General features: G+C 41.3%; 318 protein-coding genes, 1 tRNA gene and 2 pseudogenes (1 of these 321 only partly in view). 156 read left to right on the top strand and 165 right to left on the bottom strand.

The window, feature by feature from the left end:
* The 5 genes in view from hemE to hemL are tightly spaced (at most 57 nt apart) and all read left to right on the top strand, a layout consistent with a single transcriptional unit that may run on beyond the window.
* Nucleotides 1–281, top strand: partial view of a uroporphyrinogen decarboxylase gene (gene hemE, locus ACFEL9_RS17690; RefSeq protein ID WP_385892928.1) — the 3' end only. 772 nt of this gene lie to the left of the window's left edge; 281 of the gene's 1053 nt are visible here — the last part of the coding sequence; its start codon lies off the left edge, out of view; the stop codon is at nucleotides 279–281.
* A gap of 46 nt (nucleotides 282–327) precedes the next feature.
* Nucleotides 328–1269 carry an oxygen-dependent coproporphyrinogen oxidase gene (gene hemF, locus ACFEL9_RS17695; RefSeq protein WP_385892930.1) on the top strand — a complete coding sequence of 314 codons (942 nt, stop codon included), beginning with the start codon at nucleotides 328–330 and terminating at the stop codon, nucleotides 1267–1269.
* A 57-nt stretch (nucleotides 1270–1326) separates the two neighbouring features.
* Nucleotides 1327–1677 (top strand): four helix bundle protein, encoded by a 351-nt coding sequence (locus ACFEL9_RS17700; protein ID WP_385892933.1) that lies wholly within the window; start codon nucleotides 1327–1329, stop codon nucleotides 1675–1677.
* A gap of 45 nt (nucleotides 1678–1722) precedes the next feature.
* Complete coding sequence (gene hemB, locus ACFEL9_RS17705) at nucleotides 1723–2697, top strand: porphobilinogen synthase (RefSeq protein ID WP_385892936.1); 975 nt, start codon at nucleotides 1723–1725, stop codon at nucleotides 2695–2697.
* 56 nt (nucleotides 2698–2753) lie between these two features.
* Nucleotides 2754–4028, top strand: a complete 1275-nt coding sequence (gene hemL, locus ACFEL9_RS17710) for a glutamate-1-semialdehyde 2,1-aminomutase (protein ID WP_385892939.1) — start codon at nucleotides 2754–2756, stop codon at nucleotides 4026–4028.
* 14 nt (nucleotides 4029–4042) lie between these two features.
* On the opposite strand, the gene ACFEL9_RS17715 is transcribed toward hemL, so the two are convergent.
* Together ACFEL9_RS17715 and ACFEL9_RS17720 are read right to left on the bottom strand one after the other, a co-directional pair.
* Nucleotides 4043–4801, bottom strand: coding sequence for an NYN domain-containing protein (locus tag ACFEL9_RS17715; RefSeq protein ID WP_385892942.1), 759 nt, complete (start codon nucleotides 4799–4801; stop codon nucleotides 4043–4045).
* Nucleotides 4802–4989: 188 nt separating this feature from the next.
* Nucleotides 4990–5754: a sterol desaturase family protein gene (locus tag ACFEL9_RS17720; protein ID WP_385892944.1), complete on the bottom strand. Its 765-nt coding sequence runs from the start codon at nucleotides 5752–5754 to the stop codon at nucleotides 4990–4992.
* 273 nt (nucleotides 5755–6027) lie between these two features.
* Between ACFEL9_RS17720 and ACFEL9_RS17725 the strand changes: the two genes are divergently transcribed.
* Both ACFEL9_RS17725 and ACFEL9_RS17730 read left to right on the top strand, forming a co-directional pair.
* Nucleotides 6028–6501: a hypothetical protein gene (locus ACFEL9_RS17725; protein ID WP_385892947.1), complete on the top strand. Its 474-nt coding sequence runs from the start codon at nucleotides 6028–6030 to the stop codon at nucleotides 6499–6501.
* A 190-nt stretch (nucleotides 6502–6691) separates the two neighbouring features.
* Nucleotides 6692–7147, top strand: coding sequence for a DUF1801 domain-containing protein (locus tag ACFEL9_RS17730; RefSeq protein WP_385892950.1), 456 nt, complete (start codon nucleotides 6692–6694; stop codon nucleotides 7145–7147).
* Nucleotides 7148–7152: 5 nt separating this feature from the next.
* Here ACFEL9_RS17730 and ACFEL9_RS17735 read toward each other — a convergent pair whose 3' ends face one another.
* Nucleotides 7153–7581 carry a hypothetical protein gene (locus tag ACFEL9_RS17735; RefSeq protein ID WP_385892953.1) on the bottom strand — a complete coding sequence of 143 codons (429 nt, stop codon included), beginning with the start codon at nucleotides 7579–7581 and terminating at the stop codon, nucleotides 7153–7155.
* A 205-nt stretch (nucleotides 7582–7786) separates the two neighbouring features.
* Here ACFEL9_RS17735 and ACFEL9_RS17740 point away from each other — a divergent pair, with 205 nt between their 5' ends.
* The gene (locus ACFEL9_RS17740) at nucleotides 7787–8278 is read left to right on the top strand and encodes a hypothetical protein (RefSeq protein ID WP_385892956.1); all 492 of its coding nucleotides are present in this window, start codon (nucleotides 7787–7789) and stop codon (nucleotides 8276–8278) included.
* Between the two features lie 61 nt (nucleotides 8279–8339).
* On the opposite strand, the gene ACFEL9_RS17745 is transcribed toward ACFEL9_RS17740, so the two are convergent.
* Nucleotides 8340–8816, bottom strand: coding sequence for an RDD family protein (locus ACFEL9_RS17745; RefSeq protein WP_385892959.1), 477 nt, complete (start codon nucleotides 8814–8816; stop codon nucleotides 8340–8342).
* Between the two features lie 284 nt (nucleotides 8817–9100).
* Here ACFEL9_RS17745 and ACFEL9_RS17750 point away from each other — a divergent pair, with 284 nt between their 5' ends.
* Nucleotides 9101–9772, top strand: a complete 672-nt coding sequence (locus tag ACFEL9_RS17750) for a uracil-DNA glycosylase family protein (protein ID WP_385892961.1) — start codon at nucleotides 9101–9103, stop codon at nucleotides 9770–9772.
* Nucleotides 9773–9928: 156 nt separating this feature from the next.
* The gene (locus tag ACFEL9_RS17755) at nucleotides 9929–10234 is read left to right on the top strand and encodes an antibiotic biosynthesis monooxygenase family protein (protein ID WP_385892964.1); all 306 of its coding nucleotides are present in this window, start codon (nucleotides 9929–9931) and stop codon (nucleotides 10232–10234) included.
* A gap of 86 nt (nucleotides 10235–10320) precedes the next feature.
* Here the strand turns inward: ACFEL9_RS17755 and ACFEL9_RS17760 are convergent, their stop codons facing one another.
* Complete coding sequence (locus tag ACFEL9_RS17760; protein ID WP_385892967.1) at nucleotides 10321–12066, bottom strand: N-acetylmuramoyl-L-alanine amidase; 1746 nt, start codon at nucleotides 12064–12066, stop codon at nucleotides 10321–10323.
* Between the two features lie 99 nt (nucleotides 12067–12165).
* On the opposite strand from ACFEL9_RS17760, the gene ACFEL9_RS17765 reads away from it, so the two are divergent.
* Complete coding sequence (locus ACFEL9_RS17765; protein ID WP_385892970.1) at nucleotides 12166–12675, top strand: gluconokinase; 510 nt, start codon at nucleotides 12166–12168, stop codon at nucleotides 12673–12675.
* On the opposite strand, the gene ACFEL9_RS17770 is transcribed toward ACFEL9_RS17765, so the two are convergent.
* The 3 genes from ACFEL9_RS17770 to ACFEL9_RS17780 form a co-directional block, all read right to left on the bottom strand.
* Nucleotides 12668–14110, bottom strand: coding sequence for a tetratricopeptide repeat-containing protein (locus ACFEL9_RS17770; RefSeq protein WP_385892973.1), 1443 nt, complete (start codon nucleotides 14108–14110; stop codon nucleotides 12668–12670). The two genes, ACFEL9_RS17765 and ACFEL9_RS17770, sit on opposite strands and share 8 nt — an antisense overlap.
* Before the next feature lie 139 nt (nucleotides 14111–14249).
* Complete coding sequence (locus tag ACFEL9_RS17775; RefSeq protein ID WP_385892976.1) at nucleotides 14250–15131, bottom strand: YjiK family protein; 882 nt, start codon at nucleotides 15129–15131, stop codon at nucleotides 14250–14252.
* A 160-nt stretch (nucleotides 15132–15291) separates the two neighbouring features.
* Complete coding sequence (locus ACFEL9_RS17780) at nucleotides 15292–15510, bottom strand: hypothetical protein (RefSeq protein WP_385892979.1); 219 nt, start codon at nucleotides 15508–15510, stop codon at nucleotides 15292–15294.
* A gap of 271 nt (nucleotides 15511–15781) precedes the next feature.
* Here ACFEL9_RS17780 and ACFEL9_RS17785 point away from each other — a divergent pair, with 271 nt between their 5' ends.
* The 4 genes from ACFEL9_RS17785 to ACFEL9_RS17800 all read left to right on the top strand — a co-directional run bounded on the left by ACFEL9_RS17785 (nucleotide 15782) and on the right by ACFEL9_RS17800 (nucleotide 19804).
* Nucleotides 15782–16585: a hypothetical protein gene (locus ACFEL9_RS17785; protein WP_385892981.1), complete on the top strand. Its 804-nt coding sequence runs from the start codon at nucleotides 15782–15784 to the stop codon at nucleotides 16583–16585.
* A gap of 162 nt (nucleotides 16586–16747) precedes the next feature.
* Entirely contained in the window at nucleotides 16748–17392 is a 645-nt protein-coding gene (locus tag ACFEL9_RS17790; RefSeq protein ID WP_385892984.1) for a class I SAM-dependent methyltransferase, read from the top strand.
* A 205-nt stretch (nucleotides 17393–17597) separates the two neighbouring features.
* On the top strand, nucleotides 17598–17801 hold the full coding sequence (locus ACFEL9_RS17795; RefSeq protein WP_385892987.1) for a hypothetical protein: 204 nt from the start codon (nucleotides 17598–17600) through the stop codon (nucleotides 17799–17801).
* Nucleotides 17802–17914: 113 nt separating this feature from the next.
* Nucleotides 17915–19804: a CocE/NonD family hydrolase gene (locus ACFEL9_RS17800; RefSeq protein WP_385892990.1), complete on the top strand. Its 1890-nt coding sequence runs from the start codon at nucleotides 17915–17917 to the stop codon at nucleotides 19802–19804.
* Between the two features lie 17 nt (nucleotides 19805–19821).
* Here ACFEL9_RS17800 and ACFEL9_RS17805 read toward each other — a convergent pair whose 3' ends face one another.
* A complete protein-coding gene (locus ACFEL9_RS17805; RefSeq protein WP_385892992.1) occupies nucleotides 19822–20415 on the bottom strand; it encodes a DUF1990 family protein in 594 nt (197 codons plus the stop codon).
* Between the two features lie 114 nt (nucleotides 20416–20529).
* On the opposite strand from ACFEL9_RS17805, the gene ACFEL9_RS17810 reads away from it, so the two are divergent.
* Together ACFEL9_RS17810 and ACFEL9_RS17815 are read left to right on the top strand one after the other, a co-directional pair.
* The gene (locus ACFEL9_RS17810) at nucleotides 20530–21387 is read left to right on the top strand and encodes a fructosamine kinase family protein (RefSeq protein ID WP_385892995.1); all 858 of its coding nucleotides are present in this window, start codon (nucleotides 20530–20532) and stop codon (nucleotides 21385–21387) included.
* Between the two features lie 144 nt (nucleotides 21388–21531).
* Complete coding sequence (locus ACFEL9_RS17815; RefSeq protein ID WP_276503491.1) at nucleotides 21532–21924, top strand: SWIB/MDM2 domain-containing protein; 393 nt, start codon at nucleotides 21532–21534, stop codon at nucleotides 21922–21924.
* Nucleotides 21925–22344: 420 nt separating this feature from the next.
* Here ACFEL9_RS17815 and ACFEL9_RS17820 read toward each other — a convergent pair whose 3' ends face one another.
* The gene (locus ACFEL9_RS17820; RefSeq protein ID WP_385892998.1) at nucleotides 22345–22917 is read right to left on the bottom strand and encodes a M48 family metalloprotease; all 573 of its coding nucleotides are present in this window, start codon (nucleotides 22915–22917) and stop codon (nucleotides 22345–22347) included.
* 300 nt (nucleotides 22918–23217) lie between these two features.
* Between ACFEL9_RS17820 and ACFEL9_RS17825 the strand changes: the two genes are divergently transcribed.
* Nucleotides 23218–23742 carry a PepSY-like domain-containing protein gene (locus ACFEL9_RS17825; protein ID WP_385893001.1) on the top strand — a complete coding sequence of 175 codons (525 nt, stop codon included), beginning with the start codon at nucleotides 23218–23220 and terminating at the stop codon, nucleotides 23740–23742.
* Between the two features lie 56 nt (nucleotides 23743–23798).
* Here ACFEL9_RS17825 and ACFEL9_RS17830 read toward each other — a convergent pair whose 3' ends face one another.
* From ACFEL9_RS17830 to ACFEL9_RS17845, 4 genes are all read right to left on the bottom strand, one after another.
* The gene (locus ACFEL9_RS17830; RefSeq protein WP_385893004.1) at nucleotides 23799–24461 is read right to left on the bottom strand and encodes a phosphatase PAP2 family protein; all 663 of its coding nucleotides are present in this window, start codon (nucleotides 24459–24461) and stop codon (nucleotides 23799–23801) included.
* Between the two features lie 51 nt (nucleotides 24462–24512).
* The gene (locus tag ACFEL9_RS17835; protein WP_385893007.1) at nucleotides 24513–24956 is read right to left on the bottom strand and encodes a nuclear transport factor 2 family protein; all 444 of its coding nucleotides are present in this window, start codon (nucleotides 24954–24956) and stop codon (nucleotides 24513–24515) included.
* A 54-nt stretch (nucleotides 24957–25010) separates the two neighbouring features.
* Nucleotides 25011–26987 carry a pyrroloquinoline quinone-dependent dehydrogenase gene (locus ACFEL9_RS17840; RefSeq protein ID WP_385893009.1) on the bottom strand — a complete coding sequence of 659 codons (1977 nt, stop codon included), beginning with the start codon at nucleotides 26985–26987 and terminating at the stop codon, nucleotides 25011–25013.
* 332 nt (nucleotides 26988–27319) lie between these two features.
* The gene (locus ACFEL9_RS17845) at nucleotides 27320–28057 is read right to left on the bottom strand and encodes a carbon-nitrogen hydrolase family protein (protein WP_385893012.1); all 738 of its coding nucleotides are present in this window, start codon (nucleotides 28055–28057) and stop codon (nucleotides 27320–27322) included.
* 169 nt (nucleotides 28058–28226) lie between these two features.
* On the opposite strand from ACFEL9_RS17845, the gene ACFEL9_RS17850 reads away from it, so the two are divergent.
* The 3 genes from ACFEL9_RS17850 to ACFEL9_RS17860 are packed head-to-tail and all read left to right on the top strand — an operon-like array spanning nucleotide 28227 to nucleotide 30062.
* Nucleotides 28227–28919, top strand: coding sequence for a GNAT family N-acetyltransferase (locus ACFEL9_RS17850; RefSeq protein ID WP_385893676.1), 693 nt, complete (start codon nucleotides 28227–28229; stop codon nucleotides 28917–28919).
* 55 nt (nucleotides 28920–28974) lie between these two features.
* Nucleotides 28975–29130 (top strand): hypothetical protein, encoded by a 156-nt coding sequence (locus tag ACFEL9_RS17855; RefSeq protein WP_385893015.1) that lies wholly within the window; start codon nucleotides 28975–28977, stop codon nucleotides 29128–29130.
* An 11-nt stretch (nucleotides 29131–29141) separates the two neighbouring features.
* The gene (locus ACFEL9_RS17860) at nucleotides 29142–30062 is read left to right on the top strand and encodes a DUF4382 domain-containing protein (protein ID WP_385893017.1); all 921 of its coding nucleotides are present in this window, start codon (nucleotides 29142–29144) and stop codon (nucleotides 30060–30062) included.
* Between the two features lie 59 nt (nucleotides 30063–30121).
* Here ACFEL9_RS17860 and ACFEL9_RS17865 read toward each other — a convergent pair whose 3' ends face one another.
* The 5 genes from ACFEL9_RS17865 to ACFEL9_RS17885 form a co-directional block, all read right to left on the bottom strand.
* Nucleotides 30122–30727: a DUF2306 domain-containing protein gene (locus ACFEL9_RS17865; RefSeq protein ID WP_385893020.1), complete on the bottom strand. Its 606-nt coding sequence runs from the start codon at nucleotides 30725–30727 to the stop codon at nucleotides 30122–30124.
* Nucleotides 30728–31005: 278 nt separating this feature from the next.
* Nucleotides 31006–31566 (bottom strand): CPBP family intramembrane glutamic endopeptidase, encoded by a 561-nt coding sequence (locus tag ACFEL9_RS17870; protein ID WP_385893023.1) that lies wholly within the window; start codon nucleotides 31564–31566, stop codon nucleotides 31006–31008.
* Between the two features lie 237 nt (nucleotides 31567–31803).
* Entirely contained in the window at nucleotides 31804–32025 is a 222-nt protein-coding gene (locus tag ACFEL9_RS17875; RefSeq protein ID WP_385893026.1) for a hypothetical protein, read from the bottom strand.
* A 106-nt stretch (nucleotides 32026–32131) separates the two neighbouring features.
* The gene (locus tag ACFEL9_RS17880) at nucleotides 32132–32689 is read right to left on the bottom strand and encodes a hypothetical protein (protein ID WP_385893028.1); all 558 of its coding nucleotides are present in this window, start codon (nucleotides 32687–32689) and stop codon (nucleotides 32132–32134) included.
* 609 nt (nucleotides 32690–33298) lie between these two features.
* A complete protein-coding gene (locus ACFEL9_RS17885; protein ID WP_385893031.1) occupies nucleotides 33299–35566 on the bottom strand; it encodes an aconitate hydratase in 2268 nt (755 codons plus the stop codon).
* 188 nt (nucleotides 35567–35754) lie between these two features.
* Here ACFEL9_RS17885 and ACFEL9_RS17890 point away from each other — a divergent pair, with 188 nt between their 5' ends.
* On the top strand, nucleotides 35755–35976 hold the full coding sequence (locus tag ACFEL9_RS17890; protein WP_276503517.1) for a PspC domain-containing protein: 222 nt from the start codon (nucleotides 35755–35757) through the stop codon (nucleotides 35974–35976).
* Between the two features lie 112 nt (nucleotides 35977–36088).
* On the opposite strand, the gene ACFEL9_RS17895 is transcribed toward ACFEL9_RS17890, so the two are convergent.
* Nucleotides 36089–37219 (bottom strand): cysteine desulfurase family protein, encoded by a 1131-nt coding sequence (locus ACFEL9_RS17895; protein ID WP_385893034.1) that lies wholly within the window; start codon nucleotides 37217–37219, stop codon nucleotides 36089–36091.
* Between the two features lie 224 nt (nucleotides 37220–37443).
* On the opposite strand from ACFEL9_RS17895, the gene ACFEL9_RS17900 reads away from it, so the two are divergent.
* The 4 genes from ACFEL9_RS17900 to ACFEL9_RS17915 all read left to right on the top strand — a co-directional run bounded on the left by ACFEL9_RS17900 (nucleotide 37444) and on the right by ACFEL9_RS17915 (nucleotide 41800).
* Entirely contained in the window at nucleotides 37444–38067 is a 624-nt protein-coding gene (locus ACFEL9_RS17900) for a 2Fe-2S iron-sulfur cluster-binding protein (protein WP_385893036.1), read from the top strand.
* Between the two features lie 2 nt (nucleotides 38068–38069).
* On the top strand, nucleotides 38070–39053 hold the full coding sequence (locus tag ACFEL9_RS17905) for an FAD binding domain-containing protein (RefSeq protein WP_385893039.1): 984 nt from the start codon (nucleotides 38070–38072) through the stop codon (nucleotides 39051–39053).
* Between the two features lie 8 nt (nucleotides 39054–39061).
* Nucleotides 39062–41305 (top strand): xanthine dehydrogenase family protein molybdopterin-binding subunit, encoded by a 2244-nt coding sequence (locus ACFEL9_RS17910; protein WP_385893042.1) that lies wholly within the window; start codon nucleotides 39062–39064, stop codon nucleotides 41303–41305.
* 66 nt (nucleotides 41306–41371) lie between these two features.
* Nucleotides 41372–41800 (top strand): nuclear transport factor 2 family protein, encoded by a 429-nt coding sequence (locus ACFEL9_RS17915; RefSeq protein ID WP_385893044.1) that lies wholly within the window; start codon nucleotides 41372–41374, stop codon nucleotides 41798–41800.
* 93 nt (nucleotides 41801–41893) lie between these two features.
* Here ACFEL9_RS17915 and glmM read toward each other — a convergent pair whose 3' ends face one another.
* Nucleotides 41894–43273: a phosphoglucosamine mutase gene (glmM, locus tag ACFEL9_RS17920; RefSeq protein ID WP_385893046.1), complete on the bottom strand. Its 1380-nt coding sequence runs from the start codon at nucleotides 43271–43273 to the stop codon at nucleotides 41894–41896.
* 184 nt (nucleotides 43274–43457) lie between these two features.
* Here glmM and ACFEL9_RS17925 point away from each other — a divergent pair, with 184 nt between their 5' ends.
* On the top strand, nucleotides 43458–44264 hold the full coding sequence (locus ACFEL9_RS17925) for a class I SAM-dependent methyltransferase (protein WP_385893049.1): 807 nt from the start codon (nucleotides 43458–43460) through the stop codon (nucleotides 44262–44264).
* 62 nt (nucleotides 44265–44326) lie between these two features.
* Entirely contained in the window at nucleotides 44327–45109 is a 783-nt protein-coding gene (locus ACFEL9_RS17930; protein WP_385893051.1) for a 3-keto-disaccharide hydrolase, read from the top strand.
* Between the two features lie 2 nt (nucleotides 45110–45111).
* On the opposite strand, the gene ACFEL9_RS17935 is transcribed toward ACFEL9_RS17930, so the two are convergent.
* Nucleotides 45112–45489 carry a hypothetical protein gene (locus tag ACFEL9_RS17935; protein ID WP_385893053.1) on the bottom strand — a complete coding sequence of 126 codons (378 nt, stop codon included), beginning with the start codon at nucleotides 45487–45489 and terminating at the stop codon, nucleotides 45112–45114.
* 245 nt (nucleotides 45490–45734) lie between these two features.
* Between ACFEL9_RS17935 and ACFEL9_RS17940 the strand changes: the two genes are divergently transcribed.
* From ACFEL9_RS17940 to ACFEL9_RS17970, 7 genes are all read left to right on the top strand, one after another.
* Nucleotides 45735–46175 carry a nuclear transport factor 2 family protein gene (locus tag ACFEL9_RS17940; RefSeq protein WP_385893055.1) on the top strand — a complete coding sequence of 147 codons (441 nt, stop codon included), beginning with the start codon at nucleotides 45735–45737 and terminating at the stop codon, nucleotides 46173–46175.
* A gap of 25 nt (nucleotides 46176–46200) precedes the next feature.
* A complete protein-coding gene (locus ACFEL9_RS17945; protein ID WP_385893057.1) occupies nucleotides 46201–46857 on the top strand; it encodes a Pr6Pr family membrane protein in 657 nt (218 codons plus the stop codon).
* Between the two features lie 64 nt (nucleotides 46858–46921).
* Nucleotides 46922–47806 carry a bestrophin family protein gene (locus tag ACFEL9_RS17950; protein WP_385893059.1) on the top strand — a complete coding sequence of 295 codons (885 nt, stop codon included), beginning with the start codon at nucleotides 46922–46924 and terminating at the stop codon, nucleotides 47804–47806.
* A gap of 32 nt (nucleotides 47807–47838) precedes the next feature.
* Nucleotides 47839–50271, top strand: coding sequence for a S9 family peptidase (locus ACFEL9_RS17955; protein WP_385893062.1), 2433 nt, complete (start codon nucleotides 47839–47841; stop codon nucleotides 50269–50271).
* A gap of 193 nt (nucleotides 50272–50464) precedes the next feature.
* Complete coding sequence (gene accD, locus ACFEL9_RS17960) at nucleotides 50465–51379, top strand: acetyl-CoA carboxylase, carboxyltransferase subunit beta (RefSeq protein ID WP_385893065.1); 915 nt, start codon at nucleotides 50465–50467, stop codon at nucleotides 51377–51379.
* 98 nt (nucleotides 51380–51477) lie between these two features.
* A complete protein-coding gene (gene smpB / locus ACFEL9_RS17965; protein WP_276503531.1) occupies nucleotides 51478–51915 on the top strand; it encodes an SsrA-binding protein SmpB in 438 nt (145 codons plus the stop codon).
* A 140-nt stretch (nucleotides 51916–52055) separates the two neighbouring features.
* Nucleotides 52056–52979: a hypothetical protein gene (locus tag ACFEL9_RS17970; RefSeq protein ID WP_385893068.1), complete on the top strand. Its 924-nt coding sequence runs from the start codon at nucleotides 52056–52058 to the stop codon at nucleotides 52977–52979.
* An 82-nt stretch (nucleotides 52980–53061) separates the two neighbouring features.
* Here ACFEL9_RS17970 and ACFEL9_RS17975 read toward each other — a convergent pair whose 3' ends face one another.
* The 6 genes from ACFEL9_RS17975 to ACFEL9_RS18000 form a co-directional block, all read right to left on the bottom strand.
* The gene (locus ACFEL9_RS17975; protein ID WP_385893071.1) at nucleotides 53062–53709 is read right to left on the bottom strand and encodes an MgtC/SapB family protein; all 648 of its coding nucleotides are present in this window, start codon (nucleotides 53707–53709) and stop codon (nucleotides 53062–53064) included.
* 127 nt (nucleotides 53710–53836) lie between these two features.
* The gene (locus tag ACFEL9_RS17980) at nucleotides 53837–56347 is read right to left on the bottom strand and encodes a DNA gyrase/topoisomerase IV subunit A (RefSeq protein WP_385893073.1); all 2511 of its coding nucleotides are present in this window, start codon (nucleotides 56345–56347) and stop codon (nucleotides 53837–53839) included.
* Between the two features lie 135 nt (nucleotides 56348–56482).
* Nucleotides 56483–56710 carry a four helix bundle protein gene (locus ACFEL9_RS17985; RefSeq protein ID WP_385893076.1) on the bottom strand — a complete coding sequence of 76 codons (228 nt, stop codon included), beginning with the start codon at nucleotides 56708–56710 and terminating at the stop codon, nucleotides 56483–56485.
* Nucleotides 56711–56770: 60 nt separating this feature from the next.
* A complete protein-coding gene (locus ACFEL9_RS17990) occupies nucleotides 56771–57628 on the bottom strand; it encodes a DUF1835 domain-containing protein (protein ID WP_385893079.1) in 858 nt (285 codons plus the stop codon).
* On the bottom strand, nucleotides 57625–58383 hold the full coding sequence (locus tag ACFEL9_RS17995) for an FkbM family methyltransferase (protein ID WP_385893082.1): 759 nt from the start codon (nucleotides 58381–58383) through the stop codon (nucleotides 57625–57627). Before ACFEL9_RS17995 ends, ACFEL9_RS17990 begins: the two co-directional genes overlap by 4 nt.
* Nucleotides 58384–58495: 112 nt before the next feature.
* On the bottom strand, nucleotides 58496–60394 hold the full coding sequence (locus ACFEL9_RS18000; RefSeq protein WP_385893084.1) for a DNA topoisomerase IV subunit B: 1899 nt from the start codon (nucleotides 60392–60394) through the stop codon (nucleotides 58496–58498).
* Between the two features lie 509 nt (nucleotides 60395–60903).
* Between ACFEL9_RS18000 and ACFEL9_RS18005 the strand changes: the two genes are divergently transcribed.
* On the top strand, nucleotides 60904–61491 hold the full coding sequence (locus ACFEL9_RS18005) for a porin family protein (protein WP_385893678.1): 588 nt from the start codon (nucleotides 60904–60906) through the stop codon (nucleotides 61489–61491).
* 218 nt (nucleotides 61492–61709) lie between these two features.
* Nucleotides 61710–62132 carry a hypothetical protein gene (locus tag ACFEL9_RS18010; protein ID WP_385893087.1) on the top strand — a complete coding sequence of 141 codons (423 nt, stop codon included), beginning with the start codon at nucleotides 61710–61712 and terminating at the stop codon, nucleotides 62130–62132.
* 339 nt (nucleotides 62133–62471) lie between these two features.
* Here the strand turns inward: ACFEL9_RS18010 and ACFEL9_RS18015 are convergent, their stop codons facing one another.
* The 3 genes from ACFEL9_RS18015 to ACFEL9_RS18025 form a co-directional block, all read right to left on the bottom strand.
* Entirely contained in the window at nucleotides 62472–65405 is a 2934-nt protein-coding gene (locus ACFEL9_RS18015) for an FAD-binding and (Fe-S)-binding domain-containing protein (RefSeq protein WP_385893089.1), read from the bottom strand.
* Nucleotides 65406–65644: 239 nt separating this feature from the next.
* On the bottom strand, nucleotides 65645–66166 hold the full coding sequence (locus ACFEL9_RS18020; protein WP_385893092.1) for an ester cyclase: 522 nt from the start codon (nucleotides 66164–66166) through the stop codon (nucleotides 65645–65647).
* A gap of 296 nt (nucleotides 66167–66462) precedes the next feature.
* The gene (locus ACFEL9_RS18025; protein ID WP_385893095.1) at nucleotides 66463–67686 is read right to left on the bottom strand and encodes a peroxiredoxin family protein; all 1224 of its coding nucleotides are present in this window, start codon (nucleotides 67684–67686) and stop codon (nucleotides 66463–66465) included.
* 414 nt (nucleotides 67687–68100) lie between these two features.
* On the opposite strand from ACFEL9_RS18025, the gene ACFEL9_RS18030 reads away from it, so the two are divergent.
* From ACFEL9_RS18030 to ACFEL9_RS18075, 10 genes are all read left to right on the top strand, one after another.
* Nucleotides 68101–69783, top strand: coding sequence for a tetratricopeptide repeat protein (locus ACFEL9_RS18030; RefSeq protein ID WP_385893098.1), 1683 nt, complete (start codon nucleotides 68101–68103; stop codon nucleotides 69781–69783).
* Between the two features lie 119 nt (nucleotides 69784–69902).
* Nucleotides 69903–70511, top strand: a complete 609-nt coding sequence (locus ACFEL9_RS18035; RefSeq protein ID WP_385893101.1) for a zinc-ribbon domain-containing protein — start codon at nucleotides 69903–69905, stop codon at nucleotides 70509–70511.
* A 690-nt stretch (nucleotides 70512–71201) separates the two neighbouring features.
* Complete coding sequence (locus ACFEL9_RS18040; RefSeq protein ID WP_385893104.1) at nucleotides 71202–71690, top strand: cupin domain-containing protein; 489 nt, start codon at nucleotides 71202–71204, stop codon at nucleotides 71688–71690.
* A 417-nt stretch (nucleotides 71691–72107) separates the two neighbouring features.
* Nucleotides 72108–72896, top strand: coding sequence for a hypothetical protein (locus tag ACFEL9_RS18045; RefSeq protein ID WP_385893106.1), 789 nt, complete (start codon nucleotides 72108–72110; stop codon nucleotides 72894–72896).
* Between the two features lie 171 nt (nucleotides 72897–73067).
* Nucleotides 73068–73562 (top strand): peptidase associated/transthyretin-like domain-containing protein, encoded by a 495-nt coding sequence (locus ACFEL9_RS18050; protein ID WP_385893109.1) that lies wholly within the window; start codon nucleotides 73068–73070, stop codon nucleotides 73560–73562.
* A gap of 174 nt (nucleotides 73563–73736) precedes the next feature.
* Nucleotides 73737–74078: a YciI family protein gene (locus ACFEL9_RS18055; RefSeq protein WP_385893112.1), complete on the top strand. Its 342-nt coding sequence runs from the start codon at nucleotides 73737–73739 to the stop codon at nucleotides 74076–74078.
* Nucleotides 74079–74181: 103 nt separating this feature from the next.
* Complete coding sequence (locus tag ACFEL9_RS18060; RefSeq protein WP_385893114.1) at nucleotides 74182–75360, top strand: RNA polymerase sigma factor; 1179 nt, start codon at nucleotides 74182–74184, stop codon at nucleotides 75358–75360.
* A 36-nt stretch (nucleotides 75361–75396) separates the two neighbouring features.
* On the top strand, nucleotides 75397–75867 hold the full coding sequence (locus tag ACFEL9_RS18065) for a group II truncated hemoglobin (RefSeq protein WP_385893117.1): 471 nt from the start codon (nucleotides 75397–75399) through the stop codon (nucleotides 75865–75867).
* Nucleotides 75868–76002: 135 nt separating this feature from the next.
* A complete protein-coding gene (locus ACFEL9_RS18070) occupies nucleotides 76003–77337 on the top strand; it encodes a GntP family permease (RefSeq protein WP_385893119.1) in 1335 nt (444 codons plus the stop codon).
* A gap of 113 nt (nucleotides 77338–77450) precedes the next feature.
* Entirely contained in the window at nucleotides 77451–78581 is a 1131-nt protein-coding gene (locus ACFEL9_RS18075; protein WP_385893122.1) for a Gfo/Idh/MocA family protein, read from the top strand.
* A 64-nt stretch (nucleotides 78582–78645) separates the two neighbouring features.
* On the opposite strand, the gene ACFEL9_RS18080 is transcribed toward ACFEL9_RS18075, so the two are convergent.
* The 3 genes from ACFEL9_RS18080 to ribD form a co-directional block, all read right to left on the bottom strand.
* Nucleotides 78646–79056: a DoxX family protein gene (locus tag ACFEL9_RS18080; protein WP_276503558.1), complete on the bottom strand. Its 411-nt coding sequence runs from the start codon at nucleotides 79054–79056 to the stop codon at nucleotides 78646–78648.
* Between the two features lie 117 nt (nucleotides 79057–79173).
* Nucleotides 79174–79779: an IMPACT family protein gene (locus tag ACFEL9_RS18085; protein ID WP_385893125.1), complete on the bottom strand. Its 606-nt coding sequence runs from the start codon at nucleotides 79777–79779 to the stop codon at nucleotides 79174–79176.
* The gene (gene ribD / locus ACFEL9_RS18090; protein ID WP_385893127.1) at nucleotides 79769–80854 is read right to left on the bottom strand and encodes a bifunctional diaminohydroxyphosphoribosylaminopyrimidine deaminase/5-amino-6-(5-phosphoribosylamino)uracil reductase RibD; all 1086 of its coding nucleotides are present in this window, start codon (nucleotides 80852–80854) and stop codon (nucleotides 79769–79771) included. The genes ACFEL9_RS18085 and ribD overlap by 11 nt, the downstream gene beginning before the upstream one ends.
* An 84-nt stretch (nucleotides 80855–80938) precedes the next feature.
* Between ribD and prmC the strand changes: the two genes are divergently transcribed.
* Nucleotides 80939–81793, top strand: a complete 855-nt coding sequence (prmC, locus tag ACFEL9_RS18095; protein ID WP_385893130.1) for a peptide chain release factor N(5)-glutamine methyltransferase — start codon at nucleotides 80939–80941, stop codon at nucleotides 81791–81793.
* Here the strand turns inward: prmC and ACFEL9_RS18100 are convergent.
* The 7 genes from ACFEL9_RS18100 to ACFEL9_RS18130 all read right to left on the bottom strand — a co-directional run bounded on the left by ACFEL9_RS18100 (nucleotide 81790) and on the right by ACFEL9_RS18130 (nucleotide 87750).
* On the bottom strand, nucleotides 81790–82200 hold the full coding sequence (locus tag ACFEL9_RS18100; protein ID WP_385893133.1) for a hypothetical protein: 411 nt from the start codon (nucleotides 82198–82200) through the stop codon (nucleotides 81790–81792). The genes prmC and ACFEL9_RS18100 overlap by 4 nt on opposite strands.
* An 83-nt stretch (nucleotides 82201–82283) precedes the next feature.
* A complete protein-coding gene (locus ACFEL9_RS18105; RefSeq protein WP_276503563.1) occupies nucleotides 82284–82682 on the bottom strand; it encodes an ExbD/TolR family protein in 399 nt (132 codons plus the stop codon).
* A gap of 14 nt (nucleotides 82683–82696) precedes the next feature.
* Complete coding sequence (locus ACFEL9_RS18110) at nucleotides 82697–83392, bottom strand: MotA/TolQ/ExbB proton channel family protein (protein WP_385893136.1); 696 nt, start codon at nucleotides 83390–83392, stop codon at nucleotides 82697–82699.
* Nucleotides 83393–83650: 258 nt separating this feature from the next.
* Complete coding sequence (locus tag ACFEL9_RS18115; RefSeq protein WP_385893139.1) at nucleotides 83651–84592, bottom strand: SPFH domain-containing protein; 942 nt, start codon at nucleotides 84590–84592, stop codon at nucleotides 83651–83653.
* Nucleotides 84593–84645: 53 nt separating this feature from the next.
* Nucleotides 84646–85788, bottom strand: a complete 1143-nt coding sequence (locus tag ACFEL9_RS18120; RefSeq protein ID WP_385893141.1) for an OmpA family protein — start codon at nucleotides 85786–85788, stop codon at nucleotides 84646–84648.
* 108 nt (nucleotides 85789–85896) lie between these two features.
* A complete protein-coding gene (gene pepT / locus ACFEL9_RS18125) occupies nucleotides 85897–87144 on the bottom strand; it encodes a peptidase T (protein ID WP_385893144.1) in 1248 nt (415 codons plus the stop codon).
* A 150-nt stretch (nucleotides 87145–87294) separates the two neighbouring features.
* Nucleotides 87295–87750, bottom strand: coding sequence for an FKBP-type peptidyl-prolyl cis-trans isomerase (locus tag ACFEL9_RS18130; RefSeq protein WP_385893147.1), 456 nt, complete (start codon nucleotides 87748–87750; stop codon nucleotides 87295–87297).
* A 156-nt stretch (nucleotides 87751–87906) separates the two neighbouring features.
* Between ACFEL9_RS18130 and ACFEL9_RS18135 the strand changes: the two genes are divergently transcribed.
* Nucleotides 87907–89208 carry an exo-beta-N-acetylmuramidase NamZ family protein gene (locus ACFEL9_RS18135; protein ID WP_385893150.1) on the top strand — a complete coding sequence of 434 codons (1302 nt, stop codon included), beginning with the start codon at nucleotides 87907–87909 and terminating at the stop codon, nucleotides 89206–89208.
* Between the two features lie 48 nt (nucleotides 89209–89256).
* Here the strand turns inward: ACFEL9_RS18135 and ACFEL9_RS18140 are convergent, their stop codons facing one another.
* Together ACFEL9_RS18140 and ACFEL9_RS18145 are read right to left on the bottom strand one after the other, a co-directional pair.
* Nucleotides 89257–89871, bottom strand: coding sequence for a response regulator (locus tag ACFEL9_RS18140; RefSeq protein WP_385893152.1), 615 nt, complete (start codon nucleotides 89869–89871; stop codon nucleotides 89257–89259).
* Nucleotides 89871–91808, bottom strand: a complete 1938-nt coding sequence (locus ACFEL9_RS18145; protein WP_385893154.1) for a tetratricopeptide repeat-containing sensor histidine kinase — start codon at nucleotides 91806–91808, stop codon at nucleotides 89871–89873. Before ACFEL9_RS18145 ends, ACFEL9_RS18140 begins: the two co-directional genes overlap by 1 nt.
* A gap of 174 nt (nucleotides 91809–91982) precedes the next feature.
* Between ACFEL9_RS18145 and ACFEL9_RS18150 the strand changes: the two genes are divergently transcribed.
* The 10 genes from ACFEL9_RS18150 to fmt all read left to right on the top strand — a co-directional run bounded on the left by ACFEL9_RS18150 (nucleotide 91983) and on the right by fmt (nucleotide 103147).
* Nucleotides 91983–92954 carry a hypothetical protein gene (locus ACFEL9_RS18150; protein ID WP_385893157.1) on the top strand — a complete coding sequence of 324 codons (972 nt, stop codon included), beginning with the start codon at nucleotides 91983–91985 and terminating at the stop codon, nucleotides 92952–92954.
* A 79-nt stretch (nucleotides 92955–93033) separates the two neighbouring features.
* The gene (locus ACFEL9_RS18155; protein ID WP_385893160.1) at nucleotides 93034–93705 is read left to right on the top strand and encodes a hypothetical protein; all 672 of its coding nucleotides are present in this window, start codon (nucleotides 93034–93036) and stop codon (nucleotides 93703–93705) included.
* 9 nt (nucleotides 93706–93714) lie between these two features.
* Complete coding sequence (locus ACFEL9_RS18160; RefSeq protein WP_385893163.1) at nucleotides 93715–94206, top strand: hypothetical protein; 492 nt, start codon at nucleotides 93715–93717, stop codon at nucleotides 94204–94206.
* Nucleotides 94203–94670, top strand: coding sequence for a hypothetical protein (locus ACFEL9_RS18165; RefSeq protein ID WP_385893166.1), 468 nt, complete (start codon nucleotides 94203–94205; stop codon nucleotides 94668–94670). The genes ACFEL9_RS18160 and ACFEL9_RS18165 overlap by 4 nt, the downstream gene beginning before the upstream one ends.
* A 25-nt stretch (nucleotides 94671–94695) precedes the next feature.
* Nucleotides 94696–96852 carry a tetratricopeptide repeat protein gene (locus tag ACFEL9_RS18170; RefSeq protein WP_385893169.1) on the top strand — a complete coding sequence of 719 codons (2157 nt, stop codon included), beginning with the start codon at nucleotides 94696–94698 and terminating at the stop codon, nucleotides 96850–96852.
* A 16-nt stretch (nucleotides 96853–96868) separates the two neighbouring features.
* On the top strand, nucleotides 96869–97849 hold the full coding sequence (locus ACFEL9_RS18175) for a hypothetical protein (protein WP_385893172.1): 981 nt from the start codon (nucleotides 96869–96871) through the stop codon (nucleotides 97847–97849).
* Between the two features lie 25 nt (nucleotides 97850–97874).
* Complete coding sequence (locus tag ACFEL9_RS18180) at nucleotides 97875–99764, top strand: hypothetical protein (RefSeq protein WP_385893175.1); 1890 nt, start codon at nucleotides 97875–97877, stop codon at nucleotides 99762–99764.
* 65 nt (nucleotides 99765–99829) lie between these two features.
* Entirely contained in the window at nucleotides 99830–101215 is a 1386-nt protein-coding gene (locus tag ACFEL9_RS18185; protein WP_385893178.1) for a hypothetical protein, read from the top strand.
* A 70-nt stretch (nucleotides 101216–101285) separates the two neighbouring features.
* The gene (locus ACFEL9_RS18190; protein WP_385893181.1) at nucleotides 101286–101804 is read left to right on the top strand and encodes a type VI secretion system tube protein Hcp; all 519 of its coding nucleotides are present in this window, start codon (nucleotides 101286–101288) and stop codon (nucleotides 101802–101804) included.
* 311 nt (nucleotides 101805–102115) lie between these two features.
* Nucleotides 102116–103147 carry a methionyl-tRNA formyltransferase gene (gene fmt, locus ACFEL9_RS18195; RefSeq protein ID WP_385893182.1) on the top strand — a complete coding sequence of 344 codons (1032 nt, stop codon included), beginning with the start codon at nucleotides 102116–102118 and terminating at the stop codon, nucleotides 103145–103147.
* A 29-nt stretch (nucleotides 103148–103176) separates the two neighbouring features.
* Here the strand turns inward: fmt and ACFEL9_RS18200 are convergent, their stop codons facing one another.
* The 16 genes from ACFEL9_RS18200 to ACFEL9_RS18275 all read right to left on the bottom strand — a co-directional run bounded on the left by ACFEL9_RS18200 (nucleotide 103177) and on the right by ACFEL9_RS18275 (nucleotide 124791).
* Entirely contained in the window at nucleotides 103177–104229 is a 1053-nt protein-coding gene (locus ACFEL9_RS18200) for a LysM peptidoglycan-binding domain-containing protein (RefSeq protein WP_385893184.1), read from the bottom strand.
* Nucleotides 104230–104301: 72 nt separating this feature from the next.
* Nucleotides 104302–105675, bottom strand: coding sequence for a methyltransferase RsmF C-terminal domain-like protein (locus ACFEL9_RS18205; protein WP_385893187.1), 1374 nt, complete (start codon nucleotides 105673–105675; stop codon nucleotides 104302–104304).
* 467 nt (nucleotides 105676–106142) lie between these two features.
* A complete protein-coding gene (locus tag ACFEL9_RS18210) occupies nucleotides 106143–107609 on the bottom strand; it encodes an NAD(P)(+) transhydrogenase (Re/Si-specific) subunit beta (protein WP_385893189.1) in 1467 nt (488 codons plus the stop codon).
* Nucleotides 107610–107735: 126 nt separating this feature from the next.
* Nucleotides 107736–108035 (bottom strand): NAD(P) transhydrogenase subunit alpha part 2, encoded by a 300-nt coding sequence (locus tag ACFEL9_RS18215; protein WP_385893191.1) that lies wholly within the window; start codon nucleotides 108033–108035, stop codon nucleotides 107736–107738.
* 282 nt (nucleotides 108036–108317) lie between these two features.
* Nucleotides 108318–109424, bottom strand: coding sequence for a Re/Si-specific NAD(P)(+) transhydrogenase subunit alpha (locus ACFEL9_RS18220; RefSeq protein ID WP_385893193.1), 1107 nt, complete (start codon nucleotides 109422–109424; stop codon nucleotides 108318–108320).
* Between the two features lie 870 nt (nucleotides 109425–110294).
* Complete coding sequence (locus ACFEL9_RS18225) at nucleotides 110295–111092, bottom strand: O-methyltransferase (protein ID WP_385893196.1); 798 nt, start codon at nucleotides 111090–111092, stop codon at nucleotides 110295–110297.
* Nucleotides 111093–111146: 54 nt separating this feature from the next.
* The gene (locus ACFEL9_RS18230) at nucleotides 111147–111635 is read right to left on the bottom strand and encodes a dihydrofolate reductase (RefSeq protein ID WP_385893199.1); all 489 of its coding nucleotides are present in this window, start codon (nucleotides 111633–111635) and stop codon (nucleotides 111147–111149) included.
* 193 nt (nucleotides 111636–111828) lie between these two features.
* Nucleotides 111829–112650 (bottom strand): thymidylate synthase, encoded by an 822-nt coding sequence (locus tag ACFEL9_RS18235; protein WP_385893201.1) that lies wholly within the window; start codon nucleotides 112648–112650, stop codon nucleotides 111829–111831.
* Nucleotides 112651–112797: 147 nt separating this feature from the next.
* A complete protein-coding gene (locus tag ACFEL9_RS18240) occupies nucleotides 112798–114006 on the bottom strand; it encodes a coiled-coil domain-containing protein (RefSeq protein ID WP_385893204.1) in 1209 nt (402 codons plus the stop codon).
* Nucleotides 114007–114275: 269 nt separating this feature from the next.
* A complete protein-coding gene (locus tag ACFEL9_RS18245) occupies nucleotides 114276–115466 on the bottom strand; it encodes a family 16 glycosylhydrolase (protein WP_385893206.1) in 1191 nt (396 codons plus the stop codon).
* Between the two features lie 85 nt (nucleotides 115467–115551).
* Nucleotides 115552–116445 (bottom strand): PKD domain-containing protein, encoded by an 894-nt coding sequence (locus ACFEL9_RS18250; RefSeq protein ID WP_385893209.1) that lies wholly within the window; start codon nucleotides 116443–116445, stop codon nucleotides 115552–115554.
* Nucleotides 116446–116486: 41 nt separating this feature from the next.
* Nucleotides 116487–118001 (bottom strand): RagB/SusD family nutrient uptake outer membrane protein, encoded by a 1515-nt coding sequence (locus ACFEL9_RS18255; protein WP_385893212.1) that lies wholly within the window; start codon nucleotides 117999–118001, stop codon nucleotides 116487–116489.
* 18 nt (nucleotides 118002–118019) lie between these two features.
* Nucleotides 118020–121424, bottom strand: coding sequence for a TonB-dependent receptor (locus ACFEL9_RS18260; RefSeq protein ID WP_385893214.1), 3405 nt, complete (start codon nucleotides 121422–121424; stop codon nucleotides 118020–118022).
* A 200-nt stretch (nucleotides 121425–121624) separates the two neighbouring features.
* Nucleotides 121625–122752 carry a FecR family protein gene (locus tag ACFEL9_RS18265; protein ID WP_385893216.1) on the bottom strand — a complete coding sequence of 376 codons (1128 nt, stop codon included), beginning with the start codon at nucleotides 122750–122752 and terminating at the stop codon, nucleotides 121625–121627.
* 90 nt (nucleotides 122753–122842) lie between these two features.
* Nucleotides 122843–123379 carry an RNA polymerase sigma-70 factor gene (locus ACFEL9_RS18270; RefSeq protein WP_385893219.1) on the bottom strand — a complete coding sequence of 179 codons (537 nt, stop codon included), beginning with the start codon at nucleotides 123377–123379 and terminating at the stop codon, nucleotides 122843–122845.
* Nucleotides 123380–123558: 179 nt separating this feature from the next.
* Entirely contained in the window at nucleotides 123559–124791 is a 1233-nt protein-coding gene (locus ACFEL9_RS18275; RefSeq protein WP_385893221.1) for a proline dehydrogenase family protein, read from the bottom strand.
* Nucleotides 124792–124952: 161 nt separating this feature from the next.
* On the opposite strand from ACFEL9_RS18275, the gene ACFEL9_RS18280 reads away from it, so the two are divergent.
* Complete coding sequence (locus ACFEL9_RS18280) at nucleotides 124953–125468, top strand: acyl-CoA thioesterase (protein ID WP_385893224.1); 516 nt, start codon at nucleotides 124953–124955, stop codon at nucleotides 125466–125468.
* Between the two features lie 139 nt (nucleotides 125469–125607).
* Here ACFEL9_RS18280 and ACFEL9_RS18285 read toward each other — a convergent pair whose 3' ends face one another.
* From ACFEL9_RS18285 to ACFEL9_RS18310, 6 genes are all read right to left on the bottom strand, one after another.
* Nucleotides 125608–127716, bottom strand: a complete 2109-nt coding sequence (locus ACFEL9_RS18285) for an endonuclease MutS2 (protein ID WP_385893227.1) — start codon at nucleotides 127714–127716, stop codon at nucleotides 125608–125610.
* Nucleotides 127717–127863: 147 nt separating this feature from the next.
* A complete protein-coding gene (locus ACFEL9_RS18290; RefSeq protein WP_385893230.1) occupies nucleotides 127864–129174 on the bottom strand; it encodes a vanadium-dependent haloperoxidase in 1311 nt (436 codons plus the stop codon).
* Nucleotides 129175–129184: 10 nt separating this feature from the next.
* On the bottom strand, nucleotides 129185–132463 hold the full coding sequence (locus ACFEL9_RS18295; protein WP_385893232.1) for a VCBS repeat-containing protein: 3279 nt from the start codon (nucleotides 132461–132463) through the stop codon (nucleotides 129185–129187).
* Between the two features lie 160 nt (nucleotides 132464–132623).
* Nucleotides 132624–134165: a SusD/RagB family nutrient-binding outer membrane lipoprotein gene (locus ACFEL9_RS18300; RefSeq protein WP_385893234.1), complete on the bottom strand. Its 1542-nt coding sequence runs from the start codon at nucleotides 134163–134165 to the stop codon at nucleotides 132624–132626.
* A 17-nt stretch (nucleotides 134166–134182) separates the two neighbouring features.
* Nucleotides 134183–137254: a SusC/RagA family TonB-linked outer membrane protein gene (locus tag ACFEL9_RS18305; protein WP_385893237.1), complete on the bottom strand. Its 3072-nt coding sequence runs from the start codon at nucleotides 137252–137254 to the stop codon at nucleotides 134183–134185.
* A gap of 177 nt (nucleotides 137255–137431) precedes the next feature.
* Entirely contained in the window at nucleotides 137432–138643 is a 1212-nt protein-coding gene (locus tag ACFEL9_RS18310; RefSeq protein WP_385893239.1) for an ROK family protein, read from the bottom strand.
* Between the two features lie 229 nt (nucleotides 138644–138872).
* Between ACFEL9_RS18310 and msrA the strand changes: the two genes are divergently transcribed.
* The gene (gene msrA, locus ACFEL9_RS18315) at nucleotides 138873–139547 is read left to right on the top strand and encodes a peptide-methionine (S)-S-oxide reductase MsrA (RefSeq protein WP_385893242.1); all 675 of its coding nucleotides are present in this window, start codon (nucleotides 138873–138875) and stop codon (nucleotides 139545–139547) included.
* A 520-nt stretch (nucleotides 139548–140067) separates the two neighbouring features.
* Here msrA and ACFEL9_RS18320 read toward each other — a convergent pair.
* Entirely contained in the window at nucleotides 140068–141720 is a 1653-nt protein-coding gene (locus tag ACFEL9_RS18320; protein WP_385893244.1) for an ABC transporter substrate-binding protein, read from the bottom strand.
* Nucleotides 141721–141811: 91 nt separating this feature from the next.
* Here ACFEL9_RS18320 and ACFEL9_RS18325 point away from each other — a divergent pair, with 91 nt between their 5' ends.
* On the top strand, nucleotides 141812–143326 hold the full coding sequence (locus ACFEL9_RS18325; protein ID WP_385893246.1) for a lipopolysaccharide biosynthesis protein: 1515 nt from the start codon (nucleotides 141812–141814) through the stop codon (nucleotides 143324–143326).
* A gap of 3 nt (nucleotides 143327–143329) precedes the next feature.
* Here the strand turns inward: ACFEL9_RS18325 and ACFEL9_RS18330 are convergent, their stop codons facing one another.
* Nucleotides 143330–144049, bottom strand: a complete 720-nt coding sequence (locus tag ACFEL9_RS18330) for a C40 family peptidase (protein ID WP_385893248.1) — start codon at nucleotides 144047–144049, stop codon at nucleotides 143330–143332.
* 410 nt (nucleotides 144050–144459) lie between these two features.
* Here ACFEL9_RS18330 and dnaE point away from each other — a divergent pair, with 410 nt between their 5' ends.
* The 4 genes from dnaE (at nucleotide 144460) to ACFEL9_RS18350 (ending at nucleotide 150284) form a co-directional block, all read left to right on the top strand.
* A complete protein-coding gene (gene dnaE / locus ACFEL9_RS18335) occupies nucleotides 144460–148083 on the top strand; it encodes a DNA polymerase III subunit alpha (RefSeq protein ID WP_385893250.1) in 3624 nt (1207 codons plus the stop codon).
* A 171-nt stretch (nucleotides 148084–148254) separates the two neighbouring features.
* Nucleotides 148255–148572 (top strand): thioredoxin, encoded by a 318-nt coding sequence (trxA, locus tag ACFEL9_RS18340; protein WP_276503626.1) that lies wholly within the window; start codon nucleotides 148255–148257, stop codon nucleotides 148570–148572.
* A 197-nt stretch (nucleotides 148573–148769) separates the two neighbouring features.
* On the top strand, nucleotides 148770–149264 hold the full coding sequence (locus ACFEL9_RS18345) for a DUF1905 domain-containing protein (protein WP_385893253.1): 495 nt from the start codon (nucleotides 148770–148772) through the stop codon (nucleotides 149262–149264).
* Between the two features lie 30 nt (nucleotides 149265–149294).
* A complete protein-coding gene (locus tag ACFEL9_RS18350) occupies nucleotides 149295–150284 on the top strand; it encodes a nucleoside hydrolase (protein WP_385893256.1) in 990 nt (329 codons plus the stop codon).
* 166 nt (nucleotides 150285–150450) lie between these two features.
* Here ACFEL9_RS18350 and ACFEL9_RS18355 read toward each other — a convergent pair whose 3' ends face one another.
* Both ACFEL9_RS18355 and ACFEL9_RS18360 read right to left on the bottom strand, forming a co-directional pair.
* Nucleotides 150451–151431 carry a phosphodiester glycosidase family protein gene (locus ACFEL9_RS18355; protein WP_385893258.1) on the bottom strand — a complete coding sequence of 327 codons (981 nt, stop codon included), beginning with the start codon at nucleotides 151429–151431 and terminating at the stop codon, nucleotides 150451–150453.
* A 30-nt stretch (nucleotides 151432–151461) separates the two neighbouring features.
* The gene (locus tag ACFEL9_RS18360) at nucleotides 151462–152295 is read right to left on the bottom strand and encodes a hypothetical protein (protein ID WP_385893261.1); all 834 of its coding nucleotides are present in this window, start codon (nucleotides 152293–152295) and stop codon (nucleotides 151462–151464) included.
* A 147-nt stretch (nucleotides 152296–152442) separates the two neighbouring features.
* On the opposite strand from ACFEL9_RS18360, the gene ACFEL9_RS18365 reads away from it, so the two are divergent.
* On the top strand, nucleotides 152443–153516 hold the full coding sequence (locus tag ACFEL9_RS18365; protein WP_385893264.1) for a class I fructose-bisphosphate aldolase: 1074 nt from the start codon (nucleotides 152443–152445) through the stop codon (nucleotides 153514–153516).
* A 201-nt stretch (nucleotides 153517–153717) separates the two neighbouring features.
* Nucleotides 153718–154245: an OsmC family protein gene (locus ACFEL9_RS18370; RefSeq protein WP_385893266.1), complete on the top strand. Its 528-nt coding sequence runs from the start codon at nucleotides 153718–153720 to the stop codon at nucleotides 154243–154245.
* Here the strand turns inward: ACFEL9_RS18370 and ACFEL9_RS18375 are convergent.
* The 4 genes from ACFEL9_RS18375 to ACFEL9_RS18390 form a co-directional block, all read right to left on the bottom strand.
* Nucleotides 154237–154575 (bottom strand): hypothetical protein, encoded by a 339-nt coding sequence (locus ACFEL9_RS18375; protein ID WP_385893269.1) that lies wholly within the window; start codon nucleotides 154573–154575, stop codon nucleotides 154237–154239. The genes ACFEL9_RS18370 and ACFEL9_RS18375 overlap by 9 nt on opposite strands.
* A 268-nt stretch (nucleotides 154576–154843) precedes the next feature.
* Complete coding sequence (locus ACFEL9_RS18380; protein WP_385893271.1) at nucleotides 154844–155896, bottom strand: hypothetical protein; 1053 nt, start codon at nucleotides 155894–155896, stop codon at nucleotides 154844–154846.
* Between the two features lie 167 nt (nucleotides 155897–156063).
* Nucleotides 156064–157347, bottom strand: coding sequence for a multiheme c-type cytochrome (locus ACFEL9_RS18385; RefSeq protein ID WP_385893274.1), 1284 nt, complete (start codon nucleotides 157345–157347; stop codon nucleotides 156064–156066).
* A gap of 90 nt (nucleotides 157348–157437) precedes the next feature.
* Entirely contained in the window at nucleotides 157438–158622 is a 1185-nt protein-coding gene (locus ACFEL9_RS18390) for a hypothetical protein (protein WP_385893277.1), read from the bottom strand.
* Between the two features lie 511 nt (nucleotides 158623–159133).
* Here ACFEL9_RS18390 and ACFEL9_RS18395 point away from each other — a divergent pair.
* Complete coding sequence (locus tag ACFEL9_RS18395; RefSeq protein ID WP_385893280.1) at nucleotides 159134–160279, top strand: Gfo/Idh/MocA family protein; 1146 nt, start codon at nucleotides 159134–159136, stop codon at nucleotides 160277–160279.
* Between the two features lie 78 nt (nucleotides 160280–160357).
* Here the strand turns inward: ACFEL9_RS18395 and ACFEL9_RS18400 are convergent, their stop codons facing one another.
* From ACFEL9_RS18400 to ACFEL9_RS18430, 7 genes are all read right to left on the bottom strand, one after another.
* The gene (locus tag ACFEL9_RS18400; protein WP_385893283.1) at nucleotides 160358–161854 is read right to left on the bottom strand and encodes a LamG-like jellyroll fold domain-containing protein; all 1497 of its coding nucleotides are present in this window, start codon (nucleotides 161852–161854) and stop codon (nucleotides 160358–160360) included.
* A complete protein-coding gene (locus ACFEL9_RS18405) occupies nucleotides 161854–162831 on the bottom strand; it encodes an endonuclease/exonuclease/phosphatase family protein (protein ID WP_385893285.1) in 978 nt (325 codons plus the stop codon). Before ACFEL9_RS18405 ends, ACFEL9_RS18400 begins: the two co-directional genes overlap by 1 nt.
* A gap of 97 nt (nucleotides 162832–162928) precedes the next feature.
* Complete coding sequence (locus ACFEL9_RS18410; RefSeq protein ID WP_385893288.1) at nucleotides 162929–164392, bottom strand: SusD/RagB family nutrient-binding outer membrane lipoprotein; 1464 nt, start codon at nucleotides 164390–164392, stop codon at nucleotides 162929–162931.
* Between the two features lie 28 nt (nucleotides 164393–164420).
* Nucleotides 164421–167945, bottom strand: coding sequence for a SusC/RagA family TonB-linked outer membrane protein (locus ACFEL9_RS18415; protein ID WP_385893292.1), 3525 nt, complete (start codon nucleotides 167943–167945; stop codon nucleotides 164421–164423).
* Nucleotides 167946–167980: 35 nt separating this feature from the next.
* The gene (locus ACFEL9_RS18420; protein WP_385893295.1) at nucleotides 167981–169060 is read right to left on the bottom strand and encodes a FecR family protein; all 1080 of its coding nucleotides are present in this window, start codon (nucleotides 169058–169060) and stop codon (nucleotides 167981–167983) included.
* 105 nt (nucleotides 169061–169165) lie between these two features.
* Entirely contained in the window at nucleotides 169166–169717 is a 552-nt protein-coding gene (locus tag ACFEL9_RS18425) for an RNA polymerase sigma factor (RefSeq protein ID WP_385893298.1), read from the bottom strand.
* A 216-nt stretch (nucleotides 169718–169933) separates the two neighbouring features.
* Complete coding sequence (locus ACFEL9_RS18430) at nucleotides 169934–170422, bottom strand: hypothetical protein (RefSeq protein WP_385893301.1); 489 nt, start codon at nucleotides 170420–170422, stop codon at nucleotides 169934–169936.
* Nucleotides 170423–170817: 395 nt separating this feature from the next.
* Between ACFEL9_RS18430 and ACFEL9_RS18435 the strand changes: the two genes are divergently transcribed.
* On the top strand, nucleotides 170818–171306 hold the full coding sequence (locus ACFEL9_RS18435) for a DUF4251 domain-containing protein (RefSeq protein ID WP_385893304.1): 489 nt from the start codon (nucleotides 170818–170820) through the stop codon (nucleotides 171304–171306).
* A 111-nt stretch (nucleotides 171307–171417) separates the two neighbouring features.
* On the opposite strand, the gene ACFEL9_RS18440 is transcribed toward ACFEL9_RS18435, so the two are convergent.
* Both ACFEL9_RS18440 and ACFEL9_RS18445 read right to left on the bottom strand, forming a co-directional pair.
* On the bottom strand, nucleotides 171418–172056 hold the full coding sequence (locus tag ACFEL9_RS18440; protein ID WP_385893307.1) for a superoxide dismutase family protein: 639 nt from the start codon (nucleotides 172054–172056) through the stop codon (nucleotides 171418–171420).
* 136 nt (nucleotides 172057–172192) lie between these two features.
* Nucleotides 172193–173626: a PQQ-dependent sugar dehydrogenase gene (locus ACFEL9_RS18445; protein WP_385893310.1), complete on the bottom strand. Its 1434-nt coding sequence runs from the start codon at nucleotides 173624–173626 to the stop codon at nucleotides 172193–172195.
* 133 nt (nucleotides 173627–173759) lie between these two features.
* On the opposite strand from ACFEL9_RS18445, the gene ACFEL9_RS18450 reads away from it, so the two are divergent.
* From ACFEL9_RS18450 to ACFEL9_RS18460, 3 genes are read left to right on the top strand one after another with little or no spacing between them, the layout of a single operon-like run.
* Complete coding sequence (locus ACFEL9_RS18450) at nucleotides 173760–174182, top strand: SET domain-containing protein (protein WP_385893313.1); 423 nt, start codon at nucleotides 173760–173762, stop codon at nucleotides 174180–174182.
* 52 nt (nucleotides 174183–174234) lie between these two features.
* Nucleotides 174235–174393: a hypothetical protein gene (locus ACFEL9_RS18455; protein ID WP_385893316.1), complete on the top strand. Its 159-nt coding sequence runs from the start codon at nucleotides 174235–174237 to the stop codon at nucleotides 174391–174393.
* Between the two features lie 26 nt (nucleotides 174394–174419).
* The gene (locus ACFEL9_RS18460; RefSeq protein WP_385893319.1) at nucleotides 174420–174836 is read left to right on the top strand and encodes an SET domain-containing protein-lysine N-methyltransferase; all 417 of its coding nucleotides are present in this window, start codon (nucleotides 174420–174422) and stop codon (nucleotides 174834–174836) included.
* A 1-nt stretch (nucleotide 174837) separates the two neighbouring features.
* Here ACFEL9_RS18460 and ACFEL9_RS18465 read toward each other — a convergent pair whose 3' ends face one another.
* Together ACFEL9_RS18465 and ACFEL9_RS18470 are read right to left on the bottom strand one after the other, a co-directional pair.
* Nucleotides 174838–175560: a LytR/AlgR family response regulator transcription factor gene (locus tag ACFEL9_RS18465; protein WP_385893322.1), complete on the bottom strand. Its 723-nt coding sequence runs from the start codon at nucleotides 175558–175560 to the stop codon at nucleotides 174838–174840.
* Nucleotides 175561–175577: 17 nt separating this feature from the next.
* The gene (locus tag ACFEL9_RS18470) at nucleotides 175578–176603 is read right to left on the bottom strand and encodes a sensor histidine kinase (RefSeq protein ID WP_385893325.1); all 1026 of its coding nucleotides are present in this window, start codon (nucleotides 176601–176603) and stop codon (nucleotides 175578–175580) included.
* Nucleotides 176604–176771: 168 nt separating this feature from the next.
* On the opposite strand from ACFEL9_RS18470, the gene ACFEL9_RS18475 reads away from it, so the two are divergent.
* The gene (locus ACFEL9_RS18475; protein WP_385893328.1) at nucleotides 176772–177419 is read left to right on the top strand and encodes a dioxygenase family protein; all 648 of its coding nucleotides are present in this window, start codon (nucleotides 176772–176774) and stop codon (nucleotides 177417–177419) included.
* A gap of 10 nt (nucleotides 177420–177429) precedes the next feature.
* Here the strand turns inward: ACFEL9_RS18475 and ACFEL9_RS18480 are convergent, their stop codons facing one another.
* Both ACFEL9_RS18480 and ACFEL9_RS18485 read right to left on the bottom strand, forming a co-directional pair.
* Nucleotides 177430–178104, bottom strand: a complete 675-nt coding sequence (locus ACFEL9_RS18480; RefSeq protein ID WP_385893331.1) for a YggS family pyridoxal phosphate-dependent enzyme — start codon at nucleotides 178102–178104, stop codon at nucleotides 177430–177432.
* A 78-nt stretch (nucleotides 178105–178182) separates the two neighbouring features.
* Entirely contained in the window at nucleotides 178183–179340 is a 1158-nt protein-coding gene (locus ACFEL9_RS18485) for an acyl-CoA dehydrogenase family protein (RefSeq protein ID WP_385893334.1), read from the bottom strand.
* A 223-nt stretch (nucleotides 179341–179563) separates the two neighbouring features.
* Between ACFEL9_RS18485 and ACFEL9_RS18490 the strand changes: the two genes are divergently transcribed.
* The 10 genes from ACFEL9_RS18490 (at nucleotide 179564) to ACFEL9_RS18535 (ending at nucleotide 190807) form a co-directional block, all read left to right on the top strand.
* Complete coding sequence (locus ACFEL9_RS18490; RefSeq protein ID WP_385893337.1) at nucleotides 179564–179986, top strand: cytochrome c maturation protein CcmE domain-containing protein; 423 nt, start codon at nucleotides 179564–179566, stop codon at nucleotides 179984–179986.
* Nucleotides 179987–180069: 83 nt separating this feature from the next.
* A complete protein-coding gene (gene ccsA, locus ACFEL9_RS18495; protein WP_385893340.1) occupies nucleotides 180070–182667 on the top strand; it encodes a cytochrome c biogenesis protein CcsA in 2598 nt (865 codons plus the stop codon).
* An 89-nt stretch (nucleotides 182668–182756) separates the two neighbouring features.
* Complete coding sequence (locus ACFEL9_RS18500) at nucleotides 182757–183461, top strand: DUF4294 domain-containing protein (protein ID WP_385893343.1); 705 nt, start codon at nucleotides 182757–182759, stop codon at nucleotides 183459–183461.
* Nucleotides 183462–183628: 167 nt separating this feature from the next.
* Nucleotides 183629–184366, top strand: coding sequence for a bacillithiol biosynthesis deacetylase BshB1 (gene bshB1 / locus ACFEL9_RS18505; RefSeq protein WP_385893345.1), 738 nt, complete (start codon nucleotides 183629–183631; stop codon nucleotides 184364–184366).
* 140 nt (nucleotides 184367–184506) lie between these two features.
* Entirely contained in the window at nucleotides 184507–185601 is a 1095-nt protein-coding gene (locus ACFEL9_RS18510; RefSeq protein WP_385893348.1) for a fatty acid desaturase family protein, read from the top strand.
* Between the two features lie 145 nt (nucleotides 185602–185746).
* Nucleotides 185747–186628 carry a carbon-nitrogen hydrolase gene (locus ACFEL9_RS18515; protein ID WP_385893351.1) on the top strand — a complete coding sequence of 294 codons (882 nt, stop codon included), beginning with the start codon at nucleotides 185747–185749 and terminating at the stop codon, nucleotides 186626–186628.
* A gap of 54 nt (nucleotides 186629–186682) precedes the next feature.
* Nucleotides 186683–187735, top strand: coding sequence for an agmatine deiminase family protein (locus tag ACFEL9_RS18520; protein ID WP_385893354.1), 1053 nt, complete (start codon nucleotides 186683–186685; stop codon nucleotides 187733–187735).
* A gap of 98 nt (nucleotides 187736–187833) precedes the next feature.
* Nucleotides 187834–188886, top strand: coding sequence for an agmatinase family protein (locus ACFEL9_RS18525; RefSeq protein ID WP_385893356.1), 1053 nt, complete (start codon nucleotides 187834–187836; stop codon nucleotides 188884–188886).
* Between the two features lie 14 nt (nucleotides 188887–188900).
* A complete protein-coding gene (locus tag ACFEL9_RS18530; protein WP_385893359.1) occupies nucleotides 188901–189464 on the top strand; it encodes a hypothetical protein in 564 nt (187 codons plus the stop codon).
* A 41-nt stretch (nucleotides 189465–189505) separates the two neighbouring features.
* Nucleotides 189506–190807, top strand: coding sequence for a radical SAM family protein (locus tag ACFEL9_RS18535; protein WP_385893362.1), 1302 nt, complete (start codon nucleotides 189506–189508; stop codon nucleotides 190805–190807).
* A gap of 50 nt (nucleotides 190808–190857) precedes the next feature.
* Here the strand turns inward: ACFEL9_RS18535 and ACFEL9_RS18540 are convergent, their stop codons facing one another.
* Entirely contained in the window at nucleotides 190858–191361 is a 504-nt protein-coding gene (locus ACFEL9_RS18540; protein WP_385893365.1) for a DUF2846 domain-containing protein, read from the bottom strand.
* A gap of 75 nt (nucleotides 191362–191436) precedes the next feature.
* On the opposite strand from ACFEL9_RS18540, the gene ACFEL9_RS18545 reads away from it, so the two are divergent.
* Complete coding sequence (locus tag ACFEL9_RS18545; protein WP_385893368.1) at nucleotides 191437–192783, top strand: MATE family efflux transporter; 1347 nt, start codon at nucleotides 191437–191439, stop codon at nucleotides 192781–192783.
* Between the two features lie 243 nt (nucleotides 192784–193026).
* On the opposite strand, the gene ACFEL9_RS18550 is transcribed toward ACFEL9_RS18545, so the two are convergent.
* Nucleotides 193027–193527: a CHRD domain-containing protein gene (locus ACFEL9_RS18550; RefSeq protein ID WP_385893371.1), complete on the bottom strand. Its 501-nt coding sequence runs from the start codon at nucleotides 193525–193527 to the stop codon at nucleotides 193027–193029.
* Between the two features lie 418 nt (nucleotides 193528–193945).
* Between ACFEL9_RS18550 and ACFEL9_RS18555 the strand changes: the two genes are divergently transcribed.
* The 3 genes from ACFEL9_RS18555 to ACFEL9_RS18565 all read left to right on the top strand — a co-directional run bounded on the left by ACFEL9_RS18555 (nucleotide 193946) and on the right by ACFEL9_RS18565 (nucleotide 196959).
* Nucleotides 193946–194839, top strand: a complete 894-nt coding sequence (locus ACFEL9_RS18555; protein WP_385893374.1) for a hypothetical protein — start codon at nucleotides 193946–193948, stop codon at nucleotides 194837–194839.
* Between the two features lie 89 nt (nucleotides 194840–194928).
* A complete protein-coding gene (locus ACFEL9_RS18560) occupies nucleotides 194929–195450 on the top strand; it encodes an O-acetyl-ADP-ribose deacetylase (RefSeq protein WP_385893377.1) in 522 nt (173 codons plus the stop codon).
* 219 nt (nucleotides 195451–195669) lie between these two features.
* Nucleotides 195670–196959 carry a bifunctional folylpolyglutamate synthase/dihydrofolate synthase gene (locus tag ACFEL9_RS18565; protein ID WP_385893380.1) on the top strand — a complete coding sequence of 430 codons (1290 nt, stop codon included), beginning with the start codon at nucleotides 195670–195672 and terminating at the stop codon, nucleotides 196957–196959.
* 15 nt (nucleotides 196960–196974) lie between these two features.
* Here the strand turns inward: ACFEL9_RS18565 and ACFEL9_RS18570 are convergent, their stop codons facing one another.
* From ACFEL9_RS18570 to ACFEL9_RS18605, 8 genes are all read right to left on the bottom strand, one after another.
* Nucleotides 196975–197463, bottom strand: coding sequence for a GyrI-like domain-containing protein (locus ACFEL9_RS18570; RefSeq protein WP_385893382.1), 489 nt, complete (start codon nucleotides 197461–197463; stop codon nucleotides 196975–196977).
* 54 nt (nucleotides 197464–197517) lie between these two features.
* A complete protein-coding gene (locus ACFEL9_RS18575) occupies nucleotides 197518–198126 on the bottom strand; it encodes an HAD family hydrolase (protein WP_385893385.1) in 609 nt (202 codons plus the stop codon).
* A gap of 36 nt (nucleotides 198127–198162) precedes the next feature.
* Nucleotides 198163–198711: an NUDIX hydrolase gene (locus tag ACFEL9_RS18580; protein WP_385893387.1), complete on the bottom strand. Its 549-nt coding sequence runs from the start codon at nucleotides 198709–198711 to the stop codon at nucleotides 198163–198165.
* A gap of 81 nt (nucleotides 198712–198792) precedes the next feature.
* The gene (locus ACFEL9_RS18585) at nucleotides 198793–199329 is read right to left on the bottom strand and encodes a YfiT family bacillithiol transferase (protein WP_385893390.1); all 537 of its coding nucleotides are present in this window, start codon (nucleotides 199327–199329) and stop codon (nucleotides 198793–198795) included.
* A gap of 9 nt (nucleotides 199330–199338) precedes the next feature.
* Nucleotides 199339–199776, bottom strand: coding sequence for a BamJ family beta-barrel-assembly machinery protein (gene bamJ, locus ACFEL9_RS18590; RefSeq protein WP_385893393.1), 438 nt, complete (start codon nucleotides 199774–199776; stop codon nucleotides 199339–199341).
* Between the two features lie 184 nt (nucleotides 199777–199960).
* Complete coding sequence (locus ACFEL9_RS18595) at nucleotides 199961–200725, bottom strand: ABC transporter ATP-binding protein (protein ID WP_385893395.1); 765 nt, start codon at nucleotides 200723–200725, stop codon at nucleotides 199961–199963.
* A 151-nt stretch (nucleotides 200726–200876) separates the two neighbouring features.
* Complete coding sequence (locus tag ACFEL9_RS18600; protein ID WP_385893397.1) at nucleotides 200877–201332, bottom strand: CAP domain-containing protein; 456 nt, start codon at nucleotides 201330–201332, stop codon at nucleotides 200877–200879.
* Nucleotides 201333–201422: 90 nt separating this feature from the next.
* Complete coding sequence (locus ACFEL9_RS18605) at nucleotides 201423–201911, bottom strand: GNAT family N-acetyltransferase (RefSeq protein ID WP_385893400.1); 489 nt, start codon at nucleotides 201909–201911, stop codon at nucleotides 201423–201425.
* Between the two features lie 27 nt (nucleotides 201912–201938).
* On the opposite strand from ACFEL9_RS18605, the gene ACFEL9_RS18610 reads away from it, so the two are divergent.
* Nucleotides 201939–202082 (top strand): hypothetical protein, encoded by a 144-nt coding sequence (locus ACFEL9_RS18610; RefSeq protein WP_385893403.1) that lies wholly within the window; start codon nucleotides 201939–201941, stop codon nucleotides 202080–202082.
* 1 nt (nucleotide 202083) lies between these two features.
* Here the strand turns inward: ACFEL9_RS18610 and fbp are convergent, their stop codons facing one another.
* The gene (fbp, locus tag ACFEL9_RS18615; protein WP_385893406.1) at nucleotides 202084–203097 is read right to left on the bottom strand and encodes a class 1 fructose-bisphosphatase; all 1014 of its coding nucleotides are present in this window, start codon (nucleotides 203095–203097) and stop codon (nucleotides 202084–202086) included.
* Nucleotides 203098–203319: 222 nt separating this feature from the next.
* Between fbp and ACFEL9_RS18620 the strand changes: the two genes are divergently transcribed.
* Nucleotides 203320–204582, top strand: coding sequence for an aspartate kinase (locus tag ACFEL9_RS18620; protein ID WP_385893409.1), 1263 nt, complete (start codon nucleotides 203320–203322; stop codon nucleotides 204580–204582).
* Nucleotides 204583–204584: 2 nt separating this feature from the next.
* Here the strand turns inward: ACFEL9_RS18620 and ACFEL9_RS18625 are convergent, their stop codons facing one another.
* The gene (locus ACFEL9_RS18625) at nucleotides 204585–205760 is read right to left on the bottom strand and encodes a L,D-transpeptidase family protein (RefSeq protein WP_385893412.1); all 1176 of its coding nucleotides are present in this window, start codon (nucleotides 205758–205760) and stop codon (nucleotides 204585–204587) included.
* A 234-nt stretch (nucleotides 205761–205994) separates the two neighbouring features.
* Complete coding sequence (gene hppD, locus ACFEL9_RS18630; protein WP_385893414.1) at nucleotides 205995–207128, bottom strand: 4-hydroxyphenylpyruvate dioxygenase; 1134 nt, start codon at nucleotides 207126–207128, stop codon at nucleotides 205995–205997.
* 245 nt (nucleotides 207129–207373) lie between these two features.
* On the opposite strand from hppD, the gene ACFEL9_RS18635 reads away from it, so the two are divergent.
* From ACFEL9_RS18635 to ACFEL9_RS18665, 7 genes and pseudogenes are all read left to right on the top strand, one after another.
* Nucleotides 207374–208495 (top strand): 5-(carboxyamino)imidazole ribonucleotide synthase, encoded by a 1122-nt coding sequence (locus ACFEL9_RS18635; protein ID WP_385893417.1) that lies wholly within the window; start codon nucleotides 207374–207376, stop codon nucleotides 208493–208495.
* 159 nt (nucleotides 208496–208654) lie between these two features.
* Nucleotides 208655–209716, top strand: coding sequence for an efflux RND transporter periplasmic adaptor subunit (locus ACFEL9_RS18640; RefSeq protein ID WP_385893420.1), 1062 nt, complete (start codon nucleotides 208655–208657; stop codon nucleotides 209714–209716).
* An 80-nt stretch (nucleotides 209717–209796) separates the two neighbouring features.
* Nucleotides 209797–212925: an efflux RND transporter permease subunit gene (locus ACFEL9_RS18645; protein ID WP_385893423.1), complete on the top strand. Its 3129-nt coding sequence runs from the start codon at nucleotides 209797–209799 to the stop codon at nucleotides 212923–212925.
* Between the two features lie 68 nt (nucleotides 212926–212993).
* Nucleotides 212994–214310, top strand: coding sequence for a TolC family protein (locus ACFEL9_RS18650; RefSeq protein WP_385893424.1), 1317 nt, complete (start codon nucleotides 212994–212996; stop codon nucleotides 214308–214310).
* A gap of 76 nt (nucleotides 214311–214386) precedes the next feature.
* On the top strand, nucleotides 214387–214899 hold the full coding sequence (gene purE / locus ACFEL9_RS18655) for a 5-(carboxyamino)imidazole ribonucleotide mutase (protein ID WP_385893427.1): 513 nt from the start codon (nucleotides 214387–214389) through the stop codon (nucleotides 214897–214899).
* A 208-nt stretch (nucleotides 214900–215107) separates the two neighbouring features.
* Nucleotides 215108–215180, top strand: a tRNA-Lys gene (locus ACFEL9_RS18660).
* Nucleotides 215181–215487: 307 nt separating this feature from the next.
* Nucleotides 215488–215823, top strand: a pseudogene (locus ACFEL9_RS18665) (phage integrase SAM-like domain-containing protein); the annotation flags it as partial.
* Nucleotides 215824–216068: 245 nt separating this feature from the next.
* On the opposite strand, the gene ACFEL9_RS18670 reads toward ACFEL9_RS18665, so the two are convergent.
* The 18 genes from ACFEL9_RS18670 to ACFEL9_RS18755 form a co-directional block, all read right to left on the bottom strand.
* Nucleotides 216069–217421 (bottom strand): alpha-L-fucosidase, encoded by a 1353-nt coding sequence (locus ACFEL9_RS18670; protein WP_385893429.1) that lies wholly within the window; start codon nucleotides 217419–217421, stop codon nucleotides 216069–216071.
* A gap of 65 nt (nucleotides 217422–217486) precedes the next feature.
* Nucleotides 217487–219271 carry an SGNH/GDSL hydrolase family protein gene (locus ACFEL9_RS18675; protein WP_385893432.1) on the bottom strand — a complete coding sequence of 595 codons (1785 nt, stop codon included), beginning with the start codon at nucleotides 219269–219271 and terminating at the stop codon, nucleotides 217487–217489.
* Between the two features lie 85 nt (nucleotides 219272–219356).
* Nucleotides 219357–221129, bottom strand: a complete 1773-nt coding sequence (locus ACFEL9_RS18680; RefSeq protein ID WP_385893435.1) for a DUF4091 domain-containing protein — start codon at nucleotides 221127–221129, stop codon at nucleotides 219357–219359.
* Nucleotides 221130–221189: 60 nt separating this feature from the next.
* Nucleotides 221190–223328: an alpha-N-acetylglucosaminidase gene (locus tag ACFEL9_RS18685; RefSeq protein ID WP_385893438.1), complete on the bottom strand. Its 2139-nt coding sequence runs from the start codon at nucleotides 223326–223328 to the stop codon at nucleotides 221190–221192.
* Nucleotides 223329–223496: 168 nt separating this feature from the next.
* Nucleotides 223497–225029, bottom strand: a complete 1533-nt coding sequence (locus tag ACFEL9_RS18690; RefSeq protein WP_385893441.1) for a right-handed parallel beta-helix repeat-containing protein — start codon at nucleotides 225027–225029, stop codon at nucleotides 223497–223499.
* Between the two features lie 138 nt (nucleotides 225030–225167).
* Entirely contained in the window at nucleotides 225168–226484 is a 1317-nt protein-coding gene (locus tag ACFEL9_RS18695) for an IPT/TIG domain-containing protein (RefSeq protein ID WP_385893444.1), read from the bottom strand.
* Between the two features lie 215 nt (nucleotides 226485–226699).
* On the bottom strand, nucleotides 226700–228538 hold the full coding sequence (locus tag ACFEL9_RS18700) for a RagB/SusD family nutrient uptake outer membrane protein (RefSeq protein WP_385893447.1): 1839 nt from the start codon (nucleotides 228536–228538) through the stop codon (nucleotides 226700–226702).
* Nucleotides 228539–228560: 22 nt separating this feature from the next.
* Nucleotides 228561–232070 (bottom strand): TonB-dependent receptor, encoded by a 3510-nt coding sequence (locus tag ACFEL9_RS18705; protein WP_385893450.1) that lies wholly within the window; start codon nucleotides 232068–232070, stop codon nucleotides 228561–228563.
* Between the two features lie 274 nt (nucleotides 232071–232344).
* Nucleotides 232345–233496: a FecR family protein gene (locus ACFEL9_RS18710; protein ID WP_385893453.1), complete on the bottom strand. Its 1152-nt coding sequence runs from the start codon at nucleotides 233494–233496 to the stop codon at nucleotides 232345–232347.
* Between the two features lie 29 nt (nucleotides 233497–233525).
* Nucleotides 233526–234068 carry an RNA polymerase sigma factor gene (locus ACFEL9_RS18715; RefSeq protein ID WP_385893456.1) on the bottom strand — a complete coding sequence of 181 codons (543 nt, stop codon included), beginning with the start codon at nucleotides 234066–234068 and terminating at the stop codon, nucleotides 233526–233528.
* 552 nt (nucleotides 234069–234620) lie between these two features.
* Entirely contained in the window at nucleotides 234621–235772 is a 1152-nt protein-coding gene (locus ACFEL9_RS18720; protein WP_385893459.1) for a hypothetical protein, read from the bottom strand.
* Entirely contained in the window at nucleotides 235769–236491 is a 723-nt protein-coding gene (locus ACFEL9_RS18725) for an ABC transporter ATP-binding protein (protein ID WP_385893462.1), read from the bottom strand. The genes ACFEL9_RS18720 and ACFEL9_RS18725 overlap by 4 nt, the downstream gene beginning before the upstream one ends.
* 10 nt (nucleotides 236492–236501) lie before the next feature.
* Nucleotides 236502–237716 carry an ABC transporter permease gene (locus tag ACFEL9_RS18730; RefSeq protein ID WP_385893465.1) on the bottom strand — a complete coding sequence of 405 codons (1215 nt, stop codon included), beginning with the start codon at nucleotides 237714–237716 and terminating at the stop codon, nucleotides 236502–236504.
* A gap of 20 nt (nucleotides 237717–237736) precedes the next feature.
* Nucleotides 237737–238954 carry an ABC transporter permease gene (locus ACFEL9_RS18735; protein WP_385893467.1) on the bottom strand — a complete coding sequence of 406 codons (1218 nt, stop codon included), beginning with the start codon at nucleotides 238952–238954 and terminating at the stop codon, nucleotides 237737–237739.
* Nucleotide 238955: 1 nt separating this feature from the next.
* The gene (locus ACFEL9_RS18740; protein WP_385893470.1) at nucleotides 238956–239696 is read right to left on the bottom strand and encodes an outer membrane lipoprotein-sorting protein; all 741 of its coding nucleotides are present in this window, start codon (nucleotides 239694–239696) and stop codon (nucleotides 238956–238958) included.
* A gap of 173 nt (nucleotides 239697–239869) precedes the next feature.
* Complete coding sequence (locus ACFEL9_RS18745) at nucleotides 239870–240211, bottom strand: hypothetical protein (protein ID WP_385893473.1); 342 nt, start codon at nucleotides 240209–240211, stop codon at nucleotides 239870–239872.
* Between the two features lie 75 nt (nucleotides 240212–240286).
* Complete coding sequence (locus ACFEL9_RS18750) at nucleotides 240287–240448, bottom strand: hypothetical protein (RefSeq protein WP_385893476.1); 162 nt, start codon at nucleotides 240446–240448, stop codon at nucleotides 240287–240289.
* 8 nt (nucleotides 240449–240456) lie between these two features.
* Nucleotides 240457–240642: a hypothetical protein gene (locus ACFEL9_RS18755; RefSeq protein WP_385893478.1), complete on the bottom strand. Its 186-nt coding sequence runs from the start codon at nucleotides 240640–240642 to the stop codon at nucleotides 240457–240459.
* Between the two features lie 113 nt (nucleotides 240643–240755).
* On the opposite strand from ACFEL9_RS18755, the gene ACFEL9_RS18760 reads away from it, so the two are divergent.
* The 13 genes from ACFEL9_RS18760 (at nucleotide 240756) to ACFEL9_RS18820 (ending at nucleotide 251497) form a co-directional block, all read left to right on the top strand.
* Nucleotides 240756–241952 carry an ethylbenzene dehydrogenase-related protein gene (locus tag ACFEL9_RS18760; RefSeq protein WP_385893480.1) on the top strand — a complete coding sequence of 399 codons (1197 nt, stop codon included), beginning with the start codon at nucleotides 240756–240758 and terminating at the stop codon, nucleotides 241950–241952.
* A gap of 39 nt (nucleotides 241953–241991) precedes the next feature.
* On the top strand, nucleotides 241992–242384 hold the full coding sequence (locus ACFEL9_RS18765) for a hypothetical protein (protein ID WP_385893481.1): 393 nt from the start codon (nucleotides 241992–241994) through the stop codon (nucleotides 242382–242384).
* A 10-nt stretch (nucleotides 242385–242394) separates the two neighbouring features.
* A complete protein-coding gene (locus ACFEL9_RS18770; protein WP_385893483.1) occupies nucleotides 242395–243279 on the top strand; it encodes a DUF5777 family beta-barrel protein in 885 nt (294 codons plus the stop codon).
* 197 nt (nucleotides 243280–243476) lie between these two features.
* Nucleotides 243477–244010 carry a hypothetical protein gene (locus tag ACFEL9_RS18775; protein ID WP_385893485.1) on the top strand — a complete coding sequence of 178 codons (534 nt, stop codon included), beginning with the start codon at nucleotides 243477–243479 and terminating at the stop codon, nucleotides 244008–244010.
* A 206-nt stretch (nucleotides 244011–244216) separates the two neighbouring features.
* Nucleotides 244217–245056 carry a YceI family protein gene (locus tag ACFEL9_RS18780; RefSeq protein ID WP_385893487.1) on the top strand — a complete coding sequence of 280 codons (840 nt, stop codon included), beginning with the start codon at nucleotides 244217–244219 and terminating at the stop codon, nucleotides 245054–245056.
* Between the two features lie 21 nt (nucleotides 245057–245077).
* The gene (locus tag ACFEL9_RS18785; RefSeq protein WP_385893488.1) at nucleotides 245078–245461 is read left to right on the top strand and encodes a hypothetical protein; all 384 of its coding nucleotides are present in this window, start codon (nucleotides 245078–245080) and stop codon (nucleotides 245459–245461) included.
* A 22-nt stretch (nucleotides 245462–245483) separates the two neighbouring features.
* Nucleotides 245484–246500, top strand: coding sequence for a DUF5777 family beta-barrel protein (locus ACFEL9_RS18790; RefSeq protein WP_385893490.1), 1017 nt, complete (start codon nucleotides 245484–245486; stop codon nucleotides 246498–246500).
* A gap of 189 nt (nucleotides 246501–246689) precedes the next feature.
* Nucleotides 246690–247187 (top strand): hypothetical protein, encoded by a 498-nt coding sequence (locus tag ACFEL9_RS18795; protein ID WP_385893492.1) that lies wholly within the window; start codon nucleotides 246690–246692, stop codon nucleotides 247185–247187.
* A gap of 177 nt (nucleotides 247188–247364) precedes the next feature.
* Nucleotides 247365–247781, top strand: coding sequence for a c-type cytochrome (locus ACFEL9_RS18800; RefSeq protein ID WP_385893494.1), 417 nt, complete (start codon nucleotides 247365–247367; stop codon nucleotides 247779–247781).
* A 168-nt stretch (nucleotides 247782–247949) separates the two neighbouring features.
* On the top strand, nucleotides 247950–248192 hold the full coding sequence (locus ACFEL9_RS18805; RefSeq protein ID WP_385893496.1) for a hypothetical protein: 243 nt from the start codon (nucleotides 247950–247952) through the stop codon (nucleotides 248190–248192).
* A gap of 27 nt (nucleotides 248193–248219) precedes the next feature.
* Entirely contained in the window at nucleotides 248220–249176 is a 957-nt protein-coding gene (locus ACFEL9_RS18810; protein ID WP_385893498.1) for a 4Fe-4S dicluster domain-containing protein, read from the top strand.
* 11 nt (nucleotides 249177–249187) lie between these two features.
* Nucleotides 249188–250558, top strand: a complete 1371-nt coding sequence (gene nrfD, locus ACFEL9_RS18815) for an NrfD/PsrC family molybdoenzyme membrane anchor subunit (RefSeq protein ID WP_385893499.1) — start codon at nucleotides 249188–249190, stop codon at nucleotides 250556–250558.
* A 48-nt stretch (nucleotides 250559–250606) separates the two neighbouring features.
* Nucleotides 250607–251497 (top strand): hypothetical protein, encoded by an 891-nt coding sequence (locus tag ACFEL9_RS18820; RefSeq protein WP_385893501.1) that lies wholly within the window; start codon nucleotides 250607–250609, stop codon nucleotides 251495–251497.
* 238 nt (nucleotides 251498–251735) lie between these two features.
* On the opposite strand, the gene ACFEL9_RS18825 is transcribed toward ACFEL9_RS18820, so the two are convergent.
* The 18 genes from ACFEL9_RS18825 to ACFEL9_RS18910 all read right to left on the bottom strand — a co-directional run bounded on the left by ACFEL9_RS18825 (nucleotide 251736) and on the right by ACFEL9_RS18910 (nucleotide 271145).
* On the bottom strand, nucleotides 251736–252743 hold the full coding sequence (locus tag ACFEL9_RS18825) for an MlaD family protein (protein ID WP_385893503.1): 1008 nt from the start codon (nucleotides 252741–252743) through the stop codon (nucleotides 251736–251738).
* 9 nt (nucleotides 252744–252752) lie between these two features.
* Nucleotides 252753–253529 (bottom strand): ABC transporter ATP-binding protein, encoded by a 777-nt coding sequence (locus ACFEL9_RS18830; protein WP_385893504.1) that lies wholly within the window; start codon nucleotides 253527–253529, stop codon nucleotides 252753–252755.
* 6 nt (nucleotides 253530–253535) lie between these two features.
* Nucleotides 253536–254306 carry an MlaE family ABC transporter permease gene (locus ACFEL9_RS18835; protein WP_276504324.1) on the bottom strand — a complete coding sequence of 257 codons (771 nt, stop codon included), beginning with the start codon at nucleotides 254304–254306 and terminating at the stop codon, nucleotides 253536–253538.
* Between the two features lie 144 nt (nucleotides 254307–254450).
* Complete coding sequence (locus tag ACFEL9_RS18840) at nucleotides 254451–254933, bottom strand: hypothetical protein (protein ID WP_385893506.1); 483 nt, start codon at nucleotides 254931–254933, stop codon at nucleotides 254451–254453.
* A gap of 579 nt (nucleotides 254934–255512) precedes the next feature.
* Nucleotides 255513–256340 carry a hypothetical protein gene (locus tag ACFEL9_RS18845; protein WP_385893507.1) on the bottom strand — a complete coding sequence of 276 codons (828 nt, stop codon included), beginning with the start codon at nucleotides 256338–256340 and terminating at the stop codon, nucleotides 255513–255515.
* Between the two features lie 182 nt (nucleotides 256341–256522).
* Nucleotides 256523–257071, bottom strand: a complete 549-nt coding sequence (locus tag ACFEL9_RS18850; protein WP_385893509.1) for an AAA family ATPase — start codon at nucleotides 257069–257071, stop codon at nucleotides 256523–256525.
* On the bottom strand, nucleotides 257061–259742 hold the full coding sequence (locus tag ACFEL9_RS18855; protein WP_385893511.1) for a cation-translocating P-type ATPase: 2682 nt from the start codon (nucleotides 259740–259742) through the stop codon (nucleotides 257061–257063). The genes ACFEL9_RS18850 and ACFEL9_RS18855 overlap by 11 nt, the downstream gene beginning before the upstream one ends.
* Nucleotides 259726–260598 carry a hypothetical protein gene (locus tag ACFEL9_RS18860; RefSeq protein WP_385893512.1) on the bottom strand — a complete coding sequence of 291 codons (873 nt, stop codon included), beginning with the start codon at nucleotides 260596–260598 and terminating at the stop codon, nucleotides 259726–259728. Before ACFEL9_RS18860 ends, ACFEL9_RS18855 begins: the two co-directional genes overlap by 17 nt.
* Before the next feature lie 92 nt (nucleotides 260599–260690).
* Complete coding sequence (locus ACFEL9_RS18865) at nucleotides 260691–261881, bottom strand: efflux RND transporter periplasmic adaptor subunit (protein ID WP_385893514.1); 1191 nt, start codon at nucleotides 261879–261881, stop codon at nucleotides 260691–260693.
* Between the two features lie 2 nt (nucleotides 261882–261883).
* Nucleotides 261884–263128, bottom strand: a complete 1245-nt coding sequence (locus tag ACFEL9_RS18870; RefSeq protein ID WP_385893516.1) for a heavy metal-binding domain-containing protein — start codon at nucleotides 263126–263128, stop codon at nucleotides 261884–261886.
* Between the two features lies 1 nt (nucleotide 263129).
* Nucleotides 263130–264431 carry a TolC family protein gene (locus ACFEL9_RS18875; protein ID WP_385893518.1) on the bottom strand — a complete coding sequence of 434 codons (1302 nt, stop codon included), beginning with the start codon at nucleotides 264429–264431 and terminating at the stop codon, nucleotides 263130–263132.
* Nucleotides 264412–266310: an efflux RND transporter permease subunit gene (locus ACFEL9_RS18880; protein ID WP_385893519.1), complete on the bottom strand. Its 1899-nt coding sequence runs from the start codon at nucleotides 266308–266310 to the stop codon at nucleotides 264412–264414. The genes ACFEL9_RS18875 and ACFEL9_RS18880 overlap by 20 nt, the downstream gene beginning before the upstream one ends.
* Nucleotide 266311: 1 nt before the next feature.
* Entirely contained in the window at nucleotides 266312–267577 is a 1266-nt protein-coding gene (locus ACFEL9_RS18885; RefSeq protein WP_385893521.1) for an efflux RND transporter permease subunit, read from the bottom strand.
* A 143-nt stretch (nucleotides 267578–267720) separates the two neighbouring features.
* Complete coding sequence (locus ACFEL9_RS18890; RefSeq protein ID WP_385893523.1) at nucleotides 267721–268119, bottom strand: HYC_CC_PP family protein; 399 nt, start codon at nucleotides 268117–268119, stop codon at nucleotides 267721–267723.
* Between the two features lie 39 nt (nucleotides 268120–268158).
* Nucleotides 268159–268590, bottom strand: a complete 432-nt coding sequence (locus tag ACFEL9_RS18895; protein WP_385893525.1) for a heavy metal-binding domain-containing protein — start codon at nucleotides 268588–268590, stop codon at nucleotides 268159–268161.
* Between the two features lie 293 nt (nucleotides 268591–268883).
* Nucleotides 268884–269393, bottom strand: a complete 510-nt coding sequence (locus ACFEL9_RS18900; RefSeq protein WP_385893527.1) for a nicotinate-nucleotide adenylyltransferase — start codon at nucleotides 269391–269393, stop codon at nucleotides 268884–268886.
* Nucleotides 269394–269741: 348 nt separating this feature from the next.
* On the bottom strand, nucleotides 269742–270404 hold the full coding sequence (locus ACFEL9_RS18905; protein WP_385893529.1) for a hypothetical protein: 663 nt from the start codon (nucleotides 270402–270404) through the stop codon (nucleotides 269742–269744).
* Nucleotides 270405–270494: 90 nt separating this feature from the next.
* The gene (locus ACFEL9_RS18910; protein WP_385893531.1) at nucleotides 270495–271145 is read right to left on the bottom strand and encodes a hypothetical protein; all 651 of its coding nucleotides are present in this window, start codon (nucleotides 271143–271145) and stop codon (nucleotides 270495–270497) included.
* A 289-nt stretch (nucleotides 271146–271434) separates the two neighbouring features.
* Here ACFEL9_RS18910 and ACFEL9_RS18915 point away from each other — a divergent pair, with 289 nt between their 5' ends.
* Nucleotides 271435–272268: a hypothetical protein gene (locus ACFEL9_RS18915; RefSeq protein WP_385893533.1), complete on the top strand. Its 834-nt coding sequence runs from the start codon at nucleotides 271435–271437 to the stop codon at nucleotides 272266–272268.
* A gap of 535 nt (nucleotides 272269–272803) precedes the next feature.
* Here the strand turns inward: ACFEL9_RS18915 and ACFEL9_RS18920 are convergent.
* A complete protein-coding gene (locus ACFEL9_RS18920; RefSeq protein ID WP_385893534.1) occupies nucleotides 272804–273427 on the bottom strand; it encodes a hypothetical protein in 624 nt (207 codons plus the stop codon).
* A 476-nt stretch (nucleotides 273428–273903) separates the two neighbouring features.
* Between ACFEL9_RS18920 and ACFEL9_RS18925 the strand changes: the two genes are divergently transcribed.
* Genes ACFEL9_RS18925 through ACFEL9_RS18935 form a run of 3 tightly spaced genes read left to right on the top strand, consistent with a single transcriptional unit; the run spans nucleotide 273904 to nucleotide 276537 of the window.
* Entirely contained in the window at nucleotides 273904–275052 is a 1149-nt protein-coding gene (locus tag ACFEL9_RS18925) for a PAS domain-containing sensor histidine kinase (RefSeq protein ID WP_385893536.1), read from the top strand.
* Complete coding sequence (locus ACFEL9_RS18930) at nucleotides 275049–275501, top strand: sensor histidine kinase (protein WP_385893538.1); 453 nt, start codon at nucleotides 275049–275051, stop codon at nucleotides 275499–275501. Before ACFEL9_RS18925 ends, ACFEL9_RS18930 begins: the two co-directional genes overlap by 4 nt.
* A complete protein-coding gene (locus ACFEL9_RS18935) occupies nucleotides 275479–276537 on the top strand; it encodes a response regulator (protein ID WP_385893540.1) in 1059 nt (352 codons plus the stop codon). The genes ACFEL9_RS18930 and ACFEL9_RS18935 overlap by 23 nt, the downstream gene beginning before the upstream one ends.
* 67 nt (nucleotides 276538–276604) lie before the next feature.
* On the opposite strand, the gene ACFEL9_RS18940 is transcribed toward ACFEL9_RS18935, so the two are convergent.
* On the bottom strand, nucleotides 276605–277015 hold the full coding sequence (locus ACFEL9_RS18940) for a hypothetical protein (protein ID WP_385893541.1): 411 nt from the start codon (nucleotides 277013–277015) through the stop codon (nucleotides 276605–276607).
* Nucleotides 277016–277233: 218 nt separating this feature from the next.
* Nucleotides 277234–277674, bottom strand: coding sequence for an Hsp20/alpha crystallin family protein (locus tag ACFEL9_RS18945; RefSeq protein ID WP_385893543.1), 441 nt, complete (start codon nucleotides 277672–277674; stop codon nucleotides 277234–277236).
* A 704-nt stretch (nucleotides 277675–278378) separates the two neighbouring features.
* Here ACFEL9_RS18945 and ACFEL9_RS18950 point away from each other — a divergent pair.
* A complete protein-coding gene (locus tag ACFEL9_RS18950; RefSeq protein ID WP_385893545.1) occupies nucleotides 278379–279398 on the top strand; it encodes a sodium:calcium antiporter in 1020 nt (339 codons plus the stop codon).
* Here the strand turns inward: ACFEL9_RS18950 and glgP are convergent.
* The 3 genes from glgP to ftsH all read right to left on the bottom strand — a co-directional run bounded on the left by glgP (nucleotide 279395) and on the right by ftsH (nucleotide 283620).
* Entirely contained in the window at nucleotides 279395–281059 is a 1665-nt protein-coding gene (glgP, locus tag ACFEL9_RS18955) for an alpha-glucan family phosphorylase (protein WP_385893547.1), read from the bottom strand. The genes ACFEL9_RS18950 and glgP overlap by 4 nt on opposite strands.
* A gap of 16 nt (nucleotides 281060–281075) precedes the next feature.
* Nucleotides 281076–281519, bottom strand: a complete 444-nt coding sequence (locus ACFEL9_RS18960; protein ID WP_385893549.1) for an Hsp20/alpha crystallin family protein — start codon at nucleotides 281517–281519, stop codon at nucleotides 281076–281078.
* 97 nt (nucleotides 281520–281616) lie between these two features.
* On the bottom strand, nucleotides 281617–283620 hold the full coding sequence (gene ftsH / locus ACFEL9_RS18965) for an ATP-dependent zinc metalloprotease FtsH (protein WP_385893551.1): 2004 nt from the start codon (nucleotides 283618–283620) through the stop codon (nucleotides 281617–281619).
* Nucleotides 283621–284184: 564 nt separating this feature from the next.
* Here ftsH and ACFEL9_RS18970 point away from each other — a divergent pair.
* The 4 genes from ACFEL9_RS18970 to ACFEL9_RS18985 are packed head-to-tail and all read left to right on the top strand — an operon-like array spanning nucleotide 284185 to nucleotide 285958.
* Entirely contained in the window at nucleotides 284185–284607 is a 423-nt protein-coding gene (locus ACFEL9_RS18970; protein WP_385893553.1) for a hypothetical protein, read from the top strand.
* A gap of 50 nt (nucleotides 284608–284657) precedes the next feature.
* Nucleotides 284658–285071 carry a hypothetical protein gene (locus ACFEL9_RS18975; protein WP_385893555.1) on the top strand — a complete coding sequence of 138 codons (414 nt, stop codon included), beginning with the start codon at nucleotides 284658–284660 and terminating at the stop codon, nucleotides 285069–285071.
* Nucleotides 285072–285097: 26 nt separating this feature from the next.
* The gene (locus ACFEL9_RS18980) at nucleotides 285098–285505 is read left to right on the top strand and encodes a hypothetical protein (protein ID WP_385893557.1); all 408 of its coding nucleotides are present in this window, start codon (nucleotides 285098–285100) and stop codon (nucleotides 285503–285505) included.
* Nucleotides 285506–285535: 30 nt separating this feature from the next.
* Nucleotides 285536–285958 (top strand): hypothetical protein, encoded by a 423-nt coding sequence (locus ACFEL9_RS18985; protein WP_385893559.1) that lies wholly within the window; start codon nucleotides 285536–285538, stop codon nucleotides 285956–285958.
* 198 nt (nucleotides 285959–286156) lie between these two features.
* Here ACFEL9_RS18985 and ACFEL9_RS18990 read toward each other — a convergent pair whose 3' ends face one another.
* Entirely contained in the window at nucleotides 286157–286342 is a 186-nt protein-coding gene (locus ACFEL9_RS18990; RefSeq protein ID WP_385893561.1) for a hypothetical protein, read from the bottom strand.
* A 305-nt stretch (nucleotides 286343–286647) separates the two neighbouring features.
* Between ACFEL9_RS18990 and ACFEL9_RS18995 the strand changes: the two genes are divergently transcribed.
* Nucleotides 286648–287283: a class I SAM-dependent methyltransferase gene (locus tag ACFEL9_RS18995; protein ID WP_385893563.1), complete on the top strand. Its 636-nt coding sequence runs from the start codon at nucleotides 286648–286650 to the stop codon at nucleotides 287281–287283.
* 313 nt (nucleotides 287284–287596) lie between these two features.
* Here ACFEL9_RS18995 and ACFEL9_RS19000 read toward each other — a convergent pair whose 3' ends face one another.
* Together ACFEL9_RS19000 and polX are read right to left on the bottom strand one after the other, a co-directional pair.
* On the bottom strand, nucleotides 287597–288727 hold the full coding sequence (locus ACFEL9_RS19000; RefSeq protein ID WP_385893565.1) for a baeRF3 domain-containing protein: 1131 nt from the start codon (nucleotides 288725–288727) through the stop codon (nucleotides 287597–287599).
* Nucleotides 288728–288769: 42 nt separating this feature from the next.
* Nucleotides 288770–290551, bottom strand: a complete 1782-nt coding sequence (polX, locus tag ACFEL9_RS19005) for a DNA polymerase/3'-5' exonuclease PolX (RefSeq protein ID WP_385893567.1) — start codon at nucleotides 290549–290551, stop codon at nucleotides 288770–288772.
* Nucleotides 290552–290659: 108 nt separating this feature from the next.
* On the opposite strand from polX, the gene ACFEL9_RS19010 reads away from it, so the two are divergent.
* From ACFEL9_RS19010 to ACFEL9_RS19105, 20 genes are all read left to right on the top strand, one after another.
* Complete coding sequence (locus ACFEL9_RS19010) at nucleotides 290660–292426, top strand: adenosylcobalamin-dependent ribonucleoside-diphosphate reductase (protein WP_385893569.1); 1767 nt, start codon at nucleotides 290660–290662, stop codon at nucleotides 292424–292426.
* A gap of 174 nt (nucleotides 292427–292600) precedes the next feature.
* Nucleotides 292601–293029, top strand: a complete 429-nt coding sequence (locus tag ACFEL9_RS19015) for a hypothetical protein (RefSeq protein WP_385893571.1) — start codon at nucleotides 292601–292603, stop codon at nucleotides 293027–293029.
* A 30-nt stretch (nucleotides 293030–293059) separates the two neighbouring features.
* Entirely contained in the window at nucleotides 293060–293449 is a 390-nt protein-coding gene (locus ACFEL9_RS19020) for a hypothetical protein (protein ID WP_385893573.1), read from the top strand.
* A gap of 7 nt (nucleotides 293450–293456) precedes the next feature.
* Nucleotides 293457–295205 carry an acetate--CoA ligase gene (gene acsA, locus ACFEL9_RS19025; protein WP_385893575.1) on the top strand — a complete coding sequence of 583 codons (1749 nt, stop codon included), beginning with the start codon at nucleotides 293457–293459 and terminating at the stop codon, nucleotides 295203–295205.
* A 10-nt stretch (nucleotides 295206–295215) separates the two neighbouring features.
* Complete coding sequence (locus tag ACFEL9_RS19030) at nucleotides 295216–296070, top strand: CPBP family intramembrane glutamic endopeptidase (RefSeq protein ID WP_385893577.1); 855 nt, start codon at nucleotides 295216–295218, stop codon at nucleotides 296068–296070.
* Complete coding sequence (gene pdhA / locus ACFEL9_RS19035; RefSeq protein WP_385893579.1) at nucleotides 296067–297059, top strand: pyruvate dehydrogenase (acetyl-transferring) E1 component subunit alpha; 993 nt, start codon at nucleotides 296067–296069, stop codon at nucleotides 297057–297059. Before ACFEL9_RS19030 ends, pdhA begins: the two co-directional genes overlap by 4 nt.
* 12 nt (nucleotides 297060–297071) lie before the next feature.
* Nucleotides 297072–297446, top strand: coding sequence for a VOC family protein (locus ACFEL9_RS19040; protein ID WP_385893581.1), 375 nt, complete (start codon nucleotides 297072–297074; stop codon nucleotides 297444–297446).
* 54 nt (nucleotides 297447–297500) lie between these two features.
* A complete protein-coding gene (locus tag ACFEL9_RS19045; RefSeq protein WP_385893583.1) occupies nucleotides 297501–297773 on the top strand; it encodes a zinc ribbon domain-containing protein in 273 nt (90 codons plus the stop codon).
* 67 nt (nucleotides 297774–297840) lie between these two features.
* Entirely contained in the window at nucleotides 297841–298131 is a 291-nt protein-coding gene (locus ACFEL9_RS19050; protein ID WP_385893584.1) for a zinc ribbon domain-containing protein, read from the top strand.
* 15 nt (nucleotides 298132–298146) lie between these two features.
* The gene (locus tag ACFEL9_RS19055) at nucleotides 298147–298773 is read left to right on the top strand and encodes a DUF6448 family protein (RefSeq protein ID WP_385893586.1); all 627 of its coding nucleotides are present in this window, start codon (nucleotides 298147–298149) and stop codon (nucleotides 298771–298773) included.
* 11 nt (nucleotides 298774–298784) lie between these two features.
* Nucleotides 298785–298988, top strand: coding sequence for a hypothetical protein (locus ACFEL9_RS19060; protein WP_385893587.1), 204 nt, complete (start codon nucleotides 298785–298787; stop codon nucleotides 298986–298988).
* A 36-nt stretch (nucleotides 298989–299024) separates the two neighbouring features.
* Nucleotides 299025–299297 (top strand): zinc ribbon domain-containing protein, encoded by a 273-nt coding sequence (locus ACFEL9_RS19065; protein WP_385893589.1) that lies wholly within the window; start codon nucleotides 299025–299027, stop codon nucleotides 299295–299297.
* A gap of 95 nt (nucleotides 299298–299392) precedes the next feature.
* On the top strand, nucleotides 299393–299689 hold the full coding sequence (locus tag ACFEL9_RS19070; protein ID WP_385893591.1) for a 2TM domain-containing protein: 297 nt from the start codon (nucleotides 299393–299395) through the stop codon (nucleotides 299687–299689).
* A 35-nt stretch (nucleotides 299690–299724) separates the two neighbouring features.
* Nucleotides 299725–300720, top strand: coding sequence for an alpha-ketoacid dehydrogenase subunit beta (locus ACFEL9_RS19075; protein WP_385893593.1), 996 nt, complete (start codon nucleotides 299725–299727; stop codon nucleotides 300718–300720).
* The gene (locus ACFEL9_RS19080) at nucleotides 300713–301861 is read left to right on the top strand and encodes a dihydrolipoamide acetyltransferase family protein (protein ID WP_385893595.1); all 1149 of its coding nucleotides are present in this window, start codon (nucleotides 300713–300715) and stop codon (nucleotides 301859–301861) included. The genes ACFEL9_RS19075 and ACFEL9_RS19080 overlap by 8 nt, the downstream gene beginning before the upstream one ends.
* 36 nt (nucleotides 301862–301897) lie before the next feature.
* A complete protein-coding gene (locus ACFEL9_RS19085; RefSeq protein WP_385893597.1) occupies nucleotides 301898–302917 on the top strand; it encodes a glucokinase in 1020 nt (339 codons plus the stop codon).
* A 4-nt stretch (nucleotides 302918–302921) separates the two neighbouring features.
* Nucleotides 302922–303167, top strand: coding sequence for an acyl carrier protein (locus ACFEL9_RS19090; protein WP_385893599.1), 246 nt, complete (start codon nucleotides 302922–302924; stop codon nucleotides 303165–303167).
* Entirely contained in the window at nucleotides 303164–305833 is a 2670-nt protein-coding gene (gene fdhF, locus ACFEL9_RS19095) for a formate dehydrogenase subunit alpha (protein WP_385893601.1), read from the top strand. The genes ACFEL9_RS19090 and fdhF overlap by 4 nt, the downstream gene beginning before the upstream one ends.
* 506 nt (nucleotides 305834–306339) lie before the next feature.
* Nucleotides 306340–306672, top strand: a complete 333-nt coding sequence (locus tag ACFEL9_RS19100) for a hypothetical protein (protein ID WP_385893603.1) — start codon at nucleotides 306340–306342, stop codon at nucleotides 306670–306672.
* A 196-nt stretch (nucleotides 306673–306868) separates the two neighbouring features.
* Nucleotides 306869–307504 (top strand): class I SAM-dependent methyltransferase, encoded by a 636-nt coding sequence (locus ACFEL9_RS19105; RefSeq protein WP_385893605.1) that lies wholly within the window; start codon nucleotides 306869–306871, stop codon nucleotides 307502–307504.
* A 124-nt stretch (nucleotides 307505–307628) separates the two neighbouring features.
* Here the strand turns inward: ACFEL9_RS19105 and ACFEL9_RS19110 are convergent, their stop codons facing one another.
* Both ACFEL9_RS19110 and ACFEL9_RS19115 read right to left on the bottom strand, forming a co-directional pair.
* Nucleotides 307629–308645: a hypothetical protein gene (locus ACFEL9_RS19110; protein WP_385893607.1), complete on the bottom strand. Its 1017-nt coding sequence runs from the start codon at nucleotides 308643–308645 to the stop codon at nucleotides 307629–307631.
* Nucleotides 308623–309135 (bottom strand): P-loop nucleotide/nucleoside kinase family protein, encoded by a 513-nt coding sequence (locus tag ACFEL9_RS19115; protein ID WP_385893609.1) that lies wholly within the window; start codon nucleotides 309133–309135, stop codon nucleotides 308623–308625. The genes ACFEL9_RS19110 and ACFEL9_RS19115 overlap by 23 nt, the downstream gene beginning before the upstream one ends.
* A gap of 206 nt (nucleotides 309136–309341) precedes the next feature.
* On the opposite strand from ACFEL9_RS19115, the gene ACFEL9_RS19120 reads away from it, so the two are divergent.
* Both ACFEL9_RS19120 and pncA read left to right on the top strand, forming a co-directional pair.
* Complete coding sequence (locus ACFEL9_RS19120) at nucleotides 309342–310763, top strand: nicotinate phosphoribosyltransferase (RefSeq protein ID WP_385893611.1); 1422 nt, start codon at nucleotides 309342–309344, stop codon at nucleotides 310761–310763.
* A complete protein-coding gene (gene pncA / locus ACFEL9_RS19125; protein ID WP_385893613.1) occupies nucleotides 310760–311365 on the top strand; it encodes a bifunctional nicotinamidase/pyrazinamidase in 606 nt (201 codons plus the stop codon). The genes ACFEL9_RS19120 and pncA overlap by 4 nt, the downstream gene beginning before the upstream one ends.
* 44 nt (nucleotides 311366–311409) lie before the next feature.
* Here the strand turns inward: pncA and ACFEL9_RS19130 are convergent, their stop codons facing one another.
* The 7 genes from ACFEL9_RS19130 to ACFEL9_RS19160 all read right to left on the bottom strand — a co-directional run bounded on the left by ACFEL9_RS19130 (nucleotide 311410) and on the right by ACFEL9_RS19160 (nucleotide 316201).
* A complete protein-coding gene (locus tag ACFEL9_RS19130) occupies nucleotides 311410–312234 on the bottom strand; it encodes a phosphatidate cytidylyltransferase (RefSeq protein ID WP_385893615.1) in 825 nt (274 codons plus the stop codon).
* A gap of 1 nt (nucleotide 312235) precedes the next feature.
* On the bottom strand, nucleotides 312236–313015 hold the full coding sequence (cysQ, locus tag ACFEL9_RS19135; protein ID WP_385893617.1) for a 3'(2'),5'-bisphosphate nucleotidase CysQ: 780 nt from the start codon (nucleotides 313013–313015) through the stop codon (nucleotides 312236–312238).
* A gap of 28 nt (nucleotides 313016–313043) precedes the next feature.
* Nucleotides 313044–314096 (bottom strand): hypothetical protein, encoded by a 1053-nt coding sequence (locus tag ACFEL9_RS19140; RefSeq protein ID WP_385893619.1) that lies wholly within the window; start codon nucleotides 314094–314096, stop codon nucleotides 313044–313046.
* 14 nt (nucleotides 314097–314110) lie between these two features.
* The gene (locus tag ACFEL9_RS19145) at nucleotides 314111–315082 is read right to left on the bottom strand and encodes a ribose-phosphate diphosphokinase (protein WP_385893621.1); all 972 of its coding nucleotides are present in this window, start codon (nucleotides 315080–315082) and stop codon (nucleotides 314111–314113) included.
* A gap of 27 nt (nucleotides 315083–315109) precedes the next feature.
* Nucleotides 315110–315277, bottom strand: coding sequence for an HPF/RaiA family ribosome-associated protein (locus ACFEL9_RS19150; RefSeq protein WP_385893623.1), 168 nt, complete (start codon nucleotides 315275–315277; stop codon nucleotides 315110–315112).
* Complete coding sequence (locus tag ACFEL9_RS19155) at nucleotides 315277–315414, bottom strand: hypothetical protein (RefSeq protein ID WP_385893625.1); 138 nt, start codon at nucleotides 315412–315414, stop codon at nucleotides 315277–315279. Before ACFEL9_RS19155 ends, ACFEL9_RS19150 begins: the two co-directional genes overlap by 1 nt.
* A 112-nt stretch (nucleotides 315415–315526) precedes the next feature.
* A complete protein-coding gene (locus ACFEL9_RS19160; RefSeq protein ID WP_385893627.1) occupies nucleotides 315527–316201 on the bottom strand; it encodes a BON domain-containing protein in 675 nt (224 codons plus the stop codon).
* Nucleotides 316202–316611: 410 nt separating this feature from the next.
* Here ACFEL9_RS19160 and ACFEL9_RS19165 point away from each other — a divergent pair, with 410 nt between their 5' ends.
* The 3 genes from ACFEL9_RS19165 (at nucleotide 316612) to ACFEL9_RS19175 (ending at nucleotide 318614) form a co-directional block, all read left to right on the top strand.
* Nucleotides 316612–317070 (top strand): DUF2267 domain-containing protein, encoded by a 459-nt coding sequence (locus ACFEL9_RS19165; protein WP_385893629.1) that lies wholly within the window; start codon nucleotides 316612–316614, stop codon nucleotides 317068–317070.
* A gap of 90 nt (nucleotides 317071–317160) precedes the next feature.
* Nucleotides 317161–317493, top strand: a complete 333-nt coding sequence (locus ACFEL9_RS19170; RefSeq protein WP_385893631.1) for an HPF/RaiA family ribosome-associated protein — start codon at nucleotides 317161–317163, stop codon at nucleotides 317491–317493.
* Between the two features lie 113 nt (nucleotides 317494–317606).
* Nucleotides 317607–318614, top strand: a complete 1008-nt coding sequence (locus tag ACFEL9_RS19175) for a zinc-dependent alcohol dehydrogenase family protein (protein ID WP_385893633.1) — start codon at nucleotides 317607–317609, stop codon at nucleotides 318612–318614.
* A 150-nt stretch (nucleotides 318615–318764) separates the two neighbouring features.
* Here ACFEL9_RS19175 and ACFEL9_RS19180 read toward each other — a convergent pair whose 3' ends face one another.
* The 6 genes from ACFEL9_RS19180 to ACFEL9_RS19205 all read right to left on the bottom strand — a co-directional run bounded on the left by ACFEL9_RS19180 (nucleotide 318765) and on the right by ACFEL9_RS19205 (nucleotide 324572).
* Nucleotides 318765–320087: an alpha/beta hydrolase fold domain-containing protein gene (locus ACFEL9_RS19180; protein ID WP_385893635.1), complete on the bottom strand. Its 1323-nt coding sequence runs from the start codon at nucleotides 320085–320087 to the stop codon at nucleotides 318765–318767.
* A 181-nt stretch (nucleotides 320088–320268) separates the two neighbouring features.
* A complete protein-coding gene (gene groL, locus ACFEL9_RS19185) occupies nucleotides 320269–321888 on the bottom strand; it encodes a chaperonin GroEL (RefSeq protein WP_385893637.1) in 1620 nt (539 codons plus the stop codon).
* Between the two features lie 97 nt (nucleotides 321889–321985).
* The gene (locus ACFEL9_RS19190) at nucleotides 321986–322660 is read right to left on the bottom strand and encodes a BON domain-containing protein (RefSeq protein WP_385893639.1); all 675 of its coding nucleotides are present in this window, start codon (nucleotides 322658–322660) and stop codon (nucleotides 321986–321988) included.
* Between the two features lie 43 nt (nucleotides 322661–322703).
* Nucleotides 322704–323336, bottom strand: a complete 633-nt coding sequence (locus ACFEL9_RS19195) for a phosphoribosyltransferase (protein ID WP_385893641.1) — start codon at nucleotides 323334–323336, stop codon at nucleotides 322704–322706.
* Nucleotides 323337–323366: 30 nt separating this feature from the next.
* Nucleotides 323367–324038, bottom strand: a complete 672-nt coding sequence (locus tag ACFEL9_RS19200) for a dienelactone hydrolase family protein (protein ID WP_385893643.1) — start codon at nucleotides 324036–324038, stop codon at nucleotides 323367–323369.
* A 3-nt stretch (nucleotides 324039–324041) separates the two neighbouring features.
* Nucleotides 324042–324572, bottom strand: coding sequence for a YciE/YciF ferroxidase family protein (locus tag ACFEL9_RS19205; RefSeq protein ID WP_385893645.1), 531 nt, complete (start codon nucleotides 324570–324572; stop codon nucleotides 324042–324044).
* A 211-nt stretch (nucleotides 324573–324783) separates the two neighbouring features.
* On the opposite strand from ACFEL9_RS19205, the gene ACFEL9_RS19210 reads away from it, so the two are divergent.
* The 11 genes and pseudogenes from ACFEL9_RS19210 (at nucleotide 324784) to ACFEL9_RS19260 (ending at nucleotide 337606) form a co-directional block, all read left to right on the top strand.
* On the top strand, nucleotides 324784–326121 hold the full coding sequence (locus ACFEL9_RS19210) for an erythromycin esterase family protein (RefSeq protein WP_385893647.1): 1338 nt from the start codon (nucleotides 324784–324786) through the stop codon (nucleotides 326119–326121).
* 341 nt (nucleotides 326122–326462) lie between these two features.
* Nucleotides 326463–327212 (top strand): porin family protein, encoded by a 750-nt coding sequence (locus tag ACFEL9_RS19215; RefSeq protein WP_385893649.1) that lies wholly within the window; start codon nucleotides 326463–326465, stop codon nucleotides 327210–327212.
* Between the two features lie 274 nt (nucleotides 327213–327486).
* Nucleotides 327487–328326 carry a putative universal stress family protein gene (locus ACFEL9_RS19220; RefSeq protein ID WP_385893651.1) on the top strand — a complete coding sequence of 280 codons (840 nt, stop codon included), beginning with the start codon at nucleotides 327487–327489 and terminating at the stop codon, nucleotides 328324–328326.
* Between the two features lie 126 nt (nucleotides 328327–328452).
* The gene (locus ACFEL9_RS19225) at nucleotides 328453–329550 is read left to right on the top strand and encodes a baeRF3 domain-containing protein (RefSeq protein ID WP_385893653.1); all 1098 of its coding nucleotides are present in this window, start codon (nucleotides 328453–328455) and stop codon (nucleotides 329548–329550) included.
* A gap of 102 nt (nucleotides 329551–329652) precedes the next feature.
* Nucleotides 329653–330480: a universal stress protein gene (locus tag ACFEL9_RS19230; protein ID WP_385893655.1), complete on the top strand. Its 828-nt coding sequence runs from the start codon at nucleotides 329653–329655 to the stop codon at nucleotides 330478–330480.
* Between the two features lie 17 nt (nucleotides 330481–330497).
* Nucleotides 330498–332900 (top strand): phosphoenolpyruvate synthase, encoded by a 2403-nt coding sequence (gene ppsA, locus ACFEL9_RS19235; RefSeq protein WP_385893657.1) that lies wholly within the window; start codon nucleotides 330498–330500, stop codon nucleotides 332898–332900.
* Between the two features lie 51 nt (nucleotides 332901–332951).
* Nucleotides 332952–333275 (top strand): annotated as a pseudogene (locus tag ACFEL9_RS19240) (SDR family oxidoreductase); the annotation flags it as partial.
* A 33-nt stretch (nucleotides 333276–333308) separates the two neighbouring features.
* Nucleotides 333309–333764, top strand: a complete 456-nt coding sequence (locus ACFEL9_RS19245) for a pyridoxamine 5'-phosphate oxidase family protein (RefSeq protein WP_385893658.1) — start codon at nucleotides 333309–333311, stop codon at nucleotides 333762–333764.
* A gap of 11 nt (nucleotides 333765–333775) precedes the next feature.
* Entirely contained in the window at nucleotides 333776–334708 is a 933-nt protein-coding gene (locus ACFEL9_RS19250) for a 1-phosphofructokinase family hexose kinase (RefSeq protein WP_385893659.1), read from the top strand.
* A gap of 101 nt (nucleotides 334709–334809) precedes the next feature.
* Nucleotides 334810–335013: a YtxH domain-containing protein gene (locus ACFEL9_RS19255; RefSeq protein WP_385893661.1), complete on the top strand. Its 204-nt coding sequence runs from the start codon at nucleotides 334810–334812 to the stop codon at nucleotides 335011–335013.
* A gap of 85 nt (nucleotides 335014–335098) precedes the next feature.
* The gene (locus ACFEL9_RS19260) at nucleotides 335099–337606 is read left to right on the top strand and encodes a cation-translocating P-type ATPase (RefSeq protein WP_385893663.1); all 2508 of its coding nucleotides are present in this window, start codon (nucleotides 335099–335101) and stop codon (nucleotides 337604–337606) included.
* Between the two features lie 28 nt (nucleotides 337607–337634).
* Here ACFEL9_RS19260 and ACFEL9_RS19265 read toward each other — a convergent pair whose 3' ends face one another.
* From ACFEL9_RS19265 to ACFEL9_RS19290, 6 genes are all read right to left on the bottom strand, one after another.
* Nucleotides 337635–337832: a YgaP family membrane protein gene (locus ACFEL9_RS19265; protein WP_385893664.1), complete on the bottom strand. Its 198-nt coding sequence runs from the start codon at nucleotides 337830–337832 to the stop codon at nucleotides 337635–337637.
* A 10-nt stretch (nucleotides 337833–337842) separates the two neighbouring features.
* Nucleotides 337843–338493 (bottom strand): hypothetical protein, encoded by a 651-nt coding sequence (locus ACFEL9_RS19270; RefSeq protein WP_385893666.1) that lies wholly within the window; start codon nucleotides 338491–338493, stop codon nucleotides 337843–337845.
* Nucleotides 338494–338550: 57 nt separating this feature from the next.
* Nucleotides 338551–340215: a L,D-transpeptidase family protein gene (locus ACFEL9_RS19275; RefSeq protein ID WP_385893668.1), complete on the bottom strand. Its 1665-nt coding sequence runs from the start codon at nucleotides 340213–340215 to the stop codon at nucleotides 338551–338553.
* Between the two features lie 57 nt (nucleotides 340216–340272).
* On the bottom strand, nucleotides 340273–340707 hold the full coding sequence (locus tag ACFEL9_RS19280) for an Hsp20/alpha crystallin family protein (RefSeq protein WP_385893670.1): 435 nt from the start codon (nucleotides 340705–340707) through the stop codon (nucleotides 340273–340275).
* Nucleotides 340708–341416: 709 nt separating this feature from the next.
* Complete coding sequence (locus ACFEL9_RS19285; RefSeq protein ID WP_385893672.1) at nucleotides 341417–341863, bottom strand: DoxX family protein; 447 nt, start codon at nucleotides 341861–341863, stop codon at nucleotides 341417–341419.
* A 416-nt stretch (nucleotides 341864–342279) separates the two neighbouring features.
* Entirely contained in the window at nucleotides 342280–342687 is a 408-nt protein-coding gene (locus tag ACFEL9_RS19290) for a hypothetical protein (RefSeq protein WP_385893673.1), read from the bottom strand.
* Nucleotides 342688–343022: the final 335 nt, after the last annotated feature.

Here is a 343022-nt window from a genome sequence, read left to right on the forward strand (position 1 = left end):
CGACCGCACTGGGAATAGATTGGTGCATCACGCCGCAAATGGCAAGGCAACTCGCCGGCCCTGATATTGTTTTACAGGGAAATTTTGACCCGGCGAAATTGTTATCGCCGATCCCCGTCATTAAAAAAGAAGTAAAACAAATGCTCACAGCTTTCGGCGGACAGAAACATATTGCCAACCTGGGGCATGGTATTTTACCCAATGTGCCGGTCGATCATGCCAGGGCTTTTGTTGATACGGTAAAAGAGTTTGAAAAAGAAAGATCAGTGATTGAAGCTTAATGAAAAGTTTAATTTCAACGATTCAATCCCGATAAAATAAATACAATTGAGTACAACACTTGCATATCCGTTAAAAGATTTGTGGATCCATTACATCCAGGATCTGCAAAACCGAATTTGTAACGCACTACAGAATGAAGATGGCAAGGCCAGCTTCCTCGTTGACAGGTGGGAAAGAGAAGGTGGCGGCGGTGGTGATACAAGGGTTATCGCCAAAGGCAATGTTTTTGAAAAAGGAGGAGTCAACACTTCTGTTGTTCACGGCGACGTTACCGATATCATGCGCAAGCAACTGAAGATTGACGGGCATAAATGGTTTGCCTGTGGTCTATCACTGGTGATTCACCCGCTCAATCCCTACGTACCTACGGTGCATGCTAACTGGCGATATTTTGAATTGTATGACGGGAACAACAAAATCATTGACCGCTGGTTTGGTGGCGGCACTGATCTAACTCCCTATTATCTTTTCGATGATGATGCAAAGCATTTTCATCATACCTTAAAAAACACCATTGATCCTTTCGGCCTGGAACTATACCCGCAATACAAAAAAAATTGCGATGAATACTTTTCCAATACACATCGGGGTAACGAGATGCGTGGCATAGGAGGAGTTTTTTATGATTACCTGAAACCGGCTAATGAACAGGACAACGAAAAGCTGTTTTTATTTCAACAGGCAAATGGGAACGCTTTTCTTCATGCCTATCTTCCTATCGTTTCAAGAAGAAAACATACACCCTATGCTGAAAGAGAAATTGAATGGCAGGAAATGAGACGTGGCCGGTATGTAGAATTCAATTTAATACATGACCGTGGAACTATTTTTGGTTTGAAAACCAATGGCCGTACAGAAAGTATCCTGATGAGTTTACCACCAAGGGCACGTTGGGCTTACGATTATCATCCAGAAACGGGAAGCGAAGAAGAAAAGCTGTTGAAAGCTTGTTTACATCCAATAGACTGGTGTGAGAGTGAAAAGTGAAAAGTCAAAAGTGAGAAATGTAAGCTACTTTAGTTTTCATTTCAAAAAAGCTATTTTATGTTTCTAAACCTTAATCACAAGTCTCTAACTGCCTATTCGAAAATAAGAGAATTGACAAAAGAAGTTTATAAAGTTTCCAACTTATTACCGGTTGAAGAAAAATTTAATATGGTACAGCAGACCAGGAGAGCTGCGCTTTCGGTAAAACTGAATTTTTCAGAGGGATCTACACGGAAATCTTTGCAAGAAAGAAAACGATACTATGAAATTGCCAGAGGCTCACTGGTTGAAATTGATGCAGCATTGGAAACTGCGGTAGATTTGCAATATTTCAAAACCGAATCTGCTCAACAAGCCGGAGTTTTGCTAAATGAATGTTTTGCTATACTCTCAAAAATGATGAAATAAACACAGAACTATTTTTTCACTTTTCACCTTTCACTTTTCACTTCTATGCATCTACAACGACGAAACAGAATCCTCAGAACAAATCCTTCCATCAGATCTCTTGTTGCTGAAACTATGCTGACCCCGGCTGATTTTATAGCCCCGCTTTTTATTGATGAAGGGGAAAACATGAAAACGGAAATAGCATCTATGCCGGGCTATTATCGGAACAGTATAGACTTTACTGTGAAAGAAGTAAAGGAACTATGGAATTTGGGAATTAAATCTGTTTTACTTTTTATCAAATGCAAGGACGAAGAAAAAGATAATACGGGCAAAGAAGCCTGGAACCCTGAGGGATTGATGCAACGGAGCATCAAAGCCATCAAGGATGCCGTACCGGAAATGCTGGTGATGACAGATGTAGCACTTGATCCCTACTCTACCTACGGTCACGACGGGATTGTAAAAGATGGCGAGATTATTAATGATGAAACGGTAGAAGCACTTTGTAAAATGAGTGTGAGCCATGCCCGGGCCGGTGCTGATTTTGTAGCGCCCAGCGATATGATGGATGGACGTATTGGCGCCATAAGAAAATTTTTGGAAGAAACCGGTTTTACCAAGACTGGCATCATGAGCTATAGTGCCAAATATGCTTCCTGTTTTTATGGCCCGTTCAGGGATGCGCTGGATAGTGCGCCGGGATTTGGTGATAAAAAAACTTACCAGATGGATTATGCCAATCGTCGCGAAGCCATCAAAGAAACATTAATGGATGTAGAGGAAGGTGCAGATATTGTAATGGTAAAACCTGCCATGGCTTATCTCGACATTATTCGTGAAGTAAAAAATGTCGTGACTGTTCCCGTTAGCGCTTATCATGTAAGCGGTGAATATGCGATGATCAAAGCAGCCGCAGAGAAGGGTTGGATCAACGAGGAGAAAGCTATCCTTGAAAGCCTCACTTCCATCAAAAGGGCTGGCGCCGATCTCATTGCTACTTATTTTGCAAAGCAAGCGGTAAAACTGATTTCATAATTAAAGGATCAAAGATCTTCTCACTTTTCACTTCTCACTTTTCATTCTTTACTATCATGTACAACAACAGCCAGTCTCTTTTCTCCCGTGCCCAGCAATCAATTCCCGGTGGCGTCAATTCGCCTGTAAGAGCATTCAAAGGTGTCGGCGGCACTCCTCTTTTTATTACAAAAGCAAAAGGCAGTTACTTGTATGATGCGGATGGCAACCAATACATCGATTATATCGCCAGTTGGGGTCCGCTAATTTTAGGTCATGCCTACGAGCCGGTGGTGAAAGCTATACAAGAAAAAGTGTTAGACGGGACATCATTTGGTGCACCTACAGAACTGGAAATAGAAATGGCGGAACTCATAAAAACGATGGCGCCAAATATTGACCTGGTAAGAATGGTGAGCAGCGGTACCGAAGCCTGTATGAGTGCTATCAGGCTGGCAAGAGGATATACTGGCAGAAATAAATTTATCAAATTCGAAGGTTGTTATCATGGACATGCCGATGCGTTTTTGATAAAAGCCGGAAGCGGTGCAGCTACACTCGGCATTCAACATGTGCCGGGGATACCTGCAGCGGTAGCGGATGATACATTGACTGCGCCTTATAATGATTTGAGTGCCGTTGAAAAATTAATTGATCAAAATAAAAACCAGGTCGCCGCTATTATCATCGAGCCGGTGGCCGGCAATATGGGCTGTATCTTACCACAGGCCGGGTTTTTAGAAGGACTTCGAAGCCTTTGTACCCGCGAAAATATTGTGCTGATCTTTGACGAAGTGATGACCGGGTTCAGATTGTCAACTGGTGGTGCACAACAAACATTAAAGATTGACGCCGATCTTGTCACCTATGGAAAAGTCATTGGCGCCGGTTTACCCGTTGGTGCTTTTGGTGGCAAAAAAGAGATCATGGAATGCATTGCTCCACTCGGAAATGTGTACCAGGCAGGAACGCTTAGCGGCAACCCGGTTGCGATGATTGCAGGTTATACGCTTTTACAGGAATTAAAGAATAACCCTTCGATTTATACGGAATTGGAGGAAAAAACAATTGAGCTGAAAAACCGGATGACAGCAATTTTTGCCGGCAATAAGATTCCCGTACAGATCAATCAACTGGGCAGCATGATCAGTGTTCATTTCACAGAAGAACCGGTTGTGGATTTTGCCAGCTCTGCAAGAAGCAACCAGGACAGGTTCCGCTCTTTCTTTCACCATATGCTGCAATCCGGTGTTTACCTGCCCCCTTCTGCTTTTGAAAGTTGGTTTTTGAATAATGCCTTGTCGGCTGACGATATTGCCAGGACGATTTCGGCTGTAGCAAGTTTTAAGTAGAGGTTAATTGTAAATCATTTCGTTCTAACGTACACGTGTTTGATATTGGTCTTTCCTGATTTACGTTCGTCAATTTCAAATTTGTTCATGCTTTTAATTAAGGGAAGCAATTTTACGAAGCCGTAATTCCGCGAATCAAAATCCGGTTTTTTCTTTAAAAGCAGTGTACCGAGGTTACCCAAAAAAGCCCAGCCATCTTCGTCAGCTATGTCATTAATGCTATCAGCGATCAATCGAATCAAACCCTTATCTACAGGTCGAATGATATCATTGGCGGGAGCATTCGCCTTAGCACCTTTGGAAGGCTCGGGGTTAACGGATGCTTCCTGCTGTGTTTTCAATATTTCCAGGTAAATAAACTTATCGCATGCTGAAATAAATGGCAAAGGAGTTTTCTTTTCGCCGATACCAAATACTTTCATTCCCGCCTCCCTGAGTCTTGTTGCGATTCTTGTAAAATCACTATCACTCGAGACAATACAGAATCCATCCACTCTACCGGTATATAAAATATCCATGGCATCAATAATCATTGCAGAATCGGTGGCATTTTTGCCGGAAGTGTAACTATATTGCTGAACAGGTGTGATAGCATTTTCCAGCAAAACGTTTTTCCATCCACCCACATGTGGCTTTGTCCAGTCCGCATAGATCCGTTTAAAAGTTGGCGTACCGTATTTGGCTATTTCCTCCATCATTTCTTTCACATTGGTATAGGGAATATTATCCGCATCGATCAGGACGGCCAGCCGGAGGTCTTTTGTCGTTTCCATGTAATTGAAAGTATTTCTTCTAAAGTTAATCATAAGAAGACAAAGCTTCTCTCATCAAGCAGTTTGCACCCTTCCGCCTTGGGTCGTGTCCCGGACTTTCGGTTTGATAGTTTCTGCAGTTGATAGTGATAGGAAGATGAGGATATGTTTTTCAGCCATTAACAAAATCTATGTTATACGCTGTACAATTATGAATTATATACGTCTTTAAACTTGAGTATATCCCATACTTTAGACTCATTGTTATTTGGAAAGCCGCATTCGGGTGCAAAATCATCAGCTTCTTTAAATGTTCCAAAAATTCTGTCCCACCAGGTAATGTCGCCAAAATTATATTTATGAACATCTAACTGATGATGTATGGAATGATGTTCAGGTCTTTGAATAAAATAGCCCAACCACTTAGGAGTCGAAATATTTGAATGGTAGAAGTATTCACCAGTTGCTCCAAAAAAAGAAACCCAGGCACCAGCTAAGGCTGTGCCACCTAAAACATAATAAATTAAGAATCCCGTTATAACTGAGTCTGCAATAATTTCAATTGGGTGCTTATAAAATGATGTTAGAAGTTCAATTCTTTTAGGGCTATGATGCATTTGATGGAATATCAGCCAGAAACCATTGGCATGTCTCAGCCTATGCCACCAATAAAAAATGAAGGTGCCTATAACCCAGTAAACGAAACCTTCTACAATAGGATTGCTCCAACTATCCAGGTGAAATAATGATTGGTCCCTGAAATACTTATTCCAGGTAATTCCACTTAAGCCTATTAAAAGAAACTGGACAAGATTAATCGCAATTGAGCGAAAATACCAGCCTTTGGAAGCTGGCAATTCTCTGCCTGGGAATTTTCTCTCTAAAACAAGAAAAACTAAAGTGCTAATGCAGATTAGTGAGCCTGGTAACAATTGTTCAAAGTAAGGTCTGAAGTATTCTATTATTAGATTCATAAATTATAATACTGTTTCATAGCATGGTGTATTGATGCCATTACACGCTATAACGCTAAAAATAGTAAACTTTCATCATCAACAAAATAGTGGTATACATTCTCAGCAGCACTGCAAATGCCACACAACGGGCTTAAAGCTACTCCTGCACTACATCAAGCGGTTTTCACCTGTTGTCAAACCTATTTCTAAGGCGCTGGTAACATTTGTTGTTTTGTGATGGATATAGATGTGAATAGCATCTTGTAATCATTCATCAATAAAAAATTAATTATGTCAACACTTATCAACAAAACAAAAAAGCTATTACAGGCCACAGCTATGTTGGCCATTTCGGCTACGATCTTTTCGTTTTCTTCCGGCGCCGGCGGAGAGGGATTTGAAATTTACCTGAACAATAAGGTGGTCCTGCAACAATTTGGCAACGACATGAAAGTGGTAAAAACACTAAGGTTGGATCAATCCAATGAAAACGATGAATTATCAATACGGTATCATCATTGCGGGAAAGTGGGTAAAAACAGGGTAATCACTATTAAAGACGGCAATGACAATGTGCTGAAACAATGGAAATTTTCGGATGCTTCCGGCGCCGCCGCCAGCATGACCTGTAAAGTAAAAGACATTCTTGCCTTACAGAAAGGGAAAGACAAAACCATAAATCTTTACTATTCTTCCACCGAATTGCCACAAGGCAGGCAACTGACATCCATTGTTACCGGCACAAAAGCCGTAGCCAGACTATAGCCAGCGTCTCTTTGCGTATTTTTCTTGGCGTCCTTTGCGATAAAAGATATCTAACCGCAAAGGACGCCAAGCTTGCCTGTTGGCAGACAGTTTTTTTCGCAAAGTCCATAAAGGAATACCAAATAAGAATTAGCCCGTTTGCATTTTTGGGGCAATCGCTAAATATTTTACTTTTAGTCAAAATTCTTTTATGCAATCCAAGGCTACCACTCCTGAGCAATACATCAAAGAATTACCCGAAGAGCGTAGAGAGGCTATCATCAAACTGCGGGAAACTGTACTGAAGAATTTGCCAAAAGGTTTTAAAGAAACCATGTCTTACGGCATGCTGGGCTATGTTGTACCTCATGAGATTTATCCTGCCGGTTACCGCTGCGATCCGAAATTACCGCTCCCTTTTGCCAATATTGCTTCGCAAAAAAACTTTATCGCCTTTTACCATATGGGTGTTTACTCCGATCCTGCTTTATTAAAATGGTTTACTACTGAGTATCCCAAACATTCACCTGCTAAATTAGATATGGGTAAAAGTTGTATCCGGTTCAAAAAACCGGAGGATATACCTTACAAGTTAATCGGGGATTTGGTAAAAAAAATATCGGTCAAAGATTGGATCAAAACCTATGAAGAGAATTTTAAGAGATAACGGATTCACTTGACCAGCACTTTATAAAATTTTTCCAACTCTGTTATTTCAGCGGCAGAAAACACTTCATTGTTTTCGTATTTGCTTTTAAAAAACAATACTCTTTTATGCTGCGGATATTTGTCCAGGATTTCCGTGATTAACTGTCCGGTTCGTTCGTCCTTTGTGTAGAGCGGTTTGTTTTCGGGCAAGTCAGATTTGAATCTTGTCGGCCTTTTTAAGATCATTGCTTCCAGTGTGGCCAGTTTATTAGCAGGAATACCTGCTATCTTCTCCGCTTTTTGATACAGTCCTTCCAATTGCTTTTTACTGAGTCCGCCCCGCTCCTCGTATTGATAAGCCAGGCTTTTAATAAAAGTGGAGGCCGGGAAGGCTGACCCGGTCAGTTCGAGCAAATCCTTTACAATATCTACTTCCGGTTTCTTTCTAAACATGGCGTGATCTTAAAACGTGAAAGTAAGAAACTTTAAAAAACAACCGGATTAGTCCTGCGAAAAAAAACGAATGATGACAGGAATGCAAGCAAAAGAACCGCATTATTATTGGCTATCGGCTTCCCCGCATTTTTTTAGCAAGGAATTTGCATATCAATAATGATCCCTATACCGAAGTAATCACTTCTTTCAAAAACTCTATGACATGAAAAAAATAATTTGCTTTCTCCTTATTTCTTTAGCCGCTGTTTCCCTGCGGGCGCAATTAAAAACGACAGCTGTCTGTCCGGCTATCACCGTTGATGTATTGAGTGGCCGGGTCAATGGTCTGCGCATCACCGATAATGTGGCCCAGGTCAAATCGAAACTTCCTTGTTTTACAAGTGCCGAAAATGAAAGTGCGACTGCTAAATGCGGTGGTGGTGTTTTCTATAAAGACCGGGATATTTATTTCTATACGGCGAGGGATTATGTAGAGATAGGCCCTAAGTTTAAAGGCAAATTGTCTGTTCCTTTAATGGGTGCAAGCCGTGGCAGCCTTTTTAAATGGTTGGGAAACCCAAAAATAAAAGATGTGAAATGGGATGCCTTTACAACGGCGTATGGCATTCTTATACTCTACTATAACAGCGCCAAAAGGGTTAATAAAATTCAATTCAGTACACAGTCAACAGAAACGATACAACTTTGCGAATAGAGAACCACATAAAAAACTCCCTTACAAAAAGGGAGTTTTTTATTAATCGTTTATTTCCTTATCAATCCATCGGGCGGTTCGATTCTCTTTCATCAATTACATAAGTCTTTGTCCACCTGTCATGCCAGGGGTAAGTGGGATTGCCTAGTGCACTGAAGGCATTAAATGGTACGGCCCGGCTCAGCCCACGGAAAAATGCGGCCTTAGCTGTCACATCAGTTCCATCTTCATTCACGGCACGGGTACCTGTTATTAATTTGCCCAGTGACTTACCTTTAAACGCAGCTTCTACTACAAACATATACAAACCATACAGCAGTAAGGTGAATAGGCGATCCAGCAAATTAAAACCAAGATCATCTTCGTTAATCGACTCAATTGTTTGTGGGCTGACAATTGCCCAAACAATTCCGCCGGCAAAGATTAAAGCATAGAACACGAGGAGATCTATCAGGTAATTGGCAAATCGTTTTCCCATGCTGGCCTGCACTAAATGATATTCCGGTTCAGCAAAGAGATGTTGTTCTGTAGTTTCCATGATTGTAGATTTTTAAATGGTGGTGTTTATTTTTTGCGAACAAGATATAACAAACATGGCAATGGCGGAATAGGCGGATTTTATTTGACTGTTTGTGACTTATCTTTCCTGATTTGGCGGAAAAGAACCCCAAAAAATATAGATAAGTGAAATTGCTAATGTCGCCGGTAAATGCCTGGGAAACAGTATGCGAAGTGCACCACCAGCAATGAGCATCACATGCCAGCTTCATTGTAAGACGAACGGATAAGGTTACTATATTATTTTTGCAAACCGATTTTTTTATGCAATCATTGGCAAACCAGCTTATCCATTTCTACGAAACATTAGCCCCCCCAGCTTTACCTAAAGGAATTGAGCTGCTTCGTCCGCAGACGGATAAAAAGATAATGACGATTGTAAAGAAGTTTTTCAAAACATATTATGGCGATAATAAATCAAGAAAATTAATACTGGGAATCAATCCCGGCAGGTTCGGCGCCGGTATTACCGGCATCAATTTCACGGCGCCACGTCAGCTGAAAGAGAATTGCCATATTGACCATCCTTTCGGCAATAGTTCTGAGTTATCAGCCGAGTTCATTTATGAAATGATCGAACAATATGGTGGAGTAAAAAAGTTTTATGAAGATTATTTTATTGGCGCCATGTCTCCACTTGGTTTTGTCAGGGATGGAAAGAATATCAATTATTACGACGATAAGAAACTGCTGGCAGTCCTCACTCCTTTTATTACTGATACTATTCAGCGGCAGCTGCAAATGGGATTTAAAAGGGATATCGTCTATTGTATCGGTGGCGAAAAGAATTTTAATTTCTTATCCGGGTTAAATGAAAAGCATCACTTTTTTGAAAAAATTATTGCCCTGCCGCATCCAAGGTTCATTATGCAATACCGCCGCAAAAAGAAACAGGAATACATTAAGCTGTACCTCGATCGCCTTACTAATTATTAAAGGCGCATCCCGCAGAGTTTAAACAGGTGAGCCTCTGAGCAAAGTTTTTCTATCCCGCTGCATGGGTTTTATTCGTACCTTTTACATTCCCGGTAATCTGATGTTATTACCGTTACGAAATGTTCTTTTCTTCATTATTTAAAAAAGGAGGCAATTATGTTTGTACGACTCACCTATCTAAACTTTTTGCCCGGAAAAATGGAAGAGGCAAAAAGGATTTACGACAATGAACTTGTTCCAATTGTAAAAAAACAGAAAGGGAATCTCGATTGCAGGATGCTTGAACCCCTGGACAAAACAGACGATTATATTTCCATGACAGTCTGGGACAGCAAAGAAGATGCTGATGCTTATCACTCCAGTGGTGTTTACAAGCAATTGGTTGACCGGGTAAAAGAAATGTTTTCTAAAGCCCCGGTATTAAAAGTTTATTCTACAGAACCAGTTATGGAACATGCTTAGGAAATCTATTTTACATTAAAGCGAATTCAGCTTTACAACCGGGTCTTTGTGGGAGACCCGGTTAGTTTTAACGGGAGTGCATCTTATTATTTATCCGCCTTGCACCTTTCCAAAAAATCTTTAATCCCCAATACAATCTTATCAGCCACCTGCTGTTGAAACCCTTCATCCAATATTTTCATTTCTTCGGCCGGATTACTTAAGAAAAGTATTTCAACCAAAGCATTGGGATATTCAACCGGGCTATTGAGCATGAAATTAAAGCTGCCGGTATTGCCCCATTCCGGTAGTCCCAGTTCCAGCATTCTCTTATAGATGTCACGGCTCAGTTCCCTGAATCCAATATACCGGTAATAAGTGCTGGTACCGCCCACATTGATGGGATCGCCGGAAGAATTGAGATGAATACTTACCAGGAGGTCAGGCATGCTATCCCGGTACATCAAAATCCTGTCCTTGTTATCGACAAAGGTCTCCATCGTTCTTGTCATGATCACTTTTGCACCCTGTAGCCGCAATGCCTGTCTTAGTTTTAAAGCTACTGCCAACGTCAACTCTTTTTCAATAGACCCTGTCGGGCCGCTGGCGCCTGTATTGCTGCCACCGTGTCCGGCATCAATCGCTATTCTCAAGTGTCTCAATTCGAGACTTTCCGGTTGCCGTCGTATTTTGATCACCAAGCGGGTGCCACTATAATACACCTCGTAACCCCAATGTTGTTTATGTTTTAGCTCAATCGTCACCCGCAGTACTTCATCCTCCAGTTGCTCATAGTATACATTCTTAATTTCTTTAGTATTTTCCAGTTGGGTGATCCAGTTCGTATTATTGGTAGCGCCAAAAATATCCACCACAATTTTTGAGGGGTCGATATGTTGTGCAGACTGATAAGGCAGCCGGACAAACATGCCTACCTGTACATAATCAAACGCGGAATCACCGAATACCCGAAAGTTAGTCGTTAATGAAGATGGTGTAAATGCCCCCTTGGGCAATAACTCCACCACATCGTCGGGAATATAGGCGCTACGGTACTTTGATAGCTGCACCCGGTATAGCGAGCCGATTTTACCCGTCATTCTGAGTGGTATCAGCGAATCGATATATCCAATCTTTGCTCCACCCAGCCTATCGTCGCCTATACCAAACAGCAGATGAGCCAGGCGTCCCTTAGTGATGAGCATGTCAGGATCTGTGGTATTCAAAACAGATAGCTTACTGTCTGCTCTCCGGGTTATACTATTACCGTTTATGTCAGTGATAGTAAAAGGCACCCTGGTCAGCCAAAAACTGTCTGCAGGTTGTATGGTGTACTCAGCCTGGTAAATTCCGGGCATCGTATTGGAAGAGTTTACGGGAATTTCATAAAGGGGAATATTGCCGTTGGCTATAACTACACATTTGGGTAACGCTTTTACCCGTAATTGTACCCGGTCTCCTGGCTTCAACACCAGGTTGCCCTCAGGGAATATTTTAATATCAGCAATAGACAGCTCTTTTACCGTATCGGGTACGGGAACAGTGTAAGTATAGGTCAGTTTTTTAACAGCAGTTGATCTGTCAGCGCCTGAAGCCGATAGTGTAAATACATTGACACCCGGTTTCATATTCAACTCATAGGCAAAAGCACCGGTTGGATAAACATGAACTGGTTCATTATTAATAGTAAGGGAACAGTTTTTACACGTAGCACCTGATACAAAATGTTTCGGGGACCTTACCGCATTATTTTCCCGCGCCGGATCCAATAGCCTGATAAAAGCTTTGTTGGGATTTTGCGCATATAAACCAACACTCGTTAAACACAAAAAGGATGCGACCAATTTCTTCATCAGGGATATTCATTATTCAACGCTAAAAATACCACATTATATTGTTTGAACTTCTTGTAATAGCTTATCTATCTTTATATTGCCTTTCTTATTAACTATATGATCGCTATTATTTATATCATGGGTGTTTCCGGTTCGGGTAAGACAACAGTCGGGAAAAAACTATCTGAAGCGACGGACATTCCTTTTTTTGATGCGGACGATTTTCATTCTGTTGCCAATAAAAATAAAATGAAAGCAGGCCACCCGCTGAATGATGATGACCGCAAAGAATGGTTGCAGAATATAAATCAAAAAGCAAGGGAAGAGGCTGGAAAAAACGGCGCAATCATCGCCTGCTCGGCATTAAAAGAAAATTATAGAAGAGTATTAGCCAGTGAAATAACTTCTCCTGTTTACTGGGTCTTTTTACAAGGCGACTATCAGTTGATCTATAAAAGAATGAACGACAGGAAAGGCCATTTTATGCCTGCAGAACTTTTACAATCACAATTTGAAATACTCGAAGTCCCTGCCGACGGACTGGTTGTTGATGTCAGCAAGAATCCCGATGAGATCGTAAAAATAATTTTACGCCAGTTGAATTTACCCACCAATAAAGTCAGTTGATCTCTTTCCAGGGAGGGTTTAAGAGGTGACCGTTTCGTTGCAACAACACACGGAGTTTAGCCAATTGAAATTCGAAACTTTCCATCATCCATGGCTTATGTTCTATTTGTTTTGCCGCTTCTACTGATTTCTTATAGTTGTCAAATTCTCCGAGAGCAAAAAATGCCTCAGCCTTGTTGACATGAATCCAAAATTTTTGCTCGGTGATATAATCTTTTTGCTTTTGTAATACGTCGTTATCCGCCAGCGTCTTTGTCAGTCGCTCTTCCCGCCGGATAATATCGTTCCAGTCATTTTCACATACCTGCAAAATCCTGCGCCTGGTGTGATTAGCGTATATCATATCTGCGATTTGCTCTTCCCGGGTACTGCATAACGACGAATTGGCCCGGCAGTTTTGCATATAAGCCAGGTTAATGCAGTTGTACCGGTTGTTCAATAAATAATATCCGCGTTGAAAAAACAGGATAGCATTACTCAAGTGTTCATCACCTTGTCCCAACTCATAAAAGTTTTTTTCAATGGCGCCTGCCAGGGTTACTGTTTCGGGATCATTGGTGTGTTCAAGGTCAAGCTGTCCCAGTAATTTCAACGCATCTGTCAATGCTGTGATGGCATCGGGTTTCTGAGATTTATAAGTAGCGAGTGTTAGCCGTTGGATCAGGTAGGGGTCATTACTAAGCGAGTTCGATTCAGGCGCATCCACACCCAGTAAAAGCGCAGATTCAAACAATTTCCTGGCTTTTACATATTCTTTCCGGTCGATAGCATCTTCTCCCTGCTCTATGAGTAATGCCAGCGTTTTGTTTTGTTTGATTTTTGGCTTTCTCCTGAGCACTTTTACATCGCCATCGTCCTCCTCGCCTTCTTCATGGTTGTGTTGGCGTACATTCTCCTCGATCTGCTCTTCCAGCAAAGGCGGGATCAATCCATCCAGGTAGGTATAAACCGGGCTATCCGGCTCCCGTTTATCTAATACGGCTTGTAAAGTCTCCCCGAGCACTTTCCTGAACCGCTCTACCTCTTCATACTCGATCCCTTCGCCGAGGTGTGTATAGCTGGTGATTTTGATATGGTTGAGGTCAAAGGGATAAGCCAGCTTGTCTTCCGAGATGACGATAGTTGTTTGTGGACGGAGCGCATGGCGGATACCTAACTCGTAAAAGGCATTGACATTAGCCGTAGACAGGTCGGCGATGACCACATCAGCCTTCAAAAGCTCCCGGTACATATGGACATCGATGGAACCTGCATGGATAATTTCGTCGGCTCTTGTGCAGATAAGCCCTTTTTCTTCAACAACAGGTTTGATTAGTAAGCGGTAAGATTTGTTCAGATCGAGTTTGCGGCCGGTGGCATAGTCGGTCTTTATGCCAAAGCCCATTACCACAAAGCACTGACCCCGCTTTCCAGATAAGGTTTGATTATCGCTCATAAGTAGTTTTTTAACCTATGATAGCTTGCTGTCTATAAAGTTAGTCGTTATCTTTCAAATTCGGGAAGCAAAATTGCGTATTAATTCCCTTGAATCTAAAGGATCAACCGACATCTCTAAGTCATTCCACTAATACAACCTATTTTCTTTTATAGTAATTGAGACTTACTGCCTGGATGATGGATGGCCTTTCGCTTAACGTAAAGAAACCTTTGTTATCATTTTTGAAACAGATGGCTTCGCCCTGTGGCTCGAACTGATAACCTATTGTAGAAGGGGAAGTGGATAGTGCCTGTTCAATAGTTTGCGTTTTTGTCCTGTGCCAATGGTAGAGTTTGGTATAGGTTTTTACCAACAGTTCTTGTTCATCAGGAGAAATGGCGGCACTGGTCACACCATTAAATGGCAATGTTCCTGCTAAAACAGCTGTATTGTTACCGGCGATATTTTGCGGGTAGGCTAATTTATAAATGCGGGATGAAGCATCCTGCTTGGTAATAATATAGATGTCCCTCGTTGTATTATCAACTAACATCGCTTCAGCATCATGAGAGCCGTCGGGATAGCTGAAACTGATCTTATCAACTTCGTAAACGGTATCAACAGTAGCGGAGGGCTCAGGAAAACGATAAATAGAATAAGCGGAAGCCGCCAGGCTGTTGTCGCCAATGTCAGCAATATAAATGTATTGTTGTCCTGACTGGGGACCGCTTGCCAGCACGATATCCTCCCAGTCCCTGTTGATGGCAGGCTTAACATTAATCTTTTTGTGTAATAACCCGGTAAAGGATAGCAATGCAAGGTCATTGGGGTTACCACTATCCTGTTCTACCCAAATATGGCCGGAATTGAGTTTGCTGTCGGCGATCCCCGAAGCCTCATCAACCAGGCCAGGTGTCAGCGCCTGGATGCTGGGACTGTCTTCAAATCCTGTTACAGCTGTTGCCTCAGTGGCTGTTTCCTTTTGGCAGGAAAAACACAATGCCAGGGCAAAAAGAAAAAATAATCTCAGAAAAAGCATAATACCTGTTTTGGCGGGAATTCATCAGGTACTTGATTTTGTAGCTGCCAAAGGTACAATGACATTTATAAAAATGCAAGCTTTACGCGGTATTGCTTTTGTGCGGTATTACCACTAAGCCAAAAAGCCTTCTCAAAAGAGATGGCACACTGACATTTTATCAAAGGGGATTATTAGAACCGGGAAATACCGGGCCATAGTGAAGTCTTCTGCTCCTGGGTCTCCTGCCCGGGAAAAGAATATCATCAGCAGTTTCGTATCCCTCCTCGGCCACTCTTGCATGCCGTCGGTTGGATTTATTACGGCGGGCAAGGTACACGACCATTCCTATTGCAATTGTTGTCCCTAAACCAACCAGTAATATATTCGATTTTTTCATGTGCTTATTTTGGTTTTTTGTGTTAAATCAATCAATTGACAAAAAGCATACCACCCGCTAATCATTTTTCAGCCTTTCCAATTGGGTCACGTCGTTTTTTTTAAAAACAGCTGGTTCCACGTTTTGTTGACCAACTACCCAAATTCATTTTATGTTCCGATTATTACAATTGAACCACGGAAACTCCAATTCATTCAATCCTTACAGCAGCGACTACCTGTTTCAAGGTTTCTTTGTATGGTAAACTTTAATCCTAATAAAAAAGATGATCATGCAATTCAGCAAAGCCACCAGGCAATTATTTTCCAACCTTTTTTTGTTCACTGCTTTAACTACCAGCGTCGTTTCCTGTAAAAAGGAAAAAGACAATAACGACCCGACACCTCCTCCTGCTTCGCAGCGGATTAAGGAATTTAAAAATGGAGAAGAATTTATCCGTTTTGATTACAATGTAAATGGTGATGTAAACAAAGTCACACTGAACAGCGATATTACCGATGGCTCAACGTTGACCTATACAGTCAATTATAACGCCGCTAAAAAAATCACTTCACTGGAAACTACCGATGAGAAGATTACTCCTGTTTATGAAAACAATATTTTAACAAGGGCAGATATTTTCATGGAAAATGAACGTGTTGGTTACACGGCTTACCAATACGAGGGTGGACTTATAGAAAAAGCTACCATCTATTTTGGTGAAGGCAATGATTATATTCCTGCATTGGAATTTATCTTCACCTACACGGCGACAGGAAATATTGAAAAAACAGAAACATTCCTAGCTACCGGCGAGCCCGGCCAAATGGAACGCTCAGGTCATGTTTCCTACCAGTATGATCAAAAGTCAAACCCATTGTATGCACAGCGTGAGTTAATGGCATTGTTCTGGCAAGCGGTATCGAAAAACAATATCATCGTTGAAAATCACTTCGACGCAAATTTGCAACCAGAAGATAAATTCACTTACGATTATTTGTATAATTCAAGTGGCTTGCCTAAAAGTGCGGTTGTAAAACAAGGATTGCCGGGCCAGCCTACGGTAACCAGCAACCTGGATTATATATATCAATAAATTCATAACAGGGACGGAAGATAAAAAGGGCTGCCCCGATAGCTTCAGGCAGCCTTTATCTTTTCTATTTCACAGCAATATCATTTCCGGGGGGATGAATCATCCGGTAATTTCCAGTAGCATTGATTTCCATCGGGTTTAATGATGGATATTTGCTTTTCGATGAATATGCTGACAAATGTATCCCTGCAAACCTTTTCTATTCGTTCGGATTGGTTAAAAGTTTATGTTCCGGATATAGACCATGTAAAAGATGTACACGGGAAAAAGAAACAAAGTGCTCCAGGCGCACCATTCCCTTATTGGGCACAAATTTGGCCGGCTGCACTTGGCCTTTGTGATTTTTTAGCCGATCACCTTCCATATATCCAGGATAAAAAAATAGTAGAACTAGGCGCCGGTCTTGCCCTGCCTTCGCTGTTCGCCAGTCGCTACGCAAAGGAAGTAGTTGCCAGCGATTTTAATCCTGACGCTGTAACGTTGATGCAACGCTCGGCAATCCGGAATGGCATAAAAAACATCAATTGCCGTTTGCTTGACTGGAACCATTTGCCCCCCTCTCTCACGGCTGATACTTTGCTGATGAGCGATGTGAATTATGATCCTGTTGCCTTTGAAACACTTTATGCTGTTCTTAAACAATTTTTGGCAACCAAAGCAGTCATTATTTTAAGCACGCCGCAGCGACTGATGGCCAAACCTTTTATTGAACGCTTATTACCCCATTGTATCGTAAGCGAGACTAAAATGATTGATACCGCGAACGGACCTGTTGCGATTAGCATCCAGGTATTACAACAAAGTTGATCTGGGCGGTGGAATTCAACTTATTTTTTTCCATCAGCCACCAGTTGGGAGACTAATAGTTTTGCTATCCCGGCATTCGAAATACTACCAATGCCAATCGAAAATAGGGGTAATTTCAAAACAGTAAACTTACTCGCAAAAAAGAGTACTTCTGAGATTGGCCGGGCTATAAAAAAAAACGTGCTTTGTATCATATTCAACGGCTATGCAACTAATGATGTTTATCGGAAATGACCTTATCGAGTCTATCCAATTAAATCTTGAAAATATTCCTAAACCAGGCTATGTTGGAAGTATCAAACGTACGCTGAAGCTTAAATACAGTGAATTGATACAGCAAAATCCAGAGCCACCGGAATTTTTGGTAATCGATCCTGTTAAACCAACAGTACAACAAAAAAACTCGTAAAAAGTAACTGCAATTTCATTTCGTTTTCGCCGCCTGTCAATTTTATCCGGCGCCTTGATGATCGCTTGAAATAAATTCTTAGCTTAGTTTTTTTAAGCCTTAATTCTGTTGCAATGCGATCATTTATTCTTGCATCCTTCCTCTCCGTTTTTACTTCTCTTGTAAGTGCCCAGCTCAATAATGACTCGCTTTATGTACGTGAGCATTATGAAAAATTTGAGTACCAGGTTCCGATGCGGGATGGTGTCAAGCTATTCACCATCGTGTATATGCCAAAAGACAAGTCGAAAAAATGGCCCATCCTGATGAACAGGACCTGCTACAATGCTTCGAACTACGGCGATTATAAACTACACAACCATCCTTCACACTATTTAGTCAAAGATGGTTATATTTTGGTGTTCCAGGATGTAAGGGGACGTTATATGAGCGGTGGCCAGTTCGATAATATGACGCCAAATATTCCCGGCAATAATCCAAAAAACAAAAAAGACGTAGATGAAAGTTCCGACACCTGGGATTCGATCGACTGGCTGGTCAAAAATCTGAAAGGCAATAACGGGCGGGTAGGGATTTATGGAATATCCTATCCCGGCTTTTATTCCGCAGCTTCGTTGCCTGATGCGCACCCGGCATTAAAAGCTGTTTCGCCCCAGGCGCCTATCTCCGATTTTTTCTTCGACGATTTTCACCATATGGGAGCTTACCTGCAAAGCTATACGGCTGCCTTTGCCGTATTCGGTTATCAAAAACCTGATACTACCCGTCAAGATTGGTACATGGATAAGTTGATGCGGTTTTATGGCAAACCCGCTAAGGATGCCTATGAGTTTTATCTACGACTGGGCCCGCTAAAGAATATCACAGAAAAATATCACAAGGATAATTTCTTTTGGCAGCAGATCATCAATCATCCCAACTACGATACTTTCTGGCAAAAAAGAAATTTGCTGCCACATCTCACCCATATAAAACCTGCAGTGCTGACGGTTGGCGGATGGTTTGATGCCGAAGACCTAGCCGGTCCATTGCGTATTTATAAAACAATTGAAAAATCAACACCCAATGCCAACAACACGATTGTCATGGGGCCATGGGCGCATGGGGAGTGGGCTTCCGGCTCAGCCAAAAGCATACACAACCACATTTATTTCGGTGATAGCATCTCCCCTTTCTTTCAGCGTGAAATAGAAAGACCGTTTTTTGCTTATTACTTAAAGGATGAGGGAAAAAATGAGTTACCGGAAGCATATATGTTCGATACAGGAATCAAACAATGGAAAAAGTTTAGTAGCTGGCCGCCAAAAGACATACCGGCTTTGCAATTGCATTTTGGTGAAAATGGCAAGCTTTCCATTAATAAACCCCTTGACGATAAAGCCGTATTTGAATATATCAGCGACCCCGCCAAACCGGTTCCTTATACTTCGCAAATAGAAGGCCTGACATTTACACCCCGCAATTTCATGAGTGATGACCAACGTGAAGCTTCCCGCAGGCCCGATGTGTTAACTTTTGAAACGGATATTTTGGAAAATGATGTAACAGTTGCGGGTGAAATACTGGCGAAATTAAAAGTGGCTATCTCCGGTACCGACGCTGACTTTATCGTAAAGCTTATTGATGTATACCCCGACGATGAACCCAATTTTGAACATAATCCCAAAAACATCGTCATGGCCGGGTACCAGCAATTGGTGCGAAGCGAAGTATTTCGTGGCCGCTTCAGGAATAGTTTTGAAAAGCCCGAACCCTTTGTTCCCGGCCAGCCAACTGATGTAAATGTTCAATTGCAGGATGTGTTGCATACATTCAAAAAGGGTCACCGGGTGATGATCCAAATTCATAGCACCTGGTTTCCTTATATCGATCGTAACCCGCAGAAATATGTAGAAAATATTTATAAAGCCGATGAAAAAGATTTTATCAAGTCTACTATAAAAGTATACGGATCGTCGGTGATTGGAGCTGGTGGTGAACAGAAATTGATGAAAGCTTTTTAACTCCCGGTTTAATTTGATCATTCATTAGCCTTCACGGTTAATGAATGATTTTCCAATTGCTGTTTTACATATTTAAGGGCTTGCCTGGTACAATAGGATTGATAGGGTATTGAAAAAAATGGGGCGGCTAGTTTTGACAATAATGCTCCCGGCTTTGAAAAAGTATGGATCCGGAAAATGGTTTTATCAGCTGATTTCTCTATGGTAAATGTTGAAAGGCCCTTCTCCACATGCCCCCGGATAGTCTCATAGCTAAATCCCATCTTGTTGGGTTCATGAATGATTTCCTTTATCCGGACTCCAACGATTATCTTTTGTGATAAAAAACCAACCGGCGGAATAAAAGCCTGCTGAACAATAGTATCTCCAATGTTCATTTGTCTTTGCTCATATGACCATTGTGTCAAAAAAGACATGATGTGTGACGGAAAAATTTCATACGCAAAAAAGAAACCTGTATCTAATTCAGCTAAGCCTTTGTTTGTATTAATAGTAATAGAAGATGTTTTCTCAGTTAGCCTGGTGATATCATAATTGCTAACCGGCTGCGCTTTCAGCAAATTAAGGTGTACAGGAAAATCAGGCTTCTGATTATTGCGATAAACTTTCATTCAAAGATTTCGTCATTTGCAATAGCAAAGAAAGCTGATAGTTCGCAATAATGACAACGGAAAGAGTCTTACAATTGTTATTGTAAATTGAATCATTATAAAGCCCTTCAAAAAATGACGATAGATCTGCAACCTTTTTTCAAGGACTGTGGCCTTTCAATAAAGCATCATCAGCCTGTGCATGGCGGTGATATCAATGAATGTTATTGTTTACAGACTAATGATGAAAAATATTTCCTGAAGGTAAACGATAGCCATCGCTACCCGGCCATGTTTGAAAAGGAGGCCCATGGCCTGGATGCTTTGCGTAGTAATAGTTCGCTTATGATACCGATGGTTGTTAAATCCGGCGTTGTTAATTCGAGCCAATACCTTTTGCTGGAATGGATAGAACCAGGAAGTATCTCATCGGATTTCTGGAAAAGATTTGGCGCTGCACTGGCCGCTATGCACCTTCAGCAACAAACCCATTTTGGCTGGAAGGAAGACAATTATATAGGAAGCCTTCAGCAGGTAAATACACCGCATGTCCGTTGGTCCTCCTTTTATGCAGAGTGTCGCATTATGCCATTGGTAAAAACGTTGGCCGATACCCATGCTTTCACCAAAATTGATGTTAGTTCAGGTATTACGCTTTGCAAAAAACTGCACGATTTATTCCCGGATGAGCCTCCTTCCCTGCTGCATGGGGACCTTTGGAGTGGAAATTATATGGCGGCAAAGAACGGTAAAGCCTCCTTATTTGACCCGGCGGTGTACTATGGTCACAGGGAGATGGACATTGGAATGACCCTGTTATTCGGAGGATTTAGCGAACTGTTTTACGAGGGATACAACGAAGTGTATTCGCTTGAAACCGGCTGGCAGCAACGATTACAGCTTACACAGCTTTATCCGTTATTGGTCCACGCGGTCTTATTCGGCGGTCATTATGTTGGGAGTTGCAGGGAAATCATCCGGCGCTTTTCTTAACGCCGGAATAAAAACACCAATGAAAAAAGTGAGTTTCCCTAGGAAAATGTGGAAATTTTATGAATAACTCATTGGGTAAATCATCTATATTTATCACTGTTAACCCCAACTGAAAACCCATTATAATTCAAAAACAAAAACAAAATGGCAACAAAAAAGAAAGCAGCTCCAAAAAAAGCAGCAAAAAAAGCAGCTCCTAAAAAAGCAGCGAAAAAAGCGGCTCCAAAAAAAGCAGCGAAGAAAGCAGCTCCTAAAAAGAAAGCGGCTCCTAAAAAGAAATCAGCCCGTAAACCGAATGCAGCCTTTATGAAGGCCCTCACTCCAAGTGCTGATCTTGCAGCAGTGATAGGCAGCAAAGGCGTGCCTCGTACAGAAGCCGTTAAAAAAATCTGGGATTATATCAAAGCTAACAAGCTCCAGGATTCAAAGAACAAACGCATGATCAATGCAGATGCTAAATTGAAACCAATCTTTGGTGGCAAAAGCCAGGCATCCATGTTCGAGCTTGCAAAATATCTCGGCAAACATTTGAGCTAGTCACATGATGATTTAGTAACTGACAGGCTTCCGGCGATGGGGCCTGTTTTTTTTTTGCTCTACACAGGCATTTGTTCTTTAGTAAAATCTGTATTGAATTTTACGATTTTAATAAAATTAATTCTTACAGTGAAAAGCGGTTGTAATGATGCGACAGGCAGAACGCCGAAAATAATATCAATAAAACGGTGTTCGGGATGATAAAATGTTGGAGGATACTGTTCCTATTCCTGACAAAGTATTTAAGAAATCTAAAGAAGCCATTTAAAATTTTTCAGAATGGAAGTTGCCTGTCGGCAGGCAGGCGCAAACGAAGTAGATAATGATGAATTTCCGCTGATTCAATCTTACTAAATCATAATAATCAGTGTTATCAGCGTTCCAATTTTTGGATTTTTAAACAGGCATTAATCAGGCAGATCATTTGTGACGGGTGCTGCTCAAACCTGCATTGGCGGCTTTGTTCCAACCATTTTCAATAGCCTGCATCCTTGAAATTCTGCCGGGATGCGTGGCTGATTCTTTTGGCTTGGCAATATACTTCATCACTTCCTGTGCCTGTGACAGGGTTGCTCCCAATTTGTATAACACGAAGCCGGCAAATTCATCGGCCTCCAGTTCGAGAATCGGTGTGCTACCTGTTTTCCGGATTGTATGACCATTCAGGTGATGACCTACTTCATGAGCCAGCAGGGCCATAGCCGCCCATTTATCGTTGGTTACTTCATTGATCCAGTTGATAAAAGAAGGGTTATATAAAATATATCTTTTGCGATGGGAAATAGAGGCTTCAATGTTGTCCACCTTTGCCTCCTTCAATTCAAAATTGGGAGAAAGTCCGACTACGTTCATGATCTCCGTTAGCATTTCTTCTGCGGGATAATCGCCAGGCGCATCGGTTGTTGGCGTGTCAAAGCGGGGTGAAAAATTGGGATAGCAGAGGCCCGAAAATGCTATAGCAAAAAATGCAATTAGTAATGGAATTTTTTTCATTTACATCAGGTATTGGATCTTAAAATAAAAATAATCCTTGTTTTTCAAAAGACCAATGTCCTGGCCTTATTCTCACGATTTATTGACATTTTTTTGACTTTGACATCGTTCCGTGCAACAGTTAATGATAATATTTTATATATAATGCGTAAAACACTCGCCATGATGTGGCATACGGCCCACAGGTTCCCCAAAAATTGGTCCGTTCACCAAGCTTTATAAGGGATTTTCAGCTGGCATAGTTGTAGCTGTTAATTATTAGCTGTCACCATTAATTTTTTAAATTTTAAAAGACCTATTATGAAATTCAAAACTTTTATTGCAGTGGCAGCCATTGCTGCATTCGCATCCTGCTCCTCCCCTTACAAGGCTACCGATACAACAACAGGCACTACAGGTGTAGTAGTGCCGGCTAATACAAAAACAGCCTTTACCACACAGTATCCAACGGCTACTAATGTAGTATGGACAAACTATGACGCTGCTGTCGCCGTTCCTATCGATTGGGAAATGGCAGGATGGACAACAATGGATGCTAACGACTTCCTCGTAAGATTTGATATGGATGGCGAAAACTATTACGCATGGTATGATAGCGATGGTAACTGGATTGGTTCGGCATATGTATTGAAAGATCATACTAAGCTACCCGCACCTGTCAGTACTACTATAACAAACAAATATGCCGGGTACACAATTGACAACGTGAACCGGGAATTTCAAAAAGATAGAGTCGCTTACGAGGTGGAGTTGAAAAAAGAGGATAGCAAGGTGAAATTATTGCTGGACGCGGACGGTAATATTTTAAAGGAAAAAGCAAGATAATATCTCTTCATGCCTTAGTTGAGTAAAAGGTTTCCCGGGGGAAGCCTTTTATTGTTTTATACTCCGGCTATATAAACCTGTAACCGGCCTAATACCGCCAGCGAAATTGACAACCATAAAATGCCAATGATAAAACCGGCCAACACATCGCTGGCATAATGTACCCGAAGATAGACACGGCTATAACCGATTAAAACAGTTAAAATGATAAGTGCTGCGCTGACCGGGTTACTCAGCCACGGCTCTGTAATGATGTGCCGCATTATATAGATCACCAATCCATAAAAAGTCACCGCCATGATTGCATGGCCACTGGGGAAACTAAGACCTTTTGCAGCTTGCAGCAGCGGTGATAAAGGCCGCTTGCGTTGAAATAAGAACTTCAGCAACAACATCAGCACAAGACTGCTTAACGCAATCGTCAAAATACGAATGGATGACCAGCTTTGTTTTTTTATCAGCAGAAAATAAAAAATGAGCAGGAGATTGGCTGGTATTAAAAACTGGTGCTTGCCGAGGAAAGTAATGAAAAGAAAAAAACGATTGTTGAAACTATTAACTGAAGGCCTGATCTTATCAAAGATAGCCAGGTCAATGTATTTATATTTTCGCATTGGCTTTCGCAGCAGGAAAACCAGCAGGGAGAGGGCTGCAGCAAACAATACTAAAGAAAGTAGTGTCTCAGCAATGATTAAAACAGTTATCTGCCAAACATTCATGAATTAGCAAAGGTGAATATCCAATAAAAGAAAGATACTTCTGATTACAACCTATTCAAGGCTGGCATTGCCGTCAATATATTTCAGGTTGTATTTGAATTGAGATAAACGCCAGCCAGCCGGCGTTCGTTCTGCTTTCAGGTCATAGCTACCGACAAAGGCACGGGTATTGCCTTTTGTCGTCGCCTTTTTATAATGCGTAGCTACAGCATAAGCAAAAATATCGGCCTTGTCATTGTTGACTGTAATGATATAGTGTCCCGCCTGGTGATGCACGGCATCAAGATCAACAAAGCCTTCTTTCCACATCCCGCAAACTGCTTTCGCTTCCATGTTGCCTGGTTTATCACCGCCGGCACTTGTCATATCCAACCAGATAACAGGCGTAAATACTCCATCCAGCAACTGCTGCCATTGCTGGCCATCACAATACATAAATAATTTATTCGCCAGTTCTGTCAATTCTATTTTATCGGTAATTACATCTGTAATCATATATATCAAGATTTATAAATTGAATAATTGTTACCCGCTTTGCTTTCACTCTTATTATTTCTCTAACGCATACGCCACCACATAGTCTCCCAATTTCGTTCCAAGCTTACCATGTCCGCCGGCTGCAATGACCACGTATTGCTTACCATTTAATTCATAGGTCATTGGTGTAGCCTGTCCCCCTGCCGGCAGCATTGACTGCCATAGCATCTCCCCTGTGCTGGTATCAAATGCCCGGAAGAAACCATCTAAACTGGAAGCAATAAATGTTAATCCTCCTGCTGTTGTGATGGCGCCACCCAGGTTTATCGAACCCCATTTTGCTGCATCAGGGTATTTTGCCGGATCCATCATTATACCCAATGGTACTTCCCATTTTAATTTTCCCGAAACCAGGTCAACAGCCGCCAATGTTCCCCACGGTGGTTTTGTCTGCATTACGAACTGGCCATTATCGATGGCAAAAAGATATTCCCGGCTCATAATATAAGGCGTTCCTTCCTGTGGCGCTACTTCTGCCCTGGGTAAAGCCATATTCACTGCTTTTGTAGTATTGGCTGTTTTTGGAAACAAAGTGATCAGGGCCGCCAGGCGATTCACATTGGTGATCAGAAGATTTTGCTGCGGATCATAACTGGCGCCACTCCAGTTCATGCCTCCAACATTGCTGGGTGTGATGATGCTTCCTTTTAAACTTGGTGGTGTAAAGATTCCCTGATTGATATGTTTGTTGATTCTATCCTTTGCCTGCTGCAATAATTCCGGTGTGGGTCCCCATGCATCATCCGCGGTAACTTTTTGCAAACCCAAAGCCGGTAATTGCGTTGGGAAAGGTTGTGTTTTTGCAGCTTCTTCACCCGGTACATCGGAGGCTGGTACAGACCGCTCTTCTACGGGAAACAGGTGTTCGCCGGTTTTTCTATCGAGTACAAATATGTGTCCCATTTTGGTGACGACTACCACGGCCGGTACTTTCTTTCCGTTTCTTTCCAGCTCAATCAATAAAGGTTGTGCGGGTATATCATAATCCCAGATATCGTGATGTACGGTTTGAAAATGCCATACTACTTTTCCGGTTGATGCTTTGATAGCAACAATAGAATTTGCATACAAATTATCGCCCTTTCTTTCGCCGCCATAATAATCCGTGCTGGGACAGGATGTAGAAACATATACCATATCCAATGCAGGATCAGCTGATATCGGCGCCCAGGCATTAGCGGCTCCTGTCTTTTTCACTTTATCGCCTTTCCAGGTATTATAGCCTGCATCGGTTGGTTTCCGTGGAATAGGATCCCACGACCAAACCAGTTTTCCATTCCTGGCATGATAAGCTCTGACAACACCGGGAGGAAAATCAATTCTTGTATTGTCACCCATTGCAGATCCAATTACGATCAAATCGTTGATCACAGCTGCTGGCGAAGTAACCTGGATGGCTCCTACTCCCTTCTTTAGATCGACGATGCCATTCTTACCAAACCCTTCAACAGGTTTGCCTGTCGAAGCATCCAGTGCGATCAGGCGGCCATCGATAGTTGCAGAAAGAATGCGCATATAGTCATTATCGCCCGGCTTTCTATTACTGTTTATCCATTTCGATACGCCCCTGGATGTAACTTCTGAATAATCCCCTTTGAGGTTCACCTTAGGATCATAAACCCACAACTCTTTACCAGTGGCACCATCAATCGCAATGACCCGGTTGCCCGGTGTACTGAAATAAAGTACACCATCAATCATCAACGGTGTGGCTTCAAAAGCGGCTTTGGCGCCGATATTGGTTCCTTCATATGTTTTCAATTCTCCTGATTGGTAGGTCCATGCCGGTTTCAATGTCTTAACATTAGTAGTATTTACCTGCCTGGCAGGCGAATAGCGCATGCCACCCGGATCGTTGGCATAATTGGTCCATTGGCCGCCGGCTACAAAACTTTTTTCTCTTGCAGACTGTGATTGATTGACTGACTGTGCACGACCACCGGTAATGAAAAAAACAAAAAGAACTATTCCGATTATATTTTTTCTCATAAAACAAACAGTATTGAAAAATTAAAGAAGTTTGAAGGTAGGAAGTTTTTATTCATGACTACTGTAGTTCATAGCATAGGATAATTCATATTTTGTACTGCAAATGGTTTTGAACTGTAGTCGTCGTCAAACCTTATTTAATCTCCCTGCTAGTTCCTGAATCTTTGAAGCAAGCGATGCAGAGTCGAAATATGAAACGGGTATATAAATTGCTATAGTCTATTTTCATGCACTAACGGGTTGAGTCATTGATGAGATGCTTTTTCTACCAGGGTTTGTTTAATAGTCAATTTGAATGTGTTTTTTAAAATCGGCCTTTCTTTCCAAATGCTTCAAATAATGTTACAATAGCTCTCAGTTATTTGCCCGGTTTCTGTATCCAGTATCAAAATGCCTTCGCTGCTGTCATTCAACTGCGCCATTAATATGCCTTGATTGTTCCATACCGATGTATTTCCCGCACTCACAAAATTATCACAGGGGCCAATGGCATTTGCTATTAAAACGGCCATGGAATATTGTTCGGCAATAGCAGCCAGTGTCTGCGTTGCTTTTTCCATTCCTGCTGCTGTTTTTGCCACGCTGGCAATATAAACGTTTGCACCGGCCGCATGAGCCGCAGCCGAATGTTCCGGTACAGATAATTCATAGCAGATAGCCGGCACAATCTTCTTATTATCCAATGTTAGTACAACTGCTTCATGGCCCGGAACAAAATAAGGAACTTCGTCAACATGCAAATATTGTTTGGAGTAAACTTGTACCGGGTGATACGGTTGAAAAATCAACATGCCTATCTGAACACCACCGACTGCTTTTAAAGGCACCCCTACCCCGATAGTAATCGCTTTTTCATCACTGATGTGTTGAAAAATGGCAAAGCGTTCATCATCTTTATCCGTGGAAAGTTCTTTTGCCAGTTCGGGTTCATAGCCCGTGATAGATAATTCGGGAAAAAATATTGCACCGGCGCCATTTGATACAGCAAGATCAATCAGCTTAATGTGATTATTAATATTGGATTCAATATCTCCTTTTACCGGTTTGATTTGTGTTACAGCAATTTTCATTTTGAGAATATTATCCTTGTTGTTACTGGTAGGTTTTTGTTGTGAAGTCACAGGGACCACAACGCAGGCGCAAAATAAACAAAGAACTTTTGCCCGCAGTAACTGTTAAGGATTTGATGGGTGGATTTTTTAAAACACCCATTCATTTTATCTTTCGTTTTTGTTCGCAATGGTCAACGATCAATTTTTTAAACTCGATAACCCTGCCTGGTATTCATTGGCAGAAATACACCGGCATTTTGCAATTAGTAACCCCGGTATAAAACGTTACCGGCAAGACATTGTTTCCTTTCTCGCTTTTGACCATAGTAAGCCGGAAGCATTTAATCACCTGGATCAATTGGCAGAACCGAATGAATCCTTTTTTATCATAGGCGATTTTCCCCCTTTGCCAGCCAATTACAGCATCGTAAGCAAACTGCCTTGTGAGCAGATGATTTGTCCTGGATTGATTAATACACCGGCAATGACCGCAACGATTGAAAAGCTTGGCGAGGCGGATGAAGCGCAAATGTTGTCACTGATCAACCTGGTGCAGCCGGGTTATTTTCTACCAGGTACCCGTTTGATGGGTAATTATGTTGGAATAAGGCACAATGGCGAATTGGTAGCCATGGCGGGCGAACGGATGAAGATGTCCGGATTAACAGAAATCAGTGCCGTGGTAACACATCCATCCTTTACTGGCCGGCAATATGCGCAGCAATTAGTGGCACATATCGCCCGTAAAAATATCGAAGCGGGCATTATTCCTTTTCTGCATGTAGCAGCGACCAATGAACGGGCTATTGCGATTTACAGGCGAGTTGGATTTATTCGGCGCAGGATGATTGATTTTTCGAAGATCAAACGGGAGAAATAAAACATCGTAATAAAAGTAACGTCACACCTTACGAGTCCGCTCAACACAATCTCACATGGTCAGACTCGTATGCGAAGTGATTGCTGCAACTTTTCCACATTATACACTTTGGTATGCTTTTATTCGTTTATCCAACACCCACTTTATTTCTTCCACGCTGAGGCTGCCGCCAGCCTGTCCCCGGGCACACACCATTTTATTTATTAATTAAATCGTAGTAAAATGAAAAAAAATCCGTTTCCCGGCGCCGGGTTCGCAGCCGGTATTGTTTTGCTTTTGTTTGCAATCGTTACGATGTTTTCATGTCAAAAAGAAAAAGATGCCAGTCAGCCTGTTCCGGAAGGGCAGCAGCGGGTCAGGATCAGGCTTTCGGATAACCCTGTAAGCTTTGATGCAGTGAATGTAGATATTCAGCGGGTGGAAGTATTGGTAATACCGGATAGCTGTCGCAATGTTAACAGCGATGATGACGATGACGACGATGATGATGGCAGGGGTTGTCATTATGATCGTGATAAGGATCATGACGGGGATAATGATTGCGCCGTATGGGATACATTGGATATCCGCGCCGGTGTTTATAACCTGCTTGATCTTACAAATGGCGCTGATACATTGCTGGCAAGCGGCTATACTATCGCCGGTAAGATCAAAAAAATACGTCTTACAATCGGTTCTGAAAATTCAGTGGTGATTGATAGTGTATCCTACCCGCTTTCACCCTGGAGCGATTTTAACCGGGTAACGATCAAAGTACGTGGTGAAGACATTGATGAGATCAGCTCTTCTGACCTGCAGCTCTGGCTCGACTTTGATGCAGGCCGTTCTATTGTCAGGATCAGGGACAATCATTTTGTAATAAAACCCTTCATAAGAATATGGCTGCCGGCTCAAACTGCCAGCATTAAAGGAAAAGTGATACCAGCTGAAGCTGATGCTGTCGTATCGGCGATTGCGGACGGCGATACACTGGTGGCGATACCCCATGATGATGGCTGGTTTAAGATAAGAGGATTGAAAGGAAGCACTGCTGATGTATTTATCAATGCAACGGCCAATGGTTACAGGGATACAACCATCGCCGGCGTAGCGTTAGTAAAAGGAGAAGATACCGATATTGGTACTATTGAATTGCATAATTGATTGCTTGTAAAACCAAAAGTTAAAAGCCCTGCCTGATGCGGGGCTTTGTTTATGTTGATTTATCGAACGGCAAACTCAATCTTATCAAGCCTTTTGACTATAAAAAATGCAACGATTAGATTAGGAATCCAACAGAGCCATGCTACCACCATATAGGCCTTCGTAAAGTCCTGGAATAATGAAGTAAGGATCGGGAGATATATCCTTAGTGTGACTGCTGAAAAGCAAGCTGCATAGCTATAGATCATCATCTTTTGATGTTCATCAACGCTGCCCTTTTTAATCTCCATATATGCCCTTAAGGTTGTATAAAACCAGACAATCCCCAACGACATAAAGCCAACGGAAGGAATCAGTCCGCCCGTAGCATAAAGAGCAATATAAATTCCTGCCATTGCGCTTATCAAAGCGCTGACTACATAAACCTTTCCAACCTGCCTGTGAACCTTTAAATTCTTTGTTCTCAACCTGGCACTAAACTGTGTCCAGCCAACCAGCAGTGCCAGCCCGCCAAATATTATGTGTAAATAAAATTCAATGTTCCAGAATGGATTGGCCAGTAAGGCTTCGCTTTTCGATTGCAACAATCCAAACTTGCGATTGATGAGGAAATAAATAGCAGGATAAAGACCTGCCAGTATTGCCAAAGCAGCGGCAAGTATCATAAGAATTTTCTTTGCCAGTAACATAAGATGAGTTATAAAATTCTGGAACGTTTTTGTTGATAAAAAGTTACAGAAGGGAGTGCAAAAAGCGGTACTGAATGTGCAGGATTATTCAGCCTGATAGGTTGATGTAGAAAGTTCTGCCTGATTACAATTTGAATCTGGAATTCTTTGATAAAAATTCGTGTTGTCGAAAATTGTACTAATTATGTTGTACCGCCTGTACAATCCAGATTTGCTTATTATACCAGCAAGAGTGTCATTATATGTCTTTTCTATCAATTCTTTTCTGCATTATTTTCACTTATGTATTTTACCGTTAGTAAACCGCCAATTACATTAACAATAAAGTGAAGGACCATAACAATCACCAATGAGCCGGACTGAATAAATATGAAGCCGAAAAATGCTGAAAGTATAAAAATTTTAATGATATTCTTTACGCCGTGATAAAAATGAGAAATGCTGAATACAAGCGTAGGCAGAAGTACCGATAAGCTTTGCTGGTAGCTTGAACCACTGAAGAAATGCCAAAAATAAGTAACTAAGTATCCCCTGTAAACTATTTCTTCAAAAACACCGGCGCAAAGACACATTAAAATATATGCCGGAAGCTCTTTCATTATTGTTGGCATAAACGGTGTTCTTATTTGCCAGTCACTTATCGAAGCAGCAATATTTTTGGGTGTTGCCACCGAATTAATCGTATCAATAGCATAAATTATTACAAAAGCAATTACGGTCCATATCCACAACCTTCCATCTATTCTTAACGTAAGCCCTATTTCTGCGAGCGGTCTTTTAAACAGCAGCCATACTGATAAAATAATTGCTGCCATTATAAAAAGGGAGAGGCAGGTTGAAAAATAAAAGGTTAGTTTTTGCTCGCTACTGTACACAACTGCAGAATTATTCTTAAGATTTTGCCTTATTGCAGACAAAGGAAGAAGTATGCAAAAAATAAAAACAAAAATATGGTCAGCCCAATTCGGAAATTTGTCCATTTTTAACGGCAGAATTGAAATTAATCCTAAGCAGGCAATTTAGTTAGCACCGGCTCCATAACCAATAAGTTTTCATATTGCCTCCGATTGTGTAGCAGATGCATCGTAGTTGTGGTAAATATTTCTGATGTCAGGTCGGCGATTGCTTTTATAAGATTTAGATTTGAAGATGATTGTCTCGTACTTCCAGAAATAGCCAATACTTTTATTTTGTTTGCCATAGATGTTGCCAGTTGATGGCCGGTTAAATCCTTGCGTTAAATACTCATGAACGGCTTGTTGTTCAATGTCCATAAAATTTGGTTTTTGTGTAACCCCCTATTTCGGACGAGACAGCAATTGGCTGATGATGTTTGTCAAGCCGCACTTGCACAAAACCTGATATTCTGCGTTCGGCTTGTCAAATTTTGTTTATTAGTTTCAGTGCTTTTAGATCGTAAATACCTACTTCGTTTTTGTCTGTCTTGTCGTATTTGCCGTTGTTATTTGTGTCGTAGTGTCCTGTAATTACAATTGTCCCTGTTTTTTTGTTAACCACCCATGTCCGGACAAATAATTTACTGTCTGTGAGTTGAGTTTTTTCTTTTCCGTCAGTTGAAAGAACTATTAACTGTGTCGGGTCATTCCAGTCAATTCCTTTTTTACCGTCTAAGTCGACGGTTTGAGCCGATACAATGATTTTGTTAATACCTAAGTCGTCAATCTTTACCTGCTCAATTTTTTGGAAATAGCCTTCGTTAGGAAAATCAACTTGGTTTGTCTGACCACTTTTGGTGTCAATGAATAGAAGGTATCTGTTTTTAAGTCCATCCATTTTCCCCCAGTTTTCAATGCTTGCAATGACATAGTCAGTGCCTTCAACTTCTGTCAATTTGTTGAAATGGGTATAGTTGTATTTGTCCTGGGCGAATGTTGTCACGGTTGAAAATGTCAGAAAAAAAGCTATTAGTCTCTTCATTTGTGTTGGAGTTTTTTTAGTGAGGTGTCGATTTAAGCTGACGCATAACGATCGGGATTTACGAAGTGCCCACGGATGGAGCAGATGCGGGAGCGAAACCAAAGGTTTCAGCGAAGCAGCTGCGAGAATCTGTGGGTACGTGGAAATTTATTGGGGCATTTTGTAAATCCTTTTGTTCGCCGCAGGTGACTTGCACAAAGTTCACCGCCCGATAAATTTACAAGTAAATCCCGATCGTTCGACCGCAATAGCGATGGAGAAAAAGACCGGGAGTCCGCAAAGCGGACGAAGGAATTTTTCCTTGTGCAAGGCATTGCGGTCGAACACGTAAATTTATGGCACTCAAACCAGCTTGTCAAGAAAAGCAACATTTGATTTTCAAATCGTTGATCTTCGCCATTCCAATTGTTGTTGTACCAATTCACCATTCGCCATTTAACTGCTCATTACCTACAGTGCTCTGTCATGGTCGACGTGAGACCTAACTTACATCGCAAATAAAAAGTCCCTCCGCTTTCGCGAAAGGACCTTCTATTGTCAAGATTCGGGGTTTTCGTTTTATCTGCGCTTCGATTAGCTATCCTTCGTCAGGCTCAGGATGACAATTTTTTATTTTGCAAACTGTGCTCTTATCACATTCAGCGCACCACCTGCCTTGAACCATTCAATTTGTTGTTCATTGTAGGTGTGGTTTGCTTCAATGTATTCACTCGTGCCATCAAGATGTTTGAGCTCGATGCGCAACGGTTTGCCGGGAGCAAACTCGGTCAATCCTTCAATATCGATATTATCATCCTCCTGTATTTTATCATAGTCTTCCTTGTTGGCAAACGTGAGAGCCAGCATGCCCTGTTTCTTCAGGTTTGTTTCGTGGATACGGGCAAAGCTTCTTACCAATATAGCTCTTACGCCCAGGTGACGCGGCTCCATCGCCGCATGCTCTCTTGATGAACCTTCACCATAGTTTTCATCTCCTACTACAATGCTTCCAATATTGGCGGCTTTATAAGCACGGGCGGTAGCAGGCACGGGTCCATAGTCACCCGTCAACTGATTTTTTACGGAGTCTGTACTGTCATTAAAATAGTTGATAGCACCAATCAGCATATTATTGCTGATATTATCGAGGTGACCACGGTATTTCAACCAGGGACCAGCCATAGAAATATGGTCAGTGGTACATTTTCCTTTTGCCTTGATCAATAATTTTAAATTGAGCAAATCGGTTCCCTCCCAGGGTGCGAAAGCCGATAATAATTGTAAACGATCGCTGTCAGGGCTAACCACTACTTTTACCTGGCTGCCATCTTCGGCAGGCGCCTGGTAACCGGCATCCTCCACTGCAAAACCTTTGGGCGGTAATTCATATCCTCTGGGTTCAGCCAATAATACTTCCTCACCGTTTGCATTCTTTAATTTATCCGTTAATGGATTAAATGCAATCGTACCGGCAATAGCCATCGCTGTTACCACCTCAGGTGAAGCAACAAATGCATGGGTTGAGGCCAAACCATCATTACGTTTGGCGAAGTTGCGGTTAAACGAAGTGATGATGGTGTTCTTACGTTTCGGATCATCAATATGTCTTGCCCACTGACCGATACAGGGGCCGCAGGCATTGGCCAATACCACGCCGCCTACACTTTCAAACGTATCAATGAAACCATCTCTCTCAATAGTAAACCGTACCAGTTCACTACCCGGGGTGATGGTAAATTCAGAATTGGCTTTAAGTCCTTTGCTGATCGCATCTTTTACAATGGAAGCAGAACGGCTGATATCTTCATACGAAGAGTTGGTACAGCTACCGATCAACGCCACTTCCAACTTAGCCGGCCAGTCATTGGCTTTTACCGCTTCGGCCATTTTGGAGATCGGTGTAGCCAGGTCGGGGGTGAATGGCCCATTCACATAAGGCTCAAGTGTGTTCAGGTCCAGTTCCAACACCTGGTCATAATATTTTAAGGGATCGCCCATCACTTCTTCATCAGGGCGAAGATGATCTTTGATCTTATCGGCCATTGCCGCTACTTCTTCACGACCGGTTGACTTCAGGTAAGCACTCATTTTTTCATCATAAGCAAACAATGAGCAGGTAGCTCCTATTTCGGCCCCCATATTACATACCGTGCCTTTCCCGGTTGCACTCATGCTATCTGCACCTTCCCCAAAATACTCTACAATAGCACCGGTACCGCCTTTTACAGTCAACTGACCAGCTACCCAAAGAATTACATCCTTTGCGGATGTCCAGCCGCTCATTTTACCAGTTAGTTTTACACCGATCACTTTTGGCATTTTCAATTCCCATGGCAAACCGGCCATCACATCTACTGCATCTGCACCACCTACACCAATGGCCACCATACCCAATCCACCGGCATTTGGTGTATGCGAGTCCGTTCCGATCATCATACCGCCGGGGAATGCATAATTTTCCAGCACTACCTGGTGAATGATACCAGCACCGGGTTTCCAAAAGCCGATACCATATTTATCTGAAATGGAGGCGAGGAAGTCATATACCTCTTTATTTACTTCATTAGCGGTGGCAAGGTCAGCCACAGCACCCGTCTTTGCCTGTATCAGGTGATCGCAATGCACGGTAGAAGGAACAGCTACTTTACTACGGCCGGCAGTGCTGAATTGGAGCAAAGCCATTTGGGCCGTTGCATCCTGCATGGCCACCCTGTCCGGAGCAAAGTCTACATAATCTTTTCCCCTTGTGTAAGCAGTTTGAGGCAGTGCACCATAGAGGTGGGAATACAAAATTTTTTCTGTTAGTGTCAAAGGTTTACCGAGCAGCTGGCGTGCAGCAGATACTTTGCCCGGCATTTCATCATAAGTTTTTTTAATGAGATCGAGGTCGAATACCATTGAGAATAGTTTGAGTTTGAGTGTCAAAATGCGACCACGGTCGATGGACAACGGACCACAGCATTGGATATTGCTGTCGACTATAGACTGCGACTATGGACTCTTTTTAAAGCGCAGCGAATTTACGATAAAACAATCTTTTTTCCGGCGTGATTGGTCGCTTTACAAGGATTTTTTAAATTTACAATATGAACAGGTTCAAAAGCTTTGTAGAATGGAATGCCTTTGGCGTTTGTTCAGCCATTGGCGACAAGATAGGTATTGCCCCCAGCCGCATCCGCCAGTATTTTATTTATACATCCCTGCTGACAATGGGCTCCCCGATCATTATTTATATGATCCTTGCTTTCTGGAAAAATATACGCAGCTACGTAAAAGCGGCCAGAAGAAATCCGTGGTATTATTTGTAGGGGGAATGGTAGGTGGGAAGCGGCTAGTGGGTATTCGAAAGTTTAAAAGTAATATCATTTATAGCACATCTCTTACGTCCCACTCGCTACTAGCCAAGCCCTCCCCCCTTTCCTAAATCAATTCCTTCACCTTCTCCACCACCGCATCCACTTCTTCTTTGGTGTTGAATTTGGAAAAGGAGAAACGAACGGTTACCAGGTTAGGATTATTATTGATGGCACGAATTACATGTGACCCCTGGTCGGCGCCGCTGCTGCAGGCACTTCCGCCCGATACACAAATATTGTTTATGTCAAGATTGAAAAGGATCATCTCGGATTTTTCCGTTTTTGGAAATGCAACGCTTAATACGGTGTACAAACAACTGCCCGTTTGGTCGCCATTGAAAACAACACCATTTATTTTTTGCCGCAGTTGCTCCATCATATAAGTCTTCAGCGACTGGATATATCCGCTATCCTTTTCATGATTGGCCATAGCCAGTTCGAGAGCCTTTGCAAAACCGACTATGCCATATAAATTTTCCGTCCCGGCACGCATATTACGTTCCTGTCCGCCACCATAGATAAATGGCTTTGCTTTTACATTGTCATTAATGTATAAAATGCCGACACCTTTTGGCCCATGAAACTTATGACCGGCACCGGAAATAAAATGCACCGGAATTTTTCGCAGGTCGATGGGATAGTGACCCACGGTTTGCACACAGTCCGAATGAAAAATCGCATTGTATTTATTGCACAAAGTGCCTACCGCTTTTATCGGCAGCAGGTTACCGATTTCATTATTGGCATGCATTAGTGTCACCAAGCATCTTTCTTCATGTGAAGCCAGTTGCGCTTCCAGGTCTTTTAAATCAATATGACCATCGGGCAACAACTTCACATAACTGTAGCTTAACCCTTCACTACAGCCATAATGTTCTACTGTATGCAACACGGCATGATGCTCAATTGGCGATGAAATGATATGCTTACAACCCAAATCACGGATAGCGGAAAGAATAGCAGCGTTATTACTTTCCGTGCCGCCACTGGTAAAAAATATCTCACCAGGATGTGCATTGAGCAACCGGGCCACCGTTTTTCTCGCTGTTTCAATTGCCAATCTTGATTCCCGGCCATAGGAATAGATAGAAGAGGGATTACCAAAATGCGTAGTCATATAAGGCAACATGGCATCCAAAACTTCCTTATCAAGAGCTGTTGTAGCGGCATTGTCAAAATAAATACGATTCGTCATAAAGCTTTGAGCTTTGAGCTGCGGGCGATGAGCAGGCAACTCATTGTTTTAAAGAGCCGCAAAGATAGGTAAGTTCAAATGTTTGTTCGTGGCACTTAAAAAGGAAATATTCGTACTCCTCACGCAGGCAACTCATTTTTTGCTGATGGGAAGCATTGGCAAGTTCACTGATCAAAATATTTCAGAATAAAGTAAATTTAGAGAGCAATGACAATCTGAATTTTATGGAAGAGCACAAAATGTCGTCGGGCAAAAAAAATGGTAAGGGCGAAACCCGCCGCAGCTTTCTAAAAAAATCTACTGCCGCCGCGGCTATTGCCATGTCTCCTCCCCTTTTGGTAAAAGCCGGTGAAAAAGATGAAAAAATAGCTGAGATGTTTGAAAAGATTCCCTTGCAATTGACCATAAACGGCGCAACCGTAAATACGTCGGTTGAGCCGCGGGTAACGCTGTTGGACTTTCTTCGTGAGCAGTTGGGATTAACAGGTACCAAGAAAGGATGTGACCATGGGCAATGCGGCGCCTGCACGGTGCATGTGGATGGCAAGCGGATCAATTCCTGCCTCTCCCTGGCCGTCATGAATCACGGTAAAACAATTATTACGATTGAAGGCCTCGCAAAAGGAGATGAACTGCATCCTATGCAAACGGCATTTATAAAACATGACGGATTTCAATGCGGCTATTGCACACCGGGGCAAATCATGTCTGCGGTAGCCTGTGTTAGTGAAACCAGTGCGGATAACCGGGAAGAGATCAGTGAATATATGAGTGGTAATATTTGCCGTTGCGGCGCCTATCCCAATATTGTTGACGCCATCATGGATGTAAAAAAAGGAGGGCAATAGCTATGATCAACTTTGAATACACAAGAGTATCCACCGTAAAAGATGCCGTCAATGCATTAACCAAAAATCCCACGGGTGGTTTTATTGCGGGCGGTACCAATTTGGTAGACCTGATGAAAAAAGGAGTCATGACCCCTACCCGTGTCATTGATATTAATAATCTTCCGCTCAGGCAAATTGAAGAAACGGATAAAGGAATATCAATTGGTGCGTTGGCCATCAATAGTGATGTAGCGGCCCACCGTATAGTCAGGGAAAAATTCCCTTTGCTTACTATGGCACTAGAGGCCGGGGCATCCGGTCAGTTGAGAAATATGGCAACGGTTGGAGGCAATATAATGCAGCGAACCCGGTGCGTTTACTTTTATGATACGACAATGCCCTGCAATAAACGAAAACCGGGCAGCGGCTGCGGCGCATTGCAGGGTTTCAATCGCATGCATGCCATCTTTGGCGCAAGTAGCAGTTGTATCGCTGTTCATCCCAGCGACATGTGTGTGGCGCTGGCAGCACTGGATGCCGAAGTGAATGTAACAGGACCAAAAGGCGACCGGAAAATTTTGTTAACCGATTTTCATCGTCTTCCGGGTGCAACACCTGAAAAAGATAACAGCTTACAAAAAGGAGAATTGATAACCAGTGTCGCGATTCCCAAAAACAACTTTACCCACAGTCATTATTTAAAGATCAGGGACCGTGCTTCCTACGCTTTTGCATTGGTATCGGTAGCCGTGGCGCTGGAATTCGATAACAACACGATTAAAACCGCGAGGCTGGCACTCGGTGGTGTGGCTCACAAACCCTGGCGGTTGAATGAGGTAGAAAAATTCCTGGCCGGTAAAACACTATCAAAAGAAACGATCAGCACTGCAGCCACGATGGCGATAAAAGGTGCAAAATCCTATGGCCATAATGATTTTAAAATAAAAATGGTTCCTGCTGCTGTACAACAGGCATTGCAATTAGTTTCTTCTCAACAGTCATAACTACAAACATGGATACTCTTTTCGATATAGAAATGCCGGGATTTACCGACCGTGTAGATGGAAAGGATAAAGTGACTGGTGCTGCCCGTTATGCCGCCGAACATAAGCTGCCGCAAATGACCTATGCTGTGATTGTCGGCAGCAGCATTGCAAAAGGAACGATCAAATTGCTGGATACAAAAGCTGCTGAAAATGCTCCTGGCGTTTTAGCCGTGATCTCGCATTTAAATTCACCCAAAGTGCCGGGTTTCGCACCGGTTGATAAAAAAGCAAATCCGGAAGCAAAAGATTGGGAAGGGCTTAAAGTTTTTTATAACAACCGTGTTTACTCCAATGGTCAGCCTATTGCCATTGTTGTGGCGGATACGTATGAAAGGGCTGTATATGCCGCTTCATTAGTAAAAGCTCAATACAGCAAAGAAGTACATCATACAGATTTTTTAAAAAATCTTTCCAAAGCCAAAGAACCTAAAGAAGGCTGGGATCCTGCCGAATATAAAAGAGGTGAAGCGGATGCATATAAGAAAGCACCGGTGAAATTGGAAGAAGAATATGTTATTCCAATAGAAACACATAACCCAATGGAGATGCATGCTATTATTGCCAACTGGGAAACCGATTATAAAGTAACCGTATATACAAAAACACAGGGACCAAAAGATACGCAGGGTGCAATAGTGCAGGCTTTTAAATTGCCGGCTGCCAATGTGAAAGTAATTGCAGCATTTGTTGGCGGCGGCTTTGGCAGTGCGTTACGCACCTGGCCGCATGAAATTGCAACAATAATCGCCGCCAAAAAAGTAAATCGCCCGGTAAAGCTCATGCTGAGCCGTGACCAGATGTTTACCATGGTTGGTTATCGTCCCTGTGCCTGGCAAAAGATCGGCATTGGCGCCACAACGGATGGAAAATTATTGGGCATCACGCATTATGCAATAGCTCAGACATCATCGTACGAAAATTTTACTGAAGGCATCGTAAATGTTTCAAAATTCTTATATGCCTGTCCCAATGTAAACACAAGCTACAAACTATTGCCATTGGATGTAAGCACTCCCATCTGGATGCGTGGGCCCGGTGAAGCTACCGGCACTTTCGCATTGGAATCAGCATTGGACGAATTGTCGTATAAATTAAACCTTGATCCGATTGAGCTGCGCATTCGCAATTATGCCGAAACGGATCCTGAAAAAAATAAACCCTGGTCGAGTAAATATTTAAAAGAATGCTACCAGATGGGAGCGGAAAAAATTGGCTGGAGTAAAAGAAGTCAAACCCCCGGAGGCCTGGTAGAAGAAGGTATGCAGATTGGCTATGGCATGGGATCAGGAGTATTTTTTGCCTTCCGATGGGCAGGCGCCGCAAAAGGAATTTTAAAAGACGACGGCTCGCTTATTTTACAAAGTGCCGTAAGTGACATGGGACCCGGAACAGCCACAGCCATGGTAAGTATTGCAACCGAACAAATGGGCATACCAAGAGAAAGAATACAATTCCAGTTGGGTGACACCAGTTTTCCGCCCGGTCCTACGCAGGGTGGTTCAGCAACGGTTTCTACGTTGGGATCAGCTATTCATGAAGTATGTGAAGCGCTGAAACAACAATTGGTTCAACTGTCTTTAAAAGAAGGAACGGTATTTCATACCAGGGATGTCCATACCGTAAAACCGGAAGATCTTGTATTTGCAGATGGAAAAGTCGCATTAAAAACCAATCCCGCTGTGAATATGAGTTATGCCGAAGTATTGAAACAAAACAATATCCCGCAGATCGAAATTGTAAAGGAATCAAAAGGCGGTGAAGAACTAAACAAATATTCCATGTATTCATTCTCGGTTCATTTTACCAAAGTGCATGTGAATCCAATAACTGGCGTGGTGAAAGTAAAACAGGTAGTAACAACCGGCGATGCAGGAAAAATTGTCAATGAAAAAACAGCCCGTAGCCAAATGATCGGTGGTGTGGTCGGCGGCATTGGAATGGCATTGACGGAGGAAGCAATTATTGATCATCGCTACGGCCGGTATATCAACAATAACTTTGCTGACTACCATGTGCCGGTCAATGCCGATACACCGTTTATCGATGCATTATTCGTCAATAAACCTGATCCCGTCATCAACCCTATGGGTGCGAAAGGAATGGGAGAAATTGCGCTGATAGGTTATGCTTCCTCTGTAGCGAATGCTGTCTATAACGCTACGGGTAAAAGAATCAGGCAATTGCCCATCACACCTGATAAACTGTTGTAGCCATTTATTCGCCATACCCTGCCGGGTATGGCCCGTTTGTTGATCCAACATCGTAAATACAAGTTTATGGATCATAAAAAGCTGGAAAAGCTGTTCAAAGACTACGAACATGCTTTTGACAAACTGGATATCGCAGCCATTGCTGAGCACTATGCCGACACTTTTATCTCTGCCGGCCCCAAAGGAACAATTGCGCGGGATAAAAAAGATTTTTTAAGCAAGGCCAAACAAGCCAGTGATATGTATAAAAGTATCGGGCAAAAATCAGCCAAAATTTTAAGTAAGAAAATAATTCCAGTTAGCAATGAATATGCAATGGTGACCGTTCATTGGGGTGTGACATTTGAAAAAACGGGTGATGAAGTGACTGAGTTTGATGTTAGCTACATGGTTCAGCAAATTGGGAATGAAACAAAAGTTATTCTTTTTGTTACTCACGAGGATGAAGAAGAAGCCATGAAAAAGCTCGGGTTAAAACCTGAAATGATCAGGTAATGTTTCAAAATAAAAAAGTTCACAAACTGAAAGTATATATTGTCAGCTTGTGAATTTTAAACCCGTCTGCCGACAGGCTTGTAATCTACAGAACTATATAAACTCCTTAATATCCTGCATCAAACGTACAGCGATATTATTAGCCTTTGTTTCAAAATCACTTTCTGAATAAATGCGGATGATAGGTTCTGTATTGGACGTACGGAGATGCACCCAGTCGTTATCGAATTCTATCTTCAAACCATCATCAGTGTTAACGGGCTGATTCTTGTATTTCTTTTTGATCTTTTCAAAAACGGCGTTTACATCAATTCCATCCTGCAGTTCCATTTTCTTTTTAGCAATGAAATAATCCGGGTACTGTCCCCTTAGTGATCGCATTCCGTTTTTGTGATTGGCCAAATGGCTAAGGAATAAACCAATGCCGATCAGGGCATCGCGGCCGTAATGAAAGTCAGGAACAATGATGCCGCCATTTCCTTCACCACCGATCACCGCATTTACTTCCTTCATTTTTTTCACGACGTTCACCTCTCCCACTGCCGACGGAAAATATTCACCACTGTTCTTTACTGTTATTTCTTTAAGGGCCTTGGTGCTGCTCATGTTACTGACGGTATTACCTTTTTTATTGCGCAACACGTAATCAGCAACCGCTACCAGTGTATATTCTTCGCCAAACATGCTTCCATCTTCATTGACAAAACAGAGACGATCCACATCAGGATCAACAGCAATGCCAAGGTCGGCCCTTTGCTTTACTACTTCGCTGCTAAGCTGTACCAGGTTTTCAGGTAAGGGTTCCGGGTTATGTGCAAACTTACCCGTTACTTCACCATTCAGTACAATCACTTCTTTTACACCTAATGCTTTTAATAAGGCCGGAACATAAGTTGCGCCGGTGGAATTAACAGCATCCACTACTATCTTCAGCTTCTTCGCAGCGATAGCATCGGCATGCACCAGCGGATAGGACAATACGGCGTCAATATGTTTTTGTAAATAGCTATCATCAATGGTAACGGTACCCAACTTATCGACAGGAATAAAATTGAATTCTTCTTTTGCTGCCAGCTCCAATACTTTGGCGCCTGTTTCGGCGGAAATAAATTCGCCGTCGCTGTTCAGCAATTTCAGTGCGTTCCATTCTTTGGGATTATGACTGGCTGTAAGTATGATGCCGCCATCCGCATTTTCCATCTTTACCGCAACCTCGACAGTAGGTGTTGTGGAAAGTCCGAGATCGACAACGTTTATACCCAGGCCGGTTAATGTGCTTACAACAAGATCGCGAACCATGGCGCCGCTTATGCGGCCATCACGACCTACAACGATCTTTGTTGATTTATTTTTGCCGGAAATAATTGTGCCGTAAGCAGCGGTAAATTTTACCACATCCAACGGAGTGAGATTTTCTCCTGGTTTTCCGCCGATAGTTCCCCTAATGCCAGAAATACTTTTAATTAATGCCACAATTCCTAATTGTAAATTTTAAGGTTTAATGATTGCTATCGCAAAAACTGCGAACAAGCAAGTCGGGTTTCAAAGGTATGGATGTTGAAACCCTGTTCTAAAGAAGAGATTTTCAACGGGCAACAAAAATACGGATTTAAGCGGCAGGAAATTATAGCCTGCTTACATTTGTGCAAACGTTACGATGGCGAAAGAATCCTGGTACAAAGAATGGTTCAATTCTCCTTTTTACCATAAGCTTTATTTTGAACGGGATGACAGGGAAGCTGAAGCCTTTATTCTTCAACTCATTAAATATTTGGAACCTCAAGCTAACAGTCGTATGTTAGATATTGCCTGCGGAAAAGGCCGTCATAGTAAAACGCTGGCATCGCTTGGCTATGATGTAACCGGTATTGACATTTCTCCCGATAGTATCGAATGGGCAAAAAACTATGAAAATGAAAAACTGCATTTCTTCCTGCATGATATGCGGCTGCCCTTCTGGGGAAACTATTTTGACTACGCTTTTAATTTCTTTACCAGCTTTGGTTATTTCAATACCCGTCGTGAACATGATGATACAATCAGGACGATCGCTTCCGCTTTAAAAGCCGGTGGAATACTGGTAATTGATTATCTAAATACACATTATTCTGAAGACCACCTGGTGCCTAATGAAATAAAAAAAATCGGTGACACATATTACGAAATTCACCGATGGGATGACGACGCTCATTTTTATAAAAAGATCACGATAACTGATCCCACATTAAAATCACCGCTGGAATTCACGGAAAAAGTTGTCAAGTTTTCGTTGGGTGACTTTACGGACATGTTCAGTTACCAGGGCCTGCAGGTGCAGGAAGTATTTGGTGATTATCATTTCCAGTCCTACGATATAAGAAAAACGCCAAGGCTTATCATCATTGCGCAAAAAAAAGTGAATGAACCTGCAGATAAAGAAAAAAGATTATATAGCGACGGGCGAAGGACGGATGCTCTGACATGATAAAAAGTCAAGATCACTGCTTTTATTTTCGAATACATTATTTTTAATAAAATATTCTTCTGATGAAAAGACAATTATGCTTGCTGATTGCAATCTCTTCTGCGGTCACTTTTGCTAATGCCCAAAACAAAGTGAATAGGGACACGATCGATCCGAAACTAACGGAAGTATGGTCACCTGTTCCGCCGATTGTCACACCAGGCAAAACCAGCAGCGATGCTCCATCAGATGCTGTTATTTTATTTGATGGGAAAAATTTGGATCAATGGCGTTCCAATAAAAATCCGGATCAGCCGGCCGGCTGGATAGTCAGCGATGGAGTTTTTACCGTTAAGAAAGGTACTGGTGACATTGAGACAAAACAATCCTTCACCGATTATCAGTTACATCTGGAATGGCGAATTCCTAAAATAATTCATGGCGAAAACCAGGCAAGAGGCAACAGTGGAGTTTTTCTTTCTACCGGCGGTGAGGGCAATGGTTACGAAATACAGATACTGGATTGCTATAACAATAAAACTTACGTCAACGGGCAAACTGCCAGTGTATATAAACAATCTATTCCGTTAGCCAACGCCTGTAAAAAACCCGGCGAGTGGCAAACCTATGACATCATATGGACTGCTCCCCGTTTTAATGATGACGGAAGCTTAAAAACACCGGCAAGAGTTACCGTGCTTCATAACGGCGTTTTGATGCAAAACAATACCGAATTAAAAGGAGAAACGGTCTACCGCGGTCAGCCTTCGTATGAAAAACACGGAGCTAAGCCAATCAAGCTGCAGGATCATGGCGATCCGAGCGAGCCAATCAGCTTTCGCAATATTTGGGTTCGTCCATTGTAGTGTTATTGGCTAACGACCTCAGCTTCCTTATTGGTTATATCTTCTTCAGAAGCCGCGGGGTCGGGCATCGGCGTGTCGTTGATGATCCGCAATTGCAAATCGGCACTTAAAATAAAATGATAGTGGTGTTCGCGGAGTAATTTTTTTGTTACTTCATCTTCCAATAAAACAGCGACCAACTCTTTAGCTGCCGCGGACTGACTAACGGTATTAAACCGGCCATTAGTGACCTTTACATTGAATGAACAGGATGGTTTCCTGGTACGGTTCCCTTTTTCAAAATCAGTTCTGTTTAAACCGAGTCTTTGCTCTTCAGTGGCCGACTTCTTCAATAAAATCCTAATAACTGGCAAGTACTTATTCCAGATTTGTGTGTACATACAAACTCATTTACAGGTAAAAAAATACTGGCAGCTATACAAATTTACTGATCAATTGCTCCGAAACCATCATTTAATTTTGTAGCCTGGCAATTCGTTGAATGCAGGCAGGCCTGTTTTCTCAATCAAATCTTTTAAAAACTGGTGTAAGTTTTGCCGTCTCAACCTTTTATCCCCGGTTTTGCTTTGTTGAAAAAAAAAGCCGGGTTACTTATTTTCTACTGCTTAATTTAAATAAAAAAATCATGAAGCGGCCTTTCTTATACCCACTCGTTCTGGTATGTGCTTACGCATCGTCTGCACAGTCACCACAGGAAGATGTATCCAGTGCAGTAAAAGATTATGTTGATGCTTTTTATTATGGCGACACCGCCAAGATTCATCAAAGCATCAGCCGCGATGTTGTAAAATATGGATATTATATCCCGAAGGGTAAAACGGTTTACGAGGGTGAGCCAATGTCATTCCAGGAGATGATTAACTACGCAGCTGATGTAAAGAAACGCGGCGTAAACCCTAACGTGGAGAAATTTCCCAAAAAAATAGAAGTACTCGACGTGCAGGATCAAACTGCCAATGCAAAGCTGACGGCCTGGTGGGGAACAGATTATTTACTACTTGCCAGGCTACAAGGCCGCTGGATGATCACACATGTATTGTGGCAGTCACCACCGCCCAAAAAATAAATGCTAATTTGCTGTAAAAGGTTTTATGCAAACCAGCTTTTCCAGAGCCGCTACTGCACATATGATCATACTGGTCATTTTGGCATGGCTGGCTCCTGCATTGCAATTATATATCTTATTGCATAATGTTCCCGGCAATGGTCTTACTTACCTGCAGGCAGCAGGTCGGTTTCTACTTTTCTTTACCATACTCACCAACCTGCTTGTTGCCATTTCCACTTCATCAATCCTCTTAGCCCCGCAATCAAAGTGGGGACAATTTTTTTCAAGACCCGCTTCTCTAACCGCCGTAGCGCTCTATATTTTTATTGTCGGTCTTGTATACAATATTATTTTACGCAACATATGGGAACCGGCTGGTCTGCAAAAATGGGTGGATGAAGCTTTACATGTAGCGGTTCCGCTATTATTTATTCTCTTCTGGTTGTTTTTTGTGCCGAAGGGAGATTTGAAATGGCGTCATGCAATTTTTTGGCTCATCTATCCCGGACTGTATCTTATCTATGCCATGTTAAGGGGAGTCGTGGAAGGATTCTATCCCTATCCTTTTATTGATGCTGGCCAGCTTGGCTATACCAGGGTTTTGATAAATGCAACAGGTCTGTTGCTTGTCTTTATTATCACCGGCCTGTTATTTATAGGAGTTGATAAATTAAAAGGGGCAGCGCTAAAGTCCGTGTAAAGAGCTGCTCGTTCAAATTTTTAAGAAAATATTTCGCAATGGCTATTTTTGGCAAAAGAATTTCATGATCTCTTACAACCCGAAAGATTGGTTCACTTACCTTTTTCGCTTTCATAAAGCTGATACTGTTCGCAAACTGGCGCCACTTATTATAGGAATTTGCGTTTATTCTGCCATCATCACTTTTCTCGAGTTGGAATATTGGAAACTTTCAACCAACAGTTATGTCAGGAATATCCCTGTGATGCATACATTATTGGGTTTTGCGATTTCCATGTTGCTGGTCTTTAGAACGAATACGGCTTATGATCGTTGGTGGGAAGGCCGCAAGCTTTGGGGAAGCCTGGTTAATAATAGCCGTAACCTCGCTTTAAAGCTTTCATCTTTTTTGGCCATTGAGGAAAATGCGCAACGATCTTTTTTCAGAAAAATCATACCGGCTTACGCTTATAGCCTGCACAATCATCTGCATTCCGAAAAAATACGTATCGAACTTTTTGATGACGAAGAGCATGGCCATGTATTTAAAGAAATCGATCAGAGCAAACATGTGCCTAACCAGATAGCGTTGCTTATGTTTCATCATGTACAAAAATTGTATAAAGAAAATAAAATCAGCGGCGACCAATTGATCGTTCTTAATAGCGAATTACAATCCTTTACTGATATTTGCGGCGCCTGCGAACGCATCAAAAACACTCCCATCCCTTTTTCCTATAGTGTATTTATCAAGAAATTTATTTTTGTTTATGTAATGACATTGCCATTTGGATATGTATTCTCATTGGGTTATTATGTTATTCCCGTAGTGGCCATTGTATTCTATGTATTGGCAAGTCTTGAATTGATCGCAGAAGAGATTGAAGACCCATTTGGCGGTGACCCAAATGATGTTCCATCGGAGAAATTAGCGGCAACCATTCATCGCACTATTGCAGAAATTATTTAAACTCCCCTTCTAAAAAGCAATCAGCATTCACCATGACTAAAAATGCCTGTACAGTCATTTTCATTTTGGCAATCACCTGTTCGCATGCACAGCAAAAGCTGGACAAACTCACTGTTGAAAAAATAATGCGTGATCCTAAATGGATTGGCACTTCGCCTTCATCACTACAATGGAGTGCTGATGGGAAGACTATTTTCTTCAATTGGAATCCCGATAAGGCCATAGCTGATTCGTTATACTATATCACACTGGAAAATAAGGTGCCCGTTAAAGCCAGTGTTTTTCAAAAACAAGCTCTTGTTACTGCCAATTCTATCGTATATAATCGAAACAGGACAGCCTATGCTTATACGAAAGATGGAGATGTTTTTTACACAGATATAAAATTGACTAAAACAAGGAGGATCACTGAAACAACTGACAATGAAAGCAACGTACAATTTTCGTTCTATGATCAGAAGGTCATTTACAATCGCAGCCAAAACCTTTATGCCTGGAATATCGCCACGGGAGAAACACAGCAACTTACTAATCTGAAAAGTGGAACAGCTCTTCAAGGCGGTGGAGCCGTTACACGGAGCGGCGCTACTTCGTCAAAGACAGGCACCGAAAATCTCAGCCAGCAGGAAACCTGGTTAAAAAGAGATCAACTGCAATATTTTGAAGTATTGCGTTCAAGGAAAGAAAAAAAAGATGAGGCAGAAAAATACACCAACGCAACTAAGCCAAAAGAATTGCGCAGCATCAGCATTGAGGATAAAATTTTGCAAGGGTTAGCCATTAGCCCTGATGGCCGCTTTGTTAGCTATCGTTTATCAAAACCAGTATCAAATCAAAAGACAACGATTGTTCCCAATTTTGTAACAGAAACAGGCTTCACGACAGATATACCCACCCGTACAAAAGTAGGTGCGCCAGAAGGCGTTTCGGAATTCTTTATCTACGACCGGGAAAAAGATACTGTATATGCTGTAAAAACTGATTCTATTCCCGGTATTAACGATCTGCCTGATTATGTAAAAGATTATCCAAAACAGTTGGAAGAAAGAACAAACAAACCCGCAGCCCGGGCTGTTACCGTGTTTGGTCCTTATTGGTCGCCAAACGGAACGCATGCAGTTGTTGATCTTCGTGCACAGGATAATAAAGATCGCTGGCTGATGACATGGAACCGGTCTTCCAATCACTTAAAATTATTGGATCGCCAGCGTGATGAAGCGTGGATCGGAGGCCCGGGAATGTTTGGCAATATTGGCTGGACCGATGAAAATACCCTTTGGTTTCAGTCCGAAGCAACTGGCTACTCCCATCTTTATACCATCAATGTATTGAATGCAGAAAAGAAAGCCCTGACGGTGGGCAACTATGAGATACAACGGGCACAACTTTCCAACGACAAGAAATATTTTTATATCACTACGAATGAAATACATCCCGGTGAGCAACATTTTTATCGGTTAACCATTGCCAATGGTAAAAAAGAAAGAATAACCACGCAAACCGGCGCCAACCAGGTAACTCTTTCACCGGATGAAAAATGGCTGGCGGTATTATATTCCTATTCTACCAAACCCTGGGAGCTGTATTTGCAGGAAAACCTGCCTGCCGGCCGGCAGGCAAAGTGGCCGGAACCTGTGCAAATAACTTTTAAAGCTCAAAGCGAAGAGTTTAAAACCTATGCCTGGAAAGATCCGGAGCTGGTTACATTTCCTGCCCGAGATGGTGCCAATGTGTATGCAAGATTATACAGGCCCACCAATCCCCCTCCTAATAAGCCAGCCGTTTTGTTTGTACATGGGGCCGGTTATTTGCAAAATGCCCATAAATGGTGGAGCCAGTATTTCAGGGAATACATGTTTAACAATCTGCTCGCCGACAATGGGTACTATGTATTGGATATTGACTATCGTGGCAGTGCAGGTTATGGCCGGGACTGGCGCACAGGTATTTATCGGTTTATGGGTGGTAAAGACCTCAGTGATCATGTAGACGCCGTGAACTGGCTGGTGAAAAATTTTAATGTTGACCCGAAACATGTTGGTTTATACGGTGGGTCATACGGTGGATTTATTACGCTGATGGGAATGTTCAATGAGCCTGGTACATTTGCTGCAGGCGCAGCATTGAGACCTGTTACAGACTGGGCAAATTATAATCATCCTTACACGTCCAATATTTTGAACGAACCTTTTACTGACTCAATTGCCTATCGAAAAAGTTCTCCATTTTATTTTGCAGAGGGTCTGAAAGGCGATCTCCTTATCTGCCATGGCATGGTGGATGTGAATGTGCACTACCAGGACGCTGTAAAGCTGGTTCAAAGATTGATCGAATTAGGAAAAGATAATTGGGAACTCGCATCTTACCCAATGGAAGATCATGGATTTATTGAACCCAGCAGCTGGACAGATGAATACAAAAGAATCTTTAAACTGTTTGAGAGAGTATTGAAAAATGAAAAGTGAGAGTGAAAGCCAGAAGATCTCCGTAGGAGCGATATAATTGATGAATAAAATTACAGTTGTACAAGAGTGCCCTTCGTCAAGCTCAGGTAAACTGCAACAGACGATGATCCTTCGACTTCGCTCAGGACAACAATGCACGTGGAAACCATAAACCACAAACTTCTCTATATTTGTACCTCAACAAAAAAAGGTCATGGCCAAACAAATCGAAGATTTTGATGCGAACCTGGCAGGCGAAGAAGGAAAAACAGAAGAGACGAAAAGCAGCTGGTTCAAACGCATAAAAAAAGGGATCAATACCAAAACCTCAGAAAAGAAAGAAACACCGGAGGGGCTATGGACAAAATGTCCTAATTGTAATTATATCTGTACGATCTCTGAACTGCGGGAACACCTGTTTGTATGCCCGAAATGCAGCTATCATCACCGCGTCAACAGTGCGGAATATTACGATATTCTTTTTGACAATGGAGAATACGATGAGTTGTTTGAAAATATTCGCAGCAAAGATTTCCTGGAATTTACCGACCTGAAACCCTATAAAAAAAGATTGGAAGAGATATGGAGTAAAACAGACCTGAAAGACTCAATGCGGGTGGCAGTAGGAAAAGTTGGCAGCTATGATATTGTGATTGCCTGCATGGATTTTGAATTTATCGGCGGTTCGCTCGGTAGTGTGATGGGCGAAAAATTTTCCCGGGCTGTTGATTACTGCCTCCAGCATAAAATGCCTTATATGGTTATAAGCAAAAGCGGTGGCGCCCGAATGATGGAAAGTGCATTTTCGCTGATGCAGCTGGCCAAAACAAGCGGTAAACTATCACAACTGAGTGATGCCAAACTGCCCTATATTTCTTTATTAACCGATCCTACCTTTGGCGGTATCTCTGCCTCGTTTGGCATGTTGGGCGATTTAAATATTGCTGAACCTGATGCATTAATTGGATTTGCCGGCCCAAGAGTAATTAAAGAAACAATTAAAAAGGACCTGCCGGAAGGTTTCCAGCGAAGTGAATTTGTATTGGATCATGGGTTTTTGGATTTCATCGTTCCGAGGAGTGAATTGAAACAAAAATTGGCAACCGTATTAGGTCTTTTTAAAAATTAATAACAACAATTTTGCATTTAGCAACCCTGGCCAAGGCCGGGGTTCATTATATTTAAAAGCCTTTAACCGGGCTTCCTATATTTGTAGATTAGTGGTGTATGAACGAAATAAAAAACAGGTCAGCTTATCATGAATACTTCATTGATACGAAATATGAAGCAGGAATGGTGTTGTTGGGTACTGAAGTAAAATCAATAAGAGGCGGCAAAGTGAGTTTTAATGATAGTTATTGTTTAATTCATAAAGGAGAAGTGTGGATTAAGTCGTTGCATATTGCTGAATATTCACACGGCAATCTCAATAATCATGATCCGGTGCGTGACCGGAAATTGCTATTGCAAAAACGAGAGATCAAAAAAATAGAAGCAAAACTGAAAGAAAAAGGTTTTACCCTCGTGCCGCTCCGAATGTACCTGAATGAAAAAGGGTTGGTAAAAATTGAGATCGGTCTTGCCAAAGGGAAAAAACTGCATGACAAACGGGAAACTCTCAGGAAAAAAGACGTGGAACGGGAAATGAAGCGTTATATCAAATAAAAAGACCCGCCGTTACCTTATTTAAGCATGGTTTTTGACAAACATCGCACCATAAACCGGTTCATGATTTTCACAATGAAAATTATGTAAAGCTTTCTTCATAACGTGAGAAGTGTGGCTAAAAAATTAACAATAAGTGGATGAAAAAACTGATCCTGTTCGCTTTTATAATTATTTCAATACAATCCTCGTCCCAATCCGTTTTTGGATACTGGTATGGTAAAGCCAATGTGAAAACAAAAAGCTCGGCCAGCAATTATCTCGTTGAGCTTATTCTGCAACCGGGTAAGGGACAGGTAAATGGAATTCTTAGCTATTATTTTAAAAATACATTTCGCAGCGTACAGGTAAAGGGAACCTATAATGCGAAAAACCGCCAGTTAAGATTGTTTGACATACCGGTTACTTATTATGGCTCGCTGAGCACTATGGAGGTTGATTGTATGATGAACCTGATAGCTTCATTGCGGGTAGCAAAAGCCGGATCAAATCTCGTAGGTAGCTTCCTGGGCATGCCGGATAATAAATACATGTGTGTTGATGTAAACTTTAATCTTGTACTCAGCGCCGATATGAGCAAGCAAGACTCGGTGCTGACAGCTTTACGAAACTTTAAAGAAGCCAACCAGGTTTGGAAGCCTACTACATTCGATACGCTGCCACCGGCTGTTACCGTGGTACAGCGAAAAGTAATCAACTATGTGGTAGAAAATCAATTCAAAGAAAGAGAAAACGTGGTCGCTGATGAAATAGAGGTAGATTCTGATTCATTAAAAGTTGATTTTTATGATAATGGCGAAGTAGATGGGGATTCTATTTCGGTATTCTTCAACAACCAGCTGATGGCTTTTTCACAAAAGTTGAGTACAAGATCGCTTCATTTCGATATTGCGCTGGACAACAGCAAAGACATAAATGAATTGAGCATGTTTGCCGACAATCTCGGCAGCATACCGCCCAATACTGCATTGATGATTGTGACAGACGGCGAGAAAAAACACCAGATACGATTGTCGAGCAATTTTGAAAAGAATGCCACGATCAGGATCCGAAAGAAGAAGTGAGCTGAAGCTGATGAAAAGTGAAAAGCGAGAAGTCAAAAGGGAAATTACCAATTAGTTGGTTGGTCAGTTGACTGAATGAAAATCAGAGAGAGAAAGCTGTGATGTATTTATTATGCACCAGGTACTCTTCCAACCATTTCAATTTTTTCATCCGGATGGATGCTTCTACCGAAATGATGATTTTATCGTCTCTCAGTTCCAATCTTTTTTCTTCAACCGAAATTCCCTGATCCCTGATAGCAGCCAAAATTTCATCCCTGAAATGACCGTTACTTTTTTCCATCTCAAAAACAAGATCTCTTCCCTGCTTTTGTGGCCGGAAAACTTTATTGATCCACTTGCTGGAAAAAACAATGAATAGCGCTGCCGCTATAAATGTGCCGGCCAGGTAAAATTCGCCAAAACCAATTGCCATACCCACGGCAGCAGACAGCCAGATGATGCCAGCTGTGGTTAAACCCGACACATCGATCTTATCCTTGAAAATCACACCGGCCCCAATAAAACCAATACCGCTCACTACGTAAGAAGCAATACGGGTGGCTTCTTTGTCATCGCCGCCAATTTTGTAGGAAAGAATGGTAAATAAGGCAGATCCAAGGCAGATAACCGTAATGGTTTTTAAACCTGCTGCCTTATCCTTGAGTTCCCGTTCAAGGCCTAAGATAATACCAGCAGCAACAGCAAGCAGGGCTTTATAAAGATCCAATATTTCCCAGTTGTCAATCATAAACCCCAACCCCTAAAGAGGCTTTTAGACTCCGGTTTGTGAAGAGTGTTTTTATAGACTCCTGACTCTCTCAATGTTATAATGTTATTTCTTCTAACAGACTTTAAAGCCCCTTCAGGGGGTGGGATTAAAATAATTCCGGTTGCTTCTCCCCTGGCTTGTCTTTCACCCATTCCATCTGCACACTCTTGTTGTAGTCCAGCAATTTCGTGCCAACTGTTCTCCATCCCATCACTTCAGCCACCTTCGCTATTTTGAACTTTGCTTTGCGCACCTGGTCCCCTCTTCCACTCTGTACTGCCAATATTGGTTCAGCATCTGTAGATACGGCTTCGAGATAGTTGCCATCTCCTTCTTTGATGAAGAAGAATTTATTTTTCAACGTAGTGGTTTCAATCTTGAACCGCTTTACATTGAACTGCAGATTTTTCTTATCCAGATAAATAGCCGAGATCACTTTTTCCGGGTCAAATTTTTCGATCAGCAAAATATTCTCCGCATCAAAACGCTGGGTCATTTCCTGGTCGGTGATCATATAGTTACCATCATTGAACACCACCAGTATTTTATCTTCTGCTTCAAAGCTTCCCAGCAAGATTCCTTTTTCGTCAGCATTAAGCCTGCCAAACTTATCGTCAAACCAAAGTTTTCGTCCGCTGAGCGTAGCTTTGCCCGCTTCTTTGAATTTAACTGATTTTATAGGATACTTCGTAACGGTAATCCCTTTGCTGTTTCGGCCCTGGATTTCTAACTCTTCAAAATAATAATCGAACTCTTTTTTATGCGCTGATGATGCCGGGCTCAACACAATCTTCACCACTTCAGCCTCACCATTGGGATTAACGCTGAAATAATGGACTTTGGTTTTTTCTTCACCGCCCGTCAAGTTGTATTCTTTGTCTCTTGTTACACCCGTAACATTAAATCGCTTTGCAAAGCTTTTTTGCTTTCCATCAAAGTAGATCATGTTGTACGTAGTACGTTCATCATTCTTCTGGAATACGGCGGCATGCAGAATATCCTTGCCAATAAAAACTTTATCCTGCACTTTTACCACCTTCATGATTCCCTTCTTAGCAAAAACGATGATATCATCGAGGTCCGAACACTCCAGTAAAAACTCATCTTTTTTCAAGCCCGTTCCTATAAAGCCTTCTTCCCTGTTTACATACACCTTCGTATTCGCCATAGCCACTTGCTTGGCCTCAATTACTTCTAATTGCCTGATCTCTGTTTTTCTTTCTCTCCCTTTTCCATATTTCTTCAACAGGCTTTCATAGTAGGCTACTGCAAAATCAACCAGGTTATTCAGATCATATTTTACCTGTTTGATATCCGCTTCCAGTCCTTTGATTTGAGCATTGAGTTCATCAATATCGAGACGATAGATCCGGCGAACCGGCTTCTCTGTTAATTTTAAAATATCTTCTCTCGTAATCTCCCTTTTCAATTGCTTCTTGAATGGAACAAAGGCTTTGTCGATAGCATCGATTACTTTATCCCATGTCTCATGTTTCTTTTCGAGCTCTTTGTATATCTTTTCTTCAAAGAATATTTTTTCGAGTGAAGTGTAATGCCATTTTTCCTGCAGTTCGCCGAGTTTGATCTTTAGCTCCTGCTCCAGCAAATTTTTGGTTTTATCCGTTGAAATTCTCAACAGGTCATCAACCGCCAGGAACTGTGGCTTCATATCGACAATTACACAGGCATTGGGCGAAATAGATGTTTCGCAATCGGTAAACTTATACAATGCATCGATGGTAATATCCGGCGAAATACCCGGCGCCAGGTCTACTTGAATCTCTACTTCCGCCGCTGTATTGTCTGTTACCTTTTTGATTTTGATCTTTCCCTGGTCATTGGCTTTTACAATGGAGTCCATCAACTGTGATGTGGTAACGCCATAGGGAACACTTTTAATCGCCAGTGTTTTTTTATCGACTTCTTCGATATGTGCTCTTACTTTTATTTTGCCACCCCGCTTACCCTTGTTATAATCGGTGACATCGATCATTCCGCCCGTTTGAAAATCGGGATACAATTCAAATTTCTTTCCCCGTAAATATTTGATGGACGCCTCGATCAATTCACAGAAATTGTGCGGCAGTATTTTCGTAGACAAGCCCACAGCGATTCCATCTGCACCCTGCGCCAACAGCAGCGGGAACTTCATGGGCAACGTAACAGGCTCGTTCTTGCGACCATCATAACTCAATTGCCATTCAGTGGTTTTATTATTGAACGCCACCTCCAGCGCAAACTTGCTGAGTCTTGCCTCTATATAACGGGGAGCGGCGGCATCATCGCCTGTTCTTACATCGCCCCAGTTACCCTGTGTTTCGATTAACAGGTCCTTTTGGCCCATATTGACCAAGGCATCACCAATACTCGCATCACCATGCGGATGGTATTGCATTGCCTGCCCAATGATATTGGCCACTTTGTTGAAACGACCATCGTCCATTTCCTTCATGGCATGAAGGATACGGCGCTGCACCGGCTTCAATCCATCCTCTATTGCAGGAACAGCTCTCTCCAATATTACATAGGAAGCATAATCCAAAAACCATGTTTTATACTGGCCATGAATCCCGCTGTCGTTATTTTCTATTTGTTCTGTATTTTTTGCTTTGGACATAATTTTTTTAATGCAATAAAATGTTCAATGATCAATGTTCAATTTTCAATGCTCAAAGAAAATACCCGTGATCAGCACTGTACATCTAATATTCAAATTTTATTTATTGTCTTTGCCTTTTTTGAGCTTATTCTTTCATTCTTTGAGTTCCTTCAAAACAACATCCAGCTTATGGATAAAATCATTTCTGGATTCCGCTCCCTGTACCTCACCATAATTAAATGTTGGTGAGATGCATGATTTTATCAACTGTCCTGCAATATAATTCCCAGCTCTTGAATTGGGCAATGCTTCAACCACATCAATCATCCTGCAACTATAATTTACCAACCTGTTCTCAAGATCATATTTTCGATTCTCCATAATTGAAAATTGCGCATTGAAAATTGAACATTTCTACGATTTTCAACCAGAAGTCTCTCCTTACCCTTCAGCAGCTTTCACTTCATTAGCAACTTCTTCCTTCCCCTTCGCACCGGCCAGCTTCACATCAAAATCTTTCCATCCTTTATTGACATCGCCGGTTACTTCAATTTTTCCTTCAGTGATCAATTGTTTCATCCGCCACATCAGGAACACGTCGCCTGTTTTTATTTTCATCCGGTGCAGCGTATTGGTCAGCACACGGGTCGCTTTTTGCCACTCACCAGTCAGGTTTTTGACGATCTCCGCATCATAAAACGTTTCGTCCTTGCTGGCAAGCTTCTTACCACCTTCCAATATTCTTACCAGCCCATTTTCCTCGCACAATTTCCGCCATTCATCAGGATCCACTTCAAACTCACTCAGCGTAATAGGACGGGCTAATTTTTTCGCTTTCAAAAATTCTTTGGGTTGAATTTCACTCAGCCAGGAAGGATAAAATATCTGGCCTTTTTCATTGATGAAGGGAAGGTTGTTTAGATACAATACCATCACTCTGCCAGCAAACTCACTCATTTGTGACATCAACCAATAATAGCCGCTCACATCATGCTGGTTCTGTCCCATCCATATCCAAAGTTGTTCAGCCGGATCATTATTCAGTTTTTCTTTGATGGTCTTTACGGTTTCGCGGTCATCAAATTTCACTTGATTGGTACCTGCATAGTGTGAACCTTCAAGCAGGCTCATCCACCAGCTATACCGTGCCTGCCACCCTTCTTCTGTGTCGATAGCCGCTAAAGGTCCTACGGCAAAATCATCTTTTATTTGGATCACTTCACCGGCCAGGGTTTCATCCAGCTCAATCACCTGTTTCATCAGGTCTGTTTCTGATTCATTAAAAACGATATGTATCATAATGCTTTAGCTTTATGTATAAAAATCAGATCACCCGGCGCATCTTCATTGCCCGCAACGGCTTTCTTCAGCGATGATCCTTCCAGGTAATATTTTTCAAAGCCGGCACTGCTCAGCGCAGCTTCTACAATGGGTTTATGACTTCCCCATGTTTCTATCTGTATCGTCGGTTTAAATCTTTCCAATACCGGCAATATCTCCGGTATCACTACTTCCTCGTAACCTTCGATATCACATTTTAAATAATCGATCTTTTCAAAACTTTCAAACAACTCATTGGCCTTTTTCATTTCCGCTTCAAATGAAAACTCGTATTCAGAAAGAGCTTTATTATTTTTCTCATCATAAATATGTGGCAGCCCGGTGCGGAGATACCCAAAATGATCCGGTGTCACCAAATGCACTTTCTTATTTTCTTTTCCCAATGCGTAAGGGTAAAGCGTAATGTTCTTTCTGCCCTTACAGGTCCAGCGAATGATTTTAGTATATAGTGGAACAGGTTCAATCGCAATCACTCTGCCTTTATCACCCACCCATTTTGAAAACAATTTGGTGAAGTAGCCAAGGTTAGCACCAATATCCACCACCGTATCCCCTTTTTTAATCAGCTGCTTTGCATAATAATGATATTTATACCCCTCATCTGATTTTAACAAACCCGTATTGTATAAAAAAAAGAAGCCCCTGTTGAGCAATTTCAAATAGTTCTCCTCGCCCAGCAACCTGAATAAATATGCTTTGATCTTTTTTTTCATAAATTAAGATGACAGTTGACCGATGTCAGTTGACAGTTAAAGGCCTAAGGCAGATAATTGCAATTACTGATAACGGCTACTGAACTTGTGAACCTATTGAACTTTAAACCTCTTAAACTTCCTTTTCCTCTACTATATCCAGTTCCACTTTCAGGTTATTGATGATAAACTCCTGTCTTTCCATGGTATTCTTACCCATATAATATTCCAGCAGTTGCTGAATATGGTCGCCATGCTCCAGGTTCATTAGCGTGGTCTTCATTTCAGGGCCAATAAAACGGCCAAACTCTTCCGGCGATATTTCACCCAAACCTTTAAAGCGGGTGATCTCGGGTTTGCTACCCAGCTTTTTTACGGCCGCTTTTTTCTCTTCTTCACTATAACAATAAATCGTTTCCTGTTTATTCCTTACCCGAAACAATGGCGTTTCCAGCACATGCACATGATTATGCTTTACCAGGTCAGGAAAGAATTGCAGGAAGAATGTCATCAGCAGCAAACGGATATGCATACCATCCACATCGGCATCCGTAGCGATCACGATATTATTAAAACGCAACCCATCCAGTCCATCTTCAATATTCAACGCATGTTGCAGCAGGTTGAACTCTTCATTTTCATACACCACTTTCTTGGTCAGGCCATAACTGTTCAGAGGCTTCCCACGAAGGCTGAACACCGCCTGTGTTTCTACATTTCTTGATTTGGTAATAGAACCACTGGCACTATCACCCTCGGTAATAAAAATGGTGGTTTCCTTTTGTTTGGCCGCAAAATCTTCTTTACCTCTCGATGGCGGATCATCATTCAGGTGAACGCGGCAGTCACGCAGTTTCTTATTGTGCAGGTTTGCTTTCTTGGCTCTTTCATTCGCAAGCTTTTTAATACCGGCCAGTTCCTTACGTTCCCGTTCGCTTTGTTCAATTCTTTTCTTCAATCCATCCGCCACCATCGGGTGCTTGTGCAGGTAATTGTCCAGTTCTTTGGCAAAGAAATCAATCATAAACTGGCGCATGCTCTTACCGCCTTCTTCTACGTATTGCGAACCCAGTTTTGTTTTGGTCTGGCTCTCAAACACCGGTTCAATTACTCTTACAGACACAGCCGCTACGATACCCGTGCGGATATCGGAAGCATCATAGTCTTTCTTAAAAAACTCCCGGACTGTTTTTACATATGCCTCCCTGAAAGCTTGCTGGTGCGTACCACCCTGTGTAGTGTGCTGACCATTCACGAAGCTGTAAATGTCCTCCCCATAATCATTGTTGTGCGTGATGGCCACTTCGATATCATCACCGCTCAGGTGAATGATGGGATAACGTATTTCATCTTCATTGGTCTTGCGCTGCAACAGGTCGAGCAATCCGTTTTTGCTGACATAGGTTTTACCATTGAAGATGATTTTCAACCCCGCATTCAGGAAGCAATAGTTCCAGATCTGGTTTTCTAAAAACTCGGGGTGAAACTTAAAATTCTTAAACACTGATTCATCCGGGATAAAGCTCACCATCGTACCATTCTGCTCACCGCTTTTCCCTTCCTTGTGTTCCTTGATCAGCACACCTCTTTCAAACTCGGCTGATTTCTCCTTGCCTTCTCTGAAAGCGGTAACCTTAAAATAATTGCTCAGGGCATTCACGGCCTTTGTACCCACGCCATTCAGACCCACCGATTTTTGAAAGGCCTTGCTGTCGTATTTAGCACCGGTATTGATCTTGCTCACCACATCCACCACTTTGCCCAGCGGGATACCGCGGCCATAGTCACGCACCGTCACCGTCTTGCCTTCAATGGACAGTTCCACGGTTTTCCCATAACCCATGGTGTATTCGTCAATGCAGTTGTCCATCACCTCCTTCACCAGTACATAAATACCGTCGTCGGGACTGCTGCCATCGCCCAGCTTACCGATATACATACCGGGCCGCAGGCGGATATGCTCTTTCCAGTCGAGACTCTTAATGCTCTCTTCCGTATACTCAAATAAATTCGTGTCTTTTTCTTTTGCCATTTCACCTCCTCCTCCGCCGAAGGCGGAGAGTATTAAGTTTTCATATTCAGCCGCTGATACATTTCATCAGCTTTGAATATTAGTTATTGAATTCAATTTATTGTTGCCAGCTACATCGCCCTGATCATCTTCGTTGCGTCGCACCCTTGTACATCCGGTCCGCTACTGAGCATTTGTCTGAACCTTGACCTGCCTGCCGGTAGGTAGGTTTGGGGTGATTTGATTGATTATTAGGATTATATCTCTATCCCATAAATCCCAATAATCTACCCCAATCCCCGTTCAGACCATTCAACCGCCTGCGAATTTAGCGGATTGCAAATAAAGAAGGACAGGCTGATTTCCAATGGCCTGACTTATCCACAGGTGGGGGATAAATATAGAAGTTTCACTACCGCCATTTAAATAACTGGCCCTTCATTTTGAATATTTATGATAGCGACTATTTTTACCCTCTTAAATAATTGACCATGAAATCAAGACTTCTGCTGTTAGTTCTCATCTTTTTAATGTGTTTCAAGCTACATTCTCAAATTCAGTACAAAGTGAAGGCTGGAATAAATTTAGCCACGTTAAAACGGGACTACGGCAATGTACCGTCTGAAGGAAGCCAAAGATCACAGGCGGGTCTCCAAATTGGGGGAATAGCCGAAAAAAGGATAATTAAACAGCTTCATCTTACTTCTGAATTATTATATACACAAAAAGGACAAATGAATTTAAACCCAATTCGATACTTCAGCGGTGCTTCTGTTAAACTGCATTATTTAGAGTTGCCCGTTCTGTTTAAATGGAAAAGCAACAAAAATATTTCTTTGGCAGCGGGGCCATCTGTTTCTTATTTGATAAAAGCTGTTGACCGGTATCTAAACGAAAGAACAAACTATACCGAAGCATATAAAAAGATAGACTTTGGGATCAATGGTGATATATCATATGGAAGAGAAAAACTTGGAATAGGAGTGCGATATACTTATGGATTTAATAAAATGAACATGAACTATAAACAGACTGATCCTGAATTTCCTTCCGACTGGAATTCTCTTCTCTATGGACGAAACCAGGTATGGCAATTTTATGCTACTTATTCGCTATAGCATCGTTTATCAAAGAATACCTTTCAAAATATTATTTCAAACATTCATTCAATCCATAGATCTTTTTGAGCCGCTGCCGGTATTTCCTCACCGGCAACCGGTCTGTAGTAAACTCTGAATACCAAAGTAAATTTCTTAACCCGTGCGGTTGATAAAAAACACCAACCCCGGTGTAAAATTAACGACCACGACCAATTAGCGTTTGAAACAATAGACTAATGCTTAAACAGGAAATAAAAATAAGAGCCTTAAATATTGAAGATGATGAAGTTCATTTTCAAATCGACTTGACTAATGGCATTAATTCAACAAGAATAGACTTTTATGGTTACAAGGACGAATTTGTAAATTTTGCTGAAGGACTTTGTTCGTTTCCAAAGAACATAGAGAGTGAAGTAAAATATGAACTTGGCGAGCAAGGTGACAAATGGGCGTATTACATTTTACTGCGAATATTTTGTTATGAAAGGAACGGACACTCGGCAATTCACATCAAGGTTGACAACAATAGAAGAGAACCTTATAAGAATGAAAGCGAATTCTATATTTTAACAGTTCCAGCTTCAATTAACAAATTCGGACAAACACTAAAAAAATGGAACCCAGTTGATGAAAACGAACTAGAATGGACACCAGAATGAAAAAAGCCCGAACCTATAAGGCGTTTGCTCAAAAGCAACGACACTAAAAAAACAGCCGAAGCTGGTTTTAACTTTGATGTTCAATTTCTTTTTAAGAATTGTACCAGGGCCAAACCCTAATAGCGGTTGTAATCAGAAAAACAGCCGCAATGACTAAAGTAGCCACTACGTTTTCATTGTGCAAAATGGAGTTGAATTTTTTCATACGCAAAGAATTTAAGTGAACAATAGATTAAGCGTCTCAGCGGGAAACGGAATGATGAAAACAATTAAATCTTTGTTTACAAGGGCGGGCTGTATAAAGCTAACTGATTCTTAACTGCCAACAGCATTTTTTTTTCAGGACAAAGCTTCATACAATACCTCCACCGGGTGCAATGCTTTTCTGCCGGTGCCATCCTTTACCTGGTGACGGCAACTGGTACCGGGTGCAGCAATGATCGTATGTTCAGCCTGCTTACGAACAGCAGGAAACAATACCAGCTCTCCTATCTTCATCGACAGCTCATAATGTTCCTTTTCATAACCAAAAGAACCGGCCATACCGCAACAGCCCGAAGGGATCACTTCTACCGAATAATTTTCTGGCAACGATAACAGCTTTACCGACGGGGCTATAGAAGACAAGGCCTTTTGCTGGCAGTGCCCGTGCAATTGAATCTTTCTTTTTTCTTTGGTGAACTGCCCGGCACTGATATTTCCCTTTTCAATTTCGCCGGCGATAAATTCGTCTATCAAAAAAACATGTTTGGCCAGTTGTCTTGCCGTGGTCAAATGTTCGTCATCAGCCAGGTCAATATACTCATCCCTGAACGTAAGAATAGCGGATGGTTCTATACCTATCAGTGGCGTATCCTCAGTGATCAGTGGGTGCAATAAGGCAATGTTCTTATTGGCGATCTTTTTGACTTCGCGGATCAATCCTTTCGACATCCATGACCTGCCACTTTCAATATGTTCCGGTATTGCCACTTCATAGCCTAATTTCTCCAGCAACAAAATGGCTTTGATGCCAATCTCCGTATCGTTATAATTTGTAAACTCATCGCAGAACAAATAGACTTTGCGCTTTCCGCCTTCTGCCTTCTGACTTCCGCCATCTGACTTCTGACGTTTCTTTTCATACCAGCTTTTCAAAGTTGTTTTATACATCGTGGGCATGGATCGTTCTGCGGCAAAGCCGGAGATTTTTTTAATCAGCCTGCTGATGCCACGGTTAGTCATCATAAAATTATAGATACCGGGTGCTATGGCTCCCAGCCTCGCCGATTTGGTAAAATTGGCAATCAGCTTCGAACGAAAAGGAACACCATTGGCATCATAGTAATGCTGCATGAACTCAGCTTTCAGCTTGGCGACATCCACATTGCTGGGGCATTCCGATTTACAACCTTTGCAGCTCAAACAAAGATCCATCACCTCGTAAATCTCTTTATGATCAAAACGGTTAAGCTTATCGGAGTTTGTCAAAAACTCTCTCAGTATATTGGCCCTTGCACGGGTTGTGTCTTTTTCATTACGTGTGGCCATAAAGGAAGGGCACATCGTCCCTCCCGATAAATGTGTTTTACGGCAGTCCCCTGACCCATTGCACTGCTCGGCATGTTGCAATACATCCTGGTTATGAAAACGAAAAACGGTTTTGAATGCTGGCGTTTGCTGGCCGGGTGTATAACGCAGCATCGTATTCATTGAAGGCGTATCAACGATCTTGTTGGGGTTAAAAATATTATCAGGGTCCCAGCTTCTTTTTACCTCTTTCAGCAGTTGATAATTTTTTTCACCGATCATTTGCCGGATAAATTCACCCCGCAACCTTCCATCGCCATGTTCGCCACTTAAGGAGCCATTGTATTTCTTAACCAGCGTAGCAATTTCTTCTGCAATCGTCCGGAAGAGCTGGTTGCCTTCTTTGGTTTTAAGATTAATAATAGGACGTAAGTGTATTTCACCGGAACCTGCATGCGCATAATGCACCGAAAACAAATTATGCTTCTCCAATATTTTGTTGAAATCGCTGATAAAATCCGGCAGGTCGTTTACATCTACCGCCGTATCCTCGATCACCGGCACGGCTTTATCATCGCCCGGCAAATTGCTCAGCAATCCTAAACCGGCTTTTCGCAATGTCCATATCTTTTTCGAATCGTCACCAAACAACAACGGAAAATGATAACCCAATCCTGCGGCCCGCATCTCTGCTTCTACCTGGTGCGCAATAGCAATGACTTCTTCCCTGTTTCCCCTGGCAAACTCCACTACCAATATCGCACCGGGGTCACCTTTGACAAAAAAACGATTTTTGATTTGCTCTTTGTTCTCCTTCGTGCATTCCAGGATATAATGGTCGATCAGTTCACTGGCGCTGGGTTTATATTTTAATGCAATCAAATTGGCTCTTAGTGATTCATCAATCGAATTAAAATGCACGCACAACAAACCCACTTCTTTTGGCGGCAACGGAACTACATTCAGTTTTATCTCGGTAATAAAAGCCAGAGTGCCTTCAGAACCCGCAATGAGTTTGCAAAAATTAAAATCAGGCTCACCGGCTGTAAAGGGTGCACTGTCCAGCAATACATCAATGGCATAACCGGTGTTTCTTCTCTCCACCGTTTTCTTGGGAAATTCTTTTCGGATCTCCACCTGGTTTTCATAATTACTCAGCAGGCTGCGCACCGACCGGTAAATAGCTGCTTCCAGGTTGCTGCCTTCACATTTTTGATGAAACTCATCTATGTTCAGCGATTTAAATTCCGTTTCACTGCCATCACTGAGCAGTGCCCTTACTTCCAGCAAATGCTCTCTTGTACTTCTGTACACTACCGAATTGGAACCACATGAGTTATTGCCCACCATACCGCCGATCATTGCCCTGTTGGCGGTGGAAGTTTCGGGCCCAAAGAAAAGACCATGCGGTTTCAGGAACATGTTCAATTCATCACGGATCACGCCGGGCTGCACCCGCACCCATTTTTCTGTAGCATTCAATTCGATGATCTGTGTAAAATATTTGGACACATCCACGATAATACCGTTGCCCACCACCTGCCCCGCCAATGAGGTGCCGGCCGTTCTGGGTATCAGCGATGTTTTTTCAGTCCTGGCAAAATGGATGAGTTTTTTAATATCGGCAACCGACCGCGGCACTGCAACTGCCAACGGCATCTCCCGGTAGGCCGAGGCATCGGTGGCATATAAAGTACGGATCGTGACATCATCATACAATTCTCCTTCCAATTCACTGGCCAGGCGCCGCAGTTGTTCTTTCATTGATCACTGGTTTATTCATCATAATGACCTGATCCCGAATGGAAACAAATCATGAAGTTGTTGTAGTCGAAATTTTTGCAAATATATTAAAATGGGGCTCAGGTTTGCCGGTTGGATATTTGGTCTTACAGAAGTTAATCTGCCCCTATTGCACAAAGTAGTTTGCAGGTTTCGGACTAAAATGATACAAAAAAAAAGTGGCAGCTTATATTGCTGCCACTCCTAAACAAATTTTTCACCTATTTCTTTTTCATTGTATCCATAGCCGGCATTTGCTGCATCCATTTCATCATCTCTCTTGGTTCCATAAATCCCCAATGTTCTACTGCTTTGCCGTCCTTGAATCTGACAACCTCGATTGAACGCATATCATACGGCCCGGCAGGCATGCCCATAGAACCATCGCTGGTGCCGGTAAATCGCATCCAGGAAAACACATATTCATCATCGGCAAGGTCTTTAATAATTTCCATTTTCATATCCTTATTAGTAGCATGCATCACCTTTATCATGGCTTTGAGACTATCTCTCCCCATATCCCCTCTTTCTGTATGATCAACGAAATCACTTGCTACTACACTATCAATTTTACTAATATCCCCTGTTTGAAAAGCATCACTGACAACATGCGAGGCAGCGATATTTTTCTCTGCCTGGTCACTCATTTTACCAGCACCCATTTTATCATCGCCAGCTTTGTTATTGCAGGACATGCAAAAAAGAAATAAGCATGATGAAATTGCTAGAAGGTACTTTTTCATGTTACGTTTTTATTTAGATTTAAAAAAAACATGCAAAGGGTAGGATTGATTTGTAAAACCTCAAGGAAAGAAGTAGAAAAAGGTCCGGCTTGTAAAGAAAGGTTAAGGTAAACAAATTTATGTAAATAACCTCGGAAGAAATAGTCGCATTAATGCTGGCAATGATTGAAGCTAGTCACGCTACATGGTGCCATTGCAACCGGTCTGTAGTTAACTCTGAATACCAAATCAAATTTCCCTAATCTACGTGTCTGGTGAAAAAACCATTCCCACAAAATAACAGCATACTTTGTTAGCTAACTTTCCTTCAACACCCCCTCCACCGTCTCATAAAACTCCTTTTTAAACTCTTCATAATATCTCCCACTCCCCGGCCCATAAAAAGAAGAATGGATTTCCCTCACTGTTCCATCCCTGCCGAGAAAGATCGTCGTGGGAAACGCTTTTATCGGCGTTAGTTGCGGCAATGTTTTTTCGGTACGTAAAGAATCACCAACAGCTACTCCCGTTATCAGCATCGGATATTTTACATCAAACAATTGCTGGAACCGCCTCACACTTTTCTGCGATCGTTGAAAGTCGGTGCTGTATTCATAGGCCAGTGAAACGACCTCTACTCCCCTGTCCCGGTTCTTGTCATAGTAATCACTCAGGAATTTTGTTTCATCCAGGCAATTGGGACACCAGCTTCCCATAATTTGAATGATGACCACTTTATTCTTAAACCGATCATCATTGATAGAAACTTTATTGCCATCAATATCACTGAAGGCAAAATCCAGTTTTGAATAGCCTTCTTTCAGTTGTGGCTCATTTCCTTCCGGTAAACGGGCTGTTTTATTTCTCTCGGCTGTCCAGCTTTCCTTACCGGCGATACCCGAACCAAAAAATCCGCCGACAATTTTATTATTACCGGCAACTTTTGCAGAAAAAGTATAAGCATGGGCGCCGTCAAAAGTCGAAAGTAATAACCAATCACCCGTAACAATTCCCTGCAGGTAGCGGTAATCACCCGTAGGTGTAAGGAATGTACCGGTTAGCTGGTTTCCTTTTTGAACAAATTCAGCAACGGCTGGTCGTGTTGTACCGTTCGGTCTTGTAATGGTCACCGCCCACCGGCCACTGATATTATTCTTTGCAGCGCCATGTATTGCATCAAATCTTTTTTGCCCCGGAAGAGCTATAAATGGCCATTGCTGCGTTTTGCCGGCTATAGCTTTCAACCATATTCCTTTTAACGAACCATCTGGTTGCACCTGCGCTTTGAACTCCGATTCAAATACCGGCATCCGAAAGGTAACGGAATCGCTATTTATGTGTAGATCGCGGACTTGTATCTTTTCTGTGGCATTGATGATGTACAATTGAGTTTGATTACCGGTGCCTTTTATTGCCATATTGAAGACAACTTCTTTTCCATCTTCCCGGTACAGAATGCCACGATAATCACCAGTCTTCGGTTGGGCATTCGAAAAAAATGAAACAAACCATAACCCGGCTATAACGAATAAGATCTTCATGCATCATCTTTTGAAATGCAATACTAGAATAAAACAGTGAGTAAGGAGGTATTGCACGACATAAAAAACTGTTTAATTGTTTCGTCATCCATAAAGCCAGTGCATAAATTCCGGGGTATCATAAGCAATAATTTCTTAACTTATGCATCAAAAAACTAAAGCTTGCATCCTGATAAATTGTTTTAGCGATAGCTCTTCTGAGAACCTGTTTGAGCTTTTTGTGATCCTGCTTAGTGCTCTTTGTGATGGTTTTTCTTTGTGGTCTCTGTGGTTTATTTAAATCTTTTACCAAAAAGCTCACAGAGTTTTTCGCAAAGAACACAAAGCATACATATGTACAACTTTAAAAAATAAGATTTAAACAGTTTCTTAGCAGCAATGTTATTTCAATCTTGAAACCTTAATTAAACAGGAATGAAAAAAACTGTCTGTCTACTTTCACTCCTCTCCGGTTTGGTTTGTCTCTCATCCTGCAAAGGAAAGAATACAACACTTACAACACAATCCATCAGTGACCTTAATCTTAAACGGGGGGATGTAGTGGTATGCGGCCCGGCGGACAAACAATTTGGAACCGTTGAATTCACTACGTCCTGTTCTCCTAACACCAAAAAGGATTTTGACCTCGCTATTGCCCTGCTGCATTCTTTTGAATATGACGAAGCGGAAAAAGTATTTGCAAAGGTGATTGAGCAGGATCCGGAATGCGCAATGGCCTATTGGGGTGTGGCGATGTCAAATTATCACCCGCTTTGGGCGCCGCCAACTTCACAGGAGCTGGAAAAAGGAGCAAAAGCTATTACTATGGCGCAATCGCTTTCCCAACAACAGGGTGTCGAGACTGAGTACATCAATGCGATGGCTTTGTTTTATAAAAATTGGAATACAACAGATCATCGTACCCGCAGTCACAATTATCGGAATGCGATGGAAAAAATCTATACTAACAACCCCGCCAACAAAGAAGCGGCTATATTTTACGCATTAGCACTTAATGCAACGGCAGATCCGACCGATAAATCATTTGTCAATCAAAAAAAGGCCGGCGACATTCTCACGGCATTATACCCCGAAGGTCCCAATCATCCCGGCATTGTCCATTATATCATTCACACTTATGATTACCCTGAACTGGCAACCCTGGCATTACCTGCTGCAAGAAAGTATGCAGCCATAGCACCTTCGTCAGCACATGCACAACATATGCCTTCGCACATTTTCACCAGGCTTGGGTTATGGGATGAATGTATTCAATCGAATCTTGTGGCGGCATCGTCCGCCAAGTGCTATGCTGAAAACGCAGGACTGAAAGGTCATTGGGATGAAGAATTGCATGCACTGGACTATCTCGTGTATGGTTACTTGCAAAAGGGACAAAATAAGCAGGCAAAAGAACAATGGGATTATCTCAGGACGATCAAAGAAGTTCACCCGATAAATTTTAAAGTGCTATATGCCTTCGCTTCCATTCCTTCGCGGTATGTACTGGAAAATAAATTGTGGAAAGAAGCAGCCAGCCTGGAAACCTACCCAGCCAACTTTCCCTGGGAAAAATTTCCATGGCAAAGAGCAATCATTCATTTTACCCGGCTGCTGGGTAATGTTCATACCGGCAGGCTGGATTCAGCAAAGATGGAATTAAGAAAAATGCAAATACTTCGGGACACATTACTGGGACAAAAAAATGTTTACGAAGCCAGCCAGGTTGAAGTGCAGATAAAAACAGGGGAAGCCTGGATATTTTTCGGTGAGGAAAAAAATGAGGAAGCAGTAAAGTTGATGAACACTGCTGCCGGGCTGGAAGATAAAACAGAAAAACATCCTGTCACCCCAGGTGAAGTACTCCCGGCAAGAGAACTGTTGGGCGATATGTTGTTACAAATGAACAAGCCTGCCGGTGCATTAATAGCCTATGAGGCTGATCTGAAAAAACATCCCAACCGGTTTAATGGTTTGTATGGAGCAGCACTTGCCAGTGAAAAAACAAACAACACAGAGAAAGCAAAATATTACTACGGACAATTACTAGCCGTTGCAAATTCTTCTGATGCAAGCAGGGCTGAGTTGAAGCAAGCAAGATCGTATTTGAAAAAATAACTAACCTGCGCTTTTTGATTAATATCGATCAAAGCTACTATCTAATAGGTTTGAATCTTAAAATGTTTCTTATATTTTTGAGACCATTCCACTTTCCAAACCCACTAACATTTTAAATCATGATTATTTACGGAACCAGATCTAAAGAACTTGCCAAACAAGTATTAACCGACAAATGTCCTAACTGCGGCACGCAGAATAGCATTGAAATATATGTTTTTCAGAAATATGCCCATGTTTTCTGGATACCGCTTTTTCCAATGAGTAAAACAGCCCTGAGCCATTGCGACCATTGCAGGCAGGTGTTAAAAGAAAAACAAATACCCTCCGCATTGTTATCGTCTTATCTTACTTTAAAAGGACAAAGCAAAACCCCTATGTGGACGTTTTCAGGACTGGCTCTGATTGTAGTCCTTGTAGCATTCGCATTCGTAAGTGAAAAAAAGAAAGAGGAAAAAAATGCAAAGCTGATTTTGTCGCCACAAAGCGGCGACATATTCGAAGTCAAAACAGAAGATCATCAATATACTCTTTATAAGGTGGATGGCCTGCGGGAAGATTCAGTTCTTATTCGGGTTAATAACTATGAAACAAATAAAGTGACCGGGTTAGGTGATCTGAAGAGAAAGGGTGAAGCTGCTTATTCAGAAGATTTATTCGCTATTCATAAAAAAGATTTGCAGCAAATGCTCGACAAAGGTGAAATTATGGATATTGAAAGAAAATAGATGACAAAACTGAATTTCTTTATTCATTCCTACAAGGGGGCTGTGTATTTTATTATCTATAGAATAGAGCCTGAAAAATCGTCTGCAATTTTTTATTCGAGCGCCAGATTCATTGATTATTTGCACAAAAAAACCAGCCCGAAAGCTGGTTTTTGAATTCAGTGTCACGTCAATTCAGGAATTGACAATAGCCCATACCGTAATAATAGCCGTAATCAGGAATACAGATGCGATAACGATTGTGGCTACTACGTTTTCATCGTGCAATAAAGAGTTAAGTTTTTTCATACGCAAAGAATTTAAATGTGAACAATACAATATTGCGTTTCAGAGGGAGACGGAACTGTGGAATTAAATTCTATGCTTTCAGAGGGAGGCTACAACACAAAGTTATCAAATTCCGGGGCGTCTCCAAGAGATTTTTTGCCAGCAGCCCCTGGTCGAATTGAAAAGCCGGAGTCTTTTCCCTGCCCGGTTCTCTTTTCCTGATAAGATTGAAGCCGGTTGTTTCTTATGCGCCAGGTCAGGCTTTATCCGGGTCCCGATACAGCGGGGATATTATTTTCGGCATCATCACCTTCCCGAAAGCGGGCCGAAACATTTGCACAAAAACTTAAACGGCATGATTGTTCCTACCTTTATTAATACAATCTGGTATAGTTCTTTAAATCAAAAAACAAAGGAGGCTTTATGAAAAAATTCTTGTTTTTTGCCACCGCATTAATCTTTTCCTGTCATCTTTCACTATTAGCGCAAAATCCTTCCGGCATGACCCACCCCACAAAAAGCCATGTGATGATGAATACAACCGACCTGAAATGGGAGGATGGCCCGCCCGGTCTTCCTAAAGGTGTAAAGGTTGTTGTTTTAGAAGGAGATCCCTCCAAGGAAGGCATGTTTACACTCAGGGCTATAATGCCAGCCAATTATAAGATACCGGCTCACTGGCATCCTACTACGGAACATGTCACCGTACTGGAAGGCGATCTCTACATGGGCATGGGTGAAAGTTTAGACGAACAAAGGGCAATACAGCTCAAGACAGGCGGATTTTCTTCCTTGCCCGCAAAAACGGCCCACTATGCTTTTACCAAAGAAGGCTGTACGATACAAGTGCATGCCATGGGGCCTTTCGAGATCACCTATATTAATCCGGCCGATGATCCACGCAAGAAATGAGAATCAGGAAAAAGCAATTCATAAGAGGCTGTCTCAAAAGTATTTTCCCGCAAGGATCTAAGAAAGCCAAAGAACGCTACGATTTGAAAACTATTGATTCGTCGGTTTTCACTTTGCGTTCGCAGCGTGAAATTATTAAGCATTTGAGACGGCCTCCTGATTCTTTCTCATCAACGGAGAAATTAAGCCGGTAAGTTGAGTTGGCATCATTCATTCAACAGTTTTTTTGTCTGGATAAATACCGAAACTTTTATCATTTCCTTTAGACATTTTGTCAAATGAACTTATTGATCCGGTGGTTTATTGTCGTAGCTTAGATCAGGATTTAGCCCGCCCTGTAAAACTTCAAAGCTTCTCTCTTTCGAAATCCTTTCTATGGATAAGCCGGATTTCAGGAACAATCAAAAACACACATATATGAAACCTTTCTACCTGCTTATTGCATTTATAGCAACCAGTAGTGTTGCCCCTGCACAAATGGAAGCAGGAGTGTCATACTCCCTGTCGCTTCCCTTGCAGGAAATGCACCAAAATATCAAACCGGTGCACAACATGAATTTCATTTTGATGTCACCCTTGAAAAAAATTAAACAGCTTTCTGTTGGCGTGGAAGCCGGCATTGGCCAATATGCTTTTTTCTCCAAAGACCAGGATATCCGCTTTCCCGATGGATCGGGTACTACCACCGAAGTAACTTATAGCAGCAATGTAGCTACCGCCGGTTTAGTAACCCGCTTTCAATTACATAAGGAAGCAAAATGGAATCCCTACCTGTCAGGTAGGTTGGGTTATGCAAACTTTTTCAGCAAAGTAATTGTCGCCGATCCTGAAAATGAAGATGACTGCAAGCCACTCGACAAAAAAACGCCAATCCGCGATCATAGTTTTTTTGCTGAATATGGCGTCGGCGTACGAATAGATGTAAACAGCAAGAAAAAACCAAACAACGCCTGGATCGATTTCTCCATCAACCAGGCGCATGGAACCAGGCTTAACTATATCAATGTAAAAGACATTAAAGAACATGTGCATAACGATCCCAATAACCCGGCACCGCTTCCCGATAAAACTATTCCACTAAACATTCGCTTTGTCAATGTATCCACACAGGCTATTCATGAGCATCAACTGGCGGAAGTATATAATAGCCCTTTGCGCCTGCTCAACCTGAAAATTGGAATGATCTGGCGATTGAACTGTGAATAAACTTTCGTTTTCAAATACTATTTTTTTTGGCGGCTTTGTTTAAAAAAACAAAGCCGTTTTGTTAACTAGTGCAGTCAAAAACGATATTTTATCAGCACCTCTTTTAATACCAAAAACTCAATACTATATTTGCCCGCCATCTTATTGCATTATTTAATAACGAACCAACTTATGACCCATTTAAAAAGATTGTTCTTTGTAATTCCTGTGATATTGTTATTTCCCGGCTGCGCTTCCATCGTTAGTAAAAGCAGCTGGCCTTTTTCAGTTACTACAGAGCCAGAAGGCGCCCGGGTTTCCATTACTAATAAAAGGGGTAGAGAAGTATTCCGGGGAAAGACGCCTGTCGCTATGAAACTGAAATCAGGAGCCGGATTTTTTGCCAAAGAATCATATACCATCACCCTGCAATTGAATGGCTACGAAACGAAAAAAATAAATGTAGAATGCAAGCTCAACGGCTGGTATTTTGGTAATATTTTGATTGGCGGGCTGCTTGGCTTTCTCATTATCGATCCTGCAACGGGAGCCATGTATAAACTCGAAAATGATGGGATCATCGAAACGCTGGATCGTGCCTCCGATGCCGGCAATGCCTCTTTGAAAATTTTAGACAAAAACCAGCTTAATGAAAAGCAACAGCAAAAACTGGTAAGAATAAATTAATTATTAAACCAGGTTTTCTGACCTGGAACATTATGTTCCGGCAAGAACTTTGCCTTTCGATATAAAATAAGAGGAAATAAATTTTTAAATTATTTTCCACTTGCTGTCCAATCGAGTCTGGTCCGATTGTTATACTGGTATAAAATCAATTCAACAATCTAAAATCAGAACATTATGGATGAGTTTATGCTGATCTTCCGGCATGAGGATGGTAACAAGGTAGCCTCACCGGAGCAAATTCAAGTTTGGATGAAGCAAACCATGGACTGGATAGGCGGAATTGCTGCTCAAAACAAGTTCAGCCATGGCAATGGCCTTCCTTTTGAGGAAGCAAAAGTGGTACATTCCGACAAAATGGTAACCAATGGTCCTTTTGGCGACATTAAAGAAACGATTGGCGGTTACGTTGTTGTAAAAGCTGATTCGGTGGATGAGGCGGTAGAGTTTGCCAAAGGCTGTCCTGTGTTACAGGGAGAAGGTAACACGGTAGAAGTGCGAAAGATCGTAAGACACTAAAACCTGCAAATGCCCCTGTACATTTGCAGGGGCATTTTTAATTATGCAACAGCAGGATTTAATACCGAATCTATTCCGGACAGAGTATAGAAAAATTGTGTCCGTGCTCTGTAAACACTTTGGTCTGGCCCAAATAGAAATTGCAGAAGATATTGCCAGTGATACCTTTCTCACAGCTGCGCAAACATGGCCACTTAACGGTATTCCCACTAACCCTGTTGCCTGGCTTTATACTGTGGCAAAAAATAAAACCAAGAATCATTTAAAACGGCATCATCTTTTTGAAAGTAAGATTTCAAATGAATTGGCAATAAGCTCCACACCGTTTCAACAGGATGAAATTGATTTGTCAGCACAAAACATTCATGACAGCCAGTTGCAAATGATGTTTGCCATTTGTCACCCCACTATACCTCCGGAAGCGCAGGTAGGTTTATCACTTCGTATTCTTTGCGGTTTTGGCATCGAAGAAATAGCCAATGCATTTTTAACCAATAAAGAAACGATCAATAAGCGGTTACAAAGAGCAAAAGAAAAACTAAGAGAAGAGAAAGTAGCCATAGAAATACCTGGAATAGCTGAGATGAACAAGCGACTAGAAGCCGTATTAAGAACTATTTATTTATTATTTAGCGAAGGATATTACTCCAGCAGCCAGGATGCAACGATACGGAAAGATCTGTGCCTGGAAGCAATGCGGCTTTGTACCATGCTGGTTGAAAATAACAATACGAACCTGCCGGCAGCAAATGCGTTGCTGGCACTCATGTGTTTTCACGCCTCCCGCTTTGAAGCCCGGCTGGATAAAAAAGGTGAATTGATCTTATACGATGAACAGGACAGCAGTCGTTGGAATGGTGAATTGATAGGCAAAGGCGCCCGCTACCTGCATGATGCCAGCATAGGGGATAAACTTTCAAAATATCACCTGGAGGCAACTATTGCCTATTGGCATACGCAAAAAGCCGACACACCTGAAAAATGGGAGAGCATTTTGCAACTTTACAACAGGCTGCTTCAACTGGAGTACTCTCCTATTGCCGCACTCAACCGGACATATGCTTTATCAAAAGCAAATGGCAAGCACACCGCCATTATCGAAGCAGAAAAATTACAGTTAATCGATAATCATTTCTATTTTGTATTGTTGGGTGAGCTTTACACTGATGTCGATAATGAAAAGGCAAAAACAAATTTCAAAAAAGCTCTTGAACTGGCTAAAACACAACCGGACAAGTTGAGCATTCAAAAGAAATTACATAAGTTGGTTGAACAATACTAAAGAAAGTTTGTTCCTGTATTTATTCAATTATCAACCATGAAACATATACCCACTTTATACGAATGGGCCGGAGGAAAAGAAGCTTTTGAAGAATTAACCCGTGTGTTCTATGAAAAAGTTTTAAAAGATGAACTACTGGGGCCGGTTTTCAAAAACATGTCAGCCGAGCATAGCAAGCATGTCGCACATTTTATCGCCGAAGTGTTTGGCGGCCCTCCTCTTTATACAAATGGTGATAAAGGAAACCATGCGACCATGGTGGCGCATCATTTAGGCAAAATGCTGGATGAGGCAAAACGAAAACAATGGATAAAACTTTTGCTGGATACGGCAGACGAAACGGGTCTTGCCAATGATCCTGAATTTCGTTCAGCATTCGTGGGTTACCTCGAATGGGGAAGCCGGATTGCTGTCATAAATTCAATTACTACAGCCAATCCAATCAACGAGAACGAACCCATGCCAACCTGGGGCTGGGGTGAAACAAAAGGTCCTTATCAGCCATAAATACGGGTTCACCCGTGATAGACTCACCGCTCTGCCCTCATTTGTATTTTGACCATTTTTAAATAATCAGTGGCTGTAACAATACCAGCTAAGTTGCTTTCCGCCTGCAAACATATATTTCCTTATCTTGTTTAGATGAATGTGTCTTTATTGCAGGTGATCCTTTCTATGCTTGCCGGCATAATGGTGATCATTTTTTTAACTACACGGTCAAAGCTGCCCGCATTTTTTGCCATGTTGATAGCCTGTCTTATTACCGGGTTAGGCATTCAACTATCCCTGCCTGAATTGATCGCTATTTCTAAAACAGGTTTTGGAAATACCATGCAGTCACTCGGCTTCCTGATTGTATTAGGAACTTTGCTGGGCCTGTTACTGGAGCATACAGGCAGTACCAAAGTGATGGCGGAATACATTCTAAAAAAGGCTGGTGAAAAAAATGCTTCGTTAGCACTTGGTATTACCGGCTTCGTTGTTGGCTTACCGGTATTTTGTGATTCCGGGTTCATTGTACTTAGCGGTTTAAATAAGTCGATGATCAAAAGAACAGGAATCCCGGCCGTTACCATGAGTGTATCACTGGCCTCTGGTTTATACGTGGTGCATTGCCTGTTGCCGCCGCATCCGGGAGCCGCGGCAGCGGCAGGTGCTATCGGTGCCGATATTGGTAAAATAATTTTATTCGGAATCATTATTGCTTTTCCGGTAATGCTGGTTGGTCACTGGTGGGCGGCATATACAGGAAAAAAAATTGCGCATTCGGCATTGGACGATGAAGAAATTATTGTTGAAAACAAAGTATACCCGCCCGTTCTCCAATCTTTCCTGCCAGTGATTGTGCCTATTGTACTGATCGCAGCAAGGTCTTTTTTTATTACAACTCCTCATGCATTCCAGCCATGGATGAAAAATCTTCTTGCATTAGGTGATCCTGTTATTGCATTGTTGATAGCCGTACTATTGGCATTAACAGCACAAAAAGGTTGGCAGAAAGGGAGTATCAGTAAGTTAATGCATGAAGCCCTGGAAAAAGCCGGCACGATCTTATTGATTACCGGCGCCGGCGGCGCATTTGGAGCCATATTAGCTTCCACCAATATGGGGAATCATTTCGCTTCGATGCCATGGTTAAGCAGTATTGGCATATTCTTTCCGTTCCTGCTGGCATTTATATTAAAAACAGCACAGGGTTCGTCAACCGTAGCTATTATTACTGCAGCTTCTATTGTATTGCCCTTATTGCCGGTGTTGGGTCTTAATTCAGAAAATGGAAAACTTCTTTGCGCATTGGCCATGGGCGCCGGATCAATGATTGTGTCACATCCTAATGATTCTTATTTCTGGGTCATTGCCAAATTCGGCGGCATCGATATGAAAGCGATGCTGAAAGTATATTCCGTTGCCACTATCATCATGGGACTAATGGCCATTTTGTTGATTTGGATCTTGTCATTTGTTATTATGTCGTAGATAAATCAGTAAACAGTTTAATTTTTAAAAAAGTACGAGGCCCATTTAGTGAGAATAAAAATTATTTTCAAGTACTCATTACTCATTCTGTACGTTTAAAAAAGCATTTAAACATGTCCTTTGCTAAGCAATTACCTTTAATCATTACCAGCCTGGCAATTACAATTAGCCAGTCATTGGAAGCACAAAGTACAACGAACACCACCCCGGTTCGTATGGCAGTCGCCGGTATCACACATGGACATGCTGGTTTTATATTAGGCCGAAAACCTAAGTCAGATATTATGTTGGTGGGTATCTATGAGCCAAACACTGACCTCGCGAAGCGATACGCCAAATCATTTAACATAAACCCGGCCCTGTTCTATACAGACATGGAAAAAATGCTGGCAGCAACAAAACCTGAAGCAGTAGTAGCATTCGGTTCTATCTATGAACATATGGCGGTTGTAGAAGCCTGTGCGCCCAAAGGCATACATGTGATGGTGGAGAAACCGATGGCTACCAACCTTGCACATGCCTTAAAGATGGAGCAGCTTGCGAAAAAGCATAACATTTTGTTGCTCACAAATTATGAAACGTCATGGTATCCTACCACCGAGAAAGTATACCAGTTAGCCAACGACAGTAATTACATGGGCGCAATAAGAAAAGTAGTGATTCACGATGGTCATAAAGGGCCGAAGGAAATTGGCGTAAATAAAGAATTTTTGGATTGGCTAACCGACCCCATACAAAATGGCGGCGGCGCTTTGATCGATTTCGGTTGCTATGGCGCCAACCTGATGACTTATTTGATGCGTGGCGAAAAACCGGTTTTTGTCACGGCCATTACCCAACAATTTAAACCGGATATTTATCCAAAAGTAGATGATGAGGCAACCATCATTGTCACTTATCCATCGGCGCAATGCATTATCCAGGCCTCCTGGAACTGGCCGTTTAGCCGAAAAGACATGGAGGTGTATGGCGAAACAGGATATGCTATCGCCGTCAACAACTCCATACTGCGTTTAAAAAATAAGGAAGCTGAGCCGGAAAAAACCTTACAGTTAACCGCAAAAGAAATGGGCGTATATGATGACCCGATCTCTTATTTCGCAGATGTAGTGAGAAATAAAATTCAAATGCCGGCATATGGTTTGTACTCACCAGAAAACAATGTAATGGTAGTGCGGATATTAGAAGCAGCAAGGGAGTCAGCCAAATCAGGAAAAACAATTATGCTTTCCAATTTGCGGTAAGCAATCCTGTTCCGAAATTATCATTTCGCAATAAGCATCATCTCAAAAAGCAGGTGTTGATTAATTACTTCTTCTCATCATCGAAAACATTCAACCGCTGATGATTGGTATTGCTGGCGATATACAACGCAAAGCCTGCAATAGCTGTATCCTTCAGCAAATTGGTGAAGTTCATCCGCTTTTCTACCAGGTCCCCGGCCTGTGAATAATTGGGCCAGTGTATCAATATCACAAACAGGATAAGCATAGCCGCCAACAGGTAACCCGCAAGGGATACATAACGGTTGATGATAAAAGAAATAGCTGCGAGGATAAATGCAGCACCAACAAAATAAACCCAAATAACACCACCTGGCAGATAGGTGGGCACAAAACTCATCATCTCCTTCGGGTATTTAAAATGCTGTATACCAAAAACGATCATTACAATGGCCAATAGCCAAACGGCTATGCGTGAGATAATGTGTTGGTTCATAAAAAGAGCTTTTGATGCTTTTAAGTTACACACTTTCCGGCATTTATTAAACAGCTTTTTTTACACAACATCTTTTGTGGGTTAACGGTAAGAGGAAACCGTTAAAAAACTCAGCGGTTAGTTTAATTTTTCTACTTCAACATTTCGAAGATTGTTGAGTTTATACAACACCTCGTCCAGCCTGTTTTTGGGGATACCGATTTGTAAAGAGCAAAATAAATTCATCTCCTGGTTGGTAAGCTGGCAATCAAATTGCTTAGCGATCATCATCACCTCATTCATCTGTGTATAGTCAAATTGCAGGCGGTATTGAATCAACACAGGTTTTTGCACCAATGGTGTTACCTGCAAAGCCAGCGCCGCTGCACTCTTATAGGCGTTGATCAATCCGGGCACACCCAGTAATGTACCGCCGAAATACCGGGCGACAATGATCAAAACATTGGTCATTTGTTTACTGTCTATCTGGCCGAGTATGGGCCTGCCGGCAGAGCCTGAAGGTTCTCCATCATCGCTGACACGATACGTAGTACCATCCAGCCCTATCCGATAAGCGAAACAGTGATGAGTAGCTTTGGGATGCTCTTTTTTAACAAGAGCTAATTTTTCCTTGAAGTCATTTATATCAGCAACCGGGAACGCAAAGCCAATAAACTTACTACCCCGGTCCTTAAATTCAGCTGTTGAAGGTTGTTCAATCGTGTTGTAATAATCAGGAATCAATTTGTATTCGTTTAAATATGTTGATGGTGTCCTCCTGCAGGCTCAAGGTTTTTTTCAGTGTAGCATTTGATAAACAGGGAGCCTGCAACCCTTTGTCATCATGTTCAACAGCCTGCGTTGTGCTTTGAATAATCCGGGCTTCATCAAACAACTTCTCCCTGATAAAGCATTGTAATAAGCTTGCACCGCCTTCCACTAAAACACTTTGGATTTTCATTTGGTACAATGCCTGCATCATTTGACTGACTACACTCCCTTCTCCGTTTAACCGGCAATAGAGAACACTGCCGGTTTCCTCTTGTTTGATTGAATTAAAGATTATCGTTCGTGGGTTGCCTTTAAATATATTAAGAGAAGAAGGCAATCGCAGGTTGATATCCAGTACAAGTCTCAAAGGTGATGGGCCAGTAAAAAGCCGGTTGGTCAAAGAAGGATTATCCAGCAAAGCCGTATTGGTGCCGACCATAATAGCGGCCTCCTCGCTTCGCCATTTGTGAACAAGCCGGTTACTGTAATCATTGCTTATGAGCAACCTTTTATCAGTGCCGGAAGAAATTTTGCCAGCAGCCGTCTGGGCCCATTTTAATATAATGTAAGGTCGCTGTTGCTGGTGAAAAGTAAAAAATCGCTTGTTAAGCTCCTTTGACTGTTTTTCCAGGATTCCCGTTTCAACCTGAATGCCTGCTGCAATTAGCTTTTCTATCCCCTTTCCATTCACTTCTTTAAAGGGATCCCGGCAGCCTATTATTACTTTCGGAATGCGATGTTTTATAATAAGGTCAGCGCAAGGCGGCGTCTTGCCAAAATGAGCGCAGGGCTCCAACGAAACGTATAATGTTGATTTCGGAACAAGATCTTCATAACCATATTCAATAGCCTGGTGAATACAATTCACTTCCGCATGAGCTTCACCATATCGCTGGTGCCAACCTTCACCAATGACCTTATCTTCATATATCAGCACCGCCCCCACCATTGGGTTGGGGGCCACATAGCCGGCTCCCAGTTTCGCCAGTTGCAGGCATCGGGTCATATATATTTCGTGGGCTGTCAATACGTCTAAATTAGCCTGCAAATATAGCCGTTTCCCCGTCCTGCTTATCACTGCTCATTCACCGCTTAATTGTAAGTTTGCCACTCCCGTAGAACGGGTCAAGTTATGACTATTCAGGAAGCAAATCGTGATCTAAGGGCAAAACTCCAATCCATCTATGAAAATGGAGAGGCTGAAACTATCAGCGAATGGATAATTGAATCATTGACCGGAATCAAAAGAAACGACCGCATTTTTCAAAAAGACAAACTGCTCAATGCTGACCAGGAACTGCAACTGAAGCAATGGACCGAACGGCTTTTACAATATGAACCGGTCCAGTATGTGCTGAATGAATCCTGGTTCTGCGGTTTGAAATTGTATGTTGATAAAAATGTACTGATCCCAAGACCCGAAACCGAAGAGTTGGTGGAATGGATTATTTCGGACTGCAAATTTCCGGTCAACTCCCTGTCCATTCTCGATATAGGAAGTGGCAGCGGTTGCATCCCTATCGCATTAAAAAAAAGATTGCCGAAATCGCAGGTTTGGAGCTGCGATATCAGTGAAGGAGCCCTGGAAGTGGCTAAAAAAAACGCTTCAACGCTCGGCATCGATGTTAACTTTCTCCTGCTCGACTTTTTGAATGAAAAAGAAAGGAACACACTTCCCAAATTTGATATCATCGTCAGCAATCCGCCTTATATCCCTGTCAAAGACAGACTAACTATGCATCGCAATGTGCTCGACTTCGAGCCGGGCACCGCACTTTTTGTTCCCGACAATGACGCCCTGGTCTTTTACAAGGCCCTGGCTGATTTTGGAAAAACGCATTTAAACAAAGAAGGTTTTATCTATGCCGAAATTCATGAGAATCTTGGAAAGGCAACGAAGGACATGTTTGAAAGCAACGGTTACACATCCACAATTAAGAAAGACATGCAGGGCAAAGAAAGAATAATCAGGTGTTCTGTTAGTTAATTGATGCGAACGTATTCTGTTTTGAATAGGACGCCATTAGATGTAGTTGAAATGACCAGTTTATCACTGTTGACTGTTTCAACCCTTCGAAGTTCATTGCGGCTGCTATTTCCATAACTGTCTGCCTCAAACTGCAATAACAGCTCTCCTGATGAATTATCAAATGAATAGGTTCCGGCACCACCGGGAACATCGGTGTAAAAACTAAATTCAGCATTGGGGTTGAATGTAACAATCTCGTTGAAGCGGGTCACCGTTTCCCAGCCAAAACCTCCGGCAGCCGGGTCGCTGTAAACGGCAGTATTTTTCCATTTGCCGACTATAGCGGGACTTGTTGATTCTTTTTTACAGGAAATTGTGGCAAGTATAAGTAAGATCAGGCAGGTATACAGGATTTTGCTTTTCACACATTCGGAGTTTGGAAAGGCAAAATACTAAATTGATCTATAAAACCGGCTAGGACTTTCCCCCGTAAGAATACGTAAAGCTTTTATCTCACATTCGCTACCACCTTGGCCCCAGCTTTTTTAGCTGATTGCATCAGGCGGAACACTTCACCGTAATAAGAGATAGTATCTGCATTGATAACAACAGAAGGCGTATCCACCTGCAATCTCACCCGGTCCACTTCTCTCTTGATAAAGCTGTCAAGCAATGCCGGGGGTACTTCTTTATGCCCGATATAAAATTTTTGATCCTTGTCAATTGAAACGACGATATTCTGTTTGGCTTTTGTATCCTTTGTTCCGCGTGGATTATTCACTTTCACGACGTTCGGATTTGCCATCGTAGAAATGATCAAAAAGAACATCAATAATATAAAGATGATGTCATTCAGCGAGTCTGTAAACACCTCCGATTCCTGCGTTAAGCTCTTTCTAAGATTCATTTTTGCGTGTTTAATTACTTGGTAGGTTCCTGTAACACATCCAAAAAGTCTGCAGCCGAAGCTTCCATCTTATTAGCTGTTCTGCTGATCTGCGCATGCAGGTAATTATAACAAAGGAAGGCAATCAACCCAATCACCAAACCTGTGATAGAAGTGATCAATTTTGTATAGATACCCTGTGAAATAACAGCCAAATTGATGTCGCCACCCGCCTGGTTGATCTGCGAAAACAACTGCATCAATCCCATCAGCGTACCTACGAAACCAAAAATGGGAGCCGCTCTCGACACCACGGTTAACATGCCCATATTTTTCTCCAGCTTATACATTTCCAATTGGCCCACATTATCCATGCTGCTTTCAATGGCGTCAATTGGTTTACCAATCCGTTGAATGCCTTTTTCAATAATACGTGCAACAGCGTTGTTGGTATTTTTTGCAAAACTTCTTGCCGCTGTCATATTCCCGCTAACAATATGATCACGGATAATATTCATGAAATTACTGTCGATTTTTGAAGCATTGCGGATGGCAATATATCGTTCAGCAAAAACATACACGGTCAATAACAGCATCACCCCCAGCGGAATCATGATCCAGCCACCCATATAAATCAGGTCAAAAAAACTGATTGTTTTTCCTGCCGCAGTTGTAGCAGTTTGCTGAACAGCCTGGGTTAGGGTATCGCCGATCTGTAAAAGGTCAAACATAGATATTCTCTTTTAAGTGGGTAAAAGTAACTAACGATGAATAAATACAATTTCAAATATTATCAACAACCCTGAATAACGTCATTGCTTTCTGTCATTCAACACGAATGAACGAAAAAAAAGATGCCACGTTGTACGCAAGCCTAAAGTTTTGGAGTTCTTTAACAAGAGAAAAGCTTCAGAGGTTCCAAAAGTTTAAAAGGTTTAAGAAGTTGATCCAACCTCTTAAACCTTTTAAACCTCTTAAACTTTTAAACCTTAGCTGGCTGCACCTGCCTGCTTGACCATCAATGCCTGTATTTGCTTCATGGTGGCTTCCATTCCTTCTGCACTTCCATCAAGAAATATCACATTTCCTTTTCCATATTCTGCAAAATTCTTGATTGCCTCGGTCCACATACTAAAAAGAATAACATTGGTGTCAAGATTGGCCTGCTTCATTTGTTCGGCTGCTTCCGACATACCTTTTGCTACTTCCTGGCGGAACAATGCTACACCCTGTCCCCGCAATTGAGCAGCGGTTCTTTCTGCCTCGGCGGAAATTTTTATAGAATTTCCTTCGGCTTCAGCCGCTTTTGTTTTTGTGATTAATAAAGCCTGGCCTTCGTTTTCTGCAGCAGCCTTTAAATTGTTTGAAGCAACTACCTTACTCATAGAGTCAAGGATTACTTTATCAAATGTAATATCATTAATCTGCAGATCCAGCAAATGATAACCCCAGTCCTCCAACGTGTGATCGATCTCCACTTTTACATATTCGACAATTTCGCGACGAAGTCCCAATACTTCCGCTTGCTTTTTGGTAGCCACAAACGAACGGATATTTCCTTCAATCGTCCTGATCAATGCCTGCATCAGGTCTCTATCACTGATAAATTTAAAGGCTACTTTTTTTATCGTTTCTTCATTAGCATTTTGAACCGCAAATAACATCATCACTTTAAAATACACATTCGCCTGGTCCTGCGTGACTGCCTGGAATTCCAATTCCACCGAACGATTTTGAATGGATAGTTTCTTATAGATCTGTTCTATGATGGGAATCTTAAACCGAAGTCCCGGTCCGGCGATCCTCCTGTATTTTCCAAACATCGTAACCACGGCAATCATACCCTGGTTTACCGTATACAATCCACTGAAAAAAATAATTACCAAAAGAATGACCCACCAATAAGTGGCAAGAAAATTTGCGATATCCATTTATTAAAATTTTTAATATTCGTAAAGATAGCGTAAAAGAGAAGTATTAAAAGTTATTCCCGCAGATAGAGAAATATCTCAACCCTTCTGTTGCGTTGACGCCCGGCTGGAGTATTATTGTCAGCTACCGGCCTTGATTCTCCCCATGCACGGGCAAAAACCCGGTTGGGCTTTACAAAAGTTCGTGAAGCAAAATAATTGAGTACTGTCTGAACCCGTGCGGAAGAAAGCCGGTTATTTAATTCCTCTGTGCCCCTGTTATCAGTATGACCCTCCACCACTACTGAGTCCACTTTTTTCCCCACAGCGTTTAAGCAAAAACTATCCAGCAGTTCATAGCTTTCTCTTTCCAGTTCAGCTTTACCTGTTGCAAACAAAACCTCCTGGAGGATCAGTGTATCAACTGTTAGAATTTTATTGGGTTCAAGCACAACAGGCATAGGACTCCTTGCTTTCCCGCTCCGTATTTTTCTTCGCAAAAAATCATGCCGCTCATCCTGGTCATAAATAGCTTCCATGGAAGAAAGCCAGTCGTCGCATAATTTTTCATTTTGGTTTAATGGCAGTAGCGAAACAAGATCGACAAAGGCAAAAAATCGATTTTCCATAGGAATACCTGTTTGACCGGTAATATCCCGCCTGGAAAAATTGCCAATTGTAATGAACGCTTCATCTCCATTGGCAGTATAATCATAAAGAACACGCTGCCAACTGCTATCAGTTTTAAAACTTTTGACAGCTTCAACAAGATAAAATGAAGGCCTGACCTGTTGCAGCGGCCTTCTGTCCAGTAAAAAATCAGAAGAAGTAAAATAAACGCCAATACTGTCAAGAATGGCGTGAGGCGATTTGATATAAAATTCCAGCCTGTATTTATTGCCTTTTCTTAACCCACATAGCATCTGACTTCGGATAAATGTACGTTTATAAGGTTTCTTTGCATTACCCGCTTCGATAGACATGCAATGAGAACCTTCATAGGCGCGGTCTGCATCCTTGAAATAATTATTAAAAACGTCGTCATTGATCAGCCATGCTTCAGGCGCACAGTTTACATGATACTCGGAGCAAATATTTTCTTCTTCAAAGCTCCCGTTCAATAAAAGATTTTGTGAAAAGGAAAAAAAGGGAAAAAAAATAGCTAGTGTAAAAAAGAAGCAATACCGGGACAGTAAAGAAACAAAATCAAGTTTCATTGTATCGTTTGTATCACAGGATGGCATCATCAATACTTGCCATGGCTAATGCGACCCGTAATGCAAAGTTCTTCAATTTTCACATGCGCAGATTTAACTGATTTAAGTTTAACTTTTTTCTTCCCAAATCTGCACCAGGTGTATTATCGTTTCCACCGCCTTGTTCATATCCTGTACACTAATGAACTCCAACTTTGAATGAATAGCCTGCTCACCTGCGAATAGATTAGGGCAGGGCAATCCCATAAACGACAGGCGGCTTCCATCCGTGCCGCCGCGGATACTTTCCATTTTCACTTTCAGCCCTGCTCTCTCAATTGCTTCCCTGGCGTAGTCAACCACATGGGTGTTTACATCCAGCACTTCTTTCATGTTGCGGTACTGTTCTGTTACGATATATTCAAAACTTGCCTTGTGATGAACTCTTACAGCTTCCTCGACAAGGGTGCGCAGAAAATCTTCCTTCTTTTTTAAGCCACGTGTTTCAAAATCACGGATGATAAATTCGATGGTACATTTTTCCGCAATTCCTTCTACCCGCACGGGATGAATAAATCCCCTTTCCCCTTCTGTGCTCTCGGGTGAAAGCCGGTCCTTGGGTAACGCATCCAAAATTCTACCAGCAATCTTCATAGCATTGACCATTTTATCTTTGGCATAACCGGGATGGGCAATTACTCCATGAATGATCACCTGCACGCCATCTGCACTAAAAGTTTCATCTTCAAGGCTACCGGCTTCACCGCCATCCAGTGTATAACCAAAGTCAGCTCCCAGCTTTTTTAAATCGACATGTTTAACGCCCTTGCCAACTTCCTCATCAGGTGTAAATAAAATTTTTATTTCACCGTGCCTGACATCGTTGTTCTTCATGAGATAATTGGCCATGTCCATGATCTCTGCCACACCAGCCTTATCATCGCTTCCTAATAACGTGGTTCCCGATGCAGTGATGATATCATTGCCGATCTGTGTTTGCAGGTAAGGATACTCGGACAAACGAAGCACTTGTGATTGATCATCGGGTAGTACAATGTCCTCCCCTCTATAATTTTTATGTACAAGGGGCCTGACATTTGTGCCACTGCAATCCGGCGCCGTATCAACATGGGCGCAAAAACAAATAACAGGAACTTTCTTATCCGTATTGGAAGGAATGGTTGCGTAGACATAACCCCACTCGTCCAAATGAGCATCCGCGATGCCCATTTGCTTCAATTCGTCCACTAAGATTTTGCTTAAATTCCTTTGCTTTTCTGTGCTTGGAAAAGAACTGGATTGCGGATCACTTTGTGTATCCACCTGCACATATCTCAAAAATCTTTCTGCAGCGGTAAATTGGTAGCTTTCAAACATACTCTTTCTTTAGGGGCATCGAAATTACATGAAAAAAGGGCAATAGTCAATTGGCAATAGATAACAGGCAAACAAATAGCTTTAAAAACAGAATAGTCCATAGTAAATACTATGAACTATTAAATTGCTTATTGCAAATTGCCAATTAAATTACGGCATAATGATCAGCGGACTGCCACCAACGATCTCTACTAATTCAAGATCGAAGATCAGGTCTTGTCCTGCGAGGGGATGATTTGCATCCAGCATCACCACATCTTCTTTTATCTCTGTCACTATCACCTGATGTTGATTGCCCTGGCCATCGCTCATAGCCAGTGCCATTCCCTCTTCTATCTCCATATCTTTTGGGAAGCGTTCTTTCGGCATTTCTATAATCATACCAGGATCCTTTGGTCCATAGGCTTCCAAAAAAGATATATTGATCGTCTTTTTTTCGCCAACGGCCATACCAGTTACACCATCGTCAAACCCCTTTATCACCATACCACTTCCTACTTCAAACTCCAAAGGCGCACGACCTTCCGATTTATCAAAAGTTTCACCACTTGTCAACCGGCCGTGATAGTGCACTTTTACTTTATCACCACTTTTTACTTTTTGCATTGTTTGCTTTTTGATTAAAAAATTTTATCCCGGTCACTAGCCGGAAAAGGCACAAGATAGCCATTTTGCCAGATGCAACCGTTTAAATATTTCAGGCAGTCTGTATAGGCAATCTTGAGTATATTGACACCTATTTTAACGAATCAAACCTGGTGTATGAAAAACGCTATTCCTGTCCTGTTGTTGGCATTAGTTATCTCATGCTGCTACGCCCAAAAAACTGGACAAGCCGGATCGGATAATAAGCAAACCCGATCAACCGATGCTCAACGTATCATTCCGGGAGCTGAACGTATCAACGTATACCTGCCGCTAATAAAAGGAAGAAAGGTTGGCATCTTCGCCAATCAAACATCTATCGTTGGCAACACACATCTCGTAGATACGTTAAAGAAACTGGGTATTGACATCAAAGTAATTTTTGGCCCGGAACATGGATTTAGGGGCACGGCCGATGCGGGTGAAAAAATTGGTAACAATGTTGACCCAAAAACAGGCATCCCTGTTGTATCCTTATACGGATCAAAAAGAAGGCCCTCTGCTGAAGATGTAAAAGATGTGGATATACTGATCTTTGATATACAGGATGTAGGTGTTCGCTTTTACACTTATATCTCTTCACTCGAAGAGTTCATGGAAGCAGCTTTTGAAATGGGTAAGCCCTTAATGATCCTTGACAGACCCAATCCCAATGGGCATTATGTTGACGGCCCGGTACTGGATAAAAAATATAAATCATTTGTCGGCATGCAGCCCGTGCCCGTGGTATATGGAATGACTATTGCAGAATATGCCATGATGATTGCCGGAGAAAAATGGTTGAGTGAAAAAGCCAATAGCCGCTATGATTATTATAAAAACTATGCCCAAAATTCAGTAGATACGCCGTTTCATTTTCAAATTATAAAAAACGCCAACTATAATCACAAAAGCAAATATGTATTGCCTGTAAAACCATCTCCCAATCTGCCAAATATCCAATCTGTTTATCTCTACCCTTCTACCTGTTTTTTTGAAGGCACGGTGTTGAGTGAAGGCAGGGGAACTAATAAGCAATTCCAGGTTTTTGGTCATCCATCGCTACCGAAAAATTTGTATTCATTTACACCCAATCCTAACGAGGGAGCTAAAAGTTCGAAGCTCTATGGACAGGTTTGTTATGGCTGGGACTTATCTGGTACACCAGAAGAAGTTTTACATAAAGTGGACAACAAAGTGCAACTGAAATGGCTGATGGAAGCTTACAGCCTATTTCCTGAGAAAGATAAATTCTTCATTCTTCCAAAATCCGGCAAGATGGAAGAATCATTTTTCAACAAACTGGCCGGTAACAATGAACTGTGGCAACAGATAAAGAATGGACAAAGCGAGGCAGAGATAAGGAAAAGCTGGGAATCAAAATTGAGTGAGTTTAAAAAAATCAGGAAAAAATATTTGCTATACGAAGATTTTGAATGATCACAAAGAGTTGCAGCTTTTTTATAAGTTGGCAACTCTTCTTATCGGTCAGATCAGTTGCATTTGTGTAGCGATCCTGACCAGGGAAGCGGTATTTTTTGCTTCCAGTTTTGCCAATAGATTCTTCCGGTGTGTATCTACAGTAGTTACGCTGATAAATAATTTTTGGGCGATCTCTATATTCGTCATTCCATCGGCGATCAACTCCAATACTTCTTTTTCACGACGGGTTAAAACAATATTAGCCGATTCATCTTTTCGCAAAGTATGGGAAGCTTCTTCACTTAAATAAGTTTTACCTTTTATAACAGTACCAATGGCCTCTGTTATTTCTTCCTGTGTAGCATTTTTTAGAACATAACCCGAAGCGCCATTGTCCATCATCTTCTGAATAAAACTTTGCTGATTAAAAGTGCTAAGCCCGATGATAAAAACTGAAGGATATTTTTCTTTTACTTCTTTACACAGATCAATACCATTTTTATCCGGCAGGTTGATATCCATGAGTATTACATCCGGTTGTTGCTTCTTTAAAAAAGCCAGGCAGGAAGCGGCATTCATGGCATGACCCACCCATTCAATATTTTTTTCATTCTGTAACAATGAACGTATCCCTTCAATCACCATATAGTGATCATCAACTATAAATACACTGGTAGCCATTATGCTTTTAATTCAATTAATACAGAGGTTCCTTTACCGGGTTCTGATTGCACATCTAATTTCCCTTTCAGGTATTCGATACGGCTTTGAATATTGCTCCATCCAATTCCTCTTACACCTTTTAATATTACCGGATCAAATCCTTTTCCGTCATCTTCAACGGTTATAGAAATGTTTTCATCGGTTTTAGTCACCTGTACGATAGCCATTTTAGCAGATGCATGTTTCATGGTATTATTGATCAGCTCCTGCACTATTCTATAAATGGCAATGGCCGTAGTTTGTTCGATTGCTGTGTTTTCTAGCCCAATTGACTGGTAAGTTACCTGCAATGCGCCGGATTGATTGATATCGTTACAAAAATCTTTTAATGCTGTATCCAATCCAAATTTAACCAGAGCTTCCGGCATCATATTATGTGCCACCCGCCGCATTTCTTTAATGGAACTGTCCAGCATATCCATGCTGCGTTCAAAAGCCTGGTGATTGTCAGGCGTCATGACAAGGTTTCCTTTCATAGTCTGAAATGAGTATTTAATGCCCGACAACATACCCCCCAATCCATCATGAAGGTCTTTTGCCAGGCGGGTTCGTTCCTGTTCTTCTCCCTTGAGTACAGCTTCGGTTGCAGTTAATTGCTTTTCAGTTTCCAGTTCATTGATGCGTTGCTGATGAAGTTTTTGTTTTTGCAGGTAGTTGCGATAGCTTAATAATGAAATCACAAGTAAGGTAACTGCGCTTCCTATCAAAATATAGTTTAGGGTATTCTTACTTTGTAATTCTGCTTTTTGAATTTTTATCTGGTTGTCTTTTTTTTCAGTTTCAAATCTTACTCTTATTCCTGCCTCCCGCTGTTTCACTGATTCATTGAACACAGCGCTTTGAATTTTTGCCTGCTGTGTTTCATAGCCGAAACCCTTGCTGTATTGCCCTGTTGCAAAAGCGGTTTTTGCCAACACACCTAATGCAGCAATCTTACCATCATCAAGACTTTGTTTCTCAGAAAATTCCAATACTTCTTTTGCAAGCTCTTCAGCTTTATTAAAATCTTTTTTATAAAAATGATAGCAGGCCAGTATAACTTTTGCATTCATGGCTGTTCCGCCATCGCCCATTTCAGCTGCGATGGCAAGGCTTCGTTGTGCATAGCCTAAAACAGGTTCATATTGGCCACTACGAATAGCAATATCTGAAAGATTATTCAGTAGCATTGCTTCAACGGCTTTATACCCGATATTTTCGGCAACGCCCAATCCTTCACGATAAACTTTTACTGCATCATCTTCCCTGTTTACTTCTACATAGCTTAAACCGAGATTGTTCAGTGCGTTAACAAGCGGTTGCTTGTTCTCAAGCCTTCGTCCGATAGCCACCGCCTTTTCTCCATACATGATCGCTTTATCATACTGCATCAGGGTCATGTATAGCGCCTGCAACCCGTCATTTAGAGTGCTTTCAATGTTGTAATATCCTTTGCCATCAAGCAATCTTGTGCCTTCGAGTATATATTGCAAGGCACTGTCCAATTCAAAAAGATAGCGATATGATGTACCGATATTAAAATATGCAGCGCCGATATTGAATGAATCTTTTTGCTGCCGGGCAATATTTAAAACTATTTTATTAAAATAGATTGCTGAATCGAATTTTGACTGATAGGAATAGACATATGCGAAATGCCTGTATGCCTTCATTAATCCGGCCGGATAGTTAAGTTGATTGCTCAGGTTAGTTGCACCGGTTATATACATCTTTGCCTTCTCCGGCTCAGTTCCTTCAAATTCGTCTGCTATTGAAAGCAGCAGATAAACCTTATTGGTGTCTTCCTTTGCTGTTTTCAAAATATTAAGCAGGCTGTCTCTTGTTGCAGCGGTTTGTGCGGTGCATATAAATGCTGCAGCTGTAGCAGCAACGAATATTATGAAATGCTTGTTCATCAAGAAATAAAATTCCTTCAATATAGTACAAATAAACACCGATTACCTGTTTATCATCCTCCCCTTTTTCCATGATTTTTCCGTTTTTATAAAATATCCTGTTTTTCAGGGATTGATAGTTTTTGATAGTCGTCGTTTGTTTGTGCAGATTTTAAACCCTTCAAAACCGTTTACATGAAACAGCTAATTTTTGCTTTTCTATTCCTGGCAGGTTACGTTTTACAAGTATCAGCACAGGAAAAAACCGATCTCAACCGGGTAACAAAAGAGCAGCTCAATCAGCTAAACGAAGTAGTAAAACCGGTTAAAGAAACGATTGACAAGCTTTTGGCTGAAGACCAAACAGGCACTTACGAGCAGTACAGGAAAGATGTTGACCTGTTGAGAAAAGTAAAAAATACCGAAGAGAAAGCTGGCCTTACTCAAAAAATACTGACAGGATACCAGTTTTTTTTTGACAAGATATGGGAGAAGGCTAATGTAGATGAAAAAGACTATCAAATCAAGATCAGGTCTATATTTTCACCAGCTACGGCGGAGCTTATACATTTTGATCCTTACCTGGGATTTACTATAATTACCAGTACAAATCCAGGTTCCAATCCGCCGCCTCCTGCACCCGACCCCCGTGCGGATATTTGCATTAATGATGTATGTGCCAAAGCATCCGGCGAAGTAAAAGGCAGCTCTTATTTAATCAGCGGTGGTGGCGGCAGCTATGGAAATTGTTTTGTAAAAGCAACCGCCTGGGGGGCAGTTGCATCCTTTAGCGAAATCAGCAGCGCATTAAAAAACAATATCGCTATTCCCGGTGCAATACCGCTGGATAATCGCCGGCTGGCGGTCACAGTTGATTATGATGTAAAACTGCAAGCCACAGCATTTGCAGTGCTTGGTGCAAGTATGGCGAGTGCATCGGTTAGTGAATATTCTTCCAGGGAATATATGATGGTTTTTTCACCCATCATTTTCGCCAATTCCAAACAACTTCAAAAAACCGTTCACAGTAGTTACACCATAGAAAAAAGCCAGATCAGCTCCGGTAAAATTTCAGCGGGATCAACGGTCTTTAATGCAGTTATCAGCGGAAGTTGGGGCAATGCAGAGGCCAGCAATATCCGGTGGACGGTTTGTGAAACCAAATAATCCTGTTTTTGCAGGATAGACAATCATTGTTTGGATGGTCATCTTTACATTATCAATTATACTCTTTAAACACATCACCATGAAAAAATTATTATTCCTTTCGACATTGATAGTCTTTACAATTATGGCAGTACAAGCGCAAATAAAAACTAAGACTGAGAAGACCAGGCTACAAGCTCCGTCAAAGATTATTGAGCCTGTGCCAACTGAACCCAAGATAGTTCCGCCACCACCACCTCCTCCAGCAACAACTAATAAAACCTCCGGTACCGCCAATACAAGTACGCCGGTATATATCCTATCGTCGGCAAGAGTAAGTATCAGAACAGGAAGTGATAATAAGGAATTTCCATCTGCTGTTTGGGTAGCATTGGCAGCGAAAAGCGCACCAGCAGAATGGAGAACCTACGTTCAGCAAAACCTGGGCAATGAAATGAGAATAAATTCAGAAACAGAGTTTGGCCTGGGGCTGGAGGCACAACCGATCTCACTGGAAACATTCCAGAAATCGGGATTGGTGTTAAGGATACAATATAACCCTAATATAATCTTTGATGCATGGAAAATAGAATCCGTTAGTTTGACCCTGGAATTCAAGGACCAAAATGGAAACCTGCATCCATCACTTGGTAGAAAAACAATCGTATTCAGTAATGCATATGGTTTTCTGAATAATGATTTCCGGTATATGAAATGTTTTACAGATGAATCTTTTTCGCCTCTTACTGCTGTTATCTCAAAAGAATATTAAAATAGTAAAGTGAAAAAGCTTTTTTTAATACCGCTTGCCATGTTTGCGACAATAAATGTTTTTGCACAAACCGATAGTTTCGACGTATTCACCTATCAACCGCCTGAATTTTTTACCAAAAGCGTATTGTCATCAGAAGTGCATTTTACTATGACGAATAAAGACGGTAGCTTTTGCACAATTACCTTATACAAAAGCCTCCCGTCAAAAACTGATGTAATGAAAGATGTCATAAGCCAGTGGAATGAACGGGTAGTAAAACGATTGACTAAAGCAAATAAAAAACCTGCCAGGATAATGACGGAACAACTATGGGATGGATGGGTATCCACCTTAGCTATTGGCAATTTTTACCAGAACAAAAAAAAATGTGTGGTTATGCTTCATTCGTTTAGAAAGAACCAATCGACCACCTGCGCTGTTTTCGCCTTCAGCGATAAAATATTTAAGGGCCCTGTAGAAGACTTCTCTCAAAACCTTCACTTAATAAATCAACAATGAAAAAGTATTTTCTATTCATGTTTTATTTTTTTCTTTCATCAGCCATTGCTTTTGCACAATCAAAACCAAAAGCTCCTGTAAAAAACAATGTGCAGGCCTTGCAAAAATTGCTAACCGGCACAGGATTGCCTTTCAGAATGGTGAATGACAGCCTTGCTGCCATACCTTATGGAGGCCAAAACATTTCATCGTATCAGGTGGTGGTGCAAAAGATTAGCGACCTGTATATCATTTATACGAACCTTACTGAAGCCCTGCCGGAAAAGATTAACGAAACAAAATACAAATACCTGCTGCAGCAGAACGACCATTATGATGTGGTAAAAATAGGAATGAATGCAGATGATAATACAGTGTACTTAAGAGCCGATATATATAAAACGGCAACCACAACAGCCTTACTGAAAAGAATCATTGAACAGGTAGCCAACGTTACCAATATTATCGGCGGCGATTTAAGATAAATGATCTGAATAAAAATTAACTACAATGAAAAAATATCTTCTTGTAATCAGTATGCTGCTTGCTATAGCTGCCACATTTGCGCAAACCGGAAAAAAACCTCCCGCAAAAGAAAAGCCACCCACTCAAAAAGAAATGGCGGATATGATGAAGGAAATGCAGGCGGCAATGAACGAAATGAGTCCGGAAGATAAAAAGATGATGGACAGTATGGGCATTAAAATGCCGGATACTAAAAGCATTCAAAAAAACATGTCCGGCATCAGCGATGCCCAACTAAAAAAAGCTTACGACGACGAAAACCGCATTGTGCCTAAACGAGATGCTGTACGTATTTCCGCCGTTCCCAAAGCAGTTACGGATTCAAAAATGGGAGCCTATATAGCTGCGATACAAAATAAGTTGGCATCAACTTTTAAACCTGCAGTGATATCAATGGGAAATAAAGCGTATGACTATATAAAGTCAAACAGTAAAAACGTGGGTGAAGCAGGCAATATGGCAATGGGTCTTTGGTTGGCGGGAAAGCCGGAGCTTGCCTTATATGTTTTAGGAAAATTATGTGCTACAAATGCCGGCAACACCGATAATCTCAGCAACTATTCGGCTATGCTTTCTATGCAGGGGGCACAGCACCTGGCTATTCCTATTCTCAATAATCTCAATGCCAGGTATCCAAAAAACAGTACGCTGCTCAATAATCTCGGGCAGGCATGGTTTGGCCTTGGAGAAATTGGCAACGCTGAAAAATACATAGATAGCGCCATTCGTATCTACGCATATCATCCACAGGCTAATCTAACTAAATCATTGATCGAAGAAAGCAAGGGCAACAGGAAAGGAGCAATTGATGCCACTAAACGCAGTATTGCAAAAGCCTACAGCATGGACAAAGAAAACCGCTTAAATAAGTTGGGTTATAAACTTGATAAAAAAGACCTTGTCTGGGATAGGCCCATGCCTCAGGATCCGCTGGGATTGGAAAAATTTAAATGGCCTGAATATCCTATGAATGTTGCAGAAAGTGAAGTGTTGGAAGTTGAATGGGATGCATTTAAGAAAAAATGCCAGGAAGAAAAAGATGAATTGGAAATGCAGGAGAAAACACTTGAGAAAGTAGTGAAGCAGGCAAATGATGCCCGAACAAAACAGTTACTGCAGGCGGGACAAAGAGGGATAATGATTGAACCCCTTCCACGCTTTGCACATAAAGCCATGGCAAAACTCGGTTACCTCGTTGTTGACAAAGACGGGCATATTGCATTTTCTTACCAGCAAAAGGGACAGGCAGTAGCCAATGCAAACATTGAGGTAGCGAAGTTTGAAGACATACTTTCCAACCAGATAGAAGCATTGGGCAAACAATATGAAGATGATTTCGGAGAAGGCAAGCCCAACCCTTTCGAAGCGGCTTGTGCCGACTATAACAAGGCAAACAACTCCTTTCTGAGTTCATCTAACACACTCTTGCGGGATGCATTCAATGATTTTCTTGCCTTTATGCGACGCAAGATCAATAACGAAATGTATTACTATCAATATACAATGTGGCCGGAAAATTTTGAACTAGCAAAAGTGCAAGCAAAGATTAGCTGGCTCTCTTTACTACAGAACCAGAACCCGAGATTCAAAGATAAAAATTCATGGTGCCAGGACAAGACAGATGTAGAAGCAAAGCCTTTCAAGCTGTCAAAATTTGATGATATAGCCTGCAAGTACAAAAGCAAACTGGATTTAAAAATTATTACCATTGAGAACAACTGCAGCCGCATGACCAGTGAATTTGATTTTATGTTTCTAAACTATGTTAGAAAGGATGATTTTGAAAGGGCAGAAGGTGACACATATATCAGCAGCACTTTCAAAGTAAGCGTCGAAGCAGGAAAAGACCTGAAGGCAGGCCCTTTGAAAGTAGAAGCAAAAATGGGTGCAGGAGTTGAACTTGAGTTTGGTCGTACAGGGCTGGAAGATGTGACACTCATTGGAGAGGCTAAGGTTGGGGCAGGTACAAGCATATTTGATGAGGACGAAAAGTCGGACTCACCCGGAATTGGTATAGCGGGAAAAGATGCTTTTCCCACTACTGTGGAAGCCGGAGTGGAAGGCCGCGTCAGTCTAATCAGCGGGCATGGAGAGATTGGTGGCTCAGGTATACTGAAAGGAATGAAAATAACCGAATGGTAAATAAATTAACTGCATCATGAAGTACAAAATAATAATTGCTTGTCTCTTGTTTTCAATCTGGTCATCGGCACAGGATTGTTCAAAAGAAATTTTACAGAAAAAACCGGGAACATGGAAAGCAGGTACAAAGGGTTTTATTCAAAACGTAGCTGCTCCGGATTTGGTGAAGGAAAAAGCAGTATTGGCAGGAGTGCACAAAATGATTTCCTCAAATTATCATCCTGCAGGTTGTGAAATTTCATATAGCAATGTGTTTGGGAAGAACCTGGGTGCTGCAAGCAACTGGGTCGCCGATCCTTATCATTATGCCATGTATATTCTGCGTTATCACTGCGATAACAACAGCACCGACAGATCGAAATACTATACGGACATTTCTACACCTACAACAGTAAACATTGCTGCCAACGAAATTTTTTCTTTGAACAATCTTTATGCGGCTAATCTTCCCGCTGATGATTTCAGAGGTTATTTAAAATTGACAAAAAAACCTGAGAAAAAAGACGGGTATTATTTTATGGGAGAAGAAATAATTGGTGACCCGGCAGACAAGATAAAAGAATACCGCTGGCTAATCACTTATAATGACACGCTTCCCTTTTACTACGTCAGTCAGAAAGAATATTTACTGATTCAAAGAAAAAGATTGGAAAAAGACATACAGGACAGTCCCTCCGAAAAAAAATATTTTGACAAGTTCATTAGCACGATTGATGAATATTTAAAAAGACCTGAAGAAGAACTTAAACAACCGGCCATCTGCATGTGGAATGAAGAAGAGAGGTTTGAAGGATTTGTTGAAGAAGGCACCCGGGGCTCCTTTATTGCCGTAAAACCAAACCTTAATTATTATCATAAAAAAACAGCAAGGTCGTCTCCGCAATTTTTTTCCGTCGTTTACAAAATTGCTCATGGCGATACTGTATTCGAAGAAAATATTGCCAACATAAAAAAAGCCGTTGATTTTGCAACACTAAAAAATATGCTGGGAAAATAAATTATAATTATCTAATTGGTATGGTATGAAAAAAATAATTCTCCTTGCACTTGTAATAGCCTCTTTCACTGCGCAGACACAGCCTATATACGTTGACCGCATTGGCTTCAAACTCGAAAGTATTGCTGATATTGATATTGGCTGGATGAAAATTTATAAGCATACTACGCCGCCAAAAGGAAAACAGCTTGGCAACAGAACATACAGTGCCACCCAAATAGGCTACAGTCAGCAGTTTGTAGAATGGATGCAACAATCTTATCTGCCTAAAGGTTGTTTAGGAGATGCGGGCTACTATCAAAATGCCATACCAAAATTCAGCGGCACAAATAGCCGGTTAGGCAATGCAATAAATATGCATGGGAATGCCCTGCCACATTTATATGGCGCTTTTTCAAAAATGTATATGTTTTTAAAAAAAGATGACCAAGGAAAATTTGCACCCCAAAACAATCTTGCAGAATATTGGCGCATTGAGGCCAATCAACTACAATACATCAGCGATCCGGTATCTTTTATTTCAAGTGCCGAAGAATACTATTTTGTACTCCCTGATTTCAATGGCAATATAAAAGGATATGATGCTGATGACAAAGCCGCCAGTAATTTAATGGACTTCAATACCCACAAAAATATCAAAGCCTACAAACATTTTTATGTACCACCAAAAACTATTGACGACTATGCCCACTACGTTGTCATTTTGACCAAAGACAATGAGCTGCCATTTGAGAACGTAACTATTGGTGATTTTTTTACAGAAGCGGAAATGCAATTCCCGGTTTGGCAAAAAATAGATCCTGTACCAGCAGAAAAATTTGCAGTTGCTCAAAAGAACCTTGCCAGGCTGAAAGAAAAATATAAAGCCAAATGGAACGACATTGCCGAATTGCAACTTTCCAAAACTCAAATAAACCTTTATGATTTTGTAAATGCAACAGAAGATCATGATGACATATTTGCCAACAAGAATATATATGGAAAGGAAGGCGTACATACCACTTTCCCTATATTAAAAGTAAAAAAGATCGCACTGGCACTTTGCAAAACAGACCAGCCGCAATGGCTTGTGATCAGGTGGACAATGGGAATGCCGAACGAGTCCTTTAATAACCACTTACACGAATCAATACTGCATAATTTTAATTTTGATTATGTCTATAATTTTTTCTTCAAACCGGAAAAAGTAAAAGGACAACAATACAAACCACTCCGTTCTCCATCTTTCAAAGAAGCAGTGGTAGTTAGGGAAGCATCGAAAACGAGTAAGAAAATTACTGCTGAGAAAAATATTTTTTTCTTTGAAGATTTTTCAACAACAACCCCAGGCAAAAAACCAATTGGCTGGCAGACAAAATTGGCTAATGCAGGAACAACAGCTGTGATTACACAGCCTGATGGATTGGATGGTAACTGGGTTGAGTTAAGAGGTCACTACATCAACGCAACGCTGTTGAAAAAACCGCTACCTCAAAATTTCACCTTTAGTTACGACCTCGTAGCATCACAAAATTTTACATGGGGTGCAAAAGGCTTAACCATGCAATTATCAAAAGAAACATCACCTGGCAATGCAGAATCCTATCTGAAACTTAAGCTACGGCCTGGATTTGATGGCCGTGATGGAGAGGCAGAACTTGAAAGAAAATTCCCTTTTCCTCCGGGCTATTCAAATGGCACTAAATGGTATGTTGCTAATGGTTTTTCCAACAATAAAAAAAATAACCGCATTACGGTTACCATTAAAAAGATGGATGAAATGCTTCAGGTGTTTATTGATAAAAATAAAATAGCAGAATACGAAAAAGCAATACCAGCCGCTCATTTATTTAATGCCCTTTCATTTGATTGTAGTGGCAACTCTGCGGAGAACGATAAATTCTATATCAACAATATTAAAATCACTAAAGAGTAAAATCCCTGTTTTACAGGATAGAATTCAATGACAAGCGGAATACTTTTGGTCAAGAAATAAGTAACATGAAAAAAATAATTTTTCTCTGTGCGATTTGTGTTTGCGCAATAAACACATTTGCACAAACACAAACGTTTGACCTTGCTACCTATACTGCTCCCAAAGGTTGGAAAAAACAACCGGCTGAAAGCGCCGTACAGTTTTCAAAAGAAGATGCAGCAAAAGGAACTTACTGCCTGATAACACTGTATAAAGCAATGCCGGGTACCGCCAGCTCAAAAGAAAATTTTGATCTGGCATGGGCCTCTTTAGTAAAAGAAATGGTAACAGTTTCAACGCCACCGGAAATGCAGCCTTCCGCCACAGAGAACGGATGGGAAACACAAAGTGGCTATGCCCCATTTGAAAGTGATGGCAATAAAGGTGTAGTAGTATTGGTTACCTCCACAGTCTTCGAAAAAATGGTGAACCTTATCATACTTACCAATACCGATGTGTATGAAAAAGAAATGACTGCATTTATTGAATCAATTAACCTAAAAAAACAAACTCAAACAACTACCAAACCATCATCTGCTTCTGAAAAAAATACGCAGCCAATATCAACTGCAAAAAAAGATGGTTTCGCTTTTACTACAACCAATTTTGATGATGGCTGGACAAGTACTGTGCAGGAAGATTGGGTGGAAGTAGTAAAGAATAATAGCAAAGTTCTTATTCATTATCCAAAAGAAGGCACCATATTTCCCGCCGATCCGGAACCCCTTACTAATACAGCATGGAATATTTTAGTAGCTCCACGATACAGCAATCTGAGAAATTATATGACCACTTATATAAGTACGTATAACAGGCCTTATCTGGGTATGGGCACTGCTACTGATAATGCTACTGGCAAAGATGTTTTTATTGTTCTGTACAGGCAGGGAGAAACCGGCTGGCTTGAATTTATTAGTCCTGATAAAAATAGTTTTATACAGCAATACAAATTTGATCCTGAAATCATCCGCTGGGATAGTGAAACTGATCTGCTGAAGCCTATGGAAAAAATGGTCAACTATAACAAATTCGCAATAGCTGCCTCCGATTTTAACGGCACCTGGACAAGTGACTTCACCGGTGTGCAACAACTTTATAATGTTTACACCGGCAACTATGCAGGCATGAATATTCATCAATCAAACCAGGAGTTTTTGTTTGGTGCAGGCAATTCGTATAACTGGAGGTTACTGGTGGTAAGTGGCATGGTAGGCAATACGAAATACACCGAAGTAAAATCTTCCGGCAAATTTTCTGTTCCTAATAACTGGCAGATACATTTTTCAAAAATAGAAAGCGGAGCAAAAACTTATCATGCACATTGGTCATGCATCAAAGGCGCCCGGCTATTGCACCTGCTTGACGCAAAATCTCCCGGTAGTGGTATTTATGATGTGTATGGGAAAAAATAGTGGCCATTTGCAATGATGAAATGACTTACCTAAAACACTTACTAATTATTCAAACTTAAAATCACTTTTCATGCGTACAATCATTTTCATTTTATTGCTATCACCGCTTTTCAGTTTCGCACAAAAAATGGATGTGTTCATTAAATTAACCGATGCAAGAGGTCAGCAAATCAAAGGTGAAGTTGTATTAAAAGGTTTTGAAAGATTGATTGGGGCAACTTCCATTAATTCCGGCGGAAAAAATATTTCACAGCTCGATTTCACCATGAACATCAGCGGAGCTTCTGCTGATTTAAAAAGGGCTCTGACTAATGGCGAACTATTGCTTAACGGGCAAGTAACTGTTACCACTCCAGCTTCGGATGGGTCCTTCCGGCTGGTCACCGCATATACTATCAAAATGGAAAATATCAGTGTATTAGCTTGTTCAGAAACGATGGGATGTAACAGTCAAATGACTACAACTATAACACTAAAAGCCACCCGTATTGGCTGGACTTACTACCAAACCGACAAAACAGGAGCATCAGCCGTTTCACGTAAATACGGATGGGATGAAGATACCAAAGCGGAATGGGCGGCTTTCTGATACCAGAAATAAAAAATGAATATTTTAAAGTATTGTTGTCCGACTAACTTATTTAACTCTTTGCCGATCAAGACCTCACCCCCACCCCCTCTCCAAAGGAGATGGGGCTTAGAGCCCTCAACCATAAAGAGTTTCAAAAGATTCGATAAAATTTACACAGACAATAATGATTTTAAAGCAAACTAATACAGCATGGTTAAAACAAAAACTATGAAATAAAAAGGAAAATGAAATCGTAGCAAACGTTGATGTAGTAATGAAAGAATAGTTATCGCAGTTTATTTACCTTCGCTGGCATGTTAGAATACCAGATGAAGAATAGAGAAACCGGGCCAGCAACTTTTAACCTCGCCCTGCACGCTTTGCGAATTGTATTTATGGGCACTCCTGAGTTTGCCGTTGCATCGTTAGATGCATTGGTAAAAGCAGGCTACAATATTGTTGGCGTTATTACCGCACCTGATAAACCTGCCGGCAGAGGTATGAAAATGACCGAAAGCGCCGTCAAGAAATATGCAATTGAGCATGGCTTGACAGTCTTACAACCGGAGAAATTAAAAAGTCCTGAATTTCTCGCAGCGTTAAAATCATTACAGGCCGACCTGCAAATAGTGGTAGCCTTTCGCATGTTGCCCGAAGTGGTTTGGAATATGCCCCGGTTGGGTTCCGTTAATCTTCATGGATCGCTGTTGCCACAATACCGGGGTGCAGCGCCTATCAACTGGGCAGTGATCAATGGTGAAAAAGAAACCGGGGTCACCACATTTAAACTAAAGCATGAAATTGATACCGGCGACATCTTGTTACAGGAAAGCTTTCCTGTCGGGGAAAATGAAACTGCCGGTGAAGTGCATGATAAAATGAAAGAGATTGGTGCACAGGTGCTGGTAAAAACGGTAAAAGGATTGGCGGAAGGGACACTGAAGGAAATATCACAATCGGCAACCGGCAATAAGCAATTATCAAAAGAAGCCCCGGAAAGTTCGGACTCCTGTTCCCCACTCCCCACTCATGACTCCCCATTAAAGCATGCTCCAAAAATTTTTACCGAAACCTGCAAAATAGATTTTACCAAACCCACTGAGGAAGTTCACAATCTTATCCGTGGCCTCTCTCCTTTTCCGGGTGCATTTACAGAACTAAATGGGAAAACGCTGAAAATATACAGGAGTGAAAAAGAAATTTCACCGATCACCATCACTCCGGGCTTTCATGAAACGGATGGAAAAACCTTTTTAAAATTTGCCTGTGCTGACGGTTATGTTCATGCAAAGGAGTTGCAACTCGAAGGAAAAAAGAAAATGCTCATTGAGGATTTCCTGAGAGGGTATCATTTTCGCTGAATGAAACTACAGGCAGGGTCAACAACACCTCAATAGTTGACTTTCAAAATAAATTTATCTGTTTCAGTTACACCTAAGGTAGCGGCTGCTGCATTACTGATGCGTATATCATAGCCGTCATTCTGGCGAATGCCATTCATTCCACCCAATACTTTGGCAAAAATAACTTTATTGTTGCCGGGGTTTATCACCCTGACAATCGTACCTGTCGCCACTTTATCCATCAGCATATAATATTTCGCATCTTGCCAGCCGCTGGTTGTCTTGAAGATGCCGGAGGTAACTGTTGAATTGATGGCAGCCGGGTATATTTTAACCTGTTGCTCAAATGAAGTTTTAAAATAACCCTGGTCTGTATTAGCAGTTGTTGTTTCAGCCACCGATACAGGTTCGCTTTTTTCAAGCCTTCTTTCCTGTACAGGTGTGTTTTTCACTACCTGCTGTTCTTTTACGGCAACATCTTTTACAGCCTTCTTATCTTCTGGCTCACTCTTAGCAACTGTTTTTTCCGCTGTTATTGCGGGTTTACTTTCGGAAGTCGCTGACTTACCAGCATTTTCTTTCATTGCTTCAGCTTTTACCGTTTCTTTTTCAGCATTCACCGGCGCCGGTTCTTTAACCGGCCCCCTGGCCAGCATCTCCGGGGAAATCAAATAGCCCACGATCAATTTTGAACCGGCAGTGGTATTGTCAGTTTTAAGGCCATTCCACTCACGCAATTTTTGCATTGCCACATTATTATTGCTGTTGCTGACTTTTAACAAGCCCTCACTTTCCCCCACTGTATAATAAACAGGTGTGCCTTTTTTTGTCTTTTGTGTAAAATTGGTATCGGTTAATGGAATGTGTATAATTTGACCAATAGCCAGGCCTGCATTCAAATCAATTTTATTGTAAGCGGCAATATGCCTGGGATGGATATTATATAATCTGCCTATCGCAAATAAACCTTCTTTCGGCGCAACAGTATGATCGAGGTAATGATTTTTATTGCTGCCTTTAATATTCAATTGGCCGGACTGTGCATCTGCGCAAAGAACAACACAAACAAATAAAACAAACAAAAGGAACGGCTTCTTCATATGATCATTTAATTTTCGTTTGACATTGGAGGTATTGTGCAAAGATGTGGTTTTTTGATTTACAGCTTTACTTCAATCCTTTAAAATACGCAATTCTTTAGGGTAATAATTATTGACCCGGTTGGGCAAAACATTGATCCATCCTAACGGATGCCCCAAATAGTTTACCAATTGCCAGCCTTTATCTTTTATCTGTAATTGTACTTCTTTTCTTTTCAAATAGTTAATCGCTTGTGTGTAATCAAGAGGCAGAGAGCCAATATGTTTGCTGATGATTGGATTCATTGCCAGCGCATGATCAGGAACTAATTTGTCTCTCAAAATTTCCCCAATAATTGTACCTGAATAAACAGCCCTCAGGTTATTTAACAACCACGCAAAGTCGTTGCTTAACCAGGAAGGCCAGGCATATACCGTGTTTTGATTTTTTATAAAATTATTGCCGGTTATGTCTACCCATTTTTCAATAATGGCTATTTCATTTTTGGTTAACTGTTCCGGTTTTCTCTTTATTCTAAATGAAGCATCTTCTTCGCCATCTTTCCTTCTAAAGCAGGCAAGAAAAAAGCCTTCTCCCTTTACTTTATCGGGCCAGAAACGATAACCTTTATTTCCGGCAGCAGAAGTCGTCTCAACTATTCCCCATTCATTTCTGATAGAGAGTTGGCAGTTGGCAGCTGGTAGTTGACCTGTCATCCAATCTAATATATCTTCATCTTCTTCTTTAGAGTAAGAACATGTTGAGTATATTAAAATACCCTCTTTTTTTAATGCAGGCCATACATCTGCAAGAATTCGTTGTTGTCGTTGCGAACATAATTGCACATTATTCAAACTCCATTCATCCATTGCTTCCGGCTCACGACGGAAAAGCCCGCTGCCACTGCAGGGAGCATCTACTACTATCACGTCGAAATAATTCTCCAATCTTGCAAAATCTTTTGGATCATTATTAGTCACCATCACATTACTGCAACCCCATTTGACAATATTATCTTTTAAGATATTAGCCCTGGAGCGGATCACCTCATTACTGACAAGCAAACTGTCTTTGGAAATTAGCGATTGAATATGGGTTGACTTACCGCCCGGAGCCGCAGAAAGATCCAGCACTTTTAGCGGCTGTGAAAGGTCTACGGTTTGTTTTAATGCCTGTTCGAGAAACATACTACTGGCTTCCTGCACATAATAAAGGCCTGCATGGAAAAGGGGATCGAAGGTGAAGGACGGTCGTTCTGAAAGATAGAAGCCATATTCAGTCCAGGGAACGGCCTCCCCTAAATCCCCTCCCAAAGAGGGGACTTGCGAAGACTCCGATATTTTGAAGGGATTTATTCGTATTGAAGTGATTTGCTCGCCGGATGCATGTACTTTTTCAAAGGCTTCTTTATCGAAACCTTTAATATCAGCTAACGAATTCATCAAGGAGACCGGCAGGTGTTTCATTCTCTGTCACTTCATTTTTCCGTTTGAAATATTTCACAATAGTAGCAATAAAAAATATGTGAGCCAGTAAAATAAGGCAGCAAACAATCCAAAAATTTAGCCAGTCAATTAACCTATACAAATTTGGAAAATCAGTGGGTGGATAATTATAACTTATAAATAAAGCGGACGTAAACATAAAAACGGGAAGTAACACTAAACCAGTAAACAAAAGCCAAATATGCATATGAACCCATATCCTTCTGTGCATATTAAATCTCAAAAGCCAATAAATAAATGCCTCACCTAGAGGAAAAAGGATCACAGAAAAATTATAAAAGGAAAAAACTTTGTATGAATTTAGAATTTCGTTTTCCCTATTTAAATAATACAAAACACCCAATTGTATTATTCCGAAGAAGGATATTCCAGTTAGCACCCAAACACCCAGCAAAAATGGTTTAACCGGCTTCATAAACGAACAAAAACTATAAATTCTTTATCTCCCCAATCAGATCCTGTAACACTTTCCTGGCATCACCAAACAGCATAGACGTTTTTGGCTGGAAGAAAAGATCATTCTCGATACCGGCATAGCCCGGTTTCATGCTTCGCTTATTAACGATCACATTTTTGGCTAATTCTACATCCAATATCGGCATACCATAAATGGGCGAAGAAGGATCTGTTTTTGCCGCAGGGTTTACTACGTCATTCGCACCAAGGACCAACACCACATCGGTCGTCGGAAACTCTTCATTAGCCTGCTCCATTTCTTCGAGTTTGTCATAGCTAACATCCGCTTCGGCGAGTAATACATTCATATGACCGGGCATACGGCCTGCCACCGGGTGAATAGCATACTTAACTGTAACACCTTTCTCTTCCAACAATTTTTCCAGCTCATGACAGGCATGTTGTGCTTGTGCAACTGCAAGACCATAACCGGGAACGATTATCACCTTGTTCGCATAACTCATGACCACAGCCGTATCGCTTAAACTGATTTCCTTGTAATGTCCCTGGTCTTTGTTTCCCGGTACACTTGCCTTAGCTCCACCACCAAAAGAACCAATGAGTACATTGAGTAAAGAGCGGTTCATGGCTTTGCACATCAATATCGTCAACAACGTACCGGCAGCACCAACCAGGATACCACCCGTCAGCATCACTTTATTATCATAGAGGAAACCGCCGCAAGCTGCGGCTACGCCGGTAAAAGAGTTTAATAACGAAATAACAACAGGCATATCGGCGCCGCCGATGGGGAAAACAAAGAATACACCGTACAGCAACGACAACGCAAAGATGGCATAGAAAATTATGGCTGCGTTTGCAGGAATCCAGCCAATTAAATAAACAGCCAATGAAAGAATCACGAGCAGCAGTACAATATTGAATATATGCTGTCCTTTAAACGAAAAGTCTTTCACTCTTCCATTCAGTTTTCCCCAAGCAATCATACTTCCGGCAAATGATACGGAGCCGATAATAAGACCAAGAATGATTATTAACAAATGACCTGCTGAAACAGGAGCACTACCTAAATTGGTTTTTACAACTATGTCGGCGATTTGAAAAGAAAATTGATGAACCTGGAAATCGTTTTTAGCAATATGATCAAATTCAACTATTGAAATCAACGCCGCACAAGCACCACCCATTCCATTAAACAAACTCACCATTTCCGGCATAGCGGTCATCTTCACTTTTTTTGCAGCCAATGTTCCTATTATAGAACCAATGGCAATACCGCCGAATATCCAGCCATAGTTCCCCAGTTTTTGTCCATCTTCCTCGTACAAAAAAATTGTTCCCAGTATCGCAATCATCATTCCTGCGGCAGCCACCAGGTTACCATTTCTTGCTGTAGCCGGGTTTGACAACATTTTTAAGCCAATGATGAATGTTACCGAACCAATAATGTAACAAAGTGTCAAAACATTTAATTCCATTTCTATATTTTTTTTGTCTGACCTTGATCCCGAAGCAAGTTCGGGACAAGTTTTGAGTGGATTATAGGATTATGAAGAAATTGTTCATCCCGATAATCTCAATAATCTCAAACATCCCGGTTCAGACTATTTCTTTTTCTTAAACATCTCCAGCATCCTGTCAGTTACTACAAAGCCGCCCACTACATTCAATGTCCCGAGAATTACCGCCAGGAAACCCAATATCAAAGCAAGGTAATTGTCATGTTCAGCCTTACCCATAACAATGATGGCACCAATGATCACCACTCCATGAATGGCATTGGCACCACTCATCAGCGGCGTATGCAAAACACTTGGTACACGGCCGATGACTTCAATACCGACGAAGATCATCAGGATGACGATGTAGATGATCTGTTGATTAGCGGTTATCCAATTTAGCATAAAACCCCTCCCGACCTCCCCTAAAGGGAGGATTCCACTCACAGCCCAAAGAGCAGCCAGTGGTTTATTGTTAAGAAATATTGTTGACATCCAAAACCTCAATAAAGAACTAAACGATAAAGAGTGCGACCCCGGGTTCCGTTGCTTTGCTCCTCGTCGGGGCAGGCGCAACAAAAGCTGATCGGGGAACTAAAGTTGACAACACATTTATCATCTGCTAAAGCACTTTCAAAATTAAAAACGCAAAACCAACCTAAGTTCTCCGCCGCGGCGGAGACAGGGTTATTTCACTCTCTCATGTACTACCTCTCCCCCGTGTGTAATACAACTTCCTTTTACAAGATCGTCTTCCCAGTTCAGGTTGATGGTCCCTTCTTTTGTTATGATCAGTTGTAAAAAATTAAGGACGTTCTTACCATATAATTTGCTGGCATCTGATGGCAGCGTTGCCTGCAAATTGGAGTTTCCGATAATGTTGACACCATTGTAGACAACTGTCTCGTTATTTTTTGTAAAGGGTGTGTTACCACCGGTAGCTGCCGCAATATCGATGATCACCGATCCGTTGCGCATAGCATTTATCATCTCCTCAGTAATAAGTATAGGCGCTTTTTTACCGGGGATCTGTGCTGTAGTGATGACAATATCTGCTTTGGCAATACTCTCTGCGATTCGTTGCTGCTGCTTTTGTTTGTATTCTTCTGTTTGTTCAACGGCGTAACCACCTGCTTTGCTGGCATCGGCAGCACCTTCCACTTCCACAAACTTTGCACCCAGGCTCATTACTTCTTCTTTTACCGCCGGTCTTGTATCAAACACTTCCACAACGGCGCCTAATCTTTTAGCCGTGGCAATTGCCTGCAGACCGGCAACACCGGCGCCAAGTATTAAAACTTTTGCGGGAGCAATACTTCCTGCTGCCGTCATGAACATGGGAAAATATCTTCCATATGAATTAGCAGCCAGCAATACAGCTTTGTAACCGGCGATATTAGCCTGTGAGCTGAGTACATCCATCGATTGTGCACGGGTAGTGCGGGGCAACATGTCCAATGAAAAACTTGTAATACCTTTTGACGCCCATTGTTTCATGGTATCACCATTAAACAAAGGCTGGTAAACACCGATTAAAATTTTGGAATTGGCAATGGATAAAGCGGGATCAGGCTGATGTATCGTCAAAATGATATCTGCCGAAGCGGCGATCTCATTTGCACTGCTAATTCCTGCCCCTGCTTTTTCATAATCTGCATTGCTGCAAAAAGCCTTCTCACCCGCTCCATTTTCCACCAATACAGTAATGCCTTTTTTTGTAAGTGTAGCTACCGATTCTGCCAGCAACGATACCCGGGTTTCGGGATGCGGCTCCTTTAATATTCCTATGACCATGCAGGAAATACTGTTTTTTCAAGAATGATATAACCGATTTTGACCGAAGATATTAAAATTTTGATACCAAGCTAAGGTAATTCTACTCACCATTGGTTGCGTCGCACTCTTGTACGTCCGGGAATTCTGCTCATCAAACCTCATCCCTCGTATCCCTTCTCCGGGAGAGAAGGGATAGCACAGCATTACTGATTCCAAACTCCATAACTACCCCATCATCATTATAACTATACTCGCCACTTTCGAATACTCTAATCAAATGCGGAGATTTCGAAAAGCGAGGCTTGTGCGCCGTTCCTCTCCTTTGGAGAGGCTAGGTGAGGTCCCTACCAACATTTTCGAAGACCATGATATTTTTTTTGAATCTCCGAAAAGCAAACCTGCCTGTTGGTAGCTTATCCTTACCCAAATTTTTATCCATGCTTATTACATTATAGTTTAATCATGTATCTGTTTCTCGATTATTTCTTTCGGATAAGCAGACTCCGTTTACTTTCTTTTTCTTAAAAAAAAGAAAGTAACAAAGAAAATTCAAGGCCAATTCCCTGTCTGCCGTCAGGCAGGTATGCGGTACATTTCCTTATGTCAAAATTTCCGCTGCAGAATTGGCCGATGAGAACAACATGAAATTTGAAAAACCTACAGAAACAAGACTCCGCTGCGTGCTATAAGTAGCCACTGGAGGCGGCTGTGTTTTTCGCTTGCAGTCTCTGAAATTAGGTGACCAATAAATCGGCGAAAACAAGGCGCTGGAATATTCCCTATACCGGTCTATTAAAGCAAAAACCTAAGGGAGAGATTTGGGTTACGATTAGCTGTTGGTAGACAAGGGCTATGATCAGATAACCTCCTCCTCGGGAGGAGGGCCTTTCAAAAGCGTATCGAAAAATGCTGTTTTTCTTTAAATTCCTGCCTTAACAATACAATCCCAATAAAAAAAAGGTCGATTGTGCATCGCACAGCCGGATGTTGTTGAATGTTTTTCCATGCTTCTTCCATTTCGCTGCTCCAATGAATATCATCAAAGATTAGTATTGAGTTATTATTTAGCACAGGGAGCAGTTGATTGAAATAGCGTTCAGTGGGTTCCTGGCGATGATTTCCATCGATGAATATGAAGTCAACTGAAGAAAGACTACCAACAACTGTAGGTAATGTGTTGTCAAAATTTCCCTTCCTTATCGTAATGTTTTCAAGATTTAACGTCTTAAAGTTTTGTTCGGCCTTTTCAGCAATAGATGAAGCTCCTTCCATAGTTACCAGGCTTGCATTGGGCTTTGCCAATGACAGGTAAGAAGTCGTGATACCTAATGATGTTCCCAATTCGAGAATTGTCTGCGGCTGGTAGTAGCTGACCATACGATGCAGCAACTGCCCATACTTTGGTGGTTTAGCAGCATTTTTTGCGATAGAAGAAACGCTTCGACGACTTGTTTTATCAATGGCGGAACCAGCACCGAAATCTTCAACTTCCAATATAGCCGGATCGTTTACTAACCGGCTTCTCAAATTTTCCACCTGCTGATAAGCGGGATATTTGGTTTTATCATTTAGTACATTAACGATAAAGTCAAATATAAACGGCGAGTGCATGCCATGGCCCCTGCCATTGTATGCAGTAAAATAATAACGAAGATATTTTTGAACTAGCTTCAGCCTTGAATACATGGTCAGCAAACTACGAGAATCATTTGCACATTTTCAAATTTTCAAATTCGGCACTTACCTCTCCCACACCTGGAAAGAATAATTATATGCATGCTTCGCATCGGCTTCATAATTTTTCTGACTCACCAATCTCCAAACCTTCGTATCTATCACCGGGAAAAAAGTATCTGCTTCAAATTCCGCATCTACCCTTGTCATATGAATGCGGTTGGCTTTGTCAAAAATGGAACGATAGATTTCACCGCCACCAATTACCATCACTTCTTTCACGTCCATTTCCCTGACCAGGAATAATGCATCATTAAAATCTTTTACCGCAACTACGCCATCAGCCTTCCATCCATCCTGTTTGGTCAAAACAATATTTTTTCGGCCCGCCAGTGGTTTTCCCAGCGACTCAAAAGTTTTTCTACCCATTACCACCGGCATTCCCCAGGTCACATTTTTAAAATACTTCATATCATTGGGTAAATGCCATAGCAACTGGTTGTTTTTACCAATAGCATTGTTGTTGGCAGCAGCGACAACTAAAGAGATGATCATAGAGAAACCCTCCAAACCTCCCTAAAGGGAGGCTTACCATTCACAGCCCTCCTGGCTGCAAGTGATCTATTGTTTAAAAAAATATTGATCAGGCAAGAACTCACAAAATAAAATTATCCTTATTTGGTTATTAAAAGAAATTGACAAAATAGAAAGCTTCTTCGACATAAGTTCTCCCTTTAGGGGACAGGGGTTATACCGCTACGGGTGCTTTGATAGCCGGGTGTGACTGATAATTTTCGAGTGTAAAATCTTCAAATTTGAAATCAAAGATATTTTTTACAGCAGCATTTAATTTCATGGTTGGTAAAGGAAATGGTTCGCGGCTTAGTTGTAGCTGAACCTGTTCCATATGGTTGCTGTAAATGTGCACATCGCCGAAGGTATGGACAAATTCTCCCGGTTCTAAATCACAAACTTGTGCAATCATCATGGTCAATAAAGCATAAGAAGCAATATTGAAAGGCACTCCGAGAAATACATCTGCGCTCCGTTGGTAAAGCTGACATGAAAGACGGCTTTTTTGTTCCCCCTTTAGGGGGTTAGGGGGCATCACGTAAAACTGGAACATGTTGTGGCAAGGCATCAAAGCCATTTCTGGCAGATCAGCGACATTCCAGGCGCTGATTATCAGGCGCCGGCTGTCGGGATTCTTTTTTATTTGAGCAACCAGGTCAGTAACCTGGTCTATTACTTTACCATCCTTTCCTTCCCATGACCGCCATTGCTTGCCATAGACAGGCCCCAGGTCTCCATTTGCATCAGCCCATTCATCCCAAATCTTTACGCCATGTTCTTTCAAATAAGCAATATTGGTATCGCCCTTTAGAAACCACAAGAGTTCATAGATAATACTCTTCAGGTGTACCTTTTTGGTCGTGACAAGCGGAAAGCCTTTTTGTAAATCAAATCGCATTTGGTAGCCAAAACAGCTTTGTGTGCCAATGCCGGTACGGTCAGTCTTATGAACCCCATTTTCCAAAATATGGCGAAGAAGATCGAGATATTGTTGCATGCTGCAAAGATAACCATAGGGTTTAGCCCGAAAGCTATCAATTCTAAACTGTGGGGAATGTGTGAATTGGGGCCAGCCAGGTGGCAAAGAAAAAAAATGCCGGCTTTTATCAGCCGGCAACTTATGTGGTTTTTCTATCAAACCCGTTTAATGAACGGCAATCTCTTCTGCTTCCCTGTTTACATATTCGGGACGCAAGGCAATCACCGGAGACTGACTGTTTTCTTGTTCCACGATCATGGAAATATCATTATAAAGACGTTGCAGGGTTTGACGTTGTGCTGCGTATTTTTGTTCGGCTGCCTGCAGCTTGGCCTGTTCGTTGACCAGTTGTTCCTGCAAATCCGCAATAATACCCTTTGACTCATTAACAAATTCATTTTGCCTTTCATATTTCTCTTTCGACTCGTGCAGGGTATTTTCAAGTAAGGTGATATGATCCAGCTTTGACGCCAGCAATTCCTGTTTTTCTGCCAACTGCTCTTCCTTGCCGGTTAGTATGACCTGTAGTTTTTCAGTTTCTTCTTTCTTTTGCTGAAACTCTCTTGTCAAGATCTCGAACTTCTGCACATCTTCTTCATGCAAATTTTTCAAGTCATTTATCTCGGTATGAAGCTGTTTTTTTTGATACTCATCAAGGTGGTTGGTTTTTATGCGCTGCTCTAATTGGTTCTGCAAAAACTCAATCTGTAATTTTTTCTCCTGCAATACTTCCCTGATGTATTCCTGCTCCGCTACTTTTTCTTTCAATTGGCTATTTTCTTCTTTCCACTTGCTTAATATGGATTGTTCTTCTTCAGCACCCGCTGACCGAAGCTTTAGCTGCTCAGACAAAGATTCGTTCTCTTCTTCCAAACTGGTATAAGCCTGGTTCATTTGTTGAAGCCTGGCCAGTAGCTCTTCCTTTTCCTGGCTATAACGATCGGATACTCGCTGAATCTCTTCCTGCATTTGTTGTGGCATTTGTTCATAGGGATATTCCATATCAATTGAATTTTTGTTTGAAAAATTTATGACTGCATAACTGGCAAGCCCGGCATACTTTTCTTCCAGCTTTTCGAAATCATGACGAAGCGCCGAGTACCTGGCGTGATTAAAGGATAATCGTTTTTTGTATTCACTTATCAGTGGAGAATGATCAAAACACACAAATTCACCATCACCTTTGGTGTAACCAACTAATTCAGGTGATGCTGACAGAAGTTTCTCTTCCTCGTCAATGGCAGTTTCCTTTTTTCTTTTTTTGTAATGAAGATAAACAGTGACTAAGGCTGTTATCAAAAAGGCGGGAATGACGATCCAGCAAAGTATTTGAAAAAATTGTACGAAATCAAAGGAGGACCCAGTGGCTAACATTCTCAAAAAAAGTTTTGCGTAAAGTTTTTACATACCCTGGTTTAAAAGGATCGGACAATAATTGTTTGCGGAGGAATTAAGGTGGGAATTCCAAACAGTAACTACATCAACAATCTTTAAGTAAACATCCGGAAGAAAGGATCACTAAAAATGGTTGATTTATTCGCCATGATCATTTCAAGAATAATACCAAAAGAAGTTAAAATTTGTCAATAGTGGGGATTATTATACACATTCTTAAACTGCGTAATAAGTCTTCTTATAAAAATTTATTGATAGACTCTGATGTAATCTACGATCAGCCATTGGGGTAATGAGGTGGCTGCATCCGGGCTGCCCGGCCAGTTGCCACCTACAGCAAGGTTGACAATAAAATAGAAATCTTCATTAAATGGATAAGTAGTTCCAGCCTGCAGGTCTGATTTGTTTGCTGTTGAAAAAAGATTGCCATCTAAAAACCATTTTACCTGGTCTTGCTTCCATTCCAATGAATAAACGTGAAATTCATCATGCAAAGTTCCTGACGATAATGCTGTATTACGATTGTATTGAATACTTCCGGGTCCCGGGCCGTAGTGTAATGTGCCGTGTGTTCTGCCCGGATCATGTCCGACCATTTCCATAATATCGATTTCACCACTGCGTGGCCATGCACCATAGGTGTTGGCCTGTGGCAACATCCAGAAAGCCGGCCATATGCCCTTGCCAATTGGCAACTTAGCTCTTATATCTATACGGCCATACTTAAATACTTTTTTACCTGCAGTCAATATTTTTGATGAAGTATAACTTTTGCCAGCAAAGGTTTCTTTTCTCGCTTCGATGATCAATTTCCCATCCTGGAAAAAAATATTCTGCGGTCTGTCAGTATAGTATTCCAGTTCATTGTTTCCCCACCCACATATATTGGGACATCCGTCACCGTTTTGATGCGTCCATGCATTTGCATCCAGTGTACCCGTATTAAATTCATCTGACCATGAAAGGGTATAACCGGCATAACTTGTTGGTGCGTCGTAACCGGCATTGGAGAAAGAAATTTTTGTATCATCATTGACAATTACAACCGGGGCTGTATGTTGTTGAATGGTAGCATTAGTTGCGCCGGTCAGCATCATGGTAAGCGTTTCATCATCTTCTTTTATCTCATCGGCAATCACAGACAGTGTAATCTTTTTTTGTGTTTCATTGGGCTGAAAGGTAACTGCTTGATTTGTTACTGCAGTAAAATCTTCGCCGGCTTTGGCTGATCCTTCCAATGTAGAATAAGTCACGGTGACGGCTTGTGAAATGGCATTGGAAAGGGATAATGTAAATTCAAACGCTGAAGCACCACTATTGCCCTCCGGCAAACTAATGCTGTTGATACTTACTACCGGTGTTGGCTGATTAATTTTGCCACCGCTTTTACTACAAGCTATTACTGTGATCAAAGAAAATAAAGAAAGATACTTTTTCATCCCAATGCTTTTATTCATTAAACAAAGTGGAAGCATCCGACCTTGAAAGGTAAATGCGTTCCACTTGCGATTGCCTACATTAAAACTAATTTATTGCCGCATAGGTAAACCTCCAGGCACCCCATCCATAATCCAATTCTAAAATCATGCGGCTTGCCGTGATAGAAACAATATCATAGGTGACACTGGCTGCCGGAGTGGCCAATGCTGCATCAGGCGGTGTACCTGCTTTGTACAATCCTAAATGAGCGCCTTTGCCAATTATTTTTAGTTTGTTGCCGTTTACTTCAAAAGTAAAATTGCCATCTTTCACCCAGTCTTGAAACTGTGAAGGAATATCTCCGTTTGCATAGCAGCCTACTGCCGGCATTCCGGACGGGTGTGGGTTCCCGCCTTCTTCGTCTACATAAAAATCACCTTTGCTATCATACGTTACGCTGCTGCCTGTTTTATTGAATGTGTACTCATCATTAAATAAACAGGATCTTGATGTAAGCTCTCCCACCCCATTTTGCCACCAGGTGGTGTTTGCATCCGGGCCGATCCACAAGGCACCCGCTTCAGGAGCCAGTTTCCATTTCCTGCTACTGTTGCCAGTCAATAGCTTGAAAGGAGTTTGTGCAGCTGGATCATCCTGGGACACGGTGATTGTTTGAGAAGTTGTATCGGTGCCGCTGTGACCAAAGGCAAACAACTTTAGTGTATAAGTGCCTTTGTCAGCGAAGTACGCCGTATCAACACTCTTACCCGTTTTAAATCCTTGCCCGTCAGCTTTATCCCAGTCATAGCGAAATGTATGTTGAGAAGTGCTGCTCAAAAGGTATTTATTGGTTTGCCCTGCAATGGGTGTTATGCTAAATGAAGCGGTTGGCTTTGGCTCCAGGTCTCTTACATCATATTCACAGGATGAAAGAAGAATACTGGTACCAAGTATAAGTGTTGTAATTAAATAGCATGGCTGTTCAATTAACTTTTGCATATCAAAAAGTTTAATTGTTAGATGATGTTTTTGTTCAATCGTTAGTAGTTGGGATTTTGAGGCAGTGCTGCTGTATTTACATCAAAATCAGGAATAGGCAACACGCTGTGTTTTGATTGTTGATAACCTAATCCTTTTAATTCCTGGTCAGCCAATCCCCAACGTACCAGGTCAACGTAGCGATAACCTTCAAAGGCCAACTCAAGTTGTCTTTCTTTTACGATCGCATCAAATAAAGCCGTACCGGATGCACTCACATCTGCAAGACCTGCACGCTGCCTGACAAGATTTAAATAGCCTCTAGCTTTTGCATCATTATTCGCTTTATTAAATGCCTCGGCAGCCATTAGCAAAACATCGGCATAGCGAATCTGGCGCCAATTGGTACCATAGTTCAATTCGCTGATCGGACCACCGGTTTGCGAACCATAAGAGCCGTATTTTCTTTGGAAGAAGCCTTCATAATCGTAAGCAGTCGGATTGCTCCAGTTGCCACCGGCAGCTACTAATTCCGCCTGCGACATGATAGATTGTTTTCTCCTGTTTACATCACCGGCTGCAACAAAAGCATCCCATAATTTTTGCTTAGGTAAATTAAAACCCCAACCTGCAATGAGTGAATCAGAAGGCGCCTTAGTATAATAATCTCCTCTGGGTCCCATTAACTGCACATGGATATTGCTTTCAGGCGCAGCACCCCAGGGAAAATTACCCCAATCATAGCTGCGACCGTTTGTATAAGAGATTTCGAATAATGATTCGGCACCAAATTCATAGGCCCCGGAAAATGCAGCTCCTACAGACGGTGCCAGTGAATATTGAATGGAAGTGATCACCGCTTCAAATTGAGCACTTGCTTCAGCCCATTTTTGCTGATACAAATAAGCTTTACCCAACAATGCCTGTGCAGTTCCTTTTGAAACCCTGAATACATCGGCCCCTGTATAGGCGGACTTTAATGGAAGATCTGCAATCGCTTCCGTTAAGTCTTTTTGGATCTGCGCAAACACTTCAGCTTTTGGCTTGCGTCCGGTACTTGTATATTGCGCAGGTGGGATATCATCTAATACCAGTGGCACATCGCCCCACAAAGAAACCAGTTCAAAATAATTATAGGCCCGCAAAAATTTTGCTTCAGCAATTAATCGTTTGCGAAGGTCTGTTTCAGGCAGCACTTTATTGATTACCTTATTAGCACGATAGATTGTGAAGTAACACATTCTCCACGCCTCTCTTACTTTATCATTGGTAGCATCAAAATTATAATTGTCTAATGTCTGGTACCCGGGCTGGTCACCGGCATCACTGCCGCCGGCATTGCTTTCGTCCGACAACAGAACTTTTATCATGTATAAACTACCCCAGTTGCTGTTGTAATGAGCCTGCATCATATCGTAGGTGGCAGTTACAGCCTGTGTAGCATCCTGGTCCGTTTTATAAAAATCCTGTTCGGCAAATGCACCCGGCACTTCCTGGTCCAAAAACTTTTTGCAACTGCTTGTCATCAACAAAGCAGAAAAACAAACTATTGATGTTTTTATTATTAAACTTTTCATTGTTAATCTCTTTAACGGTTAAAAATTAAATGACAGACCCACGATTGCTTTTCTTGGTATAGGATAACCGCCACGGTCAATGCCTATACTGTTCTGTCCATTGCTTCCACCTTCGGGGTCAACACCCGGGTATTTTGTAAACGTGAAGAAATCATCCAGCGAAACATAAATGCGGGCTTTCCGGATGCCTGCCTTTTTCATCAGATTTTCTGGTAAAGAATATCCCAATTGTAATTGCCTGATCCGGGTGTATGCGCCGTTAAAAATCATCAGGTCGCTATTGTAGATATATGGATTCGACGTGTTTGCTGCAAACCACGTATTAGTGCTACCGGGTCCTGTCCAACGATTAGCATAAAAGAAATAAGGCTTGTTAGCAGTACTTCTGTCTGTGCGATTGAAGCCCATTAAAATATCATTACCTGTTTGTCCCTGCACAAATACCAACAGATCAAATCCTTTATAGGAGATACTTGCACGACCGCCATAAGTCAGGCTCGGATGCGGGCTACCGATTTTCGTCATATCTGCTGGTGAAATTTGTTTGTCACCATTCACATCTACAACGATAGGCTCGCCTGGTTTGGGAGAATAACCAGTAATGCCTGTTTTGGATAAATAAGAATTGATCTCATCCTGTGTTTGGAAAATGCCAGAGGTCTGGTAGCCGTTGAAATACCATAGAGGCAAACCAACCTTCATCGCAGTGGCGCTCCATCCTGTGCCGATGCCGGCTCCAAAGATGATAGGCGAATTAGGATCTAAATAAGTCACCTCATTATTCAATGTAGAAAGGTTTGCGCTCAACTCGTAGGTTAAACCATCTTTAGAAACAGGTTTATTGATATAGGACAGTTCGAACTCCCAACCCTTATTTACTACGTTACCCGCATTTTTTGTTCGGAGTGTATTACCCGCAATCAACGGTGCATTACCACCGGTAAGCATGTCCTTGGTTGTTTTTTTATAATAATCAACCGTCAGGTTTAAGCGATTATTAAAAAATGCCAGGTCAGCGCCAATGTCGAATTGCTCACCTGTTTCCCAGGTCAGTTCAGGATTGGCAAGACTTGTAGGAGCAGCGCCAACGATTAAAGTACCGCTTCCATCGGGATACAGCATACCCGAACCAATTGCATTCATCCATTCACCGATTCCAACAGAAGAAACATTTCCGTTTTGCCCCCAACTGCCGCGGAGTTTGACATAATTCAATTTATCCGAAAGACCTGCAGGATAAAAATTCTCATTAGAAAGAACCCAACCAGCAGATACAGCAGGATAAAGTTTCCACTGATTTCCCGGAGCCAATTTGGAACTTCCATCCCTGCGAAGAGAAGCGTTAAATAAATACCTGTCGTTGAAGCTATAGTTTAATCTTCCGAACAAAGAGGCCAGTGTATAATCAAACGCATTGCTTCCTATACGATCGATATTATCGGGAACATAGTCAGCATAAGAAAATCTGTCATCTTCTTTAAATAAACCGGAGTAGCTACCGCCAATGTGATATTCATGCGTCTTAATGGCCGATACGCCACCCAATAACGTGAAATTATGAACGCCGAAACTTCTTTTATAAGTAGCAAAGTTTTCAAACTGCCAGGTGTACCAGTTGTTGTTATAATCATACCCATTGGCAATTGTATTCTGACTTTCATCCGAGAACCAGAAAGTAGGTGTCCATCCATGACCCGTTTGAAAAGCTGCGTCTACACCAAACCGTGAAGTAAACGTAAAGCCTTTAAACGGAGCAATATCCATATACACATTTCCGACAATCTTGTTCTGTGTATTTTCCCCTTTAGCCATGTCCATACGTGCCAAAGGATTTCCATATTCACCTTTTAGGAAATTGGATATACCGTAAATATTTCCGTTTTCATCACGACGTAATGGTTTGTTAGCCGCCAATGCGTTTTGCACGTGCACGGGTAATGCTCCGGTATAAACTACGGGAGTGATAGGATCCATTACTAATGCGCTGGAGAGAATGGAACCAAACTCATCATTGTCAGAAACAGCTCTTCTTTTATGATGAGAGTACGATAAACGGTTACCAATTGTCAGCCATGATTTTATTTTATGTTCACCATTGAAGCGAACCGTATAACGATTGAATCTTGACTTGTCGCCACCAACTATACCTTCCTGTGTAAAAAGTGTTCCGCTAACGAGATAAGTTGATTTGTCAGATCCACCACTGAACTGCAATGAATGATGCTGCTGTGGAGCTGCCTGCACAGCATGATCAAGCCAATTGGTACCGGTACCAATTCCTGCAAGGTCGGCTATTGTGGGTGCATTGGCCACGCCGGCTTCCTGCAAATATTGCTGGTATTGCTGGGCATTCATCATTTTGATGAAATCTTTTTTCAGCGACTGTTCTGAATATTGGCCGCTGTAAGAAGCTTCGGATGTATTCCTTTTACCGGTTTTTGTGGTAATGATTATTACGCCGTTTGATCCTTCAGCACCATAGATAGCCGCTGAGGCCGCATCTTTTAGAATATCGATAGTTGCGATCTCTGATGGATCGATGTACTCGATACCGCCAGCCCTTACACCATCAATTATATAAAGTGGATTTGAATTACGGTTTGAGCTTGCGCCCCGAATGCGGATATTTAAACCGGCGCCGGGTTGACCGGACGTCGGCAATACCACTACGCCAGCAGTGCGCCCCTGCAAAGCCTGGTCAATCCTGGTAGCAGAAACTGTTTCGAGTTGCTCCGATTTTACAGAAGAGATAGAACCGGTAACCAACGCTTTTTTCTGAACGCCATAACCCACCACCACTACTTCCTGCATATTTTTATTCGCAGGAGTTAATTGCACATTGATGGAAGAACGATTTGCTACTTCCACTTCGGCAGATAAGAAACCGATATAGGTAAAGACCAATACAGCGTCAGGCTTTTCTGCATTTATTACAAAAATCCCTTCACTGTTGGTTGTAGTTCCTGAGTTGGTTCCTTTTTCAATAATATTTACACCGGGCAATGGCTCTCCCTTATCATCCGTTACTTTCCCGGTAATACTAATAACAGGCTTTTCTTCAGCAGTCGTTATTACGACAAGACTACCGTTCAGGCGGCGAAAGCTTAATTCTGTATTCCGCAAAATGCGGTTTAAAACATCCTCGAGGGATGCATTTTCAATAGCGATACTTATACGTTGATCACGGGGTAGAATTTCATCTTTGTACACAAAACGGAAAACACCCTGCTGTTCAATCGCTTTGAATACCTTCTTAAAACTTACTTTTTCAAGGTTAAGACTAATATTATCCTGTCCATAACCATTACCAAAAGATTGAAGTGAAAAAACAAAAACGAGCAGAATGGTGAACTTCATCATTAACAAGCATTTGATGAATTGACCGGGCTCATGCTGGCATGAGCCAAATCCATTTTTTTTCATACCTTAGTTTTGATTTAAATGATAGAATTTTTGCTCAGGCTTGAGCAAATAACTGTCTTTGGCAAACGGAGGATGCCGCAAACATTCTCCGTTACTTTTTATGTGCGGGGGGCTAAGTAATTTTTCTCATATGCGTGCAGTTTTAGTTAAGCAATCGATTGTTTTAGCAGATCTCAAAATATTGTCAAGGGCTTTAGAGATTAAGGCCGTATAATTACTTCCCTTTTATCCTTATCGTAAGAGTAATGGAAACCCCGATCGATCATTTTTAAAGCATCCAGCACTTCCTTTATATCTTCATCATCGAAGTCGCCAGTATATTTTTCCTGTTTAATCCTTTCGTCCACCACAACCTTTACATTGAACCAGCGTTCCAACATCAGCGAAATTTCCCCGAGTGAGGTACTATCAAAAGCAAGCTTATTCTCCGTCCATAGCGTCTCTTTAGCATTCACCTCATTATCTTCGATCTTCAGCCTGAGCATTTTCGCAACCTGGCTTCGCAGCTCTTCCAACTTTTTATTAGCAACAAAATCGGTCTCGCTGGCTTTAGCCTTATCATTATCAATAACCAGTTTATCGTTCGGCTTGAGCATGTATTTTATCCCCGGATTGTGACGAACTGTTACTTCAACAGAACCGCGGATCAAAGAAGTCTCCGTATTTTTTTCATTGGCATAAGAACGAACATTAAAAGCCGTTCCCAATACTTTGACATCAATCACATTGGTATGAATCACAAAAGGCCTTGTCTCATCTTTCACCACATCAAAAAAAGCTTCGCCTGTCAATTCCACTTCCCTGAGCTTTCCCTGGAAATTTTCATTGTAAGTGATCTTACTATCAGCATTCAGCCATACTTCGGTACCATCCGGTAATTGAACTTTGGTTTTATTTCCTTTTGGGGTAGAAATTTCATTTCTTGCCCGCTTGCTTTCTTCTTCCTTAACAACTACGGGAGATCTGAAGACAAAAAACCAGGCGACAAATAACGAAGCAGCAATACCGGTTGCCCACAATAATTTTTTATATACAGGAGATTTCTTTGTTTCATAGTCTTCAGCTACTTCAGTTGTTTCATTATTTTCATAAATCAGTACCGGTACCGACAAATGATTGCTCAAACGCTGCATGTGCCGGTTGAAAGCAGCATCCTTTTGAGTTTCTGTTACCTCATTCTTAGCCGACCAAACAGTATTAACCCTGTCCGCCTGAAATTTCTTTGTGGGATTTTGTTCCAAATAAGCTTCCAGTTCAGCCAGCTCTTCAGGCCGGGCCTCACCGGAGAGCTTCAAACTTATCAATAGCCAAAATCTTTCGTCGGTCATAATTGGGTTGTACAACTATAAAAGACACAGCCCTGATGTAAAATGTACCAAACGAGAGAAAACTTTTTTAATTCAATTGATCAGCCCGGATTAAGAGGCTGAAAACCCGGTAATTGAGGGAAATGCTGATTGTATATGTATGGGTAATGATGTGGCTATTTTGCGAATGGCAATAGCCAGTTGATTGCGTACCGTAAGAACAGAGATATTCATGACAGCAGCAGCTTCCTTATATTTCAGTCCGTCCTCCTTCACCAATTGAAAAATAAGGCGGCACTGAGGCGGCAACTCCTGGATAGCCTTGCGGATAGCATTCACTGTTTCCGCGGAAATAAATAGTTCTTCAGGGTTGTTGAGTCCGATCACCGGTTCGATATCCATTTCATCTATGCTCAGCGGCGCATTTTTAAAGTTTCGTTGGATATAGTTGATAGAAAAATTTTTAGTAACAGTATACAAATAAACCTTCAGGTTGTTGATCTCGGTGAGCCGGTCCCGCATTTGCCACACTTTGATGAATACATCGGAAACAATTTCTTCGGCAGGTTCTTTTGATTTTACAAACGAAAAAGAGAAGTGATATAAGCCATCAAACAGCAGGTAGTAAAGCTCTTTGTAAGCTTTCATATCCTCATAAAGTGCTATGCGCTTTTGAAGCTCAGGTATGGTTGAAGCAGGCAGCAATAGTTTCGCAGTTGTTAGTATTCCGGCAACAATGTTAATTTTTTTTAGTGATAAAAAAAATTTCTGTTGTCAAATAATGGTGTATTGACTTGGATCAGGAACAAAAAACAGGATTGAAACAACTATGATTTGCTTCTTCTTTGCAACTCTTTTTTTATTAAGGCCAGTTCACGGCCTGTTTGTCCTTTTACAGAAGTATTTTCCTGCGCCCTGCGCATCAGGTAAGGAATTACATCGTCGATAGGGCCAAACGGTAAATATTTGCTGACACTACATCCCGCATGAGCCAGGTTAAAAGTAATATTATCACTCATGCCGTATAACTGGCTGAAATGAACGTGCGGATGATTGAGCGGTAAACCTTTTTGCTGTAATAATTGGGTCGCTAATAAATTGCTGTATTCATTATGCGAAGCGACGATCAATGCAATGCGATCGAGATGATCAATACAAAAACCAACACCCTCGTTGTAATGCCTGTCGCTTGACTCTTTGTCAGGTTGAATAGGCGATGGATAGTTTTTTTCTTCGGCACGTTTTCGTTCTTTTTCCATATAAGCCCCGCGAACCAGTTTGGCTCCCAGTATAAATTTTCGTTCTGCCGCTGCCTCGAATGAATCTTTCAAAAATTGAAGACGATCATGACGATAATGCTGTATGGTATTATACACCACCGCTCTTTCTTTATTGAACCCATCCATCATCAGGATGGTGAGTGCATCAACGGGATCCTGTATCCAGGTTTCCTCGGCATCTACCAATACACCTACTTTTTTTTCAGCGGCCGTTTCACATATTTTCATCATGCGACGGCGAACACGATGCCATTCCTCTTTTTCGTCAGCAGGTAATTCATCCACCACTTTTAAAAATCTTTTCATCAATGTGCCTTCGGCCTGGTGCATCAATTGATCCAATTTTTCCAACAACCCAAATCTTGCAAACCCCGTGACCTTAATACTCATGAAAGGAATATTGGGTTGCGTAGCCGCATAGTTGATCACCCGGATAAATTCTTCTGTGGCATGATTAAAACCATGTTCGCCGTCATCCCCGCCTTCAACACCATAATCAAGAATAACCTTAACGTGATACTCACCCAGTTTTTTTGCAACGACAGAAGTTTCTTCTAAGGTTTCGCCGCCAACAAACTGTTCAAAAATTGTATTCCGGATAATGCCTTTTATTGGAAGTCCTGCTTTTATAGCCCAGGGGGTAAGCCGCGTACCCAATTTTACCAGCAATGGTGTACCCATAGATGAAAAAAGAAAACGGGCTTTTTTTAACTGCGTATCGGATTTATATTCAAAAGCAAACTCGGTATTGTCGAAAGAGATAACGGGGTATGATTCCATAGCTGATCAATGATGCGCAAATGTAGGAAACAAGGAACAAGGCGCAAGGGACAAGGCACAAGAAGTGGTTTATACCTGAAACAATTTTATAATTAAAGGACTCGTATCCTGAGCCTTGTACCTTGTGCCTCCCCCACCTTATCTTTGCGCAAATTTTAAAAATGGAGTCCCGCAAAGCAATCGATAGCATAACGATAATGACCGAACTGGTTTTACCAAATGATACCAATGTATTCGGCAACCTGATGGGAGGACGCCTGATGTACTGGATGGATATTGCAGCCGCTCTTTCTGCGCAACGGCATTGCAATTCAGCGGTAGTAACTGCTTCTGTAGACAATATCTCCTTTGAAAATCCGATCAAACTCGGGAATGTGGTTCATATACAAGCCAAAATATCCCGTGCTTTTAATACTTCAATGGAAATATATCTTAAGGTATGGGGCGAAGATTTAAAACAGCAACACAAATACAAAAGCAATGAAGCCTATTATACTTTTGTAGCACTTGACCCAAACAATAAACCGATACCAGTTCCCCCATTGGTTCCAGAAACTGAGGAAGAAAAAAAATTATTTGACGGCGCTTTAAGAAGAAGACAGCTTCGTCTTATCCTCGGTGGTAAAATGAAACCGCATGATGCGGCGGAATTGAAGGCGTTGTTTATGGGGGAATGATATACATTGGCCAACGTCGTTTTACTAATTGAAGAGTTATTTCAGCCGGCTCTGCGGAACCTCTTGGTTCCGCAGCATTATTATATCGCCTCCGGCGATGCCGTGACCCCTAAAACTATAAAGGATTCCAGGGTTGAATTTATTCTCCTGTCGTTTCTTTTTCTTTCACCACTACCAAATCTTTTATTTCAACCTGCATAGGCAAAAGACCAATCTTTACAATAGCCCTCTTGCCTCTTAACTCTATTACTTGTCCTACCTGGTGATTTCGTTTCATCTTTACTGTATCACCGGCTTTTATCTCCCCGCCTACTTCAGCAAATTTTGAATCAATTTTCTTCTGCATTTTGCTTACTGTTTTTTGCTCATTCTTTTTAAACAGTAGAGCCTCCATTTGTTTGATAACTTTATTCTTGTTCTCCTCTTTTCTCCATTCTATCTGCATTTGTTTCAACTTGCGTTCCATATCCCGGAGATAGCTGATCTTTTCCTCGGAGATGCGGTTTTGCTCTTTTAGAATAGCCACCTGTTGCAAATGTTTTTCCTTGTCCAATACTTGCTGCATTTCCTTTTTCAACTTTTCGTTTTCTTTCATCAGCTTATGCAGTTCAGACTCTTTTTTCTCGAGATCTTTCAGGTCCTGTTCTGTTCTGTTCAATAATTTATCTAACCTGAATTGATCACTATCAACAAGATCTTTGGCCCGCCTGATCAAACCTTTATCCAAACCAATTCTTTCTGCAATAGAAAAAGTATAGGAGCTTCCGGGCTTACCGATTATCAGTTTGTATAACGGCCGGAGATTTTTTTCATCAAAACCCATTGCACCATTAATAATGCCGGCTGTTTTTCCAGCCATTACTTTCAGGTTCAGATAATGCGTGGTCACAATACCGAAGGCATGCTTCTTCGCCAACTCCTGTAATATCACTTCTGCGAAAGCCCCACCCAGGTTAGGATCACTGCCACTTCCCAACTCATCAATAAAGAAAAGCGTTTTACCATTTGCATTTTCCATGAAGTATTTCATATGGATCAGATGGCTGCTATAAGTACTAAGCTCAAACTCGAGGCTTTGCGTATCACCGATATGAATCATCAATTGTTTGAAAATGCCAAATTGCGACGAAGGATGTACAGGTACCAAAAGTCCACTCTGCACCATCATTTGTAATAAACCGACTGTTTTCAATGTCACGGTCTTACCACCCGCATTCGGACCACTTATCACCAATATTCTTTGCGAGTCATCCAAAGTAATCGTTACGGGTATTGTAGGCTTATTTGATTTTTGATTATAGAGATACAGCAATGGATGATAGGCCTGGATAAGATGCACATACGCTTTATCGGTAACAGCCGGAAATTCGCCTTTGATTTCAACCGCCAGCTTAGCCTTGGCACGAATAAAATCATAATCGCCAACAATTCGATGGTAAACGCTTAGCAACGAAGCATGCCCGGATAATCTAGATGTAAGTTCCCGAAGAATACGATACACTTCTTTCCGTTCTTCGTTTTCCAAATCACTCACCTGGTTGTTGAGATCTATTGTCTCTTCAGGCTCGACAAAGGCTGTTTTACGGCTTTCACTTTCGCCATGCAGAATACCTTTGACCGTTCTTTTTTGCTCTGCAAAAACTGCTAACACCCGGCGGCCATTCATAAAACTTTCTTCGATATCGGCCAGGTAACCCTGCTTGTTCATTTTGGAAACAATTCGCTCAAAAAGCCGTCTCAACTCATTTCGCTTCCGGTAGAGATTGAGGCGAATGTCTTTTAGTTCATTGGACGCCGAATCTTTTACCTGCCCATAATCATCCAGCACATCATCAATCATACTGATGATGGCTTTTTCATAATAAGTCTCAGCAATCACTTTAGCCAGGGCTCCATAAGCGGTCTTTCTCTCGTTATCAAACCAGCGAAATATCTTTTCCATGCTTTCGGCCAGCTTGCGCAACAATAGTATCTGCTCTCCTGATAAAACGGCGCCTGGTATTGATAATAACTTCAGTTCCTTAGCAAGATTTAAGATATAGTCATTGGGAAAATAAATACTGTTTTGCAGTAGCTGTGTATACTCATGGCTTTGCCTGAGTTCAGTATCAATAAATTCTTTGCGGGTATGAATACGCAAATTTTCAGCTTTGGTACGGGCATAATCGGTTTGGCAATAAGCCGCCAGTAAAGTTTTTACCTTCTCAAATTCCAACTGAAAATAAGCGGATTCCGGATACAACTTCATAAACTATCGTTACTTCCTTTTTGTGAAATGCAAATTTCGGGATTTGATCATTCATAGAAATGGATCATATAAGAAGGTTTTATCAACCACAAAAAAACCGGTCGCAATACAACCGGCCAAAAACAAAACTGCTTAACGGAAAAAGGTCTATAGTTTTAGTTTATCAATAATAAACCGGCCAATTTTTGTTCCCTGTTCCTGCCCATTTTCAATAGCATCCCGGTAGTGAATTCCACCGTAAAAACGTGAAACAGCAGCTTCCTGAGCTGCTTGCTGAAACGATTTGAACTTCCGGGAAGGCAGACCAAACTCTTTCTCCGTGTTATCTACGAAAGAAAAATTATCACCAAACAGTTTTGTCAAAACCAAAGCTGCTGCAGTAGAAATCACACTATGCCCGGATGTATATTCAGGGAAAGGTGGCGTTTGCAGCAATGGCCGCCATCTTGGATCTATCCAACGATTAATAGCAGTTTCAGGCCTGATGCGGTTGCTTCTATACTTCTCGTCCCAACAGGAAATAAAAGCATCCGCCAGGGTTATGGCTACAATGGCGTGGATCAACACTGTTGACTCCAATTGTTTTTTTGCTTTCAAACAGGCAATCCCTGTAATACCCATCCAGTGTCCTCCCGGTGAGATTTTTTTTAAAGCAAATTCGACATGGCCGATTTGTTGAACAGCAAATGGATTGCAATCCCAAAACATAGCAATGTCCTGTTGTTCCTTTGTCAGATTCTTTCCGGCACTATAAACGTCGTAGAGCTGTTTATAGAAAGAAGATGTTTTTAACGTATCAAACAATGCGGCTGGCACCGGCTTAAACTGTTGCGAAGAGTCAATCAAAAAAGGTCTGATCCTGTTCCAGTGAGGTTCCAGGGCGGCCATAAAAACCGGGCCTGTTGGCTGCCACATACCATCTCCATTTACAGGAGTGTATCTTGGATAACCGCTCAAGTTGCGAAAGCCATCTGTATATGCATACGCTAATATTTGTTGCACCACCATCTCTCCCAACTGCTTTGATTTTTCAATTACCGATTTAGGAACACCTTTTTTTGCGGCATTATTGAGTAAAGAATCTGTTTGATCTTTCAGCAAGTAGCCTGACGGTAACAATCTTTCGCCCATGCGCAACACAGTATACTCAATCGCCAAAGAGGAGTTAACTGAATCAGTCGATTGCTTTTCAAGTTTTATTCCATCATATTTATTCAGTTTGCTTGCAAAGACACTTTTGCTTTGTTGCAAATTTACCTGCAGCTCATAGGGAGCAAGAGTAATGTATGCGTAGTAACGACTGGCGGCAATTGGTGAAGTTGCATCGTTGACCATCACATCGGTTACTTTTTTTAAAGCTCGCACATAATCTTTCGATGTAAACGGACCGGCACTTCGGCCATAAGCAGTAAAAAAGATCAACGCAGATATTATACTTAAAATGGTCGCTTTTTTCATAAATAGCTTGTCAATATTTGTAAACGACAGGCGATTGGTTATTTATGCCAAATACAACAATTTTCTCTTCCTTGTTGTTGGTGATTGATACTACACTTCTTACACAGCCTTTGATACTTAACCCGGATTCGCCCTGTGGCACATAAGTAAAATGACCCAATCCATCCCCCTTCAATAACACACCGTAGTTTGCGTCGATCTTTCCAATTTTTATCCTTGTATGTTCAATATTCCCTGCCAACAAAATATCTTTTTTGCCATCATGATCATAATCATCAATGCCAATTGCATATACCGGTGCATAGCTGGCCTGGATAGGTAAACCATGCTGAACAAAAACGCCGTTCCTGTTTTCAAACCAAACCGTCTCAAAAAAATCGGCTTTCAGTGTTTTAACCGTTTGCAATTGCTCGGGAGTTAATATATCCTGAATTCCCGCATCAGAATAAGAGTCATAAGTAGGAAATTTTTGACGAAGGCTGACAACCTGGTCAGTCATTTCATCCCGGCTGGGCATAGGATAGGATTTGCCCTGGATAAAATAACACAAGATTGGATCAATGGAGCCATTATTATCAAAATCACCAAAGCAAAGTGTTGCCGGCTCTTGCTGACTGACCTGAAGCTGGCTGTTGGTACCCCAATTGCCGGCTACTATGTCCCTGTCGCCATCTTCATCCAGGTCTGCAATGGCCAGCCGGTTCCACCAACCATGTAAGGGAGTTGAGATATATTTTTCTGTAACATCAACAAATTTTCCATTTATGTTTTCAAAACAATAAATCTTCATCCATTCACCACAAACAACCAGGTCGGGTTTACTATCCTTATTTAAATCCAGCCATACGGCATCGGTAATCATACCTAATTTTTGTAGCGCAGGTGCAGCTGTTGACGTAACATTTGTAAAACTTCCTTTACCATCATTCAACAATAAAAAACTTTCCGGCGATTCCGGATAACGGCCAGGTATGACACGTCCACCTACAAATAAATCAATATCACCGTCGGCATCTACATCCGCTGCTCTTGCACAAGAACCACTGACCGTTTCTGCCGGCAATGCAGTTATGTTTTTTACAAATGTTCCTTTTTCATTTATATACAACCTATCCTGCAGCGCCTTATCATTTTCCGTAAACGAATATCCACCGCTTACTACATACAGGTCCATATCATTATCGTTATCCGCATCAAAGAACAATGCATCAGTATCTTCCGACATGACATCTTCTGCAAAGCTGTTTTGTATTGAATTGCTAAAGCCCCCGTCCGGCTGTTGCAACAACAATTGCCCTTGCTGTTTTTTTGCGCCACCGATATAAATATCTTCCAGTCCATCTTTATTGACATCCGCTTTTGCCATAGCAGGGCCGCTATAAGAAAGCATATTGGGCATTAAAGGTTGTATCTTAAAATCGTTGGTTTCATCTTCAGTATGCCGAAAAGGGATTATACCTGCTGAACTAAAAAAAGTGGCAACTGTTGCCGCTCTAAAATACCGGACCGCTCTGGTATATTTGATGGTTATTGATTTGTTTGCCGCAATATCTTTTACAGTTTGAATTTCTCCATTGGGCCAACGGATAAGGAGGGAATCAATTGTGTTCGATGGTAAACCAAAATGCAAAGGCTCTTGCATGGAACTTTGAAAACCATGAACTGGATAATTTTCCAACATCGTTTTACCGGCGGGAGTGAATACCTGCACTTTAGCGCCAAGTGCATTCGTATTGCTGCCTTCCATTTGCAATATCACTTTGAGATAATTTCCTTTTGAATTTGTCTGCACGGAATTATTACGATATATCGCCGCTTCATCATTCATCCGATTCACTACGAGATCAAGATCACCGTCGTTGTCAAGATCGGTATAGACGGCGCCATGAGAAAAATTGACAGCGTCAAATCCCCAGTCTAAAGAACAATCTTTGAATTGCAGGTTGCCTTTGTTTTCAAACATATAACAGTGAAGAGGAGTGGATTTTATTCCCTGTAACATTTGAAACATTCGTTCGCTGGGTTCTCCTTTCCTGTACTTCAATCTTTCATTAGCATAAAATTTTACAAAATCCCGATTGGTCATATCCCTTCCATAACCATTTGTCACAAACAGGTCTTTATTGCCATCATTATTAAAATCAGCGAACAAAGCCGACCAGCTCCAATCCGTATTCGAAACACCACTTGATTGACCTGTTTCGCTAAACGTACCATTGCCATTATTCACCTGCAACATGTTTCTCATCAATTGATGATAAAAGCCATTTTTCAGCATGTTATTGTACAGCTCATAATTATCCGGTGTGTATAATAATTTTTGACGTTTATTATCAGCAGGCAGCATATCTAATGTATAAATATCGGCAAGACCGTCATTGTTGATATCAGCGATATCAACGCCCATAGAGAAATTGGAGATATGCCCCAATTGCTCCTTCAGCTTGTCAGTAAACGTACCATCGCCATTATTGATATACAGGTAATCTTCTTCTACGTAATCATTGGAGACATACAGATCGGGCCATCCATCATTATTGACATCGCTTACTGTTACAGAAAGGCCATAGCCCAAAGGATTTGAAATAATACCAGCTTGTCCTGTAACATTGGTAAAATGATTATTGTCGTTGCGGTAAAGCCGGTCGCCGGCATCGGGATCGATCATTTTTTTTACGAAAGCTGCGTCAAAATTGCGTAGCTCTTTTACGTTGTGATTGAGAACAAACAGATCCAGATCTCCATCGCGGTCATAATCCAAAAAAGCAGCATGTGTAGTGTAGCCCTGGTCGGCTATTCCCATTTCTTCGGCTTTATCTGTAAACGTGAGGTTTCCATTATTGATCAGTAATTGATTTTTTCTCTTTTCCGCATCTATATCGCCCGAATAGCAAACATAAATATCCAGCCAGCCATCGCCATTCACATCTGCTACACTTACGCCTGTCTTCCATCCTCTTTTCCCACCTGCATTGGATTGCCTGGTAATATCCTGGAACTGAAAATTCCCTTTATTCAAATAAAGTTTATTCGGTAAAACGTTTGCTGTAAAATAGAGATCAGTTAATCCGTCATTATTAAAATCACCGGCCGCTACCCCACCGCCATTATAAAAGTATTCGTAGGTAATGATGTTAATATCGGGAGTTTCGACTACTTTATTTACAAAGTTGACACCCGAAACGGATGAAGGAAGAAGTGTAAATAAGGGGTTATTTTGTGAAATCGCGATTTGTATTGCAATAACACAAACACAGCAAAAACTCAGGAACCTTTTGTGCAATATCATAGTGCTGCCGTTATTAATTCACTTTATCTTGTTCACTTTTGTCTTGACAAATAGAATCTTTTAAAAAACATTTTAAAAAACAAGTCAGGCAGTTAAGCCTGCCTGACTTGAAAGCCATATATACATTCAGTAGCTTTTTGCTATTAAACTTTATTTTCTATTAAGGTTTATCCCACCAAACCCTTGTGTTAAAATCATCGGCACCTTGTTGTGCGATCGCTGCGGCATAATTATCAGCATTATTTACTTTTTCGCTTTCATCATAAATTAAGCGACGCGGCAATTTACCACCGGTAAGGTTGCCTGGATAGTTAACCGGAGTCAATAAAGGATAGCCGGATCTTCTCAGGTCCGCAAATGCTTCAAGGCCATTGAAAAAAAATGCGATCCATTTTTGAGTATGTATTTGATTGAACTTCTCGGCATCCGTACCCGCGACTAAAAAGGGATGGGCCACCAGGTAGGCCGCGATTTCGGCATCAGTTACAGGCGGGACAGCGGTACCATATACAGCCAGCATTTTCATAGCTGCTGTAACACCGTTGTTATAATACGTCAGCGCACTGCCCGAATCCCAACCACGTACGGCAGCTTCAGCCAATAAGAACTGTACTTCAGCATAGCTCATGATAATATCAGGAGCATCCTGGCGCAAAATCGTTAAGGTATTAGGGTCGGAATAAGCCGGCAGTCCAGCTGCTGTCCAACTGGGATGAGAAGTAATAGTTGCAGCTGTAAAGCCATTGGGCAATCCCTTCTGGTTGGCAGGTGTATTGTCGCCTGAATTTTCCAACCTTGCATAAATGCGAAGACGCGGGTCGCCCGTGTTTTTTAACTGGTTGATAAAAGTTTGCCCCATTTTTGTTCCATTCGTTCCATTCTGAAGGTCCTCTCCCAAATAAGGAGTGGTATATGGGTTCTGATTAACGCCAGAGGGTCCTGTTTCATGATTTAATACCAGGTTATCCGCATTGGATTGAAAGACACCTCCTGCTATTGCTTTGGCCACCCATTGTTGTGCTTTAGCAGCATCCACTTTGGTAAGACGCATACCCAGTCGAAGCATTAGGGAGTAGGCGAATTTTTTCCATTTAGAAACATCGCCGGCATAAAAAAGATCAGCGCTTCCAAAGAATGGTTTGTTGGCATCAAATGCCTGTGCCGATTCATCCAGCTCCTTTAAAAGATCAGCATAGATGTCGGACTGTTTATCAAATTTGGGTTTGAATAACAAGTCCGTATATCCTTTGCCCGCATCAAAATAGGGCACATCCCCATACAGATCGGTCAGGCGGTGGAAAACATAGGCCCTGATAATTCGTACCGCACTTCTCTTATTGGCATTTTCTGCCTCATCCGGAATTATTGAGGTGAGCAATTGAGTTGTCTCTTTAATTCCCAAACCATAAGAAGAACCATAAAAGGCGCCGGACCATTCAGGTACATACGTATACTTATCACCGGGATAACCGTATGAGGCAAGATGCTGTACGATCTCACTTGTATAGATCAGGTTAGCCCGGTGATTTTCAAAATTTTGCCCGTTCATGTATACCTCGGACAAGGTAAAAATGGAATTAGGATCCGGGATAACGTAAGCATTCGGATTTTCATTCAGCTTTTCAAATCCCTTATCGCAGGATCCAAGAACGCAGATGCATCCGATGCCAATAGCTAATTTCTTTATTAAATTATTTTTCATTTTCATGAGATTTTAAGTTAAAACTTAACATTCAGGTTTATTCCATAACTCCTTGTAACAGGTACACCGCCTCTTTCAAGACCCTGTTCATTACCATTCTGATAATTTGATTCAGGGTCAACGTTGGGCACCCTATTCAGGAAATTAGCCAGGTTGCGGGCTACAAGTGAAATATTAATACCCTGGATAGGTGTTTTGTTCAGGATTTTTTTTGGAACGCTATAGCCAAGGCTAACTGATCTCAACTTGATAAAATCTGATGAGTATAAGAAATGAGCGGTTTCTCCGAACGCCCATGCTCTCCAGTAAAGCTGGGCAGGAACTGTTACATTAACGGGAGCCCCACTGGGATCTACTCCACTTACGGGTATACCACCTTCTCTGCCGGGCAAAGTGCCCTTATGCAAACCAAGCCTGTACCCAAGATAGTTGGTAGATGAAAATACATCGCCGCCAAATTTTCCGTCAATAAGGATAGACAGTATAAAGTTTTTATAAGTAAGATCACTTGTAAAGCCCATTGTAAATGGGGATACGCCTTTACCAACTTTCACCAATTCTCCGCGGCGCAGTGTGCCATCCGAATTATAAACCAGGTCTCCTTTCGAATCCCTTTCATAGACATAGGCTTTGATGATACCAAAGGGCTCGCCTTCTTCCAATACGACAAAGGCATTACCATCCCTGTTATCGGCAAGTGTTTTTGATTTAAGCTCATCGGTAAGTTTTACAACCTTGCTCTTATTGTGCGCCATATTAAATCCGGCATTCCAGCTAAAGTCCTTTGTTCTGACAGGAATACCACTGATTTGTAATTCTATACCTCTGTTCTGGATTTCACCTACATTAATTTTTGTGGTACCATAACCAGAACTGATGGATACGTTTGCATCGGCAATATCGTTGATCGTTTTTTTGTTGTACCAGGCGAAATCTATGCTCAAGCGATTTTTCAAAAATGAATTTTCAGCACCGATTTCTACCGTTTTTACTTCATAGGGCTGCAAATTCGCATTGGGTATATTGCCTCCATTGGTACCTACCAGGGGCTGACCAAAATAACCTTGTCCGACAGGTGTATATGTCAGCACCAAAGCATATGCATCGGGTAACCCGCCACCAACACTACCCCAACCTGCCCTCAGTTTACCATAACTCCACCATGATGGCAATTTGACAATATCCGAATAAACAATACTGGTATTAATGGAAGGATAAAAAATATGATTGCTTTCAGGACTAAGTGTAGAGAACCAGTCTTCGCGGCCGGTAAGACTTAAGAATGCAAAATTCTTATAGCCTATGTCAGCGGAAGCAAACACGGAGTTAACTTCTGATTCGGCAAAATCTTCGCTGGAACTCTTGTTCTTGATATTCCCATAAAAATATTGAAACGGAACGATGAATTCGCTACCTCCATAATTGGTTCCTTTACGACGATTATGCTGCCTGTTGGCACCAACAATTACGTTCACATCAAAATCAGTAAAGACTTTATTTTTATATCCTAACTGCCCTTCGGTATTATATTCATACCTTGATTGCTGCACAATATTCATACTCCCGGTTGGTCTGTACTGGATGCCTGTAGGCTCAATCTCCCAATATTCATAATTGATATAGTCAATACCAAATTTTCCTTTTGCGTAAAATTGGGGAGTGATATTATAAGTGACAATAGTAGAACCAATAAACCGGTTCCTCCTGTCTTTGTTCTTTACGTAGTCAGTAGCAAAATAAGGTGTTTGCTGAAAAACATTGCTTCCTAAATGTTTAGCCTCTCCACCTGTGGAATCCACTCCCGGCTTCAACCATCTTACATCAATATTGGTTGCCAATTGGTAAACTGTAAGGTTGGCATTTTTAGGTGCATCAGAGAGAAACGGCCTATTGTCCGCCTTTTCAATGATGTATTGGCCGTTTGTTTCTATCGTTATTTTTTTATTAGGTGTTGCAGTCAACGATAAAGCGAAATTTTGTCGATCAAACCCCGCATTGGGAAGTATGGCGTTATTTTTAACATTACCCACTGAAAACCGGTAATTAATATTATTACCTCCACCTAAAAGCGCTAACGTGTTGGACCAGGTATTTCCATTATCATAGAAATTTTTGAGATTGTCTTTTTGTGGGCTGTACGGATGCATATTGCCATCAATCGTGAGTACCTGGGATCCGTCTAATTTTGCACCCCAGGAAAAAAGAGCCCTGTCCCGCGCATCTATAAGGTTGGCTGGTTTTTCACCCAGATTCCCGGCTCCGTATTCATATTGCCAATCAGTAGTTTTAAAAACTTTATCCATTGTATAGTTGGAATTGAACTCAACGCCAATACCCTGTCCAGCTCTGCCTTTCTTTGTAGTTATAAGAATTACACCATTGGATCCTCTTGAACCATATAAGGCAGAGGCATTGCTTCCTTTTAATACAGAAATATCCGCTATGTCATCCGGGTTAAAAGAGGATAAACCGTCACCTCTGTCAACACCGCCCCAGCGACCGGCATTGCCCTGTTGTGTATTATCGATAGGAATACCATCAATGACATAAAGCGGTTGATTATTGCCGGATGCAGAAGTAGCACCCCTGATAACAACTCTGCTTGATCCGCCTGGCCCTGTAGCCATACCAGAAGCATTAACGCCGGCTACACGACCCGACAAAGCGGTACCTAAATTTATTTCCCTGGCTCTAGTAAGATCATCGCCTTTTACCTGTCCAACAGCATATCCCAGCACTCTTTTTTGCTTTTTAATACCTAAAGCGGTAACAACTACTTCGGAAAGCTCTTCGTTTGAAACTGTCAATACAATCGTAACATTGTTTTCATCAGCCGCTATTGCTATTTCACGGGCAGAATAACCTACTGATGAAATTTCAAGGGTAATATTTCCTGTTGGTACTGAAAAACCAAATCTCCCTTCTGAATTGGTAGTAGTAATATTTGATTGCCCTTTTACTTTTACCGTTGCGGAAACAATTCCTATATTTTGCGCATCGGTAACCAGACCCGCAAGCGAACGATTTTGTGCTTTTAAACTGATGCAAGTGAATAGCATCAGCCCTATGATAGAAAGTAGTCCTTTCATAAAGCAATTTTTTTTGTTTGATGATTAATTTAGAAAAAAGTTATTGTCTGAAGATTTAGAGACAATAGCTGCCAACAGGCAGTCGCAGAGTGATTTTTTTTCATAAGCAGTTTTTTGAGTGTAAAAAATAGTAGTCAAAATGTATAAACCAACCTCTTATAATCAGAGCACTTAGTTTCAGGCCGGTGTTTTCTTACGATGGGTGGCTTTCATGTTTTCTCTCACGCGACTTTCCATGACGAGGGCAGCAGATCCAATTAGTTCTGCTTGGTAACCAAGGGTAGAGATTTCGATACTCGTGTTCGCAGCCAAACGGGGGATACAATGTTCGTTTAACGCCTGTTGGATCGGCGCCTGCCATACTTTGCCGGCTAATGCGCCCCTTCCGCTTAATATAATCGATTCCGGATTGATCAAATGAATGAGGATAGCCACACCCCTGCCGATGTTATAGCCTATTTCAGATAACAACTCAACTGCAAACTGATCTCCTTTTATGGCAGCGGCGATTACAGCCTGTGAATCTTGCTCAAAATGCCCGGAAGGAAAATCACTTCCTAAAGCCGATTTCCGGCCAGACTTTAGTCCCTCCGCTGCCTTCTCAATAATTACAAGTAACGACGACTCGGTCTCCAGACAGCCCGTTTTACCACAGGTGCATAGCTTATTGTTATTAAACAATGGTAAATGACTAAACTCACCTGCAAAACCATTATGGCCCCTGAATAATTCGCCGTTCAGCACCATTCCTAGCCCAATCCCCCAACCGATATTAATCACCATTGCATTTTTTTTGTTTCGGGCCGTTCCAAAGCGCCATTCAGCTAATGCAATAAGACTCGAATCATTATCTATATAAACCGGCAGTTTCAACCTGGTTGACAAAAATTCAGTAATTGTCTGTTCTTTGGTTTCCAAAAATGAATAATTGATCCCTTTTTTGAAATCGATAAATCCGGGCATACCGATACCCACACCAACAATTTTTGTCTTGTCGATTTTCGAACTGACAACTACCTCATCTATTTTATTAGCTAACTGGAAGAGAGCATCGGGATTATTTTGTAAGGGGAGTTCAAATTTTACAACTTCGCCCACATGCTTGTTATGAATATCCATTAAACTAATCCGTGTGACGAATTGATCCATCGCCACAGAGAGTATATAAATACGATCTTCTTTCAACGCATAAGTGATAGGACGTCGACCTCCACTGGAGGGAGCATAACCTGTTTCAATCACGTAGCCCTCGTCCATTAATTCATTAAGGATATTCATTGTAAAAGGGATGCTTTTTTCAATTCTATCGCTTAAATCGGCACAGGACAGGTTCTTTGAAAAATAAAATTCCCGAAATATCAATCCTTTATAAAAACTTTTTTTTCCCATGTTTTCGGCAGGATGCAGTTAGATTTTCAGCAATTGTTTATCTAATGTAAGAAACTTTTTAAAAAAATATAAAACTTTACTTCCTTTTTTATTAACTGTTTGCCAGGTTTTAATAACTAAATCAACCCTTGTTAAGTTTTTCTTGTTATAAGACTTATAAAATGGGATTGTTGCTGCATTGTCGAAATCCCGACAGCCTCATATGGCGTACATTCCGTAAAATTGAATAATGAAAATGCTCAAACTAAGCATGACGGGTTTTGTTATAGGTGTGGTGAGCCTGGTATCATGCGCACAAATAAAAAACAAAGAAAAAATGACAACGGATTTATCATCCTCAACTTCCCCTGTTACGACAATTAGTGGGGAAACAGATACTGCTTATTTTGCTAATGGATGCTTTTGGTGTACCGAAGCAATTTTTGAACAACTCAACGGTGTAAAAAGTGCTGTGTCTGGTTACACCGGTGGGCAAACAAAAAATCCAACTTACAAACAAGTTTGTACTGGTGAAACCGGTCACGCTGAATGCCTGCAGATCATTTATGACCCCAAACAAATTAGTTTTGATGAATTGTTGGAGGTGTTTTGGGAAACACATGATCCCACCACCCTCAACCGGCAGGGGAATGATGTGGGAACACAATATCGCAGTGGTATCTTTTATGTGAACGAAGAACAAAAGCAAAAGGCAGAAAAATACAAAGCTGAGTTAGCTAAAAGTGGCGCTTTTGATAATCCTATTGTCACCGAGATCACGGCTTTCTCAACCTTTTATCCCGCAGAAAACTATCACCAGGAATATTTTGAGAATAATGAAAACAATAATCCCTATTGTAAAATTGTGATTCGCCCCAAAGTAGATAAATTCAGAAAAGTATTCAAAGACAAATTAAAAAAATAACCCCGCCATTGGCGGGGCTTCGATCGGAATCGAATGGTGGTTGAGATTCTTTAATACTGTTGCTTATAGCATAGTTTAGTTTAGCCAAACAGCTGTAATTATTGCGGTTGGCCAAAAACAAGAAGAGAGTATAAGCAAAGCAGGATAAATAAAATGATTCTGGCAATCAGCACTTCGTTTGTAGAATTAATTTTCATGGGTACATATTTAAGGTTCATAAAAAGAGAAGAATAACTTTTTGGTATTGGGTCTGGTCAGGTTTTTACTTCACCTGTTCATTTCGGATTAAACTATATATGCTTGCGGACTATAACGAAGTAAAAACCCGGCCCGACACTGTGAAAATATACAGCAAATGCCTAAAATGCAAGCCCGCAAAGGGCTCTGGGACATCTGTTTAGAGTCAATTATGTAGCTTTCAGGAAGTTGTGGAAAAAAAATTTATTCGGGAATTACTGGCATAATAGTAAAAACACACGAAATTATACGAATAGAATTAGTGTATTTACTGATCATCTATTCAATTAAGCTTCACTTTTCTTAATTCCAGTAAGTTTAAAGCATTAGGTTTAAAACCGGTAACGGACGGCTGAACAAGGTGAATCACCTTATCATACCAAAGGGGAACAACAGGCGCATCACTCATCACCATTTGATCAGCCTGCTGATAAAGCCTGTATCGTATTGAATCATTTTCTTCGACCAGGGCTTTTTCAAAAAGCTCATCAAAGCGGGGATTCTTGTAACGGGTATAATTAGGAGGCGCCGGGTTTTTGGAATAAAATACCGATAAATAATTCTCGGCATCCGGGTAATCTGCTATCCAGCTACCACGAAAAAATAAGGCTCTTGAATTAGAGGTCATTTCAAGCAATAAAGATTTTTGAACGGTTTCCACTTGTACACGAATACCGATCCCTTCCAGTTCTTTAGCGATAAAATCCGCCATATCAGCATACAGTGCAATAGTCAACAGTTTGATAACAGGTATTCCTTTACCATCCTCAAACCCTGCCTCAGCCAACAGTCGTTTACTTTTAGCAGGATTATAAGTATATCCTTTTACCAAACCTGTATCAAAGGATGGCAAACCCATCGGCACAAAACCAGATTCAGCCGGGGTACCTATAGAATTACGTAGGTATAAGACCATTTTTTTCCGGTCAAATCCATAATTAATTGCCTGCCGTACCTTTCGCAGCACAAGCGGTGAGCCTTTGACCAATTCATTCGTCGAATCAATTAATATCCCCAGGTATTCAATATTAAGATATGGGTTGACCTGCAGTGTTATCTTGCCTTCCCAACCTTTTCGCAGGGTTCCTTTTTTTGTTAAAATCTCATCTTTAAAGGAGGCATCGATATCATTGACAAAATCCAGTTTGTTTTGCCTGAATAGCAGGAACTCGGTGGCCTTACTATCATAAAAAGTTGTTTTGATCCCGTCTACATAAGGCAACCGATTTCCTAAACTATCTTTTTCAAAATAGTTTTCATGTTTTGCCAGTACTAATGCTTGTCCTTCTTCCCAGGCTACAAAACGAAAAGGACCCGTTCCTACTGGATGGCGGCGAAATTCATTTCCATATTTTTCGACAGCCTCCTTCGCTACGATTGAACAATACTGCATCGAAAGAATCCCCAGAATAGGATTATAAGGCCGCAATAGTTTTAATTGAAATGTAGTATCATTAACAGCCCTGAAAGGTTGTATCGTATCCACTTTACGATTAAATATCCATGCACCGGGGCTGGCCGTTTGTTTATCAATAAAGCGATAAAAACTGTAGGTAATATCACCGGCGGTAAGTTTTCTTCCTTTTTTACCAGGGAATGCCTCATCGTTATGAAAAAACACATCGCTTCTTAAGTAAAAAGTATAGGTGAGCCTATCTTCAGAAACCAACCAGCTTTTTGCCAGGGAGGGAATAATGTTGAGACTATCATTCACTTCAACCAATGTGTTGAATAACTGATGGGCCGGCCACATGGTAGCCTGGCTTTTAGCAAATGCCGGATCGAGTGTGGGTATACCTGAATGCTCGTTGTAATGGAAAATTTTTTTCCCGTTTTTTTTCATTGTGCCACTGCATCCTGCGATTAGCAGAATGCCGGGGCCAATGATCAATTGAAGAATTAAATTATATTTTGCCTTAATAAACATTGCTATCATCTGTGGCTAAATTTACAATGCAATTGAATTCAGTGATGAAATACTTTAATCGATCAGCAATCCAATCCGTGATGCCACTTATCTTTACCTTATGAGTAATATCAGGCGGCAAAGTATCATTTCTTCGGTCATTATTTATTTTGGTTTCGCTATTGGTTTGCTCAATACTTATTTTTTTACCAAAGAAGGTCTTTTTACTGAAGCCGATTATGGGCTTGTCACCATCTTCATGTCGATTGCCACTATGATGATGGCTTTTGCAAGCATGGCCATGCCCTCCTATATCTTCAAATTCTATCCTTATTATCACGATAATTTACCGCGGCAAAAAAATGACATGATTACCTGGGCATTACTCACCAGCCTGGTTGGTTTTTTATTGGTAATGATCGCAGGCTGGTTTTTTAAAGATCTTGTGATCAGGAAATTTGGTCAAAACTCCCCGCAGCTCCTCACTTATTATTATTGGATATTTCCCATGGGCCTGGGGCTTACTATCTATTCTATCCTGGAGGCCTATAGCTGGAACCTGGGCAAAGCTTCACTGGCTATATTTTTAAAGGAAGTGCAATGGAGAGTAATAACAACCATACTGATTGTCCTTTTTTTAACCAATATTATACCTGACTTCAGTCTTTTCATTAAGCTATATTCATTTGCCTATCCCGCTATTGCTGCCAGTTTATTAGCATACCTGTTGATAACAAAAAAAATCACCTTCACGTTCAAAATAAGCAAAGTAACCCGGCGATTTTTAAAAAAAATAATAACGCTTTGCTCTTTTGTTTATGCCGGTATTTTGATCTTTACTATTTCAAGAGTCTTTGATACTCTCGTCATTGCGTCTGTATTGCCGGACGGCATAGACAAAGCCGGGATATTTGGCATTGCTACATTAATGACCAGTGTGATCCAGGCGCCGCAGAGAAGCATTATTGCTGTTTCTATTGGTCATCTATCCAAGGCATGGAAAGACAAAAACTGGGATACCATTCAAAGAATATATCGGCGTTCATCTATCAACCTGTTAATTTTTTCCGCAGGCATTTACCTGCTTATTGCATTGAATTATACAGAGGCTATCAAAACTTTTGGTTTAAAAGAAAGTTATTTGCAAGGGCATGTAGCCTTCCTCTTATTAGGTTTGAGCATGGTGGTGGACATGGGCACGGGTGTCAATGCGCAAATCATTGGCACATCAACGGCCTGGCGCTTTGAATTGCTTAGCGGTATTATCTTATTAGCGCTGATGTTGCCTCTTACGTATATTCTTGCCAAGCAATATGACATCATGGGACCTGCATTGGCTAGCTTGATTTCCATCACAGTCTATAATATTGTCCGTATTACTTTCTTATGGAAAAAATTTAAGCTGTTTCCCTTTACGATGCAATCCCTTTATACAATAGTATTGGCAGCCGGGTGTTTTGCAGCTTGCTATTTTCTATTCAACACCATCTATGGATTTTGGGGCCTGGTAATAAGAAGCCTTGCCTTTATTGTCCTTTATGGCGCTGGTGTACTATACCTGAAATTATCACCGGATGTGATGCCTGTTATAGCAACTATCCGCAAGAGAGTTGGGCTTATAAAAAAGCAAAGCTAAAAGCTATTTGATATTAACTCCTGGTCTTTCGATTCGGCCTGTGCCGATGAAATGCTTGAGATAATAGGGATCGTACATATCACTCACCGTTACCCCGTAGGAGGTAGATGCATGAATGAATTTATTGTTTTGAAGATAAATTCCGACATGGGATATACCGCCGGTTGTATTGAAGAAAACCAAATCACCTGTCTTCATTTCAGTGGCGGAAATAATTCGTGACATTCTATATTGATCTCTTGCAGTACGGGGCAGGGATACCGCAAATGCAGAAAGATAAACAGCTTGTACGAAAGCGGAACAATCGATGCCACTTTTTGTAGTACCACCATACCGGTAACGGGTGCCATACCATTCATCTACATGTTCCAATAAATTATTATCCTGCAGTTGTTCAACCTCAGTATTCAACAATATTGCATATTTAAGTTGAACAGGGGATGCAGTTTCTAATGATGACTTTTTATTTAAATAATTTGAATTGGAAGAAGCAGTTTGTTTACCTGTGATTGATTTATTCGAAGTATTATTGGGACCTGAAGCTGAAGAAGGTTCAACCGAAATATCATCTAAAAATTTTACTTGTTTGCCCGAACCAGGATTGCTCCTCGTATTGCTTACATCTGACACCTGCTTACTGTTTGTAAGATTCAGGGGTTTCATACTGGAGCAGCTCGCCATTGAAACAATCGTAAATAAAGCAGGTATGATTTTTTTAAACATAGGACTTCCTTAGTTATTCGGTTGATTCAAAAATCATGCAAAAATATACTTAATAAACATGAAAAAATCAATATCCGGCGGTGATTTTTTATTAAGATGGCATGGCTGGCTTAACTTACTGTTTTAAAGTTGATTAGCACTGAGTCTTTTATTTAATATCCCCAACACCGATGAAATATTGTTTACTATTAAATAGCGACGAGTTTTTGAACAACAAGGATATAAGCTAAAATAATGACGAATTGAACCTGTATTCGGGACTTATGGGCCCCGGGCATTTTTGCTGATGAAAGAAGAACTAAAAATTCTAACAGGCTTTCAACATTCAGTCAACAACATATTTTATTCCGTAAAAGAATCGGAAATTCGCTTTCTGACCCCACTTTTTTGACCCATTCGATATTGTGATCATGAAATTTTCCCATTTACACGTACACACTCAATTTTCGCTGCTTGACGGTGCTGCATCCATCCAAAATTTGTATAAAAAAGCCATCAAGGATGGCATGCCGGCATTAGCCATCAGTGACCACGGTAATATGTTTGGCGCTTTTGAATTTGTGGCCGAGGCTTATAAACATAAGGACGAAAACGGGAAATTGAAAGTAAAGCCCGTTGTTGGCTGCGAATTTTATGTCACCGTCAACCGTCATCAAAAGACCTTTACGAAAGAGCAAAAAGATGTTCGTCACCACCAGATACTACTCGCAAAAAACGAGCAGGGATACAGAAACCTGGTAAAACTAACTTCTCTTGGTTTTATTGAAGGCATGTATAGCAAGTATCCGCGGATTGACAAAGAATTGATTCTTCAATACCACGAAGGGCTGATCGCAACTACCTGCTGCCTGGGAGCATCGGTACCACAGGCCATCCTGCGCAAAGGAGAAGATGAAGGAGAAAATGAGTTTAAATGGTGGCTCAATATTTTCCAGCAGGATTTTTATGTTGAACTGCAGCGACACGGTATGGCTGAGCAGGATAAGGTGAACGAAGTATTAATAAAGTTTGCAAAAAAGTATAATGTAAAAATTATTGCAAGCAATGATTCACATTATGTGGATCAAAGTGATTTCAACGCCCATGATATTTTATTATGTATTAACACCGGCGAAAAAATAACCACTCCTGCCCTTCGTGATTTTGCGGATGATGATGTTAATATTAAAGGCAAGCGTTTTGCATTTCCCAACGATCAATTTTATTTTAAGACAACGGAGGAAATGAGCAAAGTATTCCAGGATCTTCCCGAAGCCATTGATAACACTAATGAGATCGTTGACAAGATTGACATCCTGAATTTAAAACGGGATATTCTTCTACCCTTTTTCCAGGTACCCAAAGAATTTTCATCGCAGGATGAATACCTCGAACATATTACCTGGGAAGGTGCTAAACAACGGTACCAGGAAATCACGCCGGAAATTGACGAACGCCTCCGGTTTGAATTGTTTACCATCAAAACGATGGGCTTTGCCGGTTATTTTTTAATTGTAAGCGATTTTATCAAAGCAGGTCGTGATATTGGTGTGTTTATTGGTCCCGGCCGTGGTTCGGCAGCGGGCTCTGTAGTCGCTTATTGCACAGGCATCACCAACATTGATCCCATCAAATACAATTTGCTATTTGAAAGATTTCTGAATCCTGATCGTAAATCAATGCCCGATATCGATACCGATTTTGATGATGAAGGCAGACAAAAAGTAATTGACTACGTAGTTGACAAATACGGAAAGAACCAGGTAGCACAGATTATTACTTATGGTACGATGGCTGCCAAGTCAAGTATTAAAGACGTGGCAAGGGTAATGGATCTCCCCTTACCTGAATCTAATGCATTGGCTAAATTAGTTCCGGAAAAACCAGGTATCGAATTAAGACGGGTATTACATGCCCCGATGAAAGCGAAAGAAGGTGAAAAGTCGTTGGAAGAAAAAGAAGGTTTGGGTGGCGACGATTTCGAAAGCATAAAAAAAATTCGTGAGATATACAACCAGGAAAATACTTTATTGAGTAAAGTATTGCATGAAGCTGAGCGTTTGGAAGGTTCTGTTCGCAACACAGGCATTCATGCAGCAGGTATCATCATTGCTCCGAAAGATTTGACCGAACTTCTTCCTGTTGCTGTAGCCAAAGATTCTCCACTTTGGGTAACACAAATTGAAGGAAATGTGATCGAAGAAGCCGGTGTTATCAAGATGGACTTTTTGGGACTGAAGACACTGACCATTATAAAAAATGCGCTTCAGGTCATCAAACAAAACCATGGAGTCGATATCAATATTGATGAGGTGCCGCTTGATGATGCGAAGACGTTTGAACTTTATCAGCATGCATCAACAATCGGTACGTTCCAGTTTGAAAGTCCCGGCATGCAGAAATATTTGCGGGAATTAAAACCAGATAAGTTTGGCGACCTGATTGCGATGAATGCCTTGTACCGTCCCGGTCCAATTGCTTACATTCCCAATTATATCGATCGTAAACACGGTCGTGAAGCCATTACCTACGATCTTCCTGAAATGCAGGAATATCTTGAAGAAACCTACGGTATCACAGTGTACCAGGAGCAGGTAATGTTGCTGGCGCAAAAGTTGGCCGGCTTTAGCAAAGGCGATGCCGACGTGTTGCGGAAGGCCATGGGTAAAAAACAAAAAGCGGTGCTGGATAAAATGAAGGCACAGTTTATCAGCGGGGCAAAAGCCAAATCTTTACCTGAGGACAAATTGGAAAAGATCTGGACAGACTGGGAAGCTTTTGCACAATATGCATTCAACAAATCCCATTCTACCTGCTACGCTTATGTGGCTTATCAAACGGCCTATTTAAAAGCTCATTATCCTGCAGAGTATATGGCGGCTGTTTTAAATAACGCCGGCAGCATTGATAAGATCACTTTCTTCATGGAAGAATGTAAGCGAATGGGAATAAAAGTGCTGGGACCCGATATCAATGAATCGCTGAAAGGTTTTGCCGTAAACCAGGCCGGAGAAATTCGTTTTGGCCTGGGCGGTTTGAAAGGCGTGGGTGAAGCAGCCGTTGAAAGCATTATCGTAGAGAGAAAAAAGGGCGGCTCATTCCCGAATATTTTTGATTTTATCAAACGCATCAATCAACGAACCGTTAATAAGAAAACATTGGAAAGCCTGGCTTATGCCGGCGGTTTTGATTGCTTTACCGAACACCATCGGGCCCAGTATTTTAATGTGCCGGAAGGTGAGACCGCCACAGGCCTCGAAAGAGTAATTAAATATGGCCAGATTATTTCCTCGCAAAATGCAACAACAGCCAATACCTTATTCGGTGATTTGCCCATCAGCATGGAGATTCCCCCGCCCCGTTTGCCCGACTGCCTGCCCTGGCCATTGGTGGTTCAGCTTGATTACGAAAAAGAGGTGACCGGTATGTTCCTGAGTGGCCACCCGCTGGATCATTACCGTTTTGAAATGAAACACTACGGCATCACTTCGGTCGCCGATTTCAATGAATTTAAGGAGGCCATTAAAATGCAGTCAAACCCCGGCCGTACTTTCCGGCTGTTGGTTTTGGTGACGGGTGTGCAACACAGGGTGGCGCAAAAAAGCGGTAATAAATTCGGCAGTTATATTATTGAGGACTTTTCAGGCAAAACAGATTTTGCCTTGTTCAGCGAAGACTATATGCGACTCTCGCCCTACCTGCAACAAGGTGCTTCTGTTTGCATCACCGGTTTTTTCAAACCCCGGTACAACCAGGGAGAGTTTGAGTTTAAGGTGCAGCAGGTTTCACTGGCCGAAACCTTAAAAAAGCAGCTAACCAAACAGGTCAATGTGCTGGTTCATCCACAGGCCATTGATAAAGACATGATAGAGTTCGTGGAGAAAAACCTGAAAAACCATCCGGGACAGTGCTCCTTGAAGCTTATTGTAAGTGAGCCGAAAAAGGATTTGAGAATCAGTCTTGTAACAACAGGAAGGGGGTTTGAAATGAACGAGGAAATGATCCATTTTTTAGAAGAAAAGCCTGAACTGGACGTGCAGGTAGTTACTACTTAAACGGATATAGAAATTTTACCAGTAATGTCAGCTATTTGGTACAAGTTTGTATAAATAATGACAACTTTTGCACAACTTTCTGCCAACAATTCCTGTTAATAGTAACGGACTTAAATTTGCAACCCCTAAGAATATTTAAAGAAAAAATCTTAAAAATTTAAAATAAAGACAATGGCAAAAGAATTCAATGATGCGAATTTCCAGGCGGACGTACTGGCTTCAGATAAACTGACTGTAGTAGATTTTTGGGCTGAATGGTGCGGTCCCTGCCGTGCAATCGGACCTGTTATCGAAGAATTATCCAAAGAATATGATGGTAAAGTAAACGTAGGAAAGGTGAACGTTGACAACAATCCCCAGGTTTCCATGAACTATGGTATCACTTCTATCCCCGCTATACTTTTCATTAAAGGCGGTCAGGTGGTAGACAAACTGGTAGGTGCCCAACCAAAAGGTAATTTTGTAAAAAAGATCGAAGCGCACCTGTAAGCTTCTTTATCATAAAATCGCAACCCCGTTCAGCTGAATGGGGTTTTTAATTTTTATTTGGCCAGCGACAGTGCTGTCCTGGGATTACTATGTGGTGCATCACGCACCTGTGCATTGAACCGTCAATGAACTGAAAATTTGGGGTATATTGGTATTGGTCTGCCATTCTGTTTGTTGATATTTATAAAAAATCTGTTTTGCAAAAGCCATTGGTAAATAAGAAGTATAAGCTCGAAAAATTCCATGGTAAAGGAGGCTGGACTTTTGTGCAGATCCCGGAGATTATACAAAATAAAAACACTCCTTTTGGCTGGGTAAAAGTAAAGGGCAGCATAGATGATTATGTAATAAAAAAATATCATCTTATGCCAATGGGAAACGGCAAACTATTCTTACCTGTAAAAGCGGAGATAAGAAAGAAGCTATATAAGCAAGAAGGCGATACAGTACATGTTGTATTGTATCCTGATAATGAACCTTTAGAAATTCCTGAAGAATTTGCAATATGCCTGGAAGATGAACCTGCGGCTGGTAAATTTTTCAAACGTTTATCAGACAGTGAAAAGAAGTTTTATATTGACTGGATATACGGTGCAAAGCAGGAAACTACAAAGATCAGCCGCATGGCAAAGGCCATTAACAGGCTTGCAAGAAATTTGAAGATGTATGATAAAGAAGCGATAGACGGATAAACCGTACCTGATTTTTATTAAAACTATGATATGAAAAGATTTATTCTCTATGGCTGCTTAATACTATTGTTTGACTCTTTCACTTCAAAGTATAAACCTGTCACAATTATTTTCGATACCGATATTGCACCGGATTATGATGATGTAGGCGCTGTGGCTTTACTGCATGCATTTGCAGACAAAGGTGAAGCAAAAATTCTTGCGACAATTTCCTGCAACGTCTTTGAAACAACTGCGCCAACATTGAGTGTATTGAATACTTATTTTAATAAACCTGAAATTCCAATCGGCATTACAAAGGCAAACTTGCCAAATAAAGATTGTTCACAGCAATGGGCGCAGGCAATTAACACAAGGTACCCGCATGCCCTGCAATCCAATAAAGAAGCGGAGGATGCTGTAAAACTGTACAGGAGCATACTGGCATCGCAACCCGATAATAGTGTAACTATTGTAACAGTTGGATTCTTTACCAATCTTGCAAATTTGCTTAAATCATCTGCGGATGAATATTCTAAACTTAATGGAAAAGAACTGGTAAAGCAAAAAGTCAAACAATTGGTCTCAATGGCTGCACGTATTGGTGATAATGAAAAAAGCGGTTATGAATTTAATGTTCTGGTAGATGCTGCAGCTTCTAAAAAAGTTTTTGAAGAATGGCCTGCACCATGGACTATGAGCGGGTTTGAAATTGGAGAGAAAATTCTCACCGGTATAAGATTGATCAATAATGACAGTATTCAAAAAAGCCCGGTAAAAGATGCATTTAAAATAGCGTTGACAAAAGACAAGAATACCGTTGGCCGCAATAGCTGGGATCAAACTGCTGTACTTGTTGCTGTGCGTGGTTTGGACCCTTATTTTGGTTATCGTAAACTTAATTTTAAAATAGAAGAAGACGGCAAAAATGTTTTAATACCCGGTGATAGAATAACCTATCTCACCTTTAAAGAAAAGCCGGAAGCAATTGCAAAAGTCATTGAAGACCTGATGATGCATCAATCTGCAAAAGCTAAATAGTACGCATGCGATCTTCTCAAAAAATGGCATGCCGAACACCGAGGTTGATGTTTCGTAGATTTCGTAACCCGTCTGTTAACCCCGTAAATAAAAAACACCCTCGGCGTAACCGTGTGCAACCTTTTATTCTTCTATTCGGTGGGTCCGATGACAAATACTGTATCCATTATTTTTCCTTAATCATAAACACCGCCGGCACTGCCCTTTGTTTTTTGTCCGATGGCCGGATCGTTTCTTTACCATTTACCAGCATGCAACTGCTACCGCCACCGTCCAGGTTCAATGCTTCCACGCAACCCAGGTCCCTAAATAGAAGTGCCAGTTGGCCCAGCGTTGCACCTTCAGCTATACCCGTATTTCTTCCTTCCACTACCAATATGATCAATTTATTGTCCTTCGTATACCCCATGGCTGTCCGCGGATGCTTATCATTTATCGCCTTGCCATAAAACTTTCGTTCCTCCTCGTTGGTAATGTTTATGTCGCCATTTTGCAAAAGTACCGGTCCACCACCGACCGCGGTTTTCATTTTCCATTTGTCTATGATACTTCTTCGCTTTTCAGTTTTGGTTAAATGATGTAGTTCGGGAACAAAAGAATGTTTCGAAACAGCGCCGGATGAATCTTTCAACAAAACCGGCTTTTCCTCAAAAGCAACCGGATATTTTAGACTGGAGTCAGTATAGAGCCAGGCGACATCCGCCTCTCCTTTCTTGGAAATACCAATAGCGCTGGCTGTTGGATGATGATAAAGCAAAGTATCCTTTCCCCTGCCAGCGATTGAATGAATATTATAACTGACCAACTTACCATCTTTTACCACTACATTTAAACTTTGATTCGTCGCAAATGAAAAGAAGGTGGTATTGACCACTAACAGCGGCTGTCCATTCTTTTCATAAAACTGCTGAGGTGTGAGCCGCCGGTTCAGCGTAGTATCAACTGTAAATTCAAGATGCTTTTCTTTGAGATCGGCCTCCAGGTACCAGGCGATATTTGGCTTACCATCGAGGCTGTCAATTGTCCTATACACATGCACAGATGCGGGAAGACTGGCAAAAGCCGTGTCCATTTTTTGCCATTTCAATTGAGCATGAATAACGGTGGAGAATAGCAACAAAAGGGGCGGAAAAATAATTTTAGTCATCTTATTTATTGGAGCTAAAATATAAGCTTATCATTGAATCGCTGCAGCAAGCCTTTTGATGAACATCGAGTACTCGATCACAAAATCCTGGCCGGCAGGAAATTTTTCCCGTTTCGATTTTTCAAATGCTGCTACCAGTATGTAATAGGCGTCTTTAGCTTGCTGTGGATTTTTGAACAATTGACTAAAGCTGCTCGTTTCTGAAAATGGTTTTAATTCAACACTATGCTGGTAATACCGGAGTGGCAAAAACACCCTTGACTGTGAAAAATAAGCAGACTCTTTCGACACCATTTCATAGTACAACGAATAATAGTCGAGCATTGCTTTTATCCTGTTTTTTAGCTGTTCGCTGGTTTCAATAGCAACAGTTTTTCGCCACCAGTTTCCTTCCGTAGTAAATAAAGTGGATCTTCTTTTATCAGCAATGCGTTTCAAAAACCAGGTTAGTTTTATTTCCTCACCGTCGATCACAATCGTTTCCACCACCTGCATCGTATCCCGCCGGATGCCCGAAAATGTTCCTTTAAAAAATTCAAGGCCTTTGCCGGCGTTTCGAATAAAGAGGTTTTTATTTTCCGGGTTGAAATGCCAGTTACCGGCTGGTTTGAAAATACTGTCACTTTGAAAAAAAGCGCCGCCTTCCAAAAAACTGATCGTCTTTAAGCCCAGTAATGATACAATCGAATCCTGCGCTTTGGTATAAGCCTTTCTTTGATCAGCCGTAGTCAATTCATGCTCGGGATACAGGATCAGCCAATTACCGGCAATGGCTTTCACCGGGTCCTGTTCCCTTGTTTGCCAAAAAGTGCAGGAAGAAAAAAATAACATACTAATGATCAAAAAAACGAGAACGCGGCTCATGAAGATTTAGAAATTGATTGATGACAAATATAAAAAAAGACATCCCGGTTAAACCAATCCAATTAACCGTACCGTTCAGATGTACATACAGTAACACTTGTTAGTATATCTTTGTTGCATTAATTCACTGATTGCAAAAAAACGATTATGCCTGCTAAAAAAATTACTGAGCTGCTCGGCGATAAGACTGAGTATTTACTCGATCACAAATGCAAAACCATTTCCAAAAAAGAACTTCATTTACCGGGGTCCGACTTTGTTGACCGGATATGGATGCAAACTGACCGAAATCCTACTGTGTTGCGTAACCTTCAAGCGATGTATGATCACGGCCGATTAGCAAATACAGGTTATTTATCCATCCTTCCTGTTGACCAGGGAATCGAACACAGTGGCGGCGCCTCATTTGCTAAAAACCCTATATATTTCGACCCGGAAAATATTATCAAACTGGCCATTGAAGGTGGTTGTAACGCCGTAGCTACCACTTACGGCGGACTTGGGTTTTTATCAAGGAAATACGCCCATAAAATTCCATTTATTGTAAAGATCAATCACAATGAGTTTTTAACTTACCCCAATAAGTTTGACCAGATCATGTTCGCTTCGATTAAACAAAGCTGGAACCTTGGAGCAGCAGCCATTGGCGCTACTATCTATTTTGGAAGCGATGAGTCAACCCGTCAAATACAGGAAGTAAGCAAAGCTTTTGAAATGGCACATGAACTTGGTATGGCAACCATCCTCTGGTGTTATTTAAGAAACCCGGCTTTTAAAAAAGATGGAGTGGATTATCATGTCTCGGCCGATTTAACGGGCCAGGCTAATCACCTGGGAGTAACGATAGAAGCGGATATTATTAAACAAAAACTACCTGAAAACAACGGCGGCTATAATGCGCTCAACACTAAAGAATCCGCTTACGGAAAAAATGATAAAAGAATATACACTGAGTTAACCTCCGATCATCCCATTGATCTTTGCCGCTACCAGGTAGCCAATTGTTATATGGGCCGTGCCGGCCTGATCAATTCAGGTGGGGCTTCTTCAGGTGCCAGTGACATGGCGGAAGCAGTTATCACAGCTGTAGTAAACAAAAGAGCTGGTGGAATGGGATTAATCAGTGGGCGCAAAGCCTTTCAACGCCCCATGCAGGAAGGGATTGAAATTTTAAATGCCATCCAGGATGTTTATCTTGATAAGGACATTACCATAGCATAATCGCTTAGTTAAGGAAATCAGAATTGATTATTGAGCATTGCTCCCGATGATTATCGGGAGCATATTGAACATTCTTCAGCAGGAATAAATGTTCAATGCTCAACGCTCAATGTTCAATGTTCAATAAAAAGAGCTTTAAGTAAACGACATTGATATATCATTAATAATTCCCGGTAATTTAGTAACCAGCAAATTGATAAAATGATGAATGCTACCGAGCTAAAAAATCTGCAAGCCCCACTAAAGGAAAAATACAGGGAAGATCCGGATTCTGCATTAATTACATTAAAGGCGCAAGGAGACATCAATGAAGGAATTTCCTGTAGCGTGGAAACGGGCAAAGCGATAGTACAAGCAGGACTTCACCCTGCTACTGGCGGTACCGGTATGCTTGCCTGTTCGGGTGATTTATTGTTGCAGGCACTGGTGGCTTGCGCAGGTGTTACTCTCCGGGCGGTTTCGACAGCTATGGGAATTGACATACAAAGTGGATCCGTAAAAGCAGAGGGTGATCTTGACTTCAGGGGAACATTGGGGGTTTCGAAAGAGACACCTGTGGGTTTTAAAAAAATCCGCCTGCTATTTGAGTTAGACACTAATGCTACTGCAGAACAAATGGAAAGCCTGGCTAAGCTCACAGAAAGATATTGCGTGGTTTACCAGACAATAACCAACGGGGTTGAAATTGGAACCTCTTATAAAAACAACAGCTCCCAGCTATCACTGTAAATTCTGTACCCATTCAGCACCCAACACTTTTATTCTTTTATCGAGGTAGAAGAAAAAGTGATACGGTTTGGTAACGGAAATTTTTTTATCCGCCTGCAACCGGGTTTCGGTGATTTCAAAATTATGTTCCAGTACCCATGCCTTTTCAGAGTGGGGTTGTGTATACGTTTTCAATTCGCCATACGAAACAGCTTTATACGGCATATTTTTGAAAAGCTTGGTCTCGATGTACTCTTTTATTTTTTCAGAAGCAAGTTCTTTAGCCGACCGGTTAATTTGTGCATGTAGAATACCTGGAGCGGCAAACATTAGCAGGCAGAGTATCCGCATAACAATAACTTTAAAAGTTTGGCAATAATAAAATTGAATTGCGGCGTAGACTAAGCTAGTACGAAAATAACGAAACTATTCGTAGTAAATGATGAGTGGTCAAATTTGCCTGCCAAACAATATAAAAATAGCCTGTTCTGACAGGGGTTATCGCAACCGTAGATGACTCGAATCTAATAGCCATTTTTGCTTATCTGAAAACGATAAAATAGCTGTTAATGTAGTACCCTCTCCTAACCGCCGGGTCAGCCATAAGTTTTGCAGAGCTTTACGGTTTCTTCTTTAACAGGAACCGGGGCGGCACTACAAAAAGGCTGGCATTGACAAGCGGCGCCCCGCCTATTTTATTGTTGATGATAATATCTGAATTGCCTCTTGGTCCATTGGTCAGGTTAAAACGAAGATTTTTCCTATAACCAGCTTCAATGCCAAACCAAAGCCAGTCATGTATCTCCCTTTCATAGTTGAGTGTAAACCTAAGTTCGGAGCGGAACAGGTGCAGTCTGTTATAACTACTAAAAGCAGTTCCCTCATTATCTAACCGGTATGACGCACCGCCTAATTCAAGCCCGGTGTAAAAGTAGTTTTTTTCGTTTTTTGTATAGCGCAGCCTGAGGCTAATGGGCAGTACACTCTCAATACCCAAATTGCAGTTGAAATTTCTATTATACGAAAACACCGGCAGTATCAATGGCCGGCCAAAGGTATAACCGTAGGTAAATCCAACGGCATAGGATAGATTTTCATTTCTCTTCCAACCGATAAGCGGCGTAACGGAGAACTTTAAAAATTCTTTTTTTCCAAACTTATCCGAGCCATAGTCACCATTCAAGTCAAAACTGGTGCGAAGTATGAAGTACTTATTGGTTTTTGTAGGTTTTATTACATAGAAATGAATTCCGGCGCTTTTTAAGGGACGATCCTGCAGATCCTTGTAAAAGGGATAATTCATCGGCGCATCATCACTAAACATAAATTCCTCTTTTGTGTATTTAAACCCGGCAGCTATGGTGAGAGAGGGTTTATTGATGATGGGAAACCGCACCCGTACATCTAACCGATTATTGCGCCTTATCTTTCCTTCTGCATTTCCAAAATTTCCCAGTTCGCCGGTTGATCGCATGTTATAAGCCGGCTGCACTTCATATTTTAGAATAACTGCTTTTGCTCTTGGCAAGCCAATAACCGATGGATTGCAATATTCCCTTTCCTTGCTCCAGGAAAATATTTCCTGCGCATGGATGGAAATTGCAAAAAAAAGAAAGAAAAAGAAAGCTATTAGTCGTTGCATGCCGTTATAAACCGGTAATAATTTAATCAAAATCCACCTTTGTGCAAACTCTCCTTCTAGATGGTTTCCGCGATATACAAACGGACATACTCAAAAATTATTTTCTATCGCCCGCTTTAACATTCCAAATCAATGCACACAATCGGCCCCCGGCCGTTTATGATGTTAATACTTAGGCGAAAGAAGAAACAGGATTATTATTTTGAACGGCTCTTTTCTTTGCCAGTTACAAAATCCTTTACTTTTTGAGGATATACAGCAATAAAATGAGACCGCACCGACGCAGCGGTTGGCACAGATTGCCCCGGAAGTAATAAAGTAATCGCCTGCGATTTTGTAGCGGGCATATGGCAATCGATACAATTAGCTTTTAGTGAAGACCGGGGAATAGATTTTATTGTGCAAAAATTACTGTGGCCAGGCTGGTGACAAGTCATGCATCGTTGGGAAAACAAGGCGGTTTTGCCTCTTTCGTTTTCATGAGTATTGTGGCAATTGTTACAGGTTAAATTACTCGCAGTGAAACATTTGCTGGCCTTCAATAGTCCAAGCTGGTTACCATGCACGTCAACGTTGTCATACATAGGTGTAGGATTGCTAATTTTCTTTTCCTTAAAGTAATTTGATAACGGTTCGCCGGCCACATATTCAAAAGATGGTTTTAATTTTTCAAGAGCACCACCATGACAGAGGCCGCATAGATCCAGGTTTTGTTGCCGGGTAAACGACGCAGGGTTAATCATGTACTTACCCCTTGTATCCGCAGGGTTCCTGGTTTGAAATTCTACATGCTCAGCTCCGGGGCCATGGCATTTTTCACAATCAACACCAAACAACATTTTATTATGATCAAATTCTTCCGGCTCCTTTCCCGGCGTGGATATTATATCGGCATATGTTGCATGGCATTCCAGGCATCGTGATGTTATCGGGCGGTTCAATACCACTTTGTCGGGAAACCCGGGACTGTTGGACCATTGATCAGCCGCTGTATAATAAGTGACCGGCATTTGAAATAGCCTGTTGTTTCGCCAATATAAATAGGATTGGCCTTTGGCTCCTGAGCCGGTTACTATATCAAAATGCAATGCATACCTTTCCTCGCCCTGTTGATATACCACCTGGAATAAACCACTATCTCTCTTCTCCATTACCACTTTTGTCAATGGGCTATAGTCGTACTCATTTTTTCCGGGTTTAAAACTACCAAGGACAAATTTCTCCAACGCAGGTTGTGAAGTAAGATAATGCCCCGTTTTTATATGCTTTGCAAAAATATCTTTATGGCAATTAGCGCAAGTGGCTGAACCGGCAAACTTCTCAAAGCTTATCTTTCTGGTGTAAGCAACTGTATCAGCTTTTTCCTTTCCTTCCTCCTTCTTTTCCTTTTCGTTGGTAATACATTTTGTCAGTGCAAAAACGCTTATAATCATCAATGCTGTGACAATAGTCAAACGTTTATACTTCAGGCTTAACTGCATTTAAACAGGGATGACGATCAAATGATCTTATTAAAAAATGAAGTTAGACAAAGAAGGCTAAATAGAGAATGGAATTATAAACACAGCGGTTTATCGTTTTCTGCGAAAAACAATGGCGGCATTTTTCTGAAAATCTCCCTCAAATCGTATTTGGTATTTTTCTTCACCATCTTCTACCACCAGCAAGCCGGTATTAGGTGCGATACGCCCCAGGTTCTCGGCATACATTACTACCTGCAACGAATCACCAAATCCTTCCGAAGCGTATACCGTGGTTTTAACGGCAGTAGCAGTAAGACCTTTCCTCGCAATTACCAATGTTCCATTTACCAAAACGCTAACCGTATCTCCATCTACTTCACCGTTATCATATAAATTTAAAATGAGGCTGTCGGACTTAAAATTAATATCCCTGATGATTTCAGTCTTTCGCATAGCAAGGTCGGCAGCGGCAGCTTTAACCGGCTTCACTGCACTGGTTTTTTTTACCCCAATTACGGATGTGACAGAGTTTTTAACAGACAGGTTTACTTTTTTTTGTTCTGGTAAAGAAGCGGCAACAGCCGGGTCCTTTGCTTTTATAACCGGTGCCGGAATCGGTGCATCCGCCTGCGCTGGCTGACTGTTAATGGCAGGTTGTTTTAGTTTTTCTGTAACGACAGCAATGGATGTGTCACCCGGAACAGTTGTAGAGATCGGCGCATCCGCCAGGGCAGGCTGATTGTTAGCTGCCGGTTGGTTTGTTTTTTCTGTAGCAACAGCGATGTCTCTGTTAACCGGCGCAGTTATTTTAGGTTTGAGGAATGAAAGATCGCTGACCAAATTCAATTTCCCGAGATGAGTGATCAGTTTTGTTTGAGCATGATCATCGTTTCGTTCTAACCGGATCGTTCCTTTATAAGAAGAGCGGTCCAGTGACCTGGTAAAGAATGAGCCCCGTAAAACATTAGTTGAGCCATCTTCAAACGACAGCTCTGCATATAAGGTTACTTTTTTGGAGGCTGTCTGATAATCATTGTACAATGTCTTGTCATCCTCTATAGCAATGCTGCCCTTCTTGTCTTTTATCTTGACGGATTTTATCCCGGTATTCTGAACATCACCTATTATAAAAATTGTGAGTGAATAACCGCTTAGGTTATTCTTTTCCCCGCTTATAACCAGCTCATACGGCAACTGGCTTTCTTTTGAATAGATATGACCGGTCCACACGCCAGAAAAATCCTGGCTCAACAATTTTAAAGGCAATAGAGTCAAAAAAAATAATATCCGCATAAACACTACCTGGTACAGACTGTTTTTCCGGCGCCAGGGTTGTACAAAATACTATGAAAAAAAATAGCCCGCAACCCCCGCTTGCAAGGATGTATCCCTGCTGATAGCCTCTTTAATATTGCCATTTCGATCTGAGCTTACAACTGTTAATAGAAACCATAGTCAAACACAATACCCTGAGCAGGCAACAACCAATCACCATTTCCATCCGGTCAACTGAGAGGGAGTATCTCGTGGTGGAAAATAATCTCGCCAGGAGGAAAACCAAGACAGATTCTACTGGAATAGGGCTTTCCACCATCCGGGACAAATACAAATTACTACGGGCAGACAATATAGAGGTGGATGAATTCAGCGACGACAAGTTTACGGTAAAGTTGCCATTGATAAGACCATGATCCATTCAAAAAAAATATTTTCTTATTTACAAGAACCTGTAATTTTAACGGCTCCGTTATTTTTTAAAAAAGCAAGGAGTATTTTTTACTAACTTTTTAATTTAAAAATTGAAATGCAAAAAATTAAAGTTGGAGTGGTAGGAACAGGTTTTATTGGTCCTGCCCATATCGAGGCATTGCGAAGATTGCCTAATATCGAAGTGACTGCCTTATGCGAAGCAACAGAAGAATTAGCCAACAATAAAGCCGCCCAGTTGGGTATTGAACGGGCCTGCACATTTGATCAGTTGCTGGCAATGGAAGACATTGTGAGTGTACATATTTGTACGCCAAATTTTTTGCATTATCCGCAATCGAAAGCTGCCCTGCAAGCCGGCAAACATGTAGTGTGTGAAAAGCCTTTGGCAAAAGACCTGCATGAAGCAGAGGAATTAGTAGCACTTGCCAAACAAACCGGTTTGGTAAATGCTGTTCATTTCAACCTTCGTTATTATCCACTCGTTCGCCAAATGAAAACCATGCGGGAAAAGGGTGACCTGGGCGACATTTATTCTATCCTTGGGTCTTACCTGCAGGATTGGCTTTTTTATGCCACCGATTACAACTGGCGATTAGAGCCCGATAAATCAGGCGATTCCCGGGCCATTGCGGATATCGGTTCACACCTGATGGACATTATCGAATACATTACCGGTTTGAAAACAGTGGAAGTAATGGCTGATTTTAATACCGTGCATAAAACAAGAAAAAAACCACTGAAGGCGGTCGAAACTTATTCCGGTAAAATGCTGAAGCCAGAAGATTATGCGGATGTGCCCATTACCACAGAAGATCATGCCAACGTGTTGTTGCGTTTTGACAATGGTAACCGTGGTTCTATCACTGTATCACAAGTATCAGCCGGTAGAAAAAATCAATTGAAGCTGGAAATATCCGGATCGAAAAAAACATTTGCCTGGAATTCCGAATCGCCCAATAATTTGTGGATCGGCAACCGCGACGGTTACAATGAATCGATGATGCGTGATCCATCACTGGCTTATCCGGAAGCCAGTGCATTGATGAGTTTCCCCGGCGGACATAATGAGGGATTTCCTGATACTTCGAAACAATTATTCAAAGAAGTGTACAAGGCAATTGCTGAAGGCAAACAACCGGAGCAGGCTTCCTTCCCTACTTTCGCTGATGGTTATCGTGAATTATTGATTTGTGAAAGGATATTGGAAAGCAATAAAAAACAAGCCTGGGTAAAAATATAGGACAGAGACTTCCTTAATTAAAGGCTGCTTCAATGAAGCAGTCTTTTTTGTTTCCAAAAGTTTGCTTCAAACGCCACCTCAATAATTAAAAACAGTTACAACTGCGGCATGATCCGATGGATATTTGACCGGATGAGTGTTGATAGTGAATGATCGGGTAGGTTTTAATTGCTTCCCTTTGTAATAGATATAATCGATGCGGTCCCTAAAAGCATTTGGAAAAGCCGGGCTCCAGGTAATTCCTCTCTCCTTTAATGGGTCCGGATGAATTTCCCGGAAGCTATCTTCAAATCCACTCTGTTGCATTAGCATGCTGGTTGGGAAAGACATGGCATATCCATTATTTAAATGCTTAGTCGACTCAATCCAATCGAGATGAGAGCCGGAATTAAAATCGCCACAAAAAATTAGCGGCAGACTGTCAGTAATCTCCAGGTATGGCTTTATTCGTGTAAGTATCTCGCTCAAACGTTTTGTATTTACATTCCCCTGCTGCTTTAACCAATCGGATTTATCAATAGGTTTACTTTTTTCAAGGATATCCCAATAGTCGAGCGGATAGTTAAGCCAGTTGGTAAAAAACAAAATCTTTTTATTGTTCGCCAAACGAATCAGAGCCCCTCCATTGTAAAAAGACGAGTAGCCATCAGTGGTTTCCAGGATGGGAAACCTGCTCATAATGGAAAGATTGGAACTACGCAGGTAAAAATAGTAACCCAATGCATCTGCTATTGCCGGTCCTGACCCATATGTTTCCTGCATGGAAATTATGTCTGCTCCTGAGTTTTTGATTATATCTACAATTCTTGAAACACCGGTTTCTTTGCCCGTTTCCCTTCCGCCATGCCAGATATTGTAATTCATTACTGAAACAGAGCCGTTATAATTCGCAACCCCGTTTTTGTTTTGACTAAAGCCTCCATCCTTTAACACAAACTGCGGAGTAAGAACTTCATCATATATCCTGATCTCATCAATATAGCCATTGAAAGTTTCCCATTCACCAAAATCTCCGGCGCTGTCACCACCAATCAGCAGATCATCACCAGAAACTTTGTTTATACCCGGCACATAGATGATAGCCACATTATTACCATCATAATAAAGCCAAACCTCTTCCTTTTCCCGGTCATAGGAGAAAGTTACCTGGTGCCAGTTCCCATCATTGATTGCCTGTCTTTTCGGTGTTGGATAATAATCATAGTGCAGCTTACCATCATCCAGCGACCAAAACCATGCTCCATTCGCCTGCACTCCTATCTTCCACCCGTGTATTGTGCCAGCCTTCTTTGTTAAACTTTGAATGATCGAATAAGATTGTCCAAGATTTTTATCGGCCCTAGCCCAAACGGATACAGAAAAAGATTTTTTATCTGTTGGCAACGAACAAGTTTCTTTAATCACCGTTCTTATCGCGGCAGATTGGCTTAAATTCAACGCGGTTCCAAACTTCCCTGTAACTGTATTGTATTTTTCAGCCTTTTCAAATGAATTAATATAGACAGGTTGCTGGGCCGATGATAAACTAAATGAAAAAAGAAACCCAGTTATACCGAAAAATCGGGGAAACCTCATTACTTCTTCGATGTTTGAATGATTAGCTCTGCAACTACAGCCCTGTGATCCGATGGCCATGGCTCTACGATAATATCGGAAAAGGAAGAGTCTTCGCCTGCTATCCACGCCCCGGAGACTTTAATATTTTTCTTAGTAGTATGAATAAGATCTATCCGGTCATGAATTTCAGGCTTTCTCCAAAGTCCGGGTCTCGATGTCCAGGTGTATCCCGGTTTTTGTTTTACTGACGAATAAATTTTCCGGTAGACATCCTCAAATCCATTATCGAGCAACAACCGGCTTGCCGGCCAATCGACCGGAAATTTTAACTCATCATCATTCCTTTCTTCAATAGTCTTTGCTGTCCAATCCATACAGCTTGGCTCATTAAAATCGCCAACCAGGATTACCGGTATATTTCTTTGCAGGTAAGGTTTAATTTCCTTCATCATGGACTGTACTTCGTGCAGTCTTGCCTTTTTTGCCGATACTTCTGCTTGCCGGGCAGTCGTTAATTTTTTATCAGCAATATCATACGGTTCATAGGGCGTATACATCAGGTGCAACACTCCAAAAACGGCCAGCTGCTTATTATCCAAATGTATTAATACTGCCTGTGCATTATTACCTGCACTTCCGTGATGAGATGCCGGTTGTTTTTCGTTAACATTAATTGGCTCCATTGCCAACCTGGAAATTATCGCACGGCTACTGCTGATCTTGTAGTAATTCCAATGCAGGCTATCAGCGAGTAATTTTGCCCTCTCCCGGTTGTTATTGTCTGTTTGTTCCTGGAAGCCGACCACATCAGCCTTTGCCTGGCGAATGGCTGCTAATTGAAATTGAATTGAGCTATCTTTTGAAAGACCACAACCATCACCTCCATGCCATAAGTTAAACGTCATCACACGTAACGACTGGCTGCCGGATGACTGAGCATGACCTGCAAAACTAATCAGGAATGTTAGCAAAGAAGAGAAACAGATTAGCCTCATAACTTATTTTTTGGGACATCGATTTATTGAGAAGAGCAGGCAATTGGCCTGCTCTTCTGCTTAACCAAAACTAACTGCATGAGAAAAACAACAGTTACTATTTCAATAACCACATGACCGCATTTACATTGTCATCACCCGCAAATTGGCTTTGCACAGCGGCCTCCACATTTTCATTATTGTAGTCATATTCACTTTGCGGATACAACCATCTCTTTGGAACCATCATATTGTTATAAGTTCCCGGACCCACATTCAGTGTAGGAATACCGGTTCTTCGTTGTTCAAAAAATGCTTCCCACCCTGATTGCATAAACAAGGCGATATATTTTTGAATAATGATCATCTCTATCGCTTTAGCCGTATCGAAAACCACATTTGGCCCGGCAAGATAGGTAGCGATCGCTGCATCACCGATACCATAAAATTTCATAGAGGCAGTGATGCCATTATTATAATGTTCTTCGGCGGTGCCGGCACCGGTGATCCAGTTGCGGGAGATCGCCTCAGCGATGAGAAACTCCTGCTCGGCATATCCCACCAATATCAATGGCTCAACTGCAGGAGCTGACAGGTCTGAATAACGGCGATGAATTCTTGATGCCGCAGGAGCAGAACTCTGCTGGTCGGCGACGGTTAATCCTGCATTCACGCCGGCATAGTTGGCAAACACATTGGGCGTCTGACCGGCAACAGGCTGACCAAATGAAAATATCCGCGGATCGTTTCTTGCTTTCAATATATCTGCCATTCCTTTTTCGAGTGATACAGCTGTACCGAGAGAAAGACTACCTGCTGTTGGATAATAATTAGATGTGGCACTTGTATTAAAAACTATTTGGCCATTGTCAGCCGGCCCGGTCATCAACGGATATTTTGCCGGATCGCTTACGATGTTCTGGAACTGTGATTTTATATTCAGTTTTGTATTTGCTTCTTTTTTGCTGAGATGCATCAACACCCGAAGCCTAAAGGCATTGACCAATTTTTTCCATTGTGAAGCTTTTCCACCGTAAATAATGTCACCTATGATAATACCTTTCGCATCGCTTAAAATATTGTTGGCTTCTTCCAACTCCTGCAATATTCCAACATATACATCTTCCTGGGTATCATATTTGGGCTTTGTATTCCCCTCCAAAGCTTTTAATGCATCAGAATAAGGAATGTCTCCAAATATTTCCGTCATTTGCGTAAATAGTACCGCCCTGAAAAATTTAGCCAAGCCGCGGTAATTTTCCTCACCGGTCTGCTGAGCCAGTTCATCCATCTTCATCACCTGCCGTAAAATATCAAAATTGGCATAGCTGCTGCTTGTCCAGCTATAATCGACCGCGGAATTGCCCCGCTCATAGTAAGTAAGCTGTCTTGAAGCATATGCCGGTTGTGTGGGATCATAGTTGAAAACGCTGATGCTGATATTTGTCAACAGCAAGGCTGGTGTAGCTGCCGATGGTTCGTTGGGATTACTTTGATAATAAGCATGCTTTCTGCAAGCAAACAGGAGTAACAATGACAATATTGAAACTACCAATGCTTTTTTATTATATAGACGTTTCATACAATACTTTTTTTAGGAGTTATACCGATCAGAATTTCAGGTTGAGGTTAAAACCAATATTTCTATAAGACGGATCCGCCAATGTGGTTCCCTCGTAACCATCAGGATCCATATAAGGCGCATCACTCCACAATGCGAGGTTACGTCCCGTGAGTGAAATACTTACCCCTTTGAATGGCGTCTTCTTTAATAATGCCGGCGAAGCATTGTAGGTTAATGTGACCTCTCTAAGTTTTACAAACGTTCTCTTATAAAGATTGGCATCCGGTACGCCATTTACATAAGTTGCAAAAATCCAGTCGATATATTTTACTGCTTTCGTATTGGGAGCAAATTTTCTGGTATCACTTACAATGTTTCCCTGCACGTCATACTCAACAGATCCACTGGTTACTACTACTCCTTGCCCGACATAAGTGGCATTGCCTGCATATGAATCATCCCTGAATTGATTAGCAGTAGCGGGGTGCATACCGCCTTCATACATTTTTTGTTCAACACCATTATAGAGCAAACCACCGATACGGCCATCGAATGAAAAACCAAGTGTAAAGTTTTTATAAGAAAGATTATTAACAGCGCCAAATTCCCAATCAGGATTATAGGTACCGAGATTCACTACATGATCGATGTATTGCGGAAATCCATTGCTGCCATATACGATCTGCCCGTCAGGTGAACGTTCCCATCCCCAGGTTCTGTATTGATCTGTTCTCTCCCCTACTTTCACTCCATCACGAATTGTCTCTCCACCATAGTAGGACTTGACCGTTCTGCGAAGATTGCTGTAGTTAAGGATCACATCCCATTTAAGATTGTTTGTTCTTATCGGTGTTCCCGATACTACTACTTCAATACCCTTCCTGTATATTTCATCAGCGTTCAAGCGAATGCTATTATAGCCGGATGCCTGGGAAATAGGAATGTCTTTGGGAAAATTTTTCTCTAAATACCTGAACCAGGTAAAGTCGATACCAACCCGGTTCTTTAAAAACCGAAATTCTGTTCCGTATTCCTGTGATATGGTTGTTCTTGGACGAATATCAGCGCTGATGATAGTTCCGGGCAAAGAAAGCGACGGCGTGCCACTCCAGCTTGTGCCCGACCTATATGTTTGCAATGTGTAATACGGATCAACATCAGACGAGATATTAGCATATGATCCGCGCAATTTGAAAAATGAAATAGCCGTTGGCAGCTTCACAATTTCAGATCCAATGACACTCAAAGAAACGGAAGGATAGAAAAACGAGTTATGTGGTTTTTGCAAAGTGGAGGTCCAGTCATTGCGGCCCGAAAAATTCAGGTAAACCATATTCTTATAGCCTATATCTGCATAGCCAAAAACGCTTCCAATCTGTCTTTCCATTAAAGTATTCCGAACATCCGGATCATCACCACCTACACTTAAAGGATTGATCGAACTTTTAAGGTTGTATACTTTGGGTATCGTTAATCCGCCATTTGTTCTTGCAAAATTCGACTTAGCCTGGTTGTAGCGGTTGCTTCCACCCACTGATACCGTAGCACTAAAATCTTTAAGGAAAGTTTTTTTGTAAGTTAGCAATACATCAGATACAATCAACAAATTACTGTTATTGCTAATGCTGTAATTTCCTTTAGGCGCTGCACTTGTTCCGTAGTTGATAAAACTATACGGCGTCTTTACATCAGAAGTGGCCTGGTTTGTGGTAGCGCCAGTTCTTAACAGCAACTGCAGATCTTTGGTGAAATCGTACGTAGCGTTTACCTGCCCAACGATCACATCGTTTGTATAACCTTTCAGGTATTCATGGGCTAGATAATAAGGATTGTTATACCAGCTGTAGTTATAATTAAACTGTTGCAAATCTTTTACACCATATGGAATAAAAGCACCGCTACCGCTGGTTCTGCCACCGGCTGGTTGCCAGTAATTGCGAAGATCCCTGATGTCAACATCGGGTCCCATCCATAAAAGGATATTGTAGAAAAAGTTATTGGGGCCATAACCTGTCTCCGGATAATTGGGAGTATACTGCCGGTTATAAGCAATACTGGCTTCGGTTTTCAGTTTTTCAGTGACCTTTAAGCTACCCGCCAGGCTCAACGTTGATGAATTCAGCTTTGTATTCGGTACCTGTCCTTTTTGATAAGTATGTGAAACGGAAATCCGGTAGTCGCTGCGGTCTGTTTTGCCGGCTACACTGATGTTGTGGGTTGTTGACAATTCATTTTGCAAAAAGTTTTTCAGGTTGTTTTGCCCTTTTGTAACCCACGGCATCGGCTTGTAATGACTATAGTCGGTGTAGCCATTTTGTTTGAATTCAAACAACTGATTGGGATCATAGGGACTATTATATTGAGGCACTTCCATAAAACCACTCGCTGTAGTTGGATCGGGCTGGTTCAATTTTGGCCCCCACACATAACCATAATCATCATACCAGCTACCGCCGCCTTTACCATCAATAAATGCATAATATCCGTCCCAGCCCATTCCATATTCTTTTTGTGTTTTGGGTACCCGCAGAAATCCCGCCTGGAATTGAGTGGTGGTATTATAGGAGACTTCGGTTCCGTTGGCGCCACTCTTTCCTTTTTTCGTAGTGATCATGATGGCGCCATTGATGCCCAACGAACCATACAATGCGGCGGCGGCTGTACCTTTCAATACGTTCACACTCTCCACATCGTTAGGGTTGATGTTCCAGAAATCAGTTTGCGTGGGAACACCATCAATTACCACCAATGCCCCTTGTCCCCTGATATATATTTCCGGGTTTTCAAAAAGGGTCGACTTCGTATATACGCTCAGCCCGGCTACTTTGCCTACCAGGTTATTGGCTACATTGGTTTCGGGAGCTTTTTGTAAGGCCTCACCCTTTACTTCCTGTATTGCATAGGCCACTTTCGCTTTTTCTTTTCTTACACCCAGGGCTGTTACTACTACTTCTTCCAATGCTTTATTCGCTGAAATCAATACGATGTTCAGTGTGGTGCTTCTATCAGCAACAAATTGCTGGCTGGTAAAGTCGACAAAGGAGACTTCCAGTGTTTCACCTTTTTCTACTTCAATAGAAAAGTTTCCACTTTCATCCGTGGTAACGCCGCGATTCGTTCCCTTAACAGCAACAGTAGCCCCGGCTATTGGTTGATTGTTACTATCAGTTACCTTTCCTTTGATGGTGACTTTTTCTTTTTGATTCCTGGTTATATTAGAATTATGCTGAAAATTTCCCGGTTGTTGTATACCGACAAGATTTCCGGATTGCAAAAATTCAAGACCGGTGAGTTTTGATAGTTGTTGTAAGGTTTCTTCCAGTGTTCTTTCTTTTTTTGGAAGATCGATCCTGATCCCCGATTTAATAACCCGGGGGTCATAAGTAAAGTGAATGTTGAAAAGCTTTTCAACCTTTTTTATGACCTGCTCAACAGGTGTGTTTCTAAAGCCAAAGTTTACTTTGGTTTGATTGAAAGCGAATGATCTTTCTGATGCAAGCAAGGAGATAACTATTAGAAAGGTCACTGATCGTTTGGCAGTTCGCCTCTTAGGCAGCGGAACTTTTTTCATACAGCAAGCGGTTTAGTTTTTATAATTATAGGCAGTTATTCAATGATAACATTGTTGTCAGCAAACGAATAGTTTGCGTTGATGCTAAAGCAGATCACTTTTAAGATATCCTGTAGAGACTTCGACTGGTACTCACCGTTAATGGCCCGGTCTTTCAAACCCTCTTTTTTTACTTTTATGCTTACGCCGAACCATGTTTCCAATTGTTTGAAGGCTTTTAACACGGGTGTTTCATTAAAGGAAATGCGGTTGCTTTCCCAACGGCGCAGGTAGGTAGAATCAAAGACGGTCTTCTGCAGTTTTGTTTGTGCCGTTTTTTTGCAACTTTCACCGGGAAATAGAAGGATCTCATCACCAGGAGCATTTTTGCCAATACCTGCTACTTTCACGTTTCCCTCGAGCAAATCAACCTGTATGTTACCATAGATAGCTTGTTTTCCATGAACATAAAATTCTGTACCCAGTGCCGTAGTGGCGATGTTGTTGGCAATAACAATAAATGGTTTACCTGCATTTTTTGCAACTTTAAATAATGCGTTTCCGTTCAAAAAAATCTCCCTGTTGTTTTCATTAAAGTTGGCGTTAAGCGAGATACTGCTATTGGAATTAAGCACAACCGTAGAGCCATCGGGTAAAGTAATTGTTTGACGATGCCCCAGCGGTGTTTGGTAACTTATCGGCTGAGAATGCTTGCTTTCACCGGGGCTATTGAATTGTTTAAACCCAAACCATCCCGCTATAAATAAAAAGCAAGCTGCTGTTGCATACAGGACAACTGATTTTAAAATCTTTCTTCTTATTTCACCTTTACCTGTGACCACAAGTGTTGATGATAGTGGCGGCTCCTGCACATCTGAAAGAGTTGCGTCTTCAGGCTTTCTGCCCAACAACTGACGCCGCACTTCTTCTATTTGCCTGTTTACCTCCGGCCGGGAAAGTCCACCATGCAGCGCCAGCACCAATTTCTTTGCTTCTTCAAAAGTTTCCTGCTGATCAGGATTGTCACGGATGATCACCCTCCATTGCGATGGAACATTTGAGCCCCTGCTTAAACAATAGTTGACGAAACTTTCATCCAGCATCAGTTCTTCTATAGTGTAAATATGCCCTTTCATGAATGAGAAATTGAGTGCCTGACTAAATGATAAGAAAACAGGTATTTTTTACCCGTGTGGAAGCAGTTATTTTAAAAAATATTTTGAAACGCCGTTGGTGCGGGATCAGCGAAGCTTTTCGATCCGCTTGTGACTACGCAGTTTTTTAATTGCTTCGGAGAGTTTATTGTAAACAGTGCGGACAGTGAGCGAAGTTTTTTCTGCTATTTCCTGGTAATCCATATGCTCGTAAAAACGAAGTTGCAAGAGTTGTCGTTGACGATCGGGCAAACTTTTAATGGCATCCTGTAACACTCCCGCCAACTCCTCATCACTTATTTGTTTTACCAGGTAATCTTCGTAAGATTGTTCAGCAAGATCATTGATCAGGCTTTCCGAAAGTGAGAGTGGACGATTGTTGCGTCTTCGCTGTAGATGAACGATAAGCCATCTTTTATACGATACAAAAAGATAGGCTTTGATATTTTCTACCTTATTAAGCTTATTCCTGTTATCCCAAAAGTGAATGAAAAATTGATTGAGGGCATCTTTTGTCTCTTCGATATCTGCTGTAAACTTAACACCATACCTGAACAACTCATCATAGTATAGCCGCATCAAAGCGAATAAGGCGTCCTCATCAGGCAAATGTTCTGGTAAAGGTTTACCGGTATTCATACAGCAGCTAGCTTAACACAACTCGTCTGACATTGTCAATGGTTGCACTACTAAGTTGACAATATTTTACCAGAATTTGATGCTTAAAATTTGAATGCCCTGAAAAACACGTTTACGCAAACGATTGAAATCGCCGTTCAACCGGTTGAGCAATAAGAAAAATATTCGTGAAGATTAGATGGGTAAAACTGTATTTATATTAAATGCGTCTATCACTTAAAAATTAAATCCAGCCTTTAGTCCCCAAAAGCTATAAGCCTGGTCCCGCTTCCATATTTCGTATTTGGCCTGCAGTTCTAATCCAAGCAGCCGGACGCCAACGCCGGGAGCAAATATGACGGCTGACTCGTCAGTTCCTGTGAACTTCGCAACACCTGATTCAAGTTTTGCATATAAAGCCGGGGCTAATCGATATTTTAAACCGACCCGAACAGGAACGGCTTTTATCGCCGGCATGTCTACGGGGCCTTCAGCTTTTGTCATCGTCTTACCGCCAAAGTGCATGTAACCAATGGAACCTGTCAGGCCTATTTTTCCCAAACGTATGTCAGCACCGACTCCCGCTCCAATACCCGTTTTATTGGATTGTTGGAAGTCACCGGTCGGCCATCCCATTTCAGCATAAGGTCCGAGACTAAATCCTTTTAACTGTGCCTGGCAAAGAAAGGAGGTGGATATAAAGACCACCAGGAAAAATAGTTTCATGTACAGGTTTTAAGTTAAAACGGCAAACTTCCTGCCAGCAGTCATAGAAGATTGCGAAACAAGTGTTAACCATTTGTCAATGCGTTTAAATAATATTTTATTACAATATACTGGCATATTTTCTGTGCCGCTGAAACTGAATAAGTAAACAACATGAGGCGCCCATGTAAAAATTTTTGAAATGCAGGGAATGTTTTATTGGACGTCCCATCCGGAAGCCAGTTCGCGACAAGTACAGATTAAATTGAAACAACAAAAAATTTACAGATGAAATGAGTCATAATCCGCCGCGGCGGACGAGCAAATTCTTACCAAACCGCGATGAAAATTTTTAGGGCGAACCTGTCTGCCGACAGGCAAGATTCGATTTGACAAAAAAGCAAAAAAATATACAGATGAAAAAATATTTTTCCTTGATAGTAGTATTGCTTGCAGTAGCAGGCATTGTCCATGCGCAGGAAAAAGCTGGGTTGACTACCCAGCAACTCCTGGAAACAAAGAATTTCATTTTCAAAGCAGAAACAGTAAATCCTCAACGGGGTCGGCTCAGGCAGTTAACAACAGAATACGATGTGATAGTGACAAGTGATACGGTCATTGCTTTTCTTCCTTTTTTTGGTCGTGCCTATTCAGCACCAATCAATCCTGCCGAAGGTGGTATCAAATTTACTTCCGGCAAATTTGATTACTCATTAGCGCCGGGGAAAAAGAAAAGCTGGGCATTAAAGATCAAACCCAACGATGTGAAGGATGTGCAGGACCTGTATTTTACCATTTTTGACAATAAGAAAGCAACATTACTGGTCAATAGTTTGAACCGGGAGAGCATTGTGTTTAATGGTTACATCATTGAAGGCAAGGACAAAGAAAAGAAAGCGTTTTAATGTGCTGTAAAAAAGTAAATTTCTAAAGAACAAAGGTCATCCGCCGTGGCCGGATGACCTTTGTTCTTATTGCCTTGTTAAATAACCGAACACAATTTTGCTTGTCGCAAATTATTTAATAACCCCGCAACCGATTCTTGAACCGGCATTACCTGTTGGTTGCGTGGTGAAGTCATCTACACCACCGTGAACGATCACGGCTTTACCCAAAACATTTTTATCCCATTTGCCACCGAGTGTCCACAAGTCGGTTTCAATTGTTACAGTTCCTTTCCCTTTCGAATCTAATTTCACGTTGCCAATATCGCCGGAATGGAAACTACCCTGTCCCCATTTACCATGCTGCGCATTGGTGGGGTTCCAGTGACCATGAGCCATCTTTCCACTATCACCGCAATCGCCATGCTCATGCAGGTGAACGGCTACACTTTTGCCAGCCTTGGCTGCCGCGGTTATATCCAGCACCATTTTTACTTTACTATTTTTACCAGTCGTAAATTTTGCAGTGCCTGTTACCGTCGTGTCAGGATAGGTGCCCGATATTATCGCCTCTGCTTTCTCCACCATTGGAACAGTGGCAGTATCCGGAGCCATCTTCATAGAAGAGTGCGAAGTATCGGTAGTGGTCATGGGTGTATCAACGGTTGTAGTGGTAGTGCTGTCAGTAGTGGATTTATTTTCACCACTATTATTACAGGCTGTGATTGCGAGAGCAAGAGAAAAAACTGAAACGTTCAATAATGCTTTCATCTTATTTGATTTTGGTTTGAGAAATACAAGTTAAAATGGATGTTGCAAAAACCTTACCCATTTCGAAAAACACATTTTATTGGGCGCTTTTTTCAAAAGGGGCCGATTGTCCACAAATTATCCAACGCGGCGACAGCTAATTCTTGCCAGGGATAAGACGAAACACGTATCCTGGTCGTTCAACAGTTACATAGATATATCCATCAGGTCCCATCTTTACATCCCGCAGCCGGCCGATATTTTTCAATAACATTTCTTCACCTTTTATGGCATTGCCATCCCATTTTGAAAGGTTGAGATATTTAAAGCGCAATGATCCGGTCAGAATATTTCCGGACCAGGCTTTATATCGACTGCCGGTAACAAAGGCCATTCCGCTTGGTCCTATAGAAGGCGTCCAGTACAGCATTGCTTGCTCCATGCCCGGCGCTTCGGATTTGCTGGAAATAATTTTTCCGTTGTAGTTGATGCCCCTTGTAATAACCGGCCAGCCATAGTTAGCACCTTTTTTTACCAGGTTTATTTCGTCTCCTCCCCTCGGCCCGTGTTCATTTTCCCACAGTTCACCGGTGACAGGATGAATGACGAGGCCCTGCGGGTTTCTATGTCCATAAGAATAAATAGTTGGCCTCGCACCCGGTGTGTTGACAAAAGGATTGTCTGCGGGAACGGAGCCATCATCCTTAATGCGGTGAATTTTTCCCAAATCATTCGCCAATGTCTGCGGGTTTTCTTTTTCGTTACCTCTTTCCCCGACCGAGAAAAATAAAAATCCCTTTTTATCAAATACCATCCTGGAACCATAGTGATGTTTCGTCCTGGAATAAGGATAGGCTTCAAAGATTAGTTTTTGATCTGTGAGGTTATTACCAACCAGCTTTGCCCGCATAATGGCCGTAGTAGCCAATATTGTTTGTCCTTCTCTTTTTACTGCAGAGTAGGATAAATAGATCAACTTATTCTTTTTATAATCCGGGTGCAGCACCACATCCATCAGGCCGCCCTGCCCTTCACTCAACACCTCCGGCACACCCGTGATTTCTTCACGGTTTCTATTTTTCATGACCCGGTACAGTTTACCTGTTTTATCTGTCACCAATAATTCATTGCCGGGCAAAAAGGCTATGCCCCAGGGAGCATTCAATCCGCTGGCGATAGTATCCAGTTTGATATTGATATCTTTTGACTCAAAATAATTCGTTACGACCGGTGTATTTTGAAACTGGTACCGTTTTACCTTTTCAATACCGGTCAGGATATATTCAGCCAGCTCCATAATCTCTTCATCGGTAAATGCACTATCATACGCCGGCATACCTTCATCAGCATAGCCCATCTTAATTCCCTTCCATAGGTCTTCCTTTGTGTTACCATGCTCCCAGTTCCTGTCAACAAAAGCATCCATTTTTTCACCGTGGCATCCACCACAATAATTTTCATAGTTCTTTCTTGCCCTGGTGGAATCCATCACGTCTGCTTTACTAATGAATGGATCGCCAGGAAAACTCATCGAGCTAAAGCAAACGATACTGACTATAATAACACCGATCGTAATAAAAATCCTTGACATGAGCCTGTAATTTGAAAATAAGGAGAGAATCCGGCAACACCATCAAAAATAACAACTCTTTGTTGATAACATTTGTTAGTTCATCGCAATAGCCTATATCTTCGCAGCTTTAAAAAATTCGGGACAAAGCACCATGGCACTTTTAGAAAAGCAGTTGTACATAAAACGGTCGGGTATTCCAGGCTCCGGCAAGGGACTATTTACTAAAAAATTTATTCCAAAGGGAACACGCATCGTCGAGTATAAAGGGAGAGCAACGACCTGGAAGGAGGTGAAACATGATGATGGTGCCAACGGTTACATTTATTACATCAATAAAAACCATGTGCTGGATGCCCATACTTTTAAGAAGGCGTTGGGCCGTTACGCAAACGATGCGAAAGGCTTGCAGAAAATTAAAGGAATGTCAAATAATTCTGCCTATGTAGAAGAAAACTACCGGGTCTTTATTGAAGCAACGAAGGATATTCCAGCCAACTCTGAAATACTAGTGTCCTATGGAAAAGAATACTGGGACGCCATTCGTTATAACATCAAATTGGACAGTAAAAAGTAACCAGTTCTTCAGCGATTATTAATTATATTTACAGGTATAAAAATCCTCAATTATGTCATTGTTAAACCAGCAAAATAGTAAAGGCAAAAAGAAAGACAATAAGAAGTCAGCAGCTGCTGCTAACAAAGGCGGTTCGAAGTTTATTCAAAAGCCCAAATCTTCGGGTTTTGTATCTAAACAAGCGAATACCGGATCACAAAGAGGCAGCTAATCCGGCAACTTATCATCACAGAAATTATGACAAAGGAAGAACTCCTGAAGGAACTGGCACGGGAAACTTATGTGGCTTTAAAACCTTCAGCAGTACACGGCATTGGCGTGTTCGCAATTACAGACATTCCCAAGGGCTGCCGTGATATTTTTTCCAAAAATGTAGGCAACTGGATAAAGCTGCCTATTGCCGAGGTGGAAAAACTTCCAGCACACTCCCGTTCATTAATTGAAACTTATTGCCTTTTTGATGATGACGATTATTATGTGCCGGACTACGGTTTCAAAGTGATGGACCTCGTAAATTATCTTAACCATTCGTCTTCACCCAATGTAATTTCTGTAAACGATGGTGAATATTTTGAGGCTTTGGCAGACATTCCGGCCGGAACGGAACTTTTTATCAATTATGAAGATGTGGTGGATGTTGAAGGTTATGACTAATCTATCGCTTTAAGAATTTTCCTTTCAATAATTTTTCCATTACTTCCTCTTTCAGGTTACGGCTGACCGGGATATCATGGGTTCCTATCCTGATATTACTACCCTCGATACTGTCAATTTTGCCGGCGGCAACAATATAAGATTTATGTGTTTTTATAAACCTGTCCGCAGGCAGGTATTCCTCTACCGATTTAAAGGTCAGGTAAGTAATATACTTTTTATCTTTCGTATGAATGACCACATAGTTTTGCAGTGCCTCAGCAAACAGGATGTCGTCGTATAAAATCTTTACCAGTTTGTTATCCGCTTTTATAAAAAAATAATCCGCAGCAGCAAGATTGGTTTCCGCATGATTTTTTTCTCTCACTTCGTAGTATTCCTTCGCCTTTAATGCCGCTTTTAAAAACCGGTCGAATGAAATTGGTTTTACTAAATAATCCAATGCATTCAATTCAAAACCCTCTAAAGCATGTTGCGGATAGGCGGTTGTAAATATTACCGGCGGAGCTGTTTGCAATGTTTTAAGAAAGTCGATACCGGTGATTTTGGGCATTTGTATATCCAAAAGCATCAACTGCGCTTTCCCGTTGCTGATAAGTCCGGCCGCCTTTAACGGATTATCAAATTCACCCGCCAGCTCCAGGAAATCAACGTCTGCGATATACTCTTTTAATCCTTTCCTGGCAAGCGGCTCGTCGTCGATGATGATACAATTTATTTTCATAAAACTTTCTGCTTCTTTTAAGAGTCTATTTTAATTTTCAAGTTTACCTTATAAACATTCTCTTCATCTCTAATCGTCAGCTCATGCCGGCCGGGATAGAGTAATTCCAATCTTCTTTTCACATTGTTTAATCCAATACCACTGTAGGTATCGTTTGTTCTTTCTTTATCTTTTGAATTCTCGGCTGAAAAAATCATTTGCCCGTTGTGTCGGTCCAGGTTAAACCGGATGAAATTTTCTTTTTCAGCATGGGAAGAAACATGTTTGAAAGCATTCTCTACAAATGGAACCAGCAACAATGGCTCGATCGAAAACCCGGCAACAGTTGGTGAGCAATTGAAGGAAACAGAAAAGGCATCATCTTTCCTGAGTTTTTGCAGGTCTACATAATCCTGCAGGTAATTAATTTCTCTTTCCACGGGTATTTTGTTCCCTTTCATTTCATACAACTGATACCTGAGCATATCAGAAAACTTATGTAATGACTCCCTCGCCTCTGTATTATTCTTATCAATCAGGAAATAAACGGAGTTCAGCGAATTGAATAAAAAATGAGGGTTGATCTGTGATTTCAAAAAATTCAATTCAGCTTCCGCTTTCTCTTTTGCCGTCTCTGCCATCCGTTGTTGTAAACGGGAGTAGTCAATCATTAGTTTAACAGCAGCCCCCGCTATCACCAGGAAGAAATGGGGTAACACATTATCATAGATCCTCCTTTTCAAATCGCCGGACAGGCTATAAAGCTGTGGCGCATCCATGATCCGCCCAAGAATATTCATTTTCAGAACACTGCTCGTCACTACTAACAAGACAAAACATAAAACAAACAAGGCATACTTTTTCTTGTAAAATAGCTTGGGTAATAATACATAATTGGTAATATAGATCATCAGCGCCAGGTCAATCACTTTTATAAGCGTTATAGTAAAGGCCCGACCCGGAACAGCGTAGTCATCGTAACGAAAAAAATACCACACCCCGAATACGAGCATCCAGAAAAAAACATGATGAAGCTTATATTTTATCAATGGCCTGTTTTGCATATGACAAAATAAATTTACGCTTTGCCGCTGGTAAAAAACTTTACACTAAAGGTGGCTTTTACAGGATAAAATGCAGGTTTCCATTCATCAAGCTATTGTTTCCTTTAGTGTAAAGAATTTGGAAACAGGGTTAAAATGGGTTGAGCTTTAGTATACAAATCAGGCAAAATGAAACGATTGATCCTGCTGGCAATGATTCTAGGCAATGTGATGACCGGCTGTTCCCAAAAAACCGGCAACAAAGCAGAAGCGCAGCATAAACTTGTTGGCGGCAGTTGTGAGGGTTGCGAAGCAATCCATGAAAGCCCCATTCCCTTTGACCAGTTAAATAACATAGACACTCTCCCGGATTTTAATGATCCGGGTCCCAAAATCGAAATCAGTGGGGTGATATACCAAAGCGATGGCAAAACTCCCGCACCGGGTGTTGTGCTCTATGTTTATCATACCGATCAAAAGGGAGTATATCCAACAAAAGGAGATGAAAAAGGCTGGGCCAAAAGGCATGGATTCATCCGTGGCTGGATAAAAACAGGCAAAGACGGTTTTTACAAATTCTATACCCTGGTTCCCGCCTCCTATCCAAACAGCCGAAACCCCCAACATATTCATCCCACTATAAAGGAACCGGACTTCAATGAGTATTGGATAGACGAATATTTATTTGAAGGTGATCCTTACCTACAGGAAGAAAAATCAAATCGTCCACCGAGAGGCGGTAACGGGATCATAAATCCGGTAATGAAAGACGGGATGCTCCGGGCCACACGAAATATTATCCTCGGATTGAATGTTCCTGACTATCCAAAAAAGTAAAAAGGAACCATTACTGATACTTCCGCTCACCGAAAAGTAAACTACCAATCCTGACCATATTGCTGCCTTCCTCTATCGCAATTTTATAATCACTACTCATACCTATAGAAAGAATTTGCAATTTGCAATTGGCAATTGGCAATTTGGCGTGTTTATCAAAGAGACCTTTGAGAAACTGAAACTCCTTCTTTATAGTTGTTTCGTTATCAGTAAAAGAAGCCATGCCCATTAATCCGCAAATCCGCACATTTTCTAATTTCAATTTCTCAAATTCATTTATGGCCGAACTCAGTTCTGCTTCATCCATTCCAAACTTTGTTTCTTCCTGTGCAATGTGAACCTGCAGCAATACATCTATGACCCGTTGATTTTTTAATGCCTGCTTATTGATTTCGTTCAGCAGTTTAAAACTATCCACGCCGTGTACTAGGTGAACAAAAGGCGCAATGTATTTTACTTTATTGCTTTGCAGGTGACCAATAAAATGCCAGCGGATGTCTTTGGGTAATTGCGATTGCTTATCTACCAGTTCCTGCACATAGTTTTCTCCAAAATCTCTTTGACCCAGGTCATACATTTCCTGTATATCAGCAACCGGTTTTGTTTTGGAAACAGCGACTAATGTTATGTTTTTGGGGTGTAGTTCCGAGATGATCTGTTGATATGCGTCTTTGTTTACTGCCATTCAGCAAAAATAAAATGTGCAAATGAAACTTCAGGATTCATTTGCACATTACTATTGTTTATTGCCAGGTTCACATCATCACCCTTTTAAAATGCTTCTGCTGATAACAATCCGTTGCACTTCACTTGTCCCTTCATAAATCTGCGTAATCTTCGCATCCCGCATCAACCTTTCCACATGGTATTCTTTTACAAAGCCATAGCCACCGTGAATTTGTACGGCTTCTATAGCGGTCCACATAGCTGTTTCTGATGAGTAAACTTTGGCCATGGAGCTGCTAACTGTATAATCCTGGTGATTATCTTTTTCCCAGGCGGCTTTCAGGCAAAGCAGTCTTGCAGCTTCAATCCTGGTAGCCATATCCGCCAGCTTGAAGGCAATAGCCTGGTGGTTCATGATCTCCGTGCCAAATGCTTTTCTTGTTTTGGAGTATTCTTTGGCCAGCTCAAAAGCGCCGCTTGCTATGCCCAACGCTTGTGAAGCGATACCAATTCTTCCGCCGGCTAATGTTTTCATGGCAAACGTAAACCCAAAACCATCCGCTCCTACCCTGTTTTCTTTCGGCACTTTAACGTCTGTAAACATTACCGTATGTGTATCGCTGCCGCGAATACCTAGTTTATTTTCTTTGGCAGCAACAGTTACACCCGGCCAATTTCTTTCTACGATCAACGTATTGATCCCTTTTGATCCCTTTGACGGATCGGTTTGGGCCATCACCAGGTAAACACTGGCTGTGCCTCCATTGGTGATCCAGTTTTTGGTACCATTTAACAAATAATAGTCTCCCTTATCTTCCGCTGTGGTCCGTTGTGAAGTAGCGTCGCTTCCTGCCTCAGGTTCACTAAGCATAAAAGCACCAATATATAAGTCACCGTCCTTTTTTCCGTGGGCCAGCGGCGTTAGATATTTTTGTTTTTGATCTTCGGTGCCAAATTCCTGCAAGCCATAACATACAAGGCTATTGTTTACACTCATCACTACGCTTACACTGGCATCTATTTTACTGATCTCTTCCATGGCGAGCACATAGCTTACCGTATCCATGCCGGCTCCGCCGTATTTTGGATCGACCATCATTCCTAAAAAACCGAGGTCAGCCAGCTTCATGACCTGTTCGCGGGGAAACTGTTGTTTTTCGTCCCGTTCAATAACTCCCGGAAGGCAATCGTTTTTTGCAAAATCCCTGGCAGCTTTTTGAATCATTAATTGTTCTTCTGAAAGTTCAAATATCATATGGCATTAAACATTTATATCCGGCAAAGATAAGGTCTGGGGTACTGCTAAAAGAATGCAACAGATATGCAACTAATTCTAACGTAGATGCTAATCACAAAGTTTTTCTAAAATTTGATGAACAAATGATTGGCGCCCTTCGTTAATACAAAAACCGGCTTCCAGCCGCATTTTTTAACGTAATTTCGCTGCGCATTTGAAAATTTGAACCTACGGGCTAATCATGAAAAAAATCCACATTGTTTTGCTTGTCCTGGTGGCTGCCGCCATCGCTGTGTTAATTAGTTTTTTACAAACCGCCACTACTTATGATACCGTGGACACCGCCGTATCCAAACCCGGCAAGTTTGTTCACCTGATGGCTCGTCTGGATAAAACGCAGCCTGTGGAATACGATCCCCTGAAAGATCCTAATCATCTTGTTTTTACTGCTGTTGATACCTTAGGTAAATCGGTAAAAGTTATTTACAATAATCCCAAACCGGAAAATTTTGAGATCAGCGAACGCCTTGTATTAAAGGGAAAATATCGCGAAGGTGACGGATACTTCGATTGCAAAAGCATACAAACCAAATGTCCATCCAAGTATAAAGATGACATGAAAGCAGCACAAAAAAGTGTAGAGGCTACAGAAGCTAAATATTAAAAACTAATCGTTGGCAGATGCCCTTGTCCGGCCAACCTACAAAAATCAACAGCCATCGTGCAGAATAAAAATCTCTCTATATAATGGATTACTTCGGCGAACATCTTTTACCAGGACAGTTAGGACATTTTTTCATTGTGCTCTCATTGGTAGCTTCGCTGGTAGCGACATTTGCCTATTTCAAAACATTTAATTCCAAACATCCCGCTGATTCACAATATTGGAAAAAACTGGCCCGCTATGCTTTTATTACAGAAGCCATTTCTGTAGTATCTGTCGTAACCGTACTTTTTTATATTAACTCCAGTCATCTCTTTGAATACAAATACGCCTGGCAGCACAGCAGCCGTTCATTGGAACCCAAATACCTGTTGGCGTCTATGTGGGAAGGACAGGAAGGCAGTTTTTTATTGTGGAGTTTTTGGCATTGCATGTTGGGGCTTGTATTAATCAAAACCAGTAAACAATGGGAAGCCCCGGTGATGACGGTAGTGAGCTTTGCCCAGTTTTGTTTGGCTACTATGGTTGCCGGCCTCTATTTATTCGGTGAAAAACTAGGATCCAATCCATTTATTTTATTGAGGGATTCCGGCGTGCTGGATAATGCTCCTGCGCTTCATATGAATTTTGATATCAGTCAACCTTTGCGGCAGGACTATATGTCAACTATAAAGGATGGCAATGATCTCAATCCATTATTACAGAATTATTGGATGGTCATTCACCCACCGGTTCTGTTTTTAGGCTTTGCTTCTACCCTTATTCCCTTTGCTTTTATAATAGCGGGCTTATGGACAAAAAAATTTGGCGATGCATTAAGGCCTGCCCTACCGTGGTCACTTTTTTCATTGGCTGTATTGGGAGTCGGAATCATGATGGGAGCAGCCTGGGCTTATGAATCATTAACCTTTGGGGGGTATTGGGCATGGGACCCTGTTGAAAATGCATCGCTGGTTCCCTGGTTGATTTTGGTAGCCGGCGTTCACACCTTATTGATCTATAAACATAGTGGGCATTCGCTGCGCTCCACTTACCTGTTTTTGTTTTTGTCATTCATCTTTATTCTATACTCTACTTTTCTTACCCGTAGCGGCATATTAGGTGAGGCATCGGTGCACGCCTTCACCGACCTGGGGATGAATGGACAGCTCTATTTATTATTATTTGTGTTCACCTGGTTGCCCGCATTTTTTATTGCTGCTACTGCCAATCAAAAAACCATTACCGCGGCCAGCGCAGTAGTATTGCTTACGGCTTCTTATTTTATCGAAGTACCCGCCATCGCATTTTTAACCATCCTGATTGGCGTTGGATTTTTTATTTACCAAATTCAAAAACAAATACCCGGCGTTGCAAAAGAAGAAAGCGGCAGCTCCCGTGAATTCTGGATGTTTATTGGCGCACTGGTATTCTTCCTTTCCGCGATTGTGATCATCAGTAAAACTTCATTACCGGTTATTAATAAAGTATTCAACCTACAACTGGCTGCTCCGGAAGACGAAGAAATGGCCTATAACCAGATCCAGATTTTTGTGGCAATCATACTTGGGATACTGACTGCCATTACTCAATACCTCAGGTATAAAAATACCAACGGCAAACTCTTTTGGAAGAAGATTGCCGTTCCAACAATTATCTCCGTTGTTTTGGCATCGTTGATCCTTGCTTTTGGCAATATTAATTATGATAAGCATGGCCCCGGTTATCTTGGCGCTATTTGGCTGGCTATTGCGGGAAGTGTTTATGCCATTGTCGCCAATGTGGCTTATATCTGGCTGGGTATGAAGGGCAGTTTGAGACTATCCGGCGGTTCTATTTCACACTTTGGCTTCGGGCTTGTTTTGTTAGGTATTTTAATCTCGTCTTCTAAAAAAGAAATTCTTTCTCACAATACCAGCGGCATCGCCATAGATTTTGGTAAAGAAAGCAAGGAAAAAACCGGTGAGAACCTCACCTTGATCAAGGGCCTGCCAATGAAAATGGGGAAATATGATGTTTCTTATTTGGGCGACTCCGCTCATCCTAAAAAACAACAGTGGTATTATAAAATACATTTCAAAAGCCGTACGGACGATGAGGAGTTTACACTTAGCCCCAACGCTTTTGTCAACTATAAAGGCAATGAAGGCCTGATGGCTAACCCTGACGCCCGTCACTACTGGGATCACGATGTGTTCACCTATATCTCTGCTCTACCCAATCCTGAAAAAAACAAAGACACAGCCAGTTTTACCAATAAAGAAGTAAAAATCGGTGATAGCATTTTTTATTCAAAAGGCTATCTGGTGCTGGAAAAGCTTACTACCAAAGACAATATGCCTTTCGAAGGTTTCCAGGCGGGTGATAAGGCAACTGTGGCGAGCCTGAAAGTTCATTCGTTTAACAAAACCAGTTACACCAGCGAGCCGCTGCTCATCAATCAAAAAGGTCAGTCATTTGCCATGCCCGATACCGTCATGTCGGAAAGCCTGGTTGTTCGCATCAATAGCGTAAAAGAAGACGGCAGTGGCGCTGATATTGGCATCAAAGAGTCAAATGCCATCCTGGAATATGTCACCCTGAAGGCTTACAAATTTCCCTTTATCAATGTGCTTTGGTTGGGCATTATCGTTACCGCCATCGGCATCATTATCAGCATGGTTCGCCGTATCCAGGTAAACCGGCTGAAAGCAGAACGTTAAATTTTTATCGCCCGTTTGCAAATAGGCAGCTCCGAAACTTGTTTTGCTGTCTTGTATGAGATTGCTAGATTTAATAAATTTACGAGCGGATGACCGGTGTTATCTCATATAAAATAATTTTCAAAGCTGCCCTGTGGATATGTTTTATTTTCACCGGCCTGCAATTATCTGCTCAAATCACCCCGCCATCAGCTCCTGAAGATACCATCCCGCCCATGCCACCGTACGAAGAACGGTCGAAAAAATGGGGACCGAATGATACCATTATTGTGGATGCCATTTGGTATAACCGGGAAATGCAATCTTATAAGGAAGAACCGATGGTGTGGATCTCTAAACTTCCACCTAAAAAATTAGAAAAATATATTGCCGAGTGGAACAGGTTGCGCAACGCTGTATATGTCACCTATCCCTATGCCAGGGTAGCCGGCTATACTATCAATGACATCAATGCGAAACTGGCTAATGTCAGTTCGAAAAAGGCAAGAAAAGAATATATCAAGTCAAGAGAAAAAGAATTGCGCAAGAGTTTTGCTGACCCCCTCTCCAATCTTTCGGTTTACCAGGGAAAAGTGTTGATGAAACTCATCAACCGGCAAACAGGTAATAACTGTTATGAGATCATCAAAGAATATAAAGGCGGCATGAATGCAAGATTATATCAAACGGTCGCTTTTTTCTTTGGCAGCAGCCTGAAACAACAATGGGATCTCAGTGATAAAACAGACAGGCAAATCGAAAATTTCGCCAACGAAATTGATGGTGCCTGGTATGGTAATCCTTACCGAAAGTAAGCTGAATTAGCTCGCTTGCTTCAACCAATCCCGTAATCATTTGTTATACCACTAACAATTTTATCAATACAACTGGTACATTTGTCTCTTTCAAAAAATTTTCAATTGCCTGTCCACTTTTTGGTTGACGAGCAAAACTAAAATCTCCCGCAAACAGCGGATCAGGTATGAAACTAGATATTCTCGCTATTGGTGTTCACCCCGACGATGTAGAGTTGGGTTGTTCGGGTACATTAATCAATGAAATAAAGCTTGGAAAGAAAGTAGGCATTGTTGACCTCACACAAGGTGAACTTGGTACCCGTGGTACTGTCGAATCCCGGTATCAGGAGGCGGCCGATGCAGCTATGCATATTGGTGTCGCCATACGTGAAAATCTTAAAATGCGGGATGGCTTTTTTAAAAATGATGAAGAGCACCAGTTGAAGTTGATACAGGTTATTCGTAAATACCGACCGGAGATCGTTATTGGAAATATTTTGAATGATCGCCACCCTGACCATGGCCGGGCAGGACATTTAATCAGTGACGCCTGTTTTTTATCTGGTCTTGCCAAAATAGAAACCAGCAGTGAAAAAGGAGAAGCACAGGAAAAATGGCGGCCAAAATATTTTTTACAGTATATGCAGGACTGGTATCATGAGCCGGATCTGCTCATCGACATCAGCGATGTATTTGAGCAGAGAATGAAATCCATACAGGCATATACAACACAATTTCATACAAGCAATGGAACTGGCGATGGACCACAGACCTATATCTCTACTCCCGATTTTCTCGATAGTGTGATTGCACGGGCAAGAATGCTTGGAAAAAGAATTGGCGTGAAATATGCGGAGGGCTTTATCACAGAAAAAAAAATAGGCATAAAAAACTTAGATTCATTAATTCAAAACGAGACATAGGTAGATTTCATGCATGTATTGGCAGATTGTAACTCACTTGTCATTATTTATCCCCGTATGTGACGTTACTCCAAGTTTATGAAGGTTTTGTGAACATCTTGAACTACTTTTGCACCTCGCATTCAAATTTAAAACAACGCATGGCTAATCCCAAGTTTCCAAAAATTCCGGTTTCATTTCATGGAGAATTGAAAAAACGTATTTCCGACTATTTTAAACAAGCCGGAAAATCAACAACCGGCAATTTTAAATTATATTTTAAAGCCATATTACTGGTAGTTAGTTTTATAGCGGTATATACACATCTTGTTTTTTTTACACCTGTTACCATCTTGGCTGTTATCGAATGCATCCTGTTAGGCTGCCTCACTGCAGCCATTGGCTTTAATGTAATGCATGATGGGGCACATGGAAGCTTCAGTCCCTATAAGTGGCTAAACAGCATGGCTTCCAACGCCGCCAATTTCCTGGGAGCCAGCCAACACATGTGGAAAACAAAACATAATGTTATTCACCATACCTACACCAATATCCATGGTGTAGATGATGATATTGAAGCCCGCCCTTTATTGCGTCTTTGTGATGAACAGGAGCATTATAAAATTCACCGGTTTCAACATTTTTATTTCTGGGCAGCTTACTCACTTCTTTATATTTATTGGGTTTTTGTTTCTGACTACAAAAAATACTTTACAAGGAAGATTGGTTCTACGCCAATTAAAAAATTGACTTTATCTGAACATTTCTTCTTTTGGTTTTATAAGGCGGCGCATGCTTTTATTTTTGTTGCATTACCCATTTATATGGTGGGCTTCCTTCCCTGGTTGGTTGGTTTTTTAACAATGGGTCTTGTAGCAGGTTTTGTATTAAGTATCGTTTTCCAATTAGCACATACTGTGGAGCATACGCATTTCCCATTACCGGATGAAGCTACCGGAAAAATGGAGGACGAATGGGCCTTACACCAGTTAAAAACAACGGCCAATTTTGCCACCAAAAATAAACTGGTTAGCTGGTTGGTAGGTGGGCTCAATTTCCAGGTGGAACATCACCTGTTTCCAAAAATTTCACATGTTCACTACCCAGCCATCAGCAAGATCATCAAAAAAGCTTGCCAGGAATATGGCGTCCAATACATCGAGTACAAGAGAGTTCGTACCGCAGTGGCGTCTCATGTAGCTTTCCTGAAAGCGATGGGCCAGCGTCCGCGACATGCACACGCACACATTCATTAGAATATTGGTTTTATAAGGCAACAGGATATTGTTTTTGCAAACGATATCCTGTTGCCTTTTTATAAAGCTGGCTGCAATGAAGCTTAGCAAGTCCTTAGTTATTGCTAACTCACTAAAACTTATTTTTGCACCTCAAATAATCACCATGTCAAAAGTAAAAGTTGGAATAGTTCAGATGAGCTGTACGGCAGATAAGCAGGCCAACCTGGATAAAGCGATTGAAAAAGTGAAAGAAGCTGCTGCCAAAGGCGCACAGATCGTTTGCTTGCAGGAATTGTTTACCTCGCTTTACTTCTGCGATGTGGAAGACTATGAAAATTTCAAACTAGCCGAACCCATTCCTGGTCCATCTACTGAGGCTTTAGCTAAAGTGGCCAAAGAAGCCGGCGTGGTAATCATCGCTTCTTTATTTGAAAAAAGAACACAGGGGCTTTACCACAACACCACGGCTGTGTTGGATGCTGATGGCACCTATTTGGGTAAGTATCGCAAAATGCATATCCCGGATGATCCTGCTTATTACGAAAAATTTTACTTTACCCCAGGCGACCTCGGGTATAAAGTTTTCAATACCAAATTTGCAAAGATCGGTGTACTGATTTGTTGGGATCAATGGTACCCTGAAGCGTCACGCATAACAGCCCTGATGGGCGCCGAAATATTGTTTTATCCTACGGCCATTGGCTGGTCCACTTCACAGGACGAGGATACCAATACCGAGCAATATAATGCCTGGCAAACTATTCAACGGAGCCATTCAGTGGCTAACGGTGTACATGTGGTCAGTGTAAACCGGGTCGGGTTTGAACAGGGAGGAGCTATGAAGTTTTGGGGCGGATCCTTTATCGCGAACCCATTTGGCAGCATCATTTACAAAGCCTCCCACGAGGCAGAGGAGGTACATGTTGAAGAATTGGATTTATCAAAAACCGATCGCTATAGAACGCATTGGCCATTTTTGAGAGACCGTCGAATCGACAGCTACCAGCAAATAACCAAACGCTACATCGACGAAGAGACTGTTTAAAATTTTATACTACTCAGTTATACAGATTTATAAAGAACACTGAATTTTTTGCTTATGGTAGAGAATGGCATTGTACCCAAAGATCTAGGCTACTATTTTCCCGCTGAATTTGCACCGCATGTTGCTACCTGGTTGAGCTGGCCCCATAAAGAAGCCTCCTGGCCGGGAAAGATTGATACCATCTACCCCTGCTATGCGCAGTTTATAAAAGAGCTTACAAAAGGAGAAATCGTTCGTATCAACGTGGCCGACGAGGCCATGAAAAAATTCGCCTTGGGTTTCCTGGAAACGGCAGCCGTTGATTTAGCCAGGGTGGAGTTTTATTTTCATCCTACCAACGATGCATGGTGCCGTGATCATGGCCCCGCCTTTTTGATCAATCCTGAGGCAGCACAAAAGAAAGTGGTCGTTGACTGGGGTTATAACGCCTGGGGTGACAAATACCCTCCTTATGATCTCGACGACGTTATTCCAACTTTAATTGCAAAACATTTCAACTTACCTGTTTACCATCCCGGCATTGTCATGGAAGGCGGATCAGTGGAGTTTAACGGAGCCGGTACCATCCTGACTTCAACAGCCTGCCTGCTGAACCCTAACCGCAATCCCCAGCTTAACCAGGAGAAAATTGAAGAATTTCTCCGGAATTACTATGGCGTTGATCAGATCCTTTGGGTAGACGAAGGTATTGTTGGCGATGACACCGACGGCCACATCGATGATACGGTTCGGTTCGTGAATGAAGATACCGTGCTGACTGTCATTGAAAATAGAAAGGATGATGAAAATTATGATTTACTTCAAACAAACCTTCAGCAACTTCAGAAAATGCGCTTGCTGAATGGTAAGCAACTGAACATAGTTGAACTGCCGATGCCTGATGCTGTCATTTGGGAAGATCAGCGATTACCTGCTTCGTACGCTAATTTTTATATCGCCAATAAATCGGTTATCGTCCCCACTTTCCGTTGCGATGCGGATGATAAAGCTCTCCAAATTATCCAGCAATGTTTTCCCACCCGCAATGTGGTAGGGATTGACTCCACTGAAATCATTTGGGGGTTAGGCAGCTTTCACTGCCTGAGCCAGCAGGAGCCTGCAATTTGATCGGTCGCAGTAAGGCTGGCCATGCGATTAATAAACGGATAATTACTATAGCGTTTACCATGGAATTACTAACTTGCACCGCTTTTTAATGCTCCAAAATGGTAGATGTTTCTAATTTCGACCCAAACAGTGTCAGCAATCCCAACAACAATATTTTTGGATTACCCACTTCGGAAGATAATGCAAGGCTAATTATTGTTCCGGTACCGTGGGAAGTGACCGTTAGTTATGGAAGTGGTACCGCCCGTGCACCGGAATCTATTTGCAAAGCGAGCCTGCATGTAGACCTGTTTGATCCCGAAGTGCCGGAAGGCTGGAAGGAAGGATTTTATATCCGCCCCATCGACCGGAAGCTTTTGATGAAGAGCGATTATCTCCGCAAAGAAGCTGAACTCTATATCGATTATATCTCGCGGGGGGATGATGTGAATGCCAACCAGTTTATGTGCAAGACTATGCGGGACGTAAACGAAGGAGGTAAGTTTTTGAATAATTGGGTGTATGAGCAAACCAAAGTATTGCTGGACAAAAACAAACTGGTAGGTGTTTTAGGCGGTGATCATAGCACCCCACTGGGATATTTTAAAGCGATCGCTGAAAAATATCCTGACTACGGCATATTACAAATCGATGCACACTGCGACCTGCGTGAAGCTTATGAGGGTTTCAATTATTCTCACGCCAGCATTATGTACAACGCTTTGAACGAAATACCGGAGATCAGCAAGCTGGTTCAGGTTGGAGTAAGAGACTATGGTGGCGACGAATGGGATTACATCAAGAACAGCAACTTCAGGGTTATTACCTACTTCGATAAAGAAATAAAAAGCCGCCAGTTTGAAGGCGACACCTGGAAAAATATTTCTGAAGAAATAGTGAGCAAGCTTCCTCAGCATGTGTATATCAGTTTTGATATTGATGGCCTCGACAGGAAACTCTGCCCGCATACCGGTACTCCTGTACCCGGCGGATTTGAAACAGAGGAGGTATTTTATTTATTTAGAAAAGTGATTGAAAGCGGACGTAAAATTATTGGCTTCGACCTGGTCGAAGTTGGTATCAGCGACAATGACTGGAATGCCAATGTGGGCGCCAGGGTGTTGTTTAAGTTGTGCAACTTGTTGGTAGCTTGTAATACGCAGGCTGCTTAAAGGCCCTCCTTCTAATGCAACAATTTAAATTGTCCATACAAAATGAGAAAGCCGGTATTTATAAAAAGCTGGCTTCATTTATCATCCTGCTTAGTGTGGCGGTTTTTGCAATTCTTATTTATTATACTAATCAATCCGGGACCAGAACAGGATCTATTACAGCCATTATCATCATCGCCGTATATTTTATTTTGAATAAAATTTTACCTGCAGGTAAGAAACCCAGGTTTGAGTTTGAATCTTCGGCACTTTTCATAATTGGCTTCACCTGGCTATTGATGATGTATTGGTGGCCCGCAGCCATTTTTTTTGTTCTGTTGTTTTTATATAAAGTTTCTCAAAGGCCGCTGATAGTATCCGTTTCTTCTAACGCGGTGATTTATCCATCTTTTCCCAAAAAAGAAATTACCTGGAATGAGTTAAACAATATCGTTTTAAAAGACGATCTGTTGACCATCGATTTTAAAAACAACAAAATCATCCAGCAGCTCATTCAAAAAAAAGAACCTGCCGTAGATGAGCGGGAATTTAACGAGTTTTGCAAAACGCAGTTAAAGTCAGGAATGGCGATTATTTAGCCACGCCTGTTTTTGACTTTTCACTTTTCACTTTTGAAACTATGACTTTATCTAAATCCCCATATATCCTTTATTCTGACGGCAAGGGAAATATATTTGAAGACACTTCTTTATATGTTACCGGTCGTAGCGGCTGGGACGCATTGCCTGTTCCTGAAGATGAGTGGATAGAGTTGCCGGACGGGGGTTCTTTATATGAACTGCCCGGCCGTAAAGGAATCGGCATTGATGTGGAAACCGGTGAAATGAGACTTTGTGATAAAGGCTGGGCCGTTGCGGCCTTCATCCCTCCTGCTCATACAGGCTTTTATTTAGCGGCTTACGAAGCGGAGCCGGATGCGCCAACCCTTCCCCTCTTTTGCTATACCGCGGCCGGCTGGCTCAATGATAAATTCTATGTTCCTGCTACCCGCATTGAACAGGATATTCGGCAGGATTGTGCCGGTTATGATCAAAAGAAAGTAGAACAGGGAGTAAAACGATTGTTGAAAGCCTATCCGCATAACCGGCTGGTGGATCATTTGGCAAATAATTGTGCGTTGACCTACCACTGCCCTGCTGCAAGAAATTATTTTCTGGGCCGTTGGGAATGCCCGATTCCCGCATCTCCGGCGTGTAATGCGAATTGTGTGGGTTGCATATCACTGCAACCCGACGAAGAACCGATTGTTTCTACACAGGATCGGCTTCGTTTTAAACCAACACCGGAAGAAATTGTAGAATACACGGTTCCTCATCTTGAATCTGCGCCCTACCCTATTGTCAGTTTTGGCCAGGGTTGCGAAGGCGAACCGCTGCTGATGTGGGAAACCATTCGTGACGCAATAATTGAAATTCGGAAACACACTTCAAAAGGAAGTATCAACATCAATACAAATGGTTCAAAGCCCGATGCTGTAAAAATTTTATGTGAAGCTGGTTTGGATTCTATCCGTGTCAGCACCAATTCAGCACTGCGTGAAATCTATATGCCTTATTATCGTCCGAACAATTATGATTTTGAAGATATCGTTGAAAGCCTCAAAATCGTCAACTCATATGGAGGCTGGACATCCATCAATTACTTTGTGTTTCCTGGCATGACGGATAGCGTGGAAGAATATGAAGCACTGCGCAAGCTGATCAGGAATACCGGTCTGAAAATGATCCAATGGCGGAATTTCAATATTGATCCCGACTGGTATCTCGGCAAGATCGGTGTAACAGACACCGGCGAATTCATGGGTGTAAAACAATTGCAGGAATTAATCCGCGAAGAATTCCCTGATTTGAAATACGGCTACTTCAATCCTCCTATCGAACGAATAAAAGGAAGGTTTGAAATGGACTTTGCGCATCACTAGGACAGGGAAAATGATTCGCTAACCTGTAGTAAGTAATTTTAGTTTCCTGTTTAATCAATATTTTTTTGACAGTTATCGAGTCTTAAACCCTTCATTTGTTTAGCAGCGGTTTCATTTGACACCTGTGTCATTTCATACTTTCCTTTGGTGATAGTAAACGAAAAATTACAAGCAACATAATAGTTCTCACCCGCCGTAGCATCAACCTGAATCCCCATTTCTGGTCCTTTCTTAAACAAACTTTTTGATGGAATCCTTGTAAAAATTTTATGTTTACCGGGACTAACTGCAAGCCGCATATATTTTTTATTACTAAGCCTACATTCTTCCTTTCCATCGAGGAGTATAGGCCAATTCCCCGCTGAACCAGCCAATTTTCCGACCCTAAACACATAAATATAAGCAGTATCCGAAGTAGATTGTTTCGAGGCGCAATATGCCGGCTTGGACGATAGAATTACTGTCGGAAGGATCAATAAAGCGAAAAAAATGTTTTCATAAAAGCTTAAAACCAAATATAACGCGAATTGCAATTGAAGCACCTGATAATTCATTAAATCAGAACAACCTTCGAGATTCGTAACCTTTTATAACTTCGCTTCCTTTTTAACGAGCCGTAGATTTATTCAATGCGCAAAGAAGCATCCAAAACTATAAAACTGGCCTTACCGATCATCATTGGCGAACTGGCCCAAATGGCTTTGCATATCATCGATACAGCAATGGTTGGTGCGATCAGCTACAAACAACTTGCCGCTGCTGCATTGGTGGTAAATGCCATGAACATTCCTTTTGTATTGGGTATTGGCATGACGATCTCTGTTTCACAAATGGTATCAATGGCACATGGACGAAGGGATAGCCAACTAGTTTCGCATTATTTGTTCAACGGATTTATTCTTTGTGCAGTTACTGCTATCATTATTTCATTATCACTGGTATTTGGCAGAAATATTTTATTGCATCTTGGCCAGGATCCTGAAGTGGTACAACTGGCATTGCCTTTTATGCAATTAATGGGCTTGTCCATTATCCCCATGTTGTTGTTCATGACGCTTAAACAATTTACAGATGGCCTGGAATATACAAGAACAGCTATGCTCATTTCCTTATTGGGGATGCCGGTCAATATTTTTCTGAACTGGCTGCTCATTTATGGAAATCTGGGGTTTCCACGGTTGGAATTAAATGGCGCAGGATGGTCCACATTGATCACCCGTTCGATCATGTTTATTGTACTTGGACTTATTATATTAAAACACTCAACATTCAGCAGGTACATAGCCGTGAGCAGCCGGCAATGGAAACTGCGTAGCAAAACATTAAAAGAATTGTTGCATATAGGCGTGCCCAGCAGTTTGCAGATTGGAATGGAAGCTGGTGCATTTGCAGTATCGGGAATTATCATCGGCACAATCGGGGCAGTGGCACAGGCATCCCATCAAATTGCTTTAAGCTGTGCCTCTTTTACATTTATGGTGTCCATGGGATTAGCCCAGGCGGGATCCATCAGGGTTAGCAATGCATTCGGTACAGCCAATTGGCCTAAGATTGCGGCAATTGGTAAAAGCACATTGATCGTCGCATTGCTTTATGGTATTTTTTGTGGTATTGCTTTTACAGTATTCCGATTTCAGTTGCCCGGTTTGTTTAATAAAAATGAATCCGTGCTTCAATTAGCCGCACTATTGGTTTTATTTGCGGGTATTTTTCAAATTTCAGATAGCACACAGGCAATAGGCGCCGGCCTGTTGCGGGGCATTAAAGATGTAAAATTTCCAACAGTATTAATTGCAATAGCTTATTGGGTAGTTGGTCTTCCACTAGGATATCTGATGGCATTTTATTTCAATATGGGTGCATCCGGTATTTGGGTGGGGCTAATCACTGGCCTTACCCTCGCTTCCATTTTTCTGATTAGCCGCTTCCTGAAAATGTCAAAGATGAATAGTAGTAAAATTGTTATCGAAAAATAATCATTTGTAAAACAATAAGACCTGGCATTAAAAAACACCAGGTCTCTTTTTAATTCTAACATCCCGTAGGGATGATTCGTGGGTAAAACTCAATGTGAACAAGCACGATGCGTCCCTATCGGGACGCTTGGTGCAAACCTCTGACAATAGCTACCCACGATTTGTCCCTGGCGGGACAATTATAGCATTCATTCTCATTAAAAAACATCCAAAACTCACGTTAATTACACTGTTTTTAAATAACTACCTGCTTTGTTGTACCACTGCAATTTGTCCGCGAATTTCTCCATCGGGATGGGCAGCCGTATGAACATTATAATATACTTGTCCTGCTAATAATGCCGCATGCAAAGCGGACGTTGCTGTAATGGTATCTGTAGCTGTGCCGGCTGTACCATTAGTTGTGATAGTCAATGTTTCAATAGGTGAGGCAATGGCTCCCGCCAGAGCTGGCCCATGAAAATGTGCCATGGTAGCCTCACCCGATAAACCTGTCCACGTAACTGTGTAGATTAAAGACTTTGAAGTGGTATCATACGAACCGGATAAACTACCGGTTGCACTTGTCGTTACAGCCGGAACTTCCTGTGATCCTGATGCGGCACCGGAGAGAGAATATTTGGCACTCTTAGGCGTGCTGTCACTATCTTCTTTTTCACATGAACTGAATGCTACTAAACCCAGAAACGCAAGACCAGCAAGCGAGCCAAATAACCGGTGTTTTCCATAGTGTTTGTTTTGCATAGTTTACCATTTTTTAGTTGAACAAAATTTATAGAGCTAGTTCAAAAACGCTACCAGCAGGCATGAATGTGGAAAACAAACAAAACAAATAATCTTACAACCCGATAAATTAAAAAAGACTTCCGTCCTATTCACCTGAGTTGCAGCTAAACAGCCAAAATGTTAATCAAATCCAAAAAAAATGGTATGCAAAAGAATTGATATTTTTTCATCAGTCATGTGGCACTTGTGTGGCAAATACTACACCCTGATGGTATGATAAACAACAATTTTTGTTTTTCTCACACCGTAACAATACTGTTTAAAAATTAACATTTCAAACTGCGCCGCTTATGCAAGTTGCATAACCTTTGCATCGTTAATACACAGGTGTGAAGAAGTATCGTTTCAGCCTCCATTTATCAAAACGTAGATTTGTATGAATAACGCTTACGCTATGTCTGCATCCTTTGAAGCCAGGAAAAACACACAGGCGACAATGATCACTGCGGGTTTTGCCGCCTTATTGTTGTTACTGATGTTTTTTTGGACCTGGACGATCCCGGTTATTATTCCGCCTCCTCCCGATGAAGGTGTACTGGTAGAACTTAACCTGCCGGAAGAACCTCCCATTGAAATTCCCAAGGCTGGTGGCGGCGGTGGTGGTGGTAATCCGGTTCAGGCTATTGGAGAAAGAGGCACTGCTTCAGCTCCGCCGCAGCCCGGTACACAGGATGATGCGAAGGATATTGTTGAAGATGAAACAGAGAAAACAAGTCCCCCGATTTTAAGGCCTGACAATCCTAAACCTACAGCAACAAAGATCAACGAAAATAAATCGGTAGCGAAAGTAGAGCCCAAGCCAGACCCATTGCCCCCGGCCCCACAAAAACCAAAAGCAGTACTGGGTAAAACAACAGGTGGAAATGGAACTGGCGGTGGCGCCGCAGAGAATTATGACAGAGCCGGAGGAAGTGGAACAGGAAGCGGTGTCGGAAATGGAAGTGGTTCAGGCGGCGGAAGCGGAACTGGGTCCGGAGGCGGTCATGGTTCAGGAACCGGAACGGGTGTTGGCCCCAGAGTAACAAGCGGAGATCGCCGAATAGTCGGAAGCTATGCTTTCCAGGGCGATTTGGATAAAGCCACCGTATATGCATTCGTAAAAGTATCGCCTGATGGAATTGGTGAATTTGTCGGTATTGCAAAAGGATCTACCGCATCTAACTCAGCCTATAAAAATGCTATTGTTCAATACCTGCGCAATATGCGTTTCAATAAATCAGATCATGAATCTATGGTAACTGTGCAGTTCAACTTTAGGGTGAATGGATAATTCTTTTTAGTTCGATGTTTTCGATTCAGGTAATGCCGCATCGTTTAGATGTGGCATTATTGTTTTGTCCTTTCACTAATTTTGTTTGTATGGAAAACATCCAGGTGCTGCAAACAGATATCACCCGCCTTGAGGTGGATGCCATTGTAAACGCAGCCAATTCATCATTGATGGGTGGCGGTGGTGTGGATGGAGCTATTCACCGTGCCGGAGGGCCGGCAATATTAGAAGAGTGCCGGAAGATAGTGGCAAAGCAAGGCGGCTGTAAAACCGGTGAAGCTGTAATTACAACAGCAGGTAATATGCCGGCCAAATTTGTGATACACACCGTTGGCCCTGTGTGGAATAATGGTACGAACAATGAAGCAAAAAAATTGGCTGCCTGCTATCATAACAGTTTAAAGCTTGCTGTTGAAAATAATATCAGGAGTATCGCTTTTCCCAATATTAGTACAGGCATCTATGGATATCCAAAAGAGGAAGCTGCTAACATTGCCATTAGATCGGTAAAACAATTTCTGGCAAAGAATAAGTTGCCGGAGAAAGTATACTTTGTTTGCTTTGACGCTGAAAATTTTTTGATCTATCAATCGATTATCGAATCACTTTAATTTACGCTTTGAAAAATTCTTTGTACTTCCTAAAATGGCCTTTGATACTTCTGCTTGTTGGTTTTCTTCTCAGGGTTATTGGCGCTATGATGAAAATATTACATTGGCAAGGCGCTGATCTATTATTAATCATAGCCACTCTGATAATGGCCTTGTCTATTTTATGGCTTATAATTAAATTAGTTTTGCTCAAAAGACAAAATATCTAATTTTCCGGGGATGAATTACCAACAAACCGTTCACTTCCTTTTTTCCCGATTGCCGCTGTATAGTCGCATTGGAGCCGCTGCTTACAAAGCTGACCTTGACAATACGATCAAACTCTGTGCATCATTGGATAATCCTCATACAAAATTTAAATCGGTACATGTAGCAGGTACGAATGGCAAAGGGTCGGTGAGTCATATGCTGGCCGCTATCTTTCAAACGGCAGGTTATAAAACAGGGCTGTACACCTCACCACACCTAAAAGACTTCCGGGAAAGAATAAGGGTGAACGGTGAAATGATCAGCGAAGAATTTGTTGTTGACTTTACCAAAAAAATCACTACATTAATCGATGAGTTAGAACCGAGCTTTTTTGAGATCACAGTAGCCATGGCTTTCGACTATTTTGTAAAGGAAAAATGTGATATAGCGATCATTGAAACCGGGCTTGGTGGAAGATTGGACAGTACCAATATTGTCGTGCCGGAGCTGTCTGTAATTACCAACATCGGTTGGGATCATATGAATATTTTGGGCGACAGCCTGGAAAAAATTGCTGGTGAAAAAGCCGGTATCATTAAACAGGATGTACCGGTGGTTATCGGCGAAGTGCTAAATGAAACCCGGCCGGTATTTGAAAAAATAGCGGCTGAAAAAAACGCTCCTCTTTCTATCGCCTCACAAAGAAGGCAAGCTCTTGGATGGAAATGGGAAAAACATGAATTGGTCGTAGAAATAGCCGAAGACCATAAGCCGGATCATAAAGTTTATCGCCTGGATCTCCCGGGGTTGTATCAAACAAAAAATATATTAACGGTATTAGAGGCCTGTTACCAGTTGCAACAAAAAGGATGGAAACTAAATGATACCATTCTACGCAAAGCGCTGCCACAAACAAAGAAACTAACGGGCTTGCATGGCCGTTGGGATATCATCCATGAACATCCGCTTGTCGTGCTTGACGTAGGCCATAATGAAGATGGCATTCAACAAATATTGAAACAGGTTGAGCTCACCGATCACCACCGGCTTCATATTATATTGGGAATGGTGAATGACAAAGAGATTGACAAAGTGTTGAAGTTACTTCCTGATACCGCTACTTATTATTTTACACAGGCAAATATTCCCCGTGCATTAAAAGCGGAAAGCTTAAAGTTAAAAGCTGAAAGCAAAGGATTAAAAGGTGACGCTTATGCCAATGTGAATGTGGCATTGAAAGCAGCAAAAGACAAGACAGCTAAAAATGATTTAATTATTGTTTGCGGCAGTGTGTTTTTGGTGGCGGAAGTGGAGAGATAAAATACTCAGCACGGACTATTCATGATCGCTTTTTTGCTTTATTGGTATCCAAATTTCTTCTTCTGAATCCGGGTGTTGGTTTTTATATTTTTCGCCTAAGATTTCAAAATGTGGTCTATCATCCAGTATGTACCCGGAAGCCGGCAACCATGTTTGAAAAATGTATTGAAAGATACTGTTGTCATCGCTTGAGCCTTTATAATCAAAGACTGCGTAAAGCCCGTTTGCTAATATAAAAGTTTCCAAACCATCAGGCATGTTATCAAAGTCCGGCACCTCTATCGCCGCCCATTTTTCAAACTCTGTAATAGGATTAAAATTCTCAAAATGATTCGGCTTGTAAATTTGCATGGAAATAACTTCGCTCGTCAGACTATTCGTGATGTTCTTTCTTTCCGGCATGAAGCTTCTCCAAAGTTCGCCTGTTCTGTTTTTGGCAAAACTCATCGTTAACCGTTTGCCCACTAATTTCTTCTCGCCGGATGTTTCTATTCTTGGTGTCATTGTGAAAATTTATTTCCCATGCCATTTCGCAACTACACGTTTTGTAGCTATCATTTACAAACCCAAATCCAAAATAGTTTTACCATTTGCCAGGTGAAGACCTTTTAGCCCTGCTCTTTCTGCTCCTTCAACATTTGCAGCGGAATCATCAATAAATAATGTTTCATCCCCCGTTAAGTCATTTTCGTCAACGATCAATTTGTAAGCGGCTGTTTCCGGTTTATGCAACCGGATAAGATGTGAGTAATAGGCTTTGTCAAACAGATCATCCAGCGATCCACCGAACTCCTGTTTAAACATTTCGTGGAATCGCACATGGTGCAATGCACTCGTATTGCTCAGCAAGTACAAACGGTATTTGCTTTTTAATTCTTTGAGAAAATTGATCCGCTCAGGTGGAAAGTCAAGTAGTAATGCATTCCAGGCATCCACAACTATTTCAGGGGCCACTTGTATGCCCGCCAGCTTTTGAATAGAGTCTATAAACTGGGTATCGTCGATTGCCCCTACTTCATAGGATTTAAAAAAAGAATCAACGTGACCCATTCGAAAAACCTCTTCAATATTTTTTACACCCAAAGAAGTAAATGCATCCTGTGTTTTGCGAAGATCAATATTCAGGATAACACCACCCAGGTCGAAAATGATATTCTTGATTGCCATAAAATAAAAATCAATACTTGTGTTAATAACATAAAATCAAAACTTCAATTCGCCCATTCTCTCCAGTGCATATAAAATACAGGTGGTATGCATGGCCTGTACAATTTTATTTTCCTTCATCAGTTGTTTTAACTCGGCGATAGTCACCAAATCAATTTCGATTTCTTCATTATGATCCAGTTCCTGGGAAGCTACCGGCTTACCGCCCCTGGCCAGGAACATATGCATCAGGTTATTATTGGTAGAAGGATTAGCTGAAATTTTTCCAAGGTATTCATACGAGGAAAAGGAATAACCTGTTTCTTCCAACAATTCTCTTTTAATGGCCTCTTCCAGCGAGGCGTCGGTATCATCGACGCAACCGCCGGGTATTTCGATACAGGTCTCACCAAGGGCATGCCTGTACTGACGCTCCAAAACAACTTTGCCTTCTTCGGTAATAGCTAAAGCCGTAACCCAGGTAGGAAACTCATACACGTAATAGGGATCAACAATCTTACCCTGCGGGGTCAAACATTTATCTTTTCTTACTTTGAACCAAAGATCATTAAAGAGATATTGAGAAGAGAGAATTTTCCAATTCATGAAATCAATTTGCAATTAGCATTTTACAATTAGTTAACTGTTGACTGCCAACTGCCAACTGCCAACTGTCAACCGTTAACTCTACCAATTCATGTGTTCCCTTAGCGACGTAATATGCGCCACATGATGCTTACCATGCCAGGCATACATCCCCAGCAGGTACCATAGGCGCAACGTTTTTTTATGCTCCGGGTGAAATACAGTGCGGTTATTCCACTCATCATCCTTTACATACTTTAATGACTCATACCAGCGGATATGCAAAGCATGTAAAAGAGTAATGGAAATATTGACGGGTAGCTTTTGCACGTCATTCATTTCCGCCCACATTTTTTCTTCGTAAGTTTTTATCGTGGGATTATCTTCGGTCAGTGCCAGTTTAAACCGGCAATAGGCATTGATATGACTATCGGCAACATGATGCACTAACTGGTGAACTGTCCAGCCACCTTCACGATAAGGAGTTTGCAACTGATCCTCATTGAGATTGAGAATAGCATTCTCTAACGCAAGCGGCAGAAACTTTATATCTGCCAGCCACTCCACTTTTTTTTCGATGGAAAAAGGCTGCGCTTCATACTTTCCAATTGGATACCGCGGATCCACAATTGTAGGCATAACCGTATCTTATTTTAAAATTTGTAACAATTCTACTTCAAACAACAGCGTTGCACCACCCGGAATATCACCACCCGCTCCCCTGTCACCATAAGCCAGGTCAGACGGAATCCATAAACGCCAATGGCTTCCTTCCTTCATCAGCGGTATAGCAATTTGCCAACCACGAATTAAGGAACGCAAAGGCGCAGAAAAAGGTTGATTTCTTTTAAAAGAGCTGTCGAACTCTTTTCCATCCAGCAACGCACCCCTATAATGCGCTTTGATCTTATCATTGATCGTCGGCTGGGCGCCATTACCTTCCTTTATTACTTCGTACTGGATGCCTTCGGGTAAACTTACCACACCGGGCTTTGTTTTATTGGCTTCCAAAAAATCCGCACCTGCTTTTTTCTGGGTATCAATTTTATTACTCATAAATTCTTTTAGTTTATTTTGAATACTCATAAACCCCAACCCCTAAAGGGGCTTTTAGACTCCGGATTTCGAAGTTTCCATTTTTTCATTTAAAGATTCTACGACCGGAGATATTAAAAAATTATCTTTCTTAACTAAGGAACTATTTGTTTGAATAAACCTCTCCGACCTAAGTTCTCCTTTTCCTTCGACTTCGTTCAGGACGGACAGGAGGTTATTCTTCTCTCAAAGCATGTCCCGTCAAACTGATAAACACGTCTTCCATGTTTGCCTTCTTCACTTCTTTCGGTCTTTCAAATCCGGAAGCAACCAACCTATCGATCATTGCATCAGGCGAATCCAGGGCAATGATCTGTCCCGAATCAATGATGGCAATGCGGTCACAAAGATATTCTGCCTCATCCATGTAATGGGTAGTAATAATTACCGTTGTGCCACGATCCCTGATGTTTTTGATCAGTTCCCACAAACTTCTTCTCGCTTGCGGATCAAGACCCGTTGTCGGTTCATCTAAAAAAATTATTCTTGGCTGGTTGATCAATGTAGTGGCAACAGAAAAACGTTGCTTTTGTCCGCCACTCAAATCTTTGAACTTTGCTTTGGCCTTTTCCCTGAGGTTCACCATTTCGAGCAACTCCATCGGCGCTACATCCTGGTTGTATAAACCACAAAAAAGTTCGATCAGCTGAAGCAGGTTGAGACCGGGATAATAGCCACTACTTTGTAACTGTACACCGATTATTTTTTTTATTTCTCCCGGATCTTTGTCAAGATTATAGCCATCCACAATTACTTCACCACCTGTTTTCTCCCGTAAGGTTTCGATGATCTCCAATGTGGTGGACTTACCAGCACCATTCGGCCCAAGCAGACCGAATATTTCTCCTTCTTTTACTTCAAAAGAAATTCCTTTTACTGCCTGGAAACTGCCGTAGTTTTTAACAAGATTCCTGACGGCAATGATTGTTTTTTTCTCCATCGGGCAGCAATTTACGGAAAACCTTTTTCACGCATGCTTCGACTTCGCTCAGTATCGCAAAAGAGCAACGGACGCAAAGATTATTGCATTGTCGATTAATTTGCAACAGCAGAGGATTGAGACCTCGCTGCGTCCTTTGTGTGAAATTTCCTTATCCCCCGAAGACTTGTGTATAAAAAATTTGGCCCCGCCTGTTTTTGGCAACGCCTATACCAATGAATTTGTAGCGGCCCAGCATATTTTTACGATGGCCGGTTGAGCTTTTCCACATATTCACTACTTCCTTGCCTGTATTTGCCCCATAGGCAACATTTTCAGCAAAACTGTGTATGGATTTAACTCTTCTTGTTGCTTCTGCATTTCTTTTTGAAAAACCGCCATGGCCAAACCCAACACGTCCTTTAGCCATGTTTTCACTATGTTTTTGGGCGATGGCATTCAGGTCTTCATTCATGATCAATTCCGGCAAACCTTTCGACCTTCTGAACTTGTTGGTTTGTTTTAGTACATCATTGACCAAACTGGCATTTGTGTCAGGCGTAAAGGAAATGAGGCTGATAAATAAGGTAACAAGAGTAAGCGTACTTAATAAAAACGTTCGTTTCATCAGGTGGATATTTATGAACTATTAAAACAAGTTTTATACCAACCCGATAAACGAAAAAAAGGCTGCTAAATTTTCCGTGTTAAAAAAGATTTATAAAATCAATTCCATCTTTATATCCGCAGTCTCAAATGGTGAATCTTCTACGGCAACATAGTAAAACCCGTATTTCTCATATAATTTAAGCGCTGTTTTCAGTTGGTGATTAGAAAATAAAATAAGTTTTTGGGCTTTTAGCTCTTTTGCTTTTGCCAGGCAGGTTTCTATTAACATTTTACTGATACCCCTGCCACGATAATCATGCGCTACTGCCATTTTTGCCAATTCATATTCTCCTTCATGCTCTTTCATCAATGCTGCGGAACCAACAACTTTGTTGCCGTCTTTTGCCAGCCAGATATATCCACCTCTTTTCAATATGGTTGACCGGGGATCATCCAGGACCATCAAATCATGTGATTCGGTGAGGTTGTATTTGTCCAGCCACTCAAGATTCAGCTCTTTAAAAGCTGGTTGGTAATGATCGGCATATTCAATGATGTCGATTGTTCCGGTATTAGTATGACGAAAATTTAATTCCATTTTTATATTGATGCGGGTATAATGTGAATGTTGTTCCAAATTTATTTCAACCAATCAATAGCAGCAGTATCGCTGTATGGCGAGGTGAAGAATGGTATTCGGGTAAAAGAAACAAACGATCCGGGTTTGTTTTCTTCTGCTGTTGCCACACAGGCAAAAACTATCGACTAAATTAATTGCCGCTTAAACAGCCTTCCAGTTCTTCCATCATCGTCCTGCTGCCAATAAACATAGGCGACCGCTGGTGCAGTTCGGTGGGTTGTATATCCAATATTCTTTCCTTGCCGTTGGTAGCTTTACCTCCTGCCACTTCAACAATAAAGGCAAAGGGATTGCACTCGTACATCAGCCGAAGTTTTCCTTTTGGTTTATCCGTAGTTCCCGGATACATGAATATGCCACCTTTAATCAGGTTACGATGTACATCTGAGACCATGCTGCCAATATAGCGTTGGGTGTAAGGACCTCCATTCGACTTATTTTTTTTCTGGCAAATGTCAATGTAGCGTTGCACGGCTTTTTCATAGCGGAAAAAATTGCCGTGATTTACCGAATAGATATTACCTGCCGGCGGGCATTTTATATCAGGATGACTCAGTGTAAATTCTCCGATTGAGGGATCCAGCGTAAATCCATTAACTCCTCTCCTTGTAGCATATACAAGCATTGTCGATGAGCCGTAAACGATATAACCTGCCGCCACCTGCTGCGTCCCTTTTTGTAAAAAATCCCCCCGGGAGGCGATCTCACCTTGCTTTGTCACCCGCCTGTAAACACCAAAGATGGTTCCTATGGAAACATTTACATCAATATTACCACTGCCATCCAACGGATCAAAAAGACAAACATATTTTGAGTTCTTACTCACCGAATCATCAAAGGCTACATAATTATCCAGTTCTTCACTGGCAATACCGGCGCAACTGATACCATGCTGCAGCACACCCGTGAATTGATCATTGGCAAATATGTCCAGCTTTTTTACATCTTCGCCCTGTACATTCACACTGCCTGCATCACCTAAAATATCCACCAAACCGGCTTTGTTTACCTCTACATTCACCCGTTTGGCGGCCAATCCGAGATCACGCAACAGGCTACTGAGTTCACCGGTGGCATTGGGAATGTGGCGGAGTTGCTGGATCGTAAATTCATCTAGAGTGAGGATCTTCCTGTTAAAATTCATAGCAGCTTTTTGTAATACTAACAAATGTAAGGGTAAACTTTAAACGATGAAACGCCCATATAAAGTTTTTGAAACACATCGGTATGGTTACAGGACGTTCCATCCGGCCAAAAAACAATAAAAAATACGCGGATGAAACGGATGTGTGTGAAAGACATCAAAAAAGAAAATAGTTTTTAACGACATTTGCAAACTTCTTTACTACAAATCATACTATCATTCATGAAGGTCTTCAAATTTGGCGGTGCCTCGGTAAATAGTGTTGATCGGATCAAAAGCGTCGGTGAAATATTGAAACAGTACGCTGGAGAAAAACTCCTGGTAGTAATTTCTGCCATGGGCAAAACCACCAATGCACTGGAAAAAGTAGTTGAGGCCTTTTTTGAAGGCAAAAAGGAAGAGGCATTGCAGTTATTTGAGCAGGTAAAGCAACAGCATATGACAACTGCCAATTATTTGTTGGTCACCCATGCTCTTGCCTGCGAACAGCAATTAAAAGATTTTTTTACGGAAGTTGAATGGATGCTGCATGACAAGCCCGTTCGTGAATACGATTATTATTATGACCAGGTCGTTTGTGTAGGAGAACTTTTATCCACTGCTATTGTAAGTCACTACCTGAATGAGACAGGTGTTGCTAACAAGTGGATAGATGTAAGAGATATTATCCGGACCGATGATAATTTCCGCGACGCCAATATCGACTGGGAATTTACCAGCAATAAGGTCCGTGAATTCATCTTACCTGAATTAAACAATCCTGCCATTGTTCTGACGCAGGGATTCATTGGCGCTACTGACGAAAATGAAAGTACTACGCTTGGCCGCGAAGGAAGTGATTATACTGCCGCCGTTTTTGCGAGTATGCTGGATGCGGAAAGCCAAACTATCTGGAAAGATGTCGAGAGTGTCATGAATGCTGATCCTAAAAAATTTCCTGAAGCGCAACCTATCCACGAGTTAAATTATAATGAAGTAATCGAAATGGCTTATTATGGTGCACAGGTCATTCACCCCAAAACTATTAAGCCACTTGAGAACAAAGGCATTCCCCTGTATGTAAAATGTTTTTTGAACCCATCGCTGGAAGGGACAATCATTCACAAACAATCTTTGAAGCACCTTCCGCCGATTATCGTTTTAAAGGAAAAACAGGTGATGCTGGAACTCAATTCAAAAGATTTTTCTTTTGTGGGCGAACATCATGTTGGACATCTCTATCACCTTTTTGAAAAATTAAAATTGAAACCTAACCTCACACAAAATGGTGCTATCAGTTTTGTGTGTGTACTGGACGACCAGGGAGAAAAAATAGAAAAGCTGGCATTAGGCGCCTCGGAAATTTTCGATGTACAGGTAACGAGAGGCCTTTCACTGCTTACCATCCGTCACTATACCGGTGAGTATTTTGAAAAATTAACGAAAGGGAAAACGATTTTGCTGCGTCAGCAAACGCCTGAAACAATACAGGCGTTGTTGCAATAAAATTATTTTGCTTCTACTGTAATCGTCTGGATCATTTTTTTGGGCACCGGCTTATCGTGTAAAATGGCGGGTTTCCATACAGGCATTTTTTCCATACGCCTGATCAATTCATCGATAAAATCGTCGTCGTTCATTCCCTTCAACACTTTGAAGTTGGTTGGCGTTCCATCCTTATCAACAATGAATTCAACCTGGACATAAGCCTTGGTAACTCCCTCCGGCAAAAACGGCAGCATCTCTGTCCCAAGGTTTTCAAGATATTTCATGAATGCATCACCACCGCCGGGAAATTGCGGCCATTCATGTACCGCTTCCACCAATCCTGTGATATTTCTTGTGCGATGAGCTACAGGAGCCCTTTTAGCTTTAAGGTCGTTTATTTTTTTGACCGGCGCTCCGTTGATCGTGTATTCACCTTTCTCATTTATCAACACAACAGGAAGCTGTTTGTATTTTTCAAAATAGTTAAATGCCTCTTCCAGTCTTGCAGCAAATCTTTTCAGATAGTTATCATCCTTTGTCAAATTTTCCAGGTAGCGAACACTCCTGGCCACATTATAACGAATCGGGAAAATATGAACTGGTATATAATCCTGCCCCTGGTTCTTGGCGTGTGCCGCCAGGATATACAACTCATCAATCTGCTGATCAGTAACGGGAATACAGCCCACCGTTACACAACTGCCATGAATATAAATAGCACTGCCGGGTCGTAGGGAGTCACTTAAAATTTTATCAGAAACATTTGGATAGTTAATACCCAACGAAAGATAATATTGGCTGCGGGGATTGAATTCGTTGATATAATAAAACCCTTCCGGCACCTGGTAGTCTCCTTCCAATCTTTTTGGGCCGAGTGTTCCTGCCAGTGCGCAAACTTTATAGGTTTTAAAAAGTTTAAATGGATCTTTCAGTTCGTCTTTCACCCATACTTCTAATTGGCTATCATATTTGAAAGAACGGATATAAACATATTTGGCAGGCCATGTCAATTTTTTTGCTTCAAACTGCTTTTGAAGAGTATCCTCTTTACGCCTGAAAGATTCATCAGGACGGGGAAATGTTTTTTGATAGTCGATGAAGTTGGTATAAGAGGTACCACTGCGATAGGAAGGTTGTGCCGTGGCTACGGCTACAAAAAAAATCAAACAAAAAAATATATGCACAAGGTTTTTCATATTCTTCCTTATACTTTAACGATCTTAAATCTTGTTTATTTCCCGCAGCAGCCAGAGTTGTAAAGATAAGGTTCAAAAAAAGAAGTCAGAAACCGAGTTGTTAAGACATCTGGAGAAATGTTAACAACTACTGCCCGGCTTCCGACCCCGATTTTTATACTTCGTGGTTACCGAACCTGTCAGCAGTTGGCGGCTTGCAGTTCCGACAACTGACTTCTAACCTCCGGCTTCAGCTTACAAATTTCCCCTCGCTTCCTGCTCTCTTTCAATGGCTTCGAACAGTGCTTTAAAATTTCCCTTGCCAAAGCTTTTGGCGCCTTTTCGCTGGATGATCTCGAAGAAAAGCGTGGGCCTGTCCTCCACCGGTTTGGAAAATAGTTGCAACAGATACCCTTCATTATCCCGGTCCACTAAAATTCCCAGCTCTTTCAAAGGCTCCAGGTCCTCATCAATTTTTCCTACCCTGCTCAATAAATCGTCATAATACGCAGTTGGTACCCGCAAAAATTCTACACCACGGCTCATAAGGTCCCTTACTGTTTTTACAATGTCGTTAGTAGCCAGGGCAACGTGCTGAACCCCTTCTCCGCGATAAAATTCAAGATATTCCTCCACCTGCGATTTTTTCTTGCCCTCCGCCGGTTCATTAATAGGAAATTTCACAAATCCGTTACCACTGCTCATCACTTTGCTCATTAGTGCTGAATATTCCGTGGAGATGTCTTCATCATCAAAAGTGAGAATGTTTTTGAAACCCATCACGTCTTCATAAAATTTTACCCAGGGGTTCATTCCATTCCAGTCAACATTACCGACACAATGATCGACGTATAATAAGCCAGTGTCTTCTGTTTTATAATGCGGAATACTCCAGGCTTTATAACCCGGCATAAATGGTCCGCTATAATTTTTTCGTTCAATAAATAGATGAACCGTGTCGCCATAGGTATGAATGCCGCTCATGACAATTTCACCAAACTCATCTTTCAGCGTTTGCGGTTCCATATAACTTTTACCACCGCGTTTGGTAGTTTCCTCCCAGGCACTGGCAGCATCTCTTACCCGTAGGGACAATGCTTTTACACCGTCGCCGTGTTTGTAAATATGATCTGCTATAGCATTACCGGGACGCAAAGCTGTAGTTAAAACAAATATGAGTTTGTGCTGGCGAACTGCATAGCTAGCCTTTTCCTTATCACCGGTTTCGGGGCCGGAGTAAGCCAACGGCTGAAAACCAAAAGCCGATATATAATAATGCGCGGCCTGTTTGGCATTGCCAACATAAAATTCTACGTAGTCCGTTCCTTCAAGGGGAAGGAAATCGGTTTGAGAAGTTGCGGTTTTATTTGCAAGTGTTGTGGATGACATGATTAAGGCTTTCGTTGTGATAATAAATTTGGACTTCTAAAAAATCTACACATTACGGGAAGCTTCCTAAGCTCTCCGCCTGCGGCGGATTGGGGAATCCATGGCCAATGTTTCCATGAGCAGGTTGAAGTTGGTGCGATGATCAGCAAAAAGTTTATATGGAAAATCAGGTCGCATTTAAAAGCAAATTTAGAACAGGCTGACCAGAAATAAGAAACTAAAACCCAGAAACCTATCTTTGCGCCATGTTAAAAATAGGTATCCTGGGTGGTGGCCAATTGGGCAGAATGTTATTGCAGGCAGCAGCCAATTATCCCGTTGAAACATTTGTGTTAGAAAACGATGCTGAATGCCCGGCTGCTCATCTTTGTCATCATTTTACCAAAGGTGATATCAGAAATTTTGACGACGTCTATGCTTTTGGAAAAAAGCTGGATGCTATTACCATCGAAATAGAAAATGTAAATATAGAAGCACTTGAAAAGCTGGAAACTGAGGGCCTGAAAGTGTATCCAAAACCATCCGTCTTAAAAACAATCAAGAATAAAATTCTTCAAAAAGAATACTACAAAATTCATGACATTCCATCTCCGGAATTTATCATTACTCAAAATCTGAAGGATCTGCAGGAGCAATCCGGCTTTTTACCAGCGGTGCATAAAATCGGTGAAGGCGGTTATGATGGCAAAGGCGTGCTGGTGTTAAAAACCACCGATGATCTCGCTAAAGGATTTGATACACCTGCTGTGTTGGAAAAAATGATAGCCATTCATAAAGAGGTGGCACAAATGGTGGCCATCAACGAAAAGGGAGAAACAGCACTTTACCCTCCCGTTGAAATGGTATTTGATAAGGACCTGAACTTACTCGACTACCAGCTCTGCCCTGCCGAGATCGATGAAAAAACATTGTGGAAGGTGGAGGCAATCGCATTATCGGTAGTACGAAACTTTAAATCTCCGGGCATTTTTGCTATCGAACTCTTCGTCGATAAAAAGGGAGAAGTATACGTGAATGAAACCGCTCCGAGAGTACACAATAGCGGTCACCATACTATCGAAGCGCATTACAGTTCGCAGTTTGATATGCTCTGGCGGCTGATGCTCAATTATCCCCTTGGAAATACCGACGCCATTCTCCCTTCCATCATGGTAAATATTATCGGGGCAGAGGGATTCAGCGGGGAGGTAAAATATGAAGGACTGGAAGAAACGCTGAAAATTGACAATGCCTTTGTGCATTTGTATGGGAAAAAACAGACCAAACCGGGACGTAAGATGGGACACGTCACCATCTTAAGTAAAGAAAAACAGGATCTGCTGCATCAATCCAATAAAGTGAAGCGGAACCTGCTGGCAAAATCCTGACAACCTTCTATCCTTTCTAAAACCCGCTCATACATGGCGACCCCATTTCCGCATGTATTGCAAACTATTGACGTCCAATAGCAGCCCGGTTTCATTTATTTTTATTTTTCACTGTTTTCATTGACAGGAAACTAAAACCACATATAAATTAATCGACAAGTGAGAAAAATAATTTTGGTACGGAATTATTGTATTGCGTTCATCCTTCCTTTTTTAGCTGCCTGCGGCGATAAAACCAAAAAAATTGAACCCAGGGTCGGAGCTAACCGCCAACAAATGGTGATGGCCGTGGATGCCTACATAGCGAAAACAGAGCCTTTTGCGGAAAATATTGAAGTTCCCGGATCAGTGATTGCCAATGAAACCACAGAAATACATCCGGAAGTATCAGGTCGGATCGTCCGACTCAATGTAGCCGAAGGAAAACAGGTGGCGAAGGGGGCTTTGATTGCTAAACTGTATGATGCCGATCTGCAGGCACAGTTAAAAAAATTGCAGGTACAGCTGCAGATTGCAAAAACCAACGAGGAACGTTCGGCCCAGCTACTAAAAATACAAGGCATTAGCAAAGCAGATTATGATGCCAGCTTATTGAATGTAAATAATATCAATGCTGACATCGAAATTATTCGAACAGATATTTCAAAAACAGAAATCAGGGCACCCTTCAGTGGTAAACTGGGTTTGAAGAATATCAGTCCGGGTGCTTATGTTACGCCGGCCAGTATCATTGCTGTGATTAATCAAACCGGGCAGTTGAAACTTGACTTTACAGTTCCTGAAAAATATACCGGGCAAATCAAAATGGGTCAGATTGTAAATTTCACTTATGAAGGGTCATCAAAAACGTACAACGCCAAAGTAGTGGCGACGGAATCCTCGGTGGCTGAAAATACCCGTAGCCTTAAAGTAAGATCAATCGTTCAGACTAAAGATGATAAACTTTTACCCGGCGCATTTGCCAAAGTGAAATTATCATTTGAACCCAACCCTAACACAATCTTAGTTCCTACGCAGGCAGTACTACCGCAGGCAAGGGGCAAAAAAGTAATTCTTTATAATAATGGAATAGCAACTTTTAAGGATGTTATAACCGGTATCCGGGATTCCGCCAGGATACAAATAACGGAGGGATTAAAAGCAGGCGATACAGTGGTGGTCACCGGATTATTGAGTTTAAGACCGGAAGGAAAAATAAGGATCAACAAGATAATTAAGTAAAAACTGTTTATGGTTTATAGTTTGTAGTTGATTTTGGAAGTCGACCATAAACCATAAGCCAAATCTACAAACGTATTCGAATGAATATATCCGAGTTAAGTTTGAGACGACCTGTGCTCGCTATCGTGATGAACATCATCATCGTGGTGTTTGGAGTCATAGGGTTCAGGTTTTTGGGAATACGGGATTATCCTGCCATTGATCCGCCCAATATAAGCGTTCGCACTTCCTATGCGGGTGCCAATGCAGATATTATCGAAACGCAGATCACCGAACCCCTCGAAAAAGCCGTCAATGGCATAGCCGGCATTAAAAATATTACCTCTTCAAGCAGTAATGGAACCAGTAATATCAATGTCGAATTTGACCTCGGTATTGACCTGGAAGCCGCCGCCAATGATGTAAGAGATAAAGTGTCGCAGGCTCAGCGATCCCTGCCTCCGGACCTGGAGGCGCCACCCGTAGTTTCAAAAGCGGATGCCAGCTCCGATGCCATTCTATCCATGACGGTGCAAAGCAATACCCGTAATCAATTGCAGATAACTGAATATGCCAATAATGTGCTGGTAGAAAGATTGCAAACCATTCCCGGTGTTAGTGGCATCCAGATCTGGGGCGAAAAAAGATATGCTATGCGTATCTGGATCGACCCCGCAAAATTGACCGGATTTGGTTTGACTCCCGGCGATGTGCAAGCTGCATTGCTGCGTGAAAATGTCGAACTGCCTTCGGGAAAAATATCCGGTAACGCAACCGAATTAACAGTCCGCACTTTTGGTCGACTCAACACGGAAGAAGATTTTAATAATGTAATCATCCGCAACATCAGCGGTGCCGATATAAAAATAAAAGACATTGGAGATGTTGTGTTGGGCCCGGAAAATGAAGAAACGGCTTTGAAAGAAAGTGCGGTGCCAATGATTGCTTTGGCTATCGTTCCTCAACCAGGTTCTAACTATGTAGAAATATCGGATGAGTTTTATAAACGCCTGGAACAGATAAAAAAAGATGTTCCGGAAGACATTAAAATCAATATTGCGCTTGATCAAACAAAGTTTATCAAGAAATCCATATCGGAAGTAGAAGAAACCCTGATCATTGCAATAGTGCTGGTGGTATTGATCATCTATCTTTTCTTCCGTGACTGGCTCATTGCGTTGCGTCCTTTGATAGATATTCCTGTGTCATTGATCGGCGCCTTCTTCATCATGTATTTGATGGGTTATACCATCAATGTGCTTTCCCTGCTGGCCATCGTATTGGCTACGGGTCTCGTGGTAGATGACGGTATTGTGGTGACGGAGAATATTTATAAAAAGATGGAAAAAGGGATGGGGAAATGGCAGGCGGCAAAAGAAGGTTCCAAAGAAATTTATTTTGCTGTTATCGCTACTTCTATCACGTTAGCGGTAGTGTTTCTGCCTATTATCTTCCTGCAGGGTTTCGTTGGAAGTTTATTCCGTGAGTTTGGTATAGTAGTCGCAGGTGCCGTATTGATTTCGGCTTTTGTGTCGCTTACGCTTACACCGGTATTGAACGTAAAGCTTACCAAAAAGAATATCCATAAACATTCCTGGTTTTATACAAAAACAGAACCTTTCTTCAGGGGAATGGAAAACGGGTATCAAAAAGCCCTTACCAAATTCATGAAGGTTCGTTGGGTTTCGTTTATCATTATTTCCGCCTGTGTGGCCATAATATTTTTAATTGGCGCCAACCTTCAATCTGAATTGGCACCCATGGAAGACCGCAGCCAGTTTCGTTTGCAACTGACAGCACCTGAAGGCACCTCGTTTGATGCCATGGATAAATACGTTGATCGGTTATCTAACTTTATGCTTGACTCGGTACCTGAAAAAATTACGGTATTAAGTGTGACCGCACCTAGCTTCTCGGGATCAGGTAATGCCAATACAGGCTTTGTTCGTGTGACGTTAGTGGATCCTAAAGAAAGAACCCGTTCCCAGGAAGAAATTGTAAACATGGTCAATCGCAATCTTCCCAAATACAACGAAGGAAGAGCATTTGCCATCCAGGATCAGACAATACAAGTAAACCGTCGTGGTGGTCAACCGGTTTCATTTGTGCTGCAAAACAATAATTTTGAAAAACTCACCCAGATACTTCCAAAGTTTTTAGAAGAAGCCAACAAAAGTACTGTATTGCAACAGGTAGATGTGGATCTTAAATTCAATAAACCTGAACTGCGTGTAGCAATCGACCGGTTGAAAGCAAGTGAACTGGGAGTAAGTGTCAGTGATATTTCAGAAACATTACAGTTGGCTTATAGTAACCGGCGGTTGGGGTATTTTACCAAAGACGGCAAGCAATACCAGGTAATGGGCCAGGTGGCCCGCAAAGACAGGGATGATCCTGATGATCTGAAGGTGCTATTTGTTCGTAATAATCGCGGAGAAATGATCAGTATGGATAACCTGGTAACGGTCCAGGAGTCGAATACACCTCCCACCATTTATCACTTTAACAGGTATAAATCAGCGACCGTTTCCGCCGGGCTGGCTCCCGGTAAAACCATTGGCGATGGTATTAAAGAAATGGAAGCCATTGCGAACAAACTATTGGATGAAAGCTTTGCTACTTCTTTATCAGGATCATCCCGTGATTTTGCTGAAAGCAGCAGCAACACCAGCTTTGCGTTTTTATTGGCGCTCGGCTTAATCTTTTTAATTCTTGCTGCACAATTTGAAAGCTTTATCGATCCGCTCATCATTATGATCACCGTTCCTTTGGCCATCGCCGGCGCCGTGTTGACCTTATGGCTATTTGGACATACGCTCAATATATTTTCACAAATCGGCATGATTATGCTTATAGGCCTGGTGACGAAAAACGGTATCCTTATCGTCGAATTTGCCAACCAAAATCGCATGAAAGGCATGAAGAAAAAGGAAGCAGCCATCTATTCGGCCACACAACGGCTTCGCCCGATTCTTATGACAAGCCTTGCCATGTCACTGGGTGCGTTGCCGCTGGCCCTGTCATTAGGGGCAGCAGCGACCAGCCGTATACCGCTTGGCGTTGTGATTGTAGGCGGTATTTTATTCTCATTAATATTAACGCTATTTGTTTTGCCGGCCATGTACACTTACATGTCCACCAAAAAACAAAAGAGTGAGATGGAAAAATTGTATCCCATTAAAGACGAGGAGGCAATTGTTGCACAACAGCCGGCGCCTGAAACAGTTTAAAAAAGTTGAGTGCAATTGCAAAAAAAATCAGGTAGTTTCCAATCGGGCCAAAAATTAAAGATGCAGGAATGAAAAAAGGATTTATTGTTTTTATATCGGTCTTGTTTTTTTATACAAATTCATTTGCACAGCAACTACTCACATTGGAAGAAGCAATTGCTACGGCTTTGCAGAATAACTACGACATACAACTGTCAAAAAACGATTCCATGGTGGCAGCCCTGGATTATTCCTATCGCAATGCAGCATTCCTTCCCACACTGGACGGTACATTGGGAACTACCTGGAACAATAATAACCAGCGCCAGACATTGGCAGACGGTTCGAAGCGGGAACAAAAAAGTATTCGTTCACATAATACCGCTGCTTCCGTAGCGCTTAACTGGACCCTGTTTGACGGACTAAAAATGTTTGCTACAAGAGATAAAGCAGTTGAATACATTCAGCTTGGCTCGTTGGGAATAAGAAACCAGGTTGTCAATAGCATTGCTACCGTTATTACCACTTATTACAATATTGTACGGCAAAAACAACAATTAAAAGCAGTAGAAGAACAAATCACGTTGAATGAAGAAAGAGTACGATTATCTCAATACAAATTAGATATTGGAACGGGCATCAAACCCGATTTGCTGCAAAGCAAGGTAGACCTGAATGCTCAGAAGGCATTAAAGCTTGAACAACAAACATTGATCGAACAGCTAAAGGAGCAATTGAACCAGGCGATGAATGTAAACAAAGGGATAAATTTTGAAGTGAATGATTCCATTCCTATCAATACAACAATCGGTTTGGGTGATATACAATTGGACATTGAAAAAAATAATCCCGGACTTCTTATCGCTCAAAAAAATGTTGACATCGCCAGGCTTACGCTAAACGAAAGAAAAGCGGATCGGTTGCCAATTGTATCATTTAATTCAGCTTATAATTACAGTCGAACAGATAATAAAAAAGTTATCAACCCCTTCTCTCCTCTTTTTAATCAGTCCAACGGGTTAAATTATGGCTTTACTGCTAATATTCCCATCTTCAATCGCTTTAATACAAAACGACTGATCCGGCAAGCTGAGTTGGATATCCGCTATCAACAATTAGTTTTTGAAAACCAGCGATCCCTCGTCAATTTGGATATCATTACGGCTTTTAAAAATTATGAACTGCAGAAAAAAGCCCTGGCATTAGAAGAAGAAAATATTTTATTGGCACGGGAAAATGTTGATATCGTTTTTCAAACGTACAAATTAGGAGCGGCGACATTAGTTCAGCTCCGGGAAGCACAAAACAGTTTGGAATCCGCTAACAACCGGCTGATTGCAGCCCGGTATGCAACTAAATTGGCTGAGACAGAGTTGCTGCGGTTGAAAGGAACGCTGGGCAATTAATGGCATAAAAATCTTCCTGCCTGGCAGGAGTTTTTTTTATCTTTTGCAAACGTGGATTTTAGCTTTTCTTTGCTGCATGAATCCACAAGTAGGTATAATCATGGGCAGCGATAGCGATCTCAGCATCATGCAGGCTGCAGCTGAAATCTTAAAACAGTTTGGCATTTCGTACGAAGTGACCGTTGTATCGGCTCATCGTACACCATTACGCATGGTTGAATATGCGCAAAAAGCAAAAGGCCGGGGATTAAAGATAATTATAGCCGGTGCGGGTGGCGCAGCACATTTGCCGGGCATGGTTGCTTCTATAACTTCTTTACCTGTTATTGGCGTTCCTATCAAATCATCCAACTCTATCGACGGGTGGGATTCTGTTCTTTCTATTTTACAAATGCCAAACGGTGTACCTGTTGCAACGGTTGCATTAAATGCAGCAAAGAATGCGGGCATATTAGCGGCACAAATTCTTGGCACAACGGACGACAAAATATCCAGAACAATAGTTGACTACAAACACTCTCTAAACGCTGAAGTGCTTGAAAAAATAAATAAGTTAAAAACTGAGGGATGGGAAAACAGTTTTGATTAATTGCCGGGCCTAATTCAATTTCCCATTATTAAAATAACCACCACTAAGACCCAATACCGGAGTTGAGAACGATCATCTTTAAAAAGCTCTTCACTATCACTAACATCTGGTTAAAATATTACCAGAATAATTTGAAAATTTTTTGGTGCGAAAGGTGTGAGACTGTATTTTTGCACCCCGTTCAGATAAACGGTCTGAACATCAGGTTGATCTCGTAGCTCAGTTGGTAGAGCACATCACTTTTAATGATGGGGCCCTGGGTTCGAGTCCCAGCGGGATCACAGATTAGGCTACCAAATAGCCTCAAATCGCTCAAAAGCCCTGCAAATATTGAATTTGCGGGGTTTTTTGTTTTTCCCGGATTGTCAAAAATCTCCAAGTTCCGGGCTACCGGTAACAAAGAAGGGGTGAAAATTCTTAATGCATATCTGGATGCCATTCAGAGTAACATTTTTGGCATTCCAGAAAGAATACACCTTACGCAACGAGCCGTTATCTGCGGAATAGGTCCATTGAAGTCCATAAATACAACAATGACCAATTTGAAAACTGGTGGGGTTAGAGTTTACTCATTGAACATACAATAAATTCAAATCTGCTCTCAAGTCATTGGAGAACTTTATAGAGTGGAAATTCAATAAAAAGGATGTTTATCTCACAGAAGTCACCCAGATGTTTATCACCTATTATGAGTTTTACCTAAAGGCAGCTCAACAACTGCAGCACAATTCAGCAATGGGCAATATTAAAAAGCTGAAAAAGATCCTCCGGCCGTTTGAGTATAATAGAAAGGAAACCGCCGACTTAGAAATATATGCAATTGCAAGGGTTCTTGACTTGCCCATATTAAGTTTCATAACCGAAGCAACAGAGAATTTGATATTGAAAGTAGATGTTCTTAAAGAATGTCTGACATGCAATTAACCGAAAAGAATTAAAGTACCATCCTACACATTTCACTAAAGAGCAACTTCGTCCTAATTACAAAATGCTGCTCAAATAATTTGATAGAGATTTAATCTTTTGCGGTTCTACAGTTTACAATGAATTTGATTTACGAGTTGCGGGTTCGATAACTGATACATACGACCAGAACAAATTACTTCCAGAAATTGCCCATTTGTTTAATTGTTTAAAGGAAAGAAGTCTTCGGGTCGGTCATCACACTACTATTTCAGCATCAACTCTATCACCGGCACTTCAATGGCTGGCTTACCTGCCGGAAGTGTCAACACAATATCGTTGCCTTGTTCCTTGTACCTTAGTTCAGATGCGTCATGCAAAAACTGGGCATATTTTATTTTATCCCTGTAACCGGGCAGCACCAATGTTTGCGTATTATAACCCATCAGGTGAATATATATTCTTTTAGTGGCGGGGTTGTAAGTAAGTAACGTTTTTTCCGGAACTGCAAAACCCTCCGGCGCCTGCCTGCAATTGTAGATAGCTTTATTGTTGTATTTCATCCATGTGGCCATACTGTCCAATGCACGTTGCGCACGGTAGTCAAAGTAGCCTCTTGCAGTGGGCCCTACATTCAGTATCAGGTTGCCTCCCTTACCTGTTGCGGTAATCAGTAGTGTAAGGAGTTCATGATTTGTCTTCCATGTATTTTCATCACGGTAATAACCCCATGAACCGGAAAAGGTCTGGCAGGTTTCAAAGTATGTACCGGCAAACTTATTAAGCTCATCAGGCTTTACCTGTTCGGGTGTTACAAAATCGGCACCATCTTTATATTCGTCAAGGTCAAGCCTGTTATCGACAAGTATTCCCGGTTGTAATTTTCTTATCATCCTCAGCAGTTCAACTGATCCCCAGTCATCTTTGCCTTTGCCATGACCGTTGCTATTTGGATAAGAAAAATCCAACCACATAATATCTATCTTACCATAATTGGTAAGCAACTCTCTTATCTGGTTATGCAAATACGTTTTATACCTGTTCCAGTCCTTTCCTTTATTGAGCCGTGCATACGCAGAATCAGCTTCATTAGCTGGTTGCAGGGGATGCATTACATCAATGGTATAATCAGGATGATGCCAGTCGATCAATGAATAATAAAATCCAACTTTTAATCCTTCTGCACGAAATGCTTCGACAAACTCTTTTACTAAGTCCCTTTTAGCTATGGTGTTGGTGGCTTTGTAATCGGTATACTTTGAATCGAACAAGCAAAATCCTTCATGGTGTTTGGTAGTAAGCACCGCATACTTCATACCCGCTGCTTTGGCTTGCTTAGCCCATTCCTTCGGGTTGAACAAATCAGGATTGAAATTATCAAAATAAGGCTGGTATTGCGCATCGTCCATCCTTTCCCAACGCTTCACCCATTCATGTCTTGCTGCGCCTGCATATAAACCCCAATGTATAAACATCCCAAAGCGATCGTTTGTCCACCAGGCCATGCGCTGTTGCTTTTGTTCGGAAGTTTCCTTTCCAATTTGTTTTTTCTGCGCAAAACCTTGAACTGATGATATGATAATTAATACAACGAGTAAAAAATGTTTCAGTGATTTCATTTCAGCGATATTTATTATTACTTTATTATCCAAGAGATATCTCCCTACTCTCCTTTGGTGGATTATTATTTTAAATACCTTACTAATTGCCCTCCCAGTTTTTCATAACCCGCTTTATTGGGATGCAACCCATCTTCAAACAATGACTCATCAATATTTCCTGTTTTCTTCAGCAACACCGTTCCCGGATTAATATATTTAATGTGCAACAAAGCCGATAACCTTGCAATGCCTTTATTCACAACAACAATCCTTTTTTCCATTTGCCTTCTTGGTAGTATTCCTACTAATAAAACGGTTGCCTTTGGCTGGCGTATTTTAATTTGTTCTACCAGATTTTTTAGTCCCGCAATAATCTCTTCATCATTGTTGTCTGTCAAATTGTTTGTGCCAATCATCACTACTACATTATGGGTATTAAAACCATCCAGTTCATCATGATATATACGCCATAAAACATTTTCAATTTTATCCCAGCCAAACCCAAGATTGCGCATACCTGATGGTTGCAAATATTTATTCCATGAGGCGGCACCGCGGTTCAGAGGTGCTTTCGGTTCTCCACCCCAATAATGAATGATCGAGTTGGCAACAACAACAGACTTCGGCGGATCGGTTTTATTCAATTGCAGTATTTCGGCATGCCTGCTTCTCCAGTCATAATAACCATCCCTGCTTTGTATCACAGGAATAGTGGTGGATATATTGCCCGAAGGTTCCTGTAATATACTTCTTATAATTTTTTCATAGGCAGCTGCATACATCATCATGCCAATATCATTCGGATGAAGGCCATCAACAGTAGCGTCAATATTTAGGTTAATATCTTTATTCCCCAGAAGAAAAATATTTTGTATGCCTTCGTTTTTCAACTGTGCAAAAACGTTTCTCAGCACATTATTGACCCTCTCATATTCGTTACGTTTAGCCGTATCAATAATGTTTAACGTATTTCCACCGCTATGCTCTACAAGGAGTATAGGAGTTGAGGGATGCTTTTGCTGCAACTGGTTTACAGACTCCCTTACTCTTTTTTTTACTTCATCAGCTGTAAACCCTGCACCTGCAGTTAAATTAGGCAAGCAATCGAGTATATAAAGCTTCGCATCAATTTCAGCCATTAAATCAATAACGGATTTTTCCAGTTGCCCGCTTCCTGAAAAGCCAAGATTGATCAGCGGCCTGTCCAGTATTCTTTCGAGAATAGCCGTCCACGCAAGTCCGGGTCTTGTAGCACATGCACCTTGTGCAATGGATGTGCCGTACACAACAACAGGTTTCTCTGCACTCAACGGCATCGGCGTAAACTTTTTAGCAACCGGAACACCAATCTGCATCCATTGCACAGCATTATACAAGGGGAGAAACAACCGGTATTCACAATCCCTGCGTGGAAATACAGGATCCACTTCAAGGTTTGAAAAACGATATTCAATGGTATCCGCAAATGTAAATCTGCCCTGAGCCCATACCCATTTGCCGTTATGATCAATAGCATAAAGATCTATACCACTTACACCTGTTGCAGGCATGTGGTTCATGGCAAAATTCCCTTTGTTTTGTACCACATAGCGTACAACAATATCACTTGCGTCCGTTTTAAATTTTAGATACAGGCCGGCACTGCTGTGTGAGATATTCCACACATTAGGGTTCAATGTTTTTTCCGCACGGGCAGGGAACCGGTCGTACTTTTCTTTTACCTCATTTGGCCATGCCTGTCCTTCAATAACACGAAAAGAATTATCCGCAGGGTTCCACCATTTATATTCCTTTGTGTCTTGAGAAAGACAGGTTATCGTTTTTACAAAACATACAATCGCAACAGCCAAACATTTATAGCTCTTCATTGAATATAATTTCCGGTTAACTGCTGCATAGTGGCATCTCATTTATAAAGATTAAAATAAACTTTTAAGTCAGCCCATAAAAAGACTAAAATGAATCCAGCATCTTTTTTGCTTTTTTCAACATCGCCGCTGCTGATTGCCGCTCCAATGCTTTTATATGAAATTCGCTCAGCACTGCATCAAGTTGCTGCAATTTTTTGTGCTCACCATTTTTTATAAACTGCGCTTTCAGCAGGCGTATCTTTTCATATTCTTGTATACCTTCTATCAATCTTTCAAATCGAATGGAGCTGCCGCCGGGGTACACAAAATAGGTATCTCCCGAAGACCATGTGCTGAACCGTGCATCCTGCATGGGATTTTGCGGCCAGCAATTATAGGCCCATCGCAAATAACCATTATAATTTTGTGCAGCGGCATACCAGCCCAGCCATGCGGCTTCGGCCGGGGGAGAAAAAGTAAATGTGTTTGGATGCCCTTCCCAGCAATAGGTGTAATAGGTAGTAGGCAAGCCTGCCGCTACACGTTTTTCTTTGATTGCGCTATCAAACTTTTCTGCAGAAGCAATGCAATAATCATATATCTCGTTTGCTATTTCAGCGTGGTAGCTACCCGCCAATGAAATTTTAAAATCCTTATCTACACTTCTTACCAGCGCAATCACTTTCTGCATATCATCAAGTGGTCTTTCATCCATTGCTATAGCTGTTTTACCGAACCATCCTTTCTGTTTAAGATGCTTTGCAAAATCGGCAAGCATGGGCCGCCAATGCGCCTCATATTCCGGCGTTCCTGTTTTGGCGATGAGCAATGTGTCTTTCCCTGCGGTTTCATCATAATAATAGAACTTATTGTTCCAGGGAACCATCGTGTAACAGTTGATCAGCTTATCAATGCCAAGTTTCATCATATAGCTCACCCATTGGTCAAAGATGGAATAATCATAACGCCATGTCCGATCTTTTTTCTTTATCCATTTTATCATTGACTTATAAATATCATAAGTCTGTCCACGCCAGGGATCATAGATCATACTTACTGTAATGGCTTTCTGTCCTGCATTGGCCAGCATTTGCATAGAAGGGCGCATTAGATCAAAATGTTCTTTAGCCCAATCTTTTACAGCAAACAATCTTGCCACCGAATAAGGGTTCTGCCAGATATCCAGGTGGAACCGCCAGTCTTTTGGTGCAGCCAATACATGAGACTTAACATTTACTTTGTAAGTAAGTTCATAAGCTCTTTGATCAATAGTCACCTGCAGTTTACCTGAATAATTGCCTGCAACCGTATTCCGGGGAACAGCTATACTTAACCATACCGGTTGTACCGTATAAGCGTCTATGCTCTTTTCAGGAATAAAATCAATACCATCCGCAGACAAAGAAGAATCTGATTCATTTGCCGGCAGAATACCACAGCCATGACCATCTTTGTTCAATCCATCTGACAAAACATATCGCACAAAACCTGTTGTGACAGCGGAAGCGGAAATACGGTGCCCCCTGTTATCTGCTAAAGCACCCGCCTTAATAAACACTTTTGACAATTTTCTTTTTGCTACTATTACAAATTGCGTATGCACCCGTTCTCCTTTCCATGCTATAGTATTCCAGTTTTCTTGAGGAGTGCTAACAGCAGGGGCATTGTTTTTCTCATAGCGCATATTAATATCTGCAAAGCTTACCAGTATATCCGGAACCAGTGCATCCCATGATTGCTGATCAATTGGTTTGGGATTGGGAAACTCCCGGTAATCAATATTCTTGTTATGCTTATCGGCGGAATTTCCTATTTGTGCATATACAAAGCTGCACCACAGGCAAAGACATAAAATAAAAATGGTTCTGTAATTCATGATGAGTGATTAATAAAAAAAGCCGTTGGCGAGAACACCAACGACTACTGCTATGAACTGCTATTGATGAAACAAAACTTTGCTTATTATCTTTCCAGGAGAAATGCTTCCCGCTTCTTTTTTTATAAAGAGATTATCCTTAACCCAGCTTCTCTCCCACTCAAAAAAATCAGGCGCTTCGGGCTGTTCCCCTTTCATTTGTTTGCGCAAATACTCAAAATATATTTCCCAGCGCTTTTTGTAAAAACTATTCATCATACCACTCCACTCCTTGTAAGCATATTCATGCAGATAATCTTCTTTACGATTATGTTCTCCCCAATAGGTGATCAGCATCATTAGGTTCAGCATGTTGTTAGCCTTTTCTTCTGTCGTATGTCCGGCATTCACTGCCTGTTGCTGCCAGGTGCTTAACCTGTAGTAAGGATGTGTATTCAGCAAAGTATCTGTCAGGGCGCATAGTTGTAAAAAATGGTTTGCTGCCTTATCAAAAGCCAACCTGTTTTTTTCGTTGTATGCCATAACTATATTGGCAAATACAGTATCTGCTTTATTGGCCAATACCTGTCTTAATAAATCGACCAGGTCAATGTGGTAAGTATCACTTGCTTTGAATACAGGAGCTGCTTTTGCAAACAACTGCACTGCGTTTGAAAATACTTCAATATCATAATTCTTTTTTAAGGTACCCCAGCTTGAGACAGATTTGATTTGCAGGGCCGGCCTCGCACAAAGGATATTTTCAGGCGGGCCTTCCTGGTAACCGGGTATACTGTTATATGCGGTTTTCAAAAATAACTTCCAGGCGGCAACTATATCTGCATTGTATTTACCGTACCTGTACATAGTGAATGCTTTGATCCAGTCTTCAATATTCACATGATTCTTATGCCAAGCCAGCTCCAGCAAAATATCATACGAAACTGGATTGTTGTTAAGCCCTTCTGGCATGATACCACATCCTTTCATGTATTGCCCCCATTCGCTATTCCTTGCCCGGTAAGTTTCATCGGCATACCGTTGCAGCTTACCAAACAAGCCCAGTCTTTCTCCATAATTATTTACAATGCACCAGATAAACGGTGTGCCTTCATAAGCATTTCGCTTTTCCCAATTGTTGGTTACTTCACCAAACAGTTCCTGAACAAGAATATCCGGCTTGTTAAGATTAGCCAGCATGGCTTTTTTAGGATTATCCTGCCAACCCTGCAGCACCCATACAGCGCCTGGAAAATATTGTTGCATCGCTTGTTGAATAGCCGCGCCAGCCTTACCCAGGTCCACTCCTTCTGTTATACCACCTTCATGAAAAGGGTCACCTGAAAAGAAACGAATATTTTTGCCATACAATTTTTTTGTCTCTTCATAAAATATACCTGCAATACGGTTGAAAGCGGTATCAGTTGGATCAAGTATATCAGGCCTTACAAAAGCACCCCAGTTACCTTGTGCAATAATATGCGCTTTGGTTTTGTTCTTTAGGGTAGAAGGCACCATGCCATAAAACCCCGGCATTACCGGCTCGATACCTAATGATTGCATTCGTGCAATCATTTTCTGAACAAGTTTTTTTCTTTCATCAATTTGTGTTTGCGGCATTGCGCCACCCCAACCTTGTATATTGCCCATTAGCCACCATGCATTGTAAGCGGGGCCTGTTATATACTCATTGATTTCTTTTTCTGTATAGCCTAATCTTCTCAAAACATTTTGCCATACCGCTTCTTCACCATTCGCCACCAGCATCACATTTACACCATTCAATGCCATCCAGTCCAGTTCATGTTCCCAATCTTTCCAGGTATAAAAACTCATGGTGTAATTATAGGTGCAATAATTCAATGCATACCTGTATTGTGCAACAGCGTTTATTTTTACCGGCTTTTTTACAACAGGCAATGGATTAACCGCTGAAAGATTATCACCCATATGACTCATAGAACGGTGACAATAATATTTCAGGTACCAGTTAAGACCAACCGCTGCAGCGTTTGCACCGGATGCTTTTATAATCACCTGTTTATTATTTGTCACCAGTTCAAAGACATCGTTTGAATTTTCATTATTTATTTTTTCAAAAAAAACATGTTTATCAAGCCATGGTACCCTCCTGTGTATTAATTGTATTACAGCATCAAAATCGCCGGCAAATAATTGTAGGGGCAGTAATAGGAACAGTAAGTAAAGTCGTTTGTGCATTTTTAAATCACTATTGTTTTTCTTAATTAGTTTGATGGGATTCTTTAGTAGCCAGGCATAGTATTGCTATTAAAATTTTATTGCAAACCGCTTATCGCTTGTTGCTTCTGCTCGATTACTCCGTTATCACCACACCGAGAAACATCAGATTAAAATCTTTGTCCAGGTCTACTGTTGCGCCCCCTTGCTTATTTTATTATTTACAATTCTTAAATTCCTGTCTATGTCTGTGCTGCCATTTATATCGGTTGAAATAACAACACCACTGTTTTTTGCAGGAGAAACAGCCTGGATATGCAGATCGGGTGAAGATGTATTTGTTAATAAAGGGTCAATACCATTGGTAGAATTGGCATCTCCGCCGCAAGCTGTTTTCCATGCAGCATAGTCGGCATATTCCACGCCGTTCCATATCCATTTGGCAGTGCCGGTTGTGTAGTAAAGGTTATGATCAATTATATTGTTGCTTCCTGTTGATGTGTATTTATGTATAAACACATCATTTTCGGGTCTTGCATACACAATATTATTCTTAATGGTATTGTTATTGCAGTTTTCAGTAAGTCTTATTTCACCTTCCACTTCACCGAAAGCACCCCGCTCCCGGTTGTTGTAAAAAATCGTGTTATTTACTACGGCGCAGTTATTGGTGCCTCCTGTTGTATAGTTGAGATATCCGCCTAAATATATACCTGTACGCCAGCAATTATAGACAAAATTGTTTCTTACAATACAGTTTTCCGTAGGATAAGCATCATTCTCGCTAACAATACCGATTCCCCTGTCGGCCTCATGCACTTTGTTTCTTTCAACGATAATATTCCTGGCGCCATCTATATAAATTCCAATTGCTCCATGTCCATGGGCACCGCCGATAGGCCCGGTCGTCATATCTATATTATAAATTTCATTATCGCTGATGATACCGTTTCGTGCATAATTAAATGCGGATACACTGTTTGCCCAGTATCCGCCAGCCGCATCAATGCCTATATTTTCTGCGTTATAAATCTTATTTCTTCGAATGATAAATCCGTCTACGTATCCATTGATAGTAAGATTTTCGCTGTAACCCGTATTGCAATCGTGAATTTCGTTGTCTTCTACAAGAATGTTTTTCATAGCAATACTTGTATTGCCGATGATCTCAATACCATGACCGCTTCTTCCATCAGCAGGAGCAACATTATGCTCGATATTGTATATTTTATTTTTTCTTATGGTAATATTTCCTGAGCCCTCATTTACCAATATTCCGTTTATATTAACCCATGGTGTGCTGCTTTTATAATTACAAACATCAAATCCCTCGAAAACAATATAGTTGACATTGCTGATGGTAACCAGCGCCTCCTTGCCGGTAATAGAAAGACCTGTACCATCAATAACCGGTTTTTCGCCCGTGTAGGCTTTTAACGTGATGTGTTTATCTAGTCTTCCAGATTTCTGAAAAGACACTTTCTCATAATAGATCCCTGTTCGTACTATTACTGTATCTCCCGGATTAGCTTTGCTCAACGCTGTATTAATACCCCGCAGGGGATTATCGACCGTTCCAGCATTGGCATCACTGCCGGTTGTTGCTACAAAATATGTACGAGAAGTATTGGTATTGTTTCCTGTTGAAACGGGTATGCTGCTTTTTTTACTGCAGCCTGTCATCATTGCAAAAAGCAGCGTCAACGAAAATATCTGTTGCATCTGGTGAGTACTTTTTTGTTTTTGCCGAATGAGAATCCGGAAGAGGTAGGATTATGCCACCCTGCGTGATTGTGTTACATTAGCCGGGAAAATGTCATGATAACAGTTCTATGCCGTTATCGTCAAACGTCATGAAAATTATTCTGAAACAATTTTTCTTATCCTGTTATTATTCTTATCCAATACATACACTGTTCCGTACTTATCAACAGCGACACCTGTCGGCGCACTGAATGCAGCAGCTTCACCAATGGCGTCTGAATAGCCTGCACTGCCGCTACCCGCAAAGGTGCTTACCTCCCATGTACCGTTTTTGATGTGTCGTACAGATTGATCTGTATTGTAAGTGCCACCATCCCATGTGCCATTACCCGCAACATAAAGATTACCATCTGCATCAACAGCAAGTCCCCAGGGATGATCAAATTTTGCTGCCGTTCCCGTTGCATTTACATAACCTGCTGTCCCTTGCGTACCGGCAATGATATTGTTCTCCCATACACCTGCTGTAAATTTTCTTATCACATTCTCTCCATTAACCGATACATACAAATTGCCGGTATTATCAAAGTCTATACCTGCCGGGTAATTAAGCCCTGTAATCACAGGGGCTGCATTCCATTGGGAAGGAACCTGGTAAACATTACCACTTCCATCGCAACTGGAATAATATACATAACCGGTAGTTTTATCCACTGCAACACTCCATGGCGCCTGTCCTCCCCATGCCCAGGTAACTGCATTACCATCGGGAGATATTTTTCTGATATCCCAATTGCCCGGGTCAACAGCATAAACATTTCCATCTGCATCAAGCGCCACATCGTAAGGAAGACTGAATTTCGCAGCGGTACCCTGCCCATCTGCATAGCCGGAACTATTAGGATTACCTGCAAACGTGGTCACATTTCCAAGGCTATCTATTTTCCTGATGCAATGATTGCCGGGATCCGCAACATATACATTCAGATTATCATCAACAGCCAATCCCATACTCCTGTACCATACCTCCCCATTAAAATTGAACATGGCATCTGCGCCGGGTCCGTTGGAAAAACCGGCAGTGCCATTGCCTGCCAATGTTGTAACCGTTCTTGTAAATACATAGTTAAATACGCCGGAACTTACTGCACTATCGCTACCAATTTTTACAATTACATTTCCACTGCCGCATTTTTTTGGTACAACAGCCATGATCTGGTTACCGTTTGCACCAATTATAGCAAGTTGATTGCCATTTATAGATACATCTATCTGTGATGTATCCATCGAAAAATTAGAACCAGTTATCAATATTTCTGTACCGCCACCGCCTTGTTTGGCAACAAAGTCATCGATGGTCATAGGAGCGCCGGCTGTATGTGTAAACCCCTTATCTTTTTTACAGCCGATAAAAATTGCCATAGCTGCAAAAAGGCTGAACAATAAGTGCCGATTTTTTTTATTGCTTATCATAACTGTTAGTTGTGATTAGGAAAATATTTTTAAAAAAATTTATTACCGTTGTATTTATTTTTATTGGCCCGGCTGTATTACTACTATTAGGCTTCCGTTGCGCCGTCCCGATAGCTATCCGGATGCGTTCTTTTCACTATTGAGCAAAACGAAATATGGTGTATAGTCAGACCGGGACGGTCAGCCGGACCCATAAAAAACTGAATGAACTAAAATTACCAACCCGGATTTTGTACCAATGCCTGGTCTCTTTCAATATCTGTTTGCTGTATAGGAAACAAATACATTTTATCATCCCAATATCGTTGCTGAAACAATGTTCTTGTATAGAACCCCGTATAAGAGAAACCAAGACCCCCATCATCACCATTTACATTCATGCCATAAATAGTTTGTATTCCTGGCTCCTTCATCATCAGCCTTCGTATAAGTGTATAATAGCGGTCGCTTTCAAAACATAGTTCCACATTTCTTTCACGCAGAATATGTTTACGCATCAGCTCTTTATTGCCAACTGCATCGGGATATATTGTTTCGATACCGGGAAGCCCGGCCCTTGCTCTGACCATGTTGAGATAGGTTACGATATCCGGATGGGAAGGATCGTATTCATTTAATGCTTCCGCATAATTGAGCAATATTTCAGCATAGCGGATCAATATATATGGCCCGTGATAAGAAGTTACATCGTTCCTGATATTATCGTTAGGGCTTATTCTTTTCAGCAGATCATAGCCTGTTATATTATTGCTGCCAGCAGCTTTTTGTCCCGATTTACCATTGTAATATAACTCTACACGACCTTTACCGTCCTTATTGGCATCAGAGGAAAAATAATTTTTATCATCGGTTGAAGAAGCAGGCAAAACAGGGCGGCCGTTATACTGGATGTATGCATAAAACCTTGGTTCACGGTTGGCATACATGTTCCATTCTCCTTTTTTATGTCCCCATGACTTAGCGGCATCAGTGCCTGCGAAACCAGTCTCCACATAACCCGAAGCAGGATCATCTATGGTTCTTCCATTATTCATCGAAAACGCATCTACTATATTCTGGGTAGCGTTGTACATATTATAACCACCGGGACCGGGAGAAGCGCATTTTGTAAAACCCCATGTCCACCAATTATTGTTAGCGAAAATTATTTCGTTGTTCCAGGTGGTTGTAAAAATATTGCGCACGGATAAATAAGGATCAAAGGTTGCATCGCCTTCGTCTATATTGGTAAAAAGTTTATAAGCATTCAGATCAATAACGGCTTTGGCGGCATCTGCAGCAGTTTTCCATTTATTGGCATCGGATGTTGTTGGTGCCAATGGCGTACCATCCAAATTTTTAAAATTAGCAAAGCGTGGATTTCCATTCCACAGCGGACTTGCCGCATGTAAAGCAATTTGTGCTTTTACAGCCAGGCAGGCTCCTTTGGTGGGTCTTCCATAATTACTGGATGAAGGCCATGCATGCGGAAGCCCTTTAGCAGCTTCATCCATTAACTTATTTATCTCTGCCACACAGGTATCAAATGGAGCACGGGGATATTGATTGAAATCCGCATCCCTTGCAATCGGTTCTGTAAGTTTTACAAAAGGGCCGTACTGTTTCAATAGTTGCCAGTAATACCATCCACGTAAATATCTCACTTCGGCTTTGTATTGAAGTTTCAATTCATCACTCATTTCCGCTGCAGGAACATTATCGATATTGGCTTCAAAAACAAATGATTTGCGGATGCCGGTATAAAAATTGCCCCATGTATAAAAATACCAGCTTGCCGAACTCCAGTTTCCACTAACCATTTGCCTTACATTAACGGTGGGTATGCAAACGGATGATTCATCACTGGCGCCCATACTCGCCCAGTCACCACCATCCGTGTTGTACACATAAGAATATACATTATACAGGTGTGCTTCGGCATTGGCTTTGGTTTGCCAAACCTGGTCTTCTGTTAAAAGATTGTCTGGTTTTTTATCCAGGTACTTTTTGCAGGAAAAAAGCACAACGGATAACATAGCCCAAAAGATGATTCTACAATAGATATGCTTGTTCATGTTATTAATTCGTTTAGCAGTTTTAAAATTGTGCCCTTACGCCAACAGTTATTGTTCTTGCATAAGGATATTGCGCCCCGTTTGAACCCATTTCAGGGTCCCACAATTTGAATTTTGAAAACGTCAGCAAATTGGTACCCGAGAGATAAAATTGCAGACTGGTTATACCACTGTTTACCGTGGAAGCAGTTTTTGTAAATTGATTTTTGATGTTGCTGCTGCGTGTCCTGCCGCTGCTACCAAGCTTAATAGTATATGCTGCAGTAGCCTGCTTCAAACGCATAAAACTGCCATCTTTCAACCACCATGTACTGCCGAGATAATTATTGTCGCTGGTGTTGGTAATAGTAAGCCTTGGATAATCTACATCCTGACTGGAATTATCTTTTGTCCATCGGCTGGTTACATTAGAAAGTACATTGGCGGGATATTGACCAATGCCCGCAAATGGTATTATACCTACTCCATCACTGCCTCTTCCATTGCCTAAAATACCTGATCCATTTGCCATAATACCTACATCTGCAACACCCGCAAAAAGCGCTGACACTTCAAAATTTTTATAGCCAACATTAAAACCAAAGCCATAAGACCATGCAGGGAAAGATGATTTACCCAAATACGTCCAGTCAGATGCATTAACCGTTCCATCTCCATTCATGTCCGCATACTTGATGTCACCCGGATATACAGTTCTTGTTTGTGTGGGACTTTTATCTACATCGCCCTGGTCAACAAACAAACCCTGGCTTATATAACCAGTGAATTCACCATAGTGATGTCCTTCTGGTTGCTGGTAAGCAAAAGTGCGTTTGGGATTATCAGCATATAATATTTTGTTTTTGGCATAGGTGACATTGCCAAAAAGACGAAGACTTATATTTTTTCCAATGCGTTCATTATACTCAATGCTGCCATCAATGCCCTTATTTTCCATCTCACCAAGATTGGCATAAATAGCCAGGCTGCTATAACCCGCGATGGGCGAAATAGAATTACGGTTAATTAAAATATCAGTTCTTTTATCACGGAAGACATCCGCTATTATATTTATTTTGTTGAGCAATCCTATTTCAATACCAATATTATCTTTTGTAGATTTTTCCCAGGTAAGATTAGGTGTACCCAATACAGTTTCTGCAATGCCTCCATAGTAAGTAGGTGATAGTCCAAATGCAGCTCCTGATGCACCATCTATATAAGTAAGGTATCCAAACCTGTCGCCACCAATCTGGTCATTGCCGGTTACGCCATGAGAAGCTCTCAATTTAAGCAGTGTTACGAACGGTCTGAAACTTTGAAAAAAATTCTCTTTTGAAATTACCCAACCGGCAGACACTGCGGGGAAATAACCCCATCTGTGTCCTTTGGCAAAATTTTCGGAGCCAGTAGCGCCGGCATTTACTTCTGCCAGGTATCTGTCCATAAATGAATACGTAATTCTTCCTGCCATGCTTTGGTTGCGGAAAGGAATGGCTGTCTTCAAACTGCCGGCAGATCCTATCACACGATTCCGGATATTGGCTACGGCTAGTGCACCGATATTATGTTTACCAAAACTCCGGTCATAAGAGATATTGCCTTCGAGATACATTACTCTTTCTCCGCTTGAATAAGTAGAATAGCCAAGATAGGTAGAGCCTGTTCTTACATGCTCAAAAACAAGATTACCGTTTGGATCCCGTGAACCTGCAAACCACAGATCATTATTACTGGTTCTTGAAGTGCCAAATTCGCCATATGTATCAAAAGAAAACCTGGCCAAGGCACTTAATCCTTTTGTTATACGATCCAATTTTTGATTAAGCGTTAATACAGATTGTACAGATGGCTTGAACTCTGTGCTGTATCCTGCATTTTGAACTAAGTTGTAAGGATTCACACCTCCGTTATTGCGGGGACCAGCCCATTTATTGCCCGGGTATTGCACAGGAAACGCTACAGGGTTGGTGGCAAAAGAAGAATACCAGATTGTAGAAGCAGAGTTACCCGGATAACGGCTGTTGACCAGCATAGAAGCTATATTCAGAGATAATACAGTACTTGTAGTCAGGTTAATATCAATATTGCTTCTGAAATCATACCTTTTAAAATTAAGATTGGGATTGTAGCCATTTGCTTTCGATACGCTATACTGGCCATCCTGGTTATAAAAACTCATGGAAACATAATATCGCATCGCTTCACCACCGCCACTAACGTTGATGTTGGCATTGGTCATCGGGGTCCAATCTTTATAAACTGTATTGATCCAGTTTACATTTGGGCAAAGCCAGGGATCTAATCCACTTTCGGTTTTCTTTATCACTTCATCGCTATAGGTTACCGTACCGGAAGTGTTGGAAGGATCGTTTAACTGCGCTTCGTTGTACAATTTCATGTACGTAACACCATCCAGCATCTTAGGCAGCCTGGTCAGACCGTTGATGCCTGTTTCTACTTTTGCAGCGATTCTTGGTTTACCTGCAACTCCTCTTTTAGTAGTGATGATCAAAACACCGTTAGCACCCCTGGCGCCATAGACAGCCGTAGCCGAAGCGTCTTTCAATAAAGAGATGCTGGCAATATCTTCAGGATCTATATTGTTAAATGCACCGCCATAAGTACTGTTCACATCATCACGTTGCACACCATCAACAATGATCAACGGCGTCACACTGCCTGTAAACGTACCAATGCCGCGAATGGTAAAAGTGGGATTATCGTAACCCGGTTCACCACCGCCGCTTGCCATAGAAATAACACCGGCCACTTTACCGGCTAGCGCATTGGTTAAAGAACGTACAGGGGTTTGCATGTCCTCCATGTTAACAGATGCCACGGAGCCTGTAACACTTATTTTCTTTTGCTTGCCATAACCTACTACCACTACTTCGTTTAGTTGATCGGTTTTATTTTTTAAAGTGACCCTGAGAATGCTTTTATCTTTCACCGTCACCTCCTCTGTTTGCATACCTACATTTGAAACAGAAAGGACATCTCCCGGCTGCGCTTTCACGGAGAATATCCCCAGTTGATCCGTTACAACCGTATTGTCGGCTTTACCTTTTACCGTTACTGTTGCACTAACCAGGGCCTTTCCATCCGCGTCCATCACCTGCCCCTTTACAATATTTTCATCCAAACTTTTATCAATAATTGTTTTCTGGGTATTGAGTTCCTGTTTTACATTCGGTTGCTTTTCATTCAGCAAAAGCCGGTTGCCACGCAACTCATAACTTATATTTTTATCTTTAAAAATATAGGTCAAGACTTCTTCCAGGCTTGTGTTTTTAAAATCCAGGGTTATTTTTTCATTGTCATCGAGCAACTGGTTACTATAAAAAAATGTAAGCCCCGTCTGTTTTTTAATAGTTTTAAATACACGTAGTAAAGGGATCTTGTTGCCTGTAACGGTTACCTGTGTTTGGAGTGATGCTGAGTTTGCCTGTGCATGTGCATTGGAATGTTGCAACAGGATAAGTACACACAATGCTAGCAACCAGGGAACTCCCCTTGTGAACCGGCTGTGACTAATCAGAAATTTTCTCATTTTTAAGCAGAATTTATGTTGTTCAATGTTTTGGCAGGCCGACTGCAATGTGTACCTGTTTATATTTCTACAGTTAACTATAAGAAATGGGTGAAGTAAGAGGAATATTTTTTCGAATATTTATAAAAAGAAAGCCATGTTATTCCTGCAATAGCTACTGTACTCTATATGGTCAGCAAAGAATGAAGAGAGCCAGTGTTGTTTGTACCAACTTATATTACAGCATTCGATTGTTTATGACGTAAAAATTAAAAACTGGCAAGCATGTAAGTTTCTATTTCAGATGGAGTTCATTGCCCGAATAATAGTAATCGATTTGAGCAGTAGTTTTAAGATCATTCAAAAAATCCGTGAGTTTGTTTTTGTCCAGCATGCCTGTGACGGATTTACCGGCAAAATCATTTTTGTTAAGGATGATCTTAACGCCATAACAACGGGATGCTGCAACAGCCAGATCTGCAACAGGAATATTGTGAAAATAATAAACACCATTTATCCAGGACAGTACATCATCTTCATCAAACACGTCTGACACAAACCCTTTTGCTACTTCATAATTCGCCGCATAACCGGATGTTAGTTCCATATTCTTTCCATCCTTACTTTTTGTGAGCACTTTACCTTCTACCAATGCTGTTTTTATATTTCCCGTTTCGTAGGTATTGATGTTAAATGAGGTACCCAACACTTGTACCTGCGTAAGTGGGGTATGAACAATGAATGGATGGGCAACATCTTTTGCTACTTTAAAATAAGCTTCGCCCTCTACATACACTTCCCGTCGATGCCCGTAAAACCGGGATGGGAAACGCAGTTTGGTAGCGGCATTCAGCCACACTTCGGTGCCATCTGATAATACTATTTTATAATTTTCTCCGGCCGGAACCGATAAAGTGTTTTGCATGGTATCTGTAGCACTGTATTGTAAAGTGCCGTCATCGGTATTTATAGTTCCATTGTCCAGCGCAATGGTTTTGGCAGAATCTTCTTTGCTTAATTCAAAAGTTTTACCGTCAGCAAGAACAAGGCTTACTGACTGCCTGTTCTTTTCAACAGCAGCGGCTATTTTCTCCTTATCAACTATTTTTTCGTTTCCGAAAAAAGTAAAATATGTTCCTCCTATCAGTACCAAAAAAACGGCTGCAACAGCTAATATTTTTTTTAAAGAAACAGATTGAATACGGGATTGCTTCGCGTCATTTAATCTTTGTTTCAGCTCATACAGATCATGCCCAACGTTGATGTGCTCAAGAAAAGAATCTGCTTTTAATGTTCTGCTTTCTTCTTCCAATTCATGCCATATCTCTCCGAATGAAGCGTCATTTGCCAGCATTTTCTCCACATATTTTTCATCTTCAGGAGAAAGATTGCCTGACAGTTTTTCCATAAACAATTCAAAAACCTGTTCGTAACTGTGCTTCATCATTAGTAATACAGTGATAAACCTGAAACAGGTTAATTGTTTTTATTATTTTTTTCTCCAAGCCGTAAAATTTTAAGTCCGCTTTTTAAATGGGTTTTAAACGAATTGATACTAATCCCCATTTCATCAGCGGCTTCCTGGTATCTTTTACCTTTTAAATACACCATTTGGATGGCCACCTTTTTTTGACCGGTCATGCCTTCCAGTGCACCTTGCATTTGGCCATAATAATCCGGCCCTTCATCATGCGGCGAGCTTTTAGCATCCTGCAGGTCGGTAAAAGCCTTATGATTTTTATTCCTTGTTTTTTGTTTGCTGATCTCGTTAATGCACCGGTTTTTGACAGCACGGAATAAATACCCTTTGATTTCGTCATGAAAATGCAGGTATAATTTTTTCTCCCATATATCGAGAAAAAATGTTTGCACGAGGTCTTTAGCCTCCTGCTCATCTTTCAAAAAGAAATAGGCGCTTATGCAAAGCAGCTTATAATATTTCACAAATAAATTATCGTAAGCAGACAGATCACCGTTCTTTAACTGTTCTACAATCTGTATGTCCTCTTGTTGTTGCATTAACAATTAGTAAATGGTTCCTTCATGAAAAAATAATACCGTTATGAATATAGCTAACTTTAATATTCCCGGAATGCACAACCGATTGTGCTATTTTTCACTTTTCGGTTCATAAAAACAATTAATGCCGCCGCCGGCAATATCACATATAAAATGCCTCTAAAATTCTCCTTTGGGTCATTATAATATTTCCGCATACGTAAAACTGCCATCTAAATAAAATAATGCGGTGATTTGCTACTATTAACTTATTGTTGAGTTGATCAGCCGTTACGCATCATCCGCTTAAAAAAAATCAACGCGACTTAATTTTTACAGATGGGATCTTCCCCCCGGTACCTATCCGTTCAAATAGTTAGGCTTTGATATACTGAAAGGGGCACAAACTTCTTTTATTTTTAACTACACTGGGAGATGATTGGTGATAGGAAGGACGGAGCAGTTTTATCATGCTCTGTCCCCACCCGTTCAACTGTCATCTTAGTTTCTACCAAGATCTTATCTGACACTGGAGATAACTCTCAGCAACACCATTGATAAATATCAGGAATACTAAAAACTCCACTTCATCCTAAAAAAACAACGGTGGTTAATTGCTTCAAATTGATTATTTAACTCAGCAAAGAAAGATTGCCATACCAGGTTTATATCCAGGTTGGCAGCCAGGTTATATTGAAGAGAAGGGAAAAGAATGAACAGGTTAGTGCCCGGAGCATACAATACACTCATGTTAGCAGAGAATAGCGGGGTAAATTCTTTGGCAGTGATTATAATCATATTCCATTTTGTCGGCATCAGGTTTTCCGGCGAGAATTTCAGATTTATCCTGCTCCATTCATTCACCGGTTTGTATAATCCGTGATTGGTAAATAAGAATCCCAGGTTGACATACCAGCCCTTTTTGAACATATAATCTCCTTCCAGCGACATATTGAAATGATCCATTGAATCCTTACTGCCAAAAAAATACTGGGCCTCTCCTTTAAATCCCGCATCTTTTATATTGCCGGCCCAGCCAGCGCCAAATGTGGGATGCGCATTATACCAGCCGGTAATGAGCTGCATATCATAATTCCATTTGTTGAGTGAATATTTTAACGCGGCTACATCTCCGTCCTTTTTGCCGGTATGTGCATAGGCCAGTTCGGCATTGAAGGAACTACTGAAAATATATTTAAACTTGCCTCCGTCAACTCCTGGTCTCTCTTCATAATCGAAATCGAGAAAATTATAAACATTAAAAATATCATTGGGGTTCCAGGTTGTAGCGATGCCCCAATTGATGCGTTGCCTGCCTATCCGTACATTTAGTTCGTTATCCTGGTAGTCGAAATACAGGCGCTCCACATTGGAATGCAATACCAGCGATTTATTTTTTATCCAGGCTTTTTGCAGGTTGACTTTCTCATTATCGTTTCGCAGCAGGGAAGCAAACCCCGGCGTAAGCTTAACCTCTTCTCCCCAATACAAGCGGTTACGTATGTCACTGGCAGCCGTTATTCTTTCCGATGGTTTCCACTTTATGTTGAGCCGGTTGTGAATAAGATTACCTGTGATCAGTTCTTTAAAATCTTTATCAAAACTGAGCGTTTGCAAATCTTTTATATAGCCGCTGATGGTTAACTTTTTCGGCAATGCTGTAGTATCCTGGGCATTTGCTACTACAATTTGCAAAGCAAAAAAAATAGATAGCAGCTTTTTCATTTTGACATAATTGTTTCTTCATGGGCAAGGGAAACAGAGGCAGTATCATTAATTATTCTTCCATCTACTAAGGTGATCACTCTTCTTGCCCGGTCAATTACCCGCTGATCATGTGTTGAAAAAAGAAAGGTGATATTTTCTTCTTTATTGAGTTTAGCCATGATGTCTAAAAGATTGGAAGCAGATTTGGAATCGAGGTTAGCCGTTGGTTCATCTGCCAGGATAAATTGAGGTTTGGATGCCAGTGCCCTTGCTACGGCAATTCTTTGCTGCTGCCCCCCGGATAGTTTTGAAGGTCTTTCATTTAATTTATCTTCCAGCCCAATTTGTTTAAACAATGTTTCAACTCTTTTTTCCCGGTCAATTTTTTTCATTTTTTGCAATTGCATGATGAACTCTACGTTTTCTTTAGCTGTTAACACCGGAATTAAGTTGAATGACTGAAATACAAAGCCGATGTTTTTGAGCCGGAAATCAATTAGTTCATTAGCTGATAGTTTGGTAATGTCTATACCATTGATATAAATATTTCCTTCGTCTGGCTTATCCAATCCGCCAATCAGGTTGAGCAGGGTTGTTTTACCGGATCCCGATGGGCCAACCAGGGCCGTAAATTCGCCGCGTTGCAAATGCAGATGAACATTATTGACCGCATACACCGGGATCGTTTCGGGATTATAGACCTTGCTGATATTATGTGCATCAATCACAGTTTGCATAATGATCTTTTTATTTTCGTAATGCTTCCACCGGTTGCAGCCTGCCTGATTTTATAGCCGGGAAGATGCAGGAGAAAAGAGCTGTTAGTATAACTATTATGAGTATCGACGGCAGCTGCTCCCAGGGAAATTCAGGATAGATCATGCTGCTGAAACCAAAGCTGCTCATGGCTTCACCTGCAAATGAAGCTATGTCAATTCCATTTATTGAAAAGTATTCAGTTGCCAGCCATCCAATGAGCAAGCCAAAAGGGGTACCAATAATCGTCAGGAAAACAGTTTCGAGTAAAACGAGCAGAAATAATTTTGCCCGGTTCATCCCCAGTGCCACCATCATCCCGATTTCTCTTGTTCTTTCGAGTATGGCCATCAGCATAGTGTTGATAATGCCAAAGGCCAGTGCCAGCATAATGATCCCTACGATGATGTACATATAGTAATCAAGAGTGTTCACCATCAATTCAGTTTCAGGGGAAATTTCTTTCCATGACTCAACCAATTGGCCCGGGTATTTATTTTTTAAATCCTGCTGAGCTGTCGCCAGGTCATTATCGTTTTTCAAAAGGACAACGATTTCATGAAACGCACCCCCTGTGCCAAGCAATTCATTCAAATCATCCATTTTTACATACACATTCCTTTCATCCAGCGGCGTATTTTCTGTTTGATAAATTCCAGCTATACGAAAAGCTGCGGATACTATATCCGCGGAAGTATCTGTAAAAGTGAGCACCAGTTTGGAGCCGGTTTTCAATTTCATTTTATCTGCAAGCTTTCTGCCTACCAGTATTTCATTTTTCTTTTGTCCGCTAAAACCGTTTCCCTCTTTAATCTTTTTATTTAATTGTGATACTTCATTCTCCAATTCCGATATAATTCCGTTTACCTGCACACCGGCGCTGCCTGCAGGAGTGGCAAGCATTGCTTGTATAACAGATCTTTTTGTAACATTTTTTACAAAGCCGGATGACCGGATATCTTCAAGCTGCTGTTCTTTCCCGCTGACGGTAAATTGCGGTTCAAAATCTTTTTTAAACTCAGGATGATGTATTTGCAGATGCCCCACCTCTGTATCAATCACCGTTCTCACACGACTTACCAGCATGCCCTTTTGCAATGCCAGGGAAGCAATTCCGGCAAACAAGCCAATAGCTACTGATAATGCAATAACAAGGCTCCGTATTTTATTACGCCAAATGTTTCGCCATGCCATTTGTAAAATCATTACGGTAATTTTATTTGTTTTCATCTTCTCATTGCTGCGACCGGTTTCAATCTTATCACTTTGACCGCAGGGTAAAGCGATAATAAAAGCCCGATCAGCAGTACGATTATTCCCTGAACAACAAAATGAACTGCCTCTGTGGATGCCGGGAAAACAGCTTCAAAACCAAATCGTTCATATATTTCAGCCATATCTCCCGAGAACCGTATCGGATGCCTGTTGAGGTATATTACAATGGGCATACTCATTAATAGACCAAGCAGGCAACCGGCGACAACTGTCAAAACGGATTCAAGAAATAGCAATATGACCAGCTTGCGTTTTTTCATGCCAATGGCTACAAGCATACCTATTTCAAATTTTCTTTCCGCCATCATTACCAGCAGTGTTCCGAATATGCCAAAGCAGATCAGAAGGTACAGGATAGCCAGGTATATCTTTGAGCTGGCCGTATCGGTACGGATATGCTGCACCACTTCCGGCATCATTTCCTCCCATGTCATCACTTCATATTCATTACCTATTTGCGAACGCAATGTTGCAGCGGTTGCTTCCAGTGAATTGTTTTCTGCCAATGACACTACATAGGAAGTGAGTTGCCCGTAGGCCCCGTAAAAATCCTGTGCCAATGCCAGCGGCATGAAGAGTACCTTATCATTCAGGTCAGGGGAGCCGAATTTTAAAATACCTTTTATGGGATATTTGCCCGCAGCGGTAGCGCCATGATATCCCTGCCCGATTAGTACAATAGTATCATGCAATTCCAGTTGCAATCTTTTTGCCAATCCTTCTGAAAGTAAAACACTGTTATCATCGGTATTGAGATAATTACCCGCTACTAATTTTTCCTGTAGTTGAGTTATCTTGTTTTCTTCCTGTGGTGATATGCCCACCACGAGGCATCCCTTTGTTATATCTTCTGACGATGCCAGGGCAAAAGATTCAAGGCGGGGACTTACAGAAGTAATATTTTTAAACGATCGTGCCTTTTGTTCTATCTTAACCGATTTTTCAAAACTATTATCCAGTATTTGCTCATCCCAATATCCCTTTTTATGTACCTGCAGATAGCCGCTGTAAAAGCTCACCATGTTTTTTATAAGATTATCAAAAACTCCGTCCTGCAGGCTGCTGGTGACGACGGAAAGAATGACCGCAAAAAAAATTGCCGCCATCGTAATAAGCGTCCGGCTTTTATTTCGCCATATATTTTTCCATGCCAATTTTATCAGCCACATACTAACCCAGTGTTTTCATTTTCTCAGTGGAAAAAAAATTATCGTCAACCGGCTTGTTATACTGAATGCTTTTATAAATCATTTCTGTTTTTTGCCCCTTTTTATCGGCCGGTATCATTTCAAAGCGGGTGGGGATAATCCGATCATGCATCAGCTTTATATCGTAGCTGTTCATCGTATTAATAAGCTTTCCATCCTCATCGTAAAAACGGCTGTGCATTTCGAGGAAATCTTTTTTATCAATACAAACGATTACCCTGCTCCAGACTATTGCAGCGTCCGGTTTGGGTATCATTTGGATAATGTAGCAGTCCCTGTTTTGTATAATGGTATCACCTGTTAATGTATGATGATAATCTTCTACAACCGATGATTCCTTTACCAGGTCGTCATTGGTAAAGTCCGTTCCCATCCAGCTTTGGCTCATCATAGAGGGAGGGAGTTTGATGGTACGCTCTAACGCCGGCATCCAGTTCCATACTTCTCTTTTTCTTTTCAAAAAGACAATACCTTTGTCTTTGGCAGGCGATTGAATTAAGATCATGGCGAGGTTATTTCCTTTCATCCATGTTTTGCATTGCATTTCCCTTGTCCATGCCGGACGAATGGTTTTAATACTCATCTCAGCCTGCATGGTAGTTCCCCGCATTTTTGCATCAGCTTTTTGTATAATTTCTTTTGCATCCTGGGATAAACTGTAGAACGCTGATAAAATATAAAAGACAGTAATGGAAAATTTCATATAGAGACCAAAAAACTAAAATAAGGCGAAGAGATTGATTAATTACTGATGGTGATCATTGATAGTAATGACAAATATTAGCAGGGTATGAAGACAGCCGGATAATCTTCTCCTGAATGTTGGCGTTGTTTGTCGTAATGATAATTTACTTTCTTTTTATCCGATTCAAAGGCTTAAAAATTCTCCCGCCAAGGAGTTAAGTGGTAAAATATTTCGTTGGCTTTCGATAAGCTATTATTGCCCTTTACTTTGTTTTTTGCTTCTTCCTTTCGCTTTTGCTTTTTCTGCTTTCTGAAATAACCCCGCAACAGAAAATTATGTTTTAATGCTTTCATATTCTGGTTAAAGCTATCCGTTCCTTTTTGAATGTTATCAAGGCTGGCGTTTAATTTTATCGCCAGGGCAGAATCTTTAAATAAAGCGTTTACTGTGCCTTTTCCATTATTTATATCCTGTCGAATGCCCGTCACCACTTTACTTATTTCATTGGCCAGGGAATCAGCCTCCTCTCCCACATCTTTATTTTCATAATCGCTTCATTCAGGTTCTGAGCAAAAGATGTATCTGTTAAAAGAGCACCGCCTGAACCTTTACCATTTTTTACATCCATTAATGGCATGCAGGTTATCTGCCATATTACCGGCTTTGTCCGTTGCCCGGCGTATATTGCCAAGTGAAATTCTCAGATCCTGCGGTATTGATTTATCATTGAGCAAAGGCCACAAAGCACTGCTATTGTTAATTTGCCGCACTGTGGTTTTTAAATTATCAGCAATGACATAGCTGTCATTGCTGAACGTCCTACACCCTGGGCGCCTTTGCTGCTGTCATAGCTTAACTGCCTGATGCCGGCGATATCTCCATTTGCTTTGTCTTCATTCACATTTATTGAGCAGGAATTTCTCAGAACAAGTGATGATAACTTTCTAAAAGTGACCATGGTCATTTAACATTTTGACAATAGTCATAAAAATGTCATATAGATATGAATAGCTTGCACCCTGATTTTATCATCAGTTCCTTTCAGACACTCCTATTTTTCAACTAAAACTAAGTTTTATGAGACTATTCAAATCAAAATATACATGGGTAATTACAACTATCGTATTGGCAGTTGGGTATATAGTCAGCTGTACTAAAAACGACCAGGTATTAGATGTGCCACAAGCAATTAACAGCTCTACTGACCTGGTTTCTGTAAAAGTTACAACGGCCCCAACCATTGACGGAACAATTGATCCCATGTGGGAAAACAGCCCCAAGCTTCAATTCAGCACAGCGGTACCGGAAGTAACCGGCGATATTTTCAGAGGTTATACAGGTAATATCATACCCTCAGTTACATTGCGTTCTGCTTATGATGACAATAACATTTATTTCCTTGCTGAGTGGATGGACCCATCCCTTTCATTAACCCGGCAGCCCTGGTATTTTGATCCGGCTACAAAAACCTGGGCACAAGAAAAGGGAGCACCCGTATTTACGACAAACGGATCAGGTGTAGCTACCCTTACAAGGAAGGCATTCTATGAAGATAAACTTGCTTTTCTCTGGAACATAAATAATTCGGTTTCGGGCTGGAATAGTGGCACCTGCTATAAATCCTGTCATACCGGATTGCCAGCAGCTGATGGTTCAAGCAGGCACTATACCAATTTTCCTACTGAAAGAATTGATATGTGGCACTGGAAATCTGTAAGAGGTGGGGTAAATGGAGAATTTCAATTTGAAGATCAGCATCAATACTATAATTACCCTAACGGCAGAAAAGGTGATGACGGAGATGATGTGTATAAAAATAATGTACAAACATTAGGAGCTGTATCTGTTCCTAAATACGTAATCCCCGGCAAAGACAATTATGGATGGATTTTACAATCTGAAATTGATAACAATACTGCAAAAACTGTTACAGCTGTGGATGCTAATGGTGTGCTTACTTTAAGCGATGCAACTACAATCGATCCTAACGTTGGCACTGATTATCAAAGAGTGGGTGCTGGTGTTGGTCCAAAAGCGATTCCTGGTCTTACTATAAATAAATATACAGGCAGTCGTGCAGATATTCCCTGCAAGGCCACCTATACCGGCAGTGGCTGGATACTTGAATTCCAAAGAGCGTTAAAAACCGCTGATTCGGTTAATGATATCGATTTTTCTTCTTTAGCTGACCAGTATTTCGGATTTGCCATTTTCGAAAATGCGCAGATAGCACACTCCATCAAACCTAATCTGGTATTGAAATTTAAAAAATAAATGGTAAGAAGAATTTCTGAAAACCTAAATAATAAAATAATGATACGCCATAAAAAAATAAATGGGTTTTTGGCCAGTCTCACCATGCTTTTGCTCATCGGTTGTTACAAAAACAAAACTGTCATTTTTGATACCGGAGAGGAAATAACAAGACAGGTAAGTTTTACAAGTGATATTATCCCCATTTTTAGCAGTAGTTGCAATATCAGTGGATGTCACAGCGCCGGAAGTAAAGCACCTGATCTAACCGTTGCTAATGCTTACAATTCACTTACGAATGGCGGCTATATTAATACCGGCGATCCGCAAGTCAGCGAATTGTATCTATGGATGACAGGTAAAAAGGGAACACCAATGCCAGTAGGCGGAATAAATAAGGATTTTAATGCTCTTGTAATTGCATGGATAAAACAAGGCGCCCAAAACAATTAAACTAAGTATTATGAAAAGGTATAAAAATATATTGTTGTTTTTGTCTTTCAGTTTCCTTGCAGGCGGGCTATTTGCGCAGGATGAACCGGAAGCTCCGGCAATAAAAAAAGCAAAACCTGTTAAAAACACTTTTGGGAGCGCCTGGTTAATGGATAACCAAACGGTTATAGTGCCTATAAAAGGTACGCTGGAATTTGATATTCAGCACAGGTTTGGAACAGTAGATAATGGTAAAAAAGACCTGTGGGGTATTTTCGCCCCTTCTAATATCAGGTTGGGACTTGCCTATGCACCTGTTAACAAATTATTTGTTGGTGCCGGTTTAACAAAGGAACGGATGCAGGTTGATTTAAATGCCAAATATGCCTTGTTTCAGCAAACCACCAATAACAAAATACCTGTAAGTGTTACTTATTTTGGAAACATGGTAATAGATGCAAGGGATAAAAGCAATTTTCGAAATAGTGTTGACCGGTTTTCTTATTTTAACCAGTTAATCTTTGCACGGAAAATAACAGAAAAATTTTCTGCGCAGGTAGCACCAAGTTTTTCCTGGTTTAATAATGTGGAGGCTTATGTTGATAAGAATGGTGAGATACAGAAAAAAATGGAGAATGGCCACTTTGCCATATCTGTACTCGGCAGATTTAAAATAACAGAAAAATCAGCCATCATTGCCGGTTATGATCAACCACTGACAGAACATGCCACCAACAACCCCCATCCTAATATTTGTTTTGGTTTTGAAACAACTACCAGCTCACATGCGTTTCAGGTATTTATGGGAAATTATTATGGCATAGTACCCCAGAGTAATAATGTTTTTAATAAGAACGATTTCGAGGAAGGTCAGTTTGTAATTGGTTTTAACATTACACGATTGTGGAATTTTTAAAAACCTTAAAACACTATAAACCCGGTTATAAAACCGGTTATTGGGTGTCGATTAAAGCCAGTCCGAATTGACGGGTTGGCTTTTTCACCTCAGAGGTTTATAAAATTTTCAGAATCAGGTTTACCAAAATTTTGCTTGATGAAAGCAATGTATTTTAGCAGAGCATCAATAAGTGTTTCTGACAATAACTTTAATGTATGGAGGATACTTTTTTCAGTTACCTGCACCGGCTTGAATTAATCGCTTTCTTTTCAGGATATCCTTTGATCTATGCCATTGTTTTTTTTATCGCAGGCAGTCGGCCATCAAAAAATAAACTGAAAGGCAAAATATTTTTTCTTTTGCCTTTCGCCTATGCGTTGGTGGGCACCTTATACCTGGGTTTACAATTAAAAACCCTTTATCTTGATCATTCTGTTGAAAATATAAAACAATCGTTCCACCAGCCGTTTTTAATTGGATGGGGATTACTCGCTATGCTTTTCTGGATACCGGCAATTGCCAAAAAACCGGTATTAAGCCTGCTGCACAGCTTTGTTTTTTTCTTCTTCCTGATAAAGGATATGTTCTTTCAATTACCTGCTTTTGCAGTTGACAAAAACATAGTAAGAAATGACATGAAATTATATACGGATAGTCTTCTCCTGAACATAGGGGCTCTTATAACCATTACATTGATTTACTTTTTTCTATTCCGGTTAAAAGACCGTAAAGAATCTTCTGGTGTTTAACCCTGGCCCCCTTACTATTCAAACATTCAACTTTCCTGTATTATCTATTGTCTATCGGCTTGCTGATTTATCCACCTATTTAACTACGGATTTACAATTCTGTGACGAAAGTCATTTTGACTGGTGACGAGCCTCATAAATAAGCTTTTTAGCCGTGGCTAGTTTTATGAAGTTAAAATAATGTTTTCCCAACAAAATTTTTTTATATGAAACTGCTTAATAACAAATTGCTGTTGATCCTGCTGGTTTTTATCAGTGGCTACGGATATATGATAAGTTGTACCCGCGACAACGATTTGCTTGTTCCGATTGAACTCACCCCGCCATTCGTTCCTTCACGGGGCACTAATGTGCATCTGCCGGGTAATATGACTAGAGATAATCCAGATGAGTGGAAATTTGATAAAGCTCACTCCAATGTGCTTTGGTCAACTAATTATAGAGGTGCTGCCGGCTCCCTTACCGGTCGGTTTGACGCATTTGGCATACATGATGTTACCGAGGCGAAAATGGGAGATTCAACTACTTACCCTTATACTGATGTTCTCAACCCATCTCAACCACTAAAGGACTCCTCCTGGGCATTTTATGAAAATGAACCGGCTAAGACTTATTTTAATGGATATGTGCAAATCAATACCAGTAATACCGGAGAACCTCAAAGAGATGGAACCTTCACGTATAAAGGCTGTAATCTTGATGCTCTGGGCACCACTCTAAAGATTCCTAACTATCATAACCTGATGGTAACTAATCTGGCAAAGATCAAAACCACAGAAGTAAAATTTGACCCCGCAAGTAATGGATATATTGTTACCCTGGACCTTACCTGGAGGAATAGATTAACAAAACTACCAGTAACAAAAACAATTGTCGGTACACTAAAATATATCCCAAGGGCCCACCCTACCACTGGAGGAGTTACATATGATGTATTTGGATTGCAATTAAAATTTCAATTCAATTGTCGGGACTTCGGTGTTGAAAGCGCTAGTATTTCAGACTTAATTGATATAGAATGCAACATGAACTTCAATAATAGATAATCACACTTAAATCAACCAATAATGAAACGGCTATTTATATACATGGGGTTGATACTGGCATTGGGGATTGCTTTTACCAGCTGCTATAAGGATATCATTAAACCTACACTGGCAGAAGACCCTGATGGCCCTCCTAAGCAAGTTAGCTTTAAGGCTGAGCTAGAGCCATTATTTAATGCAAATTGTGCCAAATCGGGTTGCCATGTATCAGGAGCGCATAAACCCTACCTGTCAACTGGTATCTCTTACCTGGAAATTGTAAATGGTGGATTTGTAAATCTTGCATTGCCAAAGGAAAGTATCCTGTATAAAAATATATACGGCGAAATGGCGGAGCATATACCCTCTAAAGCTGACAAACAAAAAGTATATGACTGGATCAGAAACGGGGCCCCTAATAATTAAGTGATTTAAAATAGTAACAAAAATGAAACGTAAACTATATATTCCAAAACACCGGATTACGATAGCCGCATCGTTGGTTAGTTGCCTGTTGTTAATCCAGGGAATTCTTAATGCCCAGGATAGCACAGTAGTTGCGGAAGAATCAACTGTCCCTGCCAAAGCCAAACCAGTAAAAAATACATTCCAGAGCGTTTGGATCATCGACAATCAAACCGTTATGGTACCGGTAAAAAAGACTTTTGAAATGGATATTCAACACCGGTTTGGTACAGTTGAAAAAGGGTATGAGGATTTTTGGGGATTCTTTGCACCTTCCAATATCAGGATAGGATTCAGCTATACACCGATCAATAAACTAAATGTTGGCGTTGGCTTTACGAAAACCACCGCTTCTATAATACCTGAGCAAGGAGTTTCATCCGTGACTGGTCCGTTATGGGATGGCAGTCTGAAATATTCAATTATAACCCAAACAAAAGGCATCTACCCGGTTAGCGTTACCTATTATGTCAACGCTGCTTACAATACGAAAAAGGACAAGGCCAAGGATGTGTATAGAAATTATTCTGATCGCCTTTCTTATTTCCATCAATTACTAATTGCCCGGAAGGTCACTGACAAATTATCTGTCCAGGTTGCCCCAAGTATTTCACATCACAACGTGGTGAATGGCTACTTTACAAAATTGAACGATAGTACTTTGAAGATAAAACCCGATATGAAGTTTGATCATTTTGCGATCGCATTATCTGCAAGGTATAAACTGACCAACGTCACTTCCGTAATGATCAATTATGATCAGCCCATTACAAAGCATGTATCCAATAACCCCAATCCAAGTCTTTCTTTTGGTTTGGAGTTTAACACCAGCAGCCACTCCTTCCAGGTGTTTGCAACTAACTATTTTTACTTAGTTCCGCAAATAAACAACCTGTACAACGCTAATTCGCCGTTTAAATATACCGATGCAGCGGATAATAAAATTGAAGGTGGAAAGTTCCTGATAGGTTTTAACATAACCAGGCTTTGGAATTACTAGATCAGTTTAATGCAGTATGAGTATAAACGTTGGTTTTTTGAAAGCCCCGGAATAGGTTGCCGGGGCTTTTTATTCAGTTATCTTAAAGACCTTCCTGATTTATCAGAAACAGGGAAAATGCAATTCCGGAAATTATCTTAATTTATGCATCACATAATTGGCGCCAAGGGCATGAAAATTTCAGACCAAATGAGATATCAATTTATTGGATATTTTTTATTGCTTATGGTAGTTTCCGCCTGTTCGGACTTATCCCGGCAAAAAAATTCTGCGCAAAACAATATTAAAAACACAGATACTGCAATAAATAAGCCCCCCGGCAGTTTTTCAGACACCATAACTATTAATTTTCCTGCTGCCGTTTTTTACAACCCCGATTCACTGCAGCTTGAAAAAATAAAGGCCATCCTTAAAAAAATGGAATTTGAAAGCATCGTACATGAATGTTTTTACCAGATGAGGAATGCCCGGATGTCGCTGAAAAATTACTGGCCGCAAATCCGCATAATAGAAGCATCAAAAGCCCGGTATCTTCTCTTTGTTAAATCCGATAAAAGTAAAATTTTTATTGACCTGGACACCAAAAATGATATATGCGGTTTATTTTTATTTAACCAGGTTAAGAATCCTCTGCTGGCTGATATGCCAAATATTGGTACAGAATTGGAATTTTATTTTCTTAAATAGATTAATTGTTGAAATATAAAAGCAAAAGTCATTAATCTTCATCAATGGCTTACGTGATTAAAATCATATAAAAATTATGTATTGCTTATTCATGAATCGTCCCTTTTTTGGTATCTTACTATCGGATTTTTAATCTAAGAGCAAAAGAATATTAGTAATAAATAAATTTTAGTAATCATGAAAGAAAAATTATTGAAACCACTTGCACTTTTATTGAGCGGTGCGTTTTTCTTTAGTATATTCTCCGGGTTTATCCTGTACCAGCAAAAAGCCTGGCCGGTTCCGGATAATTATAAAAACATGAAAAATCCTGTAGCTTCCAATGCAACATCTATCGCAGAGGGGAAAGCGTTGTATGCAACACATTGCAAATCCTGCCATGGTGCAAAAGGGCTGGGAGATGGTAACAAAGCCGCCCAGTTAAAAACCGAGCCTGGTGATTTTTCAACAGCCGCATTTCATTCACAGAGTGATGGTTCGCTTTTTTATAAAACATCCGAAGGCCGCGACGATATGCCCAATTTTAAAAAGAAAATACCTGATGCAGAAGAAAGATGGGCTATCGTGAATTACATGAGAACGCTTAAAAAATAACTTTCTTAAATAGTAATAGTAAATGAGCGACCGGCCTGAGATATTCAGGCCGGTCGTTTTTTGCACGGTACAATCCTGATGAAAATCATATAATCCAGTGAGTACGGTAATACTGTGCTAATAAAGCACAGGTTAATTTGTGGTATTAAATTAATGCTGCATTTTTTTATGGAACAAGCAAAACCTAAATCCAACAGAAAAAAGTTCCTGCTTTGGGGAGCCACCATTCTTTCTTCTATTACCGTATTGAAATTTCTGCCCTATAACAAGAAAAAGAATAATGAACCTGGTAATGAAACAGTGAAAATGCTAACCAGGGACGGCAAACTGGTAGAAATTGATAAAAAACTCCTGGCATCCTCCGGGAAAAAGATCAGCGACAAGGAATTGCAGAAATGGGTAAAAAAATAAATCTGTTAAGTGTAAAACCAATTAGCAATGAGCTGTAACTGCAACAAAGAAGAGTGTAACAACAATAATTCCCGGAGAGAGTTTCTCCTGACGGGTTTGATGGCAACAATCGCAGCCGTTGGATGCGGTGACAGTCAAACGCCTTTTGCCCGTGATGAAGAAGTTGCTTTGTCAGGAGAAAAAGTTAAACTGCTTTCGGTAGATGGGCAGGTGATAGAAGTGGATAAGGCTTTTTTGAAACCGGTACCTGATCTTCCCAGGTTATCCAATAGTGAGGAGAGAAAAGGAATAGAAGGGAAAAAATTCGTGATGGTCATAGATCTTTCCAGATGTAAGAATGTGGGGGCTTGCAAAACAGCCTGCAATCATGCTCACGGATTAAATCCCGGCCAGAATTGGATAAAAGTTCTATCCATGCAGGATGCAGAAAAGACAGCTCCTTACTGGCAACCCACTACCTGTATGCATTGCGACGAACCACCTTGTGTAAAGGTTTGCCCCGTAGATGCAACATTTAAGCGCCAGGATGGAATTGTGCTGATAGATAGTGACCGCTGTATTGGTTGCCGTTTTTGTATGGCCGCCTGTCCTTATTCTACCAGGGTTTTCAATTGGCAGGAACCAATTTTGGAAGAAACAGTAGCCGCGCAGCCTTACTCGTGTGAAACCAGTATGCCACAGAAAATAGGCACGGTTAGTAAATGCGATTTCTGCCCGGATATGGCAAGAAAAGGAGAATTGCCGCATTGCGTATCCGCTTGTCCCAATGGTGTTTTCATGTTTGGCGATATGAATGAAGATTCTGTAACAAACGGTGCGGAAACTTTTCGTTTCAGCGAACTAATAAAAGATAAATCAGGTTACCGGCTGATGGAAGACCTTGGTACAAAACCCAGTGTTTATTATTTGCCACCGGTCAACCGCAATTTCCCCTTTGAATCAGGATTAGAAAATCAAAGCCCGGTTGATCAACAACATCATTAAAATTACTGCTCGTGGAAAATTCATCTTTTTTATCAAGCGAACAAATCACCCGGGATCTGCTTCCTCAAAAATTTGGAAAACGAGGAATGATCTGGACGGGTCTGCTCATCTTTTTATGCCTGGTTGGCGCTTTTGCATATTATCGCCAGCTCAGGAACGGCCTTGCAGTAACCAATATGGGCGATTACGTTTCCTGGGGAATCTATATTTCCAACTTTGTATTCTTTGTAGCCATTAGTTTGGTAGGATCACTGATCACGGCCATCTTCCGCCTCGCGAATGTAAAATGGGCTACACCACTGACAAGAATCGCGGAGATCATTGCCGTTTCAGCAATTATATTCGCATCCCTTATCATCATTGTAGATATGGGTCGTCCGGAAAGAATGCTAAACCTGTTTATACATGGTCGTATTCAATCGCCCATCATGTGGGATGTAGTAGTTATCAGCACGTATTTCGTCATTAGTTTATTATTGTTGTATTTCCCGTTATTACCTGATCTTAAAATACTGATCAAATTCAAAGAAAAATCCAGTAAGGCCCTGAATAGATTATACCGCTTCCAGGGCTCATTTTGGAAAGGAACTGATCAGCAGTTTAAAATAAGTGAGCGGGCCATTACTATACTTTGCATAGCCATCATACCGGTTGCTTTTAGTATTCACACCGTTACTTCCTGGTTGTTTGCAACTACCTACCGTGTTGGTTGGGACAGCACTAACTTCGGCGCCTACTTTATTTCAGGAGCGTTCCTGGTGGGAGCTGGTGGGGTGGTAGTAGCGATGTATGTATTCAGGAGAAACTACCGCCTGGAAAAATATATTACAGAAATGCATTTTGAGAAAATGGGAAGAATTGTGGTTATGCTCTCTCTTCTTTACTTGTATTTCAATATTAATGAATACATCGTTCCGGCCTTCAAAATGAAAAAATCGGAAGAAACGCATTTAGCCGGACTGTTTACAGGTGAGTATGCAGCAATGTTTTGGATTACCATCGCGGTGGGTATGATCATCCCTGTTATTATGCTATTATTCAGAAAAGGAAGAAAGCCGTTACCAATGTTTATAGCAGGTATCATGATAGTAGTGGGTGCATGGTTTAAACGCTACCTGATTGTAACACCTACCTTGTTGCATCCCTTCTTACCTATACAGGATGTTCCGGCCAGTTATCATCATTATTTCCCCAGTTGGGAAGAGTGGGCTATTACCATTGGTTCCCTGGCAGGGGCATTATTAGTCATTACTTTTCTTGTAAGAATTTATCCGATCATTCCCATTCAGGAAACGATAACCGAACAACATGCAGAAGTGACGGGCAAACAAGAAGAGATAAGCAATGATTCAGGTGCTCAGCGACCGGTAGAAATAGCGTGATGAACCTGGTTAAGGGGTTCATTTGACAAAAGACTTAAAAGATTTCAAATGAAAAAGATGAAAAGAAATAAATACATTTTGCTCCTATTACCATTCCTATGTTTCATGATGGCCGGCAAAGTTGCAGCACAGGAAGATTCTGTAGTTGCCAAAGAACTGGTCAAGTTGAAATATTTCAATGATAACAATAGTGTACAGTACCTTCTACTCGAAAATTTATTGAAAACCGGCAAGAAGATAGAGCCGTTGAAAGATAAAGTATTTCAGATATACCTTGACAGTAACAAAACTGAGAATTTGATAGCGGAAGTGAAAACGGATAAAAACGGTAAAGCAAAAACCTTTCTGCCAGTTTATTTAAAAACTATATGGGAAGAAACCCCCTTGCATAAATTTATAGCTGTTCCTGCAGGAAAAGAAGATATAACTGAATTAGAAATTGCCAAAGCAAAAATCTTGATTGATACAGCTTCGGAAGAAGAAGGCCGGAGTATAATAGTGCAGGTTCAAAAGTATGAGAATGGGGAATGGCTACCGGCTAATGAAGTGGAAATGAGAGTCGGTGTTCATCGCCTTGGTGGCATATTATCTGCCAATGAGGATGCCACTTTTACAACAGATTCCAGTGGCAGCATCAAGGTTGATTTCAAAAGAGACAGTCTCCCGGGAGATCAAAAAGGAAATATTGTATTGATAGCTAAAGTCGAAGACAATGACCAATATGGAAACCTGATGATCGAAAAAACAGTTCCCTGGGGTGTAGTTGTTAAACCCGGTAGTAATTTCTTTGATCAGCGAGCACTATGGGCAACCAGGTTCAGAACGCCCCTTTGGTTATTATTCATGGCGAATTCAATAATAATTGGGGTGTGGGTAACTATTTTTTACCTGGTATTCCAAATTATCAGAATAAAAAAGATAGGAACGCCGTCTTCTTAATATACCGGCAAGGCTAATAACTCACCGCTGTATCAGTGCCCAAAAATCATGACATACCTGGTATTTGAAACAACTAAACAGATCTAAAGAATAAGGCTAAATTTTAGTTTGAAAAGTCAATAGCTGTAATAGGTCAATTGTCAGTGCCTGATGTAGTATCAAGACAAGATAAAGTGGGCTGGCATTCTATTTTGGTGCGGATTAAAGTGGTATGATATTCCCCCTTTGGGGGCCGATATTAATTGTCCTTTACTGTGCTTTTTGCTTCCTCCTTACGTTTTTGCTTTTCCTGCTTTCTGAAATAACCCCGCAACAGAAAATTATGTTTTAATGCTTTCATATTCTGGTTAAAGCCATCCGTTCCTTTTTGAATGTTATCAAGGCTGGCGTTTAATTTCATCGCCATTGCAGAATCTTTAAATAATGCGTTTACTGTGCCTTTTCCATTATTTATATCCTGTCGAATTTCCGCTACCACTTTACTTATTTCATTGGCCAGGGAATCAGCCTCCTCTCCCACATCTTTTATTTTCATAATCGCTTCATTCAGGTTATGTGCAAAAGATGTATCAGTTAAAATAGTACCAACTGAACCTTTACCATTTTTTACATCCATTATAATGGCATGCAGGTTATCTGCCATATTACCGGCTTTGCCCGTTGCCTGGCGTATATTGGCAAGTGAAATTCTCAGATCCTGCGGTATTGATTTATCATTGAGCAAAGCCCACAGGGCACTGCTATTGTTAATTTGCCGCACCGTGGTTTTTAAATTGTCTGCAATAACAGCTATATCATTATTGGTTTTATAGAGAGTTTGCAGCATCTCATCGGTATTCACCGCTTTTTTTGAGGCCAGTATATCGCCTTCTTCCGCTAATGGACCGGGCTCCCCGGCCGGAACAATATTCACTACTTTATTGCCTACCAGGCCGTCAGTTCCTATAGAGGCAATTGCATTTTTCCTGATAATAGGTTTCATTTTTGTATCAATGATCATCGTCACTTCAATAACAGTGTCACTCAGAATTTTAATTCTTTTAACCGTACCTGCCTGAATACCGGAAAAACGAATATTGTTTCCCGCTACAAGTCCCTGTACATTTTCAAATCTTGCTTTTAAAATATACGTTGATCCAAACAAATTCCTGTTTTTCCCGATCATGTATAGCAATAAAACCAGGAATAATAGTCCGCCTAATACGAACGCTCCTAATTTTATGTTGCTAATAACCCGTTTTGCCATAAGTTTAGTTTATTCAAAAAATTGTTTCACTTTAGCATCCGTGTTTTGTATCAATTCTTCATAGGTGCCATTGGCATAACACCTGCCATCCACCAATATCACTACCCTGTCGCCTGCCGTACGAACACAGTTCATATCATGGGAAATGATAAGCGATGTGGTGTTATATTTTTCCTGTATCTCCATCATCAGTTCAATAATTTCTTTAGCTGTTATCGGGTCAAGACCTGTTGTCGGTTCATCATATAAAATGATCTCAGGTTTTAAAATCAAAGTACGGGCCAATGCGATCCTTTTCCGCATGCCACCGGATAATTCTGCCGGCATCATATTGATGGTATGTGCCAGGCCAACGTCCTCCAGAGCCTGCAGTACCATTTTATTTACTTCTTCCTGTGAAACCTTTATCCAGTGGCGGCGTAGCGGAAATTCAAGATTTTCCCTTACTGTCATGGAATCATACAAGGCATTGCTCTGAAATAAAAAACCAACTTTAGCCCTTATCTTATCTAATTCCTCATTTTTTATTTCCGGTATATTTTTCCCAAACATTTCAATGCTGCCTTTATCAGGCTGTAGTAAACCGATTATGCATTTTATCAATACTGATTTACCTGAACCGGATTTTCCCAACACCACCACACTTTCCCCCTTTTTTAGTTCGAGATTAAAATCAACCAATACATGATTACTGCCAAAAGACTTGTAAAGATGACGAATCACCAACACCTGCTCCGTCATCGACAGCTTATCGGTATTTACTTCCTGTTTTATTGCGGCGATCATTTTTGTTTAAGTAAAGCCCAGCACATCGGCAATCTGCACAGCCAGTAAGTCAATAACAAAGATCATAATAGATGATACGACAACAGCTGAATTTGCTGAACGGCCTACGCCCTCAGTACCCTTGCTGCTGTTATATCCTTTATAACACCCGATAATACCTACAGCAAAACCGAAAAAGAAACTTTTGACAAAGGCAGGTATTACATCATTAAATGAAAGATTATCGAATACCTGAGTCCAGAATAAATTAAAGCTGGTATTTCCACGGATATTCACACCGAGCCAGGAACCATACAAAGAAATAGCATCACCCAACAATATAAGCACAGGAAGCATTAAGGTAGCAGCCAACACTCTTGTTACTACCAGGTATTTAAAAGGGTTGGTACCACTCACTTCCATTGCATCTATCTGTTCGGTTACCTTCATGGAGCCAAGTTCAGCGCCAATGCTGCTACCGATTTTCCCGGCAAAAATTAAAGCCGTTATAACCGGCCCTATTTCCCTGACAATCGCAATACCTACAATTGCCGGAAGTTGAAATTCTACTCCATAATCCTCCATCGATGGCCGCAACTGCATCGTTAATACAAGGCCCATAATAAAGGCCGTTAGCCCTACAAGTGGAAATGATTTATAACCTATAACAAAACATTGCCTGATAAATTCTGCTATTTCATAGCGGGGTTTAAACCATTGTTTAAAAAAACGAGTGGTAAAGCGGGAGATGTCACCGGCTTCGATTAAAAACAGTTTCAGGTTTTCCGTTACTGCCATATTGCTTCTACAATTGAAGTTTTGGAATACCATGTATAAATTTACATAGTCCCTTTCTTGTATCCTCCATTTGTATGATTTGTCTTCAAAGATTCTCTCCGGACCCAATCTATCAACCTTTTCTGTGCTGGTGTCTGAACCAATTTAGTCATCAGCTTTGTTTTCTCCACCCTGTATCAAAGCCTTATCGGAGTAAAATTCAGTATGTCTTATTTTCCCGCCTAAATATGCCAGCCTCGCTACCAAAGCAAAACTAACAAGTGAGATAACCAGGGTACTTAATGCTACAAATCTTATCCATGAAGTCTTCCGCAAAGTTAAGATAAGCCCAATCAGGGAAATAACACCCAGTATAATTAAAGCGACCAACACTACGACCGCAAAATCCTCATGCTGATCTATCGCAGTTTTTGATATGCCTTGAATTTTCTCAACTGTCTCTTCGGCAGCTTCGCCGGTCAGGTATGAAATACCTGCGCCAATAGAGGAAATTATCAAAAGTGTGTAAGCAGCAATTTTTGTATGATTACTTTTGGTCCAAAGCCCGTAGGCCAAAACAAACGCACCTGCTATGGAACCGAAAACCGGCAGGTGAGCTACCAATAAATGCAAGTATGCCTGATTCATAACTCAAGTTTGTTATAAATATCGTTTCAAAGACACTATTTCAACATGATAATGATCATCGGGCCTGTTGATATAGCTCACTTTATTATTACCCCCCTCATTAAATAAATAAGCCCTCATCAACTGTCTTCTTTATGCTTCACCAGGTATATCAACAATATATTTTTTTTTGGCAAACTTTGCTAACTGCCCATGAGTGACCAACGGAACTCCCGATGATTAACCACCGTTAGCAATAATAAATTGGGATTGTTATTTTTTTCTACTTCGATCAAACATTGTTATCGGTATCAATCCGAACTGGTTAATCTAATAACTACAATTTCACCGGCTTGCCATTTTCCGGATTTGTCGGGTGTTTGCTTCTCCCCTCACTGGTAAAGAGAGATATTAAAGTCCTATTTCACTACCGCATGCATTGCAGGTATATTAAAAATTACAGGTGCTTTATCGAATAGATATTTCCGGGAAAAAAGCCTTGCCCGGATTTGGTATAAGCAAAACAAATGGTTTCATAAAGGATGCCTTGTACTTAACGTTATCAGGCTGGCTCGAAAAAATTATTGCAACTATTAAATATTATTTGTGGGCAATAAAAACAGGTATCTTATGATCACTAATTATTCCTGAGACAAAACTCTTATGGAATAACCTTGATATTCCTGAACGTCCAAATGCCCCACTTACCAAAATAGAGTTCCCGTGCTCCATAAGCCAGGTATTAAAATACTTTTCTGGATCTGATTCCAGCCTCGTTAATGTAAGATCGCTAAAATGTCGGGCAGCCAGTTCCTCAATGTTTGCTTCATCAGGAAATTCTTCACCTCCCTTTTCTTTCGCATAAATTAATATCGTTTTATTATCAATCAGCTCAGGAAATAGATAGGCAAATTGTTTAATAGCGTAAACAGAAGATTCACTTCCATCGTAGGCCAGTATATTACAGGTTGGAAACTCGAAGTTTTCAGGAGTGAGTACAACCGGGCATTCTAAATTATATAATACTTCTTTCAGATAAATGTCAGGTTCTATTGTTTCGATATTTCCATAAAACGTTTCGCTGCTGATTACCAGCAAATCAGCAAACCTGGTTTCTTTTTTTAATTCCGGCAAAGCGAAATCATTGAAATCTTTATGCACTCTGAACTCAATTTGGTTTCGGCTGCAAAAAGACTCAAAATGTTCAATGTTCTTTTGAATGGCTTCAGCGTTTTCTCCTTCAAAAGAGGGGGCTACCCACGGTCCGCCCATACCGCTGGCTGAATTGCTGAACAAACTGACATAATTAACCTGTGGTAAAAAAGCACCGATAAGCAAAATCGGATTTTTTTCATTTAGGACCCTTGTATAATCAAGAACTCCTTTTGAAAAATTGCTTCCATCAAATGCCAATAGAATCTTTTTCATATGCTTTTGCTTTGAATTTCAAATCTATTGGAGAGATATTAAAAACAAGATGACGGGCAACAACAGATCTTATGATCTTCATCACCCCAGGACCAAAGTCCGGTATTCCGGCGCCAGAGCAGAAGCAGATTGCGCAATCCTAAAGTAATTTATGTCATCAGTCATATTTGTTTTTTCGATTCTTATAAGTTCTCTAAAATATAATCTACCCGTTCATCCGGTGGCAAAATGGGGACATGAAGAACAGGAACATTCAGGGAAGTATATACTTCAATCAGCAATTCATGGATTTTTTTCTGTGCCTTTTCATCCTCTCTCCTGGCGTAATCCCGGACCAATGGAAGAAAATCAAGAATGAATATTTTTTTATACCTGTATATATTTATAGCGTCAATTAATTTTTGATTAGGAGGCAGGTTCAAAAAATAATAATAAGCAAGCGCATCCGGAATTGCCCTGTCCAAAAAAACGATATCGTCAGGGGACAGACTTGCTTCCTGTTCAATCTGCATCTCAAGAACCCCCATTTGAAATTCTTCCTGGTTTTTTCTTGTTTCCTCAACCGTTCTTCCTTTCTGACGTTGCGTGTCTATATAATGCCGGGCATGCTCTATTGTTGTCTTATAACCCCTTGCCGTTAGAATATTTATGGTAGTTGTCTTGCCGGAACCAGGTCCGCCGGTAATCACATACCAGTTAGTTTGCTTTCTGTGAATAGTATTATTTTTCATGAGACGTAGTATTGTAAGGTTGGCTTTTTGCAAATAACTGAAAAGATTTGATTACCTGAATGATTAGCATAGATGCAAAAGAAGCAGTAAGAATAATAAGCCATTCCCGCATTGTCATTGGGATGATGTTCAATGCATGCCTTACAAAAGTTATTTGAATAATACCCAAAAGAACGAAAAGGCTTCCGGCGATCGAATACCACACGTATTTATTTTTAATGACTTCATTGTTAAAAAACGCTCCGTTCCCCATATTGAGTACATGAAGAAGCTGGGAAATAATTAGCGTAAAGAACAGTATATTATTGCACATAATAGAGTCCCATGGCTCGCTGCTGTGGAATACCCCGTGATTAAATAAAACAGCCCCTATGCTGGTCAGTGCAATGCTGAATGAATAAAAGAAAATCAGTTTCCATCGATTCTTATTAATGATAGGCTCCGAGGATTTACGTGGAACAAGTTTCATAATACCTGCTCCTCCTTTTGTAACACCAAGGGCAAGCGCAGGTAATACATCCGTGATTAAATTGATGAACAGAATTTGCAAGGGTAACAACTGAAAATGGAGGTTCATAACCGCAGCAACGGCAATTACAAACAACTCGCTCAGATTGCAGGAAAGCAGGAATGTAACAAACTTTTTAATATTCTCGAAGATGACCCTTCCCTGGCGTATGGCTACGACAATCGAAGAAAATGAATCGTCCTTTAATACCATATCTGCTACTTCCTGCGCTACCTGTGTACCTCTTTGGCCCATCGCTATACCGATGTCAGATTTTTTAAGAGCAGGCGCATCATTCACACCGTCACCCGTCATTCCCACTATATAATTTTTCTCCTGGAATACTTTTACCAGGTCGAGTTTTTGTTTGGGATTAACACGGGCAAATATGGATGTATTGATCCAGCGTTGCTTTTCCTCTTCTGTAAGCGCTTCATATTCCTTCATTTCTTTCCCGTTGACCGGCACTTCTCCAATAGCAGAGATTCCTAACTGATTGCCGATATAGTGTGCCGTGGCTGGATGATCGCCGGTGATCATCACAACTTTTATACCGGCCTTTTTACAGTCGGAGATAGCTGATAATACTTCAGGCCGGGGAGGATCAATCATTCCGACAAGGCCGAGGAAAACGAGGTCACTGGTTAAAGAGTGCGGTATACTGTTAAATTTCCTGTATGCCATTGCGATGATACGCTGGCCAGAAGAAGAGAGCTCTTCTGCTTTCATCATCCAGTTACTCTTTTTTTCCGCATCAAACACAGCTATGTTGCCATCGTGAACATGGGAACATTTTACCAATAGCTCTTCTGCTGCTCCTTTTGCAAATACATAAAGTTGGGATTCCGATTCATGAAGGGTGGCCATGATTTTAGTTTCACTCGAAAACGGCTCTTCCTTTTTTTTTGCATAGTCTTTACGAAGCCTGTGAATATCTTCACCAGTTTTGATAGCAAATTTCAGCAGGGCAATTTCCAGGGGATCGCCAATTTCTTTGACTTCTTTAGTTGTCACCTGAATATCGGCTGTGTTACATAAAATACTGCATTTTGCAATTAACCCCAGCTGCTCTTTAGTTCCTATGAAAGTGTTATCCTTTTTCCATGTTAGGGAAGGACCGGTAACAAATACCACTTCCATTTTGTTCTGTGTAAGCGTCCCGGTTTTATCCGTGCAGATTACATTGGTACCGCCTAGTGTTTCTACTGCAGAGAGTTTTTTGACGATTACATTGTAGCGGGCCATTTTTAGCATTCCTTGCGCTAAAGCCATCGTCGCTACAACAGGCAAGCCTTCCGGAATGGCGGCTACAGCCAGCGCAATAGCGGTTTCCAGCATTTCAATGACTTGCTGTCCATTAAGCAAACCAGCTAAAAGGATCGCTACGACTAAGCCTATCGTGATATTGATGAGCTTCTTACTGAAATGTTCCAGTTTTTTTTCAAGTGGTGTTGCTGCCTGCTCCGACGAATGAACAAGGGTTGCAATCTTGCCTAATTCCGTTTGCATACCTGTTGAACAAATAAGACCGAAACAATTGCCTTTTGCAACATAGGTGCCTTTAAAGATCATATTAACACGATCTCCAAGAATAGTGGGCGCGGGGAGAACAGTCATTTTTTTTTCCGCTGGTACTGATTCGCCTGTTAAGGCGGATTCATCAATCAGCAATTGCGTGTAACGGATTATTTTGCCATCAGCCGGGATTACATCGCCAGCTTCAACGAAGGTCACATCTCCCGGTACTATCTCTTCCGAATTAATCTCACATAGCTTTCCGTCCCGCAGCACTTTTGCGGGAACGGAGGAAAGCCTTTTTAATGCGAGCATAGATTGTCTGGCTCTAAACTCCATGTAGAACCCTATGACAGCGTTGATAAGGACAACGAGTAAAATGGCAATAGCGTCTAAAAGGTCCTTAAACCAGAAGGACATCCCCGCGGCAAACAATAGTAAAAAAACAATAGGATTCTTGAATTGATTGACAAGTATTTGAAATGGGGTAATAGATTTAGTTTCAGTAATTGCATTTCTGCCAAACTGCTCAAGGCGTTCATTCGCATTTCCGATGGTTAAACCATGTTCTATATTGCTATTAAGTAATACGGCTGCTTCCTCTATTGTTGTAGCATGAAATATGAAATCGTTAGGAATGTGCTTCATGGCTCAACATTTTACGGCATAGCTGCTCTGCTTCCTCCAGTATGCCTGTAATACTTTTTTCGCTCACGCCTGCCTGTTTTAGCAGAACGGGGTTTTCACCTATCTCCCGGCATAAGACAATGTTTTTTTCGAGAAGATTTTGCTTCTCTTTTTTTGACAGGGTGGTAAGGCAGGTCAGCGGGTATAATCCCAACCGCTCAATTTGTTCATTCAAACTGTTTTTTTGCGGATAATTCCATCCCAACAGGTGCAGTCCTATACAGGTGCCGTATTGAATGGCATCAGTTGTAAATCTTGTATTGGTAACCACCCATCCCTGGTGAAACTTCATTTCATGCCCCGGCAATTTTACCCAGCTTGCTTCTACGTCTTTAAAGCGGGAATGGATATAAAGGGGGATTTTCACATCGCAAATCATTCCTGACCGGTTATGATATTTGCATTCGATCATAAAGTGATGACTGCCCATTTCAGCAATTATATCCACCTCATGTTTTACGCAATTTCCTTCCAGGGTGATGCCAGTTTTTGTTTGATAACCCTGTTGCGCTAAAATAGCCGCTATATATTTTTCAAAGGGGAATCCCGATGGCCCTAGTTCCATAATCGCTTTCTTCAGTTTATAGCGGGCTGCCAACGGCTTTGATTGTTTTCGTAAAAGTTTGAAAGCATATTGATAAATCTTTTTAGTGGAAATACCGGGATATAGCCAGCCTTCAATTTTTTGGAGAATATGTTGAACCTGCTCATCTGAAGCTCCTGAACGAAGCAGTGAACGCTGCAGCTTCACCGGGGAGAAAGGCGCTATCTCACCGGAAGCTTTTGTGATCGATATACCTGTTTGATTTTTTTTCATGAATCATTTTTTAAAGTAGGCAGTACGTTTTACCCGGTTTGGGCGAAAGATCTATATCATTTATGTATCTCATAAAAGAAAGAACATGGTTGTTAATGGCTATGTCCCGCCATTGGGTCCGTGCCACGTTTAAAAATAAATTCACTATGTAATAAATAAGCCCCGCTTACTACCACGATATCACCTTGCTTTAATCCCTGCGTGATTTCAACTATACCATCGCTTTCAATACCAGTAGTCACCATTTGACTTCGAAACGTGTTATCACCTGTCTTTAGCCATACTGTCGCACCCTTACGCTCCCTGATAACAGCATCTGTCGGTAAGCTTAAGCCATATTTATTGGAAGTATTGACACGAACATAGACTGGCATACCGGGTTTTAATTTATTCCCCTGGTTGGGAACCGTGATTCGTACGAGGTTAATCCTTGAGTCGGGAGATATTTCAGGATTTGCAAACTCTATTTTGCCGGTCAACTCCACTCCGGCATCGGGAATCTGAACCGTTGCCTTGCCGCCCCTTGGTATTTGCGAATGTTGTGTTGCATATACCTGCGCTTCCGCCCATAATGTCGAAAGATCGGCAAGCTGAATGATTGTTCCCCCTTCCATAATATAGCTTCCTTCAGTAATATCCACAGCTGTTACATAACCGCTTTCGCTGCTATAAAAGGTAGTTGTTGCAGCCGATTGTTGTTGATTTTCTAAATCTTTTACCTGCTGTTCCGACATTCCCCAAAGCCGTAGTTTATTTCTTGCAGCCTGGATAATAGTTTCAAAATCTATAACTGATTGTTCGGTAAATAGCTTTCTTCTTTGCAGGGCAAGTATATACTCCTGCTTCGCATTGTTTAACTCTTCGCTGTACAGTTCATAAAGCGGACTACCCTTAGCAACATAATCACCCACATTCTTTACATATAATTTTTCCACCCGACCCATTGTTCTGGCACTTACGGAACTTGTTTTCATTCCGTTCAGATTCAAGGTTCCCAACAGAACAATATCGTCCCCCATATTGGCCGATGCAATGGTGTCCGTTTGGATATTTCCCAATTGAATTTGCTGATCACTTAATTGTAAATCGTCTGTTTGCTTAACCGAATTTTTTTTGACGGCGGTAAGCTCCATTTTACAAATCGGACATTTGCCAGGCCTATCAGAAATTACCTGCGGGTCCATTGAACAGGTGTAATAAACGTCGGGGTCCGCGGCAATTTTTTTGTTTTTGCATGCTGCAAACAGAACGGAAAATGCTATGACTATAAAAATTATCCGCATAACTATTTTATTGAAATAAAAGCCTCGTTATCTACCAGGTAATGGACATTGGCAGCAACACTATCTGTCGCAGAAAGACCATTTATTACCTGGATGGAATTGTTCATCGCGAGCCCGGTGCTGATCTGTTTTGCCCTAAAGCCACCCGATTCCTTTACAAACACAATTTTGTTTTTTCCCAAGGACAAAACGGCTTCGCCGGGCAACCACACAGCGTCTTTTGTGTTTCCGAAAATGGTCGCCCGAACACGACTGCCGACAGGTAAATGCAATTTTGAATTATCAAAATAAACTCTTGCAGCCAGGGTTTTACTGCCTTCACGAAAGACGGGTTCTATGTATGTAATTTTTGACCGGAAGCCATGCTGTGGTGCTGTTTCCGGCACAATATGTACTGCGTTGCCGACCGTGATCAATGCCTGTTGCTCCGGGTAAAGATTGAGTAATATCCATACTTTATCAGCATTATAAACAGAAAATGCCCCCTGCCCTTTTTGCAAATACATCCCTTCTTTTATACTTAGTTCCTGCGCCGGACTAGCCATGGGGTTCATGTCTTTTGCTATTGCACTCTTGCTGGTGAAATCCGTAGCAAAACCCGAATAGTTGCTGTAAATGGACACTGAGTACACGATTTGCTTTGAGGAAACGATGTGATTGATTTGTTGCTTACTGAAACCAAGCAATGCTAACCTGTCCCTGGCTGCATTGATTAAAGAAGTGTTAGCCGGATCGTTTTTAAGCAGGAATAGCAAATTCTGCTGGGCAGTTGCCAATTCGGGGCTATAGATTTCCATTACTTTCTGCCCCTTTTGAACCCGCTGATATTTATATTTTACATATAGCTTTTCAATCCGCCCGCTTACCCTGGAGGCAATCGTTCCGATTTGGCGGGTATCATAAACAACATTGCCTAAAACGTCCAGCTCAATATTTTCTTGACTTTGCTTTATTGCAGTTACAGGGATTGAAGAAATGACAAATGCATTGGTGGGCTGGAGCAAATCATTTAATTCGATGTTCTGAATGACTTCCACCTCTTCTTCTTTTTTCACGAGATCCATGCCGCATACCGGGCAGGTCCCCGGGGCATTCCGGATGATCTCCGGATGCATTGGACAGGTGTAAACGGGCAGTTTCTTTTCCAGGTGATTGGTATGTGCGTCTTTCTCCTGGTTATTGCAACCAACAAAAACGATGACAAGACAAATAAGTGTCAGTATTCTATATCTGGTATGTTTAAACATTTTAATCCCTTATTTGAAGTATTCGTTCTAATTCTACCTGCAGGTCGAGCAACTGTCGCAATTGATCCAAATACTCGTTCTGTGTCATGTTCAATGTTTCCCAGGCGTCATACAGCATAAAAAGTTCTTCCGTATTCTGCTCGTATGCCAAAAGCATGGTTTTATAATTATTTCGCAGTGCAGGAATAATATTATTCTCATAGAGGGTGATCTGCCTCTTGCTGGTTTCTATTTCTGTGCGCATTCCCGTTGCCATTCCTGTTGCTTCATTAATGATCATTTGCTTTTGATTATACAAGGCTTCGGTGCGCCACTTGTAACTTTCAATATTGGCTTTTGCCATTCTTGAGGCCCAGGATACAAAAGGCAGTCTTACCATTGCCATCGCGGTGAACTGCTGTGGTTGAGCGCCAAAACCTATCATGTGTTCGAAGCGGATCCCCAATTGCGGTTTAAGATTTAGTCTTTCGGCATCTTGTTTAAACCTGTTGGTAAGAATCTCTTTGTCAATCGCCCTGATATCGGTCCTGGCCGAAGCGAATAGCGTACTGTCAAAATCATAACCTGAGAAATCTTTAATGGCCACCATTGTATCGATGGCAAACGTTATATTTTTATCCCGGTTCATGAGCGTATTCAAAACAATTCTATTCTGCGTGATCTCATTTTCCAACATTAACTTCATGCGTTGTACATTCCCCAGTGCGGCCTTCGCCTTATAATAGGCATTGATCTTTTCCAGCCCGTTTTTGTAACGGATTTCAGCGTTTTTGATCATGAACTCCAATATTTTTTCGTTTTCGTTCAATACCACGATTTTCTTTTCAATTACCACCCAGGCGAAATAGGCCTTCTTTGCCTGGGCATATATTTCATTTAATGCCGTTTTCTTTTGTTCCCTGGTAGCTCCTGACATGCTTTGCATATAGGAAGCATCTGCATTTAATTTTCTCCGGTTGGGAAACATCTGCTGAAATGATAACATAAATGAACCCATGCCGGGTTCCATGTCACTCATTTTTTTCCATCGTTGTGCGTTGTAAGGTGTCATAAAGAAACCCGCGCCAACTTCAGGAGGCATCCAACTCTTTGCGCCTCGTGCGGCTTCGTCCATAGACCGTATATCCGCATCATACATTTTGCCGATGGGATTCGAAGTCTCAATGCTGTCCATAATTTGCGTGATGCTATATAGCTGCTGAGAATAAATTGCAGAATTGCTGACAAGCACAGCTAAAGTGCAAACAAGCTTTAGCATATATCTTATTCTTGTATATTGAAGGTTAGTCATTGGCCATCTCATTTATTTGGAGTTTTCCATATTTTTTTAGTTCATACTCTCTTACAATTGCATAAAGAACCGGGAGAACAATCAGGACAAATAAAGTGGATGTGATTAATCCAAAAACAAATGGAATGGTAATTGGCTTCATTACATCACTTCCCGTTCCGGTAGCCAATAATACAGGCATTAATCCAAGGATATCCACAATTACCGTCATTAGCTTTGGACGCACCCGAAGTACGGCTCCATCAAACACAGCATCTTCCACAACAGTCTTATTTATTACTTTGCCCTCCCCTTTTGCTTTACGCACTTTTTTAAATAGAGAGTTATTCATATAGACCAGCATCAACACGCCGGTTTCTACTGCAATTCCAAAAAGGGCTATAAATCCCACGGCCACGGCAACTGAAAAGTTTACATCGAAAAAATAGAGGGAGTATGCTCCGCCTACCAATGCCACCGGAATGCTTGATAGTACGATGAGTACTTCCCGTATTGTGTGAAAAGTGAAATACAGAATGATGGTAATGATCAGCAACACGATCGGAAGAATGACCATCAATCGTCTTTCCGCTCTTACCTGGCTCTCATATTGTCCGCTCCAATCCAGGAAATAGCCTTTTGGCAGGTTTTTAACCGCTGTTTCTAACTTTTGCTTTGCTTCATCCACCGTACTCCCCAGATCCCGGTCCCGTACATTGAATAATAGTGTACCGCGAAGCATAGCGTTTTCAGAACTGATCATGGGCGGGCCTTCTTCAATCACTACATCTGCTATGGCACTTAATGGAACAGGTCCGCTATTCATCGTCACTATCGGAAGTTGCTCCAGCTTCTCAACAGTATTCCTGAATTCCTGCCCCATCCTTACGCTTACACTAAACCTGCGTCTGCCTTCTACGGTTTGAACTATCCTCGCACCGCCCAGGGCTGTTTCAATAAACATATTCACATCATCGATGGAAAGACCATACCTGCCTAGCTCTTCCCGTTTGATCCGGATATCAATGTATTTACCACCTGTAATAGGCTCTACATATAAGTCAGCAACACCTTTTGTACCCTGTAATACCTTTTTGAATTCCTGGGCCAGGCGATTAATCGTATCAAGGCTCTGTCCATAAATCTTAACACCCACATCAGTACGTATGCCCGTTGAAAGCATATTGATGCGGTTAATAATAGGTTGTGTCCATCCATTGATAACGCCCGGGATTTGCAGCTTTGCGTTGAGTTCATTTATGATATCATTTTTTGAAATGCCTTTGCGCCATTCCGACTGCGGCTTCAATAGGATAATTGTTTCAATCATGCTGATAGGAGCGTTATCCGTTGCCGTGCTGGCTCTCCCGGCTTTTCCCAAAACATTCTTTACCTCCGGAACATTCAGCATCAATTTGTCCTGCACCTGCATGATTCTTTTTATCTCCGAGTTGGAAACATCAGGCATGGTGACCGGCATGAACAATAAAGATCCTTCATCGAGGGGAGGCATGAACTCACGTCCTAATCTCATCACCAACGGGATGCTTAATAAAACCAGCGCCAAAGAAATGACAATAGTTGTTTTCTTCCATTTTAAACACCAGCGAATAACCGGCGAATAGAGATATATAAAAAACCGGGAGACCGGATGTTCTTTTTCCGGCCTGACCCTTCCTTTAAGCAATAACACCATCAATACGGGAACAACAAACACAGCTACAAATGCTGAACCAATCATCGCAAATGTTTTTGTCCATACTAATGGAGAAAATAGTTTATGCTCCTGGCCTGTTAAAAACAGGATGGGACTGAAAGAGACCAGCGTTATCAGTATAGAACTGACAACTGCTTTTGCTATCATCTTAGAGGAGCCCTCAATTTTTCTTTCCCGTTCTTGTTTTGTTAGCATATTAATCTTCTATTTCTCCGCTTATAGATTTCATGGCATTTTCCACCATCACAATTCCCGCATCTACCAGGTCGCCTACGGCAATAGCCACGCCGGCAAGCGACATGATGTTGGAGGTAATGTCAAACCATTTCATCATGATAAAAGCTATCAGCACCGATAAAGGAATTGTAATAACAACCACTAATGCACTGCGTATGTGCAAAAGGAAAATAAAAAGCACCAAAGAGACGACGATGATCTCTTCAATAACAGCATTCTTGAGTGTGGCAATCGTAGCTTCAATTAAATCTGACCGGTCATAAGCAACCTTGAACTTTACTCCGGGCGGTAACCCTTTTTCTACATCGGGCAGTTTAGTCTTGATCCTTTCAATGACTTCCTGCGCATTTTCTCCATATCGCATCACGACTATGCCACCCACTTTTTCCCCTTCGCCATTTTCTTCAACAATCCCCAACCTCAGTTCACCACCCATTTGCACCGCGCCTATATCTTTTATTCTTACGGGAATTCCATTCAAATTTGAAACGGGTATTTCTTCAATTTGCCGGATATCTTTAATGTAGCCGATACCACGCACGATGTACCCGATATCTGATTGCTCAAACTTACTTCCGCCCACATCATTGTTATTTTGGCGGATATTATTTACAACATCCATTAAGGGAAGATTGTAGTACTGAAGTTTAAGTGGATCGACTACAACCTGGTATTGCTTCTGGAACCCGCCAAATGATGCTACCTCGCTGACACCCTCAACTGTTTGCAGGGCAAACCTGACATACCAATCCTGCAGGGCCCTCAGCTCTCCAAGGTCATAGCCCGGGGCGTTTAATGTATACCAAAACACATGTCCCAGGCCAGTGCCATCGGGCCCCAATGTAGGAACAACACCCTCTGGTAGTAGTCTTTGAGCATAGTTCAACCGTTCCAGCACTCTTGTCCTCGCCCAATAGATATCGGCATCATCATCAAAAATTACAAAGACAAAACTCATCCCGAACATACTGTTGGCTCTGATGTTCTTTACTCTGGGAATACCCTGGAGGTTACTTACCAGCGGATAAGTGATTTGGTCTTCCATAATCTGTGGACCTCTTCCCATCCATTCAGTAAAAATGATCACCTGGTTTTCCGAAAGATCAGGGATAGCATCCACGGGAGTTGTTTTTACGGCATAGATGCCATAAACCGTGATACCCGCGGCGATCAGCAATATAATAAGGCGGTTCCGTAAACCGAATTCTATAAACTTATTGATCACTTGATTTTTATTTTCAGTTATATCGCATCAGCTGAATGCTTGCTTAAGCAATTGGAATAGCATGTAAGCGCAGATTTGAAATTTTAAAATATTTCACTTTTAAGTTATAGCGACAGGCTGCCTGGGAGGCTATAAGAAGAAAATCAAATACGAAAATTGCAGTTGCGAAGGTAGGTTGCGATGCAACTGGTTCGCAGCGGGGGGGGCGCCGCGAGGGAAGAATAAATTGGCTGCAGTTCCCAATAGATAAGGGATGCCATACCTGGCTGCAATGACCCACTCTCCACTAAGTGGAATTGATATATTGCGATATCAGGTGACTTTTGGTCGACCGCCAGTTTAATGTGTTTGAATTCATCTTTGCAACAACCGCTTTCCTTTGCTGCATTTGTCTCCATTCCACATTTGTTACATTCTTTATCCCGGCTATGACCGACCTCCCAACCCGCTAACTCACCCATGCAATAATGAAAATGAATGTTCGCTCCGATTGCGGTAGATAAATAAAAAAGGGATGATATAGCGAGAATAAGACGTTTCACTTTTAAAAGTTGGATCGTAGAGTGAATTCTAATTTACAGCTATTCGTTGGTTTTCTTTTCAACCAGTGCTTTTCCGCACTTAGGGCAATTGCCTTCTTTGTCAAGTGCCACTTCCGGATGCATAGGGCATGTATATAACTTTACAACTTCAGCTTTCATTTGCTCTTTGGGAGTCAGGTTTAATTTCTTACCACATTTGGGGCATTTTCCCGGATCGTGTTTTGTTACCTCAAGATGAATGGGGCACGTGTAAGTTTTCATTTCCTTAGCCTTCATTTCTTCCTTGGCTGAAAGGGTAAACTCCATCCCGCACTTTGGGCATTTTCCTGGCTTGTGACCAGTAGCTTCCGGATGCTTGGGACAGGAATAGAATGTCGCATGTTTTGTCGTATCCACTTTTCCGGCCTTTTGTCCAAAAATGCAAGTGGACGTAAAGGCAAGAGCGATCGATAGAAATACTAACTTTTTCATGAGTTAAATTTTTAAAATTGAATAATAATTGAAATTAGACGCATTAAGGGCACTTTAAAATGACTTGAGTCAAGCAATACAGTGATGAGAGTCAGTTAATCATCATCCTGAATTAGTTTTCCTACGAATTTCAAAAAAAATATCTCCCGCCTGATAAAATCAAATCAAAAGACCATCACTGTAATGATGGTCTCATAAATAAGGCGGCACAGGAAATCATCTGGCTTTTGCTCATTATCGATATCTGCTAACAAGCAGAGACTAAGTTTTGGATCCCTTTCCAATTTAGTATCTTAATCAAGAAATTCGCCTTTATCGTTTGTCTTTACCTTTATCCTTTTATCACCATTCTCTAACAAAATTTTATAAACTTTCCTGGAGCCTTTTGCTTCCTCATAACTGACCACGTAAAAGTCTTTTGCAATAACCCAGCCGGGAAACCTGGTTGTAACGGACTGCCGGACCACCGCAGGAAGTGCCACATTTTTATATTTTTCAGCTGTATGCAATAACTTCCCGTCTTTATCATAAGCAGCCAATATTTGACCCTCAGGTATAAAAAAGGAAATGAAATAGTTATCATAATCATCCTGGTAATACTCTGAACTCTTCACATCAAAAGTGGCTGCCTGACGTTCCAGCAATTTAACAGGTTGGGCCAGGTCTTTATTGTCGACGGACATTAAATATTTGTAACGAACCGCGACTACTTTAACTTCCGGTAATGTCTCCTGCGATGCAGATTGAAAAACAAACCCACCGCTAAGAATTCCGATAATAAATGCTAGTTTGATCTGTTTCATAATTTTAAGTTTTTGTGAATTAAGACATCGTTACCTTAGAACTCTAAGCTTAACTACTTACCTAAAATTATCAATACACCTGGCGTAACTAAATGACGCATATCATCACATTCAATGAGAGTCATCACTCACGATCGCCCCTGAGCTTATCTATGTCAGGCGCCCATAAAAGGTCCGACGATAAAGAAATCAGTCAGATTCCAGGGCTAAATCCTCGTCCCGGCATATTTGAATAGAGGAAATCGAACTTAAAGTCACAGAGGGGTGAAGAAGATGTTCAAAGACCATTTACCTGATAGTCATGAAGCCCGGGGGATTCAGCACTTAATCCCCTTGGATCTTTGTATGTTAATGTATCGCATACTGTTGACTATGCTTCTTTTTATCATAGTCTTTTTTGAACATAACGGCGAGAAGCAACATCGATAAAGTTGCCGTAATCCCCCAGGGAAAACCTAGAAAAAGCAGGCGTTCTGAATAATTTGGATAAAAATAAACAACTGCAATTAAAGGGGTAACAAGTGCGTTGGCTAAGAAAGATAGCCTAACCCATTTTTGAAATCCACTTTTCTCAAATACCGGGATCGCCATTAATGTTGCCAGGCCCATAAATATATATCCGATAGCATCAAAGTTCCAAAACAAGGAATGGGGCGTTTGCTCAAGTAGCCGGACCTGTTCTATATTTCCTTTAAGCTTCATAGGAATTACCGTAGCCAACTGGACTACATAATTGGCCGTAACAAAAACTGCATACACGACTGAAAAAATAAGCGCCGCATGACTCCAAAACTTTTTGGCAGGTGGTGACAGGTAATGAAATGCAAGCATCTCAAGAACAAACGGCACAACTATTAAAAGAGACGTTGTATAAATTAGAATTTCATCCAAGGGGTAATTAAGAACACGGATCACCTGTAGAACCTGGACGATAACATATGCAAGTGTTGAGGCAAAGGCAATGAAGCCGGCCCAAAAACCTATCTTATATATCGCATGGTTGACTATCATTTTCCTTTAATTGTTGGTGTCTACTTTTTCATATTCGAAACAGAATTTCCTTCCTGTACCACTCGCAAAATAAACCAACCGCGGATGCACTTAAAATGCTTTATACAACAGGGGACGATTATCCCTCTTTATAATTATCTTTTTTTGTCGCATTTCTCTAACGATTTGGTCAGCCACGGATTTAATACCCACTGTATCGGCCGGCTGGTCAAAGTTCCTGATTTGAATCACCGATTTTGGCTCCAACGAACCCAAATCGAACAAAATACTTTCCCAGGCGAAGCGAGCATCGATTCCGGGCCCACTACTTTTGATTTGATCCAGCCGTGGCCTATAACTCCATATTCGTTTGTAGTAATACTCACTATTATATTTTTCTCCGCTTATTTTTTTGTTTGCCAGTTGCTTGTCAATCAGGGCAACGACTAATACAGCATCAATGCCACTGTCACATAAGGCCCGATAGGTGGACTCAGCACTCAAATTTCTCAACCCACCCGGTCCATACTCTTTCATTGTCGAAACCGAATTATAACCTAACGCAAAAAATTGGGCAGCTGTATATTGTTCCAGGAAAAGCCTGAGCGAATCGTTGCCATCCTCCATAATCACGGCAATCATTACCCTGTCGTAAGACACAGGAAGTGCTGTTTCAGACTTCCATACAGTCACCACCTGTTTTGGCAGGCAGCCTTGTAACTGTATGCTGAAAAAAACAATGCTGGCGATTAACCTGTTCATTTTATAAAACAGCAAAATAGCCGGATGTGCAAGACTTTATTAATGACTGCTGTTATCCTTAATAGTGATTACTGTCATTTAGCCCGTATTGTGCCGGATGTCAACCAGGACTTAAAAATGCCAAAGCATTTGCGTCCTTATATGATTCGGCTATAAATCCTGAAAACTAAAATCATTAACTCCGGTTGCGCCTTTTAATAACGATTGACAGGGATCACAATCATTGGCCCGCATGATTGCAGTCATTACAAAGGAAGGGGCATTAGCAATACTTTTAAAAAAAATAGGTATGGAAAGAATATTGCTGGCTATAGACGCTGTCAATCCCGATAAGGGTGCATTGGAATTTGCCTGCTATCTTGGCAAATTGACAAAGTCGAAAATTACCGGGGTGTTTTTAGAAAATATGGTTGCCCGGGACCAGCCGGTATCAGTCACAAGCCATGAAAAAACAGATCCTGACTTTCAAGGCCAACCTGTTGGGCACGTGACAAAAATAGACTTGATCGAAAAAAATATTCTTCTATTTAAAGAGAGGTGTGTAAAGGAAGAAGCCATGCACAATGTGCACCGGGATCGGGGTATGCCTGCCGGTGAAGTGATTGCAGAAAGCCGGTTTGCAGATGTTCTTGTAGTTGACTCCGAAACTTCATTTAAAAAACATTATGAAGGAAGTCCCACTGAGTTCGTCAAAACCGTTCTTAAAAAAGCTGAATGCCCGGTTATTATTGCTCCTGAAAGCTTTGAAGAAGTAGATGAAATTGTGTTTGCCTATAACAACACTCCTTCTTCGGTGTTCGCTCTTAAATTATTTACGTACCTGTTTCCTCAATTTCATGATAAAAAAATTACAATCCTTCAGGCAAATGAAACCGGCTACTGGCAAGATCCCGACAGGTATCATTTTACTGAATGGCTGAAGGAACACTACATTCATTCCGGATTTGAAGCAGTAAAAGGAGATGCTGACACGGTTCTCCTGGACTGCCTTCTTAAGCGAAAAAATATTTTCCTGGTAATGGGGGCCTATGGCAGAAATACCGTTTCAACTCTTTTTAAACCCAGCAGTGCCGATTTATTAATCAGAACTATAACGGCCCCAATATTTATAGCACATTTGTAAAATAATATAAAGACTCATTGTTGTCCGGCTAACTTATTTAACTCTTTGCCGATCAAGACCTCCCTCAACCCCCTCTCCAAAGGAGATGGGGCGTAGAAGATGAAAAGCGAAATATTAAAATCACATGATCTTATTATGACGACTATTCCTGCAAATTCGCTTTAATAGCATTATTGATATTGTATATACACCGGTTGCGGATAGAGATTAAGTACTTCTTTCGGTTGCATCAATGTCCCCGGCCCATTTTTTTTATCATTCTTATAAAATAGTTTAAAACCGGTGAACTGAACAGGTTGATCCGAAATCCAATATTTATAAGTGGATTTTTTTTGAGAAGGCGGACCAAATCCCCATATTCATCACTATTTGAACTTCAGGACAAGTTTTAATTTTTCTGATAATTAGTTACCATATTCTGTGTGAAGCGATGTACAACAAGCATTTTTTGGGGGGAAGGTTATTTTCTTTTACTAACCGGGACAAATAAGCAGAGGCAAAATTTATATCCGCTGCATTAAAAGTCCCGATGCCACTACAGGGTACTTCGCGTTGCCAGTTTCAACACTCTATCAATTTGGGAAAAGGGCATGCGCAGCCTGTATTTATTGTCCTTTCCCCGGCTTCGTTGTGCCGTTACGACAATATAATGGAGGGCCGGTTGCACCGGAATTAAAGTATCAGTAAGCTGCCAGGACTGCAATTCCTGCTGCAGCTTATGAAGCATCTGTTCTTCGGGCAATTCACCAAGAATGCCCATGCGGGCAGAATAGTAATTACCATAATAGGCAATAATCCTTTTAAATGGAAGAATAGCTCCCGGCAAAGGATAGGCGGTCCTGGCCGGCCATTTACCGGAAGGTCTGTTATGGACAAGATGCAACAATATCCGATTATACAATACTGTATCTAACAATCCGGAAGAATCAGCATTTTGAAGATTATATTGAAGTCGGCTGTCTTTCAAAGAATGATCAACGATCAGGCCTGGTTCATTTCTACCCGTCCCCTCGCTGCAAAATTTAAAGGCCAGTAAAAACAAACATATCAAACCTGTTATTACAACCCGGATACTAATCTTTGACTTATCATCTATGATGTTTTGTGATCCTTTCATACTTACATCTTCTGCATCGTTTAAAAAAGAAAACAATAACAAAAATCATTCTTTATGAATGAGAATAATCAATAATCCAAGTGATACCATTCAGTACATTTGAAAAGGCTGAAAGTAGCCTTCTTCATTGAAAAGCATATGACAAATTCTTTACCAGAACTGAACGGTGTGACATAACGGACGTAAAGTTTGGTTGCTTTACTGTTCAATCCTTTTGCGGATTATCCGGACATGGGTTCAAAAGAAGCTGCCCGGAAGGCCGGGTTCGGTAAGGAATTAAGAGGGACCTGTTTTTTACGTAATCACAGCGATAGAAACGACAGGCGATTTTTCAGAATAAGTGGCTCATGCAACATTTGAAGAGAAGTCCGGTTTTCCCGATAACTCAGCCACTAAGAATGACCAGATTGGGCCCGAAAGAAGGATTGGGTTCTTTTTTTTTTTTTTTAGTACATTAGTAGTAGTCTCTCAGGAACCATATTTTCCGGGTCGGTTGTATGCAAAACCCTCCACTCAATATGGATATTTTAAAAAATGACCTTCTCAACGCATTGTGCAATAACTTAAAGGAAGGAGTTGCAATCGCCAGTGCCACAACCGGCCAAATTGTTTTCTGCAATGATACCTGGCTTGAACTATTTGATCTTGAATCCATAAGTGAAATGGACATGGGGAGATTGAACAATTGGAGAAAAATAAAAACTACTGAAGCAGAGACCCGGGCTCGTATAAGTGAAGCGGACGAAAAGGGTATTTTCATTGAAGAAGTCGAATACACTTCAAAAGCGGGCCATTCCTTTTGGGGGGAGGTATCAATCAGGCCATTTTGGAACAAAGGTGAACATTATTACCTGATAGGTATTGACCCCATCGACAAAATGAAGGAAGGGGAACAAAAGATTGCGCAGGAGCGGCAACGCTTTGATGCGCTGCTCGAGTATGCGAGCCTGGGCGTTATAGAAACTAATTGCCACGCTGAAATTATAAATGTGAACCCCTTTGCTTTAAGCTTATTCGGCTATGAAAGAAATGAACTGATAAATAAGAAAATTGAGCTTTTAATCCCTTCCCGCTTTCATTCACGTCATGTAGAACATCGGCGGGAATATATTCAACATTCAAGAAACAGGCCAATGGGAGTAGGTATGGACCTTTTTGCCATTAAAAAAAATGGTACCGAATTCCCGGTTGAAGTGAGCCTGAGCAGTTATAACAAAAATGGAGATAAATGTGTGATTGCTTTCGTCAGCGACATCTCCATACGCAAAGAGGCTGAACGGGTAGCCCGGCAGCTCAATGACAAACTGGAAGAAACGGTCAATCAACGGACAAAGGAACTAAAACAAGCTATCCAGGAACTGGAACTATCCAAAGACGAGCTTTCTAAATCGCTGGAAAAAGAAAAAGAACTAAGCGAGTTAAAATCCCGGTTTGTATCAATGGCTTCCCATGAATTCCGCACCCCTCTTAGCACGGTTCTGTCTTCAGCTTATTTGCTGCAAAAATATACTTCAGGCGAAGATCAGCCCAAGCGTGAAAGACATTTGAAACGGATCATTTCTTCGGTAAATATGTTAACCGATATTCTTAACGATTTTCTGAGCGTAGGAAAAATTGAAGAAGGTAAATCCATGTCAGACCGGAAGAGTTCAATATCCGGGAGTTGATCATCTCAATAATCAGCGAGATAAAAAATAATCAGAAAAAAGGCCAGAAAGTCCGGTACGATCATGAAGGCGATTCGGGGGTATTCCTCGATCCTTCCTTACTAAAGCACATTGTCATGAACCTGGTATCTAATGCAAGCAAGTTTTCACCCGAGGCCAGCCCCATCGAAATTAAAACCGTCAACAAGGGTGAACAAATTGTTCTTTCTGTGAGCGATCACGGGATTGGCATATCTAAAGAAGATCAAAAGCACCTGATGGAGCGATTCTTCAGGGGGGCTAATGTGACCAACATTCAAGGTACCGGACTCGGACTGCATATTATATCCAAATATGCAGAACTGATGAAGGGCGTCGTTGAATGCCGGAGCGAATTAGGAAAAGGTACCGACTTTACAATAACTTTTACCACTAAAAAAGATCGCCATGAGAAAGATTTTGCTTATTGAAGACAACGAAGATATCCGCAGCAATACAGCTGAAATACTGGAATTGTCTAATTATCACGTAATCGTAGCAGAGAACGGCAAAATTGGCGTAGCGAAAGCACTGGAGGACAGGCCGGATTTGATAATCTGTGATATCATGATGCCGGAATTGGATGGATATGGAGTACTTCATGCTATTCAGCATAATGATGCTATAAAAAATACGCCATTTATTTTTTTAACCGCAAAAACCGAACGTAATGATTTTCGGAAAGGAATGGAATTGGGTGCTGATGATTATCTCACAAAGCCATTTGATGGAACGGAATTACTGAATGCAGTAAGCAGCCGCCTTAAGAAGATAGACCTGTTAAAAAAAGACCTTGGCCCCGGCATCGAAGGTCTGCAACATTTGCTGGGAACCTCATCCGGTAAAGATGTATTACAGGAGCTAACAGAGGGCCGGAATATAAACCACTATAAAAGAAAACAGGTAATTTACTCCGAGGGAAATCATCCCAACCGCCTGTACTATGTATTAAAGGGGAAAGTGAAAACTTATAAAACCAATGAAGACGGTAAAGATTTAGTGACAGACCTCTTCAGTGCCGGCGATTTTGTTGGCCATGTCGCCTTGCTGGAAGCATCTACGTATAAGGACACCGCTGAAGCAATTGAGGATACAGAACTGGCTGTAATTCCCAAAGAAGATTTTGACGAACTGATAAATAAAAACCAGGAAGTCACGAGAAAATTTGTACAACTACTCGCAAAAAATGTTTCTGAAAAAGAAAAGCAATTATTGGGGCTTGCTTATAATTCCCTTCGGAAGAAAGTTGCTGATGCTATTTTACTTATTCAGAAGAAATACCAGCAAAACAAAGATGAGAATTTCGTTATTGACATCAGCAGAGAGAATCTCGCAACAATTGCGGGCACGGCAACGGAGTCGCTCATCCGCACACTTAGTGATTTTAAAACTGAGAAATTAATTGACATAAGCGACGGCCATATATGTATTATCAATCAGAAAAAACTGGAAAATCTGTTAAACTAAATGCACGCATCGTAGTGGTATACTTCCCGGATTGCTGCAACCAATTCAACATTTTCATGAAAGACAGCTATCTTTTTTTCGAGATCAAATTTTCCGGAGCCGCCTGGTATTCTAAGAGATAATTATTGAATTCAAGTTTCAGCTTATTAAATTGTCGTTCCGCATTGCTTATATTTTTCCGTATGGTCTTAAGATTTTCTGTCAACTTATTCATGATGGTGCCATTTTCGAAAATTTCCCTGATCAGCAATTTGTCAAATACGGCGATATCGCTCTGTAAAAAACGAATCAGGTCATCTTCTCTTACAAACGAATTTTGAAAAGCTTCAGCCTTCATCAACAGATCGTTGCTAATATCAGTTTTGAGAATCTCTGACAGCCTGTTTTTAAGATGGATATTTTCCTCTTTCATAAAACCCAGCACTCTCTTCCACATATCGCTCTCATGCTTCAATTGCTGTAATTTAAAATTTGGCATACAACCCGGTTTTACTGTTTCCATAGCCTGGTATAGTTAATACGGAATAAAAATTTATCATCAATAAAAATAGTTTATCACCATTCTCCTTGTAAGAATCTATATCAGTCTTTCTGGTGATATATATCACTCCCATGATGGGGCGTAGCCGGAAATGTTGTTGAATAATAATGCCCCGCCATGCAGTGTGGCGGGGTATAAATCATTGAGCAGATAGCCTATTTTACCGCGATATGCTTTGCTGCAGTTTTTTTGGCTTCTTCCTTCCGTGGCAGGGAGATTTTTAATACACCATCCTCATACCTGGCATCGATCTTTTCTTTATTTACTTCATCAGGCAGGGTAAAGCTCCGGCTGAAAGAGGAGTAGCTATATTCTTTGCGGGTAAACTTCTTTTCTTTTTCTTCCTTTGTTTCTTCCTTTTCAGAACTGATCGTTAACATATTGCCCTCCACATCAATTTTAAAATCTTCCTTTTTCATGCCGGGTGCAGCCAGTGATACAAGGTAATCATCCTTTTGTTCGGTGATATTTACGGCAGGTGTATTCATTACACGCCCCCAGGAACCGGCGTTATCAAACCACTCGTTCCAGGGTTTGAAAAAATCATCAAATACTGACGGCATCCTTTCGGATAATCTGGATAATTGAGTTCCCATAATTTTTCTTTTTATATTGAAAAATACTGTTTGCGTCACAAATGTATCGTCTTATACCAGCTCACATCAAAGACAATGGTCAGTTTGATGAATGAGATTCGTCAGGAAACGAATAATGACATTATCCACCTTATTGTTTTTAGCAATGCTGAAAAACTGTAAGTCAGGAAATAATTTCTTTTTGCCGGTCAATTGGATATCAGTATTACCAGGGGTATAGCAACATAGTGATCCATAAAATCATCGTTTCACCTAACAGGGATCATTATCCGCTGCCAGGCCATAGTTTTGAGCGTATTAATCTTTTGGGATATGAAACAAATATCAGTCCCCACAGACTTTAGCCATGTTTGTTGAAAAAGATAAGACTGATGCTGACAGCCACACATATAATACCGGCCAACCGGACCATTACATCAATTTTTTAAAGAGCATATTTCCGGGGTGTTGCTTTCAAAGGAGAGTTGCTGGAAGGAAATGATTTTGAAGAAGCCATTGAAAAATATGATGAAAAGAATAAGGTGGATATCATTGCCATGATAACTTATTCTAAAGGCTTTATAGATAGATTATTGAAGAAAAGTATAACGAAAAAAATGGCATTCCATTCCAGGATACCCGTGCCTGCCGTTCTCGCAAAATAATTATTCAAGGTTAAAAAATAAGTGGTAAATAGTGCAACAATTGCCAGAAAATTAAATAACATGTCTTCTTCATTGGCTTTAAATTTATCCGGTTTTTTAGGATGCGCTGTAACTATTTTTTTTGCAGGTAAGAAACTTTCCTGGTATGGTGATTTACTAGCAGAAAAGACAGGTTGGGGAAAAGCATGGGTTGGTCTTATTTTAATGGCATCGGTAACATCATTACCAGAACTGACGGTGGGGATCAGTTCATCGGCCATCATTCAGTCTGCCGACCTGGCAGTGGGCAATGTGCTTGGCAGTTGTGCTTTTAACCTGGGTATTTTGGCATTGATGGATGCTTTTGTACCAAAACACAGACACATCTTTGCTGTTGCATCCACGAGTCATGTCATGGCGGCCGCTCTTGGTATCATCCTGCTGGCCCTGGTGGGCTTCGGCTTGTTTCTGAATGAAAAAGTAGTACTGATCTCCTGGATTGGACTCACTTCTGTAATCTTTATTATCATATATTTTATTTCTATCCGACTAATGTTTTTGCATGAGAAAAGATATTTGATGCGTGCAGAAGTAATGACTTATTACCCGGCTGCTGAAAAAAAACAGCTATCATTCCGCCTAATTGTTTCCCGCTTCATAGTATATGCAGTTATCATTGTCTTGAGCGGATTAGCCTTGCCTTATTTTGCCGAACACATAGCGGAACAAACGGGCATGAAAACATCTTTTGTGGGAACACTTTTTTTAGCCGGATCTACGTCTCTTCCTGAAATTGCGGTTTCCCTGGCAGCCGTTCGCATGGGAGGCATTGATCTTTCGGTAGGCAATCTTTTAGGAAGTAATATCTTCAATATTTTTACCCTGGCTATTAATGACATATTTTATACAAAAGGGCATATACTCAAGCATGCCGATCAAAGTAACCTGGTTTCAGTCTTCAGCGCTATTCTAATGTCAGCAATTGTCATCATCGGGCTTACTTATCGCACTGAGGGAAAACGTTATAAACTGGCCTGGGATGCTGCGCTGATTTTCCTGGTTTATATAATCAACATGATCCTCTTATATAATTTAAGCTAACGACCCGGTCCGGTTAAAACATACAACTTTTCATAATATTCTATTGCCATCCTGTTACTGTCAAATTGTGGAATGATGTCTTTCATGCCATTCTTAATAATAGATTGCCATTGCAGGGGATTGTCATAATACATCGGGATCACTTCATTTTCCAGCAGATCATATAGGCTGTCGGCATCTGCTTCATCCTGCAGATGAACCGGTAAACCGGTTTCAGCAGGGGGAATGATAAAGCTGTTAATCCTGTTTTTTGCAAACTCGGGAAACCAGCCGTCAGGAATGGAAACATTGATGGCCCCGTTCATAGCTGCCGACATACCGCTGGTGCCGGACGCTTCATGCGTAAGCCGCGGATTATTTAACCATACATCGGCGCCCGCCTTCAGCAATTTTGAAAGTTTCATTTCATAACCTGTGAGAATGGCGCAATTAGAATAGGTTTTGCAGATATTCACTATCCGGTCAAATAAAGCAATGGCGGCATAGTCTACAGGGTAAGGCTTTCCTGCCCAGATGATCTGCACCGGCCTGTTCACATTAGCAACCAATTGCTGGAAACGATCCATATTATTAAGTAAAAGCTCCGGTCGCTTATAACCGCCAAACCGTTTAGCAAATACGATGGTCAAAATATTCTCATCATAGATCTCACCATCCTGGTCGGCCACTTCTTCAAACAAAAGACGTTTGCATTGTTTTTTTCTTTTTATCAGGGCATCGTCATCATTTGCCGTCAAAGCTTTATACATTTCTGCATCAGCCCAGTAAGAAAAGTTTTGTGCATTGGTGATAGGAATAATGTCGCAGGTGCCCTCGTAAGATTTCCAGGTTTTACAAAGTGTCTGATGGTGCAATTTGGATACACCATTAGCTTTTCCCGACATCCTGATAGCTGTTAACGTATGATCTAACATGCTATTTTCCATCCGGGTTATTTTTTTTATTTCTTCAATTGAAACGTCGCAAAAAAAACCAAGTTTCATCAGCAACGATATATCTGTTCTTTCATTCCCTCCAGGCTCGGGAGTATGATTGGTAAAGACAAGACGTTTCTTCACTTCATCCAATATCTTATACTTGTTTAGCAAATGAAATGCAAGAGGAAGGGCATGAGATTCGTTCAGGTGATAAACTTCGGGCAACCAGTTTATCTTTTCCAGCAATTTAGCGCCGCCTTCCCCCAATAAGATGGCAGCCGCAATCTTCGTTTCGGGATTGGAATCGTATAACCGGTGGCAAATAGTTTTTGACAGGTAATCGTTCTCAGGAATATCTGTGCTTAGAAAAAAAACAGGCGCCGTATTAAATACTTCGGGTGGCAGATACCAGGCTGTTACAAACACATCATGCCCGGAAACGCTGACGGTAAACTTAATATCGGTCTTTTTTAAAAAACCATATACTTTTTCCTGGAACAAAACATCCATTGTTTGATCCTGCTTGCGCACCTGGTTGTAATAACCATATTTCCAGAGAATGCCAATTCCAACCATATTTTGCCGCAACTCACAGGCGCTGCGCAGATGGGAACCCGCCAAAAAACCTAAACCGCCTGCGTAGGTTTTTAAAGGCTGATGAATGCCAAATTCCATGCAGAAATAGGCGACTCTTTTTTTGTAATCAGGATGGACCTCGTATGGGTAAGTAAAGGAAAAACTCATGAACGGATAAATGCATTTAATAAACTACTATCCGGCTGTGCGGATTTGTAACTGGCTGCGTCGCTTTAGGTATCATCACCTGCAGCATTCCATTCTTGTATTCAGCACTCATAAACTCAGCGTCTGCGTTGGGCGGCAGGGTGATACGTCTTTCAAAGCATGCATAGTTGAATTCATGCAGCTTAAAATCTGACCTTTTTTTAAGCCGGGCTTCTTTGCGCAGCACACGAATAAATAAAACATTGCTATCAATATGTATAAGGAAGTCTTCTCTCTTTAATCCCGGCATAGCAATCTCTATCCTGAACGTATCAGCCAGTTCCTCGATATTCGCAGGCGGCAAAAACATATCGCCTTCATGAAAGTGACGCAACTCTTCATCTATATGCTCCTCCTTCAGCAAAGGCACATATCTCCCTGGATAGGAATAATGGATATCACAGGTAATTTCGTTGTGCATGCTACTTTTTATTATCTCGCTAACAAATTAAGATAAACCCGTTACCCGGGAGAATGATTTTGATAATCCTGTGTAATGATATCTGTCACATAAACTTTTAGTTAACAATCGTTGTTCTTTTTGCTTCTCTTGTTTCTACTAAAGTAGCCGGCTTACTATCCGTTCTTTTTCCCATAATAGCTTCCAGGTCTTCTTTAAATATTATTTCCTTCTTCAGTAAAAGCTCCGCTACCTTTTTTAATGACTCTTTATTTTGATGCAAAAGATCCTTTGTCCTGCTATAAGCATCATTCACTAATTTTCTTACCTCTTCATCTATCAGTTTGGCTGTTTCTTCGCTATATGGCTTTTGAATGCCCATATCCCGTTGGCCGGTTGAATCATAATAGCTGATATTACCAATTTTTTCATTGAACCCATAGTACACCACCATCATGTAAGCTTCTTTCGTTACCTTTTCCAGGTCATCCAGTGCTCCTGAAGAAACATCGCCAAACACAATTTCCTCCGCAGCCCTGCCACCCAGGGTGGCACAAATATGTTCCGTAAAAGCCGTTTTGCTTCTCAGTTGCTTTTCTTCCGGCAAATACCAGGCTGCTCCCAAAGATTTACCGCGGGGAATGATAGAAACTTTAACCAGCGGATCTACATTTTTCAAGAGCCAGCTGGCTACAGCATGCCCGGCTTCATGGTAGGCAATGATCTTTTTTTCTTCCGGCGAAATGATCTTGCTCTTCTTTTCAACCCCAGCTACTATCCTGTCAATGGCGTCTAAAAAATCCGCTTTATCAATTTTTGCCTTTTTCTTTCTTGCTGCTATCAGGGCTGCTTCGTTGCAGATATTGGCAATATCCGCACCTGAAAAGCCGGGGGTTTGAGATGCAAGAAAAGATATATCGATAGACTGCTCCAATACAAGGGGCCGAAGATGTACTTTAAAAATTTCTTCCCTTTCTTTCATATTTGGAAGCTCCAGGTAAATATGCCGGTCGAACCTGCCTGGCCTGAGCAATGCCGGGTCAAGCATATCTGCCCGGTTTGTAGCAGCCAACACAATAACACCAGTGTTGGTGCCAAAGCCATCCATTTCCGTTAATAATTGATTCAGGGTACTTTCTCTTTCGTCATTCGCACCGCTCAGAAAAGCTCCTTTACCTCTCGACCTGCCGATAGCATCTATCTCATCGATAAAGACAATGCAGGGTGCTTTTTCCTTTGCCCGTTTAAACAAATCTCTCACCCTTGATGCACCTACCCCAACGAACATTTCTACAAACTCAGAACCCGAGATGCTGAAAAAGGGAACCTGGGCTTCACCGGCTACTGCTTTTGCCAACAGTGTTTTACCGGTACCGGGCGGGCCAACTATTATTACTCCTTTGGGGATCTTTGCACCCAACCTTGTAAATGATTCGGGGCTCTTAAGAAAATCAACAATCTCCTTTACTTCCATTTCGGCCTCTTCCAGTCCCGCCACGTCTTCAAAGGTGACATTACTTTTTTCCTTCTCCACTAATGTAGCAGTGCTTCTTCCAAAATTAAAGATGGATGTGTTTCCGCCTGCTCCGCCGCCGACCGATCTTCGAATTATGAAACTCCATAGGGCATACAAAAAAATCAGCGGCAATACCCACGCCACTATGCTCCAAAACCAATTGCTTTTTTTAACATAACTCACCGGAATTTTTTCGCTTGTCGGGCTATCTTTTTCTGCCGCTTCCAGTTTGTGTTCCAGTAACTCTCCAGAACCAATGTAAAAATAATAATGCGGTCCCGGGTTAATACCCTTGCCCACAGCTGGTTTTAATGCATCTTTAAACAGCGAATCGTTGGCCAGTTCGGCTTTGATATACACTTCGGCCTTTTCACCATTCACCACCACGATCTTTTCAACGGCCTTGTGATTCAGCATATCTCTTTCAAACTGCTGCCAGGTTATTTCTTTAACACCAGAAATGGTATTGAGCAAAACAGGAAGTAAAAATAATCCAATGATAACAAGCCAGATCAGCCACCAGTTCACGCCTCTGCCCTGATTTAAAAAATTCTTTCTCTTATTCCGCTTAGTTGGCGCCATGTTATTACCAGGCTGTTTCATCATGTAAAGATTGTATACATGATGATTTGTATAGTATGATTCTTGTCAGCAGAGACAATGATATGTTTCATTGTTTTCTGGTAATGTTTCATAATAAATTTATCTATCTGGATATTGGAAGTATCCAAAATCCAGGGAGATTAAAGTAGAAAATAGTGCCTGCAAAAAGACATGAAAACTACTGTATTGTGGAACCGGCGGCTGCCGGTTCCGTTTTTTTTATTTTACCGACATGAACGTTTTTCAACAACTGCCACATACCGCTGATATCCGTCTGCGGGCAGATAAACGGCGAAGAAATAAAACTGCTTTATGATGTGGCCCACAATATTGCAAAATTGAAGAGCACCATTCATAAATTTTTGAACATTTTTTTCATCCTACCTGGTGATCAGAAAGAAAAAGCCCAGGTCCAAATCATCCGCATTGTTTGAACCTGCACTATAATAAATAATCTTATGTGACAAACAAAGTGAAAGTCATTATCACAATCATAATGCAATCTGATTACAATCATTTTCTTTCTAATGATGGAAACTAAACTTTGTAAGCATCAAAAGCCCCATTATGAGAAAAATATTCTTTGTTGTATTCAGTATGCTTTTCTGCATTTCACTATTCTCCCAAAAAACAGAACCCACTCATCAATTGTCAAAGCAGGATTATCTGCGTAAAAGTAAAAATCAAAAAACGGCTGCCTGGATTTTGACTGCCGGCGGCGGCGCTATGGTGGTTACAGGCTTGGTGTTTATTAGTTCCAACTGGGATTACTTCGAGTCGGAAGGAATAGGAACGGGATTATTAATAGGAGGCGCCGCTGCTGTTACCGGTGGAATTATATTATTCAATGCGTCAAAAAAAAATAAGCAAAACGCAACACAGTCTGATGTAGCCCTCAACTTGAAATGGGAGAATGCTAAACCTATCCGGAATGTAACATTGAAAAATAATTTTTACCCTGCTTTGTCATTAAAGATCGGGTTTAACTAAATGCTTGAAAGCACTTTTCTTAATCCACCTTTGAACTATGCAATTATAATATGAAAAAGATACTACTTGGAATAGCGGCGGGATTGATGAGTATTTACGTATTCAGCCAGCAGAAAGAGCCAGTGCAGGCATTGACAAAACAGGACTACCTGCAAAAAAGCAAGAACCAAAAAACGATTGGCTGGGTTTTATTGGGAGGCGGTACCATTATGGCTGTGGTTGGGGCAATCACATTCAATAGTACTTATGATAGTGATTCATATACTGCCACAGATGCAGGAGGCTTCCTTTTACTCGGAGGGATTGTTGCTGATTTAGCAAGCATCCCTTTTTTTATAGGCTCGGCTAAAAATGCACGCAAGGCTGCCACTATCAGTTTCAACAATCAACGGATACTGATTCCCCATTTTCATTCCTTAGTTGCAAAAGCACAGCCTTCTGTCACTATAAAAATCGGGATATAATTTTTTCTATGAAGTAAACCCTGGTTATGAAAAAGATTCTAGTTATAACGCTGACTTTTATTATTGGCAATAGTGTCTTTGGCCAACAAACTGAACCAGCGCTGGCATTGACAAAACAGGACTACCTGCAAAAAAGCAAAAATCAGAAAACCGCCGCATGGATAATGCTGGGCGGCGGGGCCGTCATGTCAACAGGAGCAATAATCTGGGCTGTCAATAACCTTTTTGAACCCGACCAGGGAGAAAGTGTGTTATTTTTTGCAGGCCTTGGTTCGATGGCAGGAAGCATACCTCTGTTCATTGCCTCAGGCAGGAATAAACGCAAAGCAGCGACTATATCGCTAAATCTGAAACTGGAAAACTCCACGGTAATTCAGAGTGCCGGAATAAGCAGGAATTATTTTCCGGCAGCATCTTTAAAAATCAGAATATAATTTCTTCTGTAAAATAAAGCTAGAGACTGTATGAAAAAGATTATAGTTATAACGCTGGCTTTCATTATTGCTAACAGCGCCTTCAGCCAGCAAACTGAACCGGCGCAGCCAATGACAAAACAGGACTACCTGCAAAAAAGCAAACGTCAGCAAAAGACCGCCTGGTTAATGCTTGGCGGGGGAACATTGGTAGCACTGGGCTCAATGTATTGGGCTCTTGATAGCTGGGCCAGTGAGTCAGGATCCGGGGATCATGGACAGCAATATTTTTTTATAGCAGGTGTTTGCGCCATGATGGGAAGCATCCCCATGTTCATCATCTCCGGCAATAATAAAAAGAAAGCCATATCTATGGCTATCAAGCTGAGACCTGGAAACATACAGGAACCAGGAGGAGGAGTTATAAAGTTTAAATATTATCCCGGTTTTTCTTTGAATGTAAGTATTAACTAAATAGCAATGCTTTTGTCTCCGATCGCTTCGGCAGCGGAAAATTAAAAAACCGTACAGCACTCCGCTGGGTACAAAAAAGATAAAACATCAAAAGCCTTTACTTTATTTTATAAAAAAGCTACTCATTAAATCCAGGCGCCTTAGAAAGACATGCCGCTTAGCAAAGCCAACAATTTCGCCTATGGGAGAGGGCTTCTGTTAGAGAAAATCGTGCAACTTTGCCTTGAAGATCGGCTCGGTATAAAATTGAGGCAGTTGATTCTCTTCCACTTTTCCCTCTTTCCTTTTCTTTCTTTTTTTGGAAACAGGTAACAGGTGAATGACCGGCGCCAGGTGCCGGTGTTTAAGCACGGCAGGTTTTTGAAGAGAATACATATTATCCATAAGACTGATTTTTGCTGATCAAATTTCGACTACACGGGGTTTGATAAAACTGATAGATATCAGGTGTGCTGATGAAGTTGGTTGGCAAAGGCAAAAAGGGAATTATACTGCTGTCTCCGGATGAACCATGACAACTATCAACATTGTTGGTGACTGCTTTCATTATGTCTTATTAACCAGGCATCTAAATTAGCGGCAGGTATCAGAATAAAATTTGACCGGGATAATGGATTGTATTGTATGGGTGCCCCCTGGCCTTTTTTGTTGTTGATTGACAGCTATTTTAACTGCTTTAAACATATCTTATGATTGAAAAAAAATTGTTTAGCGATCATATCAAAGAATATGAAGCCTGGTTTAAAAAATACCCATTTGTTTTTAAGTCAGAAGTCGCCGCTATAAAAAAGCTGTTGCCAAAAGCAAAAAGCCTTCGCGGCCTGGAGATCGGACCGGCCACCGGCAGATTTTCAAAAGCTCTTGGAATAAAAGAAGGGATAGAGCCTTCAGAAAAAATGAGGGACCTGGCGAAAAGAAAAGGAATCTTTGTTGTGAATGCATTAGCAGAAGATTTGCCCTATAAATCATTGCAGTTTGATTTTGTATTGATGAATTTCTGTATCAGCTATTTCGAAAATCTATCCCGGGCTTTTAAGGAGGCATTGCGGGTTTTAAAAAAAGGAGGCTGTTTGATCGTTGGATTTATTGATAAGGATGGCAAAATCGGCGAGCATTACCAGGACAAAAAATCATCAAGTATTTTCTATAAAGACGCACGATTTTATTCGGTCAATAAAATTAAAAAAGAATTAAGGAAAGCCGGCTTTACTGATTTACAATTCGTCCAAACGCTCTTTCATGACCTTAAAAAAATAAAAACTATTGAAATGCCTTTACCCGGATATGGCAAAGGCTCGTTTGTTATCATCAAGGCAAATACATAATACTCTCTCCTGACAATATAAATAATAAAACAGGGCAGGTCCGTTGGAACCCACCCTGCAATCAGCCGATACAGTTTTATTACTTTTTAAAGAGTTTATTCTGTAACGACCTATCTGATCCGGCTATAGTCCCGGTGAAGTCGGCAGTTTTTATCCTGCTTTACAGTCAGTCAGTTTATTCTGTCTTTTAAACAGCTATATCTGTCTTCCTTCTTAACCGACCTAACCCGAATCAAAACTTGCTTGAAGATAAATTAAACAATTGCCTTATTCATATGACATTTATCAATTCAACAAATGATTTTCATCATGATTAATATCTCGTAATAAGTATTACCCGGTCATAGTCTTTTAACCTGTCATTGTCCGTGAAATAAACCTGTCCCCCTTTTTCCAGCACTATTTCAATTAACTCGTCTACTGCGTCTGCCAGGATTCTATGGGGCTTTTTGGGTGGCCGTAGCCACAGGTGGGGATCGCTCTCAATTATAAATCCCGGGCAACGAAAATCTTTTTCCACTAATAACTTCAAGGCCCGTCCTTCTCCGGCTGCCTCCCAAATCTCCTGGATATCACTCATACCCAGGTGTTCTCCAATTTTCTGTTCAAATTCGTCTATCAATTGCTCCTGCTCGTCCCCTAAGTATGCCAGCATTGCCGGCCATACTACTTCAGCGAGCAATGTTGAATTTAAATGTGCATAATTGCCCGGTATGCTATTTATAATATTTCTTTCATGCCGCGAAACTTCTTTAAACCAGCTAAGGATTTTTTCTGACCCCAGCAATATAAGCGGTATATCATCTACCAGGTATGTATCCAGTAATTTATCAACCTGGTGGAAGAAGTTTTTAAATCTGATCGCCTCCAGTTCCGACGTGTCTTTTTCGAAATTTTTCACATGTGCGTGACCGGCATAAGAGGAGCTGCGAACGGGTTTTTCATAAACATAATCGTCTTTATATTCTATCGGCCAATTATTATCTTTTACTTCGGTAAGCTCTTTCCACCGGGCTTCAAAAAGACGTTCGTCCTTTTCTGTTAACATCAAAACATAGTAAGGTTTTGCGTAACTAATCATGTGTAAAAGATCCCGTATTTCAAAATTGTCATCTACCATTATTTTTTCTTTGACGGGAAACGGGAATTGCACGGCAAGCTTACTATTGGAAGAAATATATAACCCGATTCCCTCCATGTTGTGTATGAAATCAATGGACGCTAATAATTCATCCATTGAGAGAAGCAATGGTTCTATTTGCCGTTCGGCATATTTGTAGCGGAGTAATTGTTTGGCTTTATCCAAAGCCCGTTCTATTTCCAATCTATCTACTCTCCTTTCGGGTGAAATACGATGTGTGGGCACAATGACTGAAATACAAATATTCCCTCTTTCCTTTCGCAATTGTATCAGGTCCTCACCTGGGAGTTTTTCGTTTGCCATAACTTTTTCTTTTTATTTTTTTAAATCAGGTTTGCAGGCTTCCTATTTTTCTTTTTTGTACTTTCCTTTATGCTTCTTAAATGCTTCTACAGTTTCCCATGCCCTTGTATTATGAATATTTTCTTTTGTACACCATCCCCGCCTTGCGACGGAAACACCCAGCTCCATAAAATCATACTGACCCAGTGCATGCGCATCAGTGCTGATGGTAATCATAACACCTTTCTCAATAGCTTCCTTTACCAAATCATCTTTCAGATCGAGCCGGTCCGGTTGCGCATTGATTTCGATTGCCGTTCCGGTTTCCCCTAACTTTTTAAATAACTTTTTCCAGTCCACCGGATAAGCTTCCCGTTTGCCAATCAATCTGCCGCTTGGATGCCCGATGCAATGAACAAATGGATGCTCACAGGCTTTGATCAATCTCTCCGTATTGTCTCTATTAAACCCTGTATGAATAGAAGCTGTTACCCACTCGAATTGTTGCAGCAGATCATCGGGAAGATCCAAACTGCCATCCGCAAGAATATCTACCTCCACCCCTTTTTTAATAAACTCCCTTCCCAGTTTCTGATTGATCTTATTGATCTCGGCAAACTGTTTTCTGAATTCGCCGGGTTTCAAACCGCCGGCTACCCTCTCGCTGGGTGAATGATCGGTAATAACAATGTAATGGTAGTGTGGAAAATTTTTTAAAATATGTTTCGCTATTGTTTCAATCTTTTCTGCTCCATCGCTCCAGGTGCTATGCATTTGCATATCGCCCTTTATATCCTTTAGCTCAACAAGCCTGGGCAGTTTGTACTCCCTTGCCAGTTCAATCTCTCCTTTTTCCTCTCTGAGTTCCGGTGGGATATATTGCATATCGAACCATTCATAAATTTCTTCCTCAGTTGCTCCGGCCAACTTTTTATTGGTTTTTGCATCAAACACACCATACTCACTCAACTTCCACCCTTTGGCCTTGGCCCAGGATCTTAGCTTCACATTATGCTCTTTTGAACCGGTGAAATATAATAAAGCTGCGCCATATTCATCTTCATTCACAAGCCGTATATCAACCTGTGAATGTCCCTGTTTTAATAAAAAACTCACCTTAGTTTCCCCGCTTGCCAATACTCTTCCTACCTGGTCAAGCTTCAAAATCCTGCTCATGATCCTTTTCCAGTTTTTTCTTTGCGCACAGGCTATAATGTCGATGTCGCCTATTGTTTCCTTCCTGCGACGAAGGCTTCCCGCCAGTTCTGATTTTATGATCCCTTCTGTTTTTTTGATGGCAGCCAGTAATTCATTACCCCTATCCAGCGCCATGGATAATAACATTCGTTCCCGGCCTTCCTTAAAAAGTTTTAGTCCCCGCATCAAATTTTCAATTTTCCTTTCACCAAAGCCTCTCACGCCTTTTAACTTTCCTGTCTCTATCGCCGCAACTAATTCCTCTCTATTGTTGATGCCGATTTTTTTGTGCAAAAATTTGACAGTAGCGGGCCCAAAACCAGTTATATCCATTAATTCAAGCAAGCCTTCAGGCACTTCCATTTTTAATTTTTCATAAGCCCTGATCTTTCCGGTTTCTAAATATTCCATGATTTTTTCTGCAATACTTTCCCCGATGCCGCTTAATGCATCGAGCGATCCAACATCTGTAGCATATGCACTTATATCATCTTTTAATCCCCGCATAGTACGGGATGCGTTTTCGTAAGCAATAGTTCGAAAACGCTGGTTAACTCCCTGGTAACGATAACATCCGGCCATCCGGTGAAAGATATCTGCCAGCTCCCGGTTGTGGAATTTATTGTCTGCTAAAAAAGCTTGCTTCATAGCCAAAGCAACAAACTCTCCTACTCCCATCAAATGAGCAGTGTCAAAGAAATGATTGATAGCCGTCAGCCGGATCGATATGAGTGAATAGCTACCTTACCAATAATTATGACCAGGCAGGAGTCAATACAACTTTCACCCAATGCGATCAAAGTATTGCGAAGCCGCTACCTGTTGCGCAGCAATGGCGTGACTGAAACGCCGGAGCAACTATTCAGCAGAGTGGCCAAAGCAGTTGCAGCAGCAGAACTGAAATGGGGCACACAAAAGGATGCAGAAAAATGGGAGGAAGAGTTTTATACTATAATGGCTGACCTCGCATTTCTGCCTAATTCACCAACGCTGATGAACGCCGGAACAAAGCTGAACCAACTCAGCGCCTGTTTTGTATTGCCAGTCGAAGATAGCCTGGATCAAATTTTTTTGACGTTAAGACATGCTGCGATCATCCAACAAAGCGGCGGAGGTACGGGCTTTAATTTTTCTCACCTTCGCCCAAAAAATGATCCGCTCACATTGACGCAAGGAACAGCCTCTGGCCCGGTTTCATTTATGAAAGTTTTTAATGCAGCAACAGAACACGTTAAGCACGGCGGAAAAAGAAGAGGCGCAAACATGGGAATACTGAATATTGATCACCCCGATATTGAAGAGTTTATTGCTTTAAAAAAAGAAAAAAACACCCTGGCCAATTTCAATATCTCAGTTGGAGTCAGTGATGCGTTTATGAACGCAGTTGAAACAAATAAAGAATGGTCTCTTGTTCACCCGTGTAAGAAGGAAGCAATGAAAACAGTTCAGGCAAAAAAATTATGGAACGCCATCGTTGAATCTGCCTGGCAAACAGGAGATCCTGGACTGATCTTTATTGATACAATCAATAAAGCAAATCCAACGCCGGCATTAGGCAAAATAGAATCCACCAATCCGTGCGGGGAAGTACCACTACTCCCCTATGAGCCCTGCAATCTTGGCTCAATCAACCTGACAAAAATCTTAGGTGAGACTAATGGCAAAAACGCCATTGACTGGATAAAGCTGGAAAAAGCAGTAAGGACCGCTGTACGCTTTCTCGACAATATTGTTGAAATAAATAACTACCTGTTCCCCGAAATAAGTTCGATGGCTTTGGGAAACAGGAAAATTGGCCTCGGCGTAATGGGATGGGCTGAACTGCTGATACTGCTTGAAATACCCTATGCATCAGAAAAAGCAATTGACCTGGCCAGGTTAGTGATGAAGTTTATTCAGCAAAAAAGCATAGAAGCCTCAGCCGGGCTGGTAAAAACCAGGGGTGAATTTCCCAATTGGAAACAAAGCATCTATTATCCCCGAGTCAAAATGCGAAACGCTACCACGACAAGCATTGCACCAACAGGAACCATTTCAATTCTTGCTGATACTTCCTCATCCATCGAGCCTTTGTTTGCATTGGCTTTTCGTCGTCAGCATGTGCTGAATAATGAAACCTTATTTTCCATCAATGATCTATTCATCGATTATCTCAAAAAAAATCAGCTACATGTTGAAAAAATTCTTGATCAGGTTATTAAAGAGGGTGTAGCAGCGGGCATAAAAGAATTACCTGCACCAGCTAAAAACCTTTTTAAAACAGCACTGGAAATTCCTCCGTCCTGGCATTTGCGCCACCAACTGGCCTTTCAGCAATATACCGACAATGCCGTTTCAAAAACTATTAACCTGCCCGAAACAGCTTCTGCGGGAGAGATAGAAGAAATTTACAGATCGGCCTGGAAGCAAAAAGCAAAAGGAATTACCATTTTCCGAAGCCACTCAAAGAGTGAACAGGTGATGCAAGGAGGCATTGAGAATAGAGAAAAAGCCTGTATGTACTGTTTTACCGACGCAATTTAAGTAAGATCAAACCTGTGTTATTTTGAATTAGTGCTCTAATTACTGCAACCGGTAATTGAAATTTATACGAATCGCAACCAACATATTTGATAAGCATCATGCCAAGGGCTAATTGCTGTCATTGCTAAAAGATTAACAGGGTCATAGCTTTAGCTCATTTAAAAAAATCCGGCAATGCATATAGAAATCAACGACAACACTTCACTCAGGGAAATTCAGGAAGTCTTTTCCAGGTTCTACCCTTATCTCAAAATAGTATTTTACAGTAAGCATCATAAAAAATATGAACCGTCCGATGAAATGGACGAAATAGATCCAAACGTTCTCGTCGACGATATAAAGACCACGCATGTCTCAGGTGTCCTAGAAATCCTTCCCTTATATAAAGTTTCGGAGGTTGAAAAAGAATTCCAGCAACGCTTCGGGCTTTCAGTACAAATATTCCGTAAGGAAAAAAATGACTGGAAGCAAACCAAGGGGACAGATGATTTCACTTTAAAAGAGCTCAATGAAATAGGCCGCAATTCATCCGACGAATTCATTGTGCAGGATTATGAAGAAGGTTTTCAGCAAAATGAAGAAAAACCAGATAAGCTATACTAAAGTATCCAACACTACATAACGATAAATACTATGGCAGTCACAAAAGCAAAATATTTTATAAGCGAAATGACCGATTGGAAAAGAACGATTGCCTTTCATATGGATGAAATAGCTGGATTGACAGGCAGGCTGGCCGAACTGATCCAACGAAACTCCATACCAAATCTGGCAGCCAAAGTGGAAAGGCAGCAGGATAAATTAAATGATATCTCGAAAAAAATTCATCGGCTGCAAATACAGTTACGACGGCAGGAGGCCGGACTTAAAAGGGACAGCGTCCTGCTTGATGATTCGCAGATTAAAACAGAGACAGAGAATTATCAAAAAGACCTCCGGCAAATACTGCATGATCTTGAAAAAGAATTCATCGACGTAAAAAATGATTGCCAAAGCTTTTTAGCCGGCATTTATAATAAATAGAATAACCATGGAAAATGCCAACCAGGCAATACCACTACTACCTGTTACTCCAAACCTGGCAGATTACGACACGATTGTTAATTCTTTCAATTGGGGGTCTGCCCGCAAAGGCCTGGATGGTTTGCCGGGGAAAAAAGGATTGAATATTGCGTATGAGGCAGTAGAGCGACATGCCAAAGGAAAGCTTAGCAACAACATCGCCCTTCGTTGCATACAAAAAGATAAAACTTCAAAAAACTTCACTTATAATGAGCTGAATAAACTTAGTTCCCGTTTTGCCAATTTGCTCACAACTCTAGGAGTGAAAAAAGGCGAACCTGTATTTGTACTGGCTGGCCGAATCCCGGAATTGTATATCGCCGCTTTAGGCACATTAAAAATCTCTGCAGTGTTTTGTCCGCTTTATTCCGTTTTTGGGCCTGAACCAGTGTACCAGCGATTGAGCAGGGGCGATGCAAAAGTGCTGGTTACAACAAAAGCCTTATTTGAAAAAAAAATAAGTCAACTGATGGATCGGTTGCCATCTCTCCAATTCGTTTTATTGGCTGATGAGGAATTACATATTTCTGATAAAGTTCTGTCGCTCCCCCGTTTAATGGAGGAAGCCTATGATGAGTTTTTCATTCCTCCGACTGATCCCGGCGACCCGGCCTTGCTGCATTTCACCAGTGGTACGACAGGTATGCCTAAAGGCGCATTGCATGTACATGGCGCCGTGCTGATGCATTATATCACCGGTAAATATGTGTTGGATTTTCATGAAGGAGATATTTTCTGGTGTACAGCTGATCCGGGTTGGGTTACAGGAACGTCCTATGGCATCATTGCTCCACTTGTTAATGGTGTTACCAATATTGTAGATGAAGAAGAGTTTGATGCAGCCCGGTGGTATTCTATTTTGGAAGAACAAAAAGTTAATGTGTGGTACACGGCTCCAACCGCTATCCGCAGGTTAATGCGGATGAATATGTTACCAAAAGAAAAATATAACCTTGAACACCTTCGGTTGATCTGTAGTGTAGGCGAGCCATTACATGCAGAGGCGGTAATATGGGGAGAGAAAATGTTTGGCATGCCCATACTGGATAACTGGTGGCAGACAGAAACGGGCGGCATTATGATCGCTAATTATACGATGATGAAAGTAAAGCCCGGCAGTATGGGTAAACCGTTGCCTGGCGTGGAAGCAGCAATAGCAGCCGTCACGGATACAGAATTAAAAATAATAACTGAGCCCGGCAAACAAGGCCACCTGGTATTGAAAAAAGGATGGCCTTCTATGTTCCGTGGTTACCTCCATGATGAAGAGCGATATAAAAAATGCTTTCGCGGTGATTGGTATGTCACCGGTGACCTGGCAAAAAAAGATGAAGAAGGCTATTATTGGTTTGTTGGAAGAGCGGATGATATTATCAAAACCTCCGGCCATATGGTGGGACCCTTTGAAGTGGAAAGTGTATTGATGGAACATGCCGCAGTAGCGGAAGCCGCGGTGATCGGCAAACCTGACCCTATGATCGGTGAATTGGTAAAAGCATTTGTGGTGCTGAAAACAGGACTTGTGCCCAATGAAAAACTACAATTGGATATTACCGGTCATGCAAGAAGAAAATTGGGGGCGGCTGTGGCACCAAAAGAAATTGCTTTCGTGGAAGGCCTTCCCAAAACAAAAAGTGGCAAAATATTAAGACGGTTATTAAAGGCAAGGGAGTTGGGATTGCCGGAGGGTGATATTTCAACGTTGGAAAATCCATAAAAATTGAAACATGCAACGGCATAAAAAATTGATAATTTACTTTGCCATGGCCTATTTTTTTTCATGGATTGTTTTTGTGCCGCTGGCACTAAACAAACATGGGTACATTTTTCTTTTCCCTCACGATGCAGAGCATGCCCGAACACTGGATGTATGGCATGCCATTGGCGGATTCGGACCCTTACTGAGTGCAATTGTCACCCTCTTTATATTTTACGGGCGAACCGGGCTCCGGAACTTTTTCAGATCTTATTCAATAAAAAAATTGACTTACATCGGTTGGTTACTAACCTTATCGCCGTTTATAATTTTTGGTATCGCCATACTGGCTGAGAAGTTGATCAGTGGTGAATGGTTAAGCCTGCCTGCATTTTTTCAAAAAAATGAATTGTTGAATACAGCTTATTTCCTGATGTGGTTTTTTCCGTTATTAAGTTATGGTTTTGGCGAAGAAGCTGGCTGGAGAGGATTTGCATTGCCTGAACTTCAGTCAAAACATACAGCGTTGTTTGCTACTTTTATTCTTACCCTTTTTTGGCTGGGCTGGCATATTCCTACTTTTTTTTACCGCTATCAATTATCCGGGGCCATGCTGGCTGGCTTTATATTGGGATTATTTGCAGGCGCTATCTGGATGACTTTTCTTTTTAATTACACAAGGGGGAGCCTGCTGGCTGTAAGTCTCTGGCATTTCACATTCAACTTCGTGTCCATGGTGGGTACAGAAGCAATAGTGGCTTCTACTATGAGCACTCTCATTATGGTGCTTGCTGTATTTGTAGTGATTAAGTATGGGACGAAAAATCTATCGCCCTTCCCGAAAACATCAATCGCATTTGGAAAAACACAAATCAGCATAACATGACCAGTCAACCTGAAATAAAATCTTTTGTGGATACGGATAAGAATACGCAATTATTCTATCAAATGAAACTGATCCGGCGATTCGAGGAGAAAAGTGCTGAGTTATACACCAAAGAAAAGATCCGTGGATTTCTTCATTTGTATGTTGGTGAAGAAGCAGTGGCGGTAGGGGTAATACAGGCGTTAAGTGCAGAGGACAATGTGCTCAGCACTTACCGTGAACATGGACATGCATTGGCAAGAGGCATTGATGCAGGAACTATCATGGCTGAAATGTATGGTAAACTGGAAGGCTGCAGTCGCGGCCGCGGTGGTTCTATGCATTTGTTTAATGCAAAGAAAAAATTTTATGGCGGCAACGCCATTGTTGCCGGGCATTTAGCTGTGTCGGTTGGCATGGCCCTGGCTTCCAAAAAGCAAAAGAAAAATAATCTCGCCTGTTGCTTTTTTGGCGAAGGTGCTGCCGCAGAAGGTGAATTTCATGAAGCGATGAACCTGGCTGCATTATGGAACGTACCGGTATTGTTTGTCTGTGAAAATAATTTGTATGCGATGGGTACTGCCATTCGTTATTCCCATTCTGTTGTAGAAATAGAAAAGAAAGGGCCGGCTTATGGAATAGAAACGAAGGTGGTGGATGGTATGGATGTTTTAACCGTTGAACAGGCAGCGAAAGATGCCGTTGATAAAATACGGGCAACAGGGAAACCATATTTCTTAGTGTGCAACACGTATCGTTTCCGGGCACATAGCATGTTTGATGCAGAACTCTACCGGGATAAAAGCGAAGTGGAAGAATGGAAGAAAAAGGACCCAATACCAAAACTACAGCAACTATTGCTGGATCAAAATGCAATCACACAAGCTGAAATTGATGAGCTGAATACTAAAGTGGAAGACGAAATACAAAGGGCAGTCGACTTTGCTGAAGCGGGAACCTGGGAAGAGGTAAAAGACCTTGAAAAATTTGTTTACAGCGAATCAAAATAAAAGAGATAATTCATGGCAACAATTGTACACTTTGATATCGGCGCCGATAATCCGGAAAGGGCAAAAAAATTTTATGAGGAATTGTTTGGCTGGAAAATTGGTACGATCCCTGGGTTTCCTGGCTATTATGAAATTGAAACAGCAGATTTAAACGGCAGGCAGGGTGTTGGCGGTGGGCTTACCAAAAGAGAGAACCCGCAACAAACAGGCATTACCAATTTTATCGGGGTTTCTTCCATTGATGAAACCTTGGCTAAACTTAATCAGCTTGGCGGGAAATTAATTCAATCAAAGCAACCTATTGCTGGCTATGGATACATTGCTGTATGCACCGATACGGAAAACAACCTGTTCGGTCTGTTCCAGGAGGCTAAGGAGGCAAAATAAGTTGAAATCTCAGATAGAATAAATTAACCTATATAACATCATAAAAAAGTAATTATGGAAAACATGAATTTTTGTCAAAGCTGCAGCATGCCGCTCGACAATCCCGAATTGTTCGGTACAGAAAAAGACGGCTCAAAGAGTCATGAATATTGTAAGTATTGCTACCAGGACGGGGCATTTGTCACTCCGGAAATGTCGCTTAAAGAAATGACATCTGTAGTGATCACCCAGATGGAAAAAAGAAATATAGACCCGAAAATAATTGACATGGCGGTCAGCAGTTTACCGCATCTGAAAAGATGGAGAACTAAAACGACTACGTCATGATGAACGCCAGCAAAGAAATTTATTTGCCAAAGCAGCGCCGGAGCTCTATCCTCATAAAAATGTAATTATGGAAACCAGGAATGGTCGTCAGAGTTGTAGTATGCCGTTGGACAATCCGGAATTATTGGGACCAGAAAAGGACGGTTCGCCAAGCACAGAAGATTGTAAATACTGCTATCAAAACGGTGAATTTACCCATCCCGGTTTAACACTCGATGAAATGAAAGATCGGATGACCAGGATAATGGATAAAGAAACTCTCCCGGAAGATATGTTGGAAGCTGCTATAAATAGGCTGCCGCATCTGAAAAGATGGAAAACTGAAACAGCACCGTCAGTATTTCAAGGATTAAAGTAAACTTTTTAAAAAGTTATGAAAAAGAAGAAAGTCATTTACCCGGTACTGATTTTTATTACAGTAATTATTGGTTTTATTCTGCTGTATAAAAAAGCCTTCGCCCATTGTGACACGATAAGCGGCCCGGTAGTTACCGCAGCAAAAAAAGCATTGGAGACAGGAAATATAAACCATGCGCTTATCTGGGTACAGGAAAAAGATGAAGCCGAAATAAAAGATGCTTTTCAAAAAACAAGGGCAGTGCGCAAGTTTGGATCAGATGCAAAGGAGCTTGCCGATAAAAATTTCTTTGAAACACTTGTACGCCTGCACCGGGCTGGTGAAGGAGCACCATATACCGGACTAAAACCCCCAGGACTTGATCTTGGACCGGCCATTCCTGCTGCTGATAAAGCCATCATCACCGGCAATACAAGGGAATTGGAAAAAATACTTGTCAAAAAAATGAATGAAGCACTTACTAAATATTTCAGCGAAGTGATGGAGAAAAAAAATTTTTCTATTGATGACGTGCAGGCAGGACGTGCTTATGTAAAAGCCTATGTGGAATATATCCATTTTGCTGAAGAAGTATACCAGTCGTCTGTTAGCCCCTTGCAGGGACATTTTGATGAACCAGTGTTTGCACCGGAAAATAAATAGACAACCGCTCTATGGAATACACTACATCCACATCACTGATTAAGGAACTGTCACAAGGCGGACAACCGAATACAGATTCTTATTCCGGAGACAAAGTTTATGGAATGAAGCTTTTGTATGAGATAATGCAGATCCGGCGATTTGAAGAGAAAAGTGCAGAGCTATACACTAAAGAAAAGATCCGTGGGTTTCTTCATTTGTACGTGGAAAATTAATTCAATCAAGCTACTTATCAACACAAAAATGTAATTATGGAAACCAGGAATTTTTGTCAAAGCTGCAGCATGCCGCTCGACAATCCCGAATTGTTAGGAACGGAGGAAGATAATTCGCCAAGCTTCGAATATTGTAAATACTGCTATCAAAATGGCGAATTCACCCATCCCGGCATAACACTCGATGAAATGAAGGAACGAATGACCAAAGCGTTGGATAAGGAAAAGTTGCCTGAAGATATGCTGGAAGCCGCAATAAGCAGGTTACCACATTTAAAAAGATGGCGCAGTAGTGTACATACAGACTGATTGTCTTTCTTCTCTTCAATGACCGGACGAATCGTTAAACGTACCCGGAGATTGAATGAAGTTATTCAACATATTTAATAATTAAACTAAAAATCATGGACGAAAATTCAACAGGCAAAAGAGATCAGCAATTGTGGTCCATTGCTAAAAAAAGAGCGGGTTTTAAATCGCATTTTTATACCTATATAACTGTAAACGCATTTCTATGGCTGATATGGCTGATTACTACACCCGCAGAAGATAGAACAGGTCAAACTCCATGGCCGGTATGGCCCTTAATGGGCTGGGGCATTGGCCTGGCCATGCATTTTGTATTTACCTATATCATTAAATATGATGAGAAGGAAGCAATACAGAAAGAATACGAAAAGTTGATCAAAGAGAAACATTGAGCAAGCAGGAGATTGACTAAAGAAAGAATGGTTGAATGAATAGTAGTGGCGTCATAAAACTCAGTTACCGCGAAGCTTTGAAGCAAGCTATCCGCGAAGCATTGCAGAAAGATGAAAGAGTTTTTCTGATGGGTGAGGACGTGGGCCGTTATGGAGGCGCATTTGCGGTAAGCAAAGGTTTGCTGCAGGAATTTGGTCCCGATCGTATCATGGATGTGCCCTTGTCGGAATCAGGATTTGTTGGTGCAGGCATTGGCGCTGCACTTAATGGTATGCGGCCCATTGTGGAACTAATGACGGTAAACTTTAGTTTGCTGGCCATGGACCAGGTGGTAAACAATGCAGCCACTTTATTGCACATGTCGGGCGGGCAATTGAATGTGCCAATTGTTATAAGAATGAGTTGTGGCATCGGAAGGCAACTGGCCGCACAGCATTCGCATAGTTGGGAGCCCTTGTATGCACATATTCCCGGATTGAAAGTTTTATCGGCAGGTACCCATGAAGATGCAAGGGGTATGTTGCTGACTGCATTGCAGGACCCGGACCCGGTCATCATCTTTGAATATACTTTCCTGTTAAACAAAGAAGTTGAAATTCCATCTCAAACGGGGGCGGTTAATATCACACAAGCCAGGGTCAGACGTGAAGGAAAAGATATTTCCATTATTACTTACGGAGCAGGAGTATATAAGGCATTGGATGCCGCTGCAACATTAGCTACCTTGGGCATAGATGCGGAAGTAGTTGATCTGAGAGTATTGCGTCCGCTGGATGAGAACACCATATTTAATTCAGTAAAGAAAACACACCGGGCATTGCTGGTAGAAGAAGCATGGGGCTCTGTTAATGTATCTTCGGAAGTAAGTGCCAGGATCATGGAAAATGTTTTTTATGAACTGGATGCACCAGTGCAGCGGCTGGGTGGCGTGGAAGTGCCTATCCCCTACCCTAAACATCTCGAAGATGCATCCATCCCGCAAACTATTGACATCATTAATAAGGTAAAGAAAATGTTACAGCATGCTTAAGTTTCAGATGCCCAGCCTTGGCGCGGATATGGAAGCCGGCACACTGAACGAATGGCTGGTAAAACCCGGTGATAAAGTAAAGCGGGGTGATATCATTGCTGTAGTAGATACCCAGAAAGGGTTAATAGATATCGAAGTTTTCGATGAAGGGACCATCAGCGAGTTGCTGATCGAAGAAAATGAAAAAGTTCCTGTGGGAACTGTTATGGCATTGATTGAAGATGGTAAAGAAATAACGAAAAAAAAAGAAGAAGTTCCTGTAAAGATTACAGGAGAAGAAAAAATAGTTGAAAAAATATCAGTTGCTGAAATTCCGCATGGAATAAAAGCATCGCCATTAGCAAAAAGAATAGCGGCTGAAAAAGGAATTGATTTAACTACATTAAAAGGGACGGGTGAAGATGACGCCATTACCAAAGAAGATGTGGAGAAAGCCATCGTAGAAAAAATGGCGCCTAAAGAAGAAAAGAAAATTGCTGCTTCAGAAAGTATCCGCATGGCCGTGGCGGCAGCCATGAGCAAGTCAACCCGCGAAATACCGCACTACTACCTTGAAACAAAAGTGGATATGAGTAAGGCATTGGCCTGGCTTACTGAGGCAAATAAACAACGAACAGCAAAACAACGATTGCTGCCTGTAGTGTTATTGATTAAAGCTGTTGCCAAAGCATTAACGGATGTACCCGATTTGAACGGCTATTGGGAAAATAGTTTGCAACGAAAAGCGGACATTAATATTGGATTTGTTGTTTCATTGCGTTCCGGCGGCGTTATGATACCGGCCATTCATAATGCCGATAAAAAATCAATTGACGAGCTAATGGCTGCATTGAATGACATTATTCCAAGAGCAAGAGCCATGAAGTTGAGAAGTTCTGAATTAAGCGAATCTACAATTACAGTTACCAATTTAGGTGAAGGCAACGTGGAAATAGTCTATGGAGTAATTTATCCGCCACAGGTGGCCCTGGTAGGTTTTGGCAGCATCACCGAACAACCGTGGGCAGAAAGTGGTATGCTTGATGTAAGGCCGGTGCTGAACATTACTTTATCGGCTGATCACCGGGCAACAGACGGAGCGACAGGCAGTCGTTTTTTAGTACTGATAAAAAATTACCTGCAAAAACCGGAATTGCTTTGATTGATAAAATCATTTCATGAATCTATAACAGAAACTATGCTATTACCATTTAAACCGGGAAAAGAAAGAAGTGCGAAACGCAGGGAATGGATTGTGCTGGCCGGTGATGCAGGTGCAACCAAAACAAACCTGTCAATTTTCAAATGGAAAAATAATACTGCATCCGTTTTACACGAGGCAAAATATGATTCCCCTGATTATAAAAATATTATCGAATTGACTGACGACTTTATAAAAGGATTTCCGGCGCCGGACATAATTTGTTTTGGTGTTGCAGGCCCCGTGTTAAATGGCCATGCAAAATTTTCCAACATAAACTGGGAAATAGATAGCGCTGAAATAGCGGGTCATTTTGGAATACCGGCAGTACACGTTATCAACGATCTTGAAGCCACTGCCTATGGCCTGGCGATGCTTACAGAAAAGGATGTAACGGTAATACACAAAGGCGACGAAAATGCCGCCGGCAATGTTGCGATCATAGCACCCGGAACAGGTTTGGGCGAAGCGGGGCTTTACTGGGATGGAAAGGTTTACCATCCATTTGCTACAGAAGGCGGACATTGTGATTTTGCGGCCCGTACCCAATTCGACTTTGAGCTATACAGTTACCTGCAGGAAAAATTTGGACATGTGAGTTGGGAACGATTGGTTTGTGGCCCGGGTATTTTGAATATTTACCACTTTCTGCGTGACATAGAGAAACGGGAAGAACCGGAATGGCTGAAGGAGAAAATCAATACCGGCGATGCAGCCGCTACCATTAGCCGGTATGTTAATGAAAGTGCGATTTGCAACGAAACGTTGCAGCTGTTTGTCCGCTACCTGGCCTCCGAATCCGCTAACCTTGTTTTGAAATACAAAGCGACGGGAGGATTGTTTATAGCCGGCGGTATCGTTCCGCAAATTGTTCCCTTGCTGGAAAATTATGTTTTCTATTCTTCATTTCAGCAAAGCGGCCGGTTGAACTACCTGCTGGAAAAAGTCCCCGTAAAAATTATATTGAATACAAAAGCCCCTTTGCTGGGAGTCGCTTACTATGCCTGCAACAATTAATACAATGACCGAAGCTGAAATTAAACAAACAATACTCCAGCTATTAAAAAAAATAGCTCCTGACACGGAACCGGAAAAATTAAAGCCGGATGATGATATAAGGCGTACACTTGAAATAGACTCTTTTGACGCATTGCAATTTGTTGTCGCACTGGACGAACAGTTCGGCATTGAAACACCGGAAGCGGATTATGGAAAGATTGCCACGCTGGAAAACCTGGTTTCATATATAATGCAGATAAAGAAATGAAACAGGTCACCATAAACGGCCAGGTTCACTCTTTTGAAGAAGGACAAACGATACTGGATATATTGAGAAACACCGGTACCGAAGTACCTGCTCTCTGCTATGATGAACGCCTGCATCCTTCATCCGTTTGCCGTTTATGTCTTGTCAAAATAAAAGGCAGCAACCGCCTGCAGCCCTCCTGCCGCACTTTGCTTGACGTCAACATGGAAATAGAAACGCATAGCCCGGAAATTGAAAATTACCGCAAAGGAATATTGCAAATGCTGGCGAAAGATTATCCCCTGCCTGAAGTATTCAGTCAACCAAAAAGAGAATTTCACCAATGGCTCCAGCATTATGGTATAACAAATGAGATGGGAAGTCATGTTTCTGCCATTGATGCCTCTCATCCCTACCTGCAGATTGATATGTCTCGCTGCATTAATTGTTTCCGCTGCGTACACATCTGTGATAAACTGCAGGGGCAGTTTGTATGGCATATCATCAACCGTGGCGATGAAACAAAAATTATTTCTGACTCAAAAGATCTGTTTAACCATAGTTCCTGTGTCAGTTGCGGAGCCTGTGCCGATACATGCCCTACCGGCGCCATTGAAGACAAAAATGTTATCAAATATGGAATGCCGGATAAAATAGTTAAATCAGTATGTGCTTATTGCGGTGTCGGCTGCGAAATTGAAGTGGGAATAAAAAATGAAAGAATCATTGGCATCAACCCCGTCAAAGATGCACCGGTTAACAAAGGCCATCTCTGCGTGAAGGGCCGCTATGCATGGGAATACAATTATGCAGATGACAGGATAACCGAACCCATGATAAAAAATGCCGGCCAATGGCAAACAGTTTCCTGGGAAGAAGCAATTACATATTGTGCACAAAAACTAAGATCGCTTATACAGCAGCACGGCCCGGATAGCATAGGAATTATCGGGTCGGCAAGAGCTACCAACGAAGACAATTACCTGGCGCAAAAATTTGCAAGAACTGTTATCGGTACCAACAATGTTGACAACTGTGCACGGGTTTGTCACCAGCCTACCGCCAAAGCCATGAGCATGACGCTGGGAACCGGCGCCGCTACCAATTCATTTGATGATATAGAAAAAGCAAAAACTATTTTAATCGCAGGCGCAAATACAACAGAGAGTCATCCCGTAATCGGCGCCAGGATAAAACAAATGCTTTTAAAAGGAACAAACCTGATCCTCATTGATCCTCGAAAAACTGAACTGGCGGATTATGCCAGTTATCACCTTCAGCTAAAAGCCGGCACCAATATTCCATTACTGAATGCCATGGCAAATGTTATCATAGACGAAAAATTGTATGATACCGCATTTATCAATAACAGAACGGAAGGCTGGGAATTATTCAAAAAAAGGATTAGCGAATGGACGCCTGAAAGATCAGCAAAGATTTGCCAGGTGCATCCACGCCTTATACGTGAAGCAGCAAGATTGTATGCTGCGCAATCTCCTTCTATGTGTTTTCATGGACTTGGTTTAACAGAACATACACAGGGCACTGAAAATGTTATTGCACTGGTAACCCTTGCACTTCTTACGGGTAATATGGGAGTTCCCGGTTCCGGGATTAATCCATTGCGTGGCCAGAATAATGTACAGGGAGCGGCGGCAATGGGATGCGATCCTTCCGTATATACCGGTATGGCATCCGTAAGAAAGGAGCGGCAGCGATTTGAAACGTTATGGAAAACAAATCTGCCGGCTGGTAAAGGTTTAAACTTACCCGAAATGCTGGATGCTGCAGCCGGCGACAACTTAAAAGCCATGTGGATCATCGGTTATGATGTATTCTTTACCATGCCCGATGCAAAACATAGTAAGAATGCATTTAATAAACTGGATTTTCTTATCGTGCAGGATATGTTTATGAATGAAACGGCAAAAAATTTTGCCGATGTTTTTTTACCGGCTGCTTCTTCATTTGAGAAAGAAGGAACTTTTATGAATGCAGAGAGAAGAATACAAAAAATAAGCAAGACAACTGCGCCGCCATCAAATGCCAAAACAGATTGGGAGATCGTTTGCCTCATGGCTGCTGCCATGGGTCGTAAAGATTTGTTCAGTTACTCAACTGCAGAAGATATCTGGAATGAAATAAGAAAAGCATGGACCACAGTATATGGAATTACGTATGACCGCCTGGAAACCGGGGGCATACAATGGCCATGCCCGTCACCTGATCATCCGGGCACATCCATCCTGCATACATCAGGCTTTCCGCTTGAAGGCGGCAAGGCAAAGCTGATTTCCGTAGATTTCAAACCCACTGCTGAAAAAACGTCGGCAGCGTTTCCTTTTATACTGGTAACCGGCCGGGAGCTTTATCATTTTAATGCAGGTAATATGACATACAGGACAGCCAATAAAGATATTTGTCATTCAGACCTGCTTCACCTGAATCCCGATGACGCAATGGCTATCGGCTTGCAATCCGGAGATATAGCCAGGATCAGCAGCCGGTATGGAGAAACCTCATTGCCGGTAGTTATAGATCCCGCAATAAAAAAAGGTGAAGCTTTCAGCACATTTAATAACAAAGATATTTTCATAAACAAAATAACCAACCCGCTGAGGGATAGTTATACGCAAACGCCGGAATATAAGGTTACGGCAGTGAGAATCGAAAAGATCAATACTTAAGATCATTACTTGGTTGACGCCAAAACAGAATCTGCCATATCAGCGCCTGCTTTAATAACGAAATTCTCCCAGGGTATTGATGACCGTCATAAATTTCCCTTTCGGGCATAACTATTTTCATTTTTCTGATATTGTGTGTCTTTAGTTAAATGTATATGAAAAAAGTTGTTGTCGATTCGTTGATATGAATAGTGATTTTGTCATTCGGATTTTAGGTAAAATGTCGGCGATAAATCTGATTAATATCAGTCCCGGCGATGACGCTGATTAGCTGAAAGAGATTTTGTGCCGGGAAATATTTTGTTTATGATCATATTAAGGAGTATGAGGCCTGGTTAAAAAAAACCTATTTGTCTTTTGTTGATAAAAACAACTATAAAAACTGACGACAATCAGTTACTTTATTGGCCTGCGTCCTTTTTTTAGTTTTACCTCGCAGGCTATTTTTATGTTGACCTTTAAAGCTACGGTGTCATCAAATTCAAAACATCTAAAAGATCAGCATCATGAAACAGCATACACCAAAACAGGAGATCCTTCTCTTAACCGACTCATCATTTGCACAAAGAGATTTATGCGAAAATAATTCAGTTGAAGATAACGCCGGAAAAGGGCTCAGCCCAATAGAAAGGCTGGAAGAAGCTTGCTGGAATGGCTTACTTGATGAATTTATAAACAATACGCCTGCACGCAGCAATAATGGAAATAAATTATTTCTTTGGAAAATGCATGTTGCCGATGCATTCCTGTGTGTTGAATTGTCCCGGGCGCCCTCTGCCATAGATCACTTTCATTCACTCGATCCCTATTTGTTTCTGTCGTTAAAGAATTATAATTAGGTAGACCGCAATTTTCATTAGCAATAACAATCTGTAGCGGATATATAATAATTGTCAAAACTGGCCATGCCAGGTCTCATAGTATTCTTCTCGAAGAAATAATTGATGCTTATCATGACAGCTGGTAATTGCTATCATTGATAGTAGTAAAACCAGGGAATAACTTTAAAATGTATTTTACTCTAAAGCCTTATATATGATCAGGACACTCCCTTTCAATGACCATGTAGCCGAGTACGAAGAATGGTTTGAAAAATATCCTTTTGTATTTCAAAGTGAAGTGGAAGCTATACGTAATTTTTTGCCGGCCGGTAATAATATCCGTGGTATTGAAATCGCTTTGGGTACCGGCCGTTTCTCCAAAGAGTTGGGAATAAAAGAAGGAATAGAGCCTGCGTTCAATATGCGGGCACTGGCCCTAAAACGGGGAATAGATGTAATGTCGGCAGAAGCAGAACATCTGCCATATAAGGATCTGAGCTTTGACTTTGTACTGATGGCTTTTTGCATCAGCTATTTTGAAAGTTTACCGAAAGTGTTTAAAGAAGCCCACAGGGTTTTAAAGAACCGCGGTTCATTGATTGTGGGTTTTGTTGACAAGGATAGCACAATTGGAAAATTTTATGAGCAACGCAAACCAAAAAGTATTTTTTACAAACAGGCTACCTTCTATAGTACAAAAAAAATTGCTGAGCAATTAAATAAAACAGGATTTAAAACCCCGGAATTCGCACAGACACTTTTTCATGCATTGGATGATACTAAAGAATTCGAACCTGCAAAATCAGGCTATGGCGAGGGCTCATTTATCGTTATCAAGGCAATAAAATAGCTAACAACAGAAGCCTTAATTAATTTGATACTAATGCATATTCAGTAAACAGAGCAGCAGACAAAAAATCTGGTCTTATAAATTATAAATGACTATCCCAACACTGGCAAACACAAGCGCCGGCTTACGATCGGTTTAACGTTTGCAAATAATCTTCCATTAGCCGGAGATATTTTTTGGTGGCTGCCAAAGCTTTTTCTTTGTCGGTATTGTTTACGGCACTTCTCGCCCGGAGGCTATTGACCTTTGCCCGTATGTTTGCCCGGTAGCTTTTATAATAAACAAAAAGCTGCCCTTCTTCAACCGTTGTTATTGTCGGAAAAAACTGATTATAGTATTTGATAAATAACTCTGACAGATCCTTTCTTTCAAATGCATCCAGGTCCATACAAAGAAATGCGACCTCATTTAACACATCAATTTGCCGGATATCATCATTGAATTCTATACAGTCGAATGGCTGGGGAGAAGGCAATAAAAAAATATTCCTGGAATGCAGATCTCCATGACAATCCCTGAAGAATCCGGCGTTAAGCCTGCCGGCAAGCAATCCTTTATTCCTTGCAATAAACAAATCTGACAGATCTATGGCATGACTGATTATGCTATGACAGTTGCTATCCGGTTGCTCAGCCAGGAATTCTTTTTCGGCTTCCAGGTCATTGAACTTTTCCTGTATGTCCAGGAAATTCTTTTTAAAAATAATTTCTGTTCGTTGGTGAAAGAGAGCTATTTTCTCAGCGAGGTTTTTTATATCTGAATGGGTGACCTTATTCTCCAATAATAGCCGGTCCATTTGTTTGTCCCTGTCTTGTTTATACATCCTGACTGCATAATCAATTATAGCTCCTTTTTTGCCACCGATAATAAGTTTATCCTGCCATACATAAATTGGCTGCACATTGATGTATATATTATCGGTGAGTCTGCGGTTTAGTTCAACTTCCCTTTCGCAAAAATGTTTTCGCAACTCAGGGGTAGAAAAATCGAGGAAGGAAAAATGAACGGGCTTTTTAATTTTATATACGAATTGATCACATACAATCACCCATGAAATGTGTGTTTCAATTAATTCCCGCTCATGAGTTATTTCCGGAAATTCTCCTTTTAATACCAGGCTATTTATTTGCTCTTTTGTCATCTTCCTGTTTCAGATATTCTGCAGCCTTTTGCAACATACTATCAATATTTTCATCAGTTGATTTTAGCAACAGACGTGGTTCGTTCAACGGCTCCCATTGACTACGTATTAATTTATATACTTCAAAATCCGCCTCACTATAAGTTCTTTCCTTTTTCAATCGCTGCCTGATTAAATTTTCATCTGCTGTTACTTCAATAAAACAAATGCGGTCCTTTTTTTTCATTTCCTGTATAAATGGTTTTCTCGTTTCATCGTTATGAAATGTTGCATCCAGCACCAGGCTCCTGTTTTGCCTGACAGCTTCCTTCATTTTTCCCAGCATGGCATTGTACACTGCCGCTTTTTCCTGTTCTGAATAAGTCCTTACCTGAAACATTTCTTTTCTCAGCCGGTCACTGTTTACATAATCCGCCCCCATCATTTTTGCAAGTCTTGCAGCAAAATAACTTTTACCCGATCCTGGTAAACCTAAAACCATTATAATCATATCAAAGACGTCTTTTACTCTTAAACATTTAATTATTATATCCGGAAGATCATAAAAATTATAGTTAATAATACACCGGAACTTCCTCTTTAAAGATGATTTCCGGCAATGGAATGTATGATTCAGATTATCTTTATAATTCTTATTATCCTGTGCATTCAGCCCCTTTGAAATTTGCAGCTTCTCATTTACTAAACAACTGATACATGTTTTCTTTAACTATTAGTGGAAATTACACTGATCTGTATGAGATAACAATGGGCGAAGCGTATTTCCTGGAAAAAAGAACAGATACCCGGGCTTGTTTTGATTATTTTTTCCGGAAAATACCTTACCAGGGTGGATATGTTTTGTTTGCAGGGCTGCATGAGCTGCTGCAAATATTGGAAGACCTCCATTTTACTGATAATGATATTGCTTTTCTGAGAACGCTGAAATTCCATCCCTCCTATCTTGACTTTTTAAAACGGTTCCGGTTCCGCGGCGCTGTGCACTCCGTTATGGAAGGAGAAATTATTTTTCCCAATTGCCCGGTTTTGCGGATTGAAGGAAATCAGGTTGAAGCGCAGTTAGTGGAAACACTGCTGCTCAATATTCTGAATTTTGAATCGCTGATAGCCACCAAAGCTTCCCGTATGCGCTATGTAGCAGGCAACCGTGTCCTAAGTGATTTCGGTTTACGCCGGGCACAAGGCCCAGGTGCAGTTCTTGCTGCAAGGGCAGCGATAGCAGGAGGATTTAACAGTACAAGCAATGTGTATGCCGCATCATTATATGGTTTGGAGACTTCCGGAACGATGGCGCATTCTTTTATAGAGAGTTTTGCCTCCGAAATAGAGGGTTTCCGTGCATTTGCAAGATCACGGCCGCATAATTGTATTTTTTTGGTGGATACTTATGATACATTGCAAAGTGGGGTGCCCAATGCAATCACAGTTGCAAAAGAAATGGAGAAAGAAGGATACCGTGCACTGGGCATACGGCTCGATAGTGGTGATCTTGCATGGCTATCAAAAGCAGCCCGGCAAATGCTGGATGAAGCTGGGTTATCATACATGAAGATTGTTGCCTCAAACCAGTTGGATGAATTTGTGATAAAAAGTGTATTGGAACAAAATGCACCCATTGATATTTTTGGCGTTGGCACCAAACTCGTAACGGGCTATCCGGATGGGGCATTGGATGGTGTTTATAAATTATCAATGGTGGACGGAAAACCAAGACTTAAATTATCTGAAACTATTCAAAAGATAACTTTGCCAGGCATAAAGCAGGTGCTGAGGTTAATGGATGAAAATGGACAATTTTTTGGCGCCGATGCAGTAGCATTGACGGAAGAAGACAATATAACTACAATATACCATCCTTTTGAAACAGGAAAGTCGCTCAACATCGGGCATTTCAACCAGGAGCCGCTTTTACAAAAGGTAATGGACAACGGGAAACGGTTATCACCTTCACCCACCCTGGCAAGTATTGCTGCTTATGCACAAACAAGATTAGCCCTTTTACCGGACGAATATAAGCGGTTTGAAAACCCGCATATTTACAAAGTTGGAATCAGTAAAAAACTGCTTGAACTAAAAAATAACCTGGCGGCACGTTATCATAAGCCGGTGCAACAATGAAAGCACTTATATTGGTAGATATACAGAATGATTTTTTGCCGGGTGGTAAACTGGCTGTACCGGAAGGAGATAAAATCATTTCGGTAGTGAATGAACTGCAGCAACGTTTCGATCTCGTAATCGCAACACAAGACTGGCATCCGCCCGATCACAAAAGTTTTGCATCCATGCATCCGGGTGCAAAACCTTTTGATATTATAAATCTTAATGGATTGCAACAAACATTATGGCCGGATCATTGTGTACAGGGGAGCTTCGGTGCCGATTTTCCTGTTACGCTTAATATGAACAGAACAGAAACTATTTTCCGGAAAGGCACTGATTCGGAAATAGATAGTTATAGCGGCTTTTATGACAACAGGCACCTCAAATCCACTGGCCTTGCCGGTTATCTTCGTGATAAGAACGTAAAAGAAATATACATTTCCGGCTTGGCAGGTGAGATATGTGTGTTGAATACGGCAATGGATGGCCTCGGCCAAAAGTTTACAACGTTAATTATTGAAGATGCTACCCGTCCCTTAAGCCCTGAAAATTTCAAAAAGGCAATGAAAGATTTCACCGAAAAAGGCGGAAGATTAATCCAAAGCAATGAAGTATAAGAACGACTGAATTTTTATAAATACCGTTCAATATAATAACTGCGTTATGCATACAGGAATAAAACTAAGAAGCAAAATATGAATGTCGCAGACCCTAATAGGGTATCAAAACGATCCAGCATACCGCCGTGACCCGGCAAAATGGTTCCTGAATCTTTAATGTGCAGGCTTCTTTTCATCAGGGATTTAATCAAATCTCCAAATGTGCCTGTAACAGTTATGATCAGGGCTATTATTATCCAGTTTATAAAATTAAGGCTTGTAAAAAAATAGGAAGTAGTATATGCAACTAACAAAGCGCAAAACATCCCGCCCAGGCTTCCTTCCCAGGTTTTCCCGGGAGAAATGCGTTCAAATAAATGATGTCTCCCGAAATATTTTCCAATTAAAAAAGCTCCTGAATCACTTGCCCATAAAATGAAAAAGTATCCAAGAACAATTTCATAATTATAAACGGCTTCTCTTATTGGCAAAAATGCAATACTGGTAAAAAAACACAGGGGAATAGTTATGCAAATGATGCCGGTGAAGATAAAGGCCAGGTTGTGAAATGGAGTCTGTGATTTTAAATACAATTCCCTGATAAAAATGCCAAAAGCAAGAGGAATATTTATCAGCAAAATTTTCCAATCACTCCTGTTCGTAATAAATAGTGCAAAAGTAATAACCAGGCACAGAGATAACATAATACCTGTTACCTGGCGCAGTGAACCAGTATAAGAATGGAATAAATGATAAAATTCGTGCAAAGCAAGCAGGTTAATCGTCAACGTCAACAAAATAAAGCTAATACTGCCCCCCCTTATTGCCGACGTAATAATTATTATCAATAGGGCGCCGGTCAATATCCGTTTTGTTAAATTGTTCATATTAAAAAGCAATGAAGAATGGATTGGCCAGGTTAGGTTTATTGTAAATGATCTCTGATTTTAAATCTGCATGATATACACCCCTGTTGCAAGCATTCAGGATGGCATGAGCGGCAGCCGTATCCCACTCCATTGTTTTTCCTAACCGCGGATAAATATCGGCCTGCCCTTCAAGAAGCATCATAAACTTAAGTGCACTGCCGGCTGGCAAAAGGTTGACATTTTTAAACTGTTCAACAAAGTCCTTTGTTTCTGGCGAAAGATGGGATCGGGAGACTGCGATGGTTATTTGTTCTTTTTGCAGGATATCATGATACAGGGTCCTTTTGAATAGTGGTGGAATATTGATCAGTCTTCCCTTTTCTTTTTTATAGACTCCACCTTCCTGTGAGCCATAATAAAGAATGTCCATCTCGGGAGCATATACCACTCCGGCCACCGGCCTGTTTTGATACATCAATGCAATGTTTACCGTAAACTCACCATTTTTATTAATAAATTCCTTTGTTCCGTCAAGTGGGTCAATCAACCAGAAATATTCCCAGCTTTTTCTGTCATCGTACGCTATGTTTCTTCCTTCCTCAGAAAGCAAAGGCAAGTTCGTTCCGCCCAGGCATTTAGTAATCACCCGGTGAGCATTTTGGTCTGCTATTGTCAATGGAGAGCTATCCTCCTTTGTAGTTGATAAGAACACACCGGAACTATATACTTCCATAATCGTTCTGCCCGCTTCAACAGCTGCAGATTGCGCTATATCTAAATATTGTTTTACAATTGACATCACCTGACTTTTAACACGATTGCCGGCTTTAGATTTGGCTTACGGGTTTACTGGTATACTTTTTGGCCAACAGCAAATAAGCGTTCGCCTTTTTGAGCCATTTGGGATCAGATGCATAACCGGTTTCTGTTATATGCCTCGCTACAAGATACGCCCGGAGAAATGCTTTTTTCGCTTTATAAAAATAAATCAGGGGATCCGGGATTGAATCGCCGTTCATGTTTTTATGACAATCAAAAAATAACTTTCCCGTAGTTAAGTCTCCCATCACCTCGCATTCAATATCAAGAAAGGATAGCTCTTCTGCAACATCCATTATTCTTAACTCCTGGCTGAACTCCAAAGCGTCAATGATCGCCGGCCGGGGAACAAGGCAAATATGCTCCGGCTTCAGGTCGCCATGCGCTTCAATGATCTTTCCTTTGGCTATTCTTTCCTGGAAAAGAAGTGGGTGATCATGGAGAAACCCCACGAGGCTGTTACGGATCATTTCACTCAATGCAACCGGGACACAATAAAGAGGTTCAAGTAATGCTATATAGGTTGAAACAATTTCGTCCTCCAATTTTTTTTTGTATGGATCCGTCTCAATAAAAATACCCGGCTGATGATGATAGAATTCAGCCAGCAAATTGCCTGCTGCTTTTATTAGTGATTCATCTGTCTTTTGATGCCTTATCGCATGATCCAAAAAGTTTTCTTCAGGAATGCGCTTCATTTTAACGAGCCATTCAACTACCCGTCCCTTTCCTTCAAGCTGCAATTTTCCCTGCTCGTTCAATACTAATGCTACAACACCGTAATATATATCTCGGGCCAACCGCTTGTTAAGCCTGACTTCCTCCCTGCAATTTTTAAATCTTGCTTCCAAACTGCGAAAGTCAAGAAACCGGTATGCAACAGGTTTTTTAATCTTATACACCATATTGCCTGCAAGAAATATCCACGACATATGAGTTTCCTTTACTTCTACTTCGGCAACAGGATGAGGATATACTGCAGGCTGTTTGAGAAAAGAAATTTTGTCTGCATCAGAGAGATCGCTTGCAGCACGGGGTTTTATAGATTTACTAGTTGACATTAACAGGAACTGATTTAATCTGCAAGAAGATCACTAACAGAACCGCCTTCATTGATCCGCCGAATGGCGCTGGCAAAAGAGGGAGCAACATTTATTACCGTAACTTTTTCTTTTATCATTGTATTTTCAAGTTTGAAAGCGGGAATTGTATTGGTAATAAAAATTTGCTCCAATGCCTTTTCTTCCAATTTTTCTGCGGCCGCTCCGGTAAAAATTCCATGAGTTGCCACCGCCTTTATTTTATTGGCGCCGTTTATTTGGCAAGCTTTGGCCGCACGGGCTAAAGTTCCGCCTGTACTTATCAAATCATCTACAATAATGACTGTTCTATTGCTCACGTCTCCCGAAATTTTTTCTCCCCAAACTTCTCCGCTGCTTCTGTATTTTTCCATAAACACAACAGGCAAATCCCGCTTCAGCCGCTTGCCTAATGTTTGCTGAAACTGCTCTGCCCTTTTGATTCCGCCAAAATCAGGTGACATAATAACGACCTCTTCATTTTCTACAACTGGCATTAGATAATCTGCGAAAAATTTTCTTGCCTCAAGGTTTTCCGTCGGTACTCTAAATGCATTCTGAAAAGCCTGTACATTGTGTACATCCATTGTAATGATTGAATCTGCTCCCGATGCTTCAAACAGGCGGGCAACATACCTGGTTGTTACAGGATCCCTCGGTTTTGTCTTACGGTCTTTACGGGCATAACATAAATATGGGACGACGACGATTACTTTTTTTGCAGATGCATCTTTTAATGATCCTATAAAAAACAGCAAGCGGCAGAGTTTATCGTTTACACTTTCCTTCGTGTCGCTGTACAGGGAATGTATTACAAAAACCTCCTCGTTGCGTACATTTTCCAAAGACCTGATTTTATGCTCGCCATCTTCAAATTCCCTTTCCTCATGTAAGCTCAGCGATAAACCGAGTTCTCCTGCAACTGATTTTCCAAAGTCCCGGCTGCTGTTCAGGGCAAACAATTTCATTGATGAATATTTATAAGTTTTCAACAATCATCGCTGGTCTTCTAATTCTTCTTTATATCGCCTCAGTTGACGCTCCAGGTCATGAATTACTTTATCAAGCGCCATTTCGAAAGTTTCATCTTTTTCACTTGCAAATAATATTTCTTTCGGCACTTCCATTTTTGCTTCAACAAAAAGAATTTTTCTGAATATCACTATTTTCTTTTTTCAGTATCACATTCGCAATGGTTGATGCGGTCATAACTCTTTCCGGGATGTTCAAACTTGCTGCATATAAGATTGACACGTTCTTCGTCGGGTTCAAAATGGGGCGACTCTATTTGTAACTGCATAAATCTATTTTAAAATGAAAGTTGAAGAAACTGTATTCCTCACTAGAAATTATTACCAATTTGCCGACACAATGATGTCTCTTACATCCGTATATTAGTTTACGTCTTCCCTTTAATCTTCGTAGCCGTATTCAGGCGCTTCTATTTCCAGTTTACTGTCCACACTGATAACACCTGGCGCATTCCATGCCGCTGTCTCTGCATCTTCCTTTTCTGCGATGGAGCGTACTTTACCGCGAAGAATAACAGTACTTCCTGATACTTCAACGTCTACTTGCCGGGCATCAACAGTGGCGCTTCTATGAAAAGCCGCATCGATTCTCTCCTTAATATCATCTGTTGAAAATTTGGGTTTTACAGTTATCAAATTAACCACGGCACGAACTCCCACTAAATTTTCAACTGCTTTCCTGGCATTTGTACGCTGGTATTCCCATTCAACCTCTCCTTCCAGGATTACAATACCATTTTCCACTTTTATTTTGATTGTTTCTTCCTTCACGGCTGCATGCCATTTCAATGTGTTTAACACGGCTGCTGCAAGCTCTGCATCAGGTTTACGAGCTGCTGTATCAACGCCAATTTGTATACTTTCTGCAATTGCTTTTACACCGGCTATCTTTTTGGCAGCCCCCTCGGCAGCCAGCTTTTTTACATAGCTATCCACGTTTCCTGAAAGTGTGACAATTCCATTCTGCACGGCTATATCAATTTTCGTTTCATTTATAAGCGGGTTCCACCTGAATTCTTTCTTAATATCTTCCCGTATTTGAGTATCACTTTTCATATTCTGTTTTTTAGTGATTAATAAAATTTTTTCGATCAGAAAGACGTTGTGCAATAGTTGTTGGTTATAGCAACATCCTGCCTCTGCTAAAACAAAGTTATTTGACCAACTCCTTCCCGGTAATGACACGCATCAATCCGGGAACTGACCGAACTCATTGCAGACGGTTATTAATTTAGGTTGCTTTGTTTAGGTTTTGAATTACCAAGACTGCCAAATAAATAATGACATGGGTACAGTTACCCCCGCGGCCATAACTTATAAACTGCCAAAAATTATCAACCCAGCTTTATTATTTCTTTTGGCGAACTGATCGTATAAAAAAACTTTAATCGTCACTGGTGAGCGGGGAAAAAAGATTTGGTACGTGTGAGACAGAAAAACTTTTATAACCATAAAAATCAAAAACTATGTCACTCGATTTTGAAAAATATGCAGCCAAGGGAAACGAATTTGTTCGTTTGGTGGCAGATGAATTAACTATTTCGTCAGACAAGGCGGGCCGCATCATTCGCACTGTTTTTCACGCTTTGCGCAACCGGCTTAGCCACGAAGAATCTTTTCAACTGCTTGCCCAGTTACCAATGGTGTTGAAAGGCGTTTATGTGGACGGCTGGAAATATAACAAAGACTTTACCCGCATTCATCATGTGGATGATTTCCTCAACGAAGTAAGAAAAGAAGACAATAACCTGGCTGGTTACGATTTTGGAAACAATGAACGGGCAAAAAAAGCAGTTGCCGCCGTATTTAAAGCCATGAATTATTTTATAAGCGAAGGCGAATTCAAAGATGTCATGGCGGTATTATCAGCAGAAATGAAGGAGTTTATAAAAAAGAGCATTGCCGGCAATGAAACCGTCTTGTAACATTGGCGACAACGAACTGCAACGATATTGTCAACTTCCCCACCGGAGGGCATTTTTTAAATTAAAATAGTTCACAAAAAAAACGATCATATGAATATAGAATTTCACAGCGCTTACGGATTGGTATCAGAAGGGCTGATAGATGAGCTCCGAAAAAAGATATTGGAACTTTCTCATGTCAACAAAGATATTTCCAGGGCAGAGGTTGTATTGAAGGAAGACGAAATGAATACTCCAGCCGGGAATAAAGTTTGCGAGATAAGGCTATCTATTTTTGGAGATGACCTTCTTGCTTATGGCCGCACAGAAAGTTTCAAAAAATCTGCAAAAGAAGCCCTGAAAGCATTAAAGAAAATGGTGAAGCAACAGGTAAAAAGACAAAAGGAAATTCCGGATCAAATTACCAGTACAGTAAAAGTTTAGCAAATATCTTTTGTATTGGCTAACGTCGTATGGAAAATCAGGCTTCACTTCTTTCACGGCAGTTTTAATTTTGTGTTTACTTCCTAATCGGCGAAACATTTAAACAAAAATGCATGCGGCTACCCGATTCCGTAAAAGCCATGGTTTTGGAAAAACCAAAACAACCACTTGTTCTGAAAGAAATGGCTATGCCGTCACCACTACCCCACCAGGTGCTGATAAAGATAATCGCCTGCGGTGTTTGCAGAACGGATCTGCATATTATTGATGGTGAACTAACAAATCCCAAACTACCGCTGATACCAGGTCATGAAATAATAGGTATAGTGGCAAAGACAGGAAGCAAGGCTGAAAATTTGAAAGAAGGTGATCTTGTCGGTGTGCCCTGGTTGGGCTACACCTGTGGGGCCTGCAAGTACTGCCGAAACGGTAAAGAAAACTTATGCATCAACGCCGGCTTTACCGGCTATACAATAGATGGCGGCTATGCAGAATATACAGTTGCCAATGCGCAATATTGTTTTCCGCTTTCAAACAAATATGCTAATACCTCGGCAGCGCCATTGCTTTGCGCCGGTCTTATCGGTTTCCGTTCCTATAGCATGATCGGCAAACATGCTACTAGTATTGGTATTTATGGTTTTGGCGCTGCCGCACATATTCTTACACAACTGGCAATTTACCAGGGCAAAAAAATTTTCGCTTTCACAAGAGATAATGATGTGGAGGCGCAGCATTTCGCCAGGCAACTTGGATCGACGTGGGCGGGCAATTCTTCTCAGCCATCGCCTCAAACATTAGATGCTGCTATCATCTTTGCGCCGGTCGGAAGTCTTGTGCCAAAAGCATTAATGGATGTTGACAAAGGCGGCATTGTTGTTTGCGGTGGTATTCACATGAGTGATATCCCTTCTTTTCCTTATCGACTTTTATGGGAAGAAAGAAGCATTTGCTCCGTAGCTAACCTTACAAGAAAGGACGGAGAAATCTTTTTCAAGCTCATTAATGAAACAGAAATAAATACTACTATAAAAGCCTATCCGCTGATCAAGGCTAATGAAGCTTTAGATGATTTGAGAAATGGCAACATACATGGCGCTGCTGTTTTGATCACAAGCTAAATCCCTGAACCGTTTCTTTCAGATTAAATTCGAAATTCGTTCCGGTATTTGTTCCGTTTTTGTAGGAATTATCATTACTCTTTTACTCTCAAAACGGAAAAAAAATTGTAAAGAAGTAATTTAAATAGAAGCACTATCAGCCTGAGCTTATCAAACCATCAACGATAAGAAACGTTCAACGTCATAATAAGCATTGTGCGCTGATGGAGATATCTTAGGCAGGATAAGGTCAAAAGCATGATCTGTTTGAGGTATAAGGCGTATTACAGCCGCTACACAGACGTCTGTTAAACGGGTGTGTAAATGGCGGATTGCTTCTACCGGAGCCAGTATGTCGTATTTACCATGAATAAGCAAGGTCGGAGGACAACCCTTGTGAACATGCGTGATGGGAGAAAACAGGGAATAGGCCTCCGGCTTTTCATCAGGGTTTCCCCCGAGCATAGGGGCCAATATGCCGGGTTCAACATCTTTATCAAAGCCGAGACGATGAAAGTCTTCGCCCATTTTTTTTTGGATCCATGATGGCATCCCACCCGATCCTCCATTTTTCTTTTTCCCCAATGCTGAATGGCTGGTCAAATGTTGACAGGTATGATAATAAGTAGCGACCAGGTCAGCCTGGCCGTATAACGAAATCACTCCTCTAACACTAAGATCGACCGCTTCTAAATCCATTGGCATGAACTCCTCACTTTGATTTGTATAGGCTGTAAGCAAAGCAATGTGAGCCCCTGCCGAACCTCCGCCAATCACAATTCTCTCAGGATTTATATTATAAGCTACAGCATTGGCTTTCATCCATGCAATAGCATGTTTCGCATCATGCACCATCCCCATAAAATCAGTCTCAGGAAAAAGCCGGTAAGCTACATCCATGATCACATGGCCTTGTGCTGCGAGATGTCTGAAAAAAGTTCGTGTACCATAATCTTTATCAAGCGCCGTCCATGCGCTGCCATGCAGGTAGATGAATGCAAGCCCCGAATGACTTATGCTTTTGGGCGGTTGCCATATATCGCATAAGAGCTGTCGGTTTGTACCCGGTATTGTATAGAATGAAATATTTTGGCTAAAGACCGGATCCGGAGATTTCGGAAGCTTTAACACGTAACGATTGGGAAGAAACCGATATTTCCTTCCCTGAGGGATATAATTTTTCCATTGCTCTCCAAATGCCTTTTCAAAACCAGTGAAACGTTCAGTTGTACTGCTTATTTTAGTAATGTGTATTAAGTAGAGTAAAGCACTGCAACTTCCAAATGCAATGGCAAGCCACGAGTTCAAAATCAATCCTGAAATTGCCACTATTATCCCAACAAAAAACAATACAGGCGAAAGAGCAGAAACGAACACTTTTATCAACCACAGAAAAAGTGTAGTTGGCTGGTGGAGCCGGAACAAGGCAAACCGTATCATCAACAAATTGATTGATGCCAGCAAAATGACAAGGATTTGCAGGATGAGTTGCATAGTATTCAGCGCTAATATGGTATCAGTTGTTCCGTTCTGCAGACAATTCTACCAAATCCAAAAATTGCCATCAGTATCCATCTTATGGTTGGAATAGGGATTTGATTCTATAATTTGTCCGCTGAGCCTGTTCTAAATAAAGAATTAAGAGGCAAATGAGTGCATTATTTTGCCGCGGCTATTACAATACATCCGGTGCCGCAATAACCGTTGTTTCTTTCTTTTCCGGCTTTTTCACAATAACACATTCGGTAGTAATAAACATACCGGCAACAGAGGCGGCATATTCCAAAGCGAGACGGCTCACCTTCACCGGATCAATAATACCTGACTCCAGCAGGTTTTCAAATTGTTCGGCTTTAGCGTTATAACCAAAATCGTTCGTTCCTTTTTTTACTTTTTCAACTATTTCAGCAGACTCAATCCCGGCATTCAATAAGATCTGTTTCAAAGGTTCCTCCAATGCTTTCCGTAGAATTTCCCTGCCTACCTGTTCATCATCATTATTATATTCCGCTTTATCCAATTCTTCCAGGCAACGCAGGTAAGCAATGCCTCCACCCGGCACTATTCCTTCTTCCATTGCCGCGCGGGTAGCATTCAATGCATCATCCACTATGTCTTTTTTTATATTCATTTCCGCTTCCGAGGAAGCTCCTACATATACAATAGCAACGCCACCTGAAAGTTTGGCCAGCCGCTCCTGCAATTTTTCTTTATCATAATCAGAAGTAGTAGTCTTCAGTTGTTCCCTGATCTGCGCAATAGCTCCGGTGATGTTTATTTTCTCACCGCTTCCACCTACAATAGTCGTTTTGTCTTTTGTGATGATTATCTTTTCACACCTGCCCAGGTGGGAAATATCTGCATTTTCCAATTTCAATCCTTTATCCTCGGTAATGACGGTCCCTCCGGTAAGCACGGCAATATCTTCCAATATTTCCTTGCGACGATCACCAAACCCGGGAGCCTTTACGGCTGCTACCCTGATAACGCCCCTGAGTTTGTTAACTACCAATACAGCCAATGCTTCTCCCTCAAGATCTTCGGCAATAATCACCAATGGTTCATTAGCCTGTGATATTTTATCAAGCAGCGGAAGCATTTCCTTCATACCTGATATCTTCTTATCATAAATAAGGATATAGGGTTTTTCATACACCACATTCATTTTTTCGGGGTTAGTAATAAAATATGGCGATAAGTAACCACGATCAAACTGCATTCCTTCTACTACTTCCACATACGTTTCAAATCCTTTTGCCTCCTCAATCGTAATTACTCCTTCCTGCCCCGCTTTTCGCATCGCATCGGCAATAAGTTTTCCAATCTCCGGGTTGTTACCAGCCGAGATACTTGCTACCTGTTCAATTCTGGCGCTATCCGTACTTACAGGAATGGCCATTTGCTTCAGTTTTGCAATTATCTTTTGTACTCCTTTATCAATACCTTTTTTGATATCCATTGGATTCATGCCTGCTTCCACTTTTTTCAGGCCGGACTCGATTAGTGTCCTGGCCAGCAAAGTAGCGGTGGTCGTTCCGTCTCCCGCTGCTTCAGCAATGCGAACAGCAGCATCCCGGATCATTTTTACACCCATCTCTTCCATGGGATCTTCCAACTCAATTTGCCTGGCAACAGTCACCCCGTCGCAGGACATTTGGGGTGATCCATCCAATTTTTCAAATACAACATTCCGGCCTTTTGGGCCTAATGTAATAACAACAGCCCTCGCAAGTTTGTCAACACCCGCTTTCAATTTTTTGCGGGCATCCAAATCATAATCGATCAATTTTGACATATGCGTCTATTTATGTTTTTAAAACGAATCCCCCACACTCTGGGAGCTTGCTTTCAAATTAAGGAAGTGAAAAATTTACAGGAGATATAAAAACATGTTACTCATCAAATGAATACTCAGGCACTTCTATCTCCAGTTTGCTTTCCACACTGGTTACTCCCGGCGCATTCCAGGCAGCTATTTCTGCATCATCTCTTTCGGCAAATGAACGAACCTTGCCCCTTAAAATGACTTTGCTGCCCTCCACCTGCGCTGTAATCTTTCCTGCATCAATACTGGCGCTGCGAAGAAAGGCTGCATTGATCTTTTGTTGAATATCAGAGGGGGTGATCTTTGGTACTACAGAAATTAAATTGGTGATAGAACGTACTCCCGTTAAATTCTCAATGGCATTTTTTGCATTGCTGCGTTCATATTCCCATTCCACTTCGCCTTCAAGTCTTACATTACCATCTTCTACTTTTATTTTGATCCGCTCATCCTGCACTGCAGCATGCCATTTTAGCGCATTGAATACCGCTTCGGCAATCTCGGTATCCGATTTCCGGTCATCAGGGGATATGCCCACCTGCAAATCTTCTGCAACCGCTTTTACACCGGCTACCCTCCTGGCCGCTTTTTCAGCCAGTAATTTTTTGAAATAGGAATCTACCTGGCCCGAAAGTGTAACGATGCCATTCTTAACAGCTACTCCAATGGCTGAGGCATTGAGAAATGGTTCCCAGCGAAGTTCTTCCATTACATCGTGCTGAAGTTTACTATCACTTTTCATGGTTTAAATTTTATTGGTTGATAATTATTTATGCCGCCTTTGACTAGCCGGCCTTTTTCAATTCTCTCAATTTTTCCAGGTAATACATCACTTCATCATCATCCACTTCTTCAAAGTTGTCATAAAAGGCCCCCACTCCATAAAACGAAATAGGTATTAATACCGCCACTACTTCGTCTACTTCCTTTGATAATTTTTCTACAGCGCTCCTTGAAGCAACCGGCACCCCGATCACAATTTTACCGGGATTGCTTTTTCGAATTACATTTACCGTAGCCAGCAGCGTATTACCGGTGGCAATGCCATCGTCAATAACAATGACCGTTTTCCCTTCCAGGCGTTCAGGTTCTTCATCACCCATAAATTTTGTGTACATCTCTTTCAACCGGCTGCGAACCCGTTGGAGTTCTTCTTCGATGTACTGATCCGAAACATCACTATGCGGGATTACAAAATAATCGGTAAGGCTCGCAGCGCCAATAGCATATTCTTTATTCATAGGATGTCCGATCTTTTTCGTCAGTATGATCTCAAGAGGAAAACCTAACTCGCGGGCCACCGCGTAGGCCACAGGCACGGCTCCCCTTGGTACTGCCAGTACAATACCCGGGTCATTTTTATATTTTTTCAATTTATTGGCGAGTAATACGCCGGCTTCAATTCTGTCGCGAAACATACAAATAGGTTTTATTTTTCGGGTGCATTTTTATTTACGCTTTAATGACGCCGTATCCCGTAAAGGCTGCAACCATTTTTCAAACCACGCTGCTGCTATTGCGCATACCTTTTCCATCATTCCCCGTTCTTCAAATAAATGAGAAGCGCCGTCCACCACTTCTAATTTCTTTTCGCATTGCAGTTGCTGATAAGCCTTCTGATTTAATTCCAGTACATCATAATCCAGGCCGCCCACGATCAAAATGGTGGGGGCCTTTACCTTTGGCAGGTCACCCATTGCCAGGTCCGGACGTCCACCTCTTGACACGACGGCCCCGATCTGCGGCAGATATTTTGCAGCTCGCAAAGCAGAAGCTGCCCCTGTACTAGCACCAAAGAACCCTAACCGGCAATTGTTGGCTGCGGGCTGCTGCTCCAGCCATTGCGTTGCCCCAATCAATCGTTCAGTCAATAAGTCAATATCAAAACGATTACTATAATACCTGTCTTCCACCTCACTCAACAAGTCAAACAAGAGTGTTCCAAAGCCTTTTTGATGCAGATAATGAGCCACCATAAGATTGCGGGGGCTCTTGCGACTGCTACCACTTCCGTGCGAAAAAATAACAATGGAAGATGCGCCGGTCGGGATGACCAGTTCTCCTTTTAGTTCCACACCTGTTACAGGAATAATTACTTCCTCGTCAAAATGTAAATCCATAATTTACTTTTTCCCCATTAATAAAATGGGAGCTACAGCCTTGACATTGATCTCCTGTTGCGCAAATGCTGATAGCTTCTCATCAATTTGCTTCTCGTTCAGTTCTGCTTCATGAAATACAATAGCGGCTTTATCATTTCCCAATGCTTTGGCAAAGGCAGCAGCAGTTCCATACATACTGATTTTATAATGGTTGATGGCTTGTATGCACGCAAGCAGGCAGGCATCCTGCACTTCCTGATCGGTGCAATTATTTACCTTCTCTCTTGTCTCGGTAATAAATGCCTGCATTACCATATTCGTGCGGCTTAACGAGTCAATTTTTTCATCGTTAATAAATTCCAGTAACCTACCAGTATGTTGTTGCACCCATGCCTGGTATTCCTGCAAAACATTTTTAAGTGTTATGGAACCAGCCAGGTTGATCCAAAAGGGCAAAATATTTACTAGTTGGGCTTCGGCACTGCTACATTTCCTGGCATCATAAACAAGCAATTGGTGAAGCGTAGTAATCCCCAAAGTTTCATCGTTCATAATTAAACAGTTTAATTATCAAATCTAATCCACACTAATAGCTCTTTATAATGACTACCATCACTCTTTGATTTGATTGCGCTCATTAATATAAAAGAAGGAATGAACTTGCTTTGGTTGAGAGTTCGGTCAGGTTATCATACGAAATAAGCAGGCAACAAAAAATAAATTGGAAACCGGGTATAAAAATTGATTATTTAAAAACAAGTTAATGCGACGCTATTTTAGAAACCAACCAGCAGTTAATCAACCCGAAGTGGTAAATGCCATTCAGCAAAATGCCTGGCCTTTACAAAGTAAAGCTGGCTTACAACCCCTGATGGACAGAATAGGCGATGCCAGAATTGTCATGTTGGGTGAAGCAAGCCATGGGACACATGAGTATTATACCTGGCGGGCTCATATTTCAAAGCGACTAATTGAAGAAAAGGGTTTCAATTTTATTGCGGTGGAAGGCGACTGGCCCGATTGTTACCGGCTTAACCGTTTTGTAAAAGGATATGATTCAGCTAACAAAGGAGCCTTCAAGATTTTGCATGCCTTTAACCGCTGGCCAACCTGGATGTGGGGCAATTGGGAGATAGTAGCGCTGGCCGATTGGCTTGCGCAATATAATGCAGGACTATCTGCTGATAAAAGAATAGGTTTTTATGGCCTGGATGTATATAGTCTTTGGGAAAGCATGGACAGCATTATGCAGTATTTGAAAAAAACAGATCCATTGGCCTTGAAAATAGCTGAAGAAGCATATCTGTGTTTTGAACCGTATAGAAAAGACGAAGGCAAATCCTACGCAAGAGCATCACAGTTTGTTCCCGAATTGTGCCAAAATGAGGTTGTGGATTTACTCAAAGAGATTCAAAAAAAATTACCGCAGTACAATACCGACCATGAAAATGTTTTCAGCGCTGAACAAAATGCATTGATAACCGTGAACGCCGAAAATTATTACCGTGCCATGATCGCCGGTGGGCCGCATAGCTGGAATGTACGTGATCGCCATATGGCAGACACCCTGGACCGGTTATTAGAATTTCATGGAGAAAAATCCAAAGCAATTGTTTGGGAACATAACACCCATATCGGGGACGCCCGGGCAACGGATATGGTAGATGAAGGCATGTATAATGTTGGCGAACTGGCAAGAATAAATTACAATGATGAGGGAGTTGTCCTTGTTGGATTCGGATCATACAAAGGATCAGTGATTGCCGGAAAAAGTTGGGGCGCCCCTATGACTAAAATGCAATTGCCCGATGCAAGGCCGGGGAGTTGGGAGGATCTGCTGCACCGGGCAGGGACGGAAAATAAGCTTTTGCTGATGGATGATTTTGCAGATAATGATACTATGATGGAACATCATATCGGCCACCGGGCCGTTGGGGTAGTTTATCAACCGCAGTATGAGCAGTATGGCAATTATGTTCCCAGCATTTTACCGCTGCGCTATGATGCTTTCATCTATCTGGACGAAACACATGCACTACACCCAGTACATATTCAACCGGATGGTCATCAAATACCCGACACTTATCCTTTTGGAGTATAGGTAACACTATCAAAATAAGTGGCGGAAATAGGCAGGTTTCTTTTAGTGGTTCCTGTTGTTCCTTCATCTTTTATTCACAAAAAGGGATTTACCACATAAAAAATTTGATACCCTGTTATTTGATTAAATATCTCTTTAAACAGGAAAAAAGCTATTGACTAACCCGGAAAACCTTGATGATCATCATACCTGCAGATAATGCTGATCATCGCCAAAGAATAGTGAACGTAATAGCTTGCCGCATGAGCGTAGATTCTTTCCCGGATTAACGAATTAATAAGTTAACGAAGGGATACTCTTATTGCCATAGAAGATATATAAACGATTAAACTAAAAGCCATATGAGAAAATTTTTAACTGCCTGTTCAGTATTACTATTTCTGTCAGCCCAGTCCCAGTTTTCCGTCGGAATGAAAGGAGGCATAAGCATTCCAAGGCTCAAGGGTAACAATGAAAAAAGCGAAGGCTATACGTCCCGGCTGGGTATTTATGGAGGAGTGCAGGCAATCTTTCCATTATCTCACACACTATCGCTGCAGCCTGAGGTAAATTTCTCACCCCAGGGCGGGCAACGGAAAGGTATGCAGCCAATCCCATCAGACGCCATTGACGGCATTATGCTTCCACCCGGTGTAGTTCTGTATGCTAACTTTAAAAACACTGCCATCCTTAATTACCTGGAGATTCCCGTGTTACTTAAATTGGCATTCGAACGGCGCTCAAAGTTAACATACTACGCCTGTTTTGGTCCTCATATTGCTTTTCTCCTGGAAGCAAAAACTAAAACAAGCGGAAAAAGTTCTTTGTTCCTGGACAAAGAATCGACTATGCCACTTACACAAAACGGAACATTATTTCCTCCGGTTGATTTCAATAGCACAACAGATATCAAGGAGAGTATAAAAAAAGTAAATGCAGGCATACAGGGTGGCGTTGGTATTGAACATCCAATAGGGAACGGAAATATTTTTTTTGACGCACGTGCCATCATCGGAATGCTAAATATACAGACACATCCCGAAGAGGATGGTAAAAATAAAACTGGCTCGTTTATGTTAGCAATTGGGTATTCACTTATTATAAATAAATAATAGTAGTACAAGAACTTCATAATGCAAACAGCCAGAGAAATCCGCTTTGATGAAATATATTACGGTCACGTCCCACCACTTATACTGGAAAACTAAAAAACGACTTCTTCACTATTGGGAGATAGAATAACTTTCTGAATAGTTCATTTCCCTGTCGGCTGTTCTGACGATAATCATTACCTTATCCAATCAGAATCATAGCACAGGCCTTCTGTCCTTCATAGTTTTAGAAAAACTGATTCACTCTGCCTCAAATCCATAAAAACACAGGGCCATGAAAAAATTTATAGCTGCCTTTGATAGTCTCCGGTTTTCAGAAAGCGTGATGGAATATGCTATTCTTCTCGCCAAACAAAGTAGTGCACACCTGGTTGGTGTTTTCCTGGATGATTATTTACGTCATAGTTATAAGATTTATGACCTGGTAACGAAAGAAACTACTCCCGAAATCAAACAAAAAAAACTGGAAGAAAAAGACAAAGCAACCAGGGCTGCCGCTGTCAGCCGGTTTGAAAATGCCTGTCGCCAGGCCGGGATGAACTATTCATTGCATCATGACCGTGACACGGCTATACATGAATTATTACATGAAAGCATATATGCTGACCTGTTAATCGTCAACAGCAGCGAAACCTTAACGGCCTACACCGAAAAAATTCCCAGTGAGTTTATCCGTGACCTGCTTTCACATGTGCAATGCCCGGTTTTAATCGTACCCCAAAAGTTTAAACCTATTGAGAAACTCATCCTGCTTTATGACGGCGAACCTACATCGGTATATGCCATCAAAATGTTCAGCTATATGCTGCCTTCTTTAAAGCAAATACCAACCGAGGTCATTTCGGCAAAAAGCGGGAATCAAACCCGCATCGTGCCGGATAAAAAATTGATGAAGGAGTTTATGAAGCGCCACTTTCCCCATGCCACCTATTCTGTTTTCAAAGGCTTGCCCGAAACAGCAATCGTAAATTATTTGAAAAAACAAAAAGGAAATCCCCTGGTGATCCTGGGTGCTTACCGGCGAAGTACCGTCTCCCGCTGGTTCAGGGCAAGCATGGCTGATGTGTTGATGAGAGACCTGAAACTCCCGCTATTTATTGCGCATAACAAGTAAGCGGTTAATACCGTCCCGGCCAACTTTTTGCTGCTACGTGAATGAGAACAATCAAAAGCTTATGTGACCACAGTCATTTTTTGGGGTAGTAAGCAGACCTAGCTTCGGTATCTAAAACATCTTGTTATGAATACCGGTCTGACATCCGAATTAGGTGAAGTAATGGAGGCAAAGTATTACCGTCCTGCTATTTCTATCGTAATGCCATTTGAGCCAAAGATGAATCAAAAGACAGCATTGTCGCATTCATTGAAAATTGCCGCAGACAAGGTGGAACGGGAATTAAGGGAAGCTTATTCCACCGAAATCATCGAACTCGTGATGGCCAAGCTCAGGTCGGTAATCAGCAACTTAAATTATAATACCCATAAAAAAAGCATTGCCATTTATGTGTCACCGGTATTTGAAAAGGTTTTGTACCTGGATATTGCGGTAGAAGAAAAGATCATGGTAGATGAGTCATTTGAGATCCGTGACCTCGTTTACAACAAAAAACAATCTCATCAATACCTGGTATTGGTATTAAATGGTAAGAAAAGCCGCATGTTCCTGGGCAATTCAAAAACCTTTGTAAAAATAATTGCCGACACTTCCGGCTCGGTATATGCGTATGTCAATGATGCACCTGAAAAAGTGTCCAATTTTTCGGATACTTCAAGCAGGCGGGAGATCATTATGGAAAAGTTCCTGCACCATATTGATAATTCGCTGGGCATTATTCTCCATTCTTATCATTTGCCGCTTTTCGTAATGGGACCCGAAAGAATCGTTGGCCATTTTAAAAAACTGACCAAACATGGAAGCGCTGTCATCGAATATATTTATGGTGGTTATGATGAAGCCAATGCCGAAGAACTGGCAGCCATCCTGCAACCCTATACTGCAAAATGGAAAGAAGTAAAACAAAAAGAATTATTAAATCAATTGGAAGATGCTGCTGGTAAAAAACAACTGGCAAGTGGCATACGCAATGTATGGCGGGAGGCAATGAATCACAAAGGTCGTCTCCTGGTTGTCGAGAAAGATTATATGTACGCTGCACAGCACGGAGGAAGCAAGAATGTTATTTACATGCCCTCAAAACCTTATTCTAAGTTTTCACATATTAAAGATGCGGTAGATGATGTAATTGAAAAAGTGCTGGAGCAAGGCGGCGATGTGGAGTTTGTTGACAAAGATGTATTGAAAGATTATCACCACATTGCCTTAGTTCAATATTATTAAGTCATATAAAGTAATTTTTATGAAACCGGGCATGATAATTTTTTCTCACACAGTGAAATGATTATCTGCGAGGTTCCATCTGAAACAATAAAAAATAAACAGATGAAAACGATTATCGCCCCAACCGATTTTTCGGCCAACTCGCTGAATGCTGTTGACTATGCCGCTGACATGGCCAATATGCTGGGCGCCCACTTAACCCTATTTCATGTATATGCCATTCCTACACCGGCTACCGAAGTGCCGATACCTACTTATGATGTGGAGGCATTGGCGACAGCCGCTGATGCAGAAATACAAAAGCTAAAAGAAACCCTGTTAAACCGGCTGAATGACCGGGTGATCATTCACACCGAAATAAGACCCGGCTATGTGGTAAACGAATTAACAGAATACGCAGACTCCGTAAAGCCATTTGCAGTGGTAATGGGTGCTGAAAGTGCCGGCGCCTTTGAACGATTCTTATTTGGTGGCAAGACTGTAACAGCGGTAAAAGATTTGTCCTGGCCTTTGATCATTGTGCCACCAACGGCGAAGTTTACCAATATTCGTAAAGTAGGATTGGCCTGTGATTTCAGGGAAGTAGTAGATTCTGTAAGAGTGCAGGAAATAAAAGAACTGGTAAAAGAGTTTAACGCTGAATTGCATATACTACACGTAAGCGACAAGCCACGGGGCACGTTTAGTGCGGAAACAGTAGAAGAATCGGGCCTGTTACAGGAAATGCTGGGCGACCTGCATCCGCAATATCATTTTCTGAATGCGCCAGAAGTTGAAAGAAGCGTAACTAACTTTGCAGAAGAAAACAAGCTTGACCTGCTGATACTAATCCCCAAAAGGCATAGCCTCGTTAGTAAAATATTCCTGCACAGCCATTCCAAACAGTTGGTGCTGCATACACAGGTACCCGTAATGTCACTACATGAATAACGTTATCGCCTGGCAAAATGGAAAATTATATAAAGAAATTCAATGAAATCAGCATAGCTGATATAGCAGCAGTGGGCGGTAAAAACTCGTCCCTGGGTGAAATGTTTTCGAAACTTTCCTCAAAGGGTATTCCGGTACCCGACGGTTTTGCCACCACTGCTTTTGCTTTTGAAGAATTTTTATCGCATAACTCACTACACCTGCAGCTGCATGACCTGGTAAATGACCTGGACAAAAAGAATTTTTCAAACCTGCAAACTATCGGCGCCAAAGCAAGAGCATTGCTGCTGAAAGCAGAAATGCCCCGCAGCATGGAACTGGCAATTGTGCATGCCTATAAAGAACTGTGTGGAACCGTTTATTTCGAAGTTGCTGTGAGGAGCAGTGCAACCGCCGAAGACCTGCCACAGGCAAGCTTCGCCGGCCAACATGAATCTTATCTCAATGTTAAAGGTGAAAAAGCATTGTTGCAGGCAGTTAAAAAATGTTTCGCTTCTCTTTATACAGACAGGGCCATTAAATACCGGGAAGACAATGGATTTGCACACGAAAAAGTAGCCTTATCAGTAGGTGTACAAAAAATGGTTCGTTCTGACCAGGCATCGTCCGGCGTTCTCTTTACACTGGAACCAGAATCGGGGTTCAGGGATATTATACATATCAGCGGTGTATGGGGATTGGGTGAAAATATCGTGCAGGGAACAGTAACACCGGATGAGTTTTTTGTTTTTAAACCCACATTACGGCAAAGCAAGAATGCCATCGTACAAAAGAAACTGGGTGAAAAAGCAAAGACGATGATTTATAGCAACGACGAAGCAAACCCGATTATCAATATTAACACGCCAAAAGAAAAGCAGGAGCGATTTGTTTTGAATGATGAAGAAATAACAAAGCTTGCCAACTGGTCATTGCTGATTGAAGAGCATTATCAAAAGCCAATGGACATCGAATGGGCCAAAGATGGAATCAGCAATGAATTATTTATTATCCAGGCCCGGCCCGAAACAGTACACAGTCAAAAAAATCCTTTGGTCATAAAGGAATACCAACTCCTGGATAAGGGAGTAGTACTAACGGAAGGTCAGGCCATCGGATCCAAAATCGCAATAGGTGTAGCCAGGATTCTTCAATCGCCAAAAGATTCGTATAAGTTAAAACCCGGTGAAATAGTTGTTACCAATTTAACAAGTCCCGATTGGGATCCTATCCTGAAAAACGCCTCAGCGATCATCACCAATAAAGGAGGTAGAACAAGTCACGCCTCCATTGTTGCAAGAGAATTAGGCGTCCCCGCTGTAGTGGGATGCAACGATGCGACGGAAAAAATTGCAGATGGTGATACCATAACTGTATCCTGCAGTGAAGGCAAAACCGGATTTGTCTACAATGGCGCTTTAAAATTCAAAGAGGTTGAAATTGATTTTTCGAAAGTAAAAAAACCGGAAACAACTAAAGCAATGCTGATTGCCGGCGACCCTGACAAAGCCTTTAAACTTTCATTTTACCCCAATGACGGCGTTGGCCTGATGAGGATTGAATTTATTATTACCCATACCATCCAAATACACCCGATGGCGCTGGTTCGCTTTAACGAATTAAAGGATGTTGCGGTAAAACAAAAGATCGAAGAATTAACCCATCACTATCCTGATAAAGAAAAATACTTTGTTGATAAATTGGCTGAAGGCGTTGCAACCATAGCCGCAGCTTTTTTTCCAAAAGATGTAATTGTGCGAATGAGCGATTTCAAAACAAACGAATATGCTAACCTGGTAGGTGGTAAAGATTTCGAACCAACGGAAGAAAATCCAATGATCGGCTTCCGCGGTGCTTCCCGCTATTATCATGAATTATACCGGGAAGGTTTCGGGTTGGAGTGTGAAGCTATCCGCAAAGTGAGGGACGAGATGGGATTTACGAATGTGAAAGTGATGATCCCTTTTTGCAGAACGCTGGAAGAAGGAAATAAAGTGGTAGATGTGATGAAAAAATATGGTCTCTCACAGGGTGTCAATAACCTCAAGATTTACGTAATGGCTGAAATACCAAGCAATGTATTACTTGCCGGAAAGTTTGCACAGATCTTCGACGGCTTTTCCATTGGCTCCAACGATCTTACTCAACTTACACTAGGTATAGATAGAGATTCAGCTATCATCAGCCATTTATTCAGTGAACAGAATGAGGCGGCAAAGGAAATGATCGCAACAATGATCAATAAGGCAAAAAAAGCCGGTTCTAAAATTGGCTTGTGTGGCCAGGCTCCCAGCGATTTCCCTGAGTTTGCAAAATTCCTGGTAGAACAGGGAATTGATAGCATCTCCTTTAATCATGACGCTTTATTAAAGGGGATTGAAAACATCCGGCTAGCGGAAAAAAAAGAAATAAAAAAATTACAACAAACGCCAAGCCCTTAGCATGGAAAAGCTTTTTGAAAATAAAGTGGCGATTGTAACGTAAACAATGCATCTATAGCAGGCCTGGTAGGATTCCCTAATATCACCGCTTATGTCGCTTCGAAGCATGGCGTAATCGGGCGTACGAAAAATGCCGCCCTTGAATACGCAAAATTGGGTATCCGGGTAAATGTTGTTTGTCCGGGTGTGATCAGGACGCCGATGGTCGACTGCTTTACCGGGAAAAATAAAGAACTGGAAAAACAATTTGAAACAATGGAACCCGCGGGAAGGCCTGGTGAACCTGAAGAAGTAGCAGCGGCGGTCACCTGGCTTTGTTCAGATGCTTCTTCTTTTGTAACCGGCCATCCGCTGACAGGATGGGTTGCACAATAAATTCAAATTCTTTACAGGATAAAACATACCTGTATGCTTGGCCAATTGAATAATAAGGAAATTGAACTGGTGTTAAAAAATAACCTCTTGGGTCGTATTGCCTGTTATGATGACGCCAAAATGTATATAGTGCCTATCAACTATGTGTATGATGGAAAAGACATCATCGCACACTCGATGCAAGGCATGAAAATAGAAATGATGCGCAGGAACCCGCAAGTTTGTTTTGAAGTAGATGAAATAAAAGATTTCACCAACTGGAAAAGTGTGATCGTGTGGGGCGAATACCAGGAACTATCCGATTCTGCAGAAAGATACAGGGCTATGAAATATTTTGTGGACCACACCCTTCGCACAAAAATCAGTGAGACAGCCATGCCTCCGGAAATATCAGAAGATAACCAGATATTGCATGTTCCCGGCGACCTTCGTCCTGTTATTTACCGGATCATTATCCTTGAAAAGACGGGCCGGTATGAAAAAGATTAATTTTTCTGCTCATGACTTCTATCATTACGATCACCTTTAGCCCCTGCATTGATAAAAGCACATCTGTTCATTCATTGATCCCTGAAAAAAAATTAAAATGTTCAACACCCAAGTTGGAGCCCGGTGGCGGCGGCATTAACGTAGCAAGGGCTATCAAAAAATTGGGCGGTGAAGCAACAGCAATATTTCCTTCCGGTGGCTATACCGGCAAATTCCTGAATCATCTGATAGAAAAAGAAAATATCCTCTCCATCATTATTGAAACAGCCAACGAAACAAGAGAGAATATTATCGTCGTAGATCAATCCACCAATAATCAATACCGGTTTGGAATGCCCGGCACCACCTTAACTGAAAGTGAATGGCAACATTCTGTGAAAGCAGTGGAGGAAGCCTGCAATGGCGGTTATCTGGTGGCCAGTGGTAGTTTGCCACCGGGAGTACCGACCGATATTTATTCACGCCTTGCGAAAATTGCACATAATAAAAACGCAAAGTTCATAGTTGATGCATCCGGCGACGCCCTGAAGTACGCCGTCAAAGAAGGTGTTTACTTATTGAAGCCCAATCTTGGCGAACTAAGTTCACTTGCCGGTTTGAAATGGATCGACGCTGACAAGGCAGAAGAAGTTGCCCGGCACGTCATTGATAAATTTCATTGTGAAATAATCGTGGTCTCCATGGGAGCAGATGGTGCTATGCTTGTAACCGCAAAAGATTCGTTCCGGATGAAGACACCAAAGGTGGAAAGAAAAAGTACCGTGGGCGCCGGTGACAGTATGGTGGCAGGCATCGTTTTTAGCCTCAATAATGGAAAAAATCTTAAAAATGCTTTGGCCTATGGCATTGCCTGTGGCACTGCTGCTACCCTGAACCCTGGTACTGAACTTTGTAAAAAAGATGATGCCGACAGGTTATACCTGCAGATCAATCAATCATCCTGATAATATTATGAGGATTGTCATAACTTCAAATGAGTGGACTCATTCTTCATAGTTAAGCGGGTGGTTACTTTACAGTCTTTATTACCAATAAACTATTTTTTATGAACAAAAATGATAAGGTATTGATTGCACTTGTCGCCGGTGCGGCTGTGGGAGCCCTGTTAGGAATTTTATTTGCGCCTGCCAAAGGAAGCGAAACAAGACAAAAGATCGCTGAAGCACCAGGAAAATTAGCCGATAAGCTGGAAAAAGAATTCAGCCGTTGCAAAGAAAAATTTGCAGGCAAGGAAAATGAACCAGTATGATGTGATCTGTACGCTGCGGAAAGAAAAAAACAAGAAGGCAATCATACCAAAACAGGTTCTTACATTTTAAAAAATCTTTTTGCTGATGCCGGAAAAAGTTATTCAACTGGAAAACATCAAAGGCTTATCTGCAAAAGATATTGAACCGCTACGCCGGCAATATGGTAAAAATATTTTCCAGGCCGAGCCATCCAGGCGTTTCTTTCATATCGTGTGGGATATTGTAAAAGAACCCATGTTTATTTTGCTTGCCATTGCCTGTACACTCTATTTCATCCTGGGAAGCATTGACGAAGGTATCATGACGGCATTAGCCATAAGCCTGGTTACTACTATTTCTCTTTACCAGGAAGTAAAAAGCAACAGGGCATTAGAAGCCTTAAAGCAATTGACAGATGCCCGGATCACCGTTATCAGGGATGGCAAAGAGATCATATTACACTCAGAGGATTTGCTCCCCGGAGATATCATGCTATTGAGCGAAGGGATGAATGTACCCGCTGACGCCATCATCCTACAGGAAAATGATCTCAGCATCAACGAGTCAGTTATTTCTGGAGAGTCGTTCCCGGTTGAAAAAAATGAAACGGAAGGAAGTAATATTTTATACCAGGGTACTACCATCAATGCGGGTAAGTGTGTGGCACAGGTTAGCGCTATTGGCAACAACACCGTTTTAGGCAAGTTGGGCAAAACAATTGGAACCTACCAACCACCTAAAACATTGCTCCAACAACAGATCAATCGTTTTGTCCGATACCTCGCTTTTTTTGGACTCGCCGGCTTTTTTATCATTTTTTTATTGAACTACTTCGACAACGGCAACTGGGTCACCAGTTTGTTGTTTGCCCTTACACTTGCCTTATCCGCAATACCTGAGGAAGTGCCGGTAGCGTTCTCCTCTTTTATGGCACTGGGAGCCTACAAAATGAGTAAGCTAGGCATTATTTCGCGGCAGCCACAAGTGGTAGAAAACCTCGGAGCTGTCAGTGTTATTTGCCTGGATAAAACAGGCACTATCACTGAAAATAAAATGGAGGTAAAAACCATTTATGATTTTAATTCAGATGTATTAATTGAGCTGAATGAAAATTCCAGCTTGCAAAACACAGAGGTTTTGCGATATGCAGTATTAGCCAGCGAACAGGATCCTTTTGATGCTATGGAAAAAGCAATATGGGATGCGGTTAAAAAATACCAGCCCCGGCAGCCATTAAAAATAAACTATGAGTATCCACTGGAAGGCAGGCCGCCGATGATGACACATGTTTACATCACAGATGGTTCAAGAATCGCCGCGGCAAAAGGCGCAGTAGAGCGCATAATAAAAGTATGTCAGCTCGGTGACGTTGATAAAAATACCATCAGCCAACAAACAAGGTCGCTGGCTTCGAAGGGATATCGTGTTTTGGCAGTTGCCAGCAGCAGGTTACAATTTGACAGGCCATTACCAGCAGCGCAGGATGATTTTGATTGGCATTTTGAGGGCTTATTGGCGTTATATGATCCACCCAAAAAAAATATTCCCGGTATTATCAGGGAATTTCATGATGCGAAAATCGAAGTGAAAATGATAACGGGAGATTATCCCGAAACCGCCGTCAACATAGCAGGTCAGTCAGGTATGCATCATCATCAACATTATATTACCGGTGACCAGGTTACAAACATGAGCGATGTTGAGATACAGGAGGCGGTAAAGAACACCAACATCTTTGCAAGAATGTTTCCCGACGCTAAATTGAAAGTGATCGAAGCGATAAAAGCCAATGGTCAAATAGTAGCCATGACAGGTGATGGCGTTAATGATGGACCAGCATTAAAATCGGCCAATATCGGAATTGCCATGGGTAAAAAGGGAACGGAAATAGCCAGGCAAGCTTCGGACCTTATTCTAACGGACGACAATCTTGAAAGAATGGTAACGGCTATCCGCGAAGGAAGAAAAATTTTTACCAATCTTAAAAAAGCAATCCGCTATATTATTTCGATTCATATCCCTATTGTGTTGACCGCATCCATCCCCATTATACTTGGATGGGCATATCCCAATATTTTTACACCCATCCATGTTATTTTCCTGGAGCTGATCATGGGGCCCACCTGTTCTATTTTTTTTGAAAGGGAACCGGTTGAGGGCAATAGCATGCTGCAAAAGCCGAGACAAAAAGGAGATAGCTTGTTTACCCGGCAGGAAATATTTATCAGCATTCTGCAAGGCTTGTTAATAGCGATTGGCTCACTGGCATTATATTTTTATTTCATGACGAAGGGCACCTCGCTGGAACAAACAAGAACCATTGTTTTCACCACCTTGATTCTTAGTAATATCTTTTTGACTTTTGTGGATCGTTCTTTTACGCAGACCTTTTCTCACACGATCCGGTATAAAAATAATCTTGCCCCTGTTATACTGATCATCTCTACCCTCTTCCTCGTTGCCTTGCATTTCGTCCCATTTGTCCGGGAGCTTTTCCAACTGGCAACTATAAGCCGGCAGCAATTCTGGCTTTGTCTTGGGGTGGCGTTTACCTGTGTGTTTTGGTTCGAAGCATACAAAATAGTTCGGCTATCTGTCTTTAAAGTGAAATAAATTTAAGCGAACCTTCTGACAATGCCATTTAATTTACATTGATCTTTGGATGGCAGGTGCTAATACCCAATAAACTGTATAAAGGACAAAATCCGGCATAAGAAGTAATCAGTGGTAGAATAGCCACAAGCCCCCACCAGGATTTAAAATACAAGCCTGCTGCACCGATTGCAATGGCTATTATCAACCGGATTGTTCTGTCTGTTTTGCCAACATTGCATTTCATATATGTGTGTTTAAAACGGTTTACTAACAATATTACCTTTCGCTACTATCCCATTTTTTACCATGTTCTTTACAATGAGCTGACCATACTCGTGACCCAGGCTTTCTGAATTCGCCGGATCAAAAGACTGGGTTTGTACTGAATACAACAATTTTTGCGTACCCATATCATAGAAATTACTTTCCCAGAAATATTTAGTATCGGTGACATAGTATCCCGGTTCATAAATCCGTCGGTTCATCGTGCCATAATAGCCCCAGAAACGATTGTAATAATAGCCATAAGGTGAGTAATTGATATAACCCGGAACATACCTTTTTTCCTTCTCTTTATCCAGCAATACAATGGTTACTACCGCATCGACACCACTATTATTTAGTTTGGCCAGCGCAGCTTCTTCATCCATTTTCTCAAAAGCTTTCGGCCCATATTCTTTTAATGATGATACCGCATTATAACCCAGTGCCTGCAGGTCACCGACAAAATGATTTTCCATGTTTTCACGAATGGTACGATCAGTTTCCCGGATAAGGCCCAGCACGAGTATCTTATTGTATTGTTTGGGCGATACATTTTCATCTTTCCATGAACTGGTAATCCTGGAAGAAGTACATCCTGCCAGGAACAGTGCAATTATACCCAACCACTTTATCGTTTTCATATTTTTTGTTTTATGATTCAAATTATAGAAAGCACCAGCCTCAAAAAATGACAAGCATCATTGGGCTGCCAGATTATTATCAGGCGTTTCTCTTGTCCAGTTAAACTTGCCATATACGTCTTCAAAAAATAAAACCCGGCCCGACGAATCGACATCAGCAGGGTTGTACCATACGATCACGGGCATTTGTTTATCAGCAGGCACCATAACAGGTGATTGATTTCGTAAGCATCCTTTTTCTTCAAGTGTATCTATTGTCAAAGGATTTTTTACAAGCAGGTGTGCTAACTCCATGGGCTTGCTCATCCGCAGGCATCCATGACTGAAGTAGCGCTTGTTCAGCATAAATGCATTCTTAACTGGTGTATCATGCAGATAAACACTGTAAGGGCTATAGAAATTAAGCTTTATCAGCCCTAATGAATTATCGCAGCCCGTGCTCTGCCTGATGATATAAGGGAAATACCTGGTACTTAGGCTTTGCCAGTTCACAGTATAAGGGTCTATAATTTTTCCTGACAGATTCAGCAGTTGAAAATTACCTGCAGCCAGGTAGCCGGGATCTTTCTTTATATGAGGCAACAGTTCTTTGGTGGCAATACTAAACGGCACATGCCAGTAAGGATAAAGCACCAACTCTGTTATCCGGCTGGCCAAAGTGGGTGTCGGGGTTGATTTTTTTCCTAATACCATGCGCATTTCAAGAATCACCTGTTGCTTGTGGTATACTTTCATATAGGCTGCCGGAATATTTACCACGATAACCGGCTGACTTTGCGCCAGGCAATTCAACCAACGATAATAATTGACCGAAAGATTTAACTGTTGCAGCCTGGTGGCAAGCGGCACATTTAACTCCGCCAAAGCAGTGGCCCGTAACACCCCATCAGCCAGCAACCCAAACTGCCGCTGCGCTTCCTTTACTCCTGCCTTCACAAGACTGTCTGTCAATCTATTTTTAGCAGTGTCAAGAAGAGATAACTGCCATAGTTTTATAATCAATGGTAGGTTAGCAGCATTTACTTTGGAAGAACGGATAGCCGTTTCCTTGAAACTGCTATCAGCCATCACCCGGTTATACCATTGAATTCTATTTGTCAGCGACTGTATTTGGGGAAGAGTAGTGTTTAACCGGCGTGCTAATACGGGTAATTCATTTTTCAACATAGATTCTGCCAGCAATGCCGCGATATTGGTGCAGCCCGGTACGTAGTTTATACCATTATAACCCAATGCAGGACTGGTATTTCCAAAAGTAATATCACTGTAAAACTGAATGGCGGATTGTGTAATCTTTATATCCGCCCTGATTGAATCAGCCTGGTTTTGTAAATGAAGTTTATCCTGTAGGACCGAAGCTATAAAATCAATATCGTAGTCTTTTGACTGTAGCCCCCAATCAGCCGCTTGTTTTAAAACGGAAAGCAGAAAAATACAGTTTGTTTTGTTTTCTTTTTGTATCCAGCCTGTCATAAAGCCAATCTTTTCATAAAAGATGCTTTCGTTTCGGCGGGATTCAGCGGAGCCGATCTTATTTTCAAATGAAACAAATTGCTTTACAGCAGCCGGGGAAATTTGAGCAAGGCCTGTCAGGCTGATTACGCAAAACAGCGATATGATGATTTCTTTTTTCACAAAACGTAGCAAACGAAGCAGATGAGCAATATCCCGAACATTGATTTGAACAGGGCGGTGAAAGCCATTCCCGGATTTCTTATGCATCAACTAAAAAGCCCCGCCACCCTTTGTGGCGGGGCATTAAGCCATACAGTAGCTGGCTTATTTTACAGCGATATGCTTCGCTGAAGATTTTTTTGCCTCCTCGTACCGGGGTAGGGAAATTTTTAACACTCCATCTTCATACCGGGCATCAATCTTTTCCTTGTTTACTTCATCGGGCAGTGTAAAACTGCGACTGAAAGAAGAATAGCTATACTCCCGCCTTGTATAACGTTTGTCCTTATCTTCCTTGCTTTCTTCCTTTTGACTGCTGATGGTTAACATATTGCCATCCACATCAATATTGAAATCATCTTTTTTCATGCCGGGAGCGGCCAGAGATACCAGGTATTGGTCTTTTTGTTCAGTAATATTCACAGCGGGTACGTTCATAACGCGGCCACTATTATCAAACCATTCGTTCCAGGGTTTGAAGAAATCGTCAAATACGGAAGGCATTCTTTCTGAAAGCCTGCTTAATGCTTGGGTTCCCATAAAAACCTCCTTGTTTTTGTGTTAGAATATTTTTACATCACAAATCTATTTTTTCAACTTCTTGTAATAAACGATCTGCGTCAGCAAAAACCTTGAGATTAATCATACATTGCAGCAATGCAAGACTGGCGGCTAACTGAGTCTTTTTCAATAAAGGGTGAACAGGGAAAGGTGCCCCTGATAAACTGGCAAGCCCCTGACATGACAGATATTGATTATCAATAAAACTATCGAACAAATCCTGCCTAACCAGGAGGACAGCATTTCAAAAGCCAATTCACTGCAAGCTGGTCAAGACAAACAAATCCATAGTTAATATATCACTTTATGAGAAAAGGTGCAGCCTGAATCTTATTATAGCTATAGATGAAGATGCTTTTTACGTAAGCGCTTAAATTCTGGCAAAATGGGATTAGGGGGCAATGATAACTTGGCCATTCCATTAAATACCCGACACCTGAACGGCTGGCAAATGTGAATCGACCTCGGTGAATCATCATGATGTTTCCTTCATTTGTTGACATCTGTGGTTTATAATCATCATAGTTCCACGACCATGTGTTTCGAAACCAAAGCGTAGGCAAAATGCGCAGCGACGCTTCTTCATTTGCCGAAAAACAATTTGTAAAAACCATTTCATACTAGTAGTTGTAATAGGCAAAAACGACCTTTAAAAGATTATCAAAATCCTTCCTTTTGATTTGATTCTTCAATATGGCAAACGCTGGGATTTTCCTTTTGCCTGGTGCCAGGTTGCATTGTTGCGCCCGTATATGATTTCTCTAATTTTCATCCGGAGATATAATCGACGATAAGTTATATAGGAAACAATAAGAATCGCCAGCATAATCAGCGGCAAGATCAATGATCCGATAGCATCGCCGACAGCATAGTGAGCTATAAAACCTGAACACAGTGTAATTGCAAAACCAGCATATAACAACTCTTTCACCCTGCCTTTCACCGCTGGGAGAAGCAATCCAATTACCCCCACAAATTTTGCAACAGCCAACTCTGTCCCGAAATAATCAGAAAATCCAAAATGACTGAAAGATGCTTTCAGTTGACCGGAAAATAAATAGGTCGATACTATCGCCAATATTAATAATGAAAACACCCCGGTGGATGCCCAATAAACAATTTTAATCCTTTTCATAATTTTTTTATTTGACTATTATGAAATGAGTTTTACTTAATGTTTGCCATTATTGAATGGATCAATAAAAGCAGTAGATACCTGGTACAGTAAAGGCGGGAAGAAGTGATAATTATTCCTGTCTACTACGATTTCCTCTAAAATGCTTGTTATCAGACAGTTTTTTCGCAAGTTCCAATCCAGCAAAACCACCACCAATAATTATCACCCTTCCTGTCATAAGTTTCATTTTTTTTACTTCAGTTAGCACTTCATTCCCGCTTTGGTTTTTCAGGCTTCCACAGGTAATATTTTGTTAAGCCATGTTTACGTATCGCACTCGTTTTGTCATAAATTTTTGTCCTGAAACGTTTATGGCTCTTTTTATTCTTTTGTTTTACCTATTCAAATTGCCAATCCTCTGTCTACATCTTTAATCAATTCATATTGACTTCAGATGAAAATAAATGAGGGTCTATAGAAAGTATTGATTCAGTAATTCCGGGACTGTCTGCCAGGTCAATAAGTAAATAAAATTTTCCTGCATGCACCCCCCAGATAACCATCTTTGGATACCGTGTTGAAGGCATGATTTCAGGAACCAATTCATTTAACAAGCCATCCCAGAATGCTTCTTCCAATTCCTCACTAACAGGGCTGTTATTGCTGCTGTTTTTCCTACATAGAGCCCTCTGTGAAAGTGTTGTGTTTGTGAAAATCAAAACTTCCTGATGAACATGTTGCAGTTTCATAATTGAAAGATGTTTTTTAATCCTGATTTTGATATTTGTTTTGAGGGTAATGCACCAGGGAAAATGTAATAAGTAACCAATTTCTTTCTTCATAAAATGACAGGCAATGCATTTCCATCGAAAACGAAATTAGCAGCACACCAGGGGGAGATCCAAATTCTGAGGCGGACAAAAGTTTGATAATGACCGGACAAAAAATGGTAAGTAACCTGACAACGACCGGACAAAAAATGGAAATGTATCCTAAACCCCTTTGGGAGAGGAATTTAATCTGCGTAGCTTTTAGTAATTGAAAGACTTTATGGACGAAAGGGCCACATCGGGAAAAGTATCAGTGATAACAAAAAAACATTTGTTAGCTAAATTTTAGTCAGATACGTTTCGGTGGTTACCTCATCGTCCAGCTGTAACCGTTTACGAAGGCGTTG

Source organism: Terrimonas alba (assembly GCF_042434975.1).
Taxonomy (GTDB): domain Bacteria; phylum Bacteroidota; class Bacteroidia; order Chitinophagales; family Chitinophagaceae; genus Terrimonas_B; species Terrimonas_B alba.

What these genes read in the sequence shown, in the direction of transcription:
- ACFEL9_RS18135 (WP_385893150.1), top strand. Translation starts at nt 87,907, where the DNA reads ATGAAAAACGCTATTCCTGTCCTGTTGTTGGCATTAGTTATCTCATGC.
- ACFEL9_RS18635 (WP_385893417.1), top strand. Translation starts at nt 207,374, where the DNA reads ATGTTAAAAATAGGTATCCTGGGTGGTGGCCAATTGGGCAGAATGTTA.
- ACFEL9_RS18045 (WP_385893106.1), top strand. Translation starts at nt 72,108, where the DNA reads ATGAAACCTTTCTACCTGCTTATTGCATTTATAGCAACCAGTAGTGTT.
- ACFEL9_RS17760 (WP_385892967.1), bottom strand. Translation starts at nt 12,066, where the DNA reads ATGAAGAAATTGGTCGCATCCTTTTTGTGTTTAACGAGTGTTGGTTTA.
- ACFEL9_RS18795 (WP_385893492.1), top strand. Translation starts at nt 246,690, where the DNA reads ATGAGATATCAATTTATTGGATATTTTTTATTGCTTATGGTAGTTTCC.
- ACFEL9_RS18600 (WP_385893397.1), bottom strand. Translation starts at nt 201,332, where the DNA reads ATGAAACGAACGTTTTTATTAAGTACGCTTACTCTTGTTACCTTATTT.
- ACFEL9_RS18875 (WP_385893518.1), bottom strand. Translation starts at nt 264,431, where the DNA reads ATGAGATGGCCAATGACTAACCTTCAATATACAAGAATAAGATATATG.
- ACFEL9_RS17725 (WP_385892947.1), top strand. Translation starts at nt 6,028, where the DNA reads ATGTCAACACTTATCAACAAAACAAAAAAGCTATTACAGGCCACAGCT.
- ACFEL9_RS17910 (WP_385893042.1), top strand. Translation starts at nt 39,062, where the DNA reads ATGGATACTCTTTTCGATATAGAAATGCCGGGATTTACCGACCGTGTA.
- ACFEL9_RS19115 (WP_385893609.1), bottom strand. Translation starts at nt 309,135, where the DNA reads ATGATTATAATGGTTTTAGGTTTACCAGGATCGGGTAAAAGTTATTTT.
- ACFEL9_RS18275 (WP_385893221.1), bottom strand. Translation starts at nt 124,791, where the DNA reads ATGGAATCATACCCCGTTATCTCTTTCGACAATACCGAGTTTGCTTTT.
- ACFEL9_RS18620 (WP_385893409.1), top strand. Translation starts at nt 203,320, where the DNA reads ATGAAGGTCTTCAAATTTGGCGGTGCCTCGGTAAATAGTGTTGATCGG.
- ACFEL9_RS18900 (WP_385893527.1), bottom strand. Translation starts at nt 269,393, where the DNA reads ATGAAACAGATCAAACTAGCATTTATTATCGGAATTCTTAGCGGTGGG.
- ACFEL9_RS17975 (WP_385893071.1), bottom strand. Translation starts at nt 53,709, where the DNA reads ATGATTGACAACTGGGAAATATTGGATCTTTATAAAGCCCTGCTTGCT.
- ACFEL9_RS19110 (WP_385893607.1), bottom strand. Translation starts at nt 308,645, where the DNA reads ATGACAAAAGAGCAAATAAATAGCCTGGTATTAAAAGGAGAATTTCCG.
- ACFEL9_RS18010 (WP_385893087.1), top strand. Translation starts at nt 61,710, where the DNA reads ATGCTTAAACAGGAAATAAAAATAAGAGCCTTAAATATTGAAGATGAT.
- bshB1 (WP_385893345.1), top strand. Translation starts at nt 183,629, where the DNA reads ATGAAACTAGATATTCTCGCTATTGGTGTTCACCCCGACGATGTAGAG.
- ACFEL9_RS19230 (WP_385893655.1), top strand. Translation starts at nt 329,653, where the DNA reads ATGAAAACGATTATCGCCCCAACCGATTTTTCGGCCAACTCGCTGAAT.
- ACFEL9_RS18755 (WP_385893478.1), bottom strand. Translation starts at nt 240,642, where the DNA reads ATGACCATGGTCACTTTTAGAAAGTTATCATCACTTGTTCTGAGAAAT.
- ACFEL9_RS18685 (WP_385893438.1), bottom strand. Translation starts at nt 223,328, where the DNA reads ATGCACAAACGACTTTACTTACTGTTCCTATTACTGCCCCTACAATTA.
- ACFEL9_RS18385 (WP_385893274.1), bottom strand. Translation starts at nt 157,347, where the DNA reads ATGCAGTTAAGCCTGAAGTATAAACGTTTGACTATTGTCACAGCATTG.
- ACFEL9_RS18055 (WP_385893112.1), top strand. Translation starts at nt 73,737, where the DNA reads ATGGATGAGTTTATGCTGATCTTCCGGCATGAGGATGGTAACAAGGTA.
- ACFEL9_RS17995 (WP_385893082.1), bottom strand. Translation starts at nt 58,383, where the DNA reads ATGAAAAAAAAGATCAAAGCATATTTATTCAGGTTGCTGGGCGAGGAG.
- ACFEL9_RS18075 (WP_385893122.1), top strand. Translation starts at nt 77,451, where the DNA reads ATGTCCTTTGCTAAGCAATTACCTTTAATCATTACCAGCCTGGCAATT.
- ACFEL9_RS17800 (WP_385892990.1), top strand. Translation starts at nt 17,915, where the DNA reads ATGCGATCATTTATTCTTGCATCCTTCCTCTCCGTTTTTACTTCTCTT.
- ACFEL9_RS17775 (WP_385892976.1), bottom strand. Translation starts at nt 15,131, where the DNA reads ATGCTTTTTCTGAGATTATTTTTTCTTTTTGCCCTGGCATTGTGTTTT.
- ACFEL9_RS18525 (WP_385893356.1), top strand. Translation starts at nt 187,834, where the DNA reads ATGGTAGATGTTTCTAATTTCGACCCAAACAGTGTCAGCAATCCCAAC.
- ACFEL9_RS18710 (WP_385893453.1), bottom strand. Translation starts at nt 233,496, where the DNA reads ATGATGAAGCACAGTTACGAACAGGTTTTTGAATTGTTTATGGAAAAA.
- ACFEL9_RS18480 (WP_385893331.1), bottom strand. Translation starts at nt 178,104, where the DNA reads ATGGCAGTAAACAAAGACGCATATCAACAGATCATCTCGGAACTACAC.
- ACFEL9_RS19275 (WP_385893668.1), bottom strand. Translation starts at nt 340,215, where the DNA reads ATGCATAAGAAATCCGGGAATGGCTTTCACCGCCCTGTTCAAATCAAT.
- ACFEL9_RS18560 (WP_385893377.1), top strand. Translation starts at nt 194,929, where the DNA reads ATGGAAAACATCCAGGTGCTGCAAACAGATATCACCCGCCTTGAGGTG.
- ACFEL9_RS18740 (WP_385893470.1), bottom strand. Translation starts at nt 239,696, where the DNA reads ATGAAATTTTCCATTACTGTCTTTTATATTTTATCAGCGTTCTACAGT.
- ACFEL9_RS18935 (WP_385893540.1), top strand. Translation starts at nt 275,479, where the DNA reads ATGAGAAAGATTTTGCTTATTGAAGACAACGAAGATATCCGCAGCAAT.
- ACFEL9_RS18830 (WP_385893504.1), bottom strand. Translation starts at nt 253,529, where the DNA reads ATGATCGCCGCAATAAAACAGGAAGTAAATACCGATAAGCTGTCGATG.
- ACFEL9_RS18300 (WP_385893234.1), bottom strand. Translation starts at nt 134,165, where the DNA reads ATGAAAAATAATTTAATAAAGAAATTAGCTATTGGCATCGGATGCATC.
- ACFEL9_RS18975 (WP_385893555.1), top strand. Translation starts at nt 284,658, where the DNA reads ATGAAAAAGATACTACTTGGAATAGCGGCGGGATTGATGAGTATTTAC.
- ACFEL9_RS18005 (WP_385893678.1), top strand. Translation starts at nt 60,904, where the DNA reads ATGTGTTTCAAGCTACATTCTCAAATTCAGTACAAAGTGAAGGCTGGA.
- ACFEL9_RS18310 (WP_385893239.1), bottom strand. Translation starts at nt 138,643, where the DNA reads ATGGGAAAAAAAAGTTTTTATAAAGGATTGATATTTCGGGAATTTTAT.
- ACFEL9_RS19100 (WP_385893603.1), top strand. Translation starts at nt 306,340, where the DNA reads ATGAAACAGCATACACCAAAACAGGAGATCCTTCTCTTAACCGACTCA.
- ACFEL9_RS17700 (WP_385892933.1), top strand. Translation starts at nt 1,327, where the DNA reads ATGTTTCTAAACCTTAATCACAAGTCTCTAACTGCCTATTCGAAAATA.
- ACFEL9_RS18065 (WP_385893117.1), top strand. Translation starts at nt 75,397, where the DNA reads ATGAAACATATACCCACTTTATACGAATGGGCCGGAGGAAAAGAAGCT.
- ACFEL9_RS18140 (WP_385893152.1), bottom strand. Translation starts at nt 89,871, where the DNA reads ATGGCTACCAGTGTATTTATAGTTGATGATCACTATATGGTGATTGAA.
- ACFEL9_RS18390 (WP_385893277.1), bottom strand. Translation starts at nt 158,622, where the DNA reads ATGCGGATATTATTTTTTTTGACTCTATTGCCTTTAAAATTGTTGAGC.
- ACFEL9_RS17955 (WP_385893062.1), top strand. Translation starts at nt 47,839, where the DNA reads ATGACTAAAAATGCCTGTACAGTCATTTTCATTTTGGCAATCACCTGT.
- ACFEL9_RS18470 (WP_385893325.1), bottom strand. Translation starts at nt 176,603, where the DNA reads ATGCAAAACAGGCCATTGATAAAATATAAGCTTCATCATGTTTTTTTC.
- ACFEL9_RS18445 (WP_385893310.1), bottom strand. Translation starts at nt 173,626, where the DNA reads ATGTCAAGGATTTTTATTACGATCGGTGTTATTATAGTCAGTATCGTT.
- ACFEL9_RS17750 (WP_385892961.1), top strand. Translation starts at nt 9,101, where the DNA reads ATGCAATCATTGGCAAACCAGCTTATCCATTTCTACGAAACATTAGCC.
- ACFEL9_RS18110 (WP_385893136.1), bottom strand. Translation starts at nt 83,392, where the DNA reads ATGTTTGACCTTTTACAGATCGGCGATACCCTAACCCAGGCTGTTCAG.
- ACFEL9_RS18440 (WP_385893307.1), bottom strand. Translation starts at nt 172,056, where the DNA reads ATGAAAGCATTATTGAACGTTTCAGTTTTTTCTCTTGCTCTCGCAATC.
- ACFEL9_RS19050 (WP_385893584.1), top strand. Translation starts at nt 297,841, where the DNA reads ATGGAAACCAGGAATGGTCGTCAGAGTTGTAGTATGCCGTTGGACAAT.
- ACFEL9_RS18180 (WP_385893175.1), top strand. Translation starts at nt 97,875, where the DNA reads ATGAAAAAAATAATTCTCCTTGCACTTGTAATAGCCTCTTTCACTGCG.
- ACFEL9_RS18120 (WP_385893141.1), bottom strand. Translation starts at nt 85,788, where the DNA reads ATGAAACTTGATTTTGTTTCTTTACTGTCCCGGTATTGCTTCTTTTTT.
- ACFEL9_RS18645 (WP_385893423.1), top strand. Translation starts at nt 209,797, where the DNA reads ATGAATATATCCGAGTTAAGTTTGAGACGACCTGTGCTCGCTATCGTG.
- ACFEL9_RS19065 (WP_385893589.1), top strand. Translation starts at nt 299,025, where the DNA reads ATGGAAACCAGGAATTTTTGTCAAAGCTGCAGCATGCCGCTCGACAAT.
- ACFEL9_RS18295 (WP_385893232.1), bottom strand. Translation starts at nt 132,463, where the DNA reads ATGATATTGCACAAAAGGTTCCTGAGTTTTTGCTGTGTTTGTGTTATT.
- ACFEL9_RS18190 (WP_385893181.1), top strand. Translation starts at nt 101,286, where the DNA reads ATGCGTACAATCATTTTCATTTTATTGCTATCACCGCTTTTCAGTTTC.
- ACFEL9_RS18960 (WP_385893549.1), bottom strand. Translation starts at nt 281,519, where the DNA reads ATGCACAACGAAATTACCTGTGATATCCATTATTCCTATCCAGGGAGA.
- ACFEL9_RS19055 (WP_385893586.1), top strand. Translation starts at nt 298,147, where the DNA reads ATGAAAAAGAAGAAAGTCATTTACCCGGTACTGATTTTTATTACAGTA.
- ACFEL9_RS18500 (WP_385893343.1), top strand. Translation starts at nt 182,757, where the DNA reads ATGACCGGTGTTATCTCATATAAAATAATTTTCAAAGCTGCCCTGTGG.
- ACFEL9_RS19145 (WP_385893621.1), bottom strand. Translation starts at nt 315,082, where the DNA reads ATGAAATTGTTTGCCCTGAACAGCAGCCGGGACTTTGGAAAATCAGTT.
- ACFEL9_RS18910 (WP_385893531.1), bottom strand. Translation starts at nt 271,145, where the DNA reads ATGAACAGGTTAATCGCCAGCATTGTTTTTTTCAGCATACAGTTACAA.
- ACFEL9_RS18780 (WP_385893487.1), top strand. Translation starts at nt 244,217, where the DNA reads ATGAAACTGCTTAATAACAAATTGCTGTTGATCCTGCTGGTTTTTATC.
- ACFEL9_RS18070 (WP_385893119.1), top strand. Translation starts at nt 76,003, where the DNA reads ATGAATGTGTCTTTATTGCAGGTGATCCTTTCTATGCTTGCCGGCATA.
- ACFEL9_RS18580 (WP_385893387.1), bottom strand. Translation starts at nt 198,711, where the DNA reads ATGAATTGGAAAATTCTCTCTTCTCAATATCTCTTTAATGATCTTTGG.
- glgP (WP_385893547.1), bottom strand. Translation starts at nt 281,059, where the DNA reads ATGAGTTTTTCCTTTACTTACCCATACGAGGTCCATCCTGATTACAAA.
- ACFEL9_RS18425 (WP_385893298.1), bottom strand. Translation starts at nt 169,717, where the DNA reads ATGAATACCGGTAAACCTTTACCAGAACATTTGCCTGATGAGGACGCC.
- ACFEL9_RS18240 (WP_385893204.1), bottom strand. Translation starts at nt 114,006, where the DNA reads ATGTTAGCCACTGGGTCCTCCTTTGATTTCGTACAATTTTTTCAAATA.
- ACFEL9_RS18870 (WP_385893516.1), bottom strand. Translation starts at nt 263,128, where the DNA reads ATGTTTAAACATACCAGATATAGAATACTGACACTTATTTGTCTTGTC.
- ACFEL9_RS18285 (WP_385893227.1), bottom strand. Translation starts at nt 127,716, where the DNA reads ATGAAGTTGTATCCGGAATCCGCTTATTTTCAGTTGGAATTTGAGAAG.
- ACFEL9_RS17890 (WP_276503517.1), top strand. Translation starts at nt 35,755, where the DNA reads ATGAACAGGTTCAAAAGCTTTGTAGAATGGAATGCCTTTGGCGTTTGT.
- ACFEL9_RS17870 (WP_385893023.1), bottom strand. Translation starts at nt 31,566, where the DNA reads ATGGCAGCAATTATTTTATCAGTATGGCTGCTGTTTAAAAGACCGCTC.
- ACFEL9_RS17755 (WP_385892964.1), top strand. Translation starts at nt 9,929, where the DNA reads ATGTTTGTACGACTCACCTATCTAAACTTTTTGCCCGGAAAAATGGAA.
- bamJ (WP_385893393.1), bottom strand. Translation starts at nt 199,776, where the DNA reads ATGAGTATTCAAAATAAACTAAAAGAATTTATGAGTAATAAAATTGAT.
- ACFEL9_RS17885 (WP_385893031.1), bottom strand. Translation starts at nt 35,566, where the DNA reads ATGGTATTCGACCTCGATCTCATTAAAAAAACTTATGATGAAATGCCG.
- ACFEL9_RS18820 (WP_385893501.1), top strand. Translation starts at nt 250,607, where the DNA reads ATGAAAAAGATGAAAAGAAATAAATACATTTTGCTCCTATTACCATTC.
- ACFEL9_RS19140 (WP_385893619.1), bottom strand. Translation starts at nt 314,096, where the DNA reads ATGTCAACTAGTAAATCTATAAAACCCCGTGCTGCAAGCGATCTCTCT.
- acsA (WP_385893575.1), top strand. Translation starts at nt 293,457, where the DNA reads ATGGAAAATGCCAACCAGGCAATACCACTACTACCTGTTACTCCAAAC.
- ACFEL9_RS17840 (WP_385893009.1), bottom strand. Translation starts at nt 26,987, where the DNA reads ATGAGAAAAAATATAATCGGAATAGTTCTTTTTGTTTTTTTCATTACC.
- ACFEL9_RS19015 (WP_385893571.1), top strand. Translation starts at nt 292,601, where the DNA reads ATGCATATAGAAATCAACGACAACACTTCACTCAGGGAAATTCAGGAA.
- ACFEL9_RS18000 (WP_385893084.1), bottom strand. Translation starts at nt 60,394, where the DNA reads ATGGCAAAAGAAAAAGACACGAATTTATTTGAGTATACGGAAGAGAGC.
- ACFEL9_RS18705 (WP_385893450.1), bottom strand. Translation starts at nt 232,070, where the DNA reads ATGAGAAAATTTCTGATTAGTCACAGCCGGTTCACAAGGGGAGTTCCC.
- ACFEL9_RS17735 (WP_385892953.1), bottom strand. Translation starts at nt 7,581, where the DNA reads ATGTTTAGAAAGAAACCGGAAGTAGATATTGTAAAGGATTTGCTCGAA.
- ACFEL9_RS18940 (WP_385893541.1), bottom strand. Translation starts at nt 277,015, where the DNA reads ATGCCAAATTTTAAATTACAGCAATTGAAGCATGAGAGCGATATGTGG.
- ACFEL9_RS17830 (WP_385893004.1), bottom strand. Translation starts at nt 24,461, where the DNA reads ATGAATGTTTGGCAGATAACTGTTTTAATCATTGCTGAGACACTACTT.
- ACFEL9_RS19000 (WP_385893565.1), bottom strand. Translation starts at nt 288,727, where the DNA reads ATGGCAAACGAAAAACTCCCAGGTGAGGACCTGATACAATTGCGAAAG.
- ACFEL9_RS18675 (WP_385893432.1), bottom strand. Translation starts at nt 219,271, where the DNA reads ATGAAGAGCTATAAATGTTTGGCTGTTGCGATTGTATGTTTTGTAAAA.
- ACFEL9_RS18255 (WP_385893212.1), bottom strand. Translation starts at nt 118,001, where the DNA reads ATGAAAAGTTTAATAATAAAAACATCAATAGTTTGTTTTTCTGCTTTG.
- ACFEL9_RS18670 (WP_385893429.1), bottom strand. Translation starts at nt 217,421, where the DNA reads ATGAAATCACTGAAACATTTTTTACTCGTTGTATTAATTATCATATCA.
- ACFEL9_RS18265 (WP_385893216.1), bottom strand. Translation starts at nt 122,752, where the DNA reads ATGACCGACGAAAGATTTTGGCTATTGATAAGTTTGAAGCTCTCCGGT.
- ACFEL9_RS18575 (WP_385893385.1), bottom strand. Translation starts at nt 198,126, where the DNA reads ATGGCAATCAAGAATATCATTTTCGACCTGGGTGGTGTTATCCTGAAT.
- accD (WP_385893065.1), top strand. Translation starts at nt 50,465, where the DNA reads ATGGCCAAACAAATCGAAGATTTTGATGCGAACCTGGCAGGCGAAGAA.
- ACFEL9_RS18235 (WP_385893201.1), bottom strand. Translation starts at nt 112,650, where the DNA reads ATGCAACAATATCTCGATCTTCTTCGCCATATTTTGGAAAATGGGGTT.
- ACFEL9_RS19180 (WP_385893635.1), bottom strand. Translation starts at nt 320,087, where the DNA reads ATGCAACTCATCCTGCAAATCCTTGTCATTTTGCTGGCATCAATCAAT.
- ACFEL9_RS18760 (WP_385893480.1), top strand. Translation starts at nt 240,756, where the DNA reads ATGAGACTATTCAAATCAAAATATACATGGGTAATTACAACTATCGTA.
- ACFEL9_RS18260 (WP_385893214.1), bottom strand. Translation starts at nt 121,424, where the DNA reads ATGAAAAAAAATGGATTTGGCTCATGCCAGCATGAGCCCGGTCAATTC.
- ACFEL9_RS18165 (WP_385893166.1), top strand. Translation starts at nt 94,203, where the DNA reads ATGAAAAAGTATTTTCTATTCATGTTTTATTTTTTTCTTTCATCAGCC.
- ACFEL9_RS19260 (WP_385893663.1), top strand. Translation starts at nt 335,099, where the DNA reads ATGCCGGAAAAAGTTATTCAACTGGAAAACATCAAAGGCTTATCTGCA.
- ACFEL9_RS17990 (WP_385893079.1), bottom strand. Translation starts at nt 57,628, where the DNA reads ATGATACATATCGTTTTTAATGAATCAGAAACAGACCTGATGAAACAG.
- ACFEL9_RS19120 (WP_385893611.1), top strand. Translation starts at nt 309,342, where the DNA reads ATGTTTTCTTTAACTATTAGTGGAAATTACACTGATCTGTATGAGATA.
- ACFEL9_RS18805 (WP_385893496.1), top strand. Translation starts at nt 247,950, where the DNA reads ATGGAACAAGCAAAACCTAAATCCAACAGAAAAAAGTTCCTGCTTTGG.
- ACFEL9_RS18925 (WP_385893536.1), top strand. Translation starts at nt 273,904, where the DNA reads ATGGATATTTTAAAAAATGACCTTCTCAACGCATTGTGCAATAACTTA.
- ACFEL9_RS18115 (WP_385893139.1), bottom strand. Translation starts at nt 84,592, where the DNA reads ATGGATATCGCAAATTTTCTTGCCACTTATTGGTGGGTCATTCTTTTG.
- ACFEL9_RS18145 (WP_385893154.1), bottom strand. Translation starts at nt 91,808, where the DNA reads ATGAACAAGCATTTCATAATATTCGTTGCTGCTACAGCTGCAGCATTT.
- cysQ (WP_385893617.1), bottom strand. Translation starts at nt 313,015, where the DNA reads ATGTCAATTGTAAAACAATATTTAGATATAGCGCAATCTGCAGCTGTT.
- ACFEL9_RS18465 (WP_385893322.1), bottom strand. Translation starts at nt 175,560, where the DNA reads ATGAAAATAAATTGTATCATCATCGACGACGAGCCGCTTGCCAGGAAA.
- ACFEL9_RS19170 (WP_385893631.1), top strand. Translation starts at nt 317,161, where the DNA reads ATGAATATAGAATTTCACAGCGCTTACGGATTGGTATCAGAAGGGCTG.
- ACFEL9_RS18860 (WP_385893512.1), bottom strand. Translation starts at nt 260,598, where the DNA reads ATGAAAAAAAATCAAACAGGTATATCGATCACAAAAGCTTCCGGTGAG.
- ACFEL9_RS18990 (WP_385893561.1), bottom strand. Translation starts at nt 286,342, where the DNA reads ATGGATAATATGTATTCTCTTCAAAAACCTGCCGTGCTTAAACACCGG.
- ACFEL9_RS17835 (WP_385893007.1), bottom strand. Translation starts at nt 24,956, where the DNA reads ATGATTACAGATGTAATTACCGATAAAATAGAATTGACAGAACTGGCG.
- ACFEL9_RS19255 (WP_385893661.1), top strand. Translation starts at nt 334,810, where the DNA reads ATGAACAAAAATGATAAGGTATTGATTGCACTTGTCGCCGGTGCGGCT.
- ACFEL9_RS18455 (WP_385893316.1), top strand. Translation starts at nt 174,235, where the DNA reads ATGTCATTGTTAAACCAGCAAAATAGTAAAGGCAAAAAGAAAGACAAT.
- ACFEL9_RS18080 (WP_276503558.1), bottom strand. Translation starts at nt 79,056, where the DNA reads ATGAACCAACACATTATCTCACGCATAGCCGTTTGGCTATTGGCCATT.
- ACFEL9_RS18460 (WP_385893319.1), top strand. Translation starts at nt 174,420, where the DNA reads ATGACAAAGGAAGAACTCCTGAAGGAACTGGCACGGGAAACTTATGTG.
- ACFEL9_RS19130 (WP_385893615.1), bottom strand. Translation starts at nt 312,234, where the DNA reads ATGAACAATTTAACAAAACGGATATTGACCGGCGCCCTATTGATAATA.
- ACFEL9_RS18570 (WP_385893382.1), bottom strand. Translation starts at nt 197,463, where the DNA reads ATGACACCAAGAATAGAAACATCCGGCGAGAAGAAATTAGTGGGCAAA.
- ACFEL9_RS17945 (WP_385893057.1), top strand. Translation starts at nt 46,201, where the DNA reads ATGCAAACCAGCTTTTCCAGAGCCGCTACTGCACATATGATCATACTG.
- ACFEL9_RS17850 (WP_385893676.1), top strand. Translation starts at nt 28,227, where the DNA reads ATGGTCAACGATCAATTTTTTAAACTCGATAACCCTGCCTGGTATTCA.
- ACFEL9_RS18895 (WP_385893525.1), bottom strand. Translation starts at nt 268,590, where the DNA reads ATGAAAAAGTTAGTATTTCTATCGATCGCTCTTGCCTTTACGTCCACT.
- ACFEL9_RS17950 (WP_385893059.1), top strand. Translation starts at nt 46,922, where the DNA reads ATGATCTCTTACAACCCGAAAGATTGGTTCACTTACCTTTTTCGCTTT.
- ACFEL9_RS19225 (WP_385893653.1), top strand. Translation starts at nt 328,453, where the DNA reads ATGAATACCGGTCTGACATCCGAATTAGGTGAAGTAATGGAGGCAAAG.
- ACFEL9_RS19270 (WP_385893666.1), bottom strand. Translation starts at nt 338,493, where the DNA reads ATGAAAACGATAAAGTGGTTGGGTATAATTGCACTGTTCCTGGCAGGA.
- ACFEL9_RS18510 (WP_385893348.1), top strand. Translation starts at nt 184,507, where the DNA reads ATGGCTAATCCCAAGTTTCCAAAAATTCCGGTTTCATTTCATGGAGAA.
- ACFEL9_RS18025 (WP_385893095.1), bottom strand. Translation starts at nt 67,686, where the DNA reads ATGAAGATCTTATTCGTTATAGCCGGGTTATGGTTTGTTTCATTTTTT.
- dnaE (WP_385893250.1), top strand. Translation starts at nt 144,460, where the DNA reads ATGAAATTTTCCCATTTACACGTACACACTCAATTTTCGCTGCTTGAC.
- ACFEL9_RS19045 (WP_385893583.1), top strand. Translation starts at nt 297,501, where the DNA reads ATGGAAAACATGAATTTTTGTCAAAGCTGCAGCATGCCGCTCGACAAT.
- trxA (WP_276503626.1), top strand. Translation starts at nt 148,255, where the DNA reads ATGGCAAAAGAATTCAATGATGCGAATTTCCAGGCGGACGTACTGGCT.
- ACFEL9_RS17905 (WP_385893039.1), top strand. Translation starts at nt 38,070, where the DNA reads ATGATCAACTTTGAATACACAAGAGTATCCACCGTAAAAGATGCCGTC.
- ACFEL9_RS17790 (WP_385892984.1), top strand. Translation starts at nt 16,748, where the DNA reads ATGAATATGCTGACAAATGTATCCCTGCAAACCTTTTCTATTCGTTCG.
- ACFEL9_RS18810 (WP_385893498.1), top strand. Translation starts at nt 248,220, where the DNA reads ATGAGCTGTAACTGCAACAAAGAAGAGTGTAACAACAATAATTCCCGG.
- ACFEL9_RS18200 (WP_385893184.1), bottom strand. Translation starts at nt 104,229, where the DNA reads ATGAAGAAGCCGTTCCTTTTGTTTGTTTTATTTGTTTGTGTTGTTCTT.
- ACFEL9_RS17820 (WP_385892998.1), bottom strand. Translation starts at nt 22,917, where the DNA reads ATGAAAAAAATTCCATTACTAATTGCATTTTTTGCTATAGCATTTTCG.
- ACFEL9_RS18280 (WP_385893224.1), top strand. Translation starts at nt 124,953, where the DNA reads ATGGAGTCCCGCAAAGCAATCGATAGCATAACGATAATGACCGAACTG.
- ACFEL9_RS18880 (WP_385893519.1), bottom strand. Translation starts at nt 266,310, where the DNA reads ATGCTAACAAAACAAGAACGGGAAAGAAAAATTGAGGGCTCCTCTAAG.
- ACFEL9_RS18410 (WP_385893288.1), bottom strand. Translation starts at nt 164,392, where the DNA reads ATGAAACGTCTATATAATAAAAAAGCATTGGTAGTTTCAATATTGTCA.
- ACFEL9_RS18855 (WP_385893511.1), bottom strand. Translation starts at nt 259,742, where the DNA reads ATGAAGCACATTCCTAACGATTTCATATTTCATGCTACAACAATAGAG.
- ACFEL9_RS18330 (WP_385893248.1), bottom strand. Translation starts at nt 144,049, where the DNA reads ATGTTTAAAAAAATCATACCTGCTTTATTTACGATTGTTTCAATGGCG.
- ACFEL9_RS17940 (WP_385893055.1), top strand. Translation starts at nt 45,735, where the DNA reads ATGAAGCGGCCTTTCTTATACCCACTCGTTCTGGTATGTGCTTACGCA.
- ACFEL9_RS19190 (WP_385893639.1), bottom strand. Translation starts at nt 322,660, where the DNA reads ATGAAAAGTGATAGTAAACTTCAGCACGATGTAATGGAAGAACTTCGC.
- ACFEL9_RS18350 (WP_385893256.1), top strand. Translation starts at nt 149,295, where the DNA reads ATGAAAAGATTTATTCTCTATGGCTGCTTAATACTATTGTTTGACTCT.
- ACFEL9_RS18035 (WP_385893101.1), top strand. Translation starts at nt 69,903, where the DNA reads ATGATTATTTACGGAACCAGATCTAAAGAACTTGCCAAACAAGTATTA.
- ACFEL9_RS18475 (WP_385893328.1), top strand. Translation starts at nt 176,772, where the DNA reads ATGAAACGATTGATCCTGCTGGCAATGATTCTAGGCAATGTGATGACC.
- ACFEL9_RS18680 (WP_385893435.1), bottom strand. Translation starts at nt 221,129, where the DNA reads ATGAATTACAGAACCATTTTTATTTTATGTCTTTGCCTGTGGTGCAGC.
- ACFEL9_RS17860 (WP_385893017.1), top strand. Translation starts at nt 29,142, where the DNA reads ATGAAAAAAAATCCGTTTCCCGGCGCCGGGTTCGCAGCCGGTATTGTT.
- ACFEL9_RS18230 (WP_385893199.1), bottom strand. Translation starts at nt 111,635, where the DNA reads ATGATCATCTCTTTAGTTGTCGCTGCTGCCAACAACAATGCTATTGGT.
- ACFEL9_RS18360 (WP_385893261.1), bottom strand. Translation starts at nt 152,295, where the DNA reads ATGAGCCGCGTTCTCGTTTTTTTGATCATTAGTATGTTATTTTTTTCT.
- ACFEL9_RS18210 (WP_385893189.1), bottom strand. Translation starts at nt 107,609, where the DNA reads ATGGAATTAAATGTTTTGACACTTTGTTACATTATTGGTTCGGTAACA.
- ACFEL9_RS19285 (WP_385893672.1), bottom strand. Translation starts at nt 341,863, where the DNA reads ATGAAAAGGATTAAAATTGTTTATTGGGCATCCACCGGGGTGTTTTCA.
- ACFEL9_RS17770 (WP_385892973.1), bottom strand. Translation starts at nt 14,110, where the DNA reads ATGAGCGATAATCAAACCTTATCTGGAAAGCGGGGTCAGTGCTTTGTG.
- ACFEL9_RS18540 (WP_385893365.1), bottom strand. Translation starts at nt 191,361, where the DNA reads ATGAATTATCAGGTGCTTCAATTGCAATTCGCGTTATATTTGGTTTTA.
- ACFEL9_RS17795 (WP_385892987.1), top strand. Translation starts at nt 17,598, where the DNA reads ATGCAACTAATGATGTTTATCGGAAATGACCTTATCGAGTCTATCCAA.
- hemL (WP_385892939.1), top strand. Translation starts at nt 2,754, where the DNA reads ATGTACAACAACAGCCAGTCTCTTTTCTCCCGTGCCCAGCAATCAATT.
- ACFEL9_RS18700 (WP_385893447.1), bottom strand. Translation starts at nt 228,538, where the DNA reads ATGAACAAGCATATCTATTGTAGAATCATCTTTTGGGCTATGTTATCC.
- ACFEL9_RS19265 (WP_385893664.1), bottom strand. Translation starts at nt 337,832, where the DNA reads ATGAAATGCAATGTTGGCAAAACAGACAGAACAATCCGGTTGATAATA.
- ACFEL9_RS18980 (WP_385893557.1), top strand. Translation starts at nt 285,098, where the DNA reads ATGAAAAAGATTCTAGTTATAACGCTGACTTTTATTATTGGCAATAGT.
- polX (WP_385893567.1), bottom strand. Translation starts at nt 290,551, where the DNA reads ATGAAGCAAGCTTTTTTAGCAGACAATAAATTCCACAACCGGGAGCTG.
- ACFEL9_RS17865 (WP_385893020.1), bottom strand. Translation starts at nt 30,727, where the DNA reads ATGATACTTGCCGCTGCTTTGGCAATACTGGCAGGTCTTTATCCTGCT.
- ACFEL9_RS17765 (WP_385892970.1), top strand. Translation starts at nt 12,166, where the DNA reads ATGATCGCTATTATTTATATCATGGGTGTTTCCGGTTCGGGTAAGACA.
- ccsA (WP_385893340.1), top strand. Translation starts at nt 180,070, where the DNA reads ATGGATTACTTCGGCGAACATCTTTTACCAGGACAGTTAGGACATTTT.
- ftsH (WP_385893551.1), bottom strand. Translation starts at nt 283,620, where the DNA reads ATGATGAAACAGCCTGGTAATAACATGGCGCCAACTAAGCGGAATAAG.
- ACFEL9_RS18585 (WP_385893390.1), bottom strand. Translation starts at nt 199,329, where the DNA reads ATGCCTACAATTGTGGATCCGCGGTATCCAATTGGAAAGTATGAAGCG.
- ACFEL9_RS17845 (WP_385893012.1), bottom strand. Translation starts at nt 28,057, where the DNA reads ATGAAAATTGCTGTAACACAAATCAAACCGGTAAAAGGAGATATTGAA.
- pepT (WP_385893144.1), bottom strand. Translation starts at nt 87,144, where the DNA reads ATGTTTGAAAGCTACCAATTTACCGCTGCAGAAAGATTTTTGAGATAT.
- ACFEL9_RS18845 (WP_385893507.1), bottom strand. Translation starts at nt 256,340, where the DNA reads ATGAAAAAGATTCTATTGGCATTTGATGGAAGCAATTTTTCAAAAGGA.
- ACFEL9_RS19020 (WP_385893573.1), top strand. Translation starts at nt 293,060, where the DNA reads ATGGCAGTCACAAAAGCAAAATATTTTATAAGCGAAATGACCGATTGG.
- ACFEL9_RS18995 (WP_385893563.1), top strand. Translation starts at nt 286,648, where the DNA reads ATGATTGAAAAAAAATTGTTTAGCGATCATATCAAAGAATATGAAGCC.
- ACFEL9_RS18370 (WP_385893266.1), top strand. Translation starts at nt 153,718, where the DNA reads ATGATGAATGCTACCGAGCTAAAAAATCTGCAAGCCCCACTAAAGGAA.
- ACFEL9_RS18435 (WP_385893304.1), top strand. Translation starts at nt 170,818, where the DNA reads ATGAAAAAATATTTTTCCTTGATAGTAGTATTGCTTGCAGTAGCAGGC.
- ACFEL9_RS18450 (WP_385893313.1), top strand. Translation starts at nt 173,760, where the DNA reads ATGGCACTTTTAGAAAAGCAGTTGTACATAAAACGGTCGGGTATTCCA.
- ACFEL9_RS18800 (WP_385893494.1), top strand. Translation starts at nt 247,365, where the DNA reads ATGAAAGAAAAATTATTGAAACCACTTGCACTTTTATTGAGCGGTGCG.
- ACFEL9_RS17875 (WP_385893026.1), bottom strand. Translation starts at nt 32,025, where the DNA reads ATGGACATTGAACAACAAGCCGTTCATGAGTATTTAACGCAAGGATTT.
- ACFEL9_RS18355 (WP_385893258.1), bottom strand. Translation starts at nt 151,431, where the DNA reads ATGACTAAAATTATTTTTCCGCCCCTTTTGTTGCTATTCTCCACCGTT.
- ACFEL9_RS18765 (WP_385893481.1), top strand. Translation starts at nt 241,992, where the DNA reads ATGATACGCCATAAAAAAATAAATGGGTTTTTGGCCAGTCTCACCATG.
- ACFEL9_RS18290 (WP_385893230.1), bottom strand. Translation starts at nt 129,174, where the DNA reads ATGAAAAAAGCGACCATTTTAAGTATAATATCTGCGTTGATCTTTTTT.
- hppD (WP_385893414.1), bottom strand. Translation starts at nt 207,128, where the DNA reads ATGTCATCCACAACACTTGCAAATAAAACCGCAACTTCTCAAACCGAT.
- ACFEL9_RS17925 (WP_385893049.1), top strand. Translation starts at nt 43,458, where the DNA reads ATGGCGAAAGAATCCTGGTACAAAGAATGGTTCAATTCTCCTTTTTAC.
- ACFEL9_RS19165 (WP_385893629.1), top strand. Translation starts at nt 316,612, where the DNA reads ATGTCACTCGATTTTGAAAAATATGCAGCCAAGGGAAACGAATTTGTT.
- ACFEL9_RS18915 (WP_385893533.1), top strand. Translation starts at nt 271,435, where the DNA reads ATGGAAAGAATATTGCTGGCTATAGACGCTGTCAATCCCGATAAGGGT.
- ACFEL9_RS18650 (WP_385893424.1), top strand. Translation starts at nt 212,994, where the DNA reads ATGAAAAAAGGATTTATTGTTTTTATATCGGTCTTGTTTTTTTATACA.
- ACFEL9_RS17915 (WP_385893044.1), top strand. Translation starts at nt 41,372, where the DNA reads ATGGATCATAAAAAGCTGGAAAAGCTGTTCAAAGACTACGAACATGCT.
- ACFEL9_RS18730 (WP_385893465.1), bottom strand. Translation starts at nt 237,716, where the DNA reads ATGATTTTACAAATGGCATGGCGAAACATTTGGCGTAATAAAATACGG.
- ACFEL9_RS19040 (WP_385893581.1), top strand. Translation starts at nt 297,072, where the DNA reads ATGGCAACAATTGTACACTTTGATATCGGCGCCGATAATCCGGAAAGG.
- ACFEL9_RS18555 (WP_385893374.1), top strand. Translation starts at nt 193,946, where the DNA reads ATGAATAACGCTTACGCTATGTCTGCATCCTTTGAAGCCAGGAAAAAC.
- ACFEL9_RS19070 (WP_385893591.1), top strand. Translation starts at nt 299,393, where the DNA reads ATGGACGAAAATTCAACAGGCAAAAGAGATCAGCAATTGTGGTCCATT.
- ACFEL9_RS18395 (WP_385893280.1), top strand. Translation starts at nt 159,134, where the DNA reads ATGCAAAAAATTAAAGTTGGAGTGGTAGGAACAGGTTTTATTGGTCCT.
- ACFEL9_RS18790 (WP_385893490.1), top strand. Translation starts at nt 245,484, where the DNA reads ATGAAACGTAAACTATATATTCCAAAACACCGGATTACGATAGCCGCA.
- ACFEL9_RS18715 (WP_385893456.1), bottom strand. Translation starts at nt 234,068, where the DNA reads ATGCAACAACAAGAGGACATACAGATTGTAGAACAGTTAAAGAACGGT.
- ACFEL9_RS18170 (WP_385893169.1), top strand. Translation starts at nt 94,696, where the DNA reads ATGAAAAAATATCTTCTTGTAATCAGTATGCTGCTTGCTATAGCTGCC.
- ppsA (WP_385893657.1), top strand. Translation starts at nt 330,498, where the DNA reads ATGGAAAATTATATAAAGAAATTCAATGAAATCAGCATAGCTGATATA.
- ACFEL9_RS18175 (WP_385893172.1), top strand. Translation starts at nt 96,869, where the DNA reads ATGAAGTACAAAATAATAATTGCTTGTCTCTTGTTTTCAATCTGGTCA.
- ACFEL9_RS18770 (WP_385893483.1), top strand. Translation starts at nt 242,395, where the DNA reads ATGAAAAGGTATAAAAATATATTGTTGTTTTTGTCTTTCAGTTTCCTT.
- ACFEL9_RS19060 (WP_385893587.1), top strand. Translation starts at nt 298,785, where the DNA reads ATGGAATACACTACATCCACATCACTGATTAAGGAACTGTCACAAGGC.
- ACFEL9_RS17970 (WP_385893068.1), top strand. Translation starts at nt 52,056, where the DNA reads ATGAAAAAACTGATCCTGTTCGCTTTTATAATTATTTCAATACAATCC.
- ACFEL9_RS18405 (WP_385893285.1), bottom strand. Translation starts at nt 162,831, where the DNA reads ATGAGGCTAATCTGTTTCTCTTCTTTGCTAACATTCCTGATTAGTTTT.
- ACFEL9_RS19090 (WP_385893599.1), top strand. Translation starts at nt 302,922, where the DNA reads ATGACCGAAGCTGAAATTAAACAAACAATACTCCAGCTATTAAAAAAA.
- ACFEL9_RS18225 (WP_385893196.1), bottom strand. Translation starts at nt 111,092, where the DNA reads ATGTATTCAAGGCTGAAGCTAGTTCAAAAATATCTTCGTTATTATTTT.
- ACFEL9_RS19205 (WP_385893645.1), bottom strand. Translation starts at nt 324,572, where the DNA reads ATGAACGATGAAACTTTGGGGATTACTACGCTTCACCAATTGCTTGTT.
- ACFEL9_RS18490 (WP_385893337.1), top strand. Translation starts at nt 179,564, where the DNA reads ATGAAAAAAATCCACATTGTTTTGCTTGTCCTGGTGGCTGCCGCCATC.
- ACFEL9_RS18485 (WP_385893334.1), bottom strand. Translation starts at nt 179,340, where the DNA reads ATGATATTTGAACTTTCAGAAGAACAATTAATGATTCAAAAAGCTGCC.
- prmC (WP_385893130.1), top strand. Translation starts at nt 80,939, where the DNA reads ATGACTATTCAGGAAGCAAATCGTGATCTAAGGGCAAAACTCCAATCC.
- fdhF (WP_385893601.1), top strand. Translation starts at nt 303,164, where the DNA reads ATGAAACAGGTCACCATAAACGGCCAGGTTCACTCTTTTGAAGAAGGA.
- ACFEL9_RS17855 (WP_385893015.1), top strand. Translation starts at nt 28,975, where the DNA reads ATGGTCAGACTCGTATGCGAAGTGATTGCTGCAACTTTTCCACATTAT.
- ACFEL9_RS18865 (WP_385893514.1), bottom strand. Translation starts at nt 261,881, where the DNA reads ATGCGGATAATTTTTATAGTCATAGCATTTTCCGTTCTGTTTGCAGCA.
- ACFEL9_RS17900 (WP_385893036.1), top strand. Translation starts at nt 37,444, where the DNA reads ATGGAAGAGCACAAAATGTCGTCGGGCAAAAAAAATGGTAAGGGCGAA.
- ACFEL9_RS18625 (WP_385893412.1), bottom strand. Translation starts at nt 205,760, where the DNA reads ATGAAAAACCTTGTGCATATATTTTTTTGTTTGATTTTTTTTGTAGCC.
- ACFEL9_RS19290 (WP_385893673.1), bottom strand. Translation starts at nt 342,687, where the DNA reads ATGAAGAAAGAAATTGGTTACTTATTACATTTTCCCTGGTGCATTACC.
- ACFEL9_RS19105 (WP_385893605.1), top strand. Translation starts at nt 306,869, where the DNA reads ATGATCAGGACACTCCCTTTCAATGACCATGTAGCCGAGTACGAAGAA.
- ACFEL9_RS19075 (WP_385893593.1), top strand. Translation starts at nt 299,725, where the DNA reads ATGAATAGTAGTGGCGTCATAAAACTCAGTTACCGCGAAGCTTTGAAG.
- ACFEL9_RS18130 (WP_385893147.1), bottom strand. Translation starts at nt 87,750, where the DNA reads ATGCAAAAAGTAAAAAGTGGTGATAAAGTAAAAGTGCACTATCACGGC.
- ACFEL9_RS18690 (WP_385893441.1), bottom strand. Translation starts at nt 225,029, where the DNA reads ATGCAACAGATATTTTCGTTGACGCTGCTTTTTGCAATGATGACAGGC.
- ACFEL9_RS17825 (WP_385893001.1), top strand. Translation starts at nt 23,218, where the DNA reads ATGAAATTCAAAACTTTTATTGCAGTGGCAGCCATTGCTGCATTCGCA.
- ACFEL9_RS18945 (WP_385893543.1), bottom strand. Translation starts at nt 277,674, where the DNA reads ATGGGAACTCAATTATCCAGATTATCCGAAAGGATGCCGTCAGTATTT.
- ACFEL9_RS19160 (WP_385893627.1), bottom strand. Translation starts at nt 316,201, where the DNA reads ATGAAAAGTGATACTCAAATACGGGAAGATATTAAGAAAGAATTCAGG.
- ACFEL9_RS17740 (WP_385892956.1), top strand. Translation starts at nt 7,787, where the DNA reads ATGAAAAAAATAATTTGCTTTCTCCTTATTTCTTTAGCCGCTGTTTCC.
- ACFEL9_RS18565 (WP_385893380.1), top strand. Translation starts at nt 195,670, where the DNA reads ATGAATTACCAACAAACCGTTCACTTCCTTTTTTCCCGATTGCCGCTG.
- ACFEL9_RS19030 (WP_385893577.1), top strand. Translation starts at nt 295,216, where the DNA reads ATGCAACGGCATAAAAAATTGATAATTTACTTTGCCATGGCCTATTTT.
- ACFEL9_RS18520 (WP_385893354.1), top strand. Translation starts at nt 186,683, where the DNA reads ATGGTAGAGAATGGCATTGTACCCAAAGATCTAGGCTACTATTTTCCC.
- ACFEL9_RS19080 (WP_385893595.1), top strand. Translation starts at nt 300,713, where the DNA reads ATGCTTAAGTTTCAGATGCCCAGCCTTGGCGCGGATATGGAAGCCGGC.
- ACFEL9_RS19280 (WP_385893670.1), bottom strand. Translation starts at nt 340,707, where the DNA reads ATGGGAACCCAAGCATTAAGCAGGCTTTCAGAAAGAATGCCTTCCGTA.
- ACFEL9_RS18905 (WP_385893529.1), bottom strand. Translation starts at nt 270,404, where the DNA reads ATGATAGTCAACCATGCGATATATAAGATAGGTTTTTGGGCCGGCTTC.
- ACFEL9_RS17720 (WP_385892944.1), bottom strand. Translation starts at nt 5,754, where the DNA reads ATGAATCTAATAATAGAATACTTCAGACCTTACTTTGAACAATTGTTA.
- ACFEL9_RS19220 (WP_385893651.1), top strand. Translation starts at nt 327,487, where the DNA reads ATGAAAAAATTTATAGCTGCCTTTGATAGTCTCCGGTTTTCAGAAAGC.
- ACFEL9_RS18610 (WP_385893403.1), top strand. Translation starts at nt 201,939, where the DNA reads ATGTTGTTCCAAATTTATTTCAACCAATCAATAGCAGCAGTATCGCTG.
- ACFEL9_RS17985 (WP_385893076.1), bottom strand. Translation starts at nt 56,710, where the DNA reads ATGGAGAATCGAAAATATGATCTTGAGAACAGGTTGGTAAATTATAGT.
- ACFEL9_RS18270 (WP_385893219.1), bottom strand. Translation starts at nt 123,379, where the DNA reads ATGAAAGCTTACAAAGAGCTTTACTACCTGCTGTTTGATGGCTTATAT.
- ACFEL9_RS18595 (WP_385893395.1), bottom strand. Translation starts at nt 200,725, where the DNA reads ATGGAGAAAAAAACAATCATTGCCGTCAGGAATCTTGTTAAAAACTAC.
- ACFEL9_RS18550 (WP_385893371.1), bottom strand. Translation starts at nt 193,527, where the DNA reads ATGCAAAACAAACACTATGGAAAACACCGGTTATTTGGCTCGCTTGCT.
- ACFEL9_RS18220 (WP_385893193.1), bottom strand. Translation starts at nt 109,424, where the DNA reads ATGGTCATAGGAATATTAAAGGAGCCGCATCCCGAAACCCGGGTATCG.
- ACFEL9_RS18785 (WP_385893488.1), top strand. Translation starts at nt 245,078, where the DNA reads ATGAAACGGCTATTTATATACATGGGGTTGATACTGGCATTGGGGATT.
- ACFEL9_RS18970 (WP_385893553.1), top strand. Translation starts at nt 284,185, where the DNA reads ATGAGAAAAATATTCTTTGTTGTATTCAGTATGCTTTTCTGCATTTCA.
- groL (WP_385893637.1), bottom strand. Translation starts at nt 321,888, where the DNA reads ATGTCAAAATTGATCGATTATGATTTGGATGCCCGCAAAAAATTGAAA.
- ACFEL9_RS18305 (WP_385893237.1), bottom strand. Translation starts at nt 137,254, where the DNA reads ATGAAAGGACTACTTTCTATCATAGGGCTGATGCTATTCACTTGCATC.
- ACFEL9_RS19215 (WP_385893649.1), top strand. Translation starts at nt 326,463, where the DNA reads ATGAGAAAATTTTTAACTGCCTGTTCAGTATTACTATTTCTGTCAGCC.
- ACFEL9_RS17815 (WP_276503491.1), top strand. Translation starts at nt 21,532, where the DNA reads ATGGCAACAAAAAAGAAAGCAGCTCCAAAAAAAGCAGCAAAAAAAGCA.
- ACFEL9_RS18040 (WP_385893104.1), top strand. Translation starts at nt 71,202, where the DNA reads ATGAAAAAATTCTTGTTTTTTGCCACCGCATTAATCTTTTCCTGTCAT.
- ACFEL9_RS18155 (WP_385893160.1), top strand. Translation starts at nt 93,034, where the DNA reads ATGAAAAAATTATTATTCCTTTCGACATTGATAGTCTTTACAATTATG.
- ACFEL9_RS18695 (WP_385893444.1), bottom strand. Translation starts at nt 226,484, where the DNA reads ATGATAAGCAATAAAAAAAATCGGCACTTATTGTTCAGCCTTTTTGCA.
- ACFEL9_RS19195 (WP_385893641.1), bottom strand. Translation starts at nt 323,336, where the DNA reads ATGTTTCGCGACAGAATTGAAGCCGGCGTATTACTCGCCAATAAATTG.
- ACFEL9_RS18985 (WP_385893559.1), top strand. Translation starts at nt 285,536, where the DNA reads ATGAAAAAGATTATAGTTATAACGCTGGCTTTCATTATTGCTAACAGC.
- ACFEL9_RS18105 (WP_276503563.1), bottom strand. Translation starts at nt 82,682, where the DNA reads ATGAATCTTAGAAAGAGCTTAACGCAGGAATCGGAGGTGTTTACAGAC.
- ACFEL9_RS18320 (WP_385893244.1), bottom strand. Translation starts at nt 141,720, where the DNA reads ATGATAGCAATGTTTATTAAGGCAAAATATAATTTAATTCTTCAATTG.
- ACFEL9_RS18420 (WP_385893295.1), bottom strand. Translation starts at nt 169,060, where the DNA reads ATGAAAGGGCATATTTACACTATAGAAGAACTGATGCTGGATGAAAGT.
- ACFEL9_RS17895 (WP_385893034.1), bottom strand. Translation starts at nt 37,219, where the DNA reads ATGACGAATCGTATTTATTTTGACAATGCCGCTACAACAGCTCTTGAT.
- ACFEL9_RS17780 (WP_385892979.1), bottom strand. Translation starts at nt 15,510, where the DNA reads ATGAAAAAATCGAATATATTACTGGTTGGTTTAGGGACAACAATTGCA.
- ACFEL9_RS19010 (WP_385893569.1), top strand. Translation starts at nt 290,660, where the DNA reads ATGACCAGGCAGGAGTCAATACAACTTTCACCCAATGCGATCAAAGTA.
- ACFEL9_RS18840 (WP_385893506.1), bottom strand. Translation starts at nt 254,933, where the DNA reads ATGAATCAGGCATACTTGCATTTATTGGTAGCTCACCTGCCGGTTTTC.
- ACFEL9_RS18725 (WP_385893462.1), bottom strand. Translation starts at nt 236,491, where the DNA reads ATGCAAACTGTGATTGATGCACATAATATCAGCAAGGTCTATAATCCC.
- ACFEL9_RS19085 (WP_385893597.1), top strand. Translation starts at nt 301,898, where the DNA reads ATGCTATTACCATTTAAACCGGGAAAAGAAAGAAGTGCGAAACGCAGG.
- ACFEL9_RS17785 (WP_385892981.1), top strand. Translation starts at nt 15,782, where the DNA reads ATGCAATTCAGCAAAGCCACCAGGCAATTATTTTCCAACCTTTTTTTG.
- ACFEL9_RS17980 (WP_385893073.1), bottom strand. Translation starts at nt 56,347, where the DNA reads ATGTCCAAAGCAAAAAATACAGAACAAATAGAAAATAACGACAGCGGG.
- ACFEL9_RS19155 (WP_385893625.1), bottom strand. Translation starts at nt 315,414, where the DNA reads ATGCAGTTACAAATAGAGTCGCCCCATTTTGAACCCGACGAAGAACGT.
- ACFEL9_RS18430 (WP_385893301.1), bottom strand. Translation starts at nt 170,422, where the DNA reads ATGAAACTATTTTTCCTGGTGGTCTTTATATCCACCTCCTTTCTTTGC.
- ACFEL9_RS18375 (WP_385893269.1), bottom strand. Translation starts at nt 154,575, where the DNA reads ATGCGGATACTCTGCCTGCTAATGTTTGCCGCTCCAGGTATTCTACAT.
- ACFEL9_RS18030 (WP_385893098.1), top strand. Translation starts at nt 68,101, where the DNA reads ATGAAAAAAACTGTCTGTCTACTTTCACTCCTCTCCGGTTTGGTTTGT.
- ACFEL9_RS18215 (WP_385893191.1), bottom strand. Translation starts at nt 108,035, where the DNA reads ATGCTAAATTGGATAACCGCTAATCAACAGATCATCTACATCGTCATC.
- ACFEL9_RS18515 (WP_385893351.1), top strand. Translation starts at nt 185,747, where the DNA reads ATGTCAAAAGTAAAAGTTGGAATAGTTCAGATGAGCTGTACGGCAGAT.
- ACFEL9_RS18365 (WP_385893264.1), top strand. Translation starts at nt 152,443, where the DNA reads ATGCCTGCTAAAAAAATTACTGAGCTGCTCGGCGATAAGACTGAGTAT.
- fbp (WP_385893406.1), bottom strand. Translation starts at nt 203,097, where the DNA reads ATGAATTTTAACAGGAAGATCCTCACTCTAGATGAATTTACGATCCAG.
- ACFEL9_RS18205 (WP_385893187.1), bottom strand. Translation starts at nt 105,675, where the DNA reads ATGAAACACCTGCCGGTCTCCTTGATGAATTCGTTAGCTGATATTAAA.
- ACFEL9_RS18535 (WP_385893362.1), top strand. Translation starts at nt 189,506, where the DNA reads ATGACTTTATCTAAATCCCCATATATCCTTTATTCTGACGGCAAGGGA.
- ACFEL9_RS18720 (WP_385893459.1), bottom strand. Translation starts at nt 235,772, where the DNA reads ATGAAAAAGCTGCTATCTATTTTTTTTGCTTTGCAAATTGTAGTAGCA.
- ACFEL9_RS17745 (WP_385892959.1), bottom strand. Translation starts at nt 8,816, where the DNA reads ATGGAAACTACAGAACAACATCTCTTTGCTGAACCGGAATATCATTTA.
- ACFEL9_RS17715 (WP_385892942.1), bottom strand. Translation starts at nt 4,801, where the DNA reads ATGGAAACGACAAAAGACCTCCGGCTGGCCGTCCTGATCGATGCGGAT.
- ACFEL9_RS18400 (WP_385893283.1), bottom strand. Translation starts at nt 161,854, where the DNA reads ATGAGGTTTCCCCGATTTTTCGGTATAACTGGGTTTCTTTTTTCATTT.
- ACFEL9_RS18415 (WP_385893292.1), bottom strand. Translation starts at nt 167,945, where the DNA reads ATGAAAAAAGTTCCGCTGCCTAAGAGGCGAACTGCCAAACGATCAGTG.
- ACFEL9_RS18530 (WP_385893359.1), top strand. Translation starts at nt 188,901, where the DNA reads ATGCAACAATTTAAATTGTCCATACAAAATGAGAAAGCCGGTATTTAT.
- ACFEL9_RS18775 (WP_385893485.1), top strand. Translation starts at nt 243,477, where the DNA reads ATGGAGGATACTTTTTTCAGTTACCTGCACCGGCTTGAATTAATCGCT.
- hemB (WP_385892936.1), top strand. Translation starts at nt 1,723, where the DNA reads ATGCATCTACAACGACGAAACAGAATCCTCAGAACAAATCCTTCCATC.
- pncA (WP_385893613.1), top strand. Translation starts at nt 310,760, where the DNA reads ATGAAAGCACTTATATTGGTAGATATACAGAATGATTTTTTGCCGGGT.
- ACFEL9_RS17805 (WP_385892992.1), bottom strand. Translation starts at nt 20,415, where the DNA reads ATGAAAGTTTATCGCAATAATCAGAAGCCTGATTTTCCTGTACACCTT.
- ACFEL9_RS18825 (WP_385893503.1), bottom strand. Translation starts at nt 252,743, where the DNA reads ATGGCAAAACGGGTTATTAGCAACATAAAATTAGGAGCGTTCGTATTA.
- ACFEL9_RS18015 (WP_385893089.1), bottom strand. Translation starts at nt 65,405, where the DNA reads ATGAAAGAACAACTGCGGCGCCTGGCCAGTGAATTGGAAGGAGAATTG.
- ACFEL9_RS17930 (WP_385893051.1), top strand. Translation starts at nt 44,327, where the DNA reads ATGAAAAGACAATTATGCTTGCTGATTGCAATCTCTTCTGCGGTCACT.
- msrA (WP_385893242.1), top strand. Translation starts at nt 138,873, where the DNA reads ATGAAAATGCTCAAACTAAGCATGACGGGTTTTGTTATAGGTGTGGTG.
- purE (WP_385893427.1), top strand. Translation starts at nt 214,387, where the DNA reads ATGAATCCACAAGTAGGTATAATCATGGGCAGCGATAGCGATCTCAGC.
- ACFEL9_RS18545 (WP_385893368.1), top strand. Translation starts at nt 191,437, where the DNA reads ATGCGCAAAGAAGCATCCAAAACTATAAAACTGGCCTTACCGATCATC.
- ACFEL9_RS18735 (WP_385893467.1), bottom strand. Translation starts at nt 238,954, where the DNA reads ATGTGGCTGATAAAATTGGCATGGAAAAATATATGGCGAAATAAAAGC.
- ACFEL9_RS17935 (WP_385893053.1), bottom strand. Translation starts at nt 45,489, where the DNA reads ATGTACACACAAATCTGGAATAAGTACTTGCCAGTTATTAGGATTTTA.
- ACFEL9_RS18020 (WP_385893092.1), bottom strand. Translation starts at nt 66,166, where the DNA reads ATGAAAAAGTACCTTCTAGCAATTTCATCATGCTTATTTCTTTTTTGC.
- ACFEL9_RS18150 (WP_385893157.1), top strand. Translation starts at nt 91,983, where the DNA reads ATGAAACAGCTAATTTTTGCTTTTCTATTCCTGGCAGGTTACGTTTTA.
- ACFEL9_RS18245 (WP_385893206.1), bottom strand. Translation starts at nt 115,466, where the DNA reads ATGAAAAAGTATCTTTCTTTATTTTCTTTGATCACAGTAATAGCTTGT.
- ACFEL9_RS18185 (WP_385893178.1), top strand. Translation starts at nt 99,830, where the DNA reads ATGAAAAAAATAATTTTTCTCTGTGCGATTTGTGTTTGCGCAATAAAC.
- ACFEL9_RS17880 (WP_385893028.1), bottom strand. Translation starts at nt 32,689, where the DNA reads ATGAAGAGACTAATAGCTTTTTTTCTGACATTTTCAACCGTGACAACA.
- ACFEL9_RS19175 (WP_385893633.1), top strand. Translation starts at nt 317,607, where the DNA reads ATGCGGCTACCCGATTCCGTAAAAGCCATGGTTTTGGAAAAACCAAAA.
- ACFEL9_RS18250 (WP_385893209.1), bottom strand. Translation starts at nt 116,445, where the DNA reads ATGCAAAAGTTAATTGAACAGCCATGCTATTTAATTACAACACTTATA.
- ACFEL9_RS19250 (WP_385893659.1), top strand. Translation starts at nt 333,776, where the DNA reads ATGACTTCTATCATTACGATCACCTTTAGCCCCTGCATTGATAAAAGC.
- fmt (WP_385893182.1), top strand. Translation starts at nt 102,116, where the DNA reads ATGAAGAATAGAGAAACCGGGCCAGCAACTTTTAACCTCGCCCTGCAC.
- ACFEL9_RS18325 (WP_385893246.1), top strand. Translation starts at nt 141,812, where the DNA reads ATGAGTAATATCAGGCGGCAAAGTATCATTTCTTCGGTCATTATTTAT.
- pdhA (WP_385893579.1), top strand. Translation starts at nt 296,067, where the DNA reads ATGACCAGTCAACCTGAAATAAAATCTTTTGTGGATACGGATAAGAAT.
- ACFEL9_RS19245 (WP_385893658.1), top strand. Translation starts at nt 333,309, where the DNA reads ATGCTTGGCCAATTGAATAATAAGGAAATTGAACTGGTGTTAAAAAAT.
- ACFEL9_RS19210 (WP_385893647.1), top strand. Translation starts at nt 324,784, where the DNA reads ATGCGACGCTATTTTAGAAACCAACCAGCAGTTAATCAACCCGAAGTG.
- ACFEL9_RS18950 (WP_385893545.1), top strand. Translation starts at nt 278,379, where the DNA reads ATGTCTTCTTCATTGGCTTTAAATTTATCCGGTTTTTTAGGATGCGCT.
- ACFEL9_RS17810 (WP_385892995.1), top strand. Translation starts at nt 20,530, where the DNA reads ATGACGATAGATCTGCAACCTTTTTTCAAGGACTGTGGCCTTTCAATA.
- ACFEL9_RS18850 (WP_385893509.1), bottom strand. Translation starts at nt 257,071, where the DNA reads ATGAAAAATAATACTATTCACAGAAAGCAAACTAACTGGTATGTGATT.
- ACFEL9_RS19200 (WP_385893643.1), bottom strand. Translation starts at nt 324,038, where the DNA reads ATGGATTTACATTTTGACGAGGAAGTAATTATTCCTGTAACAGGTGTG.
- ACFEL9_RS17730 (WP_385892950.1), top strand. Translation starts at nt 6,692, where the DNA reads ATGCAATCCAAGGCTACCACTCCTGAGCAATACATCAAAGAATTACCC.
- smpB (WP_276503531.1), top strand. Translation starts at nt 51,478, where the DNA reads ATGAACGAAATAAAAAACAGGTCAGCTTATCATGAATACTTCATTGAT.
- ACFEL9_RS18050 (WP_385893109.1), top strand. Translation starts at nt 73,068, where the DNA reads ATGACCCATTTAAAAAGATTGTTCTTTGTAATTCCTGTGATATTGTTA.
- ACFEL9_RS18605 (WP_385893400.1), bottom strand. Translation starts at nt 201,911, where the DNA reads ATGGAATTAAATTTTCGTCATACTAATACCGGAACAATCGACATCATT.
- ACFEL9_RS18835 (WP_276504324.1), bottom strand. Translation starts at nt 254,306, where the DNA reads ATGGCAGTAACGGAAAACCTGAAACTGTTTTTAATCGAAGCCGGTGAC.